The 461,373-nt window shown below is 47.1% G+C and carries 400 protein-coding genes, 3 tRNA genes, 1 other RNA gene and 10 pseudogenes (1 of these 414 only partly in view); 214 read left to right on the forward strand and 200 right to left on the reverse strand.

Annotated features, from left to right (window positions below):
• The first annotated feature begins 230 nt into the window (after nucleotides 1-230).
• From SPI9445_RS30400 to SPI9445_RS29160, 11 genes are all read left to right on the forward strand, one after another.
• Entirely contained in the window at nucleotides 231-485 is a 255-nt protein-coding gene (locus SPI9445_RS30400; protein ID WP_017304198.1) for a hypothetical protein, read from the forward strand.
• A gap of 31 nt (nucleotides 486-516) precedes the next feature.
• Nucleotides 517-1,395 carry a Uma2 family endonuclease gene (locus tag SPI9445_RS0107915; protein WP_017304199.1) on the forward strand — a complete coding sequence of 293 codons (879 nt, stop codon included), beginning with the start codon at nucleotides 517-519 and terminating at the stop codon, nucleotides 1,393-1,395.
• A gap of 60 nt (nucleotides 1,396-1,455) precedes the next feature.
• The gene (locus SPI9445_RS0107920; RefSeq protein ID WP_017304200.1) at nucleotides 1,456-3,219 is read left to right on the forward strand and encodes a hypothetical protein; all 1,764 of its coding nucleotides are present in this window, start codon (nucleotides 1,456-1,458) and stop codon (nucleotides 3,217-3,219) included.
• 519 nt (nucleotides 3,220-3,738) lie between these two features.
• Nucleotides 3,739-4,923, forward strand: a complete 1,185-nt coding sequence (locus SPI9445_RS0107925; protein WP_017304201.1) for a glycosyltransferase — start codon at nucleotides 3,739-3,741, stop codon at nucleotides 4,921-4,923.
• 110 nt (nucleotides 4,924-5,033) lie between these two features.
• On the forward strand, nucleotides 5,034-9,791 hold the full coding sequence (locus SPI9445_RS29155) for a S8 family serine peptidase (protein WP_083883506.1): 4,758 nt from the start codon (nucleotides 5,034-5,036) through the stop codon (nucleotides 9,789-9,791).
• Nucleotides 9,792-9,890: 99 nt separating this feature from the next.
• Entirely contained in the window at nucleotides 9,891-10,649 is a 759-nt protein-coding gene (locus tag SPI9445_RS0107935) for a peptidylprolyl isomerase (RefSeq protein WP_017304202.1), read from the forward strand.
• 296 nt (nucleotides 10,650-10,945) lie between these two features.
• Nucleotides 10,946-11,197, forward strand: a complete 252-nt coding sequence (locus SPI9445_RS0107940; protein ID WP_017304203.1) for a hypothetical protein — start codon at nucleotides 10,946-10,948, stop codon at nucleotides 11,195-11,197.
• A gap of 50 nt (nucleotides 11,198-11,247) precedes the next feature.
• Nucleotides 11,248-11,661 (forward strand): hypothetical protein, encoded by a 414-nt coding sequence (locus SPI9445_RS0107945; RefSeq protein ID WP_017304204.1) that lies wholly within the window; start codon nucleotides 11,248-11,250, stop codon nucleotides 11,659-11,661.
• 6 nt (nucleotides 11,662-11,667) lie between these two features.
• Nucleotides 11,668-11,847 (forward strand): hypothetical protein, encoded by a 180-nt coding sequence (locus SPI9445_RS0107950; protein ID WP_017304205.1) that lies wholly within the window; start codon nucleotides 11,668-11,670, stop codon nucleotides 11,845-11,847.
• Between the two features lie 164 nt (nucleotides 11,848-12,011).
• The gene (locus SPI9445_RS30405; RefSeq protein WP_164674486.1) at nucleotides 12,012-12,164 is read left to right on the forward strand and encodes a hypothetical protein; all 153 of its coding nucleotides are present in this window, start codon (nucleotides 12,012-12,014) and stop codon (nucleotides 12,162-12,164) included.
• Between the two features lie 459 nt (nucleotides 12,165-12,623).
• A complete protein-coding gene (locus SPI9445_RS29160; protein ID WP_083883507.1) occupies nucleotides 12,624-12,806 on the forward strand; it encodes a hypothetical protein in 183 nt (60 codons plus the stop codon).
• Nucleotides 12,807-12,991: 185 nt separating this feature from the next.
• Here the strand turns inward: SPI9445_RS29160 and SPI9445_RS0107960 are convergent, their stop codons facing one another.
• Both SPI9445_RS0107960 and SPI9445_RS0107965 read right to left on the reverse strand, forming a co-directional pair.
• Entirely contained in the window at nucleotides 12,992-13,339 is a 348-nt protein-coding gene (locus SPI9445_RS0107960) for a HepT-like ribonuclease domain-containing protein (RefSeq protein WP_017304207.1), read from the reverse strand.
• Nucleotides 13,336-13,629: a nucleotidyltransferase family protein gene (locus tag SPI9445_RS0107965; RefSeq protein WP_017304208.1), complete on the reverse strand. Its 294-nt coding sequence runs from the start codon at nucleotides 13,627-13,629 to the stop codon at nucleotides 13,336-13,338. The genes SPI9445_RS0107960 and SPI9445_RS0107965 overlap by 4 nt, the downstream gene beginning before the upstream one ends.
• Before the next feature lie 1,011 nt (nucleotides 13,630-14,640).
• Between SPI9445_RS0107965 and SPI9445_RS0107975 the strand changes: the two genes are divergently transcribed.
• From SPI9445_RS0107975 to SPI9445_RS0108000, 7 genes are all read left to right on the forward strand, one after another.
• The gene (locus SPI9445_RS0107975) at nucleotides 14,641-14,892 is read left to right on the forward strand and encodes a hypothetical protein (RefSeq protein WP_017304210.1); all 252 of its coding nucleotides are present in this window, start codon (nucleotides 14,641-14,643) and stop codon (nucleotides 14,890-14,892) included.
• Between the two features lie 50 nt (nucleotides 14,893-14,942).
• Nucleotides 14,943-15,356 (forward strand): hypothetical protein, encoded by a 414-nt coding sequence (locus SPI9445_RS0107980; protein WP_017304204.1) that lies wholly within the window; start codon nucleotides 14,943-14,945, stop codon nucleotides 15,354-15,356.
• 6 nt (nucleotides 15,357-15,362) lie between these two features.
• Entirely contained in the window at nucleotides 15,363-15,542 is a 180-nt protein-coding gene (locus tag SPI9445_RS0107985; RefSeq protein ID WP_017304211.1) for a hypothetical protein, read from the forward strand.
• 164 nt (nucleotides 15,543-15,706) lie between these two features.
• On the forward strand, nucleotides 15,707-15,856 hold the full coding sequence (locus SPI9445_RS30410; protein WP_164674487.1) for a hypothetical protein: 150 nt from the start codon (nucleotides 15,707-15,709) through the stop codon (nucleotides 15,854-15,856).
• Nucleotides 15,857-15,990: 134 nt separating this feature from the next.
• Complete coding sequence (locus SPI9445_RS0107990) at nucleotides 15,991-16,434, forward strand: aspartyl protease family protein (RefSeq protein ID WP_017304212.1); 444 nt, start codon at nucleotides 15,991-15,993, stop codon at nucleotides 16,432-16,434.
• A gap of 54 nt (nucleotides 16,435-16,488) precedes the next feature.
• Nucleotides 16,489-16,620 carry a hypothetical protein gene (locus tag SPI9445_RS31610; protein WP_272943229.1) on the forward strand — a complete coding sequence of 44 codons (132 nt, stop codon included), beginning with the start codon at nucleotides 16,489-16,491 and terminating at the stop codon, nucleotides 16,618-16,620.
• 125 nt (nucleotides 16,621-16,745) lie between these two features.
• Nucleotides 16,746-16,818 (forward strand) — tRNA-Ala (locus SPI9445_RS0108000).
• 54 nt (nucleotides 16,819-16,872) lie between these two features.
• Here SPI9445_RS0108000 and SPI9445_RS27455 read toward each other — a convergent pair.
• Together SPI9445_RS27455 and SPI9445_RS0108010 are read right to left on the reverse strand one after the other, a co-directional pair.
• Nucleotides 16,873-17,949, reverse strand: coding sequence for a porin family protein (locus SPI9445_RS27455; protein ID WP_017304214.1), 1,077 nt, complete (start codon nucleotides 17,947-17,949; stop codon nucleotides 16,873-16,875).
• A 104-nt stretch (nucleotides 17,950-18,053) separates the two neighbouring features.
• Complete coding sequence (locus tag SPI9445_RS0108010) at nucleotides 18,054-20,783, reverse strand: diguanylate cyclase domain-containing protein (protein ID WP_100227075.1); 2,730 nt, start codon at nucleotides 20,781-20,783, stop codon at nucleotides 18,054-18,056.
• A 490-nt stretch (nucleotides 20,784-21,273) separates the two neighbouring features.
• On the opposite strand from SPI9445_RS0108010, the gene SPI9445_RS24840 reads away from it, so the two are divergent.
• The 7 genes from SPI9445_RS24840 to SPI9445_RS0108050 all read left to right on the forward strand — a co-directional run bounded on the left by SPI9445_RS24840 (nucleotide 21,274) and on the right by SPI9445_RS0108050 (nucleotide 32,387).
• Entirely contained in the window at nucleotides 21,274-25,662 is a 4,389-nt protein-coding gene (locus tag SPI9445_RS24840) for an amino acid adenylation domain-containing protein (protein WP_017304217.1), read from the forward strand.
• Nucleotides 25,663-25,894: 232 nt separating this feature from the next.
• Nucleotides 25,895-28,621 carry a response regulator gene (locus SPI9445_RS24845; RefSeq protein ID WP_164674488.1) on the forward strand — a complete coding sequence of 909 codons (2,727 nt, stop codon included), beginning with the start codon at nucleotides 25,895-25,897 and terminating at the stop codon, nucleotides 28,619-28,621.
• A 54-nt stretch (nucleotides 28,622-28,675) separates the two neighbouring features.
• Complete coding sequence (locus tag SPI9445_RS0108030) at nucleotides 28,676-29,053, forward strand: response regulator (protein ID WP_017304219.1); 378 nt, start codon at nucleotides 28,676-28,678, stop codon at nucleotides 29,051-29,053.
• A gap of 62 nt (nucleotides 29,054-29,115) precedes the next feature.
• Nucleotides 29,116-29,562, forward strand: a complete 447-nt coding sequence (locus SPI9445_RS0108035) for a histidine kinase (RefSeq protein WP_017304220.1) — start codon at nucleotides 29,116-29,118, stop codon at nucleotides 29,560-29,562.
• Nucleotides 29,563-29,612: 50 nt separating this feature from the next.
• Nucleotides 29,613-31,355, forward strand: coding sequence for a SpoIIE family protein phosphatase (locus tag SPI9445_RS0108040; RefSeq protein ID WP_017304221.1), 1,743 nt, complete (start codon nucleotides 29,613-29,615; stop codon nucleotides 31,353-31,355).
• Between the two features lie 4 nt (nucleotides 31,356-31,359).
• On the forward strand, nucleotides 31,360-31,968 hold the full coding sequence (locus SPI9445_RS0108045; RefSeq protein ID WP_017304222.1) for a slr1658 family protein: 609 nt from the start codon (nucleotides 31,360-31,362) through the stop codon (nucleotides 31,966-31,968).
• 53 nt (nucleotides 31,969-32,021) lie between these two features.
• Nucleotides 32,022-32,387: a slr1659 superfamily regulator gene (locus SPI9445_RS0108050; protein ID WP_017304223.1), complete on the forward strand. Its 366-nt coding sequence runs from the start codon at nucleotides 32,022-32,024 to the stop codon at nucleotides 32,385-32,387.
• A gap of 45 nt (nucleotides 32,388-32,432) precedes the next feature.
• Here SPI9445_RS0108050 and SPI9445_RS0108055 read toward each other — a convergent pair whose 3' ends face one another.
• Nucleotides 32,433-33,689: an L-lactate MFS transporter gene (locus tag SPI9445_RS0108055; RefSeq protein WP_026079614.1), complete on the reverse strand. Its 1,257-nt coding sequence runs from the start codon at nucleotides 33,687-33,689 to the stop codon at nucleotides 32,433-32,435.
• 334 nt (nucleotides 33,690-34,023) lie between these two features.
• Here SPI9445_RS0108055 and SPI9445_RS0108060 point away from each other — a divergent pair, with 334 nt between their 5' ends.
• On the forward strand, nucleotides 34,024-34,476 hold the full coding sequence (locus SPI9445_RS0108060; RefSeq protein WP_026079615.1) for a tellurite resistance TerB family protein: 453 nt from the start codon (nucleotides 34,024-34,026) through the stop codon (nucleotides 34,474-34,476).
• Nucleotides 34,477-34,483: 7 nt separating this feature from the next.
• Here SPI9445_RS0108060 and SPI9445_RS0108065 read toward each other — a convergent pair whose 3' ends face one another.
• A complete protein-coding gene (locus SPI9445_RS0108065; RefSeq protein ID WP_017304226.1) occupies nucleotides 34,484-35,146 on the reverse strand; it encodes a class I SAM-dependent methyltransferase in 663 nt (220 codons plus the stop codon).
• A 52-nt stretch (nucleotides 35,147-35,198) separates the two neighbouring features.
• Between SPI9445_RS0108065 and SPI9445_RS27460 the strand changes: the two genes are divergently transcribed.
• The gene (locus SPI9445_RS27460; RefSeq protein ID WP_017304227.1) at nucleotides 35,199-37,160 is read left to right on the forward strand and encodes a serine/threonine protein kinase; all 1,962 of its coding nucleotides are present in this window, start codon (nucleotides 35,199-35,201) and stop codon (nucleotides 37,158-37,160) included.
• Nucleotides 37,161-37,239: 79 nt separating this feature from the next.
• Here SPI9445_RS27460 and SPI9445_RS0108075 read toward each other — a convergent pair whose 3' ends face one another.
• From SPI9445_RS0108075 to SPI9445_RS0108105, 7 genes are all read right to left on the reverse strand, one after another.
• The gene (locus SPI9445_RS0108075; protein WP_017304228.1) at nucleotides 37,240-37,788 is read right to left on the reverse strand and encodes an NUDIX hydrolase; all 549 of its coding nucleotides are present in this window, start codon (nucleotides 37,786-37,788) and stop codon (nucleotides 37,240-37,242) included.
• Between the two features lie 56 nt (nucleotides 37,789-37,844).
• The gene (locus tag SPI9445_RS0108080) at nucleotides 37,845-38,777 is read right to left on the reverse strand and encodes a DUF1517 domain-containing protein (RefSeq protein ID WP_017304229.1); all 933 of its coding nucleotides are present in this window, start codon (nucleotides 38,775-38,777) and stop codon (nucleotides 37,845-37,847) included.
• 495 nt (nucleotides 38,778-39,272) lie between these two features.
• Nucleotides 39,273-39,617 carry a slr1659 superfamily regulator gene (locus SPI9445_RS0108085; RefSeq protein ID WP_017304230.1) on the reverse strand — a complete coding sequence of 115 codons (345 nt, stop codon included), beginning with the start codon at nucleotides 39,615-39,617 and terminating at the stop codon, nucleotides 39,273-39,275.
• A 37-nt stretch (nucleotides 39,618-39,654) separates the two neighbouring features.
• Complete coding sequence (locus SPI9445_RS0108090) at nucleotides 39,655-40,236, reverse strand: slr1658 family protein (RefSeq protein ID WP_017304231.1); 582 nt, start codon at nucleotides 40,234-40,236, stop codon at nucleotides 39,655-39,657.
• A gap of 64 nt (nucleotides 40,237-40,300) precedes the next feature.
• On the reverse strand, nucleotides 40,301-40,984 hold the full coding sequence (locus tag SPI9445_RS0108095) for a hypothetical protein (protein ID WP_017304232.1): 684 nt from the start codon (nucleotides 40,982-40,984) through the stop codon (nucleotides 40,301-40,303).
• A gap of 65 nt (nucleotides 40,985-41,049) precedes the next feature.
• Nucleotides 41,050-41,844 carry a type 1 glutamine amidotransferase gene (locus SPI9445_RS0108100; protein WP_017304233.1) on the reverse strand — a complete coding sequence of 265 codons (795 nt, stop codon included), beginning with the start codon at nucleotides 41,842-41,844 and terminating at the stop codon, nucleotides 41,050-41,052.
• 6 nt (nucleotides 41,845-41,850) lie between these two features.
• The gene (locus SPI9445_RS0108105; protein ID WP_017304234.1) at nucleotides 41,851-43,077 is read right to left on the reverse strand and encodes a tetratricopeptide repeat protein; all 1,227 of its coding nucleotides are present in this window, start codon (nucleotides 43,075-43,077) and stop codon (nucleotides 41,851-41,853) included.
• Nucleotides 43,078-43,343: 266 nt separating this feature from the next.
• On the opposite strand from SPI9445_RS0108105, the gene ggt reads away from it, so the two are divergent.
• Complete coding sequence (gene ggt, locus SPI9445_RS0108110) at nucleotides 43,344-44,921, forward strand: gamma-glutamyltransferase (RefSeq protein ID WP_017304235.1); 1,578 nt, start codon at nucleotides 43,344-43,346, stop codon at nucleotides 44,919-44,921.
• A 79-nt stretch (nucleotides 44,922-45,000) separates the two neighbouring features.
• Here ggt and SPI9445_RS0108115 read toward each other — a convergent pair whose 3' ends face one another.
• Both SPI9445_RS0108115 and SPI9445_RS0108120 read right to left on the reverse strand, forming a co-directional pair.
• The gene (locus tag SPI9445_RS0108115) at nucleotides 45,001-46,794 is read right to left on the reverse strand and encodes a caspase family protein (RefSeq protein ID WP_017304236.1); all 1,794 of its coding nucleotides are present in this window, start codon (nucleotides 46,792-46,794) and stop codon (nucleotides 45,001-45,003) included.
• Nucleotides 46,795-47,005: 211 nt separating this feature from the next.
• Entirely contained in the window at nucleotides 47,006-47,494 is a 489-nt protein-coding gene (locus SPI9445_RS0108120; RefSeq protein ID WP_017304237.1) for a hypothetical protein, read from the reverse strand.
• A 190-nt stretch (nucleotides 47,495-47,684) separates the two neighbouring features.
• Between SPI9445_RS0108120 and SPI9445_RS0108125 the strand changes: the two genes are divergently transcribed.
• Nucleotides 47,685-48,560, forward strand: a complete 876-nt coding sequence (locus tag SPI9445_RS0108125; RefSeq protein ID WP_017304238.1) for a LysR family transcriptional regulator — start codon at nucleotides 47,685-47,687, stop codon at nucleotides 48,558-48,560.
• A gap of 403 nt (nucleotides 48,561-48,963) precedes the next feature.
• Here the strand turns inward: SPI9445_RS0108125 and SPI9445_RS0108130 are convergent, their stop codons facing one another.
• Complete coding sequence (locus SPI9445_RS0108130; RefSeq protein ID WP_017304239.1) at nucleotides 48,964-50,778, reverse strand: serine/threonine-protein kinase; 1,815 nt, start codon at nucleotides 50,776-50,778, stop codon at nucleotides 48,964-48,966.
• A gap of 186 nt (nucleotides 50,779-50,964) precedes the next feature.
• Between SPI9445_RS0108130 and trpE the strand changes: the two genes are divergently transcribed.
• A complete protein-coding gene (gene trpE / locus SPI9445_RS0108135; protein WP_017304240.1) occupies nucleotides 50,965-52,497 on the forward strand; it encodes an anthranilate synthase component I in 1,533 nt (510 codons plus the stop codon).
• A 680-nt stretch (nucleotides 52,498-53,177) separates the two neighbouring features.
• On the opposite strand, the gene sppA is transcribed toward trpE, so the two are convergent.
• The 3 genes from sppA to SPI9445_RS0108155 all read right to left on the reverse strand — a co-directional run bounded on the left by sppA (nucleotide 53,178) and on the right by SPI9445_RS0108155 (nucleotide 57,190).
• On the reverse strand, nucleotides 53,178-54,974 hold the full coding sequence (gene sppA, locus SPI9445_RS0108145; protein ID WP_026079617.1) for a signal peptide peptidase SppA: 1,797 nt from the start codon (nucleotides 54,972-54,974) through the stop codon (nucleotides 53,178-53,180).
• A 294-nt stretch (nucleotides 54,975-55,268) separates the two neighbouring features.
• Nucleotides 55,269-56,312 carry a type 2 isopentenyl-diphosphate Delta-isomerase gene (fni, locus tag SPI9445_RS0108150; RefSeq protein WP_017304243.1) on the reverse strand — a complete coding sequence of 348 codons (1,044 nt, stop codon included), beginning with the start codon at nucleotides 56,310-56,312 and terminating at the stop codon, nucleotides 55,269-55,271.
• Between the two features lie 20 nt (nucleotides 56,313-56,332).
• Nucleotides 56,333-57,190: a tetratricopeptide repeat protein gene (locus SPI9445_RS0108155; RefSeq protein WP_202803658.1), complete on the reverse strand. Its 858-nt coding sequence runs from the start codon at nucleotides 57,188-57,190 to the stop codon at nucleotides 56,333-56,335.
• A 177-nt stretch (nucleotides 57,191-57,367) separates the two neighbouring features.
• Between SPI9445_RS0108155 and SPI9445_RS0108160 the strand changes: the two genes are divergently transcribed.
• From SPI9445_RS0108160 to SPI9445_RS0108170, 3 genes are all read left to right on the forward strand, one after another.
• Nucleotides 57,368-58,282, forward strand: coding sequence for an ABC transporter ATP-binding protein (locus SPI9445_RS0108160; protein ID WP_017304245.1), 915 nt, complete (start codon nucleotides 57,368-57,370; stop codon nucleotides 58,280-58,282).
• 312 nt (nucleotides 58,283-58,594) lie between these two features.
• A complete protein-coding gene (locus SPI9445_RS0108165; RefSeq protein ID WP_017304246.1) occupies nucleotides 58,595-59,341 on the forward strand; it encodes a carbonic anhydrase in 747 nt (248 codons plus the stop codon).
• Nucleotides 59,342-59,410: 69 nt separating this feature from the next.
• Nucleotides 59,411-59,611: a hypothetical protein gene (locus SPI9445_RS0108170; protein ID WP_017304247.1), complete on the forward strand. Its 201-nt coding sequence runs from the start codon at nucleotides 59,411-59,413 to the stop codon at nucleotides 59,609-59,611.
• A 161-nt stretch (nucleotides 59,612-59,772) separates the two neighbouring features.
• On the opposite strand, the gene SPI9445_RS0108175 is transcribed toward SPI9445_RS0108170, so the two are convergent.
• The gene (locus SPI9445_RS0108175; protein ID WP_017304248.1) at nucleotides 59,773-60,111 is read right to left on the reverse strand and encodes a hypothetical protein; all 339 of its coding nucleotides are present in this window, start codon (nucleotides 60,109-60,111) and stop codon (nucleotides 59,773-59,775) included.
• A gap of 161 nt (nucleotides 60,112-60,272) precedes the next feature.
• Here SPI9445_RS0108175 and SPI9445_RS0108180 point away from each other — a divergent pair, with 161 nt between their 5' ends.
• Nucleotides 60,273-61,325: a tetratricopeptide repeat protein gene (locus SPI9445_RS0108180; protein WP_017304249.1), complete on the forward strand. Its 1,053-nt coding sequence runs from the start codon at nucleotides 60,273-60,275 to the stop codon at nucleotides 61,323-61,325.
• Nucleotides 61,326-61,581: 256 nt separating this feature from the next.
• Here the strand turns inward: SPI9445_RS0108180 and SPI9445_RS0108185 are convergent, their stop codons facing one another.
• The 3 genes and pseudogenes from SPI9445_RS0108185 to msrP form a co-directional block, all read right to left on the reverse strand.
• Nucleotides 61,582-62,796, reverse strand: coding sequence for a glycosyltransferase (locus SPI9445_RS0108185; protein ID WP_071525268.1), 1,215 nt, complete (start codon nucleotides 62,794-62,796; stop codon nucleotides 61,582-61,584).
• 24 nt (nucleotides 62,797-62,820) lie between these two features.
• Nucleotides 62,821-63,006 (reverse strand): annotated as a pseudogene (locus SPI9445_RS32045) (RNA-guided endonuclease TnpB family protein); the annotation flags it as partial.
• A gap of 9 nt (nucleotides 63,007-63,015) precedes the next feature.
• Nucleotides 63,016-64,002 carry a protein-methionine-sulfoxide reductase catalytic subunit MsrP gene (gene msrP / locus SPI9445_RS0108190; protein ID WP_017304251.1) on the reverse strand — a complete coding sequence of 329 codons (987 nt, stop codon included), beginning with the start codon at nucleotides 64,000-64,002 and terminating at the stop codon, nucleotides 63,016-63,018.
• A gap of 121 nt (nucleotides 64,003-64,123) precedes the next feature.
• On the opposite strand from msrP, the gene SPI9445_RS0108195 reads away from it, so the two are divergent.
• From SPI9445_RS0108195 to SPI9445_RS24865, 5 genes are all read left to right on the forward strand, one after another.
• A complete protein-coding gene (locus tag SPI9445_RS0108195; RefSeq protein ID WP_017304252.1) occupies nucleotides 64,124-66,031 on the forward strand; it encodes an ABC-F family ATP-binding cassette domain-containing protein in 1,908 nt (635 codons plus the stop codon).
• A gap of 409 nt (nucleotides 66,032-66,440) precedes the next feature.
• The gene (locus SPI9445_RS0108200; protein WP_017304253.1) at nucleotides 66,441-67,631 is read left to right on the forward strand and encodes a glycosyltransferase family 4 protein; all 1,191 of its coding nucleotides are present in this window, start codon (nucleotides 66,441-66,443) and stop codon (nucleotides 67,629-67,631) included.
• A gap of 99 nt (nucleotides 67,632-67,730) precedes the next feature.
• Entirely contained in the window at nucleotides 67,731-68,957 is a 1,227-nt protein-coding gene (locus SPI9445_RS24860) for a WD40 repeat domain-containing protein (RefSeq protein WP_017304254.1), read from the forward strand.
• Nucleotides 68,958-69,321: 364 nt separating this feature from the next.
• Complete coding sequence (locus SPI9445_RS30415; RefSeq protein WP_164674489.1) at nucleotides 69,322-69,513, forward strand: hypothetical protein; 192 nt, start codon at nucleotides 69,322-69,324, stop codon at nucleotides 69,511-69,513.
• Between the two features lie 313 nt (nucleotides 69,514-69,826).
• Complete coding sequence (locus tag SPI9445_RS24865; RefSeq protein ID WP_083883509.1) at nucleotides 69,827-72,328, forward strand: EAL domain-containing protein; 2,502 nt, start codon at nucleotides 69,827-69,829, stop codon at nucleotides 72,326-72,328.
• Nucleotides 72,329-72,454: 126 nt separating this feature from the next.
• Here the strand turns inward: SPI9445_RS24865 and SPI9445_RS0108215 are convergent, their stop codons facing one another.
• Nucleotides 72,455-73,351, reverse strand: coding sequence for a mechanosensitive ion channel family protein (locus SPI9445_RS0108215; protein WP_017304256.1), 897 nt, complete (start codon nucleotides 73,349-73,351; stop codon nucleotides 72,455-72,457).
• Nucleotides 73,351-74,547: a hypothetical protein gene (locus SPI9445_RS0108220; RefSeq protein WP_017304257.1), complete on the reverse strand. Its 1,197-nt coding sequence runs from the start codon at nucleotides 74,545-74,547 to the stop codon at nucleotides 73,351-73,353. The genes SPI9445_RS0108215 and SPI9445_RS0108220 overlap by 1 nt, the downstream gene beginning before the upstream one ends.
• Before the next feature lie 233 nt (nucleotides 74,548-74,780).
• Here SPI9445_RS0108220 and SPI9445_RS0108225 point away from each other — a divergent pair, with 233 nt between their 5' ends.
• The 3 genes from SPI9445_RS0108225 (at nucleotide 74,781) to SPI9445_RS0108235 (ending at nucleotide 77,781) form a co-directional block, all read left to right on the forward strand.
• A complete protein-coding gene (locus tag SPI9445_RS0108225) occupies nucleotides 74,781-75,119 on the forward strand; it encodes a hypothetical protein (protein WP_100227137.1) in 339 nt (112 codons plus the stop codon).
• Nucleotides 75,120-75,345: 226 nt separating this feature from the next.
• Nucleotides 75,346-76,638 carry a dihydrolipoamide acetyltransferase family protein gene (locus SPI9445_RS0108230; protein WP_017304259.1) on the forward strand — a complete coding sequence of 431 codons (1,293 nt, stop codon included), beginning with the start codon at nucleotides 75,346-75,348 and terminating at the stop codon, nucleotides 76,636-76,638.
• A 237-nt stretch (nucleotides 76,639-76,875) separates the two neighbouring features.
• On the forward strand, nucleotides 76,876-77,781 hold the full coding sequence (locus SPI9445_RS0108235; RefSeq protein WP_026079620.1) for an ATP adenylyltransferase family protein: 906 nt from the start codon (nucleotides 76,876-76,878) through the stop codon (nucleotides 77,779-77,781).
• 78 nt (nucleotides 77,782-77,859) lie between these two features.
• Here SPI9445_RS0108235 and SPI9445_RS0108240 read toward each other — a convergent pair whose 3' ends face one another.
• Nucleotides 77,860-78,486: an ABC transporter ATP-binding protein gene (locus SPI9445_RS0108240; protein WP_017304261.1), complete on the reverse strand. Its 627-nt coding sequence runs from the start codon at nucleotides 78,484-78,486 to the stop codon at nucleotides 77,860-77,862.
• 271 nt (nucleotides 78,487-78,757) lie between these two features.
• On the opposite strand from SPI9445_RS0108240, the gene SPI9445_RS0108245 reads away from it, so the two are divergent.
• Both SPI9445_RS0108245 and SPI9445_RS0108250 read left to right on the forward strand, forming a co-directional pair.
• Complete coding sequence (locus SPI9445_RS0108245) at nucleotides 78,758-79,660, forward strand: Sll0314/Alr1548 family TPR repeat-containing protein (RefSeq protein WP_017304262.1); 903 nt, start codon at nucleotides 78,758-78,760, stop codon at nucleotides 79,658-79,660.
• A gap of 46 nt (nucleotides 79,661-79,706) precedes the next feature.
• The gene (locus SPI9445_RS0108250) at nucleotides 79,707-80,534 is read left to right on the forward strand and encodes a CPBP family intramembrane glutamic endopeptidase (RefSeq protein WP_026079621.1); all 828 of its coding nucleotides are present in this window, start codon (nucleotides 79,707-79,709) and stop codon (nucleotides 80,532-80,534) included.
• A gap of 88 nt (nucleotides 80,535-80,622) precedes the next feature.
• Here the strand turns inward: SPI9445_RS0108250 and SPI9445_RS0108255 are convergent, their stop codons facing one another.
• Nucleotides 80,623-82,113 (reverse strand): hypothetical protein, encoded by a 1,491-nt coding sequence (locus SPI9445_RS0108255; protein WP_017304264.1) that lies wholly within the window; start codon nucleotides 82,111-82,113, stop codon nucleotides 80,623-80,625.
• 59 nt (nucleotides 82,114-82,172) lie between these two features.
• Entirely contained in the window at nucleotides 82,173-84,494 is a 2,322-nt protein-coding gene (locus SPI9445_RS24870; RefSeq protein WP_083883510.1) for a hybrid sensor histidine kinase/response regulator, read from the reverse strand.
• Nucleotides 84,495-84,550: 56 nt separating this feature from the next.
• Between SPI9445_RS24870 and SPI9445_RS0108265 the strand changes: the two genes are divergently transcribed.
• Nucleotides 84,551-85,570 (forward strand): IS4 family transposase, encoded by a 1,020-nt coding sequence (locus SPI9445_RS0108265; protein ID WP_026079427.1) that lies wholly within the window; start codon nucleotides 84,551-84,553, stop codon nucleotides 85,568-85,570.
• A 42-nt stretch (nucleotides 85,571-85,612) separates the two neighbouring features.
• Here SPI9445_RS0108265 and SPI9445_RS0108270 read toward each other — a convergent pair whose 3' ends face one another.
• The gene (locus SPI9445_RS0108270; protein ID WP_017304266.1) at nucleotides 85,613-86,062 is read right to left on the reverse strand and encodes a hypothetical protein; all 450 of its coding nucleotides are present in this window, start codon (nucleotides 86,060-86,062) and stop codon (nucleotides 85,613-85,615) included.
• 510 nt (nucleotides 86,063-86,572) lie between these two features.
• Here SPI9445_RS0108270 and SPI9445_RS24875 point away from each other — a divergent pair.
• Both SPI9445_RS24875 and SPI9445_RS24880 read left to right on the forward strand, forming a co-directional pair.
• Complete coding sequence (locus SPI9445_RS24875; protein ID WP_017304267.1) at nucleotides 86,573-87,925, forward strand: hybrid sensor histidine kinase/response regulator; 1,353 nt, start codon at nucleotides 86,573-86,575, stop codon at nucleotides 87,923-87,925.
• An 11-nt stretch (nucleotides 87,926-87,936) separates the two neighbouring features.
• Nucleotides 87,937-89,796, forward strand: coding sequence for a PAS domain-containing hybrid sensor histidine kinase/response regulator (locus SPI9445_RS24880; protein WP_017304268.1), 1,860 nt, complete (start codon nucleotides 87,937-87,939; stop codon nucleotides 89,794-89,796).
• Here the strand turns inward: SPI9445_RS24880 and SPI9445_RS0108285 are convergent.
• A complete protein-coding gene (locus SPI9445_RS0108285) occupies nucleotides 89,730-90,593 on the reverse strand; it encodes a hypothetical protein (RefSeq protein ID WP_164674490.1) in 864 nt (287 codons plus the stop codon). The two genes, SPI9445_RS24880 and SPI9445_RS0108285, sit on opposite strands and share 67 nt — an antisense overlap.
• A 246-nt stretch (nucleotides 90,594-90,839) precedes the next feature.
• The gene (locus SPI9445_RS0108290; protein ID WP_017304270.1) at nucleotides 90,840-92,045 is read right to left on the reverse strand and encodes an RNA-guided endonuclease InsQ/TnpB family protein; all 1,206 of its coding nucleotides are present in this window, start codon (nucleotides 92,043-92,045) and stop codon (nucleotides 90,840-90,842) included.
• Between the two features lie 519 nt (nucleotides 92,046-92,564).
• On the opposite strand from SPI9445_RS0108290, the gene bchI reads away from it, so the two are divergent.
• The 6 genes from bchI to SPI9445_RS31080 all read left to right on the forward strand — a co-directional run bounded on the left by bchI (nucleotide 92,565) and on the right by SPI9445_RS31080 (nucleotide 97,378).
• Entirely contained in the window at nucleotides 92,565-93,647 is a 1,083-nt protein-coding gene (gene bchI / locus SPI9445_RS0108295; protein WP_017304271.1) for a magnesium chelatase ATPase subunit I, read from the forward strand.
• A 111-nt stretch (nucleotides 93,648-93,758) separates the two neighbouring features.
• On the forward strand, nucleotides 93,759-94,811 hold the full coding sequence (locus SPI9445_RS0108300) for a YdcF family protein (RefSeq protein ID WP_017304272.1): 1,053 nt from the start codon (nucleotides 93,759-93,761) through the stop codon (nucleotides 94,809-94,811).
• Between the two features lie 188 nt (nucleotides 94,812-94,999).
• Nucleotides 95,000-95,554 (forward strand): hypothetical protein, encoded by a 555-nt coding sequence (locus SPI9445_RS0108305; RefSeq protein WP_017304273.1) that lies wholly within the window; start codon nucleotides 95,000-95,002, stop codon nucleotides 95,552-95,554.
• 46 nt (nucleotides 95,555-95,600) lie between these two features.
• Nucleotides 95,601-96,836, forward strand: a complete 1,236-nt coding sequence (locus SPI9445_RS0108310) for an XRE family transcriptional regulator (protein WP_017304274.1) — start codon at nucleotides 95,601-95,603, stop codon at nucleotides 96,834-96,836.
• Nucleotides 96,837-96,857: 21 nt separating this feature from the next.
• Entirely contained in the window at nucleotides 96,858-97,274 is a 417-nt protein-coding gene (locus SPI9445_RS26955; protein WP_202803659.1) for a hypothetical protein, read from the forward strand.
• Complete coding sequence (locus tag SPI9445_RS31080; RefSeq protein WP_202803660.1) at nucleotides 97,226-97,378, forward strand: hypothetical protein; 153 nt, start codon at nucleotides 97,226-97,228, stop codon at nucleotides 97,376-97,378. Before SPI9445_RS26955 ends, SPI9445_RS31080 begins: the two co-directional genes overlap by 49 nt.
• An 18-nt stretch (nucleotides 97,379-97,396) precedes the next feature.
• On the opposite strand, the gene cofG is transcribed toward SPI9445_RS31080, so the two are convergent.
• A complete protein-coding gene (gene cofG, locus SPI9445_RS0108320) occupies nucleotides 97,397-98,392 on the reverse strand; it encodes a 7,8-didemethyl-8-hydroxy-5-deazariboflavin synthase subunit CofG (protein WP_017304275.1) in 996 nt (331 codons plus the stop codon).
• A 129-nt stretch (nucleotides 98,393-98,521) separates the two neighbouring features.
• Here cofG and psbA point away from each other — a divergent pair, with 129 nt between their 5' ends.
• The 11 genes and pseudogenes from psbA (at nucleotide 98,522) to SPI9445_RS0108370 (ending at nucleotide 108,130) form a co-directional block, all read left to right on the forward strand.
• On the forward strand, nucleotides 98,522-99,604 hold the full coding sequence (gene psbA, locus SPI9445_RS0108325; RefSeq protein ID WP_017302700.1) for a photosystem II q(b) protein: 1,083 nt from the start codon (nucleotides 98,522-98,524) through the stop codon (nucleotides 99,602-99,604).
• A 204-nt stretch (nucleotides 99,605-99,808) separates the two neighbouring features.
• A complete protein-coding gene (locus SPI9445_RS0108330; RefSeq protein ID WP_017304276.1) occupies nucleotides 99,809-100,828 on the forward strand; it encodes an ABC transporter substrate-binding protein in 1,020 nt (339 codons plus the stop codon).
• A gap of 4 nt (nucleotides 100,829-100,832) precedes the next feature.
• Nucleotides 100,833-101,594, forward strand: a complete 762-nt coding sequence (locus tag SPI9445_RS0108335; protein ID WP_033374373.1) for an ABC transporter ATP-binding protein — start codon at nucleotides 100,833-100,835, stop codon at nucleotides 101,592-101,594.
• A gap of 54 nt (nucleotides 101,595-101,648) precedes the next feature.
• Nucleotides 101,649-102,542, forward strand: a complete 894-nt coding sequence (locus tag SPI9445_RS0108340; protein WP_017304278.1) for an ABC transporter permease — start codon at nucleotides 101,649-101,651, stop codon at nucleotides 102,540-102,542.
• Nucleotides 102,543-102,629: 87 nt separating this feature from the next.
• Nucleotides 102,630-102,818, forward strand: a pseudogene (locus tag SPI9445_RS29170) (RNA-guided endonuclease TnpB family protein); the annotation flags it as partial.
• Between the two features lie 138 nt (nucleotides 102,819-102,956).
• The gene (gene htpG, locus SPI9445_RS0108345; RefSeq protein ID WP_017304279.1) at nucleotides 102,957-104,924 is read left to right on the forward strand and encodes a molecular chaperone HtpG; all 1,968 of its coding nucleotides are present in this window, start codon (nucleotides 102,957-102,959) and stop codon (nucleotides 104,922-104,924) included.
• Between the two features lie 211 nt (nucleotides 104,925-105,135).
• Nucleotides 105,136-105,969 carry a carbohydrate ABC transporter permease gene (locus SPI9445_RS0108350; RefSeq protein ID WP_033374374.1) on the forward strand — a complete coding sequence of 278 codons (834 nt, stop codon included), beginning with the start codon at nucleotides 105,136-105,138 and terminating at the stop codon, nucleotides 105,967-105,969.
• 90 nt (nucleotides 105,970-106,059) lie between these two features.
• Nucleotides 106,060-106,365 carry a carbon dioxide-concentrating mechanism protein CcmK gene (locus tag SPI9445_RS0108355; RefSeq protein WP_017304281.1) on the forward strand — a complete coding sequence of 102 codons (306 nt, stop codon included), beginning with the start codon at nucleotides 106,060-106,062 and terminating at the stop codon, nucleotides 106,363-106,365.
• An 87-nt stretch (nucleotides 106,366-106,452) separates the two neighbouring features.
• Nucleotides 106,453-106,791 carry a carbon dioxide-concentrating mechanism protein CcmK gene (locus tag SPI9445_RS0108360; protein ID WP_017304282.1) on the forward strand — a complete coding sequence of 113 codons (339 nt, stop codon included), beginning with the start codon at nucleotides 106,453-106,455 and terminating at the stop codon, nucleotides 106,789-106,791.
• 184 nt (nucleotides 106,792-106,975) lie between these two features.
• Nucleotides 106,976-107,716: an LmeA family phospholipid-binding protein gene (locus tag SPI9445_RS0108365; RefSeq protein ID WP_017304283.1), complete on the forward strand. Its 741-nt coding sequence runs from the start codon at nucleotides 106,976-106,978 to the stop codon at nucleotides 107,714-107,716.
• A gap of 3 nt (nucleotides 107,717-107,719) precedes the next feature.
• Nucleotides 107,720-108,130, forward strand: a complete 411-nt coding sequence (locus tag SPI9445_RS0108370; RefSeq protein ID WP_017304284.1) for a ribosomal maturation YjgA family protein — start codon at nucleotides 107,720-107,722, stop codon at nucleotides 108,128-108,130.
• A gap of 136 nt (nucleotides 108,131-108,266) precedes the next feature.
• Here the strand turns inward: SPI9445_RS0108370 and SPI9445_RS0108375 are convergent, their stop codons facing one another.
• Nucleotides 108,267-109,337: a Fe(3+) ABC transporter substrate-binding protein gene (locus SPI9445_RS0108375; protein WP_017304285.1), complete on the reverse strand. Its 1,071-nt coding sequence runs from the start codon at nucleotides 109,335-109,337 to the stop codon at nucleotides 108,267-108,269.
• A 156-nt stretch (nucleotides 109,338-109,493) separates the two neighbouring features.
• Between SPI9445_RS0108375 and dprA the strand changes: the two genes are divergently transcribed.
• The gene (dprA, locus tag SPI9445_RS0108380; protein ID WP_017304286.1) at nucleotides 109,494-110,600 is read left to right on the forward strand and encodes a DNA-processing protein DprA; all 1,107 of its coding nucleotides are present in this window, start codon (nucleotides 109,494-109,496) and stop codon (nucleotides 110,598-110,600) included.
• Here dprA and SPI9445_RS0108385 read toward each other — a convergent pair whose 3' ends face one another.
• Nucleotides 110,601-112,199 carry an MBOAT family O-acyltransferase gene (locus tag SPI9445_RS0108385; RefSeq protein ID WP_017304287.1) on the reverse strand — a complete coding sequence of 533 codons (1,599 nt, stop codon included), beginning with the start codon at nucleotides 112,197-112,199 and terminating at the stop codon, nucleotides 110,601-110,603.
• Nucleotides 112,200-112,433: 234 nt separating this feature from the next.
• The gene (locus SPI9445_RS0108390) at nucleotides 112,434-112,997 is read right to left on the reverse strand and encodes a 1,2-dihydroxy-3-keto-5-methylthiopentene dioxygenase (RefSeq protein WP_017304288.1); all 564 of its coding nucleotides are present in this window, start codon (nucleotides 112,995-112,997) and stop codon (nucleotides 112,434-112,436) included.
• 192 nt (nucleotides 112,998-113,189) lie between these two features.
• Between SPI9445_RS0108390 and rnc the strand changes: the two genes are divergently transcribed.
• Nucleotides 113,190-113,930, forward strand: coding sequence for a ribonuclease III (rnc, locus tag SPI9445_RS0108395; RefSeq protein ID WP_237747940.1), 741 nt, complete (start codon nucleotides 113,190-113,192; stop codon nucleotides 113,928-113,930).
• Nucleotides 113,927-114,985 carry a Gfo/Idh/MocA family protein gene (locus tag SPI9445_RS0108400; protein WP_017304290.1) on the forward strand — a complete coding sequence of 353 codons (1,059 nt, stop codon included), beginning with the start codon at nucleotides 113,927-113,929 and terminating at the stop codon, nucleotides 114,983-114,985. Before rnc ends, SPI9445_RS0108400 begins: the two co-directional genes overlap by 4 nt.
• Here SPI9445_RS0108400 and SPI9445_RS0108405 read toward each other — a convergent pair.
• The 4 genes from SPI9445_RS0108405 to SPI9445_RS0108420 all read right to left on the reverse strand — a co-directional run bounded on the left by SPI9445_RS0108405 (nucleotide 114,982) and on the right by SPI9445_RS0108420 (nucleotide 117,921).
• Nucleotides 114,982-115,473: a YajQ family cyclic di-GMP-binding protein gene (locus SPI9445_RS0108405; RefSeq protein ID WP_017304291.1), complete on the reverse strand. Its 492-nt coding sequence runs from the start codon at nucleotides 115,471-115,473 to the stop codon at nucleotides 114,982-114,984. The genes SPI9445_RS0108400 and SPI9445_RS0108405 overlap by 4 nt on opposite strands.
• 83 nt (nucleotides 115,474-115,556) lie before the next feature.
• Nucleotides 115,557-115,961: an MAPEG family protein gene (locus tag SPI9445_RS0108410; RefSeq protein WP_026079625.1), complete on the reverse strand. Its 405-nt coding sequence runs from the start codon at nucleotides 115,959-115,961 to the stop codon at nucleotides 115,557-115,559.
• An 88-nt stretch (nucleotides 115,962-116,049) separates the two neighbouring features.
• Nucleotides 116,050-116,553, reverse strand: a complete 504-nt coding sequence (locus SPI9445_RS0108415; RefSeq protein ID WP_017304293.1) for a hypothetical protein — start codon at nucleotides 116,551-116,553, stop codon at nucleotides 116,050-116,052.
• Between the two features lie 324 nt (nucleotides 116,554-116,877).
• Nucleotides 116,878-117,921, reverse strand: a complete 1,044-nt coding sequence (locus SPI9445_RS0108420) for an adenosine deaminase (protein WP_017304294.1) — start codon at nucleotides 117,919-117,921, stop codon at nucleotides 116,878-116,880.
• Between the two features lie 8 nt (nucleotides 117,922-117,929).
• Here SPI9445_RS0108420 and SPI9445_RS0108425 point away from each other — a divergent pair, with 8 nt between their 5' ends.
• The 4 genes from SPI9445_RS0108425 to SPI9445_RS0108440 all read left to right on the forward strand — a co-directional run bounded on the left by SPI9445_RS0108425 (nucleotide 117,930) and on the right by SPI9445_RS0108440 (nucleotide 120,672).
• The gene (locus SPI9445_RS0108425; protein ID WP_017304295.1) at nucleotides 117,930-118,082 is read left to right on the forward strand and encodes a hypothetical protein; all 153 of its coding nucleotides are present in this window, start codon (nucleotides 117,930-117,932) and stop codon (nucleotides 118,080-118,082) included.
• 72 nt (nucleotides 118,083-118,154) lie between these two features.
• The gene (locus SPI9445_RS0108430; protein ID WP_017304296.1) at nucleotides 118,155-119,468 is read left to right on the forward strand and encodes an adenylosuccinate synthase; all 1,314 of its coding nucleotides are present in this window, start codon (nucleotides 118,155-118,157) and stop codon (nucleotides 119,466-119,468) included.
• An 86-nt stretch (nucleotides 119,469-119,554) separates the two neighbouring features.
• Nucleotides 119,555-119,863 (forward strand): 50S ribosomal protein L25, encoded by a 309-nt coding sequence (gene rplY / locus SPI9445_RS0108435; RefSeq protein ID WP_017304297.1) that lies wholly within the window; start codon nucleotides 119,555-119,557, stop codon nucleotides 119,861-119,863.
• Between the two features lie 311 nt (nucleotides 119,864-120,174).
• On the forward strand, nucleotides 120,175-120,672 hold the full coding sequence (locus tag SPI9445_RS0108440; protein WP_017304298.1) for a hypothetical protein: 498 nt from the start codon (nucleotides 120,175-120,177) through the stop codon (nucleotides 120,670-120,672).
• 466 nt (nucleotides 120,673-121,138) lie between these two features.
• On the opposite strand, the gene SPI9445_RS0108445 is transcribed toward SPI9445_RS0108440, so the two are convergent.
• Entirely contained in the window at nucleotides 121,139-121,741 is a 603-nt protein-coding gene (locus SPI9445_RS0108445) for an ATP-dependent Clp protease proteolytic subunit (RefSeq protein ID WP_026079626.1), read from the reverse strand.
• Nucleotides 121,742-121,775: 34 nt separating this feature from the next.
• On the reverse strand, nucleotides 121,776-122,462 hold the full coding sequence (locus SPI9445_RS0108450; protein ID WP_017304300.1) for an ATP-dependent Clp protease proteolytic subunit: 687 nt from the start codon (nucleotides 122,460-122,462) through the stop codon (nucleotides 121,776-121,778).
• A 386-nt stretch (nucleotides 122,463-122,848) separates the two neighbouring features.
• On the opposite strand from SPI9445_RS0108450, the gene SPI9445_RS0108460 reads away from it, so the two are divergent.
• Entirely contained in the window at nucleotides 122,849-123,580 is a 732-nt protein-coding gene (locus SPI9445_RS0108460; RefSeq protein ID WP_017304302.1) for an alpha/beta hydrolase, read from the forward strand.
• A 59-nt stretch (nucleotides 123,581-123,639) separates the two neighbouring features.
• On the forward strand, nucleotides 123,640-124,269 hold the full coding sequence (locus SPI9445_RS24890; protein WP_052646628.1) for an alpha/beta hydrolase: 630 nt from the start codon (nucleotides 123,640-123,642) through the stop codon (nucleotides 124,267-124,269).
• A gap of 228 nt (nucleotides 124,270-124,497) precedes the next feature.
• On the opposite strand, the gene pedR is transcribed toward SPI9445_RS24890, so the two are convergent.
• On the reverse strand, nucleotides 124,498-124,791 hold the full coding sequence (pedR, locus tag SPI9445_RS0108470) for a photosynthetic electron transport-dependent transcriptional regulator PedR (RefSeq protein ID WP_017304304.1): 294 nt from the start codon (nucleotides 124,789-124,791) through the stop codon (nucleotides 124,498-124,500).
• Nucleotides 124,792-124,940: 149 nt separating this feature from the next.
• Here pedR and SPI9445_RS0108475 point away from each other — a divergent pair, with 149 nt between their 5' ends.
• Nucleotides 124,941-125,912 carry a carbohydrate kinase family protein gene (locus tag SPI9445_RS0108475; RefSeq protein ID WP_017304305.1) on the forward strand — a complete coding sequence of 324 codons (972 nt, stop codon included), beginning with the start codon at nucleotides 124,941-124,943 and terminating at the stop codon, nucleotides 125,910-125,912.
• A 109-nt stretch (nucleotides 125,913-126,021) separates the two neighbouring features.
• Here the strand turns inward: SPI9445_RS0108475 and SPI9445_RS0108480 are convergent, their stop codons facing one another.
• Together SPI9445_RS0108480 and SPI9445_RS0108485 are read right to left on the reverse strand one after the other, a co-directional pair.
• Nucleotides 126,022-127,851, reverse strand: a complete 1,830-nt coding sequence (locus SPI9445_RS0108480; RefSeq protein ID WP_017304306.1) for a two-component system response regulator — start codon at nucleotides 127,849-127,851, stop codon at nucleotides 126,022-126,024.
• Between the two features lie 272 nt (nucleotides 127,852-128,123).
• Nucleotides 128,124-134,522, reverse strand: coding sequence for a protein kinase domain-containing protein (locus tag SPI9445_RS0108485; protein ID WP_017304307.1), 6,399 nt, complete (start codon nucleotides 134,520-134,522; stop codon nucleotides 128,124-128,126).
• A 134-nt stretch (nucleotides 134,523-134,656) separates the two neighbouring features.
• On the opposite strand from SPI9445_RS0108485, the gene SPI9445_RS29855 reads away from it, so the two are divergent.
• The 5 genes from SPI9445_RS29855 (at nucleotide 134,657) to cbiB (ending at nucleotide 138,765) form a co-directional block, all read left to right on the forward strand.
• Entirely contained in the window at nucleotides 134,657-135,877 is a 1,221-nt protein-coding gene (locus tag SPI9445_RS29855) for a hypothetical protein (protein ID WP_017304308.1), read from the forward strand.
• Nucleotides 135,878-135,893: 16 nt separating this feature from the next.
• Nucleotides 135,894-136,820, forward strand: a complete 927-nt coding sequence (locus SPI9445_RS0108495) for an alpha/beta fold hydrolase (protein WP_017304309.1) — start codon at nucleotides 135,894-135,896, stop codon at nucleotides 136,818-136,820.
• Nucleotides 136,821-136,878: 58 nt separating this feature from the next.
• Entirely contained in the window at nucleotides 136,879-137,079 is a 201-nt protein-coding gene (psb35, locus tag SPI9445_RS0108500; protein WP_017304310.1) for a photosystem II assembly protein Psb35, read from the forward strand.
• Between the two features lie 244 nt (nucleotides 137,080-137,323).
• On the forward strand, nucleotides 137,324-137,797 hold the full coding sequence (locus tag SPI9445_RS0108505) for a tetratricopeptide repeat protein (protein ID WP_026079628.1): 474 nt from the start codon (nucleotides 137,324-137,326) through the stop codon (nucleotides 137,795-137,797).
• Complete coding sequence (cbiB, locus tag SPI9445_RS0108510; RefSeq protein WP_017304312.1) at nucleotides 137,779-138,765, forward strand: adenosylcobinamide-phosphate synthase CbiB; 987 nt, start codon at nucleotides 137,779-137,781, stop codon at nucleotides 138,763-138,765. Before SPI9445_RS0108505 ends, cbiB begins: the two co-directional genes overlap by 19 nt.
• A 64-nt stretch (nucleotides 138,766-138,829) precedes the next feature.
• On the opposite strand, the gene SPI9445_RS0108515 is transcribed toward cbiB, so the two are convergent.
• Nucleotides 138,830-140,218, reverse strand: coding sequence for a sensor histidine kinase (locus SPI9445_RS0108515; protein ID WP_026079629.1), 1,389 nt, complete (start codon nucleotides 140,216-140,218; stop codon nucleotides 138,830-138,832).
• Between the two features lie 17 nt (nucleotides 140,219-140,235).
• Nucleotides 140,236-140,640 (reverse strand): NIL domain-containing protein, encoded by a 405-nt coding sequence (locus SPI9445_RS0108520; protein ID WP_017304314.1) that lies wholly within the window; start codon nucleotides 140,638-140,640, stop codon nucleotides 140,236-140,238.
• Between the two features lie 182 nt (nucleotides 140,641-140,822).
• Here SPI9445_RS0108520 and SPI9445_RS0108525 point away from each other — a divergent pair, with 182 nt between their 5' ends.
• Nucleotides 140,823-141,395 (forward strand): thioredoxin family protein, encoded by a 573-nt coding sequence (locus tag SPI9445_RS0108525; RefSeq protein ID WP_017304315.1) that lies wholly within the window; start codon nucleotides 140,823-140,825, stop codon nucleotides 141,393-141,395.
• Nucleotides 141,396-141,430: 35 nt separating this feature from the next.
• Nucleotides 141,431-142,987, forward strand: a complete 1,557-nt coding sequence (locus SPI9445_RS0108530; protein WP_017304316.1) for a CPBP family intramembrane glutamic endopeptidase — start codon at nucleotides 141,431-141,433, stop codon at nucleotides 142,985-142,987.
• Between the two features lie 281 nt (nucleotides 142,988-143,268).
• Here the strand turns inward: SPI9445_RS0108530 and SPI9445_RS0108540 are convergent, their stop codons facing one another.
• Nucleotides 143,269-144,183 (reverse strand): alpha/beta fold hydrolase, encoded by a 915-nt coding sequence (locus tag SPI9445_RS0108540; RefSeq protein ID WP_017304318.1) that lies wholly within the window; start codon nucleotides 144,181-144,183, stop codon nucleotides 143,269-143,271.
• A gap of 149 nt (nucleotides 144,184-144,332) precedes the next feature.
• Nucleotides 144,333-145,286 (reverse strand): LysR family transcriptional regulator, encoded by a 954-nt coding sequence (locus SPI9445_RS0108545; protein ID WP_017304319.1) that lies wholly within the window; start codon nucleotides 145,284-145,286, stop codon nucleotides 144,333-144,335.
• Nucleotides 145,287-146,077: 791 nt separating this feature from the next.
• Here SPI9445_RS0108545 and SPI9445_RS0108550 point away from each other — a divergent pair.
• Nucleotides 146,078-146,719, forward strand: a complete 642-nt coding sequence (locus SPI9445_RS0108550) for a TenA family protein (protein WP_017304320.1) — start codon at nucleotides 146,078-146,080, stop codon at nucleotides 146,717-146,719.
• Nucleotides 146,706-147,125, forward strand: coding sequence for an ExbD/TolR family protein (locus tag SPI9445_RS0108555; RefSeq protein WP_017304321.1), 420 nt, complete (start codon nucleotides 146,706-146,708; stop codon nucleotides 147,123-147,125). Before SPI9445_RS0108550 ends, SPI9445_RS0108555 begins: the two co-directional genes overlap by 14 nt.
• A 57-nt stretch (nucleotides 147,126-147,182) precedes the next feature.
• Here the strand turns inward: SPI9445_RS0108555 and SPI9445_RS28365 are convergent, their stop codons facing one another.
• Nucleotides 147,183-147,356 (reverse strand): DUF4278 domain-containing protein, encoded by a 174-nt coding sequence (locus SPI9445_RS28365; RefSeq protein ID WP_017304322.1) that lies wholly within the window; start codon nucleotides 147,354-147,356, stop codon nucleotides 147,183-147,185.
• Nucleotides 147,357-147,632: 276 nt separating this feature from the next.
• On the opposite strand from SPI9445_RS28365, the gene SPI9445_RS0108565 reads away from it, so the two are divergent.
• Nucleotides 147,633-148,874, forward strand: coding sequence for a hypothetical protein (locus SPI9445_RS0108565; RefSeq protein WP_017304323.1), 1,242 nt, complete (start codon nucleotides 147,633-147,635; stop codon nucleotides 148,872-148,874).
• 96 nt (nucleotides 148,875-148,970) lie between these two features.
• On the opposite strand, the gene SPI9445_RS0108570 is transcribed toward SPI9445_RS0108565, so the two are convergent.
• Nucleotides 148,971-149,891 carry a pentapeptide repeat-containing protein gene (locus SPI9445_RS0108570; RefSeq protein WP_033373985.1) on the reverse strand — a complete coding sequence of 307 codons (921 nt, stop codon included), beginning with the start codon at nucleotides 149,889-149,891 and terminating at the stop codon, nucleotides 148,971-148,973.
• Nucleotides 149,892-150,337: 446 nt separating this feature from the next.
• On the opposite strand from SPI9445_RS0108570, the gene SPI9445_RS0108575 reads away from it, so the two are divergent.
• Nucleotides 150,338-151,258 (forward strand): AEC family transporter, encoded by a 921-nt coding sequence (locus tag SPI9445_RS0108575; RefSeq protein WP_017304325.1) that lies wholly within the window; start codon nucleotides 150,338-150,340, stop codon nucleotides 151,256-151,258.
• A gap of 314 nt (nucleotides 151,259-151,572) precedes the next feature.
• Here SPI9445_RS0108575 and SPI9445_RS24895 read toward each other — a convergent pair whose 3' ends face one another.
• The 6 genes from SPI9445_RS24895 to SPI9445_RS0108605 form a co-directional block, all read right to left on the reverse strand.
• Nucleotides 151,573-153,213, reverse strand: a complete 1,641-nt coding sequence (locus tag SPI9445_RS24895) for a mechanosensitive ion channel family protein (RefSeq protein ID WP_083883512.1) — start codon at nucleotides 153,211-153,213, stop codon at nucleotides 151,573-151,575.
• The gene (gene gshA, locus SPI9445_RS0108585) at nucleotides 153,192-154,331 is read right to left on the reverse strand and encodes a glutamate--cysteine ligase (RefSeq protein ID WP_026079630.1); all 1,140 of its coding nucleotides are present in this window, start codon (nucleotides 154,329-154,331) and stop codon (nucleotides 153,192-153,194) included. The genes SPI9445_RS24895 and gshA overlap by 22 nt, the downstream gene beginning before the upstream one ends.
• Nucleotides 154,332-154,516: 185 nt before the next feature.
• Complete coding sequence (gene glpK, locus SPI9445_RS0108590) at nucleotides 154,517-156,019, reverse strand: glycerol kinase GlpK (protein WP_017304328.1); 1,503 nt, start codon at nucleotides 156,017-156,019, stop codon at nucleotides 154,517-154,519.
• Between the two features lie 248 nt (nucleotides 156,020-156,267).
• A complete protein-coding gene (locus SPI9445_RS0108595) occupies nucleotides 156,268-158,643 on the reverse strand; it encodes an HD family phosphohydrolase (RefSeq protein ID WP_017304329.1) in 2,376 nt (791 codons plus the stop codon).
• 296 nt (nucleotides 158,644-158,939) lie between these two features.
• Nucleotides 158,940-159,842 carry a hypothetical protein gene (locus SPI9445_RS0108600; protein ID WP_017304330.1) on the reverse strand — a complete coding sequence of 301 codons (903 nt, stop codon included), beginning with the start codon at nucleotides 159,840-159,842 and terminating at the stop codon, nucleotides 158,940-158,942.
• A 515-nt stretch (nucleotides 159,843-160,357) separates the two neighbouring features.
• On the reverse strand, nucleotides 160,358-161,566 hold the full coding sequence (locus tag SPI9445_RS0108605; RefSeq protein WP_017304331.1) for a class I SAM-dependent methyltransferase: 1,209 nt from the start codon (nucleotides 161,564-161,566) through the stop codon (nucleotides 160,358-160,360).
• 157 nt (nucleotides 161,567-161,723) lie between these two features.
• On the opposite strand from SPI9445_RS0108605, the gene SPI9445_RS0108610 reads away from it, so the two are divergent.
• Nucleotides 161,724-162,221: a hypothetical protein gene (locus SPI9445_RS0108610; protein WP_017304332.1), complete on the forward strand. Its 498-nt coding sequence runs from the start codon at nucleotides 161,724-161,726 to the stop codon at nucleotides 162,219-162,221.
• A gap of 48 nt (nucleotides 162,222-162,269) precedes the next feature.
• Here SPI9445_RS0108610 and SPI9445_RS0108615 read toward each other — a convergent pair whose 3' ends face one another.
• The gene (locus SPI9445_RS0108615) at nucleotides 162,270-163,268 is read right to left on the reverse strand and encodes a Gfo/Idh/MocA family protein (protein WP_033373986.1); all 999 of its coding nucleotides are present in this window, start codon (nucleotides 163,266-163,268) and stop codon (nucleotides 162,270-162,272) included.
• A 378-nt stretch (nucleotides 163,269-163,646) separates the two neighbouring features.
• On the opposite strand from SPI9445_RS0108615, the gene SPI9445_RS0108620 reads away from it, so the two are divergent.
• Nucleotides 163,647-163,946 (forward strand): ferredoxin, encoded by a 300-nt coding sequence (locus SPI9445_RS0108620; protein ID WP_017304334.1) that lies wholly within the window; start codon nucleotides 163,647-163,649, stop codon nucleotides 163,944-163,946.
• A 28-nt stretch (nucleotides 163,947-163,974) separates the two neighbouring features.
• Nucleotides 163,975-164,274: a ferredoxin gene (locus SPI9445_RS0108625; RefSeq protein ID WP_017304335.1), complete on the forward strand. Its 300-nt coding sequence runs from the start codon at nucleotides 163,975-163,977 to the stop codon at nucleotides 164,272-164,274.
• A gap of 105 nt (nucleotides 164,275-164,379) precedes the next feature.
• Here SPI9445_RS0108625 and SPI9445_RS24900 read toward each other — a convergent pair whose 3' ends face one another.
• Complete coding sequence (locus tag SPI9445_RS24900) at nucleotides 164,380-165,246, reverse strand: GGDEF domain-containing protein (protein WP_164674491.1); 867 nt, start codon at nucleotides 165,244-165,246, stop codon at nucleotides 164,380-164,382.
• Nucleotides 165,247-165,649: 403 nt separating this feature from the next.
• Between SPI9445_RS24900 and SPI9445_RS32050 the strand changes: the two are divergent.
• Nucleotides 165,650-165,802, forward strand: a pseudogene (locus SPI9445_RS32050) (IS200/IS605 family accessory protein TnpB-related protein); the annotation flags it as partial.
• A gap of 43 nt (nucleotides 165,803-165,845) precedes the next feature.
• On the opposite strand, the gene miaB reads toward SPI9445_RS32050, so the two are convergent.
• Together miaB and SPI9445_RS0108640 are read right to left on the reverse strand one after the other, a co-directional pair.
• Nucleotides 165,846-167,207 carry a tRNA (N6-isopentenyl adenosine(37)-C2)-methylthiotransferase MiaB gene (miaB, locus tag SPI9445_RS0108635; protein WP_071525270.1) on the reverse strand — a complete coding sequence of 454 codons (1,362 nt, stop codon included), beginning with the start codon at nucleotides 167,205-167,207 and terminating at the stop codon, nucleotides 165,846-165,848.
• A 208-nt stretch (nucleotides 167,208-167,415) separates the two neighbouring features.
• Nucleotides 167,416-167,634 (reverse strand): hypothetical protein, encoded by a 219-nt coding sequence (locus SPI9445_RS0108640; protein WP_017304338.1) that lies wholly within the window; start codon nucleotides 167,632-167,634, stop codon nucleotides 167,416-167,418.
• Nucleotides 167,635-167,836: 202 nt separating this feature from the next.
• On the opposite strand from SPI9445_RS0108640, the gene SPI9445_RS24905 reads away from it, so the two are divergent.
• On the forward strand, nucleotides 167,837-169,669 hold the full coding sequence (locus tag SPI9445_RS24905; protein WP_017304339.1) for an ArnT family glycosyltransferase: 1,833 nt from the start codon (nucleotides 167,837-167,839) through the stop codon (nucleotides 169,667-169,669).
• On the opposite strand, the gene SPI9445_RS28370 is transcribed toward SPI9445_RS24905, so the two are convergent.
• From SPI9445_RS28370 to SPI9445_RS0108665, 5 genes are all read right to left on the reverse strand, one after another.
• Entirely contained in the window at nucleotides 169,621-169,857 is a 237-nt protein-coding gene (locus SPI9445_RS28370; RefSeq protein ID WP_071525271.1) for a hypothetical protein, read from the reverse strand. The two genes, SPI9445_RS24905 and SPI9445_RS28370, sit on opposite strands and share 49 nt — an antisense overlap.
• Entirely contained in the window at nucleotides 169,838-170,731 is an 894-nt protein-coding gene (locus tag SPI9445_RS0108650; protein ID WP_083883597.1) for a PhoH family protein, read from the reverse strand. The genes SPI9445_RS28370 and SPI9445_RS0108650 overlap by 20 nt, the downstream gene beginning before the upstream one ends.
• Nucleotides 170,732-170,784: 53 nt before the next feature.
• On the reverse strand, nucleotides 170,785-171,162 hold the full coding sequence (locus SPI9445_RS0108655; RefSeq protein ID WP_017304341.1) for a KH domain-containing protein: 378 nt from the start codon (nucleotides 171,160-171,162) through the stop codon (nucleotides 170,785-170,787).
• Nucleotides 171,163-171,261: 99 nt separating this feature from the next.
• Nucleotides 171,262-171,510, reverse strand: coding sequence for a 30S ribosomal protein S16 (gene rpsP, locus SPI9445_RS0108660; protein WP_017304342.1), 249 nt, complete (start codon nucleotides 171,508-171,510; stop codon nucleotides 171,262-171,264).
• Between the two features lie 81 nt (nucleotides 171,511-171,591).
• Nucleotides 171,592-172,122, reverse strand: coding sequence for a phosphoribosyltransferase (locus SPI9445_RS0108665; RefSeq protein WP_017304343.1), 531 nt, complete (start codon nucleotides 172,120-172,122; stop codon nucleotides 171,592-171,594).
• A gap of 213 nt (nucleotides 172,123-172,335) precedes the next feature.
• Here SPI9445_RS0108665 and SPI9445_RS0108670 point away from each other — a divergent pair, with 213 nt between their 5' ends.
• On the forward strand, nucleotides 172,336-174,063 hold the full coding sequence (locus SPI9445_RS0108670; protein ID WP_017304344.1) for an MFS transporter: 1,728 nt from the start codon (nucleotides 172,336-172,338) through the stop codon (nucleotides 174,061-174,063).
• A 104-nt stretch (nucleotides 174,064-174,167) separates the two neighbouring features.
• Nucleotides 174,168-174,848, forward strand: a complete 681-nt coding sequence (locus tag SPI9445_RS0108675; protein WP_017304345.1) for a Uma2 family endonuclease — start codon at nucleotides 174,168-174,170, stop codon at nucleotides 174,846-174,848.
• 134 nt (nucleotides 174,849-174,982) lie between these two features.
• Here the strand turns inward: SPI9445_RS0108675 and SPI9445_RS30420 are convergent, their stop codons facing one another.
• Nucleotides 174,983-175,438, reverse strand: a complete 456-nt coding sequence (locus SPI9445_RS30420; RefSeq protein ID WP_164674492.1) for a hypothetical protein — start codon at nucleotides 175,436-175,438, stop codon at nucleotides 174,983-174,985.
• Between the two features lie 455 nt (nucleotides 175,439-175,893).
• Nucleotides 175,894-177,159, reverse strand: coding sequence for a bifunctional cobalt-precorrin-7 (C(5))-methyltransferase/cobalt-precorrin-6B (C(15))-methyltransferase (locus tag SPI9445_RS0108680; protein ID WP_017304346.1), 1,266 nt, complete (start codon nucleotides 177,157-177,159; stop codon nucleotides 175,894-175,896).
• A 98-nt stretch (nucleotides 177,160-177,257) separates the two neighbouring features.
• Here SPI9445_RS0108680 and SPI9445_RS0108685 point away from each other — a divergent pair.
• From SPI9445_RS0108685 to SPI9445_RS27470, 8 genes and pseudogenes are all read left to right on the forward strand, one after another.
• A pseudogene (locus SPI9445_RS0108685) lies at nucleotides 177,258-177,515 on the forward strand (sulfonate ABC transporter permease); the annotation flags it as partial.
• Between the two features lie 21 nt (nucleotides 177,516-177,536).
• A complete protein-coding gene (locus SPI9445_RS0108690; RefSeq protein WP_017304348.1) occupies nucleotides 177,537-178,151 on the forward strand; it encodes a hypothetical protein in 615 nt (204 codons plus the stop codon).
• 147 nt (nucleotides 178,152-178,298) lie between these two features.
• Complete coding sequence (gene cobG, locus SPI9445_RS0108695) at nucleotides 178,299-179,750, forward strand: precorrin-3B synthase (protein ID WP_026079633.1); 1,452 nt, start codon at nucleotides 178,299-178,301, stop codon at nucleotides 179,748-179,750.
• 34 nt (nucleotides 179,751-179,784) lie between these two features.
• Nucleotides 179,785-180,411, forward strand: a complete 627-nt coding sequence (locus SPI9445_RS0108700) for a precorrin-8X methylmutase (RefSeq protein ID WP_017304350.1) — start codon at nucleotides 179,785-179,787, stop codon at nucleotides 180,409-180,411.
• Nucleotides 180,408-181,112 (forward strand): precorrin-2 C(20)-methyltransferase, encoded by a 705-nt coding sequence (cobI, locus tag SPI9445_RS0108705; protein WP_017304351.1) that lies wholly within the window; start codon nucleotides 180,408-180,410, stop codon nucleotides 181,110-181,112. The genes SPI9445_RS0108700 and cobI overlap by 4 nt, the downstream gene beginning before the upstream one ends.
• On the forward strand, nucleotides 181,109-182,518 hold the full coding sequence (gene cobJ, locus SPI9445_RS0108710; RefSeq protein ID WP_017304352.1) for a precorrin-3B C(17)-methyltransferase: 1,410 nt from the start codon (nucleotides 181,109-181,111) through the stop codon (nucleotides 182,516-182,518). Before cobI ends, cobJ begins: the two co-directional genes overlap by 4 nt.
• Nucleotides 182,519-182,739: 221 nt before the next feature.
• A complete protein-coding gene (locus SPI9445_RS27465) occupies nucleotides 182,740-183,924 on the forward strand; it encodes a GGDEF domain-containing protein (RefSeq protein WP_017304354.1) in 1,185 nt (394 codons plus the stop codon).
• A 44-nt stretch (nucleotides 183,925-183,968) separates the two neighbouring features.
• Nucleotides 183,969-185,132: a GGDEF domain-containing protein gene (locus SPI9445_RS27470; protein WP_164674493.1), complete on the forward strand. Its 1,164-nt coding sequence runs from the start codon at nucleotides 183,969-183,971 to the stop codon at nucleotides 185,130-185,132.
• Here the strand turns inward: SPI9445_RS27470 and ubiE are convergent.
• Both ubiE and bchD read right to left on the reverse strand, forming a co-directional pair.
• Entirely contained in the window at nucleotides 185,089-185,784 is a 696-nt protein-coding gene (gene ubiE / locus SPI9445_RS0108730; protein ID WP_017304356.1) for a bifunctional demethylmenaquinone methyltransferase/2-methoxy-6-polyprenyl-1,4-benzoquinol methylase UbiE, read from the reverse strand. The two genes, SPI9445_RS27470 and ubiE, sit on opposite strands and share 44 nt — an antisense overlap.
• A gap of 130 nt (nucleotides 185,785-185,914) precedes the next feature.
• Nucleotides 185,915-187,882, reverse strand: coding sequence for a magnesium chelatase ATPase subunit D (gene bchD / locus SPI9445_RS0108735; protein ID WP_017304357.1), 1,968 nt, complete (start codon nucleotides 187,880-187,882; stop codon nucleotides 185,915-185,917).
• Nucleotides 187,883-188,052: 170 nt separating this feature from the next.
• On the opposite strand from bchD, the gene SPI9445_RS0108740 reads away from it, so the two are divergent.
• Nucleotides 188,053-189,294, forward strand: coding sequence for a DUF445 domain-containing protein (locus SPI9445_RS0108740; RefSeq protein ID WP_033373987.1), 1,242 nt, complete (start codon nucleotides 188,053-188,055; stop codon nucleotides 189,292-189,294).
• Nucleotides 189,295-189,318: 24 nt separating this feature from the next.
• Here the strand turns inward: SPI9445_RS0108740 and SPI9445_RS0108745 are convergent, their stop codons facing one another.
• Nucleotides 189,319-190,227, reverse strand: coding sequence for an Rpn family recombination-promoting nuclease/putative transposase (locus SPI9445_RS0108745; RefSeq protein WP_017304359.1), 909 nt, complete (start codon nucleotides 190,225-190,227; stop codon nucleotides 189,319-189,321).
• Between the two features lie 501 nt (nucleotides 190,228-190,728).
• On the reverse strand, nucleotides 190,729-192,468 hold the full coding sequence (locus SPI9445_RS24920) for a mechanosensitive ion channel family protein (RefSeq protein ID WP_017304361.1): 1,740 nt from the start codon (nucleotides 192,466-192,468) through the stop codon (nucleotides 190,729-190,731).
• A gap of 242 nt (nucleotides 192,469-192,710) precedes the next feature.
• Here SPI9445_RS24920 and SPI9445_RS27475 point away from each other — a divergent pair, with 242 nt between their 5' ends.
• The 5 genes from SPI9445_RS27475 to SPI9445_RS0108795 all read left to right on the forward strand — a co-directional run bounded on the left by SPI9445_RS27475 (nucleotide 192,711) and on the right by SPI9445_RS0108795 (nucleotide 198,313).
• The gene (locus SPI9445_RS27475; RefSeq protein ID WP_017304362.1) at nucleotides 192,711-193,787 is read left to right on the forward strand and encodes a hypothetical protein; all 1,077 of its coding nucleotides are present in this window, start codon (nucleotides 192,711-192,713) and stop codon (nucleotides 193,785-193,787) included.
• Between the two features lie 64 nt (nucleotides 193,788-193,851).
• The gene (locus SPI9445_RS0108765; protein WP_237747941.1) at nucleotides 193,852-195,606 is read left to right on the forward strand and encodes an ABC transporter ATP-binding protein; all 1,755 of its coding nucleotides are present in this window, start codon (nucleotides 193,852-193,854) and stop codon (nucleotides 195,604-195,606) included.
• 676 nt (nucleotides 195,607-196,282) lie between these two features.
• Nucleotides 196,283-197,374 carry an AAA family ATPase gene (locus tag SPI9445_RS0108785; protein WP_017304366.1) on the forward strand — a complete coding sequence of 364 codons (1,092 nt, stop codon included), beginning with the start codon at nucleotides 196,283-196,285 and terminating at the stop codon, nucleotides 197,372-197,374.
• Nucleotides 197,375-197,377: 3 nt separating this feature from the next.
• Entirely contained in the window at nucleotides 197,378-198,025 is a 648-nt protein-coding gene (locus tag SPI9445_RS0108790; RefSeq protein WP_017304367.1) for a DUF3226 domain-containing protein, read from the forward strand.
• Nucleotides 198,026-198,097: 72 nt separating this feature from the next.
• Complete coding sequence (locus tag SPI9445_RS0108795; protein WP_017304368.1) at nucleotides 198,098-198,313, forward strand: ribbon-helix-helix protein, CopG family; 216 nt, start codon at nucleotides 198,098-198,100, stop codon at nucleotides 198,311-198,313.
• A 175-nt stretch (nucleotides 198,314-198,488) separates the two neighbouring features.
• Here the strand turns inward: SPI9445_RS0108795 and SPI9445_RS31360 are convergent.
• From SPI9445_RS31360 to infC, 6 genes and pseudogenes are all read right to left on the reverse strand, one after another.
• Nucleotides 198,489-198,569: pseudogene (locus SPI9445_RS31360) on the reverse strand (DUF427 domain-containing protein); the annotation flags it as partial.
• 40 nt (nucleotides 198,570-198,609) lie between these two features.
• Nucleotides 198,610-198,816 (reverse strand): energy transducer TonB, encoded by a 207-nt coding sequence (locus SPI9445_RS28380; protein ID WP_083883515.1) that lies wholly within the window; start codon nucleotides 198,814-198,816, stop codon nucleotides 198,610-198,612.
• A gap of 7 nt (nucleotides 198,817-198,823) precedes the next feature.
• Complete coding sequence (locus SPI9445_RS31085) at nucleotides 198,824-199,168, reverse strand: hypothetical protein (protein WP_017304370.1); 345 nt, start codon at nucleotides 199,166-199,168, stop codon at nucleotides 198,824-198,826.
• Nucleotides 199,169-199,265: 97 nt separating this feature from the next.
• Nucleotides 199,266-199,730, reverse strand: coding sequence for a cyclic nucleotide-binding domain-containing protein (locus SPI9445_RS0108810; protein WP_017304371.1), 465 nt, complete (start codon nucleotides 199,728-199,730; stop codon nucleotides 199,266-199,268).
• A gap of 123 nt (nucleotides 199,731-199,853) precedes the next feature.
• Nucleotides 199,854-202,847, reverse strand: coding sequence for an Npt1/Npt2 family nucleotide transporter (locus SPI9445_RS0108815; RefSeq protein WP_017304372.1), 2,994 nt, complete (start codon nucleotides 202,845-202,847; stop codon nucleotides 199,854-199,856).
• A 91-nt stretch (nucleotides 202,848-202,938) separates the two neighbouring features.
• Nucleotides 202,939-203,466, reverse strand: coding sequence for a translation initiation factor IF-3 (gene infC, locus SPI9445_RS0108820; protein ID WP_017304373.1), 528 nt, complete (start codon nucleotides 203,464-203,466; stop codon nucleotides 202,939-202,941).
• Nucleotides 203,467-203,858: 392 nt separating this feature from the next.
• Between infC and SPI9445_RS0108825 the strand changes: the two genes are divergently transcribed.
• Complete coding sequence (locus tag SPI9445_RS0108825) at nucleotides 203,859-204,278, forward strand: hypothetical protein (RefSeq protein WP_017304374.1); 420 nt, start codon at nucleotides 203,859-203,861, stop codon at nucleotides 204,276-204,278.
• Here the strand turns inward: SPI9445_RS0108825 and SPI9445_RS0108830 are convergent, their stop codons facing one another.
• Nucleotides 204,279-205,091 carry a carbon-nitrogen hydrolase family protein gene (locus SPI9445_RS0108830; RefSeq protein ID WP_017304375.1) on the reverse strand — a complete coding sequence of 271 codons (813 nt, stop codon included), beginning with the start codon at nucleotides 205,089-205,091 and terminating at the stop codon, nucleotides 204,279-204,281.
• Nucleotides 205,092-205,436: 345 nt separating this feature from the next.
• Here SPI9445_RS0108830 and SPI9445_RS0108835 point away from each other — a divergent pair, with 345 nt between their 5' ends.
• Entirely contained in the window at nucleotides 205,437-205,646 is a 210-nt protein-coding gene (locus tag SPI9445_RS0108835) for a hypothetical protein (RefSeq protein WP_017304376.1), read from the forward strand.
• A 226-nt stretch (nucleotides 205,647-205,872) separates the two neighbouring features.
• On the opposite strand, the gene SPI9445_RS0108840 is transcribed toward SPI9445_RS0108835, so the two are convergent.
• Nucleotides 205,873-207,195 (reverse strand): proton extrusion protein PcxA, encoded by a 1,323-nt coding sequence (locus tag SPI9445_RS0108840; protein WP_017304377.1) that lies wholly within the window; start codon nucleotides 207,193-207,195, stop codon nucleotides 205,873-205,875.
• A gap of 239 nt (nucleotides 207,196-207,434) precedes the next feature.
• On the opposite strand from SPI9445_RS0108840, the gene SPI9445_RS0108845 reads away from it, so the two are divergent.
• A complete protein-coding gene (locus SPI9445_RS0108845) occupies nucleotides 207,435-209,558 on the forward strand; it encodes a PD-(D/E)XK nuclease family protein (protein WP_017304378.1) in 2,124 nt (707 codons plus the stop codon).
• Nucleotides 209,559-209,634: 76 nt separating this feature from the next.
• On the opposite strand, the gene SPI9445_RS0108850 is transcribed toward SPI9445_RS0108845, so the two are convergent.
• A complete protein-coding gene (locus SPI9445_RS0108850) occupies nucleotides 209,635-210,063 on the reverse strand; it encodes an NUDIX domain-containing protein (RefSeq protein ID WP_017304379.1) in 429 nt (142 codons plus the stop codon).
• A 1,060-nt stretch (nucleotides 210,064-211,123) separates the two neighbouring features.
• Between SPI9445_RS0108850 and purN the strand changes: the two genes are divergently transcribed.
• The 5 genes from purN to SPI9445_RS24940 all read left to right on the forward strand — a co-directional run bounded on the left by purN (nucleotide 211,124) and on the right by SPI9445_RS24940 (nucleotide 215,001).
• Nucleotides 211,124-211,765 (forward strand): phosphoribosylglycinamide formyltransferase, encoded by a 642-nt coding sequence (gene purN, locus SPI9445_RS0108860; protein WP_026079638.1) that lies wholly within the window; start codon nucleotides 211,124-211,126, stop codon nucleotides 211,763-211,765.
• Nucleotides 211,766-211,873: 108 nt separating this feature from the next.
• Nucleotides 211,874-212,467, forward strand: a complete 594-nt coding sequence (locus tag SPI9445_RS0108865) for a peroxiredoxin (protein WP_017304382.1) — start codon at nucleotides 211,874-211,876, stop codon at nucleotides 212,465-212,467.
• 52 nt (nucleotides 212,468-212,519) lie between these two features.
• A complete protein-coding gene (locus SPI9445_RS0108870; protein WP_017304383.1) occupies nucleotides 212,520-213,059 on the forward strand; it encodes a peroxiredoxin family protein in 540 nt (179 codons plus the stop codon).
• A 61-nt stretch (nucleotides 213,060-213,120) separates the two neighbouring features.
• Nucleotides 213,121-213,303: non-coding RNA, 6S RNA (gene ssrS, locus SPI9445_RS28385), on the forward strand.
• A gap of 213 nt (nucleotides 213,304-213,516) precedes the next feature.
• A complete protein-coding gene (locus tag SPI9445_RS24940; RefSeq protein WP_017304384.1) occupies nucleotides 213,517-215,001 on the forward strand; it encodes a hypothetical protein in 1,485 nt (494 codons plus the stop codon).
• A gap of 30 nt (nucleotides 215,002-215,031) precedes the next feature.
• Here SPI9445_RS24940 and SPI9445_RS0108880 read toward each other — a convergent pair whose 3' ends face one another.
• Nucleotides 215,032-215,625: a chorismate lyase gene (locus SPI9445_RS0108880; protein WP_017304385.1), complete on the reverse strand. Its 594-nt coding sequence runs from the start codon at nucleotides 215,623-215,625 to the stop codon at nucleotides 215,032-215,034.
• A 165-nt stretch (nucleotides 215,626-215,790) separates the two neighbouring features.
• Here SPI9445_RS0108880 and SPI9445_RS0108885 point away from each other — a divergent pair, with 165 nt between their 5' ends.
• Nucleotides 215,791-216,570 carry a Uma2 family endonuclease gene (locus SPI9445_RS0108885; protein ID WP_017304386.1) on the forward strand — a complete coding sequence of 260 codons (780 nt, stop codon included), beginning with the start codon at nucleotides 215,791-215,793 and terminating at the stop codon, nucleotides 216,568-216,570.
• A 122-nt stretch (nucleotides 216,571-216,692) separates the two neighbouring features.
• Here the strand turns inward: SPI9445_RS0108885 and hisB are convergent, their stop codons facing one another.
• Both hisB and fabI read right to left on the reverse strand, forming a co-directional pair.
• Nucleotides 216,693-217,334, reverse strand: a complete 642-nt coding sequence (gene hisB / locus SPI9445_RS0108890; protein WP_017304387.1) for an imidazoleglycerol-phosphate dehydratase HisB — start codon at nucleotides 217,332-217,334, stop codon at nucleotides 216,693-216,695.
• A gap of 36 nt (nucleotides 217,335-217,370) precedes the next feature.
• A complete protein-coding gene (fabI, locus tag SPI9445_RS0108895; protein ID WP_017304388.1) occupies nucleotides 217,371-218,147 on the reverse strand; it encodes an enoyl-ACP reductase FabI in 777 nt (258 codons plus the stop codon).
• Between the two features lie 304 nt (nucleotides 218,148-218,451).
• On the opposite strand from fabI, the gene ntcA reads away from it, so the two are divergent.
• Entirely contained in the window at nucleotides 218,452-219,129 is a 678-nt protein-coding gene (ntcA, locus tag SPI9445_RS0108900) for a global nitrogen regulator NtcA (RefSeq protein ID WP_017304389.1), read from the forward strand.
• On the opposite strand, the pseudogene SPI9445_RS24945 reads toward ntcA, so the two are convergent.
• A pseudogene (locus SPI9445_RS24945) lies at nucleotides 219,114-220,121 on the reverse strand (RNA-guided endonuclease TnpB family protein); the annotation flags it as partial. The gene ntcA and the pseudogene SPI9445_RS24945 sit on opposite strands and share 16 nt — an antisense overlap.
• A 170-nt stretch (nucleotides 220,122-220,291) precedes the next feature.
• Between SPI9445_RS24945 and SPI9445_RS0108910 the strand changes: the two are divergent.
• From SPI9445_RS0108910 to SPI9445_RS0108925, 4 genes are all read left to right on the forward strand, one after another.
• The gene (locus tag SPI9445_RS0108910) at nucleotides 220,292-221,734 is read left to right on the forward strand and encodes a DUF3084 domain-containing protein (RefSeq protein ID WP_017304391.1); all 1,443 of its coding nucleotides are present in this window, start codon (nucleotides 220,292-220,294) and stop codon (nucleotides 221,732-221,734) included.
• Nucleotides 221,735-221,985: 251 nt separating this feature from the next.
• Complete coding sequence (gene psaD, locus SPI9445_RS0108915) at nucleotides 221,986-222,414, forward strand: photosystem I reaction center subunit II PsaD (RefSeq protein ID WP_017304392.1); 429 nt, start codon at nucleotides 221,986-221,988, stop codon at nucleotides 222,412-222,414.
• Between the two features lie 213 nt (nucleotides 222,415-222,627).
• Nucleotides 222,628-225,828 (forward strand): valine--tRNA ligase, encoded by a 3,201-nt coding sequence (locus SPI9445_RS0108920; protein WP_017304393.1) that lies wholly within the window; start codon nucleotides 222,628-222,630, stop codon nucleotides 225,826-225,828.
• Between the two features lie 45 nt (nucleotides 225,829-225,873).
• Nucleotides 225,874-226,341: a hypothetical protein gene (locus SPI9445_RS0108925; RefSeq protein ID WP_017304394.1), complete on the forward strand. Its 468-nt coding sequence runs from the start codon at nucleotides 225,874-225,876 to the stop codon at nucleotides 226,339-226,341.
• 8 nt (nucleotides 226,342-226,349) lie between these two features.
• Here the strand turns inward: SPI9445_RS0108925 and SPI9445_RS0108930 are convergent, their stop codons facing one another.
• The 8 genes from SPI9445_RS0108930 to gap all read right to left on the reverse strand — a co-directional run bounded on the left by SPI9445_RS0108930 (nucleotide 226,350) and on the right by gap (nucleotide 236,733).
• Entirely contained in the window at nucleotides 226,350-229,007 is a 2,658-nt protein-coding gene (locus SPI9445_RS0108930) for a PEP/pyruvate-binding domain-containing protein (protein ID WP_017304395.1), read from the reverse strand.
• The gene (locus tag SPI9445_RS0108935) at nucleotides 228,979-229,902 is read right to left on the reverse strand and encodes a UbiA family prenyltransferase (protein WP_017304396.1); all 924 of its coding nucleotides are present in this window, start codon (nucleotides 229,900-229,902) and stop codon (nucleotides 228,979-228,981) included. The genes SPI9445_RS0108930 and SPI9445_RS0108935 overlap by 29 nt, the downstream gene beginning before the upstream one ends.
• Before the next feature lie 195 nt (nucleotides 229,903-230,097).
• Nucleotides 230,098-230,523, reverse strand: a complete 426-nt coding sequence (locus tag SPI9445_RS0108940) for a hypothetical protein (protein ID WP_017304397.1) — start codon at nucleotides 230,521-230,523, stop codon at nucleotides 230,098-230,100.
• Nucleotides 230,524-230,602: 79 nt separating this feature from the next.
• Nucleotides 230,603-231,634 carry a hypothetical protein gene (locus tag SPI9445_RS0108945; RefSeq protein WP_017304398.1) on the reverse strand — a complete coding sequence of 344 codons (1,032 nt, stop codon included), beginning with the start codon at nucleotides 231,632-231,634 and terminating at the stop codon, nucleotides 230,603-230,605.
• A 238-nt stretch (nucleotides 231,635-231,872) separates the two neighbouring features.
• A complete protein-coding gene (locus SPI9445_RS0108950; RefSeq protein ID WP_017304399.1) occupies nucleotides 231,873-233,051 on the reverse strand; it encodes a radical SAM/SPASM domain-containing protein in 1,179 nt (392 codons plus the stop codon).
• Nucleotides 233,052-233,290: 239 nt separating this feature from the next.
• Nucleotides 233,291-234,208: an NAD(+) kinase gene (locus SPI9445_RS0108955; RefSeq protein WP_026079639.1), complete on the reverse strand. Its 918-nt coding sequence runs from the start codon at nucleotides 234,206-234,208 to the stop codon at nucleotides 233,291-233,293.
• A 39-nt stretch (nucleotides 234,209-234,247) separates the two neighbouring features.
• On the reverse strand, nucleotides 234,248-235,240 hold the full coding sequence (locus tag SPI9445_RS0108960) for an SDR family oxidoreductase (protein ID WP_017304401.1): 993 nt from the start codon (nucleotides 235,238-235,240) through the stop codon (nucleotides 234,248-234,250).
• A 464-nt stretch (nucleotides 235,241-235,704) separates the two neighbouring features.
• Nucleotides 235,705-236,733 carry a type I glyceraldehyde-3-phosphate dehydrogenase gene (gap, locus tag SPI9445_RS0108965; RefSeq protein WP_017304402.1) on the reverse strand — a complete coding sequence of 343 codons (1,029 nt, stop codon included), beginning with the start codon at nucleotides 236,731-236,733 and terminating at the stop codon, nucleotides 235,705-235,707.
• A gap of 452 nt (nucleotides 236,734-237,185) precedes the next feature.
• Between gap and pyk the strand changes: the two genes are divergently transcribed.
• Nucleotides 237,186-238,610: a pyruvate kinase gene (pyk, locus tag SPI9445_RS0108970; protein WP_017304403.1), complete on the forward strand. Its 1,425-nt coding sequence runs from the start codon at nucleotides 237,186-237,188 to the stop codon at nucleotides 238,608-238,610.
• 108 nt (nucleotides 238,611-238,718) lie between these two features.
• On the opposite strand, the gene SPI9445_RS31615 is transcribed toward pyk, so the two are convergent.
• The 7 genes from SPI9445_RS31615 to aptA form a co-directional block, all read right to left on the reverse strand.
• Nucleotides 238,719-238,853 carry a hypothetical protein gene (locus SPI9445_RS31615; RefSeq protein ID WP_017304404.1) on the reverse strand — a complete coding sequence of 45 codons (135 nt, stop codon included), beginning with the start codon at nucleotides 238,851-238,853 and terminating at the stop codon, nucleotides 238,719-238,721.
• Between the two features lie 3 nt (nucleotides 238,854-238,856).
• Nucleotides 238,857-239,696 (reverse strand): class I SAM-dependent methyltransferase, encoded by an 840-nt coding sequence (locus tag SPI9445_RS24950; RefSeq protein ID WP_017304405.1) that lies wholly within the window; start codon nucleotides 239,694-239,696, stop codon nucleotides 238,857-238,859.
• A gap of 97 nt (nucleotides 239,697-239,793) precedes the next feature.
• The gene (locus SPI9445_RS0108985) at nucleotides 239,794-242,004 is read right to left on the reverse strand and encodes a CHASE2 domain-containing protein (protein ID WP_017304406.1); all 2,211 of its coding nucleotides are present in this window, start codon (nucleotides 242,002-242,004) and stop codon (nucleotides 239,794-239,796) included.
• Nucleotides 241,961-242,929: a vitamin K epoxide reductase family protein gene (locus SPI9445_RS0108990; RefSeq protein ID WP_017304407.1), complete on the reverse strand. Its 969-nt coding sequence runs from the start codon at nucleotides 242,927-242,929 to the stop codon at nucleotides 241,961-241,963. The genes SPI9445_RS0108985 and SPI9445_RS0108990 overlap by 44 nt, the downstream gene beginning before the upstream one ends.
• A gap of 159 nt (nucleotides 242,930-243,088) precedes the next feature.
• Nucleotides 243,089-243,880 (reverse strand): sensor histidine kinase, encoded by a 792-nt coding sequence (locus SPI9445_RS0108995; protein ID WP_017304408.1) that lies wholly within the window; start codon nucleotides 243,878-243,880, stop codon nucleotides 243,089-243,091.
• The gene (locus SPI9445_RS0109000; RefSeq protein WP_017304409.1) at nucleotides 243,873-244,481 is read right to left on the reverse strand and encodes an L-threonylcarbamoyladenylate synthase; all 609 of its coding nucleotides are present in this window, start codon (nucleotides 244,479-244,481) and stop codon (nucleotides 243,873-243,875) included. Before SPI9445_RS0109000 ends, SPI9445_RS0108995 begins: the two co-directional genes overlap by 8 nt.
• A 5-nt stretch (nucleotides 244,482-244,486) precedes the next feature.
• Nucleotides 244,487-245,800 carry an omega-aminotransferase AptA gene (gene aptA / locus SPI9445_RS0109005; RefSeq protein ID WP_026079640.1) on the reverse strand — a complete coding sequence of 438 codons (1,314 nt, stop codon included), beginning with the start codon at nucleotides 245,798-245,800 and terminating at the stop codon, nucleotides 244,487-244,489.
• Between the two features lie 453 nt (nucleotides 245,801-246,253).
• On the opposite strand from aptA, the gene argF reads away from it, so the two are divergent.
• Nucleotides 246,254-247,183 (forward strand): ornithine carbamoyltransferase, encoded by a 930-nt coding sequence (argF, locus tag SPI9445_RS0109010; protein ID WP_017304411.1) that lies wholly within the window; start codon nucleotides 246,254-246,256, stop codon nucleotides 247,181-247,183.
• Between the two features lie 180 nt (nucleotides 247,184-247,363).
• Here argF and SPI9445_RS0109015 read toward each other — a convergent pair whose 3' ends face one another.
• The 3 genes from SPI9445_RS0109015 to SPI9445_RS0109025 all read right to left on the reverse strand — a co-directional run bounded on the left by SPI9445_RS0109015 (nucleotide 247,364) and on the right by SPI9445_RS0109025 (nucleotide 250,231).
• Nucleotides 247,364-248,011: a LysE family translocator gene (locus SPI9445_RS0109015; RefSeq protein ID WP_017304412.1), complete on the reverse strand. Its 648-nt coding sequence runs from the start codon at nucleotides 248,009-248,011 to the stop codon at nucleotides 247,364-247,366.
• Nucleotides 248,012-248,175: 164 nt separating this feature from the next.
• Nucleotides 248,176-248,991 carry a hypothetical protein gene (locus SPI9445_RS27485; protein ID WP_017304413.1) on the reverse strand — a complete coding sequence of 272 codons (816 nt, stop codon included), beginning with the start codon at nucleotides 248,989-248,991 and terminating at the stop codon, nucleotides 248,176-248,178.
• Between the two features lie 169 nt (nucleotides 248,992-249,160).
• Nucleotides 249,161-250,231 carry an acyltransferase family protein gene (locus SPI9445_RS0109025; protein WP_017304414.1) on the reverse strand — a complete coding sequence of 357 codons (1,071 nt, stop codon included), beginning with the start codon at nucleotides 250,229-250,231 and terminating at the stop codon, nucleotides 249,161-249,163.
• Nucleotides 250,232-250,388: 157 nt separating this feature from the next.
• On the opposite strand from SPI9445_RS0109025, the gene SPI9445_RS27490 reads away from it, so the two are divergent.
• A complete protein-coding gene (locus SPI9445_RS27490) occupies nucleotides 250,389-251,033 on the forward strand; it encodes a hypothetical protein (protein WP_017304415.1) in 645 nt (214 codons plus the stop codon).
• Nucleotides 251,034-251,054: 21 nt separating this feature from the next.
• Entirely contained in the window at nucleotides 251,055-251,984 is a 930-nt protein-coding gene (locus SPI9445_RS24965; RefSeq protein WP_017304416.1) for a DUF1822 family protein, read from the forward strand.
• Here the strand turns inward: SPI9445_RS24965 and SPI9445_RS30430 are convergent.
• From SPI9445_RS30430 to speD, 3 genes are all read right to left on the reverse strand, one after another.
• The gene (locus tag SPI9445_RS30430) at nucleotides 251,962-252,243 is read right to left on the reverse strand and encodes a hypothetical protein (protein ID WP_164674496.1); all 282 of its coding nucleotides are present in this window, start codon (nucleotides 252,241-252,243) and stop codon (nucleotides 251,962-251,964) included. The two genes, SPI9445_RS24965 and SPI9445_RS30430, sit on opposite strands and share 23 nt — an antisense overlap.
• A 23-nt stretch (nucleotides 252,244-252,266) precedes the next feature.
• A complete protein-coding gene (locus SPI9445_RS24975) occupies nucleotides 252,267-252,587 on the reverse strand; it encodes a DUF6464 family protein (protein ID WP_017304418.1) in 321 nt (106 codons plus the stop codon).
• A gap of 233 nt (nucleotides 252,588-252,820) precedes the next feature.
• Entirely contained in the window at nucleotides 252,821-253,222 is a 402-nt protein-coding gene (speD, locus tag SPI9445_RS0109055; RefSeq protein ID WP_017304420.1) for an adenosylmethionine decarboxylase, read from the reverse strand.
• A gap of 265 nt (nucleotides 253,223-253,487) precedes the next feature.
• On the opposite strand from speD, the gene SPI9445_RS0109060 reads away from it, so the two are divergent.
• The 9 genes and pseudogenes from SPI9445_RS0109060 (at nucleotide 253,488) to SPI9445_RS0109100 (ending at nucleotide 261,983) form a co-directional block, all read left to right on the forward strand.
• Complete coding sequence (locus SPI9445_RS0109060) at nucleotides 253,488-256,070, forward strand: M1 family metallopeptidase (RefSeq protein WP_017304421.1); 2,583 nt, start codon at nucleotides 253,488-253,490, stop codon at nucleotides 256,068-256,070.
• Nucleotides 256,071-256,182: 112 nt separating this feature from the next.
• A complete protein-coding gene (locus SPI9445_RS0109065; protein WP_017304422.1) occupies nucleotides 256,183-257,685 on the forward strand; it encodes a carotenoid oxygenase family protein in 1,503 nt (500 codons plus the stop codon).
• 274 nt (nucleotides 257,686-257,959) lie between these two features.
• Nucleotides 257,960-259,429, forward strand: coding sequence for a glycosyltransferase family 2 protein (locus tag SPI9445_RS28395; RefSeq protein ID WP_202803665.1), 1,470 nt, complete (start codon nucleotides 257,960-257,962; stop codon nucleotides 259,427-259,429).
• Between the two features lie 120 nt (nucleotides 259,430-259,549).
• Nucleotides 259,550-260,056 (forward strand): GNAT family N-acetyltransferase, encoded by a 507-nt coding sequence (locus tag SPI9445_RS0109075; RefSeq protein WP_017304424.1) that lies wholly within the window; start codon nucleotides 259,550-259,552, stop codon nucleotides 260,054-260,056.
• Nucleotides 260,057-260,592: 536 nt separating this feature from the next.
• Nucleotides 260,593-260,727 (forward strand): hypothetical protein, encoded by a 135-nt coding sequence (locus SPI9445_RS31620; protein WP_017304426.1) that lies wholly within the window; start codon nucleotides 260,593-260,595, stop codon nucleotides 260,725-260,727.
• Nucleotides 260,728-260,749: 22 nt separating this feature from the next.
• Complete coding sequence (locus tag SPI9445_RS0109090; protein ID WP_017304427.1) at nucleotides 260,750-260,980, forward strand: hypothetical protein; 231 nt, start codon at nucleotides 260,750-260,752, stop codon at nucleotides 260,978-260,980.
• The gene (locus tag SPI9445_RS0109095; protein WP_017304428.1) at nucleotides 260,977-261,246 is read left to right on the forward strand and encodes a type II toxin-antitoxin system RelE family toxin; all 270 of its coding nucleotides are present in this window, start codon (nucleotides 260,977-260,979) and stop codon (nucleotides 261,244-261,246) included. Before SPI9445_RS0109090 ends, SPI9445_RS0109095 begins: the two co-directional genes overlap by 4 nt.
• A gap of 152 nt (nucleotides 261,247-261,398) precedes the next feature.
• Nucleotides 261,399-261,509: pseudogene (locus SPI9445_RS32055) on the forward strand (type II toxin-antitoxin system VapC family toxin); the annotation flags it as partial.
• A gap of 186 nt (nucleotides 261,510-261,695) precedes the next feature.
• Entirely contained in the window at nucleotides 261,696-261,983 is a 288-nt protein-coding gene (locus tag SPI9445_RS0109100; protein WP_017304429.1) for a hypothetical protein, read from the forward strand.
• 212 nt (nucleotides 261,984-262,195) lie between these two features.
• Here SPI9445_RS0109100 and SPI9445_RS0109105 read toward each other — a convergent pair whose 3' ends face one another.
• Both SPI9445_RS0109105 and SPI9445_RS0109110 read right to left on the reverse strand, forming a co-directional pair.
• The gene (locus SPI9445_RS0109105; protein ID WP_017304430.1) at nucleotides 262,196-262,630 is read right to left on the reverse strand and encodes a ferritin-like domain-containing protein; all 435 of its coding nucleotides are present in this window, start codon (nucleotides 262,628-262,630) and stop codon (nucleotides 262,196-262,198) included.
• A 184-nt stretch (nucleotides 262,631-262,814) separates the two neighbouring features.
• Entirely contained in the window at nucleotides 262,815-263,291 is a 477-nt protein-coding gene (locus SPI9445_RS0109110; protein ID WP_017304431.1) for a pentapeptide repeat-containing protein, read from the reverse strand.
• 119 nt (nucleotides 263,292-263,410) lie between these two features.
• Here SPI9445_RS0109110 and SPI9445_RS0109115 point away from each other — a divergent pair, with 119 nt between their 5' ends.
• Nucleotides 263,411-263,896: a YraN family protein gene (locus tag SPI9445_RS0109115; protein WP_017304432.1), complete on the forward strand. Its 486-nt coding sequence runs from the start codon at nucleotides 263,411-263,413 to the stop codon at nucleotides 263,894-263,896.
• Nucleotides 263,897-263,990: 94 nt separating this feature from the next.
• Here the strand turns inward: SPI9445_RS0109115 and SPI9445_RS0109120 are convergent, their stop codons facing one another.
• Together SPI9445_RS0109120 and prfB are read right to left on the reverse strand one after the other, a co-directional pair.
• The gene (locus tag SPI9445_RS0109120; RefSeq protein WP_017304433.1) at nucleotides 263,991-264,173 is read right to left on the reverse strand and encodes a hypothetical protein; all 183 of its coding nucleotides are present in this window, start codon (nucleotides 264,171-264,173) and stop codon (nucleotides 263,991-263,993) included.
• Between the two features lie 201 nt (nucleotides 264,174-264,374).
• A protein-coding gene (prfB, locus tag SPI9445_RS0109125) for a peptide chain release factor 2 (RefSeq protein WP_164674497.1) occupies nucleotides 264,375-265,485 on the reverse strand; the annotation gives its coding sequence in 2 pieces (ribosomal slippage) (nucleotides 264,375-265,412 and nucleotides 265,414-265,485; 1,110 coding nt in all).
• A 549-nt stretch (nucleotides 265,486-266,034) separates the two neighbouring features.
• On the opposite strand from prfB, the gene SPI9445_RS0109130 reads away from it, so the two are divergent.
• Nucleotides 266,035-266,496 (forward strand): DUF29 domain-containing protein, encoded by a 462-nt coding sequence (locus SPI9445_RS0109130; RefSeq protein ID WP_017304435.1) that lies wholly within the window; start codon nucleotides 266,035-266,037, stop codon nucleotides 266,494-266,496.
• Nucleotides 266,497-266,748: 252 nt separating this feature from the next.
• Here the strand turns inward: SPI9445_RS0109130 and SPI9445_RS0109135 are convergent, their stop codons facing one another.
• The 4 genes from SPI9445_RS0109135 to SPI9445_RS0109150 form a co-directional block, all read right to left on the reverse strand.
• Nucleotides 266,749-267,426, reverse strand: a complete 678-nt coding sequence (locus SPI9445_RS0109135) for a hypothetical protein (RefSeq protein ID WP_017304436.1) — start codon at nucleotides 267,424-267,426, stop codon at nucleotides 266,749-266,751.
• 17 nt (nucleotides 267,427-267,443) lie between these two features.
• Nucleotides 267,444-267,653 (reverse strand): hypothetical protein, encoded by a 210-nt coding sequence (locus tag SPI9445_RS0109140; protein ID WP_017304437.1) that lies wholly within the window; start codon nucleotides 267,651-267,653, stop codon nucleotides 267,444-267,446.
• Nucleotides 267,653-267,991, reverse strand: a complete 339-nt coding sequence (locus SPI9445_RS0109145) for a hypothetical protein (RefSeq protein WP_017304438.1) — start codon at nucleotides 267,989-267,991, stop codon at nucleotides 267,653-267,655. Before SPI9445_RS0109145 ends, SPI9445_RS0109140 begins: the two co-directional genes overlap by 1 nt.
• Before the next feature lie 192 nt (nucleotides 267,992-268,183).
• The gene (locus SPI9445_RS0109150; protein WP_017304439.1) at nucleotides 268,184-268,381 is read right to left on the reverse strand and encodes a hypothetical protein; all 198 of its coding nucleotides are present in this window, start codon (nucleotides 268,379-268,381) and stop codon (nucleotides 268,184-268,186) included.
• A gap of 255 nt (nucleotides 268,382-268,636) precedes the next feature.
• On the opposite strand from SPI9445_RS0109150, the gene SPI9445_RS0109155 reads away from it, so the two are divergent.
• Complete coding sequence (locus SPI9445_RS0109155) at nucleotides 268,637-269,170, forward strand: helix-turn-helix domain-containing protein (RefSeq protein ID WP_017304440.1); 534 nt, start codon at nucleotides 268,637-268,639, stop codon at nucleotides 269,168-269,170.
• 123 nt (nucleotides 269,171-269,293) lie between these two features.
• A complete protein-coding gene (locus SPI9445_RS0109160; protein WP_017304441.1) occupies nucleotides 269,294-269,845 on the forward strand; it encodes a Uma2 family endonuclease in 552 nt (183 codons plus the stop codon).
• A 79-nt stretch (nucleotides 269,846-269,924) separates the two neighbouring features.
• Here SPI9445_RS0109160 and ftsY read toward each other — a convergent pair whose 3' ends face one another.
• Nucleotides 269,925-271,745 (reverse strand): signal recognition particle-docking protein FtsY, encoded by a 1,821-nt coding sequence (gene ftsY, locus SPI9445_RS0109165; RefSeq protein ID WP_017304442.1) that lies wholly within the window; start codon nucleotides 271,743-271,745, stop codon nucleotides 269,925-269,927.
• A 281-nt stretch (nucleotides 271,746-272,026) separates the two neighbouring features.
• Here ftsY and SPI9445_RS0109170 point away from each other — a divergent pair, with 281 nt between their 5' ends.
• Nucleotides 272,027-273,463: a TonB family protein gene (locus SPI9445_RS0109170; protein ID WP_017304443.1), complete on the forward strand. Its 1,437-nt coding sequence runs from the start codon at nucleotides 272,027-272,029 to the stop codon at nucleotides 273,461-273,463.
• 335 nt (nucleotides 273,464-273,798) lie between these two features.
• Here SPI9445_RS0109170 and thrS read toward each other — a convergent pair whose 3' ends face one another.
• The 8 genes from thrS to SPI9445_RS0109205 all read right to left on the reverse strand — a co-directional run bounded on the left by thrS (nucleotide 273,799) and on the right by SPI9445_RS0109205 (nucleotide 278,783).
• Nucleotides 273,799-275,628 (reverse strand): threonine--tRNA ligase, encoded by a 1,830-nt coding sequence (gene thrS / locus SPI9445_RS0109175; protein WP_017304444.1) that lies wholly within the window; start codon nucleotides 275,626-275,628, stop codon nucleotides 273,799-273,801.
• Nucleotides 275,629-275,836: 208 nt separating this feature from the next.
• Nucleotides 275,837-275,956 (reverse strand): photosystem II reaction center protein J, encoded by a 120-nt coding sequence (locus SPI9445_RS0109180; RefSeq protein ID WP_017304445.1) that lies wholly within the window; start codon nucleotides 275,954-275,956, stop codon nucleotides 275,837-275,839.
• Between the two features lie 49 nt (nucleotides 275,957-276,005).
• On the reverse strand, nucleotides 276,006-276,128 hold the full coding sequence (locus tag SPI9445_RS28400) for a photosystem II reaction center protein PsbL (RefSeq protein WP_071525273.1): 123 nt from the start codon (nucleotides 276,126-276,128) through the stop codon (nucleotides 276,006-276,008).
• Between the two features lie 115 nt (nucleotides 276,129-276,243).
• Complete coding sequence (psbF, locus tag SPI9445_RS0109185) at nucleotides 276,244-276,378, reverse strand: cytochrome b559 subunit beta (protein ID WP_017304446.1); 135 nt, start codon at nucleotides 276,376-276,378, stop codon at nucleotides 276,244-276,246.
• A 28-nt stretch (nucleotides 276,379-276,406) separates the two neighbouring features.
• Complete coding sequence (gene psbE / locus SPI9445_RS0109190) at nucleotides 276,407-276,655, reverse strand: cytochrome b559 subunit alpha (RefSeq protein ID WP_017304447.1); 249 nt, start codon at nucleotides 276,653-276,655, stop codon at nucleotides 276,407-276,409.
• A gap of 180 nt (nucleotides 276,656-276,835) precedes the next feature.
• The gene (locus SPI9445_RS0109195; protein ID WP_017304448.1) at nucleotides 276,836-277,849 is read right to left on the reverse strand and encodes a photosynthesis system II assembly factor Ycf48; all 1,014 of its coding nucleotides are present in this window, start codon (nucleotides 277,847-277,849) and stop codon (nucleotides 276,836-276,838) included.
• A 65-nt stretch (nucleotides 277,850-277,914) separates the two neighbouring features.
• Entirely contained in the window at nucleotides 277,915-278,262 is a 348-nt protein-coding gene (locus SPI9445_RS0109200) for a rubredoxin (RefSeq protein ID WP_017304449.1), read from the reverse strand.
• Between the two features lie 293 nt (nucleotides 278,263-278,555).
• Nucleotides 278,556-278,783, reverse strand: a complete 228-nt coding sequence (locus SPI9445_RS0109205) for a hypothetical protein (RefSeq protein ID WP_017304450.1) — start codon at nucleotides 278,781-278,783, stop codon at nucleotides 278,556-278,558.
• Between the two features lie 804 nt (nucleotides 278,784-279,587).
• On the opposite strand from SPI9445_RS0109205, the gene SPI9445_RS27495 reads away from it, so the two are divergent.
• Both SPI9445_RS27495 and SPI9445_RS0109215 read left to right on the forward strand, forming a co-directional pair.
• Entirely contained in the window at nucleotides 279,588-282,680 is a 3,093-nt protein-coding gene (locus SPI9445_RS27495; RefSeq protein WP_017304451.1) for an EAL domain-containing protein, read from the forward strand.
• Between the two features lie 275 nt (nucleotides 282,681-282,955).
• Entirely contained in the window at nucleotides 282,956-284,215 is a 1,260-nt protein-coding gene (locus tag SPI9445_RS0109215; protein ID WP_017304452.1) for a family 10 glycosylhydrolase, read from the forward strand.
• A 59-nt stretch (nucleotides 284,216-284,274) separates the two neighbouring features.
• On the opposite strand, the gene SPI9445_RS0109220 is transcribed toward SPI9445_RS0109215, so the two are convergent.
• The 5 genes from SPI9445_RS0109220 to ureA all read right to left on the reverse strand — a co-directional run bounded on the left by SPI9445_RS0109220 (nucleotide 284,275) and on the right by ureA (nucleotide 290,593).
• Nucleotides 284,275-284,925 carry a histidine phosphatase family protein gene (locus tag SPI9445_RS0109220; protein WP_017304453.1) on the reverse strand — a complete coding sequence of 217 codons (651 nt, stop codon included), beginning with the start codon at nucleotides 284,923-284,925 and terminating at the stop codon, nucleotides 284,275-284,277.
• Between the two features lie 108 nt (nucleotides 284,926-285,033).
• Nucleotides 285,034-288,633 (reverse strand): PAS domain-containing protein, encoded by a 3,600-nt coding sequence (locus tag SPI9445_RS0109225; RefSeq protein WP_017304454.1) that lies wholly within the window; start codon nucleotides 288,631-288,633, stop codon nucleotides 285,034-285,036.
• Nucleotides 288,634-289,188: 555 nt separating this feature from the next.
• Entirely contained in the window at nucleotides 289,189-289,911 is a 723-nt protein-coding gene (locus tag SPI9445_RS0109235) for a CorA family divalent cation transporter (protein WP_017304456.1), read from the reverse strand.
• A 12-nt stretch (nucleotides 289,912-289,923) separates the two neighbouring features.
• Complete coding sequence (locus SPI9445_RS0109240; RefSeq protein ID WP_017304457.1) at nucleotides 289,924-290,232, reverse strand: urease subunit beta; 309 nt, start codon at nucleotides 290,230-290,232, stop codon at nucleotides 289,924-289,926.
• A 58-nt stretch (nucleotides 290,233-290,290) separates the two neighbouring features.
• Nucleotides 290,291-290,593 (reverse strand): urease subunit gamma, encoded by a 303-nt coding sequence (ureA, locus tag SPI9445_RS0109245; protein ID WP_017304458.1) that lies wholly within the window; start codon nucleotides 290,591-290,593, stop codon nucleotides 290,291-290,293.
• A 328-nt stretch (nucleotides 290,594-290,921) separates the two neighbouring features.
• Here ureA and SPI9445_RS0109250 point away from each other — a divergent pair, with 328 nt between their 5' ends.
• The 4 genes from SPI9445_RS0109250 (at nucleotide 290,922) to SPI9445_RS0109265 (ending at nucleotide 296,642) form a co-directional block, all read left to right on the forward strand.
• Nucleotides 290,922-291,389, forward strand: a complete 468-nt coding sequence (locus SPI9445_RS0109250) for a DUF29 domain-containing protein (protein ID WP_017304459.1) — start codon at nucleotides 290,922-290,924, stop codon at nucleotides 291,387-291,389.
• A 167-nt stretch (nucleotides 291,390-291,556) separates the two neighbouring features.
• Nucleotides 291,557-293,350, forward strand: coding sequence for an aspartate--tRNA ligase (gene aspS, locus SPI9445_RS0109255; RefSeq protein ID WP_017304460.1), 1,794 nt, complete (start codon nucleotides 291,557-291,559; stop codon nucleotides 293,348-293,350).
• A 134-nt stretch (nucleotides 293,351-293,484) separates the two neighbouring features.
• Nucleotides 293,485-295,545, forward strand: a complete 2,061-nt coding sequence (locus tag SPI9445_RS27500; protein ID WP_017304461.1) for an ATP-binding protein — start codon at nucleotides 293,485-293,487, stop codon at nucleotides 295,543-295,545.
• Nucleotides 295,545-296,642 (forward strand): hypothetical protein, encoded by a 1,098-nt coding sequence (locus tag SPI9445_RS0109265; RefSeq protein ID WP_017304462.1) that lies wholly within the window; start codon nucleotides 295,545-295,547, stop codon nucleotides 296,640-296,642. The genes SPI9445_RS27500 and SPI9445_RS0109265 overlap by 1 nt, the downstream gene beginning before the upstream one ends.
• Nucleotides 296,643-296,798: 156 nt before the next feature.
• Here the strand turns inward: SPI9445_RS0109265 and SPI9445_RS25000 are convergent, their stop codons facing one another.
• Nucleotides 296,799-299,003: a GumC family protein gene (locus tag SPI9445_RS25000; RefSeq protein WP_017304463.1), complete on the reverse strand. Its 2,205-nt coding sequence runs from the start codon at nucleotides 299,001-299,003 to the stop codon at nucleotides 296,799-296,801.
• Nucleotides 299,004-299,089: 86 nt separating this feature from the next.
• On the reverse strand, nucleotides 299,090-299,857 hold the full coding sequence (locus SPI9445_RS0109275; RefSeq protein WP_017304464.1) for a sulfite exporter TauE/SafE family protein: 768 nt from the start codon (nucleotides 299,855-299,857) through the stop codon (nucleotides 299,090-299,092).
• A 178-nt stretch (nucleotides 299,858-300,035) separates the two neighbouring features.
• On the opposite strand from SPI9445_RS0109275, the gene SPI9445_RS0109280 reads away from it, so the two are divergent.
• Together SPI9445_RS0109280 and SPI9445_RS0109285 are read left to right on the forward strand one after the other, a co-directional pair.
• A complete protein-coding gene (locus SPI9445_RS0109280) occupies nucleotides 300,036-300,923 on the forward strand; it encodes a YaaW family protein (protein ID WP_017304465.1) in 888 nt (295 codons plus the stop codon).
• A 238-nt stretch (nucleotides 300,924-301,161) separates the two neighbouring features.
• Nucleotides 301,162-302,157 (forward strand): hypothetical protein, encoded by a 996-nt coding sequence (locus SPI9445_RS0109285; protein WP_017304466.1) that lies wholly within the window; start codon nucleotides 301,162-301,164, stop codon nucleotides 302,155-302,157.
• A 179-nt stretch (nucleotides 302,158-302,336) separates the two neighbouring features.
• Here the strand turns inward: SPI9445_RS0109285 and chlP are convergent, their stop codons facing one another.
• Nucleotides 302,337-303,560, reverse strand: coding sequence for a geranylgeranyl reductase (chlP, locus tag SPI9445_RS0109290; protein WP_026079648.1), 1,224 nt, complete (start codon nucleotides 303,558-303,560; stop codon nucleotides 302,337-302,339).
• A 272-nt stretch (nucleotides 303,561-303,832) separates the two neighbouring features.
• On the opposite strand from chlP, the gene SPI9445_RS0109295 reads away from it, so the two are divergent.
• On the forward strand, nucleotides 303,833-305,251 hold the full coding sequence (locus SPI9445_RS0109295; protein ID WP_017304468.1) for a hypothetical protein: 1,419 nt from the start codon (nucleotides 303,833-303,835) through the stop codon (nucleotides 305,249-305,251).
• 30 nt (nucleotides 305,252-305,281) lie between these two features.
• Here the strand turns inward: SPI9445_RS0109295 and SPI9445_RS25005 are convergent, their stop codons facing one another.
• Nucleotides 305,282-308,332: an ATP-binding protein gene (locus SPI9445_RS25005; protein WP_017304469.1), complete on the reverse strand. Its 3,051-nt coding sequence runs from the start codon at nucleotides 308,330-308,332 to the stop codon at nucleotides 305,282-305,284.
• Between the two features lie 568 nt (nucleotides 308,333-308,900).
• Between SPI9445_RS25005 and pilM the strand changes: the two genes are divergently transcribed.
• The 5 genes from pilM (at nucleotide 308,901) to SPI9445_RS25010 (ending at nucleotide 315,992) form a co-directional block, all read left to right on the forward strand.
• Nucleotides 308,901-309,998, forward strand: coding sequence for a type IV pilus assembly protein PilM (gene pilM / locus SPI9445_RS0109305; protein WP_017304470.1), 1,098 nt, complete (start codon nucleotides 308,901-308,903; stop codon nucleotides 309,996-309,998).
• A 6-nt stretch (nucleotides 309,999-310,004) separates the two neighbouring features.
• Nucleotides 310,005-310,814 (forward strand): PilN domain-containing protein, encoded by an 810-nt coding sequence (locus SPI9445_RS0109310; RefSeq protein ID WP_017304471.1) that lies wholly within the window; start codon nucleotides 310,005-310,007, stop codon nucleotides 310,812-310,814.
• A 15-nt stretch (nucleotides 310,815-310,829) separates the two neighbouring features.
• Nucleotides 310,830-311,585, forward strand: a complete 756-nt coding sequence (locus SPI9445_RS0109315; protein WP_017304472.1) for a hypothetical protein — start codon at nucleotides 310,830-310,832, stop codon at nucleotides 311,583-311,585.
• Nucleotides 311,586-311,916: 331 nt separating this feature from the next.
• Entirely contained in the window at nucleotides 311,917-314,340 is a 2,424-nt protein-coding gene (locus SPI9445_RS0109320; RefSeq protein WP_017304473.1) for a secretin N-terminal domain-containing protein, read from the forward strand.
• Nucleotides 314,341-314,351: 11 nt separating this feature from the next.
• Nucleotides 314,352-315,992, forward strand: coding sequence for an ArnT family glycosyltransferase (locus SPI9445_RS25010; RefSeq protein ID WP_164674498.1), 1,641 nt, complete (start codon nucleotides 314,352-314,354; stop codon nucleotides 315,990-315,992).
• 22 nt (nucleotides 315,993-316,014) lie between these two features.
• Here the strand turns inward: SPI9445_RS25010 and SPI9445_RS0109330 are convergent, their stop codons facing one another.
• The gene (locus SPI9445_RS0109330) at nucleotides 316,015-317,142 is read right to left on the reverse strand and encodes an SPOR domain-containing protein (protein WP_017304475.1); all 1,128 of its coding nucleotides are present in this window, start codon (nucleotides 317,140-317,142) and stop codon (nucleotides 316,015-316,017) included.
• A gap of 553 nt (nucleotides 317,143-317,695) precedes the next feature.
• Between SPI9445_RS0109330 and SPI9445_RS29570 the strand changes: the two genes are divergently transcribed.
• Nucleotides 317,696-318,007 carry a hypothetical protein gene (locus SPI9445_RS29570; protein ID WP_164674433.1) on the forward strand — a complete coding sequence of 104 codons (312 nt, stop codon included), beginning with the start codon at nucleotides 317,696-317,698 and terminating at the stop codon, nucleotides 318,005-318,007.
• Between the two features lie 201 nt (nucleotides 318,008-318,208).
• Here SPI9445_RS29570 and SPI9445_RS0109340 read toward each other — a convergent pair whose 3' ends face one another.
• The 8 genes from SPI9445_RS0109340 to SPI9445_RS0109375 form a co-directional block, all read right to left on the reverse strand.
• Entirely contained in the window at nucleotides 318,209-319,936 is a 1,728-nt protein-coding gene (locus tag SPI9445_RS0109340) for a succinate dehydrogenase/fumarate reductase flavoprotein subunit (RefSeq protein WP_017304477.1), read from the reverse strand.
• A 98-nt stretch (nucleotides 319,937-320,034) separates the two neighbouring features.
• Nucleotides 320,035-320,163, reverse strand: a complete 129-nt coding sequence (locus tag SPI9445_RS31625; RefSeq protein WP_017304478.1) for a hypothetical protein — start codon at nucleotides 320,161-320,163, stop codon at nucleotides 320,035-320,037.
• A 121-nt stretch (nucleotides 320,164-320,284) separates the two neighbouring features.
• Nucleotides 320,285-320,422, reverse strand: a complete 138-nt coding sequence (locus SPI9445_RS30435) for a hypothetical protein (RefSeq protein ID WP_017304479.1) — start codon at nucleotides 320,420-320,422, stop codon at nucleotides 320,285-320,287.
• 132 nt (nucleotides 320,423-320,554) lie between these two features.
• The gene (locus SPI9445_RS0109355) at nucleotides 320,555-321,538 is read right to left on the reverse strand and encodes a DNA-methyltransferase (protein ID WP_017304480.1); all 984 of its coding nucleotides are present in this window, start codon (nucleotides 321,536-321,538) and stop codon (nucleotides 320,555-320,557) included.
• 139 nt (nucleotides 321,539-321,677) lie between these two features.
• Entirely contained in the window at nucleotides 321,678-322,844 is a 1,167-nt protein-coding gene (locus tag SPI9445_RS31090) for a UbiA prenyltransferase family protein (protein ID WP_017304481.1), read from the reverse strand.
• Nucleotides 322,845-322,858: 14 nt separating this feature from the next.
• The gene (gene dapB / locus SPI9445_RS0109365) at nucleotides 322,859-323,686 is read right to left on the reverse strand and encodes a 4-hydroxy-tetrahydrodipicolinate reductase (protein WP_017304482.1); all 828 of its coding nucleotides are present in this window, start codon (nucleotides 323,684-323,686) and stop codon (nucleotides 322,859-322,861) included.
• 194 nt (nucleotides 323,687-323,880) lie between these two features.
• Nucleotides 323,881-324,822, reverse strand: coding sequence for a S1 RNA-binding domain-containing protein (locus SPI9445_RS0109370; RefSeq protein ID WP_017304483.1), 942 nt, complete (start codon nucleotides 324,820-324,822; stop codon nucleotides 323,881-323,883).
• A 167-nt stretch (nucleotides 324,823-324,989) separates the two neighbouring features.
• Nucleotides 324,990-325,724 (reverse strand): dienelactone hydrolase family protein, encoded by a 735-nt coding sequence (locus SPI9445_RS0109375; RefSeq protein WP_017304484.1) that lies wholly within the window; start codon nucleotides 325,722-325,724, stop codon nucleotides 324,990-324,992.
• An 82-nt stretch (nucleotides 325,725-325,806) separates the two neighbouring features.
• On the opposite strand from SPI9445_RS0109375, the gene SPI9445_RS0109380 reads away from it, so the two are divergent.
• Nucleotides 325,807-326,799 (forward strand): GntR family transcriptional regulator, encoded by a 993-nt coding sequence (locus SPI9445_RS0109380; protein ID WP_017304485.1) that lies wholly within the window; start codon nucleotides 325,807-325,809, stop codon nucleotides 326,797-326,799.
• A 300-nt stretch (nucleotides 326,800-327,099) separates the two neighbouring features.
• On the opposite strand, the gene ilvB is transcribed toward SPI9445_RS0109380, so the two are convergent.
• Together ilvB and SPI9445_RS0109400 are read right to left on the reverse strand one after the other, a co-directional pair.
• The gene (gene ilvB, locus SPI9445_RS0109390; RefSeq protein WP_017304487.1) at nucleotides 327,100-328,866 is read right to left on the reverse strand and encodes a biosynthetic-type acetolactate synthase large subunit; all 1,767 of its coding nucleotides are present in this window, start codon (nucleotides 328,864-328,866) and stop codon (nucleotides 327,100-327,102) included.
• A gap of 507 nt (nucleotides 328,867-329,373) precedes the next feature.
• Nucleotides 329,374-330,336, reverse strand: coding sequence for an SGNH/GDSL hydrolase family protein (locus tag SPI9445_RS0109400; RefSeq protein WP_017304489.1), 963 nt, complete (start codon nucleotides 330,334-330,336; stop codon nucleotides 329,374-329,376).
• Nucleotides 330,337-330,348: 12 nt separating this feature from the next.
• Between SPI9445_RS0109400 and SPI9445_RS0109405 the strand changes: the two genes are divergently transcribed.
• Complete coding sequence (locus SPI9445_RS0109405; RefSeq protein WP_017304490.1) at nucleotides 330,349-332,742, forward strand: heavy metal translocating P-type ATPase; 2,394 nt, start codon at nucleotides 330,349-330,351, stop codon at nucleotides 332,740-332,742.
• Between the two features lie 626 nt (nucleotides 332,743-333,368).
• Entirely contained in the window at nucleotides 333,369-333,830 is a 462-nt protein-coding gene (locus tag SPI9445_RS0109415) for an FHA domain-containing protein (RefSeq protein WP_017304492.1), read from the forward strand.
• Nucleotides 333,831-334,002: 172 nt separating this feature from the next.
• On the opposite strand, the gene SPI9445_RS0109425 is transcribed toward SPI9445_RS0109415, so the two are convergent.
• On the reverse strand, nucleotides 334,003-334,362 hold the full coding sequence (locus SPI9445_RS0109425; protein ID WP_017304494.1) for a hypothetical protein: 360 nt from the start codon (nucleotides 334,360-334,362) through the stop codon (nucleotides 334,003-334,005).
• A 300-nt stretch (nucleotides 334,363-334,662) separates the two neighbouring features.
• Between SPI9445_RS0109425 and tmk the strand changes: the two genes are divergently transcribed.
• A complete protein-coding gene (tmk, locus tag SPI9445_RS0109430; protein WP_017304495.1) occupies nucleotides 334,663-335,322 on the forward strand; it encodes a dTMP kinase in 660 nt (219 codons plus the stop codon).
• Between the two features lie 140 nt (nucleotides 335,323-335,462).
• Here tmk and SPI9445_RS0109440 read toward each other — a convergent pair whose 3' ends face one another.
• The 4 genes from SPI9445_RS0109440 to SPI9445_RS0109455 all read right to left on the reverse strand — a co-directional run bounded on the left by SPI9445_RS0109440 (nucleotide 335,463) and on the right by SPI9445_RS0109455 (nucleotide 339,710).
• Nucleotides 335,463-337,535, reverse strand: a complete 2,073-nt coding sequence (locus SPI9445_RS0109440; RefSeq protein WP_026079650.1) for an AAA family ATPase — start codon at nucleotides 337,533-337,535, stop codon at nucleotides 335,463-335,465.
• Nucleotides 337,532-337,705 (reverse strand): hypothetical protein, encoded by a 174-nt coding sequence (locus tag SPI9445_RS30440; RefSeq protein WP_017304498.1) that lies wholly within the window; start codon nucleotides 337,703-337,705, stop codon nucleotides 337,532-337,534. Before SPI9445_RS30440 ends, SPI9445_RS0109440 begins: the two co-directional genes overlap by 4 nt.
• A complete protein-coding gene (serS, locus tag SPI9445_RS0109450) occupies nucleotides 337,702-338,982 on the reverse strand; it encodes a serine--tRNA ligase (protein ID WP_017304499.1) in 1,281 nt (426 codons plus the stop codon). The genes SPI9445_RS30440 and serS overlap by 4 nt, the downstream gene beginning before the upstream one ends.
• Before the next feature lie 152 nt (nucleotides 338,983-339,134).
• Nucleotides 339,135-339,710, reverse strand: coding sequence for a DUF3611 family protein (locus SPI9445_RS0109455; RefSeq protein ID WP_017304500.1), 576 nt, complete (start codon nucleotides 339,708-339,710; stop codon nucleotides 339,135-339,137).
• Between the two features lie 228 nt (nucleotides 339,711-339,938).
• On the opposite strand from SPI9445_RS0109455, the gene SPI9445_RS0109460 reads away from it, so the two are divergent.
• The 8 genes from SPI9445_RS0109460 to SPI9445_RS0109495 all read left to right on the forward strand — a co-directional run bounded on the left by SPI9445_RS0109460 (nucleotide 339,939) and on the right by SPI9445_RS0109495 (nucleotide 349,583).
• Nucleotides 339,939-340,169, forward strand: a complete 231-nt coding sequence (locus SPI9445_RS0109460; RefSeq protein ID WP_017304501.1) for a hypothetical protein — start codon at nucleotides 339,939-339,941, stop codon at nucleotides 340,167-340,169.
• Between the two features lie 553 nt (nucleotides 340,170-340,722).
• A complete protein-coding gene (locus SPI9445_RS0109465) occupies nucleotides 340,723-341,076 on the forward strand; it encodes a PadR family transcriptional regulator (protein WP_017304502.1) in 354 nt (117 codons plus the stop codon).
• 191 nt (nucleotides 341,077-341,267) lie between these two features.
• Nucleotides 341,268-341,789 carry a cofactor assembly of complex C subunit B gene (locus tag SPI9445_RS0109470; RefSeq protein ID WP_026079651.1) on the forward strand — a complete coding sequence of 174 codons (522 nt, stop codon included), beginning with the start codon at nucleotides 341,268-341,270 and terminating at the stop codon, nucleotides 341,787-341,789.
• 244 nt (nucleotides 341,790-342,033) lie between these two features.
• Nucleotides 342,034-344,223 carry a TolC family protein gene (locus SPI9445_RS27505; RefSeq protein ID WP_017304504.1) on the forward strand — a complete coding sequence of 730 codons (2,190 nt, stop codon included), beginning with the start codon at nucleotides 342,034-342,036 and terminating at the stop codon, nucleotides 344,221-344,223.
• 474 nt (nucleotides 344,224-344,697) lie between these two features.
• Complete coding sequence (locus SPI9445_RS0109480; protein WP_017304505.1) at nucleotides 344,698-347,442, forward strand: bifunctional acetate--CoA ligase family protein/GNAT family N-acetyltransferase; 2,745 nt, start codon at nucleotides 344,698-344,700, stop codon at nucleotides 347,440-347,442.
• Nucleotides 347,443-347,466: 24 nt separating this feature from the next.
• Nucleotides 347,467-347,889, forward strand: coding sequence for a DUF1622 domain-containing protein (locus tag SPI9445_RS25030; protein WP_017304506.1), 423 nt, complete (start codon nucleotides 347,467-347,469; stop codon nucleotides 347,887-347,889).
• A gap of 97 nt (nucleotides 347,890-347,986) precedes the next feature.
• Complete coding sequence (locus SPI9445_RS0109490) at nucleotides 347,987-348,598, forward strand: CP12 domain-containing protein (protein ID WP_026079653.1); 612 nt, start codon at nucleotides 347,987-347,989, stop codon at nucleotides 348,596-348,598.
• Nucleotides 348,599-348,803: 205 nt separating this feature from the next.
• Entirely contained in the window at nucleotides 348,804-349,583 is a 780-nt protein-coding gene (locus SPI9445_RS0109495) for an HNH endonuclease (protein ID WP_017304508.1), read from the forward strand.
• A gap of 97 nt (nucleotides 349,584-349,680) precedes the next feature.
• Here SPI9445_RS0109495 and SPI9445_RS29575 read toward each other — a convergent pair whose 3' ends face one another.
• From SPI9445_RS29575 to ahcY, 4 genes are all read right to left on the reverse strand, one after another.
• On the reverse strand, nucleotides 349,681-349,908 hold the full coding sequence (locus SPI9445_RS29575; RefSeq protein ID WP_017304509.1) for a YebC/PmpR family DNA-binding transcriptional regulator: 228 nt from the start codon (nucleotides 349,906-349,908) through the stop codon (nucleotides 349,681-349,683).
• A gap of 41 nt (nucleotides 349,909-349,949) precedes the next feature.
• Nucleotides 349,950-350,120 (reverse strand): DNA cytosine methyltransferase, encoded by a 171-nt coding sequence (locus SPI9445_RS31790; protein WP_017304510.1) that lies wholly within the window; start codon nucleotides 350,118-350,120, stop codon nucleotides 349,950-349,952.
• Between the two features lie 155 nt (nucleotides 350,121-350,275).
• On the reverse strand, nucleotides 350,276-353,227 hold the full coding sequence (gene gcvP / locus SPI9445_RS0109510) for an aminomethyl-transferring glycine dehydrogenase (protein WP_017304511.1): 2,952 nt from the start codon (nucleotides 353,225-353,227) through the stop codon (nucleotides 350,276-350,278).
• Nucleotides 353,228-353,469: 242 nt separating this feature from the next.
• Nucleotides 353,470-354,747 (reverse strand): adenosylhomocysteinase, encoded by a 1,278-nt coding sequence (ahcY, locus tag SPI9445_RS0109515; RefSeq protein WP_017304512.1) that lies wholly within the window; start codon nucleotides 354,745-354,747, stop codon nucleotides 353,470-353,472.
• 298 nt (nucleotides 354,748-355,045) lie between these two features.
• Here ahcY and SPI9445_RS25040 point away from each other — a divergent pair, with 298 nt between their 5' ends.
• The 4 genes from SPI9445_RS25040 to SPI9445_RS0109540 all read left to right on the forward strand — a co-directional run bounded on the left by SPI9445_RS25040 (nucleotide 355,046) and on the right by SPI9445_RS0109540 (nucleotide 359,466).
• Nucleotides 355,046-356,200, forward strand: coding sequence for an iron-containing alcohol dehydrogenase family protein (locus SPI9445_RS25040; protein WP_017304514.1), 1,155 nt, complete (start codon nucleotides 355,046-355,048; stop codon nucleotides 356,198-356,200).
• Between the two features lie 352 nt (nucleotides 356,201-356,552).
• Nucleotides 356,553-357,767 carry an aspartate aminotransferase gene (locus tag SPI9445_RS0109530; RefSeq protein ID WP_017304515.1) on the forward strand — a complete coding sequence of 405 codons (1,215 nt, stop codon included), beginning with the start codon at nucleotides 356,553-356,555 and terminating at the stop codon, nucleotides 357,765-357,767.
• 138 nt (nucleotides 357,768-357,905) lie between these two features.
• Nucleotides 357,906-358,289, forward strand: coding sequence for a type IV pilus biogenesis protein EbsA (ebsA, locus tag SPI9445_RS0109535; RefSeq protein WP_017304516.1), 384 nt, complete (start codon nucleotides 357,906-357,908; stop codon nucleotides 358,287-358,289).
• A gap of 112 nt (nucleotides 358,290-358,401) precedes the next feature.
• Nucleotides 358,402-359,466: a phosphotransacetylase family protein gene (locus SPI9445_RS0109540; protein WP_026079654.1), complete on the forward strand. Its 1,065-nt coding sequence runs from the start codon at nucleotides 358,402-358,404 to the stop codon at nucleotides 359,464-359,466.
• Nucleotides 359,467-359,497: 31 nt separating this feature from the next.
• On the opposite strand, the gene SPI9445_RS0109545 is transcribed toward SPI9445_RS0109540, so the two are convergent.
• The 8 genes from SPI9445_RS0109545 to SPI9445_RS0109580 form a co-directional block, all read right to left on the reverse strand.
• Entirely contained in the window at nucleotides 359,498-360,061 is a 564-nt protein-coding gene (locus SPI9445_RS0109545; RefSeq protein WP_017304518.1) for a hypothetical protein, read from the reverse strand.
• A gap of 410 nt (nucleotides 360,062-360,471) precedes the next feature.
• A complete protein-coding gene (locus SPI9445_RS0109550; protein WP_017304519.1) occupies nucleotides 360,472-360,936 on the reverse strand; it encodes a TspO/MBR family protein in 465 nt (154 codons plus the stop codon).
• Nucleotides 360,937-360,942: 6 nt separating this feature from the next.
• Nucleotides 360,943-361,377, reverse strand: coding sequence for a DUF4332 domain-containing protein (locus tag SPI9445_RS0109555; RefSeq protein ID WP_017304520.1), 435 nt, complete (start codon nucleotides 361,375-361,377; stop codon nucleotides 360,943-360,945).
• Between the two features lie 24 nt (nucleotides 361,378-361,401).
• On the reverse strand, nucleotides 361,402-362,025 hold the full coding sequence (locus SPI9445_RS0109560) for a hypothetical protein (protein WP_017304521.1): 624 nt from the start codon (nucleotides 362,023-362,025) through the stop codon (nucleotides 361,402-361,404).
• A gap of 61 nt (nucleotides 362,026-362,086) precedes the next feature.
• Nucleotides 362,087-362,638 (reverse strand): Npun_F5560 family protein, encoded by a 552-nt coding sequence (locus tag SPI9445_RS0109565; protein WP_017304522.1) that lies wholly within the window; start codon nucleotides 362,636-362,638, stop codon nucleotides 362,087-362,089.
• A gap of 165 nt (nucleotides 362,639-362,803) precedes the next feature.
• Entirely contained in the window at nucleotides 362,804-363,772 is a 969-nt protein-coding gene (locus SPI9445_RS0109570; protein WP_071525275.1) for a glycosyltransferase family 2 protein, read from the reverse strand.
• Nucleotides 363,773-363,824: 52 nt separating this feature from the next.
• On the reverse strand, nucleotides 363,825-364,265 hold the full coding sequence (locus SPI9445_RS0109575; protein ID WP_017304524.1) for a WxcM-like domain-containing protein: 441 nt from the start codon (nucleotides 364,263-364,265) through the stop codon (nucleotides 363,825-363,827).
• Entirely contained in the window at nucleotides 364,234-365,337 is a 1,104-nt protein-coding gene (locus SPI9445_RS0109580; RefSeq protein ID WP_202803668.1) for a DegT/DnrJ/EryC1/StrS family aminotransferase, read from the reverse strand. The genes SPI9445_RS0109575 and SPI9445_RS0109580 overlap by 32 nt, the downstream gene beginning before the upstream one ends.
• A 265-nt stretch (nucleotides 365,338-365,602) precedes the next feature.
• Here SPI9445_RS0109580 and SPI9445_RS0109585 point away from each other — a divergent pair, with 265 nt between their 5' ends.
• From SPI9445_RS0109585 to SPI9445_RS0109595, 4 genes and pseudogenes are all read left to right on the forward strand, one after another.
• Nucleotides 365,603-367,555, forward strand: coding sequence for a DNA polymerase III subunit gamma/tau (locus SPI9445_RS0109585; RefSeq protein ID WP_017304526.1), 1,953 nt, complete (start codon nucleotides 365,603-365,605; stop codon nucleotides 367,553-367,555).
• Nucleotides 367,556-367,781: 226 nt separating this feature from the next.
• Nucleotides 367,782-367,892: pseudogene (locus SPI9445_RS32060) on the forward strand (hypothetical protein); the annotation flags it as partial.
• Between the two features lie 648 nt (nucleotides 367,893-368,540).
• Nucleotides 368,541-369,416 (forward strand): hypothetical protein, encoded by an 876-nt coding sequence (locus tag SPI9445_RS0109590; protein ID WP_026079657.1) that lies wholly within the window; start codon nucleotides 368,541-368,543, stop codon nucleotides 369,414-369,416.
• Between the two features lie 21 nt (nucleotides 369,417-369,437).
• Entirely contained in the window at nucleotides 369,438-370,748 is a 1,311-nt protein-coding gene (locus SPI9445_RS0109595) for a site-specific DNA-methyltransferase (protein WP_026079658.1), read from the forward strand.
• Nucleotides 370,749-371,175: 427 nt separating this feature from the next.
• On the opposite strand, the gene SPI9445_RS0109600 is transcribed toward SPI9445_RS0109595, so the two are convergent.
• Both SPI9445_RS0109600 and SPI9445_RS25045 read right to left on the reverse strand, forming a co-directional pair.
• The gene (locus SPI9445_RS0109600) at nucleotides 371,176-371,490 is read right to left on the reverse strand and encodes a hypothetical protein (protein ID WP_017304529.1); all 315 of its coding nucleotides are present in this window, start codon (nucleotides 371,488-371,490) and stop codon (nucleotides 371,176-371,178) included.
• Nucleotides 371,491-371,552: 62 nt separating this feature from the next.
• Nucleotides 371,553-371,777, reverse strand: a complete 225-nt coding sequence (locus SPI9445_RS25045; RefSeq protein ID WP_017304530.1) for a hypothetical protein — start codon at nucleotides 371,775-371,777, stop codon at nucleotides 371,553-371,555.
• Between the two features lie 182 nt (nucleotides 371,778-371,959).
• On the opposite strand from SPI9445_RS25045, the gene SPI9445_RS26970 reads away from it, so the two are divergent.
• On the forward strand, nucleotides 371,960-373,069 hold the full coding sequence (locus tag SPI9445_RS26970) for a helix-turn-helix domain-containing protein (RefSeq protein WP_017304531.1): 1,110 nt from the start codon (nucleotides 371,960-371,962) through the stop codon (nucleotides 373,067-373,069).
• Nucleotides 373,070-373,184: 115 nt separating this feature from the next.
• Nucleotides 373,185-373,742, forward strand: coding sequence for a Uma2 family endonuclease (locus tag SPI9445_RS0109620; RefSeq protein ID WP_017304533.1), 558 nt, complete (start codon nucleotides 373,185-373,187; stop codon nucleotides 373,740-373,742).
• 57 nt (nucleotides 373,743-373,799) lie between these two features.
• Here SPI9445_RS0109620 and SPI9445_RS25055 read toward each other — a convergent pair whose 3' ends face one another.
• The gene (locus tag SPI9445_RS25055) at nucleotides 373,800-376,688 is read right to left on the reverse strand and encodes a CHAT domain-containing tetratricopeptide repeat protein (RefSeq protein ID WP_017304534.1); all 2,889 of its coding nucleotides are present in this window, start codon (nucleotides 376,686-376,688) and stop codon (nucleotides 373,800-373,802) included.
• A gap of 324 nt (nucleotides 376,689-377,012) precedes the next feature.
• On the opposite strand from SPI9445_RS25055, the gene ftsH reads away from it, so the two are divergent.
• Nucleotides 377,013-378,959 carry an ATP-dependent zinc metalloprotease FtsH gene (gene ftsH, locus SPI9445_RS0109630; protein ID WP_017304535.1) on the forward strand — a complete coding sequence of 649 codons (1,947 nt, stop codon included), beginning with the start codon at nucleotides 377,013-377,015 and terminating at the stop codon, nucleotides 378,957-378,959.
• A 221-nt stretch (nucleotides 378,960-379,180) separates the two neighbouring features.
• Nucleotides 379,181-381,811, forward strand: coding sequence for a chloride channel protein (locus SPI9445_RS0109635; RefSeq protein WP_052646666.1), 2,631 nt, complete (start codon nucleotides 379,181-379,183; stop codon nucleotides 381,809-381,811).
• A 28-nt stretch (nucleotides 381,812-381,839) separates the two neighbouring features.
• Here the strand turns inward: SPI9445_RS0109635 and folK are convergent, their stop codons facing one another.
• Nucleotides 381,840-382,358: a 2-amino-4-hydroxy-6-hydroxymethyldihydropteridine diphosphokinase gene (gene folK, locus SPI9445_RS0109640; protein WP_017304537.1), complete on the reverse strand. Its 519-nt coding sequence runs from the start codon at nucleotides 382,356-382,358 to the stop codon at nucleotides 381,840-381,842.
• Between the two features lie 449 nt (nucleotides 382,359-382,807).
• Between folK and SPI9445_RS0109645 the strand changes: the two genes are divergently transcribed.
• From SPI9445_RS0109645 to SPI9445_RS0109665, 4 genes are all read left to right on the forward strand, one after another.
• Nucleotides 382,808-384,670 carry an asparagine synthetase B family protein gene (locus SPI9445_RS0109645; RefSeq protein ID WP_017304538.1) on the forward strand — a complete coding sequence of 621 codons (1,863 nt, stop codon included), beginning with the start codon at nucleotides 382,808-382,810 and terminating at the stop codon, nucleotides 384,668-384,670.
• Nucleotides 384,671-384,863: 193 nt separating this feature from the next.
• Nucleotides 384,864-385,025 (forward strand): hypothetical protein, encoded by a 162-nt coding sequence (locus tag SPI9445_RS30445; RefSeq protein WP_017304540.1) that lies wholly within the window; start codon nucleotides 384,864-384,866, stop codon nucleotides 385,023-385,025.
• A gap of 129 nt (nucleotides 385,026-385,154) precedes the next feature.
• Nucleotides 385,155-385,985 (forward strand): ATP-binding cassette domain-containing protein, encoded by an 831-nt coding sequence (locus tag SPI9445_RS0109660; RefSeq protein WP_017304541.1) that lies wholly within the window; start codon nucleotides 385,155-385,157, stop codon nucleotides 385,983-385,985.
• 331 nt (nucleotides 385,986-386,316) lie between these two features.
• Nucleotides 386,317-386,604 (forward strand): hypothetical protein, encoded by a 288-nt coding sequence (locus tag SPI9445_RS0109665; protein WP_164674500.1) that lies wholly within the window; start codon nucleotides 386,317-386,319, stop codon nucleotides 386,602-386,604.
• Between the two features lie 175 nt (nucleotides 386,605-386,779).
• Here the strand turns inward: SPI9445_RS0109665 and SPI9445_RS0109670 are convergent, their stop codons facing one another.
• The 4 genes from SPI9445_RS0109670 to tig form a co-directional block, all read right to left on the reverse strand.
• Nucleotides 386,780-387,688 carry an alpha/beta fold hydrolase gene (locus SPI9445_RS0109670; protein ID WP_017304543.1) on the reverse strand — a complete coding sequence of 303 codons (909 nt, stop codon included), beginning with the start codon at nucleotides 387,686-387,688 and terminating at the stop codon, nucleotides 386,780-386,782.
• A 17-nt stretch (nucleotides 387,689-387,705) separates the two neighbouring features.
• Nucleotides 387,706-389,058: an ATP-dependent protease ATP-binding subunit ClpX gene (gene clpX, locus SPI9445_RS0109675; protein WP_026079659.1), complete on the reverse strand. Its 1,353-nt coding sequence runs from the start codon at nucleotides 389,056-389,058 to the stop codon at nucleotides 387,706-387,708.
• A 9-nt stretch (nucleotides 389,059-389,067) separates the two neighbouring features.
• Nucleotides 389,068-389,823, reverse strand: a complete 756-nt coding sequence (gene clpP / locus SPI9445_RS0109680; RefSeq protein WP_017304545.1) for an ATP-dependent Clp endopeptidase proteolytic subunit ClpP — start codon at nucleotides 389,821-389,823, stop codon at nucleotides 389,068-389,070.
• A 409-nt stretch (nucleotides 389,824-390,232) separates the two neighbouring features.
• On the reverse strand, nucleotides 390,233-391,636 hold the full coding sequence (tig, locus tag SPI9445_RS0109685; protein WP_017304547.1) for a trigger factor: 1,404 nt from the start codon (nucleotides 391,634-391,636) through the stop codon (nucleotides 390,233-390,235).
• A 568-nt stretch (nucleotides 391,637-392,204) separates the two neighbouring features.
• Between tig and SPI9445_RS0109690 the strand changes: the two genes are divergently transcribed.
• The 3 genes from SPI9445_RS0109690 to SPI9445_RS0109700 all read left to right on the forward strand — a co-directional run bounded on the left by SPI9445_RS0109690 (nucleotide 392,205) and on the right by SPI9445_RS0109700 (nucleotide 396,366).
• Nucleotides 392,205-393,248 carry an aspartate-semialdehyde dehydrogenase gene (locus SPI9445_RS0109690; RefSeq protein WP_026079661.1) on the forward strand — a complete coding sequence of 348 codons (1,044 nt, stop codon included), beginning with the start codon at nucleotides 392,205-392,207 and terminating at the stop codon, nucleotides 393,246-393,248.
• Nucleotides 393,249-393,311: 63 nt separating this feature from the next.
• Complete coding sequence (gene dapA / locus SPI9445_RS0109695; RefSeq protein WP_026079662.1) at nucleotides 393,312-394,196, forward strand: 4-hydroxy-tetrahydrodipicolinate synthase; 885 nt, start codon at nucleotides 393,312-393,314, stop codon at nucleotides 394,194-394,196.
• Nucleotides 394,197-394,596: 400 nt separating this feature from the next.
• Entirely contained in the window at nucleotides 394,597-396,366 is a 1,770-nt protein-coding gene (locus tag SPI9445_RS0109700; RefSeq protein WP_026079663.1) for a ribonuclease J, read from the forward strand.
• A 6-nt stretch (nucleotides 396,367-396,372) separates the two neighbouring features.
• Here SPI9445_RS0109700 and SPI9445_RS30450 read toward each other — a convergent pair whose 3' ends face one another.
• Nucleotides 396,373-396,522: a hypothetical protein gene (locus SPI9445_RS30450; protein WP_164674501.1), complete on the reverse strand. Its 150-nt coding sequence runs from the start codon at nucleotides 396,520-396,522 to the stop codon at nucleotides 396,373-396,375.
• Between the two features lie 28 nt (nucleotides 396,523-396,550).
• Here SPI9445_RS30450 and SPI9445_RS0109705 point away from each other — a divergent pair, with 28 nt between their 5' ends.
• Nucleotides 396,551-397,294: a hypothetical protein gene (locus SPI9445_RS0109705; protein WP_017304551.1), complete on the forward strand. Its 744-nt coding sequence runs from the start codon at nucleotides 396,551-396,553 to the stop codon at nucleotides 397,292-397,294.
• A gap of 116 nt (nucleotides 397,295-397,410) precedes the next feature.
• Here the strand turns inward: SPI9445_RS0109705 and SPI9445_RS0109715 are convergent, their stop codons facing one another.
• Nucleotides 397,411-398,010 (reverse strand): superoxide dismutase, encoded by a 600-nt coding sequence (locus SPI9445_RS0109715; protein WP_017304553.1) that lies wholly within the window; start codon nucleotides 398,008-398,010, stop codon nucleotides 397,411-397,413.
• 264 nt (nucleotides 398,011-398,274) lie between these two features.
• On the opposite strand from SPI9445_RS0109715, the gene SPI9445_RS25060 reads away from it, so the two are divergent.
• The 8 genes from SPI9445_RS25060 to SPI9445_RS0109775 all read left to right on the forward strand — a co-directional run bounded on the left by SPI9445_RS25060 (nucleotide 398,275) and on the right by SPI9445_RS0109775 (nucleotide 410,259).
• Nucleotides 398,275-398,547, forward strand: coding sequence for a hypothetical protein (locus tag SPI9445_RS25060; protein WP_017304554.1), 273 nt, complete (start codon nucleotides 398,275-398,277; stop codon nucleotides 398,545-398,547).
• A 53-nt stretch (nucleotides 398,548-398,600) separates the two neighbouring features.
• Nucleotides 398,601-399,134, forward strand: coding sequence for a phage tail protein (locus tag SPI9445_RS0109725; RefSeq protein ID WP_026079664.1), 534 nt, complete (start codon nucleotides 398,601-398,603; stop codon nucleotides 399,132-399,134).
• A gap of 157 nt (nucleotides 399,135-399,291) precedes the next feature.
• A complete protein-coding gene (locus tag SPI9445_RS30455; protein WP_164674502.1) occupies nucleotides 399,292-403,842 on the forward strand; it encodes a hypothetical protein in 4,551 nt (1,516 codons plus the stop codon).
• Between the two features lie 25 nt (nucleotides 403,843-403,867).
• Entirely contained in the window at nucleotides 403,868-404,635 is a 768-nt protein-coding gene (locus SPI9445_RS25065) for a CIS tube protein (RefSeq protein ID WP_164674503.1), read from the forward strand.
• A gap of 192 nt (nucleotides 404,636-404,827) precedes the next feature.
• Nucleotides 404,828-406,768, forward strand: a complete 1,941-nt coding sequence (locus tag SPI9445_RS0109760; protein WP_017304562.1) for a VgrG-related protein — start codon at nucleotides 404,828-404,830, stop codon at nucleotides 406,766-406,768.
• A gap of 880 nt (nucleotides 406,769-407,648) precedes the next feature.
• Entirely contained in the window at nucleotides 407,649-408,497 is an 849-nt protein-coding gene (locus SPI9445_RS0109765) for an Npun_R2479 family HD domain-containing metalloprotein (RefSeq protein ID WP_017304563.1), read from the forward strand.
• Nucleotides 408,498-408,748: 251 nt separating this feature from the next.
• Nucleotides 408,749-409,900 (forward strand): glycosyltransferase family 4 protein, encoded by a 1,152-nt coding sequence (locus tag SPI9445_RS0109770; protein WP_017304564.1) that lies wholly within the window; start codon nucleotides 408,749-408,751, stop codon nucleotides 409,898-409,900.
• Nucleotides 409,897-410,259, forward strand: a complete 363-nt coding sequence (locus SPI9445_RS0109775) for a hypothetical protein (RefSeq protein ID WP_017304565.1) — start codon at nucleotides 409,897-409,899, stop codon at nucleotides 410,257-410,259. The genes SPI9445_RS0109770 and SPI9445_RS0109775 overlap by 4 nt, the downstream gene beginning before the upstream one ends.
• Here SPI9445_RS0109775 and SPI9445_RS0109780 read toward each other — a convergent pair whose 3' ends face one another.
• From SPI9445_RS0109780 to SPI9445_RS31635, 3 genes are all read right to left on the reverse strand, one after another.
• The gene (locus SPI9445_RS0109780; protein ID WP_017304566.1) at nucleotides 410,260-411,381 is read right to left on the reverse strand and encodes an aldo/keto reductase; all 1,122 of its coding nucleotides are present in this window, start codon (nucleotides 411,379-411,381) and stop codon (nucleotides 410,260-410,262) included. It lies immediately after the preceding gene.
• 23 nt (nucleotides 411,382-411,404) lie between these two features.
• Entirely contained in the window at nucleotides 411,405-411,908 is a 504-nt protein-coding gene (locus SPI9445_RS0109785) for a bifunctional nuclease family protein (RefSeq protein ID WP_017304567.1), read from the reverse strand.
• Between the two features lie 67 nt (nucleotides 411,909-411,975).
• Nucleotides 411,976-412,107 carry a hypothetical protein gene (locus SPI9445_RS31635; RefSeq protein ID WP_272943234.1) on the reverse strand — a complete coding sequence of 44 codons (132 nt, stop codon included), beginning with the start codon at nucleotides 412,105-412,107 and terminating at the stop codon, nucleotides 411,976-411,978.
• An 88-nt stretch (nucleotides 412,108-412,195) separates the two neighbouring features.
• Between SPI9445_RS31635 and SPI9445_RS0109790 the strand changes: the two genes are divergently transcribed.
• The 3 genes and pseudogenes from SPI9445_RS0109790 to SPI9445_RS0109800 all read left to right on the forward strand — a co-directional run bounded on the left by SPI9445_RS0109790 (nucleotide 412,196) and on the right by SPI9445_RS0109800 (nucleotide 415,089).
• A complete protein-coding gene (locus tag SPI9445_RS0109790; protein WP_017304568.1) occupies nucleotides 412,196-413,278 on the forward strand; it encodes an acyl-CoA dehydrogenase family protein in 1,083 nt (360 codons plus the stop codon).
• Between the two features lie 93 nt (nucleotides 413,279-413,371).
• Nucleotides 413,372-414,220 (forward strand): annotated as a pseudogene (locus SPI9445_RS26975) (Uma2 family endonuclease).
• Between the two features lie 83 nt (nucleotides 414,221-414,303).
• Nucleotides 414,304-415,089: a Uma2 family endonuclease gene (locus SPI9445_RS0109800; RefSeq protein ID WP_017304570.1), complete on the forward strand. Its 786-nt coding sequence runs from the start codon at nucleotides 414,304-414,306 to the stop codon at nucleotides 415,087-415,089.
• On the opposite strand, the gene SPI9445_RS0109805 is transcribed toward SPI9445_RS0109800, so the two are convergent.
• Nucleotides 415,086-415,826, reverse strand: coding sequence for a DevA family ABC transporter ATP-binding protein (locus SPI9445_RS0109805; RefSeq protein WP_017304571.1), 741 nt, complete (start codon nucleotides 415,824-415,826; stop codon nucleotides 415,086-415,088). The two genes, SPI9445_RS0109800 and SPI9445_RS0109805, sit on opposite strands and share 4 nt — an antisense overlap.
• A gap of 112 nt (nucleotides 415,827-415,938) precedes the next feature.
• Between SPI9445_RS0109805 and SPI9445_RS0109810 the strand changes: the two genes are divergently transcribed.
• Nucleotides 415,939-416,322: a 7(1) septoil knot domain-containing protein gene (locus SPI9445_RS0109810; RefSeq protein WP_017304572.1), complete on the forward strand. Its 384-nt coding sequence runs from the start codon at nucleotides 415,939-415,941 to the stop codon at nucleotides 416,320-416,322.
• Nucleotides 416,323-416,376: 54 nt separating this feature from the next.
• On the opposite strand, the gene devC is transcribed toward SPI9445_RS0109810, so the two are convergent.
• The 4 genes from devC to SPI9445_RS0109830 all read right to left on the reverse strand — a co-directional run bounded on the left by devC (nucleotide 416,377) and on the right by SPI9445_RS0109830 (nucleotide 421,479).
• Nucleotides 416,377-417,528: an ABC transporter permease DevC gene (gene devC / locus SPI9445_RS0109815; RefSeq protein ID WP_017304573.1), complete on the reverse strand. Its 1,152-nt coding sequence runs from the start codon at nucleotides 417,526-417,528 to the stop codon at nucleotides 416,377-416,379.
• A gap of 3 nt (nucleotides 417,529-417,531) precedes the next feature.
• Nucleotides 417,532-418,737, reverse strand: coding sequence for an HlyD family efflux transporter periplasmic adaptor subunit (locus tag SPI9445_RS0109820; protein WP_017304574.1), 1,206 nt, complete (start codon nucleotides 418,735-418,737; stop codon nucleotides 417,532-417,534).
• 109 nt (nucleotides 418,738-418,846) lie between these two features.
• A complete protein-coding gene (gene recQ, locus SPI9445_RS0109825; protein WP_017304575.1) occupies nucleotides 418,847-420,991 on the reverse strand; it encodes a DNA helicase RecQ in 2,145 nt (714 codons plus the stop codon).
• Between the two features lie 23 nt (nucleotides 420,992-421,014).
• Nucleotides 421,015-421,479, reverse strand: a complete 465-nt coding sequence (locus SPI9445_RS0109830; RefSeq protein ID WP_017304576.1) for a hypothetical protein — start codon at nucleotides 421,477-421,479, stop codon at nucleotides 421,015-421,017.
• A gap of 229 nt (nucleotides 421,480-421,708) precedes the next feature.
• Between SPI9445_RS0109830 and SPI9445_RS0109835 the strand changes: the two genes are divergently transcribed.
• Entirely contained in the window at nucleotides 421,709-422,890 is a 1,182-nt protein-coding gene (locus tag SPI9445_RS0109835; RefSeq protein ID WP_017304577.1) for an RtcB family protein, read from the forward strand.
• Between the two features lie 124 nt (nucleotides 422,891-423,014).
• Here the strand turns inward: SPI9445_RS0109835 and SPI9445_RS0109840 are convergent, their stop codons facing one another.
• Nucleotides 423,015-423,674, reverse strand: coding sequence for a Uma2 family endonuclease (locus SPI9445_RS0109840; protein WP_017304578.1), 660 nt, complete (start codon nucleotides 423,672-423,674; stop codon nucleotides 423,015-423,017).
• A 121-nt stretch (nucleotides 423,675-423,795) separates the two neighbouring features.
• Nucleotides 423,796-424,263 carry a GNAT family N-acetyltransferase gene (locus SPI9445_RS0109845; protein WP_026079667.1) on the reverse strand — a complete coding sequence of 156 codons (468 nt, stop codon included), beginning with the start codon at nucleotides 424,261-424,263 and terminating at the stop codon, nucleotides 423,796-423,798.
• Nucleotides 424,264-424,401: 138 nt separating this feature from the next.
• On the opposite strand from SPI9445_RS0109845, the gene SPI9445_RS0109850 reads away from it, so the two are divergent.
• From SPI9445_RS0109850 to SPI9445_RS0109860, 3 genes are all read left to right on the forward strand, one after another.
• On the forward strand, nucleotides 424,402-426,663 hold the full coding sequence (locus SPI9445_RS0109850; RefSeq protein ID WP_017304580.1) for an iron uptake porin: 2,262 nt from the start codon (nucleotides 424,402-424,404) through the stop codon (nucleotides 426,661-426,663).
• 344 nt (nucleotides 426,664-427,007) lie between these two features.
• Complete coding sequence (locus tag SPI9445_RS0109855) at nucleotides 427,008-429,539, forward strand: ICP22 family protein (protein WP_017304581.1); 2,532 nt, start codon at nucleotides 427,008-427,010, stop codon at nucleotides 429,537-429,539.
• A 156-nt stretch (nucleotides 429,540-429,695) separates the two neighbouring features.
• Nucleotides 429,696-430,421, forward strand: coding sequence for an RNA methyltransferase (locus tag SPI9445_RS0109860; RefSeq protein ID WP_017304582.1), 726 nt, complete (start codon nucleotides 429,696-429,698; stop codon nucleotides 430,419-430,421).
• Between the two features lie 456 nt (nucleotides 430,422-430,877).
• Here the strand turns inward: SPI9445_RS0109860 and SPI9445_RS0109865 are convergent, their stop codons facing one another.
• The 3 genes from SPI9445_RS0109865 to SPI9445_RS0109875 all read right to left on the reverse strand — a co-directional run bounded on the left by SPI9445_RS0109865 (nucleotide 430,878) and on the right by SPI9445_RS0109875 (nucleotide 431,693).
• Nucleotides 430,878-431,117 (reverse strand): type II toxin-antitoxin system HicA family toxin, encoded by a 240-nt coding sequence (locus SPI9445_RS0109865; protein ID WP_017304583.1) that lies wholly within the window; start codon nucleotides 431,115-431,117, stop codon nucleotides 430,878-430,880.
• Nucleotides 431,110-431,376 carry a type II toxin-antitoxin system HicB family antitoxin gene (locus SPI9445_RS0109870; RefSeq protein ID WP_017304584.1) on the reverse strand — a complete coding sequence of 89 codons (267 nt, stop codon included), beginning with the start codon at nucleotides 431,374-431,376 and terminating at the stop codon, nucleotides 431,110-431,112. The genes SPI9445_RS0109865 and SPI9445_RS0109870 overlap by 8 nt, the downstream gene beginning before the upstream one ends.
• A 122-nt stretch (nucleotides 431,377-431,498) precedes the next feature.
• Entirely contained in the window at nucleotides 431,499-431,693 is a 195-nt protein-coding gene (locus SPI9445_RS0109875) for a hypothetical protein (RefSeq protein WP_017304585.1), read from the reverse strand.
• Between the two features lie 468 nt (nucleotides 431,694-432,161).
• Between SPI9445_RS0109875 and SPI9445_RS25075 the strand changes: the two genes are divergently transcribed.
• From SPI9445_RS25075 to SPI9445_RS0109890, 3 genes are all read left to right on the forward strand, one after another.
• Nucleotides 432,162-432,548, forward strand: coding sequence for a TrmH family RNA methyltransferase (locus tag SPI9445_RS25075; RefSeq protein WP_017304586.1), 387 nt, complete (start codon nucleotides 432,162-432,164; stop codon nucleotides 432,546-432,548).
• Between the two features lie 58 nt (nucleotides 432,549-432,606).
• Nucleotides 432,607-434,016: a tellurite resistance TerB family protein gene (locus SPI9445_RS0109885; protein WP_017304587.1), complete on the forward strand. Its 1,410-nt coding sequence runs from the start codon at nucleotides 432,607-432,609 to the stop codon at nucleotides 434,014-434,016.
• A gap of 120 nt (nucleotides 434,017-434,136) precedes the next feature.
• Complete coding sequence (locus SPI9445_RS0109890; protein WP_017304588.1) at nucleotides 434,137-435,567, forward strand: hypothetical protein; 1,431 nt, start codon at nucleotides 434,137-434,139, stop codon at nucleotides 435,565-435,567.
• Between the two features lie 190 nt (nucleotides 435,568-435,757).
• Here SPI9445_RS0109890 and rplL read toward each other — a convergent pair whose 3' ends face one another.
• The 8 genes and pseudogenes from rplL to rplS all read right to left on the reverse strand — a co-directional run bounded on the left by rplL (nucleotide 435,758) and on the right by rplS (nucleotide 440,284).
• Nucleotides 435,758-436,159 carry a 50S ribosomal protein L7/L12 gene (rplL, locus tag SPI9445_RS0109895; protein ID WP_017304589.1) on the reverse strand — a complete coding sequence of 134 codons (402 nt, stop codon included), beginning with the start codon at nucleotides 436,157-436,159 and terminating at the stop codon, nucleotides 435,758-435,760.
• An 81-nt stretch (nucleotides 436,160-436,240) separates the two neighbouring features.
• Complete coding sequence (gene rplJ, locus SPI9445_RS0109900) at nucleotides 436,241-436,804, reverse strand: 50S ribosomal protein L10 (RefSeq protein ID WP_017304590.1); 564 nt, start codon at nucleotides 436,802-436,804, stop codon at nucleotides 436,241-436,243.
• A 242-nt stretch (nucleotides 436,805-437,046) separates the two neighbouring features.
• Nucleotides 437,047-437,760 (reverse strand): 50S ribosomal protein L1, encoded by a 714-nt coding sequence (rplA, locus tag SPI9445_RS0109905; RefSeq protein WP_017304591.1) that lies wholly within the window; start codon nucleotides 437,758-437,760, stop codon nucleotides 437,047-437,049.
• A gap of 68 nt (nucleotides 437,761-437,828) precedes the next feature.
• Entirely contained in the window at nucleotides 437,829-438,257 is a 429-nt protein-coding gene (gene rplK / locus SPI9445_RS0109910) for a 50S ribosomal protein L11 (protein WP_017304592.1), read from the reverse strand.
• A gap of 2 nt (nucleotides 438,258-438,259) precedes the next feature.
• A complete protein-coding gene (nusG, locus tag SPI9445_RS0109915) occupies nucleotides 438,260-438,901 on the reverse strand; it encodes a transcription termination/antitermination protein NusG (protein WP_017304593.1) in 642 nt (213 codons plus the stop codon).
• Nucleotides 438,901-439,122, reverse strand: a pseudogene (secE, locus tag SPI9445_RS29195) (preprotein translocase subunit SecE); the annotation flags it as partial. The pseudogene secE and the gene nusG, both read right to left, overlap by 1 nt.
• Before the next feature lie 562 nt (nucleotides 439,123-439,684).
• Nucleotides 439,685-439,757, reverse strand: a tRNA-Trp gene (locus SPI9445_RS0109930).
• A 161-nt stretch (nucleotides 439,758-439,918) separates the two neighbouring features.
• A complete protein-coding gene (gene rplS, locus SPI9445_RS0109935) occupies nucleotides 439,919-440,284 on the reverse strand; it encodes a 50S ribosomal protein L19 (protein WP_017304595.1) in 366 nt (121 codons plus the stop codon).
• A 75-nt stretch (nucleotides 440,285-440,359) separates the two neighbouring features.
• Between rplS and SPI9445_RS25085 the strand changes: the two genes are divergently transcribed.
• The 5 genes from SPI9445_RS25085 (at nucleotide 440,360) to SPI9445_RS0109960 (ending at nucleotide 445,849) form a co-directional block, all read left to right on the forward strand.
• Entirely contained in the window at nucleotides 440,360-440,860 is a 501-nt protein-coding gene (locus SPI9445_RS25085; RefSeq protein WP_017304596.1) for a (2Fe-2S) ferredoxin domain-containing protein, read from the forward strand.
• Nucleotides 440,861-440,952: 92 nt separating this feature from the next.
• Complete coding sequence (locus SPI9445_RS0109945; protein WP_017304597.1) at nucleotides 440,953-441,597, forward strand: response regulator transcription factor; 645 nt, start codon at nucleotides 440,953-440,955, stop codon at nucleotides 441,595-441,597.
• A 348-nt stretch (nucleotides 441,598-441,945) separates the two neighbouring features.
• Nucleotides 441,946-442,773, forward strand: a complete 828-nt coding sequence (locus SPI9445_RS0109950) for a hypothetical protein (protein WP_202803670.1) — start codon at nucleotides 441,946-441,948, stop codon at nucleotides 442,771-442,773.
• A 129-nt stretch (nucleotides 442,774-442,902) separates the two neighbouring features.
• The gene (locus SPI9445_RS0109955) at nucleotides 442,903-444,639 is read left to right on the forward strand and encodes an adenylate/guanylate cyclase domain-containing protein (protein WP_017304599.1); all 1,737 of its coding nucleotides are present in this window, start codon (nucleotides 442,903-442,905) and stop codon (nucleotides 444,637-444,639) included.
• Nucleotides 444,640-444,700: 61 nt separating this feature from the next.
• Complete coding sequence (locus tag SPI9445_RS0109960) at nucleotides 444,701-445,849, forward strand: AZOBR_p60025 family cell surface glycopolymer formation protein (protein ID WP_017304600.1); 1,149 nt, start codon at nucleotides 444,701-444,703, stop codon at nucleotides 445,847-445,849.
• 30 nt (nucleotides 445,850-445,879) lie between these two features.
• On the opposite strand, the gene SPI9445_RS0109965 is transcribed toward SPI9445_RS0109960, so the two are convergent.
• The 3 genes from SPI9445_RS0109965 to SPI9445_RS0109975 are packed head-to-tail and all read right to left on the reverse strand — an operon-like array spanning nucleotide 445,880 to nucleotide 448,532.
• Nucleotides 445,880-446,566, reverse strand: a complete 687-nt coding sequence (locus SPI9445_RS0109965) for a glycosyltransferase family 2 protein (protein ID WP_017304601.1) — start codon at nucleotides 446,564-446,566, stop codon at nucleotides 445,880-445,882.
• Nucleotides 446,567-446,615: 49 nt separating this feature from the next.
• Nucleotides 446,616-447,209, reverse strand: coding sequence for a class I SAM-dependent methyltransferase (locus SPI9445_RS0109970; RefSeq protein WP_017304602.1), 594 nt, complete (start codon nucleotides 447,207-447,209; stop codon nucleotides 446,616-446,618).
• Nucleotides 447,210-447,224: 15 nt separating this feature from the next.
• On the reverse strand, nucleotides 447,225-448,532 hold the full coding sequence (locus SPI9445_RS0109975; protein WP_017304603.1) for a DNA cytosine methyltransferase: 1,308 nt from the start codon (nucleotides 448,530-448,532) through the stop codon (nucleotides 447,225-447,227).
• Nucleotides 448,533-448,828: 296 nt separating this feature from the next.
• On the opposite strand from SPI9445_RS0109975, the gene SPI9445_RS0109980 reads away from it, so the two are divergent.
• Nucleotides 448,829-450,085 carry a BaiN/RdsA family NAD(P)/FAD-dependent oxidoreductase gene (locus SPI9445_RS0109980; protein ID WP_017304604.1) on the forward strand — a complete coding sequence of 419 codons (1,257 nt, stop codon included), beginning with the start codon at nucleotides 448,829-448,831 and terminating at the stop codon, nucleotides 450,083-450,085.
• Between the two features lie 182 nt (nucleotides 450,086-450,267).
• Here the strand turns inward: SPI9445_RS0109980 and larB are convergent, their stop codons facing one another.
• From larB to menA, 4 genes are all read right to left on the reverse strand, one after another.
• A complete protein-coding gene (gene larB / locus SPI9445_RS0109985) occupies nucleotides 450,268-451,044 on the reverse strand; it encodes a nickel pincer cofactor biosynthesis protein LarB (RefSeq protein ID WP_017304605.1) in 777 nt (258 codons plus the stop codon).
• Between the two features lie 119 nt (nucleotides 451,045-451,163).
• Entirely contained in the window at nucleotides 451,164-452,945 is a 1,782-nt protein-coding gene (locus SPI9445_RS0109990) for an ABC transporter substrate-binding protein (protein WP_017304606.1), read from the reverse strand.
• A 37-nt stretch (nucleotides 452,946-452,982) separates the two neighbouring features.
• A complete protein-coding gene (gene cobA / locus SPI9445_RS0109995) occupies nucleotides 452,983-454,506 on the reverse strand; it encodes a uroporphyrinogen-III C-methyltransferase (protein ID WP_017304607.1) in 1,524 nt (507 codons plus the stop codon).
• A gap of 14 nt (nucleotides 454,507-454,520) precedes the next feature.
• Nucleotides 454,521-455,420: a 2-carboxy-1,4-naphthoquinone phytyltransferase gene (gene menA / locus SPI9445_RS0110000; protein WP_026079671.1), complete on the reverse strand. Its 900-nt coding sequence runs from the start codon at nucleotides 455,418-455,420 to the stop codon at nucleotides 454,521-454,523.
• 219 nt (nucleotides 455,421-455,639) lie between these two features.
• Here menA and SPI9445_RS0110005 point away from each other — a divergent pair, with 219 nt between their 5' ends.
• Nucleotides 455,640-457,067, forward strand: coding sequence for an isochorismate synthase (locus SPI9445_RS0110005; protein WP_017304610.1), 1,428 nt, complete (start codon nucleotides 455,640-455,642; stop codon nucleotides 457,065-457,067).
• Nucleotides 457,068-457,238: 171 nt separating this feature from the next.
• Here SPI9445_RS0110005 and SPI9445_RS0110010 read toward each other — a convergent pair whose 3' ends face one another.
• Complete coding sequence (locus SPI9445_RS0110010; protein ID WP_017304611.1) at nucleotides 457,239-458,066, reverse strand: MOSC domain-containing protein; 828 nt, start codon at nucleotides 458,064-458,066, stop codon at nucleotides 457,239-457,241.
• 36 nt (nucleotides 458,067-458,102) lie between these two features.
• The gene (gene gcvH, locus SPI9445_RS0110015) at nucleotides 458,103-458,498 is read right to left on the reverse strand and encodes a glycine cleavage system protein GcvH (protein WP_017304612.1); all 396 of its coding nucleotides are present in this window, start codon (nucleotides 458,496-458,498) and stop codon (nucleotides 458,103-458,105) included.
• Nucleotides 458,499-458,598: 100 nt separating this feature from the next.
• Between gcvH and SPI9445_RS0110020 the strand changes: the two genes are divergently transcribed.
• Together SPI9445_RS0110020 and SPI9445_RS0110025 are read left to right on the forward strand one after the other, a co-directional pair.
• A complete protein-coding gene (locus SPI9445_RS0110020) occupies nucleotides 458,599-458,952 on the forward strand; it encodes a DUF1818 family protein (protein ID WP_237747950.1) in 354 nt (117 codons plus the stop codon).
• A 55-nt stretch (nucleotides 458,953-459,007) separates the two neighbouring features.
• Nucleotides 459,008-459,081 (forward strand) — tRNA-Pro (locus SPI9445_RS0110025).
• A gap of 101 nt (nucleotides 459,082-459,182) precedes the next feature.
• Here SPI9445_RS0110025 and SPI9445_RS28435 read toward each other — a convergent pair.
• Nucleotides 459,183-460,970, reverse strand: a complete 1,788-nt coding sequence (locus SPI9445_RS28435) for a TPM domain-containing protein (RefSeq protein WP_017304614.1) — start codon at nucleotides 460,968-460,970, stop codon at nucleotides 459,183-459,185.
• Nucleotides 460,971-461,075: 105 nt separating this feature from the next.
• Here SPI9445_RS28435 and SPI9445_RS0110035 point away from each other — a divergent pair, with 105 nt between their 5' ends.
• Nucleotides 461,076-461,373 carry the 5' portion of a tetratricopeptide repeat protein gene (locus SPI9445_RS0110035; RefSeq protein WP_017304615.1) on the forward strand. Its footprint extends 809 nt past the window's final position, so the window shows 298 of its 1,107 coding nt (coding positions 1-298); it begins with the start codon at nucleotides 461,076-461,078; its stop codon lies beyond the right edge, outside the window.

The raw sequence follows: 461,373 nt of genomic DNA on the forward strand, positions 1-461,373 counted from the left end.
GCCAACACAAGAAAGGATTACCATTTCAAGTTAGCCCATCAACTCTGTGATGGAGTCGGTAGTAAAACAGCGTGGATTAACTGCGGTCGGTGCGCCCGTGGTCAAACAACCCAGTAATGGCGTTCTGTCGGGGACTTCGGTCTAGATAAGAGTCTATATGGGAATCCCTCGCTTTCAGCGATGGGAGGTTCAAAGTCGGGGAATAGGGAACAGGGAACAGGGAACGGGGATTGGGGATTGGAAATCGGGAGTCGGGAATCGGTGTAGGGGCGCAATGCTTGCGCCCTAGGGAGTCGGGAATCGGGAATCGGGAATCGGGAGTCGGGAATAATTATCAATTCTCCCCCTCTCCCCCTCTCCCCTGCTCCCCTGCTCCCCCTCTCCCCCCCTGTTCCCTGTTCCCCGTTCCCTGTTCCCTAGCCCCACGAGTAGAGTTATTCAGCACGCACCAACTAGCACATATTTACCATTTTTTGCTACAATAGTGTACAGTGAACACCCAATTATGGGGGAAAAATGTCCACAGAAAGCACCACTCAACCCGTACAAACAACCTACGAGACACCTTGGGAACCCGACATTTGGGAGCCTGAGATGCCCCCAGATGACCTAATTTTTGATGACGGAGAACCCTTGGAAAGCAATCGTCACCGCATAGCCATGAACGTCCTGATCTTCTCCTTACAACAAGCTTGGCGAGAGCGAGAGGATTATTTTACAGGCGGCAATATGTTTGTCTACTACAGTCGGGAGCAAGCGCGCAACCGAGATTTTAGAGGCCCAGATTTTTTTGCTGTACTGGATATCGACGGCAGTTATTCCAGGGAGGGCTGGGTCGTCTGGGATGAAAATGGACGCTATCCCGATGTGATTATTGAGTTAATGTCTCCTTCCACTTATCAAGTGGATTTAGGGGAGAAAAAAGACCTCTATGAGCGAGTATTCCGCACACGCAACTATTTTGTTTATAATCCCTTTGATGCCAATTCTTTACAAGGTTGGCAATTAGATAACACATTGCAATATCAACCCCTTGTTGCCAATGAACAGGGCTGGTTATGGTCTGATGCGTTGGAATTTTGGGTCGGAGTCTGGGAAGGTTCAGTCATGCGGAATACAGCCCCTTGGTTACGCTTTTATGATGCCCAGGGGAATCTAGTTTTATTGCCCGAGGAGGCCGCCCAACAGGAAGCCCAGGCCGCCCAACAGGAAGCCGAACGGGAACGGGAACAGGCTCAACGAGAACGGGAACAGGCTCAACGAGAACGGGAACAGGCTCAACGGGAACGGGAACAGGCTCAACGGGAACGGGAACGCGCCCAGGCCGCAGAAGAACGCGCTGCCCGTTTAGCGGAACAGTTACGCGCTTTGGGGGTAGAAATTGAGGATCAGTGAGAGTGAATTAGGAGTACATTTTCCGGTACAGTGATCTAAAGCACTCACACGAAAAAACTCATGAGCAATCCCTTGAAATGGTTGCGAAAGCCGATTAATTTGGTGTTAATGGCGATCGCAACTACTCTGTTTGTTATCTCTCAAGTTACCATTTCCCAAGCCCTCGCCCCCCATGAGAATCATTACGAAATCTGGGGATCTGATCAATCTAACTCCGTCCCCGGTGTGGAAAGTCTCGGAGTCCAAGGAGGTCTGATTTGGATTTGGGACAGTCAAGACGTAGAACAGCAAATCACATCCGGAGTCACCGCCCAACCTTTAGGCTGTGATGGTCAAAATCGCCCCGGAGACGGGCCTTGTGATGTGAATGTCGTTTTTCCCCCCAACTTGGCGGAATACGACCAAAACCGCCCCACAGGGAAAACCCTAGGCGACCTCCCGGGATTTGGGCGTTTACACGGAATGTTAACCGACCCCCAAAACAAATATCTCAACGTGAACTTATTCACACCGGGGGGTGGATATGTGGGTATTATGGACGGAGAAACCAAAGAGGCGATCGCTCTATTCCGCGTCACAGCCACCAACGCCAGCGGCCCTGAACGTTCCGTCCATATGTCCTTCTGGAACTCCGACGGCAGCGCCCTATTACTCGCCAATTTAAACGGGAAATTATTAGAACGCATTGATATTGTCCGCAATCAGGACGGTAAAATTATTAATGCTATATACAATAAAACCGCCTCATTAGGCGTGGGCAAAGGGATGGAAGTTGTTGACTCCGCCAAAGTTTATCGAGGCAAAAACGCTCACAATCATGACCTAGTGGGTAAAGTCCTAGGCAACTATAACCCCACCGCCCTAGCCGATTTAACCCCCAGTGGTCAATGTAAAGAAAATGGTTGCACCGCCGAAAATAACGCCAGCCAAGGGGGACGACCCAATAATCTGATCATTTGCCCCATTGTTTCCAGCTTAGATCATACCTACATCACCCTCGCCGCCGGGGGTCTGTTAGTCGCTGATACCAAAACCACCCCGATGAGCATTATTGGGGAATATAGCAACGAAGTTGTTAACGGTGCAGGCTGTGGGGGAGTGGAAGTAGACGGCACCATCTGGTTAAATGCTGGGGTGTCCGCCTCCGATGCCGGAGCCACCCAATCCACCTTTAGCCTATATAACCTTGATGACCGGGCGTTTAGTAATCGTCCCAATCCCCCCAATACTCCCGCCCCCGTCGTAGTGTATAAAGACCCCACCAACACCACCACCAACGGTCATATTGGGGGAGAGGCCGCTAACACCACCGGACAGTTACCCGGCACCACCACCCGCCATGATAATCACGGCATGGCCGCCACCGTTTCCGGAGCTTATCTCCACAATACCGACCGGATTCAGAACCGGATTCAAGTGTTTAACACCCAAACCTTAGACCGGACAGACTATGATCTCACCTCCGCCGATGGTCACGGTAAGGGTTTAGGAGCCTGTGCGGCCGCTTCCATCACCGACGATTCCAACTTACCCACCAACGACCCGGCTCCGGATTTAATGGAACCGAGTCCTGATGGAAAGTATCTCTTTGTCGCGTTCCGGGGGCCGCTTCCGGTTTCTGTCGGTCACTCATCCCAAGGCAGTTGTCCGGGGGTGGGTGTGGTTGAACTCACGGAAAATGGCGCATCCGGTCGCTTAGTGTCTGTCCTGCGCAGTTCCAATGTAACGGATAGCGCGCTTTCCTCAATTGCCGGGGGTCACGACTATCAAGGCAGCGAACACAGTGATCTCCACGGTGTCGCGATTCGTCGCCACTCCCACTAAATTGGGCTAAATGGCCCCACCTGAACCCGGTTTCTTGGCACGTCCTACCAGAAACCGGGTTTCTTTTGGCTCACTAACGCATTCAAGAGCCAATTTTTCTCCTGCTATAGCAAGCCTCAATCAATTATGAAATGCGATTACATAACCCTAGATTTTTGAATTAGAGGCTCAAAGCTCGTCCCCTACTGACTTCTGAATTTCTGAACTCCTGCATTCTTCCTCCAAAAGAGATTCACAACCCAGATAGACCCGCTATAAATGGGTTAACTCTGCAATTCCCGATCGGATTTTTCTCTTCAGAATAAGTGGGGATAAACCATCGGAGAAATTACTTACATTCCCTGCGTAATTTTTCAACAAGATTTGATGAAGTTAAGGCGTTTAGCGCTTGTCAAGAGTGAAACCTAGCAAAATGAACTTTAAATGAACTCCGGAAAAGAGGTGAACTTTTCATGAACTTTTCCGCTATTTAGCTGTTGTAAAATGGTCGCCAGAACTAAAGATTAGACCATTTCCTGTATGTTACTTTCTCACCCTCATTTTTTGCTACTTTGTCCCAACCTCTTCGGGTTTAAAGGGGGGATTCAAGTTTATTCACAATTTTTACTGGATAGCCTGCGATCGCTTTATCCTCAAGGCAGCTTTGAGGTATTCCTCAAATACGATCAACCCCATCAATGCCCTGCACCCCCGAGTAACACCCGCTTTCACGGGTTCGGGGTATTTCCCCGTTCCCTGCAAACCCTCCTCCTGGCCGCACAACCCATCCTCTCCGGTTTGGAAAAAACTCCGGATTTAGCGATCGCCACCCACCTCAACTATGGCCTGACCTGTTACGCCCTCAAACGTCTCGCCGGAATTCCCTACTGGATCATCGTCCATGGTCTAGAAGGTTGGAACTTAGAGCATCCTTGGCGAGTGAAAGCCCTCCAAAACGCCGACCGCGTAATAGCTGTGAGTGAATATACACGCGATCGCCTCCTCGCCGAACAACCCCTCACCCCCCAACAAATCAGCGTCCTCCCCAACACATTCAACCCCCAACAATTCCAACCCGCCCCCAAACCCGAATATCTCTTAAAACGCTATCACCTCAACCCAAACCAGCCCATCCTCCTCACCGTCACCCGTCTCGGCAAAACCGCCACCTACAAAGGCTACGACCAAATCCTAAAATCCCTCGTCACCCTGCGCCAAACCATCCCCAACCTCCACTATATCCTCATCGGCAAAGGAGACGACACCCCCCGCATTCAAGCCCTAATTGAACACCTCAACCTCCAAGAAGCCGTCACCCTAACCGGATTCATCCCCGACCATGAACTCTGCGACCATTACAACCTCTGTGATGTCTTCGCCATGCCCAGCAAAGGCGAAGGATTCGGCATCGTTTACCTAGAAGCCTTAGCCTGCGGGAAACCCGTCCTCGCCGGGAATCAAGACGGATCCATTGACCCCCTCCTGCGCGGCAAAATCGGCTGCTTAATCGACCCCGACAACCTCCCAGAAATCACCCACAACCTCCGACAACTCCTCACTCAAACCCACCCCAACCCCCGACTTTTCCAACCCCAAACCCTCCGCCAAACCGTCATCCAAACCTTCGGTCTAGGTCAATTCAAACAAACCCTCAGCCAACTCACCCACAGCACCTTATGCCCCCAATATTTCCCCCCCATCCTACCCATCCAGTCCCTGCTTTAAACAGACCCACTGAAAACCCCTAAACCATCTACATCAAATTCTCTCCTTTCCCCAGAGAACCTTCTAGAACCCAACAATTCAACACCGTTCATTAGTCACAGGAATCTACCATGTTTATCGGACAACTCTTCTTTAACCTCTTCGGCACCAAAAAATCCCAATCCCCCGAACAGGAAGAACAAACCACCTACTTTCAGGCCTTCATCCTCGAACCCATCCTCACCCCCAGCGGCCTCATTGATGCCGGAGACGACAGTCCAGATCCTGGCTGGATTGAACCCATCACCATTGACCCCTCCGACTTTGACCCCCTCGACCTTCCAGAATCCGAACTCGAATCCCCCAGCCTCGAAGAAATTGAGCAATTCCACGACAGCGAAACCGACCTAGAATCCGTCCTGCCGGACGACCATTTTGAAATTGAAGACGAACTCGAAATCATACCCTACATTGAATTAGAACCCCAATCTCCCTTTAACGCTGGAGTCTTCACCGTCGGCGACACCGGACAAGTCGAAATCGACTACCTCTTTGACGGCGGCAAATATCAATTTGAACTGGCCATCTTCAGCTTAGAAGGCATGGAAGACTTTGAACCCGGTTCCGAGGCCTTCATTGCCGAAGCTGCACGACGCGCCCTCTCTAACTCTGAATTCGGTCACATCGTCATTCAAGACCGACTCGAAGGGGCAAAATTTGAAGGCCTAGGCAACCTTGGAGAAAATAACAACTGGAACTCTGGGGACTATTTAGGCGTGAAATCCTTCTCCATGCGGCCGGGGGATGAATTCGCCTTTATGTTAACCCCCAATGGGCGCATACAAGAGGTTTTAAATAACCCCAATATTACTGGGACAAAAGCCCCCATTTTCTCCTTGGGAACCGCTAATCCTGATGATATGTTCAACTTCGGGCAGATTGCCGATGTGACAGGGGATGGCAGTACCTTTGTCATGGAAGATGTCCAGTTTGGTCATGCTTGGTATGACGGGGACTACAACGACTTAATCTTCCAAGTGCGCGGCGCAACAGGTGAAGCACCCCTAATGACCGACTTAATCGACCCGGCCATAGATTGGCGGGAGAGTGATTTAGGTCAGGCTTTGATTAGTTATGCCACCCGTTACGTGGAGGAAGTGGGCGTTGAAGATATTGGGTTTAGTTTCTCACGGGAATATCAACCCCTCATCGGGATTATTGACACGGGATTTAGTGCAGATAATCCCGATTTGGACTATTCCAACATCATGTTAGGACGAGATTGGATTGATGGGGATGATAATCCCTTGTTGAGTGCTGGGGAAGGCAATGAACACGGAACCCATGTCTTGGGGATTATTGCTGCCCAACGAGATAATGGGATTGGCATTGATGGCATTAATCCCGATGCACCGATTTGGTTAGGTCGTGCAGTAGGTTCGGGTCGTTGGGCAGATTCTTTGGTGGAATTTGTCGATGCAGCGGTGGAGTCGGGTCAACCCAATGCGGTGGTGAATTTGAGTTTAGATTTAACTCAGATTGATGCTGAGGGCAATGTGACGACTCGTTATGAGTTTACACCAATGGAACGAGCGGCCATTGAATATGCACGCCAGAACAATGTGTTGCTGGTGGTGGCGGCCGGGAATGATGGCGGTGTGATGTCGGCTTTGGGTCAAGCGTCTCAGGAGTTTGATAATATCATCACCGTTGGGGCGGCTCAACAGTTTGACCCGACGGCTTCCCCGTGGCAGGGTGCAGACCGGGCGGATTATTCGAGTTATGGCCGTGGCTTGGATTTGATGACCTATGGTGGAACGGAAGAGAATCCCGCTTTTTCCCTGAGTGGGGATGGGATGGGAACGATGGCCGGAACTTCTGTGGCAACAGCGAAGGTAACGGGGGCGGTGTCTCAGGTTTGGGCAGCGAATCCGGGGTTAAGTTACCGTCAGGTGATTGAGATTTTGAAGCAGACGGCGACGGATTTGGGTGAGACGGGGTTTGATTTAGCCACAGGTGCGGGTTTGGTGAATATGATGGCGGCGGTGCAGTTGGCGAAAGCGACAAAGCCTCAAGATTATGACGTATTGGCCACTATTATTCCTGATACTTGGAGTGGTGAAGGGGTCTTTACGCCTGGGGAACGGGCTGTCAATCATCCAATTGTGCGAGAAAACTTTAGCGGCTGGGTGATGCCAACAATCGGTGTTGCTTTGCGGAATAGTACCCGCCATGAAGACCGTAGCGGTTTGGCTGAACCGTACCAAAAAACTCTCTCGTTTGATGCCTGGACTTATGGGGAGCGAGTGACAGATTATCAGTTAGGAACTCCTGATGAGTTGTGGTATCGGGTATCAGGAACGAATTATTGGGTTCCTAGTGCCTATATCTATGGTTTTCCTGGCAGTCGTCCGCCAGTATTAGCACCTAAAACAACACCGACTCCTCAACCGCAGCCTCAGCCCCAGCCATCACCCAGTAATGGGAATAATATTATTAATGCGGTCAATAAAGTTAATCCCGATCAATGGTACTATCGACCCCGCGACATTACGGGCGATCGCATCAACGAAACGTTCTGCAATTGGTTTGCGGCTGATGTTCTTGATCAGTTAGGGGTTCCCATTCCGCGCAATGGCCCTAGTGCTGGTGCTTACACGAAACCTCACCCTATCTATGGAACGAATACCCCATATAAGCCTTACGGAACTGACCAGTTATTAAATTTCATGAACCGTGGCGGGGATGGGATGTGGGAACGAGTGAGTGCATCGGAAGCCGTCAGTAGTGCGAACAATGGACAGGTTGTCCTTGCTTGTTCTGTAGGTCATGTTGCTGTTGTTATCCCTGGCGGGTCTGGCTCAAATGTCCGGATTGCTCAAGCGGGTGCAACGAATGGTAAGGATATGAGTGTTACTACAGGGTTTGGTAACATTACGCCTACCTACTTCCGGTATAAGGGGACTGTTAAGGGTAGTGTTAGCCCCAACACGAATACTTCTTACTCACCTCCAGCAACACCTGGACAAACACGGCAGTATATTGTCAAGTCTGGGGATACTCTTTGGGGAATTGCCCAACGAGAGTTAGGTGATGGCAATCGCTGGCGGGAGATTAAGAAGGCCAATGGTAGTACTTTTACGGAAGCTGAGGCGCGTAATTTGCAAGTGGGTCAGTCTGTCTACCTACCTGTGAGTTATCAGACGGGAACGGGTAAACCTGTTACACCACCTCCTAATTCTACGCCTGGAACGACGAGCAGTATTAACTGGGTGAATTTCAGTGGTACTGTTGGGCCGTCTATTGGTGTGAATGTTCGGAATAGTCCTCGGTTTGATGATCGCAGTTCTCGCAATGAACCAAATGGCAAACGTTTAGAATTTGATGCCTGGACTTATGGTGAAACTGGCACTGATATGTGGACGGGACAAGCCGATAACCGCTGGTTCAAGATTAAGGGAACCAATCAATGGGTTCCAAGTTGCTGGATTTGGGGTAATCCGCCAAGTTCTGGCTCGACTGGTAGCGGAGCTGCTGGTAGTGTTTCGATTGGGGGAGAGGTTGTAGGTAATAGTTCAAAAAGTTCTGATCCGAATGGAACACGTGGTACTGCACAAAATTTAGATATGTCTAAAGGATATGTAGTCCTGGAAGGAAAGATTGGCTACATGGAAAGTCACGGTCGCGATCTAAATGACTACTACAAGTTTCACGTAAATAGTTCTGGTCGCATCAATATCGGTTTAGATGGTTTATCCGGTGATGCAGACATTGAGTTGTTGAATAGTAGTGGACAAGTTATTGCCAGTGGTCGTCGTAGTGGGACAACGGTAGAAGCAATTACACAGTACTTATCATTTGGTGATTACTATGTGCGTGTTACTCCTCATGGTTCAGCTAAAACAAACTACAACTTGCGAGTGGTCAACCTTGCTGGACCAATTACTAACGGCGACAAGTATTATAACAAGGGTGCAACGCTCTGGCGGTTTACATCGCCACCACCATCTTCTGGTGATGTTCTTTCCAATGGTCGAATTATGCAAGGTTCAGGAACTAAAGGCATTGAAGCTGGTAAAGATACCATTGTTGTAATTCATGGAAATAATCCAAACGGTGGAGCATTAGACAGTGATAGCGACATCATTTCATTGGCACACGCTGCTGTTAAAGCTTATCCAAATCATCAAGTTCTAGTTCTAGATTGGAAAGGAGCGGCGAGCAATGGTAAGCTCCAAGGCGAGATTGCTCCCCATAAATCAGCTGGTGCTATTAACCCTGTCGCAACATGGGCAAAAAATACATTAGCTGCAATTGGACTAGAAGCTAAGCACATTAACATCTTTGGTCATAGTCTTGGCTCTTATGTCGGTGCTGAAATTGGGCGGTTATTCGGTAAAGTGAACAGTATTGTTGCACTGGATCCAGCAGCAGCAGGAATACGTGGTGGAGGGGATACTTATGATCTCAATGGCAACACATCTGCAACGACAGGAGATGGCGAAAAAGTAAAAGATTTCAGTGATGTCGCATGGAATTCAGTTGCTTTTGTGGCTTCTGATGAAGAAGTTGGGTGGCTGGGAGATAATGATCGAGCTGCTACTGCCGATAATTCATTCATTATTCGCTACAAAGACCTTGGGAATGATACGTTTGGAGAAAAAGCTCACAATGGTGTCGTTCAAGTCTTCACAAGTATGCTCAATCGTGGAATTTACAGCTTACAGGGTTATAAAGAAAACTCTATAGCTAACAATGGAGTGTCTTATAAAAATAGCTTGGGGCGGAACAAACATGAAGCAGTAATCAATGCGAAAAAAGAAGGTGGTATCTGGAAATATAATGGTCTTTCATATATTTCAGGATCAGATAGTGCACGGTGGATCTAGCTGATTATCAGGTCATATTTCTACTGATGGAAATATGACCTGAACCTTAAGCAGTCGATGATTTACAATATCTAGTACCAGAATCTCACAGAACGTAAAATGGAAATTACCCCTTTTTTGAGTATAGATAACCAACCAATTTCAGTTGCCCAAGCCCTTGCCTACCTTCGTGCTACCGGCGATCTCCAGCCCTTCCTTCTGAAAATCATCCGCCAGCACATTTTAGAAACAGAGCTGCAAACCCACGACGATCTAGAAATTGATCCTAACATTATAGAACAAGCAGTCATTGATTTTCGCTTTGAAAATCAACTCAACGATCCAAACCTTTTTCAAGAATGGCTCATCACTCAAGGAATAAGCTATGCAGAATTTCGCCATCAAATTACTGCTAGATTAAAAATTCAAAAACTCAAAGCAAAGGTGACAGGACATAAAATCGATGAACACTTTAGTGCCAATCAAGCATTGTTTCAAAAGGTGGCTCTATCCCGAATCGTCGTTGTCGAAGAAAAATTTGCCCTAAGTTTGAGAAACCAAATTCTAGAAGACAGCAACCAGTTTGAATTATTAGCACGGGAGCATTCCATTACCGAAGATCGTTTCTCAGGCGGCAAGATGGACATACTGCATCTCAGCCAAATTCCAGAAGAAATTCGAGAATTTGTTGCTACTGCTATTTCTGGTCAGATAATTGGGCCATTGCAAGTCGATAATCATTATGTCTTACTTCGCGTTGAAGAATTTTTTCCAGCCTCATTAGAAGGTTCACTCAAGCAAGAGTTGCAAGAGGAACTATTTGATCAATGGCTACAAGAAAAAGCACAAAATATGACTATCAAAATGCACATTGAGTGATGGGCTTTTTGGGGAAACTTGAACCCCCTTTGCGTCCCCTAACAACAGAAACCTAGTTTCTGAATTTTCCAAGCCACTCACCTAACCATTCCCCAGAGTGAAATCGCCCCTTCCAAGTTAAGGCAATATTGGGGGCGATCGCTTTTTGTGAGATGCGATCGCCCTTTCCAACTTCGAGACAAGGGGGGTGATCGCTCTTGTTGAAAAATTGCCAACCTAGAGAGCGTGGGATAAAATGAAGACCACAATCTCAGTTATTGCCTCATGAGTGGCATAAATCAAAGGAGATCAATATCATGTCATTCCCCGCACTAAACCTAGCTGAAGATTGGGACTTTACAGAACTCTGGATTGACCCGACTGCTTCCCCTCCCTATGTTTTAATTTTGCTCAGTCATGAGTCCGGCAAAACCCAAATTTATGATCCGGCCCAACAGTATCAAGTGATTTTTGCTAGTCCAACCTATCAAGAGGCTAAACTTTGGCTTCTTGAGGATGAGTATGAACGAGTAGAACAACGTCTCTGCGCTGAAAAGGCATTGGTTTGAGGTGATTCGGCTTGTGTTTTGGCGATCGCCTCTTTCCTGCTCTAAGGAATATGGGAGGCGATCTCTTTTTCAGGAATGTTTTTAAAACAGGTATAATAAGGAAAAAGACTAATGCTTTCAAAATGGCAAAACTTCCCATTGAAATAACCAATCTTGTAAACTCATTAAAACAACAAGCTTTAAATATCGTTGATGAATCTCTAGCTCTAGAACTCAAGATTTTTGAACAATTTGGAGAAACTGAAAACACCCTCCCTGCTTTAGATGAAATGAAGAATGCAGGAGAAGATGCCGCATCTGCTTATTCACAACTTTCTCTCCTTCAGTTGCAAATTGCTAAGATTCAGCCTGATGCTCCTTCAGATGTGCTAGACTTGCTGACAAAGGCAATTGAGAGAACACAACTCCGAATTCCTGCTTTAGCGAGAAGCATTCAAGAAGTTCAACAAGAATATAATAGATAAATTACAATGAGTAATTCATTTGAACTCCCTAAAACAGAAACATCTAAACGCTTATTACAAAATCTTCGTAGAACTCGTTTAGAGGTTCAAGAAGTGAGTTTAGAACTTGAAGAAATCAATGTAAAACTAGGAGAATATATTCGACAAAAACAATTAGAGAGGGTTAGGAAAAAATTGATTGGCTAATTAGAGAATCTGTATTTTTAGTCATCACTGAACGGATTACCTCGATTGAGTCTGAAACATTCCGCGTCACCAGAATCAAACGATTGACCTGAGCGTTCGCGAAGCGTTCGGGACGAATCGCAGCCATCTGCCCATTTGAATATGAAGGCATTCGACCCAAAGTTGTGAGCCTATCTTTGGCCAAGTGCGATTGGGTTGTAGGGAATGTGGGGGCGATCGCTTTTTGTGAGATGCAATCGCCCTTTCCAACTTCGAGAGAATTTGAGGTGCGATCGCTCTTCCCGACTCCAAGCAATTTAATCACCCCAAACCCATAAACCCCAACGCACCACAGCCCCAAATCCCGGCAGTGGTGCATTTTTCATCCGGGCGGGGGTGCAAATATGAAACCCTAATCAGCCAGAAACCCGTTAACTGGCGTTGGGCAGATGCTCAATTTCCGGATTTGCCGCCAGGAGACTATACCGCGACGGATTGTGAAACAGTCCCTGAAAAGTCAACCTGATAGCCAACCTATCTGAGTCGTGCAAAAAAGGCTCGCCTGGAATCGGAATAGGACAATAGCCTAGAGTTCACGTCTCATTAGCGGTAGGGTGCGTTCCGGCTTCGTTCAATCATGGGATTTTGCCAGTCGTAGGGGCATAACCCACCCCTACCCCTCCCAGGAGGGGATTTTTCGCCCCTACTTGTAGATTGTCCCCCTGGTTATACATGGGTTTGAGCCGCAACGCACCCTACCGTAACGAGGTTATGATATCAAGTAGGGACGAGATATTTTGCGCCCCGACAAGGTTCTACAATGTTCCACCATAATCGCCATTCCCCACTCCATCTCTCCCCAAGACTACCTCGACCTCGATTCTCGTTCCGAGACGCTTCGCGATCGCCAAAAACCCATCCGCCACGAATATCGCCAGAGACTCGTTTATGCGATGACTGGCGGTGGCGATGGAGCTTAAGAAACTGAGACTCAAGCGGTAGGGTGTGTTCCGGCTTGGTTCAATTCTTGAATTTTGGCAACAAGATTAAGGGAGCCGGAACGCACCGATTCGGGAACCAGACGACAAATACCAGAACAAATTGGCGACCCTTGCCAGATTATGGGCCTGCGGTTTTTGGGGTGTCTCGACCCCCAGTTTCGTCCTCATGACTCCCCGTCCTCAATTAGCTTGCGCACCGCAGCTTCCAACCCCGGTAGGTACAACACCACCGCATCCCACACCTGCTCTAGGTCAATACCGCCCAAGTAATCATGCACCAGCACATTCCGAAAACCAGACAGCGCCCGCCAGTCCACTTCTGGGGCTTGCGCCTTCAGACCATCCGATAACCGCTGAGTCGATTCCGCCATCGTCTGTAAGCGACGCAATACCGCGTCCTGAACCAAAAGACTCTCCATAAATACCGCTTTGCCGTTGTGCGTATAGTCCCGAATCCGATCCACACAGTCCAAAATATATGTCAGGTAAACCCGGTCATCATGGACTGTCATAGAGGCTTGGCCTCCGCCAAGACCCGTTCTCGAATCAGCGGACTGATGCCCCGTTCCGTCAAGATATCCACCCTTCGCCCCAGCAGGTCCTGTAAATCCATCAGTAACCCCCCCGGAAACCAGGGCGTCACCTTTTCCGGGTCATAGTCAATCAAAAAATCGATATCGCTCTCTGGGGTGTCTTCCCCCCGCACCACTGAGCCAAACACCCGCACATTAGATGCCCCATGCTTGGCAGCAACAGCTAAAACCTGTTCCCGTTTTTCCTGCAAGAGTTCTAACAACGTCATCTAATTGTCCCCTCGAAATTAACACTCATCTTGGCGAATTGGCGCTTAATCTCCTTATCCGGCACCCCGGCCTTCTTCATTTTAGCCCGCTTTCTCTGAAGAGATTCGTCAGCTTCCCTACGGATACCAAGCGTCCTCATATCTACCGTATTCTTTTCATCATTCGGAGTGAGACGGTTTATGTCGTTCATATTCGCCATAGCAAACAAGCCCCTTTGTTAGATAAAGATTGGGAGTGAACCCATACTTCGTCCGAGGCGATCGCATCCCTCTCAGCAGCAGCGGTAGGGTGGGTTCCGGCTTCGTTCAATCCTTACCGTAGAATCCCTATCGATTGAAGAACAACACCTAATTGTTGAAATTCTACTTAAACGACTACAGAGGAAACGCAGAGAAAACCTCCTGCAAGGAATTGAAGACGTGCGCCAAGAAGCCTCTGAAGGCAAAATTCAATTTGGCTCCGTAGAAGATTTCTTAAAGGAGTTAGATGAGTGAGAAAAATTGCCTGGACTCCTAAATCTTTGAGAGCCTATAAACGCCTAATTAATTCGTAAAAACCCTCAGTTGAAAATAGCATTGTCAGCCACTCTAACACAGCTAGCAGACGATCCCTTTCATCCCACGCTGAAAACTCACAAACTATCTGGCGAGTTTGATGGAATTTGGTCAGCTTCAATTGATTACAGTTATCGGATTTTATTCGAGTTTACCAAGACCCAAGAATCCGAAGACGCTATATTATATTATTACTGAACTTTGGCAACCATGATGATGTCTATTAAGGCAAAATAAGGGATGAACGCGATCGTCAAGACCGCTTCATCAAACGCTACCCCATTCTCATCGCTGAAGTCCTGTCAGCCGTTTCTCTATGCAGCAGATGCTCAAGGTAGAGAATAAAAGGCGATCACCCTTTCCAACTTCGAGAGAATTTGAGGTGCGATCGCTCTTGTTGAAAAATTGCCAACCTAGAGAGCGTGGGATAAAATGAAATCAAAGGAGATCAATATCATGTCATTCCCCGCACTAAACCTAGCTGAAGATTGGGACTTTACAGAACTCTGGATTGACCCAACTGCTTCCCCTCCTTACGTTTTAATTTTGCTCAGTCATGAGTCCGGCAAAACCCAAATTTATGATCCGGCAAAACAGTATCAAGTGATTTTTGCCAGTCCAACCTATCAAGAAGCTAAACTTTGGCTTCTTGAGGATGAGTATGAACGAGTAGAACAACGTCTCTGCGCTGAAAAGGCATTGGTTTGAGGTGATTCGGCTTGTGTTTTGGCGATCGCCTCTTTCCTGCTCTAAGGAATATGGGAGGCGATCTCTTTTTCAGGAATGTTTTTAAAACAGGTATAATAAGGAAAAAGACTAATGCTTTCAAAATGGCAAAACTTCCCATTGAAATAACCAATCTTGTAAACTCATTAAAACAACAAGCTTTAAATATCGTTGATGAATCTCTAGCTCTAGAACTCAAGATTTTTGAACAATTTGGAGAAACTGAAAACACCCTCCCTGCTTTAGATGAAATGAAGAATGCAGGAGAAGATGCCGCATCTGCTTATTCACAACTTTCTCTCCTTCAGTTGCAAATTGCTAAGATTCAGCCTGATGCTCCTTCAGATGTGCTAGACTTGCTGACAAAGGCAATTGAGAGAACACAACTCCGAATTCCTGCTTTAGCGAGAAGCATTCAAGAAGTTCAACAAGAATATAATAGATAAATTACAATGAGTAATTCATTTGAACTCCCTAAAATAGAAACATCTAAACGCTTATTACAAAATCTTCGTAGAACTCGTTTAGAGGTTCAAGAAGTGAGTTTAGAACTTGAAGAAATCAATGTAAAACTAGGAGAATATATTCGACAAAAACAATTAGAGAGGGTTAGAAAAACATTGATTGGCTAATTAGAGAATCTGTATTTTTAGTCATCACTGAACGGATTACCTCGATTGAGTCTGAAACATTCCGCGTCACCAGAATCAAACGATTGACCTGAGCGTTCGCGAAGCGTTCGGGACGAATCGCAGCCATCTGCCCATTTGAATATGAAGGCATTCGACCCAAAGTTGTGAGCCTATCTTTGGCCAAGTGCGATTGGGTTGTAGGGAATGAGGCGATCGCTTTTTGTGAGATGCAATCGCCCTTTCCAACTTCGAGAGAATTTGAGGTGCGATCGCTCTTCCCGACTCCAGGCAATTTAATCACCCCAAACCCATAAACCCCAACGCACCGCCCCCCCACTCACCCCGCAGAGGTGCGTTTATCGTCCGGGCGTAGGCGTGTCTGTAGGGGCGGATGTGCCTCCCCGCCAAGATTAGCCATAATCAAGGTAGAGTCACAGGAACGAAAATCATGTCAACCCCAACCGAAACACCCATGGGCAAAATTATCACCACCCTAACCATCATCAACCGTGCTGATCAGATTCTGGCATCACGAAACATCATCGCTCAAGACGAAGTCCGATCGCTCACCCTCGATAATGTCCTAGTTGATACAGGAGCGACAACCTTATGTCTGCCGAGTGATGCGATCGCCAAACTTGGCTTAGAACTTCTCAAAGAAGTCGATGTTGCCACCGCTAATGGTTTCAGTAAAGCGAAAATTTTCCGCGATGCCAGCATTGTCCTAGAGGGTCGAGAAGGCACATTTGAATGTTTAGAATTACCCGGCGGGCGCGATCCCTTGCTTGGAGTAATTCCCCTCGAAGCATTGGGCATTGAATGGGATTTAAAAAATCAACAGTTACGGGTTTTACCGGAACAGTCCATGGATACCTACTTGACCATTTTGTGATCGCACCCCAAACCCATAAACCCCAACGCACCACAGCCCTAAATCCGGTTAGTGGTGCGTTTTTTCTTGGGTTTTGGGCGCAACGCTTGCGTCCCTACGATTATTCGTAATGTGCAATATCGAGGGGCGATCGCACTTTCCCCCCTAGACGCGATCGCTCCTCCCCCTGAGAAAATTGAGGGGTGATCACGCCTCTGGGAATTTCGGGATGGGAAGGAAATCGTTTTTAAGGAATGTGGGGGGCGATTTAGAGCGGGTAGCGTCAAATTAACCCCCAATTGCCCAACTGGCGCTATAATAAGGGCTTATGAGGGGAATTAGCTCAGTTGGTAGAGCGCTGCGATCGCACCGCAGAGGTCAGGGATTCGAGTTCCCTATTCTCCATGTTCCCGATACCCGATTCCCCACCTCAAAACAGGTGGGGATTCTTGACTTGGCTTAATCCATGAAAATATAACCGATTCCTAAGATTAAACCCACTTGAACCTGTTTTTCCAGATAACCCACATTAATCCCCCCATTGACCACGAGCTTATCCGTCAATCGGACATCAACTCCCCCGGTGAGCAACGGCCCAATACTATTCCCCTCCGCGTTACGAGTGGTATAGGTTAACCCACCGCCAAAATAGGGAAAAATGGTGGAAGGGAGAAAGGGATCGGGGGAGGGAATGCGGAGATCATAGGTGACAGGGAGTAACAAGGTAGCACTATCCCCTAGTAACACCCCCGGACGGACTGAAAGAGTTCCTGGTAAAGCAATTTTGCTGTAAATGGCAAAGGATGAATTGCCTAAATCCGTATCTCCTCCCAGTCCGACGTTAACGCCCCCAGCGACATAGTTCCAAGTCGTATTAACCCCTCGTCCGGGGAGAATCATCCGTTGGGCGGTTTTTTGGGGTTCCCGAGATGGGGCTTCAGGACTGAAACTGCTGCTCTGTTCTTGGACTGTGGTTTGCAAGAGGGCGGCTGAAGTATGCACCCCATGAGGATAGGTTAACTCTGTGACCGTTTCTAGCTCCTCTAGGGGTTCAAAATTAGTCTGAACCTCTTCTAAGGTGGCTTCCGTTTCTAACTCGTCTAATGACTCCTCAAGAGGGTGAGAGAGGCTGATGGTTTTCTGGATTTTATCGGCTACCTCCGACGCTGTGGGGAGGGTTTCATCGAGTGCGGGGGAGTCTATTTCTTGTCCAGCTTCCGCTTTTTTCTCTAAGAGCTCTGAGGGCAAGATTTCAGGGGGCAACGTTTCAGGGAGTTGTGCCACGGAGGGGGGGAGGGTATCGTGAGACTCTGCATCCAAAGCGGAGGGATGAAGGTCTACATCACGGTTAATCCACTGGGCTACGGGGGTGGGGAGGGTGACGGAGGCTGTGGGTAAGGGATTCTCGGGGGGTAAGTTGGGAAAATTGGTTAAGTTGGGTTGAGTTTTTCCCCAACTGGGAAGTTCTCCGAGGGTCCAGAGGAACGGAGTTAACCCCAGTAAGACATAGGCAGATCGGTTTAGGTTTCGATTCACTATCACTCCTCAGCAATCTAGTAAGGCAACAGGATAGATGCAACTATCACACCTTCTATTGTAGGGATTGTAGGGGGGAATTCTGCATCGGAAACGGAGGACAATCACTGGGAAAAGAGAATGTAGCGATCGCGTCCTTGGAGTTTAGCGGCGTAGAGGGCTTGATCGGCGGACTCAATCAGCTTCTCAATGCTAGAATCCGGCGAGGGGGTTGTGGTGACAATGCCTAAACTAACGGTAATGCGATCGCTCACTAAAGACGCGGCATGGGGAATATTGAGTTGTTTTAACTCCTGACGAATTCTTTCAGCCACCCGCAGGGCTCCCTCTGGACCACAATGGGGTAGGATAATCACAAATTCTTCCCCCCCATAACGGGCGACTAAATCCGTTGTATTTCGCATGGGTTGACTAATCGCTTGGGCTACATTATACAGACAATCATCACCCACTTGATGGCCATAGCAATCATTAAAATTTTTGAAGTAATCAACATCCAGTAAAATAAAAGAAATCGAACTCTGTTCTGCCATGAGTTGCGCCCAAACATCCTCAATATATTGATCAAAATGACGACGGTTTGCCACTTGGGTTAGAGAATCGACAAGGCACAGTTCTTTGAGTAGTTCATTTTTTTCTTGTAGTGATTGTTTGCTTTTTTCATAGAGTAAAATTTCTCGATTCAGTTCTAGTTCAAATAGATCTGCGTGTTGGGCAGTTGTTTCTAATAAAATTTCTAAGTCCTCTTTTTCTCGTTTGATTTTTTCGAGTTCTTGCGCTAATGTTTCAATTTTAAAAACTAATTCTTCCTGAGAGATTTGTTCGGCTAATTCAACCCTTAGATTGCAACCTTTGCGGTGTTGTTGGCTTAAAAATTCCGCTTGAAACCATGCCTCGATTTGTTCACTATTTCGAGGTTTAGAGAATAAATAACCCTGACCATATTCGCACTTAAGGGCTTTAAGTTGAGCCATTTGGTGGGGGGTTTCAATTCCTTCTGCTACGACATCCATTTCTAGGTGAGTCGCGAGGGAGACAATAGCGCGCAGAATGCCTAACTTATCATTATTAAACTCTAAATCATGGACAAAAGAACGGTCAATCTTTAAGGTTTTAAAAGGTAATCTATGTAAATAACTCAGGGAAGAATAACCCGTGCCGAAATCATCTAAAGCTAATTGAATTCCGAGGGCTTCAAGTTCATGGAGAATTTCCATCACTCTAGGGACTTGATTTAAAAAAACACTTTCTGTAACTTCTAGTTTCAGATTTTCAGGCAGAATTTTTGTTTGTTTTAAAATCTCTTGTAATTCAGCAATAAAATCAGTTTTACAGAGTTGTTTTCCAGAAACATTAACATTGATTACCCAATCCTTAGATTGAGGATAGCTATAATGCCATTGCTGCATTTTAGAACAAGCTTGTTCTAAAACAAAACGTCCTATAGGAATGATTAAACCTGTTTCCTCTGCTAAGGGGATAAAATCTCCCGGATCGATAAACCCTCGTGTAGGATGTTGCCACCGCACGAGGGTTTCAAAACCACTAATTTCCCGATTACTAAGGTTAATAATAGGTTGATAATAAACCTGAAGCTCTTGGTTTTCTATCGCCCGTCGTAAGTCATTTTCAATCTGTAAGAGTTCCACCGTATGGGTGTGCATTTTAGGTTCAAAAACCTGATAGGTCGAAAGACCTAATTTTTTAGCATGAACTAAGGCAATATCAGCATCCCGCACCATTTCTTCCGCATAACTATAATGGGTGGTATTAACAGCAATGCCAATACTAATATCCGTAAAAATTTCTTCTCCTGCCAAGCGAAAAGGATAGGTTAACGCTTGATGAATGCGTTGTGCTACCTGCATTGCACAAGCGACTTCTTGGATATTTTCCAATAAGATAGCAAATTCATCCCCCCCTAACCGCACAATCAGATCATCCTCCCGTAAACAGGTTTCTAAGCGCCTTGTCATGGCCATGAGGAGGTGATCACCCATAACATGACCTAAACTATCATTAATCACCTTGAAGCGGTCTATATCTAAGCACAGCACCGCAAAATGATATTCTTGGTCTTGTCTATGGTAGGCGATCGCACGGTTTAAATGCTCCAACAATAACTTACGATTCCCCAACCCCGTCAGCTTGTCATGGTAAGCATCATGAATTAAGCGTTCTTCCACCTCCTTATAGTGGGTAATATCCCGGCCAATCATCATCCCCCCCTGTAGATGACCTGCGGCATCCCGGAAAATCTTACTATTAACCCGTAACCAGACCTTTTTTCCGGTCCGATTATCTTCTACCCCAATCTCCTCCCCCTCAAAATCCTGACCCCGCAAAAAACGGACTAATGGGGAGTTGATACTACCCTCAAGCTCTTCGAGAGTAATCTCTTTTAAGACTATCTGATGCAAGCAAGACTGGTCGAATAAACATTTAATTTCTGATCCGAATAAAGCCACCGCCGCTTTATTAATAAAAACAGTATTTTGTGTATAGTTCAATAAAATAACTCCATCCTCCATGCTATTAAAGATATCCTGAAATGAATGGAGCGTAGCCACTGGATCCCGGAAAAAACTCGCCCAATCATCCTGTAATGTTACCACTGTTTGTTCCCCCAGTTGTGTTTGTTCCATAAGGGAGAGAGCCTCAAATTCAGGCTCTGATGGGTTTTGAGCGACTGACGGTGAACAAAGGCGATCGCGACCTGATCTAGACTGAAATGCAGGCAACAGTCGAAATAAAGGTAACAATTCTATAGCCGTGGGGTCAAAACCCATCATATAAGAATTAAACCATTGGGAATAGAATGGGTGAGATGTCATAGCAAGCTAGTCCAAAAGGCGATGCAGTAAACCGTTACTTGTGCCACCTTGCCATCAAGAGAACACTAGAAAGCTTAGGATTCTGCCTTGATTCTCAAAGATTTTACACCCGTAACATTATATCTAATTAAACTACAAGGGTTTTGTGAAAATCTTGTGACATCTGATCCATAAATTCTCTTAATCAACCCTCCCTTCCGCCAGAACTTAGCTGACACTTTATCACTCAAACGATAAGCCTCATCAATTCTTTACCTTCCCGTCTATTGTCATCATAAATTCATTGAAATTACACAAAAAAGGGTCAACAATAGTCACATCTTTTTCACAATCAAGGGATAGAATCAGAGAAACATTAGACAAATAAACATTTTTTATAGAACCTGCATCTTTGACTCTAACGACGAGATAAAAGCTGAAAAGCAGGTCTACCTCGTGCATTTACAGAAAAACTCTCTTTAATCATTATTGTCAGAAACCCCATTGCTTCATGGAAAAAAACCTAACCTCCTCAACCCACCGTTCTCTGGACTTGTCCTTAATTCCTCCTCAAGACTGGGAAAAACTCACCACAGAATGGAATCAAACTCAAACCCCATACCCCCAAGATCACTGTATTCACCACCTCATTGAGCAACAGGCTAGAAAAACCCCCCACAAAGTAGCGATTACCTTTAACGGGCAATCCCTCACCTATCACGAACTCAATCAGCGTGCCAACCAACTCGCTCATACCCTCCAACAGCGCGGAGTTAGGACAGAAAGCCTAGTTGGAATTTGCATCAAGCGTTCCCTAGAAATGTTTATCGGACTCCTAGGCATCCTCAAAGCAGGAGCCGCTTATGTTCCCCTAGACCCCTCCTATCCTCAAGAGCATCTCAACTTTATGGTCGAAGATGCTCAACTCTCCATCATCGTTACCCAGCAAACCCTCCGCACAAAATTCACCCATCCCACCGTTCAACCCCTCTGTCTCGATCAAGACTGGTCGCAAATCGCCACCGCACCCCGAGAAACTCCCCCCAGCACCGTCACCCCCCGCAACCTCGCCTATATCATTTACACCTCCGGCTCCACCGGACAACCCAAAGGCGTACAAATTGAACATCGGGGAGTGGTAAACCTCCTCTATTCTATGCAGCAGCAACCCGGCCTCACCTCAGAGGATGTGTTTTTAGGTCTGACCACCATCTCCTTTGATATGTCCGTCCCGGAACTTTACCTTCCCCTAATCTGTGGCGCTCAAATTGCCTTAGTGGGTCGGGATGTCGCCATTAACCCCTACTTACTCCAGCAAGTCTTACGAGAATCCGGTGTTACCGTCATGCAGGCCACCCCCTCCACCTGGCACCTGTTGATCCATTCGGGTTGGTCTGGTCAACCCAACTTAAAAATGTTGTGCGGAGGAGAAAGTATGACGCGATCGCTCGCCGACCAACTCCTCACCAAAGGTCAATCCCTCTGGCAAATGTACGGCCCCACAGAAACCACCGTCTGGTCAACCACCCAGCAAATCCTCCCCCATCACACCACCCTCCCCATCGGTCATCCCCTCGCCAACACCCAACTCTACATCTTCAGCGAACCCGCCAACCGCCAAAGCGACCCCTTACAACCCGTTCCCATCGGCATCTCCGGAGAACTCCACATCGGAGGAGACGGAGTAGCCAGAGGATACCTCAACCGTCCTGAACTCAACGCAGAACGCTTTATCCAAGACCCCTTAAACCCTCACAGAAAACTCTACAAAACCGGGGATCTCGCTCGTTTCCTCCCCGATGGCAGCCTAGACTTCATCGGTCGCATTGACCATCAAGTTAAAATCCGTGGCCACCGCATCGAACTCGGCAGCATTGAATCCATCCTGAGTCAACATCCAGCCGTTGAAAACGTCGCTCTAGTCCCCAAAGACGAATCATCAGGAACAAAGCGCCTCGTCGCCTACGTTGTACCCCATTCCTCCGCCACCCCCCCAGACACCCAACAAGTTCAACAGTGGGAAAACGTATGGAGCAACGCTTACAGTACCCAAACCGAAAACCCCTTATTTGATAGCAGTGGGTGGAATGATAGTTACACCAATCAACCCATGCCACGAGCAGAAGTCGAAGAATGGGTTAACTACACCGTCGAAGAAATCCTAGCCTTTAAACCCCAACAAGTTCTAGAAATTGGTTGTGGTAAAGGATTATTGCTCTTCCGGATTGCTCCCCATTCTCAACACTATACCGGCCTAGATATTTCTGAACAAGCCATCAACCATATTAAAACCCAGTGTCAACTCAATCCTCAGCAATGGTCTGGGGTGGAAGTCTCTAAAAAAATGGCTCATGAATTAGATGATTTTCCCCCCGCCTCCTTTGATACCCTGATCCTCAATTCTGTGATTCAATACTTCCCCAATGTCGAGTATTTAATTCAAGTCCTGAAAAAAGCGATTCCCCTCATTAAACCCGGAGGAAAGATTTTCATTGGGGATGTTCGTCATCTCTCGTTACTCGAAACCTTTCACACTTCCGTTCAACTCGCACAAACCCCCAACACTGTAACCCTTGATATCCTCCAGCAACGCATTAAAGAAAACATTGCACAAGAACCAGAACTGTTAGTTCATCCCCACTTCTTTCACGCACTCCCAGACCACTTTTCAGAGATTACAACAGTAGAAACCTCTTTAAAACGAGGACGTTCTGCTAATGAACTAATTCGTTTTCGCTATGATGTCACCTTAAGCATTCAGACTCTACCCCCTCCCCCCGCGACAGAGTATGAACAATTAGAGTGGCAGGTCAACCCGTTATCTCCTTCCCAAATTTTTCAATATATTACGAAGCAACGCCCACCCATTATCAAAATTACTCAGATTCCTAATCCTAGACTATTGAGGGATTTACAAGCACTTTCCCTACTCCAAAACGCCGAATCGTCTTTAACCGTAGGCGACCTAAAAAATAGCCTGATTCCCGACCCCTCAATGACCACAATTCACCCGGAACACTGGCATAGTTTCGCCGACCTTTTGAATTATAAACTGTATCTCCTTTGGTCTAACACAAAACTGGGACACTATGATGTAATTCTCTGCCAATCTGATAAGCATTTTTTCCCGAAACTTGATCTTCCCTTTGAACCCTTAGCACATTATACGAATAAACCCATTGCTTTAGACAAAACTCCCGAAGCTTTGATTCCCAAATTACGGGCATTTTTACAAGCAAAATTACCGGATTATATGATGCCTTCGATTTTTGTTTTCATGGACGATCTTCCTCTAACACCCAATGGCAAAATTGACCGTCGTTCCCTCCCTGAACCCAAAAATAGTCGCCCTGATTTGGGAAAACCCTTGACTCCCCCCCAAACCCAATTACAAAAGGAACTTTGCCAGATTTGGTCTGAATTATTAATGGTTGAGCAAATAGGAATTAATGATACATTTTGCGAACTAGGGGGGCATTCTTTACTGATAATTCAACTGCTTAGTGAGATTGAAAATAATTTTTGTGTCAGGATAGCTCTAACTTCTTTTCTTGAAAATCCAACAATTTTAGGCTTAGAGTCTCTAATTATTATTCGTAAAAAAAACGACTCATTACTTACAAACAATGTCAAATCAGAAGCCTCAACTTTTGCTAACGATTTAAGGTTAGATTTTGAGATTATTCCTCAAAGTGTTTCTGTTTCTACAGCAGCAGTAAAGCATATATTCTTGACTGGTGCGACTGGATTTATTGGAGCATTCATCCTCGCTGAACTGCTCAAGCAAACTGAAGCAGATATCTATTGTCTCGTTCGCGCTCTAAACTTTACTGAAGGACTCCATAAACTGGAAAATAATCTACAGCGTTGTCAGCTTTGGCAGCCAGAATTCAGTCGGCGAATTGTACCGATCTTAGGAGATTTAAGTCAACCTTATTTAGGGTTAAGTTCCCAACAGTTTTCCTCCCTCGCTGCTCAAGTTGATGTGATCTATCATGGCGGAGCTTGGGTAAATTTAGTTTACTCCTATGAAATGCTACGAGCAACCAATGTATTAGGGACTCAAGAGGTTTTACGTCTTGCTTGTCAAGGGAAAACCACTCCAGTTCATTTTATTTCGACCTTAGATGTTTTCCAATCGCCTGTCTATAGTGCAATGGATATCATCCCAGAAAATGATCCGTTGCTTCATAGCGATGGGTTACAAAATGGCTATGCTCAAACGAAGTGGGTCGCGGAAAAACTGGTAATGGAAGCGCAAAAACGGGGTCTTCCAGCCTCTATTTATCGGCTCAATATGATTTCTGGTAATAGTCAGACTGGCGTTTCCAATGTTGATGATTTATTGTGTCGCTTGCTGAAAGGGATGATTCAGATGGCAAGCGCACCTGATGTTCAATATTTGTTTAATATCACACCTGTGGATTATGTGAGTCAAGCCATTGTGACTTTGGCACAAAAACCTAGTTCCTTAAATCAAGCATTCCATCTTATCAATCCGAATCCTATTCCCTTCCATGAGTTGGTTTCTGCTATTAATGATTTTGGTTATTCTGTTACGCCAATTTCTTATGAAGAATGGCACAATGTACTGCTAAAATTACCCGGAGAAAACGCCATTAAGCCCCTCGTTTACTTATTAACCCAGGGCAAAGAGAACCAAAGATTTTATTTAGATATTGCTCTATTTGGAACGCAAAATTTTGCGACAACTCATTCTCAAGTAGGACTAGAGGATGCGTCTGTTCAATGTTCATCGGTTAATGTTTCCCTCATTAAACGCTATTTAACCTACCTAACTAGCTCTCATTTTCTACCGATTCCAAAGCTTGATAGACAATCTGGACAGGTTTCGGCTGCTGATCATGAAGATTCACTGAATTTGATTATCCCGGCCTGAATATATTGATCAAAAGAGTTCTCCATCAGTTTGGTATTTTAGCTGATTGTTATTTCAGAAAATGGGGTTTCTGAATATTTCTCTGTTAACGAGGTATTCTGAAATCCCTAAAAAGAGGTTATACTCCATTTATAATGAGCAATACATAAAAGCTATGACCATTTATCCAAAATCTATCGGTTCTAAGTTATTCATATATGTTTTAGGGGGGGCATTAATAGGACTCAGTGCGATGTCTTACGTTTTTTATCAGTTGCTTGAGAAACTATATATTGAGCAAATCCAAGGAACGCTAAATAGTCAGGTCCAGGAAATGGAAACGGAATTGGCTAGGGTCGAACAAGCGATGAAAAGTTTATCGTTAACGATTACCATGTTTGACGGTTTAGGTTTAGAGGAGGAGGAAACCTATCGTGAATTAGCGTTAAAAGCTTTTAAGGGGCGTTCCCCTTTAACTATGGGGGTGGGGTTTGGTCAGGCTCCGTTTCAGTTAGCCCGGGATAAAGAATTATATTGGCCTTATTTTTTTATGGATCAAGACCTCCCGGATCAAGTGGGAGAACCTTTACCTGCTCCTAATCGTAATATTCGCTATGTTGATGTGTTTGAGATCGAAAATTATTCAGAATTAGATTATTATAATTTGCCGGTTAAAGCGGGGAAAGGGATTTGGTTAGAGCCTTTTGAGTGGTACGGACTAACTATTACGAATTTAACGGCTCCAGTGTATTCAGAACAGCAGGAGTTATTGGCTGTTATTGGCTTAGATATTAGTGTAACGGACTTAACAAATCGGGTGGAAGCGCCGGAAACTTGGGGAAATGGTTATTTTGTCATCCTCAGTGAACAAGGAAATTTGTTGGCCTATCCCCCTAATCCCGAAAAAGCTAAAGTCTTAGCGACTTATCAAGATATTCCCGAACTGCAAGCGGTTTGGTCAGAAATCGGGAATCGTGATCAAGGTTTTATGGTGAGAGAGAGGCATTATTGGGCTTATCAACGGGTGGAGGGAACAAAATGGTTGATCTTGGCGGCGGTGCCGCAATCGGTGGTGTTGTTGCCTGTGTTGGGGGTGACAGTGGGGGGTGCGTTGGGGGCGGGGATTGTGTTGGCGTTGGTGGTGTTTTTGTTTGTGCGTCGTCTCAATCGCCGCTTACAGCCCATTGTCCGGGAGTGTCGCCGTTTGGCGGAGGAGGATTTAGCGCGATCGCAGCGCCTACAAGCTGAGGGCAAAACGTTAGATAACTCAGACCTTACCCCCTTTGTGAATTTACAGGAGAGTGATGAACTCGCCGTCTTAGAAAAAACCTTTCATCGCATGGCCAGTCAGCTTAAAGAATCCTTTGATGAGCTAGAAAGACGAGTGCAAGAACGCACGCTAGAACTGCAAGAAGCCAAAGAAGCCGCCGATTCTGCTAATCGGTCGAAAAGTGAGTTTTTAGCCAATATGAGCCATGAATTACGGACTCCAATGAATGCCATTATTGGCTATAGCGAAATGTTGCAAGAAGAGGCCGAGGATTTAGAGGTGGAAGAATTTGTTCCTGACCTGCAAAAAATTCACCTAGCCGGGAAACATTTACTTAGCTTAATTAATGACATTTTAGACTTGTCTAAAATTGAAGCGGGACGGATGGAATTATACTTAGAAATTTTTGAAATCTATCCGATGATTCAAGAAGCACTGACCACCATTGCTCCCCTAGTGGAAAAAAATAACAATACCCTCAAAGTTAACACCCCAGAGAACCTCGGCGTAATGTATGGAGATTTAACCAAAGTTCGTCAAAATTTGTTTAATTTACTCAGTAATGCCAGTAAGTTCACGGAAAATGGGGTCATTACTCTAACCGTTGAATGTTATCACCAACAAGCCCAGGAATGGATTCGTTTTGAGGTCAGTGATACGGGGATTGGCATGAGTCTAGAACAGTCAGAGAAGCTCTTTGAAGCCTTTACGCAAGCAGATGCTTCTACAACTCGGAAATACGGAGGAACGGGTCTAGGATTAGCGATTACGCGCAAATTCTGCCAAATGATGGGGGGTGATATTCGGGTGGAAAGTGTCCCCAATCAAGGATCAACTTTTACTATTGAACTCCCCTTAATGCGTCAAGTCACGCCCTTAGAGAGTTTAGAACAGATGCCAGTGCAACAGGATGAACAAATTGCGATCGCCGAATCCCCTCTCCAAAACACAGGCACTATCCTAGTCATTGACGACGACAAATCTGTTACCGACTTAATGCAGCGTTATCTCACCAAAGAAGGCTTTCAGGTAGTCACAGCCCCCAACGGCGCCCTTGGTTTACAATTAGCTAAAGAAATTCGGCCCGATGCCATTATTCTAGATATTATGATGCCTCAGATGGACGGGTGGACTGTCCTCAGTACCCTAAAAGCGGATTCCGAAGTGGCTCATATTCCCGTCGTCATTGCCTCCATGGTCGATGATAAAAACTTGGGTTTCGCATTAGGTGCGGCGGATTATCTCCTCAAACCCTTAAATCGCCAACAGTTAACCCAAATCCTCCATAAATTTCAAGTAGACCGCCATTCTACCGTTGTGATGCTCATTGAGGATAATATTCCTACTGGGGAAATGGTGCGGCGACAACTAGAAAAAGAAGGCTGTCGAGTAGTTGTGGTTGAAAATGGCTATAAAGCCTTAGAAGTTATCGCTGATGACCCCCCCGGACTGATTATTTCTGACTTAATGATGCCGGAAATGGATGGATTTGAGTTCATTCATGAATTACGAAAAAATGAAAAATGGCGTTTCATTCCAGTTATTATTCTCACCGCCAAAGAGTTGAGCGAAAAAGATGTTAAAAACCTGAACGGTTATGTAGAGAAAGTGTTTCAAAAAGGAGCTTATGACCGGAAAGCGCTGCTCTCAGAAGTCCATGATTTATTATCTCATGTTCTCCAGTCTCAACAGACTTCTAAAAAGTCTTAACCACTCGTTCAATCGTAAAATCTGTTCATTCATCTTTTAATCCTTTAAAAAACCATGCCTAAATTACTCTTAGTGGAAGATAACGAAATGAACCGGGATATGCTTTCCCGTCGCCTACAACGCAAAGGCTACAACGTTGTTGTTGCAGTCGATGGAGAAGAGGGAATTACACTCAGTCATTCTGAGCAACCGGATTTAATCCTGATGGACATTAGCTTACCTGTATTAGATGGGTTAGAAGCCACCCGACAACTCAAAACCCATCCCCAAACCGCCCAAATTCCCATTATTGCCCTAACCGCCCATGCCATGTCTGGCGATCGCGAGCGCTCCCTAGCCGCAGGCTGTGATGATTATGATACCAAACCCATCGAACTCCCCCGCTTATTGACCAAAATTGAAGCCCTACTGTCAACGGTTTCCCCTCGCTAACATTTTCTCTCCAGATAGATTATTTTTCGTAACGCTGACCCCTCTTTTAATCTTTTTTTCTCATGAGCAACTCTGACAAATCTTGGCAATCTTTAGTTAGACATGAACTGAACAACGCCATCAATACGATTATCGGGTATAGTAGTTTATTGTTGGACGACTTCCAATATGAACAAGATCCGCATCTGGGTGAGATTTTGCTGGAAATCGAGCAACTCAAAACTTATGGAGAACAACTTTCCTGTGAAGTGAAGCGAATCCTGCCCCATAATGTCCCAATAGTGGAGTGTAGCCCTAAGATTATTCTAGAAACTCGGATAACCTTAGCGTTTGCCCTGTTTAGCTCTGTTTATGCGATACAAAGAATTTCTTCCCAACTCTCTGAAGTGGTTTCTCCTGATTTCGTAGCCGACTTGCAAAAAATCACCAGTTCTGCTCAACGGATTATTAATTTAATTAATGATCTTAGCCGATTTGTAGAACGTGAACTTTTGAGCATTCAAGTTTGAGCCTACAGTTGTAACACTCAAAAATTAAGCCTGATCACCCTGTAAAGTTAATGACAGATTCTCCTCCTCAAGCTTCTTGGTATTCGTTGCTCAGGCATGAACTCAGTAATCCGATTAATAGCATTATTGGCTATAGTGAATTGCTGGGGGAAGAGTTGGCAGACTTTGAGGATGTGGATAGTAATTTGTTGTCAGAAAAGATAGAAATCTTACAAACTCAAGGTTATCAATTACTGAGAAAACTTAAGAATATTCTGCCTTCTAGTTTAACCCCTCTCGTTCCTGACAGTCATTTATATTTTAACGATGAGCAGGCAACAGAAAAAACAAGAATTCATGAAGAATTATGTTTGGAGCTATTGCCTTTAGCTGCTAATATTGAGGAAGCTTGTCAGGATATTATCACAAACATTTCTGAGCCATTAATTAGTGATGTTCAAAAAATCCAAACCGCAGTTGAGGCGTTGTTAACGTTAATCAACACTGTTCCTGATTTAAGTTTAAGCAGCTTGCAAATCAAAATATCTCAAGAGAGCAAGGAAGTTAGTGACAATCTTACAAGTTCAGATGGTGATTCTAATATCTCATTAGGAACAGCCCATATTTTAGTGGTAGATGACAATGACAATAATTGTGAACTATTAGCGCGTAAAATCATTGAACAAGGTTATTTTGTTACCACCGTTGCTAATGGCAAACAAGCCATTCAGTGCATTACTACGGGCAATTATGACTTAATTTTATTAGATTTGATTATGCCAGAGATGAATGGCTATCAGGTCTTAGAATGGCTCGCTAAAAGTGAATGGCGCTATACTCCTGTGATTATGATTTCCGCACTAGATGAGTTAGATAGTGTGGTGAAGTGTATTGAAATGGGGGCTGAGGATTACCTCCCTAAACCCTTTAATCAAACCCTTTTAAAAGCTAGAATTGGGGCTTGTTTAGAAAAAAAATATTTACGGGATCAAGAAACTCTTTATCTGGCTCAAATTACTGAAGCTAACCAACAAATCACGAGACTTAATGAACAACTAAAAGCAGAAAATTTGCGACTGAGTACAGAATTAGAAGTGGCTCGTCGCTTACAACAAATGATTTTACCCAAAGTGGAAGAGTTGAAGATTGCGGGCTTAGATATTGTGGGATTCATGCAGCCTACGGAGGAGGTAGGAGGAGATTATTATGATATTGTTCCCACCGAACAAGGGGTAAGAATTGGCATTGGTGATGTGACTGGACATGGTTTAGAAAGTGGGATTTTAATGTTGATGGTACAGACCGCTATTCGGACATTATGCGAAGCGGACGAAACTAGCTTAGTGAGAATTTTACAGATTCTCAATCAAGCGATTTATGCCAATGTGAAACGGATGGATTTAGATCGTCATTTAACGTTATGTTTGCTAGACTATCAAAATGGTATATTAAAGATTACTGGCCAACATGAACGAGTGATTATTGTGCGCAATGGGGGCGAACTTCAACTCATAGAAACGTTATATTTAGGGTTTTATATCGGCTTTGAAAGAGATATTAATGACTTATTTAATACTCATACAGTAGGGCTTGAATTGGGGGATACACTGGTGTTATACACGGATGGAATTATTGAGGCAGAAAATAGAAGGGAGGAACTTTATGGTTTTGAGCAGCTATGCCGGGTGATTCAACAGCACCATCATTTAACAGCATTTGCTATTCAACAAGCTGTCATCGAAGATGTACAAACTCATCTAGAAGGACAAAAACTGAATGATGATATTACTTTGATTGTGATGAAACGAGTATAGTTCTATGAATCAAATTGATACTTTTGGCGAGTTTATTCATAATTTAGTCGAGGATTACTGTGAGTTTTTAGTTCTCGGGTTTTCTCCGAGTTCGATTCCCATTCAAAGACGCTGGAAAAATAACGGTTTGTCGGCTAATTTTGTAGCGGATTATTTAGTCACTTTTTTACCTTTTGATCGCAGCAAAAAGGAAAATTACAAAATTGAACGAAAAATTAAAGAATCGGTCAATTATATTGCTAATGAACTCCTGGAAAATGCGATGAAATTTAATCACATGAAGTCCAATCTTCCCATTAAATTTGGAGTCCATACGTTAGAGGATAATGGACTAATTATTGTTTTGAATGTGCAAAATAGTATTGATGCTTGTCATTATCAAAAATTGCGGAGTTTTATTGATGATATTTTGACCATAGAGCCGGATGATTTTTATATGCAGCAACTAGAGCGCAGTGTTGAAGGAGATGCTGCTCCTGGAATTGGTTTGATTAGTATGAAAAATGACTACGCGGCTAAGTTAGGATGGAAGTTGGAGACAATCCAGCAAGATCCCTTTGTGGCTATGGCCACGACGATGGTTCAACTGGAGTATAAATATAGTCAAGGTTGAGGGGAGGAGATTTTAAACGGCCATGATGGAAAAATCTGTATAAATACTGAAATATGATGGATAGCAAGCAAATTCGGGGAGAGAGTTATCTGATTAGTTATGATCCGGCTACGGTGACAGTGGATTGTCAGGGAACAATGCGGAATATGGGGATGCAAGCTTATGCTCCGTTGGAGGATTTGTTAATGGAGATTATGGGGGAAGAACCCAGTCAAATTACGTTGGATTTAAGAGGATTAAAATTGCTCAATAGTGCAGGGATTCGAGTGTTATCTAAGTTTATTATTCAGGTGCGTAATCGTAAGACGATGCGGGTTGTTTTGAAGGGATCTAAGGAGGTGACTTGGCAAGAGAGCTCTTTGACCAATTTAAAGCGTTTAATGCCGATGGCGTTGTTGGAATGGGAGGAGGAGGGGTGAAAGGAGGGTTGGGGGAATTCATCAATTCCCCCTGCTATAACGGATTTAGGAGGGTTCTATGGGGCGATCGCGCTTCAGCCAGAAATTCGCTAGGATAATCCCTAGGATGGCTAGTCCTCCCATAGGATAAAAGGCATAGGTATAACTGCCAAACCAATCCCGGATACTGCCGGCTACAAGGGTTCCCAATAATGCCCCAATCCCATAAGCGGTGAAGACGATGCCGTAATTTTGGGCATAGTCTTCCGGTCGGAATAGGCGTAAGGTGGTAGTGGGGGCGAGGGCAAGCCATCCACCGAGACAGAACCAAAATAAACAGAAGGCGACAAGATAGGTGATGACTTGCCCTTCCTGTACATTAACCATCAGGATACAGGCGATCAGGATTAGGGTATAGGCGGCGATCGCAATATAGCGCGGTTTAAAGCGATCGCTCAACCAACCAAACAGTGGACGACTCACCCCATTAAACAGGGCAAATAACGACACACTGGTAGCGGCTAATGCGGGGTCAATTTTGATCATTTCCTCCCCCACTGGACTAGAAATCCCAATCGCACTTAACCCAACAAAGGTACCGATCATATAACAGCCCCATAGGCCATAAAAAGACCGACTTTTCCATAACGTCTTAGGATAGGTCACAGGCGCAGCAGCAATCGTCGTAGCGGAGGATTTTTCCTTGGGCTGCCAATCCGATGGGGGGAATTTGAGGACAATGGCCATCAACAGAATAATCAGCGTGAACACTAAGCCAAAAATCAGCAAAGTCGGTCTGACCTGATAAGCGTCAATCAAATTTTTAGCTAAGGGGGCTGTCACTAAAGGCGATAAACCAAAGCCAATAATCGTTAACCCTACAGTCAATCCCTTTTTATCAGGAAACCACCGGGCTACTACCGCCATCGGCACCCCATAGGTAATCCCTACCCCGGTTCCGGTAATCATGCCATAGGTCAAGGTTAGGGTGAGAATATTGTGGGCAAAACTAGAGCAGATATATCCGAATCCCACAATCAGACCGCCCAGAATAATCATCTTTCGTGCGCCCAGACGGGGAATATAAAAGCCCGCAATGGGCATCAGTAGGGCGTAAAACAGGAGGGCGATAGTATAGGGTAATAAGCTTTGGGTGGCGCTGATACTGAGTTCATCTTCTAGGGGTTTCCGAAAGACACTCCAAGAGTAAACGGTTCCCAAACAGAGGAGAACGGTCATTCCGGCCGGAATAAGTAACCATCTCCCTTGGTCTGGGGTGAGTCCACATACGCTTAAGGTTGAATTCTCTGGTTTGATCTTCATCTGTCCGCAAGGAGTCTTTGACCGATTCTGGGTATCACTTCTCGACTAAATTGGCAATAGTCAAAAGCCCAGATGTCACAAGATATAGCAGCTGTTTCTGGAATGATGGGGAACAAGAGGTAATATTTTAAGAAACAGGGAGTTCAATTAAACAGAGTAGTATTTTTATACTATTACTTTTCTTAACAGTGATTGCATCCCTTGTTAGGGTTGGATATTCGTTAGCCTACTCCCCCATTGTCTCTCTAGATTTGTTACAGACTGTTATATTTCACCCATTATTAATTTTCGGAATTCATCATGGATGAAATATCATTATCATGGAGTCAAACAGATGGGTTTATTTGACGCGTTCCGCAGTAAGGGGAGCAGCCTCCAACAACAAATTACCCTCGGACCGGCTGAAGGATTTGCCGCCATTATGTTGTTGGTTGTTGCGGCCGATGGGTATTTAGCCGATGATGAAGTGAGCTTGCTTAATACAACCTTGGGCAGAATGAAGCTCTATCGTAGCTATTCCGTCGATGTTATGCGTCGGATGTTTGATAATATTGGCGGTATTTTGCGACGAGAGGGAGCCGATGCTCTGTTTAACGCGGCGATCGCAACCCTGCCCCATGATCTGTATGATACGGCTTTCGCGATCGCAACAGACCTCGTTTTAGCGGATGGTCAAGTCTCCCAAGAAGAGGAAGACTTACTCGGGAGTCTCTGTCGAGCGTTAGATTTACCTTCCGAAACCGTGGAGAAAATCATTCAGGTGATGCTAATCAAAAATAAGGGGTAAAGAATAATTACAATTTGCGCACAAGGGTTAAACCGTCGGCCAAGGGAATCAAACTCAACGCCACCCTAGAATCTTGGTGAACGTGACGATTAAAAGCGCGAATGGCATTGGTGCGATTATCTTGGACTTCGAGATCCGCTACTCGTCCCGACCATAACACATTGTCCACGACCATCAATCCCCCCGGTCGCAGCAGTTGTAGACAGCGCTCGTAATAGTTGGTATAGTTGCTCTTGTCGGCATCAATAAAGGCAAAATCAAAGGTTTCCCCTTCGCCTTGGGCGAGAAGTTGATCTAAGGTGTCTAAAGCGGGGGCTAATTTCAGGTCGATTTTCTGGGCGACTCCGGCCGTTTGCCAGTACCGTTGAGCGATGCTGGTATAGTCCGCGCTGACATCACAGGCGATGAGGTGGCCGTCTTCGGGTAAAGCTAAGGCGACGACGAGGGAACTATATCCGGTAAAGACTCCCACCTCTAAGGTTTTCTTTGCGCCGATCAATTGAACTAATAATGCCATAAATTGCCCTTGTTCTGGGGCAATTTGCATCTGTGCCATGGGTAACTGGGCGGTTTCTTGCCGCAGTTGGCTTAAAATATCCGGTTCACGGAGGGAAACCGTTAGTAAATAGTTATGAAGAGACTCATCAAGTCCGAGAGTTTTTCGAGTCATTGCCTAGAATATTAAGTAACTACTTTGCCCCTCCCAAGGAGAATAAACCATTATGATGCAAGGTTTACATAGCCAAGGTGAAATCATTTGCGATCGCTATCAAATCGTCACCGTCTTGGGTCAGGGGTCAATGGGAACAACCTATGCGGCCGTGGATGTCAATACCTCCCAACGGGTAGCCATTAAGGTGGTGTCCTTACGTCAAGTCTCAGAATGGAAAGTTTTAGAACTGTTTGAACGAGAAGCGCGGGTCTTGGCCACCCTCACCCACCCCAACATTCCCAATTATATTGAATACTTCCAAGTCGATACACCAGAAGACCGTCGCTTTTATTTAGTGCAGGAATTAGTCGAAGGATCATCCCTCGAAGCCTTGATTGAGCAAGGATGGAAACCCACAGAAGACGAAGTAAAGGCGATCGCACTCCAAGTTCTCGAAATCCTCACGTACCTACACACCCTTAATCCCCCAGTCATTCACCGCGACATTAAACCCCAAAACCTCATCCAAAGTAACGACGGTCGCATCATTTTAGTAGACTTTGGAGCCGTGCAAGAAGTCTACCGTAAAACCATCAGTCGCGGGGGAACCCTCGTCGGCACCTTTGGTTATATGGCTCCAGAACAATTTCGCGGACAAACCACCTACGCCTCCGACTTATACGGTTTAGGCACCACCTTAATTTATCTCCTCACCCGCAAACTTCCGGCCGATTTACCCGAAAAGCGGATGAAAATTGATTTTCGTTCCGCCGTTAATCTGTCCGATTCCTTTGGCCGTTGGCTCGATAAAATGATTGAACCTGCCCTAGAAGACCGTTTTAAAGAAGCGGTTTCTGCTCAAAAAACCCTAGTTGATAAATTACCCATTACTCGCACCACCACCGAGCAAAATATTCCGAACTCCATTCATGAAGTCTTTCTACAAAAAACCCCTGACCTATTAAAACTTTACATTCCCGGAAATCCTTGGAACTTAGGCAGTGGTTTATTATGTTTACTCTATGTTGGCTGGACTATACCCGCCGCTATTATCTTGGTGTTCGCCCTCTTGGGTGAGGTTTGGGGATTGGGTGAATTGATTGCTTTCTTACTCTGTTTTATGTTGCCTGCATGGGGTATAAGTTGGGCATTATGGGCAGCTTTTCGTAATCTTAAAGGGGATAATATTTTATTAAAAATCAATCGCAATCGCTTCCAACTGCGTCGCCAATTATTATTGTTTACTGAGGTAATTGAAGGTAACACCGAGTTTTTAGAAATTGAACGGGAATCCGATCCGGCTATCCCCCATATATCCTCTTTATTACTTAAGTGTTCCAAGCAATCCGGTCGTTTATATATTAAACAGTTCGGCATCAAACAATTATACAACAAACCCTTAAAACAAAAAATTGCCGAAGGGTTAGACGTAGCAGAGAAAGAATGGTTATCGGAAGAATTAACAAGCTTTTTACGTGAAGTTAAAAGTAAAAATATACGCCCAGAAAGTCAAAGTTCTAAGGTGAACTTAGTCAAATCCAGTTCATCAGTTGATTTTGGGGCAGCCATTTTAGAATATAGTCGGGTTCAACTCACCAAAACCAAAGAACGTCTCACGATTCATGTTCCCAGTTTAATTCCCCGCGAACAAACGATTTTTTGGATGATTCTCGTTATAATTTTAATGCTCTTAGCTTTCCCATTGTTGATCTTTGCTCTCATTCCTTTAGCCATTATACGATCTAATTTATTTTGGTCAGCCTTCGGCTCATTTCACTTAGAAATCAACCGCGAAACATTTCATTTGAAGTGGGAATATAGCAGTTGGAGTCATCATGTTAAAGGCAAAACAGAAGAGTTACAGCGTGCTAGTTTAAGTAATACCAGTATGACTGTTAATGAACGACCTGTTAAAGCTTGTGCTTTGGATACAAAAAACCACCATTATCTCTTTGGCAGTTGGCTAAAACAGGATGAAAAGGAAATATTGATGTTGGAAATTAATCGCTTTCTAGAATCAATTAAAGCTTAGAGCAATCACCCCATCGCTTAACAGCCTGTTGAGTCAAGCGACAGCGTAACCCAACAACCCACCGCCCAAATGTTTTATACTAGCTAAACTCCAAAAGAAAAGGACGAGCGAGAAAGAAACTGGTCACGGATTTAGCATCAACGCGATCGCTGGTTAGAATAATTTCTTCTAACTCTGGGGGCGATAACACCACCACCTCAATATCTTCGTCCTCATCCTGTTGCGGGGGTTTTTCTAACTTTTCTAAATCTTGGGCGAGGAAAGCGTAGATATATTCATCAGAATAGCCCGGAGCCAGGGGAAATTGCCCCAATTTCCGCCACCGATGGGCGCGGTAGCCTGTTTCTTCCTCAATCTCCCGTTGAATGGTCATAGCGGGGTCTTCGTTCACTTCCACAGTCCCGGCCGGAAATTCCAGTAAGCGCCCTTCAACGGCAAAACGGTATTGATTCACTAAGACTAATTTCCCGTCGGAGGTCACAGGAACTCCTAATGCTCCTCCGGGGTGGCGGATACATTCCCAGTCGCCCTCGACTCCATTGGGTAAACGGAGACGATTGACTTCAAAGTTAAATTTACGACCTTGGAAAAAGAGGCGTTGACTGAGTTGTTGGGGTTTTTCTTTCATAGTAATTGGGCAAGCTCCACCCCTATTATGCTGGATGGGGGGGTGAAGCTTGTCAATCACACTAGCTTGAGATTGGGGTAAGCGGCGAGGATGTCCTCTGTGGTCAGGGTATCCCCCGATGCTTGGGGAGTCCAGAGGATCTCAATGGCTAAGAGGCGATCGCTCCCAATACTGCCAAGGGTGCGCAAAGCTTGCTGTAACTCCTCTGTGCTGTTGATCTTCGGCAAGGTGAACTGACCTTGCGCCCCCACGACCAACGTCACCACGATATATTCCCCCACTTCCTCAGAGAGTTGGGCGAGATCCGTCGAATCGCTCTTAGCCAGTACCTCACTCTTTTTAACCTGATTCTCCACATTAGAGAGGGTTTCCGCCGTGAACTTACTGCGCTCTTCCAAGGCAAATTGGTTAAATTTAGCCTCCGCTTGATTTAAGGGGGCTTGCTGGGCTTCTGAAGCCCCATAGACCCAGTATTCAGGGTGACGGAGAAGGGCTAAGGTGGCCTCTTGCAACACCTCGGCGCGACCGGACGCGCTCCCTGTGTCGGCCGTGGCAGCTAGACGGTCTAAATCAGGCTGTAAGTCTCGGGCAGCCGCTAATAGACCCACTTGGACTTTAGCAACGGACACTTTGCTATTGACTGTTAATTCCCCACTGTCTCCGGCTCCCCCACTGTTGCGGAGGGTATTGACGAGGAAATTGGCGATCGCAATCACAATTAAAATCGTGAACAGGCTACCAAAACCCCCAAAACCGAAAAACGGCAACAGGAAAGGAAAACCCAAACCTCCCCCCGGAGAACGATATCCACCATATCCTCCCCCACTATACGTCCGAGTAGGAGCGCGGAAAGAGCCGCCCCCAATCCGTCCCCCACTGCGAGCCGCCAGCGCATCCCCGGCCGAGCTAAACACCAGCACTAGCACCAAACTACAGAGCAGGAAGGCTTTTAACAATGATTTCAGATTAAACGCAAATTTGTTACCCATTCGTTCATACTCAAGAGTCCTTCACCTTCTATTGTGACCCAAATTCATGGGATACAAGCGCCACCCTTTAGCTAATCGGCGAGAAGCCCCGCACTCTACGCACAGCGTGAGTGTTGGGATGAGAACCGAAGCCCTTGCAAGTCTTCCCCACGCTGGTAAAATGGCATTGGCACCGCAGCAATGCTCACGATACGAAATCATCATCTAATTCGGGCTTGCTGAATATAGCTAGTCCTAATGAGACGTGAACTCTGAGTTATTGTCCTATCTGGATTGAAGACGAGCCTTTTTTACACGACTCAGGTAGGTTGGCTATAACTCTGCTCCGGGTGGGAAACAGGGAACGGGAAGGAACAGGGGGAATCGGAAAAAGGCAAGCCTTTTTGATGATTTATCCCTAAAACCTTACAGTTTCTCGCTCCTAATCGAAAGTCTTAGTAACACTGCTTAGAGGGATATTCAGCAGACCCTAGTTAGATCACGGGTCAGGTCACTTTACTGTAACTCTAGGGTTAAACTAGGCATTAAACGCTGCAAATTTTTAAGAGATTTGGTTTGCCAGGCAATCTCTTCTGAACCTTGTACAGTTAACCCCATTTCTTTGTTTTGACGAACACGAATCACAAATTTAGATAAGACATTAATCCCTGAACTATTGAGAAACTCTAAAGCCCGTAAATCTAACGTCAGAGTGGAAGGATTTTGGTCAGCAATTTGGTTTAAAAGCTCAACAATGGGGGCATATTCGTCCATACCACTGAGTCGCAATGATCCCTGAAACTTAACCGTGTTGATCTCCTTGTTGTATTCCACTTCAAAGCTATTCGTTTTAATTTCCATCTATTCAAGACTCCTAAACACTGAAGGTTAAATAATTCTAAAAGTTCAGTTGAACCATTGTAGTAACAGCAATCCCGACTGGCTCTTGCTCTAATTTTTCAAATTTCCAGCCCAGGGTTGCCATATAATCATTAATCATGGTCAAATAGCCTAAATGAGAACTCCCTCCATTCTCATCTAGAGCGTTTTTCTCCAATTGTTCTAAGTACAAATCTTGGGGATCAGAGGATAATAGTTTTTCAATATAGTCCTGGAAGGGGCTAACTTCTTTTGGGGGGATACTATTGGTAATTTGAAAAACCAGATTATTTTTTCCTAAGTATAGGGCAATGCTGATAGGAAAGTCACATTGATCGTCGTTGAATTTCATGGCATTTTCCAACAACTCGTTAGCGATATAACTCACTGCCCCTTTAATTTCAGCGTGCTGACTTAAGCCTGAATCTTCTGACTCATCGGCTGGTAAAAAGGTAGTAAAATAGTCCGCTAGGAAGTCGGCAGAAAGTCCGTTATTCCGCCATCGTTGTTTGAGTGGAATTGAACTGGGAGAAAACCCAATGATGAGATATTCTTCGCTACTGGGAAAGTTTTCAATGAAGTTGCCAAAAATTTCAGCCATAGTAGTTCTATCTTTTTTGCTTGATATACCGTGCGATCACTTTGGGGGTCCCCCAGTTCAATCTTCATCCTGTTGGCGAGGAAGCCGGATCGTTATTTGTCCCAACTAAAGGTAAAAAGAGTTTTTGTTTGGCGGAATATTGCCAAGCAATTCCTTCTGGGTCTTTGTTCCGACTCCATTCGGCAAAGGTGGGATCTCCTTTGCGCTTGGTTAAGGTCCCTGAATGGACATCTAAACGTTTGGCTAATTCGGCTTGAATTAGAGCTTTGTTCCCAATGGGATTGACGGTGGGAAAAGTAGCTAGTTGTGCGAGTTCCCCTGAAGTCAGGGCTTCTCCTATTCCCTGTGCTGGCGGTTCACTGGCATCAAAGATACGCCCCAATGCGCTGGCTGTCAGAAAATAATACACGATCCCCTTATTTCCGTAAACTTTGCGTTGTGCGCCGTATTCGTTGGCTTTATTTTCGAGAAAACGCTGGGCAGCGTCAAGGGTGAGGTTTGCTTTGAGGGACAGATCAATTGCGGTAACACACCCTTGGTTCTCTGTCAATAGCTCATTAAAAAAAGGGTTCACTTGGGCGCTCCACTGTTTCCAGTGATAGGTTTGCCAAAGGTTCCAAGCGAGGGCGAGGATAACCAGTGCTAAGAGAGCAGGCCAAGCAGAATATAGTATAACAACAGCGAGAGCAAGGGGAAGTAACAGGATGAGAATGCTAGCTGTATTTTTATCTAGGACTTGTCCAGTCATGGCTTTCTAGGCATTGCGTGAGGTTCTTGAGTCGTGAGGGATAAAGTTGCCCCTACTTGAACAGTTTAAGCTGTCTTGACCCGACTGGATAACCCTAAACGCTCAAACATTGCCTTTCTTGCCTGAGTTGCCATGGTGTCGTCGAGGGGGGAAAGGGAAATTGGGGTTTGATATTTTTCTTCGAGGGCTTTTTGAATTAACCAGTCGGCGAGAAAGGGGTTTTTGGGCAGGAGGGGGCCGTGGGAGTAGGTGGCGATCGCATGACGATGAAAAGCGCCCTCCCCGCCATCTTGCCCGTTGTTGCCGTAGCCTTGAATCACTTTGCCGAGGGGGGCAACCTTGCCCAGGTAGGTTCGGCCGCCATGATTCTCAAACCCAATGACAATAGGGCGTTCCCCCAGTTGCGCTTTCAGGTCTTCGGCCAGAGGGGAGGCCGTAATTTCAAAAACCACATTGCCGATACACCGGGGGGCTTCTAGGCCGGGGTGTTTGGTTTCGAGGTCTAGGACTCCTAATCCTTCAATCCGTTGCCCCAAGGCGGGTTCATAATACTTTCCTAGGAGTTGCGGGGAACCACAGGTAAAAACTCCCGGAGTCCCGCCATCCAGTTTTTCTTTAAGGGCTTGGGCTTTTTCCCCTTGGAGATCCCGCATGACAATTTCCTGTTGCCGATCTTGCGCCCCACCCCCCACAATCAGATCCACGGTGTCAAATTGGGGGGCTTCGCTTTGACGATCGAGGGGAACAAGGGTGACATCAAAGCCTCGCCATTGCGCCCGTTTCTGTAAGCAAATCACGTTACCGCGATCGCCGTAGGTACTCATTAATTTAGGGTATAACCAACCGATTCTTAATTCCATAAGAGTCTAGGATCTCTGTTGTTTGATTTGGATAGACTGACGGAGATAGACTTTCGCCCTCTCGTAATGGCCCAAGGCTTCATGAGTGCGGCTAAGATTGGCTAAGACAATGGCCTCCCCAAAGCGATCGCCTGTTTTCTGTTTAAAGTCCAAGGATTTTTCATAGGCATTGAGAGCCTTAGAATAGTCCTCCCCTGCATAAAATACATTACCTAAACCACTCCAAGCTACAGACATTCCAAGGACATCCTGATGATCTTGGCTCCAGTAGAGATATTCCTGATAAATTTTGAGAGCGTTGGCGTACTGTTTTGAGGCACAGAATAAGTTGCCTAAACTACTCAAGGATTGATCTAAGGTGTCTGTATCCTCTAATTCTTGGGCAAGGGCAATATGTTGTTGATAGTAGTAGATGGCTTGGCTCACCTCTCCTAGTTTTTGGTAGATTTTACCTAATGCCTGTAAAAGCTTAACCCGTCCTAGGCGATCGCCAATTTGTGTTTTAATCTCCTCCGACTCTAAATAATGACTTAACGCTTGCTCCGATTTCCCCAAAGAATCATAGGCCCGACCTAGATTAGCGAGGGAATTGGACTCTCCGAGGCGATCGCCAATGGAACGCGCTATGTTCAAATGTTTCTCGAAATGCTCAATCGTTAGCTTCATCGCCAAATGAAACTCCCCTTGAGCATGATGAGTTAAGGGGATAAAACGGGGTTTTTGAACCATCCAATGCCCACTTTCTCGCTTAATCACTAAAGATTCTTGATAGCGTTCAATGGCTTTTTGATACTGCCCCAAAGACTGCAAAGCAACACTTAAATGATCCAATACATAGGCCTCTCCCTGAGCATCCCCTAATTCCTGATAAATACTCAAAGCTTGTTGCCATGTTTGCAATGCGGAGCGAAATTGGCTGAGTTGATAAAGCTCAATCCCCTGTTGAAATAGGCAATCTGCATCCTGTTTGGTATGAAGGTACATACTAACCGTTCCTTCTTGTGGTAAAGCAATGATAGACTGAATCACTAAAAAAGCGAATTGATGAAGACGTGATGCCAGTTCAGATTTTCCCTCCTTGTGGAATTCTGTCCCTCGTGCCAACAATTGATACACTAGGTTAACATCTTGCCACTCTGAACAGGCTTGTAAAATGGACTCGACCTCTTCGCCATCACATTGAATGAGGTTATCGATTAACTCTTGGTAGTTACACTCAGGTTTTGTGTTCATTCTGGCGCTTCTTCTTAGCCCATCTGTCTGAGGAAGGGTTCATTTTTTCTCCCAATAATGATTTAGGGGATCTCTGACAAGGCAAGGGATTCTGAGGGTAGTTCTTTCTATTTTCTGGCAATTGAGGCACAAATTTAAGGGAACGGGCAATCTCCCCTCCGAATTTCAGGGTATTATTGATCGGCGAGCCTCCACGCAATGCTTAGAATAAACAATTTCCGCCCTTTTTCCACTTTTTATAATTTTTCCTGTTTCAAAGCCGCCTGATGAATCTAACAAGTTATAACCCAACCCAAGGAGTTGTCGCTGCCGGACACCCGAAAACGGCCGAGGCTGCTCAAACCATTCTACAAGCAGGGGGAAATGCCTTTGATGCTGTTGTTGGGGCAATGCTAGCCTCTTTTGTCGTTGAATCAACCCTGACCTCTGCGGCTGGGGGTGGGTTCCTCCTCGCCCATACCCACCATAATCAGAATATCCTATTTGATTTTTTTACTCAAACCCCACGCCATAAAAGACCGACCAATGAGTTAAATTTTTACCCGGTTGATGTTAATTTCGGGGAGGCAACCCAAGCCTTTTATATTGGCTTAGGATCAATGGCAGTGCCGGGGAGTTTAGCCGGGGCTTTTGCGGTTCATCAACAACTGGGTAGACTCCCTTTATCTTTAGTAGCTGAACCTACTCTTCAGTATGCCCGAAACGGCATAAAAGTTGTCCCTTTTCAATCCTTTTGTATTAATTCTTTACTTCACCCTATTTTGCTGGCTTTGCCCGAATCTCGGCAATTATACGCACCCCAAGGGACTTTAGTTCAAACAGGGGATACCCTTTATATGAGAGATTTCGCGAATACATTAGAATATATTATTGAACAGGGAATAGAGGAATTTTATCAAGGGGATATTGCCCATCAAATTGCTCAAGATTGCCAGGAACACGGGGGCTATTTAACCCTAGAGGATTTAGCCTCTTATCAAGTCATTCAACGTTCCCCGTTAAAGGTTAATTATCGAGGGCGGGAACTGTTAACGAATCCTCCCCCGAGTTCAGGGGGGGCTTTAATTGCTTTTGCCTTAAAGCTTTTAGAAAAGATTGATTTTAGGGATTTAAAATTTGCCAGTGCCACTCATCGGCAAATTCTGGCGCAAGTGATGGCTTTAACCAATGAAGCGCGCAAAGATGGTTATGATGCTCATATTTATTCGCCGGATGTTGCTGAACAGTTTTTAGCGTTAAACCATTTACAAACCTATCAAAACTCTCTGACTCAAACGGTGAACAAATGGGGTAGCACAACCCATGTAAGTGTGATGGATGAAGAGGGGAATGCGGCTAGTGCGACGACTTCTAATGGAGAGGGTTCGTCCTATGTCATTCCGGGGACAGGGATTATGATTAATAATATGTTAGGGGAGGCGGATTTAAACCCAGCAGGGTTTCATCAATGGCACTGTAATCAACGCATTTCTTCGATGATGGCTCCAACGATTTTACTTCAGCAGGGCAAGCCAGAAATTGTGTTAGGTTCGGGGGGATCTAATCGAATTAGAACGGTAATTTTACAGGTTATTTCTAATTTAATCGATTTTAAAATGTCGGTGCATGATGCGGTAGAAGCCCCTCGAGTTCATTGGGAAAATCAGGTGTTTCATATTGAACCGCCCTATTTACCGAATCTTGAGGAAAGTTTACAATTACCGACCGATACGGATGTGTTGTTTTGGCAAGAACAAAATATGTTTTTTGGGGGGGTTCATGCGGTACAAAAAAACACCATCGGGGAGATGGTTGGAGCAGGAGATCCCCGTCGGGGCGGGGCTGTGGAGGACAGTAAACCGTAAGCAGTTGTAGGGTGTGTTGGCTTCACACCCTTCTCCTGTCTCTGGCCTTGACCCCTAGCCGATGGATTCCATCAGAAGCCTAACGCTGTCCCCGTTGCCAGCGTTCAATGGCTTTTTGAGCGGGTTCATGAGAAGGGGTTCCGGCGGGGACGAGGCGAGCGGTTTCCACGGCTTGGGAGAAATTGCCTCGGGCGGCGCGGGAGTTGGCAATTAGATAAATTTGCCGACTCCAACGCTCAATTAAATCCTGAGCGAGGGGATAACCGGGTTCGCCTTGGGGAACAGCGCGTAGGGTACTAATGCCGCGACTGTAGGAGGAGGCTTGGGTATAGCGGATCATCCGTCGGGCTGAACTGATGATTTCTTGGTTTTTGGCCTGTTGTTCCTTCTGCTGAGTCCACTGTTGAATACTTTGTTGGGCGGTTTGGTAGGTGGTGCTGGGTTCTGCGGGAACAAGACGAGCGGCGGCAATGGCGGAATCAAATTGACCCTGATTGGCGCGTCCTCGGGCTAAGTCTAGAATAACCCCACTCCATCGGGCAATGTCCCCCTGAGCTTCGTCATAGAGGGGTGCGCCGGGGGGGATTCTCTTGGCTTCTGCGATCGCCCGACTAAAACCGGAAGCCTGATTGGTCTGAATATAAGTCCTCGCCCGAGCTAAAATCGCCTGACTTTCCTGTAAGGTTTGGGGAACCGGACTGGGTTCGGGTGTCGGGGCGGGACTTTGGGGGGCTACCGGGGTGGGTTCCGGGGCAGGAATTTCAGCCTCGGGGGCGGGTTCAGGAGCAGGTTCTGAGGGGGTTTCTGGGGGGCCTTCTGCCACTTCTCCCGTTGTCTCCTCCCCATTCCCATTCTGTAATACTGTCTCCCGACCCGTCCAAAAGATGGCTAAAATGACCAATAAAATCGCTGCACCGCCCACCCAGAAAATCCATTTTTGCCATTGGGGGGTTTTCTTGATTCCACTGGCGGGGACACCTGCGGCTCCAAGGGCTTCCTCCGGTTCTGCGGGGCTGGGGGGTGGGGTTTCCGGTTGTTCTAGGGGGGTGACGGCCTCTGCTTTGGGTGGGGTTTGCGGTGGGGTTGCGATCGCCCCTTGTTCCCCGGTGGAGGCGGAAGCACTGGCCACCATTGCCCTACTGGGTAGTAGAGACTGTTGTGCTACATCCAAGGAGGGAATAATAATCAAAGGGTGCTGAATCGGTCGCCAGTGGTGTTCACTCACCTCCGGTAAACGTTCATAAAGATAGCTACTGAGATCATGAAGGGTGATCTCTTGGCCATAGTAGCGCAGGGCTTCTAAGAGGGCGGCGGTAAAAATGCCATGACCCAGCGCTACCGCTTCATGGGAGGACTCATCCACCTGACAGGAGAGTAAAAGGGAAACGCCCATTTCTGGCGCGATTTGGGCTAGTTGACTGCCGACAGGTTTCCCGGCAATCACCCCCGGAGAGCGGTTAATATCCAGCAGGGCGACAATGTGACGGAAGCCCTTGCGTTGTAAACTTTCAAAGAGACTTTGAGCCGCAATCCCGGTGTTTTCAATGTCAGCCGGGTTGCCATCCATTGGCATTAGGTAATCTACACCTTCCCAGTTGACCCCATAGCCACTGAAAAAGAACAATAAGACAGAAGTGGGGGGTTGCTCCAAGCCCTGTTCCATCCAATACTGAATCACCTCTTGGGTGGGGGCAGTAGAATGTTCCCCCACCCAAGGAGAGGCATCGGTGAGGATGAGGGATTGAGTCTGAGGGAGTCCAATTTCTTCCAGTAGGATTTGATGCAGTGCCTGGGCATCCGCTTGGGCGTAACTGAGAGGTTGGATAAATTGATAACGATTAATGCCAATTGCGATCGCAGTGTAGTCTACCATTTGCCCAATAAATTAGCAGTTGTCGGACATCAGTCTTCCTAAAACAACCAGTCTGATGTTGAGTCAGGTTTGTTCTTATTCTAGGTGTATTGTGGGTATTTGTTGGCGATTTCTCTAGAATTTCCCTTTTTTCCCCCACCGGATACCTGCCCACAAAAAACCTCCCACAGGGGGAGGGGCAATGTTCAGGTGAAGTTGAGTGTTGCAGGGATTAGGCCGCCCGATAGAAAATTTCCTGCTGTTGGGGTTGCAGTTGGGGCAGGACTTGGGCTAATAAACGCCCTAAACGGGGAATTTCGCCACTGTTATAGACTCGAAACTCACTTTCTACCGTAGCCTCCACCGTGCGGACTCCTTGATTCAGGACGAGGGAACCACCGGGATCAGAAACAGAACGGTGGAAGGTGCCGGGGGGAATGCGCAAAATATCCCCATTGGCGACCAAGCGCACTACATGAAAGGGGTGTTCCCACGCGAAGTTCACCAGATAAAAGGTTCTCCCCCCAGTCAGGGCTAACAGATTATCCTCTTGATGGGGATGAAGGTAAAACTGCCAGTCTCCGGTTTCGCTATTGTTTGGACTGATGGCCGCCCCGTCATGGAAGACGAGATCACGGGCGTTAGAATCCGGGACAGTGATATCAAAAAAACGGACTTGGGGGGTATCGCGGAATTTTTGGTAAGGCAGAAACTCAAACATAGATCCAGTGATAGATTACGACAGACTTAAGCAATAAAGATGCTGAATTTGGGGGGATTATTGCTCCGACTCCCCAGCAACATCGTCTGACTTGGGTTTATTAGCTAAGTAGCCTAACGGTTATTCCCAAAATGGATCAAAACTAATTCCGTATTACACTTATGCGAAAAACGAATCAATACAGGAATCGATGAATCTTTTCCATCTGAGGGTGTTGTTAGCAGTAGCAGAACAGGGAAATTTTTCTACGGCTGCCTTAAAGCTCGATATTTCTCAATCAGCCGTGAGTCGTGCGATCGCGTCCTTAGAGGAAGAGTTAGGCGTTTCTCTCCTCTCTCGGGGTCGATTTGGCGCAAAACCAACACGTATCGGGGAGCGGGTTATTACTCACGCCCAGCAAATGTTAGAGATTCGTGACAATATTGAGTATGAGGTCAGTCTAGAGAAGGGTTTACAACGGGGTATTGTGCGAGTAGCATCTTTTCGCAGCGCCGCCACCCATTTATTACCCAAAGTTGTCGCACAATTTCGCCAAGCGTTCCCCAATATTGAGGTCATTATTAAGGAGCGAGATCCCCTCGGGGTAGAGCAAGCGTTACGGGAAGGGGATGCCGATATTGGGTTATTACCGTTACCTCGTTCTGAGGAATTTGAAACCTGGGAAATTGCCCGGGATGAATATGTAGTTTTGTTGCCCAAATCTGCCCAAGACATACCAGAACAATTAACTTGGGAAGAGTTATCCCAATATTCGTTTATTTTGTTTAATTATGCCGAATGTACATCGGCAGTGCGAGGCCATTGGGCGAATTCGGGCTATTCGTTTAAAGTGGCCTATGAGATTAAGGAAGATTCTACCATTGTCAGTATGGTAGCCCAAGGATTAGGCGCGGCAATCCTCCCCCGTTTGGCCGCTAAACCAATCCCCAAAGGGGTACAAGTTCGTTCTTTACCGATGCCATTAAAACGAATTATTGGCGCGGCCGTTTTAACCAATGGTTTACAATCTCCGGCGGTTTTCGCTTTTTTAGATGCTTTACGAGGGACAGGACGGTTTCAACCGTGAACCGTGATCAGCACTCAGTTTATTGTTTGCATTCTCTATCACATTGAATTCTCTATCACATTGAATTCTCTATCACATTGAATTCTCTATCACAACATTCTCTTTTTGTCAAGTTTTTAAAGGTGCATTGTTAACTTAAATAAATAAATGTTAAGATTATTGGTAATTCAGATCAACTAGGGACTAACTATGATTCATCATTACAACCTCTGTAACCATTGTGGTCAAATCAGTGACCCTTCAGGCAGTATTACCGACTGGGAAAGGTGTCCGGTTTGTGGGAGTCACGACTTAGAAGCTTGCGCACCCTCAATTCAGCCTCTGGAAACTGTTCCCGTCCCAGAGACAACCTCCTTGTGGGTAAAATTCACACGGAAACTCGCTCAAAACTCCTGTACTCCCGTTAATTTTGTAGAAAGGGCTGCCATATCTTAACGGTTTTATCTTCACTGCCACTGGCGAAAAGCCTGCCTTGAGGGTGAAACGCTAGACTGCGGACTGTGCCGCTATGACCCCGCCAAGAACCCAACGTTAGGCCTCGTTTAACATCCCATAGTCGCAAGATTCCCTGTTCATCGCCACTGATTAGCCAATGCCCTTGAGGATGAAAAGCCAGACTAGAGACTGCACTGTTCCCAGTGACTAACGCTTTGATCCTGCCTCCAGTACGGACTTCCCAGAGTAGAATAGTAGAATGACTTTCCCCGGTGCCTTCAGACTTAGACCGGGCCATTGCCAAGATTTGACCATTGGGACTAAAGGCGAGGGCGGAACAGATGACTTTATGCGTCCAAAGGGGTTGTTGTTGCTGGACTGACCAAAGGTAAAGACGGGGGGAGGTGCTGGCTATGGCGAGGAGTTGACTATCGGGGCTCCAAGCGATCGCCGCCAGATGGGAAAATAGCCCAGTCACCTTGAATTGAGTCACTTTACGGAAGGGGCGAACTTGCCAAATCTCAACACTGGGTTCTCCCCCCCCACTGGCGAGATAATGACCATCGGGAGAGTAGGCCACAGTAAACACAGCCCCCCCGAATCCTCCCTTACGCGGTAGGGTTTTGTGCAAGCGTCTCTGTTGCCAATCCCATAGCTTAACGGTTTTATCGGGACTGGCTGAGGCTAAGTAATGGCCTTGGGGGTGGAAACTCAAGCCTTGGATGGTATTTTCATGACCCAAGAGGGTTTCAAGTTCCCACCAATCTTGTTTACGCCAGAGGTTAATCGTGCGATCGCCACTGCCACTGACCAAAACCTCCCCCTTGGGGTGAAACGCCACCACCTGCACCCCCTCCGTATGGGCCGTTAAAGTGTCGGTACAGTGCCAGAGGGGACGGGACACCTTCGGCTGCAAATTGGAGGCAGACAACGCCTCTAAGACCTGTTGGGCTGACTGATAGCGATCGCGCACCCCCCGCGCCAACAACTTATCTAAAATCCGACCCAACGCCGGATTAATCGGCTGAGGCAGAAACTTCCGCCAGACCCAAGCCCCCTCCCGGACACTATACAACTCCAAGGGAGCCACCCCCGTTAACAACTCAAGACAAGTCACCCCCAAACTATACAAATCACTAGCAAACGTCGCCCGACCAAAACTCTGTTCGGGAGCCCAATAGCCCGCACTACCGATTACCGTTCCCTGTCGCCCCAAAGCCGTTTCCGTCGCATACTTCGCCGCCCCGAAATCCACTAACACCAACTGTTGATCCCCCATCCGACGGATAATATTTTCCGGCTTAATATCCCGGTGAATGACCTGTCCTTCATGGATAAAGCGCAACACAGGCAAGAGATTGAGCAACACCCGCCCCACTTCCTCCTCCGTAAACGGTTTCTGTTGGGCTAACACTTGGGCTAAATTCTGACCATCCACCCACTCCTGAACAATATATTGCTGATGATCTTGAGTAAAATGGGCATAGAGTTGAGGAATTTGGGCATGATGTCCCAACTGTTCCAAGCGTTGCGCTTCCTGTACAAATAAATCCGCCGCCTTCTTCGATGGGTCTTGGGGACAAAATTGTTTAACCGCACAAAGGGGATGGGAGGGCTTATATTCATCCCGTCCTAAAAACGTCCGCCCAAAGCCCCCCGCCCCAATCAAGCGCCCTAAGCGATACCGTCCCCCCAAGAGCAACGATGCCCCACAATGCCCACAAAAGCGGTCATTTTCTGCATTTTCGGGCTGCTGACACTGGGGATGGGGACAGTAACTCATGGTGGGGAAATTGAGTATTGAGTATTGAGTATTGACAATTGAGAATAGATCACTGTTCCCTATGCCCCTCTATGGCAAGAGTGCTTCTTATCTCTTCCCAACTCCACCCCAGACTATTCAGGATGAATGCACATTTGATCCCCCATCATAGGATAATGGGAAAGACATCACGGCCTGACCTGATCTATGATTTTTCCCGATTTCAAGCAATTTTGCGAACTGGCAGCCCAAGGAAACTTTATTCCGGTGTATCAAGAATGGGTGGCTGATTTAGAAACTCCCGTTTCAGCTTGGTATAAAATCTGTGCTGGACAACCCTATAGCTTCCTGTTGGAGTCCGTAGAAGGGGGAGAAACTCTGGGGCGTTATAGTTTATTAGGCAGTGATCCCGTTTGGGTGTTAGAAGCCCGGGGAGAACAAACCCAACAAATCCATCGGGATGGCACGGTGATTGAGTTTACAGGCAATCCTTTTGATGTGTTGGTCGATTGTTTAGACCCCTATCATCCCGTACTGTTGCCCCAACTCCCCTCCGGTATTGGGGGCTTATTTGGCTTTTGGGGGTATGAGTTAATCCGGTGGATTGAAAATCGGGTTCCGGTGTATCCCATCACGGAGGAGGATTTACCCGATGGGGTATGGATGCAGGTGGACAACTTGCTGATTTTTGATCAGGTGAAACGGAAAATTTGGGCGATCGCCTATGCTGATTTAAGAGATCCTGATGTGAACCTCCAAGACGCTTATCAGGCGGCCTGCGATCGCGTGACTACCCTTGTCTTAAAGTTACAACTCCCCTCCCCCACTGAAGCCAAACCCCTCGAATGGAAATCCCCAGAAAGTCCCGCTTCCCAAACCGCCTCCCTCTCCTGCGAAAGTAACACCCCCCCCGAACAGTTTTGCGCCAATGTGGACAAAGCCAAAGACTATATCCGCGCTGGGGATATTTTTCAAGTGGTGTTATCTCAACGGTTGTCCGCCTACTATCGGGGCAATCCCTTTGATCTCTATCGTTCTTTGCGTTTGATTAATCCCTCCCCCTACATGGCCTATTACAACTTCCGCAACTGGCAAATTATCGGCTCCAGTCCCGAAGTCATGGTACGGGCGCAAAAAGACCCAGAGGGAGGCACAGAAGCCATTTTAAGACCCATTGCCGGGACTCGCCGCCGGGGACAAACCCCCCAAGAAGATAAAGCCCTAGAGGTGGATTTACTCCAAGATCCCAAGGAAATCGCCGAACACGTTATGCTCGTAGACCTCGGGCGCAATGATTTAGGGCGTGTCTGTCAAAGTGGGACGGTTAAGGTTGATGAGTTAATGGTCATTGAACGGTATTCCCATGTTATGCACATTGTTAGTAATGTGACAGGCAAATTACAGAAGGGTAAAAACGCTTGGGATTTACTGAAGGCAACCTTTCCCGCCGGAACCGTGAGTGGTGCGCCCAAAATCCGGGCAATGGAGATTATCCACGAACTGGAGCCGGAACGACGGGGGCCTTATTCGGGAGTCTATGGCTATTATGATTTTGAGGGTCAGTTAAATAGTGCGATCGCCATTCGGACAATGGTAGTCCGCCCCCAAAGCCCAGATCAGCATCTCGTCTCCGTGCAAGCGGGGGCTGGGGTAGTGGCTGACTCTGTACCGGAAAAGGAATATGAGGAAACCCTCAATAAAGCCAAGGGGTTATTAGAAGCCATTCGTTGTTTACATTGAAGCTCCCCACCCACGAGGCGATGGGGCTTTCAACGCAACATTGTTGTAAATCGAGCTTGCGGATAAAGTCTGTTAGCTCATCGTCGGGAAGCCCCGCACTGTACGTTCGCGTTCACGTTCGCGAAGCGTTGCGTAGCAAAGCGTCACGAAGTGAACGCAAAGCGTTGCGTAGCAAATGTCAGTGTCGGGATGAAAGACGGTTAATTGAGGGGTTCGATGCCCCGAAAATTAACCAACAATCATTTACTAGGGAGTGACGATTTATCCCTACATATTGTATAATAGGTTCATGTCAATAAGCTACTATTCGTGTTAAACCTCAACTATGTGGGTTTGTAACAGATAGGGACGTTGCTGCGGCGATGGTTGTTGAGCAACGTGGACTTGCAGCCCTTCCTGCGGAACGCTTCGCGAACGGACTGGGGGTCAAGCTGCCTGTGGAGGAAGAGGTTATCGGGGATGTCCATAAAAAGACATCTAGAGCCTCCCGTAGAAGCAGGAAAGCCTTATAGTGATATGGGGAAGCCCGCACCGTACCCGTAGGGTCGGTGTCCGGGAGGATGTCACTTGGGAATAGGTAATAGGCAATCTTGACAAGTTGTTAGAAGTCAAGGGAACAGGGAGGCAGGGGAGCAGGGGAGATGAGGAATTAAGACTTATTACCTGTTCCCTGTTCCTTCCTATCGAATGCGTAAATCAAAGAGCAGATGGCTGTAAATATCCCGAGGATCATTGAGTTGATGTAACACACTTAACTCTCCATGTAAGCGGGATAATTCTTTCGTGATGGGATCTTGGGGTTGGGTTTCTGCTTGGAAAATCATCACAAGACGACGGAACAGAATATCCTCTAAACGAGGTTCTTCGATGTACTCCTCCGCTTCCCAATCATCGCCTAATTCGGCTTTTTCGGCGGCATGGGCGATCGCATTTTCCAAACCCCCCAACTCATCCACTAACCCCAGATTCTGGGCAGCAATCCCTGACCAGATGCGACCTTGAGCCACTTCAGCCACCGCACTGGGCGATAAATCCCGACTGTTGGCCACTTTCTCTAAAAACAAATCGTAGATTTGATTGACAAAGTTCTGAAGTAAGGCTAACTCAGCCTCATTTTTAGGGCGAGAAATGCTCTCAATATCGGCAAAGGGCGAAGTTTTCACCCCATCCCAAGTAATGCCATTATTATTGGAGATTTCCGCCACATTGGGAATCACCCCAAACACGCCGATAGAGCCTGTAATCGTGTTGGGTTGGGCGAAGATATAATCAGCCCCCGTAGCGATCCAATAGCCCCCAGAGGCGGCCACATCGCCCATAGAAACAACTACAGGTTTCTCCTCCGCTAACAATTGTAATTCCCGCAGAATAATATCTGAGGCCGTGGCACTCCCCCCCGGACTATTCACCCGCAAGACAACGGCTTTCACCTCGTCGCTGTGGCGAATGGTGCGCAATTGTCGAACCAGGCGATCGCTACTAATCTGTCGTTCCCCCCCTCGGCCATAGATAATCGGCCCCTCCGCATAAACCACCGCCACCTTATTCTGGGAGGGTTGGCGGGCGGCTGCTTCTACGGTAATGGTGGTGTAATGACTTAAACTCACCTGCCGGAAATTGCGTGTTTTACTGTCTTGTCCGGTTAACTCTTTGATTTCCCCCATCACCTCATCGTAATGAGCCACCTCGTCGATTAAATTGGCAGCTAAGGCCGCTTCGGGTAATAAAATCCCTTGTTCATTAACGGCAGTTTCCACTTGAGACACATTCAGTTCTCGTCCCCCACTCACAACGGCTAAATACTCACCCCAAATCTCTTGTAACAGTTGGCTGATTTGTTGCCGATTTTCGGGGCTAAATTCCTCTTGGATCAAAGGTTCAACGGCGGATTTATAATCTCCCACACGCACCACCTGCACCCCAATCCCCAACTGATCTAATGCCCCGGCTAAAAAGAACTGTTCCGAACTTAACCCATTGAGTTCTAACACCCCCATAGGGTTTAAAATCAGACGATCGGCTAAGGAGGCCAAATAATAGCCCTTTTTGCCCATATTTACGTCGTAGGCTATGATCGTCTTGCCCGACTCCTGAAACGTCTCCAAGGCAGCGCGCACTTCCTTCAGGGTGGCATAACCAGCCGTTGGATTGCCATTGCTCCCATCTAACAATAGACCCACAATCCGATCATCTTGGGCGGCCTTCTCCAGATTTTGGAGGACTCGACGAAGTGCGATCGCCCTCGGGGAACCACTCCCAAAACTCTCCGAAAACCGCAATATCGGTTCCGTGTCCCGAATTTCTAAGGACAAATCAAACACCAACATCGATTGATTCCGCAGTCGGGGCGATTCTTCTTGACTTAAGGCCGCCACAATCAAAAGGGTGAACAATCCCAGCCCCATAGTCGATAAAATCAGCAAGGCCGCTAAGGTACCGATTAAACTAGCAATAACTTGTTGAAAGAAACGCAACATAAATAGGTAATAGGTAATAGGGAATAGGTAATAGGAAATAGGCAACAGGGAACAGGGAATAATAATTAATTATCAATTGCCCCACCCCTCACAATTCGTGACATCCTCCCGAAACCGACCCTAGGGGTACGGTGCGGGCTTCCCCATATCACTATGAGGCTTTCCTGCTTCTACGGGAGGCTCTAGATGTCTTTTTATGGTGGTTGGTTAATTTTCGGGGCATCGAACCCCTCAATTAACCGTCTTTCATCCCGACACTGACATTCTTACAGTGCGGGGCTTCCCGACGATGAGCTAACGTTGTTGCAAACTAGAAGACTGTTGCAACGCTTCTATCGTAGGATTTCCTGTACAGAAAAGCACCGTTTTGAGTTCAGCCTGTAACAATTGTACCCACTCATCTAGAGCTTCTGGGGATTGGGATGCCGCCTTAAGGAAAGGTAAAGCTAATCCGGCTAGATTCGCCCCTAAAGCCAAGGTTTTCGCCACATCTAGCCCATTGCGTAGCCCCCCCGAAGCAATTAGGGGTAAGTTCGGGAACAAACTACGAATACTCACCACACAGTCCGCCGTAGGTATACCCCAATCGGCAAAGGTTTCCCCGAGTCGCCGTTGTAACCAATTTTCCGCCCGTTCGCTTTCCACCCGCGCCCAAGACGTTCCCCCAGCCCCAGCCACATCAATCACCCTCACCCCTGCATTCACCAAGTGCGTCGCCATCACGGGGGAGATGCCATTCCCCACCTCCTTGGCAATCACCGGAACAGGCAACTTTATACATATTTGTTCAATTTTGTCAAGTAATCCCTTAAAATGTCGATCTCCTCGGGGTTGGATACATTCCTGTAAAGGATTTAAATGGAGGATTAAGGCATTGGCTTCTAGAAGATCCACCACCCTTAAGCACTCCTCCACCCCATAAGTATAGTTCAATTGCACTGCGCCCAAATTGGCAAATAAGAGAATATCTGGCGCAAAAGAGCGCACGACAAAGGTATCTGCGACCTCCGGCTTTTCCACGGCTACCCGTTGGGATCCTACTCCCATAGCTAAACCGTACTGTTGCGCCACAACGGCCAAACGCTGGTTAATTAACTTCGCCTGATCGGTGCCTCCCGTCATGGAAGAAATTAAGACAGGCATCCCCACAGCATGACCTAAAAATCGAGTCGTGAGATCAATGTCCTCATAATCTAATTCGGGTAGGCAACAATGATTAAACTGATAACGTTCTAGTCCGTTCGTTTGGCGATTAAACTGGACATCTTCCTCTAAACAGATTCGTAGATGGTCAGCCTTGCGGGTTTGGGTGGTGCTGAGGGGGGGCAAAATAGACATAATTTGAGAATAGTGGGAGATTATTCGGGACTTTCTACTGGAGAATCGGGAGTCGGGGGGGGCATTTGGGCCAGTTGATCGGCAATTTGCTGAATTTGGTCTTTGTAGCGCGGGGGAGCCAAGGCAACGGCGGCCTGATAGAGGGGTTTCGCTTGGCTATACTGTCCTTGTCGCTTGAGAATTTCGGCTTTTGCCCAGACAGGACGGAAATCTCCGGGATTGGCGCTCATGATTTGGTCATAAACGGCGATCGCCTCAGTGAATCGTTCTTGATAAGCATACACCCAGCCCAGCAATAACTGAACCGAAGCCACATCTACACTTCCGGGATTCGCGGCATTGGCTTGAGCCGCCAGTTTTAAGGTATCCTGAAGCCGTCCAATTGCTCCCTCGGGGCGATTTTGTTGTAACTGAAGGTTGATCATTCCTTGCAGCGCGTTCACATCCCCCGGATTGGCTTGTAAGATGCGGTCATAGGCTCGGAAAGACCCCTCATAATCCCCTAAATGTTGTCTCGCTTGGGCTAACAAAATGGTATAGTCCGGCTGATCCGGTTGTAGTTGGCTCAGTGTCTCTAGGGGGGCTAGTGCCTGTTGTAGTTTCCCTTGTTCTAACCGGACTTCTAGCAAGCGCCTTAAAACCGTTGTATTGTTAGGGTCATCTCGCAGTACCAACTCATAACTATGGGCGCGATTTTCTAATTCCGTCTGATCCGCTACAGAAAGCTGGAATCCTGACCCTGAATTATTAGCGACTGGACTGGTTCTCCCTCGCAAGGCACTACTCACCAGTGGCACGAGAGGAACACCGATAAACAGCACCAACACCGCCACTAGGACTAGATAAATCCAAGGACTTCTTTTCTGGGTAGTTCTCACGATAATCCCACCGCCTACAGATAACTCTTAGCTGCTATTTTCGCACAGATACCCCGGAATGGCGAGTTGCGGTGGGGGGAATTGATAATTATTCCCGATTCCTGACTCCCAGACTTTCTCAGCAAACCCTAGTTAGCCTAGGATGGGGGTTAAATTCCCCAAAATATTACATTCAAAATGGATAGTAGTAACGTTGTTTTACAAACTCATCATCTCCAGAAAAAATACGGCGCGCTGCAAGCGGTCGAGGATGTGAGTTTAACGGTGCGTAAAGGCGATGTCTTCGGCTTTTTAGGCCCCAATGGTGCGGGGAAAACCACCACCATTAGCATGATTTTAGGCTTAACTCGTCCGACTCGGGGAGAGGTGCGGGTGTTGGATCGTCGGGTAACTCCCCAAAAAAACCAAGTCTTACGGCAAGTGGGGGCTTTGGTGGGGGCAATTCCGGGCTTGATTCCCTATCTCTGCGCGCGGGAAAATTTGCGCTTGATGAGTCAGTTATATCCTCACGTTTCCTCCCAGCGTGTTGATGAGGTGTTGGAGTTGGTGGGTTTACACGGGGTAGGAAAACGCCCGACTTCCCAGTTTTCAACGGGGATGAAACAACGCTTAGGGATGGGATTGGCGATTTTACACCAACCTCAGTTATTAGTTTTAGATGAACCAACCAACGGCATGGACCCGGCAGGAATGCAGGAGATGCGCCAGATTATTCAACAGTTGGCTAAGGAGGGGGTGACTATTTTCCTCTCTAGTCACTTGTTGAATGAGGTTGAACAGGTCTGTAATCGCATTGCTGTGCTACATCAAGGGAAATTGGTCGCCCAAGGTGCGATCGCCGAATTACGCGGAGAAGAAAAAAATGTTCGTGTCAAGGCCAAGGATTTAGATGCTGTGGAAGCTGTTTTACGCAGTTTACCGGAAATTCCCCCTTTTCAACGTCAGGAGGAAGCCATTGATATTACAGGTCTAGACAGTGAATGGGTGATTCAGCAATTAGTAGAACATCAAGTCTATCCCTCAGAGGTCTTTTATACAGGTTATGATCTCGAACGGTTATTTTTAGAGTTGACCCAAAAAGCCCAAGGTTGATTAAAAGGTTTCCCTTCCCCTTTTGGCTTTAAAGTGGGGCGTTGTCTATTGTATAATTAACCCAGTTTGAGGCCAGCCGCGACTTATGATCGTGATTAACAATTCTTATTGTTCAAAAATCCTCGGTTTTTTCTTGTTTTTAAAGCTTTTCTCATGGTGAGAAAAGGGAATTAAACAAGAGACGAATTCATCATAAAAGGTTTAGTTCAGGGGAGTCCTTTCCTCTTTTAATCTTTTATAAATCGCCTTTTTTGACCTCAAAATTACTGGTAAATCCCAGAGTTTCTGTTTCACCCTAAATTATGAGCTAATATGGAAAAATTAGTGCGCGGTTTGCGTCATTTCCAAACCGATTATTTTAGTAAGCACCAAGACCTATTTCAACAACTTTCTTTAGGTCAACATCCCCGAGTTTTATTTATTACTTGTTCTGACTCCCGCATTGACCCCAATTTAATTACAGATGCTGAACCCGGGGAACTTTTTGTGATTCGGAATGCCGGAAATATTATTCCACCCTACGGCGCAACCAATGGAGGGGAAGGTGCGGCGATTGAATACGCCGTGCAAGCATTAGGAATCAAGGATATTATTGTCTGTGGTCATTCCCACTGCGGGGCAATGAAGGGATTGCTAAAATTAGAAAAACTAGAGGAAGAAATGCCCCTAGTTTATGAGTGGTTAAAAGAAGCAGAAGCCACTCGTCGTTTAGTGAAAGAAAATTACTCTGAATTAACGGGAGAAGATTTATTAAACATTACCATTGCTGAAAATGTTTTAACTCAAATTGAAAACCTCAGAACCTATCCAGTAATTCACTCCAAACTCCGTCAAGGGAAGCTACATCTTAGTGCATGGGTTTATCATATTGAAAATGGCAAGGTGTTTGCCTATGATGCAATTCGACATGAATATGTCTCCCCGTCGAGTCCCTTAGAACCTTTAGATCCCGAGGAATTGTTACCCAACAGCATTGGACATCCGGCTAGTTGGTTATCTCCTGAACAAGCCCATCGCATTTATCGCGGATCTTATCATCATCAAGGGGTTAAAAGTTAGGGCGATTTGTCCGGTTGGGTTTGTGGCTTAAGGAGGACAATTGTTTGTAGTGTTTTGAGGAATCCTGCAATGGAAACTAAAATTAATTGCGCAGAAGCTTGTGTGAATGGTTGTGTGTTGGGGGATCAATGTCCTAACCGTGAATATGTTAAACAAGCGAGTGACTTTATGGAAACAACTTCTTTAGACCAAATGCTAGAAATTGCAGAGGCAGCACGTTTGAAGAAGTTAAGCGAACCAACGCAATGGGTAATCCCGGATGAAATCTAATCAATTTGTCGGGAATTAGGAATTGGGCAATCTTGACCAGTCAAGGGAAAAGGGGAGAGGGGGAGCAGGGGAGCAGGGGAGAGGTAATCTCCTGACTCCCGACTCCGGACTCTCGACTCCCGAAAATTTCCCTTCTGTACACCACTCAAATTAATTGGGTATTATTTGTCTGTTGACTGTTCCGACGATAACAGCGACGGAACAGCGATAGAACCTCCTTCAAAGGCGGCAAAGGGAACCCCACTCGGGCTAAGGGTAAAATATTGTAATTCTACCGTTTGATGGGTATAGGGTAAAATCACTGGATCTCCTGCTTCTAATCCTTCATATTCCGACAAACGGACGATTTCTTTTTTTTCGCGACGTTTGGGTTTTTCCACTTTCGTGGGGCGTTGGTTTTTTTTGAGGGTTTGGGTCGGACGACTCACGGGGGGAATCGGCCGCAGGGGGGGAATCGCTTCTGGGGAAGGGTTGGTTGCGGTTTTCTTGTTCGCAGTCATGCTTAAACTTTTACTGTAATCCTTGTTCTTACGTTAACAGTTTCGTTTCGCTTCTGTTTGATTTTTCGAGGGGCAAATTTCCTCAACCGGAAAAATTCACGTCGTGTTAGCCTGTGGACTAGATGGGTTCCATTTATTTAGTACACATAAACTAAAATATTATGAAAACGCGCTTTGGCTTGGCACTGTTTTTGAGTTTGTTTTTAACCGTTTCTCTGTCTCCAGTCTATGGACAAAGTTCACGCCTTGAACAAATGTTTCAAGCGGGCAAGACGGCCTATCAGGAGGGAAATTTTGAGGGGGCTGTAGAGATTTGGCAGCAGGTGCTGGAGATGGCTCCGGAGAATCCCTCGGCGTATATTAATTTAGGTCTGGCGTTGATGGAACAGGGGGCTGTGGATGAGGCGGTGACGGCCTATCAAAAAGCGATTGAACTCGACCCGAATAATGCGATCGCCTACAATAATTTGGGCAATGCCTTTAAAGCCCAGAATAACCTCTCAGTGGCGCGTTCTGCCTATCAACAGGCGATTGATCTTGACCCAAATTTTGCCGTTGCCTACAGTAATTTGGGGGTATTATTAAGAATCCAAGGTCGGACGAGAGATGCCATTAATGCGTACCGTCGGGCGATCTCCCTTGACCCCAATTATGCCCAAGCCCATAATAATCTCGGAAACCTTCTCAGCGCTCAAGGCAACTTACAAGAAGCCATTCAAGCCTATGCTCGGGCGATTCAAATCGAACCCACGGCTATCCGCTACTATAATTTGGGCATTACCCTAATGGCGCAGGGCAATTATCCCCAAGCTATTGATGCTTATCTCAAGGCTCTTGAACTAGACGAGAATTATATTGAAGCCTATATCAATCTGGGCATTGCCCACAAAGCCAATGAGCAACTAGAGGCGGCTGTTGAGGCTTATCAACGGGCGCTTGCTTTAGATGGAAATAATGCGATCGCCTACAGCAACCTCGGCAATGTTTTAAGCGAAATCGGACAGCTAGAGGAAGCCATTGCCGCCCACCGTCGCGCTGTCCAACTCCAACCCAGCGCCATCCGCCATAATAACCTAGGGTCTGCCCTCGCCCAAAGTGGGGATCTCGCGGGAGCAAAACAACAGTTTGAACGAGCTTTACGCTTAGATCGGAACTACACCACAGCGCGGGAAAATTTGCAAATTATTGAACAAGCTTTGAGTGGTGATCAATAGGCAAGAGTTTTGGCCATTCACTAGCCACTATTCCCCTGCTCCCCCGCTCCCCCTCTCCCCTGTTCCCTAGCCCAGTTATTCAGCAAGCCCTAAGTAGGGCTTGCTGAATAAGTCCGAGAGTTGGGGAGTCGGGAGTCGGGAGTCGGGAGTCGGGAGTCGGGAATAGGCAATCGTGCCAGTTTTAGATGATCTGTTTCCTGTTAAGAGTTCCCTGTTCCCTTGTTGAGCCTAGCATAGGCGTGTTATTCAGCAGACCCTAAGTAGGATTAACTTTGACTTTGGGCAGTTCAAATCCCATGTCCTGCACCATCTGACGCAATCGTTGAGCTTCCAATAAGTTAGAGTTTTCCAATAAGGCAATGGCTTTGCTGATATATTCTAAGCCTTTCTGCATTTGACCGCATTTAATCCACACTACGCCTAAATTTTGATAGGCTTCGGCATAGTCAGGTTGAAGCTTAATCGCTTCTTCATAGGCTTGAATGGCATCTTTATAATTCCCTTGGGCTTTTAAGGCAGCACCTACGTTAAAATAGCCTTTTACAAACGTGGGATCAATGGCAATGGTAGCACCAAAAGCCCGCTCGGCCATTTCGTATTCTCCGGCATTTTGGAGTAAGGCCCCGAGGTTATTATAAGCCCCTAATTTTAAGGGGGGCATAATGTCCTGGGCTAGGGCAGCTTGATAGTGAATGACGGCTTTATTGGCGTTTTGTTTGCGTTGATAGGCATTAGCGAGATGATAGTTTAATTCGTAGCAAACCAAGGGATCAGCCTTATAATCGTTTAAGCCGCGTTCGAGTAATTCAATGCCTTGGTCAATTTGCCCCATTTGAACGTAGAGCGCGCCTAATTTATTGCAGGCATAGGAATCATCGGGATGGTCTTTAATATAGGTTTCCATCGCCTGTTGAGCGCGGCTGAATTTGTCTTTGGCGGCGATCGCACTGGCACTATACCCTGAGTGTAACACCGCGACCCCCGGTAAAGAGAGGATTTCCCAATGCTTCTCTTTTTCCATCAGCCCCATCACACTATCATCAATGATGGCATGGTAGGGGCGGGAAAATTTTAACTCAGGATGGTTTCGGAAGAGGCGAGAAGTCAGGGAGTAGGGCGTTTGGGTCGCTCCGATTTCTTGCCGGACTAAATTCACCACCAGTAAATTTTCATTTAAAATAGCCACCCGGAGCGGTGCAACAATGGCCGGGTCTAGGGTTTCGTCTGCATCCAGAATCAAGACCCAATCTCCAGTTACATATTTCAAGGCCTCATTGCGGGCTGCCGCAAAATCATTACACCACTCAAAATAATGAACCGTCGCGCCAAACGCTTGGGCAATTTCTGGGGTGCGATCGCTCGATCCCGTATCTAACACCACAATTTCATCCACCACACCTTTTACACTATCTAAACACTGGGGTAAAGACTTTTCCTCGTCTTTGACGATCATACAGAGGCTTAATTTCATCGTTAAACGTTTTTAATTAAATAGCAGAAACTTAGGGTTATCAAACTTGTTCCCTTCATAGTCCGTTTGACACTCCCGGGCCGAAAGGCTTGGGGTACTTACGTCTAGAGCAATACACTGACCTGATGGCTTAACATCTTCTTTTATCTCACAAGAGAGGACAAACTGACAATAATAACCGTCCGCTCTATAGATTAACCTAACCCATTTACAGCCCCATCAAGAATAAAGACGCGCTACATAGACTCCATAGCCGTTATAAGGCAACGTTGCCCGTACCTCCCAACTTAAATTAGGCCCTGAACTAATAAACTTTTCCGTCGCTTGGGACCAACGAGGATGGGGTTTGCTAGGGTTGACATTCGCCTCAAAATCATACTCATTCGGCACCAATGTATTCCAATAGGTCCCCGGTTGTTCCGCCACAAACTCCACCTTAACAATAGACTTCGCCCCCTTAAAACCATACTTCCAAGGCAAAACCGCCCGAATCGGTGCGCCGTGTTGTTTCGGTAACTCCTTCCCATAAATTCCCACAGCAAAAAAGGCCAACTCATTAGCCATCTCATCAAGGCGTAAACTCTCCGTATAAGGCCAAGGCAATGTTCCTAAATGAAACCCTGGCCCCTTGGTAATATTGGGGTCATAAAAAGAGGTAAAGCGAATAAATTTCGCGCTAGATGTTGGTTCAACTTCCGCCAGCAAGGCCTTCATAGGAAACCCGACCCAAGGTAACACCATTGACCAAGCTTCCACACAGCGAAAGCGATAAATCCGTTCTTCTAAAGGAAATTTGCGTTTTAAATCATCTAAATCGTAGGTGCGAGGATTTTTAACCAATCCTCCCACTTCCACCGTCCAAGGATTCGTCGGTAAGGCTTGGGCAGCCGACCAAATGCTTTTATTTCCCCCAAACTCATAGAAATTATTGTAACTACTGGCTAAACTTTGGTCAGTAATCGGTCGATCTACCTCAGCAAAATCTGGATTTTTTGTCAACTTCTCTAGGGCAGGTAAATTGTAGGTCATAGCCAGTTCAGACTGTTGGGAGGCCGAACTTTTACAAGCACTTAGGGGAAGCAAGGACGCACCAATTCCCGCCCCAATTAGGGTTTTTAAGAAACGACGGCGGTTTTGATAAACGGTTTCAGAGGTGACAATAGATTCTGATAATTGCCAACTGGGGGGATGGACAAAAAAGCTCATAACAGATTACAAACTCAGATTTTTTTACTATATTAGCTTGTTTTTATCTGGGGTGTTATTTGAGTTTCAGCCCGCCCATGGTTTAAAATAGGACAAAACCCGATATATTAACCAATATATAATGAGTATTGTCACCCTGCAAGACATTAAAAAAGACTTTGGCATTAAAGAGATTCTGCGCACGGCGAGTTTTAGTATTGACTCTAACGATAAAATAGGCTTGATTGGGGTCAATGGGTCAGGAAAATCCACCCTCTTAAAAATGATTGCTGGCCTAGAACCCCTTGATGGGGGGCAACGGTTGGTTAAATCGGGGGCGAGAATTATTTATCTACCCCAACAGCCCGATGTTGATGAAAACCGCACGGTTTTGGATCAAGTTTTTGCCGACAGTACAGAACAAATGGCCTTAGTGCGAGAATATGAAGACCTTTCCCATCATATCGCTCAGGCTCAAGGGGAGGAGTTAAATCGCCTGATGTCCCAATTAACGGCCGTCTCGGAGAAAATGGAAGCGGCCGGGGCGTGGGAGGTGGAAACGCGGGCTAAAATTATCCTGACTAAATTGGGGATTGAGGATTTTGATCGGCGGGTGGGGGAGTTATCGGGAGGGTATCGCAAGCGGATTGCCTTGGCCACAGCACTGTTAGCGGAACCGGATTTGTTGCTAATGGATGAACCAACCAACCATTTAGATGCGGAGTCGGTGGAGTGGTTACAGGACTATTTGAGTCAATATCGAGGTGCTTTGTTGTTAGTCACCCACGACCGCTATTTTTTAGACCGGGTGACGAATCGTATTTTAGAGGTGGATCGGGGGGATCTTTATACTTATAGTGGCAATTATTCCTATTATTTGGAGAAAAAGGCCTTGGCCCAGGAGTCTGAGGTCAGCAGTCAACGGAAACATTTAGGGGTGTTGCGGCGGGAGTTGGAATGGTTGAAGCGGGGGCCGAAAGCGAGGAGTACCAAGCAAAAGGCGCGCATTGACCGCATTGAGGAGATGCAGAATCGGGAGTTTAAGGAGGTTCAAGGCAAGGTAGAAATTGATACTCCGGGGCGACGCATTGGCAAGAAGGTAATTGAACTGAAGGGGATTGAGAAGAGTTTCGACGGGCGGGTATTCATTCGAGATTTTAGTTATGAGTTTAACCCCGATGACCGGATTGGGATTATTGGGGGCAATGGGGCGGGAAAATCAACGCTGATGAATTTAATCACCGGGCGCATTGAACCGGATGGGGGGACGATTGAGGTGGGGAAAACCATTCATTTTGGCTATTTTGACCAACATTCGGAGGATTTGCTGGCGGCGCTGAATGAGAATCAACGGGTGATTGATTATATTCAGGATATTGGCAGTTATGTAAGGACGGCGGATGGGGGTCAAATTAGTGCCTCCCAAATGTTAGAGCGGTTTTTGTTTCCGGGGAGTCAACAGTATGCACCGATTTTTAAGTTGTCGGGGGGGGAAAAACGGCGTTTGTTTTTGTTGTCGGTGTTGATGGAAGCGCCTAATGTGTTGATTTTAGATGAACCGACCAATGATTTGGATGTGCAAACCTTGGGGGTGTTGGAGGAGTATTTAGAGGATTTTAATGGTTGTGTGATTGTGGTGTCTCATGATCGGTATTTTTTAGACCGGACGGTGAACAGGATTTTTGCGTTGGAGGGGGAGGGGCGGATTGAGCAATATCCGGGCAATTATTCCCTGTATTTGGAGTATAAACAGAGGCGCACGGTTGCTGAACCTCCGGCGACGACTCCGAGTAAACAGAAGGGGGAAAAACCCCGGTCTAGTGGAAGTTCTCCCCGTCGTCTGTCGAATTATCAGCGTCGGGAGTTGGCGGAGTTGGAGGAGAAAATTCCCCAACTGGAGGCGAAACGAGGGGAGATTGAATCGACGCTGTATGAGCATCCCCCGAGTGGTTATACCAAGTTACAGGAGTTATCGGAGGAGTTGGCGCGGTTGAATGAGGCGATTGATCAGGCTACGGAACGTTGGTTAGAGTTGGCGGAATTGGAGTAGGGGGAGTCGGGAGTCGGGAATCGGGAGTCGGGAATCGGGAGTCGGGAGTCGGGAGTCGGGAGTAATGTCATTGCGTTTGCTGCGCAACGCTTCGCGAACGCGGAGCGTCACGAAGTGAACGCGTAGCGTTCCGAAGGAAGGTACGAAGCAATCTAGTCAGGTGTCGGGAGTCGGGAATAGGCAAAAGGCACTCATGCAAAAGTAATCAACCCATCCCCCCCTCTCCCCCTCTCCCCCGTTCCCCGCTCCCTAAAATAAAAGAGTTTTAGTTATTCACTATTCCCCTGCTCCCCTGCTCCCCCTCACGGGGGGTGTCTCAAAATCCAAGAAGCGCCAAAACATTCTGAAAAAGTAGGACAATAGGCAAGGCTGTTATGAAATGCTGAACAACAGGATGGAATAGAGGTTGATGAGGATTCTAGTTCTAAGCTGGGAATTTCCTCCTCGCATTGTGGGGGGAATTGCACGCCACGTCGCCGAATTATATCCAGAATTGGTGAAACTGGGTCATGATATTCACCTGATTACCGTGGAATTTGGCGATGCTCCTCGCTTTGAACTGGTGGAAGGGATTAAGGTTCATCGTATCCCGGTGGCCCCAGGAAATGATTTTTTCCATTGGGTGGTGAATATGAATGAGAGTATGGGGGTTTATGGGGGGAAATTGATCCAAGATTTGGGACGCTTTGAACTAATTCATGCTCATGATTGGTTGGTGGGGGATGCGGCGATCGCACTCAAACACCGTTTTAAGGTTCCCCTCGTTGCTACCATCCACGCCACAGAACACGGCCGCTATAATGGCATTCATAACGAAACCCACCACTATATCCACGGCAAAGAGTACATCCTCGCCCATAATGCTTGGCGGATTATTGTCTGCACCCACTATATGGAACAAGAAATCCAACGTATTTTTCACAGTCCGAGGGATAAAATCAACGTGATCTACAATGGCATCCGTCCAGAAAAAAAGCGACGAGATCCCCGCTTTGACCACATGAGATTCCGTCGTCAGTTTGCGGCGGATCAGGAGAAAATCGTCTATTATCTCGGTCGCATGAGCCACGAAAAGGGGATTTCTGTGTTGTTGGATGCCGCCCCTCTCTTGCTGGGGGCATTAGGCGATCGCATAAAATTTGTCATCATCGGCGGCGGCAATACCTCCCATCTCCAACACCAAGCCAAAACCCTTGGCATTTGGGAGAAATGCTACTTTACCGGATTTATGTCCGACTCCGACCTTGACAAATTTCAAACCATTGCCGACTGTGCCGTTTTCCCCAGTCTCTACGAACCCTTTGGCATTGTCGCCTTAGAAAGCTTTGCCGCCCGAGTGCCTGTAGTGGTATCGGATACCTGTGGACTGCCGGAAGTGGTGCAACATGGCCATACAGGCATCGTCACCCAAACCAATAACCCCCATTCCCTCTGCCAAGGCATTCTGCAAATCTTGAGAAACCCGGATTATGCTCGGGAATTGGTGGATAATGCTTACAACGATTTATTCTTACGCTTTGACTGGACGATGTTGGCTCAACAAACAGAAACTGTTTATCAGTCTGTTGTCACAGAACGCGCCCAAATCCATTGGTCCTAGTTTGTCCGCCCCTCCTCTCCCCGACTCTTCGACTTATTCAGCCAGCCCTATCCTATCCCAGAAAGGAGTTCAATTCCGCCCACCTAACCTCACTCAACTATGCCTAGACATTCCCCACAACCCAGATTTTACGATGCCGTCCTTGGTGGAGACTCCCCAGCACCGAGAGGGAGTCTAGTTTTAGGGGGTTTAGAAGGAGTTAGACGGCGCTTAGAAAGCCCCCTAGAAGATGTACGACGGGCGGCTTTGGTCGAAGCGATGAAATATGGGGAAACGGGAATTTCTTGGGTCATTGGGGCCCTGCAAGACCCCTCAGAACGGGTTCAATGGTCTGCCTATCTCCTCCTACGAGAACGGGCGGAAATGTCTACCTATCTCCTACAACAAGAACGGGCAGATTTAAAGGTGATGTTAGCCTTACGTTCTTATAATCCTTGGTCTTTATTTCACGCTTTACACACCCTCGAAGGCCATAGTCACGCGGTGAGTTCTTTGGCCTTAAGTCCTGACGGGAAAACCCTAGTCAGTGGTAGTCATGACAAAACGATCAAAATTTGGGATGCCACCACCGGAATCCTCAAACGCAGCTTAGAAGGTCATTCGGAATGGGTGGATAGTGTGGTGATTAGCCCCAACGGACAAACCTTAATTAGTGGGAGTGTAGACCGTTCTATTATCCTCTGGGATTTAAAAACCGGGAATCTCTTACGCATGATCACGGGACATAATAATTTTGTCAAATCGTTAGCCATTAGTCCCAATGGACAAACCTTAGTCAGTGGCGGCATTGATGGCATGATTAAGGTGTGGGATTTTAATAAAAATCAGTTTAATTATGCCATTAAGGGACATTCTAATATTATCAACACAGTGAGTTTAAGTCCTGATAATCAATGGCTAGCCAGTGGGGGATCTGATGGAACGATTCAGGTCTGGAAATTTAGAACGGGCGAGCATCACGGCACGTTTAAAGGTCATTTGAGCGCGGTTAAATCGATTCGGTTTAGTGGGGATAGTCGGACGTTAATCAGTTGTGGCGCGGATAAAATAATTGTGGGCTGGGATGTAAAAACTGGGAAAACTAAATATTGGCTACCCGGACATTCTGACGAGGTGAATGATTTGTGCATCAGTCGGGATGGAAAAACGGTGATTAGTGGCAGTGCTGACCAAAAAATTAATGTCTGGAATTTACGAAGAAAAACCCTACAACATAGTTTTTCTGGACATTCTGATTCCGTAATTTCCGTAATTCTTAGCCCAGATGAAAAAAGAATTTTCAGTGGAAGTAAGGATGGAACAATTAAAATCTGGGGTGTACTATAGAGGAAGCTAGGATAAGGTCATATTGCTTACTATCTAGCCAGTAGAGTGGTTATGAATGCCAGGCCATCCCGGCTAAAAGTGGAATCAGCTAATAGCAGGGCAGGGTGTTTTTATCTCCCGTTTTGAATTGACTTTTGCGGCTAGTTACGGTTTGCAATTACAGGAATTTTAGCTGGGTTTTAAAGTGCTTCAACGAGTTTTTTCGATTTTCTTAAATCTCATGCAATAAAGGGGTAAAAGCCTACCTTTGCATGGGTTTGATTGGCTTTAGATAGGATGCAGGAGAATTTTAGGATATCAATATTACTAAGTTCTTGTGTGTCTTTTGAGGGTGTATTCTGTTTTACCAAGGGTGTTTTATTTTATGGTTAATCCATACCAAATTATTGGGGCTAGTCTCGTTTCTATTGCCCTAGTCAGTCAGTGTAGTTTTGGGGGATCTATTAACTTAGGTCGGCTTGAATGGGGGATTAAATTAGTACAGGGAACGGCCACGCCATGCTGTCAATGTTGTGATGCTAATGGGAAAAATTGCCGTTGCTGTTTGTGTAATTAGGGCTTGCTGAATATGCCTCTAATTCGGGGAATAGCAGAGTGTGGGGTGTAGGGGGAATTCATGAATTCCCCCTACTACAACTGTAACTAGGGCTTGCTGAATAACTCTACTCGTGGGGCTAATAATTTTTAATTCCCTGACTCCCGATTCAGGACTAGCAGACTTATTCGGCAAACCCTCATTAATAGAAAGCCATCGTAAAACGACGGGGTTTTAGACCCCAATTTTCGATCAGTACCCCACTGAGTATTGACTCAGTGGGGGGCATGAATTGGTTAAGATAGAGCAAATAGGGCGATTGAAAGGAAGGGTCATGAAGGCACGAAGGGAAGTACAACTCGGCACGATGTTATGGCATCACCCTTGGAGTCGTTTTGTGGGGGGGAGTTTGGCGGTGGTTGGGGTTTGGGTTTTGCAGATGTTAGGGGCGATCGCACCTCTAGATCATTGGGTCTATCATCGCCTGTTCCATCTGCGGGGAGAACGCCCTTGGGATAACCGAGTAGTAATTATTGCCATTGACTCGGTGAGTCATGAGGGGTTTACTCAAAAGTCTTGGTCCCGCTCCCCTTATATTCAACTCCTCCGGCAATTAGCCCCTTCCCAACCCCATGCTATTGTATTTAACCTGCTCCTGCTTCAGGAAACCGCCGAAGATGGGGAACTCGCGGCAGCAATGGCCGCCTCTCCTCCGGTGGTTTTGGGGGTGTCGTGGGGTCCGAATAAACAACCCCTGTTACCAGCACCCCGCTTGCGGGAACAGGCCAGCACCCTGGGTCATCTCTTCTACCCGACCACCAGTGGGGGCTTTGTCTATCAAATTACGCCGCAAATGGGGGATATTCCGGCTTTAAGCTTGAGTTTAACCAATATTCCCGCCCTCGCTTCCTTATTTCCCCCTCAGCCCTCAGATTACCCTTCATTTTGGATTAATTGGCAAGGGGATATCGGCAAGATTCCCACGTACTCTTTTAAGGGAGTGTTACGGGGTGAAATTCCCCCGGAAACCTTTCGAGACAAAATCGTGTTAGTCGGTTCTACAGCAACCGGATTTGACACAGTGATGACCCCTTTTAATCTGGATAATGTGGGCAATGGGGTTCATGTCCAAGCGGCCGTCATTAACAATCTGTTACAAGGGAATAATCTCAAGGTTTGGGGGGAAGGGGAAAGGGGTTTATTTTGGGGCTATGGATTACTGGGCATGGTATTGGGGGGTGTGCTAACTGGGCAAAGTCTGCGTCGCTTTGTGTCGGGGGTGGTGGGGGTGAGTGGGGTGTGGGTATTGTTGGCCGTGGGGGTGTTTTATTGGGACGTGTTAATCCCGGTGGTGTCTCCTGTTTTGGTCATCGGAACCGTCAGTGCGATCGCAACCCTACAAGGCTACTGGATCAAACAAGCCCAGAGCCACTATCATCAACAGTACGATGCCCTAACCGGACTGCCTCAACGTTCCCTTCTGATTGAACAAATCCAGACCCATCTTGCTCAGATTCGGGAGGATGAACAGGGACATTTTGCCCTGTTATTTTTCGATTTGAACCGTTTGGGTGAAATCAATGCCCATCAAGGATATCCCGCCGGGGATCACCTCCTGCAAATCACCACCCAACGGTTAAAAGAACTCCTCAATCATAATGGTCACGCCCCCTGTCTGTTAGCCCGCATGGGGGGCGATGAATTCGCCATTCTCTACCCACAAGTGACCACCCCCGATCCGGTTCTTCATCTAGCCCAAGAATTGGAAAATGTGCTACAACAACCCCTTTCTTTAGCCGGAGAAGGGGTCTATAGTAATGTGAGCATCGGGATTACCTTTTCTTGGGATGTCATGACCAGTCCCCCCTCCTCTCCTAATACCGACCTCTGCCAACTGTTGTTACGTCATGGGGAAATTGCTATGTATCAAGCCCGGGTGCAAGGTCAATCCTCTTACGCTGTCTTTAACGCTTATCTCCATGAAAGCGCGATCGCCCTCTGGCAACTAGAAACCGATCTCCGTCATACCCTCAATTCCCTCTCCCTCAATGCTTCCCTGGGTCTAAATCAACCCTCCTTAGAACGAGAATTTCAACTCCAGTATCAGCCCATTGTTTCCCTTAAAACAAGCAAACTGCAAGGATTTGAAGCCCTCATCCGGTGGCATCACCCTAAACGGGGTTTAATTTCTCCCCTAGAATTTATTCCCTTAGCCGAAGAAACCGGACTGATTGCCCTCTTAGGCCGTTGGGTCATTTATAAAGCGTGTTATCAACTGCGGACTTGGCAATATTCCTTCCCCAACTTTAAGCATTTAATCATCACCGTGAACCTCTCCCCCATTCAACTCCTACAACCGGATATTGTGCGGCAAGTCCAAGGAATTTTAGAGGAAACCGGGGTCGATAGTCGCCGTCTCAAGCTAGAGATTACCGAAAGTAGTTTAATCGCCAATGCGGATCATGCGATCGCCCTATTGCGAGAATTTCGAGAACTCGGAGTGCGTCTAAGTTTAGATGATTTTGGCATGGGTTACTCCTCCCTCGGCCGTTTACAAAACCTTCCCCTACACACCCTCAAAATTGACAAGTCCTTTGTCCAAGACCTGACAACCTCGGGAGACAGCACTAAAATTATCCAAATGATTCTAGATTTAGCCCACAGTTTCAAAATGAATGTCGTCGCTGAAGGCATTGAAACCCCCGAACAACTCGAAACCTTGCGAGGGTTAAACTGTGACTACGGACAAGGCTACTTTTTCGCCCCACCCCTCACCGTGGCAGAGGTTGAAACTTTACTCACTCACCCCTTACCTTGGCAGCAAATTGTATCTTGAGGACAGAGGAGAAATCAACCATTAGATTCAATCGGTTAGGGTAGGTCATGAATTCCCCTAGGATGCGGGTTAAAGTTGGAAAGAATATGACCCATCAAAAGGGAGAACTTTAAGATCCTAAACTCACTAACAATCAGGTAACTTTTCAGGATTTTCCAGAGAAATTTTTTGAGGATAGGAAATTTTTTCGTAGGCAAAAGCGGCTTTCGCTCGTCGGATTAAATCGGTTTTATAAACAAATTCATCCCGCGCATCAATAGGATAAGAACGTAACTTAAACTGAGTTCCCCAAAAATGCTCCTGAATCACCACAACAATAGGCAGTTTAAGCTGAGTATATTTACTACTATAAGCGGCTTGATATAAAATCTGCATTACCTTTTCAACATCCACATGATGATCAAAGTAAAAATCTGTTGCCACTTGCGCCTCAAGTTCACCACTGTTGGCATTAGAAATAGGTTCTGTCCAAGTTTTATTATGGGGAATTGTAACCAGATTATCGTCAGGAGTTTTAATCTGAATTCCCCGTAATCCATAACCTACAACTTCTCCATAATATCCCTCAATGTTAACCCGATCCCCTACTCGATAAGGGGCTTCAAACAATGAAATAACCCCAGCAATAATTGAACTTACATAGTCTTTAAATGCGAAACCTAAAGCAACTGCAATTGTCCCAGTAACTGCAATTAAATTGGATTCTGATAGATGAAGAAATGAACTCAATAAATAGGAAATTGTGATTAATAGAATCAATCCTTTCCAGAAAGGAATAGATTGTTTAATAATTAGTCTAAAGCGGCGGGGAACTTTCTCAGAAAGCCAATTACAGAAGAATTGAACTAAATAGATACTAAGATACGCTATCAATAGGGCAGTTATCCCATATAAAATTTTGAGGGGCGTAATATCCGTTAAAACTTGTTCTGAAAAATCTTGAGGATCGTCGATAGCAAACACATAATTTTGATTTTGTATAACTAACCATTTGACGGTTAATTCTTTTCCATAAGCTAGCATCATTTTAAACTCAGTCCTACAAAAAAATTGTTGTTCTCTAAATCAGATTTAAGGATTAAATAGAATAAAGGATGAATGAATAAATTACCTCCTTTTTTTATTAATATTCCTTGTTTTAGTAACCACTGAATTCTAGTTTGAATTTGGCTTTCTGACTCTCCCAAGGTATGGGATAAATGACGGCGGTGAATAATGCCATGAATCAAGATAGCATGGAGAATATAGCGATCAAAGTTAGTCAGTGTCGGTAAAGCTGGTAAAGAGGGTTTAACGGCATAAACATTTAAACGCTGATCGGGTTCTGGAGAAGAACTAAATTTTAGGGCATCTAAATCCAGATTTTCGACTTCAGCTTGTTTGATTCGTAAACTCTGTAACCAAAGATATTGAGCAATAGAACTTACGCCACAAGCTTGATTTGCGATGAATTCCCAATAAGCGGGACGAGGATCATTACTGGAGGATTCTGGTTTATCTAAATTGACTAGGTTTCTCGCGATGGATGTTAACCATTTTTCTAAGTTTTCTCCATTGAGTTCAGGTAAGTTATGAATGGTGTCAAAGTAAGCGCTAATTTGACAGACAAAATCCAAGAAATTCCAAGCCCAGTCACTGCACCCAATCACCCAAAAACAATCCCTGTTCTGCACGATAACTTCTCTTAAATATTCGATGCTTTCCCAGCCTCCAATACACCGCAAAAAACACTGTTCGAGTGCGGGAACAATAATTAAGGTTTTTCGCTTTTGTTTCGCTTCTTCTGGCAAGGTTTGAGTGATTGTCTCAAAGTCACTGGTTTTGATTTGTGAATAGTCAGCAAGGGCTTGACAAATTTGCTGTTTTATGTATCTGGGGTTGAGGGGGCGTTGTAAATGTTTAAGGGGTGTAATCACTTCTAGGGAGGGAGATCCCCAGTGTTGGAGACTTTCGTTGATGATTTGGGCGGTGGGTTCAACAGCGCTGGCTAAAAAGACGAGGTGATTGGGTGCTTCGATGTTGTTTTGCCAGGTTTCGATGGCTGTTGCGATCGCATCCTGAATGCTTTGTTGATAAGGAGGGGGAGTCGATGAATCCTCCAGTCGTTTCAGAAGTGCCGCGTTCAGGTGTTCGGGAATAGCCAGCAATTCATCTTCAGATTCTGTATTGGGAGGCTGGGTAAACCAAGCTTGAATCTGGGATCGAATGAGTCGTAACATAACTTGATGGATCAATCTATTGGAACTCTAGCATAATCAGACCCTTTATCCCCCGACAAGTGGGGAATATTCTGACCAAAACCAATAAATCCTAGATTACTGTTTACTGTTCTACACTGGGGAGATAATCCAGAAAATTCTTTAAATATGATTGCCTCTCCGAGCAATCAGTAGGACAATGGCCAGTGAGGATCGGTTCTTCCTCAGCCTCTTTTCACTTGATGCAAGACAAAATGCCTGAATTCTCTAAATCCTTTCACGGCTTGTTTCAAAATGGTAAACCTGCAAACCTCCTCTATCAAAGACTGGAAGAGGCTTTACAACAGGGAAGTAAGGTTCGGATTGAAACAAATAATGATAGTTTTACCGGGGTTCCCATTGAACTCGATGGCGAATTTGTCGAAATTCTAGCGTTATCTGTCCTAGAAGAAGAGGAGGAGGAAGAAACTGCATTTAGTCGTACCACTTGGCTGGTGCGCTTATCTTGTATTGAAGCTGTAGCCTATTCTAGTGAACACTGGTCTAAGGATCGTTTGGAGAATTTATTAGCTGGGGAAGACAAGGACGATTAAGAAGGCTTGTTGAATTAAGGAACGGGGAATTGGGAGTCAGGAGTCGGGAGTCGGGAAAAGGCAATAGTCAAGAGTTTTAGCTATTCACTATTCCCCCGCTCCCCTGCTCCCCCTCTCTTCCCCCGTTCCCCGTTCCCTTCGGTGATGAAACTGTCCCCCTCTTTGCTTTAATGGGGGGTTGTGCAAAAATGCTAATAATCAGCCTCAGCAAACGGAAGACCAGACTATGATCCACGATATTTTCATGCCTGCACTCAGTTCCACCATGACCGAAGGGAAGATTGTCTCTTGGGTCAAATCCCCCGGGGATAAGGTGGAAAAAGGGGAAACCGTGGTTGTGGTTGAGTCCGATAAAGCCGATATGGATGTTGAATCCTTCTATGAAGGATATCTCGCCGTGGTTTTGGTGGACGCAGGACAAGAAGCCCCCGTCGGCGCTCCCATTGCCTTGTTAGCGGAGACGGAAGCGGAAATTGAAACCGCCAAACAACAGGCCCCCTCTCAATCCCGTCCCGCTGCTCCCCAGAGCGCTCCGGCTCCGGTTGCTCCTGAACCGGGAATCGTTGCGGTAACGACTGCTTCGGTAGACACAACCTCAACAGATACAGGCAGTCGCAACGGCGGCCGCATTGTGGCCTCTCCTCGCGCTCGTAAGCTGGCGAAAACGCTCAAAGTGAAGTTATCCACCATTCAAGGCAGTGGCCCCCACGGTCGCATTGTGGCGGCGGATGTGGAAGCGGCTGCCGGAAAAGTCCCGACCCCAACGGTGGCGAAACCCTTAGCCATTAGTGATGACAGTGATTTTGTGATGGTGTCTCCCCCTGCTTTAAGCCCCACGAATACTCCGGGGGAAGTTAAGGCGATGAGTACCCTACAAAAGGCGGTAGTGCGGAATATGGTGGCCAGTTTGACGGTGCCAGAGTTCCGGGTGGGTTATACCATTACAACGGATGCGTTAGACCAACTGTATCAGCAAATTAAGTCGAAGGGTGTGACCATGACGGCGATGTTGGCCAAGGCGATCGCGGTCACGTTACAAAAACACCCTATCGTCAATGCTAGCTATGTACAGGACGGGATTCATTATGCCAGTCGGATTAATATTGCGATCGCCGTAGCCATCGGCAATGGGGGTTTAATTACTCCGGTCTTAAAAAATGTAGACCAAATGGACTTATATAGTCTCTCTCGGACTTGGAAAGATTTAGTCAATCGCGCCAGATCCAAGAAATTACAACCCGATGAGTACAACAGTGGCACCTTTACCATTTCTAACTTAGGGATGTATGGAGTGGATCAATTTGATGCCATTCTTCCCCCCGGTCAAGGGGCGATTATTGCCATTGGTGCATCCCGGCCTCAAGTGGTGGCCACGGAAGAGGGATTAATGGGGGTTAAACGGCAAATGCAGGTTAATCTCACTTGTGATCACCGGATTATTAGTGGGGCAGAAGCGGCCGCTTTCTTACAAGATTTAGCCCAGTTATTGGAAACCAATCCCCAATCTCTCACTTTGTAAGATTCAGGGTCTAATTAGGGGCTGGCTGAATAACTCTACTCGTGGGGCTAGGGAACGGGGAACGGGGGAGAGGGAATAGGGAATAGGGAATAGGGAATAATTCTTGATTCCTCAACTCTCGACTCCCTAGGGCGCAATGCTTGCGCCCCTACACCGACTCCCAACTCCCAACTCCCGACTCCCAACTCCCGCCTCCCCGTTCCCTAATGGTTAGCAATTCTCACTTGACCCAAGGAGGTGTTCTTGTTTGAGTCTGGGACATTGTGGACAAAAGTCCAAACAGCAACACAACACGCCCTAGGTCGGGGGGCGCTAAAGCCTATTCTGACCGATTGTGAAGTGGTGGAACAGGAAAATATTCCTTTTGTTGTGCGAATTTTATCAAATTTAGTCCGTAAGGAAAAAGCCCAGCAGAAACAAGTTCAAATAACCAAAAAACAAGGGAAATCCTTTAATCCATTTCTGCCCCATGACCCGGATTTATTTGTCACGGATCTATCAGAAACTCATTTCTGTTTACTGAATAAATTTAACGTGGTGGATCACCACCTGTTAATTATTACCAAGGCCTTTGAAGAACAGGAAAATTGGCTCAATTTACAGGATTTTATCGCTCTAGCTCACTGTTTAGCCGAGTTTGATGGGTTAGGGTTTTATAATGGGGGAAAATTGGCCGGAGCCAGTCAACCTCACAAACATTTACAACTGATTCCCTTTCCCATTTGTCAGTTGGGGGGAACCTTTCCCACAGAAAAAGCGATCGCCTCCGCCCAATTCAAGGGGGATATTGGCATCATCCCCGCCTTCCCCTTCCAGAATGCCTGTTATCCCCTAGAGGCGAGTTTATTAAAGACTCCTGAACAAGCGGCCGCCCAGATGTTAGCGGTGTATTATCGGTTGTTGCGATCGCTCGACTTCTTCCCCGAACATCCCCTCACCCCCCAACAAACCAAACCCTACAACTGTCTAATGACCCGGAATTGGATGTGGATAGTCCCCCGCACCCAAGCCGAATATCACACCATCCCCGTCAATTCCCTAGGCTTTGCCGGAACCTTCTTTGTCCGGAATGAGGAGCAACTGCAACAACTCAAAACATGGCAACCCCTCACCATTCTAAGCCAAGTAGCCAGTGGCTCTTGAATTGACATTACCCGATCCTTTGTCCGCTACTAGCGCGTCTTACCGTTTGGAAATAGGCAAAGCCGAAGTGTCCCACAGCTAAACCCTACGAATTTGCCCCTGTTCAATCTGCCAGCACTGATCGGCAATGGGGAATAATTCTCCCGCGTCGTGGGTGACAACCAACAGCGTCCAATGTTGCTTTAACTTCGCGAGTAATTTGGCTAATTGTTGACGCATTGACCAGTCTAAACCCGCCGTTGGTTCATCTAATAACAAAATATTCGGTTGACGGATTAATTGAACGGCCAAGGCTAGACGGCGCTGTTGTCCTCCGCTTAAATCATGGGGAGAAGTGGAAAGGGGTAAATGGTCTAAACCGACCTCTTCGAGCGCCCGTTTGACCTGTTCTGAGGTTAATTCTGGGTGTCCGAGTCGCAATTCTTCCAGTAAGTTACTGCCGCAAAAATGGCGTTCTGGGAACTGGAACACTAAACCCGCTAAATACTGTAATTCGTAAGCTTCTAAGACCTGACTTCCCCAGCCAATTTCTCCACTGGTGCGTTCTGCCAAACCTGAGACGATTTCCAAAAAGGTGGATTTTCCTGAACCACTAGGTCCGACGACTAAACCCAATTGTTGAGGAGTGAGTTCTAGGGAAATATTACTCAAAATGGGCGTAGGGGTGGCGGGGGGGTGATAACTCAGGTTTTTAATATAGAGCATTGAGGTTAAATCAAGACGGACGGCATAAGGTCTAGGTTAGGGCCTGCTGAAAAAACCGAACCCTAGACTCAACAAGGCAACAGGGAACAGATCATCTAAAACTGGCACAAGTGCCTATTCCCGACTCCCGATTCCCAACTCTCCGACTTATTCAGCAAGCTCTAGGTTAGGATGGCTTCAGGGTGGGGGTGGAACTAAGCTTTTAAGGATTCCGTCTCCCTATCTATTCAAATCTTATGCTCTCTTGTAGCTTACTGGGCTAGAAACTATTATGAACGTTTCCTTAACAGCAATTCAACGACTCTCACTCACGTTTTCCTCTGCGATCGCCCTTAGTTTAACTCTATGGGGTAATCCGGCCTTAGCGGGGGATCCTTTCCGCACCACCAACCCCCGCAATATTTCCGACACCACTGAGGCCGCTTTTGAGGCCTATTTTAAATATGGCAACTATCCCGATGCCGCACAAAAAATTGAGGCCGCTATTGCCGAAGGAACTAATGATCCCCTTGCTTTGTCTCTGCGTGCGGCCTTAGCCTTCCAACGGGATGATCTCGCCGCCTTCAAAAGCTATGCGGATCAAACCCTGGCGGCCGCTCAAGGTTTGATGAGTCAAGATCCCTTACGGGGGAATCTCTACACGGCCATTGGTCATTTTCTCGAAGGGACTTACACTTTTAAAACTCGCGGTCCCATTGGTGCGGTATCGAAACTTCAGGATGTGTTGCGCTACCTCCAAGCGGCGGAACGAGTGGATCCCAATGATCCAGAATTAAACATTGTGAAAGGCTACATGGATCTGCTGTTGGCGGTGAATGTCCCCTTTGTGAGTCCTGATAAGGCGATCGCGAACCTCCAACGCAACGCCGCCCCCTCCTACCTCGTCAACCGGGGGATTGCCTTAGCCTACCGGGATTTGGGAGAATACGACAAAGCCCAGGGCTACATTGAAAAAGCCCTCAGCGAAACCCCCAACAACCCCGAAGTGATTTATCTACAAGCCCAGATTCTCCATGAAAAGGGCAAACAGAACAATCAAGTCAGCGTCGTGCAGCAGTCGGTCCAACTCTTTGATAGTGCGATCGCCCAAAAAGACCAACTCCCCGCCGCCCTCATTCCCCAAATGGAACGAGAACGCCGCATTGCCCAAGAATGGCTGAATGAAAACTCCTAAAAACCGTGCTAACTTAGACAAAATATTCCCGTTCTAAGTCCATTCCGTGAAACTCAATTTCTCTCGTCTTGCTCAATACCCAGCACCTCTGAGGCTGGGTATTTTTATCCTCACCCTTGGCCTAGTCTGGGTGCCCTTCGCCCTCCCCCTCCACTGGTTTTTACGCCACGATGCCAACCTAGCCACCATCGTGACAATGGCCATCCTCTTCCTAGAATTCCTCATCCTCGTTCCCTTCTGGGGAAAAAAAGTCCACCGTCTCAAAACCCCTTTTGCTCACTATGGCCTCGCCCCCACCCTCCCCAACAGCCGAGAATGCCTCACAGGTTTAATCATCGGCCTTGTGCTTACCTTTAACTTATTTGGCCTCATGGTCGTTTTTGGCTGGGCTACCTTACACCCCTCCCCCCAAGTCCTCCAAGCGGCCACAGAGGGCATTTTCACCGCGTTAGGCGTTGGATTTGCCGAGGAATTATTCTTTCGAGGTTGGTTTTTAGATGAACTAGAGCGAGATTATCGACCCAACACCGTCTTATGGGCAAATGCCCTCATTTTTGCCGCCCTCCACTTCATCAAACCCCTCAACGAAATGATTCGCACTTTCCCCCAATTTCCCGGTCTGGTTTTACTTGGTCTTAATCTCGTCTGGAGTCGTTGGAAATACGGCAGTTTAGGAATGGCAATCGGACTCCACGCGGGCTTAATTTGGGGATATTACATTATTAATGTCGGGCAGTTGATTCAATATACAGATAACGTTTCCCCTTGGATTACTGGAGTAGACCGTAATCCCTTAGCGGGTCTATTAGGATTAATTTTTCTCGGTTTCTTGATGCTTTGGTTGAGTGATGCTCTCCAAGGATCAAAACCTTAATTCTGATTTGAATAAGAATCCGATAAGGGATCATTATCTTACCAACAAGATCGCACTATCTTTTGTCACAAAATATTTTTGTGGCTTTCTAATTTAGTAAGAACTTTATTATTTTTTCTATGATTCCCCAAAGATAAGGTGGGTAAATATTATAAGTTTTAATATCAAAGTGAGGCAATTTAAAAAAGAATAGAGTATAAACAAACAAGCTTAGGTAAGCCAGATAGAACTTCTCAATGAAGGGTTGAGAATAAATCCAATAAACTATTTTTTTGTAAACAAAATATAAAGGGAAAAAACAATTTATTATCCACTGGTTTCTATGACTGTAAAAAATTTCTAGCCGCACTAAGCTAGGAGTTAGCAAACATAAAACATAACTAATGGAAACAATAAAAAGCCATCTCCCCCAATCTAAGGCAATCAGGTAAAGGATACTTGTGCCAAGAAAAGGCAACAAAATATATTTAAAACTAAAACGAGTAAAAATTTCAATAGAGTTAGATTGAGAATGAATAGATAGATCAGGAGAGGTTTTTTCGTCAGAGTATCGGTTAAGAGAATAACCTAAAATTTTACAAGATATACGCATTAACAGAATCAGATTAATAGTAAATCCAAAAATCCAAAGGACAAAAGACATCCCATTATCCTGAAGAATGTTCATCTCAATTACTTCTTTAATAGCTTCCGATGTAGAAATTTGGAAGAATTCTAAGACACCGTGCATTTCTTCCTGACAGTTCGCCATTAACTCAGGGTATAGATGACTATACTCTTGCCATGATTCACAAATGCCTAATGCAATATTTTGATTGCCTTTAAAAAATAAACAAATAACGGAGACGACAAGGGTAGGAGCGTAAATAATCAATGTACGGTTTAGGGATTTAATGGGCGAAAAATTTAGGCTAATAACACTACTCGTAATAATCAGATTTAATGGCAATGATAAAAATAAGATAGCTTCATGAGTTAAGGCGGTTGGCACTGAAATTAAATTGTAGATTAGTCCTAACTTTATTGAGTAACGATTAATGGATTTGTGCTGATTGTAAAAATTAGGAGCTTCTTTATTTATAGAGTTTAAGACTGAAACAACGAGGAATAAATTAGCCATTAAACTTAAGAAAAAAAGAAACTCTTTACGACCGACGATGACCCTAGTATTTGCCGGGAAAAGAATCAGGACAGGTAAGAATAATAAAACGAGAAGAGATTCAAGATCGATGTATCTTTTGTATAGCTGGACTTTCCGAATATAGAGAAGAGAAAATAGTAAAAAAATTAAGTAAGAAAAAAATGTTAACGTCAGACCCGCATTAATATTATAGTTATCCTGTAAAAACAGCAAAATATGCCCACCTAATCCCCGTCGGACAAAGCCATTTCTGTAATGAATAAACCATTCAGCAAAAATATAATCGTGAAATTCTCGCTTAAGCAATAGGGAATTTATAAAATAGCCCGAAAATAGAATAATAAATCCATAAAAAACCAAGTTTTTCCATAAAAAACTCTGAGGATTATTTAAAATACTTTTACTGGCTTCTTTAAGTTTTTGATTAAATACCTGCATAGATGATCCTCTCTGACTGCAAGGAACAATCATTACGTTTCCCCTAAGCTAGCACAGTTTCAGAGGATGTCAACGGAGACGGCTTGATCCAGTAGTTTCAGGATTCCTGACTCATCAAACTCGGCACTGAGGGAGAGGAGGCGATCGCAAAATCCCTGATAGTCGTTATTCTCTGCCACCAGTTGTCTTGCTGCCTCTTCCAGTCCCCCAATATCCCCAATTCTTAAAGCTTGGTAGAAAATTTGCAATTTTTGATCCGGAGGAAAGACAAGAGGCTTTTCTTTTGTGAGGGGTTGAACGTCTTGCTCATACCTCCATTGTAACTTGAGATTTTGTTGAATATAACTGAGTAATTTTTCCAAGTCGATAGGCTTTTCTAAAAAACCATTGCATCCTGCTTTAAAGGCTAGACTTTGATCCGATAATGAAACACTCGCACTAGCGGCAATAATTGGCACAGTTGAAGAGTAAGACTGACGCACAGTTTTGACAAATTCATAACCATTCATCTCAGGCATTGCAATATCTGTAATGATTAAATCAGCTTGCCATTTTTCTAAAAGTTCCAAGCCTTCTCGCCCATTTTTTGCCTCTTTTATCTCAAACCCTAACGGTTTTAAAATATCTGTAATAACCATTCGGTTTACCACCTTGTCATCAACAATTAAGATTTTTTGCGTTTTCCCTCTGTAGCAAGTAATGCTACCTTGGTGAGACTGACTAGCCCTATTTATCCATTGATCAGAGATTGGGAAATCAAGGGTAAACCAGAACCGACTCCCTATGCCTAATGTACTTTGGACTTGTAGCTCACTCCCCATCAGTGCCACAATTTGACGGCAAATTGTTAAGCCTAAACCTGTTCCCTCGAAGCGTTTTGCTGTACTCCCAACTTGTTCAAAGGGCAGAAAAATTTGTGTAATTTGTTCGGGACTTATTCCTACTCCGGTATCTTCAATGGTAAAACGCAGAGTCACTGTTGAATCTAACCCAAAATTAGGATTATTGATGATAGTGTCTACCCTCTCAACTTTAAAAATAACTTGACCTATATTTGTAAATTTGATGGCATTCCCGAGCAAATTCAGCAAGACTTGTCGTAATCGTTTTTCATCGGCGTGGATTGCACTCGGTAGGTGTTCATCAAAGCTGGAACATAGAGTAATTCCTTGATGTTCAGCGCGAATTTTAGCGATTTCCGCCACACCCACTAGGAAAGCAGATAAATGAAAATCTGTAGGGTAGAGTTCCATTTTTCGTGCTTCTATTTTGGCCAGATCCAAAATATCATTAATTAGATTGAGTAAATGAGTACCCGCTTGAGCAATGACTTCTATCCCTTGACGATGTTCGTTTAAATCTTTAGCGCGATGGAGAATTTGTGCATAGCCTAAAATGCCATTGAGGGGAGTGCGTAATTCGTGGCTCATATTCGCGAGAAATTCGCTTTTAGCTTGATTGGCAGCGTCGGAGCTTTCTTTAGCTTCTGCGAGTTCTGCGGTGCGTTCTGCGACTTTTTGCTCTAGATTTGTAAAGGCTGTATCGAGTTGGTGAGCCATGTGGTTAAATACTTGAGCTAGGGTTTGAAATTCTGCGATCGCACCCCCGGAAACCTCCTGCTGTAAATTGCCTTCAGACATGGCCTCTGAGGACTCAATTAAGCGTAAAATCGACTGGCTAATCCAACGAGAGGTATAAATCCCCAAAAGGCTAGCCATGCCTAAAGCCGCGAGGCAGAGTAAAATTGTGGTGCGAGTATTGGCGTAAATTTGCGCCATAAAATCCTGCTCCGGCACAACAATCACAATTAGCCAATCTAGTCCCCATTCGTCTTGATAGGGGAGAATATGGAGAAATAGACGCTCTCCTTCGATCTCAATATCCAATTGATCTATCGCGGTAATTTGCTTAAAATTTCCGAATTTTTTCTGTAAAAATTTCGCGCTTTTTTTAATTAACAAATCCTCACTTTCTACCCCTAGTAAACGCTCATTTTTGCCCTCTTTTTCCTGAAACAATGGGTCATCGGTAGATGTGGCGACTAAAAGACCAGAACGTTCTATAATGAATGCCTCTCCCGTCTGACCAATTTCTAAATCTTCCAAAAAATCCCCAATTTGAGTAAGGATTAAATCAGCCCCAATAATGCCTAATAACTGTCCTTGAGCATCATAAAGGGGACGACTCGCTGTAATCGCTAATTCTTGACTGACTAAATAAGGATAAATTTCTGTCCAAATGGTTTTCCCGGCACGAACTCCAATTTGATACCATTCACGCTGTCGGGGATCGTAACTTGGCCCGGGATTTAATAATTCTAGCTGTTCTCCTGCTTCATCCAATAACCCAGAAGTGTTGAATGTTAGTAAAAAACTTGACAAAAAGCCCCTATTGTTTTAAAATAGGGGCTTACTTTTTTAAAAAAACTAATCCCTTGATTCTATCCAACTTTCCTCAAATTGTCAAACAATGCCTCGGTCATTTGCCTCAAGATGACTATCCCGTCTTAAATACTTTTAAATTCGTTTCCATTTGGCTTGAATTTGTTCTTGACCAGAGTCAAACCAGTATGAGAAGTCTCTTCAAGAGGCTTAATATTATGGGGGAGTCTGTTGATATTTCCACCTTTTCTAAAGCCAGTAAGTATCGCGATCCTCAAATTTTTTATCAATTGTGGGTTCATCTAACACAACAGTTTCTTAAACAGAATAAGATTCCATCCAATCAGCTACAACTTTTTCCCTTAGATTCAACCATTGTCACTCTCACCAGTAAGTTACTCTGGCATCAAGAAGTTCACCAAGTCAAGCTTTTTGCGGGTCTAAATCTCTTCACCGGAATTCCAGGCGGACTCTTCCTTCATTTTGGTCAAGGTCATGACTATAAATATGGCGATACAACCCTAGAATCAATTCCAGCTAATGGCGTTGGAATAATGGATAGAGGCTTTTTTAGCCTAATTCAAATTGCCCTGTTACAAAAGTTGAAGGATCGCTACTTCGTTCTGAGAATTAGGAACAATGTTCACTTAACTTTCCTAGATAATGGCAATTGTTTACTAGGCCAAGGTCGCGAACAAATTGAAGCTAGAGTCGTAAGTTTTAGCGACTTAGAGAAAAAGACTGAGTTTCGATTAGTAACGAACTTACCCGAGACGGGAGAAGGAGGAGTTAGCTCAGAAGAAATTGCCGAGTTTTATCGTTTGCGTTGGTCAATTGAGTTGCTTTGGAAATTTTTAAAGATGCACCTCAAATTAGATCGCCTCATCCCTAAAAATATCAACGGAATTGAAATCCAGATTTATAGTTGTCTGATTGCCTATTTACTTCTAAATATGCTCAAGATACCGACAGAGTTCGGTAAATCTTTATTGGATAAATTGCGATATTTACAGGCGTTTATGTGTCAAAAAATTAGCTATGTACACTGGTTTAGAGAGCTAGTGCCACCTGGTTAAATTTACCCCTTAACAGGGTTAGTGTGTCCATTTGTACTTAGTTCATAAGTACCGATTCAACACTTCTGCCAATAACCAAGTATTAAGATGATAGTTATTTCTCGCATCAGATACTTCTAAAATCAGAGACTGATCTTCCCGACGTGCTACCCCTACATAGTTTCGCGCTTCTGTTCCCAAGGAAATATAACTCACCGTTTTAAACTGCTGCATTTGTGCAAAAAAGTATTGTTCTAAACGGGGAATATCATTCACATCCAACAACCCTAAACGGATGGCGTCGGTGTTAATTTTATTAACTAACAAGGGAATCTCTAAATAACTACTAACTCTCTCTTTAATGCGTTTAGCTAACTCGGTGTGTAATTGACTCGCCAAATCATTAACCGCTTTTTGTCCATTGCGGAAAGATAACCACCCGGTTAAGCCTACTATTGTAAATGTTTGTAACAAGAACGGTACAATTAAGACCAAGCGCAAATGTAGTTTCATCACTATAGTCCCAAGGAAGAAGTTTAAGTTAACAGAAGTTAAAGCTAATCCTGTTTGTACAATACAGGCGTAAATTGAGCAGGTTTTGACCCTCGTTAACCCACTTAGTTTGTGATTACCAGCCGGAAGTATTTGGGAAATTGGACTGATCTAATAAGTCTTAACCCTATCTTTACAATAACTTAAAGCGAATAGTGTATTTTTGACCTATAATATCACTATTCAGAAAGAATTCACTCTCTTAAAGCTTTCAAGACTTTTTGTATATGTAGATACTTTATTGTTTCCCTTTTTGTATTGAACCTGACTCCAAAAACCTGGCCTAAAATCCCTGACTCTAAATCCCTGACTCTAAATCTCTGACTCTAAATCCCTGAGTCTAAAGCCCTAACTGGTTTTTGAACCAACTTCAATTAACGATTATTCAACCTTTAAAGTCAACCGAAAAAATACGGAACTGTAGACCAACAATAATCGATTATTGATTTATCACTTGCCAAGAGGTTAATCATGTTTGAAGGAATAGAATCCAGTACTATTCTGGTAGTTGAAGATAACCCAACAAATATTAAGGTTGTGTTCAATTTACTGAGAGATGTAGGGTTGCGGGTTTTAATTGCTAAAGATGGAGAAAGCGCACTGAAGAAACTGGAAGATGTACTACCAGACTTAATTTTACTAGATGTCATGATGCCGGGGATTAGTGGGTTTGAAACTTGTCGTTTGATTAAAGATAACCCTTCCACACAAGGCATCCCAGTTATTTTTATGACAGCCTTAGCAGATACAGAAAATAAAATGAAAGGCTTTGAATTGGGGGCTGTAGATTATATCACTAAACCGTTTCAGCAAAATGAAGTTTTAGCTCGGGTTAATCTTCATCTTAAACTGTGTAAACTTACTCAAGAATTGGAAGAAAAAAATCGAGAGTTGCTAGACCTTAACTTGTGCCTAGAGGAAAAAGTAGAACAAAAAACATTTGAGATTAAATCCATGCAGTCCCAGTTAGTTTTACACGAAAAGATGTCATGTTTGGGACAGTTAATTGCGGGGATTGCTCATGAAATAAAGAATCCCATTGGTTTTATTGAAGGCAACCTTAAACCTGCCTATGATTATGCTGAAAATTTGATTAATCTAGTCAAGTTATATCAGACCTATTATCCTCAACCTGTTTCCGAAATCCGAGAAAGATTAGTAGATATGGAGTTTGACTATGTGGCGGAAGATTTTCCCCAGCTTTTGCAGTCTCTAGAAGAAGGCACAAAACGAGTGACTTATATTAGTCAAGCCATGGGGAAATTTTGCCGTTCTGATCAGAGGTTGCCGGAAATGTTTGACATTCATGAAGGTCTAGATAGTACGCTGTTAATTCTTAAGCATCGTCTACAGGGGAATGAACAACGATCCGCTATTCAGGTGATTAAAGATTATGATAAATTGCCTCTGATCACCTGTTTTCCGGGTCAATTAAATCAGGTGTTTATGAATGTGTTAGCGAATGCCATTGATGCTTTAGATGAAGTTTATCAGCAAGGGGAACGGTCTGGAGGGGACAATCAGGGGAATTGTATTATTATCCAGACCCGTTATGTTGAGGCAGATCGGCAAGTTTGGATTACGATTCAGGATAATGGGGTGGGAATTTCTCCCGCGATTCAAAAGCAGATTTTTGATTATCTGTTCACGACTAAAAAAGTTGGCAAAGGAACGGGGTTGGGCTTAAGTATTACTCGTGAAGTCATGGAACACCATCAAGGAAAAATTGAGGTTGAATCTATTCCTAATCACGGAACAACCTTCCGTTTAAAATTGCCAATTGAGGTTTCTTTTTACCCGGATCATTCTGTTGAAGTGAGTTGAGGGTTAGGTTAATGAGTGACGGGACAGAATATCAGTCGATGAGTCAAGAATTGCAAATTTCTGAAGCAAAATATCGCCTTTTGTATGAGGGGTTACAGGATGCTGTCCTGTTGTATGATCAAAGGATTATTAGCTGTAATCGAGCTACTTTGGCAATGTTTGGCTATGAGTCGGAGGCGGAATTGTTGGGTAAGTTACCGTCGGATTTATCGCCACCGACACAGCCAGATGGTCAAGATTCTAAGATAGCTGCTTTCGCGGCGGTGGAAAAGGCAATTACAGAGGGAGAATATCGCTTTGAGTGGCAACACCGACGACGCAATGGGGAGGAGTTTTGTGCTGAGGTGTGGTTAGCAACGCTGGATTTGGGTGAACAACAGGTGATTCAGGCGGTGGTGCGGGATATTAGTCAACGCAAACAACGAGAAGCGGCACTAGAGGCAGCGAAAGAAGCAGCGGAGGTGGCGAATCAGACAAAAAGCGAATTTCTGGCGAATATGAGTCACGAGTTAAGAACTCCCCTTAATGGGATTCTTGGCTATACCCAAATTCTACAACGCACGGACAATCTAAATATTCATCGAGAAGGTTTAAGTGTAATTTATCAATGCGCAACGCATTTATTAACGCTGATTGAAGATGTGTTAGATTTTGCCAAAATTGAGGCCAGAAAATTAGAACTTCTGCCGACTAATTTTCATCTCCCTTCCTGTTTATTAAGTGTGATGGAGATGTCTCGTATCCGTGCTGAGGAGAAAGATATTCATTTTTTCTATGAGATTCCTCCGGATCTGCCGGAGGGAGTACAAGGGGATGATAAACGACTGCGACAGGTGTTAATTAATTTATTAACCAATGCCGTTAAGTTTACGGAAAAAGGTCAGGTTTTATTCAAGGTGACTCTTTTAGAACAAACAGGGGAACAAGTCTCTCTTCGTTTTCAGGTTAAGGATACGGGAATTGGTATTCCTAGCTGTTACTTAGAACAAATTTTTCTCCCGTTTGAACAAGTAAGCTTGTCTCATCATCACACGGAAGGAACGGGTTTAGGATTAGCCATTAGTCAACATATTGCTCGAACCATGGGGAGTGAAATTCAGGTCATTAGTCAGGTGGGAAAAGGGAGTGACTTTTGGCTAGATTTAACCTTTCCCATTGTGGAAGAATGGGTTAAAACGGCTGTTGTACAAGAGGGGGAGTTAATTACAGGTTATATTGGGGAAACGCGCAAGGTTTTGATTGTGGATGATAAGGAGGTGAACTGCGCGATTTTGTTGGATATTCTGCATCCTCTGGGTTTTGAATGCCAAGTGGCACGAGATGGAAAAGAGGGATTGGCGATCGCACAAAACTTTCAGCCTGACCTGATTTTAACCGATTTGGTCATGCCCAGTCTAGATGGGTTTGAAATGACTCGTCGCTTACGAGAACAGGAGAGATTTAAAGATACGATTATTTTAGCCCTGAGTGCCAGTGTGTTAAATAATGATCAGGCGAAAAGTTTAGCGGTGGGGTGTAATGGTTTTGTGTCGAAGCCGATTGATATTTCAAAACTTTTGCAAACTCTCCATCAACTATTACAAATTGAGTGGGTTTACGCTACAACTGAGGTTAACCTCAGTTCTCCTTTGCCAGAATTACCTTTAATTATCCCCCCTTCTTCTGTTCTGGAACGCCTTCATCAATCTGCTAAAATTGGTGATATTGCTGCCGTTGAAGGAGAAGCCCAAGAACTTAAAGCGTTAGATGCAAAATATGAATCATTTTGTGTTAAACTGTTAGAATTAGCTCATGATTTTGATGATCAAGGAATTGTAAAGTTTATAGAATCTTTATCTACAAATTTGTCAGCAAAATTGCCTGCAAATTGATGATAAATGCTCAAGAAATAATCAACGGCTTCCTGATTTTGAAAAAACTCAAAATCCTGAGACTTTAATAATGTTTTGCTGCTGGTTTCGTAAAACTTAACGGACAGAGTTCCTTGCTCAAACTCTGAGGTATTGGCATTTACATATAATATCAGTAAATACTTTTGTTCTGCCTGCTTAAAAGATATCGGAAATAAGACCTGATCTGTAGTTGGGTTCACACCGTAATTTTTTAACCCAGTTTGTTGGACATATTCACTGTTATTGCCTAAATAGTTTTTGGCAGCTTTAGCAACAACAGAAATATTAGCTGACTTAAGCTTTTCGCCAATATCTAAGACTAATTTAGTGTGATTTTCTACATTTTGCTTATGATGCAAACTGAGCAAAGCTACATTTTTAAGTTGCTCACTATAGAGTTTATTTAAAAATTCGTGTTCATCTTGTAACTCTTTAAGTTCCTTGGCTTGTTCCCGTAACAGGAAATTTTCTTGCTCTAACTGTTCAACCTGTTGTTGTAACATTATAACCCGAGCTTCTAAGGCCTGAATCCGTTGTTTTAACTGGGGGGTACTCAGTTCATCTAACCAACGTTGACGAGTGTTTTGCATCCGTTGGAGACGGGTTTCTAATTTGGTGATCTGTTTTTGCCATTGTGCCTGATGGAGGGGATCTCGCTCACACCTGCTGTAAGCATGATTAACGCTCGCTTTCAGGAGTTCGATTTCTAGATCCAGATTAACTAATCGTTCGGCAAGGGGGTTTCGTTCTTCGGTCATAATGTTACCCTGACTCATCGAAAATTTTGGGTCTGAAACTCCGCCCTTTGAAGGCAGCTTTGCTGTCAAATGGCGACACATTTACGACGAGGTTTGCGAATCACCATCCTTGGGCGGTAAGGATGTCAACACCTTAGCGGATATAATGCAATATAGCTACAGCTTTTTAGACCTATTTCGCTTTGTCCTATGGATGGGCTAAAAATCCTATGAGTTAAGCAGATGGGCGGAGAGCCGGGAAGATGGGGACAGCTTTGTAGTGAACTACCCCACCCTGCCGAGGCGCGAGGATGGGGCTTCCTGATTCAATGGAACATCTAGCAAAACCGAAATCTTGCCAGGTTGTCTTACGTTCCCTCCCCAGGCCGTATCGCTGGTTCCCAACGACAATATCCGCAAGGCTTCATTTTTAATGTTTTGTGCTGCATTAATATCACGGTCATGGTGAGTGCCACAATTTTGACATTCCCATTGCCGAACTTCTAACGGTAAGCTATCCACTCTATTAAGGCACAGGTGACAGGTCTTTGAAGACGCAAAAAAGCGGTCAACTTCAATATAGGTTTTGCCTTCCCACTCGGCTTTATATTTAAGCACAGTGGTAAACATCCCCCAACCCACATCACTAATTGCCTTGGCTAGTTTAGGGTTTTTTACCATCCCTTTGACGTTCAGATTCTCTACAGCAATCACTTGGTTTTCGTTGACTATCTTGCGGGATAGTTTGTGTAGAAAGTCCTCACGACATCGGGCTATCTTACTATGAACTTTGGCAACTTTTTGTTTCGCCTTAGCTCGATTTTTACTACCTTTTTGTTTACGGCATAGCTTTTGTTGCTTACGCTTTAGGTTTTTCTGATGCTTGGCAAAATGGCGAGGATTATCGTACTTAGACCCATCGCTCGTAATCGCAAAATGAGTTAGTCCAACATCAATGCCAATAGCTTTGCCCTCAACCGATGGGCTAATGACATCTTTCCCGTCATCCACTAACACTGAAGCATAGTATTGACCATCCGGATTTTTGACCAGAGTAACGGTTTTGATTTTCCCTTCAAATTCCCGATGACGACGGCAATACACTAACCCAATCTTCCCCGGTATTTTGAGATAGTCCCCTTCAAACTTAACGTTGGCAGGATAACTCAGAGTCTGCCGACCATGCTTTGACTTGAAACGGGGTAACCGCGCCCGTTTCTCAAAGAAGTTTTTGTAGGCAGTAGAAAGATTAAGTGCAACCACCTGTAAGGATTGGGAGTAGGCATTTTTTAACCAAGGATACTCCTTTTTTAGTTCTGGTAATAAGCCTTGGATATATCCCCTGGACAATCCCTTACCCGTCTCGATATAGGTTTTTTGGCACAAGTCTAACGCCAAATTCCAATACCAACGACAGCATCCGAACGCCTTAGCCAGGGATACTTTTTGCTCATCAGTAGGATAGATACGATACTTGTAAGCCTTATACATTATCGAGAACCAGTGTTGCCGATAACAGTCTAACATATTATAGCAACCGCCTGAGCCGTTAGGACAATATCTTGGTCTGGCTTGGTGCGGATACAAACCCATTCGATGTCCTAATTTCCCTGACTCCTGCTTAAGGGAACAGGGAACAGGGAACAGGGAACAGGGGAAATTCAGGTTTTTGCCCTCAAGTCTATTTAATTGGGTATAAACCGCTAAAAGTCCCAGTAACAGGACTTAGAGAGATATATTGCTACGCAACGCTTCGCGTTCGCGGAGCGTCACGAAGTGAACAGCAGACCCTATCTAAGGATTTTATCTAAAGATTCGCTGTCGCTCAGTTTATTACTGGGTTGCTATCCATCCCCTCCCTGCAAGCGAGGAAGGGGAATTCCGCAACATTTTTGTTAAAATGTAACAGGTCACAATAGCGAAAGTCTGGCAGAGTCTCTTCCTTGATTGATGGTAGAGACTCGCTCTGCTGTCTGCTGAGTGAGAATAATAAGCAAAAATATAAAGTCAATGACTGCAACCGCCCTCCAAACCCCTCCCACCCAAACCCGTCGCCTCGTGTTTCCTTTTACGGCTATTGTCGGTCAAGAGGAAATGAAATTAGCCCTGTTATTGAATGTGATTGATCCCAAAATTGGCGGGGTGATGATCATGGGCGATCGCGGAACGGGAAAATCAACCACGATTCGCGCTCTGGCCGACCTCTTACCGGAAATCGATGTGGTCGCCAATGATCCCTTTAATTCCCACCCTTCCGACCCGGATTTAATGGGGGATGAGGTGCGAAATGCGATCGCCCAAAATCTCCCCCTGACCATTACCCAGAAAAAAGTCACCATGATTGACCTGCCTCTGGGGGCAACAGAAGATCGGGTCTGTGGCACCATTGACATTGAAAAGGCCCTCTCTGAAGGGGTCAAAGCCTTTGAACCCGGTCTATTAGCCAAAGCCAACCGGGGGATTTTATATGTGGATGAGGTGAACTTGCTGGATGATCACCTCGTCGATGTTCTGTTAGATTCGGCTGCCAGTGGTTGGAATACCGTAGAACGGGAAGGGATTTCCATCCGCCACCCCGCCCGCTTTGTTCTCGTGGGTTCCGGCAACCCTGAAGAAGGGGAATTACGCCCCCAACTCCTCGACCGTTTCGGGATGCACGCCGAAATCCGCACGGTTAAGGAGCCGGCCTTACGGGTGCAAATTGTGGAACAACGGTCAGACTTTGACCGGGACCCTCAAGGGTTTATGAGTCGCTATCAAGTGGAACAAGAAGCCCTACAAGCGCGGTTAGTGGAAGCGCAAAAACGCCTAGGGGATGTCACCATTGAGTACGATTTACGGGTGAATATTTCCGAAGTTTGCGCGGAATTAGATGTGGATGGGTTACGGGGTGATATTGTCACCAACCGCGCCGCGAAAGCCTTGGCCGCTTTTGAAGGCCGCACCGAAGCCACGGTTGAGGATATTCGCCGCGTTGTCACCCTCTGCTTGCGTCACCGTCTGCGCAAAGATCCCCTAGAGTCCATTGATTCGGGTTATAAAGTGCAGAAGGCCTTTAACCGGGTGTTTGGGGTCGAAGCTGAAGAGTCCTAAACCCTGTCGGTGAAACCAGAGCAGAGGGGAATTCCGAGTTCATAATTGAGGGGTGCAGGGGGACTCGCTTTTCCCCTGCTCTCTGCTGACAGGAGATGTTGTCGCTAGACCATGTTTGAACTACTCACCAGTACGCTGCTGCTCCTGCTGATCGGCGTTTTTCTCTATTATCTACTGGCTAAAGTCATCCCCAAGGCCGCCCTAACGGTGATTGGGGTGGGCTTTATTTTAGCGGTGATTGCGATCGCCTTTATCAGCCCCACCTATGCCCCTGTAGCGGTATTGTGGAAAGTCATGTCAATTCCCCTCACCCCCTTGGGTTTAGCTTTACTGTTAATTTTATCCAGTGTTTTAAAGATTAATAAAAAAGGGGAAATTAAACAGCCCGCTCCCGCGTTACTCTGGACGGCTTTAATTATTTTAGTTCTCTCTAGCAACCCCCTAATTTCCTATCAAATTGCCCGAGCGATTGAACTGGAAACTATTCAAGTAGAGCAACAAAAACGAGAGGCTTGTGTGCAAGATTGCCCCGAACCCCTCACCCCCGAACCCTTTCAAGTGGGGCCAGCCATTGTGTTATTGGGACAAGGTAGCACGGAACCGAATATTGGCTACCGGACGCAAATTCAACTAACCGCACAAGGTAGCCGGATTTTATACACCGCGCAACTGTTCCGGCAACAGCGAGAACTCGGGAGTTTTCCCATTGTAATTGTCTCCGCGAGTCCCAGACGGAATATTGTCGGCACTGCCGAACAGATGGACGAAGCACGAGATATTGGTGTTTTATTGCAACGGTTAGGGGTGCCAGAAAGTGCCATTTATCCCGAAACGACGGGCTTAAATTTGCGCACTAATGCCCTTGAAGTGCAGCGCATTTTAAGCACGCAATTGGGGGAAGATCGACCGACGATTTTATTAGTGACTTCGGCGTTACAAATTCGTCGAGCGGCTCAAACCTTCCGAGAAGTAGGAATGCGGGTGATTCCTCGACCGACGGATTTTCAGACTTTTGAGGGGGAAGAAGGAGCAGGTCGGCGGATTACGTTAGCGGATTTGATTCCCTCTATTCAAGCGTTAGAAATTACTACCAATGTGATTGAAGAGTATTTAGCAACGATTTATTATTTTCTACGCGGTTGGCTCTCCCCTATTGTGTTTTAGATGATTCTCCACAATAGGGCAAGTGGTTATTATGGGGCTAAAATGACCCGCTTTGGGGATTTGCAAGGGAAGTTTTAACTTCTCTGGGTGCATCGCTGCGCTTTAGCACCCGGATGTATAACGAGAACTTATAGTTTCTATGTTCTTTTTCTGACTTTTTGTGCTAAAATTGAAAATATAAGCTGACATTGTTATGCTTAAAGTTTAGCCTATTTGGTACAGGTAGCAATGACTTTATCTATAACAAGCAAAAAGTAGTAGCCGAAGAGATACAAAAAATATTTCCAAATCGTATTCAACTTTTTCGTGTACCCATCCGTTTTTGCAATAAGGACAATCATGAAAAATATATAAAAAACAAGTTATCTCGTGCGCGAGGAGTCGTGTTTACGATTCTGGGATCTGCTTGTGCTTATTTAATGGGGGAAAACACTCTTTATCTTTATGAAAATGGTATTGGAGCAATTAATCTTCCTTATCGTCAATCTGATCTCGGTTTAGCTCATTCTCGCTCAGTTCATCCAAAAACTTTAATGATGGTTGACGAATCAAAACAATGGCAGTATCTGACTGAAGAATACCCAGAGTTCGATGATATTGTTGATCAAACTTGCCAATTTCAAAACATTTCTGCTGACGAAATGAGAATCCGTCTAATGAAACTTTATAAAACCTATGTTCAAGAATGGAAAATGGTTCAAGACCAGCTTATGACTGGAATGATAAAGGCAGATAAATCATAGGTTAAATTAACGGTAAGCATGGAGCAACTGCCCAAACGAGGATACAATGGCGATCAATATTCTTGACAATATCGATTTACGGCAGTTAGGGGAACGCCTGCAACAGGCTAGAAAACGCTGTGGGATGACTCAATTGGATGCCGCCCAAATTATTGAGGCCGGCCGCACCACGATTGTTGCGATTGAAAAAGGCGATCGCCGCTTAAAACCCGAAGAATTAATTAAACTGGCTCGTGCTTATGGTCAGTCTGTGAGTGATTTTGTTCGCCCTCGTCCAGTTGTAGAATCCTTTGATGTGCAGTTTCGGGCAGCATTCCGCCGCACCCAAGAAGATGAAGCAGAAATTCAGCCTGTAATCGCCAAGTTTCAGCAGTTTTGCGAGAATTACTTGGAGTTAGAACAAATTATGACCTCTCCACTGCCCCGTAACTACCCCTCAGAATATCAAACCAGTGGGAGGTTAGTTGAACTTTCGGCTGAGGCGATCGCAACTCAAGAACGCCAACGTCTCGGACTCGGAGATCGTCCCCTCAGTAGCTTACGAGACATTTTAGAACAAGAGGTAGGCCTTCGGATTTTTTATCTTCCCATGCCGGGTAAATATTCCGAGATTTATAGCTATAATGACCTAATGGGAGGGTGTCTAGCGATTAATGTTTATCATCCGCCAGAACGTCAGCATTGGTCTTTAGCCCACGGTTATTTACACTTTTTAGCCCATCGTCACACGGCTGTAGTAGATCGAGAGGAGCAGTATCAAAAGCTGCCCGAAAGTGTTCGTGAAACGTTGCGAAGCAAACGCTTGGCGGAGGCTTTTGCGAAATATTTTTTAATGCCAACCAGTAGTTTATTGAAACAGTTTAATGATCGTTGTCGCGCTAATGAAGGAAAATTTACCCCCACCGATTTGTTTAGTCTTGCCCATTATTATGGGGTATCAGTGCAAGGGTTAACCTATCGTTTGGAAGAGATGAAACTGTTGCCGAGTGGAACATGGGATAATTTGTTCGTGAAACGTTGCGAAGCAAAAGAACGGGGATTAAAAGTCAGAAAGATGCAGCAGGAATTAGGATTACAACCGGATCAACAACGTCGTGAAATTACGCCCATTCACTATCAACATTTAGCGATTGAAGCCCTTGATCAAGGAAAAATTACAGAGGGGCAATTTTCCCGTTTTCTCGGTGTTGATCGTTTAGAAGCTCGTCGGATTGCTGAATCCTTACGGGACTACTCTAGTGGTCTATTAGAAGATGTTGAGGCGAATTTAATCCAAGGTTAAACCAGAAGTGCATAAAGAGTTATGAGTTCCACCTATTTACTTTTTGATGCTTGTTGTCTGCTCAATTTGTGTGCATCTGGTTATTTATTGGATATTTTAGAAACGATTCCCTTTCAAGGGGCAATGGTTCAGGAAGTGCAGCGAGAATTACAAACTATAGAAAATGTAGAACAGTTTGAGCGTGCGATCAATGGGGGACTTTTGAGGGGGGTGGACTTTGCTTCAGATGCAGAAATGGCGCGATTTGTCAACGATGCTGTTACACTGGATGATGGGGAAGCGGCAACAGGTGCGATCGCCATTGAACGCCACTGGACTCTAGCAACCGATGAGAGAAAAGCCCGTTCTTTTTTTCCCAAGAAGCCCCCCACCTCCAGATTTTATCTACTTTGGAAATTGTCAAAGATTGGTCAGAAATTGCCCAAATTGAACGAATAACCGTTAAAGCGGTGTTAGATGCCATTAAGATTAAAGGCCGATATATTCCCCCTAAAACCCATACTCTTTACAGTTGGTGGCAGTCCGTATTATTAGAACAATAAACCCAATGGCCGAAAATCTTAGGGGGAGTTTGGACGGGAATAAGGAATAGCTAGGGCTTGTACCCTTTCAACAACTCCGCCTATTGCCTCTTGCAACGACTGGGGCAACCAATCATAGTATTGGGGGTAAACGGGAAGACGAGGAACCAGTTGCCAGCCATCGGGTGCGATCGCCTCCTGCAAAGCCACCACCTGAACATGGGGATAATCAGGATTCACCTCATCCTTCGGGCCAATCCCCCCTAAATCCCTCGCCCCCGCGGCCAAACAAGCCCGCAACAGCACCCCATCCCCCACCAAATTAGGGGGAACTTGTAAGGCAATCTCTGGGGGCAAAATTTCCCGAGCCAAGGCAACCGCCCGCAACAATTGCCCCTCCTCCCTTACCCCCTCCTCATAACTCTGGGTTGCCCCTTGGCGGTGGGGTTGGAGGATCACCTCTTGAATATGTTGGTATTGTTTATGAATAGATGCGATCGCCTTCAAACTCTCCACCCAATCCTCCTCCTCCTCCCCAATCCCCAACAATAACCCCGTAGTAAAGGGAATCCTTAACTCCCCCGCCCAGACTAACTGCTGTAACCGCACCTCAGGCCGCTTACTCGGCGCTTTTTGATGCACCGTCTCCAACAAGCGGGGAGTCACCTGTTCCACCATTAACCCCATAGAAACATTCACCTCCCGCAACCGTTCCATCTCCTCCCAACTCAACGGCCCCACATTCGTATGGGGGAGATAACCCAAACTCAACGCCAACTCACCCAACTGATAAATCCGCTCAAACCAAGCAGGGCGACGGGAACTCCGGGGGTGAACCTCCCCACTTAAGATTAAGATTTCCACCACCCCAGAGTTTTGTAAGCCATGCAGAATAGCCCCCGCCTCCTCCAAACCCAACCAATCCCCCACCCCCGGATCTTGGCGAAAATTACAATAACCACAGCGATTAAAACACTCATAAGTCGGCACCAGCGTATAAGCCGGACTATAAGTAATTGACCTCCCCTCTTCCATCCTCCCCTCAAAAAATTCTCAGAAACACTTTACAAATTGTAATGCACCCCCTATAATGAAACCTAGCGGAAAGTTAATCTAGGTCTTTCCCTACATCATCCATTATCTAGATTTAGAAATTATCAAACCATGACAACGACCATTCAACAGCGCGAGAGCGCCAACGTTTGGGAGCGGTTCTGTCAGTGGGTCACTAGCACCAATAACCGTCTTTATATCGGTTGGTTCGGTGTTCTCATGATCCCTACCCTCTTAACCGCCACCACCTGCTTCATCATCGCCTTCATCGCTGCTCCCCCCGTGGACATCGATGGGATTCGTGAACCCGTTGCAGGTTCTTTACTCTACGGCAACAACATCATCTCTGGTGCTGTTGTGCCTTCCTCCAACGCCATTGGTTTACACTTCTACCCCATCTGGGAAGCCGCTTCCCTCGATGAGTGGCTGTACAATGGTGGCCCCTACCAGTTAGTGATCTTCCACTTCCTGATCGGTGTGTTCTGCTACCTCGGTCGTCAGTGGGAACTCAGCTACCGCTTAGGGATGCGCCCTTGGATCTGCGTGGCTTACTCTGCCCCCGTATCCGCCGCTACTGCTGTATTCCTGATCTACCCCATGGGTCAAGGTTCTTTCTCCGATGGGATGCCTTTAGGAATCAGTGGGACTTTCAACTTCATGTTAGTGTTCCAAGCTGAACACAATATCCTGATGCACCCCTTCCATATGTTGGGTGTTGCCGGGGTGTTCGGCGGTGCGTTATTCAGCGCCATGCACGGTTCTCTGGTGACTTCTTCCTTAGTGCGTGAAACCACCGAAACCGAATCTCAAAACTACGGTTACAAATTTGGTCAAGAAGAAGAAACCTACAACATCGTAGCGGCTCACGGCTACTTCGGTCGCTTAATCTTCCAATACGCTTCTTTCAACAACTCCCGCGCCCTGCACTTCTTCTTAGCAGCTTGGCCGGTGGTTGGGATCTGGTTCACCGCTTTGGGTGTAAGCACCATGGCGTTCAACCTGAACGGTTTCAACTTCAACCAATCCATCTTAGACAGCCAAGGTCGCGTCATCAACACCTGGGCTGACATCCTGAACCGCGCTAACTTAGGGTTTGAAGTAATGCACGAGCGCAACGCTCACAACTTCCCCTTAGACTTAGCAAGTGGTGAAGCGGCTCCTGTAGCTTTAACGGCTCCCCAAATCAACGGGTAAGTTAAGCACAAGACTACGCTAACAGGTCTAAGCTAATTTAAGCCAAAAGCACTCCCTCATCGGGGGTGCTTTTGGTTTTGTCCTGCTTCTAGAAAAAACGCTCAACTTCCCCCTGAGCATCGGGATTATGGCACACTGGAGAGTAAAGGTTTTTTCTATCCTGCATCTCTTTCTTCTTTCCACCTTGACCCAAGCTATAGTTTCATGAAACGCCGTCAATTCATCCAATATAGTTCTCTCGCCCTGGCCAGTGGTTTAATTGCAGGTTGTGAGAATCGCGCCCCCAGAACCTCCCCCTCCGACCGAGAGCGCATAGTCTACGGCACGAACTGGTACGCCCAGGCTGAACATGGGGGATTTTATCAAGCCGTCGCCACAGGCATTTATGAAGAATATGGCCTAGATGTCACCATCCAAATGGGCGGCCCCCAAGTGAATTTGTCTCAACTCTTGATGGGGGGAGTCCTTGACTTTACCATGGGCGGTTCCATGGGATCTATGCAAGCGGTTTATGAAGGAGTTCCTAAAGTAACCGTCGCGGCCATGTTTCAAAAAGATCCCCAAATTCTCTTAGCCCATCCTAACACTGGGGTAGAAACCCTAGCCGACCTGAGAGGAAGACCCATCTATGTTTCCAGCATCTCCAATTCCACCTACTGGCCCATGCTGAGAAAAGAATTTGGCTTTACCGACGACCAACGACGCCCCTATAACTTCAGCGTCGCCCCCTTCCTCGCCGATACAAACTCAGCCCAACAGGGTTATCTCTCCTCAGAACCTTGGACGGTGGAGCAACAAGGGGGGTTTACTCCTGTGGTGTTTCTCCTCTCCGACTATGGATATACACCCTACGCCATGACTATTGACACTCGTCGCCGTTTAGTGGAAGAAAACCCGGACTTAGTGCAGCGTTTTGTCGATGCTTCCATTAAAGGCTGGTATAGCTACCTTGAAGACCCCGCTCCCGGCAACGAATTGATTCAACAAGATAACCCGGAAATGAGTAGTGAGTTACTCGCCTATGGTCTAGAAAAAATCAAAGAGTATGGCCTGGCGACATCGGGAGATGCTGAAAAATACGGCATTGGCATTATGACCGCCGAACGCTGGGAGGCCATTTTTCAGGCGATGTTAGACGCGGGAACCGTCAGTCCCGATTTCGACTATACTCAGGGGTTTACCCTGCAATTTGTTGGTCAATCCCTTGAATCCAGAACCCTGTGAACCCATGCCCCAAGCTCCCGTTTTTGATCTTCAGCAAGTGAGCAAAGCTTATTCTAATGGTGTCGTGGCTTTGCACAATCTGAACTTGACCGTTAACCGGGGCGAGTTCGTCAGTTTAGTGGGGGCTTCTGGTTGCGGGAAAAGTACCGTCTTGCGTTTAGTGGCTAACTTACTCAACGTCACCGAGGGAGAAATTGAATGGTCAGACAGCGAACCCCAGCAAAAGTTAGCTTTTGTCTTTCAACAACCCGCTTTATTGCCTTGGTCAACGGTGTTTGAAAATATCCGTTTGCCTTTGAAATTGGCTGGAATGTCTCGCAATAAAAGCCGGGCAAAAGTGCAAGAGGCGATTCATCTCGTTGGTTTAACGGGGTTTGAGTCCGCCTATCCTCGGCAACTTTCCGGGGGGATGAAAATGCGGGTTTCTCTGGCTCGGGCTTTGGTGACGGATCCTCAATTGCTCTTAATGGATGAACCCTTTGGGGCTTTAGATGAACTCACCCGGACGAAGTTAAATCACGATTTATTAACTTTAGCCCAACAAAAACATTGGACGGTTTTATTTGTCACCCATAATCTATATGAAGCGGTTTATTTATCCCATCGTGTCTTAGTGATGTCTTCCCATCCCGGTCAGATTTTCGCTGACGTTCCCATTGAAGTTCCCTATCCTCGACCGGAGGATTTTCGTTTATCCCGACCTTTTCATCAATATTGTGACCGAGTTGCTGTGGAGCTAACGGCGGCAACTCAAGGGCAATATTAGGGCAACTTCTATTCTCCAGATTACTCGCTCTTGTTTATCCGTGATTGCTGTCCTATGTCATCCACTCAAATTAAACCTTCTGAGTCTGAAACGCGGAAAGAACCTGAATCTCCTCGGGTTAATTTCTGGCAAGGCTTAGTCCGTCGCTTAACCTCTATTGAAATTATTGCGCCTCTGATTGTGGGGGTGTTGTTTTTGGTCAGTTGGGAACTCTTCGTGCGCTGGAGCAACACACCCCCTTACTTGTTGCCGGGGCCGCTTTTAGTAATACAAACCCTCTGGAGAGATTGGGCAATTTTGTTGCCTGCTCTTTGGATTACGTTGCAAATTACCCTGGTGGCTTTTGTGGCAGCCATTGTGTCGGGGGTGGTGTTATCGATCCTTTTAACGTTGAATAAATGGGTGGAGTATAGTTTATTTCCCTATGCGGTGGTTTTACAAACAACTCCTATTGTGGCGATCGCACCCTTAATTATCATCTGGACTCGCCAAGTCCTGCCCCCCCAATCTAGCACCTTTGCCGCCCTGGTGATTTGCGCTTGGATTATCGCCTTTTTCCCCATCCTCTCGAACACCACCTTGGGGTTAAACAGCGTTGACCATACCCTGAAAGATGTCTTTCAACTTTACAATGCCTCCCCTTGGCAAACCTTGCTCTATTTACGTTTACCTAGCGCTCTGCCCTACTTTTTGGGGGGATTGCGCATTAGTGGGGGATTAGCCTTGATTGGGGCCGTCGTGGCGGAATTTGTTGCTGGGACTGGGGGGCAACGTTCGGGCATTGCCTATCAGATTTTAATGGCCAGCTACAATTTACAAATTGCCCGGATGTTTGCGGCGATTTTATTAATTACCCTCTTGGGCATTGCCATTTTTTGGGGTTTAACCGTCTTGTCAAATCTCCTGTTAGGCCATTGGCACGAAAGCGCCCTAAAGCGGGAGAATTAACACAAAAATGTTGCGGAATTCCCCTTCCTCGCTTGCGTAGATAGTTTAGCGTTAGAGGTTAGGCAATGGGAATGTCAATATTGTGGCACTCACCATGACCGTGATATTAATGCAGCACAAAACATTAAAAATGAAGCCTTGCGGATATTGTCGTTGGGAACCAGCGATACGACCTGGGGAGGGAACGTAAAACAACCTGGCAAGATTTCGGTTTTGCTAGATGCTTTTCCCATTGAATCAGGAAGCCCCATCCTCGCCAACGGCAGGGTGGGGTAGTTCACACTGTATACCGAGCTTGAGAGGCTCAAGTGGGGAAATCCGAATCGTTATAGGTGGGTCATTCCCTCCTAACATCTGAGCCAGAATCACGCACAATCAAGGATACGGACTTTTAGGCTAAACTGAACAATCTCTATGACTGTACTAGAACAAGGCAATATTACAATCCACACTGAGAATATTTTTCCCATTATCAAAAAATCTCTCTATACGGATCATGAGATTTTCTTGCGGGAATTAATCTCCAACAGTGTGGATGCGATCGCAAAACTCAAGATGATCTCCTATGCGGGGGAAGTGGACGGCGACCTCCCGGAACCGGAAATTACCATCAACATTGACAAGGAGAAGAAAACCCTCTCGGTCAGCGACAATGGGATTGGTATGACGGCCGATGAGGTGAAAAAGTATATTAACCAAGTCGCCTTTTCCAGTGCGGAGGAATTCATCCAGAAGTACCAAAAAGACCCCAACCAGCAAATCATCGGTCACTTCGGTTTAGGGTTTTACTCTTCCTTCATGGTGGCGCGTCATGTGGAAATTGACACCCTCTCCCATCGCAGTGGCTCCCAAGCGGTGCATTGGTCCTGTGATGGCTCTCCGGCCTTTGAATTGAGCGACTCTAGTCGGACGACTCCCGGCACTACCATCACCCTCACCATGATGGATGAAGAACAGGAGTATTTAGAAGAAGGTCGCATTAAACAGTTAGTTAAAACCTACTGTGATTTTATGCCTGTTCCCATTAAATTAGGGGACGAGCAAATCAACAAACAAAAGGCCCCCTGGAAAGATTCTCCCCAAAATCTGACCGATGAGGATTATCTAGAGTTTTATCGTTATCTTTACCCCTTCCAAGAAGACCCCCTGTTGTGGGTACATCTCAATACGGACTACCCCTTTATCCTGAATGGGATTCTTTATTTCCCCCCCATTAAACCGGATGTTGATATTAATAAGGGACAGATTAAACTGTTCTGTAATCAGGTGTTTGTGAGTGACCACTGCGACCAAATCATCCCAGATTTCCTGATGCCGTTACGGGGGGTAATTGATAGCACGGATATTCCTTTAAATGTGTCTCGGAGTGCTTTAACCAATGACCGCACGGTGCGACGGATTACAGATTTTATCTCGAAAAAAATCGCCGACCGTCTGAAACAAATTTATCAAGAAGACCGCGCTAAATATATCCAATGTTGGCAAGATGTGGGAACGTTTGTTAAATTTGGTTCCCTCAAGGATGATAAGTTTAAGAAACAGGTGGAGGATTTAATTATCTATAAAACCACCTATGGGGCGGATAAACCGAAGGAAGAACCCCAAGTGGAAGTACAAGCCGGAGAGGGTGATCCTTGGCAACAGGCCGACGGTGCGACTACGGAGGGGGATGGTTATACGACCTTAAAGGATTATCTCGAACGGAATAAGGAAAAACACGAAAACCGCGTTTTTTATTGTACGGATCCGACGGCTCAAGCGACCTATGTAGAACTGTACAAAAAACAGGGATTAGAGGTTCTGTTTTTAGATTCCTTTATTGATACCAACTACTTTGTTCCGTTCTTAGAACGGGAATATTCTGATGTGCGTTTCTCGCGGGTGGATTCGGATTTAGATCAGACGTTAATTGAAGAGGACAAGTCGGAAATTATTGATCCGAAAACCAATAAAACGCGCAGTGAGTTGGTGAAGGAGTTGTTTGAGCAGGCTTTAAATAATAGCAAGGTGACGATTCGCACGGAGTCACTGAAAACCGATAATCCGCAAACGACACCCCCAGCGATGGTGATTTTACCGGAGGAAATGCGCCGGATTCAGGAGATGACGGCTCTATTGCAACAGAAGGCGGTGGAATTCCCAGAAATTCATACGTTGCTGGTGAATACAGCCCACCCGATGATTCAAAATTTGGTCAATTTGAGTCAAGGTGCGATCGCCGTTGGGGATGGACAATCTAGTACGGGTACATTAGTAAACCAGATGTGTCAACATATCTACGATCTGGCCTTAATTTCTCAGAAGCCTTTTGATCCTGAAGGGATGAAGTCTTTTATTGAGCGTTCTAATACTTTATTAACTCAAATGACAGAACGCTTGTAAGTTCAGAGTTTTGTTGAACGACCCTAGGGCTTGCTGAATAAGTCCGAGACTTGGGGAGTCGGGAATAGGGAATCGAGAGTCGGGAATCGGGTGTCGGGAATAGTCAAGGGTTTTGGCTATTCACTAGCCACTATTCCCCTGCTCCCCTGCCCCCCTGCTCCCTATTGAGGATTGCTATACAATGGGGGCTAACGGTTATCAATGCCCTATTATGAAGATTCAACGCCAATTTTGGGGAACGGTGCGGACTTATCTGTTATTGAGTGGAATTGCGATCGCCATGCTGTTTCCCCTCCTCTGGTTAGTGAGTACGGCCTTTAAATCCCCCACAGAACCGATTTTTGGCTTTCCCCCCCCACTCATCCCCCAAAACCCTACCCTACGGAATTTCCAGATCGTCTGGGAAACCTACCCCTTCGCCACCTATCTATTGAATAGTGTCGTCGTCGCGGTATTAACCGTCGCCCTTAACCTACTCTTTTGTTCCCTCGCCGCCTATCCCCTCGCACGACTGGAATTTAAAGGACGAGATTTCATTTTTGCCCTCATTGTCTCCACCATCATGATTCCCTTCCAAATCGTCATGATTCCCCTGTTTATCCTGACAGTACAGTTAGGACTGCGCAACACCTACCTGGGCATTATTTTCCCCTCCATTGCCTCCGCCTTCGGGATTTTCCTCCTCCGGCAAGCCTTCCAAGGTGTCCCCAAAGAATTGGAAGAAGCCGCCCGCATTGATGGCACATCAGAACTCGGCATCTGGTGGCACGTCATGATTCCGGCCGTGCGTCCTGCCCTTGTTACCCTCGCTATTTTCGTGTTTATTGGCTCTTGGAGTGATTTCCTCTGGCCCTTAATTGTCATTGATCAACCCGACTATTACACCCTACCGTTAGGGGTAGCGACCTTAGCCGGAACATTTTCCCTCGATTGGCGGTTAATGGCGGCGGGATCCGTGATTTCCATTGTTCCCGTGTTGTTGGTCTTTGTCTTCGCCCAGCGCTATATTATCCCCACTGATGCCGGAAGTGGTGTGAAAGGATAATAACCGCTACTGCTGCCTATTTCCATCGCTCCAGAAAATTGCTAGAATAGAAAGTTATGCTGAATTCCTAAGCTTGACCCTTAATTTATTATGCCTGAAGCAGTTGCAGTTATTGAAACGATGGGCTTTCCCGCCATTTTAGCGGCGGCGGATGCGATGGTGAAAGCAGGGCGTGTTACGCTGGTTTGGTTTGATAAGGCCGAAAGTGGGCGCTTTGTGGTGGCTATCCGGGGGCCGGTGTCCGAGGTGAAAATGGCACAGGCGGCGGGGATTGAGGCCGGAGAAAGTGTTTTCGGGGGGGAAGTTCTCACCCATTATATTGTGCCGAACCCGCCCGAAAATGTGATTAATGTTCTGCCCCTCGAATATACCGAGGCGGTGGAACGCTTCCGATAGCTTAAGGGGGCTAAAGCCTCGTACAATAAGCGTGGCTGATCTTTGGATGTCAAGGTGATATAAGTCTTTTAAAGAAGGAGAATTTGAATGCCAGAGGCTGTTGGATCATTAGAAACTAAGGGATTTCCCCCTGTACTGGCTGCTGCCGATGCAATGGTTAAAGCAGGTCGTGTTACCTTAGTGGGCTATATTCGCGTGGGGAGTGCGCGCTTTACGGTGAATATTCGCGGGGATGTGTCTGAGGTCAAAACGGCGATGGAAGCGGGGATTGAGGCAGCGAAAAATACCCCCGGCGGTACCCTAGAAACGTGGGTGATTATCCCCAGACCCCATGAAAACGTGGTGGCGGTGCTGCCTATTGATTACAGCGAAGGGGTGGAGGTCTATCGTCAAGCGGTGTCTCAACCTCGGGTTTTCAACCGTTAGAGTAGGTAGATCTGTTTTCAGTGGGGAGGTCAGGGGGAATAGGTCAAGTATTGCCCTCCCTGCTAGTCTCGGTTCCCTCGGCACTGTGTTGATCCGGATCGGGTGAAGTTTGACCCGTAAATTCTCCCAAAGTTTAACGTTCACTCTTATACTAAGCTCATTAAACCTATTTATAAAATCGGCAGTGTTGTTACTGAATCAGAAGAACTTGGGTGAGGAAGCGCTAAATAAAATTGCGCGGCTGGCTTTAAAAAGTCAAATTAGAAAGGCGCAGGATTTGCAAGTCCGGGTCAAAACGGATCCTAATCTCTTGGCGCAAGGTAAGTTAGAGTCCCTGTTAATCGATGGGACGGGTCTGGTGATGGGGCAAAATCTCCGCATGGAGGAGATGCGTCTCCAAATGAAGACGATTGCGGTAAGTCCTTTTAAGGCACTCATGGGCAATATTGAGTTAACTCAGCCGACGGATGGGACGGCCTGCATTCGTTTGACGGAGGCGGATTTTAACCGGGCGTTTAATACGAAATTGTTAAGCGATCGCATTCAAGCCCTACCGACTGAGCAAAACCAACACCCCATTACCCTAACCCCCCAGAGCATTCATTGTCATCTCCTCGCCACGGGCAAAATTGCCATTGATGTGGATTTGACCGTTTCCACCGGGGAATGTCAACAGGTGACCATGGAAGCCACCCCCACCATGTTAGGGGAGGAGGTGATCTTAGCCGATTGTCACTATAGCCAAGGGGTTGAACCCTGCCCAAAATTCACCGAGATATTGCGCCAGAAGGCTCTAGATGTGCTGAATTTGCGAGATTTTGAGATTCAAGGCATTTCGTTGTATATCGAGGAATTAACCATAGAATCGGGGCAGTTAACGGTTTGTGCGATCGCCAAAATGACCCACTTTCCCCGCAAAGCTTAACCCGTGCTGCGTTTTACCCATCGCCCTCGTTTCTTAACCCTGTTCTATCTCCTCCTGATAATCCCCCTCGGGTTATCCGCCAAATTTTATCAGGGGTGGGGTTCGGCTTGGGTCAATGATTCTTTTAGCAGCATCTTCTACGAAATGGCCTGGTGTTTAGTCTTTTTCCTCATCTTCCCCCGTCGTCAAGCCATCTGGCCCATCGCCTTGGGGGTTTTCCTTTGCACCTCGATTTTAGAGTTTCTCCAACTCTGGCATCCCCCTTGGTTACAGACCATTCGGGCAACCCTCCTCGGTCGTCTCATTTTGGGGGTTGCCTTCGATTGGTCGGATTTTCTCTACTACGTTATTGGCAGTGTTTTAGGGGGTTTCCTCCTGCAACATATTTGGGCATTGACGGAGGGGCAACCTTGACAAGTTAAAAGTCAAGGGAACAGGGAATAGGGATTAGGGAGTCGGGAGTCGGGAATAGGCACTCGTGCAACAGTAATCAACCCATCCCCCCTGTTCCCCGTTCCCTAGCCCAGTTATTCAGCACGCCCCAATCAGACTATTTCCAGCCCACTTGATCCATCAGTCTCACTGCATCGGCATTCCGTTCACCATAAACCTCTACATTGAGGCCCGATGCTTGGAAATCGCCGAAACCCTTCACAAACTCGTTCTCAGCTACATTAGCCGTCACCGGATATTCATGATTGGCCGCCGCAAAGACTTTTTGCGCTTCTGGGGTGGTGAGAAATTCGAGGAACGTCACTGCATTTTCTTTATTGGGTGCATTAGCCGCTACACCCGCCCCACTCACATTAATATGAGTGCCTCCAATGTCTTGATTGGGGAAAAAGACGGCGATGTTAGCGGTAATTTCTCGGTCTTTGGGGTCTTCAGAGGCCAAGAGACGCCCCACATAATAAGTATTGGCGATCGCAACATCACATTGTCCGGCCGCAACCGCTTGAATTTGCGCCGTATCGTTGCCTTCGGGTTCCCGGGCAAAGTTACCCACTAAACCCCTTAACCACGCTTCGGTTCGTTCAGTCCCCCATTCTTCCAATTTCGCCGCCACCAGAGACTGATTATAAATATTGCTAGAACTGCGCATACAAACCCGTCCCTGCCATTGAGGTTCTGACAGTGCCTCATAGGTAGAAAGTTCGTCGGGTTGGACATTATCGGTGTTATAGATAATCACCCGAGCCCGTTTGGTCAGGGCAAACCAGTGACCCTCATCCTCCCGTAAATTCTCGGGAATTGCTGCCTTGAGAGTCGCCGAAGAAACAGGCTGAAAAACCCCCGCCTCTTGCGCTTGCCACAGGTTGCCCGCGTCCACCGTCATAAACACATCGGCCGGACTGTTGACTCCTTCGCTTTGGATGCGTTCTAACAATTCTTCCGCTTTCCCCTCAATTACATTGACCTTAATCCCTGTCGTTTCGGTAAATTTGCGATAGAGGTCAGAATCTACGTCATAGTGACGGGCGGTGTATAGGTTCACTTCTCCCCCCCCACTGGGGCTGCTGGCGTTGTCTGTAGGGGCTTCGGTCGTCGTCGCACAGCCTGTTCCCCACAACATCACAAGTCCAGCACTGAAGGTGAGGAGGTTTTTTCGGTTAATGGTCATGATTCGTCTAAACGGTTTTTTGCTTTGCGATTTCTTATTGTACGCTTAATGCGATAAATTCTTAATTAAATAGCAGAATTTTTTCTAAAAATTTGCAAAAAGAGCAGAGGAAGGAGGCAGAGATAAAATAGAGATGGGCAGATCGAGGATAGAACATTGCTAGAAGAACGGGCTTACTGGTTGGCGTGGTCAAAAGTGGAGGGAGTTGGAGCCGTCTTAACCCAACGCCTCTATGGGAATTTTGGCAGTTTAGGCAAGGCCTGGGAGGCTTCACCCGGAGAATTGCGTGAGGTGGAGGGGGTGGGGCCGAAATTGTTGGGGGTAATTCAAGAAAGGCGATCGCAGCTTAACCCAGAAAAACTACTCAAAGATTGCCAGGACAGGGGTTTTCAGTTTTGGATTCCCCCCGATCCCGACTATCCTCACTTATTGCTAGAGATTCCTAGTTTACCCCCCGTTTTATACTATCGCGGTCAAGTAGACTTAGCCGAGAATCAAGGCAAAACCCCCCTGATAGGCATTGTGGGAACCCGCAACATCACCGAATATGGTCAACGTTGGGCGCGTCAACTCAGCACAACCTTGGCAAAACATGGATTTACCGTCATTTCCGGCCTAGCTAGTGGGGTAGATGCGATCGCCCATCAAAGTTGTTTAGCCGCCGGAGGACGCACTATCGCCGTCTTAGGCACCGGGATTGATATCATTTATCCCCGCAGCAACACCCACCTTTACCAGCAAATCCCCAAACAGGGCTTAATCTTAAGTGATTATCCCCCCGGCACCCCCCCCGAAGCCAAAAACTTCCCCCCCCGCAACCGCATCATCGCCGGATTAAGTCGCGTTGTCCTCGTCATCGAAGCCGCCCGCCGTTCCGGAGCATTGATTACCGCCCGTTACGCCAACGAATTTGGGCGAGATGTCTACGTCTTACCCGGTTCCCTCGATCAGCCTCAATCCTCCGGTTGTTTAGAATTAGCCAACAAAGGCGCCCAGTTAATCCTAGGGGAAAAAGAACTGATCGAAGCCTTGGGCGAAATCCCCCAACTCGATCAAATGACTCCACCTCCCCCCCCACCCCCCGATTTACCCCCCCATATCGCCCCCATTTTCGCCGTCCTTTCCCTAGAGCCCTTACCCGTAGATGTGATTGCCCAAAAGGTCAATCTAGACATCTCAACCGTCTCCGTCGCCTTATTTGACTTAGAATTAATGGGTCTAGCTACCGCCTTACCGGGGATGTTGTATCAACGGCGTTTATGATCAAAAATCAAAATAAATATAAGGTAAACCGCCTCCCGGAGCTAAAATCCAAACCACAAAAATACAGACCGGAACCAACGCTATTTTAACCGAACTACTCAGTTCAATTTTTAACCCCCGTTTCACCAAATATAAAAACGTCATGGTCATGACCAACGCTAACACCAACCAAACCAAATCCGAGCGCCCCATACCTAAGGCTTCCCCATAAACTTTGTGGGCAAACTGGACATCAGCCCGATGATTAAATAAACGACTAAACACTAAATTCGCTTGTTGAACATTGGGTAAGCGGAAAAACACCCAAGCGAGAAACACCATAAACTGGGTCATCATCCAAGCGCAAACTGTGCCGGGGATAGTTTTCCACCATCGTCCAAACCCGGTAAAAACCTGAGAAACCTGTTCCGTGAGTCGGTGAATTACCAACGCTAAACCGTGAATAATCCCCCAAATCACATACCCCCAAGCCGCACCATGCCAAATCCCCGCCAAGAACATAATTAAAAACAAATTAATACAGGTGCGCATTAAGCCTTTTCTTGACCCGCCCAAGGGAAAATAGAGATAGTTGCGTAACCAATCCCCTAGGGTAATGTGCCACCGCCGCCAAAAAGCCGCGATACTGGTGGTAAAGTAGGGAGAATTAAAGTTCTCCGGCAGTTGAAATCCCAATAACATGGCACTGCCTCGCGCCATATCGACATAGCCACTAAAATCAAAATAAAGTTGTAGACCGTAGCCAATAATAGCTAACCATAAATCCCCACTACCTGCCCGTTCTAAGTTGCCATAACAAAGGTCTACAAAAATTCCCAAGGAGTCCGCAATTAAGGCTTTTTTTACAATGCCACAGGCCATAAGCCATAACCCCTCAGTAAATAGAGGGTTCGTCAAGGCTTGGCTTTCTTTCAGTTGGGTATTGAATTGATGGAAGCGGGTAATCGGTCCAGAAATTAGTTTCGGAAAAAAGAGTTTATAACTGGCAAATTGTAAAAATGAATAACTGGCAGGTGCGCCGCGATAAACGTCTACTAAATAGGCAATACATTCAAAGGTAAAAAAGGAGATGCCCAAGGGAACAATGAGGTTAGTTCTCAGCCAGTTAGAACTAAATTGAGCTAAGGGGAGATTCAAAATATCGTCAATAATACCAAAGAGGAAAGGCAGGTATCTAAAAATAATTAGAATCAGGACATTTAAAACAATCCCAATCAGGAGGATCTGGGTTGCCTGACTATTCCAGAAACGCTGCATTTCTTCCCATTCTTGATTAGAAAGTTGGGAATATTGGGGTTGTAAACAGCCCCGAAAACGGGCTTCCATTGCCTTGGCTAACCGATAATTTAAAAAGGCAGCTAAGAGTAGGAAGGGGATATAATAAATCTGTAAAAGGGCATAAAAAAATAAACTAGCCAAGAGTAATAAACACTGTCGCCGTTTTTGGGTGGATTCTGAGGAATCGTTCATATCCACTTTGGCAGTGGTGACGTTGCCTTGGGTGTTTAAATTAAAAGCCGGGGTAAATTTCCCATAGTGCCAATAAAAGGGAACGAGTAGACAGAGAAAGAAGCCATAGAGGGTATCAACAAAGCTCATAGATTGGTGATGAATGACATTAATTTCGGAACTATAGCTAGTCCTAATGAGACGTGAACTCTGAACTATTGTCCTAGTTGGATTGCAAGCGAGCCTTTTTAGCACGACTCAGATAAGTTTGCTATATAGCCACCCTAAATGAGTTGTGGTAAGGGGAATTTATGTTCCCCCTACGCTATTTTCTTACAAATCATTGAGGAATGCTATATGGGCTTAAATCCAAGGGCTTTCAGGCTATCGGGCTTTCTCATAACCCTGACTGGACATCCGAATAGGTGTGTCGGTATATTCCGGAGTCCAGCCTGCTGTCGTGGTAAAGTAGCGCACTGCTTTAATCCGTTGACGAGGAGTTAAGTAGAACCAATGTTCTGTTCCCGCCGGAACATTGATATATTCTTCCCCCTGAAGCGTTAACTCCATCTGTTCTCCCGTCGGAGAGACAAAACCGAAAATCCCCTCTCCTTCGATGATATAGCGCACTTCATCATCCGCGTGGGTGTGGCAGCGTTCAAACTTAGCCAACAAATCCCCTAGATTCGGGATATCGGGATGGAGAACAATCAAATCTCGGGACTGATACCCCGCTTCTTCTTGTAATTGGACAAAATAGTGATCTAAAGTGCCTAAAACTTGTTCTTTCTCCCCATCACTCAGCGCGGCTTTCCCTAACAACGTCTGAATTTCGGGATGCTTCCCCACAGGCCAATGGTTTAGATGAACATTCAGGGGGGCGAGTTGGGCGCGAATCTCAACCAGTTCGCTGTAGATCGTACCATTTTCTAAACGTAGAGTAGCCATAATGCAACGTCCTCCGTAAAGTGAACCAACATAGCATTCCTCTGTTTACTCTTCACATCCTCCCATCCTACCATCCTGCTCCCAACCCCTCCCCTCAAACCGGAATAAATCCTCCAGAAGGCTAACTCTGTAGCCTGATCGTCTTGGGATACAATAGAAGATTGCAGCGTCAGGTTTTTAGGAGTAGTGAAGTTGAATTCATCCCCTGTAGTGAAAGACCAGAGGCGAGAGAAACAACTTCAAAAGTTGGTTCAACGATTGGGGTTAGCCTCGGATGCCCCGGTTAATTATCGTTTACTGGATTTAGCCTTAACTCATCCCAGTATTAACAAAGGGGCTAATTATGAACAGTTGGAATTTGTGGGGGATGCCGTCGTCCGTCTGGCCGCTTCGGAAGTGTTATTAGAAACCTATCCTGATGCACCCGTGGGGGAGTTTACAGCCATTCGGTCGGTGTTGGTGAGCGATCGCGTTTTAGCCGATTTTGCCGAAATCTATGGCTTAGAACGCTACCTATTAGTATCCGGGGGGACATCGGCCGATCATGGAGGCAAACGCTCCCGTTTAGCCGATGCGTTTGAGGCTGTTTTAGGGGCTTTATATCTCAGTACCCACACCATGACCCTCGTGCGCTGTTGGCTGGATTCCGTCTTAAAAGATAAGGCGATTGAAGTCCGACAAGATCCCGCCCTCCAGAACTATAAAGACGCGCTGCAAGAATGGACTCAAGGACAGTATAAACTTTTGCCAGAATACCGCGTCCAAGAAACCGGAAAAGGAGCGAACTACACAGAGCGCTTCACAGCTGAAGTCTGGCTAAAAAACGAGTGTTTAGGTCGGGGGATCGGACACTCAAAAAAAGCAGCAGAACAAGCGGCCGCGAAACAGGCTTTCTTAGCCATTGGTCAACCCAAGGAGAATGCAGCTAAATGAGAATTAAAATAGCCCTGTTAGGGGTGGGACGTTGGGGAAAACATTGGGTGCGGGTTTGTTCCCAACACCCCCAGATTGACTTAGTGGCCGTGGTAGACTCCAATCCTGAGCAGTTGGCCGAATGTGGGGCCAATCTTCCCCCCCAGGTCATTCAAGCCACGGATTGGGCGAGTATTCGGGAACATCCGGATCTCAATGCGGTTCTAGTGGCCACTCCGGCGGCGACCCACTATGCTTTGATTCAGGATGCCTTAACCTTGGGGTATCATGTCCTGGCTGAAAAACCTCTGACGTTAGATCCTGCCGAGTGTCGTCATCTCTGCCAACTCGCCCAGGAAAAACAGGTGCAGTTGTTTATTGACCACACCTATCTCTTCCATCCGGCCGTAGTAGCGGGTCAAGGGGTGGTTGAGTCGGGAACATTGGGGGAGTTACGCTATGGTTACGCCACCCGGACTCATTTAGCCCCTGTGCGTCAAGATGTCGATGCTTTATGGGATTTGGCCATTCATGATCTGGCGATTTTCAGCCATTGGTTAGGGGAGAAACCCCAAACGGTACAAGCAACGGGGCAAGTTTGGTTACAGCCTCAGTTAAAGATGGCGATTCCGGCGGTTTCGGAGTCCTTAGCGGTGCGGGATTTGGTCTGGGTGACAGTGACCTATCCTAGTGGGTTTCAAGGGGTGATTCATCTCTGTTGGCTCAATCCGGATAAGCAGCGCCGTCTCTGTGTGGTGGGGAGTCAAGGGACATTGATTTTTGACGAGTTGGCGGGGGATGCCCCCTTAACCATCCAACGGGGCTATTTTGAGCAGGTGGGGGGGAATTTTATCCCCCAAGGGATGGGGCGAGAGGTGTTGGCGTTGGACTCTTATGAACCGTTGGGGCGGGTGTGCGATCGCTTTGTCGAATCCGTTCTCACTCAAACCCCCTCCCCCCTCTCTTCCGGCTGGGTGGGGATGGAGTTAGTCGAAGTGCTAACTGCCTTAACTCGTTCCCTAGCTGAGGGTGGGGTTCCCGTTTCCTTGGATCTTGAGAGAGAAGCCCCAGACTAGCGATAATTCGTAAACTGTAAAGCCACGGGAAATTCTTCCTGTTTCAAGGCTTGAATCACTTCCTGTAAATCGTCTTTCGATTTACTAGAAATCCGCACCGCATCCCCTTGAATCGAAGCCTGCACTTTTTTAAAATTATCCCGCACTAATTTACTAATTTTCTTAGCATTCTCTTGACTAATTCCCCTTTTTAGGGTAACTTCTTGCCGAACTCTGCCCCCACTGGCCGACTCAATTTTCCCGTATTCAAAGATTTTTTGCGAGAGATTCCGTTTGGCGGCTTTTTGTCGCAAAATATCGTGAATGGTTTCTAGGGTCATCTCACTATCTGTATTCACGGTAATAGTGCTTTCCCCTAATTCTAGGGTGCTGTTGGTGTTTTTGAGATCATAACGACTTTTGATTTCTCGTAGGGTTTGATCTACGGTGTTGACCATTTCTTGATGATCAAAGTCGCTGACAACATCAAAAGAACTGGTGGATGCCATAATTTTATTTAAACTAGAACGGTTTTCAGGATGTTGAGAATGTGCTTTTCAGACACTTTCCGAGGTGTGAGGGTATTGTAGCCCTAGCCTGCCACTTGTAACAAACTGAGGGCGAATAAAATGCCACTACAAGTTAAGCCCAGCACGAACATTAAGGGGCGAATGAGGGCAAAATCTAGGATATAACAGAGGGAGTAGAGGAAACGGACGATTAAAAAGGCGATCGCCGCATATCCCGCCACCATAGACTCTACCCCCGTCACATAGGCCATCAAAGCGGCCGGAGCATAAATAATTAAGGCCTCAAAAGAATTCTGATGAGCCCAAGTCGCTCGCTTGGCATAGGGGGGAAATTTTTCAAACATCAACCGAGGGGCGCTCATATCATAGCCCAAACGGACTCGATTATACGCCACCACCAAATAGGGCAAATACACCAACACCACCGCCCCCAACACAGAGGCTAATAAAATCAATTCAATATTCATAAGTTCAATTAGGCTTTGCTGAATACCCAAGACAAACAAGACTAAGCCCAACACTTAGTCCTGTTTAAAGGGGAGTTCACAACACCCCTTAATCAAAGTAGAATAGAGTTACTACTTTTCGTTGTTCTTCTGCTTCCTCACAGGTCTTTAAAAGGGTGTGACTATCATGGAACGCAAAACAAATCAACTGTTGACAGCGAGAAATGATGTCACGATTACACAGAGCGCTGGCTTCTCCTAAGGACAGATGATCATTATCGGGATTTTCCACTAAATGAATCACCTTCTCTAACTGCTCTCGAGATTCCCGCGTTTGGCGGGCGAGACTTTGAGGCAGAATCACGGTTAACAGGTTGGGATCAGCGCGCATCGCGCCCCGAATGGCTGCAAAATTGGTTCCCGTTGCGCCAGAAGTCATCAAACGGTTGCCCGTCAACACGAGGGCATAACTCATCATCTCAATGAGTTTCTGATGAGTAAGCGGCACATGACGAGTCCCTAGCAAGGCAATCCGCTTAGAACCCGTTTGTTGAATTGTAGCGAGTTCTTGCGCGAGAGTATCGATTTCTTGTATTTCGGTGGATTGATTCAAACGACGTAAATACTAGCTTTAGAAATGACCCTAGTTATTTTAACACTCCCCGCGAAGACAGCGACGGGGATTCTTGGTTCATCGACCGAACCTCACTGAGCAGGACTGCTCCAACTCAGCCAGAGGCTCAATCTCCCCAAGCGTATGCGTTCCCGTGTGCCCCACGGTACGGAGTCCAAGGCGCAGCACACAAACCCGCGTCACTATCGACTTAGCCCAATGCCGATGCCAAATTAACCCTTTCACATTCAAGTCTTCCTAGGCGACCAAATCGTTAGATTGGATGTTGTGATTCTTAGGATATTCAGAATTGATTATCAGTTGTTAGGGATAAATGGACTGGGCTTCTGGGGGTTCTTTTTGTAGGATGCTGGTTAAGAGGGAGGCGGGGGGCTGTTGGTGGGGCCAGGCGAAGGCATGGCGGAAGGCGGCATCTTGACAAGCTTGGAGTTGTCGGAAGTCGATGATGTCGTGGGTGAGGAGGTTTTCGTATTCAAAGGGGAGACGGACGTTATGGAGTCCGGCGTTATCGGTACAGATGGCGATGTCTACCCCGGCCTCAAAACAACGGTCAAAGACGATTTTTAACTGGGAGAGGTCGTCGAGGGTGCCGGTTTTAAAGTAGGTGGTGGGGCAAACTTCTAAACATTGTTGCTGGGCGGCGAGTTGGGGCAGGAGTTCGGGATATTTTAGGGGGATTTGGATGCCGTGACCAATGCGCATGAGGTAGGGGAGGAGTTGGGGATAACAGCCATCGACGGTTTCGTAGAGGTGTCCGGTGGTTTTGATGCCCTGCGATCGCGCATAATCATATAACCCCACAAACTCATCCAAACGCTCCTGATAATGGGCATCTCCCCCCGCCACATCAACAGCACAAACATATTCAGGATAACTCACCGCTAATTCCACAATGGCTCGATTGACCTCTGAAGGTAAACGGGAGTGCATACAAAGGATTTGGCTGGTAATAATGGGGTAATCTTCCGCTTGAGAGGCTTTCCCCACAATTTCCACAATTTGCGCCATCTGCTCAATCCGTTCCCCTTGGCTGAGGCGTTCTGGGGTGCGCAAGTAGGGAGTATAGCGGAGTTCTAAATAGGCGAGGTTTTCAAAAATATAAGCCCCGCGAATCAGGCGATAAATAAAATAAGGGAGCGCCTGTTCTGTTTGGACTGTCTCCACAAGGGTATGTAATTCTAAATACTCATCAAGGGTATTACGAGGACGGGTATAAAATTCTTCAAATTCGGGATACACCGGGAATTGGGCGGCTAAATCCTCGTTGCGTCGTTGGAAATAACGCCACAACACGCGGGGAACAACGGAACCCCCTAAATGACGATGTAGTTCTGCATAGAGTGCCATAAATCTCCTTGGGGAATTGGGAGTCGGGAGTCGGGAATCGGGAATCGGGAGTCGGGAGTCGGGAGTCGGGAGTCGGGAGTCGGGAATCGGGAATCGGGAGTCGGGAATCGGGAGTCGGGAGTCGGGAGATTGCCTCTCCCCTGCCCCCCGTTCCCGATTAAAACCCTTGACACACTCCCCCCTTCTTATAGATAATGAGAGTTTGTGAAAAGTGTTGAATAGAAACAAGACCCTTGGCTAACGTTATAGTAATTGGAGCCCAGTGGGGGGACGAAGGCAAAGGTAAGATTACAGACCTGCTGAGTCGTTCAGCAGATGTCGTCGTTCGCTACCAAGGGGGAGCGAACGCGGGACATACTGTAGTCGTACAAGGACAAACCTTCAAACTCCATCTAATTCCTTCCGGCATTTTATACCCAAAAACACAATGTATTATCGGTTCGGGGACGGTAATTGACCCCAAAGTGCTGATTCAAGAAATTGATCAACTTGCCGAGTTAGGAATTTCCACAGAAAAGTTGTATATTTCCCAGACGGCTCATGTGACGATGCCCTACCATCGTCTGATTGATGAAGCTGTGGAAAATAAACGGGGTGAGCATAAGATTGGGACGACGAAACGGGGAATTGGCCCCACCTATGCTGATAAGTCGGAACGGATGGGGATTCGCATGATGACCTTAGTGAATCCCGATGAGTTGCGCAGTCAGGTCACTTGGGCGGTGCAGTACAAAAATGCCATCCTCGAAAAACTGTATGATCTCCCTCCCCTTGATCCCCAAGCGGTGGTAGAGGAGTATCTGGCCTATGGGGAACGGTTACGCCCCCATGTGGTGGATAGTTCCCTAAAAATTGATGAAGCGGTGCGCAATCGGCAAAATATCCTGTTTGAAGGGGCGCAGGGGACGCTGTTAGATTTGGATCACGGGACTTATCCCTATGTGACTTCTTCTAATCCCATTGCGGGGGGAGCCTGTGTGGGGGCGGGTGTTGGTCCGACGATCATTGACCGGGTGATTGGGGTAGCGAAAGCTTACACGACCCGGGTGGGTGAGGGGCCGTTCCCGACGGAGTTAAAAGAGGAAGTGGGGAAAATGTTAGGCGATCGCGGTGCAGAATTCGGCACCACCACCGGGCGGCCTCGTCGTTGTGGTTGGTTTGATGCCGTCATTGGTCGCTATGCCGTGCGCATCAACGGTTTAGACTGTTTAGCCATCACGAAACTGGATGTCCTCGATGGTTTAGAGGAAATTAAAGTCTGTGTGGCCTACGAAATTGACGGCGAAACCTGCCGGGATTTCCCCAGCAGTTCCAAGCGTTTCGCCCGATGTAAGCCCATCTACAAAACCGTGCCGGGGTGGAAAGAATCCACCGCCGACTGTCGAACGTTGGAAGACTTACCCCAAGCGGCGCTGAATTACCTAAAATTCCTCGCCGAATTGATGGAAGTTCCCATTGCCATTGTCTCTTTGGGAGCCAGTCGGGATCAAACCATTATTGTTGAAGATCCCATTCACGGCCCCAAACGTGCCTTACTGGAAGTCTAGGCTCACGTTTGGGGGTGGGCAGTGGCTTCACCTTGACCCATTGCCCTTGATTTTGCTGATTAACCCTTATATATCCAGAACACACTATGTCCGCACCAACGATTGAATGTAAAACCAGACCCGAAGGCAGTAAGCCCAATGCTTTGCGCCGTGAGGGTCTTCTCCCAGCCAATATCTACGGTCATAATGTCCCAGAGTCTCTGTCTTTAGTGGTCGATGCCAAAGACGCAGAAACCCTGCTGAGAACGGCTGTAGTGAATAAAACGGTTGTCGAAGTTAATATTCCCGAACAGTCTTGGCAAGGGAGCGCCTTAATTCGGGAAGTGCAAGCTCACCCTTGGAAAGGGAATCTCTATCATGTGAGCTTCTTTGCGGTTGACCCCGCGAAGCTGTAAAACGCCTAGATGAATAGACATCTCCTAAAGGGTTTAGGGGGTGTCTAAGGATTCTTGACAAGTCGAGGGTATATGAATGCTTCGCCACCTGCGTTCCGCGAGGTGGCGGAGTGCGTCGCTAATTTTGTTCAATGTCTCCATTAATTGGGACATAACCGCATTTTCCCAGCCCCCTTTCTTGACTTTTTACGCCCTCGGACAGACTACCCACTGTCTATTAGGTGAAAGCCTCCTAGATAAGGTAACTGGATGAACAGGGAATCCCTCGCTTTTAGCGATGGGAGCGTCAATTTCTTACGGTGAAACATTCAATGAACCCCAATCCTGAATCAGAACGGGAACAAGAACCGGATCTTAGTCTAGAACGAGATATTCTATCGGGTCGCAAATTTTCCTTAGCCGATGTAATTGGTCGGGAAGGGGGGGCATTCTTAAAAGGGGAGTCCCCTGTCCCTCCTCTAATTCAAGCCAAAGCCGAACTGAATCAATTTATTACTCAGAACTTGCAGGACTCATCGGGAGCATTACAAGCTGTATTACAGACTTGGGTTCAGAATGATTTGCGGGTGAGTCAAAACCTAGAGCAGCCTTTGATAGCCCTGCGGGATATTTTAAATGCGATCGCCTCCAACCCAGAAATCCTCTACGAACTGGTGCAACAAGTCGATGCCAAATGGGGGCAAATGTACGGCGAAACCCCCCACTTCCAACAACCCGGACAACCGCCCCACCCCGACGATGAATACACCCACGCCTCCGTTAGACACCAGCTAGTCCAACTCCTCGAACAAGTCAATCAAGCCATCTAACCCATTGTTTTTAGAATTAGGGTCTGCTGAATAACTCTGCTGGTGGGTCTAGGGAACAGGGAACGGGGAACGGGGAACAGGGGACCAGGGGACCAGGGGACCAGGGGAATAGTGAATAGCCGAAACTCTTGACTATTCCCGACTCCCTAGGGCGCAAGCATTGCGCCCCTACACGGACTCCCGACTCCCCAACTCTCGGACTTATTCAGCAAGCCCTAATTATTGAGAGTGAACTACCCCACCCTGCCTAGGCGCGAGGATGGAGCTTCCTGATTCAATGGGAAGTGCTTTCTATACCGAAATATAGCGAGTCTTATCTTCCCTCCCCAGGCAGAAGTCCTAGTTTCTAAGACCCAAATTTTCTCTTGCAACACAGCCCTTTTTAGCTTGGTTTTCGCTTTGGGAGTTAGTGGTCAAGTCCATCCCCTCCCTGCAAGCGAGGAAGGGGAATTCCGCAACATTTTTGTTAAAGGGAACGATCCTCAATCACCTTATCAATCAGACCATACTCCCTCGCCTCTTCAGGAGACATAAAGAAATCCCGATCCGTATCCTTCTCGATTTTCTCAATCGGTTGTCCGGTATGACCCGCCATAATCTCATTGAGTTGTCGTTTAATGCGGAGGATTTCCTTCGCCTCAATCTCAATATCCGTCGCTTGCCGACGACCTTGGATACCGCCGAGGGGTTGGTGAATCATAATCCGAGAATGGGGCAGCGCCAACCGTTTCCCCTTCGTCCCCGATGACAACAAGAAAGCCCCCATCGAAGCCGCCAGACCGACACAAATTGTCACCACTTCCGACTTAATGTGCTGAATCGTGTCATAAATGGCCAATCCCGCCGTAACAGACCCTCCCGGCGAATTGATATAGAGATAGATCGGCTTACCCGAATCTTCCGAATCCAAGTAAAGCATAATCGCAATCACTTGATTCGCCAGTCCGTCATTAATTCCCCGACCGATGAAAATAATGCGTTCTCGGTAGAGACGGTCGTAAATATTAATCCAGTCAGAATAAGGCTGACCGGGCATTTGATAAGGAACTCTGGGAACACCAATAGGCATGATTAAATTTCGGGGATAAAAAAGAACAAAACAACTAAGGAGTCGCCGGAACAGGAGTCGGCAGTTGACTACTGCTTTCTAACACTTTATCGATGATCCCATATTCTTGGGCTTGAACGGGGGTCATATAGAGCATACGGTCAGTATCCCGCTCCAATCGTTCCAGAGGTTGACCCGTCGTTTTAGCAAAGATTTCCAGCATCGCCCGTTTATTCGCCAACACCTCTTTCGCCCGGATTTGAATATCCGAGGCTTGGCCTTGAGTCCCCTGACGGGGTTGGTGGAGGATAATCGTAGAGTGGGGCAGACTCGCACGATAGCCCTTTGTGCCAGCCGCCAGAATCATGGCCGCCGTCCCCATTGCCTGACCAATACAGATGGTATGGATAGGAGGCTTGATGTAGTTCATGGTGTCGCAGATGGCAAAGGCTTCCGTTTCAAAGCCGATGGCCTCTCCTCCATACCAAGAAGTCCCGGTTGAGTTGATATACATATAAATCGGCTTGTCGGGATCATCAAATTGCAGGAACAAGAGTTGAGCAATGATTAACTCTGTCACATCCAGCCCCATTTGTTCTTTATACTCATCCGGTGACACGAGGGGCAATCCCAGATAAACAATGCGCTCTTTGAGCAACAACGAGGGCAAGTCAGGGGGTGGGGTTTTATAGTATGCGTCTCCTCGATAGGGAGCTTGTACAGCCTGAATAGGTGAATCCATAGTGTTTTTAAGGGCGCTCTGATACGAGGTCTAGTTTGCGCTGGATTTGAGTTTCTGTTTTTGAGACAAAAAGCACAATTCCAGATTGATTTTAACGCTTTGATGACGGTTTCGGGGAGGCTGAGGGGGAGGGAAGAGAGAAAATACGGATTTTGGCTCATCAGTTTGTTGGATTTTTCCCCTGGAGGAGAAAATCGAGCCTAAGCAGTGGAACAGTTGTAGAAAAAGATGGGTATGCTTAAGATGTTCTGTAGCCCTCGGTTAATGTCTGCACTCAATAATGAGGATTGGGCGAAGAGACAAACCATTCTGGGCTACTTCCTTCTTGAACAACAGAAGGAGCGAGACATTACCACGAAGTTATTTGTTTTGATGAGGAGTTTGTTATGTTAGCTGCATCTTACCTATCCCAACTGAAACAGAAAGCAGTTGCTTTAACCATCGGCACCACGGCACTGCTAGCGACTTGGGGCGGTGCTGTTTCGGCGGCGGAGGTGATTAATTTTAAGTACAATGCGCTGGAAATTGCTGTGCCGACTCGGGCTTTGGTGGATTTTGTGGAGACGGGAGATTTAGAACCGGAGGTTCAGTCTTTTTTAGAGCAGGAAGTGGGAACGGATTTCCCCAACATTTTACGGCAAATTTTGGGGGCGGAAATTCGGGTGAGTCCCAATTTTGTCCGGGATACGTTGGGCAGTTCTTTAGGTGAATTTGCCTTGCTACAAATTGATAAGGCGATTAATCAAGGAACGCTAGACACCAATGTTGCAGCTTTGCGGGATGCCATTCGGGGGTCTGTGGAAGCCAATGGCATGATTTCCCTGATTGATGTGATTCAACGCTATCCGATGCAAAGCGTCAATGTAGATTTAACGGGATTACAGGTGACCTATGACCGGGTGAGCCGCTTTTTAGAGAATATTGAACCCGCACTGCGAACGGCTCGTCAGTTTTTGCAGGAGATGATTTGTGAGTGTGAACCGGGTTCAATGTTGCCGGGTGACGGGGCAACGTTGGCGGTGAGTCCGGGTGGTGAGAATTGTGTGAGTGACACTACTTTAATGGTGACTGAACGCGCTAAGGCTCTCTCTCAGGAGTCGGCCTCTGTGGTTGAATAAGGGCTTATTTCTTGTGTTTTTGGTTCTTTGTTGTCAGTTTAGGTCATTTTTTAAGGATTATGGGTGTTCAAGCCGGAAAATTAGCCCAAGGATTGAGCGGGCGGGTGCGAAAAGCTCTCCGTTGGGGCGGGATGTGCGCGCTAGGGGTGGGGAGTAGCCTGTTGGTGGCACAAGTTCCTTCTTCGGCAGCACAACGGGTGATTATTACTTATGGACCGCTCCAGCAGTCGGTGTTGGTGGAGGATTTGGAACGGTTTGTGGAAACGGGGGAAATGTCGTCCTCGGTGCGTTTTTTGGTCAATCTGTCGGGACAGGATCCGGAGAATGTGCGCCAGGTGTTGGATTATAAGGTGGGGGTCAATTTCCTGTTTTTACATAATGTATTGAATACGTTGCCCGGGGAGTATCTGCTGTTTGAGACGGGCAATTTCATTCATACGAAGTCTCGCCGCGCTAATATCCAATCATTGCGGGCGGCGTTGGTGTTGTCGGCGCGTGAGAATAATGAGATCAGTATTTTGGAGTTTTTGCAAAATTACCCGACTCAAGATATGTACATTGATGGGGTGGCGGTGACTCGTTTTTCTCGCCAAGTGAGTCGTTTTGTGGATCAGTTTCGCGGGTTTGTAGAATTGCCGATTGCCATTATTCAGGACTTTTTGGGCGGTTTTTTATGTGACTGTGATTAGTCGAGGAGTCCCCGCTTAAGCTGTTTCAGGTTGGGCGGGGGTTTTGCGGTTGGGCAATCTTAACAAGTTAGACTTGTGTGCATTTTGTCAAGTCCCATATATAGCGTTCCACAAATTGGACAACACTATTTATGGACTATTCACCATTGGACACAACCGCATTTTCCCGACTCCCGACACCTTGACTTCTAACGAGTGGGTCTTAACTTGTCAAGATTGGCGGTTGGGTTAAGGTGTGCTTTCGGGTTCGCTGGAGAGGGAGCTATTCCCGGCGGGTAGTGTACAACAGTTCACATCGTTGAGACAAACTTTCCCCCACTGTAATGCCCAACGGACTAGGGCCACTCGATTATCTGTGGTGGTTTTGGTGAGGATGTTGCTGATGTGGTTATCTACGGTGCGTTTGCTAATTTCTAGTTTTTGGGCGATTTCATAGTTGGTTAGGCCACTCGCCACTAGCTCGACAATCTGAAGTTCGCGGTCTGACAGAGCAACGGGTGTGGATGATTTTTCCTCAGACATATTTAAGTTCTACCTTAGTTATTATTACTTATCTTTAATTCTAAAAGATTGTTTGGCGGTGGATCCGGAGAATCTTAGTTTTTCTTGGCTCATGGACGGGTTAGGATAAGGGCAAAATTTATTTATGGGCCTGTGGGTTGGGGGACGATATGAGCAATCCTCGTGTGATTTGTCTTGGGGAAATTTTAGTCGATTATTTGGCGGATCAGGTGGGGGTGTCGGCTGAGGGGGTGGAGTCTTGGACTCGGTTTCTGGGGGGTGCGCCTGGAAATGTGGCTTGTGGTTTGGTGAAGTTGGGGACTCCGGCGGCGTTGGTGGGTTGTGTGGGGCGTGATGAGGGGGGGGATTTGTGGCGGGTGTTGTGTGAGGAGGTGGGGGTGGATAGTCGAGGAATTCAGGTTCACCCTTCGGCTCCGACTCGTTCGGTTTATGTGTTGCGATCGCCTTCTGGAGAACGGGAGTTTATCGGGTTTGGGGGGCAGCCCCCAGATGCTTTTGCCGATGCCTATTTGGAGGCGAATCTCTTACCGACGGTGTTGTTTGCCGAGGCGGAATATTTGGTGTTAGGCACTTTAGAGTTAGCGTATCCTCAAACGCGCTCGGCTATTTTCCACGCGCTGGAGTTGGCGAATGAGTACCATTTAAAGGTGTTTCTAGATATTAATTGGCGGCCGATGTTTTGGCTGGAACCGGACAGCGCTCGCGCTCGCATCGCTCAACTTTGGAATTGGGTCGATTTTGTCAAGCTTTCCCAAGAGGAGGCGCAATGGTTATTTAATACGGTGGATGCAGGTGCGATCGCCCATCAGTTAAATTCTGTCGAAGGGGTTGTTGTCACTGGGGGCGGTAGTGATCCCATCCGTTACTGTTTAAATGATCATGAGGGCAGTCTCACCCCCTTTCAGGTTGCCGTAGAAGACACCACAGGGGCCGGGGATGGCTTTGTGGCCGGATTACTCCACCAACTGGTTCAACAGGGCTTAAAAGCCCTAAATCGCCCGGAATCCGTGGGCGAAATCATCACCTATGCCGCCGCCGTAGGAGCATTAGTGACCACCCAACGGGGCGCACTCTCTGGACAACCGACGGATCAGCAGGTGGGAGAGTTTTTGAGGAGATAAGGGAGATAAGAGGGAGTCGGGAATCGGGAGTCGGGAGTCGGGAGATTGCCTCTCCCCTGCCCCCCTGCTCCCCTGCTCCCCTGCTCCCCCCCGTTCCCTGTTCCCTGATCTAACCATGAAGCTGTAACAAAACGGGAAATTGTTGGAGCAATTGCGTTGCTGCTTCCACAGACAAAGGTTTTGAGAATAAAAACCCCTGCCCTTCTTCACACCCCATCTCCTGTAAAGTTCGGGCTTGGTGTTCCGTTTCAATGCCTTCTGCGACAACACTCATTCCCAGTTGATGCGCCAGATTAATAATTGTTTTAACAATGCCTAAATTAACCGGACTTTGAGTCATAAAATTAACAAAAGAACGGTCAATTTTTAAGGTATCCATCGGGAAACGGTGCAGATAACTAAGGGAAGAATAACCTGTCCCAAAATCATCAATCGCTAATAAAATTTTGCGTTGATGGAGTTTATTAAAAATGCCTTGAACTGAGGCCGTATTTTCTAATATAACGCTTTCGGTGATTTCTAACTTTACTTGTTGAGGATTAATAGTTGTTTGTTTTAAAATACTATCAATCCAATCTAATAAATTCGGTTGAGCAAATTGTTTCACCGAAAGATTGACACTTAGGGTTAAATCTGAAGGAATGGCAATTGTATCTTGCCAAGATTGGAACTGAGCGCACGCTTCCCGCAAAACCCAGAAGCCAATCGGGACAATAAATCCAGTTTCCTCTGCAATGTCGATAAATTCCCCCGGAGACACTAATCCTCGTTCAGGATGATGCCAACGAACGAGCGCTTCAAAACCTGTTAATTGACCAGTCGTAAGAGAAATTAGGGGCTGATAATACACCCGAAACTCTTGCCGTTCAATGGCGTGGCGTAAGTCGCGTTCTGCTTGAAAACGAATCACAGCATTACGGTACATTTCCGGTTGAAATACTTGATAACAAGACTTTCCGGCTCGTTTTGCTTGATACATAGCCGCGTCAGCATCTCGTAATAAATGCTCAGCTTGCTGATAGTCTTCATTAACCATTGCAATCCCAATACTCATATCAATAAAAATGTCTTGATGTTCCAGCTTAAAGGGATATTGCAATTCGGACTGAATTGAACGAACAATCAGTAAAACATCTTCGAGTTGTTCAATATTTTCTAGCAAAATGGTAAACTCATCTCCTCCCAAACGAGCGAGGGTATCTCCCAAACGCAGACAACAGCGTAGACGGGAGGCAATGGCACAGAGGAGGCGATCGCCTACACTGTGTCCTAGGGAGTCATTGACCACCTTAAAGCGATCGCAATCCAAAAATAACACCGCAAAACGTTGTCTGGGATTAGCTTTATAGGTTTTTAAAGACTCTTTCAACCGTTCAATTAATAAACTGCGATTGGGGAGTCCTGTTAACTCATCATGTAAGGCAATATGAAGTAATTGTTGTTGAGTTTGTTGGTGTTGTTGAATTTCTTGGGCTAGTTCTGCTGTTCGTTCTTGAACCCGCTTTTCTAATTCTAGATTGAGTTGATAAATTTCCTTTTTTGCTGATTGTAACATTAAGTGATTTTCAATCCTTACCAAGACTTCTTCCTCTTGAAAAGGCTTAGTAATATAATCAACACCCCCCACTTGAAAAGCCTTGACTTTATCTAAAACTTCATCTAACGCACTAATAAAAATAACCGGAATGTCTTGGGTTTCTTTTAACCCTTTAAATTGTTGACAAACGTCATACCCATCCATCCCCGGCATTTTAATATCTAACAAAATTAAATCTGGCGGTTCAAGTTGAGCAGCACGCAACGCTAACGCTCCCGAGAGCGCGCATTGAACCTCATAGCCTCTGACCTCTAAAGTTTGGGCAAGAAATCGTAAGTTATCTGGGGTATCATCAACAATTAAAATATTCGCTTTTCGAGATTCGGTCGTCTCAATTGTCATTTTTTATCATGGTTAAATAAAAGAAGAGGGAAAAGAAAGTTGAGGATCTTAGGTGACAATTTACAAAATTAAATTTAGCAAATCCCTTTGATAGACTCAGGAAAAAAGACGACCTTTACTATCTGGAGAAACAAGAAACAAAACAATTCAATGCTCGATAAACTCTTTACCTTTCTGAGTGAATTTTGTCAAGAGTTTTTTGGAATAATATAATGACGGATGATGTAACTAGGAATAATCTAGTGAGTTGGAGGCTATTTCCCTTGTGGAAGCTAGGATTCTAGGCAAGACTCCGTCAAATCAATTATAGTGTCATATCGGAAATTATCAGCCAATTGGCGGAGAGCATCCCTGAGCTTAGTTGATTCTGGGGGGAGTTGTGCGATCGCCTCAATCATCACATGATACTTAAGAGTTAAAGCCGCAGCATGAAGTTTTTGCCGCAAGTGAGGAGGCAGTGAGGCCAAATCTTCCCCTGTGAGAGGGACTTCCTTCAAGACAGTCACCGCAGGATTCAGGACTTCCCCCCCATACCGATAACGCACCCCCAGATACTGCTGAATTTTTTCAAAAATCACCCGACTCGCAAAAGGTTTGCGCACACAATCATCACATCCCACTGAAACAATCACCGCTTGTTCCTCATCAAAAATACTGGCTGTCAGAGCAATAATCGGTATCTTTTGACCTTCTGGGGTAGATTTAATATAACGGGTGGTTTCGTAACCATTCATCCCCGGCATTTGAACATCCATCCAAATCAGATGGGGATGCCAACTCTGAAAAAGTGCGATCGCCTCCTCCCCATTCTTAGCCTCGCGAAGCTCAAAAAACGGTTCGAGCAATTGTACTAATAAATGGCGATTAGACCAACGATCATCTACTACTAGAATACGATAATCTGGCTGATCCGGCTCCAAACCAATAATACGCTGACCCACAGAAGAAGCAACCGGAAGAGAACCCTCCGAGAGCATCACAGGAATTGTAAACTGAAACACCGTCCCCTCCCCGACCCGACTTTGTACTGTAATTTCCCCCCCCATCAACTCAACAAACTGTTGACTAATCGCTAAACCTAATCCAGTACCACTATTTGACTGTCTCCCTACCTCCGTCTGCACAAACGGTTCAAATAGCATCGGTAAATCTTCCTCCCTAATCCCTACCCCTGTATCCCTCACTTCAAAGCGTAACCGCAAATTATCCCCAGAACTTGCACCCTCTAACATTGCTCCTAAACGGACTTCTCCCTCTGTCGTGAACTTAATCCCATTCCCCAATAAATTAATCAAAACCTGACGTAATTTTCGTTGATCTACCACAATCAACGGAGGAATAGCCGGATCACAATCCACAGATAGCATTAACCCCTTTTGTTGTGCCTTTAATTGAAACAAATCCTCCAACATTCGCAATAAACCAGACAAATCACAATCCGTCTGATTCAACGTCAAACAACCCGCCTCAATCTTTGACATATCCAGAATATCATTAATTAAATCGCGCAAATGTTCCCCACTTCGATTAACAATCTGGATATATTCATGCACCTTGGGATGATCCAAACCTTGGGTTTCCCGTTGTAACAGTTGACTAAACCCTAAAATCGCATTCAAAGGAGTACGTAACTCGTGGCTCATATTGGCTAAAAACTCACTTTTAGCGCGATTGGCTGCATCGGCCGCTTCCTTCGCTTTTTCTAATTCAAAAGCTGCCTTTTTTTGCAGGGTAATATCTCGTCCCACCCCCTGATATTCCACCACATCCCCCTGTTCATTAATAATCACTCGATTAATCCACTGCTGCCAACGGACTGCTTGGAAATCATCCGTATGTTCTGAACTTAACGTGCGCTGTTCTACACTGATCACGGGATTTTCTGGACTCAGAGACTGAATGCTTTCTTGCACCTTTTCCCGATCCTCTGGATGAATAATCGGCACAAAAGACTTAGATAGAATTTGGGATCGTTCCACTCTAAAATAACGACAATAAGCATCATTGACAAATAACAAACTTCCATTCTCCTTAAAGCGGCAAATCAAATCCGTTTGATCCTCCACAATCGCCCGATAACGAGACTCACTAATCTGGAGTGCTTTAGTCCGCTCTTCTACCTTTTGTTCTAAGGTTTTGGAATAGTCCTCAACCTGTTGCTTCGCCTGTTGTAAATCTTGGTACAATAGCGACTTTTCTAAAGCAATCGCCGCTTGAGATGCTAAAATTCTTAAAATTTTGAGTCGATACTCCGTAAATGCCCCAGCAATTAACTTGTTTTCTAGATACAAAATCCCAATTAACTGACCTTGGTTCAATAAGGGCATACATAAAACCGATTGGGGTTGATATTGTAAAATATAGGAATCTTGGCTAAATTTACCCTCCATTACATCGGCTAAAACTAAATTTTCTTGGGTTCGCATGACATAATAAATCATTGATTTAGGCAGCGCATTAGAGGGTAAACTCTCTAGAGGAGATTGTAAAAAATCCGAAACTTCCTCGCCAATGGTTTCCGTGGCTACAACTTGCCAAGGTTGGTCATTATACCCTAACAATAAAATCCCTCGATCTGCTCCTGCATTTTCAATGACAATTTTCATCATCTTGGTCAGCAGTTGTTCAAAAATAATCTCACTGCCTAAAGCTTGGGAAGCTTTGAGAACACTGTCAATATCTAGCGTAGAATCCTCATTGTTTTCCTGACTAGAACTCGGACTATTGCTAGGGTGCTTCAGTCCAATCAATAATTCATTATATTGTTGCTCAATCTGCTTAACCTTGGTCGCCGCACCCCAAGAGCGATAATGATAGTGTGCTTCATGAATATAAGCCCGGGCTACAATCGTGTTATTTTGCGCTTGATAACATTGGGTTATTAATTCATAAGCCATTGCCTCATCCTGAATAAAGCGGTTGTTCTTAGCCTCCTGAATAGCTTGCTCGTAGCAACGAATCGCTTGAAAAAATTCACCTTTTACAAAGTGAATTTTTCCTTCCACTAATTTATATTTATGCAGGTGATTCATTGGTGCAAAATTTACATATTTTTTCAAGTTAACCTGATGTTTATTAACTTGCTGTAACAGACTCTCTTTTTCAGAATCTGTGATTTTATGATAGTGTTCTAATAAAACTAAAGCACTATAAAAATCAAGGATAGTTACTTGGGGACATCCGGGGAAAGCATCACTATATTCTTGGGCGAATTTTAACCGTTCTAAGGCTAAGTCGTAATCCCGAAAGATATAGGCGAGATAAATTTGATGGATATAAAAAAATAAAAGAACAGTACGAATTTTGGCGTTGTTTAACCAACTAAATTTAGACTCGTTATAAACTTCCCCTAATAACTGACTGGGGTCAGAAGATTGATCCGTTAATTTATAAACTAGCTGGAGAAAAATTTCTAAACAATGAACTCCCGTCGGTTGTTGAATTTTTTGTAGGGCTTTAATATATTCCATTAAAACTGTTTTCATTTTGCCTAATGGAGTTCCAACCCAGTATAAATAACCACAGTAATACATCGCCGCATAGCCTGCAAACTCTAAGTCGCCATTTTCTACCCCAATCTGATAACATTTTTTGAGGGGGTTTAATACGTCCCGAAAATGTAGTTTCCAGCTTTTAATTTCATGGTTAACAGCAAAAATAGTTCGGGCTAAAAATGAATCTGCTTGTAATTGATCGGCTAAAGATAAGGCAATTTCTCCCAGTTCATATCCTGCATCTAAATCAAACAAAATTCCGCATAAAATTAAGCCGTAAGCCGCATAAGCAAAAGGAGAGATTTTGCTGTTGCCATATTGCAAGCTAAGATCAACCATCGTACAAACCGTTAAGGGAAATAAACGGGGACGATGCAAATAAGAAGCCGCACAGATGTTAGACAAAAGTCCCATCATTGCTTCAACTTCTAAGCTGACTATTGAAGGTAATTCTAAGATAGTTTTTTTTGAAAAGTTGACTAAGTTTTTCTGAGTTTGCTTGATTTTTTCCTGAACTAGATTCTCGCTAGGTCTAGGAGGTATATTCAGCCCTAGCAATCCCAAGGTTTTTAATCCAACATTAATAGCGGCTGATAGATGCCCTTGAGCGATTAAACTTTGAATTTTAATTTCATAAACTTTAACTTGATCTAAAAGGGTTGCTGTTTGAGGTAAAATTCTATTAATTAATTGCTCAAGTTCTGTGAAATGACTGCTCAAATAAGCTACTTCGGCCGCAGAGATAAAAACTTTTAGGGTAAAATCATAATGATTCTGCCAACTATTCTCCGGTAATAAGCTTAAGCCCGTCTGGAGATATTGAAAAGACACAGCATAGGCGGTTGATTGTTTGGCTTTTATCCCCGCTTCCCAATTCAACTGGGCTAGTTTTATTTTATCGCCTTCGGCAAAGGCTTCTGATGGCAATTGACATAATCCGAGATTCAGTTGATTGACGATATCAAATAGTTTTTCGTCCCGTTCAAATTCGGGAATACTTTGTAATAAATATTCGCCAATTTTTTGATGAATGATGGGTTTTTGCTCTTGCGGCACTAAGGAATAAGCGGCTTGTTGGATGTAATCATGAATAAACTTATATTGGCAGCCTAAGAGAGTATAACTGGATAGTTCTAAATCACGTTGATTTCCCATTTTCATGGGATAATAGGATTGTTCCCCAACCGGAAAAATTAACCCCATTTCTAAGGCTTCTTGTAGGGCATTTTGGATCTTAAGGGCTGATTGTTTACTTAAAACAGCTAAAAGATTTGCTTCAAAGCAATTCCCAATACAGGCGGCTTGTTGTAATAATTCTTGGGTGATAGGATGGAGTTGTTGGACTCGAGTGGCAAGGAGCTCAACAACATTATCAGTAATTTGTAAAGATTGTAATTGAACTAAATCCCAAACCCAACATCGGGCTTTATGATCAAAAACAATATATTTTTGATCATATAAAGTTTTAAGAAATTGTACTAAAAAGAAAGGATTGCCATTAGTTTTGTTTCCTAATAGTTCAGCTAATGGCATCACCTCAAAGATGGATAAATTTAGGGTATCTGCTACTAATTGACCAATGGAGAGAAAATCTAAGGGTTGTAAGGTAATCTCAGGGAGAGAGTAACCTAAATGGCTAATCTCCTCACGCATTAAGCTGAGGGGGTGTAGGGAGGAAATTTCGCTGTTGCGATAAGTCCCAATGATAAAAAGTGCTTGGGGGAGAGGACGAGTAACTAATAAGCGAATGAGGTCTAGGGTTTCTAAGTCTGCCCATTGTAAATCATCGAGACATAGGACTAAAGGATGTTCAGGTTTGGCAAAGATAGATATAAAATCTTGTAAAACTAAATTAAAGCGATTTTTAGATTCATTCGGGGACAATATGGGTGCAGGAGATTGAGTCCCAATAATGAGTTCTAGCTCGGGGATAATATCGATAAGAATTGAGCTATTTTTTCCAAGATGTTCTAAAATCTTTTTCCGATATTGCTGGATAATTTGCTCATTTTCTGTCAAAATTGCCTCGATAAGGCTTTGAAAAGCGTCAATAATAGCACCATAGGGTCTGTCTCGTTTATATTGTTCAAATTTTCCATATAAGAAAACTCCACGTTTTTCTGTAATGGGCTTATAGAGTTCTTTGACTAAAGCAGATTTACCAATACCCGGAGAGCCAGAAACTAATAAAAATGGTAAGGGTAGTTTTTCTGATGTAGTTGATTGAATGGGTGTTTTATTTGTTTGGAGATGTTGCTCAAAGTAGTGCAGCAAAAAGTCGATTTCTTGGGTTCTGCCATAGAGCTTTTGCGAAATTTTAAAAAAGTCAGAGTAATCAAATTTACCTAAAGTAAAAGCTTTGATTTCTTGCTGATTTCTTAACTGTTCCCAGCAACGTTTTAGGTCTTCGTGAATTCCTGTTGCGCTTTGATAACGGGATTCAGGATTTTTTTCAAGTAGCTTTAAAACTAACTGAGCGAGAACTTCAGGACAATGGTTAGGGGGAGGGGGTTGTTTGGCAATATGACAGTGAATGAGTTCTAAGGAGTCTTGGGTTTTAAAGGGGAGTTGTCTGGTGAGTAATTCATAAAATGTCACCCCCAAGGAATAAAAGTCGGTGCGATAGTCTAGGAAACAGTTCATTCGCCCGGTTTGTTCAGGAGAAATGTAGGCTAAAGTGCCGACTAATGAGGGGGAAATTTGGGGGGAGGTGACTTCAGATGTTAGTCCACTGGATAGACCAAAATCAATGATTTTAAGTTGTCCGGTGGTGCTATTATAAAGGAGGTTGGATGGGTTAATGTCTTTATGGATAATGTGGGCGGCGTGGATTTGGGCGAGGGTTTGGGTGACTTGAAGGGCGATCGCCAAAAACTCCGATAAGCTTAAAGAACGACGCTGTATTAACCGTTCTAGGGATTCTCCTCCAAAGTCTTCTAGGACGATCATTAAGCTGTTTTGATAGCGTTCTAGGGCGTAGGCTTGGACAACTCCGGGGAAATTCAGCGATCGCGTAATTTGATATTCTTGGTGGTAGCGGCTTAACTGTTCAGGAGTGGGATAATCCGCTTTCAGAATTTTGCCGATCACCGGACGTTTTGCCACCCGATCTACCCCTCGATAAACGATAGAGTGAGATCCTTCATAAATTTTTTCTTGCCAGTCATACTGTTTCATGCTTATAGTCCCCATGCCCCCGATGTTATGAGAGCAAAACTGATAGATTTGCCAAAAATGTACACAGCATAGCCCGTTCTTCGGCTATCCTGTAACTGTTCTTAGTGTTGCTTGTGTTACAGAGGAAACGATTTATGTCTGAGGATGTGAGCTATAATAATCGCCCAAGACAACCCTTTCCTGAAACGGCCCCCCTTCAGCCGTGGTCGATTGAACAGGATGCAGAGGCCCTGATGGACGACCTCTTTGAGGATGTAGACCGTCTCCTTGATGGAGGCGCTAAACTCCCCACTAAGACGGTTAAATCAGATTATGTTGCCTTAGAGTCCGTCGTTGTCCCCTCCTTAACTTTACCAGCGGGCAACAGTCCTCAGTCCTCCTTAGCCGAAAACCCCACGACCAACACCTCAGCCACCCAACTCCAGTCTACTGAATCTAAGTCCCTTCAAGCTAGAGGCAAAAAACGCCAAAAAGGTGCTAAGGCAGACCCCACAGCCACCGGGAAAGGCCCGAAGTGGGCGACAAGCCTCAAAAGCATCTCATGGCTCGAACACGCCGATAAAATTTTATTCGGGGTAGCCTGTGTTTCCTTTGTGGGGGTTGTCGCGTGGCTAGTCAACGAAGGAAAGTTAGAATGGCCTCCCGCCTTTTTACAGGGGGGGCGTTCTCGCTCTCAGTACGTCTGGGTGCCGATGTCTGGGGAAGATGCCCAGTTTGTGCGCTATATGCAGCGATCGCTTGAAGTCATCGAAACCAAAGCCAGATCCGCCCCCCCAGAGGGCAGCAGTACCTCCCCCGTAGCCAGTGGATTACCCGCCATCCCCGGTCAATCCCCCCAAGTCGTAGAACGGGTGTACATCCCCATCTACCCCCCCAATCCTTCCGTGAGTAGCCTCTTGCCCCCCTCCCCGGCCCCTTCCCCTGCCCCTCAAGCCAGTCCTAGCCCCAGTCCCAGTCCTAGTCCTAGTCCCAGTCCTAGCCCTCCGGCCGCCCAATCCCCGCCCCCCTCTCCCTCCCCAGCCGCCGCACTGCCCGAATCCCCCCGCGCTGGTGTCAGTCGTTCCGAATTGCCCAACGTGCCGGAAGAACCGGAAGTTGCGGCCTCCCCTGATGCCCCCCAAGCCAGTCCTAGCCCCACTCAAACCGCTTTAGGGGACACCCATAAACTGGTGGGAATTTTGGAATCTGGCGATCGCACCGCCGCCCTCTTCCGCATTGGTCGCAGCACCCAGCGTATTACCATCGGCGAAACCATTGGGGAGAGTGGTTGGACTTTAGTTGATGCTAACGGTCAAAATGCCATTATTCGCCGGGATGGGGAAGTGCGTTCTATCTTTGTCGGGCAAAGTTTTTAGATACCCAGAATTCCTTATGCCAAGCAACTGGTGGGAAACCAGCTTTCCCCAAGGACAACAAACCCTGATCATCCCCGATGCCACCGGACGAGAGGTTAAAATCGCCTACGGCGAAAAAGGCAGCGGGCAGCCCCTAGTATTGGTGCATGGAATCGGCAGTTGGAGTTATAGCTGGCGACATCTGATTGACCCCCTCGCCCAATCATTCCGGGTGATTTGTGTTGATCTTAAAGGGAATGGCTTCTCGGACAAACCCCAACAAATCGAACCCATCGGTCATGAAATTATCGAATTACAACGGGTGATTACCGCCTTATGTGATCAACCTGTCATTCTCATCGCCCAATCCTTGGGGGCCTTAATTAGCTTAGGGTTGGTGGAAGAGTATCCCCAGTTATGCGAGAAAATGGTCTTGATCAACGTGCCGATTTTCTTAGATGCCCTGCCCAGTTGGTGGATGCCTGCGATCGCCCGTTTGCCCTTCTCCCTCATCCAATGGTTTGATCAAGCCCGTCTCAGTAAACCCCTCGCCCCCCTGATTCGGGAAATCACCCGTTTTTCCCGACGGGAATTAGTCACGGATTCCAGTTTAATCACCCTCGAAGATGTCTACTGGATTACTTACCCCTATATTGAGTTTCCCGGTGCGATCGCCCAATATGGCCAAGCCCTCCAACAAGCTTGTCGAGAAATCGAGTCCCTCGTGCAACAAAAACCCAATACCATCGGCAACATTCAAGCCAAACTCCCCCAAATCACCCAGCCCACCCTCCTCCTCTGGGGCGATCAAGATCATTGGTTTCCCCTACCCCAAGGAAAAACCCTCCAGCAAGCCCTCCCCAACGCCCAACTCCAAATCCTCCCCAACTGCGGCCACGATGCCGCCGCCAGTTGCCCCCAGCCCATCCTAGAAGCTCTTAGCCCCTTTCTACCCCTCCCCTGATCCCCCCAAATTCTGGTAGGATCGCCACTAATAAGCATCAACACTTGACAAGCCAAATATGCACACACCCTTAGACATCCTCGCCGCCGCCAACGCCCTCCCCTTCTCCTTCACCACCGTTTATGTCGTCGGTTTTATTGCCGCCGTCGTCTTCGGATCCCTCGCCTGGTACAACTCCAAACGTCCCCCCGGCTGGGAAGACAAAGAGCGCCCCGACTTTATCCCTGACCTCAAACAAGACGACAAAAAAGACGAGTAAATCCCCGATAAACCTCTAACATCAACCGTCTAAATTGTTAGTTGGTCAAGAAAACAGGCTCTATCAACCATCAATTATCAATTTTCGCCATCCTATTTAGGGCGTGCTGAATAACTCTGCTCCGGGTGGGGAACAGGGGGAGCGGGAGAGACGGGGAATTAAGACTTATTCCCTATTCCCTATCACCTATTCCCTATTCCCTATTCCCTATTCCCCGTTCCCTGTTCCCTATTTCCGAAAATCTATGAAAGACTTTGATATTCAAACCCTACAACTTCTTGCCCAACTCAAAGATCCAGATGAGGGTATTCGCGAACAAGCCACCGCAGACTTTTGGAACTTGTGGTTAAACCAAAAAGGAGAATTAGGCTTAGAATACCTAAAACGCGCTCAAGCTTTATTAGATAATGGAGAATTCACCAAAGCTGAACAAATTTTGACTAAAACCATTCAAAACTACCCTGATTTTGCCGAAGCTTGGAACCGCCGCGCCGTTTTATATTACACCCAATCTCGTTATTTAAAATCACAAAAAGATTGTCAAAAAGTCGTAGAACTCAACCCCATTCACTTTGGCGCATGGCATGGTTTAGGCTTATGTTATGCCGCCGTCGGTAAATATAAGCCTGCCATTCACGCCTTCCGTAAAGCCTTAGAAATTCAACCCTATGCAACCATTAACCAGAAACTCATTCTAGAATGTACCATGCGGTTATAGAAAAGGCATTCATTCTAGTCTGCGCCGCTGCCTTTTGGGATTATTTAATCGGAGATCCTTGGAGTTTTCCTCACCCCGTACAATTGATGGGTTGGATCATTAAACAACTCAGCCAAATCATTCTTAAACAATTTAATTCAAAAACGGCTCGTAAACTTGCCGGAGTTTTCTTAGGACTCATCCTGATTATAGGCACAGGGTTTTTAACTTGGCTAGGGCTTTATTTTATCGAAAAAATTAACCCCATTTTAGCCGCTTTATTACAAATTATTTTACTGGCGAGTTGTTTTGCAGGTCGAAGTTTACGACGGGCGGCTGAAGAAGTTTTAACGCCTTTATCCCGGGGAGATATAGAACTAGCGCGAGCCAAATTAGGGTTATATGTAGGGCGAGATACTGCCCAATTATCTGCACCAGAAATATTGCGCGCTGTCTTAGAAACTATCGCAGAAAACGCTACGGATGGAGTCACAGCCCCTTTATTTTATGCCCTCCTTGGTATCTTTATCCCTACGGTTGGCACTGTTCCCTTTTGCATGGCCTATAAAGCGGCTAGCACCCTTGATTCTATGATTGGTTATTTACGCGAACCTTACAGAGATTTAGGCTGGTTTAGCGCTCAATTAGAAGATCGTTTAACTTGGTTGCCTTGTCGTTTAACGGTACTAACAATTGCTTTATTTTCGACTCGTCCTTGTTATATATTAACAATCTGTCGTCGTGATGCAATACAAGATCCTAGCCCTAATTCTGGGTGGAGTGAATGCGTTTATGCGGCAACATTAGGCGTGCAGTTAGGAGGGATTAATTCTTATCAAGGAGAAGTGAAAGAAAAACCGTTATTAGGAGAGGCAATTAAACCCATTACACCGGAGATTATTCACCAAGCTTTAGGGTTAATGCGTTGGTGTTTTTTGGGCTGGTTAATTGCGGTGGGGGGGATGATTTGGATGTTAACTCTGAGCTAGTTTAAATAGGACTTGCTGAATCAGTCCAAGAGTTGGGAATTCTTGGGTCACAGTGCCTTTTATTTTACCCTTCACAAAGGGGAAGTAATATTTCAAATTCTGTGCCGAATCCTAACTGAGATTTAACTAAAAACTGTCCCCCATGTTTGGCGGTTATAATCTGATAACTCACTGCCCAACTGGTTTCTACATCTGCTCTATTTTTAAGGAAAAAAGAATCGATAAATTGTTTATATTCCCTCGGATTCATCCCGGCACCATTATCAATAATCCTAATGGAGACAAAACGCATTTCTAAGGTGGATTTCGTGGTGGCATTCTGAGAAATAACCTGAGTAATAATAGTAATTTGGGCGGGATCATGGTTAGGGATGGGATGATCAAATTCTTGGGCAATTTCTTGAGTAACGGCTTGTTCTAATAATGAGTTAATCGCTTGGGTAAAAATATTAATAAAAACCTGACTGAGTTTGCCTACATAACACACAACTGGGGGTAATTGTCCATAGTTTTTAACAATTTTTATTTCGCGACTAATTCGACTTTTCAGGAGTAATAAAATCCCATCTAGGCAGCTATGAATATCGGCAGGTTTGGGGTAAACTTCATCAACATGACAAAAGTTTTGGAGGCTACTGGCTAAGACTTTCAGGCGTTGTGCTCCCGTGGTAATACTGTTAACAATACGGGATAAATCTTGTTTGATATAGTCAAGTTCGATATCGTTTTGTAGGTCTTGAATACAGTGGGGGGGATTCGGTAAAACCTCCTCATAGGCTTGCAACAGTTCCATGAGTTGTTCACTGTAGCGGGAAATATAGGTGAGGTTGCCCCAAATAAAGCCTACGGGATCTAAAATTTCGTGGGCGACTCCATCAACTAAGCGGCCTAAGCTGGCCATTTTTTCACTTTGAATCATTTGGGCTTGGCTGCGTTCGTAACGGATTTGGGTTTCAATGCCGCGAATTTGCCAAGCAACTAAACTCAGTTGTCCAAAGTCTAAAATCTGGTAGGTTTGGGGGTCTAATTGGACGATAATTGGTTCTGTGATGAGGGTGGGCGATCGCCTTAAGGCTTGACGATTCCCTTCTAAAATGTGTGTATCCCCCTTCAGAACAAGGGTTTCGCTGCGTTGGTAGTGATGTAAAATAGCGAGAGGACGGGGTAAAAATAACTCTGGGCCTTGGGGCAATAATAAATATTCTAGGAGTTGTCGTCGGGAGATCATGCCGACAAATTGGGGGGGTTTATTGTGGCTAGTCTCGACTAAGATGGCCCCCGGTAACTGGGGATACTGCTCAAAAATGGCGGCTAATTCCGTTCCCGTTTGTTCCGTAGAGACAACACAGGAAAATAGGGATAATTGGGCGATGGTGGACTCTAAACTAAGGTCGTGGAGGGTTGAACTGAAGTAAGAGACAGGGGAAGAATTGAGGGAATGCTGCATAGACATGGGAAAAACCCGATTCCTCAAAAATTAGTGGAAATGGCCTGCACAGGACAAGCCGGAATACATTGCTCGCAGACTACACAGCGCGATCGCGTAAAGTTGAGTTTGTAAGTCTCTGGATCTAAGATTAAGGCTTGAGTGGGGCAAACTCCAGTACATAGACCACAATCGACACAACTCTCCTCATCAATCAGGATTTCTCGACTGGCGAGGGAAACGGTGATATCTTGCGATCGCATCCATTCTATGGCGGCATCCATTTCATCAATATCCCCCAACAATTCCACGACTAACTTTCCCACTTGATTGGGTGCGACTTGAGCGCGAATAATATTAGTCGCCACATTAAAATCTTTGGCTAGTCGATAGGTGACAGGCATTTGCACCGCCCGTCTGGGGAAAGTAAGAGTGACTCGCTTTTTCATAGGTCAAGTGTAATCGCAACACCCCATCTTGAGATTCAGACCGAGGATTGAAGGGACATTACTAATATGCTACCGCACAGAACAAGCCAGACCGCGTTTTATCCGGTTGGGGAATCGTCGTCCTCCTAGGGCGGCGAGGATGTCACAATAGACCCAGAGCCATTTTATCGCCCAGTGATTCGATGACAAATCCTACAACCAATCCCACAGAACCCAATCCTAAACCCTATCAACGGCTACGCAATCTTGTTTTAGCCCTGGTAGCGGTGTTATTGAGTGCTACCCTCGTTTGGGGCCTGCAAACTGAAACGGGGGTATCTTCCCTTGAAACCCAGGCCGCCCAAGCCACCCCCCTAGAAGTCGCCTTACACAACGGCAAACCCACACTGATGGAATTTTATGCCAATTGGTGTACCAGTTGTCAGGCGATGGCGAAAGATTTAGGGGAAGTCAAGGCCGACTATGAGAACCAGGTCAACTTTGTGATGTTGAATGTAGACAATACTAAATGGTTGCCCGAGGTGTTGCGCTATCGAGTGGATGGGATTCCCCATTTTGTCTATTTTAACGCTCAGGGAGAGGCGATCGCCCAAACCATCGGAGAACAGCCCAAACCCATTCTCCAAGCCGATCTAGAGGCTCTCATTGCCCAGCAAACTCTCCCCTACGCCAACCAAAGCGGGAAAGTGTCCGCCTTTCAAGCCAAGGTAAAACCCCAAAGCGGCGAAGATCCCCGTAGTCATGGCGGGTCTTAATCTGGGATAATCGACCAGATGTTTTCCAAGCCGCTATGACCCCAAAACGCATTATTTTAATTCTCCTCACTGGCCTAGCTGTGGCGAAACTCCTCTTTTCCCTGCTATTCAGTGTCAACCAACCCCAAGTTCAAAGCCGTTTGCAACTCTATCAAACCAATTTGATCTTACAGGCGGCAGAATTACAAGTTGAAGGGGAGTCTGACCCACTCCCCTTACAATATCTGTTAGGAGAAAACCCCTACAGCCAGGCGCAAGAGCAATATGAACAGGCATCAGGGGAAATCCACCGCAATTTCGAGCAACTCGAAAGTCAACTAAAAACCCTGTTAGAAACGGACTCTGGGGCTGGAGATCCTCAGCTACTGGTCACAGATAATCCCTCCACCGATGCTCAACCCCGTTTACAAAACGCCCTGGGAGAAATGACCCGATTACAGGCAGAAATTGGCTTAAATAAGGGCATTTTACAGGCGAAACAAGAGCAAGTTAAGGCCGCCCAAGACACTTGGGAAGAAGTCATGCTGATCCATCCCGGTAGTCATTGGGAAGCAACGGCACGGGTTTTAATGGGTTTATGGTCAGCGGCTCCCTTAATTGCTCCCGATGGGGAAAGTTTGATTCAAAGCCACCTACAGGGCTGGTTTCGGGATGAGAGCTTAAGTCAATTGTACCAAGTGCAAGGAAATAGTAGTGCTTTGGCTGCCTTGGTTACTCAACGACAACAAGCGGCAGAGCAAGCCTTGTTACGATTAATCCTGATTGGGGGGATTCCCTTCTTGGGTGGCATTTTGGGGGTAGTGATTTTGGTGGGATTGATCCTTGGGTTGATCTTACACAAAGAGCGATCGCTGCTCGCCGGAACACAAAACGCCCTTTGGGAGACACCGTGGGATGGAGAAATCATCTGGCAAGTCTTAATTGTGGGATTTTTCTTTATTAGTCAGATTCTCTTGCCCGAGTTTCTCCCCCTGATTGTCCAAGGGATTGGTTTAGATCCCCTCAGTTTCGACTTACGGGGCAAAGCCTTCTATGTGTTGACCAGTTATGTTCTGATGATGGTGGGAGGATTAGGGGTTCTTTATCTCTCCCTCAAACCCTTTTTCCCCTTACCCGACGGCTGGTTTAAGGTGAAATGGCTCAGTAATTGGCCTCTGTGGGGTGTGGGGGGGTATTTTGCGGCCATTCCCTTGGTGGTGGTCATTTCCTTGGTGAATCAACAAATTTGGCAAGGACAGGGGGGCAGTAATCCCATTATTTCCCTCGCCCTCCAATCTCAAGATACCCTCGCCCTGCTGATCTTTTTCTCCACCGCTTCCCTCGCGGCGCCCTTGTTTGAAGAAATCATCTTTCGCGGCTTTTTCCTCCCCTCCCTAACGCGCTATATTCCGGTGTGGGGAGCCATTACCTTGAGTAGTTTAGTCTTTGCCATTGCTCACCTAAATATCTCCGAAGTGCTACCTCTGACCGTGTTGGGGATGGTGTTGGGGTTTGTCTATGTGCGATCGCGCAATCTCCTGGCCTCCATCTGTCTCCATAGTCTTTGGAATAGTGGCACTTTGCTGAGTTTATTCTTACTTGGAAATAGTTAACCCCATGATCGAGTCATAGAAACCAGAAAACTCGGGATGAAGCTCTCCCACCTGGCGTAGCCGAGGTGGGAGTGTCCTAGGCTAATCTTGAACTATCGAGAGTCCAGAGAGCACACAGACAAGCCCAGCTTCGGGGCAACCGTCCAGAACATTGGCTGGAACAGCCCTCAGTGTCCTTTTGCCATCCTCAAGCAGTACATTGAGAACCCAGGCTATGATGACTAAACCCCGCCGCTCCTTAACCCCCACTTCGAGGTGGGGGAATGCGTCGCTAATTTTGTTCAAAATTCGCTAATTTTGTTCAAAATTTCTTCGGCAACGGTTTGAGGCTGTTCTAAATGGGGAACATGACCACATTGATCAATCCAAACTAATTGATTATGGGGCAGTTTTTGAGCAAAAATGGACGCGTCTTTTGTGCCTAAGATTTTATCATTTTTTCCCCAAATAATTAGGGTTTGTTGTTGAATTTGGGGCAAAAACTTGACAAAAGAACCATAACCCCCACTCTTGGTAAAGGAGATTAAGGCCTCACTCCAACGGGGACAGGCTAAATGTAAGGCGGCGCAGAGGTTCGCATCGGGGGTGACAAAACGAGGGTCATAATAGGCTTTACGGCTGATGCTTTCTCGGACTTTGGGGCTGCGCAAAAAGTCTGTCGCCCAACGATCTAAGGGGGGGAAAAGAAATTTACCCATGATGGGGCGTTTGGCGAGGCCTGCACTATCGAGGAGAATTAATTTTTCCACCGCTTGGGGGTAAGTGAGGGCAAAATCAAGGGCGGCGGCTCCCCCCATGGATGCCCCTCCTAGGATCATGGGGCGCTGAATGCAGGTTTTCCAGAAGTGGTACAGGTGGATTTTCAAGGCTTCGGTGTCGATGGGGAGTTCTGGGGGGCGATCGCAAAATCCAAAGCCCAAAAGATCCACAGTCCAGGTTTCTTGCTGGGGGGCAAGATAAGGCAGGAGGCGACGAAATTCCAACAGCGAACTATCAAACCCCTGTAGGAGGAGGAGGGGGGTGTTCGAGTGACCTTGTTGGGTGTAACAGGTGCCAATGGGCGCGTCACACAAGGGGGTTTTTAGGGCGATGCGCTGGATTTGTTGCGCCATCTCAATGGAAGTCTCTTCTGTGAGTTGAATGACTTCTGGGGGCAAAAAACTAGGGAAGGGGGAAAGGGAAGCAGGTGATCGCATTAGGTTTCAATTCATAAGGTCACTTCGTGACGCTGCGTGTTCGCACAGCGTTGCGTAGCAAAGGATGCCGAACATCAGACAGTCCCGATTAATGTAGCGGACTCATTATACTATCTAAGAGTATTGGTCTTCCCCTTCCCGCTTGAGGTTCATTCTGCCAGTAGGGGAACAGATTCCCTAGACTCGGGAGAGATCAATAACATCTGTTTGACTAAATGACAAAAATGCTGGATGGGGGGAATCTCAAGGCGATCGCGAGTCGTCACTAAAACCACTTGACGAGTCAGGGGAGGACAAGTCACTAAAACGGAAGAATTCCCAAGAGAACGCACCGCTAAGGAGGGATCTTTCCTTGATTCGAGTAAAGCGGACTGGGGCAATAAAGCAATCATTTTTCCTTGTCGCACTACCCCCCGAAACGCATCAAGGGTATTTAATTCCATTGCCGCTTGTAGGGTCGCTCCTAATTTATTAAAGCGCTCTTGGACTAAGCGCTGCATCCCATAGCCATCTTTAAACACGACTTGAGGATAATGGACTAATTCCGACCAAGGCACCTCATTATAGGATGCGAGGGGGTGTCCAGCCGCCATTAACACTTCTACCGGTTCCTCATAGAGGGAATCCACAATCATCTCGGGGGATGTGGTTAATAGAGGATTGTTCATCACAATCGCCACATCTACTAAACTATCCCGCAGAACTTTAATCGCGCGATCGCTCCCTAATGCCGTCACCCGTAACTGCACTTGGGGATACTGCTGACAAAACTCTAATAAAACTGGAGGCAAATGATAAGAACAAACCGAATGAATCGCCGCCACACAAAGTTCTGGCTGTTTCCCCTCCCGCAACTCCGTTAAGTCCCTTAGCGCATTTTCCCATTCCTGACAGATGCGTTTCGCTCGGGGAAATAACTGCTCCCCCGCTAAAGTTAACTTCGTTTGACTCGTTCGGTGTAACAGTGCTAAACCTAACTCTGACTCTAAAGCCTGAATTTGTCGGCTGATGGTGGACTGAGTAATCCCACAGAGTCGGGCCGCTTGTCCAAAACTTCCCTGCTGTGCCACCGCTAAAAATGCCTGCAACTGCTCGATGCGCATACTATAGGTGATTCGGCATAGTAAACCCGGCAAATCCCGTTAGAATCTGCCCGGTAATTCTAGAATACTCGATTCTGTTCGGGAGAATCGTTCTTTATGAACAATTACTAAATCCCCTCAATTCATGTCTGATCCTTGAGTCAATACTAACCCAAAGGTTAAAAAAATGGGTTATTTTTGACTTTGCTACCACAGTAGATTATAATGCAGTTAAGTATCAATTGCCGTCAAAAGGCTTCTGTAAATTGAGATAACCTCAGCTTTCTCGTCATAACTTTTAGCCTGATGTCTGTTGCCATAATTGGTGCTGTGATAAGTACCTTTATGGGTTGGGTAGTTGGTTTGGTTTTGTGTAGATTGCCTAGCCTGATATTGCAGATTAATACTGCAAATTAACGAAATGCTATCTAAAGCCGTTTCGTGAAGTGCAATCATAAGCGGATTGAGTTGATTTAGTGCAGAATTAAGCTGGCACTAGATCCGGTTGGGTTCGCGCTGACTGGAGGAGTGATAGCCCATCACAAAAACTCCGATGATCTCTACTCACAGAGATAGTTGCTTGCTGTTTTTTTAATCTAGTCTCCTGAATGAATTATGTTTGAACGAATGATCCTCGCTATAATGACGACCTTACTCCTATATATCTTTGTCCAAGCTCATCCCAACTATACGAGCGACTCCCAATCTCACTCCCGAAACGAGTATTTCCCAAACAAACAAATGATGTTTTGGGGCAGTTAAACCCTTAAAATTAAAATCAGCGCATTTTAACCGATCTGATTAACAACCCTATGGGCTTAAGTCAACAACTCTGGCAACTCAATTGTTATTATCAACAAGCTTGTTTGAATCATCCCTTTGTGCAGGGAATTTATGAAGGAATCCTACCCCCAGAAAAATTTGCCTTTTATGTGGGGCAAGATGCCTTTTTCTTAGAAGCCTTTGCCCGCGCTTATAGTATTGCCGCCGCCAAAGCCCCGGATCAAGAGGGCTTCACCCAACTTTATCATCTGGCCGGGGGAGTGTTGGAGGAGTTAAAACTCCATCAACAGTATGCCAGCCAGTGGGGGGTTAATTTAACCAATATTCGCCCCAGTCCGGCCACTCGCCAGTATACAGACTTTTTGTTAGCCACCGCTTGGGGAAACACCGTCGGCCTGACCACGGTAGCCATGACCCCTTGTATGCGTCTATATGCTTATATTGGGCAACAACTCGCCCAAGGGGGCATTCCCGATCATCAGTATGGGGAATGGGTGCGCACCTATAGCAGTCCAGAATTTGAGGATTTAGCCCAAACTTTGGAAGGTTTAGTCAACCGTTACGCACCAGACACCCCAGAAACCCAAGGGACTTATGAATATGCCTTAATTTGTGAAGAACGCTTTTTTCAAGCTGCTTTTGAGTGGAATTCTCCTGATGCGTCTGCCTGAAGAACCGGAACGTCCTTTTACGATTAATTTGATCCCGATGATTGATGTCATTTTCGGGATTTTGGCCTTTTTCGTCTTGGCCTCCCTGTCTCTCACTCGCTGGGATAGTTTCCCGGTGAACTTACCCGGTGCGACAACGGGGACTCAGACAGGGGAGGAGGTGATCTCGTTAACCATTGCGGCCGATGGTAAAATGGCGCTCAATGGTCAAGGGGTGACGTTAGGGGAACTTCAGGCAACGGTTGCCGCGCTGGGGGGGGAAAGGGTGGTGTTAATTCAAGGGGATGAGTTTGTGCCTCATGGTTTTGTGGTGCGGGTGATGGACGAGTTGCGACAGGTGCCGGGGGTGCGTTTGGCGATCGCCGTTCAACCGGAAAATGGAGGCCAAAAACAATCCCAGCCTTGAGACTGAGATTGAGAAGTGCCTTAATTAAGTCAATGGTTTAATTTCAGAGGGTGATGGTTAGTAAGTCACTCCACGATATTTTCGCAATCCTAAATAGGAAGAGGGGGGCATTTGTACGGGGCGATGCAGATAGTAGCGATTCCCTAAGAAGCTGGCGACAGTATCAGTTGTAACTGTTTCAATGATTTTACCTTGGGATGGATAATGATTGCCGAGGAAGGATAAGTGCATGGCGGTGTCCTGTTTGTTTGAGTGAATATACTCTGATAATAGGTTGCTTCAGAGGCTTCTGCATTGATCTCAATCAGGAGATGGGGGGAATTTAACACCATTTTTAGGTGATAAGATGGGGTAGAACAGGGTAAGGAGAAAAGGAATTAGCGATGATGCAGATCACCCCATTTGACGCCATATTAGTCACAAGGGAGTTTCAGGCAAGGGCGATCAGCATAGGGTGTGAGGCAATGGTCTAGAGTCATCAGTAACTATACTTAAGCAATAGTTCTTATGTTTGACCAGTTACAAGAAGTTCTCAAGCAAGGGGAAAAATCGGTAACATATTCCCCCATTCTGGCGCGTTTGATCGGGGGAGTGACGGCAACGGTTTTGTTAGATTATATCTTGAGTTATCAGGAGGCTGGAATTTCCCCTAATTGGCTTAAATTAAGCCCGCAACAGCTAGAAGAAGTAACAGGACTCTCGGCTGAAGAACAGAAGGCGGCACGGGATTTATTGCGTCGTCGAGGCTTTTTAAGAGAACAGTGGGTGGGACAACCTGAAACACCTATTGCGGTACAAGTGGATGGGGCTGAATTGTTAGGAAAATTAGAAAAGATGAAACTATTTTTTCCACTTTCTGAGCCAGAAAAGTCTATTTCTTCCCTACTGCCACCAGAAAATCAGACTCAATCTGAAAATACTTCAGAGGCGAAAAGTTTAGTTCAAACTACAGAATTCTCCAAACTTGAAGCGGTTTCTCCTGCTCCCATTGACCCTTATTTTCACTCAAGGCGAAACTATAACATGATAGGAGTCAGTCCCCATTATCAATTTGCTGGGCCTTGGGAATCGCAAGAAGAATTTGAGGAGTTTCAATGGGCTTTATTAGAATATTTTACCCAAAAAGGGGTAGATAATCCATCAGGTTTTGTCTTTAAAATTATTGATAGTATTACGAAAGGGTTGGTTTCTCCTTTTTGGGAGGAATTTAAACGGGGAGAACCATTAGGAGCGAGTCAAAAGATCCAACGGGATTGGGAAATTGCCCCCGGTGTGCCTTATCCGGCCTTTGAGGAGGAACGGATTCAGTATTATTTACAGAAAAAAGAACCCCTCGAAATGGCTGTAGCGAAAGCGCGGAAAGAATTGCGTGATCCTCGCTTGGCACAAGACTTATGGGATGGTTTTTTGCGGAAATGCGATCGCCTGGCTGACGACGGACTTAAAGCACAAAAGTTAGGTGTTAAAACCCCCTATCTTCCATCTGCTTTTACCGAGAAAAAAACCGTGACGAAAGAAAGTGTCATGGAAAAATTAGCCCAGTTAAACAGTCAAGTTAATGTCCCCCCTTCCCTAGAGCCAAATAAAGCCCCTAAAAGTGATGCCAGTCCTCCTCCCTCCCTAGAAAGTTTACAAAAAGCCTATCAAAATCCGTTAGGTCGAAAGATTGTAGAACAACAGTTACAAAAGCATCCCGAATGGGGGTATAAAATCGTGGAGGGGCAAATCGTGGATAGTTTACCCTTTTAAGGGGGATCTCTTAGACGTTTCGAGTTTGGCAGAAGTGGAGAAATAGTTACAAGAAAAGGGGGGTGAATTCCCCCACCACGATTTCTGCTCACCATCCTACAAGTGAATGCGACCATCGGGGAGAATAGCGCCGGAGAGTTTCGCCCCGGTGAGTTTAATAAAGAGGCGATCGCCTTTGCCCACTTTGGCATTGCGTAAGTCTGCCTCCCGTAGGTCTGCCCCGCTAAAATCAGCCCCAATTAAGTTCGCTTCTTGGAGATTAGCCCCGCGTAAATTAGCCTGTAACAAATTCGCCCGAAACAAATTGGCTTGAGATAAATTGGCGGACTCAAAATTAACCCCGTGGAGAAACGTATCACTCAAGTTAGCCCCACTAAAATCCGCCCCTTGAAAATTGCGTCCTGAGAGGTCTTTTTCGGTTAAATCTGCCCCTTTAAAGTCTTGACCACTGTAGTCAGCATAGTAGGGTCTACGGTAGTGGGGTTGAGGGGTGGGGTCACTTGGAGGGGGGGTGTGCGATCGCTTAGTTTCATAACAGGGATCCCAATTGGAGGAAGGGGGGGGAGTGTTGCTAGATCGCCGACTCTCAGAATGCTTAGTTTCATAACAGGGATCCCACTCCGATCGAGGAGTAGCATTCGGGGTAGAATGGCGTTCATGAGGTCGTGTATAAGTCGCACGAGAAGCTGAAGAGTACCCATAGGCAGAATACCCCGAATTAGAAGCCCCATAGCCCGAATTCACCCCACTAGAATAACTCGCCGCAGGACGACTATAGGCCGCTTTTTTCGCTTCTGCCACCGGATTAGACCGTTGAATAGACCGTAAATAATCCCGTGCTTCATTAATCGCCTTTAGCTTCTCCACCGCCTTCTGTAACAATCTAGGATTATCATGGGGAATGCGGTCGGGATGCCAAATAAAAGCCAAGTCCTTATAAGCTTGGTTCACTTCTTCCAACGATGCACCGGGTTCTAACTCCAAAACCTTGTAGTAGTAATCCATATTGTTTCTCATGCCCCCCTCCTTGGCATAAACCCACTATAACCTTTTGCGGGAAACTGCACACAGCAACCCAGCCCATGCTGGAGAGGTAACATTGTTGGAACGGCCAAATTAATCACTGTAGGCATAAGCATCATTGATAAGTGACACTGGTGCAAAGCATAAGATCATCCTATAGGCGATCTCCATATTGTGACCACTTTCTGCCCAAATTACGGAAAAGTTTAATAATTTGGCTTTCCTTGCCCACCCTTACTCCCTCACCAAAGGCAATAAGCTTAAATCCGAATTAAGATTCTTCCCCTCCCCCAAAATCCTGATCAACAGGAACATTTACTCATTAATGCCCTTGGTATAGTAAGGAGAAAGAGCCGTCCTCGGATCCTCTTTCTCCCCTTGTGGAAGGGGAGCTTAAAGGGGGACTCCCCCGCTTTTTCCTATCTCCTAAACCCTAAATTATGTTTGATTTAAGCGCCCAACTTATTCCGTTGTACACCAAACTCATTGGCGGGGTGTTAGTGGGCTGGCTTTTAGGCCGAACGTTACCACAATCCACCTGTACAAACTTAGGAAAATTTCTCTTCTGGGTAGGAGTTCCTTTGGGTAATATTATTTTCCTCCGTTGGGCGGATTTATCGAATACCCTTTGGATTTCTCCCCTCATTGCCCTCATTGCCATTGTATCGGGAGCAACCTTAGCGGCAATCTGGTTAAAATTGCAGTCTCATGATTGGACTTCTCCCCGTCAGGGGAGTTTTGTCCTTACGTCTATGGTGGGCAATACCGGATATTTAGGCTATCCCATTGTTCTCACCCTTGCCGGAGAACAACATTTTGCCCTAGCCTTGTTTTACGATATGTTTGGAACGGTTGTTGGTGCCTATGGTTTAGGCGTGATTCTGGCGGCCTATTTTGGCAAAGCGACTAAACAACATTGGGAACTGTTTATCGAAACACTCCGTAATCCGATTTGGTGGGCGTTTGCCTTTGGTTTATTCTTCCGTCAAGTGGTTTTACCTGTCCCGGTTGAAAGCACCCTGAAAGGGATTGGTTGGGGGGTGATTAGCCTCTCCTTGGTCTTAATTGGAATGCGTTTAAGTCAATTGCACTCTTTCCGTCAATGGCGGTCAGTTTCCATTAGTTTGGGCATTAAAATGATTCTGATTCCCCTGGTTTTTGGCTTAATTTTAGCCGGATTGGGGATTCGTGGCATGACTCAGTTAGTCCTGGTGTTACAGATGGCAATGCCCCCTGCTTTTGCGACGCTGGTTTTAACGGAAACCTATGCTTTAGATTGGGAATTAACGGTCAGTGCGATCGCCATTGGGTCGATGGGTTTACTTCTAACCCTTCCGGTGTGGGTGTTTTTATTTGGTTAATCGGGATTAAACAACCCTAGGGGTTGCTGAAAAAAACCAACCCTAGAATTAACAAGGGAATAGGGAATAAGTCTTAATTCCCCGTATCCCCCCTGTTCCTCACCTGGAGCAGAGTTATTCAGCACGCCCTATGGTAGGGTCTGCTGTTCGCGAAGCGTTGCGTAGCAATATATCCCTCTAAGCACTGTTAGTAGGACTTTCGATTGGGAGCGAGAAACTAAAAGGTTTTAGGGATAAATCATCAAAAAGGCTTGCCTTTTTTTGATTCCCCCTGTTCCCTGTTTCCCATCCAGAGTAGAGTTATTCAGCACGCCCTATGGTACGTCTTCATCGGCCATAATTCTAGGTTCATAATCCCGCAGAATTCTATAGGTTGGCGTTAATAACTCAATCTGGGCTTCAGTGCATAAATCCTGTATATTCTGGTGCAGTTCTGAGTAAATTTTCTCCATGACGGTGGGCGCGTTTGTATAGGCATTTAATTCATACAAAACAGCTTGAGAATCCAGTTGGGTTTGTAGAACAAAACTGGCAGGATCGGTCAAAATATAACGAGTCTGTGCCGCCGCATTGAGCAAGACTTTATGGACAATCTGCCAAGGAACCTCATAGCTAATCTGGATGGTGGTATGTAATAATAGGGGCTGTTTTTTCTCGCGTAAGGCGGTGCTGTAGTTAATCACCACCCTCTGGTTTAAAAGGTGGTGGGGTAGGGTGACAATTTCATTTTTAATGGTCCGAATGCGCACTGTCAATAAATTCTTTTCTAAGATTGTGCCTTTAATCTCCCCAATTTGTACCCGATCGCCTAGGGTATAAGGACGATTGTAGGTGAGAAAAAATCCGGCGATCGCATCCTGAATAAAATCACGACTCCCCCATAGCCCAATCCCTAGCAACAACAGGAACACACCGCTTAACAGGGGGGAAGCAATAAAGGGCAAAAAGGGATAAGCCACAACAAAGGCAAGGGTAACAATACCCAGTCGCGCTAACTGGTAAGTCGGCCATGCCCAACTGGGATCAAATTGTTCTAGTTTAATCTCTTCTTGGGCAACTTTTACACTCAATTTATGGGCAACTCTCAGGAGAATGGCGGTGATGAATAACACAACCCCTAAGCCTATCAGTTTTAATAATTCTGCCCAAAAAATAGGGCTAAAAATACCTAATGTATAGCCCAAAAACTGCACAATTTGCCAACCGATGCCCTTCGTCCAAGGAAATAGGCATAAAACCAAGATTATATAGAGAGTCAGCCAAATGAAAGACAATCCTAGTTTAAGCCATTGAATACCCCTCAAAAGCCAATGCTGCACGCGCTGGGGGTTCAAGATTTGTTGATTTTGAATGGCTATTCCTAGGCGTTTTTCTTGATAAGAAAGGTTAACTTTTTTCACTAACAAATTGACTTTTTTGTTAATCTGTGATAAACCTAAGAAGAGTAGTAGGGTGGCCAGTGCTGTCCATAAACCGCTAACGACCAGATTTTGAACGCTACGTTCTTGGCGGTATTGACGAATGGCTCGGTCGAACACGACTAAGTAGGTTCGGGCTAACTGTTGCCTTGTTTGCTCTTGAGCGGTTGCATCAAGTTCTGTGAGGGTGAGTAGGACTTGATCGCCAATAGCGAGGTTAGTCATGTCTCCCACCTCCTCCTGTCGGAGGGAACTGAGGGGGATGGATAGGTCATTAGCGGCTTTCGTGAGGCGATCGCTAGTTGTTCTGGCTCGTTCCTGTACCGATAATTCCCCAATGCCTTGTTCTAGAGTAAAGAGGGTTTGATCCCCCAAGACGACAGGGGCTTTAATCGGTTCGGTTTCAGTAAAGGGAGTTTGGGGAAAACCGACCCCCGGAGTTACTAAACAAAAGAGGGCTGTCACCAGTCCCAACAGCAGACTTTTCCAGGATGAATGAGGGATTACAAGAGAGTTCATGCGGCGACTAATTGGCATAATTTGTCCTCTAAGTCCTGTTCTTGTTGCTCTAAGGCAATAATAGCTTGCTGGAGGATTTCCGATGGGGTAAGGCCTTGTTCAATTTGGGCTAACCATTGCTGGGCTGTGTTGCCTGTGCGGAGGATCTTTTTCACAGGGGAGAGGAAACAACTGTAACCTTGGGGTTTTGCGATCGCCCACATTTGGGGATATAACTCCTCAATCCAATCCCGGGCGGACAACTTCCGGCCATCTTGCCAATGGTGTAGAATCGCGTCTAAACTTTTTTCGGCCACAGCTTGTTCATTGCGATCGCCCAATTCGGCCAATTCTTCCGGCGAAAAACAACTAGACTGTAAAGGGTCTAAACCCGGATCTGCCAACATTTGGCTAATTCTCGCCTCTAAAAAAGCCATAATCCCTAACAACGCAATTGGATCCGTCACTAAGTCACAAATGCGTAACTCTAGACGATTCAAATTGTAGGGACGGCGATCGCCATTGGGACGCACCGCCGACCACAAATGCCGCACATTCTGCATTGTACCGATTTCTAACTGTTCTTCGGTCCAATCAATAAAATGACGATGATCCCGAAAGAGGGGGACTTGGGCGGGGGTTTTCGGGAAAACACCCCAGCGCGTGGAATGATACCCCGTCACCTGACCATCTAAAAAGGGAGAAGAAGCACTCAACGCCAGATAGAGGGGAGCCTCCAAACGAATTAAACGACAAGCGCGGAGAATCTCATCGGGATCATCAATCCCCACATTAATATGAATACTGGCCGTGACCACCTTAGTCTGGTAGGTCTGCTCAATATAAGTATGATAGGGATTTTGAGGGTCAGACCGATAAAAGCACCCACTGTCCCCCAGAGACAACGTACTACCTGGAACAAGGGTATAATCCCCCAAGCCTTTTAAATAAGTGCGCAAACGTTGCCGAGGGCGCACGAGAGCGCACAATAAACGGTCATAGGCTGCATAGGGAGCCGTGGTGTACTCCACATTCCGACTATCGGGTTCTCGCACAAATCCGGTCAAATCCCGTACAATCCGATCCGATAACCCCACAATCTCCCCTTGGGGTGTTCCGGTGTACATCTCAACTTCAAAACCTTTGGATAGCAGCACGCTTTTTTCTCGACTTTAACTAGGCTGGGACTATCTTCTATTTTAGGGGGTGGCGGACTGTTCGTAGTTGCGCTTCAGCGCGCATTTTCGGGCTGAAGCCCAACAACGAGCAACTGGGTTCGTAATTGCGCTTCAGCGCGCATTTTCGGGCTGAAGCCCAACAACGAGCCAACAAAGAGCCAAAACTAATGGATCATCCAATCCTTCGCTCGTTCCACAGCCCTTAACCATACCTGAAAATGGGCTTGAGCTTGTTCCTGTCCCTCACCGGGGGTAAACGTGCGGTCTACTCGGCGCTGGGCAATTAAATCCTCATAACGCGGCCAAAAACCGGCCGCTAGACCTGCCCCAAAAGCCGCCCCTTGCGCCGTTGCATCCAAGATTTCAGGACGTTCTACCGGAATCCCTAAAACATCGGCCTGAAACTGCATTAAAAAGTCATTGCGAGACGCGCCCCCATCGACCTTTAATAAACCAATGGGCTGGTCAGCATCCTTATTCATCGCGTCTACCACCTCTTTCACTTGGTAGGCAATGGATTCTAAAACCGCCCTTACCAGATGTTCCCGTTTCACCCCTCCGGTAATGCCCTGAAAAGAGCCTCGGGCTTTCATATCCCAGTGGGGCGCACCTAAACCACTTAAAGCGGGGACAAAATACACCCCATTGTTATCCGGCACCGACTCGCAAAGGGCTTGAGTTTCTGCGGCACTGTGAATTAAACCTAAACCATCTCGCAGCCATTGAATACAAGCGCCAGAGGTGAACATAGCGCCCTCTAGAGCGTAGTTGGTTTGTTGCTCCTGAGTCCAAGCGACGGTAGAGAGGAGTTGATTGTGCGATCGCGTCAAACTTTCCCCCGTCTGTGCCACCAAGAAACAGCCCGTCCCATAGGTACATTTTAATAAACCCGGGCGATCGCATCCATGGGCAAACAAAGCCGCCTGTTGATCCCCAAAAATCGCCATAATCGGGATTTCCACCCCAAATAACTCCGGATTCGTCGTACCGAAACAGCCTAAACTAGGTTTAATTTCCGGCATGATCTGACGCGGAATGCCAAACAAACTCAATAACGCCTCATCCCAATTCCCCGTCGCCAAATTCATCAACATGGTACGGCTAGCATTACTATGATCCGTTGCGTGGACTTTGCGCCCCGTCAACTGCCACAACACCCAACTATCAACCGTTCCCGCCATTACATTCTCTAAATTGACCTCGGGCTGGTTTTCTTTCACCCAATCCAACAACCAAGCCAATTTAGTCGCGGAAAAATAGGCATCTAACACTAATCCCGTCCGTTCTTGAATCTCTGCGGCCTTTCCCTCGTCCCGCAATTGATTACACCGGGCTGTTGTACGGCGATCTTGCCAGACAATAGCCTTATGAAGGGGTTGCCCAGTGGTTTTATCCCACAACAAACAGGTTTCGCGCTGCACCGTTAAACCAATGGCCGCAATTTCCGAGGCCAAAGTGTCCGTATTGACCAACACATCCCCCATCATTTCCCTGGTATCCCGCCAAATCGCCGAGGGATCATGTTCCAGCCAACCGGGTTGGGGATAGTATTGGGTCAGTTCCTTATAAGCTTGACCCACCATTGCCCCTTGTCGATCAAACAAAATTGCACGAGTTCCGGTGGTTCCGACATCAAGGGCAAGGATGTATTTAGCGTTACTTGTCATTGCTCTACTTTCGTCACTGCATCCCTAGAAAGGGTTTGAGTTGACCTTAGCAGTTTTTGGGTGCAAGTTCGACCGGGGGTGAATTTTTAACCTGTTCACTCCCCTATCTCTCTTGCTTAATAAGCATCTACGGGGATATGTAGCACCTCACACCATTTCAATTTCAAATGATAGGGGGTAGGGAGAATTGAGTATTAATAATTATCCCCTTTTGCCTCTTGCCTTTTGCCTATTCCCACCTGACCATTTCACTGATTACTGCTTACAGTTTGAGGGGCGGCTTGCTTGTCCAAAATCGCTTTAGGATAGGCAATCCGTTGATGATTGTATTGCTGCCACACTCGGATAAATACTTCTGCAATCACGGTTAAATCTTCCCGTTTTAAGCCGGAGTCTACCAGTTGATTATCTTGCCAACGGGCTTTAAAGATTTTGTTCACCATGTTTAAGGCCGTTTCGGGGGTAGCATCTTTGAGCGATCGCAAGGCCGCCTCACAAGCATCTGCTAACATAACAATTCCGGTTTCCCTCGACTGGGGAATGGGGCCATCATAGCGAAAGTCTTGTTCATCAATTGTCTCGCCTTCTGCTTGGGCTTGTTGACTGGCCTGAAAATAAAAGTAGGAAATCAAAATTGTCCCTTGATGTTCGGGGATAAAGTCCCGCACGGCTTGGGGTAAATTGCAACGTCGAGCCATGACTAAGCCCTCGCTGACGTGCTTTTTGATGATCTCTGCACTTTGCCAAGGATCGTTAATTGCATCATGTTTATTAGGCCCGCCCATCTGGTTCTCAATAAAACCCAGAGGATCGTGCATCTTGCCAACATCATGATACAACGTTCCGGCTCGCACTAATTCAACGTTGCAGTGCAGTTCTCGGGCGGCGGCTTCGGCGAGGGAGGCCACAAATAAGGTATGTTGGAAGGTACCCGGGGCTTCAGTTGCTAATCGCTTCAGTAAGGGGCGGTTGGGATTAGACAGTTCCGCTAAACGGATGGGAGTTACAAGATCAAAGACCCGTTCTAAATAGGGAGAAACCCCTAAAGCGACCACACACCAAGCTAAACCCGAGACTCCAAACACCATTGCACCCGGTAAGACTAGGGAGACTAGGGCGGCGGTGGTGGGGGTGCCGACGAGTGTCATGACCAAATAGACAACACCCTGGGTTACTCCTACACCGACTCCCAAGAGGGCTAATTCTTCTCGCGATCGCAAGCGCCCTCCCATAAAAGCCGCCAATAAGCCACCCGCTGCCCCAGCAAGGAAACCTTCCCACGCTAGGCCTACCCCACTCCCGGCACTGAGGGAACCAAAAACGGACAATCCGGTAATCAGGGTGACTTGGGTTGCGGCTAAGACAGGATGGTAAAAACCACTAACTAATAAGGCTACGGCCGCCACATTATTCTGATTAAACTGCATTAAGAGGGGGGTACTCACACTGAGTAAACAGAGCAGAATGCGATCGCGACAGCGTAGACGCACATTCCAACGACTCCGCACCCCCCAAAATATCCCCACAGCCCCAGTGACTAGGGCGCTGGTAATCAGTAGCCCTCGCCAGTTAATACTCCGTTCACTGGCGTTCAGTTGATCCAATAGGAGAAAGGCTTTCCGGTCAATTTCTTGACCACTGCGCACAATCATCTCGCCCCTTTGGATTTGATACACCACGGGTTCAATTTTTTCGGCGGCCTGTTCAGCCAGTCGTCGAATGGCCTCCTCATCCCGTTCTAAGTTCGGTTTGACCATTTCCGTCAAAAGCTCGACCCCCAGGGGGGTGGTTAAAACTGGAACTTCAGAGACTAACTGCACTTGAATGGCTTCCCGTTTCAGGTCTTCGGGCATTCCCCGATGAATCCCTTGGGCTAAAATCCGGTCCAGGGCTACCTGGAAACCATCCCGGGTGCTTTCCCAGGTGCTATCCCGTAGGTCAAGGAGGCGTAACTTATAATTCCGTTCACGCAGTGTCTCGGGACGAGAATGGGCAATGGATTGTTGACTACTGGTGAATTCCTTCAAGGCTTGACTATAGCCCAGCCTTACGGTGTCAATTTTGGTCAACAACTGCATCAGGGCTAAGTCCCCTTGGGCGGTGCCGTAATTTTCCAGTTCTTCTAGGGCTTGTTGGGCATTTAAACCCAAGGGACTGGGAACTACAGCGTCTTGGAGTCGGGCGTTCTGCTCTGAGTCTTCTGGGTCCGGTTCGACCGGACGGGGTAGCTCTGGGAGGTCAAATTCTGCTTGAAGTTGACTGACCATGGTCTGCCAGTCTTCTTCGCTAATGGCGCGTAGGTGGCGTTGACTGGGTAGGGATAACACATCATCGGAGACAAAGGGAAAAGCCCCAGCCATGCGCCGCATTTGTTCGACTTGGGCTAAAAAGGCTTCTAAATCCTGTCGGGTTTTGGCGGTAACTTCAGGATTTAGTTTGAGAACTTCGGAGGCTCCGGTTTCTGCGACCTTGCGTTGTTCACGGGTTAGTTCTTCATCCACCACTTGCACATCTTCCTCAGCCCAAATGGTTTGAGGGGCAATCATGCCCGGTTTTAAGCGGGGTTGATTATAGAAGCGATACCCCACCACACTGGTTAAGGAAACGACCACAAACACTAACATCATCGGATTGGGGATGGTGTTTCTCTGACTTTTAGGGGGTGTTGTCTTGACTCGCTTGGAGGGCGCGGAGTTAGACCTTGACGGATTAGACCGTTGCCACCGGGTAAGTCGTTGTGTGAAGAAGTCCAGGGTTTTCATAAGCCGTGTGAGTTGTGAGTGGGGCAGTCTCTGCCTGGTGAGATGCAATCTAGAGAGTGAGTGAATGGGTAATTATTGATATTGTACTGAGTGGTGATTTTTAAAGGAGAATGACGCATCCTAACACAGATCCTAGGGGGCATTTCAAGGGGGAGCTTTTACCTACGCTGGGAGATGACGGATAGCTGGGGACGGGATTGCAGATGCCCGGAGGGTGCGATCGCCTCTTGGGACAGATCCCGATTAAGGGGGTAGGCCCCAGACCAGGCGGCAAATAACGCCCCGATGGGTTCAAGGAGGGGGGATAGATCCCTCGATAAACGCCAAGCAATGGGAAGGCTACTCAGACTGTTGTACACTCCCGACAGGGCTCCGGTTAACTGTAGGGTGCAGTGGGGGGCGGGTGTTTGGTGTAAAGCGCGCTGGAGGCTGGTGGCTAAGTCCTCGGGGGTTGCTGCCCAGTTATAAAGAGCCATCCAAATGGGGCTAGCTGGCGCGTTAAACCCTTGGTTTTGATGATGTGATAGGCTCAAAGGCTCATCCCGGTTGAGAGCGGTTTTTAGGCTTTCTAGGGGGGGGCTGAGTTGGGGGCAGTGGGACACTACCCAGTGGTGCAGTTGCTCTAGTCCTAGGCGGGGTTTTGTGCCTTGCAGTGCGATCGCCATACTTTGCCCCCACAATAACACCTCGGCTACAGACCCAGACTCCCTCAAATAGTCCCCGGCCAAGCCCCGCAACCCTTGATCTAACAAGTCCGGTTGATCATGCCAATACAAAATTAAGGGCAAACTCATCACCGCCACCTCTGCCTCGGTCATCCCCTCTCCTGATGAGGCGAATTTATCCCCAGCCCAATCCCCCTCTCGGAGATGTCTTAAATCATCGGGGGAATTTCCGGTGATTAAGTGCTTTAGAACACAAAATTTAATTTTCTTTGTCAGAGAATAAGATCCCGAGAGACTCAATCGGGTGGTGTCCTGACCAAAAACCTTGGGGCAATGTTCTACTATCTCACTCCCCACCCATCCCCCTTGAAACCGACTGAATAAAGAATAATTCATGCTCTTCCTCCGAGAACCCCTATTGCCTCTTGGGCGAGGTTGTTGATTGCCTGACCCACTCTGTCCAACGCCGACCCTCACCGAAAGAGTCGCTCCTTTTTATGCTAGTCCAGAAATTTAATTCCCGACAGGCACGAACCGACCGTTAATTGCTGATGCTATCTAGGGTCTGCTGTTCGCGAAGCGTTGCGTAGCAATATATCCATCTAATCACTGTTAGTAGGGCTTTGAGTGGTTTAGGAGCGAGAAAGTGCAAGGTTTTAGGGATAAATCATCAAAAAGGCTTGCCTTTTTCCGATTCCCCTTCCTGTTCCCCGTTCCCTGTTTTCCACCCAGAGTAGAGTTATTCAGCAAGCCCTATCTAACGGGGGCTTGAAAAAGTCCAAACGTGACCAGACTATGTTCTTTGAGAATGACGTTATCAGGGTCAAGACACCTCGGAATGTGTGCCAATTCGCGGCTCTGTTAGCAATGGCTATGAACCAAGAATCCCCGTCTTTTTAGAGCGAGGAGTGTCAACCTATCCCAAAGGGATCATGAGGAATCTCTAAACCCCTTAAAATTATACCTTCCTGTTCAATCGTCAAACCCTTGCCTTGGACTAACACCCCAAATCCCCCCAATCCATCAGGATTCATCAGTTGATGCAGTGCATCCCGACGCTTTAACACCTCCAGAATTCCCAAGGTTCCCCCCGACAATGGGGCTAAACGTTCCCCTAATCCTAAAGCCATTAAAAATAGGGCTTGTTGAGTAAAGCCAAGGGTTTTTACCCCCCATAACTCGCCCTGTTTTTCCAAGGCGGTAAAGTTCACATGAGCGGTAATGTCTTGATGACCTAAATTAACGTAGGGGTTATTATGGCGATGGTGTTGATAGTAGCATTGCAACGTCCCGTTATGACGTTGGGGGTGATAGTATTGAAGGGCAGAATACCCATAATCAATCGTGATAATATAACCTTGCTTGAGTTTTTGACTCAAGATTTTAAGCCAATCCAGAGCCGCTAAATTAACCTCTGTACGATAGTTCTCGGGATAAGTCGAGTCGAATAAATTAATTTGCAAAAACTCAAAATACTCCTGAAGTTTTGGGGTTGAAAGTTCTCCGATGGTTTCCCTAGGCTTCCCCTCCTCAAGGGTGATATAGATTTCCCGTAATGTCCCCTCCTGAACTGTGACTTGATGCACCGGAAAAGCATCGATGAGTTCGTTGGAAAAACAACAGCCTATTACAGAACAATTCGGTAAACTTTCCCAACTGTGCCACTCCACAACGATTCCCTGTGTTAAATAATCTGCGAGTCGCTCTTTTTGGTGGCGGATCAGTTGGGGTGAAGCCTCAATAATTAAATATTGTAAAGATTGTAATAAATCAGGATAATTTATGCTAAGAAAATGTAGAATATCCCTAGCACATTCTCCCATTCCTGCTCCCATTTCTAGAACTTGGAAGGGGTGAGGGTGTCCCAAAATTTCCCAAATTTGTTGAAGTTGTTGGGCGAGTAATTCACCAAAATCTGCCCCGAGGTGGGAGGAGGTGAAAAAGTCCCCTTGGTTGCCGATGGTGGAAATCCCGGTGCTATAGTAGCCCGATTGGGGATGGTAGAGGACTAGGTTCATGTAGTCGGCGAAGGTGATACGTTGGTGAGGGGATTGTCTAAGGCGATCGCGCAGAACACCCACTAATAATTCACTATTCGGCAGTGTAGGCAACTCAGACATTCAGAATCCAACCTTAAAATAATGGCTCAATATTGCTATCCTATTAAAGAATTGTTGTTTTTTCTATGACAAAAAATTAATTTTTCGGCACATTATCCGTTTTTGATGCGTCTATAAGATGAATCAACTCTTGCAGTTTGTTCTAAGGTCAAGTCCCATGAAACGTTTACTGCATTCTTCGCTCAGTGCCAGTTTTCTCACTCTGCTTTTAATTACTTGTAGCCATTTTTCCCAAGCATCGGGAGGCAAGAATACACTGTTGGCACAAGCTCAAGTCTGTGCTGATGGAGTTTCTCCCGAATATTGCTTATGTGCGGCGGAAGCGGAGGCCAATTATAACCAGCAAGGGGATAATTTAGCCGAAGATGCCAAAGAAGCCGAAAAATGGCGAGTTTGGCGGGAATATACTCTGAATCTCCAACAATGTCATCGTTTCTTGTCTTCCGGGGAACGGGAAGCGGTGTATAGGGATGAGTGTTTAACTCAGTTTAGTGATTTACCGAATCCTGAACAATATTGTAGTTGTCAGGTGGCGTTGGATTTGGACGTAGAAAATACGTTTCGTCAGGGTAATGTTAACGTCAGTGCGGAACTGTTCCAAGAATTTGGACAACGGAAAATCATCTGTGCATCCTATCTTCACACTCAACCCTAGGTAGGGCTTTCGGGAGTCGGGAAAACTGCTCAATTCCCGACTCTCGCCTTAACAAGGGGCAAGGGTGACTTTTTCCCCGGTTTCTACGGAATGGCGAATGGCATCGGCAACGAGGAGGGCATAATAACTCTGGCGGGCGTGAACGTACAGAGGCTTTTGGTCTAGTAGGTAATCTAAGACCAATTGGGTGTCTTGTTGGAATAAACCGCGCCGACGGCTGACTTCTAGGGGGGTTTCCTGCTCTCCTTGGATGAGTTTTCCGGTTTCCCCCGCAAAGACTAGGGTTCCTTGTTCTCCGTGGAGTTCTAGGGTACGGGTACTTTGCCAAAAGGTTTCCCCTTTGCCATAGACGAGATCGGCGATCGCACCATTGCGGAATTCCAGTTGGGCGGTGGCTAAACAAGCCCGAAAATACTCGCTTTCGGGAACATCCCAATAGCGCAATGTTCCTCGAACGCTGGCCACTTCTCCCCAAATGTTGGTTAGGCGATGAAGACGAGACAGGGCGGCGGTGAAGGGAAACCCAAAGAGACTTTTATGATAGGTCCACCGTCGGGAAACGGGACGCTGGGGGGTAATGGTGATATAGCGCCCATAGGATACTTCCCCAATCTGCCCTAGGGACTGACGTAGGGCTTGATGTACGCCCCCCAACAGTTCGATATGTTCAACATGGAGCAATTTCCCTTGCTGTTCGGCCAGGGCTAGGAGAGTTTGACCGTCTTGGGGGGAAAGGGCGAGGGGATACTCTAAAACAACGTGTTTGCCTGCTTCTAGGGCTTTTTGGGCAATAGGGGCATGATCCTGATTAACCGTGGCAATGATCACTAAGTCAAGCTGGGGATGCTCAACGAGGGCTTGCCAAGAAGGGGCGGCCTGAATCTGATACTCCTGACAAAAAGCCTCGGTATTTTCCCGACTGTAGCCCGATACCGTGACCAAGTGCGATCGCCTATCCCCTTGGATCGCCTCCGCTCGTCGTTTTGCCGCGTATCCCGTCCCGACAATCCCCACTCCCATTACTGATTCTGATTTATGCTCACCCATTGGATTTTTCTTTCTCTTTTCCTATATTAAATTATGTTAATAATAACTTAAACTAATCATAAAAAATTAGGTAATTTCTGGATCTCTGACTTCCCCCTTAAGATATAAAAACTTAGAACTGTTAAAGATTCAGGAAAAAATAGCTTTCCCCTAGAGGGCAGTCCATCCTCTGCAAAAAATATAATTAAAACTTATTATAGGACTGATTCAGAATTCCATTACTAATGCTCTCTAAACTGATCATAATTTTCCCGTAGTATCAAAAATGAACGGGATTGACTTTCCCCGGCACAAAGGCATAACCTTAAGCCGGAAAGTCCAATCATGGCTGCTATCCTAGCAATCCAACCGACGACCAATTTCTAGAGGAGTTCACTCATGGCGACCTATAAAGTCACCCTGATTAATGAAGCAGAAGGGCTAAATACCACCATTGATGTAGCCGATGATGAGTATATTTTAGACGCGGCCGAAGAACAAGGCTTGGATCTGCCCTACTCCTGTCGTGCTGGTGCTTGTTCCACCTGTGCAGGGAAACTGGTTTCCGGTACGATTGACCAATCCGATCAGTCTTTCTTGGATGATGATCAAATCGAACAAGGTTTTGTGCTGACTTGTGTGGCTTACCCCACCTCTGACTGCACGATTGAAACCCACCAAGAAGAAGCACTGTACTAATTCAATAAATTTCTAGAGGAGTTCACACATGGCGACCTATAAAGTTACCCTGATTAGCGAAGCAGAAGGGCTGAATACCACCATCGAAGTACCTGATGATGAGTACATTTTAGATGCGGCTGAGGAACAAGGGATTGATTTACCCTACTCCTGTCGTGCTGGTGCTTGCTCTACCTGTGCAGGGAAAGTCACGGCTGGAACTGTTGATCAATCTGATCAGTCCTTCTTGGATGATGATCAAATTGCTGCCGGGTATGTGCTGACTTGTGTCGCTTATCCCACCTCTGACTGTACGATTCAAACCCACCAAGAAGAAGAACTGTACTAGAACAAGTTTTTTCGGTTCAGCACAGGGGGATCTCAAGGGATCTCCCTTGTTATACTCCCCCGTTAGGTTCAAGTATAACGGGGGATTCTTGTTCGTCAACTTAAGTTAACGTAAAACTTGATTGCGTCCTCTGGCTTTGGCGAGTAATAGTTTTTCATCAGCCCGTTGTAATAGACTTTTACCTTGGGGTTCATCCTCTAGTTTTAATTCAGCAATGCCTAAGCTAATGGTGACACTGAGGGAGAGTTCAGGTTCTACGAGAAAGGGTTGTTCTGCAACGGCACGACGTAACCGTTGGGCGATGACTTCGGCTTGATCGAGATTGGCTTGTTTAAACACCACAACGAATTCTTCCCCACCGTAACGAAAAATGGTATCAAGGGGACGCAATTTCCGCTTGATCCGGGTGATGAGTAGCTGGAGAATGCGATCGCCTACTAAATGCCCATAGTTATCATTCACTGCCTTAAAGTAGTCAATATCGACCACGGCTATAGACAGAGGAACATAGTGTTTACGGGCGTTGTAGACTTGGCGGGGTAAGTCCCAATCTAGGGCGCGACGATTGCCAATTTCTGTTAGGGGATCACAAAGGGCAATGGTGGATAAATAATCGTTTTCCTGCATTAATGTTCTGCATTTTTGACTCCACAATAAGCCGATTTCTAAATGAGATAAGAATAATTCTTTTTGAGCTTTTGCTTGATTTTTACTCAAAGAATCAGGCGAAATAATATCTAAATATTCATCGACTCCTTGACTCAAAATTTGTTTCTTGTGTAAGCAATAGGACTGTAAATTAGAGTCAGTTTTTTCTGATTTATTTTGAGAATTTATGGCTAAAAAATAGATCCATCGACCATAGGCTTTTTGTTTCACAGATTGACATAATCCTTGGTCAATCAATACCGTATTTTCTAAGATAACAACATCCGGTAGATGGGCTTTAATTGCCTGTACTACTTCGTCCATAGATGCTCCTTTTACCCAAGTTGAATTGAGGGGCGCATTTTGTTCAGTCAGGGTGGATAGGAACTTATGATTTCCAATTAGTAAGATCGAAGTAGTCATAACCCATTGATCTAGTGTGAGGAAGAAAGGGAGTTATATTGGATCAAATGGCTACATAAGGGGTTAGGCGAGGGGGTAAGACTTGGGTTGTGCTGGATGATGCCGAGTCCCTGATTGCCAAGATAGACTGTCTCTATCATTCTGTACAAACCAACTCGGAAGAATTTCTGAATAAGTCTGGCTTCGGGAAGATAAGGTTATCAAAACTTCATAAAAGGGGTATTTTTATGAAGTTTTGATGAACATTTATTGGCGACAAAAATCAGTAGATGTACGCAATCTTTATCTAACCTAAAAGTTAGCTGATGCTAAAACGCCTCAACTCAATGCAGAAACAGGCTGTTATCCAACGCTCTATAAAGGCGGATGCTATAAGCTACAGGGCTATGAGCAGATTGAAATCAAGGTGTTTACAGGCACTGACTGGGTTTGGACAACCGTTCAAATCACGGGGCTATGTAGGGTCTGCTCCCGATTCCCGATTCCCGACTCCCTGTTCCCTAATTAGCCACCAAAACCGGATCTAACAACGGTTCTCCTGTCAAACTAAACGCCCGAACTTCGGTAATTTTCACAGGTACCGTTTTCCCCTTTAACTCCCTTAAATCCCCCTTAAAAAAGGTTAAACGATTCCCCCGCGTCCGTCCCATCACCTGACTCAGATCCTTGGGATTCACGTCCTCCACTAACACCTCTTCAAGACGGCCTGCATAGCGTTGAGAACGTTCGGCGGCCTTCACCTCCACCAAACGATTGAGACGTTGTAGGCGATCGCGCTTCACCTCCTCACTTAACTGATTCTCCCACAGCGCCGCCGGAGTCCCCGGACGCGGAGAATAGGCCGCCGTGTTCAACTGATCAAAGCCAATATCAGCCACCAACTGCAACGTCCTCTCAAACTGCTCCTCCGTCTCTCCCGGAAACGCCACAATCGCATCCGCACTAATCGAAGCATCCGGCATCAACTCCCGAATTTTATTGATAATGCGGCGGTACTTCTCCTGAGTATAGCCCCGCGCCATCGCCTTCAATACTTCATTATCTCCCGACTGGAACGGGATATGAAAATGCTCACAGACCTTCGGCAACTCATGGCAAGCTTGGATCAAACGTTCCGTAAAATAGCGTGGGTGACTCGTAGCAAAGCGAATCCGGTCAATTCCCGGCACATCATGGACAAAATAGAGTAAATCCGTCAGGGTGTGCTTATGTCGTCCATCCCTCGTACTCCCGGGCAAATCTCGTCCATAGGCATCAATATTTTGCCCCAGTAGCGTCACCTCCTTAAACCCTTGGGCGGCCAACTCTTCCATCTCTGCACGAATAGCCTCGGGAGTCCGAGATTGTTCCACCCCCCGCACATTGGGCACCACACAGTAAGTACAACGCTCATTACAGCCATAAATCACATTAACCCAAGCCGTCACCGTGCTATCGCGGCGGGGTTTCGTGATATCTTCGACAATATGAATCGGTTCCGTGGCCACCACTTGACTCCCGGCCAGCACCTGTTCCAGTAAATCCCCCAAACGATTGGCGTGTTGGGGTCCCATAACCAGATCCAATTCTGGCACCCGACGCAGGAGTTGTTCTCCCTCCTGTTGGGCGACACACCCGGCCACAATTAGAGTTAAGTTGGGATCCGTTTGTTTCCGTTTCGCCTGTCTGCCGAGGTAAGAATAAACTTTTTGTTCCGCGTTGTCCCGAATAGTACAGGTGTTGTAAAGAATCACATCAGCTTGATAGGGGTCTTCTTCCCAAATCAAGCCCATTTCATCCAGAATACCCGCCATCCGTTCGGAGTCGGCCTTATTCATCTGGCAACCAAAGGTAGTGATGTGATACTTACGGGATGCGGTCATGGGTGGTTTTATCGCGTACAAGTGGTTATTAGGTTAACACATTTTCTTCTCTTGACGTACTCCCCGCCCGCGCATAGACGGGGATTCTACCTAGGGCTTACTGAATAACTCCGAGTGGGATTCGGGCGATATGCCTATCCCTGCGGCAAGACAAAACCTCCTGATGACTCAGGAGGTTTTTGAGATGATCTAACCCTCGGTTGGGACATTAAACGGATTTGTGAAAGACAGCAAAGGAGTTTAGGAGCGTGGAAGGACAGGCCTCACGCTGGACTTCTCCCCGTTTTAGTGCTGCTTCAAGTTTGGCGATCGCCTCCATCTCGGAAGACTGAAAAGAGCGAATGGCCAGAATTTGACGGATGAGACTCTCGGATGCAACACTTAAACAACCTGTCTCCAAAGCAGACTTAACAAGTGCGTAAATCATAATGAATTAGCACCCTGATTGGTTGACTGCTTCTAGCATAGACAAATCTTTGACTAGAAGAAATTGATTTGAGGCGATCGCACAGGTGATTCTGCTCACAACAAGGGGTCAGGAAATTGAGTATTGAGTCTTGATGGCCCACCTCTCGTCAAATAGAACCCTTTCAAGCTAAATTAGGTCTGATTAAGCGCATTGTGTGAGGATGGAGGGCGTGATTCACAACTTGAACACTTGGTGGCATCACTTGGAGAAAAATCCCCAGAAAACTGGATGGTTTTGTGGGGTATCTTTAGCAATCATTGCCGGAATTGCCTTCTTGCTAGCCTTGGGTAGCACCCCCTTAGTGGACGAAACCGAACCCCTGTTTGCTGAAGCTGCGCGACAAATGACCGTAACCGGGGATTGGATTACCCCCTACTTTAATCAAGAAACCCGCTTTGATAAACCGCCCCTCATTTACTGGTTAATGGCGATCGCCTATCACCTCCTCGGAGTCAATGAATGGGCGGTGCGTCTGCCTTCGGCCCTCTCGGCCATTGGTTTAATGGTCTTAGTTTTCGTCACCCTACGTCGTTGTGGCTTGGCTCGCCCCAAAAATGCCCAGCCTGAAGCCCTCCACAGTCGTACCAGTCAGCGTCAACTGTGGCTTTCCCCTTGGATTGCTGCGGCGTTGTGCGCCCTCAATATTCAAACCATCGCTTGGGCGAGAACTGGAGTTTCCGATATGTTACTGAGTGGCTGTATGGGGGGAGCGATGTTATGTTTTTTCTGTGGCTATACAGCCCCTCAAGAGGCCTCAGAACGCCGAATTCTCCCCAATGGGTGGTACATCGCCTTTTATACTCTCCTCGCCTTGGCGGTCTTAGCGAAAGGCCCTGTGGGGATTGTTTTACCGGGTCTGACCATTATTCCCTTTCTGCTCTATGTGGGGCAGTTTCAGACCGTCTGGCGAGAAAGTAAGCCCCTGTTCGGTGCCCTGTGGTTTGCTCTGTTAACGGTGCCTTGGTATGTGTTGGTCATATTAGATAATGGTCAAGACTATATCGACTCATTTTTTGGCTATCACAATGTAGAACGATTTACTCAGGTGGTCAATGAACATTCTGCCCCTTGGTTTTTCTACTTTCTAGTGGTGTTGGTGGGCTTTTTGCCTTGGTCGGTCTATTTACCTTGGGCGATCGCACGTTTACGCTTTTGGCAGCCTCAACTGTGGCGACAACAGCCCCGCTCCGCTCATCTGGGGATTTTCGCCCTCGCTTGGTTTACGAGCATTTTTGTCTTTTTCACCATTGCCGTGACCAAACTCCCCAGTTATGTTCTCCCCCTCCTGCCTGCCTCGGCTATCTTAGTCGCCCTACTCTGGAGTGATCTCCTCACCCGTGAATCGACCTCGGAGCAAAAACCCTGGGGGATGTGGTGGACTGGGGGCGTTAATGGTCTATTCCTCTTGGCGCTAGGGATTGCCTCTTGGCGGATTCCCCAATTTATGGGTTTTGATCCCGCGGCTCCGAATTGGGATCAGGTGGTGGATCAAACGCCTTTCCCGGAAATTGGAGCCGTGATTTGGTTGCTCGGATTCGGTGCGATCGCCTTTTGTCTCATCCTCTCCCGTTATCGTCACTGGATTTTATTGATTAATCTCGTGGCCTTTACCAGTTTTCTGTTATTCAGCGCTTTACCCCTGTTGGATGTTGCCATCGGACAGCGACAAAATGCCCTCAAGGCACTCTCCCTAGAAGCTAGTCAAGTGATCCAACCCGAGGAACAAATGATGATGATTGGCTTCTGGAAACCTAGCATTGTCTTTTATTCCCATATTCCCACGCTCTTTTTCTCCCATACCCCCATCGCGCTCAACCATTGGCGAGAGGAGGCCGATAGCATACAGCCAGAGGATAGTTTATTGTTGATTTCCTATCCCAATTCGGTGGAGCAACTCAATTTAGAACCCCAAGATTATGAGATTTTGGCGGAAAAGGGAGCTTATCAATTGTTTCGTTTTTCCCCTCGGGTGTTGTTGGAACGGAATCCTTGATCAATAGGGAATAGAGGAGCAGGGGAACAGGGGGGCAGGGGAGAGGCAATCTCCCGATTCCCGACTCCCGACTCCCGATTCCCGATTCCCGATTCCCGACTCCCGATTCCCGATTCCCGACTCCCGACTCCCGATTCCCGATTCCCGATTCCCGATTCCCGATTCCCCCTAACGCTCAAACTGCTCATAGGCGGCCACAATACGCTGTACCAAGGGATGACGCACGACATCACTAGAAGTTAGATGACAAAAGGCAATCCCTTCAACAGATTTAAGGATTTTTTGCGCCACCACTAAACCCGAATCTTGAGCCGATCCTAAATCGGTTTGGGTAATATCTCCTGTAACCACCATACGAGAGCGAAACCCCAAGCGCGTTAACACCATTTTTAACTGGGCTGGGGTGGTGTTTTGGGCTTCATCTACAATGACAAAAGCATTGCTCAGGGTGCGGCCGCGCATATAGGCGAGGGGGGCGACTTCGATTTTGCCTCGTTCCATGAGGTCGGGGATTTTTTCCGGGTCGATGAACTCGTAGAGGGCATCATAAAGGGGACGCAGGAAGGGGTTCACTTTTTGCTGTAAGTCACCGGGTAAAAAACCCAGCTTTTCCCCCGCTTCTACGGCCGGACGGGTGAGAATCAGGCGATCGCATTCATCACTCAACAACGCCTTCACCGCCAACACCGCCGCTAAAAACGTCTTACCCGTCCCGGCCGGCCCCACACAAAACGTAATATCGTGGGTTTGAATCGCTTTAATATATTGCCGTTGTCGGAAGGTTTTCGCCCGGATCGCTTCCCCCCGTCGGGTGTGGGCGAGAACACTTTTCTGTAAATCTTGATACTCGTCGGTCTGCCCAGTGTCGAGGGCATGAAAGGCCGTTAAAATATCCGCTTGAGCAATGGTTTTGCCCTCTTTCCAGAGCGGTTTGAGCGATCGCACCACTTGAGAACAGCGTTCTACCGCTTTCGGCTGACCCGAGAGCCACAATTCTAGGCCTCGCATCACCACCTGAACCCCCGTATGGCGGGAGAGGAGTTGTAAGTTCTCCTCCCGCATCCCCGCCAAGGCGATCGCACTTTCTGGACTCGGGAAGGGGATAGTTTCTGAAATCACGTTTCACTGCGTCTTCGGGGAGACGGTTTAGAGACGGGAGAAGAACGGCGAGGCGAGCGAGGAGGACGGTTGTTCCTTTCTCGTTTGGGGCCGCTGGTTTCTGAAGAAGAGGAATGGGCGTTCTGACTCCCATATATTTCCAGTCGGGCCGACTGTCCTACTGCACTCGCTGCCGCTTCTAGCACCATCCGAATCGCTTCGATATTCCGTCCCCCTCGACCAAACACTTTCCCCTGTTCTTCTGGGTCAAACGCCATACGAATCAGAACCTTTTGATTGCCCCGCGACAATTCACAATTCAGACTCAAAGACTCAGGGTTATCGAGTAATGGCTCGACTAAATAACGCACCAGTTGGTCATAATTGGGACTCATAATCTTGACTGATCTTCGGAAATCGTTAGTAAACACCCCGTTCCAACGGCACTCCGCTTACACGGCACTCCGTTTTCATAAAACTGAGCTTCGGGAAAACTAACCTTTCAGTTGCTCAAAAACTTGGGCTTTGGTTAAAATGGAACGAACCGTATCCGTAGGCTGGGCACCATCTTGTAAACGTTTGACAATGGCGGGAACATTCAAACGGGTTTCATCGGTGCGGGGATTGTAAAATCCCAACTCTTCTAAGGGACGGCCATCCCGGCGATCGCGGCTGTTCATTGCCACAATCCGATAACTCACCGCTCTTTTCTTGCCGTACCGTTTTAATCTCAATTTGATCATCTTGGTTTTACAATCTTTCTTGTACGCAAAATTCTCCTTTTTGATTGTACGCGCTTTTGGTAGAATTTTGCAGCTTTTCCCTCAAGGGACATCGAAACCATACTTCTGGGCCAATTGAGCCGGGGTAGTCTGTTCGTAATACTCAAAAGGTTGATGAATCCAAGGATTATCGGACAAGTACTCCACATAATAATCCGGTTCAATGACTGAACAGGCCTTATACCATAAAACCCCGGTGCGGAGATCCTGAATCTGGGATCCGTAATTTTGTTTTAACCAATAGATGGACTCTCGCAGACTAATTCCCGAGTCTACTAAATCATCTAGCAATAAAATGCGATCGCCTAACCTTTCCGTCGTCATAGCCAGATGCTGAGAAAACTTTAACTCCCCCCGCACCTGATTTTTACTCCCCCCATAGGACGAAGCCGACAAAATCGCCAGAGGATAATCATACAAACGACAAAGGGTATCCCCCACCCGGAGTCCTCCCTTCGCAATACAGATGATTTGGTTAAACTCCCACCCAGAACGATAAACTTGGACGGCTAACTGTTCCACTAAATAATGATAATCCGACCAAGAGACATAAAGTTCCGTTTGTTCTGCCATACCCCATCCCGAAACGTGAAAACTGAGCAAGTCTCCCCTTATTATGGCAGCAAGACGACCAAACGAGACACTTTCCTGACCCAAGCCATTCCCCGTGAAAGACAACCTAGGGTTGCTTGCAGAAATTGCAAAAAATCTGTATCACTAAGACAGCAAGAATACCCTCACACAGCCATCCGTTGACTCCATGAACTACTCCATCCATCAATGACTATGAGCGACGTTTCGACTTCCAAGGATACAACCTCAGAGACGATCAAACCTGCCGACGAACAGCTACGCTTTTCGACCAAATTAGCCTATGGTGCGGGGGATCTTGGGACAGCCATTTCCGCTAACGTGATGATCTTCTTCCTGTTATTTTTTTTAACCAATGTCGCAGGATTATCACCGGGATTGGCGAGTTCAGTCTTAGCCGTGGGGAAAGTGTGGGATGCCATTAACGATCCCATTACAGGTGTTTTGAGCGATCGCACCCGCACCCGTTGGGGAAGACGTATCCCTTGGATGTTAGCCGGAGCCGTCCCCTTTGGTCTGTTCTATGGTTTACTCTGGATTGTCCCCCGCTTTAGCGAAAACCCCACCACCAACGAATGGTTACTCTTTGCCTACTACGTCACCATTGCCATTGGTTTCCATTTAGCTTACACCGTTGTTAACTTACCCTATACCACCCTCACCCCAGAACTCACCCGAGACTACAACGAACGCACCCGTTTAAACAGTTTCCGCATGGCCTTTTCCATTGGAGGCAGTATTTTTTCCCTCATTCTCGCTCAAATTGTTTTCCTCCTCTATCCTGACGATTCCTTTACCCAATTTCGGGTTTTAGGCACCGCTTGCGCCATGATTGCTGTTCTCTCCACCTTATGGTGTGTTCTGCGCATTCAAGAACGAGGCATGGAACCCTTAATTCCCCTCGAAAAACGTCAGCAATGGGGCTGGATTTCCCTGTGGATTGGGGGAGCTTGTGGTATTTATGGACTCAGTATTTTATTTTTTAATACCCTGAAATCTCTGCTCGTCTACCTAGGAAATGATCCAATTTTTCTCATTTTCCTCAGAAGTTTTGACTTTAACGTTATTAACGGAATCTTGCTCTGTATTCTCTTTATAGTTGCCGGATTAACCCTAATTGATTCCGTCCCCGAAGAATACTTAACCCTTCAAAACAACAACGAAGAAACCCAAACGAACGCATTTCCAATCTTGAGTTTACGCGAACAATTTCAAATAGCTTTAAGTACCAAACCTTTCCTTTTTTTGATCGGGATTTACCTTTGTTCGTGGTTAGCCGTTCAACTCACCGCCTCTATCCTAATCTACTTTGTCGTGAGTTGGATGGGCTTCACTGAAGCCAGTTTTCCCTTAACTGCTATTGCGGTTCAAGGTACAGCCTTAATCATGCTATTTATTTGGCAAAAAGTCAGTAATAAACTAGGCAAGAAAAAGGTTTACTTTATGGGAACATTCCTCTGGTTAATTGCTCAATCCGGTCTATTTTTCCTCCAACCCGGTCAAGTTTTATTGATGTATGGTTTAGCTATCTTAGCCGGAACGGGAGTATCCGTCGCCTATCTCATTCCTTGGTCAATGGTGCCAGATATTATTGAACTCGATGAACTGAAAACTGGACAGCGACGGGAAGGCATTTTTTACGGATTTATGGTGTTGTTACAAAAACTCTGTCTAGCCTTTTCTTTATTTATTGTCGGCCAAACTTTAGAATGGGCTGGATTTATTAAACAAATCCCCGGAGAACCCATTCCCCTTCAGCCAGACAGTGCCTTATTCGCCATCCGAGTAGCCATTGGTCCCTTGCCTATGTTGATGTTAATTATCGGCTTAATCCTGGCTTATTTTTACCCCATTACCCAAGAAGTTCATCAAGAAATCCGCCTACAACTATTAGAACGGAAACAGACTGAACAATCTAGTTAAACATCAACCGAGAAAGCTAAACCCTCGAAAACCAGTATCATTGTCCTAAAGGTTTGCTAGACTAAAAAAGATGATACACCCCTCACCCAGAGGAGATAATTGATATGACCATTTCCTTGGATTGTGAGATCGTCTACCCTGATAGTGATGGTCTACCAATGGCAGACAATACCTTACAATTTCGCTGGATTGTCCTGATTAAAGAAAACCTAGATCTGCTTTTTGCTGACCAGCCCGATGTGTTTGTAGCGGGAGATTTACTCTGGTATCCTGTCCAAGGACACCCAGAAATCCGGGTTGCTCCCGATGCACTGGTAGCATTTGGTCGCCCCAAAGGAGAGCGAGGGTCTTATAAACAGTGGGAAGAGGAGAATATTGCCCCTCAAGTGGTCTTTGAAATTCTGTCCCCCGGCAATGGTTCAGGGGAAATGAGCAGAAAGCAGCAATTTTATAATGATTACGGAGTAGAAGAATATTATATTTACAACCCAGACCGCAACGATTTACAGGGATTTTGCCGTACAGAGGGAGGATTGAGCGCGATTGAGGAAATCCAGAACTGGACAAGTCCTCGTCTAGGGATTCGGTTTGTGGTCACGCCGAATACATTGGAACTGTATCGTGCCGATGGACGACCATTCTTGAGCTTTTTGGAGTTGGAACAAAGAGCCGAACAAGCTGACCAACGGGCCCAACAAGAACGCCAACGGGCCCAACAAGCTGACCAACGAGCCGAACGATTAGCGGCTCAACTCAGAGCGTTAGGTATTGAACCGGAAGTCTAATCTCGGGTGAATTACTCCAGCCGGAAGGGGATGGGGAATTTTTAGCAAATTTGTTAAAAAACAGCAAAAAACACTCAAAAAAAACACTCACTAAGTAACAGTGAGTGTAGGGGAGGTTAGCGAAAAGAACAGAACTATACTTGCGTGAACTCCGACTTCTCTTCTACTGTTTGGCAGACAGATTTAACTTCCGTATAAACCGGAATTGAGAAGGTTGGAAAATCATTGACATTTTCTCTGCCCGCATTTTCTCCATTAGAGTCAGAAAGAGTGACTGGAGAGAGAGGATCAACATTACAAACCCCCTCGGATTTGAAGCGGCGAGATTTTAGTAGCCAATTCGCCCCAAAAGACCCAGCAACGGCACAACTTCCTAATCCAAGTAAGGATAATTTACCCCAAGGAAAGGGTTTATTAAAATCTCTTAGTTCTGATTGTAAAGTTGGTTGAGTTGCAGAATCTCTGGCTCCCTGTGTCTTACTAAAAGGACAGTTAACTAGAGCGTTAGCCGAAGAAGTCGTTCCTAGCAAAGTGCTAGTTACTATGGCTGTTACAGAAAGGAAAGTATGGAAAGAAGATGCTGCTCGCATGACGACCCCCGAGCGGTTTTTATGAACGATTACTAAGAGATAATACTAATATTTTGAGTGATTACTGCTAAATTTGTTACAGAATGAATATTAGCGGCTTACGCTTGGGGGATGAGGAGAAAATTAAAGTCCTATTTTTTAGCTAATCCTCGGTAGAACATTCTAAAGGAGAGCATTTTATCAGAATAGCCAAGAAGAAAGCCTTTGGGAGTCTTGCCGTGTTTCGACCCCAAAGGCTTTCTTATTCGATTCCTCACACACACAATTTAATTATGGGGTGGGGAGGTCTGGGGTGCTTGTCCAAAGGTGACAGTTTAGAAATTGGCATAAGCCAAAATACGGAAAAAGTTCGGGAGTTTGGTAGCCTCGTCTTCCTGAAGTTTGCGCGGCTTCAGCCCGCAGAGTGTCAAGGAGGCTGAACTTTGAGAGTCCCCAGTCTAAAGGTAGGGTGATTCTCAGGTTGTCGGGGGTCGGGTCAAACAGGGGTTAACGACGGCCTGTTTGACAATAACCCACTGGGTTACAGGGGCCATTGCTTTCCAGCCCAAAAATTGACCGACGGGTTCGGCTTTTTGAATGCTAATGCGAGTCAGTTCTCCCCCTAATTTACGCTGCCATTGCAGGAGGATTAATTCACTTTCGACGGTAACAGTATTACACACCAGACGACCCCCTTCGGGCAGTGCCGCCCAACAGGTTTCTAATAAGTCGGGGGTGGTAATCCCTCCCCCAATAAAAATCGCGTCCGGTTGGGGTAAATCGTGGAGGGCTTGGGGTGCTTTTCCGGCAACAATTTTGAGGTGGGGAGTTCCCAAGGCGGTTGCATTATCGGCAATGTATTGTAAGCGGGTGGGATGATGTTCAATGGCGATACTCTGGCAACGGCGATCGCACCGCATCCACTCAATGCCAATGGAACCACAACCCGCCCCCACATCCCAAAGCAATTGTCCGGGTAAGGGCGCTAAGGTCGCCAAGGTAACAGCACGAACTTGTCGTTTTGTCAACTGTCCATCATGCTGGTAGGCGGAATCGGGCAGACCGGGGAGACGCGGGGGGAGGGTGAGGGGATGGGAGGAGACGCAGGTTATGGCGATGACATTCAAAGCCGCAATATCTCTCAAGTCCCAACGATTGGCGATGCCTTGAAGGTGGCGTTCTTTGGGGCTGCCGAGGTGTTCTAACACCGTGATGGGACTCTCGCCAAACCCTTTCTCGGTCAGCATTTGGCAGACCATTGCCGGAGTCTGGGCATCAGCACTGAGCACCAGCAGTTGAGCGCCGGGATACAGCACCCCGTTCAACAAGGCCGGGGGGCGACCACACAAACTCAAGGTTTCCACCTCACTCAGGGACCACCCCAAACGACTACAGGCGAGACTAAACGCCGAAGGAGCCGGAATAATCGTCATTTCAGCTAGGGGAATGTGGCGAGTGAGGGTGACACCAATCCCGTAGCACATGGGATCCCCACTGGCCAAAACACAGACCGCTTGACCCCGACGGCGCATAATTTCCTCAAGGGAGTCCTGTAGGGGAGAAGTCCAGAGGAGTTTTTCCCGCCGATCTTCCGGGGGTAACATTGCCAGATGACGTTCACCCCCCACAATCACGGAGGCAAGAGAGAGGAGACTTCGCCCCACCGGACTTAATCCCTCTAATCCATCCTCGCCAATTCCGATAATTGAGAGCCATTTTGATTGGCTATTGTGATCCGTCATATCTAAGAAGAATTAATGATGATATAGTTCTTTCTATTAATTCCACTTTACTTTAGTTTATGGTTATGTTGCCGCCCATAACCGTTTTGCGGAAAGGATATCGTTTATCCCGTTGGCAAAAATTCACCAAGTTGGAAATTCCCTCGGCGATGATTGGTTTAGTCTGGAATGGGATGATGAGTTTTGGTGGGGGATGGTTTTTTGTGGCGGCGAGTGAGGCGATTAGTGTTTTAAACCAGAGCTATACTTTGCCCGGAATTGGCTCTTATGTTGCTGAGGCGATCGCCCAAGAAGACCTGAAAGCCTTATTATGGTCGTTATTTACTATTGCTCAAGATATAATTAGGCTAGTACAAAGTTAATTCAGATTAAAAGTTATGACCACCACTGCCGATGATGTTTGGCGATTATTAGCCGAATTAGTTGAAGCCCAAAAAGAAACCGAGCGACGTTTTCAAGAAACCGATCATCGTTTTCAAGAAACCGAGCGACGTTTTCAAGAAACCGAACGTATTCTTAAAGAGCAATCTGAGAAAACCGATCGCCAAATTACCAGACTCAGCAAAGAAATTGGTAATCTGGGGGGAAAATGGGGGCGTTTTGTGGAAAATATGGTAGCTCCCGCTTGTGAAACTTTATTTGTCAATCGAGGTATTCCCGTCCATCAAGTGAGTCAACGAGTTAAAAAACGTCTGAACGGTAAAACCTTAGAAATTGATGTTTTGGTCACTAATGAAAATCATGTTTTAGTGGTGGAAGTCAAAAGTAGTTTAAGTGTCGATGATGTGAAAGAATTAATCAAGAATCTAACAGAATTTAGGCAGTTTTTCCCTGAATATAACCAAAAACAATTATATGGGGCAGTAGCAGGAATTGAAATCGAAGAAGGAGCGGATAAATATGCTTATCGTCAAGGTTTATTTGTTTTGGCACAAAGTGGAGAAACTGTATCGATTCTGAACGATGTTCAGTTTCAACCGAGAAATTGGTAAGGGCTTGAAAAACAAGATATAATCGGGTTAGTGTCAAGTTAATTTAGATGAAAAATTATGAGATGAAAAATTATGAGCAGCACCGCCGATGACGTTTGGCGATTATTTTCTAATTACTTCTCTGCGTTGCATGGAGAACAGATAACTGTGAATTGGTTAGTTAAAGCAAATGTTTGTCCCGGCTTATTTTATGGAACCCCTGCCCAAGACGGATTCTTAATCCGCATCCGCACACCGGGGGGATGGCTGACGGCGCAACAGGGAAAGGCGATCGCACAACTCCTCGAACAATGGCAGACTACCATACAAGTAACCAATCGGGCAAATTTGCAAATTCGCGGCGTTCAACAATCCCCTACCTTAGAAGATTTCCAAACCTTACAAAAACTAGGATTAGCCTCCCATAATCCCAGTATCGATCACCTGCGCAACATTATGGCCAGTCCCACGGCCGGAATTGATCCTCAAGAATTAATGGACACTCGTCCGTTAATCCCAAAACTCGATCATTTTATTCAAAATCATCCCGTCCTAGCCGCCTTAAGTCCTAAATTTAGTATAGGAATTGATGGCGGAGGTACGGTAGGAATAGGCACTCGTTCCACCCTAGCCGCAGAACACCGCTATAATGAGATTCAATTGTCTGCAATTGTCCTCAATTCTCAGCCCCATTTACCCCCTACTTTAGGCTTTCGCTTGGCACTGGGAGGGGATAGAAAATTATATAATACTGACTTATTTATGAAGCCAGAAAACGCCTTAGCCGTTGTCTGGGCTTTCGTCAGTGTTTATGTCGATTATGTTCAACAAACCCCCTTAATCCAAGGCAAAAAACCTCGGATGAAACACTTGCTCAAGGATTGGGGAGTTGAAAAATATATAGCACAAGTTCAGTCTCAATTCAATCCTCCTGTGGAAAGAATTAAGCCAACAGTTTCCGATTCAGACTTACCCACTCCACCTTATTTTTATCTAGGCATTCACCCTCAAAAGCAAGCCGGATTATCTTATATTGGTATAGCCTTAAAACTCGGACAATTGACCGCCCCTCAACTAAGGGGATTAGTGGAATTATCCGAAACCTTTGGCCGTCATTACTTACGATTAACCCCTTGGCAGAGCCTTATATTACCCGATATTCCTGAGCAAAAACTCTCCGAATTGTTACCCCAACTGACCGAATTAGGACTATCATCGGCTGGGGGATGGGAAGCCGGGATTGTGGCCTGTGGAGGAAAACCCGGTTGTGGGAAAGCGGCCACTGAAACCCAAGTTCATGCTTCAATCTTAACCGATTATTTAAACAAACACTTACCCGGTCATTCTCCTGTTAATATTCATTTAACAGGTTGTCCGAAGTCCTGCGCTCAACCTAGTCCAGCAGAAATCACACTTTTGGGAACTACCCTTGAAGAAAATGAGCAAATTATCACAGGATATCAAGTCTATATCGGTGATTCTCCCCTAGAGAGCTTACTGGATGCGCAAAACCCATTACAATCACCCTTAGTTGAGGATAAACTTTTGCCAATTTTAAACGAAATAAAACAATTTTTAACCAGCCAAAATTTAAACCTAAAATTTAAACCTAAAATTTAAACCTAAAATTTAAACCTTGGGAACAATAAATACAATGGACTATATTCGCAATGGTGAGGACATTTACCGCAAATCTTTTGCTATTATTCGCGCTGAAGCAAACTTAGAAAGTCTAGCTGATGATTTAGCTCAGGTGGCTGTTCGTCTCATTCACTCCTGCGGGATGACTGATATTACACAAGACTTAGAAGCGTCACCGGATGCCGTGAAAATAGGGCGAAATGCCCTAAGTCAGGGAGTCTCCATTTTTTGTGATTCTCAAATGGTCGCTCACGGTATTACTAAAGCCCGTTTACCCAAAAATAATCCCATTATTTGTACACTCAATCATCCCGATGTTCCCGAAATAGCCCGTCAGATTAATAATACCCGGTCGGCGGCAGCTTTAGAGCTTTGGCGACCGGATTTAGGGGGAGCGGTGGTGGTCATTGGCAATGCACCGACCGCCCTTTTTCGCTTACTAGAATTACTGGATGAAAATGTCGCAAAACCTGCTTTAATTTTAGGGTTTCCGGTTGGATTTGTGGGAGCAGCAGAATCCAAAATGGAATTAGCGGCCAATAGTCGCGGGGTGCCATTTATTACCCTACATGGACGTAGGGGAGGAAGTGCGATCGCCTCGGCCGCCATTAATGCCTTAGCCAAAGAGAGCGAATTATGAATCAATTAGGAAAACTTTACGGATTAGGGGTAGGCCCCGGCGACCCAGAATTACTAACGCTGAAAGCACACCGGATTTTAACGACTGTCCCGGTAATTGCCTATCCTAGCTTAGAAAATGGCAAAGTTTTAGCCCGGTCAATTGTAGCGGATTTTATCCGTCCGGATCAGATTGAAATTCCTATGCCATTACCCTTTAGTGTTGAGCGCAGTTCTCAACCCCATTATGATATAGCAGCCGAAAAGATTGCCGAACATTTAAATTTAGGTCGAGATGTGGCGGTGTTATGTGTCGGAGATCCGATGTTGTATGGCACGTTTATGTATATTTTTAATCGCCTCTGCGATCGCTTTTCCATTGAAGTTGTACCCGGAATTTCCTCGGTGATGGCCAGCGCTGCCATGTTGGGTGTCCCCATTACCTACCGCAATGATGTATTCAGTATAATGCCCGGAACTTTAGAGGCGGAAATTTTGCGCGATCGCCTATCCGGGGTCGAGGCGGCCGCTATCATTAAATTAGGCCGTCATTTCTCTAAAGTTCGGGATATTCTAGACGAACTAGGGTTATTAGAACAGGCCCTTTATATTGAACGAGCCACCCTACCCAATCAGCAAATTATTCCGATTACTGAAATCGATCCAGTTGCTGTTCCCTACTGGGCATTAATTTTAATTCCTAGTCGCACTAAACCGAAATGAAAGCACCCGTCATTGTTATTTTAACAGAAACCAGCGTCACTGTTGCTCGTCAAATTCAAACGGTTTTAAAATCATCAGTAGTTTATGGCTTGAAAGATCGCACCCAGTCGGCGGATTTTACCTATACAAATTTTGGCGAAACCCTGCGAGAATTGTTCCAAACGGGAACGCCCATTATTGGCATTTGTGCGGCAGGAATTTTGATTCGCACAGTCGCCCCCTTATTAAGTAACAAGTGGCAAGAACCCCCGGTATTGGCGATCGCAGAAGATGGCAGCGCCGTAGTCCCTTTATTGGGAGGATTACAAGGGGTTAACGATCTCGCCCGTCAAATTGCCGCCCTGTTGCAAGTTTCCCCCGCTATTACAACCACAGGGGATATTCGCTTTAAAACGACTTTATTATCTCCCCCAGTAGGTTATCGGTTAGTGAATCCGGATGATGCCAAGGGGTTTATTTCAGACTTATTAGCGGGAGAAAAGGTAAAAATCATCGGTCAAGCGGACTGGTTAACAAATAGCAATTTGCCCATTTCATCGGATGCAAACTTAACTATTCAGATTCAAGAAAAGAATAGCTTAGACGGGGCAAACCCTAGCCCCGATTGTTTAGTATATCTCGTTGAAGAGAGCCATAAAACAGGGAAATTAGCCATAGTGGGAACGGGACCCGGGGCTATGGATTGGATGTCGCCCGAAGTGCGAGAGGTACTGGCAGAAGCAACGGATTGGGTGGGGTATAAAACCTATTTAAACTTGGTGGAAGCCCTGCGTAAACCGGAAATTATGCGCCATGAATCCGATAATCGGGTAGAACTGGATCGGGCAGAAATCGCCCTAGATTTAGCCGCTCAGGGGCGCTCTGTTGTGTTAGTCTCTTCTGGTGATCCGGGGATTTATGCCATGGCTTCGGCGGTTTTTGAGGTAATAGAGCAAAAGGCAAAACCGGAATGGGATGCGATCGCCATTCGGGTATGTCCGGGGATTTCCGCCATGCAGGGGGCGGCGGCGCGTGTTGGCGCACCGTTAGGCCATGATTTTTGTGTGATTTCCCTCTCCGATATTCTCAAATCGTGGGACGTGATTGCTCAACGGATTGAGTTAGCCGCACAAGCTGATTTTGCGATCGCCTTTTATAATCCAGTGTCTAAAGAGCGGACTTGGCAACTGGAGAAAGCTAAAGAAATTTTGTTACGATGGCGAGAGCCTCAAACTCCTGTCGTGTTGGTGCAGAATTTAGGGCGCAACGGGGAAAAGGTGACAGTCAAATCTCTAGAACAATTAACCCTTGAAGATGCCGATATGCGAACAGTCATTTTGATAGGTTCCAGTAAAACCCGGATCATTCGCCAAGGGAAAACAAAACAATGGATATATACTCCACGCCACTATAGCCATCCGATTTAAGTTTTAATTCCTTGGTCACTTTAACCCGTATTACAGGGGGACTTCATGCCCCTATTACCATCTATTGTTAATTGCTATAATATAGCCGTCAAATTAAGAGTTACCCTTGACGACTTTGATCAAGCGGTTGTGCATAAGTTCGAGCAATTAGCGCAAGTCAAAACAATGGTGAAAATTGCAATATTTGCCGACCTCAATAAAAAGGTTTTACTGTTAGTTTTATGATTGACCTAGATTTAGGTACCGTTATCTTGATGATTTTTATTAGTTCCATATTACAATTGATGGTGCTATGTGTTTTTGCTTGGTTTGCGAGGGAATATCAAGGGCTTTTTACTTATGCCTTGGGTATGTTTATATTTTTTCTAGGATATTTAGGGATATTTATTAACAATTCTATATTGTCTCGCAATCCTGATTTTACTTGGTTTATTGTATTAAATAATTGTCATATATTGGGTTCAATATTGTTTTATAGATTGGGGATATGTAAGTTTTTGAAAGCACGATTTTATTATATACGATGGATTTTGTTTTTTATAATATTTGCGCTCAGTCAAGTTTATTTAACCTATGAAATAAATAGTTATTTTTTACGAAATTTGCTGATTTCGTTATTTGCTATCACTATCTATATGTTGATGGTGATTAATTTGGTTCAGATCAAAGCAGAAGGATTTAGAGCCGTGGCAGATGGGCTAGCTATTATTTTAATTGTGATTATCTTATTTTTTGGGTTTCGCATTTTTGCTTTACTTTCCGAATATACCCAATCCCCCATCGATCCAACCCTTGCCAATAGAGTTGGTTTTCTAATGGTATTTATCCTAGACTTTTTGCGAAACTTCTTCTTTGTTTTAATGGTGACTAACAAAATGTATTTTGATTTAAAGAAATCCTCTAAAACTGATTTCTTAACTCAGCTTTTAAATCGCAGAGCTTTAATGGATCTTGTTCAAGATTCTATCACAAAAAAATACACGTCTTTTAGTATTATTTTGTTAGATATTGATCATTTTAAAAAAATCAATGATACCTATGGTCATGATGTGGGAGATTTAGTGTTAAAACAGGTGGCAAATTTGCTGCAATCTCAAATGAATTCCTCGGACTTATTAGGACGTTGGGGAGGAGAAGAATTTTTAATCTTTTGCCCAGAATATTCACGGGATATTCTTTCCCAACGGCTGGAGAATCTCCGCTCCCAAGTGGAGATGATGGTCATTCATACTCCCCAAGGCGTGATTCACTGTACTATTAGCCTAGGAATTGCCAGTACAGCTATGGGATATGATAATTTTGAAGAACTGCTTAGGTCGGCGGATTTAGCTCTTTATCGAGCCAAAACAAACGGGCGCAATCGATTTGAATGGGGTCACTTTTTCTCCGATAATTATCTAATATAATACAAAAAAGATTTGAGTAAATGCTTAAGTTTGATCCAGCTACTATGATGCTCATGATTGCAATTTCTGCGATTTTGCAATCTGTGATTATTATAGGTCTTGCCCTATCTGCTAATCAGTATAAGGGCATTTCAAGCTATGCTATCGGTACAGTGTTGTCGTCTTTTGTTTTTTTAGCCATTGTCCTAGATACCAGTCTATTGAGTTCATGGGTGATACCACCTTGGATTATAAATTCTACTTTAGTCTATTCTATCTTGTGTTGTTCTTTTGGGGTTAATTTCTTTTTAGATCGCAAAATTTGTTATCCTAAATGGCTTTTTCTGGCGGCTCTTTTTCCTTTTATACAATTTTACTTTACTCAAAACTATGATTATTTTTGGCGTAACTTTTTTACTTGTCTAGTCGGGAGTCTGTTTCATGGGCTAAGTTTTATTAACTTAATCCATTTAAAACAAATTGGGTTTAGAATCATAGCTCGTTGTCTAGCCCTTATTGTGTTTTTAACGATACTACTTTTTCAGGTTCGGATCATTTACTTAATCCCAACCAATACTCAAAGCCTATTACAGCCAACGATTGCCAATATATTGACATTTTTTGGATTATTTATTTTAGATTTTCTGCGCCATTGCTTTTTTATGTTAATGGTTAGCCAGAGAATGTATTTTGACTTACATCAGGTTGCTCAAACCGATTTTTTGACCCAGCTTTTGAATCGAGGGGCAATCACAAACTTAATTGAAAAAAGCATGGATGAGCAGGCTTACGCATTTTTTAGTCTCATTTTGCTGGATATTGATTATTTTAAAAAAATCAATGATACCTATGGTCATGATGTGGGGGATTTGGTCTTAAAACAGGTGGCAAAATTGCTTCAATCTCAGATGAACTCACAGGATTTAGTGGGACGTTGGGGGGGGGAGGAGTTTTTAATTTTTTGGCCGGAATGTTCTCCCGATTTGCTCACCCAACGGGTGGAAAATCTTCGGCATCAAGTGGAAACTATGGTGATTCGCAGTCCTCAAGGGGTAATTAGTTGTACAATTAGCCTAGGTGTTGCGACAAGAGCTATGGGAACTTATAGCTTTGATGAGGTGGTCAAAGCGGCGGATTTAGCGTTGTATCAGGTTAAAGAAAAGGGTCGCAATGGCTTTGAGTGGGTTAACCTTTCTGCACCACTAAAACCCCCATCAATCCCCCAGTAATGGGGTAGTGAGTCGCGGCTGAAAACCCGGCGTTGTGGGCGAGGGCAACTTGTTCAGACCCGGTGGGGAAACGGTCTAAACTGGGCATAATGTAGGCATAATCTTCCTTGAGATTAAACCGTTGCGCTGTTGGGACGACGATTTGATCTAAATACCATTGTTGAAAGGTTTTCCATTGGGGGTTTTTCGGATGATTAAAGTCCAAAATAGCGGCTTTGGCTCCCGGTTTTAAGACTCGGTGAAGTTCCCTTAAACTGCGGGAAATATCCCCTACATTGCGCAATCCGTAGCCCATTGTGGCACAGTCAAAGCTGGCATTTTCACAGGGTAAGGCGAGGGCATCCCCTGCTTGCCAGTCTAGGTGATGGTGGGGATATTGTTCCTCGCCCCGTTGTTTTGCGATCGCCAATTGTGCCGTCGAAAAGTCAACCCCTACCACTCGCCCGGTTTTGCCCACCTGTTTGGCTAACAACAGCGCTAAATCCCCACTACCACAACAGACATCTAAGGCACAATCTCCCGGCCGAGGATTCGCCCATTTCACCGTCATTAATTTCCAGACGCGATGGAGTCCCCAACTCAGTTGTTGATTCAGGTCATCATAGACGGGGGCAATACGATTAAACAGGTTTTGAACGTCAGTGGTAGTCATAGGATAGGGAATGGGGAACGGGGAACAGGGAACAGGGGAGAGGGGGAGAGGGGGAGAGGTTGATTACTGTTCCCTTTTGCCTTTTCCCGTTCCCTACTCCCTACTTCAAATCGGCGATTCCTACGGAACGCTACGCGAATGCATTCTTAGCCATAGAAGCAATCGCCTGATCCGTCGCCTTCGGTAACTGATAATACTTCCCGCCCGCTTGTTTAGCAATTTCCTTGCCGAAACCCGTAGAAACAAACTTTTTCTCCGTATCAATCACCAACAACTGGAAACCAATCGAGCGAATCCGCCCCGCAATCTCCAGTAATTCCCCCTTAATATCCGGCTTTTCCCCCTCGGGGAGTTCATCCCCCAAAGACTTCGCCAAAGGAATATTCCCCCGGCCGTCAGTAATCGCCACAATCACCACCTGGCCGATATCCCCAGACATTTTGGCATTCATCCCAATATGGACCGCCTGAGTTAAGCCATGAGCCAAGGGAGATCCCCCCCCACAGGGCATTTTTTCAAGCCGTTTTTTCGCCAAAGTAATGGAACGAGTGGGGGGTAACAACACCTCCGCCTGTTCCCCTCGGAAGGGAATTAAAGCCACCTGATCCCGGTTTTCGTAAGCTTCCGTGAGTAAGCGCATTACTGCCCCTTTCGCCGACTGCATCCGGTTTAACGCCATTGATCCTGACGCATCCACCACAAACACAATCAACGCCCCGGCTTTGCGCGCTAACCGTTTTGAGCGTAAATCCCCCTGTTCCACAATCACCTTGCGGTTAGGTTCCCGTAAACGGCGCGCCTTTTGGTAGGGAGCCGCCGCCCGGAGGGTGGCATCAACGGCGATGCGGCGCGCTTTGCCTTTGGGTAACATGGGTTTGACATAGCGCCCCCGATCATCGGAAAAAATCATGCTCCGCGCCCCGGATTTCCCTTGGCGTTGCGCCATTTGCGCAAAGTACAACACACTGGGATCTAAGATTACCCCTTCCACATCAAAGACAAATTCTTCTGGGATGCTGGGGGGATCTTGTTCCGGTTCTTCCGACTCGTCTTGATCGTCTTCTTCCTCTTCGTCGTTATCCTGTTCCGGTTCCTGTTGATCTTGGGGGGGTGGGGGAGGAGGGGGCGGCGCTTGGTCTTCGGGGGGCGGCTGGAGGATGGTGGAACGGGGGACAATGACCAATTCTACCGCTCGGCGCAAATCGTCGGAGCTAACGACTTCTCGCCCTTCTAGGGCGGCGGCGGCCTGGGCGACGCGCACGGCGAACAGTTCGGCGCGGTGGCCTTGTACGCCTCCCCGGATGGCTTCTTCTACGAGGTATTGAATTTGATCGGGGGTGATTTGTACTTCTTTGAGGTATTCTCGCGCCAGAATGATGTCGGTTTTGATGCCTTCGATATCTTGGCCGTATTGTTCAATAAAGGCTTGAGGAGAACTAGAGTATTGAATCGCTTGTTCTACGGCGGTGACGCGCTGATCGAGGGCAAGGACTCCATCGGCGGAAAGGGCGATCGCAATCCGATCCAGTAAGTGGTTGCGTAGGGTGCCTTCTTCGGGGTTATAGGTGGCGATTAAAATAGGTCGGCAGGGGTGGTCAATACTAATGCCCTCCCGTTCAATGCGGTTAGCCCCTTCACTTAACACCGTCAGCAGTTGGTTGGCAATCTGTTCATCTAACAGGTTAATTTCGTCAATATACAACACCCCCCGATGGGCTTGGGCTAAGAGGCCGGGCTGAAAGATGGGGCGACCTTCTTTTACCGATTGTTCCACATCCACAGAACCGAGTAGACGATCTTCCGTGACACCGAGGGGAATCTGTACAAAGGGGGCGGGAATGATGGTAGTTTCCGCGTTTTCGCCCTCTTGAGGGGCGGCGTTATAGTAGGAGTCCTTCACTACTTCAATGGGGGGCAGGAGGGCGTGAATAGCCCGTGCCATGACTGATTTTGCTGTACCACGACGACCTGCGATCGCAACGCCGCCTAACTGGGGATCAACGGCCGCCAACAGCAAGGCCAGTTTAATCGCTTCTTGTCCAACAACGGCGGTGAGGGGAAAGGTGAGGTTACTAGGGGAGGGGGTGAGTGTTGCCATGATCCGCGTACATTAGGGGCAACTTCTTACTTTAGCAGGGCATGGAACCCTTTGGCTGGATTTATCCGGCTTCCTCCCCGGCGGATTCTCCGAAAAAACAGGAGGCAATGTTAGGATCAAAGTAGCCCTCAATTCGGGTGAGATCACCCCAGAACCCACACTTATCCTAGATTGAAACCTTGGACTTGCCCACTCTACTCCGCATCACCCTCCCCCCGATTGCAGGTGGGATTATTGGCTATTTCACCAATGACATCGCCATTCAGATGTTGTTTCGGCCTTATAAGGCGATCGCAATTGGGAAATATCGTCTCCCCTTCACCCCCGGTTTAATCCCCCGCAATCAAGAACGTTTAGCCCGCCGGGTTTCTGATACAATCATGAACTCCCTGTTAACGCCGGGGGAATTACAACACCTGACTCGCAGACTATTACAACCGGAACGAGTCGAGGCCGCCCTGTTGTGGTTATTACGTTTAGCCATTAAGCAACTCCAAGCCGATAAAGACCAAAAAACCGCCAAAATTTTGGCCGAAATTCTGCGGGATTTATTCGGGGAATCCTTACCGCGAGTGTTGCGCGTTTTATCGAGACGAGAGGATTTTTTAGAGGATCAAATTAACCATATTTTTGATCAAGTTTTGCTAGATTTTCGCCTCAATGATATGCAGGCGCGCAATTTTGCCGATTGGATTTTACAAGTGGTGTTACCCCCGGATGTCTTGCGCGTTGCTATAGTAGACTTTCTGACAGAGCGCAATATTCAAGTCATTGACGAGGGATTTCGGGAAAAAACCAGTGGCAGCACTTGGGTAATGGCCAACTTGTTTGGGGTGCGGAATTCCTTAGTGCGTCTGCGTTCCTTCTGTGTGGAAGAGAAAGACGTGGCGAATGCTCGGTTGAAAGAGTTAATCTTATCTTTGGAAGTGCGCGATCGCATTCGAGTCTGGTTACAAAACCTCTCCCTACAAAATCTCCCCCTCTCCACAGTCCGCCAACTGCGCAAAACAACCCGGGAAACCGTGCGTCTTTATGTTCAAGAAAAAGGCGGGGAACTCTTAGGGCGTTTAGGGGATACTGTAGACTGGGATAAACTTTCTATTATCCTCATTAAACGCCTGCGCAATTCTCAAGTGGTTAATGATTCTTTGACCGTAATTAGTGCAGAATTAGCCCTCATTTTAGAGCGTTATTTAGAGGAAGATTTAGAGCATTTAGTCACCCAACTCATCCCCATTTTATCCTTAGATCAACTGATTGTAGATCGGGTGATGGCCACGTCTCCGGCTCAATTAGAAGAAGCCATCCAAGGGATTGTCAAAAGTGAGTTACAGGCGATTGTCAATTTAGGAGGTGTTTTAGGCTTTTTAATTGGAGGATTACAAGGGATTTTCTTGTATGTAACAGGATAGGGAATGGGGAATAGTAAACAAGACTCATCCAAGCTCACTAGAACTTTCCCGCCGCAGTTGGTCTAATTCCTCTGCTGTTAAGCCAGTGGTTTTTAGGATCACTTGTTCGCTAATCCCTTCTTGAAGTAGGGCAAGGGCAACAGTTTTAACCCCCATCTCAATACCTTCCTCACGACCAATCTCAATGCCAATTTCAATGCCTTCCTCTTTGCCTTCATCCCGTGCAGTATCCATCGAGTTTTTTAAATCTCGATAGTATTTCAAACTATCCTCATAGGAGCGCATTTGTTCCCGACTCAATCGGGCTATTTCTGCTGTCTCAAATAGTTGTTCAAATACCTGTTCTTGCAAGGGGGCGGGTATTTCCTCCAGTTCTGTCAAGTTGCGCAAAATGTAAAGCCATTTATCGAAACGGGTTTCTAGTTGTTCTAGGGTTTTAGTAAACTTGGGCATTTCTAAGTAGATGAACGTGAGTTTGTCATAGAAGATTTTGCAGGTTTCAATATCGGTAAGTTTGACATCATAGCGATATTTTTCCGGTTCATGTTGATCTTCATCAAAGACAAAATCGAGGATGGCGATGAGGTAAACAGCTTTTAGTTGATAGTCCCAATCATTTTTAGGGGCTTGGTCACGGATGGGGAAGGTGGAGTAATAAACGGTGCGGTCTTTAAAGAACCGTTGTTTGGTTTTTTGCAGTTCAACAATGAACTTTTCCCCAGCTTCGTTTTCGCAATAGAGGTCAAAGATGGCTTTACGATCAAGGTCAGAATTGCCCAGTTGTTCGTTTTTAATATAGTTGAGGGAGATAATTTCCCCCTGTTCTTCTTTGAGTAGTTCGTTGAGGAAGTCGAGGAGCAGGTTTTTATTGGGTTCTTCCCCGAAGAGTTTTTTAAAACCGTAGTCCGTGAAGGGGTTGAGGTATTTAGTCATGGTTCACTCTTGCTCCCATTCGATAAACAATTCTTCTCGAATTCTAGTTCTTTCCTGATCTCCGTGGCTTGGTCTGGGCTGAGTTTTTTCTGTTCTCGTGTCATAGCCCAGGCCGTGACACGGACATTGGGCGGTTCTGTCGCTTGGAATGGAGGCAGAGTCTCCAAGAGGGCGTTAACGGGTCAAGATTGGGTGTTGGGTTACGCTTTTCCCTTCGTTGAGTGGAATCCCCCTAAATCCCCCTTTGAAAGGGGGACTTCCATATTTCCCCCCCCGTCTTGTTCCCCCCTTCCAAAGGGGGGTTAGGGGGGATAAGTCCCTTGAATAGGGGGTTAGGGGGGATAAATTCATATTTCCCCCTCGTCTTGTTCCCCCCTTCCAAAGGGGGGTTAGGGGGGATAAGTCCCTTGAATAGGGGGTTAGGGGGGATAAATCTATATTTCCCCCCCGTCTTGTTCCCCCCTTCCAAAGGGGGGTTAGGGGGGATAAATCCAGAGGATGTCAACCATCGGACCCGTGAGGATTAGCAAATCCGGGGATTCCCGTTCCGAAACGCTGCCCAATCCCACTCATCTCCTCCACACTCCCCTCACGGTTCAAAAACTCGTACTGAGACACCATTAAGGGAATCCCTGCCCGATCCAATTCCTGCTTAATCCGTCGTCGAAACTCCCGCGCCACATTCCACTGTTGCAGGGGTTCCGTGCGCATCCACACCCGAATAATCATCCCCTGAAGGGTGAACTCATCCAGCCCTAAAATTAACGGATCCGAGAGAATACAGCTTTGCCAGTCCGGATCATGGCGCATTGCCCAACTGGTTTGTTTCACAATCTCTAGGGCTTGATCAATATCAGCACTATAGGCTACCGGGATCTTAATATCCGCTTGGGAATGACGACTCGAAAGATTAGAAACAATGCGGATTTCACTATTGGGAATAGTAATCAAACGCTGTTCTGTATCCCGGAGTTGAGTAATCCGCAGGGTGATTTTTTCCACCATCCCTGCTACAGATCCCACCCCAATCACATCCCCCACCGCATACTGATCTTCTACCAAAATCAGAAACCCGTTGATGGCATCTTTAATCAGGTTTTGGGAAGCCAAAGAAATGGCTACCCCGATTAACCCAGCCCCAGCAATCAGGGGGGCAATATTCACGCCTAATTGAATCAAAATAGTGAAAATGCCGATAATACTCACCACAATAGTAGTAATCCCCTTGGTTACGCCGGAAATCGTCGAGACACGCTGATTCATCCGTTGATCGCGTCGGGGGATGAGTTGAGCGCTAATGACAAAGGTTTCAATAAAGCGGTCAATGAGAATATAGGCCAAGCGAATGGCAACATAGGTTAGCAGAATAATCAGACTGACAAAGAAATAAATCCGCAGTTGACTTGTCAGCCACGCTTGAATCCCGCGAGTGTAGGGGAAGAGGGAAAGCAGCACCAGCCCAGACACCCCCCAGAGGAGAACTTGCGCGAGTCGTCCGAGAATTTTCTGCACGGCCTTCAAATTGTCCTGTCGTTGCCGAGTGAGTTGGGTGGTGATGGGGGTATCGGCGTTAGGCTGTGAGAGGGGGCGTAAATGGGGCAGTCGTTGATTGAGATGATGCACCGCAAAACTGAGGGCGATGGTTAGGCCAAGGATGGCTAAAGCGCGCCAGAGTTGTTGTTGTAAGGATTGGGCTTCTCGTTCCCGTCTGGCACGAGGAAAGGCATCAAGCAGGGCGCTCCGAATGGTTTCGGCATAAGATAGGGGGTCACTATATTGTTGTCTAGCATCTTGAGGCAAAATTTTAGCTAGTTCTTGGTCGTTGACCTCAATAATGATGGTTTGGGATTCGTAGGGAACGTTGAGGGAGTCTGAGGTGTCTTGTTGAGGGCGAATCGCAATCTGTAACTGGGGATCTTCTTGACTGAGATAGTCTTCTAAAATGAGGCGCAGGTTTTGCTGAATGGTGCGCTGACGTTGGGCGAGGGGGGTGCTACCCTCGGCAATTTGAAAGAGGGGGCGACCGTCAAGGCGAATCCAAGCCAAACGAACGGTTTCCTCGTCGCTGATTTGGGTGAAAACCTCGGGGAATGGGGTTGTGAGGCGTTCTAGGGGCAGTTGGGCGATCGCACGGGGCATTCCCACCCCGGTAAACAGCAAGGTGAGAAGCAAGAGCAAGAGGAAACAGCTTCCTTTTAAGCGTCGAAGGACTCGAAAACGGAAACGGGAGAAAATCAGCATAATTCCTCAGAAAACAACAAGTTCAACCCCCTAGGGGACTAGATGGCGAGACATACCCCTGTGAGGAGGGGTGTTAACCCAACTTCAATATCTGTTACAGTATGCCATGAACTAAAAGTTGGCATCAGGTTTGGGGGTGGAGTCCACTCACCAGCCCATCAGGGTGATTCGCAAAACGTTACAATAATCAGTCAACAATTTTAAACTCTCGTTTTCTTGGTGTAATTCGGCAAAAAATCACTATGTCTTATTGGGCTTGGTTAGCACGGATGGCTTTGTTTGGGTTATTGGGAATTGGCGGCACATGGTTTATGGTGCGCTCTATTCCCCTCGAATCGGCTACTCCCTCCTCTTCTGCGACTTCTGGGGATGCGATCGCCATTAATCCAGAATATTTCCTCCCCTCTGGCTACGATCCCAGCCAAAGCTATCAGCCCACTGCTAACACTCTAGCTTTACCGACTCTACCCATGAGTCGTCTGGATTCCCTCCGCCCTCCAGAAGACTACGAAGCGATGGAAACAACAGAGGGGGAAAGCCCCACCCCCCAAAACTCCAATCGACCCACAGGCAACACCCCACCCCCCCCAACGGCTGAACAACAGGCTGCCTATCGTCAAGGGGGAGAGGATCTCGAAAGTAACCCTAATTTTGACCTCAACAACAGCGTAACCCGCCATTCCCGCCTTTTTGCGACCCCCATTTCCTTGGGGATGTTGGCCATTGGGGTGGCTGAGGGCAATTATCGGGTATTTGCTGAACAAGGCACTCTCTATGTGGAGCAAACGCCCAACTATTTTGGCCATGTAGACCCCGGCAATCTCTCCTGGGGTCAACGCGTGACCAATTTCGGCCCCTGTAGTGACCAAGGACGCAGTGGCGGGGATATTAGTCAAGCCGAAAAAATGTGTTTAGCCCGTTCCCTCGAACGACTACCCACCAATTTAAACGATTTAAACGCCGCCGGGATTAATCCGGATCAAGATATTGAGGCGCTACTCAATACGGCCGATTTATACAATCAAGCCAGTCCTATTCACTCCCGTTTATTCCCCTACGCTTTAGCCATTGCCTATCGCGCCGGACTTCAGGGAACAGAAGCGATGGCCTGGGCGCGCACGGCTTCTTTTTATGTCAATGGCAATCAACAACTGGACTTACAACGGGGTCGCAATGTCGCCAGTGGACTCCTCGGCATCTGTTCCCGAGAAGGCCGGGCTGTGACGGAGTGGGAATGTGTCCACATGGATCAAATGCGACGGACTAAAGCCATTCGTCGGGTCTTGGATCTCTATGCTCAAGTCTACCAGTCCAACTAAGTGCTAAAACCCTGTGCCTCCTCCCATTTTGCTATACATTAGGCGGCTTAAAAACGCGCTGATTTTGGTTTGGAATAGTAGCCCAAACTGGACAATTATTAGCGCGCTCTTGGTGTTTTTTCAAGGGGTGTTACCTTTACTGGCACTCTACCTCAGCAAACTGATTATTGATCAGGTTGTCCTCCGTTTACAGTCGCCTCAAAGCCGGGATTTTTACCCGGTTTTTATTTTAATTTGCCTAGCAGCAATTGTTAGTTTTGTCAATAGTATTTTACTGGCGAGTAGCCATTATTTAAACGAATTACATCAGCAGAAAATTGTGGATTATGTACAGAATAAAATCCATGATAAATCCATTACAGTTGATTTAGAATACTACGAAAATCCTCAATATTACGACATTCTCCACCTTACCCAACAAGAAGCCCCTTATCGTCCGGGAATTATTTTTACCAGCTTAATTACCTTGGTGCAAAGCAATTTGTCGCTGATTGGACTCTCTAGCTTGTTATTGTTGGTTAACTGGCCAATCACGCTTTTATTAGTTGGGGTGAGTATTCCCTTATTAGCCATTCGCTTAAAGTTTGCCCAAAAACTCTATCAAAAATGGAAGAAGTGGCTACCTCAAGAGAGAATCGCGGTTTATTTTAATTCAATTCTCATTGAAGAACACTATGCCAAGGAGTTACGATTATTTAATCTAGGGCGATATTTTCAACGAAGATATAAAACTATTCGTCAAGATATTTTTGAACAAAAACGGCGGATTCTACTCCAGCGTTCTCTGGCGGAAAGTATTAGTCAAAGTTTGCTCACTCTCCTCTTGTTTGTTCTGCTTACCTATTTAGTTTATCAAACCTATAGCAATCAACTCACGGTCGGGAGTTTGGTGTTATATTACCAAGCCTTTCAACGGGGGCAACAAGTGTTACAGGATGCGGTGCGCAGTCTCGGCACATTATACGAAAATAGCTTATTTTTAGAGCAGTTTTATGATTTTTTGAACTTGCCTAATATTGTTCTGAATCCCCCCCATCCCCAAGGGGTGCCTATCCCTTTAAAACAAGGGATTCGCTTAGAAAATGTCCGGTTTCACTATCCCCATAGTTCCCGCCCGGTTTTAGAGGATGTGAGTCTGGAGATTAAAGCGGGGGAAACGATGGCGTTGGTGGGGGAAAATGGGGCGGGGAAAACCACGTTAGTTAAATTATTGTGTCGTTTATATGATCCCGATGGGGGCAGAATTTTATGGGATGGGGTGGATTTAAAACGGGTGAATTATTGGGACTTACGACAACAGATTAGTGTGGTATTTCAAGACTTTGGGCGGTATCATTTAACGGTGCGAGAGAATATCCAGTTGGGGAACTGGGATAGTATTCCCTCGGAGGGAGAGATAGAACAGGCGGTTCAGGCAACGGGAATGGAGGAGGCGATCGCACAACTTCCCCAAAAATACGACACTATCCTAGGCACCCAATTTGCCGAGGGCAATGAGTTAAGTGTAGGGGAGTGGCAAAAAATTGCGATCGCCCGTTGTTTTCTGCGTCCTGCCTCTCTCCTGATCTTAGACGAACCCACCAGCGCCCTCGATCCCCAAGCAGAAGCGGAGGTATTACGGCAATTTCAGCACCTCACCCAAAACACCACCGCGCTGTTAATCAGTCATCGTCTCTCTACAGTTAAACTGGCGGATCGGATTGTGGTTTTAGAAGGGGGAAGAATTAGCGAAATCGGCACCCATGACGAACTAATCGCCCACAATGGCACCTATGCCCGTCTTTTCCACACTCAAGCCCAATCCTATGGCCTAGGCTGAGGAAAGTCAATCAACGCTACCCCGTTTCTGGGTTGATGTTTGAAACCGGGTTTTTGTTAGGGAGTAGCGGGAAAACCAGCCAATTAACGCAACCCGGTTTCTGGGTTGGTGAGGAATAAGAAACCGGGTTTCAGGGAGGTTATGGCGGGTAAAGAATGGGTGCAAGAAACCCGGTTTCAAGGTGGAGGTTTGAAACCGGGTTTTTGGCAGGATTTAGGGGGGAAAGGAGAGGATGAGGGCAACCCGTACCCCTGTTCGGATATGGGGAAGGTGCTAAAATGACGGGTGGGAGCTTTGGACAGGGTGGATTGCGCTGTTGTCCAAGGAAACCCTCAAAAATAAAATTCCCCAAATAGAGTAAAACTTGGGTTGAGGGTTATCTACTCAAAAATCATCCCTAGGAGAATGTGCTATGAATTGGGCAATTAAAGAAAAACTCCTCGAAAAAATTGAACAAGCTTCGGAATCGACTCTCCAATAAGTTTTAGATTTTTTGTTGTTTCTAGAATTCAAAGAACGTCAGAAAGATGATTTAGAAATTAGCCGATTGAGTGAAGTTAGTTTAGCAGAAGATTGGCTAACTCCAGCAGAGGACAAAGCATGGGAACATTTGTAAGAGGTGATACAGCAAAAGTTCAAAAAAATCCTACGTTAAAACTTGCGCCAATTGTTAAAAATGCTGAGGTCACTAAAGATTGAAAATTTCCGTTGTTTTGAGAGGTTCGAGCTTCAACAGCTGGGTCAGTTGAACTTGCTTGTTGGGACGAATAATAGTGGTAAAACCTCAATACTAGAAGCCGTTCAGCTTCTAATTTCCCAGTCTAATCTTGAACTGTTGCGAGAAGTCATGATCAGTCGTGGCGAATATATTCTAAGTGATGAAAAAGGTAGAGGTCGAGAACTAGACATCCGTCACCTGTTTTATGGTCATCAGATTGAACAGGGCAGTAGGTTTTCAATATTTGGTAGTAATCATAATGAGCCAGAAGGAGTTACGGTATTTGTAGAAGATCCGGGAGTAGTACAATTAACTTTATTTGATGAATTTCCATTTAAAGAATTACAACAGTTTCTCCTAGGTATTCAGTTATTAGGAGAAAACAATGAGAGTGTTACGTTACCTTTATCACCTCAAAAAGGATTGCCATTAGATTATACGAGACGTATTACCAGAGACTGGAAAAATGGAGGTTTAAAAACTCAATTTGTCACATCTTCCTCTTTAACCAGTGAGAAAATGATCGAGTTATTTGATCAAGTTGTATTGACACCAGAAGAATCTCATGTTATAGAGGCACTCCAAACCATTGAACCCACTATTGATCGGATTGCTTCAGTGGGCTTTGAAAAGGATAGATATACAAGCTCGCGTCGTGGTTTTGTGGTCAGGCTTACTGATGGAAATCAACGCATACCGATTGGTAGTATGGGGGATGGAATATGGCGAATGTTAGGACTTACATTAGCGATTGTTAATGCAAGGGATGGAGTTTTGCTCGTTGATGAAATTGACACGGGGCTACATTTTAGGGCGATGTCTGATATGTGGAAATTAATATGGGAAACGGCGAAACGGCTTAATGTTCAAGTTTTCGCAACAACGCATAACAGTGATTGCTGGACAAGCCTTGCTGCAATTGCCAGTCAAGAAAATCCCAGTGAGGAGGGAATTACAATTCACAGGATAGAAAAGGGAAAACCGAATAGTGTTGTTTTTACAGAACGGCAAATTGTAATCGCTGCGGAACGAGGAATTGAGGTGCGCTAGAGCATGGCTAATATTAACTCAAAGGTTCTTCTGGTTGAGGGGAAACAGGATCTTTTGGTGATACCAGAACTCATGGAAGCCAATGGTATAAAGTGGGGAACTCGTAAAAGTCCAGTGGTTTTTATTCGTGATTATGAGGGGTATCAAAATCTTATTGATCCAGATAGAATTGCAACGGAGCTACAAGCTTCTGGACTTTCTGCACTTGGCATTATGATTGATGCTGATGATGATCCTATAGGACGTTGGCAAAGTATTAGAAACGCAAGCTTAAAAAGTATTCCTGATATGCCGGAAAATCTACCCGCAGATGGTTTAATACACACAACACCCACTGGAATTCAATTTGGAATTTGGATGATGCCTGATAACCAGATGCGTGGTATGTTGGAGACTTTCCTAACTTATCTGATTCCAACCAACAGTGAAACACTCTGGCAGTTTGCCCAAGCCGCAACTCATGAAGCTAAAGGTAAAGGTGCGGTATTTACAGATTATCAAAGTGATAAAGCTAACATTTATACTTGGTTAGCTTGGCAGAATCCTCCTGGGCGACAACTACATCAAGCCATTATAGAACGCATTCTGCATCCTAATCACCCCAATGGTCAGAGATTTGTTACTTGGTTTAAGGATTTGTATAGCTTGTAAAAAATAATTGCTATCGTTTTCCCCAGCTTTCTATTATCACCCCTGAAGCATTGATTAAGGAGTAAATACAATATGGCAACCTTAACAATTCGTTTACCCGATGACAAATATTCTCGTCTAAAAGCACTGGCTCAATCTCGTGGCATTAGTGTGAATAAACTAATGGAAGAACTCTCGACGATTGCACTGGCTGAGTTTGATGCTCAAACACGCTTTCAAACTTTGGCAATGCAGGGTGATGTGGCGAGGGGTTTAGAGATTTTGGCTCGGTTAGACGAACACAATTAGGGGAGTCATAAATTGATAGGGTCTTGGATCAGTGTTAATAGTAGATTAACGGTTTATCATCCAGTCAGATAGACAGTTTTCTGGTACATTAGCAGGGTTACTGGCACAGTTTATAAATGGGATAGAATCTACTAGCAAAAGATTAGAATATCTTTGAGTGATTCTAAATTGGGACTCATGAATTACGCCCCAAACTGCCTACGGTGATATTGTAATAACTGGCTTGTCCTTTCCACGAACAAACTTTGTGAGTATTACTATCAGTAACCTATCCCCCAAGAGAGGGAAAGAAGAGGTTAGTTATAACGCAATTGAAAGCGATGGGTAATGTTCATGGTGTCTCTGGTATAACATTCGGGAAAGGGTCTGAATTGACGTTGTAAGGTCTGGACATGGGCGATCGCAGATTGATCCAAAGGAGCAAAACCACTGGACTCCAACACCTGTATATTGCTCACTCGGCCATCCCGGTGGAGATCATAACTTAAGCGCGTGACCCAAATCCCGCGATTAAGATAAAAACTCCGCCAAGAAACTTAAATTTTCTTCTTCTTCTGGAGTAAAGGGATCATCTTCCCAACAAGGCTCTGGGATTAAAATATTTAGGGCATTTTGAATATCTTCGTAAATCCCCTCCAAGTCCGTCACACTGCCAAAAATCTGATTAAGTGCTTTCCAATCCCGTCGCGTGAGGGGCATTAAATGAGCGCCATAATACTCCTCTTTGTAAAGCAAGCGGTAACGACGGGCTGAATTTCGCCAAGTCGCCGAGGATTGACGGGCTTCAATGCGCGCACTGTAAAGCCGGAGGTCAACCGGAAAGTCACTATCGCGACTGGGAAAAGAGGCAGCCATAATTTAATAAAGCGATACGACGGCGCAACAATCAGAAGCCGATACTGTATTTTAACTTAATTCCGGCGAAGCCCATCGGTTATTCTGCTGAGAGGAGTTAAGCTTTACTTAAATTGGCGGCTTTCATCTGGGCTTCGTAGCTGTTGATTTTGCCGTTGAGTTCTCGAATCCGACGGGATAAAGCGCGGGTGACATTCACGGCAATCTCGGGGGTTTCTTCAATAGCATCAATGAGTTGAAGTTGATTGAGGGTGAGACAATCACAAGCTTCCAGAGTTGTCACGGAGGCGGAACGAGGTTCTGCGTCAAACAGTGCCATTTCGCCGAAAAAAGTCCCTTTCTCCAAAAATGCTAGATCGCGATCGCCTAAATGTACCCGTACCCGTCCCGACACCACAATATACAGTGATCTCCCCTCTTCACCTTGCTCAAAAATAGTGTGATTATTGGGAAAGGAGAGTTCATCCATTGCCGAGGCCAATTTAACCAAGAACTCATCGCGCAATTCTTGGAAAATTGAAACCCGACGTAAAAACAACAAGCGTTCAAAGCTACTTAGCATTGTTGATAGCCAGAAGAAGGATTACAGCAAACATCAGAACTCCCAAGACCTCATCAAGATTCTAGCCCATGTTTGCTAAAAAACAAGCAAGGGGGAAATTGATAATTGAGAATTGATAATTCCTTAAGAGCTTAATTCACTCTTAAGACGGTTCACCTGCGCCGCCACGAGGGGATCGGGATCGTCGGTTAAGATGGGCAGCAGTTCAATACAAGTCCGAGGACTGGCTTGTTTTAAGTAAACCAGAACGGCCTCCCGGACAAAACTACTGGGGTGTTGCAAGCAGACTAGGGTGGCCTCTCTTGTCACCATCCAACGCTGTTCTCGGGCGAGGTGGAAACAACAAGCGAGGGTCCAATCTGAAAGAAAATGACGTAATTCTAACAAACGACGGAGGCGATCGCTGGGACTTAAGGGTTGATAAGGCATTAACTCCGCCAAATCCGACAAACTTTGAGCCGTAGAACGACGCTCTAATACCCTTAAAAGCACTTGTTTCTGGGGAACATCTAGGGTGTTATCCAGAATTTCTAACCCCAAGGCGATACTAATTTCTGAGTCAGAATCCAGATTGAGGATTGCGGCTTGAATGGTACTAAAAGGATAGAGGAGTTTCATGATTAAGAAACACCGATCCAGTACATCTTGTTGAATCCCCTGTAAAGCCCCACGCAGGAGATCGGCCGCTTGTCCAGTGACGAGATCCGGTGCTAAATCGAGTTCTGCGGCACACAGTTGAGCTAATAAGAGCAGTTCTTGCTGAATGAGAGTTTCTACCCCACTGCGCCCTAAATGCTCTAAAACGGCCTCAATTCCGTGATCTCCGGGAACTTTAATCAGAATGCGCAATAGATTACGGCGGGTCATGCCCCAACTATTCATCAGACGTTGGGAGAGGAGAGCGAGGGCTTCTCGGCTGCCGATTTCTGCCATTGCTGTCCAAGCTTGTTGGCGGATAAACTCGGGTTTACGCAAGTCATCCCCTAACTGGGTGAGTAGAGGGAGGGCTTTATCCCCGAGGGCGACGAGGGAACGCTTGGCGGCACTGCGGGTAGAACGGTAGTATAAACCGCGAACGAGTGCGCCATAGTAGGGGGTGAGTTCTTTGTGGGCGATCGCCTCTAAAAGAACACAACGCACCCGGGGGGACTCATCTTTAAGCAGAATGGGCAGAAAATGCTGACTCACTCGGGATGTCGCCGGGAGTTCTTCGAGGGCTTGAATGCCAATCATGCGATCGCGCTCTCGTTTAGAAGTTAACAAATCTTCCAAGGTTGCGATCGCCTCCGGTTGTTCCCCCACCGTCCCTCGACGCAAAATCAAACCCGCCGCCGTCCCCCGCACCATGGGATCCACCCGTTCATTGAGATACGGCTTCAAACTATGGGTTTCCAACTCCGGCTGAGACAGCCAAATATAGCGCAACGCTAAAGCCAAAACATCTAAATTGGGCTTATGTTCAATCAAACGCTGAACATGGCTCAAATACACCACATTGGGACATTGCAGCATCACCTCCATACTCTGACGCTGCAACACCGGAGACATTTTCACCAAACGCGGAGCCAAAATTTCCCCCGCCCCCTCCACATCAATCCGTTCCAATAACTGAATACAAGATCGTTGATCCTCCTCATTCCCCTCCTGATCCAAAGACTCAATAATTGCCCGTTTAAACGCCTTCAAATCCACCGACGAGAAACTAATCCGCCCCTGTTCCGCACTCTGGACCAACAAACTGACATAGCTTTGGCGCAAAGACAAAGCACTGAGCGCCCAGATAATGGAAAAGAACACAATCGCCCCGACAAAAATTCCACCCTGGAACTCTCGTCGTAAATCATCGGGTAAATCCGTAAACAGACCGCTAATGAACCAAACCGCCGTAATAATCGAAACCCCAGTTAACCCCGTACTCAACGGTTCCGCAATCCCTTGTACTTGGGTTTGAATAGAACTGCGAATCTCCGCCGGAATCGGTTGGAACAAAAACGGTTCAATCCCCGCAATCAGGGTATAGCGCAACAGTTCATCAAAAAACTTGAGGACAATCACCCCGATAAACAGAATTTGGGCGCTGTCTAACTCAAAGCCGCCAATTTTAGTTAAATCCAGAACAATAGTAAAGAAACCCAAAATCGAGAGAGAAACCGGGAGGAACATCGCCGCAATAAACACCCCTAACCGTTCCACCGCCCGACTTGACACAAACCACTGAGTAATTAACTCACAAATGCCTACAAACCCCGAAAATAGCCCCAAAAATCCCGCAATCTCATCAGTATTAGGATAAGCCCGCTCTAATTCCCCTAAATATTGGAATTCCACCAATAAATACAACACTTCCCCCAAAATAAAGAAAGCAAACAGGGGAATAACATACTTGCGTAGAGAGGTATTGGTGCGGCGAGAGGCATAAGTCGGTTGTAAATCATCTAACTCCCGCACCGGAGTATCGGGGAAAAACTGCTTATAACGATTACTAAGGTACAAAAGCGCCCCACCCCCTAACAGAATCATCAAAGAAGCGAGGAATAGGACATTTTTCAGCCCAATCAGCCAGAGTAACAGGGGCATGGAAAACCCCGAAATCACATCCCCCAACAACAACCCACTGGCAATAATGGGATAAGCCCGCTTAATTTCCCGAATATTAAATAACTGGTTCGCGGCCACCTGAGAATTGAGATCATTGAGGATTTCTTCCGCATCCATCCACAAGCGCAGAATAAAAACCGTCGCCAGTACAAAAAAACCGTTAATGTTCGCCAATTCTAACCCCAGACGGAAGACAAGCAAGGGCATGGACATTAACAGGGCAATAATGACAAAGACCTTTTTCAGGGGGAAATTATTCTGAAGCCAAGAGTACAACACCCCAAGACCGGATCCCATTAACGCACTCGCCATATAGATCAGGGGCAAACCTTCAGCCCCAAACCCGTCTAGGAACAGCGCGATAGTAGTTTGCTCTAACCACAGTAACCCGATAGAGGTCAAGGTGTAGGCAATGAACATAAAGAGGGTTCGTTCCCCTTCTTCAGGACGGAGATTGAGCAGATTCAACAGCTTTGCACCCCAGTCCGTTGGACTTTTGGCAATTTTTAAGGATTTCATAGTCTCTGCTGGAAGGAAAAAGAGAAAAGAAAAAGGCAAAAGCCTAAAAAATCACTTCCGCCTTTTGCCTCTTACCTTGTTACTCAAAAAATCATTTTTTCGGAGAAAGTAACATAATCATATTACGCCCTTCCTTTTTTGGAGCCTGTTGAAGCTCTGCAACCTCTTGTAAGTCGTCAGCCATCCGTTTCAGTAAGGCTTCCGCCAGATCCGCGTGTTGACTTTCCCGACCTCGGAAGGTGACAGTGGCTTTGACTTTATCTCCTGCTTTAAGAAAACGCTGGGCGCTGTTCACACGAACTTGGTAGTCGTGTTCTTCAATCTTGTAGCGCATTTTGACTTCCTTCACATCAGCCGTATGCTGCTTTTTACGAGCTTCCCGGGCTTTTTTCTCTTGCTCAAATTTATATTTGCCGTAGTCCATAATCCGGCAAACGGGGGGGTCGGATTTATCGCTGACTAACACTAAGTCCAATTCCCGTTCTTCGGCCAGACGACGACCCTCATCGGAGGTAATCACCCCGACTTGAGAGCCATCGGTATCAATGACCCGAATTTTGGGGAAACGGACTCTTTCGTTAATTTGAGGGACATCCCGGCGGGTTTTCTTTTCTCTCACAGGCGTATGCTTACTGAATTGTGTTCGTTAGCTTAGGTTGAATGGTTTTGTACAATTAGAATTGCTGCTATTTTACCCCAAATCTTGGGCGACGCATCACAGGTGTAGGGAGCAATGGGTTGTCCCCTGCCAGTTTAGATGGGTCGCGGCCATCCTCCCGAGATTCGCCTAAGTCCTACGGTCAGGCTGCGCCAACGTCAGAGTGCGGGCATTCTGCGAGATTAAGGTAAAGATTTTTGAACACCCCTCGGGATGACTAACCGGATTTTGTTCAATTTGGAGCGAAGGCATATCCAAAGCAGGGGATTTCGCGTTATCCTCATGGATACAGAACTCTGGCTTAATATCAAAGGGGGTCGTTGCTTTTAGGTTGTGTTGGGAGAGGAGGTTGCGTGGCATATTGGGTCCGAATTCAGTATGAACGACAAGAGTATATTGTTGATCTTGATCATATTAGTGCTTTTGTTTGCGCCCCCAACGGTCGTTTAACCTTCTGGCTTCCTGAAAGTGCTAGTCCGATTGTGATTAATCATCAGGCGAGTCCTGATGATTACTACCGGGTTCTTAACTATATAACTCAACTGGCAAATCATTCTTTAAGCGGTTCATGGATTCGTTTACTCTATGACCGCAGCGAGTACATTATTGATTTGAACCGCATCAGCACGTTTTGTTATAGTCCTAATCAAAAAATCACGTTTTGGTTGCCGGATGCTTCTATTCCCATCATTATTACCCAACTCGGGGATCCCGAAGGGTATGAGAAGGTGCGAGATTTCATCTATAAGAAAACTGGGGAAGTTTTGTCTTAGCTAAAATACTCGATGTTCTAAGGAGGGCATTTGCCGCCGCACTTGGGCTAAACGGGCGGGGTCGATTTCTGCCACGGCGACACCGGGCTTGTCTCCGGCATCGGCTAAAACCATGCCCCACGGGTCGATAATCATGGCGTGACCGTGGGTGTGACGGAGGCTGTAGTGATTGCCTGTTTGGGCGGGGGCGATGACATAGGCGGTGTTTTCAATGGCTCTGGCTTGTAGTAATACCTGCCAGTGGTCTTTTCCGGTGTAGGCGGTGAAGGCGGCGGGAACAAAGAGGACTTCGGCGCCCTGTTGAGCCAGATAACGGTATAGCTCGGGGAAGCGCACGTCATAACAAACCGATAAACCTAGGGTGCCGAGGGTGTCTGAATGATAGACAGGGGGCAATTCTTTCCCGGCCATCACGGTACTCGATTCTCGGTAGGTGTTGCCGTCGGGGACGTTGACATCAAAGAGATGAACTTTATAATAACGGGCTAGTTCTTTGCCATTGGGATCGACTAATAGGGCGGTGTTATAGACTTTCTGGGTGCCTTCAACGAGGATGGGGAAACCGCCCCCGAGAATGGTCACTTGGAAGCGTTGCGCCATGGTGTGGAGGAATTTTTCGGTTTTTTGGGCGATCGCCTCAGCCTGAGCAATTTTATCCTGTTCCTCTCCCATAAAGGCAAAATTTTCCGGTAAACAGACCAACTCCGCCCCCTGACGGACGGCTAAATCAATCAATTCTTCGGCCTCGATCAAATTCTTCTCTAGATCGGGTTGGCTGGTCATTTGAATGGCGGCGGCGAGATAAGACTTCATGCGTGGGTTTTCGCTTAAATCGTGTGGTGGGATCAGATCACTATCATAACTTACGGCGATCGCTTTCAACAGCCCTTAAGTCCGGTTGAATACTAAGAGGGTGTTCTTTACAGCCATCAGCCTTAAGCTCAAAAACTAACCTTGAGGGCGTTTTCTGGGTTCCTCCCCACAGTCGGAGTGTGCCAGCAACGGATCTATTTCTCTACTCAAGAAAATTTCCGTTGCTGCGAAATGAAAGGTTGATCGTCTGTAGTGACTTATGAAGCATTTATCACCGCGAGCTTTCGAGGGTGAGCCGTTTGTTCCTAGTTTATTCATCAATGTTTTTGTGGGGTATTCATAATTATGGGGAGTATTAGTGAGATTGTTCAACAAGCCCTTAGACAAGGTTATTTAACCATTGAGGCAGAACAAGAACTAAGAATACTACTGGGTCAAAAATGTCCCTGTGATGACATGAAAATTTTCTGTCACTTGCAAATGGAAATCATGGAGGGTCGTGTCACTCAAGAAGCGCGAGAAAAGTTAGTCTACTCGGCTCAGAAATGTTTCTAGCTCAAAAGCATTGTAGGTTGGGTGTAGCGACAGCGCAACCCAACCCTTACGAGAGAAAGGCAAGAAAGAAATGTTGATTTACATTTCATTGCACCCAACCCACAAAACGACTACTCAAAAGCACTATAGGTTGGGTGTAGCGACAGCGCAACCCAACAATTAAGGGAGACAAGTAAGAAAGAAAGGTTGGTTTACATTTCATGTCACCCAACCCACAAAACGACGATTACTCATTCATCGTCTTATAAGTCGCCACCGCAGAGGGAGAAATGCGGTTAAGATAGCGGAAAATTGAATACTTTAACACCGTATCTAAAATAACCGGAAATGTAGCAATAAACAGAAAATTGAAATCTCGGCTTTCCGGTAAACCAAAATGATGAGCAAACCCCTCTAGAATCACTTCCCAGCCGTGAGGAGAGTGGAATCCTACAAACATATCTGTAAACAAAATAATTAAAAATGCTTTTGCTGAATCACTTAAACCATAAATCAACTCATCAATAAAAGCCTTTAAATTCGCAACTTCTCCTTGATTAATCAAGAGAATCCAAGTAAACGCACCTACAGAACAGAGATCCGCAAAGACATTAGAAACAGAATCCGCCCCACGTTCTCGAAACTCTTCGGCTAATTCTTGTGCTTTCTGCGTCACTTGTTCTCCTATTTGTTCCTCGGAAATATCCGGTATTACCCCAATCATCCGACTAAACTCTAAGCTACGTTGAAACCGTTCTAGTTCCATAAACGCTTCTTCTTGCTGGTCTTGATTTAAAAATACAATATCCTGTTGATGGGAGAAAAATTGCTGTTGAATAATCGGTTTAACTATAAAGTTTTTGCTCAATTGATGGGTGAGCAGAGGAATAATAATCAGCAACAAGATAAACTTAATAGAACTGGCGGTGCGATTGCGAGCTTTGCGAAACTTGCTCACAACTTCATCTTCGGATTCGGAGGTGTTGGGGTCAATTTCCCGTTTGATGCGGCTAAAGGTGTTTAAAATAGAGCGAGGAACTGCTCCCCGTTTATCGGAGGCACTTTGTAGATTTGGGGGTTCTTTGGGTGGATTAATCGCTTTAGGCTGCGGGTTTGGCTTGATTAAATCTAGGGATTGATTGGCGGAATACTCCGGGAGTTTTACCGCAGAAACCGAGATGGTATTATCGGGTTCTGGGGGGGGATTGTACCGTAAAAATATCTCATCAATAAAGTTTAATTTTTCAATGATAATAGCGGAACTTTTTTGAATTTCTGCTTTATAATAGGGGGAGTTGAGTAAGTCAGGATCATTAATAATGCGGCGAGTGGCTTTAAATTCTGTGAGCCGCAAACGGGCTGTTTTGAGTTGTTTCTGCACTTCTGCTTGGCAATAACTAAAAACCCGTTCGGAATGTTCTCCATTCTCCCGGGCGACTTTTTGACCGCCAAAATATTCATCTTCGAGGGTTTTGATAATCCGGGCGGCTCGATACGCTTGATCTAAAGCGCGATCGGGTGTGTCATAATACCAGCGTCGGAGGTTACGAATTAGGGTTTTTAGGTTCATCGGGGAAAAAATATCGTGTAAGACTTAAGTAGGAAAAGACAACTTAACAATCCGATGAGTTAGGCAAAATTCCTTTAATCGGCTGTAGGGAATTTCTAGGGGTAAACTGGGTTCGGTGTTGGTACTTTTTAAGAAGTTCATCAGGACAAAGAATCCTCCGGCAGTTTGATGTATTCTACCAAAAGAATCTAAACTGTCGATACAGCCGAATTGAATTGATTTCTGAACATTTTGCCATGATGTCTGACCTAAAACCCCTTTGGATTAGTGGGATTACGCGCAGTGGGAAAACCCAACGTTTGGTAGGGGAATTTCAGCGCTGGGTGACTCGACAGGAAGCGGTGGCCGGGGGGAAAACGCCGGGGGGTTTGGTGTTGGCGGCTAATGATGATAATCGGCGGGTGTTGGCGGAACAGTTGAGTCAGGCGATCGCAGGACGTTATCCCATTTACTCCAAAACCCCCCTCGGTTTCGTGACGGATGAGGTGGTGTTATTCTGGCCTCTGTTGTTTGAGGAGTTACAGATTAAAGCCCAATTTCCCCTGCGTTTGCGGCCGGAGATGGAACAAACCTTAGCTACCCGTCTCTGGCATCCTAAGCTGGTTCAGCAGAACCTAGGGGGGATGTCTGAATCCCGTTTTGTGCGGGAGACGTTGGATATTTTGCAGTTAGCATCGGCGAGTGGCATTCCTTGGGAAGAGATCCCCGAGAGGTTAACTCGGGGTTTCGTGGGGGAAGATCCAGATAGGGTTACTCAAGGTTTCGTGGGGGAAGAGTGGAAGTATCAACCCGAGGCCAGTCAGTTACGGGGGGAATTGTTAGAAGAGTGGCGCAAATGGTGTTTAGATCGGGGGTTGTTGAGTTATGGCATTCTCTATGAGTTGTATTGGCGCTATTTACTGCCTCATCCCACCTATGAGCATCACTTAAAACGACGGTATCAGGGGATTTTTGCCGATGATCTCGACGATTATCCGGCGATCGCCCGAGATTTAATTGAATCCCTCCTCAATCACGGGGCCTGGGGGGTGTTTACCTATAATCCTCACGGAAAAGTCCGTTTAGGCCTCAATGCCGATCCCGATTATCTCCTAGGACTCAGCACCCGGTGTCAGGTGGAACAATTCCCGACTCCCCCCGGATTAGCCGCCGACTGGGGGGATGACCTAGTTAGGACAGCATTAGGACAGCAAATTATCCCCGCCCTCCCCCAGTCCATAACATCCCTACAAACCATTTCCCGCTCAACTTTACTCAGCCAGACCGTTCATGCGATCGCCCAGGCCGTGCGGGAGAAACAGGTGCAACCTTCAGAGATTGCCGTCATTGCTCCGGGGTTAGATGCGATCGCCCGTTACACCCTAATCTCCCTCCTCACCCAGCAAGGCATCCCCGTTGAACCCCTCAACGAACAGCGCCCCCTGATCAGCGAACCCTCCATCCGCGCCCTCCTCACCCTCCTCCCCTTCTTTTACCCCCATCTCGGCCGCTGGGTCGAACGAGATAGCGTAGCAGAAATGTTAGTCGTCTTAAGTGGAGCAGGCAACCCCGCCCACAGTACCATTGACCCCGTAAGGGCTGGCCTTCTCGCCGATTACTGTTATCAGGTCAATCTCGAACAGCCCCAACTCCGCCCCGCCACCACTTACCCCCGTTGGGATCGTTTAGGTCATCGAGCGCTCAATGCCTATGAAGAAATTCGCCAATGGTTACAAGAAACCCAGCAAAAACAGCCCAACCTCAAAACCATCATCTTTTTAGATCAAGCCCTGCACCATTTTTTCCTAGATCGAGCATCCCTACCCTTTAGCCAGTTAGCCGCCCTACGGGAGTTAATGGAAACCGCCCAACATTTCTGGCAAGTCGAACGGCGTTTAAATCAACATGAACCCCTTTCCGGTGCTTCTGATGCCATTGCTCGCTTTATCCAACTCCTCCGGCAAGGCACCATTTCCGCCAATCCCTACCCCCTCCGGTCTTGGGGCATGACCCAACCCAACGCCGTCACCCTCGCCACCATCTTCCAATACCGCTCCCTCCGTCGTAGCCATCCCTGGCACTTTTGGTTAGATATTGGATCAAATTTGTGGGCAAAAAGTGGGTCGGCCGGACTATTTGGCGCACCCATTTTTCTCCGCCAGTGGTCTGGTGCTTCCTGGTCCCCAGAAGAGGAAATACAAACAGACAAAGAGCGCCTAGAAAGACTTCTGCGCGACCTTTTAGGGCGAGTAGAAAAAAATCTGATTCTCTGTCACAGCGACCTCGCCGTTACCGGAACAGAACAAATGGGACCCCTCTTAGGTTTAGTCTATGGGACGATGGAATATCCTTCACTGAAGATTGCCCAAAACCTACCACTTTAGCACCAGGAATCCATTTCACCGGGCTGAAGCCACGGCAATCCTTAACATTTCCTGGGGATATGCTGACAAGCCAGTCTTACCTTCCCTCGGTGTCCGTACAATTTTCAATATAATTTTCAATTAAAATTCTGGTATAACTATTTAAAGGATAATCTAAAGCCTGCTCAGGATCGACCCAAGCCCACTCCTCAATCTCATGATTGGGTATAATCACATCACTTTCAGAAAAAGCGTAGTAATTCATCATAATAAAATGGGCTTCCTTATGAAATTGGGGATCTAAAATCGCCTCTTGACACAAAGCAAACTGGATATTTTTGAGTTGCAAACCCACTTCCTCTTGAAACTCTCGAATAAGAGCCTCTACTAAGCTTTCTCCCCAGTCTACTTTACCCCCCGGAACCCCCCAAGTCCCTCGCCATTTTGTTGTTTGAACGATGAGAACTTGTTGATCTGGTTTAACCACTAATGCCCCAACAGTTGTCAAGGGAAACAGTTTTGTCATGGATTAATAAAGAAACCAAAAATAAACATGGCAAAAGCAGCAACCGGATTAGACTTGCGTTGAACTTCCTCACGTCGTTGAGACTGGCTAGAGGCTAACCGCACTTAGGAGTACAGGCTTCACACTCTCTGCGGGCTAATTAGAGGATGTTATCGCGGTCTGAATCAGTTGCTGCCCTTGCGTTAGTCGAGACAGATATGAAGGGTAACAGCTTTTTTACCTCTCTATGCTATTGGACTCGAACTTGGCTGTTTTATCTGCCAGGGAAGCTTGATTAGCTTCAATTACTAATGTAGAGGAGTCAACGAAAAAAAACAAGGGTTTGTTACTAAAGTTAACCAAAAAATAGACCGCCATTAAACCTAAAACTTTAAGCAGAAACGGTTCTCTTTTGGGCAAAACCAACCTCCAAAAATTCCCAAGCAAAAGCGGTAACTGCATAGACTTGCTTAATTTTTCCTCTGATCCTTAAAATCTGAATGGAGTGGGTACAGATTCGGAAAATTCAACTTCATGAATCTAAACCATTACTCCCTTCTGTTAGCTGAGGAAACCAAAGCTTTCTTCTGAGTTACCGCTTTTACCGTTTAACGAGACAGATATAATCTTAAACAGCGCTTTTTACCTCTCTATGTGTATTGGATGTAACTTGCTTTACGTCAATAGCCTAGGGGGTTTCGCTAGACTATTGGGCTTGGCTGTTTTATCTGCCAGGGAAGCTTTAATTGCTTCAATTTCTACTTTAGGGAGGTTCTGAGAAAAACACAAGTTTTTGTTACCAAAGTTCACAGAAAAAGCCTAAATAAACAATTTTGTTGAGTTTAAGCTTGTTTTTGTTTACTAAAATAAATAGATAAAAGATTAATCGCTCATTTTTTGCTTAAAGTGTTTTAAAGCTAGTGATCCAACCGGGGGGCGATGATCCCCTGAGCCGGGAAAAATTAAAAAATGCCATGAGAAGGGCTGAAATTGTCCTTAAAGGCTTATCCTAGTTTAGCCAGCCCTTGTGATGGGCGGCTTGCCATTACGTTATCCTGCCGTTATAAACCCGAGCTTTTTTATGATGGAGCAAACGCCGAGTTTTATCTCCCCTCCCCTACTTTTCGAAGACCTACAACTCCCGGAAACCCTGAAGCTCGGAGTTCTGGCCTCGGGTAGTGGAAGTAATTTTGAAGCGATCGCCCATTCCATCGCCCAAGGTCAACTCAACGCCCAAATCCAAGTTCTGGTCTACAACAAACCCAAAGCCAAAGCCCGAGAACGAGCCGAACGTTTAGGGATTCCCGCCATTCTGCTCAATCATCGCCACTTCCCCAGTCGAGAAGCCCTCGATCACAAGATTGTCCAAACCTTTAAACAGCATGACGTGGAATGGGTGATTATGGCCGGGTGGATGCGCATTGTCACCCCCGTATTATTGGATGCCTATAGCGATCGCGTCCTCAACATCCACCCCAGCCTACTCCCCAGTTTCCCGGGCGTAGACGGCGTAGAACAAGCCCTCGCCGCCGGAGTCAAAGTCACAGGCTGCACCGTCCACATCGCCAGAGAAGAAGTCGATAGCGGCCCCATCCTCATGCAGGCCGCCGTTCCCATCCTCCCCCAGGACACATCCGACACCCTCCACGCCCGGATCCAAGTGCAAGAGCATCTAATCTTTCCCCGTGCGATCGCCCTAGCCGCCTTGCAATACAGCCAATAACAGCATTATGATATCCTTAAAACCAGCCCTTAGTTGAGTCAACACTAGCCCCAAACTTTCCCCCTCAACCCCATCAGCCATCATGGACTACTAGGAGAACCAGAGCAAATGGAAGGATGTTTACGAGTCGGACAAATTGCCCCAGAATTTAGCGCAACCGCCGTCATAGACCAAGAATTTAAAACCATTAAACTCTCCGACTACCGGGGGAAATACGTCATCCTCTTCTTCTACCCCCTCAACTTCACCTTCGTTTGTCCCACCGAAATTACAGCCTTTAGCGATCGCGCCAACGAATTCACCACCCTGAAAACCCAAATTCTCGGCGTATCCGTCGATAGCGCCTTCTCCCATCTCGCTTGGATGCAAACCGAACGCAACCAAGGCGGCATCGGCAACATCACCTATCCCCTCATCTCCGACATCAAAAAAGACATCAGCACCGCCTACAACGTCCTAGACCCCGACGCAGGAGTAGCCATGCGAGGCCTCTTCATCATCGACAAAGACGGCATCATCCAACACTCCACCATCAACAACCTCTCCTTCGGCCGCAGCGTAGACGAAACCCTCCGCACCCTCAAAGCCATTCAATACGTCCAAACCCACTCCGACGAAGTATGCCCAGCCGGATGGCAAGAAGGAGACAAAACCATCGTCTCCGACCCCAAAAAATCCAAAGTCTACTTTTCCGCCATCTGATATCCTCCCACACCCAAGGGATTAACACCCCATCCCACCCATTCAAAACCCTATGCTCACCTCCACCGACTTCCGAGGCCTCCTAAACCCCCGCTTCTTCTCCAACCTCCTCCCCATCCCCGCCACCAGTCCCCTCCTCCTCGGTCGTAAAACCCCCGACTTCCTACTCCCCGATATCCGCAACAAAACCACCCTAAGACTCTCCGACTACAAAAACCAACAAACCGTCATCCTCGCCTTTACCCGCATCTTTACCGAAAAACAATACTGTCCCCTCTGTTATCCCCACATCAAAGCCCTTAACGAAACCTACGAACAATTCACCGCCAAAGGAGTCGAAATCCTGATGATTACCAGCACCGACAATCGACAAAGCCAAAAAGTCGTTCAGGATCTCAACCTAAAAATGCCCCTCCTCAGTAACCCCAGTTGCGACGTCTTCCGCAGTTACCAAGTCGGCCAAGCCCTAGGCGCCCCCCTTCCCGCCCAATTCATCATCGACAGCCAAGGCATCCTACGTTACAAACACCTCTTTTCCTTCCTAGAACCCAACGCCAGCCTAGAAAAACTCCTCAGCCAGCTAGACCAATAATCCCCGCCCCTTCTTCTCCTCCCTTGCCCCCACAGCAAAAATTGAGTAATATAAAAAGAAGCGTTTGCTGAAACGTTGGTGACTGCCCATTCAGTTTGTTGATCTATGCTTGAATGATACGGGAATCAATGCGTTTGCGGCGGTAGACCGAGCTTAGATACTCGGAAACCTAAAGTAGAACCAAAGGTACCCACCTGGTTTATCCAGGTCAAAAACTGGGGTAAAACGGCGTTCCGGTGAACCAAAAGCATAAAGTCCCTTTTATCTGACGGTAAAAGGGATTTTTAATAGCATCCTTAAGCTTTTTTTCCATTTATCCGAAAAAACAGTTACTCTTGTGTTTTTGTAGAGTAAAATCAAAACATTCGAGGCTGTCCCCCCTTCCAGCTAGCTGGGCTCGATCTACTGGACTCGACCCAAGAGTTTCCCAATGAGTAGTATGAGCAGTAACATTTATATGAAAGAAGCAGTAAATCTATCAAGGGAGCATCAAACTGCTTTGGAGCAACCCCAAGATATCGAAGAACTTCAGGAAACCATCTTTCGGTTTTTCTTAGACTTAGTACGGCATTTTCCCCCAGCGGACGCCCTACAGGAATTTTGCCGCATCTTTTTTGAATACGAATCCTCCCCCAGCAATATTCAAGTTTTTCGTGCGGTAACAGCCTTAATTTACCATGACAACAAATCACAATTTTTAAATACTTTCAAACGTTGTTGTTATATTTTAATTAATAATTGGGAATCCAATCGTAGTTTTGAGGCCATTCAAGACCTCATTGATATCTTTGAATTTACCAACTTTGAAGAAGCACAAAGCCGCACCTCCCGTTTAACTCATCGCTATAACTCCCCCTCTGCCAAAATTACCCGGCGGCTCAACTCTTGGGTTCAAGAGTTTAAAAATGGTCAGGATTATCAAGACTTACAACTCTTTATTGCCAAAGTTGATCCCCAATTAAAACACCATCACGAATCCCTTTTACACAAACACGCTGATGAACAAAATCGTCCTCTTCGCAAAGCTAGAATTGAGAGCAAAAGTTTACACTGGAGTAAACGTTACACCTCTTATTTACTCGTTCCCCAATATATAAACACACAAAACTCACCGGAACAGAGAGAAGCCGCTAGGCAACTTTCCCATGAACTGAAACAACAGTTTAAATTTGACCTCGCAATGTACACAGCCCTTTCCCAGTCCGAGGCTGCTCGTCAAGACCTGCCCGATAATCCCACAGGTTTAGGAGAAGAAGCCGTCCGCTTAATTAAAAAAATTGTGGCCAAACGAGGGAGATTTAGCTACAGCAATTTAGCACATATTTTTCTCAAACAAATTGAGGGATTGTACTACCAAGAATTTAAAGACGCTTTAAAAAACTACTTAATCGGTTATACTGATGACCAAGGGGATAGCCAAAAACCTGAACTCGGCTCATTCCAACACAAAGTCAGTGAGTGTATTGATAACATCTATCCAGACTATGAAGAAGAAATTGTCAATGACCCACTCCTTTTGAGAACTTGTAATCGTCTCGTTGATGATTTAACCACAACAGATCAAAATACACCCTCAGAACTGTTTGCTCGTTTCCTTTCCCAAGGGCATCCCCTCACCTTAGTGATTGTTTTATTAAAGTTAATTCTGATTTGTCCTGCGGCACGAATGCACCTAGATCATCAGATTGCTTGTCTTATTCGTTACTATATGCAGTTTCCTGAAGACGAGTGTCAATGGGCGGTTCAATTCTTTGAAATTTTCAATATTACGTTTGCGATTTATGCTGATAAAGATGTTAAGTATGACCTAATCCGCCGTTCCTCCAACAATAAATCTGCCAACGCAGATCAGGACAATCAATGGGATGACTACTGTATTTTTTCTCAATATAAAGGAGAATCTTCTAGGAAAAACCAACAAGCCACAAAGAATCAATCTTAAACAATCCCATCAGTACAAAACACGGGCTTTTCAGTGACTTTTCCCTAAGTATTTCCGTAAATAGGGGGAAAAAACTTCATAAATCAAGGTGAGAGGTTGTCCACTATGCCAAAACAGGTAATGACGACCCCAAAAAGGCCCTTTCTCCTGGAAAGCTTCTTCTAACGGTTCAGAATGCCCAAAGTAAACCCCTTGAATATCCCGATATAACTCACTATGGAGATGTGAGAGGTTATCCCAAATGGGAAGAGCGCGGTTTTGGAGGTAATCATCCACTTGGCTACCATCCCACCAAGAAGTCGCATAGGCTAAACGTTGACCTGATGCCGTGCGTAACCAAACTTGTCGCCGTAAGCGAGGGCTAGGTACCGCCTCAATCAGGGGCGGAGCCTTGTCATTGTCCATGCCAATGAGGGACATATCAATCACATCCACTTCGATTTTCTCCCGAGTCAGTAAGGTCAGATGGCGGGTCGGTGAACCATCCCCAAGGAGTAAAATCTGCCAGGCGGGGGCGAGTTGGTTGTGGGGAAGTCCTTGTTGAATGACTTCCGCCCCCCCTTGCCACAGAGGGCTGAGGGCGTGCCAAGTGCTTTCTAGGATTAGGCTGCTTTGGGGTTTCAAGATTCTTGCTCAGTTTAGTTACAAAACTTCACGTTTTGCTTTTATGATAACCTTGTTTGCCCATTCCTGTGGGTGGATCTTGGGAGTTAAAGGTTAGGATGAGAGAAATATCCTAACTCCTGTGCTATGGTTAATCTCACCCCAAGGCAGAAAACCCTGCCGACTATGTATGATCTACCCAGTGAAGAAGTAGGAGAACCGGGTTTGCCGGACCAATTCCACCCCCTACAAGCCGAATTACTGCGTCTGACATTTCAACCGGGCAATTACGACCCAGAACAGGTTTTTTCGGCAATGGATCTCAATGTTTATTACGATGAGAACCACACCAGACGATATAAACGCCCAGATTGGTTTGGGGTGGTGGGAGTGCCTCGCTTATATGAAAATCGAGACTTGCGCTTAAGTTATGTGGTGTGGCAAGAAGGGGTTAGCCCTTCTCTGGTAGTGGAATTATTATCCCCAAGTACCCAAGGTCAGGATTTAGGACAAGTGGAAGGGGAGGTAGATGGAACACCGACAAAATGGGAGGTGTATGAGCGGATTCTGAGGGTTCCCTACTATGTAGTATATGACAGGACAATGGGGGGGTTTCGAGGGTTTGAATTAGAAAGGGGAGCAACAGCCGAATCTCCTCGCTATGTGGAGGTAGAAGTAAGGGAGAATCGCTGGTGGTTGGAGGGATTGGAATTAGGAGTGGGTTTGTGGCAAGGGACTTATGAGAATGTGAATCGTTTATGGTTACGTTTCTATGGGAGTTCGGGGGATTGGATTCCTACACCGACGGAACGGGAACGACAAGCTAGAGAATCTGCCGAACAACGGGAAGAAGAGGAACGACAAGCCAAAGAATGGGAACGACAAGCTAGAGAAGCGGCAGAACAACGGGCGGAACGTTTCCGGCGTTTACTGATGGAAAATGGGATTAATCCTGATGATGTTTAGCCTATTCGGGGGGAAATCCTGCGCTGTATGGAAAAACTCCCCCGTTACAGGGAAGTTTTTCCGCCTTGCCGTTGCTGTCAACGACGGCATCGACAAGGGGATGGTAGTTTTTTCGGCGAGTCTTATAAAACGCCTTTGGAACTGGGAATTTGGCTGGCACGACGGGGGTCAATTTCAATGGCCATGCGGAGGGCGCGGGCAAAGGCTTTGAAGGTGGCCTCAATGATGTGGTGGGAGTTGATGCCGTCGAGTTGGCGAATATGTAGGGTCATTTGACTATGATTAACGATGGCGACGAAGAATTCTCGCACTAATTGGGTGTCGTAGGTGCCGACGCGCTGGGTGGGGATGTCTAGACCATAACTGAGATGGGGGCGACCGGAGAAGTCTAGGGCAACTTGAATGAGGGCTTCGTCTAGGGGGGCGATGAAATGACCAAAACGGTGGATTCCTTTGCGATCGCCTAATGCTTTCCCCAAGGCTTGACCTAACGTAATCCCCACATCTTCGTTAGTGTGGTGATCATCAATTTCAATGTCCCCGGTGGCGGTAATTGCTAAATCAATTAGACCGTGAGAGGAAATTTGATGCAGCATATGATCTAAAAAGGGCACCCCCGTATTGACCTGACAAGCCCCTGTACCATCTAAATTGACCCGCACTTCCACATCTGTCTCCCCGGTCGTCCGCCGCACAGCCGCACTCCGTAAGGGTCGAGAATGGCTCATTTCTGGGCTTTCTAGGGGTTTATCACTTAGCTGCATCAATGGTTCTCCTTCAAAATTGATATTAGAACAGGTTCACATCCCCATGATCTCATAACCAGAATCGACATAGATCACCTGTCCGGTAATGCCACTAGAGAGATCACTACATAAAAAGGCGGCGGTATTGCCTACTTCTACTTGGGTGACAGTGCGGCGGAGGGGGGCCGTGGCTTCAACATGGTGGATCATGTCCAGAATCCCGCCCACGGCCGAGGAGGCGAGAGTCCGAATGGGGCCCGCTGAGATGGCATTGACTCGGATATTGTGGGGGCCGAGTTCTGAGGCTAAATAGCGGACACTACATTCTAGGGCGGCTTTCGCTACGCCCATCACATTGTAGTTGGGAATGACTTTCACGCCCCCTAAATAGGTGAGGGTGACAATGGCTCCCCCGTCAGTCATCAGAGGTTTAGCACTATGGGCAAGTCGGGTGAGCGAATAACTGCTAACATCAAGGGCAGTGTTGAAACCTTGGCGGGAGGTGGCGCTAAAGTCTCCAGAAAGGTCATCTTTTTGGGCAAAGGCTAAACAGTGAATGAGGATATCGAGTTTTCCCCATTTTTCGGCGATCGCACTAAAGGTTTCCTCGACCTGTTGATCATTCTGGACATCACAGGGTAAAAACACCGTCGGAGCAAGGGGTTCAACCAACTCACCCACTTTTTTCTCAAAACGCCCTTTCTCATCGGGTAAATAAGTGACTCCCAACTCCGCCCCCGCTTGGTGTAGTTGTTGAGCAATCCCCCAAGCAATAGACCGATTATTGGCAATGCCAGTCACCAGAGCTTTTTTTCCCGTCAAATCTAACATAAGTTTCAATGGTTGGTGTGAAGACCGGACAATACTCTACCTTACCATTCTCAGGGAATAGGGGATAGCTTCACTTACCCCCTAGAGAAAAAACTTGAACGTTTTATCCGCCTGACTCTATATTTGATTCAATTCCCCCAGAACGTCCTATACCCGGATCGGTAGGGTCTGAACCTATCCCCATCGGCATTCTTGGGTAACTGTCATCCAAGTGCAGATCACAAATCCCACCTCTCTAAGCATGATCGCCTATAATTGTCTCAGCCTAAGTTCACTTAACTATTGTCCCTAAACCGCTTCTGCAATGGATTTTTCCGTATTTGAAAATCAACCTTTAGCTTCGGTGTTTCGTCAAGTGGGAAGTGGTTCATTTCCGCCCGTTGTCGAAACCTGTGAACGCGGAAAAACGATCTTTTTCCCCGGAGATCCCGCCGAACGAGTTTATTTTTTAATGAAAGGCGCAGTGAAGCTGTCGCGAGTCTATGAGGCCGGGGAAGAGATTACCGTGGCCTTGTTGCGGGAAAATAGTGTGTTTGGTGTTTTGTCTCTCATTACCGGACAAAAATCCGATCGTTTTTACCATGCCGTCGCCTTTACCCCTGTAGAGATGCTCTCCGCGCCGATTGATCAGGTGGAACAGGCCTTAAAAGAAAATCCAGATTTAGCAATGGTTATGTTAAAAGGGCTATCTTCGCGGATTTTACAAACGGAGATGATGATTGAAACCCTCGCCCATCGGGATATGGGTTCTCGTTTGGTCAGTTTTCTGCTCATTCTCTGTCGGGATTTCGGTGTGCCGACTCCTAACGGGATTCGCATTGACCTGAAGTTGTCCCATCAAGCCATTGCCGAAGCCATCGGGTCTACTCGGGTGACGGTGACTCGCTTGTTGGGGGATTTGCGTCAAGAAGATATGATCTCAATCCACAAGAAAAAGATCACCGTGCATAATCCAGTAGCCCTCAGTCAACAGTTTACGTGAACTACCCCACCCTGCCGAGGCGCGAGGATGGGGCTTCCTGATTCAATGGGAAAAGCATCTAGCAAAACCGAAATCTTGCCAGGTTGTCTTACGTTCCCTCCCCAGGCCGTATCGCTGGTTCCCAACGACAATATCCGCAAGGCTTCATTTTTAATGTTTTGTGCTGCATTAATATCACGGTCGTGGTGAGTGCCACAATGTTGACATTCCCATTGCCGAACCTCTAACGGTAAGCTATCCACTCGATTAAGGCAAACGTGACAAGTTTTTGAAGACGCAAAATAGCGGTCAACTTCAATATAGGTTTTGCCTTCCCACTCGGCTTTGTATTTCAGCATAGTGGTAAACATCCCCCAACCCACATCACTAATTGCCTTGGCTAGTTGAGGGTTTCTTACCATCCCTTTGACGTTCAGATTTTCTACAGCAATTACTTGGTTTTCGTTAACTATCTTAAGGCAGCGCGTTGCGGGGGTTCCCCCCGTTGTAGCGACTGCCGTGCGGGATAGCTTGTGTAGAAAGTCCTCACGACAATGGGCAATTTTACTGTGAACTTTGGCGACTTTTTGTTTCGCCTTAGCTCGATTTTTACTACCTTTTTTTTTACGCGATAGCTTTTGTTGCTTACGCTTTAGGTTGTTCTGATGCTTGGCAAAATGGCGAGGGTTGTCGTACTTAGACCCATCGCTAGTAATGGCAAAATGAGTTAGCCCAACATCAATGCCAATAGCTTTGCCCTCAACCGATGGGCTAAGGGTATCTTTCCCGTCATCCACTAATACCGAAGCATAGTATTTGCCATCAGGATTTTTAGAAAGAGTAACTGTATGAATTGTCCCTTCAAATTCCCGATGACGACGGCAATAAATCAATCCAATCTTTCCCGGTATTTTGATGTAATCCCCCTCCAACTTAACGTTAGCAGGATAACTTAAAGACTGCCGACCATGCTTGGACTTGAAACGGGGGAATTGCGCCCGTTTCTCAAAATAACAGATTATCTAAGGATTCGCTGTCGCTCAGTATATTACGGGGTTGCTATCCATCCCCTCCCTGCAAGCGAGGAAGGGAAATTCCGCAACATTTTTGTTAAAAGAAACTGGCAAGATTGAGTGGTAAGCGGTAAGCTTAACAAACAGCAACAGAGTAGAGTAGGGAATCCATGACCAGTGCTTACGTCCTAATTGCAGCCGTTTTAGTGCTTGGTGGGTTACTGGCTGTATTGGGCGATCGCATCGGGACAAAAGTTGGTAAAGCAAGACTCCGCCTGTTTAACCTCCGGCCAAAGAATACAGCCATTGTAGTAACAGTCATGACCGGGACGGTAATTGCGGCTAGCACATTAGGGATTTTGTTTGCTAGTAGTAAGTCCTTGCGTCAAGGGGTTTTTCGGCTCGATGACATTCTGCGGGAGTTGCGAGTGGCCGAAGCGGATCTGCACCACATTAGCTTAGAAAAAGGACAAGTTGAGGCAGAACTGAACCGGGTGAGTGAAGAAAAGCAGATGGTAGAACGAGGATTAATCGTGATCCAAGAACGCTATGAGTCTACCCAAGAACAGGCCGCCGAATTGGGAGACGAAGTGCAGGAATTGCGGGAGCAACGGGAACGACTGGTTCGGCAACAAAAGGAACTCCTGCGACAACGGGAGGAATTATTAGAGCAAATTCCCCAACTTCAGGGGCAAGTGCGAGAGCGCGATCGCACCATCCAAGAACGCAATCAACGCCTTGCCGAACAGAATCGGGTCTTACGGGAACGAGAACAACGCTTTCAGGAACTAGCAAGACAACAAGACCGCTTACAAGAAGAAATTAGCGAGCGAGATGGGCGGATTCAGGATTTAGATGAGGCGATCGCCGAACGAGATCAAACCCTACAAAATCGAGAATCCACCCTACTAGAACTCGGACGACAACTCAGCTTTCTCCAAGGGGCCGTTTCCGGACTCGAAGAAGACTATCAACGCTTGCGCGTCGGCAGTGTTGTTTTAGCCAGAGGTGAAGTCCTCAGCTTTGGAGTGGTGCGAATTTTAGACCCCAACGCCGCTCAAGATGCCGTGGATCAACTCCTACGCCAAGCCAATCGCCGGGCCATAGAAGCCACCCGTCCCGGACAAAATGAACCCATCAGTGAACGAGTAGTCTTAATCACTGAAGCCCAAGTGCAACAGTTAATCAACCAAATCAAAGACGGTCGAGATTATGTAATCCGCATCCTCTCGGCCGGGAACTATATCGCCGAAGAACCCTTTGTCCGTGTCTTTGCCGATGTCGTCCTCAATCAAGAAATTTTTGCCCCCGATCAAGTCGTTGCCACCGTCTCCGTAGAACCCGATACCATGAGCGATCAAGAACTCACCGAACGCCTAGACACTCTGATTGCAGCTACCCAATTCCGCGCCAGACGCACAGGCATTGTCGGCGACATTCAAATTGAAGACGGCGACATTAAAAAATTCACCGACTTTGTAGACCAAATGTTGCGCTCCGGGCAATCCTACAATGAATTACGCGCCGTCACCGTAGACTCCACCTATACGGCCGGCCCGTTGAAAATTAAGTTAGTCGCCCTGAAAAATGGAGCGGTGGTTTTTAGTACATAGGGCTTGCTGAATAAGTCCGAGAGTTGGGGAATCGGGAGTCGGGAGTCGGGAGTCGGGAATAGGCAATCGTGCCAGTTTTAGATGATCTGTTCCCTGTTAAGAGTTCCCTGTTCCCTTGTTGAGCCTAGCATCTGGTGTTATTCAGCAGACCCTACATAACAAACTGTTACAGTTCTTGACAGAAGCACGAACAGTCTCGCCCTAGGGTGATAGCATTCCCTAAACAAACTCATTGTTTTAGAGAGAAAATTATGACAGAAGCTCTTTCTGGAAAGCCCCCCAAATTTGGCGGTAGCACAGGCGGACTGCTCACCAAAGCAGACGTAGAAGAAAAATACGCCATCACCTGGACCAGCAGCAAAGAACAAGTCTTTGAAATGCCCACAGGTGGCGCAGCCATTATGAACGAAGGCGAAAACTTACTTTACCTAGCCCGTAAAGAACAATGCCTCGCCCTTGGCACCCAACTGCGCACGAAATTCAAACCCAAAATCGAAGACTACAAAATCTATCGGATTTACCCCAACGGAGAAACCCAATATCTCCACCCCGCCGATGGTGTCTTCCCGGAAAAAGTCAATGAAGGTCGTCCCTTCGCGGGCAAAAAAGACCGTAATATTGGCAGCAACCCAGAACCTGTAACCATTAAGTTCTCTGGGAAAGCTCCCTATGATGTTTAGTTGACGACGGGTTGGGTCTATCACACTTTACGATCCAAAAAAGGGTACGATAAACCGTACCCTTTTTAGCTTCTTCGGCGGGAAGCCCCGCACCCTACCCTTTCACTATGGACAGCCGTTGTTTAGGGAAAATCTGACCAAAAAGCTTAAAACCCCCCCTTCCCTATGGCAAAATTTAACTAAGTTTAGGCTTTTATTTAACTCACGTCCCGCATGACTGCAAAAACCCCCAACCTAGCAACCCAATATGACCCCGTTGCCACAGAAGCGAAATGGCAACAATACTGGGAAGAACACCACGTTTTCCAAGCAGATCCCAGCGTCGGAGGAGAAACCTATAGTATTGTCATCCCCCCGCCCAACGTGACAGGCAGCCTGCACATGGGACACGCTTTTAATACCTCCCTCTTGGATACCTTGGTGCGATACCATCGGATGCTGGGGAAAAATACGCTTTGTCTACCGGGGACAGATCATGCCAGTATTGCCGTTCAAACGATTTTAGAACGTCAATTGCGCGAAGAAGGAAAAACCCGCGACGATATTGGACGGGAGAAGTTTTTAGAACGGGCTTGGGCTTGGCGAGAAAGTTCCGGAGGAACTATTGTTAATCAATTGCGCCGTATTGGTCTTTCGGCGGACTGGAGCCGGGAACGCTTCACCATGGATTCTGGGGTGTCTGAGGCGGTGTTAGAGGCCTTTGTGCGCCTTTATGATGAAGGGTTGATCTATCGTGGCCAATATATGGTCAATTGGTGTCCCGCGTCTCAGTCGGCGGTGTCGGATTTGGAAGTGGAAAATAAGGAAGTCGATGGCTTTTTGTGGTATCTGCGCTATCCCCTAAGTGATGGCACGGGGTCGGTGGAAGTGGCGACGACGCGGCCAGAAACCATGTTAGGGGATACGGGGGTGGCGGTGAATCCTAATGATCCTCGTTATAAGGCGTTAATCGGTAAAACGTTAACCTTGCCGATTGTGGGGCGAAAAATTCCTATTTTTGCCGATGAGTTGGTGGATCCAGAGTTTGGGACGGGCTGCGTTAAGGTGACTCCCGCCCATGATCCCAATGATTTTGAGATGGGAACGCGCCATCAGTTGCCGTTTATTAATATCCTCAATAGAGATGGCACGTTAAATGAAAATGCCGGGGAGTTTGCCGGACAAGACCGTTTCACCGCTCGGAAGAATATTATTAAGCGGTTGGAGATGGACGCGGTGCTGTCGCGGGTGGAAGATTATCGCCATACGGTCCCCTATAGCGATCGCGGCAAAGTCCCCGTTGAACCCCTCCTTTCGACCCAGTGGTTCGTTAAAATCGAACCCCTCGCCCAAAAAGCCTTACAAGAACTGGATCAAAACAATTCCCCCTATTTTGTCCCTGAACGTTGGAAAAAGGTCTATCGGGATTGGTTGGTCAAGTTAAAAGATTGGTGTATTTCCCGTCAGTTGTGGTGGGGGCATCAAATTCCAGCTTGGTATGCGGTGAATTTGACCCAAGGGGAAATTACCGACCATACCCCCTTTGTGGTAGCCCGGAGTGAAGTCGAAGCGTGGGAAAAAGCTAAGGCTAAATTTGGGGATGATGTGGAACTGATGCGGGATCCCGATGCCCTAGATACTTGGTTTTCCTCCGGTTTGTGGCCTTTCTCAACCATGGGCTGGCCCCAAGAAACCGAGGACTTGAGTCAATACTTCCCCAACTCTACCCTTGTGACTGGGTTTGATATTATTTTCTTCTGGGTCGCCCGGATGACGATGATGTCCCGGCATTTCACCGGACAAATGCCCTTTAAGGATGTGTATATTCATGGGCTGGTACGGGATGAAAACGGCAAGAAAATGTCGAAATCCGCCGGAAATGGGATTGATCCTCTGTTGTTAATCAATCGCTATGGGGCCGATGCTCTACGCTATACCTTGATTAAGGAAGTGGCCGGGGCGGGGCAGGATATTAGCCTACAGTATGACCGCAAAACCGATGAGTCGGAATCGGTGGAGGCCTCGCGGAACTTTGCCAATAAACTCTGGAATGCGTCGCGGTTTGTGTTGATGAATTTGGACGGCAAACCCCCGCAAAAATTGGGGATGCCCGATGTGCGAGGGTTGGAATTGAGCGATCGCTGGATTCTCTCCCGCTTTTATCAAGTCGTCGCCCAAACTCGCTCCCACTTGGATCAATACGGGTTAGGAGAAGCCGCCAAAGGCCTCTATGATTTCATTTGGGGCGACTTTTGCGACTGGTATATTGAACTGGTGAAACCCCGTCTCCGGCAAAGTAGCCATTCTAAATCCCGACGAGTGGCACAACAAACCCTCGGTTATGTCTTAGAAGGGATTCTCAAACTCCTTCATCCCTTCATGCCCCACATTACCGAGGAACTCTGGCACACCCTCACCCAACAATCGGGGGAGGTTTTAGCCCTACAACCCTATCCCCAAGTGGACGAAGTGCTAACAGCCTATGACGAAAAACAGCCAAAACTATCAGAACCCGATACTTTAGCCTTTCTGACCCCAAAAACGGCGGATTATGACAATCCTGTTGTACAATTTCTGGCAGACTTGCCTGTTAACACCACCAACCTCCTAAAACACAATCGGCGATCGCTCTGGGTTCTCGGAGCCTTGATTCTGCTCTTGATGCTCCTGCGCTTTGTCTTTGCCGCCCTCGATGCCATCAACGACATTCTCTTCTTAGAACCCGCCTTCCAATTAATTGGACTCCTCTATAGTGGCTGGTTTGTCTATCGTTATTGGGGACGAGTTGAGGATCGTCAGAAAACATGGGAACGGGGTAAAGCTTGGATCGGCAAAATGATCGACTTAACCCCCCATATTGCCCCCGAGACTCCCGCCATTTTTCCCTTAGAGGAGTCCACCCCACAACCCACCTCACCAACAGCTTCAGTGTCCCCCCAAACGCTAATAGATCCTAAACTTGAACAGGATTTTGAGCTAATTATTAGTACAATTCGGGTTGTTCGCAATTTGCGCGCTGAAGCGGGCATTAAACCCGGTGCAACGGTTTCCATGATTCTCCAAAGTGAGAACGAAACCGAGCGGGAGGTGTTAACCGCAGGTCAAGTTTATATCCAAGACGTTGGCAAAGGGGAAAAAGTCCAAATTACCCCCAGCTTAGATCAAGAATATGGACAGGCCTTTGCCGGAGTTGTCGGCACGATTCAAGTCCTGATTCCATTACAAGGGTTAGTTGACATTGAGGCGCTTTGTGCCAAGCTAGAAAAGGACTTGAGCAAGGTAGAGGGGGATGTGCAATCCCTCACGGCTCGTCTAAAAAATCCCAATTTTGTCAATAAAGCACCTGCCGCCGTCGTGCAAGGCACAAGGGACAGTCTAGCGGAAGCCGAACAACAAGCTAAAATTTTGCGCGATCGCTTGGTGCGTCTTCAATAATCGCTCTCTGTTTGCTTAACCAATCACCCACAACGAACCAAGGCGATGTTACACCTGGCACAAGTACAAAAAAAGTCGGCATCAGACGCACTAGAACTTAAATTATTGGCGGAACAAACCGCCGAGGATGTTTGGATTCTCGGTGAAGCTCAATCAATTCCTGTGGGGGATGAGGTCTTCGCGAATCCCCTCAGTGATGGTTTACTGGTTCTAGTGGAATTGAACGAAAATCACGAGATTTTGAAGATTGAAAACGCGGCCGACTGGGTGATTGAACTGGTGCAGAAGGTGTCTAAAAATCAAAGTGCGGCCGCGAGTTGGTTAAGTGAAGCCGAAGCCCAAATTGAGCAGTGGCGGCAAGAACTCACCCTCAAAAGTCAGGAAATTAGCATTAAACTGTTAGAAGTGGAAACCCGCCGGGAGCAGATAGAAGACAGTTTACAGAAGGAAAAAGCCCAACTGGAAAAGGAAAAAGCCGAAATGAAAGCCAACTTGGGGGATAGTGAGCCGTAAACGCAAGCCTAATCAACTTTGCGCACTCGTCCTGTGCTACCGTCCAACTCTACCCAGTCCCCATCCTGTAACCATTGGGTAATCCCGGGCAGAGAAATCACGGCCGGAAGACCTAACTCCCGAGAAACGATGGCCGCGTGGGATAATAAACTCCCTCGCTCGACTAATAACCCAATAGCGAGGGGAAAGAGTAAAATCCAACCGGGATCTGTGCGTTCTGCGACTAAGATTGTACCGGGTTGGAGGGGTGGGCGACTGGTCAAGGCTTGCTGGGGATTGGTGATGATGCGCACGGGACCCCGCACAATGCCGGGGGAACAGCCTAATCCTTGTTTGCTGTCGGTGGTGACGCTGGAAACAGGGGTGAGGGGTGGGGCTGCCCGGTTTAAACTGGGGGGGCCGAAGGTGGCAATGCGATCGCCTAAACCAGAACTACGGCGATAATCCTCAAACTCGGCCTGACGTAGCACTACTAAATCTTTCACCCGATTACAGGTGCTAGTCCCCTCCAACAGGGCGAGAATTTCCCCCACTTCTAAGTAAAAAATATCCCGAGGCTGTTGTAACAGGTCAAGGGTATAAAACCGTTGCCCCAACTCTAAGAATAATTGCCGCGCTCGACCAAAAACCCGGGTTCGTTCAAAGCGCAGGTTTTCCCGTTGCCGTAACCGTTGCCGAGCATTGACTAACACCCATTTAAACAGCAAACGACGCAGGGGATAGCGGCGTAAAATTCGACGCACCCGCAAGGCCGCCGGCTCCGGGATACGAGTGAGGGCGGAGGAGGTGTGACGATGGATGGGGTGAGCCAAGGCCCCAATCGTCCGCAAGAGGGGCAGGGGATTTTCAGATAGGGTGGGGCTTTCTAGTTTCAGTTCGTCTAGGCAGCGATCGCTAAACTTGTGCAAATAGTCCTCATAGCTGGACTTAAACTCAGGAAACTGCTCAATAGCCCCTAGGATGCGCTCTAACGGCTCTTGACTCAACATTTCGATGAATTTGAGGTGAGGGGCAGCCAACGCCGCCATTGCGCGGATTCTCTGGGCGGGTTCCGCGCTAATCATGCCCCCCCGTTGGGTCAGGAGGCCATTTTGTAGGGTGCCGTCCCTATCCTCACACCATTTCTCCGTTAACTGGCGCAACAGGCCATAGAAAATCATGGCAAAAAAATCATTGAGGATGGGGGCATCCCAACGGGGCAGGAGTTGACGGGAGAGGGTGCGGTAATATTGGGCGAGGTCTTCTGGGGTCAGGGTGGAAAAGTCGGGGGTGTTGCTGAGAGTGCGCTGGAGACGACGGTTAAAACGGCGGATTTTTAGGGGCAGGAGGAGGTAGTTGAGGATTAAGCCCAGTAACGTCCGCAACAGGTGGCCGCTATCTTGGAGACGTTGGACCCAAGAACTTTGATTGAGACTTTGCACAATCTCCTCGGGTAGGGATTCCTTGACCCCCATCATTTGTTCCATAAAAGCCCGATTGAGGCGAAATCCGGGCAGGAGGGCTAGGACACGATACCAGTTGAGGAGATTGTAATAAATGCGCCCTTCTAGCAGCCCAATCATGTTTTCAAAGGTGGTCTGATGTTCCGCAATCCGTCGGGGAGAAACCCCCATTAAGCGGCAAAATTGGCGGTAGACTTCCTCATAGGCTTGTCGGGCAAAGGAGAAGGTAAGGGGAGTTGTCACCCCACTATAACTTTCCGCAATGTTGCTATTATCCCAGAGACGGTAAACCCCGGTTGTGGGAGGGAGTGGGGGTAAAGCCGTAATGGGGCGGGCTTGGAGGATGTAGGTCTGTTGATTGACCCGGGCCCATTCGATATCTTGGGGACTGCCCAACTGATGGCTAATTTGCCGGGTCAGGGTGGCTAAACGCTGGAGTTGTTCATCGTTGAGGGTGGGACTGTGTAGAAGGTCGGCGGGCAGTTGACAGCGTTCGACTTCTCCCTGTTTGTTGAGGCGATAACAGAGGCGTTTTTCGGCGAGGTGACGCTGAATGATTTGGTTTTGGGGGTCGAGGAGAAAGTGATCTCCGTCCCACTCCCCGGAAACTAGGGCGTTGCCTAGACCGTAGACGGCGTTAATAGTCACCCAATTCCGTCGTCCGGTGATGGGGTCGGCAGCAAAGGATACCCCGGCCACGGTGGGATTAAGCATCTGCTGGATAATGACGGCCGGGGGGGTGGGAAGATGGGGGAGGCTTTGCTGTTGTCGGTAACTGAGGGTGCGATCGCTAAAGGCCGATTGCCAAACTTGGGCAATTTTGCTATATAAATCCTCGGGGGCAACCCCCAGAAAACTCTCTAGTTGCCCGGCAAAAGATTGTTTTTCCCCGTCCTCCTCCACAGCCGAAGACCGCACCGCAAACCGTCCCCCATAGGGAAATAATTCCGCTAACGCTTGTAAAATTTCTAACTTGACCCCATCCCCGACCTTTAACTCCCCCAGAAAGTCAGGGAGGGACTTGATTTGAGTCAGGGGCAGTTGGGCGAGGGTCTGAAATTGACCCCGCTGGACTTGGGTGAGACTGTCGAGGAAAGCGAGGGGGGTGAGAATGAAGCCCGTCGGGACGAGGAAGCCTTTTTGGTATAGTTGCGCGATCGCACAACCTTTTCCCCCCATTTGGGATGCGATCGCCTTATCCTGTAAACGGCAAATGTATTTCATAGCGCAATAACAGGGGAATCACCCCCAACCCCAAATAGGTAAACAAAACCCACAATCCAGACATCAGATTAATCCATTTTGCACTTTTCCGCGTCGGATGATTAAAAAACGAATAGGCCACCACACTCGCCCCAACTCCTAACACCAACAAAATTAAATTCATCGGTCGCACAAAATCAATTTGTTTCGCCGTCCAAAACGTCGCCACAGCACTACAACAAATCACCGTCACCCACACCAAAACCGCATTATCCCGTCCCCACAACGCACTATAACTATCAACCCCCACCTCCTCATCATTCGGACCGCGAATCTTTCGCCCAATTTCTAAAATTAACCCATTCGTCGCCGTAGTCATTAAAAACCAAATCACCGCCGGAGGAATTGCACTATTCATCAACAACCAATCACAAGCCGTCGCATACAAAGCAATCAGGGGGACAATCACATTATGGGTCAACAAATACGCCACCGGATGGGCTTTCAGGCGTTTATACAAGAAAAAATCCTGACTCATTAACACAAAATAGAACCAAACCACACTTAAAAGAATCGCCAAACTGCGACTCATATAAAGTGCCAGTCCCAACTGAGCAAACAGACTAAAAACCCCCAACAATCCCAATTCCTTTAAACTCACCAACCCCCGAGGAACCGGACGATAAGGCCGATAAATCCGGTCATCATCAAAATCTTTAAACTCATCCGTAATCCGCAACAGCAGAAAAAACAAAAACGTGCTAACGGCAGCCACCGTCAGAGATTCAAACGTCGGAAACTGTTCCCGCAATAAAGCCGAATAACTAACCGCAGACGTGCTAAAAACCAGAATCAGTATCCCATTACTAAAAAGGGGAAACCGTTCTTGTTGATAAATCCACCATCGCTTTAACATTATCAGATCCGGTGAAATCTAGGAGACGAAACAAACAAACGACCGAACAAACACAATTTGAGCAATCTGCTTAAGGAAAAAACATTCAACCAAACTCTAAGAGAAGAGCTTGAGCGAAACATCCCTCAGAAGGGACTGCACAATACTCTGTCCTTCCCTAGTGTAATCCAAAAAGCCCCCCCGTTGAGCATTTCCCTAGTCTTGTGTCCCCATTGCAACAGCCAACTCCCTCCCCCCCTCAATTTCCTCCTCCGTCCACCCTTTAGCCCCTAAGCGCCTGTCAATCTGACTCTCACTTAACCCCTTGTGTCTTGCCTGCCGGATATAATTCCCGAGAGCCTTCTGTTGAGGAGTCGGCCCCGCCGCCACTTCCTCACGAGTCCTAGACCATTGAGATGATAACGACTCCACCACCATTAAACAGATTAAACCCACCGCAAAACAGACAGGCAGCCACAAAGCTAGACTAATTCCAAAGGTACAAATCACCGAAAAGAAAATAACAACCACAGCATTATTCACTCCCCCCACAGAAATAGACAACAGGACGAATACAATTAACGCCCCTAACGGAGTAGCCTTAAAAACCCGAGAAACCGTTTTTGGATTGTCATTAGTCATAACGCAAAATTATCCGCAATATTCAAAACTGCAATGTCAAACAAAACGTCCCCTATCCCATTTAACCTAGGGTCAAACCTCACAGACGATTATCTAGGGTAATTTCCCAGTAACGAATAAAAGAAATAATCAAACCCAAATAACAGGGCACCGCAAAAACTACCTCAATGGGAATGTTCAATTGCGGCACAGTAAAGCCAACAAAACTCGACATAGCACTATCTCCATACACTCGATAGCCTTGGTTAATTAACGCAGTTTCTAATAATAGAATAAACGTTCCCGCAACACCTAACGCCAAGAAAAAACGCCCCCAAGTCGGATAGTGCAGGAAATATTTCTCTACAACCAAAGCCGTTACACCAATAATAGCCACCCAAGCGACAATCAAAACAACAGTAATATCAAATACTAAATAAGACCAACGAGGAAACCCTAAATTGTCCACAATTGGCTGCACCAACATCTCTAATAAAAACACGGCCAACAAAGCTAGTCCAAGACTGCGTAACCAATTACGGTACTTAATCGGCACAAAAGGTTCATCGCCTAACACCAACATCCAGTATTTATGAAAAGCAATCACTAACCCTGTAAAGACAGGTGTGTAATAAAAAACCTCAACAATCGGCACACCAAAAACAAAGAGATTAACCATATCCCTCAAAACTTCTGGAGCATAGGAACGTATGCCAAGATTAACGACAATTATCTCCAAAATCGTCACTGCAACAATTAAAAAACCCAAATAGACTAAAAAACGTTTGGGGGTTTTCCACCCACTAAACAGACGATCAACAACCGTAATAATCGTTAAAATTAAACCAGTCCAACAGAGCAATAAAATCCAACTCACATCATCGTAAATATACGCCCATTCCCCCATATGATGATTATTCCACATCGGAGCAGTAAACAACTCAAACAACAAAACTCCAACCGCCATCGTAAGAAACTGCTGCCACCACTGCTTCTCAATTTTCGAGATAAACCAAACGCTGGCAATAAAACCTAGGATTACAATTATCTCAAAAATAATAATCGGTAACGTCGCCGTTTTCGTAAAAGAACAAGCGGCGGCAAGGGGAAGAGAGGGGAGGATTAAGACCATATATTCTAACAGTCCAAAAAGGTTAAAAATTTAGAGCAAGTTTGGCTAAATCGTTCAACAGTAATCAGTGATGAGCATAGGTCATGAGAACTCGAATGAAGCGATTTTGATTAGGCATTATTTCCTAATATAGCAATTTCCCTACTGGCGAGGTACAGAGTCTCTAGTTTGAGGGAACAGAGCGTCTAACAAAGGTCTACCTCATGAGTCGCGAAAACACTATAATCGCAATAATTGTTTACTGATCACTGTTGACTGATAACTGTTCAGATGCTCCGGCAGAAACGACCGCTTTTTCCCGGTATTCTGCATCTTTAATTTTACAGCCCCCCCATTTTGCTTGACAAAACTCAGGCAATGTGGTAAGGCGTTCCCAAAGTTTCCAGAGGGGAGTTTCTAGAATATTACCAAATTTTCCATGGTTGAAATCACAAGACATCACATCCCCATAGGGCGACACATAAAAGTAACTGGTGCCACAGGAACACCCTACACTGCGATAACTGGTGAAATAGGCAAAGAAAACCACTCCCGGATACTGGGGATTTTGATTATAACGTTGGGCAGACTGAATCATTTCTTCGACCCAATCATCTGCATTTACTAGGTCTTGCCTATCTTGATATCTTCCCGAGGGCATGGCATCAAAAACTAACAGTTCATGCACGCCCAATTCTTTGGCAAGGTTAACCATTTTATGAAATTCCCCTTGTTGATAAGATTCAGGGGTTATAGTGGTGGAAATTCCCACAGAAAAGCCTAGTTTTTTGGCTTTGGCGATGCCCTGAATAGCGCGGTCAAAAAGTCCAGCTTTGCCGCGAAAACTATCATGTTCTTGAGCCGTTGCCCGGTCAATGCTAACATAAACACTGTCTAATCCAGCTTGTTTTAAGAGTTTAGCTTGCTGGGCTAAATCCCAACCATTGGTAAATAAAACGGTGGTGGATAAACTTTTATCAACGCTGGCGATAATTTGGGCTAAATCGGGGTGCATTAAAGGTTCTCCCCCCACAAAGTTAATGATAGAAACCCCTAGATTTTGCGCGTCTTGAATAAGTTTTTGGATTTGGGGTAAGGTGAGGGTTTCCCGGTGAGGTTCTTCGACGGCATTAAAAAAGCTACAATGCTGGCAAGTGACGTTACAAACATCATTGACGGCAAAACTCATTAAGTTGGGCAAGTTTTTATTTTGAATGGTGCGGTACAAAGCCCGGGCAATAAAGTTAGCGGCAGGAGGGCTAAAAACGGCTGGGGTGGAGAGAGAATAGACGGGGTATCCGTTGCGAAAGTGAATAATTTTGTTGTGGTTTAGATAAATTTTGTAAATAATATTGACAAAATCGCTGCTATAGTCCAGGGCTTTGGTTAGGAGAAACCAACGTAGGCGGAGAGAGTTGAGAATCTGAGTTAGTTTCATATCGCTTTCCTAAGTAGGGCTTGCTGAATAACTTTGCTCCGGGTGGGGAACGGGAAGGGGGAGAGAGAGTCGGAAAAAAGCAAGCCTTTTTGATTCTTTATCGCTAAAACCTTGCACTTTCTGGCTCCCAATCGAAGACCTTATTAACAGTGCTTGGAGGGATATTAAGCAGACCCTAAATAAAATTCATAGGAGACAGCCCCCCGTCCGGCGGCTAGCAGGAGAATTGAAGGGAATGCTTATGGCAACTCGACCGACGTAGGTTTAGCAATATGAGGCAGACCCCAGCCTAATTTTTCCCGTAAAATGCGGAAAAACTCCGGTCGTTGGAGACGGATAAACCGCGCCCCATACTCAGCCTTGTGAACTTGTACGGAGTCTTGAGGCAGTACCGCACAGCCTCCATTACCATCAACTACCATGACCATAGAGGTAGGATTAGCGGGGAAAATCTGCACTCGTTCTTGATTGGAGAAGACCAAAGCGCGAGAAGCGAGGGAGTGGGGACAAATGGGGATTAACTGTAACACCGGAACCCCCGGAGTCACCACGGGTCCCCCGGCACTGAGAGAATAAGCGGTTGACCCCGTTGGGGTGGAAATAATCACCCCATCGGCAGCAATATCCACTGGGGCATGATGACCAATTTGAATTTCAAAATGGCACATACTGGTTAAGGGTTCCCGGTGGAGAACCATCTCATTTAAACAGAGAGCCTCCCAGATTAAGCGTTCCTCTCGCCAAACCTGCACCCGTAACATGGTGCGGTCTTCAACGTGGTAGTCTCCAGCCATTAACTGGTCTACGGCCTGACTCAGTTGGGACACATAGGTTTCCGTTAAAAAGCCCATGTGTCCTGTATTCACCGTTAATAGAGGAATGCCACACAAGGCGACCTGACGACAGGCGGCTAACACAGTCCCATCTCCGCCCAAGACAATCCCGAAGTCAATATCTTGATTAAAGCCTTCAGGAATTAATTGGTCAATGGGTGTGTAGTCTTGGCGTTTGTCGGTCTTGGCGTAGCCTAGAATGCCGCCAAAACTGGAAGTCGTCACCACTTCACAACCTTTTGCAAGTAGCTCGTCGCTTAACTCCTCAGCAACGCGGCAAGCCATCGGTTTTATGTCGTTATAAATAATGCCGATTTTTGGCACGATACCCCATCCAGTAAAATCCAGTGATGAGAAAAGCGACTAAGATTTAGTCTTAGATTTAAACGGCGACTTCTGCCGTTTTTTCTTTTGCTTCTGTTTTTCCTTTTCATAGCCAATTTCTTTCAGCTTTTTCATAATCCGGCTGAAATACTCTTGTAGGTAGCTTTCCAAGGTGGTTGTCTCGCCTGGGTTAAACCCAAACACTTGATAGACTTCCTCCATTGAAGCATCTAGGGGTTGATTGCTGGCCAAAACCTCCGCAAAGGCTAAACGGTCTGAGACATTCCACCCCCATTGAAAGAAGCGTAGCACGCGACGGATACCGCGTAAAACAGGTAATTCTAAACGGGCTGTTCTGGCGGTTTGTCCAGATAATCGTTCACAGAGATTAATGATTTCGTAGGCGCCCCAGGCCCTTGTGCCGACAACGGGGAAGCTGCGTTTTTCGGTTTCGGGTAAGGTTAGGGCGCGGACGGCAAATTTGGCTACATCTAGGGTGTCCATATAGGCAATGGGTGCGCCCGCCCCTGTGACCCAGACGACTTGATTATCTAAAATTGGAACGGCGTACTGACCGATTAAGCCCTGCATAAAGCCACAAGGTCTTAAGATGGTGTAGTTTAAGCCAGATTCCGCTAAGAACTGTTCGGTGCAGTGCTTAATGTTCATAAGCGGAACTTTGGGGAATTTTTCCGCGTTCAAAATGGAGAAGAAGATATAGCGTTCAATGCCTGCGGCCTTAGCGGCTTGGATGAGGGCGACTTTTCCCTCCCAATCGACTCGTTGGATGCGGAGGGAGTCGGTCGCCCTTGCAGTTGCCGCATCAATGATGACTTGAATCCCGGAGAGGGCATCCGGGAGGGTTTCGGGTTTACATAAGTCCCCTTGAACCAATTCGGCCCCCCACTCTTTCAAAAAGGTTGCTTTTCTCAGATTTCTTACGAGGCAGCGAACCTGATGACCTTCATCAAGAGCGCGACGAGCAACCTGTCTCCCCAAGGTGCCAGTAGCACCCACCACCAGAACTTCCATTTAATATTAAAGGCTCATCTTAATGTTTCTACACAATTCTATCAGAATTTGGAAACGGGGGGGAGGGGGAGTCGGGAGTCAGGAGTCGGGGAGCAGGGGGGCAGGGGAGCAGGGGAATAGTGAATCGCTAAAACTCTTGACTATTGCGTTTTCCCGACTCCCGATTCCCTATTACCTATTACTTATTCCCTCTTGCAAGAGTGCCTGTTCCCCGTTCCCTGATTGAGTGAACTACCCCACCCTGCCGAGGCGCGAGGATGGAGCTTCCTGATTCAATGGGAAGTGCTTTCTCTACCGAAATATAGCGAGTCTTATCTTCCCTCCCCAGGCAGAAGTCCTAGTTCCTAAGACCCAAATCTTCTCTTGCAACACAGCCCTTTTTAGCTTGGTTTTCGTTTTGGGAGTTAGTGGTCAAGTCCATCCCCTCCCTGCAAGCGAGGAAGGGGAATTCCGCAACATTTTTGTTAAAGGAGTCCTTCTTTGTGACCCATGAGGGAGATTAAATCTAAAACCCGGCAGGAGTAGCCCCACTCGTTGTCATACCAGGAGACGACTTTAAAGAAATGATCGTTCAGTTCAATCCCGGCTCCTGCGTCAAAGATGCTGGAATGGGGATCTCCTTTGAAGTCCATAGAAACTACTTCGTCTTCGGTGTAGGCGAGGAAGCCTTGCATGGGGCCTTCGGCGGCGGCTTTCATGGCGGCGCAGATTTCTTGATAGGAGGTGGCTTTTTCCGTTTTGAAGGTGAGGTCAACGACGGAGACATCTGGGGTGGGAACTCGGAAGGCCATCCCGGTGAGTTTGCCTTTTAATTCGGGTAAGACGAGGGTGACGGCTTTGGCGGCTCCGGTGGAGGCGGGGATGATGTTTTGGGGGGCGCCGCGTCCTCCGCGCCAATCTTTGCGACTGGGACCGTCTACGGTGGGCTGGGTGGCGGTCATGGCGTGGACGGTGGTCATGAGGCCTTCGGCGAGGCCGAAGTTATCTTGAATGACTTTGGCAATGGGGGCGAGGCAGTTGGTGGTACAACTGGCGTTGGAGAGGACAAGATGACTGGCTGGGTCAAAGTCGGCATCGTTAACGCCCATGACGATGGTTTTTACTTTCTCGGGGTCTTTGGTGGGGGCGGAGATGACAACTCGTTTGGCTCCGGCGGCGATGTGTTTGGCGGCGCCGTCGTAGTTGGTGAAGAGTCCGGTGGATTCTACTACATAGTCTACTTCGCGATCGCCCCAAGGTAATTCGGCGGGGTCACGCATGGCGGTACAGGGGATAAAATGACCGTTGACGGAAATTCCCCCCTCTGAACTCTCCACGGCTCCATGATAAACTCCGTGAGTGGAATCATACTTGAACATATAAGCCAAGTGGGGAGCCTCGAAAAGGTCGTTAATCCCGACTACATGAATATGGCGGTTGTTCATGGCAGCACGCAGGACTAAACGACCAATGCGACCAAAGCCATTAATGGCGATTTTTACTTGTTTGGACATAGTGAACACTCCTATAAATCAAAGCTTCAAGCCAAATCTTGCGATCAAAGTTTTTGAAGGATCAACCATTCAATCATGCTTAAATTACGCTGAATCTTTATGGTTTTCTCCTGTTTTTGCTCTATGCGCCCAAAATCTAGGTTCTTTCCGTCTGACTTTTTCTAGTCAGCAGAATTCCTATTTCGGTCGGATCTCTAATTTTTAGAGATAGTTGGATTGCCCTTGATCGAAGCCCTCCACAAGTAATATAAACCAGAAAGATCGAAAAAGATGTTAAAAGAAAATATAGGTCATCTTGCTAACATAAATTGTCTTAAAAAGATTTTAAATAAAGCTTAAATAAATTTAAAACAAAGTCGGAGTCAATGAGATCCTGTGGCAATGTTTCTGAGATTTTCGCCCAAAGATCAACCCTTGCGCTAAGATTTGCCTAGTTATCCTAAATCCCAGTTATGTCTTCTCTACCTAATCGCACCAAAGTTGTTGCTACTCTGGGCCCGGCTAGTAATTCTCCAGAAGTGATTCGGGAGTTAGTGGCGGCGGGGATGAGGGTGGCTCGTTTCAATTTTTCCCACGGCAGTTATCAGGATCATGCCACGACCTTAAGGGTATTGCGGGCGGTGTCGGAGGAATTAGATACCCCTGTGACGATTTTACAGGATTTGCAGGGGCCAAAAATCCGGGTGGGGCAGTTGCCGATGGGGAGTCTGGAGTTAGTGGAGGGAACAAGGGTCACGCTGGTTCCTGCGGCGGATTATGATCACCAAGGGGATAAGATTCCTTTGGATTATCCCTATTTGGCGGAGGAGGCACAACCCGGAACGGAGGTTTTGCTGGCGGATGGATTGTTGGAATTGTGCGTTGAGGAGATTGAGGGGCAAGGGGTGATCTGTCGTGTGGTGGAGGGGGGGCGTTTACAAAGTCGGAAGGGGGTTAATTTCCCGAGTTTGGACTTGCGGCTGCCTTCGATGACGGAGAAGGATAAGAAGGATTTGGAGTTTGGTATTAGTCAGGGCATTGATTGGGTGTCTTTAAGTTTTGTGCGTCGGGCGGAGGATATTCGCTCGCTGAAGGCCTTTCTCTCTCATAAGGGGGCGGGTGATATTTGTGTGATTGCGAAGATTGAAAAACCCCAGGCGATCGCACATTTAGACGAAATTTTGAGTGAATGTAACGGTTTAATGGTCGCCCGGGGGGATTTGGGGGTGGAATTAAGTCCTGAAAAAGTCCCTATGTTACAAAAACGGATTATTCGGATGTGTAATCAACGGGGAATTCCGGTCATTACGGCCACTCAGATGTTAGAGAGTATGATTGTTGAACCCCGTCCCACTCGGGCGGAGGCCTCTGATGTCGCTAATGCGATTATTGATGGGACTGATGCCATTATGTTGTCAGGGGAATCTGCGGTGGGGAAATACCCGGTTAAGGCGGTGGAAACTATGGTACAAATTGCCACACAGGTGGAGCCGGAGGTGCAATTTGTTAACTATCCCCCCTACAGTAATGATGAAACTCATGCCTTAAGTGAAGCCCTGAATACAATCGATAAAATTTTAGAGTTGCGTTGTATTGTGGCTTTTACTACAAGTGGCTATACGGCTTGTTTGGCGGCGGCAGAACGGCCGAAAGCGATTGTGGTGGCTTTCACGGCTAATATTCGCACTTACCACCGTTTAAACTTGATTTGGGGAGTGATTCCGGTATTAATGGAACGCCGAATTGAAACCTATGATGGGTTAATTGAACAGACTCAATCGGGGTTGAAGGAGCGGGGTTTAGCGCAAGCGGGGGATAAGATTTTGATTTTGGCGGGTTTACCTGTACAAAACACTGCTGGGGGAACTAATTTTATGAAAATTCATACGGTAGTTTAGTGTGGGGAACGGGGAGCAGGGGAGCAGGGGGAGAGGGGGAGAGGGGGAGAGGGGGAGAGGCGATCTCCCGACTCCTGACTAGATTGCTTCGTACCTTCCTTCGGAACGCTACGCGTTCACTTCGTGACGCTCCGCGTTCGCGAAGCGTTGCGCAGCAAACGCAATGACATTACTTCCGACTCCCGACTCCCGACTCCCCATTCCCGACTCCCGACTCCCCATTCCCGACTCCCGACTCCCCATTCCCTATTCCCGATTCCCTCTTGCCTTTTTGGCCACGTGCAGCAGGGATAAATAGGTAGTGGGGATCAGTTGCCCCCATTGTTCCGTTAGGGCAAGGTGGAGATGGTGAAAGAGATTGTCTCGGGTGGGGGGGTCGAGTTGAATGTATTGGGACAAGCTGTGGAGGAGGGCGAGATATTCATCAACGGTGTAGTTTTTTTCACAGAGGAGTTGGGCGGTTTGCAGATGGTCAAAGCAACCGGAGTCTAGGACTTGTTGACCAAACTGGTGAACGTGCTGCTCATGGAGGGCGGGGTCAATGGGTTCGGCTAATTGGGGGAGATGGATTTCATGGACTTGCCGAATGATCTGTTGTACGGGGGCTTGGGGTTGAGGGGGAATGTTCCAGAGCAAAATGAGAGAACCTTCAGAGGAGAGGGCTTGGGCGGCTTTTTGGTGGCGTAGGTGGGGGGAAAGCCAATGAAAGGAGGAGGCGGCTAAAACGGCGGAGAAGGGATGGGGGGGTAAGGGCCACTCTTCAAAGGTGCTGTTGAGGATTTGGACGTGGGGATAGGGATTACATTGTTCTCGGGCGATCGCACAAGCGACCTCACTGGGTTCTAAAGCAGTGATGCTTAAACCTTTTTGGGCAAAAGCGGGGGTTGCAATCCCGGGGCCACAGCCTAATTCTAGCAAGGAGTCCCCCGGGGTGAGATTGGTCCAAGTAATGGCTTGGTCAATCAGGCTTTGAGGATAGCGCGGCCGGGCGAGATTATAGGCTTGGGCAACGGCGGAGTACCAGGTCTTTTTCTGGCTCAGGTCTTGGCTAAAAATGGCTCTTAGGCGTTGTTCTAGTTGGGTCATAGATTGAATGGGGAATGAGGAATAGGTAACAGGTGATAGGGAATAAGCAACAGGTAAAACTTTTGTCTTACTGGTCAAGGTTGTAATGGATAGCCGTTCAGGTAACAGACACGGACGAGTTATTTTGGACTCTGGTTCTATTCTTTACCGCATACATTTCCGCATCGGCTTTATGCACTAACGTATCCACATCTTGACCATCATGGGGATAAACACTGGTGCCAATACTCGCCCCAACAAAGATTTTATGACCTTCTAACATAAAGGGTTGTGCTAGGGTGGCTCGGATTTTTTCAGCGACAATTTCTGTATCACTAACTTTTTTAATATCCGGGAGAATAATAGAAAATTCATCCCCTGCCCAACGGGCGACTAAATCACTGCTGCGTAGACAATTTTTAAACCGTTGGGCAACGGCTTTGAGGAGTAAATCTCCCATGTAATGACTATGGGTGTCATTGACATCTTTAAAACCATCAAGGTCTAAGAATAATACCCCAATTAATTTAGAATGTTCTGCGCCCCAACGTAATAATTCTTTTAGGGTTTCCTCAAAATGAACACGGTTAGGGACTCCGGTTAAATTATCGAGTCGTTGGGATTTGAGTAAGTCGGCATTAGAGCGGGTTAATTCTTGGGTGGTGCGGCGCAGTTCTTCTTCAACGCGCTTCCGTTCGGTAATATCCCGAATCACACCCACTAAAAACATATTCCCGGCGGCGTCTTGGTGAAGCGATCGCTTGGTGGCCGTAATATATTCGGTGCCGTAACGGTTGGTGAATTTTTCCTCGTGTTCTTGGGCGTTATGGGTGAGAAAAACCATCCGATCTTGTTCCCAAAAGATGGCGGCCTGTTCACTTTGGAAAAAGTCGCTGTCGGATTTGCCAATCAATTCCTCGCGAGTATATCCGGTAAAGTGGGCAAAGGCTTTATTGAGAATGAGCCAATTATGTTGACGATCTTTAACAAAAATGGGGTCGGGAATGGCATCAATGACGGACTGGAGAAAGTCTGTAGAACGTTTCAATTCTTCGCGCTGATAGGCGAGGTGGCTGGTGAGTAGAATGGTGGTGCTGCCCAAGGCTAACAAGGGGGTGGCGAGGGGAATCCAAAGCCCTTGGAGAAAAGACACATAACCAATGCTGCCGAGGAGGGTGATGGTGAGTAGGAGGAGTAAGGAGGATTTAAGGGGCGATCGCCAATGCCAGACAATCACGCCGCCTACCCCTGACCAGAGTAGAATCCAAGCCCATTGGATTGGCTCAGACCAGACGCGAATCACCGGGCGTTCATCTAGGACAGCGCTCAACAGATGGCTGATAAAATTGGCGTGTAATTCGACCCCATGAATATGCTTGCGCCCCCCGGCGGATTTGGGAGAATAGGGAATATAGGCAAAGTCTTTGAGACTGGGGGCGGTGGAGCCGATGAGAATAATGCGATCGCGGATGAGATGGGGGGCTACTTCTCCCGACAAAACAGCCGACATGGACACCTGTTGAAATAAGCTGGGATGGCGGAAGTTGACCAAAACTTGATAGCCTTTGGCATCGGCTCCCACATAGTCCCCATCGTTGGGTTCAAAGGGGCGAAAAACTGTTTTCCCTAATTGTAAATAATGGCCGTCTGGGGCTTGTTGGGGGGTGATTCCTTCTCGGGCTAAATAAAGCAGGGCGAGACGATGGGCGAAACTGGTACGGGGTTCCCCGTCTTTGTGCCAATAGAGGAGACTGCGGCGAACTTTGCGATCGCCATCGGTCACAATATTATTGAACCCTACCTGGTCTGGTTGCGCATTGGGAGGCGGTGGCACTCCCACACTTTCTCGATCTGGGATTTTCTCAATAGCCACAAAATGAGGCAATCCCCCCATCACTTGGTTTAAGCGCTCATGACCGGGGGGGGCTGGTAAATCTCGATAGACATCTAACCCAATGGCACGGGGTTCATGGGCGGCCAACTTCTGTAAGAGGTCAGCCATAATGGCATCGGGAATCGGCCATGCCCCAGCCCGATTCATGTCTGGTTCATCAATGGCCACAATTAGAATCCGTTCTTCTGGGGAATCTAAGGGGCGGAGACGGAACAGTTGATCATAAACTGCCCAATCCCAAACTTGCCAAACCCCCAGAAGGCGTAAGGCGATAATCCCTACCCCAACGCCGCCCGAAGTTAACCAGAGCCGACGATTTTGGCTCATTAATTGGGTTAAATGTACTAACCAGTGCGGGAATTGTTTCATGTGAGCTAAGAGGTGGAGCCGTTCACCGTCCGGGTAGATAATATTTAAAGTTTTGCGGTCCATCATACCCGGTTAATTCTGACAACCGTTCTAAGGTTTGGGATCCCGCATATAAACGTCCGTTAATCTCCCAACTGGGATAACCCGGGACATTAGCGGCTTGACAGACAGCCGTTTGTGGGTTTTGTCCGGCTGGGTCACACTCTAAATAATCTAACGTCTCAAACGCTTCTTTGCCGAAGAGCAATTTTTGCTGGTGACAGTTGGGACACCACCAAGCGCCATAGCCTCGAACGCCGCTCTCGTTCATGTGGGCGGCCAGAGCCATTTCTGCTGGGCCCGAGGTGGTGGTAACAGGCCAACCGATACCGGGTTCTGCGTCTTGTTGAATGGCCGGAATGGCGACCCGATCCCCAACGGGTCCGTCAACATTGGCATAGACTCCCAATGCTCCCAATAAGGTGACTAAAGCGGCGAGAAAACCAATAAACATTAATGACCCCACATCTTCCCAGTGTCGTCCAAAGAGGGTCAGGGCGAGCATAGAAAAAGCGAAGGTGGCGGAACCGATACAGTACGGACAAAAGGCTTGGAGTTTAAAGGCCAAGATATACATTAAATAGCCACTAAAGGCGGCCATTGAAGTGGCCCCAATGAGTAACAAGATCCCGGTCCAATCTTCAACTTTCTCTTTAAGGTCTTTGTTTTTTTCCTCATTAATCAAGTAGGGCGATAAGGAAAAGCCCATCATGCTCAGATAGGCTAACAGACCAAACACGGGTAGGGGAACACCGAATACAGTGGCATAGGGGCTAGAGAGAACCACATCACAGTTGATGGAAGCGGCCGCGTCTCCTGTGCAAACTACATCGGAGCCGGAAAATTTAACGATGGTCAGGTAGCTGGTGAGGATGGCCCCAACAGTTGCGATCGCACCAATGATTACCCGGGACCACTGATGCAGCCAAGGAGTCTTTCTTCTGCGCTTCATGGGTTTGTATGGAATGGGTCGCTACTATTCTGACATACCTAGCTCCGATTTGGTTTCAGAAGGGTCAACGACCTTACCGACAAGGGGATGGGGTTTTCCCGGCAATCTTTATAAATTTTCAGCCGTTTTAAGGACAAGGTTTTAGGGATAAAGTCGCCATTACGGACAAGGTAAAACACAACAAACTTGTGTGTAAGGGTTACTATCCTCTGGCTTAGGTGTGGCCACAACTTTTAGATGGCCATTCATGGTTTCCAATAATCCAACACTTAATAACAGATTCATGCCGGGGGAAGGAATCGCCCGTTGGAGGAAGTTGGTCACGGCGTCAGGAGTGGTTTCGGGGGACTGTTGCAAGAGATCCACTGCTTCAGTCCAAAGGGTGCGGGGGGAGTATATGGTGAGGGTAATCGTCCCCTGTTCGCCGCTAACATCCTGCTGGGCGACTAATTCTAGGGATCCTTCCCCCATGTGAGCGATCGCCGTATCCACTAAACTCATCAGCACCTGCACGACTCGCCTTAAGTCTACCTGTAGCGCAAAGTCAGGATCCGGTACCTTCAACGTCAGGGGATAACTGCGATTTGCCGCTTGTAAGTGGGTCAGGCGTTCTATTTCACTGAAAATCTTACTGATGGGGTGGGATTCTAAGACGAGGGGGATGGCACCGTATTCCGTTTTAGAAATATCGACAATTTGATCAATTAACTTCAGTAACTTTAAGGCCGCTTGATAGCCTTGTTGGATAAATTCCCGTTCCTCTTCTGGATCTTCGCATAAGTCCGACAAAATCAACTGATGGAGGCCGATCAGACTATTTAAAGGCGATCGCAATTCATGGGAAGTCCGCGCCAAAAAACCCGCCTTAAACTGACTCATCTGGGCAGCCCGTAAATAGGCTAACTTAGCTTGTTCGAGTTCCGCTTTTAATGTCGCAATCTCATCATTCATCTGAAGATGCCTCACTCAAGACTACATTTCCCTGACGCAAAATCACCCACCCTGTTGTTGTCCATTTTGCCACAGTGGACGGTTGTCCATTCCCCAGCTTGGCATTAGGAGGAACGTCAGGATGGGAGAGGGTAAACACCGAGGGAAACGCCGCCCCAATCTCTGCTAACGTCTCTAAGGGAGGTTCTCCCGATAAATTGGCGCTCGTAGTGGCTAGGGGGCCAGTTTGGGCGAGGATTTCCTGAGCAATGGCCAAGTCGGGAATCCGCAGACCCAGCGTTTGGGGATCTCCCGGTGTCATGGCCGGGGGAACCTGGTCACTCGCGGGTAAAATCAGCGTCACTTGACCGGGCCAATAGCGGGTCATCATCTCCCCCCAGATCGCCCAATCCGCCTCACTCCCCCGGACATAGGGCTTAAAATCCTCCACCCTCGCCCCCATCAGGATTAAAGGTTTATCGGCCGGGCGCTGTTTTACGGTAAAAATTTCCTGGCCTGCCTCCGGTAAGCTGGCCAAGGCCGGAACCGTATCCGTGGGGAAACTCACCACCTCCCCCCGTTGAACCACCCGGATAAACTCCAATCCACTGACCTCTGGCATAGCCCCTAATCCACCTTTTGCAAGACTGTTGAGAGAATCTCCATCATCCGGTCAATGTGTTCCGGACGAATGATTAACGGGGGAGAGAGGGCGATAATATCCCCGGTGACGCGAATCATTAGGCCCCGCTCAAAACACTGAATTAAACACTGGGTCGCCCGTTCTCCCACCTTACCGGGAATCGATTCTAACTCAATCCCGGCGACTAAGCCAAGGTTGCGAATATCAATCACATGGGGCAGTCCTTTTAAGCCCTGTACCGATTCTTCCCAGTAGGTAGACAGTTCCTGAGCATGGGTAAATAAGCCCTCCTCCTCGTAAACCTCCAACGTCGCCAAGGCAGCCGCACAGGCCAGGGGATGACCCGAATAGGTGTAACCGTGGGCCAATTCAATGGCATTTTCGGGGGCGGCATTCATAAAAGCCTCGTAAATGCCCGGACGAGTTAACACGGCACCCATAGGAATCGTTGCATTGGTCAGTCCCTTGGCTATCGTGATCATATCCGGTACCACCCCGAAATATTCCGTCGCACTGCTGGCCCCTAGACGGCCGAAGGCGGTGATGACTTCATCAAAAATGAGGAGGATCCCGTGGCGATCGCAAATCGCCCGTAAACGCTCCAAATAGCCCACTGGGGGAATCAATACCCCCGTTGACCCGGCCACCGGCTCCACAATCACAGCCGCAATAGTCGAGGCATCATGAAGTTGCACCAAGCGCTCCAACTCATCAGCCAAATGCGCCCCCCATTGGGGTTGACCGCGAGAAAAGGCATTTTTTTCTAAATTGTGGGTATGGGGCAAATGATCCACCCCCGGCAACAAACTACCGAAAGCCTTCCGCACCGGAGCAATTCCCCCGACAGAGATTCCCCCAAAGCCTACCCCATGATACCCCCGTTCTCGTCCGATCAAGCGGGTTCTAGAGGCTTCACCCCGAACCCGATGGTAGGCGATCGCAATTTTTAGCGCCGACTCCACCGCTTCCGACCCAGAATTCCCGAAAAACACATGATCAAACCCCCCCGGAAAAAAGCGAATCAAACGCTCCGACAATTCAAACGCTCCCGGGTGTCCCATGCGAAACGGGGGCGCATAGTCCAACCGACCCACCTGTTGCCGCACCGCTTCCACAATCTTCGGCCGACAATGCCCCGCATTCACACACCACAATCCGGCCGTCCCATCCAAAATCTCCCGGTCATCATCACTGATGTAGTACATATCCTTTGCCCCCACCACCATCCGGGGATGGGCTTTAAACCGTCGATTATCGGTGAAAGGCATCCAAAAAGCCTCAAGAGATAATGCTTGCAAGGGTCTTGTCTCCTAAATTGTCTTTTTTGATTATAGGAAGGGAACAGGGAACAGGGAATCGGGAGTCGGGAATCGGGTGTCGGGTGTCGGGTGTCGGGTGTCGGGTGTCGGTGTAGGGGCGCAATGCTTGCGCCCTAGGGAGTCGGGTGTCGGGAATAGGTAATAATTATCAATTCTCCCTCTCCCCTGCTCCCCTGTTCCCCCTCTCCCCCTGTTCCCTGTTCCCTGAAGAGAGGGAATCAGTGTAGGGGCGCAATGCTTGCGCCCTAGGGAATCGGGTGTCGGGAATAGCCCTTGGGATGCCCGAACGGTGCGTTACGCTCCGCTAACGCACCCTACCCAATATTCCCCTGCTCCCCCTCTCCCCCTCTCCCCAACACAAGGCACGACCGAGGACAGACGAATATAATAAAAGCTTTCCGAAACCAGTCTACTGTGAGGACGTGAAATTCCATGAGTTTACAAGCATTGAAAGGACGCGATTTTCTGCGGATGGCCGATTTAAGCGCCAGTCAAATTACAGACCTTTTGCAAGTCGCCTCCGACCTGAAAAGTGGGGCATTAACCCCCACCTGTTCTAAAATTCTCGGATTATTGTTTTATAAAGCCTCCACACGCACCCGCGTTAGTTTTTCCGTTGCCATGTATCAACTCGGAGGACAAGTCATTGATTTGAACCCCAGTGTGACTCAAGTCGGACGAGGAGAACCCCTGTCCGACACCGCCAGAGTCTTAGACCGTTATCTGGATATCTTGGCCATCCGTACCTTTAAACAGGGGGACGTAGAAAGTTTTGCTAACTATTGCGACATTCCCATTATTAATGCTTTAACTGACCTTGAACATCCCTGTCAAGTTTTAGCGGATTTGTTGACGATTCAGGAGTGTTTTGGTCGTTTAGCGGGTCAAACCGTTACCTTTTTAGGAGATGGCAATAATGTAGCCCATTCTCTCCTAATTGGTTGTGCCATGATGGGGATGAAAGTTCGGGTCGCCACTCCCCCTGAATATAAACCCGATCCTGCCATTGTTAGTTCAGCCCAAGAATTAGCCGCCCCCGGAGCAGAAATCATCATCACCGAGGATCCCATTGCTGCGGTAGAAGGTTCTCACGTCCTTTATACCGATGTTTGGGCAAGTATGGGACAAGAAGACTTAGCCGCTTCCCGAATTCCTATTTTTCAACCCTATCAAATTAATCGCAGTTTATTAGAAAAAGCCGATTCTCAGGCGATTGTTTTACACTGTTTACCTGCCCACCGAGGGGAAGAAATTACGGAAGATGTGATCGAAAGTTCTCAATCTAAGGTCTGGGATCAAGCGGAAAACAGAATGCACGCGCAAAAGGCGTTAATGGCTTGTTTATTAGGGATTATTGATTAGCCATTTTGGGCAGGAGAGAGGGTTAGAAATTCCCTACAATTCTGTTCAAGAAAAGACCCAAAAATCAGGGTAACTCGTCAATTACCCTGATTGACAGACTCCCTCGTTAAACTTCATTGTAATGGGGGCATTCCTCCGATATTTTAGGTCAGTTTTTCAGTCCCCATCGTTTGCACTCACTCAAAACACCATAGAAAAGGCCACAAAACCAAACGCAATGATCATAATCCCGGAAAGCCAATTAATCCACTGTAATTGCTGAACGGAGAGATGTTCTCGAATTGAATGTGCTGAAGCAACTAAGAATAATCGCCAAAGAATACCACTGAGAAAAACCCCTAAAATGAAGCCCAATTTGTCCCCAATATTAATTTCTAAATTAGCCGTACATAACTCCATAAAAACAGCTAAAAAAGGCAAAACAGTCATGGGATTGACTAAATCTAATAAAACGATTGTAATATAGTCCCTCAATAGGTCATGCTTACTGATAGACAATGCTGAGTGTAACTCATTGAGACGAAAGAAAAGGGTGGATTTTTCAAAAAATATTTTAAGTCCCAAATAGCATAAAATTCCCCCACTCAATACATTTAAAAAAGTTGCTTGATGCAGGAAGGAACTTGCAAATAAAGTCAAACTAAATACCCCTAAAGCTGTATATAAAACATCTCCAAAAGATGCACCCAATGCAGAAACATATCCTGAAAGTATGCCTTTTTTTAGGGTTCTTTGAATACAGAGAATACTAATAGGACCGACTGGTGCCGCAACCGCTAAACCAATCGCTAATCCTTGCCAAAAGAAATCCAAGTGTAATTCACTCATACATCATATACCGCCATTACCTCACGCTTTGTAATTAGGGCTTGCTGAATAAGTCCAAGAGTGGGGGAGTCGGGAATAGGCGCTCCTGCCAGTTTTAGATGTTCTGTTCCCTGTTCCCTTGTTGGGTAAGTGCGTAGGCGTGTTATTCAGCAAACCCGAATTAACTAACCCTGATAAAGATACCGATGATTTAACAAACCAAAATAAGCCCAAAGCCGATACCTTGAAAAGTCAGTTGCTGTATAAATATCTCGATATCCCGGCACAAACCAACCCAACCATTCACCATCTAACCCTTGTAATTGGTAAGCGATAATTTTGTGACCTGTAATATCTTGGTCAAGATTTAAGTCTAAATTCTGCGCCCACCTCATCTCTGAACTGGCATCAGCTTCTACCATTTTAACTTGAGAATCTGAAGCGGATTTTGGAACTAATCCTTGATCAAATTCTGCGAAGGAACGTAGATTCGGTTTACCTTCACGAGGAATCGCAATATATTGATGGTTATGATCGTTAAAATGCGCCCAAACTCGACGCAGGGACTCCATCTGTTTTTGGTACAGATCGTTAATGCCGGGAACATACCAACAAGACCAATGACCACTAAACCATTGAATGCGATAAGCGACAATCTTTTCCCCTAGAATGACTTCATCTAAGTCTAGGTCAATAGAATGAACCCAACGACTATTGTCTTGAGGACAGAGCGTGACTTCTGCTAAAGCTTTAGGGGTATCTTGATCTGAATGAATCAAGGATTTTTTTAGATCAGACCAATGGGCTTCAATGGCGGAAGTAACGAGTTCTGAACCGAGTTTATCCTGTTGCCTTTTTGCGGTGATGAGATTGTTCAGGTTTACACTTAAACGTTGAGTTAACCCCTCTAAGCCACCTAAGACGGCAGCATCAACTGGAGGGGGAGAATAGCCACCGAGAACAGCATCCGTTGCCCGGGGTTCATTGTTTTGGGTTTCCATTGTGTTCTGGGGGGTGTGTCCTGACGTTTATTGAGTGGGGTCACACTTCGTCAATTGTCCCCTTTTCTCAGTTTACTCGGATTTTGAGGAGGTGAGTATAAACTCACAATAGGGGGATTGAATTGGATGTGAGTGGGCGGGGAAAACGGCTTAAACGCCTCTGGTGGAATTAAGCGCCAAACATCCATTTAGCTAGGGTTTTACGACCCATCAGCCAATCGGTCACAACCCAGCTTAATCCAAAGACTATGGCGGCAAAAATGAGTAGATTGGGGCTAGAATGACGGAATATTCCGTCGGTGTAAATCCTGTTTTCTAACATTTGCAAGGCTTCGACTATAAACAGATGTAATAGATAAATGCCAAAGGAACAAAGTCCGAGGTTTTTCAGCCAATCTTGAGAGGGGAGATAGGGGGAAAGGGCGATCGCACTCAATAGCGCCAAATACCCCCGACTCCACTCATACAACACCAACGGGAGGAAATTCCCCCCCCACTGATTCACGCCCCCAAAAGCCACCAATACCAAAACACAATACAGCCCATTTTTTTGTTCTAACTGGGGGTAAATCCGGGGAGACGCTAGAATCAACGCCATAAATAGATAGGGTAAACAGCGCAACAACCAAGCCACCAATACCCCCAACAATCGCCACCCCGGATTCCCCTCCACCCCTAACGAAGCTGAGACTCCCTGAAAGGCTACCCCCCCTTGGGTGACAAAATTATTGCCAGAAACCTCTAACAGATGGTACACCCCCAAACTTACCCCTAACCCCAACAAACCCACCCACACCGGGCGAGAATAACGAGTTAACGGGGTGAGGAGTTTAGTGGCCAAGGTTCCGGTTAACAGTAACGGCAGGAAATAGAGATGAAATGCTGCCCCCCCTAACACCATTAAACCGATGGGATCTTGTCCTAACTTCACAATCTGCCCAAAATCCCCCTTCAGGGCATATTTAATCAGCTTGTAGAGCAAATATAACCCCGTCCAAAACAGGTAAGGTATCACTAAGCGCGTTAGTCTGGCTTTGAGTGGATAATCCCCTTGACTGGCGTAGATTTTGCGGAAGGATAGGTAAAAGGACAGCGCCAAAAAGAAGGGCACCGCAAAACTGGCAAAAATGCGCATTTCCCCCCAAAACGGCAAATTAACGGTAATCCCTTCATCAGAATGGAGAATGACCACTCCGAAAATCGCAATTCCTCGAAATAAATCAATCCCTGTGAGTCGCATTCTTCCCCCCCTTCTCCACCCACTCCCAAAGTTTAACGACACTGGGGAGAACCGTGGGATTGTAAAGTTTTATGTAGATTTTGACCCTCTTGCATCACGGCGGCACATTTTCCCAGAGACAGAGATAGAGAGGTCATCCCCCAAACTAGCCCTAAATATGTGTGATTTTGATCAAGAACTCAAAAACCTGGCCTTGGAAGCTCAAAAATATTCCCTAGGGACAGTGGAACGTCGGCAGTTAATTCATCGTTTACTCATTCTATTACATCATTCGGAGCAACTGGTGCATCCTCCGGTTCCGTTTCAGTTACAAGGGGCTTATGAGGAAATTTATGATATCGCCCTTCAGCGCTTATTTAGCTATTTGTACGAAAAAATAGAATATTATAAACCGGAACGAGCGGGGGTTTTGCAATGGGTAAATTATTTGCTTAAAATTCGCTTTCCTGATGCCATAAAAGAACTAACAAATGATCAAAGAAAAAATAGAGTGCTGCAAGAAAATCTGGTCACTAACCATAGAATTGAACAAGAACAGGAGAGAAACACCAAAAACCATCAAATCACTTCCCAAGATATTATGGATTATATTGATCAAGATCCTAAAGGCGTTTTTAGGTCAACCTATATCGGCAATAATGCGGAGGCGAATTTTCGCTTCATTGCGTTAAAGTTAGTGGAAGGATATAAGTTAGATGAAGTCGCGATGCTGTTACAGGTCAACCGAAACACTTTGAGAAGTTTTTATAACAGAAGTCGTCGAAAACTTGCGTCAGAAATCCGTCAAAATTTAGAGATATAATTACAGGTACACTTAGGAGCTATGATGAGTCAAACTTTTACAGAATTAAAATTAGAATTTCCTATCACTTTATCGGACAAAAGGGCAGCTAAAGCCTTTGCTGATCAACAGGTGACACCGGAGAAAAAGCAACAAGTTTATTTAAATGTTTTAGCGGTTAAAACCGTGAGTAATTATTTGCACTGTTTGGGGATTGCTAATTCTCCCGAAGCGGGAGACAGTTGGGATATGGTGATGCAAACTTTAGCGGATACGGCGGATTTAGAGGTGGACAATTGGGGGACTTTAGAATGTCGTCCGGTTTTACCTCATGCTCAGGTTTGTATTGTGCCGGAAGAAGTTTGGGAGGAGTGTCAGGGATATGTAGCGGTTCAGTTTAATCATGAACTGCCTGAAAAAATAACCCAAGGAACGTTCATCGGGTTTTTGGAAAAGGTGACGGCGACTGAAGTTCCTTTGGAGCAGTTTCAACCGATGGAAGTTATCTTAGAAAAACTGCCGACGTTTAATCAATTAACCCACTGGTTTAAGCAGGTTTTTGGCGAAGGGTGGCATTCTTGGGAAAGTCTGTTAACGCTAGAACAAAAGGAGTTAGCCTTTGCTTTTCGCAGTCCATTAACTCAGGAAATGCCGAAAAAAGATCAGGTTAAGAGAGGAAAGTTTATTGAATTTTCACCCCAAGGGGAACGGATATCGTTGTTGGTAGGAATTGAGTCTATTGATGAACAAGAAATGGATATTTCGGTGGAAATATTCCCCCGAGGGACGAAGAAAACCTTACCCCAGAAGTTACAGATGTTGATTTTAGATGATGCGGGGGATTCTGTGATGAATGCAGAAGCGCGCAGTACAGAACGCTTGGAGTTTAAATTTAGCGGTGAGGTGGGGGAACAGTTTGCGGTGCGATTGGTGCTGGGAGACTCCATTATTACGGAACATTTTGTGATTTAGGGAACGGGGGAGGGGGAGCAAGGGAGCAGGGGAGTAGGGGAGCAGGGGAATAGTGGCTAGTGAATAGCCAAAACTCTTTTATTTTAGGGAACAGGGAACAGGGAACAGGGGGGAGAGTTCCCGGATTCCCGATTCCCGACTCCCGACTCCCGATTCCCGACTCCCGACTCCCGATTCCCGACTCCCGACTCCCGATTCCCGACTCCCTAGGGCGCAAGCATTGCGCCCCTACACTGATTCCCGATTCCCGATTCCCCAACTCTCGGACTTATTCAGCAAGCCCTAATTATAAATTTTAGGTAGGGGATAGGGGAGGGGTTGAAATTGGGAACAGTTTTGACAGGGGCCTTGGGGGTTGACGGCACAGCGAAGATAAGGCGATCGCGCACTAAAGCGACAATGGGGATCTCCTAGCCATGGTTGGGGGGTTGAGGGGGTTTCACAAGGGGGGGTGATCCGCACGGGGACTGGTTGGTATTGTATAGGACTCTGACAGGCACGGGTTAAACGCTCTTGCCACCGTTGGGTTAACTTGCGCCAAAATAGGCCGGAAAATAAAGCTGGGAGTACAGCCAAGCTGAAGATGAAAACAAGTTGAATCAAAGTCTCCTCCTCCAGATTCTTGGATTTTGCCCCATCCTAGCACTAGGTTTCCCGAGGGGGTGCAGCGAAATTAACCAAAAAATAGCCCCCCAGAAAATGAGGGATGTTGAGACAGTCCACATCTCTCAACATCCCGTTTTTTTGAGGGTTTTACTGTTTTTTGATTCTCAAGGTGAGAGCTTAGGTTAGGCTTCGTTATGCTGCGATCGCAACCTAACTTAGACCAAACAGCTTTAACCGACTAACTCGACAGCTTCCCGCTCTGTCTTCAAAGGAGTTTCTAACACACTATTGGGAAAACCTCGGTCAATTTCCCGCATTTCCATTTTCTGAGCTTGCAGCGCTTCTTTAAGGACTCGCATTGCTTCTTTCGGTTCTCCTTGACCACAGAAAAACAAATCGGCAGCAAAGTAGCCATGTTCAGGCCAGGTATGAATCGCAATGTGAGATTCGGCGAGGGTGGCGGTTGCGGTCACACCGTGGGGACTAAACTGGTGAACACACATATCAATCAACGTTGCGTGTCCAGACTCAATCGCGTCAATCAAGGCACGGCGAATGCGTTCTGGATCATTTAACAAATCGCTCGGTGCTTGCCACGCATCGACAACCAGATGGGTACCCACTTTCTTCATTCTTATCAATTTACTCCATGCGAAAGAGTTCCACTACTCTATCTTGACACAAATAGGCAAAGTCGCCGGGAATTGACTCTAACTTTTTGGCAGACTCGGGGACTGGGGAGGGGTTTTTCGGGCTTGAAGGCTTAGGATTGGGGGATCTCTAAGGTCTGGTCGCAATATGTTAAATTAACCAACAGGTCGAGAGCTTCAACTGTAGATTGCCTCAGTCCATGCGCCTTGACCTGCCCATCCGATTCATTTTTACTAGAGCCTAAGAATGCGGTATTTTTACTTTGATACAGAAGAAGGTCAACACAAATCCTTTGAACTTCCGGGTGCAAAACCTCACTACAATCCTGACCGTCCCGGACAAGTTGAACATATTGCCTTAGACCTCCAGTTAGATATTGCCCAACAAAGCTTTAAAGGAACTTGTACCATTACCCTAAAACCCATTCATAGCGGGATTAAATACCTTACCCTAGATGCGGTGAATTTGAATATTGAAGCCGTCACCATTGGGGAAGTGGCGCAACCCTTTGATTATAATGGGGAACAGCTAGAAATCGAGTTATTGCAACCTAGCGGGGAGGAGGCGTTTAAAATTGCGATCGCCTATTCCGTCGAACAACCCCAGCGCGGTCTTTATTTTATCGCCCCTGACCAACATTATCCCCACAAACCGATTCAAGTCTGGACACAGGGGGAAGATGAAGATTCTCGCTTTTGGTTTCCCTGTTTTGACTACCCCGGACAACTGGCCACCTCAGAAATTCGGGTACAAGTTCCCAAATCTTTTAAAGCCATTTCTAATGGGGAATTAATCGCCACAGAAGAAGCCGACCCTTATATTATTTATCACTGGTATCAAAAACAAGTTCATCCCACCTATTTAATGACCTTAGCGGTAGGAAATTTTGCCGAATTAACTGACGAGTGGGACGGCATCCCCGTTACCTATTATGTGGAAAAAGGGCGAGAAGAAGACGGGCAGCGCAGTATGGGAAAAACCCCGCGCATGATGGCTTTTTTAAGTGAAAAATATGGCTACCGTTACGCTTACCCTAAATATGCTCAGGTTTGTGTGGATGATTTTATTTTCGGGGGCATGGAAAACACCTCCACTACCCTGTTAACCGATCGGTGTTTACTGGATGAACGGGCCGCCCTAGATAATGATCGCACGGAGAGTTTAGTCGTCCATGAATTAGCCCATCAATGGTTTGGGGATTTAGTGGTGATTAAGCACTGGTCCCACGCTTGGATTAAAGAGGGGGCGGCTTCTTATTCGGAGGTACAGTGGACTGAACAGGAGTATGGCCAAGACGACGGGGCCTATTATTTACTCAATGAAGCCCGGAGTTATTTCAGTGAAGATCGTTCCCGCTATCGTCGCCCTATTGTCACTAATATTTATCGAGAAGCCATTGAGTTATATGATCGGCATCTCTATGAAAAAGGGGCTTGTGTTTATCACATGATTCGGGGAATTTTAGGCGATGAATTGTTTGATAAAGCTATCCACACCTTTATTCAAAGCAATGCCCATAAAACTGTCGAAACTGTCGATTTATTACGGGCGATAGAACAAAGCACTGGGCGCAATTTAGCCTTTTTATTTGATCAGTATGTATTTCGGGGGGGACACCCAGATTTTAAAGTGTCCTACAGTTGGGATAATGAGGCGAATCTAGCTAAAATTACGGTCAAACAAACTCAAGCTAAAAGTGATTCAACCGGGAGCGATAGTCAACTGTTTGATTTAACTATTCCGGTGGCTTTTGGCTATGTGAGTGAAGCCAAACAAGTGAGCCAACAGACCTTAATGTTGCGTCTCAATCAGCCCGAACAAAGCTTTTATTTCCCCTTAGCCGAAAAGCCCAAGTTTTTCAGCTTTGATGTGGGGAATTATTTCCTGAAAACGGTTAAGTTAGAGTATCCCGTGGCGGAGTTAAAAGCTCAACTCAAATATGACCCCGATCCTATTTCTCGCATTGAGGCGGCGATCGCACTAGAGAAAAAAGGCGGTCTAGAAGCCGTGAAAGCACTAGGGAAAGCCCTGATTCAAGATCCCTTCTGGGGGGTGCGAGTAGAAGTGGCCAAACAACTGGCGAAAGTCAAATTAGATCAAGCCGTGGCCGCCCTAATTGCTGGATTACAAGACAGTAATCCCCGCGTCCGTCGGGCGGTGGTAGAAGGTTTGAGCAAATTTAAAACCCCCGAGAGTTACGAGGCTGTCTATGGGGTCGCCGAGGCCGGAGATGCCAGTTACTACACCGAAGCAGCCGCCATTCGCGCTTTAGGGGGTATGGTGACAGGACGACTGAAGGGCAAACAAGGGGAAGTCCTCGACTTCTACCGCCGGATTTTAAACGAACGGGCAGGCTGGAATGAAGTGTTACGGTCTGGGGCGATTGGGGGGTTAAGCTTGATGAAAACCGTCCCCGAGGCCGCGAATCTGATTGCTGAATACACCCCGTTAGGGATACCTCAAGCCCTACGTTTAGCCGCTATTCGAGCATTAGGGGCTGTTTCCACGGGACAAACTCCCGACCAAGTGGAGGTCATTTTAGAGCAACTGGAAGCCCTTTCCCACGAAACCTTCTTTTTGACCCAAGTCGCCGTCAGTGGGGCATTAGGGCAAATGCAAACCCCGGATGCGATCGCCATCCTCCAAGCCCTCGCCGACCACACCCCCGATGGTCGAGTGCGACGCATGGCTGAGGAAGCCGTGGCCAGAGTCCAGAAAAAACTCGGTTCTGATAAAGCCCTCAAGGAATTACGGGACGAGTTAGAAAAAATTAAGCAGGAAAACCAAGAGTTAAAAAGTCGTTTAGCCAAATTGGAAGCCAAAAGCTAATCCCCAACATTTCCTAATGTTTACCGTCGGTCAGTCATTCAGGCATAGGATGCACAGCTTAACAATTTGTTACCATAGCCAGAAAGTAACAGTCAGTTGTGTTTTCGAGACTATGGTTAACCTATCGCCCACCCTATCCACCCAACACCGCTCAACGCTATCCTACGACCTTAAAGACTGGCAACGGGGTTATGAATCCCTGCGGCAAGAATCGGCCTACTGGATTGACGAGATAGAGGGAGAAGTCCCCGTTGAACTAGAGGGGACATTCTTCCGCAACGGCCCCGGTTTATTTGAAATTGGCGGACAAAGCATTAAACACCCCTTTGATGGGGATGGGATGGTCTGTGCCTTCAGTTTTCGCGGGGGGCGGGTGCATTTTCAGAACCGCTTTGTCCGCACCGAGGGCTTTATTAAAGAACAGGCGGCCGAGAAAATCCTCTATCGGGGTGTATTCGGTACCCAAAAACCGGGGGGGTGGTTGGCTAATTTGCTAGATATGCAGTTTAAAAATATTGCCAACACCAATGTTTTGTACTGGGGGGGAAAATTACTCGCCCTGTGGGAAGGGGCAGAACCGCACCGCTTAGACCCTAAAAATTTGGAGACGGTGGGGTTAGATTATCTTGGGGGAAGGCTGAAACCGGGTCAGGCTTTTGCCGCACACCCCCGCCTAGACCCGGCTTCGATTTGGGATGGCGGTGAACCGGGCTTGGTGAATTTCTCCATTGAAGCGGGCGCTTCTACCAAGATTCGGATTTACGAGTTCAGCCTAGAGGGGAAATTACGGCGGGAACAGGTGCATTCGGTGCCGGGTTTTGCTTTTGTTCATGATTTTGCCCTCACCCCCCACTACTACATTTTTTTCCAAAATCCGGTTAAATTTAATCCTTTGCCCTATTTGTTAGGTCTACGGGGGGCTGGGGAATGTCTGGATTTACAAACTGACGAACCGACCCGAATTTTGGTCATTCCTCGGGATGGGAATTCCTCTCAAGGGGTGCAGATTCTGGAAAGTCCGGCTGGGTTTATTTTCCACCATGCCAATGCTTTTGAGGTGAATGATCAAGAGCTTTGTGTGGATTCAGTTTGTTATGCTTCTTATGTGAAGCTCAAGAATGAGGTCGATTTCCGCGAGGTCGATTTTCCGGCATTGGAACCGGGGCTGTTGTGGCGTTTTCACTTGAATTTAGCCCAGCAAACGGTAACAAGGGAGTGCTGGGGGGAACGTTGTTGTGAGTTTCCGGTGATTCACCCGGAGAAGGTGGGGCGAGATGCCCGCTATGTGTATTTGGGGGCTGCCCATGCCACGGGGGGCAATGCGCCCTTACAGGCTGTTTTGAAGGTGGATCTATGGGAGAAGCGCAGCGATTGTTATTCTTTTGCCCCTCGGGGGTATGTGGGGGAGCCAATGTTTGTTCCCCGACCTAGTGCTGAGGCGGAAGATGAGGGATGGTTGTTAGTTTTGGTGTATGATGCGAGCAATCATCGGTCTAAGTTGGTGATTCTGGATGCCCAGGATTTAGGCAAGGGTGCGATCGCTACATTACACTTAAAACATCATATTCCTTATGGATTACATGGAACTTGGACTCGTGAATATTTTCTGGATTAAGTGAAGTACCCCAACTTGCTTTGCTTGAATTGGGGCTTTCAACAACAACTCAAGGACGGTTTTATGCGTCTTTAGGGTTTCCCGTCTTATTTGCCGTTGCCTCCATAAGACTTGTCTTACAGGAGGATAAAGGAGTTCTGCCCGACATTAGGTTAACCGGAACTCTACCAAGAGATACAAGTAACCCGGGGATAGGAGACACATCCTATTCCCTTCTGGGTAAGATGGAACAAAGGCCGTTATCGCTAGGGGTCACAGGATGAGATTTAGCATCGTGATTACAACGTATAATCGTTTGTCTTTGTTGAAACGAGCGATCGCTACGTCTCTCAATCAAACCGTTCCCTGTGAGGTCGTAGTAGTGGATGATTGCTCTTCTGATGGCACTCAAGACTATGTGACGGAACTGGTGGCTCAGTTAGCCTGTCAAGGGAATAACCGTTTGATTTATCATCGTAATGAGCAGAATTTAGGTCATTCTGAAAGTGTCAACGCCGGAGTCCATCGCGCTACAGGAGACTGGATTAAAGGGCTAGATGATGATGATTATTTGGCTTTAAATTGTATTGAGGAAATGAGCCGTGCGATCGCCCTTCGTCCTCAAGCTGTTATCTGTTCCTGTCGTGCCGCACAAGTGACAGAACAAGAAGAAGAGTTATTCATCACCGAAAAAGTCGGCCCAGGTAAAGCCTTTTACATCCCCCAAGAAGACATCCATCATGGAATGTTATTAGAAGCCGTTCCCTTTGGTACCCCGGTACAGGTTGCCTTTCGCCGGGATGCCTTTTTACGTTCAGGAGGCTGGGATTCCACCTTAGATGCGAATTTTGATGATATTGACTCCTGGGTAAAAATCACCCAGTTTGGTGATGCTATTTTTATTAACTCTTGTTTAGCCTATCGCACAGTTTGGCCAGGTTCTTATAACCAAAAATTTTCCCTAAAAACCCGTCTTGACACCCATATTATTATCAAAACTAGAATTTACGCCCTCGTCAATCAAAAATACCGTTCTACAATTCCCAGTTTGAAAAACATTGAGGAATACTTAAAGCTTCATTGGAGTTTAGTTGCCCTGAAACAAGGCAAAGTTTTTAAGGCTGCCCAACTGTCTAAAGGTTCTACCTTTTCCCTCATGGCTTGGAAATTATTGCTCCAACGGTTTAAACATGAGAATCACGTTAATTTTTTGCTCTATCCTCACTATTCTACTTTTAAATACTCCTCGCAAATTCTCTTAGAGACAGCTGACTATCAATGGAGTTATGAGCGTTTAACATTATTAAGAAAATATATACAACTCAGATGGGGATTGGTTGCCTTTAAAAAAGGTAGCAAAAAACAGGCATTAATATTATTTTCCTCTGCCTGCTTAAGTTTCCTATGTTGGCAATTATTGTTTTTGTGCTTATTTCCCCGAATTGTTAAAAACAATATTACATTTATTCAGGAAGTTCATCCGAACAAAATATTAGTATTAAAACTTGCCAAATTTTTAAATGATACGGCTGAACAGTCTTTATCTAATATTCGGGAATTGCAAATTTATTTAAAAATTCGTTTAGTCCAGATGGCACTGGAAAGTCGCAATTGGTGGAAGGCGTTTCAGCTTTCTTTACCCATGAGTTTTTCAGTGGAAACGTGGCGACTATTATTTAAAATTCGTCGATTACAACGGGCCAATAATCAACAGCCGATTGTGCGGAAGCTAATATTAATTGATGGGGCAGATTCTCCAGAGTGACAGAAGAGAGTTACCACGGTTTACTTAAATCTTTATTGATAAGCCAATCCTTGGCAGGCAAGAATTGATATTTGGTAGAATTAAGACAGTATAGTTAAGCCCCTAGAGAGCGAATGTGCGATGAACCCAGTCATACGTCAGGAATTGCCTTCAGATGTTGCGGCCATCCATGCCTTAACAGTCGCGGCGTTCCTCAATGCACCCCACACGGCGCACACAGAACAGTTCATTGTTGATGCCCTGCGTAAGGCTGGATCTCTGACCCTCTCCCTTGTGGCTGAACAGGAGGGCGAAGTCGTAGGTCATGTGGCGGTATCACCCATTACAATCTCCGATGGTTCTGCGGGCTGGTACGGACTCGGCCCGATTTCCGTCAAGCCGGAGCTACAAAGGAAGGGGATCGGTTCCCTCCTCATGCAGGCCGCTCTGCGTCTTCTACAGGAGCAGGGCGCGGCGGGCTGCGCCTTAGTGGGAGATCCAGCGTACTATTCACGATTTGGCTTTAAGCCTAATTCCGACTTGCTGCTGCCTGATGTGCCGCCGGAGTATTTTCAGGTCTTGCCCTTTGGTCCATCGTCAGCCCGTGGGGTGGTGACGTTCCACGAGGCATTCAGTGCGCAGGCCTAACTTCAGGTTGTGGCCTGGCCGTCGAGGAGTTCGCGATCGGATGTCCCTAAAAAGACATCTAGAGCCTCCCGTAGAAGCAGGAAAGCCTCATAGTGATATGGGGAAGCCCGCACCGTACCCGTAGGGTCGGTGTCGGGAGGATGTCACAGATAGATCGCGATGAAGTACCTCTATGGATCGCTTTAAGTAGTTGCCATCTGGCGACACAAGACACAGACATACAAATGTCATTATTCTAAAATGCCTAACAATGAACTGCTGCCGGACAAATTCTCCGCTGCGCTCCGAATTTGCCGCAGAGTGCGGCGTTAAATCTTATCAAGCTGGGAATGTAATGTTTTTGGAAACAATGCCTACTTTTCAAAAACATTGGCAGGATCAGGGAAGTTTACCCAGTTTCCAAGAGCGTGATCGGGCTATGTTCAATCTGCCTGAGAGCGGCGATAATCGATAGAATGGGTATAAAGTTCTGGGTGAAGTGGCAATGACTGAGTTGCTTGAGCGTGCGATCGCCTAATTGAAAACTTTGCCTGCTGATGAGCAAGATGAGAGTATTGTTGCTTAAAGGAGTGATCAACGATGAAACCTATACCCAGTGGGGCTTGATTCCCCCCCATCACCGTCCCGAAAAAAGCACAGCACTGGGTAAAATAAAGAAGGATGTGATTTGACGGTGTTAACTGCTACTGAAAAATGACAAAACTACTTCAACAGGCGATCGCCCAAATCCAAAAACTCCCACCCGACCAGCAAGATGCGATCGCGGCTCGATTTTTGGCAGAGTTACAGGACGAGCAAAAATGGGAAACCTGTTTTGCGACAACGACAGACGATCAATGGGATCAGATGGTGGCAATGGTGCGGCAGGAGATCGCGGCAGGAGAGACTGTTCCCCTTGATGAGGTCTTCCCACCACAAAAATGAAATCAAGCGTCACAAAGTCATTTCGCAAACGGCTAGGTGATCTGCCTGCATCAGTTCAGGATCAAGCCAACAAAGCTTATGCCCTTTGGCAAGAAGATCCTTATCATCCGAGCCTTCAGTTCAAGCGCGTCAGTCAGAAGCAACCCATTTATTCTGCTCGTGTCAGCATCAATTATCGTGTTCTGGGTTTGCTCGAAGCTGACCATATTTACTGGTATTGGATTGGCTCACATGATGAGTACGATGAATTGCTGAACCGGATGTAATTTGAAGTGATCGGTGAAGGCACAGCAATAATCGATAGAATGAGTATAAAGTTCTGGGTGAAGTAGCAATGACTGAGTTGCTTGAGCGTGCGATCGCCTTTATTACAAGTCTTACCTGAAAGTGAGCAGAATGCAATTGCTTCGCTGCTGGGATAACTCATTCTCCCGGTCGGATTTTCCAGCATATTGTAGATGTCGGGGAAGACAGCGTTTGTACTAGCATCATTGTGGCGTGTGAACTACGATTTGGAGTAGTTAAAAGTTGATGAATTAGACTTAGAAGGATATTTAATCACCCCGGAACTGGTTGCAACGTTAAAAGCTCAATTAATACATCCCGATGAAACAATAGAATCTCCTCGTCTATCTAATGATTTAGAGAAGGACGGTATAGATCCAATAAAAGCAGAAATAGACAGGCCTGCTGATGATACGCCCCCCCTTCTGTTGTGATTGAAGAAACGGGGAATAGTAGTATTAGTCGTTCAATTTTGAAGGCAATTAAGGAAGGAAGGCAACCTGCGATCGCTTATCGTTTAGAGTCAGTCATTAATAAAGCGCACCTTTTTGAGGTCATTCAGGCATTACAAACCTTATCAGATCAGGCCGACAACATGAGCATTTCTATTAAGGTCACTGCGACTAAATCGGAGGGATTTGATATCAATTGGTTACGCAATGCCATTGAAGAACCTTTAGATGAGCAAGATGTTAAGGCTTCAACTCGAATTGAGTAAGCAAAAAAAATGACATTACTCCCAACTCCCGACTGGATTGCTTCGTGCCTCGCAATGACATTACTCCCAACTCCTGACTGGATTGCTTCGTGCCTCGCAATGACATTACTCCCAACTCCTGACTGGATTGCTTCGTGCCTCGCAATGGCATTACTCCTAACTCCCGACTTTCAGAGTTATTGAGCAAGCCCTAGCTATCTTCCCTTGCTAATTTAAGCAAAATCTCGCAACATTTTTTTAATTTCTATGTTATGTAACTCCTCTTGCCCAATCATTCCCCGGGCATATTCTTCTAGGTAAACGCTGGCATCTTCTACAACTTCCAGTAATTCTTTGTATAACTCCAAAGCCTTTTTCTCATGTCCTAAACTCTCTTCTAACAGCGATTTAATATCATGCTCATAACTCTCTTCAATGGGGGCAATTTTTTGAGTCGGATGACCTTCTAACCCCGTTAAAATTTCCCCCGCTTGTTGGGCATGAAGCAACGATTCTCCCGCTTGGGTTTTAAAAAAGTCTACAATCGGCAGACGATTGGGGCCTGTCACCATCAAGCTATAGTGGGTATAACGTACAACACCCGCTAGTTCAAATTCCATAATTTGGTTCAGGATTTGAACGGTTTTTTCGGTATCAAGTTCTCTCATGTTTTCTACTTTCCCGAGATAGGTTGACTAAGAATTACATCACTGTTGACTTGTGGAGCCGCACTGTAGCAATCCTCTTGAAATTATAAGACTGGGGGAAATTTTCCCCAGATCATGGGGGAATCCATGAAGCACCCCTACTAGAACCTATTGAGGATGACGATAGGCATTAATCACACAATTTCTAAGAGCAAAATAAGGTGTCTCGGGTGTCTCGTCCGGTGACGGGATTGGTGCCGCTGGCTACTTCACATAACTTTTCTTGAATATCAGAGCGCAAAAACACATCCGTAAAATCCGCCCCTTCAATATTGGCTTTGTCAAACCGGGCATTGGGGGCTAAAGCACCTTCTAAGATAGCATTTTTGAGGTTAGCACGGGTGAGACGGGCTGATCCTAAAACGGCATTGCTTAAGTTAGCTCCTTCTAAATTGGCAGAGTCTAGATTCGCGGAAAAAAACGTCACGCCTTCTAGATTGGAGTGGCTAAAATTGGCTTTTTGGAGACTGGCAGAACGAAAACTAGAGTCTCGTAAATCCCGATTAGAAAAGTCCTGTTCCATGAAAAACCCTTTGGTGTAGTCTTCTGCTAAAGCAGGGGGCGCATTTAAGCTTAGGAGACTGAATCCGGCGATCGCACACCAACAAACACCGAGTACCATCAACAGGAGACTGGAAAAGCTTCGTTTCTTCATGGCCACAACCCAAAATTGACACAAATCACACTGATTTCTCTTTTATCGTACCATTATCACCAATCCCACTAAACCCCAGACTTGTCATGACTCCCCCCCGCAAATCCTCTCCCCTCTCCCATGAAGTGGGGAAACTGGGCGAACAATTGGTTGCCCTGTGGCTACAACAACAAGGTTGGCAAATTCTCCAACAGCGTTGGCGCTGTCGGGAGGGGGAAATTGATCTGATTGCTCAATCGGAGGCTGAGGGGATGGCTTTTGTGGAGGTGAAAACCCGCCGTCGGGGGAATTGGGATGAGGATGGACGTTTAGCGGTGGATGAACGCAAAAAGCGCCGATTTTCCCAAGCGGCTGAGGTGTTTTTAAGTCGTTTTCCCCAGTGGGCGGATTTGCCTTGTCGTTTTGATTGTGCGTTTGTGCGTTCCCGAAGCCTCAACCGAGGAGAATCAAGCCCTCTCCCCCCAACACTTGAGGGGACATCTTCTCAGATTGAGATCGGGCAACCTCTGCGCTGGGGGTCTTTTGAGTTAACCTTACAAGAGTATCTGATCGACGCCTTTGAGGCATTTTGATCCGGAAATGGGGGAGGGGGAATTCAGGATTATTACCTCTTCCGACTCCCAATACCCTTGACTTCTAACTTCGGGTCTTAACTGGCCAAGATTCTCAAGAGACTTTCGGAGACGATTGTTGACGCGATAATGTTTGGAGTTGCTGTAACAGGACTTCAACTTCCGCCTGTAAATGTAAATACTTTAACTGTTGCTCGGTCTGGTAAGCCTTCATGAGGTTTTTTAATTTCGCATCACTGGCACGATCAGAAGTTTTGACAGGAGATACAGTGGGCATTATTCTTTACGTTTTTTAACTAAGTTCACACCGCCAAGGTATTCTAACCTATTTAACGTAAACTTATCGTAATAATTGTTTCTGTTTGTAAAGGAAAACCATAAAAAAATGTAATCGCTCATCGTGAGGTCTGACCCCCTCCCCCCACCCCGAGGAAGGAGATCAGACTGATCTAGAGACGTTCAGGCACACCATTCTGGGTTAGACTAACTGGGTTTCCTGTCGCAGATAAGCCTCAATAAAAGGATCGAGCGCTCCATTCATTACGTCATCAATGGCGGTGGTTTCTTCAGTGGTGCGTAAATCCTTGACCATTTGGTAGGGGTGGAACACATAGTTCCGAATCTGATTCCCCCAAGCGGCCTCGACGATATCCCCACGAATTTGGGCGATTTCCTGAGCGCGTTGTTCTTGGGCAATGACCAATAATTTCGCTTTCAGGAGTGCCATTGCCTTCTCTTTGTTTTGCAATTGCGATCGCTCTTGAGTACAACGAACCGCTATTCCCGTGGGGACATGAACAATGCGCACAGCCGTTTCCACCTTGTTCACATTCTGCCCCCCTTTCCCCCCAGAGCGCGATGTGGTAATTTCTAAATCCTGTTCAGGAATCTCCACATTGAGACTAGACTCCTCCAAAGCAGGCATCACATCCACCCCAGCAAAACTGGTCTGGCGTTTCCCATTCGCATTAAACGGGGAAATTCTCACTAAACGATGGGTGCCCTTTTCAGCCTTTAAGTAACCATAGGCATAGCGCCCGGTAAATTCCAAAGTAGCGGATTTAATTCCCGCCTCGTCCCCCTCGGATAATTCGGCTAAATTCACCTTATAGCCTTGTTTTTCCCCCCAACGGGTATACATTCGCAGCAACATTTCCGCCCAATCCTGGGCATCAGTTCCCCCAGCACCCGCATTAATCGTTAAAACCGCCCCTTCTTTATCGTATTCCCCAGAGAGCAGTTGCTGGAGTTCCCAACTGTCCAAAGCTTTATTCAGTTGGGAGAGATTCGTTTCCGCTTCCGTTAAAAGACTCTCATCCTGTTCGACTTCGAGCAGTTCGGCGATCGCTTCTGTATCTTCCAACTGCTGTTTCCATTGATAATACTGCTCTAAAGCCCCCTTCACTTCCGTTAACCTCTGTAAGGTTTTCTGGGCCGTAGTCTGATCATCCCAAAAGTCCGGTTGTGCGGATATTTGTTCTAAGTCCTGAATCTTAGCTTGTAGTGCAGGCAGGTCAAAGATAGTCCTGGGCTTTACCCAGGCGGATGGTGAGCAGTTCAATCTCGCGTTTTAGTTCTGTCAGTTCCATGAATTATTCCAGATAATCGTTGATCTTGAAAGGAGCGAACTTTCTAGGGCTAAGTTGGTTGTTTTTTTACAGCCCAGATTACTGGTAACTGTTTTAACAATTAGTCTATCACTAGAAAAACTACATTGACATCCTCTTGCGCTAAACCTTTCTCGACTTCCCTCAATAGGCAAAGAAAAAGGGGCAAAAGGGTATATGTTGAGTCTGATAGATCAATCCACAACAGTATACACTTTTTGCCCATTACGCCAATTTGCTTATCTGATAGGCAAAACTGGCTAGTTCCTCAACAAAATCAACTCTCTCTGCATCTAGGTCATCAGCATTTTTGCTGCTTTTCTCCCTAAGACCTCAGAGAAATGATTAATGTTCCCACGAAGTTTAAAAAATTCGGGCATCCCTTCCCTTCACCGCGAAACCCCGCGCTGTACCCGTAGAGTCAGCGTCGGGAGGATGTCAGGATGCCGAGGATGCCCACCCAAAACCAATGAGCGCAGCGAACCCACCTAGAATCGGTTATCCTGTTAGCAGGTCTTTCACTAGAATCCCATGATTTATGAACAAGACTTTCACCTCTGGTTAGAAGACACAATCCAGAAGCTCACTCATCATCAATTTTCAGAACTTGATATAGAACATTTAATTGCGGAACTTCAAGACTTGGGAAAGTCAGATAAAAACGCCTTAGAAAGCAACTTAATGATCTTGTTAGCCCATCTGCTTAAATTAACCATTCAAGCAGACGCACCACAGATGATAAAAGGCAGTTGGTACAGTTCTGTTGATGAACACCGACAGCGTGTTTTAAGTCAATTGGTTGAGATTCCCTCCTTAAAATCTTATCTAGAAACGGCGCTTATTAAAGCTTATCCTCGTTCTCGCAAGTTAGCGATTAAAGAGGGCAAACGGGCAAGTTTTGGCATCAGAATTCCGGCCGAGTCGGAATATCCTGATGATTGTCCTTTCCCTCTAGATGCGATTTTATCCGAGGATTTCTATGGGGGCGCGTGAGAGTTGAAAAGCCAGCCTCTTGGCTCTTGCCTGTTCCCTGTTCCCTTGTTAATTCTAAGGTTTTGTTTTTTCAGCAGACCTAGATAAAACCTACCCAAACTTACGGATTAACAGCAGATCAACTCGATCAACTGCGGCTATAGTATGAATAGCCACCAAGCAATTCAGAAGCTCACCCATCATCAATTTTCAAAACTTGATATAGAACATTTAACTGCCCCACCTGAGTTTCACCCTTACTCTCTATAAGTTTTAGCTAGGCATGACGTATAAATATCCATTTTGAATGTTTTTTTTACTGGAATTTTTTGTATATCTGGCTAAATAATTTCGGATCTCAAGTGCTTCCATTATACCGGAAACCCACACACTAGCATCGTCAGAAATAAAATTTTCTGGATTCATCTGAGATGATGACTTTTGTATGTACCCTATTAATTCCCTACAAAACTGAGTCAGTGCTTCTGAATTTAAGTTCTTGACTTGGCAATAATAAACCTTTCCAGATAAACCTTTTAAAGGAGATACTGATTGCGCAGTGGCTTGACTTTCATCGTTTACAGCATTATGACTATTGCTATTCTCATCAGTGTTTATCTCTTGAGTTTTATCGCCTATAGTTTCACTAATTTTAGCATTTTCATCAGTATTTTTCTTTTGATTTTCATCACCTAAAGCCTCATTGATCTTGGGATCTTCATCAACTTTAATGTCCTTCTTTTGAATTGCTGTTTGTTGTGTAACTTTCTTCTTAGAAAGTGTCTCAATCAAACCTTTCTCTTCAAATGTTATCAGTAATTTTTCAAAAATATTGACGACTTCAGGCACTGATATACGAATAGGCTTTTCATCAAATCCATCTGGATCATAAATAACCTGATTGCCATCTCGTTTGAGTTCTTGGAATGAAAAATTCAAGTAATAACCCATAAAATAGATAAAATAGCTTAAGGTCTGCTGTCCGTAGTAACAATTGTAATTTTCTCATTATCATATGAATCAACTGCTTCAGATACTGTCCTTGCCGCAGAACGGCATCGAACAATAATTTCACTTGCATCTGGCACAGCGCGAGTTTTAGCCCCTACAATCTGATCTAAATCAGGACGAGTGAGATGGCGGTCTTTAAATTCTAGTGCAATTTCTTTTTTTGCCATTAGTAATCACCTTTAATTAAAATATTTCTGATCCGCGTAGCTACATTTTTCGCACCTTGTTCCGTGGGCGTAATAATACGAATCACACAATCAATACCACCATCTGGACCAAAACGCTGATCTATCGTATCGGGTGTCAGCGTCGCACCATATACGTCAGTAAATTCAACGCTTTCAAATCCTTCTAGCCTTTTCATAAGTCCTTTAAGCTCATCATGCTCAAATGTGTAGCCTCTTTCACTGGGAGTAATGTTGTTTTTAGGTTTTATCTTCTCTACGGGGTTAAACGTGAGTACATTGCTAACGTTTTTAAACCATCCAACCACGAGATCGAACATCGCATTTCACGTCCTTAGTAACTGAATAAGAAATCTACCTTCTTGGTGTTTCAAAAATTGAACAAAGCATTTAGAATAGAGCAATGACTATCATCCTAAGTGTGGTGCGTTATGGCGGACTTAAAGATTGCGGATTTTTGCTGAAAGATTATAACCGCCCCACGCACCCTACTCTACTTGGCATGAGCTAACTCACTTTTTAAAAAGTAAGCCCAAAATGGATAATGGAACTGTAACTACTGCCCAAACTATGAAAATAACCACAGCACCTATTCCAGCACCAGCAGCATAAGCATCACTGGATTCGACCATGCTAGGATCTAATTCGCCCATACTAGCAAAAAGCCAGATAACACACAAAATTGTCCACAGGATTACAATAATTTTCATAGCCAACTTCTCCTTATCGTTAATTTGGCGACCTGTGAGGGTTACGAATATATGCAGTTTGGGATAAACTCAGTAAGCCCGATCCCTTACCTGATCTCTATTGTCATCTGGCACATAAAAAATTGACAAGTCTGAAAAGGACGGATAAAGACTGATCTAGACGGGACTTTTCTAAAAAAAATATTAAGCGGTCGGATAATGGCGGATAATAGCAGATAATAGCGGTTATGAACTCAGAGAAGTCATCATAGAGTTATGGACTGGGAAACTGTGTTGCAGTCGATTGATCAGTTAGTTTTTAAACAAACTAGGAAACATCTTGATAGTCTGCAAGTAGAAATTTTGAAGGGGGTGCTTAATGGTCAAAAGTATCCTGAAATTGCCCAAAAATATAAATGCAGCAAGGGTCATGTAAAAGATGAGGCTTACAAGCTCTGGCAGTTGCTGTCCAAAAGTTTTGGGGAAGATATCAATAAGTCAAATTTTTGCGCAGTGGTTGAACGGTTAGGAATTGCTAACTCTCACTCTCAGTTATTTAATGCAGTTCAAATTGGAAATATTAATCTTTGTCCTACTTCAGAACTTCCAAAATTAGATAATAGGGATGAAGGGGATCAAAGCTTTAATAAAAACGATATACAAGCCAGTGAATATACTTCATTTGATCGGCTTTTATATGAAACAAAATTAACCAGTTTATCTAAATTAATTGAACTGGGTTTAAGTGCAGAACAAATTGCAGAAGTGCTAGATTTGCCCTTAGATGAAGTACGGGAGGCTATGGAATAGATATATACCGAGTCTCAATCGGTTTTGGTAGGGGGAATTTATGAACGGCTTCTACGTTATAGGATGCCTATGGGCTGGATTAACCACTATAGTATGAATAGCCACCAAGGAGGGTTAAGAACTATGACCATATCTTTAGCCAAATGGACGATAGAAGACTATCATCAAATGGTTGAAACGGGCTTACTCGAAGATCGCCCGGTGGAACTACTCAAAGGAGAAATTGTCGAAATGTCCCCGGAAGGTGAACCTCATGCTTATTTCAGCACGGAAGCGGGAGACTATTTAAGCCGTTTATTAGGAGAACGCGCTTTAGTCCGTCCAGCTAAACCCATCACCCTACCCAACCACTCGGAACCAGAACCCGATATTGCCATTGTGCAACGGTTGGGTCAAGAATATCTGACCCACCATCCCTATCCTGAAAATATTTTTTGGCTGATAGAATATGCCAATACCAGTTTACAAAAAGACTCCGGCTTAAAATACCGGATCTATGCAGAAGCGGGAATTCCTGAATATTGGTTAGTTAACTTAAAACGTCGGGAACTGATTATATTTCGGCATCCCCAAGGGGGAGAATATGCCTCCAAAATGACCCTAACGGCAGGAGAAATTACCCCCCTAGCTTTTGAGGATCTCAAAATTCCCGTAGCTGCCTTGATTGGTGAGTAATAGAGTGTATCAGGATGGCAGTGGGGAGAATTTATGATTCTCCCGACTTAACCCATCTGATGAGGTTTGATGCTCCCTCCTAATCACTCAAGAGGGCCTCGACAAACTCGTAACTAGAGAAAGGCCGTAAATCCTCAATCCCCTCCCCAGCACCCACAAAACGAATGGGTAAATGTAACTGTTGCGCTACGGCTAAAGCTACACCGCCCTTAGCACTACTATCCAATTTTGTCAAGACTACCCCACTTAATTGGGCGGCTTCGGAGAAAACTTGGGCTTGACGGAGGCCGTTTTGTCCTAATGTGGCATCTAACACCAGCAGGGATTCAATCTTAGCATCGGGGGCTTTTTTGTCGATAATGCGGCGGATTTTAGCCAGTTCCTCCATTAGGTTTTTCTTGTTCTGTAAGCGTCCGGCCGTGTCTACGAGCAGTAATTCCGCCCGACGGGATTGGGCGGCGGTGATGGCATCAAAGACTACGGCAGCCGGGTCGGTGTTTTTACCGGGGTTGGCAATGACGGGAGTATTAGACCGTTCTCCCCAGACTTTCACCTGTTCTACGGCCGCAGCGCGGAATGTGTCGGCGGCGGCAATCAGGCAGGAGTAACCGGATTTTTGGGCGAGGTGGGCTAGTTTGCCGATGGTGGTGGTTTTCCCGGCCCCATTGACTCCGGTCATTAACCAGATGTTGAGGATATCTTTTTCGGGGACAAACAGTTCATTTTGTTGGTCTGCGAGGGGGCGTTCTAGGATATCACAGAGGATTTTTTTCAAGTAGGCGATCGCCTGTTCCGGAGGTAAGGCCTCCTCCCGCAGCTTATTCTGGAGGGTTTCGATAATATAATCCGTCGCCTCTACTCCCACATCGGCCTGTAATAACAAGGCCTCAATTTCCATCACCGCATCTTCATTGAGGGGGCCTTGTCCCACAATGGCTTTCAGTTGATTAACCAAACTGCGCCGGGTTTTCCCCAGTCCTTCCCGCAGTCGTTTTAACCAGGTGATCTCTTCGGCGGAAATATCCTCCGGTTGTCGTCCTTGTTCCGCTAAGACTCGCGCTGACCACATGAAATCCTCATCAAAGGGGATGTCGCCCTCTGGGGCTGTCGGGGCAACGGTTTCCGGTTCGGGGGTTTCTATGGCGGTGGCTTTTAAGCGTTCCAAAGCATCGGATTTTTTCAGCCAAGCGGGAACGGTAACGGGGGGTTCGGGTTCTCCTTCGTGGGCATCTGTTACCAGTTCCTCATCTTCCTCTGCCACAATAGCGGCCGGGGTGAGTTCGGGTTCTTCTACAGGTTCTTCTAGAACAGTTTCTGCAACAGGTTCAGGGGCTTCTACAGGCTCTTCTGGAACAGTTTCTGCAACAGGTTCAGGGGCTTCTACAGGCTCTTCTGGAACAGTTTCTGCAACAGGTTCAGGGGCTTCTACAGGTTCTTCTAGAACAGCTTCTGCAACAGGTTCAGGGGCTTCTACAGGTTCTTCTAGAACAGCTTCTGCAACAGGTTCGGGGGCTTCTACAGGTTCTTCTAGAACAGTTTCTGCGAGGGGTTCGGGGGCTTCAGCCACAGGTTCTAATTCTTCCTCGTGGCTTTCGGTTTCTAACTCCTCTAACTCCGTTGCAACCGTTTCCTCTGCTTCGGGGGGAGTCTCTTCCTTCGCTTCCGGGGGTTCTTCCGTTACGGCTTGGCGCTTTTGGATGTTTTGATAAGCGGCCTTGGCCCACTGAAGATAATCTTCATGGGAGGTTGTGGTATCAGAAGACTCGCTGGATTCTTGGGCTTGTTCTTCAACGGGGGGTTGTTCAGAGGTGGGGGGAGTTTCTGGGGGTTGTTCTTGTTTATTGCGTTGGCGTGGCTCTCCGTGGGAATCGCCAAATTTCCGATTAAACCAGTTAAACATAGTAAGTTATCAATAGGATGAGAATTAATCCCCCAACCCCTCAAAGAAAGCTGGGAAAATGTAGCTTTCATCTTATTTTAATGGAAGGGGGAACAGTTACGACAGGCTGAACTCCTCGGAGGACAGAGGCAGTCAGCAGGCTGCCGCTACTCTACTGGATATAAAACAAGGAAGCCCCACGCTAGAATTGATCTATTTGCGCATTAAGATCATCTAAACCAGATCCGCCCTCTACCTTTAACCCTAGAGTCATTTACAGTAATCTTTAATTTTTTAAGACGATGAGCCTAAATATTACCCAAACCCTAATCGTCACCCTGCGTCATCCTACAACCATCGCCGCTTTAAGCTCTGTGAGTTTACACGCCATGGTCGGTGTGGCTTTGCCGAATTTACCCATGTTTGCCCCGCCCTCCGAAGATGCGCCCTATCATCGTAATGTTCAGGTCATTGAGTTAACCCCCGATGAAATTGGCCGTCTTCCCGATCTCTCCCCGCCCCCCTTAGAACTGCCTGAAATCCCCACCGCCCTTGTACCGGGTCGCCCCAATATTCCCACCCTTGAGGACTTGCCCTTACCGGAAGTGACTAGCCCAGTCTTGCCCCCGCCACCAGGCGGCACCTCTACCCCTAGACTACCCTCCGGTCAACGGGCTTACTCCTTCCCGGTTAATCCCCCTTCTGGCACGGTACAACGCAAACTCCCGGCGACTCCTCCGGCTCCGGTGGGTCGTTCTAGTACCCCACCCCCACCCCCCCAAACCACGGCTAAAGTCCCCACCCCAAGGGATCGGGAAAATTATCTCTTCCAAATTGATGAATCTGCCCAGGCGTTTCGGATTCGACCTCTCGAAGAAGTTGGCAATCCTGCCCGCTTATTACCGGGGGCTCCAAGGTCGGAGGAGGGGGAGGAGGAAAGTCCTACAGACTCCCCCCGTCCGCCTGAAAGCCGTTCCGTAGCGGCACGTCCGGGTAATGTCCGAGCCACCAGTCAAAATGAAGGTGCGCCTCCTCTCAGTCCTGAACAAGTGGCGACGCTACAACGTCAACAGGCTTTTAATCAACGACTGGCTGAACAACGGAATCTCCAACGGCGAACGGATCAAAATACGACCAATCAAGAAGCGGAGCGGAACTATGCGGCTTGGCGCAATAATGTGAGTCAAGGACAAGGGACTCCCCAAAGTCGCACTATTCGGGGGAATTATCCGGCGGATGCTTGTTTAAGACGAATGGAAGGTACGGCGGTTTATGGTTTGGTGGTTCAACCTGATGGGTCTTTGTCTAATGTGCAACAGCTTCGCAGTGCGGGTTATGCTCTATTGGATCAACAAGCGCGATCGCAAGTGACCCGTTTAGGTTTACCGCGAGGAGAACAACCCACCCCCTACCGGATCAGCATTCAGTTCACCTATGACCCCCAACGCTGTCCTACGCTCTCTGTACCGGACTCGGAGAGTGTACGCAATCAACCCCAAATTCCCCAAGCGGCCCCTTCTCCCTCCCCCCAACCCAAACCGAAACCTAGTCCTCGTCCGACGGCTTCTCCTTCTCCCTCTCCTTCTCCCTCTCCTTCTCCCTCTCCTTCTCCCTCTCCTTCTCCCTCTCCTTCTCCCTCTCCCTCTCCTTCTCCTTCTCCTGAACCAGAATCCCGTCCCAGTCCCTCAGAGTCTCCAGAGGATTCTAGGGAGGATGAACTGGCGACTCCTGAAGATTAAAGCCCTAGATGGGGCTTGCTGAATCAGGAGACAGGGGGGAGGGGGAGCAGGGGAGCAGGGGAGCAGGGGAGAATTGATAATTAGGGTCTGCTGAATAACACGCCTATGCTAGGCTCAACAAGGGAACAGGGAACTCTTAACAGGGAACAGATCATTTAAAACTGGCACGATTGCCTATTCCCGACTCCCGACTCCCGACTCCCGACTCCCGATTCCCCAACTCTCGGACTTATTCAGCAAGCCCTAATTATTCCCTATTCCCGACTCCCTAGGGCGCAAGCATTGCGCCCCTACACCGATTCCCGACTCCCGACTCCCGACTCCCAACTCCCTAGTTAGAAGTTTTCGTGCTGGGCGATCGCACCCTGAACCTTCTCCAACACCTCCGACACCGCCATAGACCCTAAATCCCCACTCGCCCGAGTGCGAATACTCAAGGTCTGGCTTTCTACCTCCTTCGCCCCGACAATGGCCATCACAGGCACTTTCTGCTTTTCTGCATTGCGGATCATCTTGGCCAGTCGTTCGCCGCTATAGTCCACCTCAGCCCGCAATCCGGCCGCTTTGAGTTGCCCACAGACCTGATCGGCATAAGTCCGAAACTCATCGCTCACCGACAGTAAGCGCACCTGCACCGGAGCCAACCAGAGGGGGAAATCTCCCGCATACTCTTCAATTAAAATCCCGATTAACCGTTCCAAGGAACCAAAGGGCGCACGGTGAATCATCACGGGGCGCTGGCGGGTGCCATCTTCGGCCACATACTCCAAATCAAAGCGCTGGGGTAGATTATAGTCCACCTGCACCGTCCCTAACTGCCATTCCCGTTCTAAAGCGTCTTGGAAAATAAAATCCAATTTAGGGCCATAAAACGCCGCCTCACCGGGGGCCTCAAAATGATCCATCCCTAAATGTTGCACCGCATGACGGATAGCATTTTCGGCCTTATTCCAAATCTCATCAGAACCCATGTATTTATCAGAAGCGGGATCACGGAAACTCAAACGGGCTTGAAAGTTCTTCAACTGCAAACTCTTAAACACCGTGAGAATTAAATCCACCACATTGAGAAACTCTGATTCGAGTTGATCGGGAGTGACAAACAAATGGGAGTCATCTTGGGTAAAACCGCGCACCCGAGTTAATCCCCCCAGTTCCCCCGATTGTTCGTAACGGTAGACGGTGCCAAATTCCGCGAAACGCAGGGGTAAATCCCGATAGGAACGCAACTGACTTTTATAAATCTGCACATGGAAGGGGCAGTTCATGGGTTTTAACACAAAACCCTGTTCTAACTCTGCCGATTCTGTATCCTCGGCCATCATGGGGAACATATCCTCGCGGTAGTTTTGCCAATGTCCCGAGGTTTTGAATAAGTCTACTTTGGCAATATGGGGGGTGACGACTTGTTGATAGCCCCGTTTGACTTGTTCTTCCCGCAGGAAGTTTTCCAAAAGGGAACGGATGATCGTCCCTTTGGGGGTCCAAAGGGGTAAACCGGGGCCAACGGGATCGGCGAAAATAAATAATCCTAATTCTTTCCCTAACTTGCGGTGATCTCGTTTGAGGGCTTCTTCCTTGCGGCGCTTATATTCGGCCAGTTGTTCGGGGGTTTCCCAAGCGGTGGCATAAATACGCTGGAGTTGTTGGCGGTTTTCATCCCCGCGCCAATAGGCCCCGGCAATGGATTCTAGTGCGATCGCCTTGGGATTCAATTCCTCTGTCGTCTCCACATGAGGCCCCGCACAGAGATCCCACCACTGATCCCCCAAATGATAGAGGGTGATGGGGTCTTGTTTAATAATCTCGTTGAGGATTTCTAACTTGTACGGTTCTTGAATCTCTTGGATACGACGTTCTGCTTCTTCCCGCGTCACTTCTTCCCGAATCACGGGCAGTTTTTTACGGATAATTTTATCCATCTCTTTCTTGATGGCCTTTAAGTCCTTCTCCGTAAAGGGTTCGGGATTGTCAAAGTCATAATAAAACCCCGTTTCTGTCCAAGGGCCAATCGTTACCTGTGCCTTGGGGAATAGTTTTTGGACAGCCATTGCCATCACATGGGAAGCAGTGTGGCGAATTCGTTTGAGGTTTTCCGATTCACTGGTGCGGGGTAAACGAATGGCTTCTGGGTTTTCGGCGCTAGGCATCGATTGTTTAACCATGCTCCTCTTCAATAGGACAAAAAAATAATATCTGGACTCTTTTCTATGATAACGGTTGGGATGAACAGGATATCGGGAAAAATCCTCAATGGTTGACGGTTTGGGCGGTACGGTTGCCCAAAACGAATCCCCCCACCTGCTAGAAGTGAGGGGAATTCTTGCTCCCATTTCGTCAACTGGGTTAACTAGGTGTGCAGGGAAAGAACTTCTAGAGAGAAGAACCTACCCCAGCATAAGCACCGTAGAAAAAGATGCCAACCACTGCAATTACACCTAAACCTGCAATCACAGCAACCAGCCATAAAGGAATACGCCCATCTGCAAACATTTCTTCAATACCTCACTAATGGTTCCCAATACGGTTTACACAAGCTGATCTAGTTAAAGAAATAACTAGAGAACAAAATGCCCAACACAAAAATCAACAGTAAACCCAGGAACAAAGAAGTCCGGTTTAACTCAACAGGCTGTCTATTTGGATTTGGCGTTCTTTCCATGATTTTAACCTCTGTTTGTCGCGTTTTTTTATCGCGTTTTTTTCATTTGCTGATTTCCTTTATTTCCCTGATGTTGATAACATCAAGGAATAGGCGAAAATCACTAAGCCTAAATAAATTAGCGTTGAATAAACTGCATGGCCGCGATCGCACCTAAAAAGAAAACGGTGGGAACTGCCAAGGTATGAACCGCCAACCAACGGACGGTAAAAATGGGATAGGAAACAGGTTGATTCGGGTTGTTACTGGTCATTTTGATATCCTCTCAAATTAAAAACCGCTTACTTGCCGGAGAATTCTTGAACTTGTTGTTTTGCACTATAACGGTCAGAAATAATGGGTAATTCCTGACGATCTTGGGTGAAATACTCGTTAGGGCGAGGGGTGCCAAAAGCGTCATAGGCTAAACCTGTGCTAACGAATAGCCACCCAGCAATAAATAACATGGGGATGGTAATGCTGTGAATCACCCAGTAACGAATACTGGTGACAATATCAGAAAAGGGGCGTTCTCCTGTTGTACCTGCCATGAATGAATCTCCTGAACAAATGTTTAATGTCTAAATGATGTCATTTTACTGTACATTGTGACAGACCCTGTGCCAAAATGATACAGTTTTTCTCCGGCTTGACTGAGTAAAATTACTCCCTGGTCTTGAGGTCTTTGGGCGGTTATGAGATGAAATCAAAGCCCCGGAGAAAGAACAAGATTAAGCGTTTTCTAGGTCGGGTTCATAGCGCAGCAGGATTCCGCGATCGCCTAAAATAAAGCCCTTGTCTTGTCCCATAAACAGGATTTTATACAAGTTGGTAGGGACACTTTCCACCGCCCGGTCTTTTTGCCAGCTTTCCCCCCCATCCTCACTGACTAGGAGGTTGCCACTGCCACCAGATACCCAAATTTCCTCTGGAGTGCGGTAGGCAACATCTAATAAACCCCAACTGGTGGAGAATTCGGGATAAATCACCTCATCCCAAGGGCTTTCCTCGTCCTCGGCATTGGGGTTACTAAATTGGATTTGTCCCCCCCGCGCCAAGAGCCACTGTCGCCCATCGGCCCCGAAACCCATGTTTTGTAAACGGTGGGAACTGGTGCGTTGATGGGGTTGCCAAGCGGTTTCTCCGGGTTCCCAAGTGGAATAGAAGTTCCCTTTGGCGGAAACGGCAATATAGGATCCATCAGGCGATCGCTCCATATTCCGAACAACACCCACCGCCTCCTGTACCAAGGCTTTCCAGTTTTTGGCTCCGTCCTTGGTGAGATAAATCGCCCCCACATCCGTAGCCATTTCCGCTTGATTGCGACCTAAAGCGAAAATCTTATAAGGAGAACCGGGTAACTTGCTACTTAAGGGGATCCGATCCCAAGAGTTGCCCCCGTTAGTGGTGTGTAAGAGAATGGAGGGTTTCCCCACAATCCACCCTTCTTGACCAAAAAAACTAACCGAGGTAAAACTAACTTTTTCCTCGCCTAGGTCAAAAGTTCGTTCCTCCCATGTTTCGCCCCCATCTTGGGTTTCAAACAAAGTCGTTCGACTACCCACCAACCAGCCATGATTGCCGTCATCAGTAAAGGCAATATCCGACAGCACGGCATCTGTGGGCAGGTCAACCACCCGCCAAGGATTGTAACTTACATTAGGCACATTGCTACAGCCCGCCGCGAAGACCACCACGGCACAGAATATGAGAAATTGTTTGAGTTTCTTCACAAAAGAGTTCATCATACTCACTAAATAAATGAGGGTAGGCTTGTTGAGTTCGCCCCAAACTGGGGCTTCTCGGGGGTTTACCGTAAACCGTACAAGCTTAAAAAGAATAAAATCGCAACCCCCAACGCTCCAAAAATGAGCAGGTTTTTCTGTCCGGGGGTGAGACGGTTCACCCCAAAGCCATAGTCGAGATTTTCTTTAAAACCGGAGGGCGCACCAGAAGACCCAATATTGCGGAATTGAGTCCGTTTGGCACTACAAACGGGACAGCGCCAACCTGCCGGGAGGTCAACGAATTCTGTTCCGGGGTGAACACCCGCGTTGCTATCGCCTTTGCTTGGCTCGTACACATAGCCACAACTCAGGCACTCATAGCGAGGTGGTGCTTTCTCTGCTAGGGTTTGCTCTTGCGCTGGTTCGCTCATTACTTTTGCTGAAAGCAAATCTTAAAATCTTTATTACGAATTATCTCATAATTTGTCGGATTTGTGACATTTGGGGAGGTGGGGAACAGGGAATAGGTAAGAGGCAGGCAGGAGGGAACAGGGAACAGGGGGAGTTGGAACAAGACAAGCCTTTTGGATGCTTTATCTCTAAAATCTTGCACTTTTTCGCCATTTAAAAGGCTGAAAGCCTTATGAAACAAGGCTTAGAGCCATGTTCAGCAGCCCCTAAATAGGGTAGTCCACTGGGTATTGTTGATGAGCCATTTCCGGGATTAGACAAACTGTTTATCCGAATGGACGGGAAATAAAGCAACTGGATGTTTGGCGACGGAGACTTGAATCTTTTGGGCAATGCGCAACTGTCCTATGGGTTCAACTAGCAAACTGCGTGTTGCCAAAACAGCCTCGGCTACATCCTCTTTCCAACACCGGATATGTAGCACGCCCCACCGTCTAAAAACTTGACAATTTTCGAGGACTTTCAGTTGCTGTAACTCCATTGGGTTTTCGCGGTAGAAATCCCAAATTAGACGTGTCAGTTGTGACGGTCGCTTCATCATTCTGAACATTGCATCTACATGGCTTGACTTTTCTTCTTATATTGAACCCGATCTTTTAGCTAAACAAACTATCTTGACAAAAGAGTTAATGATAAGACCCACAATTTCACGGGTCATCGAATCCAGTGCAATCCCTTGTTTTGAGAGGCTTTGAAGCTATTTTGCCTTACTCCTTGATGTAACAATTTTGTTACTTTTGTTGATACTTTGAAATATTTCATGAATCTAACTAAGCCAGTCAAGGTATGGAAGAATACAGACTTTAAATCTAAACTTTTTATAAAAAAATAACCAAAGTCTCCAAAAATTCTTAAGTAACTCTGAATAAAATTTCCTTCAGTCAAACCTTTCTGGTTAAATGCAAAATGCAGGTTGAGCGCCAGAATTTCACCCTTTTTAAACGTCTTCAGTCTAAGGAGTGAAAGGCTATGGAGTCACTCTTGAAACACGGACTAGAATAACCAAAAGATTTAAGAACATGACGATAACAATTGTCCTTTTTTCCTTGCTTAAAGGTTAATGAACCTTTGGGTATTGGTATTTAATGATACAAATATCTTGTCCTAATTTACTTAGATTGGAGGAAGACTGGCAAGAGCAATAGCTTTTTCTTCACCTGTATCTTGGTTCTCTCAGTACAGTTCTCTCAATACAGAGTATTGAAATCCGGTGTTTCATCTACAATTGCCAATCCCTTGCCCTTGGCCTATACCCTTCCGCCCTTGTCATGCTCTATCAACAGCCATGTTTCCCCTTAATGTTACTCCCCTCCCCAAGACGGATTTGAAACTCCTTAATCTGATACAATCCCCGGTTTGGGTCATCCAGTTAGAACCGCTACAAGTATGGTGGAATCAAACCGCCCTAGAATTATTTGCTCAAGCTCCCTCCTCCTCAAACGCGATGGAGAATTTACCCTTTCCGACAGAACGTCTCCATCAATGTTGGGAACTGGGGCGACAGGGGAATGCTTCCCCGGTGGAGTTGATGGTATATGACCCCCATCATAAGCAGGTTTGGTCTTGTACGGCCTCTGTTGTGTCGTTAAACCCAGAGCATAAGGTTTTATTCATTCAAGGGGTGGCGGCCTTAGAAGAGCCGAGTACGAGTCAATCTCCTTCTTTGCTATCGTATCTAGCTACGAAGCAAATTATTCCTACGCGTCAGTCTGCCGGGCCTTTAGCTGAATTAGATCACCGCAATGCTCATTATCAATTGCTAGCGGATAATGGGGCGGATCTGATTTCTCGTCATCAACTCGATGGTCAATTAATTGAGATTTCCCCAGCCTGTTGGAATATTTTAGGCTATCGCGCTCAAGACGTAGTGGGAATGTCTCCCTACGAGTTGATTCACCCCCAAGATTATCAACGGGTGCGCAATGCTCATTTAGGGATGCTTGAGGAGTCTTTTCCCTTTAGTTTGGTCTATCGGATTCGCCATCAAGGGGGGCATTATGTGCGTTTGGAGACAAAAAGTCAGGTTTTGCGCGATCGCCGTACAGGCACTCCTCAAGAGATCATCGCCATTTCCCGCGACATTACCAGCGAAGCCATTAGTCAATCTCTCCTGACCCATCAAACCCACATTCTCGAAATGATTGCCACCAATCAGGATCTCCAAGAGATTCTAGACTATCTAATTCAGGTGATTGAATACCAATCCGAGGGCATGATTGGCTCCATTTTACTCTTAGATTTATCCCGTCAATCCTTTACTCACTGCATCGCTCCCAGTCTTCCCTCCACTTACCGTCAAGCCTTAGTAGGACTCCCCATTGGTCCCAATGTGGCCTCCTTTGGAGCCGCAGCCTATCTACAAAAAACTGTCATTGTCACCGATATTACGAAAGACCCACGCTGGCAGAGTTATGTACACCTTGCCCTCGCTCAAAACTTACAGAGTTGTTGGTCTAGCCCCGTTTTCTCCTCCCAAGGTCAAATACTCGGCACCTTTGCCCTCTACTACCCTCAACCTCAATTCCCCAGTACCGAAGATCAAAAATTAGTTGAATTAGCCCAAAATTTAGCCGGGATTGCCATAGAGCAACATCAGTCCCATGTTGCCCTCAAAGAAGCGGAATTCAAGTATCGCAGTATTTTTGAAAATATTACCCTAGGCATTTTCCAAACCACCCCCCAGGGTCAGTATATCAGCGCCAACCTTGCCCTCGCCAAAATCTATGGCTATGAGACTCCCGCTAGTTTAATTGAAGCCCTAACTAATATTGCTGATCAACTTTATGTCAATCCCCATCGTCGTCAAGACTTTACGGAATTACTCAAACAACATGATCTCGTCAGTAATTTTGAATCCCAAATCTATCGCCGGGATGGCAAAATTATCTGGATTTCCGAAGACACCCGAGCCGTCCGCAACGAGAATGGAGAACTTATCTATTATGAGGGAACCGTGCGAGATATTACCGCCCGTCGTTTAGCAGAAGAAAAACTGCTCTACAACGCCTTTCATGATGCTTTAACCACCTTACCGAATCGCACTTGTTTTTTACAGCGTGTAGAAACAACCATCCAACGGGCAAATTGCTATGAAAACCATGGTTGTATCACAACGGACAGTCGCGAAGCGTCTCGAAATGAGCAGCGCACCTTACCCTACCACTACGCCATTCTATTCCTTGACCTCGACCGTTTTAAAGTTATTAACGACAGCTTAGGTCATCTTTGTGGAGATCAACTCCTACAATATGCCGCCCAACGTCTCCGAGAATGTGTTCCCTCCCAGCATATTGTCGCCCGTCTCGGCGGGGATGAATTTGCCATCCTCCTTGATGACATCCCTAATTTAGAAGCAGCTATCCATATTGCGGAAAGTATTCAACGCCAGTTTAGCCACCCCTTTAACCTCAATAACTATCAAGTGTTCACTGGGGTTAGTCTAGGCATTGCCTTCAATTACCGCACCTACGAACACGCCGATCAAATCCTGCGAGATGCCGATGTGGCGATGTATCAAGCTAAAGCCAAAGGTCGGAATCGCTATGCGGTTTTTAATCCGGCCATGCAGATTAACACTCCAGAACGGTTACAACTTGAAAATGATCTACGGTGGGCGTTAGAACGGGATGAATTCTGTTTATATTACCAGCCGATTATTAATCTCAAAACTGGATATTTGCAAGGTTTTGAAGCCCTTGTGCGTTGGCAACATCCCCAAAAAGGGATGATCTCTCCCACTCAATTTATTCCCATTGCCGAGGAAACGGGTTTAATTCATCAACTGGGCTGGTGGGTTCTCCGTTCTGCCTGTTCTCAATTGCAAAAATGGCAACGATTTCTACAAAAAAACACGGATTATCCCCCTTTTCTAGGTTTGAATGTCAATCTCTCCCCTATTCAACTAGAACAAGCAGATTTAATTGAGCAGATTTATAATCTATTGATGTTAGTTGAAATTGACTATTCTGGCTTAAAATTAGAGATCACCGAAAGCTGTTTACTTAAGACAGCTGAGGCTCAAGCGAATCGACTTAAACAACTGAAAACTTTGGGAATTGGCCTGTGCATTGACGATTTTGGCACGGGGTATTCCTCCCTGAGTCGTTTACATGAGTTCCCCATTGATACGGTTAAAATTGACCGTTCTTTTGTCCAAGGGATGGGATCTCATTCTAGTCAAACGGAAATTGTGAAAACTATTGTTACGCTAGCGCATAGTTTAGGGATGAATTTAGTCGCAGAAGGGATAGAAACCCCAAAACAACTGGAGTATATTAAGGCATTAGGTTGTGAGTTTGCCCAAGGATATTTTTTCTCGAAACCTGTTGATGTGGAAACGGCGACTCGCTTGGTGCGCGGTTATCATCGTTATGAGTGAATGAGTGATGTAATGGGGGAAAGCCCGCGCTGTATCGCTTGCGGTCTGCGTTGGGAGGAAGTCACATAACAGAACGAATATCTCCCAAGATACAGTACAGAGTCTGTGCATTGTCGGCTATACTACGGAAGTTTATAAAGATTGCCGGGAAAACCCCATCCCCTTGTGGGTGGGGCAGTTGGCTCGACCTTAAGAATTGTTATAAGGATTGGTGCAATACCGTTTGACGGGTGTGTTGAAAACTACTCAAACTTTTGCCGGAAAAAGTCCTTGGCATGATGAACCCTGAACTACTCAAGATTTTGAAGTTTAAACCTATGTTCTTATCGGCGATATTTTCGAGGCGATCGCACAGTTGGAAAACCCGACTAGCCCTATTTCTAACTGCCCTGTTGACCATTGTTTTCCTGAGTCATCCCCTTGGAACCGTTGCTCAACAGCGCTTTCCCGAAGTGCGAGGGGTCTGGATGACCAACAATGACACTCGGGTACTCGCGGATCAAAATGCCCTAGAGGCGGCCATGACTCAACTGGGTCAACTTAACTTTAATACGGTCTACCCGGTGGTGTGGAACTCGGGTTTTGTTCACTACCCCAGCGCCACAGCCCAAAGGGCAGGCATTCAAACCTTTATCCGTCGCGGCAATCAAGGTCAAGATATCCTAGCGGATCTCGTCGAAAAAGCCCACCGCAATGGTTTGTTAGTCCTGCCTTGGTTTGAGTTTGGCTTTATGACTCCCCCCTTCTCCGAATTAGCTAAAGCTCACCCTGAATGGTTAACCCAAAAACAAGATGGAACTAGGTCTTGGGTTGGGACGGCTGGAGAGGTCTACTGGTTAAACCCTTTTCATCCTGAAGTGCAGCAATTTATCACCCAAATTGTCCTAGAAGTCCTGGATCAATACAATGTGGACGGGGTACAGTTTGATGATCACGCGAGTCTCCCCAACCAGTTTGGCTATGACAGTTTCACAACGGCGATGTATCGTCGGGAAACCGGCCGGGCCGCACCGAGTAACGCTACGGATCCCGCTTGGGTCAGATGGCGTGCGGATAAACTGACGGCGTTTATGGTTGAATTAAACCGTCAAGTGAAAGCGAAACAACCCAATGCTATTTTCTCCGTTTCCCCCAATCCCTACGATTTCGCCTATCGCGGACAACTCCAAGACTGGTTAGCGTGGTTACGTCGGGGTGTGATTGATGAATTATTAGTTCAAGTGTATCGTCCCGATTTGGCGGCTTTCCGGGAGAATTTAGTGCGGCCCGAAATTCAAGAAGCGCGGCAACGTATCCCGACGGGGGTAGGCATTTTGACGGGGTTAAGAAATCGTCCCGTTGGTTTGCAACAAATTCAGGCGAAAATCCAAAGCGCTCGTCAACAGGGTTTAGGCTTTTCGTTCTTCTTCTATGACAGTTTGTGGAATTATGCACCAGAACCCGCAGACCAGAGGAAATCTCTATTTCAGGTTCTTTTCCGCTTCCCGGCCAAGCGCACGAGCGTCACGAACGCGCCGTTAATTGCTGAATCCTAGATTTAACAAGGAAACAGGGAAGAGGGAATAGGAATTAAGACTTATTCCCTCTTCCCGACTTATTCGGCACGCCCTAATCTAGGAAAAGAGGCGGACTGGGGACTGAGGTGAGTGGTATCTCCATTAAGCTCCATCTCCCAGTCTCCATTGTGATTGACTATTTTCACTAAACAACAGAGTGCTGTGTTGACTAAAGGTTGACCCCCGACCAGTCCTTGGGTGGTGCCGATGACGGATGCTGCATGGCCGACTAAAAGGATATTCTCTGAGTATCTTTGCACTAATTGATGGGCAGTGGTAGCGCTTCTGTCCATGACCTCTGTTTCTGTTTCGGGGTATTGAGGAACAACGCAGGAGGTGTAACTCAGATCAATGCGGGGATATTGTTGAGTGAGGATTTCTGGGGGGAGACGTTGGGGCATTTCGGTCATCCAGTGGGGGTTTAGCCATTCACTGAGGCCGCTTTCCAGTTTGAGAGGGAGATCCAAGCATTCGGCGACGGCGTGGGCGGTTTGTACGGTGCGCAGGAAGGGGGAGGCGAAAATATGGGCGATCGCCTCTTTCTGCAAACGCCGCCCTAATTCTTGCGCTTGCTGGAATCCATCCTCCGAGAGAGGGGGATCATAACGTCGTTCTGCGGTGTTGAACCAGTCGGGATGAACAAAGTCTAGACGGTTGCCGTGTCGTGCAATCCAGACAGTTTGAGCCATAAGGGAGTTCTTGAACCTTGAATGATATCTTGGTTTTCATCAGGGGTACTGTTTGGATTTTACAGCAATGTTGCGTTGAAAGCCCCATCCCCTTGTGGGTGGGGAGCTTCAACTTGAATCGATGGTTAAGCAACTGGTCTTGGCACAAATGACGCGATCGCGCCCCTGTCCTTTCGCTTCATACAAAGCCTCATCAGCCCGACGAATGAGGGATTGCACCGTGTCCCCTTGCTCAGGAAACGTAGCCAAACCCGCCGAAAAACTCAATTGTCCTAGGTTTTTCCCCTGATAATTTAAGGGCAGTTTTTTGATTCGTTGACGTAACAACTCAGCCCGCTCATAGGCTAATTCTAAAGACACATTGGGCAAAATTAACGTAAATTCTTCCCCCCCATAACGACAGACAATATCGGACTCTCGAACTTGTTTTTGTAAAAATTCTGCTAAAGTTTGTAGGACAAAATCTCCGGCATCATGACCATAGGTATCATTAAATTTTTTAAAATGATCCACATCAATCATAATTAAACTCACAGGCGGCTGAGTTAACTCAGCCGCCTGTAAACTTTGCTGTAAGGATTGCTCCAAATAACGACGGTTAAATAACCCAGTCAAGGGATCGCAAATACTCTGATTTTGTAAAGTTTCCCGTAGTTGTAAGTTAGAAATAGCTAGAGCAATTTGTTCGGAAACCGTTTGAGCCAGTTGTTGCTGTTCTGGCGGAATTCCTGCCGGATCTTGGGTGCGTAGATAAAACAACCCCAAGGCTAATCCTTGTACCATCATGGGAATACAAAGCGTTGCGGTAGGTTGAGAGTTTTGGTCAATATGATGACAGAATAATCCCGGTTGATTATTAGAAGCATAATGAGTTTTTCCTCTCAGCAATGCCCAACAATCTTTAGTGTTTATAGTGCTTTCTTCTGGAGACAATTCACCAAAAATGCTGACAGCTTCTAGGATTTTTTTATTTGGTTGGGGTAATAGAATTGACCCAAAACAGTGGGGAAAAAGGATTTTTAAAAACTCGGCGGTGGCAGGATAGGCTTCTAAGGATGTGCTACAAGCTTGTAGAAACTCTAGCATCTGACTGGTAATGACTTGTTCATAGTTGCGTTGTTCAAGGGTTTTGAGAGAAATTTCTAAACGACGATTAGTAGCCTCAAGGTGTGCGTAAGCGTGTTGTAACTCTTCTTCCGAGGTTTTTTGTTCGGTAATGTCAAACATCATGCCTTGGAGAAAAATGGGTTCTCCGGCTTCGTTGGTGACAATTCTAGCGCGATCGCGCACCCATAACATTTCCCCCGATTTGGCAAAAATCCGATACTCCCGATTAAAAGTTCCGGGGCTATTATGAGCTATTTTTAAAACTTTTGCGACTTTATCCCGATCATCTGGATGAACGGCTGTATACCAACGATCCGGTTGAAGTAACCATTCCCGTAAAGGATAACCTAACATTTGCTCGATTTGCGGACTCACATAAAGGGTGGTACTCAAATCATCTAAAGCGGAAGTATAGGTAACGGCAGGCATTTGTTCCACCAGCAGGCGATATTTAGCCTCTGAGGCTTTTAAACTCTCTTCAGCGCGTTTTTTCTCTGTAATATCAATCACCACCCCAAACAGACGAATAACGACGCCTTGGCTATTGGTTTCTACTTCCGCTTGACTGTAGAGATAGCGAATTTCTCCACTATCTCTTAATAGGCGATATTCCACCTCAAACCGTTCTCCTGTCATCAGACTATGTTCTAAAGCCGTTTGGTGTTTGATGCGGTCTTCGGGATGAATTTGAGTGATATATTGAGTATAAGTGGGTTCAGGTTGATTCCAATCTGTGCCAAAAATTTCAAAGGTTTCTTTATTCCATGTCAGTTGATGGCTAATTACGTTATAGTCCCAATAGCCAATATGGGCGATTTTTTGGGCTTGTAAAAGGGTTTGAGTGGTTTGTGCAAGGATGCGTTCTGTTTGTTTGCGTTCGGTGACATCTTCGGTGATGTAGCAAAAACGGGAACTGGTTCTATGTTCAGTCCTAATCGGGGAAAGTGTAGTCAATAACCAGAATTTTTTTTCCTTGTGTTTGTATGAACACTGAAACTGAACGGGTTTCCCCGTTTTTTGAATGTGTTTACAGTATTGAATCCATTCCTGAGTAATGTTTTGAGGAATTCCTAACTCCTGAGCCGTTTTATACTCCATTTGCTTGGGAGATAAACCTACAAACTCAGCTGTCATGGAATTGCTCCAAATATTCAATAAATCCTCTGGGTTAGAAATTAATTCAACCACCCCCATCATCATAGCACTACTGTCATAAAAACTGCGCAGGGTTGACTCACTTTCTTGTAGGGCTAACTCGGCTTGCTTGCGATCGCTAATATCTTGAATCACCGCAATAATTGACTCAGCTTTCCCTGCTAGACTACAGACCACTGAACCACTCCAATGAACCCAGACAATTGATCCATCTTTGCGAACATAGCGTTTTTCTGCCGCAAAGCGAGAAATTTTTCCGATTAATAATTGGTAGTTTAGGGTTAAATCTTGGGCTAGGTCTTGGGGATAAGTAATTTTTTGGTAGGTGGTTTTTAGAAGTTCTTCCTCAGAATACTGTACAATGTCTATAAATTTTGGGTTAACTTTTAAGAAAGACCCAGTAGGAGAGAGTTGAGTAATCCCTACATCGGCTTGTTCAAAAATACTGCGAAATTGTTGTTCACTGGTTCTCAAATTTTGTTCAATTTGTTTCAAATCGTCCACGTTCATACAGTAGCCGATCAGTTCTTTGGGTTGGTTATTTTCATCTTGAATGACTACTATTTCATTGCGTAACCAATGGTATTGACCCTGTGCATCTCGAAATCTATACTCACATCTCTGAGAGTTTGAACTGGAGAGACGCTGCATTGTCCATAACAATAGAACTTGATCTTCGGGGTGAATTTGGTCTTGCCAGAATTTGGGGTTTTTGATGAAGTTTGACGCTTCATGTCCTAAAATTGTTTTAACATTTTCACTGATAAAAGTGATTTCATAGGTTACTGGATCGGCGGTATAAAGAATCGCCGGACTGTAGTTAAGCAGGTAGTTTAAACGGTTAAAATTTGTTCTGATTTTGGAAGGTAGCGTATGTTTCTCTACAATGGTTTGACTGTTTTCTGCTGTAACAAAAGAGGGATTTTGACCAGAATCAATGGGTGTTTGAGGTTGGAGAGTTTGCGGTTTTAGATTCGCCAATAATCCAGCTTGATTTAAGTCTAAGCAGAGTTGATCTAGGGTAATTACACCATAAATATTGTGAGGTGCTTCGTCTTCTAGAATGACACAATAACTCGTCTGGTGTTCATTAAATTGGCAGAGGAGACTAAGGGGATTGTTGAGGTGCGATCGCAAAATTGTTATTCCCGGATTCCCCATCACCTGTGATATGGGAATCTGTTCTAAGTTCTGAGATTGCACCATTAAACTAAGAATATCTCGTTCTGTGAGTAACCCTATTAACTGTTCGTCCTGCCTCACTAAGATACAACATTTCGGGGCTGAAGCCTTTGCTGTCGCTGGATTTGGGGAGGTAATATTCATCTGGGCGATCGCATTGCTTACCTTTGTTTCCGGTGTCACAACAATGGGTTCCCGATCAATGGTTAATTCCACGGCAGACTGGGAATTCAGGATATTGGCAATAATTTTTTTCTCCCACATATGACTTCAGTACCACAAAAGGGGCTTTTTTCTATTCCTTTTTTTATTATGGGGTTTTCAGGTAAAAAAACACACGAATCCCCCCAACAGCGAGTTCATAAACATTTATCGATTCAAATTGGAAAATTCTCTGATTTGGTTTGTGTTCTGATTGGGCAGGTTGTCATCAATCCCTAATGCTTAAACCTCAGAAGTCTTGAACTATAACCCTGTTGCTCATGACTCTGTTACTTAAAAGTTCCTGAAACTTAAAAGCAATTTAGAATAGTTGACACCCTTCTCAGTAACCCTCAAACTCATAAACGCCCCAATAGTGGCTAAAGCCTTCTTCGCCCTATTTGGGTTTCGCTATGGCTCTACCCAACCTACAGATAGCATTCTGTTGGGTATTTGAGATTAAATCCAGCCCATCAGAGATCCGAGGTTTGATGTTTACCCAATACCAGACCAAAATCTTGTAGTGTCCCTGATACTACCAAGCTAACACCGTTTTTGTATTTTTTCTGGTTTAGAGAAAATTCTAAACAATTCTTGTCCAAGGGCTGAAACCCCTGATCACAAAAGTTTACCGACAATCACCCAACGGCGAACCCAAAGGCCTAAACTCAGGCTAATCAGGAGAATTAGCCAAAAGCTGAAGGATTCCGCTAAACCACTGCTTAGATTCATGCCAAAAATACAAGTAATCGCTGTGAGGGGGAAGAAAATAGCCACCAAAACATTGAGACGATGACTAGCCCGAACGGATTCCAACGCGATGGCATTTTGCTGTTCCACCCGTTCGGCCATCCGGTAGTCAAGGCTGTTTTTGATGTTTTCGTGGAGGAGATTGAGCGAGCGCTCTATCCCATAGGCCCAGTCGCGCAAATCAATCAGATCCCGGTCTTCAGGAATCCCCTCCCGTGCCGCTTGTAGGGTATTGTGGAGATTTTGGGTCGAATGTTGCACCGGGGCCAATTGTTCGAGCAAGTTAAAATAGTCTTCCGCCTGTTCTGCTTCGCTATAGGCTAAACTCAGGGCGTTCTCAGCCTCTTCGTAGACTTGAATATGCTTCATTAACGGTTTTAATCCCACCCCCCCCACACTACATTCCCATTTCCCTTGAGGATCTCGCCAAAAGAACACCCCTTGACGCTGTTTTTCCCCCAAAGTTGGAGCGCGATGCAGCACCAGCAACAGATGTCCTTCCGCAATCATTGCCCGTTGTTTGCCTACACTTTTTTGACCCAGACGGTTTTTAATCGTTAAGGGAAGTTGCCAAGAAGGAGGGAGTTTCATAATAACCTCACCCTAGTCTAAAGAACCATTGACTAAACCATTAAACCCATACACTTGACGACTCCCCACTAGAGGAACTAATTCCACCTCCTTTTCATCCCCCGGTTCAAAACGGATAGAGGTTCCGGCCGGGATATTTAAGCGCCTTCCTCTGGCTGCATTGCGATCGCACTCCAACGCCCGATTCACCTCATAAAAGTGAAAATGCGACCCCACTTGAATGGGACGATCCCCCGTATTACTCACCACAATTCGCCGCGTTTCTCGTCCCGAATTGAGTTCAATTTCACCGTCATCTACTAATAATTCACCCGGAATCATAATCCTTTGCTCCTGGTTGATCTTTGAATTTATGAATCAGTTCTTACCGAATTGCCGATTAACGAATGGGATGATGTACCGTCACCAATTTTGTCCCATCGGGGAACGTTGCCTCAACTTGCACTTCCGGGATCATTTCCGGCACTCCTTCCATCACATCAGCGCGAGTGAGCAGAGTTGTTCCCTCACTCATCAATTCTGACACCGTTTTTCCTTCCCTTGCACCTTCAAGAATCGCCGAAGAAATATAAGCCACCGCTTCAGGATAGTTTAACTTAAGCCCTTTCGCCTTGCGCCGTTCTGCCACTAAGGCCGCCGTAAAAATTAAGAGTTTATCTTTTTCTTGGGGAGTTAACTGCATAGGTTATTAAATCACTGGGCAATTCACGACAAGTTTATTGCACAAAACCGGGATAATCAAGGCTCAAGCCACAATTATTCATGATCCATTAGAATAGTTAGAATGTAGCTATAGCTAGTCCTAATGAGACGTGAAGGGCTATTCTCCTATCTGGATTGCAGGGGAGCATTTTTTGCACGACTCAGGTAGGTTGGCTATATTTCCCTAGGGATTCGGAATTCTTGGTTTAAGGGAACGGGGAACACCGGATCTGGAAACAGTTCGACTACAGGGTTATTGAGCATCGCCAAGATGTAAACATTTAGTGACTTATTAATCATAGTTCAAAATGAAAACCTCCCCTAAAACTACCGCAGCCATCTATGAGCAGGATTACAACCTGTGGCGAGAAGAAACCATAAAACAGTTAAAACAAGGTGACTTTAAGCAGGTTGATATAAAACACTTAATTGATGAACTAGAAGATAGGGGAAGAAGTGAGAAAAGAGCCATTTATAGTAATCTCAAAATTCTGTTAATGCACCTGCTTCACTATTATTATCAACCTGCCAAGCGGTCTAATCGTTGGCGATTTACCATCCGAGAACACCGTCAACACATTAACAGAGCCTTGAAAGAAAGTCCCAGTTTGCAAAGTTATTTTAACACTATCTTGACTGAATGCTATCAGGATGCTAGGGAGTTAGCCGCAGAGGAAACGGGCTTACCTTTGCTGAGTTTTGAGGGAAAATGCCCCTTTACAACGGAGGAAATTCTCAAGCCTGAATATTTACCGAATCTTGAGGAAAAAATCTAGAATTTTGTGCAGAATTCACCCCACAAAAAGCTGGGTTTTCTAAGAGTAACAAGTCAACAGGTAAGTCAAAATCCTGATCTTAACCAGACCTAAAGGATTATAGAGAGGGTGTAACATTCTGTTACCATAGAAAGTCCTTCTATTTTTTTTGTGTTGTCATAAAGTGTATGCGTACTCATTATTGCGGAGACTTACGAGCCGAGGCCGTAGGAAAAACAGTTAGCCTGTGTGGGTGGGTTGATCGTCGTCGGGATCATGGTGGTGTGATCTTTGTGGACTTGCGCGATCGCACCGGAGTAGTCCAAATCGTCAGCGACCCAGAACGCACCCCCCAATCCTATACTAGGGCAGAAACGCTCCGAAATGAGTATGTCGTGCGCATAGAGGGGCGTGTCAGTCAACGTCCCCCCGAATCCCTCAATCCCAAAATCCCCACCGGAGAAATCGAAATTTACGCCGATCAGATTGAGATTCTCAACGCGGTTCAGAAACAGTTACCTTTCCAAGTATCCACCGCCGAAAGTGAGAGCATTAAAGAGGAATTGCGGCTAAAATACCGTTATCTGGATCTACGGCGCGATCGCATGACCCGCAACCTCAGCCTGCGACACCAAGTTATTAAAGCCATCCGTCGTTTCCTCGAAGATCAGGAACACTTCATCGAAGTAGAAACCCCCATCCTCACCCGTTCCACCCCCGAAGGCGCCCGAGACTACCTCGTACCCTCCCGCGTCAATCCCGGCGAATGGTACGCCCTTCCCCAGTCTCCCCAACTCTTCAAACAACTGCTCATGGTAGCAGGCTTTGACCGCTACTATCAAATCGCCCGTTGCTTCCGGGACGAAGACTTACGCGCTGATCGTCAACCCGAATTTACCCAGCTTGACATGGAAATGAGTTTCCTGTCACAAGATGAAATTCTCACCCTCAACGAAGCTCTCGTTTGTCATATCTTCAAAACCGTCAAAGGTATAGACATCCCCCGTCCTTTCCCCCGTCTCACCTATGCCGAAGCCATGAATCAATACGGCACCGACCGCCCCGACACCCGTTTTGACTTAAAATTAGTCGATGTTTCAGACATTATGGCCGACTCCGGTTTTAAAGTCTTCTCCGGGGCCGTAAAAAGTGGCGGCATCGTGAAAGTATTACCCATCCCCGGCGGCAACGAAAGCATTTCTAACGTCCGCATTAAACCCGGTGGCGACTTATTTAAAGAAGCTACGATTGCCGGAGCAAAAGGAATTGCTTTTATCCGCGTTCGAGAAGACGGAGAAATTGACAGTATTGGGGCAATCAAAGACAACTTAACCCCCGAACAAAAAGAAGAACTACTCACCCGCACCAACGCTAAAGCCGGAGATTTACTCCTATTCGGTGCCGGAGACATCCCCACCGTTAATAAATCCTTAGATCGTCTCCGCCAAGTCGTTGGGGAACAACTGGGATTAATCAATCCAGAGCAAATTAACCTGCTTTGGATTACCGAGTTTCCCATGTTTGAATGGAACGAAGACGAACAGCGCTTAGAAGCCCTCCATCACCCCTTCACCTGTCCCCATCTCGACGATTTAGACGACCTCAAAACCGCCCGAGCGCAAGCCTACGATTTAGTATATAACGGAATCGAAGTCGGGGGCGGCAGTTTGCGGATTTATCAGCGAGAAATTCAAGAAAAAGTCTTTTCAGCTATTGGATTATCTGAAGAAGAAGCCTATGCTAAATTCGGCTTTTTATTAGAGGCGTTTGAGTACGGAACTCCCCCTCATGGCGGCATTGCCTACGGTTTAGATCGTCTGGTCATGTTATTAGCAGGAGAGGAATCTATTCGGGATGTGATTGCCTTCCCGAAAACCCAACAAGCCCGTTCTCTGCTTACCGATGCCCCCTCTCAAGTTGATCTCAAACAGCTTAAAGAGTTGTATGTTGCCTCAACCTATGATCCGGAAGCAGACAATTAAGCGCTATTTTAAGGGGAATTTCTAACCCATCTCCTGGGGGAAATTCAGAAATTCCCCCTATACCGAACTTACAGACCATAGGGTATTATGACAATGGGTGTTTAATTTTCTCAAACTACCATGAAACCAGCCCTATGATCTTTGCCCGTTACAATCGTATTATTCAAATCACCTTTGTTATTGTAATTTTAGTCGTTTCCGTTTTATTCTACTGGCAGTTTATGAGTCAGTATAAATACGAGACTCAGCAACTGAAACACACCATGCGAGAAGTGGTTACGATTATTGATCGTAAACTGGAAAACGCCGAAAATTATGTAGAACAGATGCAGTTTCGGGCAAACTCCTTTTATGATATTAGTCAAATTACAGCGTTTGAGTCTATCCTGTTGGATAGCCTAAAAGAGGAAGAAAGTCAAGGGCAAATTTACTATAATTTAGATCATATTCCAGAACCCTACAGTCCTCGCTTAATTGGTAATTTAACGGGGATGGGAACGCTACAAGAACGCAGTTCTGAGTTTTATCGGGAACTAGAAATGGCGTTATATATAAACCCGTTATTACAAACCGCTTTTAAACTCATTCCGAATACTCTCTGGGCGTATTATTTATCAGAAAATCACTTTTTAAATCTTTATCCTTGGGTGAGGTCAGAACAAGCCCATTTTACCGAAGATTTATTAACCTCCCAAACCTATTCCTTCGCCTCTCCTGAGAATAATTCTGAACATCATCGCTTTTGGAGTCCAGTCTATCTCAACCCCGTGACTCATCAACCCATCGTTACTTGTGGCGCACCCGTTTATGAAAAAGACCAATTTCGCGGGCTAATTGCCCTTGATTTTACCTTAGATATTTTTAGGCAAATTTTAGCCGAAGAATCCCCCAAAGTGGGGCATTTTTTGTTATTTAATGAGCAAGAACAAATTATTGCCATTGATGAACTAAATCATTATTCTGAACCTTCGATTATTAGTCTTAAAAATTATTTACCCGATACCCTGAAACTGAAAATCAACTCCTATTTAGAAAATAGCCCGCTCACGGTTCAAGATACCGGGAGTTATTTATTAGTTCATGAAGAGTTTCAAAATACTAACTGGAAACTTTTATTTGTTGCTAAAAAATCTGAAGTTATTACACCCATTTTGTTTCATGTTTCCCTAGGCTTAGGACTGATTTTAACAGGTTCTCTGTTGTTGTTCTTTTTAGTAAACCAACTGATTAAGCGAGAATTTATTAATCCGGCCAGTCAATTGGTTGAACATATCGAAGCTTGTAGTCAAAATCAAACCGTTGACTATGGAGATGTGCCAGAAAATTGGTTTTCTTGGTTTGAAACCATTGCCCATATTTTCCAAGAGAATAAAAAAATGACCACAGAGTTGGTACAACGGGAGAAAATGTCTAGTTTGGGGCAACTGGTGGCGGGAATTGCCCATGAGGTGAATAACCCGATTAATTTTATCTATGGGAATTTGAATTATGTCAAACATTATGGCATTGATTTATTAAATATTATTGATTTGTACGAAAAACATTATCCTGAACCTCCAGAGGAGATAGAGGACTATTATCAGGAAGTGGATTTAGATTTTTTGCGGGAAGATTTGCCTAAACTCTTGCAATCAATGGAGGTGGGGGCCGAACGAATTCGGGAAATTGTCTTATCGTTGCGTAATTTTTCCCGTTTGGATGAGTCGGATAAAAAACGGGTAGACTTACATCATGGACTAGAAAGCACACTGATGATTGTTGACAATCGCTTGAAAGTTCCCGGTTCTGAGAAGAGAATTAAAGTTGAGAAAAAATATGATGTTTTGCCTCCGGTAGAATGTTACGCCGGATTAATGAATCAAGTGTTTTTAAATGTTTTAACTAATGCCATTGATGCGGTTTTGAATTGTGAACGAGAGGAGAAACTAATTAAGATTGAAACGCGCTATTTGGAGGAGGGAAATATTCAGGTTTCCATTGCGGATAATGGTCAAGGAATTCCTGAGTCGGCACAAGATCACATTTTCGAGCCGTTTTTTACGACGAAACCTGTGGGCAAGGGAACGGGTTTAGGGTTATCGGTGAGTTATCAGATTATTGTAGATCGTCATCATGGAAAGTTAACCTATCATTCTGTACCGGGGGAGGGGACGGAGTTTGTGATTACAATTCCGGTGGAATCTGTGAGTAATTGATGGAAAAAGTAGAAGAAGGACGGGTGAGTTTTGGCGTGGGTGGGGCGTTTTATCGCCCAGAAACCCGCATTGTCAGGGATTTGGGGGTGTTGGCGGGGTGGGTGTATCGTCAACAGGTGGGGGCGTTGCGGGTGTTGGATGCTATGACGGGCTGTGGGGTGCGGAGTTTGCGCTATGGGGCGGAAAGTGGGGCGAGTTGGGTGTGGGCGAATGAGGGGAATCGGGATTTGGGGGGGCTGTTGGGGGAGAATTTAGGGGGTGCGATCGCCTCGGGACACTGTAAACTCACGTTTGAGAATGCCCATCGTGTGTTTTTCCACTGTTACAGTGAGCAGGATTATTATGATTTAGTGGATGTGGACTGTTTTGGGTCTGCTGCCCCCTATTACTCTACGGCATTATGGGCGGTGAAAATTGGGGGCTTGTTGTATCTCACCAGTACCGATGGCCGCAGTGCAACGGGACACCTCCCCGGCAAAAGTCTACAGGATTATGGAGCTTTTGCCCGTTCCCATCCGGCCGCCCATGAACAGGGATTGCGCTTACTGTTGGGGGCGTTACAACAGGAGGCCGCGAGTCGGGGGATGGGGATTCAGCCCATTTTTTCGCTCTATCGGGGCAATACTTATCGGGTGATGGTGCGTTTGGGGGCTAAGGTGCGCCTTACGCCCCAAAATTATGGGTTTTTGGGCTATTGTCATCACTGTGGGGACTATCAGGGGGTGGCTTGGGAGAAGTTGGGGCGTTCGCTATGTCTGCGAGATGAACGGCCGTTGACGCTGACGGGGCCTATGTGGTTGGGGGAATTAGGCGATCGCATTTTTCTGGATGCTATGCGCTCTTCTCTCTTACCCCAGCTTGATTCTAGCCTCCCCCCATTACTGGATTTACTCCAAGCTGAGGCCGATTTCCCCCCCTATTTCTACACCTTACAAGCCATCGGCAAACGGGGGAAACTGGACTTACCCCCGAAAGCCCAATTGATTCAAGCCCTCCAAGCCCAAGGGTACCGCGCCACAGCCACCCACCTCAACGCCCAAGGGTTAAAAACAACGGCGAGTTTAGCCACTTGTATTGCGGTGGCTAGGGGGATTTAGTTGGGGAGGGGGGGCAGGGGAGCAGGGGAGCAGGGGAGCAGGGGAGAGGGGGAGTTGATAATTATTAACTATTCCCGACTCCCGACTCCCGACTCCCGACTCCCGACTCCCGACTCCCGACTCCCGACTCCCGACTCCCTATTCCCTGACTCCCCATCAACGGCCACTACCAATCAACTCCTCCGGTTCCTCCGTATCTTGACCCATCGGAACTAGGGTTCCCTCACTGCCCAACGCCTCACGGGAAGGCGCAGAGGAGAAAGCAGAGGCCTTAGAATATAACTCCGGAACAGGGAGAGGCACCGCGTTAATGGCCGCGCCGATAATGGGCATTTCCGCCTCTGTCATTTCATCCAACATTGCCCCCAAAATCTTCGCCTGACTTACCCCAACACCTGTCACTAAAATCATGCCATCGGTTTGGGGCTGTAATAACAGGGCATCATTACAAGTCGTTAAAGCGGGACTATCCACAATCACCAAATCAAAACGCTGGCGGGCATCTTCTAACAGACTCTTTAACTCACTCGACTCCACAATGGCCGCCGCTTTGCGTTGGGGGCCGGCACTGGGGGAAATGTAGAGATTCATCACATCCGGCACTAAACGCACCGAATCATTCCGGGACCCATAATAGGATAAAGGTTCGGCTTGGGCATCATGATCTACGGCTAATTTCACCGCTTGGGCATTGGACGGCGATCGCAAATCTCCCTCAACTAACAGGGTACGCTTGCCCGCATGAGCCGAGGCGATGGCCAAATTATAAGCCACCACGCTCTTTCCTTCCCCCTGACTCACACTGGTCACTAAAATAACCTTGGTCGATTTGGGAGACAAGCGACGGATATTGCTGCGGAACAACTCATAAAGATCCAAATAGGGCGCATTCACCCCCAACAAGAGGGGCAACTCTTCCTCACTCCCCGGCACTAAAACAGGTAATTCTCCTAACACAGCCACATCTCGTTCGGAGAGAATATCCTGTAATTCCTTCGCGGTGTAGACTTTGGGATCTAAGAAGGACATCCCCAAAATCACCACAGCCCCGGCAACCACAGCCCCCACATAGCCCGCCGCCAGAATAATCACCGGATGAGGGCGACTAGAATCAGGTTCTTCCACTTGCTCCAAACGGGGAGGACTGGCCAAACTCAGACTACTGATGGTTTCTGCTTCGGCAGATTGGGCATCTACGAGGGCGCCCTGCATGGTGTCGTGGAATTGCTTGCGAATGGCGACTTGTTGCTGAAGTCGGGCTTGTTCCAACTGTTTCGTGGGGAAGCGTTCATAGGCAAGGCGTAGTTCTTCTTCCGTGCGGCGCACTGTGCGGATTTGTTGCTCAATGGCTTCTTTTTGGGTGCGTAACTGTCCTATTTGGGCGGCTAACTGTTGACGCGTGGGGTCTAAACTGCTGCTTTTGCGAATTTCCCGAGGACGGGCATCAAATACATTGTCACTGCCAATCACTTCATTGGCGCGCTCGGTCAGTAGTTCATTGTAGGCGGCTAATTGTTTGTTGAGTTCCCGCATGGTGGGATGTTCGGGACGCAAATCATTGGCCAACATTTGCATCTGGGTTTCGGCCTGTAAAATCTGAGTGCGTAAACTAGCAATAATGGGGTCTGCACTGAGGGCCGAAGCGACAAAAGCCTCTTCGGGGGTGAGGGATAACTGGGTGGATAAACTTTGAATTTGAGCGTTGACAGTATCGAGTTGTAGCCTTAACTCGCGCTGCTGTTGTTGTCCGGCACTGATGGCCATAAAGAGGGTTCCATCTTGGGCGGCAACTAGACCTGTGGCTTCCCGGGTCATAAAGCGATAAAATTCTTGTTCGGCTTCGGCAAGATCGGCTTTGGCTTCTTCGACCCGTTTCTGGAGGGCTTCAATTTGCGATCGCAAGCGGGATGTATTCAACATCCGACTATGTTCAATCATTTTCTCCATTAGCACTTCTAACGTCCGTGCTGTCCTTTCTTCGTTGGTGTCCACATATTCCACGCGAATTAAGGGGGGTTCGCCTTCTTTGGGCAATTGCAGATTAATGCGCCTCACGGATTCGACGGGGTTGGGTAAATCGACGGTTTCGACCAGTCCTTGTAAGACGGGTTCGGAGAGTAAGGTGGGCCGGTCTAAAACTCTACCCTGTTCTTGCAGCACTTTCCCCGTCTCTGTAGCGGTGGGTGGAGGATTACTAAACGCTAATTGACCAATGGCCTTGTAGCGTGTGGGTGGAGGGGCTGGGGGCGGTAGGATGGCGACTACACTTGCCCCACCCGCTACGATAATGGAGACGGCCAGTCCAATCCATTTATTTTTGCTGAGGCTAACGAAAAAACGTTTGACGATTGGTGAAGACATGGAAACAGCCCAGAACTAGCGCTGCCTCCAATATAACAGCCTTTTCCCTTTGTGAGATGGCTTTTCTGGGGTGGGTTCTGCGCCTGTCAACGTTGAATCAAGACAAAAACCGCGATCGCCAAGACAAAATACCCGAAACCCTTTTGGAGCTTTTTCCCGTCAATATACCGGGTTAAGGAAGCCCCTCCCCACGTCCCTATACTTGCCGCTAAGGTAAAGGAGAACATTAAGCCCCAATCTACTGTTACTTGGTCGATATAGCCCAGAAAACCCGTCACCGATTTAAAGGTAATAATCAATAATGAAGTCCCGATGGCCTCTTTCATCGGAATTCCCCCTAATAACACCAAGGCCGGAATAATCAAGAAACCGCCCCCTACCCCCACAAATCCCGTCAGAATCCCCACCGCTAGACCCTCGGCAGGAATCGCTAACCATTTAGGATAGGTGGGATGGGGTTTACCCTCACGGGGGGCGGGGATTTTGTTCTCTTGTTTGCGAATCATCAACACACTGGCCAAGATCATCACCACCCCAAAGGCAATCAGTTGAATGGTGTCGGTAATCCAAGGCAAGGCCGTTAAACGAGCGCCTAAAAAAGATCCCACCATGGCGGCCGGGGTGAACATGGCAACGGTTTTTAAGTTCACGTTGCCCTGAAACCAGTGGGGAATCGCCCCAATACTACTCACAATCCCCACAATAAACAAACTCATGGCGATCGCCTCTTTTGACCCAATCCCCATCACATAGACCAAAATCGGCACCGCTAGAATCGACCCGCCCCCACCAATTAACCCTAAACTAATCCCGATGGCTACCGCCAACAAATGTCCCACAACCGTGATCAGCATTTTGTTCCTTTTTTGTTATTACTAATCTATTATGTAGTAGATTGTTCTGATAAGCTCCAGCCCTTAAGGCCATGCCCTGATTTTCCGTTTTACCAAAATATGGCGAGGGAATGCTCCACCCATAGGGGACGGGGGAAGTTCAAGATTAATCCTCCCAAGCCCGAACCAGAATAGTAGAATGGGACAAGATGAGAAATTAGGGGTGGAGGTTAGGACATTGGACGAACTGAGGGATGTGTTAGAACTGGCAACCGATGAGGAACTGCAACACCTGACCCATTTGTTATTTTGCCGTCGTTTGAATCCCTTAGACTATATCCAGACACCGGATGTCATGGAGGTTCAAAGTCGCGATCGCCACTCACAGATTGAACTCCTAGAACAACGGTTTCGTTACTTAGCCGCCGATGGCTTCACCGTGTTACGGGGGGAAAGTAACAAGATCAGCTACCGACAGGTTTTAATCCAAGTCAGTCGGTATCTCAAAATTCCCTACTCCCAGTCTATGAGTACCGTGGATCTAGAAGCCGAGATTTTCCTCAACCTAATCACCAAAGCCTGGGATCGTTTACCCTCCCAAGAACAAGAATCCTTGACCCTACGCATCCAAAAATCCCTACAAGCCTCGAAATACCGCGAACCTTTACCCGCCCAAATCCAACATAATCCCATTCATTTCCTGCTCAAAGGGGGGAGTGTTTTGGCCGTCAGTTCCGTTTTACGTTCCGTACTCCTCCAACAGATCGCCCGCCAGTTTGCCCTGCACTTTGCCACCTACCAAACCGCCCGAACTGCCCTCTTACGGGGGGGAACCGCCGCCGCTACCCAGATTCAGAACCATCTCACCCTGCAAACCGCCCGCCAAGGGATGGCACTAACAGCCGCCCGTCATGGGGCCGTGCGGACAGTCTTTGCCTTTATGGGACCCGTCCTCTGGGCGGCCTTTTTTGCAGATTTGGGTTGGCGTGCGATCGCCACCAACTACGGCCGCGTCATTCCCACCATCTTTGCTTTAGCTCAAATTCGTCTCACCCGGGGCGAGTCTTGGGGAACCGTCACCGTTTAAAGACCCAAAACCTATCTTAGGCCAGATGATGCCAATTCCCCTTTATCGTCCTGATCGGAATAGTTATTCCAGCAAAAAAGAGGGGGGGTTTTGTTGCTATCATCAAGGAGATGATAGTCACTCACCCGTGCATTACTTCTTTAAATGCACCACGGGAAATACACTGAGAACTCCCGGTTATCTCCCTAGATAGCCGTGAGATGAACAAGCTATTAATGGAAGAGGGGAAAAAGAGGAAATGCCATCCGCCAAAAAACAAAAAATGCTGCACCTGATTAAATCGAACAAACAAGATCCGGCATCGGAATTATCTTCCGGCGAAACGACCCCGGAAGAAAAACCCGCAATACCTGCCACTGAAACAGCTAAAACCACTCCCAAGGCAGACAGTTCCACACCCGAGGAAAAACCAATCCCCCCAGTCAAAGAAACCCCCGAGGTTGAAGAGGCTGCACCAGACCCCACAAAAACCTGTGAAACCTCCACAGAAACCGAAGCTTCTCCCAAAGATGAAGCTCCGGAAAATACCATATTTTTTCAGGCAATTGGGACGCTCTATGGCATAGTAAACCCTCACCCAGAAGGGGGATTTGCCATTACAGTTGGTTCTAACGAGTATCGTTTATATTTTCCTTCTAAGTTTCGCTATGTTGGCTTTCTGAAACAACGGGAAAATTACCCAGATACCCCCTTATATTTACGGGTCTATCCTAAGTGCCAACTCGTCCCCCGACAACCCCCTAGAATTTATTTTCAAGTGTTTGCTTGGAACACGGAAAACGAGTGGCAACAAGAGCCGAACCAGTTTATTTTAAGCGGAATTTGGCAATTTATTCCTCAAAACCGTTCTCCGGTCATTTCAATTTATCGCAACCGACAAGCCAGCGATCCCACCGAAAAATTTAAAGCCTCGCACATTCCGGTTTTAATGCGTCGGGAAGGCGATGTTCAACCCTTTAAATTTAACCCCAAAACACCTAAAGATAAGCTGCCTAAACGTTGGTTTATTCAAGGAGTGTTTAAATTTCTGCCCAATCGTAATAGTTTCGGTTGGTCGGAAGATATTGCCGAACCGACAGATACTATTCCGAAGTACAAAAAACCCGTTAAAGCACCAGGAACTAATACCAAAGCTCCGGGGAAAGATAAACCCCGTCCTAGTTCTTCTTCCTCTGAAAAACCCCTGAAGAAATTAGGTCAACGCCCGATTAAACCCACGAAAAAAGCAGAATAGAAAGAGCGCATCTTAGTTCGGCCATTTTGCCTTCATCCCCCAGTCCCTTTTCCCAAGGTTGGGAGAAGGGGGTTCTCCAACAGAAAAAACAACTCCTGCAACGGAGTTGTTTTTTCATGAACATCCTATCATCCCGACGCTCCCCCATAGGGAGAGCGGGGGCAACTGGTGCGCATTAGCTAAGGGGCTAGCGCATTGCCGCGAAGCAAACTACCAATGGTTTTGGCTGTAATTTTCATTTGAACCAAAGGATTGGCAGGCACAACAGTTTTATATAAGTAGCTGTCAAAGGTTAGCCGTTGTACATCAATGTCTGAACACATTTCTACAAAGGCCTCGCGGGTGGCATCACTGCGATAAAACACCCGTTGCAGGATGTCCAAGACTAAGTAGGTCATGCCATACTGTTTATCCCAACGTTTGATATACAGCTTAAGATCCGCTTCCGTGGGGATGCGTTGACCATTGTTACTGGTTTCTACAATGGTTTCGGCGCACATCCGGGCAGACTTGGCGGCAAAGTAGATCCCTTCTCCCGAGGATTTAGTCACGGTACCGGCGGCATCTCCCACTAAGGCTACACGACCCACCACACGACGAGGCCGGGGGTGTTCCGGGATGGGATGGGCTTCTACTTTAATGATTTCGCCACCTTCGAGTTTTTTGGCAGCCCGGGCGCGAATTCCGGCCTGTAAATTTTTAATAATGGCTTTGTTGACTTTCATGGTGCCGGTACCGACGGCCACATGGTCATATTTGGGGAATACCCAAGCGTAGAAGTCGGGGGAAACGTCATCTCCAACGTACATCTCCGCCAATTCTTCGTAGTAGTCCATTTTGTCTTGAGGAAGACGGATGCGTTCTTGGAAGGCGATCGCATAATTATAATCCCCGGCATCAATGGCTTTAGCAATTCGGGAGTTCGCCCCATCAGCCCCAATCACTAGATCCACTTGCAGGGTTTTCATTTCCCCAGTGGCGCTACCGTTGGAATGATCGGCATAGTGCAAGGTGTAGGGGTGATTGTCGGAGGAGGGAATATCGAGTTGATAGACCGTTCCATTGATTAATTTTGCCCCACATTGAGCCGCCCGATCCCGTAGAAAACCGTCGAGAACTTCCCGACGGCACATCCCAATATACTCATCATCTTTTAAAGTCTGACCAATATTGACCTCAATGTTGGAGGGGGAGATCATTTTCATTTTCCGCACCCGGCGATCAATAATTTCCGGGGGGAGATCAAACTCGCTTACCATGCACAGGGGGATCGCCCCGCCGCAGGGTTTGGCGTTATCTAACTTACGTTCAAATAAATAAGTTTCAATTCCAGCTTTTGCCAGTGTCTCAGCAGCAGATGAACCTGCTGGACCGGAGCCAACAACAGCAACCCTTAGTACCAAGGCTTTTCTCCTATATCTGTGTCCTATCATCTACAGGTGTGAATCGTATCACGGACTTTTGCCTCTGTGCTTTGTTGTGTGGCAACTTTGAGACATTTCGCAATAGAGCTTAAAACTCTAGTAACAATTCGTTACATTTGGCGAGTTTTGGCGACACATATAGGAGAAAATCCCGAAATTGGAACTCAGGCCGCATGATTTGACAATACCCTTAAGAGGGAATTTTGGCAAATCCCCACCCACAACGGGATGGGGTTTCTCGGAGGAAGATCATGAAAAACTTTCCTGTTGGGCGTTTATTTTTGACCACTTGGTTAGTGTATTTGTTCCATTTCCGCCACTTAGCGGCCGGAAGCGATCGCTTTGTGTTGTTAGTGCGAGCTATCGTAGAACAGAGAACCTTTCGTTTAGATGCCTACCAAACCTCTCCCTTTTTTGGGGATGTGGTCAGTTTTCAGGGACACTACTACAGCAATATTAATCCGGGTGCGGCTTGGTTAGGGGTGCCTTTTTGGGCGATCGCACATTTCTTTTATCAGAACATCCCCCCAGCCTCTCCCCTCCGCCGTGAAGAGATCCACCACTTCCTCACCCATTTTATCACCACCGCCTGCACCAGCAGCCTCCTGAGCGCCCTTGCTGGAGTGCTTCTAGGATTATGGGCTTACCAGCGCAGTAAAAGCCAATGGCGCGGCATTTTGACCGTATTTCTCTACAACTTTTGTAGCATTGCCTTCTTTTATTCCACCCGTTTATCTCAAAACAGCCTCATCGCCTCCCTCTCCATTTTCGTCTTTATTTTGCTCTTTAAACCCCAAATTCTAAAAGTAAAAAGCTATAGAACCCAACTTTTTTGTATTGGGTTTATTCTCGCCTCGGGCTTAGTCATTGACTTAACCATTGTCCCCTTAGCTGGAATTGTTTTAATCCTTTTATTCTGGCAAAATAGAAACTATTGGCTAGTTTTAAGATACTTTCTATTCGGCACAATTGCGCCATTACTCTTGCTCCTATTTTATCAATATCTTTGCTTCGGCAATCCCTTCTTATCCGCCTCCAATGTTTTCCTCGACCAAGCCGCCATTCCTGAGCCTTCAGTTTCCCTCACCCGACAACTTTTCCAGCGTTTTCAATCCCTGTTTACCTACCTTTTTAGTCCCCAAGCCGGGTTATTTATTTATATGCCCTATTTGACCTTAGCTATGGTCTATTTACTCCATCACAATCGTCAGTCTCTTTACTTTAAGCACAACGAAAAAAGATACATTCTCGGAGTTTTCGTCGCCTATAGTGCCTTTCTCCTCGCCCTCCCAGCCAGTTACTTACAATATACCCTCTTTGGTTGTCGGTATATTCTCCCCCTCGTTCCCCTACTGTGTTTAACCTTTGCTCTACACTTCCGCCCCCCTCACTATCATCTCGGAATCGCCTTAATTGCCCTAGGTTTTTTGATCAACTTAGCCGGAGCGCAGCAAGGTTATGATACAGATAATATTATTATATATACCCTAATTTATATCTTTCGTGGGGCATGGTTTCCCCTATTAGATTGGTTACAAACTGGACTCCCGGATGATTTTAATGCCTTGCCGTCTGTCCTCAATCCATCGGGCATTGTCTTCCTTTTATTGCTCATGTTAATCGTCATCTGGTGGCCGTATTTCTTCCCCTATCCGAAGTCGAGGGGATAAGACAACTCACCTGTTCTCTCATCGGGTGCTTCATCCTAACAATTGATGAATGTGAGTCAATAACTCCGCCATTGATTGAGAACCGTATTCTACCACCTCCACCACTAAATGATTGAACTGGGGATCTAAACCCGGAAAATGGGGAGAAGGACGATGATCTAACAATAAAATTGGAGGCGTAAAAGCCGAATCAGCTAATCCTTGAATTCCCGCTTGCCACTCAGCAGAGGGGGCTTTGTTGTGGAGATAGAGAATCAAAAGATCAACACTGTGTTGTTGAATTTGACTATAGACTTCTGACCAAGATTGTGCGAGTAAACTGCGTAAACCTGCGGTTTGAAGATATTGGGTTAAAGCGGGCAAAAATTCCCCATTTTGGTTGTTTTGCTCTCCCTCTGGGGGCAAATTATCCCCAAAGATCAGCAGATGGGGCTGAGTAGAGACACCCGCGGCCACTTGAATCACCTGTAATAGGGCGGTAATGGTTTGTTCTGCAATGGGGATTAAGCAGGGGAAAACGGCCAGACTCGGGAATTGATTAGCCGCGGCTGTAGTTTGGGTTTCGAGGGTGACGAGGGGTAAATGCACCAGATTTTCATATTGGGTGAGCGATCGCATAAACTCCACCGAATCCGTCCCATTAATCCCTTCCAACAACAAAACATCCGGATGCCAAACCCGGGCTAAAACACTGGCCTGTTCAAGATCATCCGCTTCGAGAATACGATAATTTAACCCCGAAGTCTGTTGAGATAAAGCCAACCCAAATTCCGTCACAAATACCGCGCTGCCATCGGCAGTAACTTCAGCAAACTTTGGGTTAAGTCGCAAAATAGTTAAGTTGCTTTGGTGAACCATCGGTTGAGAACGTAAGCGGGAGAGGTTCTCTTGGAGTGCCGAAGGTTGCACAGGCAGACTCAGGAAACCATCAGCCCCATTTTGTTTGGCCTGTTGGCGTTCAGCCCGCGTTGCCATGACCAACACAGGAATCCCCTCTGTGGTAGCATCTGCTTTAAGCAGGGTTAACACATCCCACCCCGAGAGCAAGGGCAACACAGGGTTGAGTAAAATAGCGCGAGGTTGAACCTGTCGGGCTTTTTCCAGTGCCTCCGTCCCCGTTCGGGCAATAATCACCCGATAACCTTGTTTTTGTAACATTCCGCTCAACTGTTCAATAGATTGGGGAACCGCTTCCACAATTAAAATCAGTTGATTATTCGGGGCATTATTCGCCGCCGACAGATGATGTTCTGGTGGGGTGGGAGGCAAGAGCAACGTGAATTTACTCCCCTTCCCCACAGTGGAAATAAAGGAAATATCGCCCCCATGAGCGCGGGCTAATCGTTGGGTTAATACCAACCCTAAACCAGTGCCTTCAAATTGCCGGGTGAGGGGGCTTTCCAGTTGTTGGAATTTCTGGAAAATCAGGTGCTGGGCTGATTCAGGAATGCCAATTCCTGTATCCCAAACAGTAAAATCAATCCACCCTTGCCAACGACTGACTTTCAGCCCAATTTTCCCCTCGGGGGGGGTGAATTTAAAGGCGTTTTCCAACAAATGAACCAGCATCTGGCGCAAGCGCAGTTCATCGGCCACGATGAATTTTAGACCCTCTTCAATCTCTAGGGTGAAGTCCATCAGGGGGAAATCGGGATTGAGGGGTTCAGTGTTTTTGTGGATTTGGGTTCTGGCTTGTTCGTAGGCGCGATCGCACGCCACCTTCAGATCCACCGTTTCCAGCGTCAGTTGCAGCTGCCCCGTTTCCAGACGGGTTAAATCTAAAATATCATTGACCACCGTCATCAACTGCCGCCCACTTTGATAAATCAATTGAGCATAACGCATTTGACGGGCATTCAATTCCCCCAGTTTCTGGTCTTTTAACAAACTCGACAGCCCCAGAACCGCCGTCAGAGGCGTTTTCAGTTCATGGCTAATACAGGCTAAAAACTCATCTTTCAAGCGGTTTAACTGCACCAGATCCGCATTCTTCGCCGCCAATTCTTTACAAAGTTGTCGCTGTTCCGTGACATCGGTCGCCAAAATTAGCCACAGTTGTGGCAAAGATTGAGCCAAAGTGTTGCCCCTTTGCTCTGTGTTGATTTGTAACGGAAGCTTGACAAATTGCCAAACTTGGTGTTCTAAAGGCTCATGAGAACTGGGAATCGTTCCCGCCGAGAACCGATGTTGAATTAAAGCGGGGGGCGTTTGTCCAAAGCCCGATGTTCCTCCGGGTTCTTCCCACTCATCAATTAAACTACACCAACGTTGTAACGCTTGTTCCTGACTCAAGGCTTGGTGGACTTGTTCACAAAACGCCTCATAACTCTCCGTCGGTAACATCATACAATCTACAGCCTTCGGACAAGTAGACTGCATCGGTGGACTACTAGGGTTTTCTTGCCGACCGACTTGGGCTTGCCAAGTCGCATTTTGATGTAAAACTTCCCCCTGTTGGGTGTTGAGCATCAAGGGAATGGGCAATTGATCCAACAATTGCAGGAAATCCTGTAAATTTTCCCGAGTTTTTGCTGAGCTTTCCGGGTGTCCCATCGGCCTTGTCCAGACAGTCCCCAAGACATCCCCAGCCCCCGAATTCTCAGGCAATAACGCCCGCCACAACTTACAATCATCTAACAGTCCCTGCACCTTTTGTTCCCCATCTACCACCACATAAGCTGAACAGTGATGGAGCAAAGGATTCTGATCAAAATAATCTTTAATCTCCCCTAAACGTAGAGTATCCGGCAACATCGCCACAGGTTCAAGTAAATGCCGCAACTCCCCATTTATCCCCTGCCCAGAATTTTGGGACTGACTCCAATCCGAACGACCAATCCCCCAGCCCCCTAATCTCGTCTGAGCTTGAGCAATAGTCCCTACTAGCAAACGACAGCCCAAATAGGGGAGAAAACGAGCCAGGCGAACTACCCCCACAGGGCGATCCCTTGGATCCACCACCACCACCATCTCTCCTCGACTCGAATCCATTAAAGCCAGCACCGTTTCAAGACTGGCATTGGCATCACACAGAGGAATAGAGCGCGCAAACTCACCGAGAGTGGAAGAGAAGTTAACCATAAGACTTTAAAAGCTGACAAACCAGCAAATATGAGGTTTTAAAGCGAAATGTTGCCAGCAATAGACAAAATATGCTTAAACCGGCCAAGGTTTAAACTTGGCTTGATGCTCATAAATGACCCTAGCCCATCGCAGAAAAGCAGGGTTTCCGGGGGTAAGATTTCGAGCGCATCACCCCACCCTGCCGTTGGCGAGGAAGGGGAATTTCGCCATCAACATTTTTGTTAAAAATGAGCCTCAGACCGATTGATCTTAAAAGCACCACAAGTTTATTATTGCCTTTTCGTCTAGAGACTTTATCCCTGAGCTTACAATTAATTACAATTCTTAGTCTCTGTTGACCAAAATTCTGGGAGACAAGCCCCCCTTCCGGGGAAGCCTTCTCTGAACCTATAGTTTATGGGACTCCTGACCAACGGAGAACCCCCGCGCCCTGAGGTTGAGGAGTCTTAATCCTGTCCAGAGAAAAATCTTCCCAGTCCAGCCATTCTAGGCTAGATTTGAGTAGCATTAGAGAAAAGCCCCTCTAGGCATTCATCCAGCTTCAAGCTCAACAACCAAAACACCTATGTTTGTTAAGAACCTATTTGGCAAAAAAACCAAAGGGATTGGCATTGAAGTCGCGCCAGAACGAATTAACATCGTTCAACTGCGCAAACAGGGACAAAACTACAAACTAGAAACCTACCTCACCCGAGAAGTTCCCGAGGGAATCTTTGAAGAGGGACAGATTGTAGATTCCCCTGCCCTTGCCGAACTGATCCAAGAACTCCTCACCGAAAATAACATTAAAGCCAAAAAGGTGGCCACCTCCGTTCCCATGCGCGAGGCCATCATTCGCATTATCCCCATTCCGGCGGAACTCGACGACCAAGAATTACGGGATATGGTTTTAAATCATGAGGCCGGGCTTTATCTGCCCTACCCTCGGGAAGAAGTGGATTTGGACTATCAAAAGTTGGGCTTTTTTGAAGACGAGGACGGCATTGAAAAAGTGCAAGTCCTGCTGGTGGCCACTCGTCGGGAAGTCACAGACGCTTATCTTGACACCTTCCAACAGGCCGGCCTAGAAGTGGATGTTCTCGAAATTAATAGTTTTGCCCTGATTCGCACCATTCGCGAACAACTTCGTCAATTTGGCCCCCAAGAAGCGGCCGTCTTGGTTGACATAGAGTTTGAAAGCACGGAAATTGCTATCGTAGTGGATGGGGTCCCCCAATTTTCCCGCACGGTTCCCATTGGCACGTTTCAACTGCAAAGCGCCCTCTCTCGGGCGATGAACTTACCCACTAAACGGGATACTGAGATGTTACAAGGGATGACCATTCCCAACACACCCGTCGATGGGTTACGCACCGGAGCAACCGGGATTAACCCCGGGATGGCCGCCTTGTTGCGCGTGTTGGGGGAATTAGCCGATGAGTTGCGCCGTTCCATTGATTTTTATTTGAATCAAAGTGGGGAACTGGAAGTGGCTCAATTGTTACTCGCCGGACCCGGGGGAGGCATTGGTCAACTGGATGAATTTTTTACCAATCGTCTCAGTTTACCTACGGCTCAAATTGACCCAGTAGCGTCACTTTCCCTAGAAATGGATGAAGAAATTCCCGCAGTGGTGCGCCCTAGTTTGGGCATTGCTTTAGGGTTAGGTTTAAGGGAGCTTTAACCAATTATGTATAGTTTAGATATTAATTTTCTTAAAGATCGGGCGGCCATTCCCACGGCCGGGGGGTCAGGATTTGTCCAAGCCAAAACCCCAAAACGGCAGATTACTAAAGAGGAGTTAATCCCCCTAGGGATTGGAGGGGGTGTTGCCATTTTGTCTTTAGTGGTTGTAGGTGGCGCTTATTTTTGGATTGATTATGAAACCACCCGCACCCAGGAAACCTTGAGTGGTTTACAGGCTGATATTACCCAGTTAGAACAAATTGAAACTCAAATTAGCCAGTTAGAAGCTCAGTTAACGGTTGCTCAAGAACAAACCCGAGGATTAGCGGGGGTTTTCGCCCATATTATCCCCCCGTCGGCGATTTTACAGTCGATTCGGGATGTTACTCCAACTAATTTAAATATCTCTTCCATTGAAACGATTACCCCCCAAGATACGGGGCAAGAAGTGGAAGGAAGCAGCCGACCTATGCCTATCCTGCGCCTTTCTGGGGTTGCTGACTCTTATGATGAGGTGAATATATTCTTGCTGAATCTAAAAGAATCCCCTTTGTTCAATGGTGAATTAGCACGCATCACTGAAGCGGAATTAGTCGATGATCCCGCCCGACCGGAACCGGCCGAAGGAGTCACCATTGAAGTGGGAGGAGCTTTGGAAGATATCAAAGTGGTGCGTTATAGCTTGGAAATTCCGATGCAGGATGTCAGCGAGATTCCAACGACTGAATTAATTGCCTATTATGGCAACCGAGGGGCTGCGGGATCGGTAATCCGTTTAGAAGCCTTAAAGAATAAGGGGATTATTGAAGATTAAGGGGGGTTTTAAACTATGACATTTGCAGATGATTTTGCCCCAATGGAGGGCACTGAAGAGGAACAATCACCCTATCCTGTGGTGTTGGGGGTTGCTTTTACCCCAATTATGGGGGGGGCGTTATTGGGGGTGCTGGGGGTGGCCGGTGCGATCGCCCTGGGCTGGTATGTGGTGAAACCCAGCTGGGACACCCTCAACAGTTTAAACTTTGATGTGGATGCCGCCGCAACCCGTAAAGAGGAACTCGAACTAAAACGAGGGCGGATTAACCAACTACAAAGTGAACTCCAGCAAACCCAAAATAATCAACGGGAAGTTCTACGGCTCTTTTCCGGTCAAGATACCATGGACACCTTGCTGTTTATGCTCAACCAGCAAATTAGAACCCGGGGGCAATTTGTCCGCTATACTCCCCCCACCACAGCTTTAGAACCCATTCCTCCGGAAGATTTACGCTATGAAGAAGCGGTGAAAGGACTCCTCAAACGGCAAACTCTGAGCTTACAAATTGAGGCCTCTTTCCAAGCCACCCAAGACATTCTCCGCAGTTTGGAACGCTTGCAATCGGTGTTAGTCATCCATAATCTGCGCACAGAAGTCACGACTCAGGAATCCCGGGTGATTGACGCTCAAGGGAATATCCGAATTCAGGGTCAACCTATCCTCACCAGTACCTTTGATGTCGATTTATTGGTACCCCTCACGGAGGAAGAATTGCTGGAGACTATAGGCGGTCAACAAGGGGCTGAAGGGGAAGTTCCGGTTGAATAGCGCTGATCAGTCACACTCTTCTCGGGGGTAGTTTGACACTCCCGGGCATAAAGGCGCGGGGATTCTCAGGTCTACGGGAGTCCAACGACTTTACCCTCACGGAGCTTCGTCACCTCCTAGGAATTTCGGGTCTAGGAATTTTTTTTCTGGGAATTTTTTTCGCTGAGGGAATTTCTCCCAATCCTAGAGAATATAGGGTATTATCCATATAGCTCAAACGCTGGGGTCGTGCTGGAAAAACCCCCTGTCAGGAAGAGTGGAAGTCCTAATATTGTGTGGCTAGGTCAATAAATTAATTTAATAACAGTTGTGCGATTTGGTTGAGGAGTGAATGGTGAGTATTAATTTTAGGCAAGTCGGGATTTTAACCGGAGCAGCAGCCGTTTTGATGGTAGCCCAGCCTGTGGGGGCGGCTCAAGTCCAAATTACCCAAGTTCAAGTCCAATCCAATAATAATGGCTTTCAGTTGGTTCTGGGTCTGGCTAACAGCGACAGCATCCCCCAAGTGTTAACGGTGGTGCAAGGGAATAATCTGGTGGCCGAGATTTTAGATAGTGAGCTAGCCTTACCGGAAGGGGGCAGTACGTTCCGACAAAATACCCCCGTCCCGGGTATTGCACGGGTGGAGATGATTCAGGTCAACTCGGAAACCGTGCGGGTGATTGTCTCGGGAGAAAATCGCCCCCCCGTCGGTCAAATTTTGCGCCAACAGTCGGGTCAGTTGGTCTTCGGTTTTGCTCCTGGTGGCGCAATGGCTAGCGGTGAAACGCCCCGAGCCGCGACACAACGACAAACGGGTGAGGTGCGGCCGCTCCCTCCTCCTCAAGGGAATAATCCCCTCCCCTCTACTATTCCTCTCCAAGACCCTCCCCCTCAACTGACGGTTCCTGAAAATACTGTCAACCCCCAAATTCCTCAACCGGAGGGGGAGTTACCCCGGTTTGACCCTTCGTTATTTTCCCAAACGCCGCGCTCTGAAGTGTTGGTGCCGAATCCGGCCATTACTATTGAGGGCAGTCCAGCCACCCCAGCCGCCCCGGCTCAACCCATTGCTCCGGCTCCCCCGTTTTTGCCTCGGGCGGTAGCTCCCCCGGTGGGAGATATTGCGGTGGCGAATCTGGACTCTTCCCCGGAAATTATCGATTTAGGCACCAGCGCCCGGGTGCCGAATATTGTCTTGCAGGATGCCCCGGTGCGGGAGGTTTTAGGTCTTTTGGCGCGTTCGGCGGACTTGAATTTGATTTTTGCGGAAACTGGGGAAGGAGGAGCAGACGGCGGTCCGACCATTTCCTTGGATTTGCAGGATGAGCCGGTGCAGGATGTGTTTAATTATGTGATCCAAGCGGCGGGTTTACAAGCGGCTCGGCGGGGGCGGACGGTGTTTGTGGGGACGCAATTACCCCAAGCGGCTCAGAATATTGTGACGCGGACGTTTCGCTTAAATCAGGTGACGGCATCGAGTGCGGCGAACTTCCTCGCAACTCAAGGGGCTGAGGTGCAGTTGTTGGTGGAGTTGGAAGAGGATATTATTAACCCTCAAACTCAGGAAAGAATTGGAACGCGACAATTGCCACCCCGTTTAGAACGGATTACTCCAGAAGTGGATAATTCCCTAGGTCCTCTGTTGTTGGTGGGAACTTCTGTGGCGGCGGATTCTCGGTTAAATACGGTGACGATTGTGGGAGAACCGCGCAAGGTTCAGATGGCGACGAATTTTTTAAGACAACTGGATGCCCGTCGTCGTCAAGTGGCGGTTAATGTGAAAATTATTGATGTCAATTTGAGTAATATTGGACGGTTTGGGACAAGTTTCTCTTTTGGGATTAATGACACGGGGGTGATTAATCAGTCGGGGATTGGGATTATTAATTTCGGCACGAGCGATCGCAATGTTCCCCTAAGAACAACGACGGGCGCGATTGAACCCCGTTCTGCGGATCCCAATTCCTTTATTGGGGCTGAACCGTTCCAAGTGGGACGGGGAAATATTGGTCCGACTCAGCCCAGTATTGGACTCACCAGTGAAACAGTCGGTCAGTCTGCCGTGGCGACAGCAGGCAATCCGTCGTTTAACATGGTGAATGCCTTTTTATTGCAGCTTCAAGCCTCGATTCAAAATAATAACGCTAAAATCCTGACGGATCCGACCTTGATTGTGCAGGAAGGCCAAACGGCGGCGGTGAATTTAACTCAGGATGTGGTCACTAATATTGAAACGGATGTTCAAGCGGCGGCGGGTGTTGTGACTTCGACGGTGACGGTGGAGGTGAGTCGCGGTGATGCTGGGGTGGGTTTGGTTCTGGCGGTTAATGTGGAACGCATTGATGATAATGGTTTTATTACCATGCAGGTGAGTCCTCAAGTGAGTACCATTGGGGAGGTACAGACGATTAATATTGGGGGATCTTCTAATAATATTAGTCTGCTCAGTCGTCGGAATTTGTCCACTGGAGTGGTGCGGATGCGGGATGGTCAGACGTTGATTCTCTCGGGGATTATTCAAGACCAAGACCGGGTACAGGTGCAGAAGGTGCCGATTTTGGCGGATATTCCCCTGATTGGCTCGTTGTTCCGTCGGACAAACCGCACAAACCAACGGAATGAGGTGATTGTGATGGTGACTCCCCAAGTGTTGGATGATTCGGAACGCTTTGGGGGGACGGGTTACACCTTTACTCCGGGTCAAGATTCCCAGCAGATGCTACAGCAGCAAGGATTCCCGGTGCCGGGTCAACCTGTACCCCCTAATCGCTAGTGGGTTAGGAGTTGAACGTTAAAATGCGATCGCCCCTAAAACTGCTTTTCCTCCTCGCCTTGGTCTGGGGCGGCTTTAATCTGTTTTGGCAAAATGGGGCGATCGCACTTTGGGATCAAGATGAGGCGGCCTACGCGGGATTTGCCCATAATATCTTGAGTACAGGGAACTGGGTCACACCGGATTTTCTCTGGTCTGACCCCCACCGTAAACCCCCCCTCCATTTTTGGGCGATCGCACTCTCCTTTAAACTCTTCGGTGAACAAGAATTTGCCCTGCGTTTCCCCAGTGCCTTAGCTGTCCTCTTGACAGGATGCACAATTTATGTTATGGGGCGGTCAGCTTTTGGGGAGCAAACCGCCCGACTGGCGACCATCATTGTTTTTTCCTCCCTCCTGCTACCCAATTTAGGCAAAGTCTCCCTCACCGATGCCCTCTTAGTCCTCTGGCAAACCATCGCCCTATTAGCCCTCTGTAATACCCTTGTGCGACCGCGAGGGCTTTGGACGGTGTTATTGTGGGGGGCCGTGAGTTTAGGCGTTTTAACCAAAGGCCCTCCCATCCTGATTTTAGTGTTAGGCTCCCTCGTCACCCTCGCCCTCTTTTCCCCCCAGCGTCGTCACCTGATCGCCCTCCATCCTTGGGTAGGGTTGCCCTTATCCCTGATTCCCCTATTGGTGTGGGGGCGCATGGCTTGGGTTGCCGATGGGGGGGAGTATATTCAATGGATGATTGACTGGTATATTGTCAAACGGGCAAGCGGAGGGATTACCTTTGGCCAGTGGGGGCCACCGGGGTACTTTTTGCTAGTGTTTTGTCTCGGTTTTTTACCTTGGGTGATCTTCTTCCCGGCCGCTTTAGGGGACTTGGGGCGTAATCTGTGGCGCAAACGGGAGCAGCCTTTGTCTAGTGGGATTGCCGCTTGGTTAATTTGGGGCTGGTTGGCCTACGAATTCATCCCCAGTAAACTCCCCTCCTATGCCTTGGGGGCCTACGGTGCGATCGCCCTCTTAATCGCCCAGACCATTATTCACCCTCCCCACCCTCGCTTTCCTTGGGGAACCCGTCTTTTCCTCCTACTCTCCCTCTTGTTAACTGTGGGTTTGGGAGGAGCGGGCTGGTGGCTACTCGGTATAAGGGGCGGGGTTTTGAGCCTGTTGGTGGGAGTCTTTTGGTTGGGGTGGGCGATCGCAACCATTCACCAACTCCAACGAGGCCACCTAGAAAACGCCATCACCCTCACCACCTGCAACGGATTAATCCTCACCTTCCTGATTTGGGGGTTTCTCATGCCCCTAGTCAACCTCAACCATTCCGCCACCCAACAAGTCGCCCAACAAATCGCCCAAACCACCCCCCCAGAAACCCTCGTCATCTTCGCCGACTACTTCGACCTACCCAGTCTCCCCTTTTACGTCGCCCAACAGCAACGGGAGTTTATTGGCTTAGAAAACAATCCCCTGCCCCAATTACAGACCTATTATGAAAGAGAACAAAGCACCGTTTTAATATTCAATCAAACTCCAGCCCTCCAACAGTTTTTAGACCAGTTAGCCGCCGCCCATTTACCCACCCCCCAACAGGTACCCGTGCGGGGCTGGTTTAGTCAGATGGGAACCCTTGAAACCTATACCGTAGTTTGGCGCGAGTGAAGAATTATTCAGCAAGCCCTAGTTAGGGCCGATAAACCCGAGCCGTAATACCCTGAGCGTCCAAACGCTCCACCAACTGCTTGGCATCCGCTTCTGTAATAAACGCCCCCATTTGTAACTGTACCCCTTGAGAAAAGCGCCGGGCATAGGCATCCGGAATCGCAGAACGAGCCTGTTGTAAGGAAGACGGCCCAGTATAAGGAACTAAAACATAGTAGAAATCGCTCGTCGTCGGACCCGCGGCCGCATTGAGGACAACGGGATCATTCGCCAAATCTGGACTAGGAGAAGGACTAGGAGAGGGACTAGGAGAGGGAGCCGGACTAGGAGAAGCCTCCGGACTCGGGGCGGGTTGAATCGGCTGTAACAGAGCCGTGGTCAAGTCACTGGTTTCTTCCGGCGGCGGAGGTGGGGGAGCCGTCGGACGACTCGGGGAAGGATTGAGGAGTTCTATATTCGGCAATTCCAAAGTCGGGCTAGGGTTAGCCGTAATCGTGCTTAAGGAGTCTAAATTTAACTCCCCAAATTCATCCTGAGCGAGGTTCGGGCCTTGAATCGTCAAGGGAGGGAGGTTTGAGGCCGGAGTTGTGGCCACAGGGGCATCCGGAGCAGGGAACAAGCGGTCATAGAGAGCGCCCAGACGTTCCGGCTCCAAAATCGCAACCCCAGTTAAGGTTAAAGCACTGCCTAACAGCACCATAGACCCCAGCCCAATAGGGGTTAAGAAACGATTGCGCGGGGGAGTAATCGGGGGTTCTGGTTCCCCTTCCGCGAGATTGCGGCGCAGTTGAGCCGAGGACGCTAAATCATCTTGGGGGAGGTCAGAGTCTGGGGCGGGGGGGTTGCCCTTTTGGGTGAGGTTAGCAACGTGGCTTTCCAGTTCAAGGGGTGGTTTGGGTTTCTCTGGAGTAGGGAGTGCAGGAGTCGGGGCGGCCTCAGCATCCGGTCGCAGGGGAGCAAAAGCCACCTCCGCCGCTACTCGTTCCGTGAGGGGAGGCATGGTAGGCGTAGGTTCAGGAGTCGTTGTCCGTTGGCGACGGTAGCGGGCTAACTCTTCTTCGAGTTGTACATCTAAACAACTGAGGGCGCTTTCTAATACCGGACTCATGCCCGATGGGGTGGAATATTGTCCTGAACCGTTTTTCGCCATAATGTCACTCCTGAATCTACTCGCCGTGTCTATTTTGGCACAGACCCCGCCCAGTTGACCGAGGCGGAACTTTTTTCCCCCTGTGGCACTCATGGAAACCGTTATAGCCGGATTTTTTAGCAAATTTTGCGGAAAAGACTGGGGGATTCGTGAAGGGATAGAAGACGGGGATCAAGGGTTTTACTAGGCTCAACAGCCTGTGATAGAGAAAAACGCACATTATAACGCTTCTACTATGAAGAAAAAATAAAGAAATAAATTATCCATTCTGAGCCTGAGTTAAGCTGACAATGTGGAGTTCGTTTTTTTCGTGTTGATCATTGATTAAAGTCCCGCATTGAGATTGATCCCCAACCTGATCCCCGTGATCTCAGAGGGTTATCCTCCCATAGTGTCATATAAAGCAACAAAATCTAACAAGTTTGTATCTATTTATTGCACAAAATCACGGACTTTAAAAATTGAATTCAAAATGGAAGAGTGAAGTGCAAATAGTATTCCTGTGAGCATTCCCGAACCAGTCCCCCTAGCCCTTCTCCCCCCAAGAGTTGCCATGAATAATCAGCGTTTTTGCACGTCCACCTGTCGCCTCTGTAGCTATTATCAGCCAGAAGGGCGGCGCGGTGGTCTTTGCGCACAACTGGGTGTTCCGGTCAAAGGATGCTGGAAAGCCTGTAGTCTGGCAGTTCAACCCTTTACCCATGTAGACTGGAATCCTTTGGGTCAAGAGATTGCCTTGTTGGAACAGTCTTTAGCCTTGCCTAATCATTACGCAAGACCCGGCGAATTACAGCCCTTGGAGCCGATTCCCGATGAATTTTACCCTGACTCCCACCCCCACAGAGAAGAAACCCTTTCGGCCTAAATCTCTTAATCATTTGGTTGTGATTGTCCAAGGATAAAATCAAAAATTTTTCGATTTTTTTTGTTAAAAACTTTTTACTGAACATGATTGAGTCGCGCCCAAACTCTGAAACGATTTGAGCGCGATTTTTCGGGAGTTAGGGTTTGTTGAATAATACCAGACACTACACCCAACAAGGGAACAGAGGAGATGGGGAGAAGTTTAATATTTCCGTTCCTTGGGTTCAAAACGATTCACCACTACGGGCATATATTCCAAATCAATCCCGGCGGCAGAATAATAACTCAAAGTATGCTTGAGAAACTCCCCATCATTGCGTTGAGGATAATCCTCCCGGGAGTGCGCCCCTCGGCTTTCTTGGCGGTGAAAAGCTGAAGTTAAAATCATCTCCCCGACGACCATTAAATGACCTAATTCTAAAGCCTCAATTAACTCCGTATTCCAGTGAGTTCCTTTATCATCTAGATAAACTTGGGGATATTGGGCTTGGAGTTCTCGAATGGCCTCTAATCCTTGCGCCATGACCGATTCTGTGCGAAATACGCCGCAATGTTCGGTCATACAATCTTGAAATGCTGAACGTAGCGCGCCGATGCGCATTGTCCCCTCTTGATTCAATAAGCCTTGAATGCGCTTTTCCGCTTCTGTAATGTAGAATTGCGCGTCAAAGGTGGGCATTTTGCGCGTCTGGACATATTCGGCAATACTGCGCCCAGTGCGACGGCCATAAACCACACATTCTAAGAGGGAGTTACTGCCCAAACGATTCGCCCCGTGGACAGACACACAAGCACATTCTCCAGCCGCGAAAAATCCCTCAACTAGGCGATCGCCACTTCGTCGTACTTGTCCATCCGTATTGACTGGAATTCCCCCCATTGAATAGTGCGCCGTCGGGCGTACAGGCATGGGTTCATGTACCGCATCCACCCCCACCAAACGATGGGCTTCCTCCCAACAGAAAGGAACCCGACTCATGATTTTTTCCTCCCCCATGTGCCGTAAGTCCAGATGGACAAAAGGCCCTCCAGGGCTGCCATCGGCATGGATTCCCCGCCCTGCCCGAATTTCTAGGGTAATCGCCCGTGAGGTAATATCCCGGGGGGCTAACTCCATCTGGTTGGGGGCATAATTGGCCATAAAGCGATCGCCCTCACTATTGCGTAAATAAGCCCCTTCCCCCCGTACCGCCTCAGAAATCAACACCCCCACCGGATACAACCCCGTCGGGTGAAACTGCACAAACTCCATATCCTCCAGAGGCAACCCCGCCATTGCACACATGGCTAGACCGTCCCCCGTCGAAGCAAAATCATTAGACGTAGTGTTAAATACCCGGCCATAGCCCCCCGTCGCAAACATCACCACCTTCGCCCGCACCACCTCCAGATGGCCGTCCAGAATATGGAACATCACCACCCCTTTCGCCTCATCCTCCTCCAGAATCAGGCGCATCACATACCACTCATCATAAATCTGTACCCCATAGCGGCGGAGATTGCTAACCAACTCATGTAAAATGGCGTGGCCTGTCTTATCGGCCGCGTAACAAGTCCGTTTGTGGGAATGGCCGCCAAAAGCACGCTGGGCAATGTGACCATCGGGCAAGCGGGAAAATAGAACCCCCATGTGTTCTAAATCAATAATCACATCGGGCGCTTCCTTGGTCAGAATCTCCACCGCATCCTGATCCGCCAGATAATCGGATCCCTTCACCGTATCAAAAGCGTGGGCTTCCCAACTATCCTCGGGATCCACATTATTCAGCGTTGCCGCAATCCCCCCCTGTGCCGCGACGGAGTGGGAGCGAATGGGGTGGGTTTTTGCCACTAAACCCACATTTAAACGGGGGTTAATTTTTTTAATTTCTAGGGCAGCGCGACAGCCCGCTAAACCACCACCCACAATAATTACATCATGTTCTAACATGGCCAAATTTGTATAAGCGTTCTGAGTTCTATCGTGACCGATGGCTGGAAACAGAAGGCATAAGTTTGTTAAAGTCTTTAGGTTTGAGGGGGGTTGTTTCAGGAACGGCGATCGCGTTGCAGATCCCACATCACCTTCTCAATATACCACTGCTCCGGCCGCCCGGGTTCTCGCACCTTTGCACTGGTTAGTAATCGTTCCATCGCCCCCTGATCTCCCTGTAGCATGACCAATAATTGTTTATACTTGCCTTTCTGGAGAGAAGAAGACTGAACCGGGGAGGGAGTCCGTTTGGGTCGAGAACGACGAGGACGAGAGGAACGGCGCGTGGGTCGGGGAGATGCCCTTTTATCTTTTATCTTTTATATTGTAGCGCTGTTGATTCCCCTGCCCCATCCAAGGCTGTAGCCAGACGACCCAGATCACCAAACCCATTAACCCAAGGGTGATCCCCAGAATAACCACCATTGCCATCATACCACTCATGACAATTGTTCCCCATCCGGCACTGTTGTAAAACTGTGATTATTTTAACCAAATCTGGGCTATAGTTGAGCGGTGAATTGTTGGGTTGCGCGCTTCGCTCCACCCAACCTACAGATAACCTTGAACTTACTTTTATCTGATTTTAGTCATAATTGTAGCAGAACAAAACAAGGATGATGTAGCGTTATAAATTCGTTGTTCAGCATATTTAAAATAATGGGGATCAATTTCAATGCCGACACTATTTCTCCCCCAGTTTGCGGCTGCCACTATCGTCGTTCCAGTTCCCATAAAGGGGTCAACAACAGTATCTCCCACAAAACTAAACATTCTAATCAAACGACTTGCTAAGACTTCAGGATAAGGAGCCGGATGATGGCGAGTCGATTGACCCGGAATTCCAGACCAAATGGATTGAAACCATTGTTGATGATTCTCAGCCGAGATGAGAGAAAGTACACGAGTTTCTAGGGAAGGTTTTCTATATCCTCCGGGTTTCCGTTCCATTAAAATGTACTCAATATCATTTTTAATTACTCCATTCGGTTCATAGGGTTTGCCTAAAAAACCTTCCCCATTGCCAGAGGCTTCATAGTTAGCATTACTAATTTTATGCCAAATAATTGGAGACAGGTTATTAAAACCAATCTGACGGCATTGTTCTTGAATGGCAGAATGAAGGGGAATTACTGTATGCCTTCCCTTATTTTTGCGCCGAGATAGACACACATCCCCCACCACACAAACTAATCTACCTCCGGGAACTAAGATTCTATAACAGTGTTGCCATACTTTATTAAGTTCCTGTAAAAATTCTAGATAATTCTCAATATTGCCAAGTTGGCTTTTATGCTCTCTATAGGGTTTTAATGTCCAATAAGGAGGAGAAGTTAGCACTAAATGAACGGATTGATCTTCAATAAAAGATAAGTGGCGTGAATCGGTCTGAAAGAGAGCATGGTTGGTGGGTATTTGTTGAATTACTGTTTCGATTTGCTGGACAATATATGGATCTTTTGCCAGTCGCGGAATGTCTTTCTGGGAGGTCGTTATATTCTGTAATGTGGGGGGTAATAATAACTGTTGATCGTCTATAAAAAACCCATTAGATATCATGTTGTTGTATGAATATATTTCTCTATGATAGCGATTCTCAATGAGATGCAAAAAATGACCCGGTGTAAATTGGTCAATCTAGACGGTGGGAAAAATTTAGGTTTCAGACCCTATGTATAGGGTCTGACTAGAGGCAATATTAACGTCTCCGTTGCTCCTGTTCCCAGTCCCGACGATACTCACTCATGGGGCTGTTGTCTTCCTCCCAGTCCCAATCGTCGGCCGGGGGTGGGGGGGGCGCATTCCGAGGGCGGGGAGGGGGCGCAGAGCGAGTTCTCGGAGGAGGGTCAAATTCATCCTCGCGGCGGGGTTCTGGGCGGGGAGGACGGCGTGGGGTTTCTCTGGGTTCACGTTCGGAACGGGGTGCAGGGGAGCGACGAGGGGAATAGTCTTTCTCTTCCCATTCTGGGGGACGCTGACGGGTGCGGATGGGTTGGGGAGGACGAGGGGGATAGTCTTTCTCTTCCCATTCTTCGGGGGGACGTTGACGGGTGCGGACGGGTTGGGGAGGACGAGGGGGATAGTCTTTCTCTTCCCATTCTGGGGGACGTTGACGGGTGCGGACGGGTTGGGGAGGACGAGGGGGATAGTCTTTCTCTTCCCATTCTTCGGGGGGACGTTGACGGGTGCGGACGGGTTGGGGGGAACGTTGGGGAGGACGGCCACGATTTTGGCGGATATCTTCGCTCATATCCACAAAAAAATCTCGCCGGACACAGGGATATTCTCCCACCCAAAGGTTTTGACTGGGAATATAAATATCACTCACTTCTTGAATGCGGCTCAAATCGGGCTGGTTGGACATGACTAAACCTTCCACCCATTGACCGGGTTTGATGAGCTTGTGGGTGCGACGGAGGGGGGCTTTAACGAAGGTTCGGAATCCGCTAGAATCGCCGATTTCTATGTTGATTCGGCGTTCCCGATTCTCGACTATGACTAAATCTCCCCGTTGATTGAAGCTTTCGGCCTCGCTGACGACATCATCGGAAATAAACACATCTAAAATCTGACCGCGCCAAAAGCCACTATATTTGAACCGCCGATATTTGCTATTGCGGATGCTGGCGAAGTAGACGGGGGACCAGAGCCAATAAAGACCCAGAATAATGGTCAGGAGGAGTTTAAAGCCGCCTAGGTCGCCAAAGACGAGGTAAAGCAACCAGATGACGATGACTCCGACGGCGGAAATGAGTAAACGGCCGAGGAAGTTTTGCCAACTGCCCCAAATCGCGGCATATTGCGCTCCTGTTGCGACGGTTGGCACCAGTTGTTCAAATTTTTCGCGGGTCAGGGGGATGAGCATAAGGGGAGGGGAGACTAGAGGATTTTCTCTAAACCGTACACTAAGGATTTTAGTTCTGTCACCTTGCGGATGGCGAGGAGAACACCGGGCATATAACAGGCGCGATCGCTCGTATCATGACGGAGGGTGTAAACCTGTCCGGGTGAGCCGAATAGAACCTCTTGATGAGCGAGAAGGCCAGGTAAACGCACGCTATGGATGCGGATGTTTTCCTCTGCTATACTGCCTCGGGCTCCGGGGAGTTTTTCGCTTTCTTGGACGCTAGGGGGATTGTAGGTTTTGCCCATTTCGGCGAGCATTTGGGCGGTTTTGATGGCGGTGCCACTGGGGGCATCGGCTTTTTGGTTGTGGTGGAGTTCGATGATTTCGACGTGATCAAAGTATTTGGAGGCTTGGAGGGCGGCCTGTTGGAGGAGTACCATCCCGATGGAGAAGTTGGGGATGACGAGGGCTCCGGTGCTGGCTTTTTCGGCAAATTCGCTCAGGTCGTCTAGTTGTTCGGGGGAAAGTCCGGTGGTGCCGACGACGGGACGAACTCCATAGGCGATCGCACTCCGCACATTTTCATACACACCATCAGGGTGGGTGAAATCCACCATCACCCCTTGCACTTTCTCCTGAGTGGCGAGGACTAACACACTTTGTAAGTCATTGAGAATGGGAACTTCTAATTCCCCACATCCGGCCACAATTCCCACATCTTGTCCTAACACTTCGGGATTATGATCCACCGCCCCAATCAGCATCATATCCTCTGCTTGGGCAACAGTTTTCACCACTTCGCGCCCCATCTTGCCTGCGGCACCATTAACAACAACAGGAATTAGTGCTTCGTTTTCCATAGTTTCTGAATCTCCAAGAATGATCATTTGGGGGAGTCGGTGTAGGGGCGCAATGCTTGCGCCCTAGGGAATCGGGAGTCGGGAGTCGGGAGTCGGGAGTCGGGAGTCGGGAGTCGGGAATCGGGAATCGGGAATCGGGAATCGGGAATAGTTAATAATTATCAACTCCCCCTCTCCCCTGCTCCCCAACCTTGCTACTCTGGAACCTGTGATGACTCGCTTTCCGGCGACTGAGAAGGATTATTAGCGGCCGCCAGACGTTCCTGAGCGTTGCTCATCACGGCGGCCAAATTTTCCAATAATTCGCCGGGATAGGCTTCTAAAATCTTAGTAGACAGAGAGATGCGATTTTTATACTCGTCAATCTCCGTAATCACGACCTTGATTTGTTGCCCCACTTGTAAAACCGTGTGGATGTCATGAATAGGTAGACCACTGACTTGGCTAATGTGGAGGAGTCCCGTCACCCCTTCTTCTGTCTCCACAAACGCCCCATAGGGCTTGAGACTAACCACTTTCCCGGATACTACCCCCCCGGCTTCAACCTGTTTCATGGCTTGGGAACGGGCGGCTTCTCGTTGGGAGAGTACCAGTTTTTTGCTCTCTGGGTCTACTTGTAAACAAGTCACGGTCAATTGTTGACCTACTAGGCTGTCTAGGTCTTCTTTTTCCACCAAATGCGATCGCGGAATAAACGCCCGCAGTCCCTTAACTTCCCCAATCACACCGCCCCGATTCACACCCTTAATCCGTACCTGCAACGATTGCCCAGTGGTCTGCATTTCCACTAAGTCACTCCAAGCTTGTTTCAGAGCCAACTGACGACGGGAGAGAATCACCTGACCATCGGCATCCTGTTCACGAATAATCACAAACTCCAGTTCTTCATCCATCGGCAGGAGTTCCCGAAGATCCTCCACTGCTCCTAATGCGGCCTCGTCTTTGGGGACAAAGGCCGACGACTTGCCCCCAATATCAACAAAAACCCCCTCGGTGGTATATTCCAAAGGTCTGCCGCGCACAACTTGCCCCCGTTGAAAAACATAATCATATTGTTCCTGTTCGAGGGCTTTGGCAAAGTCGTCCATAGAAAAAGCAACGTTAGCTTTAGGAGGACGGGTGGATTCTGAAGTCATAGCAGTGTAAAGGTTAAAAATTAAGGAAGCCTTCCGCCAACAGCCAATAAACGGGTAGCACACCCAAGGGGCTTGGGGAGTGACTGCTGTGGATAGTCGGCCAGAAGTGAGGACAGATTGCTCTGTTCCATCTGCTCATTTTATAAGGTAACTCGACAAGGGGCAGGTTAAAGTGTGGAGCTAAACAACTGTAACACTTTCTGCCAAGCATCCTGAGCGGCGGCCTTGCGGTAATCGGGGCGCTGGTCACAGAAGAAGCCATGACCTGCCCCAGCATAGCGGAAAATCTGGTGGGAGATTTGCTGTTTCTGCAATTCGGCCTCAATTTCCTCGACTTGTTCTAGGGGAATTAGGGGATCTTCTTCCCCGAAAAAGGCGTAGAGGGTGCCTTGAATCTCTGAGGTGCGGCGCAGGGTAGGTTCCCCGCCGCCGGGGGTGAGGGTGGCGATTCCGGCCCCATAAAAGGAGGCGGTGGCGCGAATTCCGGGCAGGGTGGCGGCGAGGTAGGCCACATGACCACCAAAACAAAAGCCGATACAGCCTACGCCACCGGGTTTGACTTGGGGGAGGCGGTGCAGATAATCTAGGGTACTCTGGAGGTCGCTGAGGAGTTCGGAGGCTTTGGTTTGTTCTTTATACTCTCGTCCTTGGGCGAGTCCGTCGGGGGTGTAGCCTACGGCAAAACCGGGGGCGAGGCGTTGATAAATGGCGGGGGCGATCGCCACATATCCCGCTTGAGCGAAACGTTCGGTCACATCTTTGATATGCTCATTCACCCCGAAGACTTCTTGAATCACGATTACTGCTGGATAAACCCCCTCACCTTGGGGCGTAGCTAAATAAGCTTCAATGGCGAGGTCGCCGTTTTGAACCAATACAGACTGAGTTTGAATAGGGGTCATAGGGAAAACTACGGATTACAGTTCACAAGTCTCTCCAATCAGCCTACACTAGATGTAGATTGTTATGGGGTGAATGGTTAAGATGGCTGGTAAAGTGCAATTCCACATCCAAATAGACGGCGAAATCCCCGCGTCTAAACAATTATTTGACCAGATTCAATTTGCGATCGCCTCCCGTCAATATCCCCCCGGCCATCGTCTCCCGAGCACCCGACAACTCGCCCAAATCACCGGACTCCACCGCAACACCATCAGCAAAGTCTATCGCCAACTCGAAGAAACGGGTTTAGTTGAATCCCTCGCTGGCTCCGGGATTTATGTAAAAGCCCAAGGACACGAAGGCGGCACCCGACACAATGCCTCCCCCACTGCCCAAAATCCCGAAGCTTATAAATTAGTGCAGAAAAGTTTAGATGAACTGCTGTCTCAAGGCTGTAGCCTCTCCGAGGCCCGGGATTTATTCCTCTCAGAAATTGACTGGCGCTTACGTTGTAGTGCCAGAGTCTTAGTCACTGTTCCCGCCCGGGATCTCGGTGCCGGAGAATTAATGGTACAAGAAATTGAAAAAGCCCTTAATATTCCTGTTCAATTAGTCCCCATGGAGGAATTAAGTAAAATCCTCGAACAAACCCACTCCGGAACTGTCGTCACCAGTCGTTATTTTATCAAACAAGCCGAAGCCTTAGCCGCCCCCCGTTCTGTACGGGTGATTCCCGTTGATATTTACGATTACAGCAAAGAATTAGACCTAGTGCGCAAACTTCCCCAAGACAGTTGTTTAGGTTTAGTCAGTCTCAGTGCGGGCATTTTAGGCATTGCTGAGATTTTAGTTCATAGTCTCCGGGGAGAGGATTTATTAGTCATTTCTGCCCAACTCCAAGACACTTATAAAGTCAATGCCTTAATTCGCAGCGCTCACACCATTGTGTGTGATAAAGCCAGTTATGGGGCGGTCAAACAAGCTATTTTAGATGCCAGAGATGAGTTAATTCGTCATCCTAATTTAGTCTGTAGTGAAAATTATATTGGGGAAAAATCGATTAATTTATTGAAGCGAGAGTTAGGATTAGGCTGAACTCCAGTTTAGCTCATCGTCGGGAAGCCCCGCACTGTATGAATGTCAGTGTCGGGATGAAAGACGGTTAATTGAGGGGTTCGATGTTTTGTAAACATACCCTTGATGCCGGTTTTGGGGGTTTTCTAGAGGTCTTAAAGCACGTAGCCTGGAACTCCGGGTGGAAAACAGGGAACGGGAAGGAACAGGGGGAATTCAGGTTTTTGCCCTCAATAGAGTGGTCTGAAAGCATCTACGACGCTCTCCCTACCTGCGAGGGCGCAAGGTGGGGAGTGGGTCGCTATTGTTGATAACGGTTTCCTAGCTTTGTATCTGCCCAGAGCGAGGATTTAAACCAATCATGTCACTATTACTGTGACCGGGGGCAACCATGGGGAAACAGTCCTCCGTCCGATTGACGCGAACATCTAGGATGACTGGGCCATCATGGGCTAACATTTCGGCGATCGCACTCTTTAACGCCTCCCGTTCCGTGACGGTAATCCCCTTAATGCCCTGATAGACTTCCGCTAACTTGGCAAACTGGGGCATCCCCATTTCTAAATTGGTCGCCTCGTAGCGATCGCCATAAAACATATGTTGCCATTGCCGCACCATCCCCAGCCAGCCATTATTCAAAATGACCACCTTCACCCCGATATTGTACTGGGACAAAGTACCGACTTCCTGCATATTCATTTGAAAACTGCCATCCCCACTAATACAGATCACAGGATCATCCGGGAATGCCATTTTTACCCCCATTGCAGCCGGGAGTCCATAGCCCATCGTCCCCAGGCCACCGCTAGACATCCAGTGACGCGGTTTCGTATTCAAAAACTGAGCCGACCACATTTGATGCTGTCCTACATCCGTCGTGTAGTAAGCATCGGGACAGAGACGGGTTAATTCTACAATCACCTCTTGAGGGGACAAAATCCCAGTAGGGTGGGGAACTTCCAAAGGATATTCTTCCTCTAATTCCGCAATGCGCCCCAGCCAAGCTTGAGTTTGAGCATCCTCTAACTGAATTTGTTGCTTTTCGACCTCATCCAACATTTGAACCAATACCTCCCGCACATCCCCCACAATCGGCACATCGGGGGTGCGGTTTTTGCCCATTTCCGCCGGGTCAATGTCCACATGAATCACCTGGGCATCCCGGGCGAAATTTTCCTGTTGACTGGCCACCCGGTCATCAAAACGAGAACCTAGGGCGATTAATAAATCACATTCTCCCACGGCAAAATTGGCGTAGGCCGTGCCGTGCATTCCCAACATCCCCAAGGCCAGGGGGTGAGATTCATCCATAATCCCCTTGCCCATCAAGGTTGTAGTCACAGGAATATGGAAGTATTCCGCCAACTGTTTCACCTGAGCATGGGCTTCGGCGGCGATCGCACCCCCACCCACATATAATAAGGGTCGCTTACTCGCACAAATCAACTCTAACGCCCGTCGCACCTGCCGGACATTCCCCCTCACCGTGGGACGATAGCCCGTCAACTGTACCACCCCCGGATCAATGGGCGTATAATCAAACTCCTCGGTTCCCACATCCTTGGGAAAATCAATCAACACCGGCCCCGGTCTACCACTACTCGCAATATGGAACGCCTCGGCCACAATGCGGGGAATTTCCGCCGCGTGTTGCACCATATAGGAGTGCTTCACAATGGGGATAGTAATGCCAAAAATATCAATTTCCTGAAATCCATCGGTTCCCAACAACGCACGGGGCACCTGTCCCGTCACAGCCACCATCGGCACAGAATCCATCATCGCCGTTGCTAGACCCGTGACCAAATTAGTCGCCCCAGGGCCAGAGGTAGCGAAACAAACGCCCACCTGTCCCGTAGCGCGGGCATAGCCATCCGCCGCATGAGCCGCGCCCTGTTCATGGCGGACTAAAATATGCTGTAAACCGCCCTCTGCTTCGACGCGATAGATTTCATCATAAACGGGTAGAATGGCACCCCCAGGATACCCAAAAATATGTTTTACGCCATGTCGTTTTAAGCTATCAATGAGCGCAAAGGCTCCGGTCACTCGTTTCATGATCTTCTCCGTGGGGGGTTGCGCTAACATTTCTACCTCCTGAAAACAGGTATCTCATCAGAATCAGAATCAAAATCAATTTAGGGCTTGCTGAATAACTCTACTCCGGGTGAAAAACAGGGAACGGGAGGGAACAGGGGGGAATCGGAAAAAGGCAAGCCTTTTTGATAATTTATCCCTAAAACCTTGTAGTTTCTCGCTCCCAAACCGCTAAAAACCCTACTAACAGTGATTAGATGGATATTCAGCAGACCCAATTTAGATTCTTAGAATGGGACACATTTTGTATTCTACGGACGGATTTAGAGAACCTAGGGTTCTTTAACAATCATTTCACCCCCCTAGAATCGGGAATTGGGGAGCAGGGGAGAGGGGGAGTTGATAATTATTAACTATTCCCGACTCCCGACTCCCTATTCCCTATTCCCTATTCCCCATTCCCTATTCCCCATTCCCTATTCCCTGTTCCCTATTCCCCATTCCCCATTCCCTATTCCCCATTCCCTATTCCCTGTTCCCCGTTCCCTGTTCCCCTGTTCATTCCAACAACAGAAGATTAGCCCAGAGCAATTGAGCAATACGCTGATTCCCCAACGCCGTTAAATGGACACTATCGCGGAAATACAAACTCACTTGCTCCGGTGGCCGTTGACTCCAGTCCTCATGGGCATCAATTAGCCCTACATCCTGACTGCCCAAAAACTCCACAAAAGGGGGTTTATAGGTCGGAGTGCTAGGTTGGGGCAGAACATCCACCCAATCAGGGGTATAAAGTACCAAAACCGGAATATTCGCTTGTTGAGCAAGATTCAGCAGGGTTTGCAAATCCTCTAGATTCTCCTCAAACTGTTGCTGGGGGGGGAGGGTAGCGGTGGGAATTTCGCTCTGGGGAGCAGACCAGCCCAAACGCAGCAAGAGATGGGGGATCAGGTAACGGGTAATCAGTTCTTGCAGGGCGAGGAGGGGGCTTTGAGTGGGGTAGTTGGGATCTGACCCAATGCGATCGCCCGTGCTAGTCGGTTGAATGAGATCATGTGTCCCAATTTGGAGAATCAACAGGTCACTCTCCAAAAAGCCAAACCGTTGAACATAGCCTAATTGATTGCCAATCCCCCAAGACCCAGCCGAAGCATTCAACACTTCGGCCCGGATACCCGCTTGATCAAACTTGGTCTGTAACTGCCCAGAAATGGTTTCCCCTTGGTCAAGAATCGCCCCCCCATTGAGAACAGAATCCCCAATCATCAGGATGCGGAGAGTATCGGGCGGCTTTTGGGGGGTGATAGGATTAGACCGTTGGGAATATTGGTTATAGATGATTTGGTTGCCAAAGCGTTGTAGGTTTTGGTTCGGTTGGAAGCGATACCCCATCAAGGGATCCGCTTGACTCAGGGGGGGATTCCCTAAACCTACCGTCACCCGTAAAGCCACTTCAGCAGCGATCAAAGCCCCTAGGGGAAGACCGACTAGCCAATAGTATTTTTTCTTCTGACTCGTCATCAAATTACTCTTATGCAACTTGTCTCCAAACCGTTCCTCGGTCAGACTACACCAACAGAAACCCCACCCCTAACCACAGCTACCCTCGATGTTGCTGGGATGAAATGTGCAGGCTGTGTGAAAGCCGTTGAGCGACAATTAACCCAACAGGGGGGGGTGGTTTCCGCCCAAGTCAATTTAATCACCCAAGTGGCTGTTATCCAGTATGACCCCCAAACTGTCCAACCGGAGAGCCTCGCCCAAACCCTCACCGCCCGAGGCTTCCCTAGTCAACTTCGGGCGGGGGAAACCCAGACTCTGCCTAACTGGTCAGAACGTCGGCAGGATGAACAACGGCAACAAGTTCAACGACTGCTCACGGCCGCCCTGTTATTATGTTTTTCCGCTTTGGGTCATTTAGACCACTGGGGCGGGCCTCGTCTCCCAGTGATGAGCGACATTGGCTTTCATTGGGCGTTGGCGACGTTGGCGTTGTTCATTCCGGGGCGAGAGATTATTCTCGATGGTGCAAGGGGTTTGTGGTACCGAATGCCCAATATGAACACCCTAGTGGGTTTGGGGACCTTAAGCGCCTATACGGCCAGTTGTGTGGCCTTGGCTTTCCCCCAACTTCACTGGGAATGCTTTTTTGATGAACCTGTGATGCTGTTGGGCTTTATTTTTCTGGGGCGTACCTTGGAAGGGAATGCCCGCGGCCGGGCGGCGGCGGCGTTGGAACAGTTGATGGCGCTTCAGCCTCGGGTGGCGCGTTTGGTGGCCGATGGCCAGAGTCCCGAGGAGGGAGGAATTGAAATTCCGGTGGAGTTGGTGCGCGTGGGGGAATGGGTGCAGGTCTTGCCGGGGGAGAAAATCCCTGTAGATGGGGAAATTGTGCTGGGACAAACGACGCTGGATGAGTCAATGTTAACGGGGGAAGCTACTCCGGTATTTAAGGAGGTGGGGGCGACGGTGGCGGCCGGGACGTTAAATTTATCCGGGGCGATCGCCCTCCGGGTGACTCAAATCGGCTCAGATACTGCCCTAGCCAAGATTATCGCCTCGGTGGAAGCCGCCCAAATTCGTAAGGCCCCGGTGCAGAAGTTGGTGGACACGGTGGCGGGCTATTTCGCCTATGGGGTGATGACCCTGGCCGCCCTCACGTTCCTGTTTTGGAGCCAGTGGGGAACCCAACTCTGGCCCCAAGTCTTAACCCCGGTGACCCACAGTATGGCGGGCATGGAAGGGATGGTCACGACCTCCCCGGTCTTGTTGAGTTTGAAGTTAGCGATCGCCGTTTTAGTCGTCGCCTGTCCCTGTGCCTTGGGATTAGCCACCCCCACGGCCATCCTCGTGGGGACCAGTTTGGGCGCGGAACGGGGCATTTTAATCAAGGGCGGTGATGTATTAGAACAGATGCACCGCATTAAAACCATCGTTTTTGATAAAACCGGCACCCTCACCGTTGGTCAGCCCAAGGTAACAGATTGTTGTCCCTGGGGGGCTTATCAGCCCTCAGAACTGCTGCAACTGGCCGCGAGTGTGGAAAAGGGCAGTAACCACCCCCTCGCCAGTGCCTTGGTCGCAGAAGCCCAAAAGCAGGAACTCCCCTTATTAGCGGGGGAAAATTTCCACACCGAAGCCGGATTGGGGGTAGTGGCACAAGTGACCGGGCAAGGTCGCCCCCAGAGAGTGTTATTGGGCAATCAGGCCTGGTTGGAACAGCATCAGATTAAGATTCCCGAGGAGGTGGAAGCCCAAGGGGAACGCCTCGCCCAAGCTGGAAAAACCGTGATTTATGTAGCCGTGGGTGTCGAGTATGGGGGGTTAATCGCCGTTGCGGATCAACTGCGCCAGGATGCCGCCCAGACGGTGCAAGGGTTACAGGAAATGGGGTTAGAGGTGGTGTTATTAACCGGAGATCGTCCCACGGCCGCCCGTGCGATCGCCCAAAAACTCGGCATTGAGCAAATCTACGCCCAAGTCTCCCCCTCGGCCAAAGCCGCCCTTTTGCAAACCCTGCAAAATTCCCCCACCACTGCCCCCGTTGCCATGGTGGGAGACGGGATTAATGATGCCCCCGCCCTCGCCCAGGCCGATGTGAGTATTGCCCTCCAAAGCGGTACAGAAATCGCCATGGAAACGGCCAGCATTATCCTGATGGCCTCCCAAGGGTCAACGATTCCCCTCCACCCAGTCTTAGAAGCCATTCAACTGAGTCAAGCCACCTTTAAGAAAATTCGCCAAAATCTATTTTGGGCTTTAAGCTACAATAGTTTGGCAATACCCATCGCCGCAGGAGTCCTGCTGCCCAGTCAGGGAATTGCCCTCAGTCCTCCCCTCGCCGGAGGATTTATGGCCTTGAGTTCTGTGTTAGTTGTCACCAACTCCTTGCTATTGCGCCGACATCGTTGGACGGGATCCCGTTAATACCCAATCCCTGAAGACACTACTCTTAAAGACCTAGCCTCCCTGTCTCTGTTCCCCAGAACATGGGCTGTTTTCCCGAGTGGTCTGTCTCAAGTCAACTCAACGAGACTGAAGCCAAGGAATATCCCTCTTCTGTCAGATCCGGTTCAAACCCTGATTCTCTCGTTGGCTGTAATGGCGAAGATTCGTTAAAATCTTCCAGAGTGAAAGAAGAGGAATATGACGAGAATAACAGGGGATGCCCCCAAGCCCTCGTCTTTCAAGCGAGGGTTAGGGTGACTCGCTGGTTTTAACCAGCGTTTATTCTTTATGGTATACTGTGAAGACAAAAAACAATCCCGTGATTGTCGCATTGTAAAAAGGATTAAGTATGGTGGGGCGCACCAAATCTCAAGCTTCAGGAGATTTGCCCTCTAGTTTAGTTGGACAAATCCTGCTAAATTATGGCGAGTCTATGAATGAAGAATCTCCGTCTCTTTAGAGGGGGGAGCGTCAAAAAATAGAAGAACAAGTAACCACTTAACACAAACAAAATATCCATTTGTTTCTGGGCATTCTTGGTGAAAAAGTCGCTTGGCTTTGTCCAAGTATTGATGCCAACACCCTAACCGCAAGAGCATTCACTGATGGCTGCAAAAACGGCAAAACTGCATCAAGAGCATTTATTGATCATCGAAGATGACAAGGGGAGGCGATCAGTCCCTCTGATTGAGGCCTCATACTCCATTGGTCGTGATCAGAGCTGTGATATTCGTCTGTCTTCACAGTTTGTCTCCCGTCGTCATGCAATCCTGAATCGACGATTGCAGGCGGACGGCACGTCCTTCTATGAGATCGTCGATGGAGACGAAAACGGCAAACGGAGTGTTAATGGTCTGTTGATTAACGGTGTGAAACTGCAAGATCAATCAAGTCACTCTTTACAACATGGGGACGAGGTGGTATTTGGTCCTCAAGTTTTCGCCATCTATCAAGTTCGAGAACGAGGGGTCATGCCTAGTGCCTCCAATGATGATCCCTTTGATATCACGCTAATTGATCCAGCCATGATGATGGGTGATTTTGATGAGTCTAGTCCAGATGAGTAGACGATTCATCAAATCTCTTGGATCTGATTATGGGGTGGGGTTATCTTGAGGCTGAAGCACTCCAAGCTAGCCCGGCTTTTGTTCCTAGCAGAAACGTCCCCCACCCCAATGAGTGGGGGTATTTAATGGCGCGACCCCCTCCCTCTGAGGGAGAGATTAATGGGGGTCGCGACTAGACTTGACGAGTGGGATCAGGTGTTTTACGGAGTTTTCCTTGAGTTTGAGACTCGATGGCCTCTTTGACTTGATCAAACATTTCTCGACAATGATTTTGTGCTTGAAGAGGCAACTCTTCATTTTTGATCACAAAATTCATATTGACCCCCTGATTAGTCGCACGACTGCGATCAATCAGTGCTTCAACTGTTACCAACTTAGAGAAGGAAACGCGCCCCGGGATTTCTCGTCCCATCATGTAATCCCCAGTATCATAGATGATCTCAAAATTACATGAGCGCAGGACTTCGCCGAGCATCGGAACGAGATGATCGAGGGGGCCGGGCATATTGAATGAACAACTATAGCGAGCCATATCAAATATTCTCTTCTTTGACCCTAGACATCACATCGTTTAAACTCTTCCATCATATCGAACGAACCAGAAAGGTCACGAGGAAGGAAGGAATTTTTTCTCAGAAGATGGGATGTCCTTTACCTATTTGACCCCTTATTTCAGGGGAAATTTTGACCTGTCCGGATAAAAAAGGACAGGGATAAAATCTCCCTCAACCCTTACTAGATAGCTCTTTAAGCATTGTAGTCACCCGCCTTAATCTTTAAACAAATTGCTATCTGAGGGCGGGGGGAAATTTTAACGTCGTTTACCCCAAAGATGATGATGAACAGAACACAACAGGACAGAATAGCCAAGACCGGACATTTTATTGTGTTTGAGGGGGGGGAAGGTGCTGGGAAAACCACTCAAATTGAGCGATCGCGTCTGTGGTTACAAGAACAGTTAAGTCCAGAGATCCCAATTATCGTCACCCGAGAACCCGGAGGCAGTCCTTTAGGCCAAGCCTTACGGCATATTCTACTAGAGGGGGAATCGATACCGGATCTAACAGAATTACTGCTTTACGCCGCCGATCGCGCCCACCATGTGGCGGAAGTTTTACAACCGGCTTTAGCACAGGGAGCAATTATTTTATGCGATCGCTTTACCGACTCCACTATAGCCTATCAGGGCTATGGACGAGGTTTAGACCTCACCTTAATTGAACAACTGAACCGCATCGCCAGCCAAGGTCTACAAAGTTCTCTGACCCTTTGGCTAGATGTTGAAGTAGAACGGGGGTTAGCCAGAACTCACCAACGGGGAAAACGCGATCGCCTCGATCAAGCCGATCTCGCCTTTCACCAACGAGTTCAACAGGGGTTTAGAACCCTAGCCGCCCAATTTCCTCAGAGAATCGTTCCTATTGATGCTAACGGGTCAGAGGAACAAGTTGCCACAAAAATTCAGCAAATCTTAACAAACTGCTTTAGCTAGGGTTGGCTGAATAACTCTGCTCGTGGGGCTAGGGAACAGGGAACGGGGAACAGGGGGGTCGGGAATCGGGAATCGGGAGTCGGGAGTTGATTAGTATTCCCCATTACCTATTACCTATTAACTCCCCCAATCTTGACAAGTTAAGATTCCCTACCCTCCACTACCTTAATTTCCGTGTACTCATGGGGAGAATCACTGGCCTGAACTAAAGGATAGGTGACACCGCCGAGGATGATTTGATCTACCTCACAATCGGGTTTCGGGGAATGATAAACTAAAACATATTGTTTTCCGATATATTGCGCCATTTCTTCGGCAACTTCTCCCCGCCACTGGGTCTTAGAGACTAAAACCAATAACTGATTGGCTAACTGAGGAATAGCGCGGGCAACGTGCCGCCGATAAATTTCATCTAAACTACCAAAGGGCGAGTCCATGACAATGGGGAAGGTGCTGCTATCAATGCCCATGAGGGTGTTTTCCTGACTCCACTCCCGCACCCGGTCAATAATGCCCCCAATGAACGATAAACTGAGAATCTGATTTTCTCCCGTTGACGCTGCCACCGGAACTGCAATTCCAGAGGTGTTTTCCATTAACGTGAGGTCGTACTCTGGACTGAGACGGGGGAAATAGGGGGTAAAGGAAATAGCGGCAAAGATTTCCTGAACGCGGGATTCAAGGGAGAGGCGAAATTGTTGTTCAAGACGCGATCGCACTTCAATTAACCGGGCAATAGCATCTTGTGTCACCTGAATCCGACGTTGAGCCAGTGCCTGTTTCTCTTCCTTCAGTTTATGTTTTTCCACCTGTTTCTGAAAATCGGCGATCGCACCCTGCAAGCGTTCAATCTCCTGTTGATTCCCCCCCTGTTCTAACAACAAGCTGCGAATTTGGCTCTCTGTCTCATCTAAACGCTTTTGTAAACTCTGAATATTCTCATCCGGATAAGTTCTCAACTTCTCTTGTACCGTATCTAATTCCCCCTCAACTCGGGCTAATTGCGATCGCCATTGTTGAATTTGTCCCTGTTCATAATCCACCCTCTGCCAAAACTGGGGAATCTGTTGTTCCAACTCCCCCACCTGCACCTCCAAGCGAATCGCCGCCTCCTCCACCTCCGCCATCCCCGCCCGATTTAACCAATCCTGCACCGCCTCATAAGCCCCACTCCCCTCCTCCAAAGAAGTCCCACAAATACAGCGCTGTTGCCTTAAAAGCTGCTCCACAAAACGCTGTTTAATCCCACTGGGTAACGCCCCCCGTTCCCGTAATCCCAGTAACACCCCCCGAAACTCCCGCGTTAAAGCCCCCGTAAACACCGTATAACTCGAAGCCGAGATCAAATGGCGTAAATTGCCCTTCGCCTGGCCTAAATTCTGTCGTAGCCCCTTTTCCTGCTGTTCTAGTTCCAGTTTCAAACTCTGCAACTCTGCCGAGCCGCTTAACTCCCGTAAACGCTCATTCACCTGTTGTTTCAACACCTCCAACGCCTCACATTCCGTCTCAATCTCCCCTTGCCGTTGTAACAGGCGCTCCTTCTGTTGCTCTAACTTCACCTGTTCCCGTAGCAACTTCTTTGTAGCACTATCCCCAATCGTCTTTAACTCATCCCCCAGCGTCTTTTTCGCCTTCTTCAGATGCTCCACCGCCCGATCCAACACCTTTACCCCTAACAACTCCTTCGTATCTTCCGCAATCCGATTTTTTTGTTCCGAGCGAAAAATATGATCAATCCGTTCCCCATCAAAAAAGAAATACTGATGTAAACTTTCCGGTAAAATGCGCCCAATCACATCATCCGGCTGTTCCGAGGGAATCATCCATCGTCCATCATCCCCCGCCACCTTCATAAACAACTTACTGCTGCCGTACTCAATCTTGCCCTCTGAATTCTGCCAAACATAACATTGGCGTTTCACTTGGTAGCGCTTGGTTTCATGTTCAAAGTGAATCTCCACATGGCAATCGACAGAAGTCCCCACATTAGCCTGTGCGATCGCCCGTTTATTCACCAACAATTCCGGGGACGCAAAAGCCGCCGTAAATCGTTCATACAGCCCCCAAGTAAAGGCATTTAACAACGTCGTCTTACCTGCCCCATTATTGCCATGAATCACCGTTGTATTGCGTCCCCCACTCGCTAGATATATCTCCGGTGTCTTGCCGTAGAATTGCCGAAAATTACACAAGCGAATTGAAATTAGCCTCATTGCACCACTTGTTTAATGATTGTCAAAATATCATCGTTAATATTACGGGGATTTTTGGTATACAGTTTATCTTTTTCCAAACGCAACACCTGTTTAATCACCTCTTGGACTTCAGGAGCTGCGTTTTGAATCGGCTCTTGAACCTTTTTGAGATCGGCTTTAATTTTCATAGAACAGAACGCCCTAAATAAGGTTGTAAAACCTCGGGAACTTTAACACTCCCATTTTCCTGTTGGTAATTCTCTAAAATTGCCGACATCGTGCGACCCACAGCCAAACCAGAGCCATTCAACGTATGCACATATTGCGTCCCCTTCTTCCCCGCTTCCTTAAAGCGAATATTCGCCCGTCTTGCTTGAAAATCCCAACAATTAGAACAACTAGAAATTTCCCGATACTTACCCGAAGACGGTAGCCAAACCTCCACATCGTAGCACTTCACCGCCCCAAATCCTAAATCACCCGTGCAGAGTTCCAACACCCGATAAGGCAACTTTAACGCCTCTAAAATCGCCGTTGCATTGTCCAGCATCTTCTCATGTTCCACTTCAGAACTATCTGGATGAACTAACTTAACCATCTCCACCTTATTAAACTGATGGAGACGAATTAAACCCCTCGTATCCTTGCCATAACTCCCCGCTTCTCGCCGGAAACAAGGCGTATAAGCACAGTGATAAATCGGCAATTGTTCCGCCTCTAAAATCTCATCTCGATAGAGATTCGTTAAAGGCACTTCTGCCGTGGGAATTAACCATAAATCATCCCCTTCACACTGGAAACTTTCCTCCGCAAACTTCGGCAACTGTCCCGTTCCCGTTAAACTTTCACGATTGACCAAAATAGGAGGCAACACTTCAATATAACCCGCCTCCGTTTGCCGATCTAACATAAAATTAATCAGCGCCCGTTCCAAAGCCGCCCCCACGCCAACTAAATTGACAAAGCGACTTTGAGCCACTTTAACCGCCCGTTTAAAGTCTAAAATCCCTAACTGTTCCCCAATCTCCCAATGGGGCAAAATATGGGGATTTGTGGGTAAATATTCATCCCCCCAACGGCGCACTTCTACATTTTCCTCTTCACTTTTGCCGATGGGAGTTGAATCACTGGGTAAATTCGGCAATCCTAATAATAAGTCCTCAAGTTGTGCCTTGAGATCCTTTTCTTGGGGTTCTAAATCAGCCAGTTGAGCTTTAATCTCATTGCCCTCATTTTTTAAGGCTAAAATCTCTTCGCCCTTTGGATCACTCCCAGACTTCATTTTTTGTCCGATGAGTTTACCAATTTCATTACTACGCGCTTGTAATTGGGTGCGAGTTGTTTGTAATTCCCGTTGTTTAGTGTCTAAATCGAGAATCGGCGTTAAATCGTAGACATCACTGCGTCGTTGCAGACGTTCCTGTACCTCGGTGGGGTTTTCGCGGATTTGTTTAAGGTCTAACACGGATTTTAACTAAAAATAGAGGAAGACCCGCACCGGAATCAGTGGGTGTCGGGAGATAACTAACTCTCTCATCTTATCTGAAATGGGTCACAGACGGTGATCGGTTGGTTGGGCAAAACCACGGCAAACCCCAAAGAGTTGAGGAGTTCCGATTAGCGAGTAATGCGGTTTAAAAGTAGTAGGGAGGCGACAATTCCGCCAAAGTGGGCGGCGATGGTGTGGGTGTTGGCTTGGATGACTAATAAATCAATGGAGTTAACCAATTTGTTGGGGTCTAGGTTTAACTGTCCGGGTGGATTGGCGAGGGATTTGGCTAATACTAAACCCACAATGGCCTCGGCTCCGATAATGGTTAAGAGCATCCCGATGAGATTTACCATAAGACCAAGGCGAATCAGCCGGATAGTATCGGCTTTATTGGGGCGTTGATTCGCTTCGGGATTTCTGAGGAGTTTGGCAATGGCTAGATAGCGCCAAGAGAAATAAATCCCAATGCCGAGGGCAATCAGACCGCAAACGGCACAAAATACGCCGAATTCGTTGCCTGCGGTGTTGGCGGTGTTGGTTTGATCAATAAAGCTTGAACTGGCAAATAATACGGTGACGGTGGAGATGACACCGAGAACTAACTGCATCCAAAAGCCAACCAAACCCGCAAAACGTAAGTCTGCCGAGACTTGAAGCACTTTTTGAGGCAGGGGGGTGGTTAATGGAGAGATGTTTTTCATGACTTCAGGGGAAAGAAGGGGGTTGTCCAAGGATGATCAACTTTTCTCATTTTAACCAACTTTGACCCGTCGTTTTGATAATGAATAGTTAATCAGGCGAACTCTACCTAAATGATCACAAAAAATGAGCCAAACGGCGGGCAGTTTTGCTCAACCTTTTACGGATTTTTCTCGTCCTAGAGCGTAGGAATGTGGGAGAGTGACACCCTTGGTGTTGAGGAGACTGTGATGAAATCAGAGTATCAAGTGCAATGCTGGAAGCGTTATCTGACGACGGGAATCTACGCTTTGGGGTTGGTGGTGAGTCTGTTCACTTATCAGGGGAATAGTGGTCGTGCGATCGCCAACTATAACCCCGTCCTCCCGGAAACCCTTGCCCTCCTAGCTCGCGGCTGTTGGTCAACAACCTCTGTTTCCGCCGATCTTTGCTCCCCACCGCTCAAAATCTCCCAGTTTTAGCCAAATCTGCGGGAATCTTCGGCTACTCAACCAGAACGTCCGGTAGTTTACAAATCATAACGATCCCCGAGAAATTAACTACATTTTCTCTGATGGAGATGTTATCTTGGGGATAAAGCTCTAATCAGAGAAAGTTCGCTTTTCCCCCAAGGTGCAACTCGAACTGGCTTCGGATATCGGTAATTAATGGTCGGTCATTTACGGTCGGGAATTAATTACCATACACTAATCAACGCGGATGAATCGACGAGGACAGCGAATTACACTAATTTTCTTTTTCTCTGGATTTAATGTTAAATGACCGAAGTAAATACAAGGTAGTGTTTCTCGATCATCCTGATCGCGTTGAGCTAGAAGCCACCCAACCCATCAAGCCGTTTGACCCGGATGACAGGATCCGGATGAAATGGTTCAGATGAAATGGTTCAGATGAAATGGTTACCACAAGGGCAACAGTCCAAAGTATACCAGCTTGCTGGGGTGCATCCACAGTTGACAGGGAGTAATCAGGCTTTCCTATTTCGTTAACTGGGACATACAACGGGTTAGACTAATGAAGTTTGAAGATATTTACAACTTTTTTCAAGATCCCCCCCCCGATTACCTCAATAAAGAACTGGCAGTTTGTTACATTCTTTCCGTTCTTTTAGATGGGGAATCCTACGGGTCTGAATTGATCGAACGTTTAGAAATCGAGCATCCCAATCATCGTCTTTCTGACACCGTTTTATACAGTGCGCTGAAGTTCCTCGAAGAGGAAAAAACCATTACAGGGTACTGGAAAAAGGTCGAAGGACGGGGTAGGCCTCGCCGAATGTATCAGATTTGTTATAACGCCCGCAAGCAGGCTGATGAGTTAGCGCGTTTCTGGCGCAATCACATTAGTGGAGTTGGTCAAGCTATGTGATTTAGCACGCTATGTGATTTAGCCATCGCCAGACTGAAAGGCAATTGACGAGTAACTGGGTCTTTTACCCATTCTCAACCCTACCTCCTCCCTCGGGGTAGGTTTTTTTGTGGAAAAATTGCTGGGAGGACAAAAACAAGGGACAATTAATCAAGAATTGTAACAAAAGCTTGACATTAGCTAAATTTTTTATGAATACATCAGTATTAAGCTCGACCTTTTTCCTGACCCTACTGTTAATGATCGGGTTATTTTTCTTTATTCGGGCTTCCTTCAAAGACCGAACCGAACAAGTCCAACTCTGGAGCGATTTACCCGAAGAGTCTCTATTCACTCAATTACAATGCTATTTTGATCAACGGGCTTATCGGGTGGCACAGGTAGACGAAGAAAGCCAACAAGTGACATTTGAGGGATTTGTGCGCCCCAGTTGGTTTTTAGCGGTTTTCCTCACCTTACTTGCGGGCTGTGGTCTAGTCTGTTTTGCCCTGATTTTATCCTATCTCCTACCTCAACTAACCCTCTTATTTTGGGGGTTAATTGCCTTAGCACCTGTGGGGGGATGGGTGTACTGGCAAAAGGCCGGACGAATGGAGCAAGTCCTCTTAAAAATCGAACCTTCCCCAGAAACTAACCCCGGTCATTTCGTCACGGTGCGAGGGCATCGAGATGAGTTAATCGAACTGCAACGGGCAATGTCGTTCAAGGGCTGAACCAGTCTAGGGTGTGGGGAGAGGGGGGGAGGGGGAGCAGGGGGGCAGGGGAGCAGGGGGAGAGGTAAGAGGTAATAGGTAATGGGGAATACTAATCAACTCCCGACTCCCGACTCCCTGTGTAAGCAATCTCCTCAACGAAAAAACCCGCTTGCAAGATACACTGTCCTTGATGTCCCCTAAGCCTTCATGGGAGGAATGGGGGAGGTGAATTCAGCAAACAAAACACCGAGTCAGTAGATTAATGCTAGCCTTTCGTTATTTTGTGGTTGTGAGTGTAGGGACGGTCATGGCTCTAGGTTATGGCATGAGTGCCAAAACCCAAGAACTTCCGGTGGGAGATTCAGTGCAGACTGAACCAGAGGAAAGTTTATCAAGTGCCGCTTTATCTCCCTCGGAGTCTCCCGAAGAGACTTTAGAACGCTTAATTGAAAAGCCTCCTCGGGCTGGGGTTGCTCAAAAAGCCGAGACTTTCAAGTTGGCTCAAGGATTAAAAATTCCCTCAGAGTCTAATCCCTCTTCTCCGGTTTTAATTAACCTGATTCCCGATCTTGAACCAGTGCCTCTGAAATTCAGGGGTCAGGATGAATTAGGCTCCGTAGTGCCGAGTGGTGGGCTGCCGGGGTTGAATAAACGCAGACCCACGGAACCCTTCCTTGAGGCCAGTCGTCCTGTGATCCTAACCCCGGCCGTGGACGTTGATCCGGTGGGTGTTAGGGAAGACGAGGTGAGGGCTGTGGTGGACGCTGGGCAAGCGATGGGAGGAGAACTAGAGCCAACAGACCCAAGGACAGCCGACTTGAGCCGAGTTGTGGAGCAAACCGCTTTAGAGGTTGAGCCGGAGGCCTCAGAAGGGGGCGCAATTCCTCCGCCGAATATCCTCCAACAGGGGGAGAGTTCCCCGCCCATAACGCAAGGAGGGCAATTGTTAGCCCAGACTACTGATGACCGCTTAGATGAGTTACAGGATGAATTAACCAATCCCTCGGGAACGTTTGATCCTGATGAGCGGGTGCCGAGTTTGGGGCTGGAGGAGGTGGAAGATCAGGCGGCTCCGTTACAGGCTCCTGGGGTGCAGAGTGCCGGGCGGAGTGATTTGGAACGCTTAAACCCGAGTGCTAACCCTTTGTTTTTCCCAACTGAGCCGGAGGAGGTGACGGTTGACTTGTCTCGCCCGATTACGTTACAGGAGGCGATCGCACTGGCTCGACGAAATAACCCCCAACTCCAAGCCGCCCGCCTGAACATAGAACGCGCCCAAGCTGGCTTACGAGCATCTCTAGCCGCTTGGTATCCCAATCTAGATCTAACCATGAGTTTGAGCCGTAATGATTCGGCTTCCGGGCGATTACAACAGCGCACCCCCCTAGGCAGGGTGTCAGGAGGCTCTAGTGTTACTGACTCCTTCGATGCGGGGTTAGAACTGGTCTATAACCTCTACAATGGCGGGCGGCGTAATGCTCAAATCCGTCAAGCCGAGGAACAAATCCGCTTAAATCGTTTGGAGTGGGAGCGAGTCAGTGAACAAATCCGTTTTAACACCACTAACGCCTACTACGCCCTACAAGAAGCGGATGCCACGGTGAATATTGAACAAGCCTCCGTAGAGCAAGCCCAGCAAACCCTACGGGATGCCGAACTCCTAGAACAAGCAGGTTTGGGGACTCGTTTTGATGTGTTGCGCGCCCAAGTAGAGTTAGCCAATAGTAATCAATCCCTGACCCGTGCTAGGGCGGCTCAAACCATTGCCCGCCGCCAGTTGGTGCAAGAACTCGCCCTCGGTCAAACCGTGGAAGTAACTATTGCCGACGAGATTCAACCCGCCGGACAGTGGTCAATGTCCCTCGAAGAAAGCATTGTGATGGCCTATAAAAACCGGGCAGAATTGGAGCAGCAATTAGTCCAACGGGAAATTAACGAGCAGCAACGACGGGCGGCTTTAGCCGATTTACGACCCCAAATTAACCTGAGAGCCAATGCCAATATGTTGGGCGTGTTTGGCGATGGTTTGGGGCCAGCAGGGGGCTATAGTGTACGGGCAGAGTTTCGCTGGCGCTTGTTTGATGGGGGACTCGCTCGGGCGAATAGTGAAGCGGAGGAGATTGATATTGAGTTGGCCGAAGTGGAATTTGAGCGTCAACGCAATATTATCCGAGGTGAAGTCGAAGAGGCCTTTTTTAATCTCCAAGCCAATGGGGAGAACATCAGAACCGCGACGGCGGCGGTACAGTTGGCCGAGGAAAGTCTCCGGTTAGCTCGTTTACGTTTTCAGGCGGGAGTGGGGACGCAAACTGATGTGATTACCTCTCAAACCGAGTTAACGCGGGCGCGGGGAAATCTCTTAGCAGCCATTGTCACGTATAACCGGGCTTTATCGGCTCTACAACGGGCGGTGAGTAACTATCCTGATGATCGTCTGTTTAACTTACCCTAAGCCCTAGTGAGGGCAGTTGTTTTGACACTCCCCGACCGAAAAGGTACGGGGATTATTTCCTCGCTAGCCAATCGAGGAATTTATGAATTCCCCCTACACCCCACAATCCTTTAAATTTTATGAAGCCCTAGACTCTCTAAGAATTTATACTTAGGGAGATCCCCCTTCCCTGTAAAGTCCACACCATCGGAACATTGACCCCACACGGCACAACAAAACCACAAAAAATGGGGAAATTCCATAGTCTAAAATTTAAGGAGAATCCCCCCGGTTATCGGGAATCTTTGCAGTACCCCAGCGCTAGGGGTGTAGCGAAGCGCGACGGTCGGGAGCAGTCTACAAAATATCTGCTACAATTTTCTTCTTCTCATCGCCAATTTAAGCCAACTCGGAGCAATGGGGGGGAAAAATCTGTAATCAAATAATTGGACACCTCTGGACATTATAACCCCACACCTCATTCTGGGAGAGACTATGTTACCAACTACAGATCCGGCTCAAGATGTCCTGCAATACGGCAGAATTCAACCCCTTGATGTGTTTTTTAAACCCAAAACCGTCGCCGTAATTGGAGCAACAGAAAAAGAGGGCAGTGTCGGACGTACTTTGCTTTGGAACTTAATTAGTAGTCCCTTTGGGGGGACGGTGTTTCCGGTGAACCCTAAACGCCCCAGTGTTTTAGGCATTCAAGCTTATCCCAGCCTCTCGGCGATTCCCGCCCCCATTGATTTGGTGATTATTGCCATTCCGGCCGCGAGGGTGTCCCAAGTGATGGATGAATGTATCGCCAAGGGGGTGAAGGGGGCGATTATTATTTCTGCCGGATTTAAAGAAATTGGTCCGGCCGGGGTGGCGTTGGAGCAAGAAATTTTAGCCAAAGCGAGGGCGGGGCGCATTCGGATTATTGGCCCCAACTGTTTGGGGATGATGAGTCCGATTCAAGGCCTCAATGCTACCTTTGCCAGTGCGATCGCCCGACCCGGCAATGTGGGCTTTATCAGTCAGAGTGGCGCGCTTTGTACCTCCATCCTCGACTGGAGTTTCCGGGAAAATGTGGGCTTTAGTGCCTTTATTTCCATCGGCTCCATGTTAGATGTCAACTGGGGGGACTTAATCGACTATCTGGGCGATGATCCCGCCACCCATAGCATTGTCATCTACATGGAAACCATCGGGGATGCTCGTTCCTTCCTCTCGGCCGCCCGGGCTGTGGCCCTAACCAAACCGATTATTGTCATTAAAGCCGGACGCACCGAAGCCGCCGCCGCCGCCGCCGCTTCCCATACCGGAGCCCTAGCCGGGAGTGATGAGGTCTTAAACGCCGCTTTCCGTCGCTGTGGGGTGTTGCGTGTGGATACCATTGACGACCTGTTTAATATGGCGGAAGTGCTGGCCAAACAACCCCGCCCCAAAGGGAAACGCCTTACCATTCTCACCAATGCCGGAGGGCCTGGGGTTCTCAGTACCGACGCGCTCATTTCGGAAGGGGGGGAATTAGCCCAACTCTCCCCAGAAACCCAGGCGGCCTTTGATGCTATCTTACCCCCCCACTGGAGCCACGCGAACCCCATTGATATTCTGGGGGATGCCGACCCGGAACGCTATGCCCAAGCCATTGATATCGCCCTCAAAGACCCCAATAGCGACGCCTTACTGGTTATCCTCACCCCCCAAGCCATGACGGATCCCACGGAAACCGCCCGCCGTTTTGTGGAGATTTTAGAGAAAAATCACTACACCAAACCCATTTTAGCCAGTTGGATGGGGGGGGACGGGATTACTCCGGGGGAACAGTTGCTCAATGATTGTAAGATTTTCACCTTACCGTTCCCCGATGGGGCGGTTCATGTTTTTAACTATATGTGGCGTTACGCCTACAATTTAAAGGGCCTCTACGAAACCCCTCACCTGCCCGATGATGAGGAAGACAGCCACTTACAAGGGGTGGAGGCGCAGCAGGTGCTACAAAAAGTCCGGGCTGAAGGTCGCTCATTGTTAACGGAATATGAGTCTAAGCAACTGTTGGAGGCTTACGGCATTCCTACGGTGTTAACCAAAATTGCCCACACGGCCGAGGCGGCAGTAGCCCAAGCGGAAAAAATCGGCTATCCTGTGGTGCTAAAACTCAACTCAACGACGATTACCCATAAAACCGATGTGGGGGGTGTGCGCTTGTTGTTACAAGATGCCGAAAGTGTTGAAAATGCCTACCACGCTATGGAACATTCTGTCGCCCAAAAGGTGGGGGCGGAACATTTCCAAGGGGTGACGGTGCAACCGATGTTAAAAATGTCCTCGGGAGATTATGAGTTAATTATTGGCAGCAGTATGGATGTTCAGTTCGGGCCGGTGTTGTTATTCGGCACCGGGGGATCGTTGGTGGAGGTGTTCAAAGATCGGGCGCTGGGGATTCCGCCTCTCAATACGACGCTAGCCCGTCGCATGATGGAACAAACCAAAATCTATACCGCACTGCAAGGGGTACGAGGTCGAAAGGCGGTAGATTTGAATGCGTTGGAACAGTTGCTGGTGCGGTTTAGTCAGTTGGTGATGGAACAACCTTGGATTAAGGAGATTGAGATTAATCCGTTGTTAGCTTCTCATCAGCGTTTGATTGCTTTGGATGCGCGGGTGGTGTTACATCATCCTGACGCGGCGGAAAGCCAAGGGGTGAAAACGGCTATTTGTCCCTATCCTTTGCAATATATGGGGTCTTGGATGATGGGGGATGGTACAATGATTATGATTCGCCCCATTCGCCCGGAAGATGAGCCATTATTGCGCAAGTTCCATGAACCGCTTTCGGAGGAAAGTGTCTATCTGCGCTATTTCCATTTGGTGGCTTTGTCGGCGCGGGTGGCTCATGATCGGCTGTCTCGCCTGTGTTTTATTGACTATGATCGGGAAATGGCACTGGTGGCCACGAAGAAGGATGAAACCACTGGGGAGTTAGAAATTTTGGGCATTGGTCGCTTGTCTCCCTTACATGAAAAGGATGAGGCGGAATTTTCTATGATTGTGGGCGATCGCTACCAAAATCAAGGCATCGGTACGGAAGTGTTACAGCGTCTGGTGAAGGTGGGGCGCGATCGCCATATTAAACGCATTAAAGCCGAAATCCTGCCCCAAAACGGAGCCATGCAGCGCGTCTGTGAGAAAGTGGGGTTCCATCTCCACCGTACCAGTCCCGATGTTGCGATCGCCGAATTACATCTCTAACTTGTTGTTCACCCCTTCCCCCCTATGTCTATTGCCCTCACTGTTAGAATGCTCAATAGCACAGTTGTCAGCATTTGTCAACTTCTTGCCCTATTGGTGATCAGTGTGGGGATTCTCAAAGCCTTAACCATCTACCTCCGGCGCGCCCTGTTCACTTGGGAATCCGGGCAAGCCTTCCAAGAAGGTCGCCTAGAACTCGGTTATTCCTTCTCCTTGGGCTTAAGCTTCCTCGTAGGGGGAAGTATCCTCAAGACCACCATTGCTCCCACTTGGAACGAAATCGGGCAACTCGCGGCCATCATTGCCCTGCGAACCGTCTTAAACCATTTGTTATTAAAAGCCATTGCCAATCATACCCAAACCCCCAACCCCGAACCCCCCTGGCAAGGCCTCCTTAACCCCATCTCCCCCCCCAAAACTCCCCATGAGTCCACCTCATCCTCTTAATCCCCTACCCTAGAATTACTGCAAATTGTGTCTAACAAATTGCCAATTGTCCCATTCCCATCAACAATAAATTATGGCGAGTCAATTAAAAAAGAACATGAAAGCCTCTGAAATTATGACAACACAAGTCGTTACAGTGCGGGGTTCTGCCACTGTAGCCGATGCCGTCAAACTGATGAAGGACAACCAGCTACGCGCCCTCATAGTTGACCGTCGTACAGATGAAGATGCCTATGGCATCGTCACCGAAACCGATATTATCTACAAAGTCACCGCCTACGGCAAAGACCCCAAAAAAGTGCGGGTTTACGAAATCATGACCAAACCCTGCATTGTCATTAACCCTGACTTAGCTGTAGAGTATGTCGCCCGTTTATTCTCTCAAACCGGGATTCGCCGCGCCCCCGTCATTGCTGAAACCTTGATGGGGATTGTGTCCGTGAGTGATATCCTCAACAAGAGTGATTTTGTTGAAAAGCCTAGAGAATTGACCCTCGAAGAGGAAATCATCAAGGCCAGAGATGCCGCGAGGGCCGTTTGTGCTGAAAAAGGCGCAACCTCTCCCGAATGTGCCGCCGCTTGGGACATTGTAGAAGAATTACAAGCCGAAGCCGCCCACCAACGGGCAACGAAACCCCCCAAAACCTATTTTGAGGAGTATTGTGAAGAACATCCCGATGCTTTAGAAGCCCGGATGTACGACACCTAGGCAATAGAAATATATAGACTCTAAGCCAACCGAAAAAATAGTCTATATTTTGCCTTTCCTCTACCGTAGTCTCTGATTATTAGACCTCTTGGATAATTTAAAACTCCTATGACACTGTTCCTAAAACAGCCTTTTAGGATGTTTATAGTCCGAACTAGAGACTACGGTTTTTTTCGTTTTGACCCACGCCATCAACCTGAAAACCATGAGTACAGGGAGACGTTGGACGAGGGATGAACAACTCGTTGTTTTGAACTTGTACTGTAAATTGCCCTTTGGACAACTACATCAGCGCAACCCCAGAATTGTAGAAGTGGCGGAAAAATTGGCGCGAACCCCCGGTAGTATTGCCATGAAACTGGTTAATTTCGCTTCTCTTGATCCAAAGTTACAAGCTCGCGATATCCAAGGATTAAAAAATGTCAGTCGTGCGGATCAAGCCCTTTGGCATGAGTTAGAAACGAACTGGGATGAAGTCTTACTGGAAAGTGAAACTAAAATCAATGCTCTGTTGAATCCATCCCCTCCAAAACAAGAAGAATCAGGATTAACAACAGTTTCCTCTCCATGGGAGACAGAAACAGAAGTCACCCGACAGGTCAAACAACGGCTCAGACAAAACCTATTTCGAGAGATGGTTTTAAGCGCCTATAATTACCAATGTTGTTTGACGGGAAACCCTATTCCTGAGTTGTTAATTGCCAGTCATATTTTACCTTGGAGTGAATTTCCAGAGGAGCGGTTAAATCCCCATAATGGTTTATGTTTAGCCAGAACTCAGGATGCCGCTTTCGACCGAGGACTGATTAGTTTTGATCAGAACTATAGTCTGTTAATTAGTTCTCGCTTGAGGCAATTTCTGCCCCATAAAACCTTGCAGGATAATTTTTTAGATTATCAGGATCAGCCTCTACAATCGCCTCACAAATTTTTACCCAATTCTGAGTTTTTACAGTACCATCGCACTCATATTTATCAACAGTGACATACTGCCGATGCTGATCTTTTCCTTTCATTAGTTAACCAAAGTTGGGGTTAGGGAATCGGGAAAATCCCAAAAGGATCAATTCCCCTACCTCCTGTTAAGCTAAAGAAGCGGCCGTCAAACAGTCCTCGTTTAACTCAAAATTCGCGGTCACATTCTGCACATCATCCAAAGATTCTAAAGCGTCCATTAATTTAAGCAGCGATCGCATTTGTTCAGGATCCGTCACCTCTACCGTGGTATTGGTAATCCAGCGTAACTCAACCTCCTTCACCGGAAAATCCTGCTCTTGTAAGGTTTTTTGCAGAGATTCCAAATCACTCACCGGACTATAAACCTCCGCCCCCGGATTCTGGGGATCATCACTTAACTCGTAACTATCCGCCCCCCCTCCAGAGCAATCTCCAATAGCTGATCCTCGTTAATTTCCCACTCTGACGCAAAGACACAATCACAGCCTAATTTTTCAAAAGCTAAACGAAATCCTCCAATACCTGCAAATAAGTCAATAAATTTTAGGGAATTTGTTATGGTCATTAGACTAAAAATACAACAGGTGGGAGTCTATTATATAGTAATCCCCATCTGGGAAAAGAGCATCTCAAAAAGTGGACTATAACAAAGGTCAAGAAGGGACAAAAGCTAAATCCTTGATACAGTTTAAGGTCTAGCTCGCTTCGCCCCTTCAACCTTTACTCTTGATAGGCTTCCATGCCCACACAGGAACAAACTAAATTGCGATCGCCAAAAGCATTATCAATCCGTCCGACAGGGGGCCAATACTTAAAGGACTTTAACCAAGGGGCAGGATAGGCCGCCGCTTCCTGGGTGTAGGGGTGATTCCACTCCCCACAGATTAGGGATTCTGCGGTGTGGGGGGCATTCTTCAAGACATTATCCCCCGCGTCTACCTTGCCCTCTTCAATGGCGATCGCCTCCTCATAAATCGCTAACATGGCATCACAGAACCGATCCAACTCCGCCAAAGACTCACTTTCCGTCGGTTCCACCATCATAGTTCCAATCACCGGCCAGGACATGGTGGGGGCATGGAATCCGTAGTCCATCAAGCGTTTAGCCACATCATCCACTTCCACCCCCGCCCGTTTTTTCAACGGCCGCAGGTCGATAATACATTCATGCGCCACTAGCCCCGACTGCCCTTTATAGAGAATAGGATAAGCCCCCTCTAAACGCTTGGCCATATAGTTGGCGCTCAGAATCGCCGCTTTTGTCGCCTCTGTTAAGCCTTGAGCGCCCATCATGGCAATATACATCCAAGAAATGACCAAAATGCTGGCACTCCCCCAAGGGGCCGCAGAAATGGCTCCAATCCCTTGGGCATGGCCTAAGTTCACGACGCAATGATTGGGCAAGAAAGGCACTAAATGTTCAGCCACTCCAATGGGACCCATCCCCGGCCCACCCCCTCCGTGGGGAATGCAGAACGTCTTATGGAGATTCAGGTGACACACATCCGCCCCCATATCCCCCGGACGACATAGCCCTACTTGGGCGTTCATATTCGCCCCATCCATATACACCTGCCCCCCGTAGTGGTGAATGATCTCACAGACTTCTTGAATCGTCTCCTCAAAGACCCCATGAGTGGAGGGATAAGTCACCATTAAGGCCGCTAAAGCATCTTGATGTTTTTCGGCCTTTTGTTTTAAGTCAGCTACGTCAATATTGCCATTGTCATCACATTTCACGGCCACTACCTTCATCCCACACATCACCGCACTGGCGGGGTTTGTACCGTGGGCGGATTCGGGGATTAAGCAGATATTCCGTTCCCCTTCCCCCCGATGGTGATGATAGGCCCGAATGACCTGTAAGCCCGCATATTCCCCTTGAGATCCCGCATTGGGTTGTAAGGAGATGCCCGCAAAGCCCGTAATTTCGCCCAGCCACGCCTCTAACTGCTGAAATAGGGTTTGATACCCTTGGGTCTGTTCTGGGGGCGCGAAGGGGTGAATTTTGCCAAATTCGGGCCAGGTTACGGGGAACATCTCGGCGGTGGCGTTGAGTTTCATCGTACAAGACCCCAAGGGAATCATGGATGTGGTGAGGGAGAGGTCTTTACTTTCGAGTTGGTGGAGGTAGCGCAACAGTTCCGTTTCTGAGTGGTGGGTGTTGAATACGGCATCGGTCAGATAGGGACTGGTGCGGGTGAGACGGGGGGGGAGGGTGAAGGGTTTGGGTTGTTCGGCTTTTAATTCTTCGACGGTAAAGGGTAGGGTTTCCCGGTGGCCGAAGAGGTGCCAGAGATCGAGAATGTCTTGTAGGGTGTGGGTTTCATCAAAGGCAATGCACACATAACCTGGTTCTAGGAGACGGAGATTAATTCCTTGGTGGGCGGCTTCTTTGACTAAGGCCTGGGCCCCTTGAGCGCCTACCCCGACGCAGACTGTATCAAAAATGGGTAGGTTCTCAACGGTGTAGTTAAGGCGTTTTAACCCTTGGGCAAAGAGGACGGCGAGATCATGGATGTTTTGCGCGATCGCCTTTAACCCATTCGCCCCATGATAAACCCCATACATGGAGGCAATCACGGCTAATAAGACTTGGGCTGTGCAAATATTACTGGTGGCTTTATCCCGGCGGATATGTTGTTCCCGAGTTTGTAGGGCTAATCGGAGGGCGGGTTTTCCTTGGGCATCTTTGGACACTCCCACAATCCGCCCCGGCATTTGCCGTTTATAGGCTTCTTTCGTGGCAAAATAGGCCGCGTGGGGGCCGCCAAAGCCGAGGGGAACCCCAAAGCGTTGGGTACTGCCTACGGCAATATCTGCCCCTAATTCACCGGGAGGGGTGAGGAGGGTTAAACTGAGGGGGTCGGCGGCCATCGTGACTAATGCACCAATGGCGTGGGCGTTTTCAATGAAAGCCCGGTAATCATAAATGGCCCCATCGGTGGCGGGGTATTGGAGAAGAACCCCGAAAACGGGGGTTTCGCTAAAGTCGAAGGTGTGATGATCGCCGACTACAATTTCTAAGCCCAAGGGTTCCGCCCGTGTGACCACTACATCAATGGTTTGGGGGTGGCAAGCGTTGGAGACAAAGAAGGTCTGGGATTTATTTTTACACAGCCCATAGCTCATGGTCATGGCTTCGGCGGCCGCGGTGCCTTCATCCAAGAGGGAAGCGTTGGCAATTTCTAGCCCTGTCAGTTCAATGATCATGGTTTGGTAGTTGAGGAGGGCTTCCAAACGACCTTGAGCGATTTCGGCTTGATAGGGGGTGTAAGCGGTGTACCAGCCGGGATTTTCCAGAATATTGCGCTGGATGACGGGGGGGGTGATACAGTCAGAGTAGCCCATGCCGAGGAAGGAGCGGGCAATTTTGTTTTGAGTTGCGATCGCCTTTAAACTCTGAAGGGCTTCATATTCTGTCTGGGCAGCCGGAAGGTTTAAACGGGACTTGAAACGAATGCCACGAGGCACTGCATCATCAATCAATTGATCTAGGCTGGTATAGCCTAAAACCTCAAGCATAGTCTCTACCTCAGCCCCCCCAATGCCAATATGACGGTTTACAAAGCGATCGCCTTGATGAGCCGTTTCAGCAGTGGAGGGGGTGGTTTCGGCTAATAACAGCGCGGTAGATTGGGCGTTGGGCAGTGTCCGATCTAGGTTTAGCATTCTCGACTTACAGGGAAGATAGAAAGTTCAATATTGTACAATAATCCACTCGCCCAAACGGTAGGCAGGTGTTCCCCATACTATAGCTTTTCTCCTAGGGCTACCGCTTATACATAACGCTCAACTATTCTACTCAAGGAAGGGAATATGCGCAGAAAAAAACGGCCCTCCATGCTTATGAAATAAGGCACAGAGGGACTCAACAGGGTAAACGACTACTCCTCTAGACGTAGACCCTCAAACTAAGTTCCCGCATTCCAAGAATTGAGGTACTCAATTTGTTCCGGGGTGAGGCTGTCAATTTGGATGTTCATGGCATTAAGCTTTAAGCGGGCAATCTCGCGGTCTACTTCCGTGGGGATAGAATGTAAACCGGGGGCGAGAGAACCTTTGTTTTTCACCAGATACTCACAGGCTAACGCTTGATTGGCAAAACTCATGTCCATCACCGCGCTGGGGTGGCCTTCGGCGGCGGCTAAGTTGACTAAGCGCCCTTCCCCTAAAACAATGATCGATTTGCCACTGGGGAGGCTGTATTGTTGGGTGAAGTTGCGTACTTCCTTCACGTCGTTGGCTTGAGCGCCTAAAGATTTCAGGTCAATTTCAATGTCAAAGTGGCCGGAGTTACAAACAATTGCCCCATCTTTCATCACCGCGAAATGTTCGGGGCGGATGACGTGCTTGTTCCCCGTGACAGTGACGAATACATCCCCTAGAGGAGCCGCTTCAATCATGGGCATGACGCGGAAACCATCCATCACCGCTTCAATGGCGCGGGTGGGGTCAATTTCCGTCACAATGACATTAGCCCCCATGCCTCGGCCACGCAGGGCAACGCCTTTGCCACACCAACCATAACCTGCCACGACAAGGGTTTTCCCGGCGAGGAGGATATTGGTGGCGCGGATGATGCCGTCGAGGGTGGATTGTCCGGTGCCGTAGCGGTTATCAAAGAAGTGTTTGGTGTCGGCATCATTAACGTTCATGGCGGGGAACGATAACACCCCATCCTTGAACATGGCTTGCAGACGGACAATTCCGGTGGTGGTTTCTTCCGTGGTGCCGATGATTTCGGAAATTTGCTCTTGACGTTCAGATACGAGGGTGGCGGTTACGTCGCTGCCATCGTCGATGATGATGTTGGGATGATGGTCTAGGGCGATGTTCACGTGACGGTGGTAGGTGTCGTTATCTTCGCCTTTGATGGCAAATACAGGGATGCCATAGTCGGCGACTAAACTGGCGGCTACGTCGTCTTGGGTGGAGAGGGGGTTACTGGCGATTAAAATGGCATCTGCGCCACCGTTTTTGAGGGCGATCGCCAAATGAGCGGTTTCTGTGGTGACGTGACAACAGGCAATTAAGCGAATCCCCGCAAAGGGCTTTTCTTGGGCAAAACGTTCCTGAATTTGTCGTAATACAGGCATTTCTCGTCCTGCCCACTCAATGCGCTGTTTTCCTTGGGGAGCAAGGGCAATATCTTTAATTTCGTATTGGGGTTTAGTTACAGTTGCTGTCATTTATGGCCTGAATTTACATTAAGTTCGCATAGCGATTCTAACAGCAATCCGTAGTCCGTGGGGGGGTCACTGTGGGGCGGGTCGTGCCGGAGGGAGCCTTCACGAATCCCCCCAATCTTGACAAGTTAAGGGAACGGGGAACGGGGAGTCGGGAGTTAGGAGTCGGGTGTCGGGTGGGGGCTATTGAATAATTCCCGCTATTCAAAACTTAAAGAAATCAGATTAGCGGCCCATTCTTAAGCGGAAGTTTTGCTAGGATTGCTGAATCAACTGCCATTGAAACCAACATACATCAACTATGCCCGAATTAGCATCTCCCCATCGAGTGATTCATGCTCTACAAGTCGCACCCCGGCAGGTGTTGCGGGGTCATGATCTACTCCAATCCTCTGGAGAAGCCATCGCCCAACTGGGAAAACGCCCTCTGGTGGTGGGAGGCGATCGCACGTTACAACAACTCACCCCCGCCCTCCAGAAACTCGCCCAACATCATCCCCTCAACTTAGACTTTGCCAGTTATAGCCCCGATTGTTCGGAAAATTCCCTCACCCAACTCCACCAAAAAGTGAACCAACATCAAGGGGATCTCATCCTTGGGGTAGGGGGAGGCAAGGCAATGGACACGGCCAAACTCCTCGCCCATCAGTGTCAATTACCTGTCGTGACGATTCCCACCTCTGGGGCGACTTGTGCCGCTTGGACAGCACTCTCCAATATTTACTCCGATCAGGGGGCTTTTCAATACGATGTTCCCCTCTCCCACTGTCCCGAATTACTGATTTTAGACTACAGCTTGATCCAAACCGCCCCCCAACGGACCCTAGTGGCCGGAATTGGGGATGCGATCGCCAAATGGTATGAAGCCTCCGTCAGTAGTGGCGACTCCCCCGAAACCCTGATTATCGCCGCCGTCCAACAAGCCCGCGTCCTGCGGGATATTCTCCTACAAAAATCCTCCCTCGCCCTGCAAAATCCCGGCGGTGAGGATTGGTGTGCCGTAGTCGATGCTACGGTATTATTGGCCGGGGTCATTGGCGGTCTAGGTGGGGCGAATTGTCGCACTGTAGCCGCCCACGCCGTTCATAATGGCCTAACCCATATCCCGGCCGCCCACCACGCCCTACACGGCGAAAAAGTGGCCTATGGCATCTTGGTTCAATTGCGCCTAGAAGAGATGGTACAAGGCAATCAATTAGCACTCACGGCTCGTCAACAGTTGCTGAAATTTTATCAAGAGATTGGTTTACCCCAAACCTTAGAAGATTTGGGCTTAGGGGAGGTGACAGTCGCCCAACTGCGTCACAGCGCCGAAATCGCCTGTCGTCCTCAATCCGACATTCACCGTTTACCCTTCCCTGTGAGTCCAGAACAATTGATGGCGGCAATGGTTTCTACTACCCTCCTCCCAGATTCTCCCCGAGAAACGGTAGAAGGGGGCGTAAAGGTTGTTTAGGGAACAGGGGAGCAGGGGAGAGGGGGAGCAGGGGAGCAGGGGAGCAGGGGAGAATTGATAATTATTCCCTATCACCTATTACCTATTGCCGACTCCCGATTCCCGACTCCCGACTCCCGATTCCCGACTCCCGATTCCCGACTCCTAATTCCCAATTCCCTGTTCCCTATTCCCTATTCCCCGACTCCCCCTAAACCCTCTCTGATTGTCGAAAAATCCTAGGAATTGTGCCTAGAGAAAAAATCGAAAATGTGCCATCATGCAAAGACTCAGTAGGGGATGGGGATTGTTTGATAGTTCCATGTCTTAACTGTACGGTTGTTTATTTTTTCTTTTTCCCAGTTGTGTTGCAATGAGTTTAAACTGGCTTACTCCCGCTAAACGCCTTAGCGCGCTTCCTACTTACGTCTTTGCTCGTTTGGATGAACTAAAAGCCCATGCGAGAGAACAAGGGCTAGATTTGATTGATTTAGGCATGGGCAATCCCGACGGGTCCCCCCCTAGACCTGTGATTGAGGCGGCGATCGCAGCAATGGATAATCCAAAAAATCACGGATACCCCCCCTTTGAAGGAACAGCCAGTTTTCGTAAAGCCATTACCGCCTGGTATTACCGCCAATATCAAGTCGAATTAGACCCAGATAGTGAAGCCCTCCCCCTCCTCGGTTCCAAAGAAGGCCTAACCCATCTTGCCCTGGCCTATGTAGATCCCGGCGACGTGGTAATTGTCCCCAGTCCCGCCTATCCCGCCCATTTTCGCGGCCCCCTCATTGCCCAAGGGGACGTTTATCAAGTAGACCTCAAAGCCGAACAAAACTGGGTGATGGATCTCAGTACCATTCCCGAAGATATTGCACGACGGGCGAAACTCCTCTATTTCAACTATCCCAACAACCCCACCACCGCCACCGCCCCCCGGCACTTTTTTGAGGAAATTGTGGAGTTTGCCCAACACTATCAAATTCTGCTCGTTCACGATTTATGCTATGCCGAGTTAGCCTTTGATGGCTATGTTCCTACCAGTTTGTTACAAATCCCCGGCGGTAAAGACCTAGGGATTGAATTCCACACCCTCTCCAAAACCTACACGATGGCCGGGTGGCGGGTGGGTTTTGTGGTGGGGAATTCCCAAGTGATTCAAGGACTACGCACGCTCAAAACTAACTTAGATTACGGGATTTTCTCCGTTGTGCAAACGGCCGCCGAAACTGCCCTACAGTTGCCTGATGAGTATGTTCACCAAGCCCAAGATCGATACCGCACCCGCCGGGATTTTATGATTAAAGGTCTGGCGGAGTTAGGTTGGGAGGTTCCCCCCTCTCAAGCCACGATGTATTTATGGGTACCTTGTCCTATTGGCACCAACTCCACGGATTTCGCCCTTGATGTGTTACAAAAAACCGGGGTAGTGGTGACTCCGGGGAGTGCCTTTGGGGAAGCGGGAGAGGGCTATGTGCGGGTGAGTTTGATTGCCGATTGCGATCGCCTCGGAGAAGCCCTGCGACGACTCAAACAAGCGGGAATCCGTTATCGTCCCGAGGAGGCCGTTGTTTCCTCCAACTCCTAGAAAAGGGGAAATTTTCAGGAAAATTAGGACTAAAGCCCCCAACAAAGCCTAAAATCACAACAGGGTGGATGGAATTAGACCCATTACGACCCATCCACCCTCAACCTTTCCCCATTTTGGCTATTAGAGAGGGATTCCATGTCTCTAGAGAACTTAAAACCCGCCAGCAAAGCCGACGCGATGGTTTATGTCCCCTATTTCCAAGGGCAAAAACGCCAACTTCTGCCCCTAGCGATTGGTTTATATCAACAAGGTTCCCTAGAAGGGGAACGGCAAATTGAAGGCAGCGATAATATCCCCTTTGTGGCGACTTGGTTTGTGTCTAAATTACCCTCAGAATTAACGCGCTGTCGTCTCCAGTTTGATGGCAACGCAGAATTAAGCTATGAGGTGGATTTACAAAATTCTGAGTTTGTGGATCATCTGATGGATGTGATTATGACCTACAAACGCACGAATCACACCGACTTTTCTCGGCAATTTTATCGAAAACTTCTACAAAAGGATGATGCTTCCTCTTGACCTGCTAGATTATAGTTCAGCGAGAGGACAACGGGCTGATTCTCCCCCCTAATCCATCCACGACCCCATAGAAACTGTCATTAACTGCTAACCAATTTATAGGAGTGAGGGTGTGCCAAAATCTAGATATCTCTTGGTTGGTTCCACAGAACCGTATAGTGGGAAGTCCGCCACCATTTTAGGACTCGCCCATCAACTTCGCGCCCAAGGCCTCTCCATTGGCTACGGAAAACCCCTGAGTCATGGCGGGGAGGAGATGAACGAGGCCGGGGAAGATGAGGATGTGCAGTTTATTCGCCAAATCCTTAATCTCACTGAACAACAAACCCAAGTCCCTTTACTGTTTTTAGATGAACCGACGGTCAAAAAAGGGCTGCACCACGAAGCGGGGAGTTATTATGTGGAACAACTTCAAAGCTCTTTAGCTCAAGTTGAGGGGGATTTAGTCCTCTTAGAAGGTTTAGGCACAATATCTGAAGGACGCTTATTTAATCTCTCACTCAAGGACATTGCCGCCCACAGCCAAGCGATGGTTCTGATTGTGGCGCGCTATCATTCTCTCTTGTTAGTGGATCAATTGCTGGACGCTCAAGATCAACTAGGCGATCGCCTCTTTGGAGTCGTGATCAATGATATCCCGCCCCAAGAGCAGGAAGCGGTGAAGCAACATTTACAACCGTTTCTGGAAAATCAGGGGATTCCTGTTTTAGGCATGATGCCCCGCAGTAGTTTGTTACGCAGTGTCAGTGTGCGAGAGTTAACGAAACAGTTGGGGGCGAAAGTTCTTTGTCGGTCGGACCGGTTAGATTTAATGGTGGAACGTCTGACCATTGGGGCGATGAATGTTAACTCGGCACTGGAGTATTTCCGCAAGGGTGAGAATATGGCCGTGGTGACAGGAGGCGATCGCAGTGAACTACAAATGGCCGCTCTGGAAACTTCAACCAACTGCCTCATTTTAACCGGACACACGCCCCCTCAAGATTTTATTATTAACCGGGCGGAGGACTTGGAAATTCCCATTTTGTCGGTGGATCTCGATACCCTAAGCACCGTGGAAATTGTCGATCGAACCTTTGGCCAAGTCCGTCTCCAAGAGTCAATCAAAGTCCATTGCATTCGCGAACTGATGGCGGAATATTTCGACCTTCCGCGCTTCATGCAGCTGCTTCAATAGAACGTTTAGCCTCTCGCCAAGAAGGGTTTTTTCAGTAAACCCTAATTCGTCTCGGTTGTCCAGTGGAGGTAAACCCCCAAATGGCTCTCTTGTGTTCAGGGCCATAACTGAGATGGATGGGACGAGTCACCTCGTAAAAATACAAGGAATCAAAGGGGAGTTGAGCGTCTAAAATCCACTGCATCACCTGATCACTTCCCACCCCTACCACCCGAAAATCACAGGCGGCTCCGAGGCGATCGCAAAAATAATTCCCCTTGCGATTGCGTTCGTGCGCCATGTGTTGATCCCGACTGGGATCAATACGACCGTTTTTAACCCCAGTTTGGGGGTCTTTTTGGTTGAGATAACGCTTTAAATCCGGTGAACAGAACCCATAGGTGAGTTGCAGGCGATCGCGTCCAAAATGCCGGGTAATGGGATCCAGTAAGTAGTAATTCAAATCCTTTAAGGCCTGCAAGGACTCCTCTGCTTGGGGAAAAGGATTAATCTGAGCCGCATATTTTTGATAAGTTTGGCTACAAGTGCAGAAATCCCCCAAGGTGAAAAATTCCCCCAAGGGTGTAGAACTATCAAAAGACCCCGATTGCACCATGACTAATGTTCTCCCCCCTCTTCCGCATTTTGGCGGATCGTTCTCCGTATTTTTGCGGATACAACTCCCGGTTTAAAATCGGGCAAATTTGACCAAAAATCTTGACAAGAGAAAAAAAAGGCGGATTTTGGCGACGAAAGCACACAAGGAACCCCCAGATCAGAAAGAGAACCGACGACTTGCCGTGTTTCGTCTCGGTTCTCTTTACTGGTTCGCTCCTCACACTTATACAAGATAACCAATCTCCCCCAGTTTGTCAAGATTTCCGTAATATCCCCGTGAACAGGGAATTTTAAAGAGGGTTTGCTGAACAATATCAGGTGCTAGACCCAACAGGGGAACAGATCCTCCAAAACTGGCACAAGTGCCTATTCCCGACACCTGACACCCGATTCCCAATGCTAGAAAATTTAAGCATTATTGGGATTCAAGCGAATCATTTCCCAAGTGACATAAGTCCCGATGGGACTCCAAAGCAAATAGGGAACGAGGAGGAGGGTGGCGGTAGGATTAACTGGGAAAACCAACAGGGCGAGAATGGCACCGAAGAGGGTACCAGTGGCACCAATAAGAGTTCCGGTCAGTAAACTTTTCCAATTACACATTAAGGGGGTGTAACTCATGATCGTCACTTCAACGAGTAAATATCCCCCCATCAACGGCCAAGATTGGGCCGTTTCCCACACCAGATAAGCAGACCACACCCCAAAAATCACAATAGTTGTCCAAATTAGGGGAATCGCCCACTCAAAGGTCAACCAGGGGGGGCGACGGAGACGGTTAAACCAGCGCCGCCCTTCTGGGGTGGTGAGGTTGCTAATTTGCACCACGACGAGGGCAATCAGTCCGATAATTAGCCAACTGGGAATAGGCATAGACCATCACGATTGCAGAACTTGGGCTTCTCTCACCCATTTTTGCACTTCTTGGACGGGGGGACATAAATCTCGCCGTTGGAGGGTAGAGACTTGCATCCGGAGGATTTGACGGTGTAAACGGTGAACGGGGGTGTGGGCGAGTTGACTGACGGAGGCAATGCCGGAATGTAGGAGGATGCCACAATATTCACATCCGACACTGGGTAAGCGGGATAAATCCGCCATAGCCACCCATTTTTTCACCTGTTGGAGGGGCAAATGGAGTTGAGTGGCGATCGCATTACATTGTTCAGGAGTGGTTCCCTCATTCAGGAGGGCGGCGGTTGTCTCTAAGCCCAGAGACTGGAATTGACGGTGTAATTCTGCGTTTAAACCGGGCAGTTGTTCGAGATCCCAACTACAGGCTTGGATGGTGACTCGATTGGAAGCAGCAGGCATAAGGTTCCCTCAAGGAATATCCCATTATTGGGGCAGGATGGTTAAATCCAAAATGGGCTGATGGGTTAAGCATAACCAATGACAGACGAAAAGATCCGGTTTTTGGATATTTAGGGAGGCGATCGCGCATTCTGTGGGGAAGGGGAAAAGCCGATCAAAGACAATCCCTGACCCGTTAAAGGCGAATTGGAGGGTATAAACAGCCGGGGGAGCGTTCAAGTGGTGTAACAGTTCGTAGGCGAGATGATAGAGGGGTTGACGTTGATCATCGGGGAGATCCACAGGCTGCACATAACCCTCATTTTCCCGTCCGATCACTTCCCCATAGAGGGGGCCTTTAATGGTCCAGACAATGGGCAGCCAATAATCGCCCTTGCCTGTTTCATAGTCCAGTTCCGTTTCCACCCATTGCTGTTGTTCCGCTAAGTCCTGACAGGCGAGAAAAATACTGGGGGAGGGGAGGGGTAATTCTGGGGGAATGTGTAGGGTGAGGGGACAGTAGACTGCATCCAGATCCATGTCCAGATCCTCGGGGGTAATCAGGGTAATTTCTGCCTCGGGTTCTAGGGAGGCGATCGCTTCTTTTAACGCCAAAGCATGGGGCAAGGGGGGAGCAACTTGATCACAAACAATCAACACTGGCGGCATAAAAACACCTAAAAAGAGGGGCTGAATTTTGCCCCTTTAAAATACCATGCTGTCCACCCGCTTACATGGTGCCGAAACTGGGAATCGGACCGGGTAAACGACGGGAAAAACTGGGCAAATCCACCTTAGAGGTGTTGCGACGAGTTTTCACCGCTAACCGATAGCTAACACTTTGTAACTCAACGTGAAGTTGTCGATTTTCCCGTTGTAGACGTTCGATTTTCTCCCGCACAGGCTCCATCCGTTCCGCAAATTTGCGACGGTAAATTTGGGGCATTTCTTGCAGGGCTTGTTCTAACATCCGACTGCGATCGGTTAATTCCTGCACAGACTGGCGGAGTTGATAAATTTCTTGATCCCGTACTGCAATCTGCTGTTGATAGAACGTGACTTGTTGTTCTACTTCTTGCAGTTGTTCCCGCAACATCCGCATTTCTGCCTTGTGACGCTCAGAAACTTCGGGCTGGGGCATAAAGTTAGTGTTGCCTTTGACCAGTCGGAAGAGTTCTTGGGATAACTGCTGAACCAGTTGGTCGCGGAGTTGAAGTTCTTCTCGAAGGCGAGAGACTTCACTTCTTAGGCTATTGACATTGAGATTTTCTGTAATATTCACGGTTGCTTTCTGCTCCGATCTCAAAGATGTGTAGGCAAGGTGTGGGAGGGGATTGTACCGCTCATTTTAATGTCTTTTCACCTATTTTGCATCAAAAAATGCAGCAATAGGGAACGGGGGGCAGGGGAGCAGGGGGGCAGGGGGGCAGGGGGAGATGTATATTCCCTATTCCCTATTCCCTCCCTCAATTCGATCCATCACAATATAAGCAGGGCGCTTGCGCACTTCATCAAAGACGCGCCATAGATACTCCCCAATGACCCCTAAAAAGATAAACTGAAAGCCACCAATAATCAGCAGAACAATCATTAAAGCAGACCAACCCTGTAGAGTAATTTGTAGCGTTAAACGCTGAACAATGACTAGAATTCCATAGAAAAACCCTGTTGTTGCTAAAATAAGTCCTAAAGCTGTACAAGCGCGAATGGGGAGATAGGAGAACTGAGTAATTACACTAACCGCTAACTCTACTTTTTTCCAAAAACTCCAGCCTGACTTGCCAATTTTGCGCTTTTGACGGTCATAAAATATCTGGGTTTGGCGGAAACCACTCCAGAGGATTTGTCCACTAATATGGGAGTTTTTTTCCTGCATGGAAAGTAATACATTGGCAACGGGACGATTAATCATAAACATATCGGCCCCTGTTTTAGGCCACTCTGACCAAATTTTGTTCATTAAACGGTGGAACATTTGGGAAAAAAGCCGATCTAAAAAATGATCCGCTCTGGTACGACGAACCGCCCAAACTACATCATAGTTAGCTTGAATAATATTAAAAAACTGGCTAATTAATTGGGGTGGTTCTTGTAAGTCTTGAGCTAAAAATGTGATATAATCTCCTTGAGCGTATTGGATGCCTGCAAGGATGGCAAGATAAGATTTAAAGTTGCGAGCTAACCGAATTGCTTGGAAGGAAAAATGCTCAGGCTTTAGGTTTTGAACGAGTTTAAAGGTGTTGTCTTTAGAGCCATCATCGACAAAGACAATTTCGGTTTTAAACTGCTCTTGATTCTCTTGGGCGAGGGTTTCTAAACCTGCAATGAGGGGAGAAAAAAGTTTTTCAGCGTAATAAAGGGGAACAATTATAGAAACAGTGGGCAATATTGAGGAGGTAGCGAGGTTTATATTCATTAGCCAATACAGTATCTACAAAACTTTGTATCTTGTTTATTAATGCTATAGATTAAGCTACAATTTTTAAAAAATCATCAAAATTGCGAATATAATCGGCTTCGGAGTAGGGATGAGAGGCTAAGACAACGAGGGCGGAATTATTACGGTGTACTAAGTCTCCCCAGAGTAAGGGTTTTTGATAAAGTCCAACGGTGGGATCGTTTAGAACAAAGATTTTCTGCTCATAACCATCGGTTAATAAAACCTCGACTTCTCCAGATACACAAACTAATAGTTGATGGTGTTGATGATGGGCGTGTCCGCCTCGTTGTTGACCGTTAGGACAACCATAAACCCAGTAGGTTCTAGCAATGGGAAAAGGACAGGTTTGATTACCTTCAGCCACGGCTAAATAACCTTGTTCTGGGGTGCCAAAATGAGGAAAACGGAGGATTAAGTCGTCATGGAGGGGGGAGGGATTACGCGCTGTAAAAGGTGCGGATTTGTTCAATAATGTAAGTCTGTTGTTCATGGGTTAAACCGGGATAAAGGGGTAAACTTAGTTCTTGTTGGGCGATTTGTTCGGTTAGAGGGAGATGGACGTTTGCCCAGGGGTAATCACGATAACAGGGTTGTTGGTGGGGGGGAATGGGATAATGGATGAGGGTTCCTACTCCTTGGTGGGTGAGAAATTGTTGCAGGCGATCGCGCTCCGGGACTAAAAGCGGGAAAATATGATAAACACTGTCTGGATTGTAGGCGAGAACCTGTAAGGGTAAATCCTGCAAATTCTCAATATAATACTGTGCCTGTCGTCGTCTCTCTTCGTTTCGTTGTTCCAATTGCTGCAAACGGCAGCTTAAAATCGCCGCCTGTAGTTCATCTAAACGACTGTTCCCTCCCTCAATCTCGTTATGATACTTACGGGGTGATCCATAATTCCGCAAAAGTTGCACGGTTTCCGCAATCTTGGGGTTAGATGTAGTCACAGCGCCCCCATCTCCCAAACAGCCAAGGTTTTTGGTGGGGAAAAAACTAAAACCACTGGCATCTCCCCAACTCCCTACTCGTCTCCCTTCCACTGTGGCCCCATGACTTTGGGCGCAGTCATCGAATAAGAGTAAACCATAGGAGCGAGCAATTTTTGTTAGTTCTGCCATGTCTGCGGGCGCGCCGTAGAGGTGAACGGCGAGGATGGCTTTAGTTTGGTCATTTAGGGCGTTTAAAACCTGTTCTGGGTCAATATTGAGGGTATCTAGACGGGGTTCGACTAAAACGGGGGTAGCACCGAGGGCGGTAATGGCGAGGAGGGTGGCGATGTAGGTATTAGCGGGAACAATAATGCGATCGCCTTCTCCAATTCCTGCCGCCCGTAACATCATTTCTAGGGCTTCTAAGCCATTCCCCACCCCCACACAATACTCAGCTTGACAATAGCCCGCAAAGGCCTGTTCAAAGGCTGTTACTTGGGGGCCGAGGATATACCACCCCGATTGAATCACTTCGGCAGTAATGGCCAGCAGTTGGTCATGATCTTGATAGGAGTGAGTGAGGTCAAGATAGGGAATTGAAGGGTTCATCATTCAGTCGTTGAGCCATTGCAACCAAAAGATTCAGCCTATCATAGGACTTGTTGAAAAAGTCCGGGAGTTGGGAGTCAGGAATCGGGAGTCGGGAGTCGGGAATCGGGAGTCGGGAATAAGTCTTAATTCCTCGTCTCCCCCTCTCCCTCTCTCCCCCTCTCCCCTGCTCCCCTCCCCCGTTCCCTAATCCTTAGTACAGAAAGCCTAATTAAAATCCAAACGAGTCTACAATGTAAGATAGAGAATCTGTTGCTATTGTTGCCCCATGTCCTACGAACCCCTGCATCACAAATATAGACCCCAAACCTTCGCGGAATTAGTCGGACAAGAGGCGATCGCACAAACCCTCACCAATGCCCTCAACACCTCCCGCATTGCCCCCGCCTACCTCTTTACCGGACCGCGAGGCACCGGGAAAACCTCCTCCTCCCGCATCCTCGCCAAGTCCCTCAACTGCTTAAAATGCGATCGCCCCACCCCCACCCCTTGCGGTCAATGCGAAACCTGTCGTCAAATCACCCAAGGTTCCGCCATGGACGTGATCGAAATTGACGCAGCCAGTAACACCGGAGTAGACAACATCCGAGAAATCATCGAACGCGCCCAATTTGCCCCCGTCCAATGTCGTTACAAAGTATATGTCATTGATGAATGCCATATGCTCAGTGTTCCCGCCTTTAATGCCCTCCTCAAAACCCTAGAAGAACCCCCGCCCCGCGTCGTCTTTGTCCTCGCCACCACCGACCCCCAACGGGTTTTAACCACCATTATTTCCCGGTGTCAACGCTTTGACTTTCGCCGTATTCCCCTCACCGCAATGGTCAAACACCTAACCCAAATTGCCCAAAATGAAGCCATTGCCATTGCAGCCGATGCCCTAACCTTAGTCGCCCAAATTGCCAACGGCGGTCTAAGAGATGCCGAAAGTTTATTAGATCAACTGAGTCTTTTATCTGGAGAAATTACCGTCGAAAAAGTCTGGGACTTAGTAGGAGCAGTGCCAGAACAAGATTTATTAAAGCTCATTCAGTCCATCCGTAGTAATCAAGTTGAAGCCGTTATTACCCAATGTCGTCATCTCATGGATCGGGGACGAGAACCTCTCATCGTCCTACAAAATCTCGCCACCTTTTACTTAAACTTACTCCTAGCCAAAACCTCCCCCCAAAATTACCATTTAGTCCCCGTCACAGCCCCCACTTGGCAAGCCCTCTGTGAAGAAGGAAAACATTGGCATCTCGAAACCATTTTACAGGGACAACAAAAACTCAAAGACAGTGAAATTCAACTCAAAAATACCACCCAGCCCCGTCTGTGGTTAGAAGTCACCCTCTTAGGTCTGTTACCCTCTGCTTTAACCCCTCCTCCGGCTTCCCCTCAACCTACTCCTCGGGTACAAGCACCCCCTACACCCACCCCCCAAACCCCACCCCCCAAACCCCACCCCCCCCAAGAAGAGAAAATCACCAAGGGAAAAGCAGATATTGCCCCCGCTGCCCCAAACCCCAAACCCCAAACCCCTGCTCCGTCTGCACCCTCTGCGGCCGCAACCGAAGAGGAAATCCTCCAGCGACGAATTCAACAATTCTGGCAACAGATTCTAGACCTTTTACCATCCGCCCCGAGTGCCTTATTGAAACAACATTGCACCATCCTACACTTCGACCTAGAAGATGGTGTGGTCTATCTTTCCATACCTAGTCCGGGATTATTGAAGATGGCTCAAGCACAAATCAAAGACATTGAACTTGCTTTTGAGAAAGTTTTTCATCAAAAACTCAAAATCCAGTTACAAATCACGCCCAAATCCCCTCCTCCTGCTGCCACCTCATCTCCCAAAGTGACACCACCCCCCGTTTCTCCTCCCCCAGCACCAGAACCCCAGAATGGGAATGGTAAGCAATTTACAGGAAATGGCGCATCCCGTCAGGTTAATCAGAACCATAGTAGTAGTCCTCCCGTCCTCCCCCCCAAGACTCCCCCAGCCTCCCCCCCCACTCCTCCCATTATGCCAACCACAGAGGAGGACGACGAAGAAGACGACGAAGACATGAAACAAGCCCTGCAACAAGTCCTCAAAATGTTTTCCGGTGAGATTTTGAATTTAGAACAAGAGATTCTCCCATCCACTGGAGGCCTAGTCACCGTTACAGATGACCCCGAATTTATCCCCGATAGTGACGAGGAGCGAGAAGACCCCGAGGATATGCCATTCTGAACGCAAAAAAAAGAGGGGACTGGCTGCTATCTCTAACCCGTCCCGCTAATTCATTCAATCTCAATGAGAGGAGAACACTCCGTTCACTATAACCTTGTTGAAAATATATGTCAACTATATTGATAAAAATTCTCAACTTAAGGCACAATCAGTTTACCGCGCCTCCGCTCCCTATTCCATAACTCCCCAATCCCCCGATGGAATAAAAGCCGCCCAATAAATTAGTGCCAATATTTGCGATCGCGTCGGTGCCGATGTAACCCAAGTTGCCCAAGGCATTGGTTTAGACTCCCGCATTGGCACAAAATTCCTCCAAGCGGGGTTAGGTTGGGGGGGATACGGTCGGAATTATTTAGACCGCGAGGCCGCAGAAGTGGCTGGTTTCCGCTATGTCGGGATTGGTCATTAAGTCCTGAATATTCCACGGTTTTGGATGTCAATAACCGGGTTTCTGTCGAGGAAACCCGGTTTCAAGCATGAGGTCAGAAACCGGGTTTTTAACAAAAATGTTGCAAAATTCCCCTTCCTCGCTTGCAGGGAGGGGATGGATAGCAACCCAGCAATATACTGAGCGACAGCGAATCCATGCTAAGATAAATAGATCTTGACCACTAACTCCCAAAGCGAAAACCAAGCTAAAAAGGGCTGTGTTGCAAGAGAAAATTTGGGTCTTAGGAACTAGGACTTCTGCCTGGGGAGGGAAGATAAGACTCGCTATATTTCGGTATAGAAAGCACTTCCCATTGAATCAGGAAGCTCCATCCTCGCGCCTCGGCAGAGTGGGGTAGTTCACCACAGCTTGGAGGCACTCATGAGAGAATGAACGCAACCCGGTTTCTTGCTGTGGTTAGTCTGTGTTCCCCAAGTGGTTGGTGCGTCAGCAAGATCACAGTTCTTGGTTATGTCACCTCAATTATTCGGTCAACGCACCCTACCGCGCCCTACTCTGTTCTAGATTATAAGCTAATACCAATAATCTTTAAAAATGAATCAAAAATATAACTCATTTAGAGATTATAAACCAGATGGTCATAATTGGATCACCTTAGCAAGTGGTGAGTATTACCCAGATATTTTAAAAGATGCTTGTGATTTGTATCAGCCCGTATTAGTGTTATTTGGGCAATTGGTTAAATCCTCTGAATCTTCCATCAGATTATACGGTCTTATTTCAGAAGTTAATAGCCAATGGATGAGGGTACAACTTTGTAGAGTTTTTCGGAAATATGTTAGTCCTTCAACACCTGTTGAGATGCTAAAAAAGAAGAAAAAAGCTAAAGAAATTGCCGAACAGTTTGGACATAAATTTAGACCAATCCAAGAAGTGCAAGCTTCATTTTCATCTCGTCCGGTACGGGATGAGGCTTTATGTGCTTTGTTGTGGGAATATAAAGACAGAGGGAAAAAAGGTTATGATTTAACGCAAAGATTATTTGATTTATTTCGCAGTTATTTTCCTGAGTTGAATATTCAGGGACCAGAGAGGGCAGGCAAAGATATTCTATTAGGAGATATTTTCCAAGATTATCCTAATCCTAAACGTCCTGTAGATTTCGTTATTTATGATCAGGAAAACACAGTTTTAGCTATTGGATTAGCAAGATATGATTCTGATCGGGGTGGCGCGCAGGAGGATGATCGTACAGGTGGTTATAACAATTGTGCAAACGAAATATTAAATTATACTCAAATCCATCAACTCAAAACCAAAATACTTTTTATTAACGATGGGCCGGGTTTATTATTGGGTTCAATGTGGGACGATTATTCGTCAATCGAAGAAAGTTGGACTCAGAAAATTATGGTGCTTACGTTAAGAATGATTCCCGAACGTTTAACCATTGAGTGGCTATATTCTTAATAATGTAGGAGGACAACACACATGGCTACAGGTATTTCTAAAACAAAATGGACAGGGGACACTATTTGCAATGAAGAGTTCATGCAAAACCCATCAATCCCTTCTCTGGCTTACAAAGGTAAATTATCTGAATCTGACATTTTAGATTTACCTTATGAAGACGCTTTACTATTTAAACAAATTGGCAAGCCTTACAACCAATTGTATTATGGGGATAATTTACCCATTCTTTTATCTTTTCTTAAAAACAACGAAATCAAAGGCAACATAAATCTGATATATATTGATCCACCTTTTGCGACTAAAAGTGTATTTCAATCTCGCTCTCAAACTGACGCTTATTGTGATTTGTTGGCAGGAACTAATTATATTGAATTTATGAGGAGACGGCTAGTTGTTCTCCGAGAACTATTAGCAGACAATGGCTCTATTTATGTCCATTTAGATTCTAACATGATTTTTTATATCAAAATTATAATGGATGAGATTTTTGGAGTTCAAAATTTTAGGAGTTTGATTACCCGAAAAAAATGTAATCCTAAAAATTACACCAAGAAGAATTACGGAAATATATCAGATTTTATTTTGTTTTATACAAAATCCGATAATTACATTTGGCATCGTCCATTTGACCAATGGACACCAGAAAAGGCAAAAAAAGAATATCAATATCTTGAAGCAGAAACAGGTCGTTATTATAAAAAAGTACCGATTCACGCACCCGGAACAAGAAATGGTGAAACGGGTCAACCTTGGCGGGGTATGAGTCCTCCCGCCGGAAAACATTGGCAATTTAGCCCAAAAACTTTAGATGAAATGGATAAAAGGGGTGAAATATTTTGGTCAAAAAATGGCAATCCAAGACGGAAAATATATTTAGATCAAAGTCAAGGTATTCCAGTTCAAGATATTTGGTTAGATTATAAAGATCCTCATAATCAAAATATTAAAATCACAGGTTATCCTACGGAAAAAAATCCTGATCTGTTAGCAAGAATTATTCAAGCATCTTCTAATGATAATGATTTGATTCTTGATTGTTTTGCCGGATCAGGTACAAGTTTAGATATTGCTTCTAAGTTAAATCGTAAATGGATTGGTATTGATCAAAGCTTGGAAGCTATTAGAACAATTATCAATCGCTTTAAAAATGGATGTGATGTTATGGGAGATTTTGTCAGTGCTAATTGTAATAGGGAGGTCAAGAGAAGCCAACAATTATCAATTTTTGATAACAACATAAATTCAAAAAATACTGCATCAAATTTTACTGTATATTCTCTTAAATCCTTACAAAGTGACTTGTTTGATCTGGAAATTTATGAGGAATAAGCTGTGGGGGAGAGTGGTCAGACTTCGACCGCTTGGAGTTGTTCGAGTGCTTACAGTTTAGTAGAGTGTGTCAGACTTAAAATTGCTCTTCAAAGTCTATGAATTTTCCGTCTGACGCACCCCACCCCTAAAACCCTAAAACGGAGCTAACAACTGTTTATTTGTCTCGCCAGTCTCCAGTCGCTAGATTAACGTTATCTCGCTGCTTTAAGTAATCGTTAATTGACTCAATACCCGACCCTTTTATAGAGGGAAGGAATGGGGATTTTGGAAGGTCAAATCATTCAATCTTCCCGATTTTAAGAGATACGACGCTTTTTCACAATTCGTTTAAACCCGCTATATAGCCAACCTACCTGAGTCGTGCAAAAAAGGTTTGCCTGTAATCCAGATAGGACAATAGCCTAAAGTTCACGTTTCATTAGGATCAGCTATATATTAATCCTACTACCGTTAATAATAGTACTAATAATACTATTAATACTACTACTGTTTTGATTAAAAATATTAATAATTTAATTAATCCTTCTACAATCCCTCCAAAGTTTCTGATAAACAAAGAGATTGGATCTTCTTGGTTAATCCAGGCTATTATAATAGTTGTTCCACAAAATAAAAGTGTCAACGGAAAAATATATAGTTCTGGAATCCCATAAAGCACCAAGACTTCTCCAGCACACCCCTCCAACACTACAGTTAGACCAGTTACAGTCGTGATTTCTCCACCTTTTTCACTCGACATACACCTTTTTCACTCGACATAGTTGTTCCACAAAATAAAAGTGTCAATTTCAGTTATCTATTTTAAGCAATCAGAAGTTCTTCGAGTCCCATAGACGCTAGACCTTTTGCCACTAGACCCGTAATTCCCAATGCGGCAATGCCTCCCAACATTCCCCAAGGCCCCCCTAAAATGGCTAAAGCGGTCGTAATTGCGGCGGCACCGCTTAACCCCGTTGTGGCCATTACAATGGTTAGAATGACCGCAGGAAGCCCTAATGCCGCTATCTTATCAATAACTTTGTCCATTTGCCCCAACCTTTGAACTTTGCTCTACAATCTGATTCTTCCCCTGTTATAATCCCGTTTACTGACCGGAAATGTCGGCACTTTTTCCCCGACATTTGTAAAAAAACATTAAAAAAGTCGGAATAAATCGGATAATGTCGGAATAAATCGGCGTATAATAAGTAAAACTTTTGGTTTCAAGTATGGACACAGAAAAGCTTGTCTCGCTAGCCGACCATCTGGTTTTCACGCAAACAGGGAAACACCTCACCACCCTACAAAAAACAATTCTGCGTGAAACCTTCGGGAATCAGCCCTATTCCCGTATTGCCCGAGAATGTAAGTTTACTGAAGGTCATATCAGAGATGTGGCTTCAGACTTGTGGAAAATACTGTCGGATGGGTTTGGAGAGAAAATAAACAAATCCAATGTTTCCTCAATCCTAGAACGGGCAGTTTTTGCCTTTAACTCGCCCACATTCGGCGATAATACACAAATTCAAGAGTTTAATTTTTGCCCCGGCACCCATTCTACTGTACCGGACTCTACACAAACCCCCGAACCCACAACCTTTCCCTGCAAAACATACCTGATTAGTACCCCAGAAGTTCCCCAATTCTTTGGACGCACTTCAGAACTCGACACCCTGAAACAGTACATCCTTAACCAACATTGTCGCCTCATCACGATTCAAGGACTAACTGGCATCGGGAAAACGGCCTTAACTCTGAAACTCCTTGAAGAAATTCAATCCCACTTTCACACTATCTATTACTCTAGTTTGCGCTTTTCCCCTCCCCTGACGGATACCCTCACTTCCCTCCTAAAATTCCTCACGGAAACAGAAACGACTCCCCAAAACCCAGAACTTCAACTCCATCAACTGCTGGAATATCTGAAACAATACCCCACCTTGATTATTTGGGATGATGTGCAGCATCTCCTGAGTGCAGAACCCGGAGGACAGTGGAAATCGGAACGGGAAAATTATGAGTTTTTGTGCAAAGTGTTGGGGGAGGTGGCACATTGTAGCTGTGTGCTGTTGTTGAGTTGGGAACAACCGCTTACAGTGACGCAGTTGCAAAGCTGCTCCCCTCGGGTGAAGTCCTTGTCGTTGGGGGGTTTGGGAAAGGAGGCTGAGGAACTTTTGCAGGCAATGGGACTCCGGGAGGAGGACTGGCAAGGGTTAATTGAAAAGAGTCAAGGGAATCCCCTGTGGTTGAAATTAATGGTAGATAGGATTGAAAAGCGGTTTGAGGGTAGGGTGCAGGAGTTTTTGTCCCATCGTTCGCTACAGTTGGATAAATGTTAAATGGGATTGATAAAACCCCCATTGGGGATGAGGAAAATGATGCAAATCCTATCAGCTTATCCAGAGAGCGCGTTAACATGAGAGGAAACGAGCAAACCCATGCAATCGCGCTACCATGACCCCAGCTATTAAACCCATTACTGATGCAGCATTAATGCAACTCAGTTCCCAAAATCCCGAACTGAGATTTGAACGCAATGCCGATGGTACTTTAATCACAATGCCACCAACTGGAAAAATTTCTAGTAATCGAGAACTAAAAGCAGGTGCTTATTTATTCGCCTTTGTAGACTCTAATGAGTTAGGAGAAGTTTTTAGTTCGAGTGGGGGGTTTATACTTCCTAACGGTGCGTTATGCTCTCCTGATGTTGCTTTTATTGCCCGACAACGCCTACCAGAGGGATGGGATACTGGAGAAGACGAATTTTGCGATATAGTCCCTGATTTTGTCATTGAAATTCGTTCTAAGACGGATAGTTTAACTAAGTTACAAGCAAAGATGGCAGAATATATCGACAATGGGGTGAAATTAGGATGGTTAATCGACCGCATCAATCGTCGTGCTTTTGTTTATCGTGGTGATGGTTCGATTACGCAATATCCAGAGAATGTAATGCTAGAAGGAGAAGATGTGATTCCGGGTTTTACCGTCGCTTTGCAAAAATTGTTGTAGTCGTAGTAGGGTGGGCAGTGCATCAGTCTCCTGGGAATATTCTTCAATTAGTGACGTTTATTTCATAACTCCCCAATCCCCCGATGGAATAAAAGCCGCCCAATAAAAAGGATGTTGATAAACTTCACCTTCTGCTAACGCTAACTGAACTAAACGTAAGGCTTCACTTCGCCCCTCCCCTTGCAACAGTTTTTCATAATAACGCACCATTAAATCCTTAGTTCCCGCATCATCTACACTCCATAAACTAATCACTTGACTTTCTGCTCCCGCTATCACCAACGCTCGACGCAAACCATACACCCCCTCGCCATTGGTGATTTCTCCTACCCCCGTTTCACAGGCAGAAAGCACCACTAATTGAGTTCCCTGTAAGTCTAAATTAGCCACCTCTAAGGCTGTTAAAACCCCATCTTCTTCCCCACTAGACCGTTGATTAAATCCCGCTAACGCTAATCCTGAGCGTAAAAGGGGATTTTCTAACACAAGGGGGGCAGAATCTTCAGAATTGGGTAAGAATTGAGAGGGAAGAATTGCCTCTATATCGGGTAGAAAAAAGCCATGAGTGGCTAGGTGCAAAATTTGGGGAGATTGAACTTGTTTAACTACGGTTTCTGTCGCCAACTTGTCCATAAAAACCTTGACATTTTCTAGTTTTTGTGATACTAATTCGGCTTCTGTCGCGGTATTGGGAAGGGGCAAAACATTCAAATCCCGTAACCCTCGATTAGAGGGGATGGCCATTTCCTCGACTTCACCATAATCTGGATTAGCTAAAATGATGGCTGGATTTTGACTGGGTGGGGTTGCTCCTTGACGGAGTAAATCTCGCCCGGTGGTTAAATAAGTAATGCGATAATTCTTGAGCAGTAACTGATTATTTTCGTCTACTAAAGCGGCAAAGGGAATTAAATTGAGTTGACCATCAGGGGATAATAATAAATGAGTAATATCGCCAGAAATTTGGGTAATTTTGGCGCGGATGGGCTGCATTAACAGCGTGTCTAACTGCCGTCCTTTTTCACGGTATTGGCGAGACATGGGGCGGGCTTTTCCTAGGGTTAAAGCACGGCGAAACTCTGCCACAGCTTGATCAATTGGGGCAGTTTTGCCTAAATTGACCCATTGAGGCTCACCACTGGCGGCTAAGATATAGGCGGCATAATGGGGTTCTCCCCAGACTAATTGATCGGGAGAGGGGCGACGGTGGGGGCGATAAACGATAAACTCTACTAAAACTGCATCGGGGGGAATCTTTTCTTGAATTTGTTCTAGGGTGACGGGAGTTGTTTCTGTTCGTAAGTTGGCACTAATTCGAGCGAGTTGAGATTCCATTACTTCGATTTTATTCTGCAATTCCCGGAGGTGATCTTTATAACCCTCTGGGGTGAGATGGGTGGGGGGATTAAAACGTAATTCAGCTAGTTTAGCCCGTTGGTTTATTAGTTCATCTAGGAGTTGTTGATGAGGGGGCGTTAGATGGGCTTTAAAGGTTTGTAAGTTGTCGGTAAGGGCATCTAAAACACGACCTTTGCGGCGGAAAATTGTAGTTAGGGCTAATTGAGCGGCGTTGAGATTATTGGGGGCATTTTGGAGATGGAGGGAGATGGCTTGGTTGGTGGTGGCCGAGAAGCGATTCATATAGTTTTGTTTTTCGCTTTCTCCTAATAGGGGTAAAACTCGCTCAATGATGATTTCTTGGTCGGCTAAACTTTGGTGTAAGTAGTCGAGGGCGGGGGTAATTTCTCCTTGTTGGAGTTTAAAGCTGGCTAGGTTACTGAGGGCTTGGGCGACTAAAAAGTTGCCTGCGTAACCCCATTTTTGGAAGTAGGCTAAATGGTCTAAGTAGAGGGATTCGGCTTGATTATAGTCCCCACGGGCTTCGGCAATGTGTCCTAATGCTTGGGAAATTTCGGCGACACTTTGTAAGTCGGATTGCTGCCAACGGTGAAAGATGGCTAGGGCTTGAGTATAATAATTTTCTGCGGTTTCATATTGCCCTTGTTGGGCTAATAAATCGCCTAAGTTTTGTAAGGTGTAGGCTGTGGTAACGCTTTCTTCGGTGTCTGGGGGATGGTGACGGTTTTTCTGGTTTAAAACGGTTTGTAGGAGGCTTTCTGCGGTTTCATATTGGCCTTGTTCACGATAAAAGCGGGCGAGGAGTTCTTTTGTTCGCCAAATATCTGGATCGGCTGGGTCTAATTGTTCCTGTTGAATGGTTAGGGCTTGTTGGGCTAAGGTGATGGCTTGGGGGTGATGGTCTTGTAGGGCGGCTAAAAGGGCTAAATCGGCTAGACTCTGGGCGACTTGTAGATGATTGTCTCCTAATACCCTTTTGCGGTGGGCTAGTGCTTGTTGATGAAAGTCTGCCCCTTCTGCTAGACGGCCGTGAAAACGGTATAGTTGCCCTAATTCGTGGAGTAGGTCGCCGATGATGGGATGATCTGCACTGTGTAGCCTGTGCGCCATCTGGAGTGCTTGGTGTAGGGTGGCTCGACTTTGGGGGTAGTCGAACAGGGGATCGGTGTAGAATGAGGCTAGGTAACGGAGGTGGGCGATCGCATCTTCCGATTCCCCAGCCAGTTTAACCCGCATTTCTAGGACTTGCCCATAGATCCGATTATGCTCCCTATCCTCCCCCTGAGCTAAATAAATATCAGCCAGAAGTCGCAACGTTTCCAGCACAACGGGATGATTTTGACCCAGAATCCCTTGTTGCAAAGCCAGCACCTGTTCTAATTTTGTGATGGCCTGATGATAATTCCCCTCATTGCTTAACTCCCAAGCCTCCTCTCGCCATTGTGCCGCTTTTTCTAGGTCGGGATGTTCTGCCATAGTGAGGAGAGTGGGGGCTTGGGGGAATAGGGGAAAGGTAGGAAAAAGGAACAGAACGGGGATTAAGGCGATCGCCCAGCGTCTCGGAACGAGAATCGCAAAAAAAGCCATTTTTATTATTTTTAGGGAACAGGGAACGGGGAACAGGGAACAGGGGGGGGGAGGGGGAGAGGGGGAACAGGGGGGGGCAGGGGAGCAAGGGGGCAGGGGGGCAGGGGAGAGGGGGAGTTGATAATTATTCCCTATTACCTATTCCCGACTCCCGATTCCCGACTCCCGACTCCCCAACTCTCGGACTTATTCAGCAAGCCCTATGGAGGGCGTGCTGTTTACAGACCACTTTTCACGGATAAGAGCCTCTAATTTCGTTAAACTAAAGAATTATTGCCTCTCCTGTGCTGAAGTTTATTATCTCAAAATTACGGAGTCTCACCTATGACCGCCCATCACACCAAAAAACCTAAACCGTTCTGGATGACCTTGGGACAGGGACAGTCAAAACGAGGCGCACAATCCCCCTCACAGCCCCGTAAACACCCCTTACTCAAGGTGGCGGTGGGGTGGATGGTCTGTCAAACTCTGCTGGCTGGAATGCCCCTAGAAGCCCAAGAACAGAACAATAACAACGCTTTGACCTATAGCCAACTGCTCGAACAGATTGACCAGGGACAGGTGCAACGCATTCAATATGACCCCACCACAGGGATGGCACAAGTGGAATTAGTGGGACAGCAGGGAACACCCAAAGAGGTTAAGTTATTAGATCAAAACCCAGAATTGATCGAACGAGTCCGTCGTCAACAAGTCGAATTTGATGTAAAGCCCAAGAGCGACAATTCAGCCGCTATGGGTTTATTAATTAATATGCTCCTGTTGTTTTTCCTCTTCGGCTTTGTGATCCTGATTCTACGCCGCTCTGCCGCCTCTTCCGGTCAAGCCCTGAATTTTGGCAAATCAAAAGCCAGATTTCAAATGGAGGCCAAAACCGGGATTTTATTTAATGACGTGGCCGGAATTGATGAAGCCAAAGAAGAATTACAGGAAGTCGTCACCTTCTTAAAAGAAACTGAACGCTTTACCTCCATTGGGGCGAGAATTCCCAAAGGGGTGTTACTCATTGGACCACCCGGAACCGGGAAAACCTTACTAGCCAAGGCCGTGGCCGGGGAGGCCGGAGTTCCCTTCTTTAGTATTTCCGGATCCGAATTTGTCGAGATGTTTGTAGGAGTCGGGGCCTCTCGGGTGCGGGATTTATTCCGTAAAGCCAAGGAAAATGCTCCCTGTTTGATTTTTATTGATGAAATTGATGCCGTCGGCCGTCAACGGGGGGCCGGGATTGGGGGCGGTAACGATGAACGGGAACAAACCCTCAACCAGTTATTAACGGAAATGGACGGTTTTGAGGGCAATACGGGAATTATTGTCATTGCCGCCACCAACCGCCCCGATGTGTTAGATACGGCTTTGTTACGGCCGGGACGGTTTGATCGTCAGGTTACGGTGGATTTACCGGGATATAAAGGCCGTTTGGGGATTTTGGAAGTTCATTCCCGCACGAAAAAACTATCTGAGGAGATTTCCCTAGAGGCGATCGCACGAAAAACCCCCGGACTCTCCGGAGCAGACCTCGCCAACTTACTCAACGAGGCCGCCATTTTAACCGCCCGTCGTCGCAAAGAAGCCATCACCGGATTAGAAATTGATGACGCACTCGACCGGATCACCATTGGCATGACCTTAAATCCTCTCTTGGACAGCAAGAAAAAGCGTCTGATTGGCTATCACGAGGTTGGCCACGCCCTGTTAATGACCCTGTTGGAGCATTCTGACCCTTTAAACAAAGTCACGATTATTCCCCGCTCTGGGGGCATAGGTGGCTTTGCACAACAAACCTTTGACGAAGAAATGGTAGACAGTGGCTTTTATAGTCGCGCTTGGTTAATGGATCGGATTACTATTACCTTGGGGGGACGGGCAGCCGAACAGATTGTTTTCGGCGATGCAGAAGTCACCATCGGAGCCAGCAATGATTTACGAGTGGTGGCCGATTTAACCCGTGAAATGGTCACTCGTTATGGAATGTCGGATCTCGGGCCTCTGGCCTTGGAAAGTCCCGAAGCAGAAGTGTTTTTAGGGGGAGGATGGCAGTCCAGAGCAGAGTATTCTGAGCAGGTCGCCAGTAAGATTGATCAACAGGTCAAGGCGATCGCCCAAGGCTGTTACGAAAAAGCCCTAGACCTCATCGCCCAAAACCGTCCTTTGATGGATCACTTGGTCGATTTACTCATTGACCGAGAAACCATCGAAGGAGAAGATTTCCGCCAAATCGTCGCCGAATATACTCCTCTACCGAAAAAACAGTTAGCCGTGAGTGGTAAATAGGGAACGGGGAACGGGGGGGAGTCGGGAGTCGGGAATCGGGAGTCGGGAATCGGGAGTCGGGAGTTGGAAGTAATGTCATTGCGTTCGCGTAGCGTTCCGAAGGAAGGTACGAAGCAATCTAGTCAGGAGTCAGGAGATTGCCTCTCCCTCTCTCCCCCTCTCCCTCTCTCCCTCTCCCCTCCCCCCCTCTCCCCTCCCCCTGCCAACAGAGAGAAACCATAATGAAGCAGGAATTATTCAATGTCTTAGCCTTCAAACGCCGTTGGAAAGGATTGCACTGGGGCAACCATGCCGTCGAAACGAACTACGCCCTTCTAGAAGCCTGTTTAATTGGGGGGGTTTCTGCGATCGCCGCCCTGCTCCTCAAAGAAGGAATCGGCATCCTCGGGCGATTCCGTCTACAACTGGTCGAAGAAACAGGAGTCTATATCCTGCCCCTCCTTGGTTTAGTTTTAGGGGGTTTAGCCGGATTCCTGCTCGAAAACCTCTCCCCCTCCGCCAAAGGGGGCGGCATCCCCCAAGTGAAAGCCGCCCTCGCCAAATTTCCCGTCGCCCTCTCCCTCCGCGTCGCCGTAGTGAAAATGCTCGGCACCATGTTAATCCTCGGAGCAGGCATGACTTTGGGACGACGAGGCCCCACCGTCCACATCGGAGCCGCCCTTGCCGCCCAACTCAGTAATTGGGTGCCGACATCCCCCCAACACCGTCGCCAGATGATAGCCGCCGGAGCCGCCGCCGGATTAGCCGCCGGATTTAACACCCCCATTGCTGGGGTGTTATTTGTTGTGGAGGAACTCTCCCGGGATATGTCCGGCCTAACCCTTGAAACCGCTATTCTCGCCTCCTTTACCGGATCCATCGTCTCCCGTCTCCTCGGTCCGACAGACCTTAAACTGGTCGCCAGTATCCTCCCCCTCTCTGAAACCCATTTCACCTCCCCAGAAATCCCCTTTTATTTAATTCTCGGTGCCCTGGCCGGGGTTTTGGGGGCTTTATTTAATCGGGGAATCCTCCTCTGTTTGCGTTTCTACCGATGGCTCAATGTCTCCCTGATCTGGCAAATTGCTCTGGCCGGGCTTATTTCCGGCGCAATCATCGCCCTCTCTCCCCCCATCCTGCGGGATAATGCCGGATTGCGAGACTTCCTGATCACGGGATACGCCACTTGGCAAAAAAGCACCTTTGTTTTTATCGCCCACTTTTGCCTGACGATTTTGGCCTACGGCTCCGGCGCACCGGGGGGACTCTTTGCCCCGGCCTTAGTTTTGGGGTCATCCTTGGGCTATTTGGTGGGTATGGCAGAGGTGGCAACCTTGGGCATCGGTTATGCCAGCACCTACGCCTTGGTAGGGATGAGTGCCTTTTTTACCGCCGTGGCTCGGGTACCGATTACGGCCATTGTCATTGTCTTTGAGATGACCGCCGACTTTACTTTAGTGTTGCCCTTAATGATTAGTTCGGTGGTGGCCTATGGGGTAGCCGAAACGATTAAAAAAGGCTCACTCTACCAACATTTACTACAAGCCAGTGGCATTGAATTGAGGGATGAGGGGACGCAAAATGAGGTGTTATCGGACTTAAAAGCGGTAGATGTGATGAAACGTCGGGTGGAGTCCTTTCGCCCCGATATGACCCTAGAAGAAGTCTTAGCGGCCTTTGCTCGTTCCGCTCATCATGGTTTCCCGGTGTTGGATGAAGAGAAGTTAGTGGGCATGGTAACGGAGGCCAATTTAGAGAATTTAGTCAGCCAAGATAGTACAACGCGCTTACAGGATATTATGACCCCGCGCCCGGTAACTGTACAGCCTGATGGGTCTTTAAGTGATGTGCTGTATTTAATGGATCGTTATCAACTAACTCATTTACCTGTCACCGAGGGGCGGCGACTATTGGGGATTATTACCCGCAGTGATTTAATTCATGCCACAGCCGATCAGTTAAAGATGACTCCGAAGACCCAAGGGGCAAAAGTCGAGCCGTCTTATTTGGTTTATCAAACTCGTTCCCCGGCTGTGGGGAAGGGGCGTTTGTTGCTGCCTTTAGCTAATCCTCAAACGGCGGAGGCTTTGGTGAAAATCGCCGGTGCGATCGCCCAACAACAGGGCTATGAGTTGGAATGTCTCCATATTGTCCTTGTGCCGCGTCATATTGCCCCCTCCCAGACCTCGGTTTCCCTGAAAAAAAGTCATCAACTCCTGAAGGATGCCAAACGAGAAGCCGCCGCTTGGGATGTTCCCCTCCACGTGCAAATCCGACTGGCCCACAATTTAGCCCAAGCCATTTTAGAGGTAATTAATGAACGCCACATCGACCTCTTGATTATGGGCTGGAAAGGCAACACCTCCACCCCCGGCCGCATTTTCGGCGATGTGGTGGATACCCTCATCCGTCAAGCGCCTTGTGATGTGGCGATGATTAAATTAGGGGAGGGGAAACAGAGTTTTCCCTATCGAGACTATCTCCCCACTAACTGGTTAATTCCCATTGCTGGGGGGCCAAATGTAAGACGGGCGGTGCAGTTATTACCCGGATTACAAGTCTTAGCGCGATCGCGTCATGTCTTCCTCTGTCAAGTCCATCCCCCCGACACCAACATCCCCGACACCCGCATCCTGCAAGAAATGGCCGCCCAAGTGAAGTTACAACTCAATGCCTCGGTGTTTCCCATCCCCATCCGTTCTGCTTCTGTCTCTGATGCCATTATTCGTTTAGCGGAGTCGGAAAGTTGTCAGGTGGTGATCATTGGGGCTAGTCGGGAGGGTTTGTTACAACAGGCCATTCATGGCAATATCCCTGAAGCCATTACTTCTGGGGTGAAAAGTACGGTGATCCTAGTGCGCAGTGCCATGTAATATCTGCTGAATAACACGCCTACGCTAGTCAATAAATACCCTGCTGTTGATTAACCCCGGAAGAATCGACCAAACTGGCTAATTGTGCGATCGCCATTCCCGAAATTGGTTCAATCCAATCCGGTGCAATTTCCGCTAAAGGCAGCAAGACAAAAGCCCGTTGTGTCATGCGAGGATGGGGAATCTGGAGGGGGGGAGTTTCTAAAACCCAATCTTCGTATAACAGTAAGTCTAAATCTAAAGTGCGCGGCCCCCACGGTTCACGACGCACTCGCCCAAATTGACGTTCAATCTCTAGTAGTTTCCCGAGCAGTTCCCTCGGGGACAGTTCCACCTCTAACACCGCGCAACCGTTGAAATAATCGGGTTGAGGGGGACCAACGGGGGCGGTTTTGTACCAACTGGATGTTAACTTAACCTGAATGCCCGGACTCTGATTAAGGGTTGCGATCGCCTTATTTAAAATTGTCAGAGAGTCGCCAACCGGACTGGTAAGATTACTACCGAGAGCGATCGCTACGCGACACTTCGTGAACGCACTGCGCATAAATTCTGTTCCCCATTTCAATCCGTGCAGATTACTGTGACATCCTCCCGACACCGACCCTAGGGGTACGGTGCGGGCTTCCCCATATTACTATGAGGTCTTCGGTGCTTCTACGGGAGGCTCTAGATGTCTTTTTAGGGACATCCCTGATAACCTCTTCCTCTACAGATCGTCACTCCCTCGTAAGTGATTGTTGGTTAATTTTCGGGGCATCGAACCCCTCAATTAACCGTCTTTCATCCCGACACTGACATTTGCTACGCAACGCTTCGCGAAGTGAACGCGAACGCACAGTGCGGGGCTTCCCGACGATGAGCTAACACCCTAGGTTTATCCGATGCCAAGAATCGCCGTCGCTTCAGCGCGGCGAGTGTCAAAGGTGAACCCACGGTCTAGGAATGCCCTTTTCGGTTTATGCTGAACGGGGAAACCTTCACCCCAGAGGAATCATGAGTGGAATTTGTGGGATATGGCATCGCGATCGCAGCCCACTCGATAGTAGCATTTTGCACCGGATGACTGAATTTTTGGTTTACCGGGGGCGCGATAGTACCCACTGCTGGCAACAAGCAGAAATCGGTTTTGGCCATACCCTGTTACACTGTCACCAAGATAGCCAACCCGATGGCATTTGCCATTTACCGCCCTTCTCCCTAACGGCCGATGTGCGCTTAGATAATCGTCGGGCTTTAGTCACCCAGTTACAACAAAATGATTGTCCTGTCACCCTTCACACGTCCGACTCCCAATTACTGCTTTGGGCTTATCACACTTGGGGTAAAGCCTGCTTAGATTACCTACTCGGGGATTATGTCTTTGCCTTGTGGGATAGTCAAGCCCAGCAACTCTGGTGTGTGCGAGATCCTTTGGGAGTCAAACCCTTTTTTTTTGCCCAAGTGGGGAGCCTTTTCCTGTTTAGTAATACCCTAAACGCCCTACGTTTACATCCAGCCGTCTCGACTCAACTCAATGAAGAGGCGATCGCCGATTTCCTCCTCTTCGACTTTAACCAAACCCCCCAGACTACGGTTTTCCAAGACATTCAACGCCTCCCCGGTGGTCATACCCTCACCTGCACTCCCCAACACTTTAACCTTCAACGTTACTGGACTCTCCCGATTCCCGAATTCCTGCCCTATCGTCGCGATGAGGACTACCTTGAACCCTTCCAACACCTAATGAATCAAGCCGTCAGCGACCGTTTACGGCGACGAGAAGCCGCCCTTTTCCTGAGTGGTGGGTTGGACTCCACTATGCTGGCACAAACCGCCTTAAACGCTATGCCAGAGGTCAATTATCAAGCCTTTACCGTCATCTATCGGGAACTCTTCAAGGATCCTGAAGGAGACTACGCTCAAATTGTCGCCAACTCCCTCCACCTCCCCCTAAAACTCATCCCGGCCGATCATTATGTGCCCTTTGAAGGGTGGCAAAATCCCGCCTTCCACCCCCCGGAACCCTACAATATTCCTTTTCTGACCCAAGACTATAGCGTTTATCAACAGGTTTTAACCCATAGTCCTGTCGTCCTCTACGGCCAAGGAAGTGATGAAGGAATGCGCCCCTCCCCCCTCACAGAATTATGCCGGGGGATGCCCCTAGGTGAGCTATTACGAGGACTAAAGCGTACTCTGTGGCACGCCCACTTAAAACCCCCCTTGGGAACCGGAATTTTAGGGAAATTGCGGGGATCCCATCGGGATATTTGGCAGGGATATCCCCAATGGTTGAACCCGGACTTTGAGCGTCGTTATGAATTGCGCGATCGCTGGCAAACCTTCGCCCAACCTCAACCTCCCTCCCCCCATCCTTGGCGCAGCAAAGCCTACTCTGATCTTCTACAGCCCCTCTGGTGGTACAATTTTGAGGCCACAGATCCGGGTTTCTCCCGTGTCCCCCTCGAAGTTCGCTATCCTTTCCTTGACCTACGACTCCTCAACTACCTACTCTCCCTCTCCCCCCTACCTTGGTTTATCAATAAACACCTCCTGCGTGTCACCCTACAAAAGCACCTCCCCCCCACCATTTGGCAACGTCCCAAAACCCCCTTAGCAGGAGATCCTGTCTACATCTACCTACAAAAAGGACTCCAACCTTGGCAATCTGCCCAGCAACAACACCGAGAATTCTTGACAACCTATATTGATTTGGACGCATTATTCTGTTTTACTCAGCAACCGAATCTACCTCCCCCTCTGGCTTGGTCAAGTTTACGTCCGGTCAGTTTAGGATATTGGTTAAAACACTGCAAACTCCCTCACTCTGCCCTTCGCAAGGATAGGACTTCCAACAACAACTCAAGGACGGTTTAAGGTTTTTTGCTCCGACTGTTTAACAAATTTGCCGGGAATTTCCCATCCCACAAGGGGAGTGGGGATAAGAGGTACATCCAGACCGTGATAATTTGTGCTAGGATCATGGAGCCGGGTTTCCTCGGTTCAAAATGTTTGGTCAGATGCGGTCATTTCTGTTTCCGCACATGAATAGAATTCACTAGATCATCCCATGACAAACCACGCCACTGAAACTGAACTCAAGCCAAAACAGCCCTATTATGCTCCTCAAGTCCAATGTTACGGGGACATTAAAACTCTGACCCAAAGTGTAGCGATTCGCGGGAATTTAGATGGTGCAGGGCCTCGGGCTGTTCCTAACCGAACTATTTAGGGTCTGCTGAATAACTGGGCTAGGGAACCGGGAGCAGGGGAGAGGAGGAGTTGATAATTATTCCCGATTCCCGATTCCCCAACTCTCGGATTTATGGAGCAAGCCCTAGATAGGGCTTGCTAGATTGCTATGAGCAGCACCGCGCCCTCCCGTTGGCGCGTCCTGCCCGTGGGGCTTAGGGGAACCTTGGGAGGGAGTCCCCTGTTGATTTTGAGGAGGGGTGAAAAGGTGTTAGAACTGGTGGGGGTGGGTGTCCGGGAAATGGTAGGGATTGGGGGGATTGATCTACTGCGGGATCTGTCCTTTAAGTTGGAGGCTGGCGATCGCACGGTTTTGGTCGGACCGTCAGGTGCGGGGAAAACAACGCTGCTCCGTCTACTGAATCGTTTAATAAGTCCCACGATGGGACAACTCTATTTTCGTCAACAAGCCTACGGTAAAATCCCGGTGCTTGAGTTGAGGCGACAGGTGGTTTTAGTTCCCCAAGAGCCGAAATTATTGGGGATGCGAGTCCAAGATGCGATCGCCTATCCTCTCCAACTCCAACACCTCCCCCCCCGCGAAATTGACCAGCGCGTTCAAGTCTGCTGTCAGAGTTTACGCCTCCCCAATGAATGGCGAGAACGCACAGAATTACAGCTTTCCCAAGGTCAACGGCAGTTAGTGGCGATCGCCCGTGCCTTAGTGATGCAGCCCAAAGTCCTGGTACTCGACGAACCCACCTCCGCCCTCGATTTTGGTTTAGCCTCCCATCTTTTAACCGTTTTAGGGGAATTAGACAACACCACTATCTTGATGGTTAACCACCAACTAGATTTAATATCCTCTTTTGCTCAACGGGTGCTATACCTTGAAAGCGGCATCCTACGAGAGGATCTACCAGCTAACGCCGTTCAATGGGACCAATTGCGCGATCGCCTCCGCACTCAACAAGAACAACAACAAGCCGAGTGGGAATAAGAAACTCCGATCTCATCGCAGATTCCTCTTCCTCTATCCGCAATATCACGGATTTTTAAAGGCTAGAAATAATCCGTTATTTTACTTAAATAAACCTACGGATATACCAGAATAATAACCTTACTATTCGCCAACAAAATCCGTGTATATCATGAATTGTGAAAGAACTGTCACAATATCTTTCCGTAAACTTTACAGAAGTTATTTTTTTCGCTATGTTAGGAACAGCCTAGAAAACTGCTAACATTCGGGACGACGAAAATAAAACAACTGCATAGATCAATCCATTACAACCGCATAACTTCAACCCTAGGGAGTAACCACAAATACGATGGCACTTTCATCAGAAGACTTGATGACTCGTTCATCTATCCGCACTTATTTACATGACCTCAAAAATTCCCTCAACTTAGTTAAAAACTGTGTTGAGTTATCTAGTGACCTCACCCAAGAATTGCGTCAGCAGATCGATAACATCACCCAAGACCCCTCTTCTGGTAGTTCCATCAACCGGGAAATTAACGAAAATCTAAGCGATTTACAGCAAAACTCAGAAATCGTCCAGCGTCATAGTCATCGAATCCTCACCCTGATCCAGCGTCTTGAATTGGAACTGTAACTGGATCTAAACAATCAAAATGACACTGTAATTGCTCAGTTTAATTCATCAGCCTGAAACGGTGCATCTCCTCGCCTTACCGTCTTTTCTCAGTTTTTATAAGATTGTCCAGAAAACTCCATCCCCTTGTGAGTGGGTCAGTTCATCTATCCCCAATCATCAGAAAACTAGGGCGTTAATCCCCCCGCAAAAAAGCCCTTATTCCCCTTAAATAAGCCTCCCCATCTTCCAACATCGGGAAATGAGCCGTCTGGGGAATTTCTAAATACTCAATTCTTCCATTTAACGCCGCCGCATTGCGCCCTAATTGTGGCGGGATAATAATATCCTTCTCCCCGGAGACTAACAACGTCGGAACGGCTAAATTGGCGAAGACTTGGGGCATTTCTAAAGCCGCTTGCTCACTAACGGCCGTATAAATTGTTCCCACCGCGGCCGCCTCATCCGCCATTAAGTAATCCTCCAAAAACTCCCGACTGATCACATCGGGTAAAGGACGATGCAAAAAACGCGCCATAAATAAACGCCCCGCCAAGGGAACGCTTAAAAACCACGGAAAGCGGAACTTAACCACATATCCGCCAACAAAATGGAATGTTTTAAACGACAGGGCATTATATTCAAAAATGCCGTTACAAGTCAGGATTAAGCGTTCCACTCGTTGGGGAAATTGCCCCGCAAATAAGGCCGCAATGGAAGCCCCCAAAGAATGACCATTCAAATAAACCCGCTCTAAGCCAAAATGGTCTAATAATAATCCTAAATCCTGGGCATAGTCCCCCAACTCATAACCCCCCAAGGACTCAAGCCCTGTTTTTGGCAAGGGGGAACGGGCAAAACCCCGCAAATCATAAAGCAAGCAGTCAAAGTCTTGACAAATGGCGCGGGCTGTGCTTTCCCAATACCGGGCAGACCCCCCCCAGCCATGAACAAACACTATCACAGGTTTTTTCCCGATGGGCGTTTCTCCTACCCCACCAGGAGAGCGAATCCACTGATAAAAGTGATCCACTCCCCCAAGGTTTACCCGTCCGGTTTCTGTCGATCCGGTTTCTCGATAGCTGAGGCTAGTTTCAAACTGCACCCTTGCTCCTCCCCCCTTCAAGCGGATTCCGGTTTAGGCAGGGTGGACGGGTGAACCAACAGGTCCGCCGTTGAGCGTTTTTCCACCATTTCCGGGGTAATTAAGCAGCGCCGCACGTCTTTCCTGGAGGGCAGTTCATACATGACTTCTAGCATTAATTCCTCGACGATTCCCCGCAAGGCTCGCGCTCCAGTTTTGCGGCGGTAGGCTTCCTGTGCGATCGCCCTCACCGCATCTTGACGGAATTCTAGCTGTACATTGTCCATCCAGAGCAGTTTCTGATATTGCTTAACTAACGCATTACGCGGCTGGGTGAGGATTTCCATTAAGGCCTCTTCGTCCAAAGGATTCAAGGTAGCCATCACAGGCATCCGTCCGATAAACTCGGGAATTAAGCCGAATTTCACTAAATCCTGTGGCTCTAGGAAGGGCATAATATCCACGGCGCGCTGTTCTTTCGAGGCCGGATTATCTCCGGGTCGCACAAAACCCATTGATTTCTTACCAATGCGCTGTTCTACCACTTTCTCTAAGCCAACAAACGCCCCCCCACAAATAAACAAGATGTTGCTGGTGTCGATTTGAATACAGTCTTGATAGGGGTGTTTCCGTCCGCCTTGGGGAGGAACATTGGCGAGAGTCCCTTCTAACATCTTCAAGAGGGCTTGTTGTACCCCTTCCCCCGAGACATCCCGGGTGATGGAGGGGTTTTCACTCTTGCGGGCAATTTTATCAATTTCGTCGATGTAAATAATGCCTCGTTGGGCTTCTTCTACGTCTAAATCCGCTACTTGTAATAGGCGCAGCAGAATATTTTCTACATCTTCTCCCACATAGCCCGCTTCGGTGAGGGTGGTGGCATCGGCTACGGCAAAGGGAACATCAAGGATTTTTGCTAAGGTTTGAGCGAGGAGGGTTTTTCCGGAACCGGTGGGACCAATTAAGAGAATATTGGATTTTTGTAGCTCAATATTGTCATCTAACCCGCCTTTGCCGCCATTATTATTTTTGGACTGGACAAAACTCAGGCGTTTATAGTGGTTATAAACTGCCACTGATAACACTTTCTTCGCTTCATCCTGTCCAATGACGTGTTCATCTAAATATTTTTTGATTTCCGTGGGTTTGGGGATCTGGCTAAAGGAGAAACGATCCGCATGAACCCGACGTTTGGGGGGTTGTTCTTCCCGAGGGGCTACGGGTTGAGGGGCAGGGCTTGACGAATCGATCAACTCCTCATCTAAAATTTCATTACAGAGCTCTACGCATTCGTCACAAATGTAAACCCCTGGCCCGGCTATGAGCTTACGCACTTGTTCCTGAGATTTGCCACAGAATGAACACTTTAGATGGGAGTCGTACTTCGGCATATCTACCTCTTATTGGATTGCAGTTAAGGGGACTTCAATTTGAGGAAGTCCGGGTTTAGTAATTACTTGGTCAATCAGACCGTAATTTTTGGCTTCTTGTGCGGACATAAAGAAGTCGCGATCTGTGTCAACGGCAATTTTTTCTAAGGGTTGACCTGTGTGACTCGCGAGCATTTCGTTCAGTTGGTTTTTGATATAGAGGATTTCTTTGGCTTGAATTTCTATATCTACGGCTTGTCCTTGGGCGCCTCCGAGAGGTTGATGAATCATAATCCGCGAACTGGGCAGGGCAAGACGTTTTCCTTGGGTTCCCCCTGAAAGTAAAAACGCCCCCATGCTGGCGGCTAATCCATAACAAATGGTCACGACATCCGGCCGCACCTGCTGCATGGTGTCGTAGATGGCCATTCCGGCATACACTGAACCCCCAGGGGAGTTAATGTAAAGTTGAATGTCTTTGTCGGGGTCTTCTGCATCTAGACACAGCAGTTGGGCAACCACAGAATCGGCGATCGCATCATCAACCACCGTCCCTAAAAAGATAATCCGTTCTCGCAGTAGACGGGAGTATATATCAAAGGCTCGTTCACCCATCCCTGATTGCTCAATTACAATGGGGATTACAGCACTAGGGATTACCGCATTAGAACAATTAGAATCCACCACCCCAGAAACAATCTGACCCGATTTGCTGTTGCTCAAAGAGTGGTAATCATGAATAAAATGACTATTGGGCGAGTAGTCGGGCGATCGCGATTGAATCATAACAAAGCTTCTAAGCCTGAGAACTAAATGGGTTGAAGAATAATCAGATTGAAGAACAATCAGAGTCGCTGAAATGGATTTTGAATGACTTTTGAATCGTGGGTTGTTATCCCTATTATTCCCCCCTTCCTCTATTATGCCTTAATTCCCCAGAATAGGGGGGACTTCTGCACAAACGGGGCGACTCCCCTGATAGTTTAACACAGAGGATGGAGGGGTTATCAAGCCTCCAACGCCAGATCCAAAAAAACAGAGGGACTCAATCCCCCTGTTTTCCGTTATTTGACACTCCCCGCGCTATTTCTCCTGTCCCCTAGACATCCCCCATCACTAGGCTGAAATGCCTATACTACCGTTCCAAAAAGGGGGTTTTAGGAGATGTCTAATCTGTGTCTAATATTGGTCTAACTTATTCTGCCGTCGCTTCCACATCAACTGTAGCTTCCGATGCGGATTCCTCAGCTTCGGTTTCCTCTTCCTCCGGCTTAGATAACGTCCCCTCCGGCACCAACTCAATCACCGCCTTTTCCTTTAACCAATCAATCGCTTGATTTTGCAGTAACTCATCCACCACAAACTCTCGCAACTTCAACGGATCAACCTCCTGGCGATCCTTCACTTGCCCTAAGACTTCTTGGATTCGTTCCTCAACTTGTTCCTCCTCCGGTTTCAGTCCCTCTTCTTGGGCAATTTTGACTAGGGCTAAGGACGTACTCAGCCGTTTAATCGCTTCTGGGCGAGAATTTTCCCGCAACTGGGGAAGCATTTCCTTGCTGAACAAACTGCGCACATCAACCCCATACTGACTCATGCGCATGGCCGTCTGTTGTAGCAGGGCATCAATTTCTTGATTCACTAAGGTCTTAGGTAAATCTACCTCAACCACCTCTAACAACGCCTCAACTAAGGCTTCCTCCACGTTGGCGTTGGTTTTATCTTCCGCTTCCGTTTGATAGCGTTTTTCCAAGTGTTCCCGCAATTGGGCTAGCGTAGAAAACTCGCTAATCTCCTCGGCAAAATCATCATCGACTTCGGGAAGTTCTTTCTCCTTCAGTTCCTTTAGCGTCACAGTAAACCGCGTTGACACCCCAGCTAAATCCTCGCGGGCATAGTTTTCAGGAAAATCCACGGAAATTTCCTTGGTTTCCCCCAAATTCATCCCTTTAATGCCATTCACTAAATCATCCAAAAACTGACCCAGGACTAACTCCATTTGGAAATCTGTCGCCGTCGCCCCTTCAATCAATAAATCCTCGGCCTCGCCCTCTTGGGGGATTCGACCTTCATAGTCCACGACCGCCACATCCCCCTCTTGGGCTGGGCGACCTTCTACAGGGGCTAAAATGGCCTGTCTTGACCGTTGTTCCTCTAAAAACTCATCCACCTGCGCAGGATTATATGGGATTTCTTCTGCCTGAATTTTTAAACCCGTATAATCACCCAGTTTAACCTCGGGCTGCACATCCACAGAAGCCGTGAAGGTCAAAGCTTCACCGGGCTTATACCCCTCGACCAGTTGGTTAATATCGGACACTAATTGGTAATTGCCGAGGGGGTCAATGTTCTCTTGCTTCAGAGCTTCTTGCAAGCTATCCTGAATCAAGGTTTCAACCACTTCCGCCCGAATCCGCGCAGCCCCTATGCGCTGAATCAAGACTTGACGCGGGATTTTCCCCTTACGAAACCCAGGAAGCTTAATAGTGCGCGCAAGATCATTAACTATCCGCTCATAGGTCAGTTTAGATGTTTCTGCGGGGATTTCAATGGCTAGGCCGATCTGACTTTCGGGGAGCTTTTCCTGGGTAACTTTCATTGATAACTCGTATTCAACCAAGTGAAGTGAAACTATGACTTGAAACTGCTCATACACCCCCCCACTCAACAGGACGCAGATGAGGGAGTCTCTTGACACAGCAAATGCGATCTTATCACAAGTCGCCATCCTTCGACTGTCTAGAGAGACAAAAAACCTTCGGATTCCCCTCTCAAGGGACGTCTCCCGGCTGTGGATTCTCGCCCCGGTTCGGGCAAAGATGCAGATTTCTTTTAGATTTGCGGGCAGTTAAACTAAAATGTTAGTTCTAGATTAGAATAAGGACTTACCCGAACTTCATCGAAGGGGTTACTGAGGATAGGGAATTTATGATATCCTAGGGATTTTAGAGTTATATTTCTGAAGTTTAGTGTAAGCGGTATCCGAAACAAGCTCAAAACAAGCTGGAAAATGTTCCACAAAGTTTAAGTATTATTGGTTTGATATTATTGGTTTGAAACGATATAGAGTAAAGCCTTATTAAAGCCAAACTTGAGCAAAATATGCACCCAGTCTAGGCAGGAAGTCTCTCCCATTACCCACTCTGTAAATTTTGGAGGATGATCATTTGTCAAAACCAGTTCATGTAGCCATTCTTGGCGCAACCGGAGCCGTCGGCAGCGAGTTTTTAGCTCTACTGGCAGAGCGTCAGTTTCCGTTAGCCTCCTTGAAGTTGCTGGCTTCCGAACGTTCTGCGGGACAGCAAATCCCTTTCCGAGGGGAAACCTTGACGGTGGAAGCGGTACAAGCAAGCTCCTTTGAAGGGGTGGATGTCGTGTTGGCTTCGGCCGGGGGGTCTACGTCCAAGCGTTGGGCAAAGGTGGCCGTAGAAGCGGGGGCGGTGGTGATTGATAACTCTAGCGCCTTCCGTATGGATCCCCAAGTGCCGTTAGTGGTGCCGGAAATTAACCCCCAAGCGGCGGCGGAACATCAAGGAATTATTGCCAATCCCAACTGTACGACGATTTTGTTGGGGGTGGCTATTTATCCCCTCCATCAAGTGCAGCCGATTCAGCGTGTGGTGGTGGCTACCTACCAGTCGGCCAGTGGGGCGGGTGCGAGGGCAATGGAGGAGGTGAAAACCCAAGCGGCGGCTATTTTACGGGGAGAAGCACCCCAACCGGAAATCCTGCCCTATCCTTTGGCGTTTAATCTGTTCCCCCACAATTCCCCCCTCAAGGACAATGGGTATTGTGAGGAGGAGTTGAAGATGCTCCAGGAAACCCGTAAGATTTTCGGGGAGCCAGAGTTACGGGTGAGTGCTACTTGTGTGAGGGTTCCGGTGTTGCGGGCCCACTCGGAGGCGGTGAATTTGGAGTTTAGCCAACCCTTCCTGGTGGAAAAAGCCCGGGAGGTCATCGCTCAAGCGCCGGGAGTGCGTTTGGTGGAAGATTGGCAACAGAATTATTTCCCCATGCCAATGGATGCGACGGGAGAGGATGATGTGTTGGTGGGACGCATTCGCCAAGATTTATCCCATGCCTGTGGTTTGGAGTTGTGGTTATGTGGGGATCAAATTCGCAAGGGCGCGGCCTTAAATGCGGTACAAATTGCGGAGTTATTGCTAGAGCGGGACTGGTTAAAACCGGGTCAACATCTAGCAACCTGCTAGGGGTTGAGGAATAACCTAGCCGTAGAAGTCAATGTTGATGTGAAGGTAGGAGTGGATGACAGTGTGGTAGAGTTCGGACGAGTTATTACAGCGATGGTTACGCCCTTTTCGCCGGATGGGACGGTGAACTATGCTCTGGCGGAAAAGTTGGCGGATCATCTCGTGAACTTGGGCAGTGAGAGTTTAGTGGTCTGTGGGACTACGGGAGAGTCTCCTACGTTGTCGGAGGAGGAGGAGTTAGAGTTGTTCCGGGTGGTGCAGACGGCCATCGGGGGGAAAGCTAAGGTAATTGTGGGAACGGGGTCAAATTCTACCCATGAGGCGATCGCCCGCAGTCAAAAAGCAGCTAAGTTAGGTGTGGCGGCGAGTTTGCAGGTGGTGCCTTACTATAACAAGCCCCCCCAAGCCGGGTTATTCGCCCATTTTAAGGCGATCGCCCAAGCTTGCCCCGATTTACCCCTAATGCTCTATAACATCCCCGGTCGCACCGGACAGAGTTTGCAAGCGGAAACGGTCGGGGAACTTGCCCAAATTGAGAACATTGTGGCGATTAAAGAAGCCAGTGGGAGTTTAGACTTAGTGAGTCAAATTCGAGTCGCCACCCCCCCAGAGTTCTTGATTTACTCCGGCGATGATTCCCTGACTTTACCCCTGTTAGCCGTTGGGGGAACGGGGGTCGTGAGTGTGGCGAGTCATTTAGTGGGCGATCGCATTAAAGCCATGATTGAGGCCTTTGTCTCCGGTCAACCCCAGACCGCCCAAGCCATGCACGTGGAACTATTCCCCCTCTTTAAAGTGTTATTCTGTACCACCAATCCCATTCCCATTAAAGCCGCCTTAAAACTTCAAGGGTGGGATGTCGGGGGACTCCGTTCCCCCTTAACCGACCTTCCCCCAGAATTAGAAGGGAAAGTGAAAAGCGTTTTAACGGATCTAAAACTCCTATAAAGGCGACGCAAAGCCCTAATCGTGAGAGAAGTTCAGCTTCTCCTCTTCCCTCACGATTCGGCACAGTACAGGGAATTGGGATTAATGTCATGGCGAGGTACGAACCAACCTAGTCGGGCATCGGGAGTCGGGAGTTGATTAGTATTCCCTATTACCTATTACCTGCTCCCCCTTCCTGTTCCCTCAAACATAAGTTTTGTGAATCACCATAAAATTGGGAGAGCCATAGAGCCTTGATGATGAACCATGGATTATTTCAGCCTCCCATCACCTGAGTAACTATAAAAACTAGGAAAAATAAAGCATTTTGAGCAACAACCAGAACAGGGTAGTCGCAAAACCCCTGAAAAAAACCAGCGTTTCAACAGCCAATCAACCTGATCTAAACCAACAAAATCCCATGAAAAATAACAATCAAAACGCCTCCCTAAAAATCATTCCGTTAGGAGGACTCCATGAAATTGGCAAAAATACCTGTATCTTTGAGTACGGCGACGAAATGATCCTGCTTGATGCCGGGATTGGCTTCCCCACCGACGGAATGCACGGCATTAACGTAGTCCTGCCCGACATGACCTACGTCCGAGAGAATCGCCATAAAATCAAAGGGATGATCGTCACCCACGGCCACGAGGATCATATTGGCGGCATTGCCCACCACCTCAAACAGTTTGACATCCCCCAAATTTATGGCCCCCGTTTAGCCATGGCTCTCTTGCGGGATAAATTGGATGAAGCAGGCGTATTAGAACGCACCCAACTGAATAGCGTCATGCCCCGGCAAACCGTCCAACTTAGCCCCTCCTTCCGGGTGGAATACATTCGGAACACCCACTCCATCGCCGACAGTTTCAGCGTCGCCATTACCACCCCCTTGGGTGTCCTTATCCACACCGGGGACTTCAAAATTGACCACACCCCCGTAGATGGCGAGTATTTTGATCTGCACCGCATCGCCGAATATGGCGCAAAAGGCGTGTTGTGTTTATTAAGTGACTCCACCAACGCCGAAGTTCCCGGCCATACCCCCTCGGAACAGTCCGTTTATCCCAACTTAGACCGGGTATTTGCCGAAACCAAAGGTCGTCTCTTTGTCACCACCTTTGCTTCCTCCGTCCATCGGGTGAATATTGTTTTACAGTTAGCCCAAAAACATAACCGCAAAGTGATCACCTTGGGGCGTTCCATGTTAAACGTCATCGCCCACGCCCGCGAATTAGGTTACATCAAGTGTCCCGAGGATTTATTTGCCCCCCTCAAAGCCCTTTACAGTTTACCGGATGAAAAGGTCTTGATTTTAACCACAGGCTCCCAAGGGGAAACCTTAGCCGCCCTCACCCGCATTTCCCGCAAAGATCACCGCCAAGTCCGGGTAAAACAAGGGGATACCATTGTCTTTAGTGCTAATCCCATTCCCGGCAATACCTTAGCCGTAGTGGATACCATCGACCGCTTAATGATGTTGGGGGCGAATGTTGTCTATGGTCGTCATTTAGGGATTCACGTTTCCGGTCACGGGGCGCAGGAAGACCATAAATTGATGTTAGCTTTAGCCAAACCCAAGTTTTTTGTCCCCGTCCATGGAGAACACCGGATGCTGGTGAAACACGCTCAAATGGCGCAAAATATGGGCATTCCGGCGGAAAACATGGTGATCATTAACAATGGGGACATTGTAGAGTTAACGGAGGATCGGATTGGTATTGCCGGACAAGTTCCCTCGGGGATTGAGTTGGTGGATGGGGCAGGCATTGTTCATGATCATGTGATGAAAGAGCGCCAACAACTGGCCGAAGATGGCGTTGTAACTGTAGCGGCCGCTGTGGATAACAATTTACAGTTACTCGCTCCCCCAGCCATTCATTTACGCGGTGTGGTTTCTACGGCAGATCAGACCTTTATTAAGCAGTTGATGATCCGCAATGTGGAACGGTTACTCTCGGATTACAGTAAACAGATCAGCGAATCCAAAAATGGTGGGATGAACTGGGATAAAGTTTGTGCGGAGATTGAGAACAGTTTACAGCGTTTGACCCAACGGGAGTTACGCAGTCGTCCCTTAGTGATTTTCCTCTTACAAACGCCCCCCACGTCTTCGGATGATCAAGCCAGTTCCACTCCGGCGAGTTCCCGTCGTCGCCGACGTTCTACGGCAACGATGGCCTCTTAACTGAGATCAGTTAGCGGTGGGGTGTGGGGGAGCAGGGGAGCAGGGGAGCAGGGGAGCAGGGGAGCAGGGGAGAGGCAATCTCCCGACTCCCGACTCCCGATTCCCGACTCCCGATTCCCGATTCCCGACTCCCCAACTTTCGGACTTATTCAGCAAACCCTAACGACTCAATTGAATTAGGATCATGGCGCAAAATTTACCACTCACCAACCCCTTGTTAGGGAATCATATTGAGATGCAGGAGGTGGCTGTTGCGATCGCCGCCACCGATCTCAATCCCGGCAGCATTAGTTTAGACTTCCTCCGCTTTAGCGGCATTATTCCCACAGACTGGGAATTAACCCAGCAGCCCGTTTTGAACAATGCCGTCGCCCAACTAAACTTTAGTAATGGGGTAAATATTTTTGCTCAACCCCGTTCCATTAACTTCCTAGAAGCCATTAAACAAAATCCCCAAGACCTCCAAGCCCCCATCGTCGCCCGTCAGTACCTCGAAAAACTCCCCCACGCCAATTATCAGGGCATTAGTATTAACCCCAAAATTCTCATCGGCTTTCCCAATCAAGAAGATGCCGCCCGCAAATACATTGTCGAAACCTTGTTAGCCCCCGGAGGCTGGCAACAGTTAGGACAAGCCCCCCTCAAAGCCTCGGTTAACTTAAGTTATCAGTTAAAACGCTGTCCTCTCAACTTGGGGATTAATGAAGTCCGTTTACAACAGCCCGATCAAACCTCTATCGCCGCCCTCTTATTTTCGGGAGGATTTACCTATGGTATTCCCCCAGAATATCAAGACCAAAAAACCGCTTATTTAAGTAAACGGATTAGCACATGGCAGACCGATTTTGAGACATTTCGGGAAATTATTACTAAAAAGTTTTTCGCCCAAAGTCAAGGCTCTAGTTTATTTCCTCCAACCTTGATGTAGGTGCAAAAATCACCACCAAGAAACCCGGTTTTTGGCAAAAAACAAACGCCAGAAACCGGGTTTCTTTCGGTAGGGACTGGGGGCTAAATTGAAAAACTCGCCCCCCACTTAAAAACCTAGGCAGCCGCCAAGTTTTGAGCCACAAAATCCCAATTCACTAAGCTACTTAAGAACGTCTCAATATACTTAGGACGAGCATTTTGGTAATCCAAATAATAAGCGTGTTCCCACACATCCATTGTTAACAGAGGGGTTTGGCCTGCGGTCATGGGATTTTCTGCATTCAGGGTTTTTGTTACCTTCAGGGTACCGCCATCCAGCACTAACCAAGCCCAACCACTACCGAATTGAGTTGCTCCCGCTTTGGCAAACGCTTCTTTAAACGCCTCGAAACTGCCAAAATCCGCCGCGATTTTATCCGCTAAAGCCCCGGTGGGAGTCCCTCCCCCATTGGGTTTCATGCAGTTCCAGTAAAAGCTATGATTCCAAGCTTGGGCGGCATTGTTGAAAATACCCGCCTTATCCGGATCCCCTGCAACAGCTTTGATAACCTCTTCAATGCTTTGGCTATCATAGTCAGTCCCTTGAACAGCCGCGTTGTAGTTGTTCACATAGGCCGCATGATGCTTGTCATGGTGGAACTCAAGGGTACTTTTAGAAATGTACGGGTCTAAAGCCGTGTAATCGTAGGGTAAAGGGGGTAATTGATAAGCCATGATTGTATTTCTGTGTTCTCTAACGACATCCTACAAGAGGTGTCACCCTCAATGATGCTTGAACCCAGTATATCATGGCTGTTTGTCGCCTACAGCACAGCTTAGGGAATACACCCCAAGGCAGAGATTCTCACAAAATCTATAATCCGTTCTCAAAATTTCCCCATCACTACCCCAGAGGGCAACGTCTCGACTTTTGGCTAGTAGGCTTTCACCGATCCCCTCCCTTACACTGAAGAAAGCCAATTTACTCTGAGGGGGACTATGGCTAAATTTCCCTTTAAACAGATTAGCAACTGGAAAACCGCCGAAGGACAAGCCCAACCGTCCTTAGAACCCCTTGGAGATGCCACAACTCCGGCTGGGTACACTGCCCCAGTTGTCCTACAAACCAAGCACTTTGAAAACCTGCCCCGTTTGGGACGGATTGCCCATCAAGTCTTGAATGAACCTAGTGCTATCCGCAAAGTAGGCGATCGCGTTTACGAACTCATGGAGGAGGATCTCCGTTCCCGACGGGAGCGTAGCCAGTTTTAGTGCAAATTTTAGTCACAAGTAACCCATTGTATAAAAAAGTATAACACACAATCATGGTTAATGCAAGCAGAATTGTTGAAAATTATGTACAGGAGAATCGATTTTATGTGGTCATGGAGTCACAAATTACCGCTTATTTTAGCGAATGTTCGGGGTTGAGTATGGATGCCAAACCCAAGAACTTTTTAGAAGGAGGAGTTAATGATCGGGAGCGTTCCCTGATTAGTCCGGCTAAATTCAAACCCATTAAATTAAAACGAGGCGTTACCGATAACTTATTATTTTTACAGTGGCTGGCGCAAACCCAACGCTCCCAAACCTTAGTTAAACCTGCTCCCAACAGTTCACAGGGAATGCGGAGAAATGTCAATATTTTAATCTTTAATCAAGCGGGGGAGATTATGCAAAACTGGACATTGATTGCCGCGTTTCCCATTGGTTGGAAAGCGCCATCATTCAAGGCAAAAGGCAAAGGAGTTGCCCTAGAAGAAATCACCTTATCCTATGAAACCTTAGAAATTTCTAACACGGGTGTAAGTAGTGCCGTGTTCTTAAAAAATCGCAATGAGTTAGGGGATTTTGTTTAGATACTCTCAGGACAACATAATACAATATGTCGCGTCATATTTCCTTGATAAACAAGCCAATAACGCAACCTATTATATCCTTACTTGCTCCGTTTTCATAGACTATCATCACCATGATTTTAACCTGAACCCATCACTGATTTAATCATCTTTAACCATGACCAGTTCAGAAGCACATCCTCCCTCTTCAATTCTGCCTCTAACAACTCCGATTCAACTAAAAATTGCCGGGGACCCTCCTCTAGGGGTTGAACCTGCAATAGTTGATACTTCCTCATCAGTTGCTTCTGATACTGGTTTTGTTCAGAGACAAGTCGATACACCTTCAGGGGATACTTCTATTCAACGGGAAACAATTGGGGATACTTCTACAACTCTATCCCCATCGGAAACACCCACGATTCAGAGACAAGTCGATACACCTTCGGGGGATACTTCTATTCAACGGGAAGTAACTGGGGATACTCCCACGATTCAGAGACAAGTTGATACACCTTCAGGAGAAACTCCTATCCAACGAGAAACAACTGGAGATACTCCCACGATTCAGAGACAAGTTGATACACCTTCAGGGGATACTCCTATCCAACGAGAAACAACTGGAGATACTCCCACGACTCCATCCTCATCGGAAACACCCACGATTCAAAGACAAGTTGATACACCTTCAGGGGATACTTCTATCCAACGGGAAACAACTGGAGATACTCCCACGATTCAGAGACAAGTTGATACACCTTCAGGGGATACTTCTATTCAACGGGAAACAACTGGAGATACTCCCACAATTCAGAGACAAATCGATACACCTTCAGGGGATACTTCTATTCAACGAGAAACTCCTATCCAACGGGAAGTAACTGGAGATACTCCCACGACTCCATCCTCATCGGAAACACCCACGATTCAGAGACAAATCGATACACCTTCAGGGGATACTTCTATTCAACGGGAAACGATTGGAGACACTCCCACAATTCAGAGACAAATTGATACATCTTCGGGGGATACTTCTATTCAACGGGAAGTAACTGGAGATACTCCCACGATTCAGAGACAAGTTGATACATCTTCAGGGGATACTTCTATTCAACGGGAAGTAACTGGAGATACTCCCACGATTCAGAGACAAGTTGATACACCTTCAGGGGATACTCCTATCCAACGAGAAACAACTGGAGATACTCCCACGACTCCATCCTCATCGGAAACACCCACGATTCAAAGACAAGTTGATACACCTTCAGGGGATACTTCTATCCAACGGGAAACAACTGGAGATACTCCCACGATTCAGAGACAAGTTGATACACCTTCAGGGGATACTTCTATTCAACGGGAAACAACTGGAGATACTCCGACAATTCAGAGACAAATCGATACACCTTCAGGGGATACTTCTATTCAACGGGAAACAACTGGAGATACTCCCACAATTCAGAGACAAATCGATACACCTTCAGGGGATACTCCTATCCAACGAGAAACAATTGGAGATACTCCCACAATTCAGAGACAAATCGATACACCTTCAGGGGATACTCCTATCCAACGAGAAACAATTGGAGATACTCCCACAATTCAGAGACAAATCGATACACCTTCAGGGGATACTTCTATTCAACGAGAAGTAACTGGAGATACTCCGACAATTCAGAGACAAATTGATACACCTTCAGGGGATACTCCTATCCAACGAGAAACAACTGGAGATACTCCGACAATTCAGAGACAAATCGATACACCTTCAGGGGATACTTCTATTCAACGGGAAACAACTGGAGATACTCCCACAATTCAGAGACAAATTGATACACCTTCAGGGGATACTCCTATCCAACGAGAAACAACTGGAGATACTCCGACAATTCAGAGACAAATCGATACACCTTCAGGGGATACTTCTATTCAACGAGAAGTAACTGGAGATACTCCGACAATTCAGAGACAAATCGATACACCTTCAGGGGATACTTCTATTCAACGAGAAGTAACTGGAGATACTCCGACAATTCAGAGACAAATCGATACACCTTCAGGGGATACTCCTATCCAACGAGAAGTAACTGGAGATACTCCGACAATTCAGAGACAAATCGATACACCTTCAGGGGATACTCCTATCCAACGAGAAACAACTGGAGATACTCCGACAATTCAGAGACAAATCGATACACCTTCAGGGGATACTCCTATCCAACGAGAAACAACTGGGGATACTTCTACAACTCCATCCTCATCGGAAACACCAACAATTCAGAGACAAGTCGATACATCTTCAGGGAATACTTCTATCCAACGAGAAGTAACTGGGGATACTTCTACGATTCAGAGACAAGTCGATACATCTTCAGGGGATACTCCTATCCAACGAGAAACAACTGGGGATACTTCTACAACTCCATCCTCATCGGAAACACCAACAATTCAGAGACAAGTCGATACATCTTCAGGGGATACTTCTATCCAACGGGAAGTGACTGGAGATACTCCCACGATTCAGAGACAAGTCGATACCTCTTCAGGGAATACTTCTATCCAACGAGAAGTAACTGGGGATACTTCTACGATTCAGAGACAAGTCGATACCTCTTCAGGGGATACTTCTATCCAACGGGAAACAGTTGGGGATACTTCTACAACTCCATCCTCATCGGAAACACCCACGATTCAGAGACAAGTCGATACCTCTTCAGGGGATACTTCTATCCAACGGGAAGTGACTGGAGATACTCCGACAATTCAGAGACAAGTCGATACCTCTTCGAGTGAAACTCCTATCCAACGAGAAGTAACTGGAGATACTCCGACAATTCAGAGACAAATCGATACCTCTTCGAGTGAAACTCCTATCCAACGGGAAACAGTTGGGGATACTTCTACAACTCCATCCTCATCGGAAACACCCACGATTCAGAGACAAATCGATACACCTTCAGGGGATACTTCTATCCAACGAGAAATAACTGGGGATACTCCCACGATTCAGAGACAAATCGATACCTCTTCGAGTGAAACTCCTATCCAACGAGAAACAACTGGGGATACTTCTACAACTCCATCCTCATCGGAAACACCAACAATTCAGAGACAAGTCGATACACCTTTGGGGGATACTTCTATCCAACGGGAAGTAACTGGAGATACTCCGACAATTCAGAGACAAATCGATACACCTTCAGGGGATACTCCTATCCAACGAGAAGTAACTGGAGATACTCCGACAATTCAGAGACAAATCGATACACCTTCAGGGGATACTTCTATCCAACGGGAAACAGTTGGGGATACTTCTACAACTCCATCCTCATCGGAAACACCAACAATTCAGAGACAAGTCGATACCTCTTCAGGGAATACTTCTATCCAACGAGAAGTAACTGGGGATACTTCTACGATTCAGAGACAAGTCGATACATCTTCAGGGGATACTTCTATCCAACGGGAAACAGTTGGGGATACTTCTACAACTCCATCCTCATCGGAAACACCCACGATTCAAAGACAAGTTGATACACCTTCGGGGGATACTTCTATCCAACGGGAAACGACTGGAGATACTCCGACAATTCAGAGACAAGTTGATACACCTTCAGGGGATACTTCTATTCAACGGGAAACAGTTGGGGATACTTCTACAACTCCATCCTCATCGGAAACACCCACGATTCAAAGACAAGTTGATACACCTTCAGGGGATACTTCTATTCAACGAGAAGTAACTGGAGATACTCCGACAATTCAGAGACAAGTTGATACATCTTCAGGAGAAACTCCTATCCAACGGGAAACAACTGGAGATACTCCCACGATTCAGAGACAAGTCGATACACCTTCAGGAGAAACTCCTATCCAACGGGAAACAACTGGAGATACTCCCACGATTCAGAGACAAGTCGATACACCTTCAGGGGATACTTCTATCCAACGGGAAACGACTGGAGATACTCCCACGATTCAACCTAAATCTGAGTCGGTAAAACCTGCTTTATCGGTTCCCAATTCTTGGGAAAATGCTGCACAATTATTCGGAGAAGAATCAACTCAAAATACAGAACCTCAAGTAGTGCAAAGATTCTTAAATCAGGGTATTCAATCAGATGATACCCAGACAGAGGATGATATTTCTAGTTCCGCAGAAGCACCCATAGTTGACCAAAATTTTGCTGAAAATTTAAGGCGTAGTTTTAAGAAAATTCTACCCTTTCAAGAGGAACAAGATGAAGCTTATATTGAAAGTTTAATTGCACGAATTGCTCAATTAGAAGACGGATTTAATGAACAATTTGCTGATGCTTCTGTAACTCGTATTGCCGGAAATGATATATTTACAGAAACTTTTCGAGAAACACAAAAAGATAAAGATCCTAATTTTTCTGACAATGTTTTAGTTTTGCTGGAAGAAAAACTAGACGATTCTGATAGTGCTTTTGAGGAACAGTTAGGAGAAACAATTAAGTCGGCGGATGTTGCAATATTGAAAGCCTTAGAGTTAAGATTAAAGGAGGCAGATGATCTATTCTTGAAAGAACTAAAAGCGGTAATTATTGCGGCAGATGTTGAATTTCCAGAGGATGAAACTATTGATGAAGAAGCGGCACAGGATTTAGAGATTTTAGCGCGGGAAATGTATCATATGATTTGTCAACGTTTGGAGGTGGAACGAGAACGTAAGGGTTTGTTATATAATAGTCGTATGTCTTGGTGATTTTTATGTTATAATGGGAGGCTTTATGGCGGTTTTACAAAAAGCAAGGTTGTTTTGTACAGATAATAGAGATTACGATTTCCAGTTTTTGTTTAACCCGGAAATGTTGCAGTTTCAGGAATCTATTAAGGTGAAAGATTCTAAGTCTGCTAGAACCGATCAAGGAACGCCTAAAGTCAGTTTCGAGTACCCCAAGGCACGGAGTACGACTCTTAATAAGATTATGTTTGATACTTATGAGTCTGGTAAAAGTGTGATGAAAGAATATATCGAAAAATTACAAAATTCTGTCAAGTTTCAAGGGTATTCATCGGGGGGAACTGTTGTGTCTCGTCCTCCGATTTATCAATTATGTTGGGGGGATCAAAATTATTTAACTTGTTTTGTTGAAAAGTTGGATTATAAGTTAACGATGTTTTTAGCAGATGGAACGCCTGTGAGGGCGGAGGTTAAGTTAACATTGAAAGAGGTGGATAGTTCTTTTTTAGCGGCTAATGCCAGAACATACAATAAGGACTTATTTGGGAGTCGGGATACTCGGCAACAACCGGCTAAACCTTTAACTGCCGCACAGGCAAGGGAACAAGCGGTAAAGAATGCGGAAGAAGCGCATAAAAGGTGTAATCAAGAAGTAGCTGATATGAGGAGGGAAGCTGATCAAATGATGCTTTTATTTAGTGGAAAGTTTAATCCAGGTGAGGCTAGTAAATTGAGAGAAAAAGCGGATAAGCGGGCTAAGGAATGTGAGGCTTTGGGGAAGGAAATGGAAGAGTTGAAAAAATGGAATTCTTAAGGGGTGTTGGTGATAATTGATCAGGAAAAATTATCAAGAATATATGACGAGTTTTTGCTATAGCGTTTTCGCGACTCATGAGGTAGACCTTTGTTGGACGCTCTGTTCCCTGTTCCCTCAAACTAGAGACTCTGTACCTCGCCAGTAGGGAAATTGCTATATCGATAATTACTGTTTGCTCAAGGCTTAGATATGACACAATCTCAGGATTCTAGTTATGTGGCGATACCCTTTTTACAATTAGGGGGGCAAGATGCACCGCAGGAGTTAATGAATGATCTTGAACAGATTACGGTGGAGGAGAGTTTACATCTGCCTGCAATGTTTACGATTGTGGTAGAAAATCCTTATTTTCCGGGACGGGATGAGGATAAGCCTTGGCGGTATGATGATATTTTGAAAATTGGGCAAACGGTGAAGATTGGGTTTCAGTCCAGTACGACGAAGGATCCGGAGTTTAGTGAGGTGAATCGAGGGTTTTTAATTGAGGGGGAAATTACGGGGATTGAGAGTCATTTTAGTGAAAATTCTCAAGCACCTGTTTTAGTGCGGGGTTATGATATTTCCCATCGTTTACATCGAGGCCGTTATAATCGTTCGTTTCAGAATTATACGGATAGCGATATTGTGCGGGAAATTGCCCGGGAGGTGGGGATTAATGTGGGGGGAATTGATGCGAGTGGGGACCCTCATGAATATGTTTTTCAAGAGAATCAAACCAATATGGAGTTTTTGCGCCATCGGGCGGCTAGGATTGGGTTTGAGTTGTTTGTGCAGGATGGTAAGTTGTATTTTCGGAAACCCCAGGGGGGGGAGAATTTAGCGTTAACGTGGCTGAAGGATTTCGGGGGGTTTCGGGTGCGGGTGACGAGTGCGGAACAGGTGAGTGGGGTGGAGGTGCGAGGATGGGATTATGGCCAGAAAAAGGCGATTGTGGGGACGGCCCAACGGGAACAGGTGATTACCCAAAGTCAGCAGGGGATGGGGTCCACGGCGGGGGGACAGTTTGGACCGAAGAATCCGCCGACGATGGGGGCGACTCCGCCGCCTAAGATGATTGTAGTGGATCAACCTGTGTTTCAGGCGAAGGAGGCGGATGCGATCGCCCAATCCCTGTTTAATGAGTTAGGGGGGGCCTATATTTACGCTGATGCCAATGGAGAAGGCAACCCCAAAATCCGCACGGGACGGGTGGTTAGGCTGCAAGATATGGGAAAATATGACGGGCAGTATTACATCACGGCGACTCGTCATGTTTACTATCAACGCAGTTATCGGACGGAGTTTAGTGTGCGGGGTTTACGAGGGGGGGATCTCTTCTCTATTCTTTCTCCTAAGCCCCAATTAAAGCCGGGACAGACGTTTTTAGTGGGCATTGTGACGGATAATAAGGATCCCCAAGGTTGGGGGCGGGTACGGGTCAAATTCCCCACGCTCACGCCGGAGGAGGATGGCAGTGCCCACGCCAGTAATTGGGCGCGGGTGGTGGCTTTGGGCGCGGGGGAGCAACGGGGATTTGACTGTTTGCCGGAGATTAATGATGAGGTGTTGGTGGGGTTTGAACATGGGGATATTCACCGTCCTTATGTGGTGGGGGGGGTGTGGAATGGGAAGGATAAACCCCCGGTGGCGGTGAATCAGAGTGTGGAGAATGGCAAGGTGCGGGTGCGGACGCTGAAGACGCGGACGGGGCATCAGTTGCAGTTTGTGGAGGAGGATAAGACGAGTAGTAAGCGGGGGATTGCTTTACAAACGGCGGGCAATCATGAGATTCAGTTGAAGGATAGTAATGGCGATCGCGCTATTGAGATTAAGACCAGTGGCGGCCATAAAATTATTTTGGATGAAACCAACCACAGGATTCAGATTATCAGCCAAGGTGGACAGGAATGTACTCTCAATGATGGCGATCGCAGTATTACCCTAAAAGCCCTCGGAACCGTTACGATTCAAGGCGGGGCGGGTTTAAATTTAAATGCCGCAGGGGGGATAACCTTGAAAGCAGGAGGGGTGATTAGTGTCAGCGCAGGGGGAGCCACTACCATCACCTCTGGCGGTGCCACTACGATTACTTCGGGAGGTGCTAATACCCTCACCGGGACGGCCAATGTGATTATACCTCCTGCGGGTTAGGGTGTCGGGAGTTGGGAGAGGGGGAGCAGGAGAGATAAGGAATTAAGACTTATTATCTATCACCTATTCCCTATTCCCCAACCTTAACCAGTTAGGCTTTTGTCCAATTTGTGGAACGCTATATCTGGTACTTGACAAAATTCACACAGGCTTAACTTGTCAAAATTGCCTATTACCTCTCCCCCTCTCCCCTTGTTGGGTCTAGCATCTGGTGTTCTTCAGCAGATCCTAGACATCTTTGAATCAAGGATTGGAGTCTGACCAAAGGAGGATCATTGAAGTGGGAAGGCAACTTTTTTAGTGGGTTGATCGACTAAGAGTCTATCTAGTTTGGCGTTGGGTTTTGGGGGAGGTCATCGGATTTCCCCCTTTTTTTGTGTTTTGAACAAAAATAGTGATGCACTCCCCCACGCCGCGCAATCATAGAGAAAAGCCTTCTGCTAAGGTTGATGTCATGTTTTGTACTTTGATGGAAAATCGACCTGACAAAATCTACAATTCACTATAAATTATTCTGTTTGATTCCTTAAACTATCCGCCAACCTACTGAGTTTAAATAAATTCAAGAGAAAACATGATCGGGATCACAGACTGACTCATTTTCTTATGATATGATGAGAAATAGGGGCTATTTTTTATATGGCTATAAATACTGTAAATTATAGTTCGCATTTTAACAGGTATTGTTTACACTGGACGAAATTCCTTTAAACTAAATATAGCTACTCCTAATGAGACGTGAACTCTGAGTTATTGTCCTATCTGGATTGCAGACGAGCCTTTTTTACACGACTCAGGTAGGTTGGCTATATAAGGAGTTGGGGGAATTTCCTTCGGTTCAAACAATGGGAGATGAAGAACATTCATCAGGGAGAGGATGATGTTGCAGGCACAACGAACCTCCATTGAGCATTGTATCCAACGCTTGCAGGAGGGCTATGGCAGGAATTACGGTTCTCTCAAGGGCGAATATGCTGAGATTATTGGCGAAGCGGCGCATCTGGCTTTGAAGGCGATCGCACAAACCGATGCGGCCTATCATGATATAGAACACACCATTCTTGTGGCGTTAACGGGACAGGAGATTCTGCGGGGCAAACAGTTACAAGAGGGAGTGGTTTCCTGTGAGGACTGGCTTCACTGCATTCTATCGTTGTTATATCATGATATTGGCTATCTCAAAGGCATTTGTCATCAAGATCAACCGAGTCAAAGACGCTATACCACAGGCTATAATCGAGATTTTATTGTTCTTCCTCCCGATGCTACAGATGCCAGCTTAACCGCGTATCATGTGGATCGGGGCAAACGGTTTGTCGCTGAACAATTTGCGGCTCATCCTCAATTAGATATTGCCTTTATTCAGCACAATATTGAACTGACTCGCTTCCCTGTACCTCCCGATGAAGCCCACGAGGATACGATTCATTACCCCGGATTAATGCGAGCGGCTGATTTAATAGGTCAGTTAGCCGATCCCGGTTATTTAGCCAAACTTCCGGCTTTATTTGCCGAATTTACTGAGAATGGAACAAATAAAACCTTGGGCTATCAAACACCGGAAGATTTAAAAGCTGGATTTCCGCCTTTTTTCTGGAATGTGGTGCATCCCTATATTAAAAACAGTCTGTCTTATTTAAAGATGACCTCAAGTGGTCAACAAATTATTACTAACCTCTACGGTAATGTGTTTACCGTTGAACGAGAGGTGATGTACTCCCGACGCTAATTTTGTGCATATAGTGCGGTTTTCTCAAGATCGCTCTTGATGAATTTCCCACTTCATCGGTCTTCACCAGCAAGCCCTAGGCGAGGGCTTGCTGAATAAGTCGGAGCGTGGGGAGTCGGGAATGAGGAGTCGGAAATAATTAGGACTGAATTGAGACGAGCAACGACCCCAGAACAAGGCAAAATAGAAAGAGTAGATTCAGCCCATCGTCTGTCACCGAGCAGGATTATTCGTGAGGGAGTATTAACAGCTTGCAGACTACAGACACCCCCATCCATCATGTTTTTGTCTTTCTGGAAATTTTTGCCCAAGAAGGAGGAATTCAGTCTTATGTTAAAGATATTCTCGAAGCTTATCAAAATCTGACTGAGAAGCCAGATTGTCCTTATCAGGCTGATGTTTTGCTTCTGCGGGACTCGGCCGACAGTCAAAATCCCTTTTCTGGGGGGGATTTAACCTTTCACTATTTCCTCTCGGGTATGCCTTGGCTGGGGCGCTTACGTCTGGCAGCCGCGTTGCTGAAAACTTTACTCACCCAACGTCCTCACCATGTTTTCTGTGGTCATATTAATTTAGCGCCTCTGATTCATACTTTATGTAAACCTTTGGGGATTCCCTATACTGTCCTGACCTATGGGAAGGAAGTGTGGGAGGTGTTGCCGGAATCGAAACGCTACGCATTACAGGCGGCGCAAGGGATTTGGACAATTAGCCGCTATAGCCGCGATCGCCTTTGTAAAGCTAATCAAATCCCGGAAAATCAGGTGCAGTTTTTGCCCTGTATTGTGGATGAAACCCAATTTACCCCCGGAGAAAAACCCCCCAGCCTACTGGAAAAATACCACCTCACCGGATGCACTGTTTTAATGACCGTTGCCCGTTTGTGGTCGGGAGATCCCTATAAGGGGGTAGATGTCACGATTCGCGCCCTCCCAGCCATCCTCAAGGAGTTTCCAGAGGTGAAGTATCTCATCATTGGACGGGGGGATGATCAGCCCCGTCTGGCGCAACTGGCGCAGGATCTGGGCGTTGCAGAACGGGTGATTTTTGCGGGATTTGTGCCGACAGAAGATTTGAGCGCTCATTATCGGGTGGCGGATATTTATGTGATGCCTTCTCAAGAAGGTTTCGGAATTGTCTATTTAGAGGCGATGGTCAGCGGAATTCCGGTGATTTCCGGGGATAATGATGGTTCGGCGGATCCCCTACAAGATGGTCGGGTGGGGTGGCGTGTTCCTCATCGGGATGTGGACTCTGTGGCTCAAGCTTGTTTGGAGGTCTTGAGGAATCTTAATAATCCGGCTGAGTTGCGCTGTAAGGGTTCTTGGTTACGGGAACAGACTATTGCTAAGTTTAGTAAAGGGGCTTTGACCCAACAGTTAAAGGTGTTAATTGAACCATGAGCATTGCTACCTCAGAACCCCCAGCAACACAACCCACGAAAGGAGAACAACGGGTTGTTTTTCGCTACATTTCTTGGGATGCCTATGTGCAGTTATTAGAAGTGTTGCCCCCATCCCGGGGGGCGCGTTTGACTTACGATCAGGGAGTTCTAGAGATTACGATGCCTTTGGAAGATCATGAGTTTTTTCGCTGCCTGATTGAACGATTTATTATTGTTTTGGAGGTGGATTGCAGTCCAACGTTTCCCCAAGTGCCGAAGGAGTGGTTGTATGATTTTTTGGTGATGGCGAAGGAGGATGAGATTGGGGCAATGCGGGCGTTAAGAGAACGTTGGCGTGCCTGTTGTGGGGAAAATTGATTATCCCCATAAACGACGGCGGGATGTGCCTTTTAACCGTTGATGACTGTCTCGCAAGAGGCGGGGGATGTCTAACTGTTCTGGACAACGGGGGAGACAGTCGCCGCAGTCGGTGCAGTGATTGGCGGTGCGTCCGGGGAACCAGTGTCCGGCGTTGCCGAACATCCCATAACGATATTGTCCAAATTGGGTCATGTTGTAGGCGATCGCTAAATTGCGTAAGCGCAACACTTCGGGGATGGAAATCCTTTCAGGACAAGGCAAACAGGCGTAACATTGCCGACATAAATCTGTCCCTAATTGTTCTTCTAAGACTCGTTCTAACCGTTGTTGGATTTCCCGCAATTGTGCGGCATCCCCGGCGTTGAGTTGTAATACGAGGTCTAAATCTTGGGGTTGGGCAGCCCCTACACTTAGGGTCGTAATCCGAGGATCCCCTAGGAGGAATTGATAGTTAAAGACCATGGGAGAGAGGGGAGAACAAAGTTGTGTTAACTGTTCTGGGGGTTGGTACAGTTGCCCGCCTTTATCGAGGGGGGAGATAATAAACACGCCTAAATCTTGTTCTTGGGCGAGGTCTAAAATGGGGGCGTTGCGTTGGAAAAAATAGTAGTAGTGGAGATTGACGAAGGAAAAGGCTTGGGTTGCGATCGCCTGTTGAATAAGCTCTAGAGGGCCATGAGTCGAAAAACCGACAAATTTAACCTTTCCGGCTCGTTGTGCGGCTTCTAGCACGTCTAAACAGCCTTTGGGGGCGCAAATCCACTGTAGATGCTCCGGGGTATTGATCCCATGAATGGCTAAACCGTCTACATAGTCTACCTGTAAACGGGAGAGGGATTGGTCTAACTGGGTTTGAAACTGTTTCGGGTCGGGGTGGGGGGGAATTTTGGTCGTGATGTAGAGTTGTTCTCGGGGCAGGGGGAGTCCAGTGTGTAGCGATCGCCCTAAAAACACCTCACTTTGTCCATACCCTTGGGCTGTTTCGAGATGATTAATTCCCCCGGCAATAGCACGATGTAACGTTTGGTGGAACGGCTCAAAACCGGACAAACAACGCATTGTCCCCAAGGAAAAAACCGACAAAGGGAGTTCTGTTTTGCCGAAGCGCCGATAGTCCATAATCGGTTTAGGAGAATATCCTGTTAGGATTCACTACTTTGATGGCGATCGCGCTCAATAAAATCCTCCGGTCGTAAATTGGCGATAAAATTCCGAAAGGCTTCCCGTTCTTCCTCATCCGCATCCCGATCCACCGGGATAGAAGCATCGGCAATGACTTCCTCCATCACCCAGATCGGACTGCCCGTGCGGAGGGCTAAGGCGATCGCATCACTGGGACGGCAATCTACCTCTCTCGTTTCCTCCCCCTTCGTCAGACACAACACCGCATAGAACGTATTATCTTGTAGGGAGTGAATCACCACTTTAGAAAGGGACATCTCCCAAACATCCAGAATATTGCTTAACAGATCATGAGTTAAAGGGCGAGGTGGTCGTTGGTTTTCCAGCGCACCCATAATCGACTTAGCCTGTTCCTGTCCAATATAAATAGGCAAAGCACGCCGATCAGAACCGTCCTTGAGCAACACAATCGGACTACGGGTAACAGCATCTAAAGCAATGCCAGCAACTTTCATTTCAATCATGGGCTTTTCATCTCTAAAATACAGTTCGTCTCAGAGTTGAACTCTAGGCGTAGGGTTGACCCCCCATTTAAACCCAGTTGTGACCGTAATAGCCAAAGTATAGCAGTCCTCCATAGCCTAAACCACTTTCTTCAACTTGGGGGATTGTGGCCGGAAATTGATAATTTATAATTAATAACTGTTGAACATGGTGCGTCAAGACTACAGTAGGGGTAACATGAATTTCCCCTACTCAACCCAAGTCATTAGGTTTGACCAACTGACTACTCCTTACGAATTACTTTCTGATGGTCGAGTTTATTACATCCTCCTCTCCCGTCCTTGCTATCCTAGAAACTGCTCTCACTGAGATTGCTAGCACCCCCGAAGAACTAGAACAAGATGCCTCCGCCCTGAGCGGGGCCATTCAAATCCTAGGGCGACATAATTTATTGGCCTTACGAGTTCCCCAACGCTACGGGGGGCGGGAATTGGGGGATTTGGATTGGTTTTGTTATCAAGAGGCGATCGCAAAGTATTCCGGAACCCTCGCCTTTGTGCAAACCCAACAACAAACCGCCGCCGCCTTCCTAGCCGGAGGAGAAAATAACCCCTTAAAACAACAACATTTAGCCCAAATCAGCCAAGGGCATCTAGCACTAGGCGTAGGGTTTGCCCACTTACGCCGAGAAACCCCCCCCTTAAAAGCCATACCCACCCAAAGCGGTTATCTCCTCACCGGACAGATTCCTTGGCTAACCGGAGTCAACATTTTCACCCAGGCCATCATTGCCGCCACCCTCCCCGACACCACCATCCTCCTCACCATCATCCCCCTGCAAACCACCACCCAAACCACCGGAGGCTCTCTTACCCTCTCCCCTCCCTTAAACCTCGCCGCCATGTCCGGAAGCCACACCGTCCAAGCCGATTTACAGCAGTGGTTCGTCCCCCATAACCAAGTCATTAGTCATAAACCCGCCAACTGGTTAACTCAAAAAGACCAACAAGGCATTCTCAACCCCACCCCCTTAATTTTAGGCTGTGCGCAAGCCGGATTAGCCATCCTTGAACAAGCCCGGCACAAACAAGACTCCCCCACCCTACATCACACCCTACAAAAACTAACTCACAACGTCCTAGAGTGTCGCCAAACCATCCGAGAAGCCCAACAATGCGCCCATTATCCCCTCGAAGAGAAGTATAACCTCCGCGCCCGTGCCATCCACCTAGCCACCCGTTGCGCTCATGCAGCAGTGATTGTCTCCAGAGGAACAGCCAATCTCTCCACCCATCCCGCCCAAAGGATTTATCGGGAAGCCCTAGTCTTCACCGTAACCGGACAAACAACAGCCATTTTAGACGCAACCTTACGCCAACTGATTAGCTGATAAAACCGGACGTTACAGAATAAGTATTCTTGTCCTAAAAGCTTGCTAGACTGAAAAAGACAATTCACCCCTCACCCAGAGGAGATAATTTCTATGACCATTTCCTTGGATTGTGAGATTTTCTATCCCGACAGTGATGGTCAGCCCATGGCAGACAATACCTTACAATTTCGCTGGATTGTCTTGATTAAAGAAAACCTAGACCTGCTTTTTGCTGACCAGCCCGATGTTTTTGTAGCGGGTGATTTACTCTGGTATCCCGTAGAAGGCCACCCGGAAATCCGCGTCGCTCCCGATGCTCTCGTAGCATTTGGTCGCCCCAAAGGAGAGCGAGGGTCTTATAAACAGTGGGAAGAAGGGAATATTGCCCCGCAAGTGGTCTTTGAAATTCTATCTCCCGGCAATCGTTCAGGGGAAATGAGCAAAAAGCAGCAATTCTATGATGATTATGGGGTAGAAGAATATTATATTTACAACCCAGACCGGAACAATTTACAAGGATTTTGTCGTACAGAGGCAGGATTGAGAGGGATTGAAGAAATCCAAAACTGGACAAGTCCCCGTCTAGGGATTCGGTTTGTTGTAACGGCGACCACATTGGAACTGTATCGTCCCGATGGGCGAGGATTCCTGAGCTTTTTGGAGTTGGAACAACGAGCGGAACAAGCTGACCAGAGGGCAGAACAAGAACGGCAACGAGCGGAATAGGAACGTCAACAAGCTCAACAAGAGCGCCAACGAGCGGAACAAGCTGACCAGAGGGCGGCACTGGAACGCCAACGAGCGGAACAAGCTGACCGAAGGGCAGAACAAGCTGACCGAAGGGCAGAACAAGCTGACCAACGGGCAGAACTGGAACGCCAACAAGCTGAACAGGAGCGCCAACGAGCCGAACGATTAGCGGCACAACTGAGAGCGTTAGGCATTGACCCGGAAAACTAAACCCTAGATAATCAGTATTCTTGTCCTAAAGGTTTGCTAGACTAAAAAAGACGATTCACCCTCATCCAGAGGAGATAATTTCTATGACCATTTCCTTGGATTGTGAGATTTTCTATCCCGACAGTGACGGTCAGCCTATGGCAGACAATACCCTACAATTTCGCTGGATTGTACTGATTAAAGAAAACTTAGACCTGCTCTTTGCTGACCAGCCCGATGTTTTTGTAGCCGGAGATTTACTCTGGTATCCCGTAGAAGGACACCCAGAAATCCGAGTCGCTCCCGATGCTCTCGTAGCATTTGGTCGCCCTAAAGGAGAGCGAGGGTCTTATAAACAGTGGGAAGAAGGGAATATTGCCCCGCAAGTGGTCTTTGAAATTCTCTCCCCCGGCAATCGTTCAGGGGAAATGAGCAAAAAGCAGCAATTCTATGATGATTATGGGGTAGAGGAATATTATATCTACAACCCAGACCGGAACAATTTACAAGGATTTTGTCGTACAGAGGCAGGATTGAGAGGGATTGAAGAAATCCAAAACTGGACAAGTCCCCGTCTAGGGATTCGGTTTGTTGTAACGGCGACCACATTGGAACTGTATCGTCCCGATGGGCGAGGATTCCTGAGCTTTTTGGAGTTGGAACAACGAGCGGAACAAGCTGACCAGAGGGCTGAACTGGAACGCCAACGGGCGGAACAAGCTGACCGAAGAGCCGAACAAGCTGACCAGAGGGCTGAACTGGAACGCCAACAAGCTGAACTCGAACGCCAACGAGCCGAACAAGCTGACCAGCGTGCCGAACAAGCTGACCAACGAGCCGAGCGATTAGCGGCACAACTGAGAGCGTTAGGCATTGACCCTGAAAGCTAACCCCCAGTGGATAAGTATGTTTGATGATTGGTCACGGATATTTTAGGAGTTGGTGTGATCAATACTTGTTCTGTGAGGTGTCCGTCTTCCATTTCCACAATACGATCGGCTACGTCCAAAATCCGGTCATCGTGGGTGACAAGCAGAATGCTACAGCCTTGTTCTTGCGCTAGTTTCTGCATTAATTCGACTACATCTCGGCCGGATTTACTATCGAGGGAGGCGGTGGGTTCGTCGGCTAGGACTAATTTGGGGTGGCTGACTAAAGCACGAGCAATGGCGACTCGTTGTTTTTGACCTCCTGAAAGTTGGGCAGGATAGTAGTTAACATGATCTTCTAATCCGACGGCTTTTAAAATCTCAATGGAACGCTGTTTGGCTTCTTTTTCGCTGTAGGGATGGAGTTCAATGGACATCTGGACGTTTTGGCGGGCGGTGAGGGAATTCAGCAGGTTATGGGCTTGAAAAATATAGCCGATGTTGCGGCGAATTTTCACCATCTGGCGGCGGTTTGCGCCGACTAATTCTTGACCAAGGACTTTCAGACTTCCACTATGGGGCGATCGCAATCCTCCCATTAAGGTGAGTAATGTGGTTTTTCCAGAACCTGAGGGACCTTTCATAATCACGATTTCCCCGGAATAGAGGATTAAGTGAATATTAAACAGAATTTGTTTTTTCAGTGCGCCCTGACCAAAGAAAAAATCTAGATTGTGGATTTCTATAATGGGCTTCATTAGTCTAGGAGAGTTAACTTACAGCAAAATAGTAGGATAATTGGATCGTTACGGGATCATGATCTTGAGCCAGGGGATATGTTAAACCGGGGGATAAAAGGACTCCAAAACGATGAATTTATGGTTGCGCGGGATAAAAAAAAGCCGATGGGTTATTTTAGGATTTATCTTGGGAATTTCCGTATTTTTGCGGTTGACTATTCCCTCGTTCGCTCACAGTAGTTTAACTCAGTGCCATTATAAAAATCAACCCCTCTATGGCAAGGTCAAAATTGTTGAAAATTTCCCGGATTTTAAAATCAAAGTGGTTTCTAGTTTTCCCCAACTGAAAGTTCAGTGGGTGAACGCGTTTCCCAATCGTTGTGGACAATGGCAGTTTGTTGAGCATTTTCCAGATTTTACGGTGCAGTTTGTTGAACATTTTCCAGATTTTACGGTGCAGTTTGTTGAACATTTTTCGGGTGTTTCTGCTGTGTCAGGAGGGGGGAATTTGTGACTTCCTCCCGACGCTTCTCTATAGGGCAAGCACTGGGCAACTGGGGCGGATTAGCTAAAAAATATCGGCGGGATCGGCTGCATCTAAACGTCGTACAGCAATCACTCCTGAACCAATACACATCACTAAGGTTAAGTTAAAAACTAAACTGGCTTTTTGTGCATCCATTTGCACGGGTAAGCTGGTTGAATCGGCTGTGACAGAATATAAGGCAGTGGAGAGTAAAAAACCCGGAATATAGCCCACAACGGCTAAGATAATGGCTTCTTGAAAGACAACTTTCAGTAAATAAGAAGACTTGTAACCCATTGCTTTTAATGTGGCATATTCAGGCAAATGATCGGAAACGTCGGTATAGAGAATCTGGTAGACAATCACCATACCAACAATAAACCCCATGCCTGCCCCAAGGGAGAAAATAAAACCAATGGCGGTGCTTTCTTGCCAGTAGGATTTTTCAAAATCAATGAATTCTTGACGAGATAAGACTAAAACATCATTGGGAAGTTGCTCCCTTAAAACATTGATAATGGGCTGAGGATCTGTCCCCGGATGAATTTTAATCACCCCCACATCAATGACACTGGGATCTCGTGTTTTGCTAAACATCCGAATAAAGTTTAAATCACTGGTGACAATGTTCCCATCTGCGCCAAAGGATGCCCCAAGGGGGAATAATCCGCCAACGGTTAAGCGTCGCCCTACGGCTTCGGTGGTGACGGTTTTTCCTTGATTAAACCATTCCACCACCGGCCCAAATTCGGGGCGGGAACGTTCATCAAATAACACGACATCAGAGAGTTTAATTTTATCTAAATTAGATTCAATAGCAGGAATTTTTAAAATGTTTTCATTGGGATTAATCCCAATGACCATGATGGAGCGGGTGGCGTTAGTTTCAGGGTTTTTCCAGAGGGCAAAGTCTAAATATAAGGGATGCACAGAAGCGACTCCCTGAACGCCCAAGGCTTGATAAATCCGACGTTTAGAAAAGCTAGCCATGGCGATGAGGGCGTTGGATTCGGGACTCATGAGAAAAATATCCCCTTCGAGTTGGTTATGTAGCACAACGGCACTGGCAAAGAGGGCATCTCTAAAACCAAACTGCATGAACATTAAAATATTGGCAAAACTAATGCCTGCTAGGGCGACGAGGAGGCGTACTTTTTCGTGGGTGAGTTGCAGCCAAGCGAGGGGAATTTTCATGGTTTAAAGCAGGATTCTAACTAAAACTTTGGCGTTGGTGAGTCCGGCGACTTGTTGGCTGGCGGCTGGGGGGAGCATAATATTCACTTCGACTACGCGAACATCGACATCGGCGGCGGGATCGGTGTCTAATACATCCCGTTTGCCAATTTGTAGCCCAATGTTGCTGACGATGCCTTGTAGTTCTCCCTCGAAGGAACCGCTTTGACTGGTAATGATGGCGCGTTGGTTGGGTTGTACTTTGCTGATGTCGCTTTCGTAGACTTCTGCCACTACCATCATTTGGTTGGTTTGCCCAATTTGCACGATGCCTCCTGTGTCTTTGACGGTTTCTCCGGGGTGGGTGTTGATTTTGAGGATTTGGCCGGGGATGGGCGATCGCACAACGGCTAAGTCTAGATCGGCTTGGGCTTGCAAGAAGGCGGCTTTGGCTCGTTCGACTTGGGCTTGGGCTTGACGAATTTCGACGGGGCGGATTTCTTGAATGCGGGCGAGGTTGGCGCGGGCTTCTTGGATTTGTTTGGTTAGGGTGGTTAGGAGGTTCTGGGCGTTGGCGTTGGCTTCTTCTAGGCGTTTGTTGGCGGTTTCGAGGTTGAGGCGCAGGCGATCGCGTTCGGAGGCGGAAACGGCCCCATCGTCGTATAACTGGGCATAGCGTTCATATTCAACCTTGGCGTTGTTCCGTTCGGCTTCGAGACGTTGCAGGATGGCTCTTTGGCTTTCTTGTTCTAGGTTGACTTGGGCGGTGAGGCGTTCAATGGTGGTGCGGGCGACTTCGATTTCTCCCTGTTTAGCCCCTGCTTGGACTATCGCTAGATTGGCTTCGGCGACGGTAATCTCCTGTCGGGCGCGTTCGGCGGCGGCCATGAGGCGGTTGTAATTGTCGAGAACGGCAATCACTTGTTCGGGTTCGACGCGATCGCCTTGTTGCACCAATAACCGCGCTACTTTCGCCCCCCCTGTGTTGGAGGGGGGAGCAACGTTAATCACTTCTCCGAGGGGTTCTATACGTCCTAGGGCGGTGACGGCCTCAATGGTGGGGGCCGGTGCGCTCTGTTCTGCTGAGGGGTTCTCGGCGACGTTAGAGGTCATTCGTAACGCATACCAAGTGCTTCCTCCGACGGCTGCGATCGCCACTACAATCGCACCCACGATCAACCGTTTATCTCCGAGGATTTGCTCTAAGCGGGATTGTAGTTCAGTAGCCATGACACTCTCTGTTCTAATTCAGAGTTTCCCTTAATGTACCACTGTTTTGAGAATCCGTCGGGTTTGGGTGTGGCAGAGAATGGGGAATTGAGAATTAATAACTGTTTCCTCAAGACTGTTTACTATTCCCCTCCCTTTGCCACCAGCTACAAACCAAACGAATTTCATCATAAGAAAAACTCTCATCCAAACAGTCTTTAATCGGCGTTAATCTCTCGAAACCTACCTTTTGAATGATTTCTATAATCTGCCCTTGCCGCTCTGAACTCACAAAGCGATTAATGTCAATATCCTGTTGACATTTTATTAACTCACTTAAATGGGTAGAAATCGTACTCGTCTTTAACTGCCGCGCTTCGGCAATTTCGGCTAAACTCAAACCCTGCCGATATAACTCCAGAGTTTGCATTTGAGTATCACTCAGGCGATTAATAAAAGTATTATTCTGATAACAAAACTCCCGAATTGCTGAAACAAATTGTTCCCCATACCGTTCCAACTTTTGCGCCCCCACCCCGGAAATTTTAGCAAAATCATCTAAATTTTGGGGCGTTTTCTCTGCCATCAACCGCAAACTATAATCGGCAAAAATAACATAGGGTGGGACACCATTTGCATCCGCCAGTTGTTTCCGTAATTTTCGTAACTTTTCAAACAACATCTGGGCATCAGAACTTTGTAACGGTTCTTCCCCTGCCCGTTTAGTTGATTTTTGCGGAGTCACTGCAATGGAAACCTCGCGCTGTTTCCGCAGAACCTCCCAACTTTTCTTGTTTAATTTTAAGGTATTATAACCGTCTTGAGTTTGATTCATCAAACCCTGATGAAGTAAAGCACGAGCTAACATTTTCCACTCATCCTTACTCCTATCCTTACCAATACCATAAGTCGAGAGTAAATGATGACCATAACTCTCAACCTTTTTACTCCGAGAACCCCGCAATACGTCAATAATGTGAATCATGCCAAACTTTTCCTTAGTTCGGGCAACACAAGATAAAAACTTTTGGGCTTCAATCGTCCAATCTTCTATCGGTTTCGGGTCACGACAATTATCGCAGTTTTGGCAATTTCCCTTAAACTTTTCCCCAAAATAACTTAACTGGATTGTGCGGCGGCAACTGGTAGCTTCCGCATAATCAATCATTTGTTCAAGTTGTTGGTAAGCAATGCGTTGTTCCTTGGGATCGGTTTTTTGCTCGATGAAATATCGCACGCGAAAAATATCACTGGAACTGTACAATAGAATGCAACTCGCATTCTCCCCATCCCGTCCAGCCCGCCCTGATTCTTGATAGTATCCTTCTAAATTTCGAGGCAGATCATAATGAACCACAAAGCGCACATCCGGCTTATTAATCCCCATGCCAAAGGCAATCGTTGCCACAATAATTTGTACATCATCCCGAATAAAACGGGTTTGGTTATGGTTACGCAGTTCTGAAGTCATACCCCCATGGTAGGGTAACGCCGAAACATTATCTCGTTGCAAACGGGCGGCAATCTCTTCTACATTTTTACGACTGAGACAATAGACAATCCCTGAACTGTTGGCATGGTTTTGAATCACTTTCAACAGTTGGGGATAACTGCGTTTTTCTTTAGGAATAACCCCGTAATATAAATTAGGACGGTTAAAACTGGAAATGTGAAAATGGGGGTCTTGTAGTGCCAGTTGGTTAATGATATCCTGTTGGACTCGTTGGGTTGCCGTAGCTGTGAGTGCCATCATGGGGGTATCAGGATAACGTTGGCGTAAAAGCCTGAGTTGACGGTATTCTGGGCGGAAATCATGGCCCCACTCCGAGACACAATGGGCTTCATCAATGGCAAAAGAAGCCAAACCAAGGCGATCGCGCAAAATATCCAAAAACGGGATAAAAGACTCACTCAGCAAGCGTTCTGGGGCAACATAGAGCAGCTTAATAGAACCCGAAAGGATTTGTTGTTCGCGATCGCGCACCTCCTCCCGCTCCAAGCTACTATTTAAAAAAGTCGCCCCCACCCCATTATTCTGTAGCGCATCCACCTGATCCTTCATCAGCGCAATCAAAGGAGACACCACAATTGTCACCCCAGAACGCAACAACGCCGGGAGTTGATAACACAAAGACTTCCCGCCCCCCGTCGGCATAATCACCAACACATCCCGATTTTGCAGCGCCTCAGTAATGACTTGCCGTTGTCCTGGGCGGAAAGCATCATAACCAAAAAAGTGCTTGAGGGAACTTTCAAGGGAATTTAGTTGATACATTTAGACTAGCTCCCAAAAACCCCTTACAACACCTGATGAGTATAGGCGTGTTGCTTCACATTATCCTCAGCACTCACCATATTTTCCGCATTCAGTACCCGCTTTTTCTCCGTCGAGTAATTAAAATCCTCCTTCTTCATCCCCACAGGAATCAAAGCTTGGGCTTCAGGGCGACGCTTATAAGTCCGAGAAGCCGCCACCGCCCGTTCCGCGAAATTTTCGCACAGTTTCGCACTGCTGGGAAATTCCCCCGGAATCGTAATTTCATCCGTCCCAAAAAAATCCCCTAAATTCTTACCATAAGCCCATTGATAAGACGTAGGAATCCCCTTCATCAGAGCTTCCAGTGCAGAACTCGGAATCGGTTCAATCACGTCCACTGCGGAAACTTCCCCCCCATCCCGCACAAAACAAGTCGCCAAACCGAAAACACAATAATCCGTAGCCGAAACATCCGGGGCATTCGGAAATAAAGTTGCAGAAGTCATAAAAAGTGCCAGAATAATTTCTCTCTGAAAGGATCTTATCAGAAATTTCCCTCTTCCAAGACCCCCAAACTCAGAGTTTAGCCCACCCGCCTACTCTTTTTCCCCCTCCCCCTAGACAATTCCTGAAACCATATGTAATATGTATGTAGTATGTTTTGCACTTCAAAATCAGCACCTTCCCAAGGCGCAGAATCCAGCAAAACCCCTAACTTTATTGGCATAGAACATCATGGCTTACGAACCCTTATCCTTATCTACGCCAACACCTGTATTATCTTGGGCAGGTCATCCCCTCGCCTCAGATGAACTAAAAATGGCGAAAAATGTTGCCTCCTTACCCTTTGTGTTCAAGCACGTTGCCCTAATGCCAGATGTTCACCTCGGGAAAGGAGCCCTAGTTGGCTCAGTCATTGCCACCAAAGACGCCGTTATTCCCGCCGCCGTTGGCGTTGACATTGGCTGCGGCATGGCTGCCGTCAAAATGCCATTTCATGCCGATCAATTAGACGGGAAACTAAAGCAAATTCGCCTTGATATTGAGGCAGAAATTCCTGTTGGCTTTAACCAAAACAAAGAAATTGAAAAAGTCGTCACCAACTGGCAAGGCTGGAAAGACTTTAAAGAACTCCATTCCGGCATTCAACGTTTTGAAAGTCGAGCCATGCACCAAATGGGAACATTAGGCGGCGGAAATCACTTCATTGAATTATGTTTAGACAGTGAAAACTCCGTCTGGCTCATGCTTCATTCCGGCTCCCGTTATATCGGCAACCAATTAGCCCAATGCCATATCAACACCGCCAAAGAATTAATGAAACTCGCTGGGCAAAAATTACCCGACCCCGATTTAGCGTACTTTGTCGCAGAAACCCCCGAATTCCAAAACTATTGGCGGGACTTACAATGGGCGCAAAACTACGCCCGTTATAACCGGGATGTCATGATGATGCGGTTTAAACGCATTATTGAAAAGTATCTTGCCGGAGGAAAACCCACCAAACCATTATTAACCGTCAACTGTCATCACAACTACGCCGAAAAAGAAATTCATTTTGGCGAAGAAGTGTATGTAACCCGGAAAGGTGCTGTGCGCGCAACCCCTGAAGATTATGGGATTATTCCCGGCTCTATGGGCGCAAAATCCTTTATTGTCAAAGGCAAAGGCAATGTTCAAAGTTACTGTAGCTGTAGTCATGGTGCAGGGCGCAAAATGTCTCGGACAAAAGCGAAAAAGCACTTTTCCGTAGATGATTTAGTTGAACAAACCAAGGGCATTGAATGTCGAAAAGATGCCCATGTTTTAGATGAAATTCCCGGGGCTTATAAATCCATTGAGGAGGTCATGAATCAACAAGCGGATTTAGTGGAAATTGTCGCCACTTTACATCAAGTCGTTTGCGTTAAAGGTTAGGCAAAACTCCCACTGTTTTGTAGCAGTGGGAGTTTTTCTCAGGCAACAGGCTGTAATTTTTCGGGACTCCTAAGCCAGTGAACTCCTCCCACTACAAGGGGATAGGGAATTTTTGGCAAATTGGTTAAACCTCTGGCTCAATGCCTAAAGCTCTCAGTTGAGCCGCTAGTCGTTCTGCCCTTTGGTCAGCTTGTTCTGCCCGTTGTCGTTCCTGTTCCACCCTTTGTTCCAACTCCAAAAAGCTCAAGAATCTTCGCCCATCGGGACGATATAATTCCAAAGTGGTCGCACTTAAAACAAACCGAATCCCTAAACGGGGACTTGTCCAGTTTTGGATTTCTTCTATCGCTCTTAATCCTGCCTCTGTACGGCAAAATCCTTGTAAATTGTTCCGGTCTGGGTTGTAAATATAATATTCTTCTACTCCGTAATCGTCATAGAATTGCTGCTTTTTACTCATTTCCCCTGAACGATTGCCGGGGGAGAGTATTTCAAACACGACTTGCGGGGCAATATTATCCTCTTCCCACTGTTTATAAGACCCTCGTTCTCCTTTGGGGCGACCAAATGCTACGAGAGCATCGGGAGCAACGCGGATTTCTGGGTGTCCTTCTACAGGATACCAGAGTAAATCTCCGGCTACAAAAACATCGGGCTGGTCAGCAAAAAGCAGTTCTAGATTTTCTTTAATCAAGACAATCCAGCGAAATTGTAGGGTATTGTCTGCTATGGGCTGACCGTCACTGTCGGGGTAGAGAATCTCACAATCCAAGGAAATGGTCATATCTAATTATCTCCTCTGGGTGAGGGTCGAATCGTCTTTTTTAGTCTAGCAAACCTTGAGAAAAATAGACCTATCTTTCTCTTCTCATTGTTTATTTTTCAAATATTGCGTTTAAAAAATGCTAACTTCTCAATAATTGCTTTTCTAAAAAGATACTTAAGGGATCTTCTTTATAAGAACCAAAAGGCGGACAGGGTTGATATCCTCGTTTTTCATATAACTTTAAGGCTTCTGGCTGAAAAACACCAGTTTCTAGACGCATCCAAGGAAGCTTGAAAGAGATGGCATATTCTTCTAACGTTGCTAAAAGGCGATCGCCAATCTTGAACCGCCGCAACTCTGGTGTGACGAACAGACGCTTGATCTCACCATATTTTCCCTGCTGATTAACCAAGGCAGCACATCCGACTACTTCCTCTTGCACACAAGCGGCTAAAAAGGTCACATTGGGTTGTCGCAAGGATTCAAGGGAGGGAATATAATTCACCTCTGGGGGATATAAGTCCATCAAATATTGATTCAATTTCTCCAGCAAGTGACCAATTTTCGGTTCAGCCGGATCACTTGCTCGGATCACAAAATTATCCATAACTGGCAAAAGGGCAACCTCAATCCGAGGATTCACCACAAATATAGAACGATTCTATAGGAGTCACGCAATTCCCCAAGATTCACCTAATATGTTAGGCGAACCCTAGATTCTATCTTGGTTGATGAGGAGTGAGTGATGAACCGAAAATTTTATGCTGGAAAGGTGGCTTCTTCTACCTTCCTATTTACTTTGCTGGGGGCAGTCACCCAGATGGCTATGGCCCAAAGCAGCCCAGAAGCTATCTCCCCCTATCTGGAAGAGGATTCCTCGCTGTTAGATGCTGTCACAACTGGGGGGGAGATGAGCCAAGAGGGGGCTACAGGGCTTTCCTCTGATGCTCAACCCTATGCGCTTCTCCCTACTATTGAGGAAGAACCCTTAACCTCCTTGGATGAGCTAGAACGGGATGCCGGGGTAAGTGCTAAGGAGGAGGGAATAATAGGATTAGACGTTTTGGAGGTTGATCCATTGGCGGGGGAGGAGGGAACTCTATCCTCAGAACTGGCTCTAGAGGAGATAGAAGAGGATAGGGGGGAATTTTGGGAGTCTGCGATCGCGAATCCTTCCCCAGAAATCCCCACCCCTTCTCCCGCAATCACTTTAGACGAACTGGAAACCCAAGGACATTTAGCCCCAGATTTAACCCTCTCTCCCCAAAACCCAGAGGATAATCACCTCAAAACGCCCCCATCTCAGGCGTTTCCCACCGTCCACGCCCTCCAAAACCCGCCACAAGACCCTGTGGAACTCTCCCCAACTGTATTGGACTCCAGTCCTGACCGAGAATACACTACCCCCCTGCCAGATTCCCTAACCCTGAGTGATGCAGAAATTACCTTTGAGGGAGTCTATCAAGCGGCCATTGATGGCAACCATCCCATTGCTCAATTTACCCCTGCGAGCCAATTCAGGGACGTTTCCCCCACCGATTGGGCCTATGAGGCCTTAATGGACTTAACGACCCGCTACGGCTGTTTAAGCGGCTATCCAGATAATACATTCCGGGGAACACGCCCCCTCACTCGTTATGAATTCGCCGCCGGACTGAATGCCTGCATCCAATACTTAGAAAGGCTAATTGCTCAACAGGCCAACGCGGTGACATTGCAGGATCTCGAAGTGATGCAGCGCTTGGTGACAGAGTTTCAAGCAGACATCGACACCCTGGCCACCCGGGTAGATAGTTTAGAGGGACGAGTGGCCTTTTTAGAAGAAAACCAATTTTCCACGACAACCAAACTCTTTGGACAAGCGGTAATCGGCATTCAAGGACGAAGCCCGGATAACGATTTTGACCTGTTCCAGAACCGTTTACGGGATCAAGACACCAAAATCAATGTCATCCACAATGCCCAACTGAGTTTATTTACTCAATTTAGTCCCTTTAGTCTTCTGCTAACCAGTTTCCAAATGGGAGACGGCAACACCGGACGCACCTTTACCAATACCCTAGGAAATTATGTCAGCTTGGGCTATGAAGGGGACACAGACAACAGTATGCTGCTTTCTGACCTCAATTATCGTCATCTGATTGCCAATCGTTTGGCCGTCATTGTGGGGCCAATGGGGGTCAGTCCGACCAATGTTTTCCGGGGGGTAAACCGCATTGAAAGTGCGGGGTCTGGCCCTCTGTCCCGTTTTGCCCAACGGAATCCAATTATTAATGTGGGCAGTGGACAAGGGGGTTTAGGGATTGATTGGCAAGTTTCAGACCGTTTAAGTTTTCAGGCCGTTTATTCTACCGGAGATCCCGAAAACTCTCTAGGTGGGGGGTTATTTGGGGGCGAAAATGGTAGCACCATTTTGGGCGGCCAGTTAGTAGTTTCTCCGACGGATAATATTGACCTTTCCCTGCAATATGTGAATGCTTATACGCCGATTTTGGGTAGTTTAAGGACAGGAGTAGGGGATGATCTGGTGATTATTCCCAATGCTGACAATTTACGCGCCCCCATGACGACGGATGCCTTTGGTGGGGCGCTGGAGTTCCGGGTAACTCCCCAAGTGGCGTTAGGGGGATGGGTGGGGTATACCACCACGAACTATAAAGTCGAGGCGGGAAGTGTGCAAACCCTCAACTGGATGGCGTTCCTCCGGTTCTCGGATTTGTTGGGACAGGGCAATGTGGCGGGGTTATATGTGGGACAACCGCCGAAAATTACCAGTAGTAATCTGCCTGATGGTCGCAATGTGCCAACATTCTTGAGTTTGGGGAATCCTAACGCCACTCCGGGGGGACAACCAAGTACGACGACTCACGTCGAACTGTTCTATCGTTTTCGGGTGTCGGATAATGTCAGTGTGACTCCGGGGGTAATTGTAATTTTTAATCCCCTGCAAAATTCCGCTAATGACACGATCACGATTGGGGCATTACGGACGACGTTTAATTTCTAAGTTCTGGTTTTCGGAAGCTCTTGTCCTGAATGGGTTATAGCTCTAGGTTGTTCTGAGTCGATCGCCCTGCACTAGAGTCAGAGGATCAGATATCCGAGAAAATACTGAGGTTCTTGCTTGTAAAAAAGTTTACAAAACTTTTTGTCAGGGGTGGGAACTTCCCCAGAGGAAAATAGTCTATGGAGTTTAGACCTTAAAAAAAATTCGCTGTTGGGAGAATTTTAGGCATGGCTCAAGGTTTACTCCTTCCCTTCTACTAGGCTGTTGCAGTCTGATCCGGAACAATCAACAGGGGATGGCAGGGGTAGGAATTTAAAGTCTACAGTGTGAAGATGAGAGGAAATATGATGATTGACAATCGCTATCGGGCGGCATTATATATCGGGTTAACGGTAGGGTCGGTCTGTGCGATGAACGCACCGACACAAGCCCAAATTCCTGTAACAGGCGGGAATCTGGCGGGGGAGGCGGCTTTTTTTGTTCCCAATGCAGAGGGAGCGATTCGGTTGTTTGACCTCAACCTGAATGAGTTAAAAATTGAGAGTCCCAATGGGGTGTTAACGAACCCCGCTTTTGTGCCGACAGCCGCGAGTTTTGATAATCGTGGTACGGTGGGAGAAATTGAATCAGGCGATCGCGGACTCATTCAAGGACAACTCTCCGGCATTGCTTTCACCCCCCAAGGGATGTTAGTTCCCTTCATTAACCGCGACACCATCCTAAGTTTCACCCTCACGAACTTTAGTGATTCCCCCCTCGACATCCCAGGCACCCTCATCCGTCCTGAAGTCATTGGAGCCAGTCCCCTCATTTTCCTCCCCAATGCAGGAGATGTTACCCTTGCCGATGATTCCTCCGACCGTTTTATTGCTGATCCCGGCAACCTACAAGTCGGGGAATTTGAAGCTGATATTAATGCCGGACTCATTGATCTGCCCGCCAGTTTAACCCTCGTCAACTCCAGAGAATTTCGTCTCCCGGAACCCGAAACCCTAATCCGTCGCATTCGATTTGAGTTTGAAGGGAAAGACTTAGAAGCAGGTGAGTATGATTTAGAATTTGCCGAAGACGGTTTAAACTTCCTTGGTGCCGCTAACCGCACCTTCCGCATCCAAAGCGTTGGTACCCGAGGCGAGCGGGAATTCAAAGTACAGGGCGAAGTTGGCTATATAGACATTAATATCCCCGGAGTCTCTAACGACATAGACGGTGAGATTAACCTCAATCGAGACTTAGATTCCTTCCGCATTACAACCCAAAACCGAGGCGTTACCGGAATCACCTCTATTTTCGGTCGAGGAGCCTTAGCCTTTAGTGGACAGGAAGGAGACGTTAGCTTTGAATTCAAACAAGGCAACACCACCATTAAAGGAGAAGCGGACGAAGGCGTAAACTTTTATGCCACGACGGGATTAGCCCCCTTCAGCCGCAATATTGATCTGACCGAATATAGTTATTTCAATCCCCTTGATGATGAGAACGTCACCCTCGTCTACAACATTACAAACCCCACCATCGTAACGGGATCTGACGTACAAATTGGCTCCTCCGTTGTCCGGTTCTTTGATGATGGAACCCTCCGTTTCCGACGCAGTGGGGGAACTTTCGTCACCCTGACCCGGAACACCTCTTTCTCTGACTTAGGGATTATCTTTAGTCCTCAACCCGCTCCTCAACAGGAATCCAACCTGGTGGTGATTAGCCAACCCAGTTCACCCCCACCCAGCCCGACAATCACCATTGTTCCAGCCCCCACCCTAGAACAAACCCTACAGGTTTTCATTACCACCTTCTTTATCAATGCCCCGAACACCTTGACTGTGTTCAATAGTCCTTCTAATCTGAGCGTCTTCACGTTATCTGACGCTTCGAGTACCGCCCAGGCCAACTATGAAATCCTGCAATCGGTGCGGTTCAATGCGCGGAATATTCGTCCGGGACGGGTGAAGGTGCGCAGCGTGAATAATCGGGGTGCGTCCTATTTGGTGGCGACCAGAAGCGATCGCGGTCGTGCCGTCGGTTTACGCGGATTCCAGCAAATTGGCCCCAATAGCCGCATTTTCCCCGGTTTAGTGGGGTTAAATGAACTGTCCCCAGAACAAGTGCAGGAAATCACTAGCTTGTTAGGGGTAGAGGATGACATTCCCATTGAATCAGAAACCGGGTTAACGGAATTAGAGAGCAGTCCGGATGATTTCGAGGGGGAATTAGAAACCAGTCCCAATGATGAGCTAGAAGCACCGGAAACCCCGACTGGGGAGGATGACACCCTTGAAGAGGTAGAGATTGAACTGGAATTCACCCCGGAAGAAGTCGAGGGAGAATTGGAAACCAGTCCTGACGATAATTTAGAAGCACCGGAAACCCCGGCCGGAGAGGATGATAGTGGGGTTGAGGCAGTGGAAACACAAACCGGGTTAAGTGAACTAGACTTGACTCCGGATGATTTTGAGGAACAGTTAGGAATTCCGACCGAAAATGATCTAGACGTGCCGGAATCCCCTGCTGTGGATGATGACGCTCTTGAAGAGGTCGCGGGTGAACTGGAATTGACACAGGATGATGTTGAGGAACAGTTAGAAACTTCGACCGAAAATGATCTAGACGTGCCGGAATCCCCTGCTGTGGATGATGGCGCTCTTGAAGAGGTCGAGGGTGAAGTAGAAACAGCCGTGGAATCTGTAGACTCTTCGGAAGCGGTGGTCACTGAGCGCAGTGGAAGTGAGGACACCCCCAGCGAGGAACTGGTGGAGGAATTAGAAACCACTGCTGAGGAAGCGCTGGCCACCCCTGCCAGTCCATTCACAGAAATGATGGGTTTGCGGGAAATTTCCTTGGAGGATGTGCCGGAGTTAAAACCTCTGTTGGCTAAATAGGGTCTGCTGAATAACTCTACTCGTGGGGTTACGGGACGGGGAGCAGGGGGAATAGTGGATAGTGTCTAGTAGCTAGTGAATAGCTAAAACTCTTGACTATTTCCCGACTCCCTATTCCCTATTACCTATTCCCAACTCCCGACACCCCCCTCCGTCATGATTCTTGAACACATTCGGATTATTTTAGTTGAACCTGCCGGCCCTTTAAACGTGGGTTCCGTGGCACGGGTGATGAAAAATATGGGATTGTCCCAATTAGTTTTAGTCAATCCTCAATGTAATCCTTGGGGGGAAGAAGCGCGACGGATGGCCGTACATGGGGAGGATGTGTTAGCCCAAGCGCGTCAAGTGGACAGTCTACCCGAAGCCCTACAGGGGTGTTATCACGCTGTAGCCACCACAGGACGGGATGGGACGGTTCCGGTTCCCCTCGAATCCCCCCGCGTCGTTTTCCCTTGGTTAATCGCCCAAAATGCCCCCTCTGCGGTGATTTTTGGTCGGGAAGATAGCGGTTTAACTAATCAAGAACTCCACTATGCCCAGCGCTGTGTGAGTATTCCGGCTAATCCCGTTTATCCGTCCCTCAACCTTGCCCAAGCGGTGGCCGTTTGTGCTTACGAATTATACCAAGCCACCCCAGAAGACATCCCCCCACCTTCCCCCCCCACCACAGCGCCCCTAGAAGCCTTAGAGGGCTATTACCAACATCTTGAACAGGTTTTAATGAATATTGGTTATCTGTATCCCCACACGGCCGAGGCAAAAATGGAAAAGTTCCGCCGTTTGTATGGTCGGGCGGATTTAACCTCCCAAGAAGTGGCTCTATTACGGGGGATTTTGCGACAAATGGAATGGTTTGTCAAACAGAACCATAAAAAATAAATCGGCAATTTTAACAAAAATGTTGCGGAATTCCCCTTCCTCGCTTGCAGGGACCGGATGGACTTGACCACTAACTCCCAAAGCGAAAACCAAGCTAAAAAGGGCTGTGTTGCAAGAGAAAATTTGGGTCTTAGGAACTAGGACTTCTGCCTGGGGAGGGAAGATAAGACTCGCTATATTTCGGTATAGAAAGCACTTCCCATTGAATCAGGAAGCTCCATCCTCGCGCCTAGGCAGGGTGGGGTAGTTCACTTGTTGCTTTTACCTGAATGGGGTCTGCTGAATATCCATCTAAGCACTGTTTAATAAGGTTTTTAGCCGTTTTGAGAGCGAGAAAGTGCAAGGTTTTAGCGATAAAGAATCAAAAAGGCTTGCTTTTTTCCGACTCTCTATCCCCCTTCTCCCCTCTCCCCCTTCCCGTTCCCTAACCCCACCAGCAGACTTATTCAGCAAGCCCTACTTGATTATGTTATCAATTTCTTCATCTGTAAAACCAAACTGTCTAAAAATCCTTAAAACATAAGCAGGAGACATTTCTTTTGCTCCCATATCAATAGGAACAATCCGTTTTGTTTTTTCCAAAACTCGAATATATAGACAATGATCTCCTTTTCCTTCTCGATAAAATTGACAACCTGATTGTTCTAAAAGTTTTATCAATTGCCTCGGTTTAATAGAAGGGATATTTTTAGGCATAAACTTTTCTCAATTCGTAAATATCTGTTTTTTCTTCCGAGTCTTCGAGAGTTAAAAATTCATGTAACTCTTGAATCGAGATAGGTGCAGAATAAATATTATTTTCTGACTGAGAAACTTCAACAAAAGACGCTATAGCTTCTTGGATTTTATTAATGGCTTGTTCTTGAGTATTTCCTTGTCCAACAAGACCATTTTCTAAGCATAAAGAAACCCAATACGCTTGGCTTTTTTTCAAAATTATTGTATAAAAAATCATCCCTCGAACCTCTCTGTTTGAGTTGTTTTTGCTAACAGCAAAACTCCACCTGTCTATTGTAGAACGTGACAGAAGAAATCGCCTAGGCAGGGGCGAACATCAGAAAGGAGAACCAAACTCCTCTACTTTTTCCCGTCCCGTTGAGCTAACAAACGAGTCACCCGTTGTTTAATCCAAAGTCCCTCTGACTTCATGGCTTTTAATCGAGCCTCAATCCTTTCCCATTCTCCCTCAGTAGCCATCAATAACCCCGCTTCGGCTCCTTCCCCATACCCTATCCCTCCTACAGTCAACTCCCAACAATAGGCTTGTGACATCCTCCCGACACAGACCCTACGGGTACAGTGCGGGCTTCCTCATATCACTATGAGGCTTTCCTGCTTCTACGGGAGGCTCTAGATGCCTTTTTAGGGACATCCCCGTTCGCGTTCACTTCGTGACGCTTCGCGAACGCGAAGCGTTGCGTAGCAAAGCGTTGCGTAGCAAAGCGTTGCGTAGCAATCACCTCTTCCGACCCAGGCAGCTTGACCCCCAGCACTTCTGGGTTTGTCCAACAAAACAAAAAAGAGGTCTAGTTTAACTAGACCCCTCCGTTGATTTCAGTTTGAATAAGGGAACGGGGAACAGGGGGAGACGAGGAATTAAGACTTATTACCTATTCCCGACTCCCTAGGGCGCAAGCATTGCGCCCCTACACCGACTCCCTATTACCGATGATAGTCATAGGTCAGGGTTTCCGCTACCCGTTTCCCCTCATCATAACAAGCCCGGATGACGTAAAGTTTTTGTTAAGGCTAGGAAAGTCCTGTCGGACTCCAAAAAACAAAATTCGGATTATTTTAGTTGAACCTGCCGACCCCTTAAACGCGGGTTCTGTGGCACGGGTGACGAAAAATATGGGATTGTCCCACTTAGTTTTAGTCAATCCTCAATGTCATCCTTGGGGGGAAGAAGCGCGACGGATGGCCGTACATGGGGATGATGTGTTAGCCCAAGCGCGCCAAGTGAACAGTCTACCGGAAGCCCTACAGGGGTGTTATCACGCTGTAGCCACCACAGGACGGGATGGGACGGTTCCGGTTCCCCTTGAATCCCCCCACGTCGTCTTCCCTTGGTTAATCGCGCAAAATGCCTCCTCTTTACTGATTTCTAAAAAAAGGTTCGCTGTGTGATTTCCGTAACGTAAGTGGGAATACTTAAAGTAACAACTCAAGAAAACTTGTCAGCCCTATGAATATTGGCACTCGGTTTGATACCGATGAGATCGCCGCGTCTCTCAATGACCTTCTCGAATTTTTTGATCTAACTGTCTCTAAAGTCTCCCTCAAAGGAACTTGTCTGATGATCATGATTGAGGCTGCTGACGTTCCCGATCAGGATAAGTCCATTAAGCTTGTTCGAGAAAGTCTAACTGAACTAAGCCTTGAATCAATCGAGAAAATAAAAGTTTATGGCAAAAAACAAGGTAATACTTTACCCGACTGGGATCAAGTCTTTCTTTTAGAGTCATCAGCTTATCAGGATAACACCTCATCAGCAATTCAATCGACCATCCAACACACACAAAATCCTTGGCAGGATATGGCTGGTCAAACTGCATCAGAAGTCGCTAAAAATGCCAGCAAAACATGGGATTCCATTATCAACAATCCGACGTGGAATTCTATTCATAAAACTGCCACAGAAGCAGCGAGGAATGTATCAGAAACGATTGATTATTCTATGGATGATAAATTCAAGAAGACTGATCATGTTAATCCTCAAGAACCGCTAGACTTAGCCCAAGTCCCAGAAGTCCAACGGATTGCTTTCTATGGTGCATTATTTGCGATCGCTTTAGCCGATGGCACAATTGACAAAGAAGAAATGGAACTCATTTTCGGCATGATGGATTTAGAAGGAATGTCAGAAAAAGGGAAACGTCTATGTCTATCTTTTATCATTGAAGCCCCTCCTTTTGAATATTGTTTGCAAAAGTTAAAAAATGCAGACGAAAGACTCCGTTACGGCTTAATGGTTAATTTACTTGATGTGGCTTGGGTAAATAATGAAATCGATGAAAAAGAGTTAAAAGCGATTAGTTTAACACAGAAAAAATTCAATATAACCAATGAACAAGTAGTAGCGATTAGCAAATTTGTCAAGCAAGTTCAAAAAATTCGTGAAGGAGGTTTAGATGATAATAAAGCTGCCGATGCGATGAAAACAGCAACAGCAGGATTATCAGCCGTTGGTGTTCCCATTGCGGCGGTTTGGTTTTCTGGTTCAGTTATTGGTTTAAGTGCAGCAGGAATCACGTCAGGATTAGCTGCATTAGGCGCATTGGTGGGTTTAGGGGGAATGATCCCCGGAATTGGGGTGGCGATTTTGTTAGGGACGGGAATTTTTCTAGGAGTTAATAAGTTCTTAGATACAGGAGATAAGCGCAAAAAAGAGGCACTCCAAGCTGAAAGAGAACGTAAAGCGCAATTAGTTATTCAGAATCTTCAAGCATCTCTTAATAGGGTGATAGAAAGAATGGCTGAATTGACTCAAAGCGCGAGTCAGTGTGAAGCTAATAAGCAAGCTATTCTAATTCTAAATGACAAAATGAAAAAACTTCAACAGTTAGTTAATAAAAGAAAAAATGCCAGACACTAAATGGTCTAGAACAAGAACTCTAACAATTTCCATAGGGGTGTGAGACAAGACAGCTTATGCCCCTAACTACTCATTATTTTCTTGATAGTTATCTCTTCACTCCATTAATAAAGTTTAGTCATGTTTTCCGATTCTTTTGTGATCGAACTAAGAGCCGTCTTACAAGCACAGAATCATCTATTACAGCAAATTGAAGATGCGCTTTCAGAACTTGAAGAAAAATTCTCAGATGTCGATGAACAAACCCGACAGATTCAAGAACTTGAAAAAATGATGGCAGAACTGGAAGCCTCTCTTGATTATCTAGAAGCAGATGATTTTGAGGACTTTGATGCTGATCAAATCATTCAACTTTACGAAAATCGTCAAAAATCTGTCTCTCATGAGTTAATAAAAATTGGCTATAAAGATTGGAATAGCTTTGTTCGTCAATGTCAAATTTATACACTAGAAAGAAGAATTGACCCTTTAACTCCTTATGAAAGTTTATTAACCGAAGCTGATCTTCAACAGCTAAAAAGCGAATCTTATAAAGCTCAATATCAATGGGATCAGTTTGATTATATGGCTGTTGGTACAAGTGGAATGTTAGCCGCCTTAACTGATTATTTTTTGGTAGCTATACCCCAAACTATTAATGGTGGTCAATATGCTGGACAATTAGGAAGTCCCCTTACAGCATGGCTCAAACAATATAATATTAATCAATCTGATGATTGGTTTGCTCAATGGACAAAAACCTTAGAGAAAACTTGTAAAACACCTTATGATAATCAAACACTAATTGATGGAATGTCTGCAAAAAGTCACCGCTTTCAATCTTTAGGACATGACCCTGTATTGGGATTTATTTTCGGTATTTTAGATATTATGCGAGGTACGATTACAGGTTTCTCTTATAAAAAATTAATTAACTTGAATGTTCATAAATGGGAATGTCATCCTGTTCCTGAAGCTCAAACTGTTGGACTAATAGAAGCCTTGTTACGTCACCTTGGTCATTTAATTTCCGATGTAGCAACACCGATGGGACTTCCTGCACCTTTTATGACATTGATGCAGGGTATAAACATGGGTAGCTTTGGAGAAAAAAAACGAACGGTTGCTGAAATTGCGCGTTGGATGTATCTAAATGGCTATGATTTTCGACATTTCTTAGTAACAGGAATTACTCCTGCTGTTATTGAAGTAACCCTTAGAGCTTATATTATGTTAAGACACTACTCTGAGAAAAAAGAATTTAAAATTGACATCTGTTCTAATCCTAAATATCGAACCATGCTCTTATCGGCTCATGGAATAGCGACATTAGCCAATGCAGGTAAAATTGCCTTAATGCAAGGGAATCCTTTAGCGATTAATTATGCTCAGTGGTTAGCCTGTATTCGTTATCTTATCCCTAGTATGAAATATTGGGTATTTGACAAACATCAATTAAAGTTAGACCACCTTGAAAAAATCAATGAAGATAACTGGGATAGCTTATTAGATAATAGCGATAAAATCTTGCAGATGGTAACTCAATCTAGTGATCTGATCTATTTAAACTGAAAAAGAGGTCTAGTTAAAACTAGACCCATCTGTTGATTTCAGTTTGAATAAGGGAAAGGGGAGAGGGGGAGAGGGGGAGCAGGGGAATAACCAAAACTCTTGACTATTGCCTTTTCCCGACTCCCTAGGGCGCAAGCATTGCGCCCCTACACCGACTCCCTATTCCCGATTACTCAACTCTCAGCAAGCCCTATTTAATGGTCACTTTCGCGCCAGCTTCTTCAAGCTGTTTCTTGACGGATTCAGCATCATCTTTGCCCGTGGCTTCTTTGATGGGTTTAGGCACAGATTCGACCAATTCTTTGGCTTCTTTGAGGCCTAAGCCTGTGATACCGCGCACGACTTTGAGGATGGCAATTTTCTTGTCGGCGGGGAACTCTTCGAGAATTACGTCGAATTCGGTTTTTTCTTCGACTTCTTCGGCGGGGGCAGCACCACCCGCAGCCGCACCGGGAGCCATCATCATCATGCCGCCAGCCGGAGCCGCAGCCGTCACGCCAAAAGCGTCTTCAATTTGTTTGACCAATTCAGAGGCTTCGAGCAGGGTCAGAGATTTTAGCTTTTCGAGAATTTCATCAGTTGCAGCAGACATTGGTAAACTCCTTATAGATAGAGATAATCATTGTGTTCTGGATTGGGGTCCGCTGTGAGGGCGGACTTTTTTTTGGGGAATTTAGCCCTCTTGGTCTTTTTGAACCTTGGCTTGAACCACGCGACCCACAGAGGCCGGGACTTCGTTGATTCCCCGTGCCACAGATGAAGGCACTTCTTTGATTCCCACTGCCAACTGGGTGGCAATCGAGTTGATCGCCCCAGCAATTTGGGCAATGAGTTCTTCTTTGGAGGGCAGGTCTGCGATCGCCTTAACTTGTTCTTCATTCAAGGCGCGCCCCTGCATCACGCCACCCCGGAATTCAGTCTTCTTACTAACTTTCTTGAATTCCTGGTAAGCGCGAATTGCCCCACCAATATCATCCTTAACGAAAAGGAACGCATTAGAGCCAGACAGAAATTCCGTCATCGGCCGCCAATTGTCATCCTCTTCTACGGCTAACCGCATTAAGGTATTTTTCGTCACCGTACAGACGGTTCCGGTCGGACGTACTCGGTCGCGCAAATCACCGATTTCGCTCACCGAGAGTCCTTGGTAATCGAAAACAACCGTTAATTGCGCCTCACTCAGACGAGTCTTGAGATCGGCGATAATCTCGGCCTTGTTTTCCCGAGTCCTCCCCATGCCTGTCACCTCCTTGTTTGCTTGGGATTGTAGGCATCCTGCGACAACAAGACCCCGACAGATTCGCCGGGGTCAGAGCGTTACAGTTCCCAGCATTGGATTCTCTGTTTGGGACCAGGAATCCAAAGGTAGAAACTGTAACTGACTCCACCTCGGCAGAAAATTAAGTCTGATTCGCTCAATCGGCTTAGACTTCTGCTGTCTTTGGTGTTGTACAGTATGCAGTTGTCTTAGATGCTAAACTACGCTGCATCTAGTTTGAGGTCGCGGAGTGCGTTAATATCCACTTCAATGGCAGGTCCCATAGAAGCCGACACATACACACTGCGCCAGTACCGACCTTTTGCACCGGAAGGACGATTGCGGTCAATCACCTCTTGCAGTGCCTTTAAATTGGTCAATAAATCTTCCGAAGAAAATGATGCCTTACCAAACATAACATGAACGATGCCCGTTCGGTCAGCCCGAAATTCTTGTTTCCCGGCCTTGAACTCATCAATGGCACCCGCTAAGTCCATCGTAACCGTCCCTGCCTTGGGTGAGGGCATTAAGCCTCGTGGCCCCAACAAACGCCCTAATTTAGCCACTTGGGGCATCATATCCGGGGTGGCAATGACCAGATCAAAATCCATCATGCCTTTTTGGATTTCTTCAATCAGTTCTTCAGATCCCGCAATATCTGCCCCGGCATTGTTGGCTTCTGCCACTTTTTCCCCCCGCGCAATCACGGCCACGCGCACGGTTTGCCCAGTGCCTTTGGGGAAGGAAACCGTTGTCCGTAATTGTTGGTCTGTGTATTTAGGGTCAATGCCTAAACGAATATGGGCTTCTGCGGTTTCGTCGAACTTCGCAGTTGCCGTTTCTTTTAATAAATTCAGCGCTTCTAACGGCTCATAGGTGCGCTTTTCGACCTTAGCCTGAGCCTCTTGCAAACGACGGGAAATTTTTTTTACCATGTTTTCTCCTTGGGTCTTAACGAAGCGTCCGCCTCTCCCCAATACAGTTGTCTTAATTTGTGCAGGGATTATTCAGCCGCGACTTTAACGCCCATGTTTTTGGCGGTTCCGGCAATAATGCGCATGGCCGCTTCTACATCATTGGCGTTGAGGTCGGGCATTTTGGTTTCCGCAATCTTGCGGAGTTGGTCTTGAGTAATGGTTGCCACCACTTGTTTATTGGGTTGGCTCGCGCCTTTTTCAATGCCAGCCGCTTTTTTGATTAACACCGAAGCGGGAGGGGTTTTGAGAATAAAGGTGAAACTCCGGTCTTCATAGATGGAGATTTCCACCGGAACAACCATCCCCGCTTGATCGGCGGTTTTGGCGTTGTACTCTTTCACAAAGGCCATAATATTGACCCCGTGTTGACCCAAAGCTGGACCAACGGGAGGGGTAGCGGCCGCTTTACCTGCTGGCAAAGCTAATTTCACTAAGGCAACAACTTTTTTCGCCATTTCTAGCTCTTCTTCTCTACCTGATTAAATTCCAATTCCACAGGTGTATCGCGCCCGAAGATGGAAAGCAAGGCTTTGAGTTTGCTCCGTTCAGGGCTAACTTCAATCACTTCGCCTTCAAAATCTTTAAACGGACCCGACAATACCATAATTTGATCCCCGACGGACATATCCACTTTGACCACGGGTTCTTGTTCTTGGGCGTGTTTGAAGATCCGCTCAATTTCTGAGGGACTCAGGGGAACAGGTAAGACATGACCCCGCCCTCGGCCGTAGCGGCGCTTCTGTTCGGCTCCCACAAAGTTAATCACATTGGGGGTGCTTTTAACGGCTTGCCACGATTCATCATCAAGCAGCATTTGCACCAGAACATAACCGGGGAAAACTTTTTCTTCGCCGTGGATGCGTGTCCCGTCTTTGCGCACCTTAACGGTGGGCGTTTGGGGAATTTGCACTTGCAGGATGCGGTCGGTCACATCTAGGGTACGAATGCGCTGTTCTAGGTTGGCCTTAACCCGCTTTTCGCAGCCTGACGCGACCTGCACGGCATACCAGCGTGCTGTTTTCGGTTTGCTGTTTTGCAGGGGGGTTTCTTCCTGTTCTGCGTTGTTAAACTCTTCGGGTTCGTCAGTGGGAAAAATCATCAGAACACCGTCCTACTTAACCAAACAAACAGATTATCTACAAAGTAAATGGTGGTGGCGACTAATGTCACCATCAGAATCACGGCGGCAGATTCGCTGATCAGTTGCTGGCGGGAAGGCCAGACGACTTTCGAGAGTTCCTCGCGAGATTCCTGGAGGAACTCTACCGGACTGAAGTCTGAACCGGATGCTTTGTCGGTTTCCTTGGAGGAAACTACTTCTGCGTTTTTGGGTTTACTTTTGGCGTTTTTGGGAGAACTGTCTTGAGGTTGGTTGCCTCCATTGGAGTTCTCTTGGTTCGCGACGTTTTTTTTGGCCACAACTTCCTCCTCGGATGATCGAGTTTTGCGCGCTGAGTAGCAGGTTTTGGTTGGGGTGAATCAAGGGAGTTAAAGGGTTTGACAGCACTTACTTTAAGCGGGGATTCAGAGCCAACACTCCCAATATTAAGCTTGAAGAGGCTACTCTTCAAAATGCTACTGGCTCTAGGATAAGTTGCCTTAAGATAACTTAATCCCGAATTCAAGACCGAACTTAGCCCCAAGGGGGAAAGCTCTCAGTCTGTGCGCTGTGCCCAAGTTCACCCTTTTGCGAAACTGCGTTCGCCTAGCGTCACGAAGTGAATCGCTTGCTCTAATCACTCTAGCCTCAGATTGTTTTGGGGCGGGGAGGTTAACCCTTCAGAAAGTGGGGTTTAAACATGACCTGACTTTCCCCCCAAAGCTCATTCCCTTGTTGACGCACTCCATCAAGGGGAAGGAATGATCTGATTTTGAGGTTAGACGCGCCCTGGAGGACTTGAACCCCCGACATCAGGTTTTGGAGACCTGCGTTCTACCAACTGAACTAAGAGCGCAAGCAGACCCTTGAGTGTTGCTGTTTTCTTTGGGTTAGAATTCCAACTTGTGATTCCAACCTGTAGGGATTTAGCAAGCTTGGGTGATCTGGCTCGTAATCCAGTTTAACGCAAAAGGGGAAATTTTGGGCAGCCTTTCCCATTCAACCGGAAAAAGTTTTTTATAAAGCTCGATCGAAACGTTGTTTGATCCGAGTGGCTTTACCCACGCGATCGCGCAGATAATACAATTTGGCGCGACGCACTTTCCCTCGGCGCACAATTTTAATCTCGGCGATCCTAGGAGAATGGAGTAAGAACACCCGCTCTACGCCAACCCCTTGGAAAATCCGCCGCACGGTAATGGTTTCATTAATGCCCCCATTCCGTTTAGCAATGACTGTCCCTTCATAGGGTTGAATCCGTTCTTTGTTTTCGCCTTCTTTAATCCGTACACCGACCCGCACTGTGTCACCCACATGGATGATCGGCAGGTCATCTTTTAGCTGTTCTGCTTCAATCGACCGAATAATTTCTTCTGCATTCATGGCGTTGCCAAAAACTCACAGCTTTCTAGTGTAGCATGGTTTTATCGCGATTGAATAACTTGTCCTGAAGAAATTATGCTAAATCCTCAAGAAATTGTCCCCTCAGTCGCCCTAGAATCGGCACAGGAGGGAGAACTCAAGAGTTGTGTGGTGCAAAAGGCGATCGCCAACTTAGGAATCCCCCAAATCCATCGTCACCTATTCCTCTGTGCCGACCAAACGAAACCCAAATGTTGCCCCAAGGAGCAAGGTCTAGCCACTTGGGATTACCTCAAGGGACGGTTGAAAGAATTGGGATTAGACACCCCCAGCGCCGACCGCCCCAGCTGTGTCTTTCGCACCAAAGCCAACTGTCTCCGCATTTGTACTGAAGGTCCGATCTTATTGGTGTATCCCGATGGAGTCTGGTATGGTAACGTCACCCCAGAAGTCATGGAACGAATTATTCAAGAACACTTATTACAAAATCAGATTGTTCAAGATTACGTTTTGTGTAGTCATCCCCTATCCCCTGTTTCCCTTGTCACTGTACCCCCACAAGGGCAGGAAAGAGATCCCCGAGGAGGAAACTTGTAAAAAAACAAGAGGAATCCCAATTCTTAGGGGATAATACAGAGACTAGACTACAAAACCGGAACACCTCCTCCCATGATGGTGAGTATCAGGCGATGAAAGACAACGCGCAAAAAGATAGCAAGAAACTATTATTAATTGACGATGACCCTAATTTAATCCTCTTAGTCAAAGATTATTTGGAATTTAGGGGGTATCAAGTGGTCACAGCAGAAAATGGTCGAGAAGCTCTGGATATCTTGGAACAGGAGATTCCCGACATGATCATTTGTGATGTGATGATGCCGGAGATGGATGGTTACGCCCTAGTGGAACACGTCCGAGATAACCCCCAAACCAGTTGGATTCCCTTCTTATTCCTCTCGGCCAAGGGACAAAGCCAAGACCGGGTTAAAGGGTTGAGTAAAGGGGCAGATGTTTATATGGTGAAGCCCTTTGAACCGGAAGAGTTAGTGGCACAGGTGGAATCTTCACTCAAACAGGCTAATCGCTTGATTCATCACAATAAAGGATCTGAATTAGGGCAAACCTTACAAGTTCCCGAGGGAGTGGAACTCACCCCCACAGAATTAAAAGTGGTGCAATTGGTCGCTCAAGGGATGGCGAACCGAGATATTGCCGTCCAACTGAAGGTCAGCCAGCGCACCATTGAAAGTCATGTGTCGAATATGCTCAACAAGACCAATCTACATAATCGGACAGAATTAGCTCGTTGGGCAATTGAGAGCAATAAAGCCTAAAACCCCGTCGCTTCGGCGCGGGGATTGTCAGCAAAGTTAGCTCACGCCGTACTTCTGTATTTATCAGGGTCAAGGGTCGGTCAAGGGGAAAAAACCGGAATTTGGGCAATATTGCCTAAAGCGGGATGAATTTTCCGTCATTTGGCGGATGTTTTTTTTCGTTCATTGAAAATATTTGTTTAAAATTCCGTGAAGATCCCGAAAATTGCATAAGATGAAGGAAGTCACCTTTTTTGGTTTAGTTTTGAAGCGTTCCTCCTCGCACGAAGCGCTATTGCACTCCCCTATCCTATGACTTCTATGGTCAAACCTTTGTTTTCCTCTGACTGGTCTTATGCAAAACCACTCTTGTTACTGTCAACAGTGCGGATTACAGCCAGTTCACCGACTTGGGTGGAGGGGGATGACGTTCCGACGGTTATGATTCCGACGGATTACGCTTTTTCTGCTTATCCTCCTTTACAAGTCGCTGATCTTTCTCTTGATATGATTGAACCCGAAGTTGCTGCGGATCCCCTCAACAGCCCTCATCCAATTCCTTGGAATTGGGTCATGGCAACTTATGTGGAATTTGGTCAAAGTTCCTATACTGAACCTCGGTATTATCGCAGTCCCGCCTTGGTGTCCCCTGATGGCGAATACGCGGCCTATAGTCGCATTCAAATGTATATGGATCAGAATCTCTATGGCAGTCGTGTCACCAGTGTTATGTTTTTAGAGAACCTAAGAACTGGAGATTTGCAAACCATTACAGCGACTTCTCCTTTAGCGGGGAATCCCTTTAATGACAATGAGGAGGCTTATCAACCGGGGGCGATTTCCATTTTAATTCCGGTGTCTTGGTCTGAAGGAGGCGATCGCCTTTTAGCCCGACAATTTGAAGGATTATTTAGTACCTCCGAGGCTTCCGACTATGGCGTAGTATGGGATCGGATTCACAATCGCACCTCTACTGTCTCTCCCACGCGCATTCAGTACACCAACGCGGTGTTATTGGGCTGGAGTACCCTTTACCCTCAACAGGTCTTATTTCGCGCTGGAACCCTCGGAGATGACCACTGGCCCCTATGGGCGGTGAATTACGACAATGAAACCACCTTGGCATCGGAAGATCGTCCCGTAGTCTATGGTCAAACTCAAGCTCCTGTTTGGACTGGTCCCCAAGCCAAATGGTAAAAGCAGGAGGGCAATTATCGATGATCAATTATACTGATTGGACACAAGTTCCCATTTGATCGGGAATTCACCCTCATGGGAGAGAATACTAGGGAAGGCTGATCCATACAGCATCTTCCTAGATCCTCTATGAAACTCCGCACAAAAACCTTACTCCTCATTAGTTTGAGTCTTTTAAGTCTCATCGGGGTTCTCTATAGCAGTTTGTCAGTGATTCTGTTACAGAGTTTTGCCCAATTAGAAACCCAAAATACGGAACGAGATGTTAGACGGGTAGAAAAGGCTTTAGCACAAGAACTATCTCAACTCGGTGTCACGAATAAGGACTGGTCTCATTGGGACGCAACTTATCAGTTTTTTTTAGATCAAAATGAGGAATATATTGCAGAAAATTTAGAAGAATCAACGTTTCTAACCCTGCAATTAAATTTAGTATTAATGATCACGATACAAGGAAAAGTTATCTTTAGTCAAGGGTTTGATCTAGGAGCAGAAGAAACAGTAGAAGTGAGTAGTCACTTATTACAAAAATTGGACTCTAATCACCGATTAATTAAACAATCTTCGCTCAATAGTTCAGTTCAAGGACTCTGGAAAGTAGATGACAAAATTATTTTAGTTTCGGCTTATCCTGTACTGACTAGCGGTCACCAAGGACCGATTAAAGGGGTGATGATTATGGGACGTTACTTAAATCAAGCCCGAATTAAAAAAATAGCAGAACAAACTCAATTAATTATGAATTTTTATTTGATTGATTCTGATAGTTTATCTCAAGAGTTACAAGCAATCGTAGAAAAATTAAGGGTACAAGAACAAGATATTTTTGTGCAAATTTTAGATCAGAATAATATTGCAGGTTATCGATTACTGAATGACATCGAAAATGATAATCAAGTACTTTTAGAAGTCAGGTTACAACGGGACATTTATCAAGAGGGACAACGAGCTTTACGCTATTTAATCGCCTCATTATTCGTTGTGGGGGGGGTGTTTGGTGGGCTAACGGTGGTTTTATTAGAAAAGTTGGTGTTAGCGCGATTAGCGCGTTTGAGTAATGCGGTGGAAGCGGTCGGAGAGAGTCACGATTTAACCTTGCGTGTACCGATGCAGGGCAGTGATGAGTTAAGTGAATTAGGGCAGTCAATCAATGGGATGTTAACCCAACTGGAACAAGGAGCGGCTGAGTTGGCGCGGGAGCGGGAAAAGGTGGAACGTTTGTTATTGAATGTGTTGCCGGAATCTATTGCCGATCGACTGAAAAAGGATGAGGGGGCGTTCGCGCAGCGTTCCGAAGGAATCGCGGAATTTTTTGAGGAGGTGACGATTCTGTTTGCGGATATTGTGGGTTTTGCGCCATTATCCTTACGGCTTCCCCCAGTGGAAGTGGTGAATTTACTCAACGAGATTTTTTCGGCTTTTGATGCTATTGCCCAGCGTTTGGGGTTAGAAAAAATTAAGACGATTGGGGATGCTTATATGGTAGCCGGAGGATTGCCCACACCGCGCCCAGATCATGCGGAGGCGATCGCAGAAATGGCATTAGGGATGTTGCAAGCGTTAGACCGCTTTCAAGGCTACAAAGGTGAAACCTTCCAGATTCGTGTTGGCATTAATACCGGAGTCGTAGTGGCTGGGGTGATTGGAACCCAGAAATTTATGTATGATCTTTGGGGAGATACAGTCAATGTGGCCGCACGGATGGAGTCTCATGGAGAACCCGGAAAAATTCAAGTTACTGAAGCCACCTATGAGCGTTTAAAGGGTAAGTATGAGCTTGAAGAGCGAGGCATGATTGCGCTTAAAGGACGAGGGGAAATGTTGACTTATTGGCTTAATTCAAGGTGCAGTCTATCCAGAAGTTAATTGCTTGTACCTCGAATATAGGATAATCTACTCTACAGACCTTCATCCTAGATTTTGATTAATGTTTAACATTGTTCGGTTTCATTTTCTCCAAGAAAAACCTATTTTGAGCAATGGAATTATTGCTACTCTTGTAGTGATAACTGTCTTACTGTTCAACCTATTGTTTAAATTTGATGGAAACATCACAGGCTTTTTTCGCATTGGTAGTGAGTTCCCCCTTTCCCCCTATCTCAACCCAGAAACTACCTTTGTCTATCCTAATGAAGTGGGGCATGACGGACAGCAATTCTTAACTATTGCCTTAGATCCAACACTACTAAATCCTGATACCATTAACGCATTAGATGCCCCTAATTATCGCTATCGTCGCATTTTATATCCTTTGTTAGGTTATGTTTTTGGGTTGGGACAATCTCCCCTAATTCCTTGGGCAATGGTTCTGTTAAATGGGACGTTGATTGTTTTATTAGTTCTCGTGATAAGCTTGACTTTAAAAGCTTATAACCATTCACCACCTCACGGTTTATGGGTACTATCCATTCCTAGTATTTGGATGGCTTTTATTCTATCAACCGCCGATTTATTAAGTAGCTTTTTATTAGTCTTAGCGGTTTATTTTTATCGCAAAGGTAGCCCAATTTTAACAGGAATTTCTATTGCTTACTTATGTTTGACGCGGGAAAATCTACTCATTATTTGGCTGGCTTTTGTTTTATGTAGTATCTGGGAGCGTCGCTGGTTGCAATTGCTACATTTAGGTTGGTCATGGCTACCGATTGCCTTGTGGAGTTTCGCGATTTCTCGACGTTCTGATCTTCCAACATCTTCGGTTTTAGAACAAGTTTTTACCTATCCTTTGGGTGGAGTATTTAGCAAAATTAGCTTACTGTTTACACAAGAAATAGTTGCAAAAACCGCGTTTGAGTGGTACAATTTTTTCCTATTAATGCTCGTATTCGGCGCAACATTTTGGTTCTGTTTCCGGCAATTAAAGCTGAATAAAATTGTGTTAATATGCACAGCAATTTTAACCGGATTACTACTGATTAGTAACATCAAAATTCTAGGGTACTATTTGGATTATTTACGAGTTTATATGCCTGCCTATTTTTTGCTGCTTTTAACCCTAGAATCTCACCGAGTTAAAACAGGACTCTTTGCGGGGGCTAGTTTATCTAGTCTTGCCTTTCTTGTGCTGCATAATTAGGGCTTTCTGCTATGATTCAGCAGACCTGAATTAGGATAAAAGGTTATACTTCAAGATACAGAAGATTGCGCGAAAACCATCTTTCCAGCCAATTTTTTTCCCTTCTTTGTAGGTACGACCATAATAGGAAATCCCAACCTCATAGATTCTGCAATTGAGTTTAGCCACTTTTGCGGTAATTTCTGGTTCAAAGCCAAAGCGATTTTCTTGGATTCTCAGAGATTGAATAATTTCTCGTCTAAAGGCTTTATAACAAGTCTCCATGTCCGTTAAGTTGATATTAGTCAACATATTGGATAAAAGAGTTAGGAATTTATTCCCTACCATGTGCCAAAAATAAACAACACGGTGAGGTCTTCCCCCTTGAAAACGAGAGCCAAAAACCACATCTGCTTTACCTTGAACAATAGGTTCTATCATCAAGGGATATTCTTGGGGATCATACTCTAAATCAGCATCTTGAACAATAACAATTTCCCTAGTTGCGGCCGCGAATCCTGTTCGTAATGCCGCCCCTTTACCCCGATTTGTGGGGTGATAAATGACTTGATCAACGATAGATTCGATTTGGGATTTTAAAATTTCTCTTGTGCCGTCAGTTGAACAATCATCAACAATAATAATTTCACAATCAATGGGGGATTGTTTGACGGCTTCGACAACTTGGTAAATCGTGCCGACTTCGTTATAACAGGGGATGATAACGGATAATTTCATAGGGGGAGAGTTAGGATAGGGTACAGGGGAACAAGATCCAAGGGTAGATTTAGAGAGGGGGGGGGATTGGGGAAGGAATAGGATGTTTTTTAATTACGGTGCAGAAGTTATTCATCCCTAGTTGAAAGTATTGGTGATAAAAGTCTTGAAATCCCGCTTGAATGACTAAAGATTGTTTTAGTTTTTGTCGGTTATAGTATCTTTTATGATCTCGGATTTCCGCTTCACTAACTAATTTTAAGCGATAGGCTAAAAATTCTAAAATGGGCTGGGCCCAAAGGGAGGGAACGGTGAGGATAAGTTTTCCGTTAGGGACGAGAACGCGATGAATTTCTTGGAGAATAGCCTGTTCATGTTCGATGTGTTCTAGAACCGCTAACATGGTGACAATTTCAAAACTTTGGTCAGGAAAAGGGAGTTGGTGGTCTAGTCTGAGTTTTAGGGTTTCAATATTACCTGTTTTATGGGGTTGAACTTTAAAATCAACTCCAACCCCTTTTTTAATATGATGAGAAATGGACTGTAAAAAACACCCAGAAACTCCACAACCAATATCTAATAAGATAGAGTGAGGGGGAATATGTCGGACGACTCGTTGAGTGCGAAATTGCCGTAAAAGCGGTTCTAAAAGGGGTTCAGGCATGGGCAAAAAGGAGGTTTAAAGATGTTGTTGAGTCAAGTTACCCCTCCCATAAGGGGATGGGCTTGTCTCTAGGACGCGAAGAAAGTATTGTTCCGCTTGGCTGGGGGTAAATTGGAGGAGTTGGCGATCGCCTAATTCCAAAACTATACTAGGAGAAAAGGGCGTGACTTGCAGCGCGGCGATCGCCTGTTGTCCAATGGCGCGACCTAACAACGGAGGCACAGAATTCCCCACCTGTCGGAATCCGTGCCACTTCGTCACATGAAAACTAAACCAATCAGGAAAGGAATGTAAACGCGCTGCTTCCCGCACAGAAATCACTCGTTCATACTCCGGATGTAAAGGACGGGCTGAGGTGTGTCTCCCTCGTTCTGAAGAAGTCCCTGCCCGCAACGTACAGCAGTATTCCTCCCAGCCCAACTTGCGTAAACGACTAATACCCTCCCGTTGCCCCGAAGGAGTTTGGCGAAACCGTTCAATGGTGCTTTCTTGGTGTTGAGTGCGGCGAAATCCCGTCAAGCAATGAGGGTCCCAGCGACGGGGATAGGCCAAATTTCCCCTATCCCCCCTACCTCGTAATCGTCCCCCATAGGGGCTTATCGCGTCCTCTAATGCCCTTAATTCCCTCGAAGAGAGCCACAACTCATCACTCTGGTAAAGATGGGGAAAATCGTCTAAATTGGGCAAATCCTGCAACGCATCCCGCACCGTGGGGGGATTCTTTTGAACGGGGGGATAACAGAATTTCGCAGCCCCCTCTTGACAACCTAACAAAAACAACCGTTTTCGAGTTTGAGGCACTCCAAAATCCACCGCATTGAGGATTCTAACCCGTTCTGTAATTTGATACCCGGCCCCTCTTAATTCCCGTTTTAACCGTCGTAACAGATACTGGTTTTTTTGCTGTTTCAATCCGGGGACATTTTCTAAAACAAAATAACGCGGTTGTAACTCCTTCACTAAGCGACAAAATTCAAAAATTAATTGATTACGCGCATCCTTGGGATTGCGAGGGCCAATAATAGAAAACCCTTGACAAGGCGGCCCTCCAAAAACGAGATCAATTTGTTGTAACTGGGGGACTTGTTGCCCCATTAAGCTTAAAATATCTGCCCCGGAAACGGTCGTAATATCAGCACACAAAACCCGTGTCTGGGGGAAATTATAGTGATAAGCTGCCGCGTGAATGGGGTCTTTTTCTATGGCAACTACAACATCAAACCCCGCTTGTTCCATACCCAACGAAAACCCCCCCACCCCGGCAAATAAATCTACCGCAATAGGTCGTCTAGAAGGAGATAAGGGAACAGTAGGGGCATTCATGAAGCAATGGCTGATCATCGAATGGCTTGCCATGGGAGAGTAGCACGTCATGCCTACAATGGGGGTCACAGTTTGTGTTTAGGGATTTTATCACAAGCACAGTCCAAATCATGGGCTACTTCTTTTGAATCAAAAGTGTTGAATGTTAGTAAAAAACTTGACAATTCATTTAACACATATAAGTGTACCTTTAAAGTGCTACAATTAATTACTGGAATACTCATCAAAGCAGTGGGGCTGGGGCAACTCCGAGGAGAAGCCCGCAACTTGCCGCCTAAGCGGTCGGTTTTGGGAGTATGTCACGGAGGTTGGGCAATTTGACAAATCAAGGCCAGATTTTAGTAATTGGTGGCGGTGCAGCAGGTTTTTTTGGGGCGATTACGGCGGCCGACTGTGGGGCGAGGGTGACGATTTTGGAGGCGGGACGAGCGCCTTTAGGGAAGGTGCGGATTTCCGGTGGGGGGCGCTGTAATGTGACCCATCATTGTTTTGAGGTGGCTTTGTTTAGTCAGAATTACCCTCGCGGGGGGAAGGCGCTGCGAGGGGCTTTAACGCGCTTCGGGGCGAGGGATACGGTGGCTTGGTTTGAGTCGCGGGGGGTGCGGTTGAAGGCGGAGGGGGATGGGCGTATGTTCCCGGTGACGGATGATTCTGGGACAATTGTAGATTGTTTGCTGGGGACGGCGCGGGAGGTGGGGGTTATCTTGCGGACGGGCTGCCCGGTGCAGGGGGTAAAACCCTTGGAGTCGGGGGGGTTTGAGGTGGGGTTGAAGTCGGGGGAGGGGTTACGGTGCGATCGCCTTCTCATCGCCACAGGAAGTCATCCCACAGGCTACCGTTGGGCGCAAACCCTTGGTCATCAAGTGATTCCCCCGGTTCCCTCTCTCTTTACCTTCAATCTAAAAGACCCGCGTTTACAAGGTTTAGCGGGATTAAGTGTCGAGTCTGTCACCGTTACGTTACAAACCCCCGGTAAGACTAAATTCAGTCAAACCGGACCCATTTTAATCACCCACTGGGGACTGAGTGGCCCCGCTATTTTGAAACTCTCGGCTTGGGGGGCGCGAGTTTTACAGGAACATCAGTATAAACTCCCGTTACGGATCAATTGGCTGCCTGAATTTAACCCGGAAACCCTCCGTCAACATCTTTTAGCCACGAAACAAGCCACCCCTAAGCGCAAAATCAGCAATTATTGTCCGGTTGACCTGCCAAAGCGTTTATGGCAGCGTTTTTTAACAACGGTGGGCATCGAAGAGGAACGGATTTGGACAGAGTTAACCAAGGCCGCCCTGAATGCCTTAGTGCAGGAATTAACCGGGGGAGAATATCACATTCTGGGGAAAGGGGTTTTTAAGGAAGAATTTGTTACCTGTGGCGGGATTAAATTAAGCGAAATTAATTTTAAAACCATGGAGAGTCGTTGTTGTCCGGGGCTTCATTTTGCTGGAGAGATTCTAGATATTGATGGCATCACCGGAGGGTTTAATTTCCAAAATGCTTGGACTACAGGTTGGTTAGCCGGACAAGGACTAGGGAATAGCCAATCTTGACAAGTTAAGGCTCAACGTTAGAAGTCAAGGGAACGGGGAACGGGGGGTCAGGAAAATCCGGTTGTGTCCAAAATTGAAGACCCTATAAAATAGGGTCGTCCAAGTTATTAGACGCTATATAAGCGAAGATTCGTTAAAACCTTCCAGAGTGACAGAAGAGAGCTAGGTGTGGTGTGTTTTTTTCAGCCAGTCCTACTGATTTTCGTCGCCGTGCGCAAAATTTGCCCAGCTAAAATGGCCGCCCCAAAACCATTATCAATGTTCACCACTCCAACTCCGGCCGCGCAGGAATTCAACATAGACAGCAAGGCCGCTACCCCGGCAAAATTTGCCCCATACCCCACACTGGTGGGAACGCCAATCACCGGACAATTGGCTAATCCCCCCACCACACTCGGCAGCGCCCCCTCCATCCCTGCCACCACAATTAATACATCTGCATTATCAATCAGGTGACGATTACTCAAGAGGCGCTGAATCCCCGACACTCCCACATCCCAGAGTCGCTCAACGCGAAAACCGAATAATTCCGCCGTGATGGCCGCCTCTTCTGCAACGGGTAAATCGGCTGTTCCTGCCGTTAAGATGGTGATTTGACCTAAAAGGTCTGGATTGGGTTCAGGATGCCCTAGAGCGCAAATTCTCGCCCTTTCGTGATAGATCACGTCGGGGATATGAGCCTGAATGGTGGCGGCGACGGTGGGAGAAACGCGAGTCGCGAGGATGACGGCTTGATGGGGGCGCATTTTCTCCATAATCTGGATGATTTGTTCGGGGGTTTTATCTTGTCCCCAAATCACTTCGGGAAATCCTGTGCGCGCTTGCCGTTGGGTGTCGATTTTGGCGAAATGATCGACGGATTCATAGCTGAGTTGCCGGAGTTTCTCTTGGGCCAGGGTGGGGCTTAAATACCCGGCGGAAACAGCTTCTAGGATTTGGAGGATGTTTGGATCGGTCATGGATGGAGGGGGAGTCGGGAGTCGGGAGTCGGGAGAGGGGGAGACGGGGAGAGGGGGAGAGAGGGAGAGTTGATAATGATTACCTATTCCCTATTCCCTATTCCCTGTTCCCCATTCCCCTATTCACTGGCAATCGTTAAATTAGGGAGATCCCAGAATGCACCACCGAGGGCGGAGAATTCGATGCCTTGAATGCGATCGCGCACAGCACTTAAAGATAAAGGATTCACCAAGTAAATAAAAGGTAAATACTCGTTAGTAATTTGCTGACTTTCTACATAAATCGCCTTGCGTCTGTCAAAATCCAATTCTCTCGCCCCGGCAATGTATAAATCCGCGATGCGGTTTTCCCAGTCGGCCACTTGCCAGCCCTCAATCGGTTCTCGTCCCGCTTGGGGTTTTTGGTTAAACATATGTAGGTTTCCTTCAGGAAACCACACATTCGCCCCGTCGTTAGGTTCATTTCCCCCCGTTAATCCTAACAGACAACATTCCCATTGCAAGGAGTTACTGAGACGATCTACTAACACATTAAAAGCCAAGGGCGCATAATCAATTTGCATCCCCAATTGTTCTAAATCTTGCTTAATTTGAGAAGCCATCGCCTCCCGGATTTTGTTGCCCGCATTGGTTATTAAAGACCAGCGCACTAAGTTTCCCTGATCATCTAATAACTGCCCGGCTTCATTGTATTGAAACCCGGCTTCTAATAACAATTCTTTCGCCCGTTCTGGGTTGTAGTCATAGCCGATTAAACTGTCATCATGAAAGGGAGATTGAATGGAAATGGGAGAATTTTGTTTTCTTCCTAAGCCCCGATAGAGGTTATTAATCATCCGTTGACGGTCAATACCGTAGGCGACAGCTTGACGGAATTTGACGTTATTAAACCACCGGGAACGGATGGGATCAACTAAGGGTCTACCGTTACGACTGCCTTGGTTTAAGTTAAAGGTAATAAAGCTTGTCCCGTAAGCGGGGCCGCCGTTATAGATCGTGAATTTTCCTCGCTCTTCTTCCCGTTTTAATAGGGAATAAAAGTCTGGGGCAACACTAATAGAGTCTAAACTACCAGAGCGGAATTGCAAGAATGATGTATCGGTGGATTCAACAATTTGCCAGACCACTCGTTCAATAAAAGGTTTCTGTTCCCCGGTGGGTTTTGTATCCCAATAAAAGGGATTTTTTTCAAAAATAACGCGCTGACTGGTGGTGTAATTTTTGAGAACATAGGGGCCATTAAAAACAATCTCTTCGGGGGGGGTATCAATGCCCCATTTCGACATAAATAAAGGTCGGCCGCTTGAGTCTTTTTGTTCGACGGATTCTCGCAGGGCGTGGGCGGGTAAGATGGGGAGTCCGGTGTTGGCGAGGAAGGGGGCAAAGGGTTCAACGACGGAAAATCTAACTCGTCGTTCGTCTACTTTTTCCACTTCGGGCAGGACTTGATCTTGTCCCACTCTTAAGCTATCTCTGGCGTTGGAGGGGATGTCTTCGTTGAGGTAAAGTTGATTGTAGGTAAAGACAACATCATCAACGGTTAATGGTTCTCCATCGGACCATTTTAAGTTTTCTTTGAGGGTGAAGGTTAAACTTAATTGATCGTCGGAATAGTCCCAAGATTCGGCTAAGACGGGTTCAATTTCTCCGGTGATTGGGTTTTCTCTCACTAACCCATCATAGGTTAAGCCAAAGATGTTGGGGGATTCTGCCGAAAGGACGGCGTTAAAGGTTTTCGGGTCACTTAAGATGCTTAACACCAGTTGGGGAACTTGGGCAGCTTGGGAGACGAAGAGGGAACGACAGCCGGAGAGAATACCGGAAAAGGCGATCGCTCCTAAGAGTAACATTACCCAAAACCGTCGCCATTTGCCCATTGTGCGGAAAGTTAAAAGGGCCATCATATCATCAGTCAGTGGGTCAATTCTATCCAAGGTATCACGGTTTTTCGGGATTCGCCCAGTTTACAATCGCCTCGGTGAGGCCTTCGAGGGTGAATTCTACCGCTTCCACATCGACGCGCTGAAAGAGTTCCTCACAAGTCTGGGAAGTTTGGGGGCCAATGGATGCCAGACAGAGGTTTTTCAGTAAGGGGGAAACCGTTTCAAGTCCTACCGCTTGGCTTAACAGTTGTTCAAAGTAGCGCACGGTTTTAGAACTGGCGAAGGTGATCACGTCGATTTTCCCCTGTTGTAGGGCGCTCAGGGCGGTTAGGTCAATGGTTGCCGGACAACCGGACTCATAGGCCGCCACTTCGGTTATCTCAGCCCCCTGGTGGCTTAGTTCTTCGACTAATACTGTCCTCCCTCCGGTTTCTACGCGGGGAAATAGGATCTTTTTCTTGGCGAGGGATTCGGGGAAATGTTCAACCAGGGCATCGGCGACGAAGTTGGGGGGGATAAAATCCGGTTGGAGGCCCCGTTTTTGTAGGAATTTGGCGGTTTTCTTACCCACTACGGCAATTTTGACCCCAGCGAGACAACGGATATCTTGTTCTAGGGTCGCGAGACGGTTAAAAAAGAACTCTACCCCGTTAGCGGAGGTGAGGATGAGCCAGTCAAATTGGGGGAGTTGCGCGATCGCCTGATCCAATCCTTCCCAACTACTCGGCGGCGTAATCTCTAGCGTCGGCATCTCCATCACCCTCGCCCCTTGTTGTTCTAACAAGGTGCTAAAAATGCTGGCCTGTTCCGCAGACCGGGTGACGAGGACGGTTTTTCCCGCTAAGGGAGAGGACTGGGGGGATTGAAAGGTATTCTGTAAGCTCACAACTTCGCCCACGACGATAATACAAGGGGACAGGGCAACCCCTGCCGTTTTCTCTACAATATCAGCTAAGGTTCCCACCCAAGTCTGTTGGTTCGGGCTGCCTCCATTCTGGATGATGGCGACGGGGTGGCTGGGGAATTTGCCCTGATTTTTCAACTGTTCCACAATCTGGGGCAGATTACGACCCCCCATAAGCAATACAAGTGTATCTATTTGAGCCAGAGCTTGCCAGTTGAGGGTATGGGGTGCGTGGGCGCTGAGGACGGCAAAACAACCGCTTAAGTGTTTGTCCGTGAGGGGAATTCCGGCTAAAGCGGGGGCAGCGAGGGCGGAGGAGAGGCCGGGGACAATTTCAAAGGCACAATGGGCCGCTTGTAGGGCTTCTACTTCTTCCCGCGCCCGCCCGAAGATCAGGGGATCTCCACTTTTGAGGCGAATAACCTGTTTCCCTTTTTGGCAGTATTTCACTAGGAGTTGATTAATTTCCCCTTGAGGGGTGCTAGGTTTGCCCCCCCGTTTGCCTACGTCGATGACCTCACACTGGGGGGGAACATACTGTAACAGGTCATCCTCAACGAGGGCATCATAAATCAGGACTTCTGCCTGTTTTAGGAGGTTTAGGGCTTGTTGGGTCAGGGTGCCTCGGTTTTGGACTCCAGCCCCGACTAAGTAGACTTTTCCAGAGGATCTCATAGTTCATCAGGGGGCTAGAGGATTAAGCCTAAACTTAAGACTAAACCTGTCCAAAAGTGAAGTTTTACGGCAATAAATTTGCAGTTGCGCACCTTGTCCGGTTGATTGTGGTATTGCCCCACATGATGCACTAATTCGTAGGCTACAGGCACTGTGAAGAACAAAAGGAGAGTCCAAGGGGAAAAGTAGCCTAAGAGGATGAAAAGGGGCGTAAGGACGTATAAACTGGCCGTAGAGACAGCCAAAACGGTGGAGCCTTTGGCGGTGCCGAGACGGACAATGGGGGAACGCTTCCCGGCGGCTAAGTCGTCTTCGACTTGGTGGAAATGGGAACAAAACAGGATAATGGCGGTGCTAATCCCCACAAAGAGGGAAGCGCCCCAGAGGGTAGGAGAGGGGGGGGAGGCTTGGGAGTAACAGACGGCGAGAAAGGTCAGGGGGCCAAAGGTGATTAAACAGATCAACTCCCCTAATCCTTGGTATCCTAAGCGGAAGGGGGGGCCTTGGTAGGTATAGCCTAATGCACAGGCGAGGGCGATCGCACCGAGGACACGCCAATCCTGTTGGAAAAAGGCGATCGCACCAATCCCACTAATACCAACCAGTAAACAGGCATTACTGAGCCAAAAAACCAGAGATTTGTTCCCGGTTAAATTCACCACGGAATGGGCTTTATTTTGATCAATTCCTGTCTCTGAATCAAAAACATCATTACTCAAATTAATCCAAGCAATCACCGCAATTCCTGAGATTAAAAACAGCCCAAATAGAAACCCATTGATCTGGCCTATTACCCCATAAACGGCCGCCGTTGCGACAGAAATCGGTGTAATTGCAACGGTGTACATGGGGGGCTTAATGGCAGCCCACCAAAGTTCACGACGTGACTCTGGGGAAAAATTTGTCGTAGTCATGGGACAGAAAACACCTTTGTTCGATACTATGAATAAAAAACTTCCTCAGTCGAATCATGCTGCTCTGACTGAGAACCAGAGAGTGCATCCTAAGCAACTGCCAACGGACAGCAACTGCTAACGGACAGCAACTACGACCGGGAAACATCCTCCCTAGACATCTCATTTCTGTCAAGACAATTTTAATAAAAATATAAAAAAATTCACGTTTTTGCCCCCATGTCAGCCATTCCCTGTCTTGCCGATCTCACCCTAGAATCTCACGAACTGTACAATTCCCTCTGGAATTGTCAACAACAAGCGATTGCTTTAAACTGTCCCCAAATCGTCAGTTTAGCCCAGTCTATCCCCCCCCTTGATCCCTTACTCTTTTTACAGGAATATTTACGCCCCCATCAACTCCATTTTTATTGGGAGAACGGTAAAAAACAAACGGCTATTGCTGCAATGGGGCAAGTGTTAGCGGTTCATTTTTCGGGTCAAAAACGCTTTGAGGAAGCGGAAGCTTTCATCACTGAACATCAGAAAAAAATTCTCAAAATTACCACCAATTCCCAGCCGATTAATCCGGCTAAATTTTTTGCAACTTTTACCTTTTTTGACCAAGCTATCCAGAGCCAATCCTGTTTTTCTCCCGCGACGGTCTTTTTCCCCCAAGTTCAAATTACACGACGACAGAATCATTATAGCTTAGTTCTCAATTTCTCGATTCACCCTCAATCCAATTTAAACAAAATCTTAGAAGAGATTAATCATTTTCAGCAAAAGGTAAACCAAATTTGTCAAAAAAGTAACTACTGGAAACTCTCAGAAAATCTTCCCTATACTTCCTCTTTAGAAACCGTTGCAAATTATCCGCAAAACTTCAAAAAATCGGTAAAATCTGCGCTCAATCTCATTGCTAAAAATAAATTAAATAAAATCGTATTAGCCCATAGTTTAGATGTTATTTCTCCTGTGGCGTTTCAGTTAATCCACTCCTTATATAATTTACGGCAAAAACACCCAGATTGCTATATTTTCTCCACCAGTAATAAACAGGATCAATATTTCATCGGGGCGAGTCCTGAACGGTTGATGAGTTTGTGGCATGGGCAGTTAGAAACCGATGCTTTAGCCGGATCTGCCCCCCGAGGCCAAAACCCACAACAGGATGTAAAACTTGCCCAACTGTTATTAAATAGTGAGAAAGAAAAACGGGAACACCAAGCGGTAAGCTATTATATTGTCCAACAACTCAAAAAGTTAGGCATTACGGCTCACAGTTCCCCCTTGCAGTTGTTAAAACTAGCGAATATTCAACACCTTTGGACTCCGATTCAAGCCCCAGTTCCCAGCCATCTCCATCCGCTCAAAATTTTAGCCCAACTCCATCCTACTCCGGCGGTAGCGGGTTTACCTAGCCAAATGGCTTGTCAGCAGATCCAAGCTTATGAGCTTTTTAATCGGGAACTCTATGCTGCACCGTTAGGCTGGTTAGATATGGCGGGGAATAGTGAATTTATTGTGGGGATTCGTTCGGCTTTAATTACGGGAAATCAAGCCCGTTTGTATGGTGGGGCGGGGATTGTGGCAGGTTCTGATCCAGAGAAGGAATTAGCGGAGGTTCAGTTAAAGTTACAAACTATTTTAAATACTTTAATTTAAGGGTTTAGGGATAAATAATCAAAAAGGCCTGCTTTTTTCAACTCCCCCCCTGTTCCCCGTTCCCTAACCCCACGAGTAGAGTTATATTGCTACGCAACGCTTCGCGTTCGCGAAGCGTCACGAAGTGAACGCGGAGCATCACGAAGTGAACAGCAAGCCCTATCTACGAACCTAATTCAATACTTTCACGGGATCTCCTACAGAAATTTGGCCTTCTGTGAGGGGAATTAGGTTCTGGCCAAACATAATCTGGCCGCCTTGATTGCGGAAGGTATTCAGGGTTTTTAAGGGTTCTTTGAGGGGGTTTCTTTCTCCAGTTTGTTGATCGGTGGTGGTGACAAGGCAACGACTACAGGGTTTAACCACGGCAAAGCGTAACGCCCCAATTTGTAAGGTTTGCCAGTGATCCTCAAGGAAGGGATCCTCACTGTGAATAACGATATTGGGGCGAAAACGGGTCATGGGGACTTGTTGGCTAGAGTTGCCATAGGTGGCCTCTAAACGGCGATTTAATTGGGCTAAGGAGGCTGTATTGGTTAGGAGGAAGGGGTAGGCATCGGCGAAACTGACGGGCTGATCGGTGCGTCCGGTATAGTGGGGATCGGCGATGCGGAGGGGGTGGGGCGATTGGCGAAAAAGCCGGACGGGGAAGGGAAGGGCGAGGGCTTGGGTTAACCATTGGGCAACGGTTTCCCCTTGATCTATGGCGGGGGTGCGATCGCGCCAAACCTGAACGACTGAACGGGGGCCCTGATGGGTGGCCTGAAACCTCAAGGGGGCCACCTCATCCCCCCTAGAAAGGGTGATCCTTTCCCCGTCAATGGTTACCCCAAGGGTCGCCAGTTGGGGAAAGTCCCGTTGGGTGAGGAATTGACCCTGCTCATTAGTAATCATGAACTCTCGATCCCACAAAAACCCCTTGCTCAAAACCTGAGCTTCTGTCAAGGCAATCCCTCGACAGGATTTAATGGGATAAATGGTAAGTTCGCTCACCTGCATGGTTGCTAATCCTCACTGAACGCCTTGGGAGGGGGTTTAATCCTCGCCTTCCACTTGGGATCGATACTCGTCGGCCGTCAGCACTTCGTCTAGTTCTCCGTCGGGATTATCTAAACGGATTTTGACCAGCCAGCCTTCTCCATAGGGATCCTCGGCGATCGCTTCGGGATTGTCAATCATGGCATCATTCCGTTCTATCACAGTCCCCGATATCGGAGCGTTCAACTCTTCCACAGCCTTCACTGACTCCACGGTGCCGAAACTCTTGCCAGCTTCAAGGGAGTCCCCAATTTCCGGCAATTCGAGAAACACAAGATCCCCCAGTTGATCAACGGCAAAGGCACTAATGCCAATTGTGGCGATTTCACCGTCAAGACGGACATATTCATGGGTATCGAGATACTTCAAGTCATCTGGATATTCAAGAGCCATAGTATTTTCCTGAAATTTAAGATTTGGAGAGGACTGCGCCAGTTTTAAACTTACTATAAAACGGAAATCTGACTAGGGGCGTAAAGTTTTGGCACGATTTTTGAAACAAGGTAACGGATGGCGTTTAGGCTGGGATGACGAGGCTCCCTGCTACAAGGGTATGGTGGGGGGGGATGATTGGGCTTTTGAGCTAACGGAGGGGGAATATCAAGCCTTTTGCCGTTTGGTGGCACAACTGGCCGCGACTATGACCCAAATGGCTGAGGAGTTGATGGAGGAGGAACGGATTAGTTGTGAGGCTGAAAGTGAGGGGCTATGGGTGGGGGTGGAAGGGTTTCCCCAGGCCTATGATCTGCGTTTGATTGTTTCGGGCGATCGCCAATGTGAGGGCAATTGGTCGCCCGATGCCGTCCCCGCACTGCTTCAAGCCCTCTCAGGTCTAGAAATTTTCTAACCCCCCTTGCTATTTTTTAAAAAAGTGTGTTAGGATAACTAAGCTGAAAAGCAATCGGGGCGTAGCGCAGTTTGGTAGCGTACCACTTTGGGGTAGTGGGGGTCGTGGGTTCAAATCCCGCCGCTCCGATTCGGATCAAAAATTAGTTCAGGTTATTAGAAAAGATCGGGTAGAAGATAATTTTACCCGATCTTTTGTATGGCTCCGCCTTTTCTATCAAGAAAATGGGTTCAAAACCTTCTCCCGGCACCCCCCCCACCACTACGACCTCCCCCACGACTCCCCCCACTCCTAGAACTCCGACCTGTGCTGCCGCTACTACGACGACCAGACGAAGAGGAAGAGGAAGAAGACAGACGGGGAATCACTTCATCATATTCTTTGAGATAGTCGCAACACTGACAAGACTCTGTAATCCTTCTTAATCCGGTACTTGTTTCCGTCGGTCGTTTAAGTTGTTTCGACTTTTTAGAAACCGTTAATTCTTGACCAACGGGACATTCTAAATAACCATAACCCACCCATCCTTTAGATTGAACATATCCTTTCAAATAAACATTTTCCCGAGCAACCGTTCCCTCTCCCGGAATGCACCAGCCCTCAAACTTCATGTTACCCAAATCTTGGGCAACTTTTTGATGTTCCGTTAAAATCAATTGAACCGTTTCATCCTCTAAGCGCTCCATAGGCACTTGAGATTCAGCATCATAAATCGGGATTAAGATATGGCGTTCTTTCTCCATATTAAATTGCCATTTTAAAAGGTTACGCGCCAGAGGAAAACACCCTAATCCACTGATGGCAAGACTGGCAAGTATTGCTGATGAAATGCGTCCTAACCCCTCAGTTAATGCACCCAGTAGCGTCGGCACATATCCCCACACTTCGTCATAATACATTGTCCAAATAAAGAAGAAGCTTAAACTGCCAAAAATCGCCAGAAAAATAATCGGGATTGAGGTACTAATCCGTTGATAACGGGGTATCAGCATCCCCAATAGACTGACGGCCAGAATGTCACCGATTAAGTGCCAATCTAAATATAAAAGTAGGAAAATTACTATCGCCGCACCAATTGGGCAGAAAATCACAATCATTGACCGGGTTGAGGAGTCACTGGTTTTGAGGGTTTCTAGGATTTGGCTTAGGGTATTGGATTTATACAGTAGGAAAAGAAACAACAAGAGGAGAATCGTCACCCCAGATAACAAGGCAAGGTTAGGGGCAGCATACAAGGTCAAGATAACCGGAATAGCTGTTAGGGTAAACAAGAGGAAAAATACACTCACTCGTAACCCTAGATAGATGAGTTTTTCCCTCGCTTCAAAGCCTGTTATTTTTGTATAATCTCCGAGGTTGACAAAAAGCGGTTCTTGTGATTTTTTGCGAGAAAATTGATAAAAAGGATAGGCAAAAAAGGCGGCAATTCCGCTCAAAATCCAAAGCAGATTAGGAACATAAGAAACCGGAGACAAAGTGAAATCAAAGGTTTCATCTTGTACGACTTGAATGAGGGCTTGAGTTCCGGCTAAAATGCCGTTATTAAAATCATCATTGCGGAAGTAAGGCACAACATGAGTATCTAAAATTCGCCCCACTCTCCCATCAGGTAAAATGCCTTCCATGCCATACCCAGTTTCAATTTCAACGGCTCGATCTCCCACGGAGGTTAAAAATAAAATGCCGTTGTCTTGATCCGCTTTGCCAATGCCCCAACGATTAAATAATTCTGTGGTGAATTGTTTGGGGGTGAAGTCTTGATTAATTTGCGGTACGGTTACGATGACAATTTCCGCACCGTTTGTCCCTTCGAGGTCGGAAATCATTTGATTTAACTGACGTTCTGTGGGGCTATCAATGACATTCGCCAAATCTGTCACCCAGTTATTAGAGGTCTGGTAGGGATTCGGTACTTGGTCGGGGGTGAGGGCATAACTCCAACTGGGTTGTAGGATCAAGCCAAGGATGATGAGAATAAGGGGGAATAAGGCTTTTAGGAGGTGTTGGCGATAGATCATGATTTCTGCCCCAATTGTAGAGAATATTTTCTACTCTGCCTTAAGGCTATCAATTCGAGGGATAAAATGGGAGAGTAGCGCAATATCTAAGACCGTTGGGGAATTATGCTCAAGGAAGTGGCGGAAGCAATCGAGCGTCAAGATTATAAGCGGGCAACGCAGTTGTTAAAACCCTTGATGGAACAGGAACCGGATAATCTGTGGGTGCGGTTTTATGTGGGGCGGGTACAGGAGGAAACGGGACGGCGAGAGATGGCGGAAAAGATTTATCGCTATTTGTTGCCGAAAACGACTAATTTTAAGCTGATTAGCCAAATTCGTCAGGCTTTGCAGCGTTTGGAGGCGATCGCACAACAAGAGAAACAAGCCGCCCTAGAGCAAGCCAAATCAGCCCCCGGCGGCG

This window comes from Spirulina subsalsa PCC 9445, from assembly GCF_000314005.1.
GTDB classification, from domain to species: Bacteria; Cyanobacteriota; Cyanobacteriia; order Cyanobacteriales; family Spirulinaceae; genus Spirulina_A; species Spirulina_A subsalsa.

What these genes read in the sequence shown, in the direction of transcription:
- SPI9445_RS0107915 (WP_017304199.1), top strand. Translation starts at nt 517, where the DNA reads ATGTCCACAGAAAGCACCACTCAACCCGTACAAACAACCTACGAGACA.
- SPI9445_RS0107920 (WP_017304200.1), top strand. Translation starts at nt 1,456, where the DNA reads ATGAGCAATCCCTTGAAATGGTTGCGAAAGCCGATTAATTTGGTGTTA.
- SPI9445_RS0107925 (WP_017304201.1), top strand. Translation starts at nt 3,739, where the DNA reads ATGTTACTTTCTCACCCTCATTTTTTGCTACTTTGTCCCAACCTCTTC.
- SPI9445_RS29155 (WP_083883506.1), top strand. Translation starts at nt 5,034, where the DNA reads ATGTTTATCGGACAACTCTTCTTTAACCTCTTCGGCACCAAAAAATCC.
- SPI9445_RS0107935 (WP_017304202.1), top strand. Translation starts at nt 9,891, where the DNA reads ATGGAAATTACCCCTTTTTTGAGTATAGATAACCAACCAATTTCAGTT.
- SPI9445_RS0107940 (WP_017304203.1), top strand. Translation starts at nt 10,946, where the DNA reads ATGTCATTCCCCGCACTAAACCTAGCTGAAGATTGGGACTTTACAGAA.
- SPI9445_RS0107945 (WP_017304204.1), top strand. Translation starts at nt 11,248, where the DNA reads ATGGGAGGCGATCTCTTTTTCAGGAATGTTTTTAAAACAGGTATAATA.
- SPI9445_RS0107950 (WP_017304205.1), top strand. Translation starts at nt 11,668, where the DNA reads ATGAGTAATTCATTTGAACTCCCTAAAACAGAAACATCTAAACGCTTA.
- SPI9445_RS0107960 (WP_017304207.1), bottom strand. Translation starts at nt 13,339, where the DNA reads ATGACAGTCCATGATGACCGGGTTTACCTGACATATATTTTGGACTGT.
- SPI9445_RS0107965 (WP_017304208.1), bottom strand. Translation starts at nt 13,629, where the DNA reads ATGACGTTGTTAGAACTCTTGCAGGAAAAACGGGAACAGGTTTTAGCT.
- SPI9445_RS0107975 (WP_017304210.1), top strand. Translation starts at nt 14,641, where the DNA reads ATGTCATTCCCCGCACTAAACCTAGCTGAAGATTGGGACTTTACAGAA.
- SPI9445_RS0107980 (WP_017304204.1), top strand. Translation starts at nt 14,943, where the DNA reads ATGGGAGGCGATCTCTTTTTCAGGAATGTTTTTAAAACAGGTATAATA.
- SPI9445_RS0107985 (WP_017304211.1), top strand. Translation starts at nt 15,363, where the DNA reads ATGAGTAATTCATTTGAACTCCCTAAAATAGAAACATCTAAACGCTTA.
- SPI9445_RS0107990 (WP_017304212.1), top strand. Translation starts at nt 15,991, where the DNA reads ATGTCAACCCCAACCGAAACACCCATGGGCAAAATTATCACCACCCTA.
- SPI9445_RS0108010 (WP_100227075.1), bottom strand. Translation starts at nt 20,783, where the DNA reads ATGACATCTCACCCATTCTATTCCCAATGGTTTAATTCTTATATGATG.
- SPI9445_RS24840 (WP_017304217.1), top strand. Translation starts at nt 21,274, where the DNA reads ATGGAAAAAAACCTAACCTCCTCAACCCACCGTTCTCTGGACTTGTCC.
- SPI9445_RS24845 (WP_164674488.1), top strand. Translation starts at nt 25,895, where the DNA reads ATGTCTTACGTTTTTTATCAGTTGCTTGAGAAACTATATATTGAGCAA.
- SPI9445_RS0108030 (WP_017304219.1), top strand. Translation starts at nt 28,676, where the DNA reads ATGCCTAAATTACTCTTAGTGGAAGATAACGAAATGAACCGGGATATG.
- SPI9445_RS0108035 (WP_017304220.1), top strand. Translation starts at nt 29,116, where the DNA reads ATGAGCAACTCTGACAAATCTTGGCAATCTTTAGTTAGACATGAACTG.
- SPI9445_RS0108040 (WP_017304221.1), top strand. Translation starts at nt 29,613, where the DNA reads ATGACAGATTCTCCTCCTCAAGCTTCTTGGTATTCGTTGCTCAGGCAT.
- SPI9445_RS0108045 (WP_017304222.1), top strand. Translation starts at nt 31,360, where the DNA reads ATGAATCAAATTGATACTTTTGGCGAGTTTATTCATAATTTAGTCGAG.
- SPI9445_RS0108050 (WP_017304223.1), top strand. Translation starts at nt 32,022, where the DNA reads ATGATGGATAGCAAGCAAATTCGGGGAGAGAGTTATCTGATTAGTTAT.
- SPI9445_RS0108055 (WP_026079614.1), bottom strand. Translation starts at nt 33,689, where the DNA reads ATGAAGATCAAACCAGAGAATTCAACCTTAAGCGTATGTGGACTCACC.
- SPI9445_RS0108060 (WP_026079615.1), top strand. Translation starts at nt 34,024, where the DNA reads ATGGGTTTATTTGACGCGTTCCGCAGTAAGGGGAGCAGCCTCCAACAA.
- SPI9445_RS0108065 (WP_017304226.1), bottom strand. Translation starts at nt 35,146, where the DNA reads ATGACTCGAAAAACTCTCGGACTTGATGAGTCTCTTCATAACTATTTA.
- SPI9445_RS27460 (WP_017304227.1), top strand. Translation starts at nt 35,199, where the DNA reads ATGATGCAAGGTTTACATAGCCAAGGTGAAATCATTTGCGATCGCTAT.
- SPI9445_RS0108075 (WP_017304228.1), bottom strand. Translation starts at nt 37,788, where the DNA reads ATGAAAGAAAAACCCCAACAACTCAGTCAACGCCTCTTTTTCCAAGGT.
- SPI9445_RS0108080 (WP_017304229.1), bottom strand. Translation starts at nt 38,777, where the DNA reads ATGGGTAACAAATTTGCGTTTAATCTGAAATCATTGTTAAAAGCCTTC.
- SPI9445_RS0108085 (WP_017304230.1), bottom strand. Translation starts at nt 39,617, where the DNA reads ATGGAAATTAAAACGAATAGCTTTGAAGTGGAATACAACAAGGAGATC.
- SPI9445_RS0108090 (WP_017304231.1), bottom strand. Translation starts at nt 40,236, where the DNA reads ATGGCTGAAATTTTTGGCAACTTCATTGAAAACTTTCCCAGTAGCGAA.
- SPI9445_RS0108095 (WP_017304232.1), bottom strand. Translation starts at nt 40,984, where the DNA reads ATGACTGGACAAGTCCTAGATAAAAATACAGCTAGCATTCTCATCCTG.
- SPI9445_RS0108100 (WP_017304233.1), bottom strand. Translation starts at nt 41,844, where the DNA reads ATGGAATTAAGAATCGGTTGGTTATACCCTAAATTAATGAGTACCTAC.
- SPI9445_RS0108105 (WP_017304234.1), bottom strand. Translation starts at nt 43,077, where the DNA reads ATGAACACAAAACCTGAGTGTAACTACCAAGAGTTAATCGATAACCTC.
- ggt (WP_017304235.1), top strand. Translation starts at nt 43,344, where the DNA reads ATGAATCTAACAAGTTATAACCCAACCCAAGGAGTTGTCGCTGCCGGA.
- SPI9445_RS0108115 (WP_017304236.1), bottom strand. Translation starts at nt 46,794, where the DNA reads ATGGTAGACTACACTGCGATCGCAATTGGCATTAATCGTTATCAATTT.
- SPI9445_RS0108120 (WP_017304237.1), bottom strand. Translation starts at nt 47,494, where the DNA reads ATGTTTGAGTTTCTGCCTTACCAAAAATTCCGCGATACCCCCCAAGTC.
- SPI9445_RS0108125 (WP_017304238.1), top strand. Translation starts at nt 47,685, where the DNA reads ATGAATCTTTTCCATCTGAGGGTGTTGTTAGCAGTAGCAGAACAGGGA.
- SPI9445_RS0108130 (WP_017304239.1), bottom strand. Translation starts at nt 50,778, where the DNA reads ATGAGTTACTGTCCCCATCCCCAGTGTCAGCAGCCCGAAAATGCAGAA.
- trpE (WP_017304240.1), top strand. Translation starts at nt 50,965, where the DNA reads ATGATTTTTCCCGATTTCAAGCAATTTTGCGAACTGGCAGCCCAAGGA.
- sppA (WP_026079617.1), bottom strand. Translation starts at nt 54,974, where the DNA reads ATGTTGCGTTTCTTTCAACAAGTTATTGCTAGTTTAATCGGTACCTTA.
- fni (WP_017304243.1), bottom strand. Translation starts at nt 56,312, where the DNA reads ATGTCTATTTTGCCCCCCCTCAGCACCACCCAAACCCGCAAGGCTGAC.
- SPI9445_RS0108160 (WP_017304245.1), top strand. Translation starts at nt 57,368, where the DNA reads ATGGATAGTAGTAACGTTGTTTTACAAACTCATCATCTCCAGAAAAAA.
- SPI9445_RS0108165 (WP_017304246.1), top strand. Translation starts at nt 58,595, where the DNA reads ATGGAAAAATTAGTGCGCGGTTTGCGTCATTTCCAAACCGATTATTTT.
- SPI9445_RS0108170 (WP_017304247.1), top strand. Translation starts at nt 59,411, where the DNA reads ATGGAAACTAAAATTAATTGCGCAGAAGCTTGTGTGAATGGTTGTGTG.
- SPI9445_RS0108175 (WP_017304248.1), bottom strand. Translation starts at nt 60,111, where the DNA reads ATGACTGCGAACAAGAAAACCGCAACCAACCCTTCCCCAGAAGCGATT.
- SPI9445_RS0108180 (WP_017304249.1), top strand. Translation starts at nt 60,273, where the DNA reads ATGAAAACGCGCTTTGGCTTGGCACTGTTTTTGAGTTTGTTTTTAACC.
- SPI9445_RS0108185 (WP_071525268.1), bottom strand. Translation starts at nt 62,796, where the DNA reads ATGAAATTAAGCCTCTGTATGATCGTCAAAGACGAGGAAAAGTCTTTA.
- msrP (WP_017304251.1), bottom strand. Translation starts at nt 64,002, where the DNA reads ATGAGCTTTTTTGTCCATCCCCCCAGTTGGCAATTATCAGAATCTATT.
- SPI9445_RS0108195 (WP_017304252.1), top strand. Translation starts at nt 64,124, where the DNA reads ATGAGTATTGTCACCCTGCAAGACATTAAAAAAGACTTTGGCATTAAA.
- SPI9445_RS0108200 (WP_017304253.1), top strand. Translation starts at nt 66,441, where the DNA reads ATGAGGATTCTAGTTCTAAGCTGGGAATTTCCTCCTCGCATTGTGGGG.
- SPI9445_RS24860 (WP_017304254.1), top strand. Translation starts at nt 67,731, where the DNA reads ATGCCTAGACATTCCCCACAACCCAGATTTTACGATGCCGTCCTTGGT.
- SPI9445_RS30415 (WP_164674489.1), top strand. Translation starts at nt 69,322, where the DNA reads ATGGTTAATCCATACCAAATTATTGGGGCTAGTCTCGTTTCTATTGCC.
- SPI9445_RS24865 (WP_083883509.1), top strand. Translation starts at nt 69,827, where the DNA reads ATGAAGGCACGAAGGGAAGTACAACTCGGCACGATGTTATGGCATCAC.
- SPI9445_RS0108215 (WP_017304256.1), bottom strand. Translation starts at nt 73,351, where the DNA reads ATGCTAGCTTATGGAAAAGAATTAACCGTCAAATGGTTAGTTATACAA.
- SPI9445_RS0108220 (WP_017304257.1), bottom strand. Translation starts at nt 74,547, where the DNA reads ATGTTACGACTCATTCGATCCCAGATTCAAGCTTGGTTTACCCAGCCT.
- SPI9445_RS0108225 (WP_100227137.1), top strand. Translation starts at nt 74,781, where the DNA reads ATGCCTGAATTCTCTAAATCCTTTCACGGCTTGTTTCAAAATGGTAAA.
- SPI9445_RS0108230 (WP_017304259.1), top strand. Translation starts at nt 75,346, where the DNA reads ATGATCCACGATATTTTCATGCCTGCACTCAGTTCCACCATGACCGAA.
- SPI9445_RS0108240 (WP_017304261.1), bottom strand. Translation starts at nt 78,486, where the DNA reads ATGCTCTATATTAAAAACCTGAGTTATCACCCCCCCGCCACCCCTACG.
- SPI9445_RS0108245 (WP_017304262.1), top strand. Translation starts at nt 78,758, where the DNA reads ATGAACGTTTCCTTAACAGCAATTCAACGACTCTCACTCACGTTTTCC.
- SPI9445_RS0108255 (WP_017304264.1), bottom strand. Translation starts at nt 82,113, where the DNA reads ATGCAGGTATTTAATCAAAAACTTAAAGAAGCCAGTAAAAGTATTTTA.
- SPI9445_RS0108270 (WP_017304266.1), bottom strand. Translation starts at nt 86,062, where the DNA reads ATGAAACTACATTTGCGCTTGGTCTTAATTGTACCGTTCTTGTTACAA.
- SPI9445_RS24875 (WP_017304267.1), top strand. Translation starts at nt 86,573, where the DNA reads ATGTTTGAAGGAATAGAATCCAGTACTATTCTGGTAGTTGAAGATAAC.
- SPI9445_RS24880 (WP_017304268.1), top strand. Translation starts at nt 87,937, where the DNA reads ATGAGTGACGGGACAGAATATCAGTCGATGAGTCAAGAATTGCAAATT.
- SPI9445_RS0108285 (WP_164674490.1), bottom strand. Translation starts at nt 90,593, where the DNA reads ATGAGTCAGGGTAACATTATGACCGAAGAACGAAACCCCCTTGCCGAA.
- SPI9445_RS0108290 (WP_017304270.1), bottom strand. Translation starts at nt 92,045, where the DNA reads ATGTATAAGGCTTACAAGTATCGTATCTATCCTACTGATGAGCAAAAA.
- bchI (WP_017304271.1), top strand. Translation starts at nt 92,565, where the DNA reads ATGACTGCAACCGCCCTCCAAACCCCTCCCACCCAAACCCGTCGCCTC.
- SPI9445_RS0108300 (WP_017304272.1), top strand. Translation starts at nt 93,759, where the DNA reads ATGTTTGAACTACTCACCAGTACGCTGCTGCTCCTGCTGATCGGCGTT.
- SPI9445_RS0108310 (WP_017304274.1), top strand. Translation starts at nt 95,601, where the DNA reads ATGGCGATCAATATTCTTGACAATATCGATTTACGGCAGTTAGGGGAA.
- SPI9445_RS26955 (WP_202803659.1), top strand. Translation starts at nt 96,858, where the DNA reads ATGAGTTCCACCTATTTACTTTTTGATGCTTGTTGTCTGCTCAATTTG.
- cofG (WP_017304275.1), bottom strand. Translation starts at nt 98,392, where the DNA reads ATGGAAGAGGGGAGGTCAATTACTTATAGTCCGGCTTATACGCTGGTG.
- psbA (WP_017302700.1), top strand. Translation starts at nt 98,522, where the DNA reads ATGACAACGACCATTCAACAGCGCGAGAGCGCCAACGTTTGGGAGCGG.
- SPI9445_RS0108330 (WP_017304276.1), top strand. Translation starts at nt 99,809, where the DNA reads ATGAAACGCCGTCAATTCATCCAATATAGTTCTCTCGCCCTGGCCAGT.
- SPI9445_RS0108335 (WP_033374373.1), top strand. Translation starts at nt 100,833, where the DNA reads ATGCCCCAAGCTCCCGTTTTTGATCTTCAGCAAGTGAGCAAAGCTTAT.
- SPI9445_RS0108340 (WP_017304278.1), top strand. Translation starts at nt 101,649, where the DNA reads ATGTCATCCACTCAAATTAAACCTTCTGAGTCTGAAACGCGGAAAGAA.
- htpG (WP_017304279.1), top strand. Translation starts at nt 102,957, where the DNA reads ATGACTGTACTAGAACAAGGCAATATTACAATCCACACTGAGAATATT.
- SPI9445_RS0108350 (WP_033374374.1), top strand. Translation starts at nt 105,136, where the DNA reads ATGAAGATTCAACGCCAATTTTGGGGAACGGTGCGGACTTATCTGTTA.
- SPI9445_RS0108355 (WP_017304281.1), top strand. Translation starts at nt 106,060, where the DNA reads ATGCCTGAAGCAGTTGCAGTTATTGAAACGATGGGCTTTCCCGCCATT.
- SPI9445_RS0108360 (WP_017304282.1), top strand. Translation starts at nt 106,453, where the DNA reads ATGCCAGAGGCTGTTGGATCATTAGAAACTAAGGGATTTCCCCCTGTA.
- SPI9445_RS0108375 (WP_017304285.1), bottom strand. Translation starts at nt 109,337, where the DNA reads ATGACCATTAACCGAAAAAACCTCCTCACCTTCAGTGCTGGACTTGTG.
- SPI9445_RS0108385 (WP_017304287.1), bottom strand. Translation starts at nt 112,199, where the DNA reads ATGAGCTTTGTTGATACCCTCTATGGCTTCTTTCTCTGTCTACTCGTT.
- SPI9445_RS0108390 (WP_017304288.1), bottom strand. Translation starts at nt 112,997, where the DNA reads ATGGCTACTCTACGTTTAGAAAATGGTACGATCTACAGCGAACTGGTT.
- SPI9445_RS0108400 (WP_017304290.1), top strand. Translation starts at nt 113,927, where the DNA reads ATGAGAATTAAAATAGCCCTGTTAGGGGTGGGACGTTGGGGAAAACAT.
- SPI9445_RS0108405 (WP_017304291.1), bottom strand. Translation starts at nt 115,473, where the DNA reads ATGGCATCCACCAGTTCTTTTGATGTTGTCAGCGACTTTGATCATCAA.
- SPI9445_RS0108410 (WP_026079625.1), bottom strand. Translation starts at nt 115,961, where the DNA reads ATGAATATTGAATTGATTTTATTAGCCTCTGTGTTGGGGGCGGTGGTG.
- SPI9445_RS0108420 (WP_017304294.1), bottom strand. Translation starts at nt 117,921, where the DNA reads ATGGCACTCTATGCAGAACTACATCGTCATTTAGGGGGTTCCGTTGTT.
- rplY (WP_017304297.1), top strand. Translation starts at nt 119,555, where the DNA reads ATGTCCGCACCAACGATTGAATGTAAAACCAGACCCGAAGGCAGTAAG.
- SPI9445_RS0108440 (WP_017304298.1), top strand. Translation starts at nt 120,175, where the DNA reads ATGAACCCCAATCCTGAATCAGAACGGGAACAAGAACCGGATCTTAGT.
- SPI9445_RS0108445 (WP_026079626.1), bottom strand. Translation starts at nt 121,741, where the DNA reads ATGCCTATTGGTGTTCCCAGAGTTCCTTATCAAATGCCCGGTCAGCCT.
- SPI9445_RS0108450 (WP_017304300.1), bottom strand. Translation starts at nt 122,462, where the DNA reads ATGGATTCACCTATTCAGGCTGTACAAGCTCCCTATCGAGGAGACGCA.
- SPI9445_RS0108460 (WP_017304302.1), top strand. Translation starts at nt 122,849, where the DNA reads ATGTTAGCTGCATCTTACCTATCCCAACTGAAACAGAAAGCAGTTGCT.
- SPI9445_RS24890 (WP_052646628.1), top strand. Translation starts at nt 123,640, where the DNA reads ATGGGTGTTCAAGCCGGAAAATTAGCCCAAGGATTGAGCGGGCGGGTG.
- pedR (WP_017304304.1), bottom strand. Translation starts at nt 124,791, where the DNA reads ATGTCTGAGGAAAAATCATCCACACCCGTTGCTCTGTCAGACCGCGAA.
- SPI9445_RS0108475 (WP_017304305.1), top strand. Translation starts at nt 124,941, where the DNA reads ATGAGCAATCCTCGTGTGATTTGTCTTGGGGAAATTTTAGTCGATTAT.
- SPI9445_RS0108480 (WP_017304306.1), bottom strand. Translation starts at nt 127,851, where the DNA reads ATGACAATTGAGACGACCGAATCTCGAAAAGCGAATATTTTAATTGTT.
- SPI9445_RS0108485 (WP_017304307.1), bottom strand. Translation starts at nt 134,522, where the DNA reads ATGAAACAGTATGACTGGCAAGAAAAAATTTATGAAGGATCTCACTCT.
- SPI9445_RS29855 (WP_017304308.1), top strand. Translation starts at nt 134,657, where the DNA reads ATGTCTGAGGATGTGAGCTATAATAATCGCCCAAGACAACCCTTTCCT.
- SPI9445_RS0108495 (WP_017304309.1), top strand. Translation starts at nt 135,894, where the DNA reads ATGCCAAGCAACTGGTGGGAAACCAGCTTTCCCCAAGGACAACAAACC.
- psb35 (WP_017304310.1), top strand. Translation starts at nt 136,879, where the DNA reads ATGCACACACCCTTAGACATCCTCGCCGCCGCCAACGCCCTCCCCTTC.
- SPI9445_RS0108505 (WP_026079628.1), top strand. Translation starts at nt 137,324, where the DNA reads ATGAAAGACTTTGATATTCAAACCCTACAACTTCTTGCCCAACTCAAA.
- cbiB (WP_017304312.1), top strand. Translation starts at nt 137,779, where the DNA reads ATGTACCATGCGGTTATAGAAAAGGCATTCATTCTAGTCTGCGCCGCT.
- SPI9445_RS0108515 (WP_026079629.1), bottom strand. Translation starts at nt 140,218, where the DNA reads ATGTCTATGCAGCATTCCCTCAATTCTTCCCCTGTCTCTTACTTCAGT.
- SPI9445_RS0108520 (WP_017304314.1), bottom strand. Translation starts at nt 140,640, where the DNA reads ATGAAAAAGCGAGTCACTCTTACTTTCCCCAGACGGGCGGTGCAAATG.
- SPI9445_RS0108525 (WP_017304315.1), top strand. Translation starts at nt 140,823, where the DNA reads ATGACAAATCCTACAACCAATCCCACAGAACCCAATCCTAAACCCTAT.
- SPI9445_RS0108530 (WP_017304316.1), top strand. Translation starts at nt 141,431, where the DNA reads ATGACCCCAAAACGCATTATTTTAATTCTCCTCACTGGCCTAGCTGTG.
- SPI9445_RS0108540 (WP_017304318.1), bottom strand. Translation starts at nt 144,183, where the DNA reads ATGCGATCACCTGCTTCCCTTTCCCCCTTCCCTAGTTTTTTGCCCCCA.
- SPI9445_RS0108545 (WP_017304319.1), bottom strand. Translation starts at nt 145,286, where the DNA reads ATGCGCATCGAGCAGTTGCAGGCATTTTTAGCGGTGGCACAGCAGGGA.
- SPI9445_RS0108550 (WP_017304320.1), top strand. Translation starts at nt 146,078, where the DNA reads ATGGGCTTAAGTCAACAACTCTGGCAACTCAATTGTTATTATCAACAA.
- SPI9445_RS0108555 (WP_017304321.1), top strand. Translation starts at nt 146,706, where the DNA reads ATGCGTCTGCCTGAAGAACCGGAACGTCCTTTTACGATTAATTTGATC.
- SPI9445_RS28365 (WP_017304322.1), bottom strand. Translation starts at nt 147,356, where the DNA reads ATGCACTTATCCTTCCTCGGCAATCATTATCCATCCCAAGGTAAAATC.
- SPI9445_RS0108565 (WP_017304323.1), top strand. Translation starts at nt 147,633, where the DNA reads ATGTTTGACCAGTTACAAGAAGTTCTCAAGCAAGGGGAAAAATCGGTA.
- SPI9445_RS0108570 (WP_033373985.1), bottom strand. Translation starts at nt 149,891, where the DNA reads ATGAGAAACAATATGGATTACTACTACAAGGTTTTGGAGTTAGAACCC.
- SPI9445_RS0108575 (WP_017304325.1), top strand. Translation starts at nt 150,338, where the DNA reads ATGTTTGATTTAAGCGCCCAACTTATTCCGTTGTACACCAAACTCATT.
- SPI9445_RS24895 (WP_083883512.1), bottom strand. Translation starts at nt 153,213, where the DNA reads ATGCCAATTAGTCGCCGCATGAACTCTCTTGTAATCCCTCATTCATCC.
- glpK (WP_017304328.1), bottom strand. Translation starts at nt 156,019, where the DNA reads ATGACAAGTAACGCTAAATACATCCTTGCCCTTGATGTCGGAACCACC.
- SPI9445_RS0108595 (WP_017304329.1), bottom strand. Translation starts at nt 158,643, where the DNA reads ATGTTAGTGTTTGTGGTCGTTTCCTTAACCAGTGTGGTGGGGTATCGC.
- SPI9445_RS0108600 (WP_017304330.1), bottom strand. Translation starts at nt 159,842, where the DNA reads ATGAATTATTCTTTATTCAGTCGGTTTCAAGGGGGATGGGTGGGGAGT.
- SPI9445_RS0108605 (WP_017304331.1), bottom strand. Translation starts at nt 161,566, where the DNA reads ATGTCTGAGTTGCCTACACTGCCGAATAGTGAATTATTAGTGGGTGTT.
- SPI9445_RS0108610 (WP_017304332.1), top strand. Translation starts at nt 161,724, where the DNA reads ATGAAACGTTTACTGCATTCTTCGCTCAGTGCCAGTTTTCTCACTCTG.
- SPI9445_RS0108615 (WP_033373986.1), bottom strand. Translation starts at nt 163,268, where the DNA reads ATGGGTGAGCATAAATCAGAATCAGTAATGGGAGTGGGGATTGTCGGG.
- SPI9445_RS0108620 (WP_017304334.1), top strand. Translation starts at nt 163,647, where the DNA reads ATGGCGACCTATAAAGTCACCCTGATTAATGAAGCAGAAGGGCTAAAT.
- SPI9445_RS0108625 (WP_017304335.1), top strand. Translation starts at nt 163,975, where the DNA reads ATGGCGACCTATAAAGTTACCCTGATTAGCGAAGCAGAAGGGCTGAAT.
- SPI9445_RS24900 (WP_164674491.1), bottom strand. Translation starts at nt 165,246, where the DNA reads ATGGACGAAGTAGTACAGGCAATTAAAGCCCATCTACCGGATGTTGTT.
- miaB (WP_071525270.1), bottom strand. Translation starts at nt 167,207, where the DNA reads ATGACCGCATCCCGTAAGTATCACATCACTACCTTTGGTTGCCAGATG.
- SPI9445_RS0108640 (WP_017304338.1), bottom strand. Translation starts at nt 167,634, where the DNA reads ATGATTTACGCACTTGTTAAGTCTGCTTTGGAGACAGGTTGTTTAAGT.
- SPI9445_RS24905 (WP_017304339.1), top strand. Translation starts at nt 167,837, where the DNA reads ATGGAGGGCGTGATTCACAACTTGAACACTTGGTGGCATCACTTGGAG.
- SPI9445_RS28370 (WP_071525271.1), bottom strand. Translation starts at nt 169,857, where the DNA reads ATGAGCAGTTTGAGCGTTAGGGGGAATCGGGAATCGGGAATCGGGAAT.
- SPI9445_RS0108650 (WP_083883597.1), bottom strand. Translation starts at nt 170,731, where the DNA reads ATGCGGGAGGAGAACTTACAACTCCTCTCCCGCCATACGGGGGTTCAG.
- SPI9445_RS0108655 (WP_017304341.1), bottom strand. Translation starts at nt 171,162, where the DNA reads ATGAGTCCCAATTATGACCAACTGGTGCGTTATTTAGTCGAGCCATTA.
- rpsP (WP_017304342.1), bottom strand. Translation starts at nt 171,510, where the DNA reads ATGATCAAATTGAGATTAAAACGGTACGGCAAGAAAAGAGCGGTGAGT.
- SPI9445_RS0108665 (WP_017304343.1), bottom strand. Translation starts at nt 172,122, where the DNA reads ATGGCAGAACAAACGGAACTTTATGTCTCTTGGTCGGATTATCATTAT.
- SPI9445_RS0108670 (WP_017304344.1), top strand. Translation starts at nt 172,336, where the DNA reads ATGAGCGACGTTTCGACTTCCAAGGATACAACCTCAGAGACGATCAAA.
- SPI9445_RS0108675 (WP_017304345.1), top strand. Translation starts at nt 174,168, where the DNA reads ATGACCATTTCCTTGGATTGTGAGATCGTCTACCCTGATAGTGATGGT.
- SPI9445_RS30420 (WP_164674492.1), bottom strand. Translation starts at nt 175,438, where the DNA reads ATGCGAGCAGCATCTTCTTTCCATACTTTCCTTTCTGTAACAGCCATA.
- SPI9445_RS0108680 (WP_017304346.1), bottom strand. Translation starts at nt 177,159, where the DNA reads ATGACGGATCACAATAGCCAATCAAAATGGCTCTCAATTATCGGAATT.
- SPI9445_RS0108690 (WP_017304348.1), top strand. Translation starts at nt 177,537, where the DNA reads ATGACCACCACTGCCGATGATGTTTGGCGATTATTAGCCGAATTAGTT.
- SPI9445_RS0108700 (WP_017304350.1), top strand. Translation starts at nt 179,785, where the DNA reads ATGGACTATATTCGCAATGGTGAGGACATTTACCGCAAATCTTTTGCT.
- cobI (WP_017304351.1), top strand. Translation starts at nt 180,408, where the DNA reads ATGAATCAATTAGGAAAACTTTACGGATTAGGGGTAGGCCCCGGCGAC.
- cobJ (WP_017304352.1), top strand. Translation starts at nt 181,109, where the DNA reads ATGAAAGCACCCGTCATTGTTATTTTAACAGAAACCAGCGTCACTGTT.
- SPI9445_RS27465 (WP_017304354.1), top strand. Translation starts at nt 182,740, where the DNA reads ATGATTGACCTAGATTTAGGTACCGTTATCTTGATGATTTTTATTAGT.
- SPI9445_RS27470 (WP_164674493.1), top strand. Translation starts at nt 183,969, where the DNA reads ATGATGCTCATGATTGCAATTTCTGCGATTTTGCAATCTGTGATTATT.
- ubiE (WP_017304356.1), bottom strand. Translation starts at nt 185,784, where the DNA reads ATGACTACCACTGACGTTCAAAACCTGTTTAATCGTATTGCCCCCGTC.
- bchD (WP_017304357.1), bottom strand. Translation starts at nt 187,882, where the DNA reads ATGGCAACACTCACCCCCTCCCCTAGTAACCTCACCTTTCCCCTCACC.
- SPI9445_RS0108745 (WP_017304359.1), bottom strand. Translation starts at nt 190,227, where the DNA reads ATGACTAAATACCTCAACCCCTTCACGGACTACGGTTTTAAAAAACTC.
- SPI9445_RS24920 (WP_017304361.1), bottom strand. Translation starts at nt 192,468, where the DNA reads ATGCTGATTTTCTCCCGTTTCCGTTTTCGAGTCCTTCGACGCTTAAAA.
- SPI9445_RS27475 (WP_017304362.1), top strand. Translation starts at nt 192,711, where the DNA reads ATGTCTTATTGGGCTTGGTTAGCACGGATGGCTTTGTTTGGGTTATTG.
- SPI9445_RS0108785 (WP_017304366.1), top strand. Translation starts at nt 196,283, where the DNA reads ATGCTGAGGTCACTAAAGATTGAAAATTTCCGTTGTTTTGAGAGGTTC.
- SPI9445_RS0108790 (WP_017304367.1), top strand. Translation starts at nt 197,378, where the DNA reads ATGGCTAATATTAACTCAAAGGTTCTTCTGGTTGAGGGGAAACAGGAT.
- SPI9445_RS0108795 (WP_017304368.1), top strand. Translation starts at nt 198,098, where the DNA reads ATGGCAACCTTAACAATTCGTTTACCCGATGACAAATATTCTCGTCTA.
- SPI9445_RS31085 (WP_017304370.1), bottom strand. Translation starts at nt 199,168, where the DNA reads ATGGCTGCCTCTTTTCCCAGTCGCGATAGTGACTTTCCGGTTGACCTC.
- SPI9445_RS0108810 (WP_017304371.1), bottom strand. Translation starts at nt 199,730, where the DNA reads ATGCTAAGTAGCTTTGAACGCTTGTTGTTTTTACGTCGGGTTTCAATT.
- SPI9445_RS0108815 (WP_017304372.1), bottom strand. Translation starts at nt 202,847, where the DNA reads ATGAAATCCTTAAAAATTGCCAAAAGTCCAACGGACTGGGGTGCAAAG.
- SPI9445_RS0108830 (WP_017304375.1), bottom strand. Translation starts at nt 205,091, where the DNA reads ATGAAGTCTTATCTCGCCGCCGCCATTCAAATGACCAGCCAACCCGAT.
- SPI9445_RS0108835 (WP_017304376.1), top strand. Translation starts at nt 205,437, where the DNA reads ATGGGGAGTATTAGTGAGATTGTTCAACAAGCCCTTAGACAAGGTTAT.
- SPI9445_RS0108840 (WP_017304377.1), bottom strand. Translation starts at nt 207,195, where the DNA reads ATGAACCTAAAAACCCTAATTCGTAACCTCCGACGCTGGTATTATGAC.
- SPI9445_RS0108845 (WP_017304378.1), top strand. Translation starts at nt 207,435, where the DNA reads ATGTCTGACCTAAAACCCCTTTGGATTAGTGGGATTACGCGCAGTGGG.
- SPI9445_RS0108850 (WP_017304379.1), bottom strand. Translation starts at nt 210,063, where the DNA reads ATGACAAAACTGTTTCCCTTGACAACTGTTGGGGCATTAGTGGTTAAA.
- purN (WP_026079638.1), top strand. Translation starts at nt 211,124, where the DNA reads ATGATGGAGCAAACGCCGAGTTTTATCTCCCCTCCCCTACTTTTCGAA.
- SPI9445_RS0108865 (WP_017304382.1), top strand. Translation starts at nt 211,874, where the DNA reads ATGGAAGGATGTTTACGAGTCGGACAAATTGCCCCAGAATTTAGCGCA.
- SPI9445_RS0108870 (WP_017304383.1), top strand. Translation starts at nt 212,520, where the DNA reads ATGCTCACCTCCACCGACTTCCGAGGCCTCCTAAACCCCCGCTTCTTC.
- SPI9445_RS24940 (WP_017304384.1), top strand. Translation starts at nt 213,517, where the DNA reads ATGAAAGAAGCAGTAAATCTATCAAGGGAGCATCAAACTGCTTTGGAG.
- SPI9445_RS0108885 (WP_017304386.1), top strand. Translation starts at nt 215,791, where the DNA reads ATGTATGATCTACCCAGTGAAGAAGTAGGAGAACCGGGTTTGCCGGAC.
- hisB (WP_017304387.1), bottom strand. Translation starts at nt 217,334, where the DNA reads ATGCAGCTAAGTGATAAACCCCTAGAAAGCCCAGAAATGAGCCATTCT.
- fabI (WP_017304388.1), bottom strand. Translation starts at nt 218,147, where the DNA reads ATGTTAGATTTGACGGGAAAAAAAGCTCTGGTGACTGGCATTGCCAAT.
- ntcA (WP_017304389.1), top strand. Translation starts at nt 218,452, where the DNA reads ATGGATTTTTCCGTATTTGAAAATCAACCTTTAGCTTCGGTGTTTCGT.
- SPI9445_RS0108910 (WP_017304391.1), top strand. Translation starts at nt 220,292, where the DNA reads ATGACCAGTGCTTACGTCCTAATTGCAGCCGTTTTAGTGCTTGGTGGG.
- psaD (WP_017304392.1), top strand. Translation starts at nt 221,986, where the DNA reads ATGACAGAAGCTCTTTCTGGAAAGCCCCCCAAATTTGGCGGTAGCACA.
- SPI9445_RS0108920 (WP_017304393.1), top strand. Translation starts at nt 222,628, where the DNA reads ATGACTGCAAAAACCCCCAACCTAGCAACCCAATATGACCCCGTTGCC.
- SPI9445_RS0108925 (WP_017304394.1), top strand. Translation starts at nt 225,874, where the DNA reads ATGTTACACCTGGCACAAGTACAAAAAAAGTCGGCATCAGACGCACTA.
- SPI9445_RS0108930 (WP_017304395.1), bottom strand. Translation starts at nt 229,007, where the DNA reads ATGAAATACATTTGCCGTTTACAGGATAAGGCGATCGCATCCCAAATG.
- SPI9445_RS0108935 (WP_017304396.1), bottom strand. Translation starts at nt 229,902, where the DNA reads ATGTTAAAGCGATGGTGGATTTATCAACAAGAACGGTTTCCCCTTTTT.
- SPI9445_RS0108940 (WP_017304397.1), bottom strand. Translation starts at nt 230,523, where the DNA reads ATGACTAATGACAATCCAAAAACGGTTTCTCGGGTTTTTAAGGCTACT.
- SPI9445_RS0108945 (WP_017304398.1), bottom strand. Translation starts at nt 231,634, where the DNA reads ATGGTCTTAATCCTCCCCTCTCTTCCCCTTGCCGCCGCTTGTTCTTTT.
- SPI9445_RS0108950 (WP_017304399.1), bottom strand. Translation starts at nt 233,051, where the DNA reads ATGAAACTAACTCAGATTCTCAACTCTCTCCGCCTACGTTGGTTTCTC.
- SPI9445_RS0108960 (WP_017304401.1), bottom strand. Translation starts at nt 235,240, where the DNA reads ATGGAAGTTCTGGTGGTGGGTGCTACTGGCACCTTGGGGAGACAGGTT.
- gap (WP_017304402.1), bottom strand. Translation starts at nt 236,733, where the DNA reads ATGTCCAAACAAGTAAAAATCGCCATTAATGGCTTTGGTCGCATTGGT.
- pyk (WP_017304403.1), top strand. Translation starts at nt 237,186, where the DNA reads ATGTCTTCTCTACCTAATCGCACCAAAGTTGTTGCTACTCTGGGCCCG.
- SPI9445_RS31615 (WP_017304404.1), bottom strand. Translation starts at nt 238,853, where the DNA reads ATGGGGAGTCGGGAGTCGGGAATGGGGAGTCGGGAGTCGGGAATGGGG.
- SPI9445_RS24950 (WP_017304405.1), bottom strand. Translation starts at nt 239,696, where the DNA reads ATGACCCAACTAGAACAACGCCTAAGAGCCATTTTTAGCCAAGACCTG.
- SPI9445_RS0108985 (WP_017304406.1), bottom strand. Translation starts at nt 242,004, where the DNA reads ATGATGGACCGCAAAACTTTAAATATTATCTACCCGGACGGTGAACGG.
- SPI9445_RS0108990 (WP_017304407.1), bottom strand. Translation starts at nt 242,929, where the DNA reads ATGAAGCGCAGAAGAAAGACTCCTTGGCTGCATCAGTGGTCCCGGGTA.
- SPI9445_RS0108995 (WP_017304408.1), bottom strand. Translation starts at nt 243,880, where the DNA reads ATGAATGATGAGATTGCGACATTAAAAGCGGAACTCGAACAAGCTAAG.
- SPI9445_RS0109000 (WP_017304409.1), bottom strand. Translation starts at nt 244,481, where the DNA reads ATGCCAGAGGTCAGTGGATTGGAGTTTATCCGGGTGGTTCAACGGGGG.
- argF (WP_017304411.1), top strand. Translation starts at nt 246,254, where the DNA reads ATGAGTTTACAAGCATTGAAAGGACGCGATTTTCTGCGGATGGCCGAT.
- SPI9445_RS0109015 (WP_017304412.1), bottom strand. Translation starts at nt 248,011, where the DNA reads ATGAGTGAATTACACTTGGATTTCTTTTGGCAAGGATTAGCGATTGGT.
- SPI9445_RS27485 (WP_017304413.1), bottom strand. Translation starts at nt 248,991, where the DNA reads ATGGAAACCCAAAACAATGAACCCCGGGCAACGGATGCTGTTCTCGGT.
- SPI9445_RS0109025 (WP_017304414.1), bottom strand. Translation starts at nt 250,231, where the DNA reads ATGCGACTCACAGGGATTGATTTATTTCGAGGAATTGCGATTTTCGGA.
- SPI9445_RS27490 (WP_017304415.1), top strand. Translation starts at nt 250,389, where the DNA reads ATGTGTGATTTTGATCAAGAACTCAAAAACCTGGCCTTGGAAGCTCAA.
- SPI9445_RS24965 (WP_017304416.1), top strand. Translation starts at nt 251,055, where the DNA reads ATGATGAGTCAAACTTTTACAGAATTAAAATTAGAATTTCCTATCACT.
- speD (WP_017304420.1), bottom strand. Translation starts at nt 253,222, where the DNA reads ATGAAGAAAGTGGGTACCCATCTGGTTGTCGATGCGTGGCAAGCACCG.
- SPI9445_RS0109060 (WP_017304421.1), top strand. Translation starts at nt 253,488, where the DNA reads ATGCGGTATTTTTACTTTGATACAGAAGAAGGTCAACACAAATCCTTT.
- SPI9445_RS0109065 (WP_017304422.1), top strand. Translation starts at nt 256,183, where the DNA reads ATGGTTAACCTATCGCCCACCCTATCCACCCAACACCGCTCAACGCTA.
- SPI9445_RS0109075 (WP_017304424.1), top strand. Translation starts at nt 259,550, where the DNA reads ATGAACCCAGTCATACGTCAGGAATTGCCTTCAGATGTTGCGGCCATC.
- SPI9445_RS31620 (WP_017304426.1), top strand. Translation starts at nt 260,593, where the DNA reads ATGAGCAAGATGAGAGTATTGTTGCTTAAAGGAGTGATCAACGATGAA.
- SPI9445_RS0109090 (WP_017304427.1), top strand. Translation starts at nt 260,750, where the DNA reads ATGACAAAACTACTTCAACAGGCGATCGCCCAAATCCAAAAACTCCCA.
- SPI9445_RS0109095 (WP_017304428.1), top strand. Translation starts at nt 260,977, where the DNA reads ATGAAATCAAGCGTCACAAAGTCATTTCGCAAACGGCTAGGTGATCTG.
- SPI9445_RS0109105 (WP_017304430.1), bottom strand. Translation starts at nt 262,630, where the DNA reads ATGAGAGAACTTGATACCGAAAAAACCGTTCAAATCCTGAACCAAATT.
- SPI9445_RS0109110 (WP_017304431.1), bottom strand. Translation starts at nt 263,291, where the DNA reads ATGGTACTCGGTGTTTGTTGGTGTGCGATCGCCGGATTCAGTCTCCTA.
- SPI9445_RS0109115 (WP_017304432.1), top strand. Translation starts at nt 263,411, where the DNA reads ATGACTCCCCCCCGCAAATCCTCTCCCCTCTCCCATGAAGTGGGGAAA.
- SPI9445_RS0109120 (WP_017304433.1), bottom strand. Translation starts at nt 264,173, where the DNA reads ATGCCCACTGTATCTCCTGTCAAAACTTCTGATCGTGCCAGTGATGCG.
- SPI9445_RS0109130 (WP_017304435.1), top strand. Translation starts at nt 266,035, where the DNA reads ATGATTTATGAACAAGACTTTCACCTCTGGTTAGAAGACACAATCCAG.
- SPI9445_RS0109135 (WP_017304436.1), bottom strand. Translation starts at nt 267,426, where the DNA reads ATGGGTTATTACTTGAATTTTTCATTCCAAGAACTCAAACGAGATGGC.
- SPI9445_RS0109140 (WP_017304437.1), bottom strand. Translation starts at nt 267,653, where the DNA reads ATGGCAAAAAAAGAAATTGCACTAGAATTTAAAGACCGCCATCTCACT.
- SPI9445_RS0109145 (WP_017304438.1), bottom strand. Translation starts at nt 267,991, where the DNA reads ATGTTCGATCTCGTGGTTGGATGGTTTAAAAACGTTAGCAATGTACTC.
- SPI9445_RS0109150 (WP_017304439.1), bottom strand. Translation starts at nt 268,381, where the DNA reads ATGAAAATTATTGTAATCCTGTGGACAATTTTGTGTGTTATCTGGCTT.
- SPI9445_RS0109155 (WP_017304440.1), top strand. Translation starts at nt 268,637, where the DNA reads ATGGACTGGGAAACTGTGTTGCAGTCGATTGATCAGTTAGTTTTTAAA.
- SPI9445_RS0109160 (WP_017304441.1), top strand. Translation starts at nt 269,294, where the DNA reads ATGACCATATCTTTAGCCAAATGGACGATAGAAGACTATCATCAAATG.
- ftsY (WP_017304442.1), bottom strand. Translation starts at nt 271,745, where the DNA reads ATGTTTAACTGGTTTAATCGGAAATTTGGCGATTCCCACGGAGAGCCA.
- SPI9445_RS0109170 (WP_017304443.1), top strand. Translation starts at nt 272,027, where the DNA reads ATGAGCCTAAATATTACCCAAACCCTAATCGTCACCCTGCGTCATCCT.
- thrS (WP_017304444.1), bottom strand. Translation starts at nt 275,628, where the DNA reads ATGGTTAAACAATCGATGCCTAGCGCCGAAAACCCAGAAGCCATTCGT.
- SPI9445_RS0109180 (WP_017304445.1), bottom strand. Translation starts at nt 275,956, where the DNA reads ATGTTTGCAGATGGGCGTATTCCTTTATGGCTGGTTGCTGTGATTGCA.
- psbF (WP_017304446.1), bottom strand. Translation starts at nt 276,378, where the DNA reads ATGACCAGTAACAACCCGAATCAACCTGTTTCCTATCCCATTTTTACC.
- psbE (WP_017304447.1), bottom strand. Translation starts at nt 276,655, where the DNA reads ATGGCAGGTACAACAGGAGAACGCCCCTTTTCTGATATTGTCACCAGT.
- SPI9445_RS0109195 (WP_017304448.1), bottom strand. Translation starts at nt 277,849, where the DNA reads ATGAACTCTTTTGTGAAGAAACTCAAACAATTTCTCATATTCTGTGCC.
- SPI9445_RS0109200 (WP_017304449.1), bottom strand. Translation starts at nt 278,262, where the DNA reads ATGAGCGAACCAGCGCAAGAGCAAACCCTAGCAGAGAAAGCACCACCT.
- SPI9445_RS0109205 (WP_017304450.1), bottom strand. Translation starts at nt 278,783, where the DNA reads ATGGAGTTACAGCAACTGAAAGTCCTCGAAAATTGTCAAGTTTTTAGA.
- SPI9445_RS27495 (WP_017304451.1), top strand. Translation starts at nt 279,588, where the DNA reads ATGTTTCCCCTTAATGTTACTCCCCTCCCCAAGACGGATTTGAAACTC.
- SPI9445_RS0109215 (WP_017304452.1), top strand. Translation starts at nt 282,956, where the DNA reads ATGATGAACCCTGAACTACTCAAGATTTTGAAGTTTAAACCTATGTTC.
- SPI9445_RS0109220 (WP_017304453.1), bottom strand. Translation starts at nt 284,925, where the DNA reads ATGGCTCAAACTGTCTGGATTGCACGACACGGCAACCGTCTAGACTTT.
- SPI9445_RS0109225 (WP_017304454.1), bottom strand. Translation starts at nt 288,633, where the DNA reads ATGTGGGAGAAAAAAATTATTGCCAATATCCTGAATTCCCAGTCTGCC.
- SPI9445_RS0109235 (WP_017304456.1), bottom strand. Translation starts at nt 289,911, where the DNA reads ATGAAACTCCCTCCTTCTTGGCAACTTCCCTTAACGATTAAAAACCGT.
- SPI9445_RS0109240 (WP_017304457.1), bottom strand. Translation starts at nt 290,232, where the DNA reads ATGATTCCGGGTGAATTATTAGTAGATGACGGTGAAATTGAACTCAAT.
- ureA (WP_017304458.1), bottom strand. Translation starts at nt 290,593, where the DNA reads ATGCAGTTAACTCCCCAAGAAAAAGATAAACTCTTAATTTTTACGGCG.
- SPI9445_RS0109250 (WP_017304459.1), top strand. Translation starts at nt 290,922, where the DNA reads ATGAAAACCTCCCCTAAAACTACCGCAGCCATCTATGAGCAGGATTAC.
- aspS (WP_017304460.1), top strand. Translation starts at nt 291,557, where the DNA reads ATGCGTACTCATTATTGCGGAGACTTACGAGCCGAGGCCGTAGGAAAA.
- SPI9445_RS27500 (WP_017304461.1), top strand. Translation starts at nt 293,485, where the DNA reads ATGATCTTTGCCCGTTACAATCGTATTATTCAAATCACCTTTGTTATT.
- SPI9445_RS0109265 (WP_017304462.1), top strand. Translation starts at nt 295,545, where the DNA reads ATGGAAAAAGTAGAAGAAGGACGGGTGAGTTTTGGCGTGGGTGGGGCG.
- SPI9445_RS25000 (WP_017304463.1), bottom strand. Translation starts at nt 299,003, where the DNA reads ATGTCTTCACCAATCGTCAAACGTTTTTTCGTTAGCCTCAGCAAAAAT.
- SPI9445_RS0109275 (WP_017304464.1), bottom strand. Translation starts at nt 299,857, where the DNA reads ATGCTGATCACGGTTGTGGGACATTTGTTGGCGGTAGCCATCGGGATT.
- SPI9445_RS0109280 (WP_017304465.1), top strand. Translation starts at nt 300,036, where the DNA reads ATGGGACAAGATGAGAAATTAGGGGTGGAGGTTAGGACATTGGACGAA.
- SPI9445_RS0109285 (WP_017304466.1), top strand. Translation starts at nt 301,162, where the DNA reads ATGCCATCCGCCAAAAAACAAAAAATGCTGCACCTGATTAAATCGAAC.
- SPI9445_RS0109295 (WP_017304468.1), top strand. Translation starts at nt 303,833, where the DNA reads ATGAAAAACTTTCCTGTTGGGCGTTTATTTTTGACCACTTGGTTAGTG.
- SPI9445_RS25005 (WP_017304469.1), bottom strand. Translation starts at nt 308,332, where the DNA reads ATGGTTAACTTCTCTTCCACTCTCGGTGAGTTTGCGCGCTCTATTCCT.
- pilM (WP_017304470.1), top strand. Translation starts at nt 308,901, where the DNA reads ATGTTTGTTAAGAACCTATTTGGCAAAAAAACCAAAGGGATTGGCATT.
- SPI9445_RS0109310 (WP_017304471.1), top strand. Translation starts at nt 310,005, where the DNA reads ATGTATAGTTTAGATATTAATTTTCTTAAAGATCGGGCGGCCATTCCC.
- SPI9445_RS0109315 (WP_017304472.1), top strand. Translation starts at nt 310,830, where the DNA reads ATGACATTTGCAGATGATTTTGCCCCAATGGAGGGCACTGAAGAGGAA.
- SPI9445_RS0109320 (WP_017304473.1), top strand. Translation starts at nt 311,917, where the DNA reads ATGGTGAGTATTAATTTTAGGCAAGTCGGGATTTTAACCGGAGCAGCA.
- SPI9445_RS0109330 (WP_017304475.1), bottom strand. Translation starts at nt 317,142, where the DNA reads ATGGCGAAAAACGGTTCAGGACAATATTCCACCCCATCGGGCATGAGT.
- SPI9445_RS29570 (WP_164674433.1), top strand. Translation starts at nt 317,696, where the DNA reads ATGAATAATCAGCGTTTTTGCACGTCCACCTGTCGCCTCTGTAGCTAT.
- SPI9445_RS0109340 (WP_017304477.1), bottom strand. Translation starts at nt 319,936, where the DNA reads ATGTTAGAACATGATGTAATTATTGTGGGTGGTGGTTTAGCGGGCTGT.
- SPI9445_RS31625 (WP_017304478.1), bottom strand. Translation starts at nt 320,163, where the DNA reads ATGCTACAGGGAGATCAGGGGGCGATGGAACGATTACTAACCAGTGCA.
- SPI9445_RS30435 (WP_017304479.1), bottom strand. Translation starts at nt 320,422, where the DNA reads ATGAGTGGTATGATGGCAATGGTGGTTATTCTGGGGATCACCCTTGGG.
- SPI9445_RS0109355 (WP_017304480.1), bottom strand. Translation starts at nt 321,538, where the DNA reads ATGATATCTAATGGGTTTTTTATAGACGATCAACAGTTATTATTACCC.
- SPI9445_RS31090 (WP_017304481.1), bottom strand. Translation starts at nt 322,844, where the DNA reads ATGCTCATCCCCCTGACCCGCGAAAAATTTGAACAACTGGTGCCAACC.
- dapB (WP_017304482.1), bottom strand. Translation starts at nt 323,686, where the DNA reads ATGGAAAACGAAGCACTAATTCCTGTTGTTGTTAATGGTGCCGCAGGC.
- SPI9445_RS0109370 (WP_017304483.1), bottom strand. Translation starts at nt 324,822, where the DNA reads ATGACTTCAGAATCCACCCGTCCTCCTAAAGCTAACGTTGCTTTTTCT.
- SPI9445_RS0109375 (WP_017304484.1), bottom strand. Translation starts at nt 325,724, where the DNA reads ATGACCCCTATTCAAACTCAGTCTGTATTGGTTCAAAACGGCGACCTC.
- SPI9445_RS0109380 (WP_017304485.1), top strand. Translation starts at nt 325,807, where the DNA reads ATGGCTGGTAAAGTGCAATTCCACATCCAAATAGACGGCGAAATCCCC.
- ilvB (WP_017304487.1), bottom strand. Translation starts at nt 328,866, where the DNA reads ATGTTAGCGCAACCCCCCACGGAGAAGATCATGAAACGAGTGACCGGA.
- SPI9445_RS0109400 (WP_017304489.1), bottom strand. Translation starts at nt 330,336, where the DNA reads ATGACGAGTCAGAAGAAAAAATACTATTGGCTAGTCGGTCTTCCCCTA.
- SPI9445_RS0109405 (WP_017304490.1), top strand. Translation starts at nt 330,349, where the DNA reads ATGCAACTTGTCTCCAAACCGTTCCTCGGTCAGACTACACCAACAGAA.
- SPI9445_RS0109415 (WP_017304492.1), top strand. Translation starts at nt 333,369, where the DNA reads ATGGCTGCAAAAACGGCAAAACTGCATCAAGAGCATTTATTGATCATC.
- SPI9445_RS0109425 (WP_017304494.1), bottom strand. Translation starts at nt 334,362, where the DNA reads ATGGCTCGCTATAGTTGTTCATTCAATATGCCCGGCCCCCTCGATCAT.
- tmk (WP_017304495.1), top strand. Translation starts at nt 334,663, where the DNA reads ATGATGATGAACAGAACACAACAGGACAGAATAGCCAAGACCGGACAT.
- SPI9445_RS0109440 (WP_026079650.1), bottom strand. Translation starts at nt 337,535, where the DNA reads ATGAGGCTAATTTCAATTCGCTTGTGTAATTTTCGGCAATTCTACGGC.
- SPI9445_RS30440 (WP_017304498.1), bottom strand. Translation starts at nt 337,705, where the DNA reads ATGAAAATTAAAGCCGATCTCAAAAAGGTTCAAGAGCCGATTCAAAAC.
- SPI9445_RS0109455 (WP_017304500.1), bottom strand. Translation starts at nt 339,710, where the DNA reads ATGAAAAACATCTCTCCATTAACCACCCCCCTGCCTCAAAAAGTGCTT.
- SPI9445_RS0109460 (WP_017304501.1), top strand. Translation starts at nt 339,939, where the DNA reads ATGAAATCAGAGTATCAAGTGCAATGCTGGAAGCGTTATCTGACGACG.
- SPI9445_RS0109465 (WP_017304502.1), top strand. Translation starts at nt 340,723, where the DNA reads ATGAAGTTTGAAGATATTTACAACTTTTTTCAAGATCCCCCCCCCGAT.
- SPI9445_RS0109470 (WP_026079651.1), top strand. Translation starts at nt 341,268, where the DNA reads ATGAATACATCAGTATTAAGCTCGACCTTTTTCCTGACCCTACTGTTA.
- SPI9445_RS27505 (WP_017304504.1), top strand. Translation starts at nt 342,034, where the DNA reads ATGCTAGCCTTTCGTTATTTTGTGGTTGTGAGTGTAGGGACGGTCATG.
- SPI9445_RS0109480 (WP_017304505.1), top strand. Translation starts at nt 344,698, where the DNA reads ATGTTACCAACTACAGATCCGGCTCAAGATGTCCTGCAATACGGCAGA.
- SPI9445_RS25030 (WP_017304506.1), top strand. Translation starts at nt 347,467, where the DNA reads ATGTCTATTGCCCTCACTGTTAGAATGCTCAATAGCACAGTTGTCAGC.
- SPI9445_RS0109490 (WP_026079653.1), top strand. Translation starts at nt 347,987, where the DNA reads ATGAAAGCCTCTGAAATTATGACAACACAAGTCGTTACAGTGCGGGGT.
- SPI9445_RS0109495 (WP_017304508.1), top strand. Translation starts at nt 348,804, where the DNA reads ATGAGTACAGGGAGACGTTGGACGAGGGATGAACAACTCGTTGTTTTG.
- SPI9445_RS31790 (WP_017304510.1), bottom strand. Translation starts at nt 350,120, where the DNA reads ATGACCATAACAAATTCCCTAAAATTTATTGACTTATTTGCAGGTATT.
- gcvP (WP_017304511.1), bottom strand. Translation starts at nt 353,227, where the DNA reads ATGCTAAACCTAGATCGGACACTGCCCAACGCCCAATCTACCGCGCTG.
- ahcY (WP_017304512.1), bottom strand. Translation starts at nt 354,747, where the DNA reads ATGACAGCAACTGTAACTAAACCCCAATACGAAATTAAAGATATTGCC.
- SPI9445_RS25040 (WP_017304514.1), top strand. Translation starts at nt 355,046, where the DNA reads ATGCCCGAATTAGCATCTCCCCATCGAGTGATTCATGCTCTACAAGTC.
- SPI9445_RS0109530 (WP_017304515.1), top strand. Translation starts at nt 356,553, where the DNA reads ATGAGTTTAAACTGGCTTACTCCCGCTAAACGCCTTAGCGCGCTTCCT.
- ebsA (WP_017304516.1), top strand. Translation starts at nt 357,906, where the DNA reads ATGTCTCTAGAGAACTTAAAACCCGCCAGCAAAGCCGACGCGATGGTT.
- SPI9445_RS0109545 (WP_017304518.1), bottom strand. Translation starts at nt 360,061, where the DNA reads ATGGTGCAATCGGGGTCTTTTGATAGTTCTACACCCTTGGGGGAATTT.
- SPI9445_RS0109550 (WP_017304519.1), bottom strand. Translation starts at nt 360,936, where the DNA reads ATGCCTATTCCCAGTTGGCTAATTATCGGACTGATTGCCCTCGTCGTG.
- SPI9445_RS0109555 (WP_017304520.1), bottom strand. Translation starts at nt 361,377, where the DNA reads ATGCCTGCTGCTTCCAATCGAGTCACCATCCAAGCCTGTAGTTGGGAT.
- SPI9445_RS0109560 (WP_017304521.1), bottom strand. Translation starts at nt 362,025, where the DNA reads ATGCCGCCAGTGTTGATTGTTTGTGATCAAGTTGCTCCCCCCTTGCCC.
- SPI9445_RS0109570 (WP_071525275.1), bottom strand. Translation starts at nt 363,772, where the DNA reads ATGAATATAAACCTCGCTACCTCCTCAATATTGCCCACTGTTTCTATA.
- SPI9445_RS0109580 (WP_202803668.1), bottom strand. Translation starts at nt 365,337, where the DNA reads ATGATGAACCCTTCAATTCCCTATCTTGACCTCACTCACTCCTATCAA.
- SPI9445_RS0109585 (WP_017304526.1), top strand. Translation starts at nt 365,603, where the DNA reads ATGTCCTACGAACCCCTGCATCACAAATATAGACCCCAAACCTTCGCG.
- SPI9445_RS0109590 (WP_026079657.1), top strand. Translation starts at nt 368,541, where the DNA reads ATGAATCAAAAATATAACTCATTTAGAGATTATAAACCAGATGGTCAT.
- SPI9445_RS0109595 (WP_026079658.1), top strand. Translation starts at nt 369,438, where the DNA reads ATGGCTACAGGTATTTCTAAAACAAAATGGACAGGGGACACTATTTGC.
- SPI9445_RS0109600 (WP_017304529.1), bottom strand. Translation starts at nt 371,490, where the DNA reads ATGTCGAGTGAAAAAGGTGGAGAAATCACGACTGTAACTGGTCTAACT.
- SPI9445_RS25045 (WP_017304530.1), bottom strand. Translation starts at nt 371,777, where the DNA reads ATGGACAAAGTTATTGATAAGATAGCGGCATTAGGGCTTCCTGCGGTC.
- SPI9445_RS26970 (WP_017304531.1), top strand. Translation starts at nt 371,960, where the DNA reads ATGGACACAGAAAAGCTTGTCTCGCTAGCCGACCATCTGGTTTTCACG.
- SPI9445_RS0109620 (WP_017304533.1), top strand. Translation starts at nt 373,185, where the DNA reads ATGACCCCAGCTATTAAACCCATTACTGATGCAGCATTAATGCAACTC.
- SPI9445_RS25055 (WP_017304534.1), bottom strand. Translation starts at nt 376,688, where the DNA reads ATGGCTTTTTTTGCGATTCTCGTTCCGAGACGCTGGGCGATCGCCTTA.
- ftsH (WP_017304535.1), top strand. Translation starts at nt 377,013, where the DNA reads ATGACCGCCCATCACACCAAAAAACCTAAACCGTTCTGGATGACCTTG.
- SPI9445_RS0109635 (WP_052646666.1), top strand. Translation starts at nt 379,181, where the DNA reads ATGAAGCAGGAATTATTCAATGTCTTAGCCTTCAAACGCCGTTGGAAA.
- folK (WP_017304537.1), bottom strand. Translation starts at nt 382,358, where the DNA reads ATGCGCAGTGCGTTCACGAAGTGTCGCGTAGCGATCGCTCTCGGTAGT.
- SPI9445_RS0109645 (WP_017304538.1), top strand. Translation starts at nt 382,808, where the DNA reads ATGAGTGGAATTTGTGGGATATGGCATCGCGATCGCAGCCCACTCGAT.
- SPI9445_RS30445 (WP_017304540.1), top strand. Translation starts at nt 384,864, where the DNA reads ATGACAAACCACGCCACTGAAACTGAACTCAAGCCAAAACAGCCCTAT.
- SPI9445_RS0109660 (WP_017304541.1), top strand. Translation starts at nt 385,155, where the DNA reads ATGAGCAGCACCGCGCCCTCCCGTTGGCGCGTCCTGCCCGTGGGGCTT.
- SPI9445_RS0109665 (WP_164674500.1), top strand. Translation starts at nt 386,317, where the DNA reads ATGGCACTTTCATCAGAAGACTTGATGACTCGTTCATCTATCCGCACT.
- clpX (WP_026079659.1), bottom strand. Translation starts at nt 389,058, where the DNA reads ATGCCGAAGTACGACTCCCATCTAAAGTGTTCATTCTGTGGCAAATCT.
- clpP (WP_017304545.1), bottom strand. Translation starts at nt 389,823, where the DNA reads ATGATTCAATCGCGATCGCCCGACTACTCGCCCAATAGTCATTTTATT.
- tig (WP_017304547.1), bottom strand. Translation starts at nt 391,636, where the DNA reads ATGAAAGTTACCCAGGAAAAGCTCCCCGAAAGTCAGATCGGCCTAGCC.
- SPI9445_RS0109700 (WP_026079663.1), top strand. Translation starts at nt 394,597, where the DNA reads ATGAAAAATAACAATCAAAACGCCTCCCTAAAAATCATTCCGTTAGGA.
- SPI9445_RS0109705 (WP_017304551.1), top strand. Translation starts at nt 396,551, where the DNA reads ATGGCGCAAAATTTACCACTCACCAACCCCTTGTTAGGGAATCATATT.
- SPI9445_RS0109715 (WP_017304553.1), bottom strand. Translation starts at nt 398,010, where the DNA reads ATGGCTTATCAATTACCCCCTTTACCCTACGATTACACGGCTTTAGAC.
- SPI9445_RS25060 (WP_017304554.1), top strand. Translation starts at nt 398,275, where the DNA reads ATGGCTAAATTTCCCTTTAAACAGATTAGCAACTGGAAAACCGCCGAA.
- SPI9445_RS0109725 (WP_026079664.1), top strand. Translation starts at nt 398,601, where the DNA reads ATGGTTAATGCAAGCAGAATTGTTGAAAATTATGTACAGGAGAATCGA.
- SPI9445_RS30455 (WP_164674502.1), top strand. Translation starts at nt 399,292, where the DNA reads ATGACCAGTTCAGAAGCACATCCTCCCTCTTCAATTCTGCCTCTAACA.
- SPI9445_RS25065 (WP_164674503.1), top strand. Translation starts at nt 403,868, where the DNA reads ATGGCGGTTTTACAAAAAGCAAGGTTGTTTTGTACAGATAATAGAGAT.
- SPI9445_RS0109760 (WP_017304562.1), top strand. Translation starts at nt 404,828, where the DNA reads ATGACACAATCTCAGGATTCTAGTTATGTGGCGATACCCTTTTTACAA.
- SPI9445_RS0109765 (WP_017304563.1), top strand. Translation starts at nt 407,649, where the DNA reads ATGTTGCAGGCACAACGAACCTCCATTGAGCATTGTATCCAACGCTTG.
- SPI9445_RS0109775 (WP_017304565.1), top strand. Translation starts at nt 409,897, where the DNA reads ATGAGCATTGCTACCTCAGAACCCCCAGCAACACAACCCACGAAAGGA.
- SPI9445_RS0109780 (WP_017304566.1), bottom strand. Translation starts at nt 411,381, where the DNA reads ATGGACTATCGGCGCTTCGGCAAAACAGAACTCCCTTTGTCGGTTTTT.
- SPI9445_RS0109785 (WP_017304567.1), bottom strand. Translation starts at nt 411,908, where the DNA reads ATGATTGAAATGAAAGTTGCTGGCATTGCTTTAGATGCTGTTACCCGT.
- SPI9445_RS0109790 (WP_017304568.1), top strand. Translation starts at nt 412,196, where the DNA reads ATGGTCGAGTTTATTACATCCTCCTCTCCCGTCCTTGCTATCCTAGAA.
- SPI9445_RS0109800 (WP_017304570.1), top strand. Translation starts at nt 414,304, where the DNA reads ATGACCATTTCCTTGGATTGTGAGATTTTCTATCCCGACAGTGACGGT.
- SPI9445_RS0109805 (WP_017304571.1), bottom strand. Translation starts at nt 415,826, where the DNA reads ATGAAGCCCATTATAGAAATCCACAATCTAGATTTTTTCTTTGGTCAG.
- SPI9445_RS0109810 (WP_017304572.1), top strand. Translation starts at nt 415,939, where the DNA reads ATGAATTTATGGTTGCGCGGGATAAAAAAAAGCCGATGGGTTATTTTA.
- devC (WP_017304573.1), bottom strand. Translation starts at nt 417,528, where the DNA reads ATGAAAATTCCCCTCGCTTGGCTGCAACTCACCCACGAAAAAGTACGC.
- SPI9445_RS0109820 (WP_017304574.1), bottom strand. Translation starts at nt 418,737, where the DNA reads ATGGCTACTGAACTACAATCCCGCTTAGAGCAAATCCTCGGAGATAAA.
- recQ (WP_017304575.1), bottom strand. Translation starts at nt 420,991, where the DNA reads ATGTATCAACTAAATTCCCTTGAAAGTTCCCTCAAGCACTTTTTTGGT.
- SPI9445_RS0109830 (WP_017304576.1), bottom strand. Translation starts at nt 421,479, where the DNA reads ATGACTTCTGCAACTTTATTTCCGAATGCCCCGGATGTTTCGGCTACG.
- SPI9445_RS0109835 (WP_017304577.1), top strand. Translation starts at nt 421,709, where the DNA reads ATGGCTTACGAACCCTTATCCTTATCTACGCCAACACCTGTATTATCT.
- SPI9445_RS0109840 (WP_017304578.1), bottom strand. Translation starts at nt 423,674, where the DNA reads ATGACCATTTCCTTGGATTGTGAGATTCTCTACCCCGACAGTGACGGT.
- SPI9445_RS0109845 (WP_026079667.1), bottom strand. Translation starts at nt 424,263, where the DNA reads ATGGATAATTTTGTGATCCGAGCAAGTGATCCGGCTGAACCGAAAATT.
- SPI9445_RS0109850 (WP_017304580.1), top strand. Translation starts at nt 424,402, where the DNA reads ATGAACCGAAAATTTTATGCTGGAAAGGTGGCTTCTTCTACCTTCCTA.
- SPI9445_RS0109855 (WP_017304581.1), top strand. Translation starts at nt 427,008, where the DNA reads ATGATGATTGACAATCGCTATCGGGCGGCATTATATATCGGGTTAACG.
- SPI9445_RS0109860 (WP_017304582.1), top strand. Translation starts at nt 429,696, where the DNA reads ATGATTCTTGAACACATTCGGATTATTTTAGTTGAACCTGCCGGCCCT.
- SPI9445_RS0109865 (WP_017304583.1), bottom strand. Translation starts at nt 431,117, where the DNA reads ATGCCTAAAAATATCCCTTCTATTAAACCGAGGCAATTGATAAAACTT.
- SPI9445_RS0109870 (WP_017304584.1), bottom strand. Translation starts at nt 431,376, where the DNA reads ATGATTTTTTATACAATAATTTTGAAAAAAAGCCAAGCGTATTGGGTT.
- SPI9445_RS0109875 (WP_017304585.1), bottom strand. Translation starts at nt 431,693, where the DNA reads ATGTCACAAGCCTATTGTTGGGAGTTGACTGTAGGAGGGATAGGGTAT.
- SPI9445_RS0109885 (WP_017304587.1), top strand. Translation starts at nt 432,607, where the DNA reads ATGAATATTGGCACTCGGTTTGATACCGATGAGATCGCCGCGTCTCTC.
- SPI9445_RS0109890 (WP_017304588.1), top strand. Translation starts at nt 434,137, where the DNA reads ATGTTTTCCGATTCTTTTGTGATCGAACTAAGAGCCGTCTTACAAGCA.
- rplL (WP_017304589.1), bottom strand. Translation starts at nt 436,159, where the DNA reads ATGTCTGCTGCAACTGATGAAATTCTCGAAAAGCTAAAATCTCTGACC.
- rplJ (WP_017304590.1), bottom strand. Translation starts at nt 436,804, where the DNA reads ATGGGGAGGACTCGGGAAAACAAGGCCGAGATTATCGCCGATCTCAAG.
- rplA (WP_017304591.1), bottom strand. Translation starts at nt 437,760, where the DNA reads ATGGTAAAAAAAATTTCCCGTCGTTTGCAAGAGGCTCAGGCTAAGGTC.
- rplK (WP_017304592.1), bottom strand. Translation starts at nt 438,257, where the DNA reads ATGGCGAAAAAAGTTGTTGCCTTAGTGAAATTAGCTTTGCCAGCAGGT.
- nusG (WP_017304593.1), bottom strand. Translation starts at nt 438,901, where the DNA reads ATGATTTTTCCCACTGACGAACCCGAAGAGTTTAACAACGCAGAACAG.
- rplS (WP_017304595.1), bottom strand. Translation starts at nt 440,284, where the DNA reads ATGAATGCAGAAGAAATTATTCGGTCGATTGAAGCAGAACAGCTAAAA.
- SPI9445_RS25085 (WP_017304596.1), top strand. Translation starts at nt 440,360, where the DNA reads ATGCTAAATCCTCAAGAAATTGTCCCCTCAGTCGCCCTAGAATCGGCA.
- SPI9445_RS0109945 (WP_017304597.1), top strand. Translation starts at nt 440,953, where the DNA reads ATGAAAGACAACGCGCAAAAAGATAGCAAGAAACTATTATTAATTGAC.
- SPI9445_RS0109955 (WP_017304599.1), top strand. Translation starts at nt 442,903, where the DNA reads ATGAAACTCCGCACAAAAACCTTACTCCTCATTAGTTTGAGTCTTTTA.
- SPI9445_RS0109960 (WP_017304600.1), top strand. Translation starts at nt 444,701, where the DNA reads ATGTTTAACATTGTTCGGTTTCATTTTCTCCAAGAAAAACCTATTTTG.
- SPI9445_RS0109965 (WP_017304601.1), bottom strand. Translation starts at nt 446,566, where the DNA reads ATGAAATTATCCGTTATCATCCCCTGTTATAACGAAGTCGGCACGATT.
- SPI9445_RS0109970 (WP_017304602.1), bottom strand. Translation starts at nt 447,209, where the DNA reads ATGCCTGAACCCCTTTTAGAACCGCTTTTACGGCAATTTCGCACTCAA.
- SPI9445_RS0109975 (WP_017304603.1), bottom strand. Translation starts at nt 448,532, where the DNA reads ATGAATGCCCCTACTGTTCCCTTATCTCCTTCTAGACGACCTATTGCG.
- SPI9445_RS0109980 (WP_017304604.1), top strand. Translation starts at nt 448,829, where the DNA reads ATGTCACGGAGGTTGGGCAATTTGACAAATCAAGGCCAGATTTTAGTA.
- larB (WP_017304605.1), bottom strand. Translation starts at nt 451,044, where the DNA reads ATGACCGATCCAAACATCCTCCAAATCCTAGAAGCTGTTTCCGCCGGG.
- SPI9445_RS0109990 (WP_017304606.1), bottom strand. Translation starts at nt 452,945, where the DNA reads ATGGCCCTTTTAACTTTCCGCACAATGGGCAAATGGCGACGGTTTTGG.
- cobA (WP_017304607.1), bottom strand. Translation starts at nt 454,506, where the DNA reads ATGAGATCCTCTGGAAAAGTCTACTTAGTCGGGGCTGGAGTCCAAAAC.
- menA (WP_026079671.1), bottom strand. Translation starts at nt 455,420, where the DNA reads ATGACTACGACAAATTTTTCCCCAGAGTCACGTCGTGAACTTTGGTGG.
- SPI9445_RS0110005 (WP_017304610.1), top strand. Translation starts at nt 455,640, where the DNA reads ATGTCAGCCATTCCCTGTCTTGCCGATCTCACCCTAGAATCTCACGAA.
- SPI9445_RS0110010 (WP_017304611.1), bottom strand. Translation starts at nt 458,066, where the DNA reads ATGCAGGTGAGCGAACTTACCATTTATCCCATTAAATCCTGTCGAGGG.
- gcvH (WP_017304612.1), bottom strand. Translation starts at nt 458,498, where the DNA reads ATGGCTCTTGAATATCCAGATGACTTGAAGTATCTCGATACCCATGAA.
- SPI9445_RS28435 (WP_017304614.1), bottom strand. Translation starts at nt 460,970, where the DNA reads ATGATCTATCGCCAACACCTCCTAAAAGCCTTATTCCCCCTTATTCTC.